The organism is Stenotrophomonas sp. CCNWLW57, assembly GCF_037203925.1.
GTDB classification, from domain to species: Bacteria; Pseudomonadota; Gammaproteobacteria; order Xanthomonadales; family Xanthomonadaceae; genus Stenotrophomonas; species Stenotrophomonas rhizophila_A.
Window position 1 is genome coordinate 1 of sequence record NZ_JBBCBJ010000001.1, and the last position, 459893, is coordinate 459893.

393 protein-coding genes, 2 tRNA genes, 1 other RNA gene, 2 pseudogenes and 1 riboswitch (1 of these 399 running past the window's edge) are annotated in these 459893 nt (G+C 66.8%); of the genes and pseudogenes, 150 read left to right on the top strand and 248 right to left on the bottom strand.

The genetic code is table 11. The features are described from left to right. Positions 1 to 214: 214 nt before the first annotated feature. Both V9K91_RS00005 and V9K91_RS00010 read right to left on the bottom strand, forming a co-directional pair. Entirely contained in the window at positions 215 to 571 is a 357-nt protein-coding gene (locus V9K91_RS00005) for a DUF1304 domain-containing protein (protein ID WP_095364333.1), read from the bottom strand. 29 nt (positions 572 to 600) lie between these two features. Continuing rightward, entirely contained in the window at positions 601 to 1938 is a 1338-nt protein-coding gene (locus V9K91_RS00010) for an MFS transporter (RefSeq protein WP_068854741.1), read from the bottom strand. Positions 1939 to 2082: 144 nt separating this feature from the next. Between V9K91_RS00010 and V9K91_RS00015 the strand changes: the two genes are divergently transcribed. Together V9K91_RS00015 and V9K91_RS00020 are read left to right on the top strand one after the other, a co-directional pair. Continuing rightward, positions 2083 to 3675 carry a choline dehydrogenase gene (locus tag V9K91_RS00015; RefSeq protein WP_336442485.1) on the top strand — a complete coding sequence of 531 codons (1593 nt, stop codon included), beginning with the start codon at positions 2083 to 2085 and terminating at the stop codon, positions 3673 to 3675. A 142-nt stretch (positions 3676 to 3817) separates the two neighbouring features. Continuing rightward, the gene (locus V9K91_RS00020; RefSeq protein WP_095364335.1) at positions 3818 to 5209 is read left to right on the top strand and encodes a serine hydrolase domain-containing protein; all 1392 of its coding nucleotides are present in this window, start codon (positions 3818 to 3820) and stop codon (positions 5207 to 5209) included. 235 nt (positions 5210 to 5444) lie between these two features. Here the strand turns inward: V9K91_RS00020 and V9K91_RS00025 are convergent, their stop codons facing one another. From V9K91_RS00025 to nudE, 7 genes are all read right to left on the bottom strand, one after another. Further along, the gene (locus V9K91_RS00025) at positions 5445 to 5984 is read right to left on the bottom strand and encodes a histone (RefSeq protein ID WP_068853707.1); all 540 of its coding nucleotides are present in this window, start codon (positions 5982 to 5984) and stop codon (positions 5445 to 5447) included. 839 nt (positions 5985 to 6823) lie between these two features. Further along, on the bottom strand, positions 6824 to 7219 hold the full coding sequence (gene gcvH / locus V9K91_RS00030; protein WP_068853708.1) for a glycine cleavage system protein GcvH: 396 nt from the start codon (positions 7217 to 7219) through the stop codon (positions 6824 to 6826). A 61-nt stretch (positions 7220 to 7280) separates the two neighbouring features. Further along, on the bottom strand, positions 7281 to 8393 hold the full coding sequence (gene gcvT, locus V9K91_RS00035; protein WP_068853709.1) for a glycine cleavage system aminomethyltransferase GcvT: 1113 nt from the start codon (positions 8391 to 8393) through the stop codon (positions 7281 to 7283). Between the two features lie 90 nt (positions 8394 to 8483). Beyond that, positions 8484 to 8807, bottom strand: a complete 324-nt coding sequence (locus tag V9K91_RS00040) for a YnfA family protein (RefSeq protein ID WP_068853710.1) — start codon at positions 8805 to 8807, stop codon at positions 8484 to 8486. Beyond that, positions 8804 to 9616: a nucleoside triphosphate pyrophosphohydrolase gene (mazG, locus tag V9K91_RS00045; RefSeq protein ID WP_336442486.1), complete on the bottom strand. Its 813-nt coding sequence runs from the start codon at positions 9614 to 9616 to the stop codon at positions 8804 to 8806. Before mazG ends, V9K91_RS00040 begins: the two co-directional genes overlap by 4 nt. An 11-nt stretch (positions 9617 to 9627) precedes the next feature. Beyond that, entirely contained in the window at positions 9628 to 10431 is an 804-nt protein-coding gene (gene cysQ, locus V9K91_RS00050) for a 3'(2'),5'-bisphosphate nucleotidase CysQ (protein WP_184126776.1), read from the bottom strand. Beyond that, entirely contained in the window at positions 10428 to 10976 is a 549-nt protein-coding gene (gene nudE, locus V9K91_RS00055) for an ADP compounds hydrolase NudE (protein ID WP_068853712.1), read from the bottom strand. The genes cysQ and nudE overlap by 4 nt, the downstream gene beginning before the upstream one ends. Positions 10977 to 11038: 62 nt before the next feature. Here nudE and bioA point away from each other — a divergent pair, with 62 nt between their 5' ends. Continuing rightward, entirely contained in the window at positions 11039 to 12430 is a 1392-nt protein-coding gene (gene bioA, locus V9K91_RS00060) for an adenosylmethionine--8-amino-7-oxononanoate transaminase (protein ID WP_336442487.1), read from the top strand. Then, positions 12421 to 13155, top strand: coding sequence for a 16S rRNA (uracil(1498)-N(3))-methyltransferase (locus V9K91_RS00065; RefSeq protein WP_336442488.1), 735 nt, complete (start codon positions 12421 to 12423; stop codon positions 13153 to 13155). Before bioA ends, V9K91_RS00065 begins: the two co-directional genes overlap by 10 nt. A 58-nt stretch (positions 13156 to 13213) precedes the next feature. Here V9K91_RS00065 and V9K91_RS00070 read toward each other — a convergent pair whose 3' ends face one another. The 7 genes from V9K91_RS00070 to pilG form a co-directional block, all read right to left on the bottom strand. Beyond that, positions 13214 to 13684, bottom strand: coding sequence for a chemotaxis protein CheW (locus V9K91_RS00070; protein ID WP_068853715.1), 471 nt, complete (start codon positions 13682 to 13684; stop codon positions 13214 to 13216). A gap of 34 nt (positions 13685 to 13718) precedes the next feature. Beyond that, entirely contained in the window at positions 13719 to 15062 is a 1344-nt protein-coding gene (locus tag V9K91_RS00075; RefSeq protein WP_095364340.1) for a chemotaxis protein CheB, read from the bottom strand. Beyond that, complete coding sequence (locus V9K91_RS00080; protein ID WP_336442489.1) at positions 15028 to 21525, bottom strand: Hpt domain-containing protein; 6498 nt, start codon at positions 21523 to 21525, stop codon at positions 15028 to 15030. Before V9K91_RS00080 ends, V9K91_RS00075 begins: the two co-directional genes overlap by 35 nt. A gap of 94 nt (positions 21526 to 21619) precedes the next feature. After that, a complete protein-coding gene (locus V9K91_RS00085; RefSeq protein WP_068853718.1) occupies positions 21620 to 23656 on the bottom strand; it encodes a methyl-accepting chemotaxis protein in 2037 nt (678 codons plus the stop codon). Positions 23657 to 23699: 43 nt separating this feature from the next. Continuing rightward, on the bottom strand, positions 23700 to 24230 hold the full coding sequence (locus V9K91_RS00090) for a chemotaxis protein CheW (RefSeq protein WP_068853719.1): 531 nt from the start codon (positions 24228 to 24230) through the stop codon (positions 23700 to 23702). Further along, entirely contained in the window at positions 24230 to 24595 is a 366-nt protein-coding gene (locus tag V9K91_RS00095) for a response regulator (RefSeq protein WP_068853720.1), read from the bottom strand. Before V9K91_RS00095 ends, V9K91_RS00090 begins: the two co-directional genes overlap by 1 nt. A gap of 18 nt (positions 24596 to 24613) precedes the next feature. After that, a complete protein-coding gene (gene pilG / locus V9K91_RS00100) occupies positions 24614 to 25015 on the bottom strand; it encodes a twitching motility response regulator PilG (RefSeq protein WP_068853721.1) in 402 nt (133 codons plus the stop codon). 248 nt (positions 25016 to 25263) lie between these two features. Between pilG and gshB the strand changes: the two genes are divergently transcribed. After that, entirely contained in the window at positions 25264 to 26214 is a 951-nt protein-coding gene (gshB, locus tag V9K91_RS00105; protein WP_068853722.1) for a glutathione synthase, read from the top strand. Next, complete coding sequence (locus tag V9K91_RS00110; RefSeq protein WP_095364343.1) at positions 26211 to 27098, top strand: energy transducer TonB; 888 nt, start codon at positions 26211 to 26213, stop codon at positions 27096 to 27098. Before gshB ends, V9K91_RS00110 begins: the two co-directional genes overlap by 4 nt. A 25-nt stretch (positions 27099 to 27123) precedes the next feature. Here the strand turns inward: V9K91_RS00110 and tsaB are convergent, their stop codons facing one another. From tsaB to V9K91_RS00150, 8 genes are all read right to left on the bottom strand, one after another. After that, entirely contained in the window at positions 27124 to 27828 is a 705-nt protein-coding gene (gene tsaB, locus V9K91_RS00115; RefSeq protein ID WP_210130877.1) for a tRNA (adenosine(37)-N6)-threonylcarbamoyltransferase complex dimerization subunit type 1 TsaB, read from the bottom strand. Positions 27829 to 27833: 5 nt separating this feature from the next. Beyond that, positions 27834 to 29870 (bottom strand): ATP-dependent DNA helicase, encoded by a 2037-nt coding sequence (locus tag V9K91_RS00120; RefSeq protein ID WP_336442490.1) that lies wholly within the window; start codon positions 29868 to 29870, stop codon positions 27834 to 27836. A gap of 37 nt (positions 29871 to 29907) precedes the next feature. Beyond that, positions 29908 to 30438 carry a hypothetical protein gene (locus V9K91_RS00125; protein ID WP_184126766.1) on the bottom strand — a complete coding sequence of 177 codons (531 nt, stop codon included), beginning with the start codon at positions 30436 to 30438 and terminating at the stop codon, positions 29908 to 29910. Between the two features lie 23 nt (positions 30439 to 30461). Further along, entirely contained in the window at positions 30462 to 32900 is a 2439-nt protein-coding gene (mrcB, locus tag V9K91_RS00130) for a penicillin-binding protein 1B (RefSeq protein WP_068853727.1), read from the bottom strand. Positions 32901 to 32989: 89 nt separating this feature from the next. Further along, positions 32990 to 34024, bottom strand: coding sequence for a glycosyltransferase family 2 protein (locus V9K91_RS00135; protein ID WP_336442491.1), 1035 nt, complete (start codon positions 34022 to 34024; stop codon positions 32990 to 32992). Then, on the bottom strand, positions 34024 to 34908 hold the full coding sequence (locus V9K91_RS00140; protein ID WP_306987687.1) for an NAD-dependent epimerase/dehydratase family protein: 885 nt from the start codon (positions 34906 to 34908) through the stop codon (positions 34024 to 34026). Before V9K91_RS00140 ends, V9K91_RS00135 begins: the two co-directional genes overlap by 1 nt. A gap of 52 nt (positions 34909 to 34960) precedes the next feature. After that, positions 34961 to 36523, bottom strand: a complete 1563-nt coding sequence (locus tag V9K91_RS00145) for a hypothetical protein (protein ID WP_336442492.1) — start codon at positions 36521 to 36523, stop codon at positions 34961 to 34963. A 29-nt stretch (positions 36524 to 36552) separates the two neighbouring features. Further along, positions 36553 to 38706, bottom strand: a complete 2154-nt coding sequence (locus V9K91_RS00150; protein WP_068853730.1) for a bifunctional (p)ppGpp synthetase/guanosine-3',5'-bis(diphosphate) 3'-pyrophosphohydrolase — start codon at positions 38704 to 38706, stop codon at positions 36553 to 36555. Between the two features lie 96 nt (positions 38707 to 38802). On the opposite strand from V9K91_RS00150, the gene V9K91_RS00155 reads away from it, so the two are divergent. After that, on the top strand, positions 38803 to 39339 hold the full coding sequence (locus V9K91_RS00155; RefSeq protein WP_068853731.1) for a hypothetical protein: 537 nt from the start codon (positions 38803 to 38805) through the stop codon (positions 39337 to 39339). Between the two features lie 40 nt (positions 39340 to 39379). On the opposite strand, the gene hrpA is transcribed toward V9K91_RS00155, so the two are convergent. Continuing rightward, positions 39380 to 43480, bottom strand: a complete 4101-nt coding sequence (gene hrpA / locus V9K91_RS00160; protein ID WP_336442493.1) for an ATP-dependent RNA helicase HrpA — start codon at positions 43478 to 43480, stop codon at positions 39380 to 39382. 89 nt (positions 43481 to 43569) lie between these two features. On the opposite strand from hrpA, the gene V9K91_RS00165 reads away from it, so the two are divergent. The 6 genes from V9K91_RS00165 (at position 43570) to V9K91_RS00190 (ending at position 50002) form a co-directional block, all read left to right on the top strand. After that, positions 43570 to 44133: a Dps family protein gene (locus V9K91_RS00165; protein WP_068853733.1), complete on the top strand. Its 564-nt coding sequence runs from the start codon at positions 43570 to 43572 to the stop codon at positions 44131 to 44133. A 208-nt stretch (positions 44134 to 44341) separates the two neighbouring features. Continuing rightward, a complete protein-coding gene (recQ, locus tag V9K91_RS00170) occupies positions 44342 to 46144 on the top strand; it encodes a DNA helicase RecQ (RefSeq protein WP_217538404.1) in 1803 nt (600 codons plus the stop codon). 92 nt (positions 46145 to 46236) lie between these two features. Beyond that, the gene (locus V9K91_RS00175) at positions 46237 to 46620 is read left to right on the top strand and encodes a CopL family metal-binding regulatory protein (RefSeq protein WP_336442494.1); all 384 of its coding nucleotides are present in this window, start codon (positions 46237 to 46239) and stop codon (positions 46618 to 46620) included. 102 nt (positions 46621 to 46722) lie between these two features. After that, positions 46723 to 48510 carry a copper resistance system multicopper oxidase gene (locus V9K91_RS00180; protein ID WP_336442495.1) on the top strand — a complete coding sequence of 596 codons (1788 nt, stop codon included), beginning with the start codon at positions 46723 to 46725 and terminating at the stop codon, positions 48508 to 48510. After that, positions 48507 to 49490 carry a copper resistance protein B gene (locus V9K91_RS00185; RefSeq protein ID WP_336442496.1) on the top strand — a complete coding sequence of 328 codons (984 nt, stop codon included), beginning with the start codon at positions 48507 to 48509 and terminating at the stop codon, positions 49488 to 49490. Before V9K91_RS00180 ends, V9K91_RS00185 begins: the two co-directional genes overlap by 4 nt. Next, positions 49490 to 50002 (top strand): GNAT family N-acetyltransferase, encoded by a 513-nt coding sequence (locus V9K91_RS00190; RefSeq protein WP_336442497.1) that lies wholly within the window; start codon positions 49490 to 49492, stop codon positions 50000 to 50002. Before V9K91_RS00185 ends, V9K91_RS00190 begins: the two co-directional genes overlap by 1 nt. Before the next feature lie 30 nt (positions 50003 to 50032). Here V9K91_RS00190 and V9K91_RS00195 read toward each other — a convergent pair whose 3' ends face one another. Continuing rightward, the gene (locus V9K91_RS00195; RefSeq protein WP_336442498.1) at positions 50033 to 50344 is read right to left on the bottom strand and encodes a zf-TFIIB domain-containing protein; all 312 of its coding nucleotides are present in this window, start codon (positions 50342 to 50344) and stop codon (positions 50033 to 50035) included. 162 nt (positions 50345 to 50506) lie between these two features. Here V9K91_RS00195 and V9K91_RS00200 point away from each other — a divergent pair, with 162 nt between their 5' ends. Together V9K91_RS00200 and V9K91_RS00205 are read left to right on the top strand one after the other, a co-directional pair. Further along, the gene (locus V9K91_RS00200) at positions 50507 to 50908 is read left to right on the top strand and encodes a response regulator (protein ID WP_068853740.1); all 402 of its coding nucleotides are present in this window, start codon (positions 50507 to 50509) and stop codon (positions 50906 to 50908) included. A 106-nt stretch (positions 50909 to 51014) separates the two neighbouring features. Next, complete coding sequence (locus tag V9K91_RS00205) at positions 51015 to 51677, top strand: DUF3011 domain-containing protein (protein ID WP_249832965.1); 663 nt, start codon at positions 51015 to 51017, stop codon at positions 51675 to 51677. A 41-nt stretch (positions 51678 to 51718) separates the two neighbouring features. Here V9K91_RS00205 and V9K91_RS00210 read toward each other — a convergent pair whose 3' ends face one another. Together V9K91_RS00210 and V9K91_RS00215 are read right to left on the bottom strand one after the other, a co-directional pair. Beyond that, a complete protein-coding gene (locus tag V9K91_RS00210) occupies positions 51719 to 52399 on the bottom strand; it encodes an MliC family protein (protein ID WP_249832966.1) in 681 nt (226 codons plus the stop codon). Between the two features lie 73 nt (positions 52400 to 52472). After that, positions 52473 to 53363 carry an NAD(P)-dependent oxidoreductase gene (locus tag V9K91_RS00215; protein WP_249832967.1) on the bottom strand — a complete coding sequence of 297 codons (891 nt, stop codon included), beginning with the start codon at positions 53361 to 53363 and terminating at the stop codon, positions 52473 to 52475. A gap of 512 nt (positions 53364 to 53875) precedes the next feature. Between V9K91_RS00215 and V9K91_RS00220 the strand changes: the two genes are divergently transcribed. Both V9K91_RS00220 and V9K91_RS00225 read left to right on the top strand, forming a co-directional pair. Beyond that, positions 53876 to 54967, top strand: a complete 1092-nt coding sequence (locus tag V9K91_RS00220; RefSeq protein ID WP_176472694.1) for an acyltransferase — start codon at positions 53876 to 53878, stop codon at positions 54965 to 54967. A 260-nt stretch (positions 54968 to 55227) separates the two neighbouring features. Continuing rightward, positions 55228 to 55800, top strand: coding sequence for a hypothetical protein (locus V9K91_RS00225; RefSeq protein ID WP_141236287.1), 573 nt, complete (start codon positions 55228 to 55230; stop codon positions 55798 to 55800). Between the two features lie 550 nt (positions 55801 to 56350). Here the strand turns inward: V9K91_RS00225 and V9K91_RS00230 are convergent. The 3 genes from V9K91_RS00230 to V9K91_RS00240 form a co-directional block, all read right to left on the bottom strand. Beyond that, positions 56351 to 57283: a hypothetical protein gene (locus V9K91_RS00230; RefSeq protein ID WP_336442499.1), complete on the bottom strand. Its 933-nt coding sequence runs from the start codon at positions 57281 to 57283 to the stop codon at positions 56351 to 56353. Between the two features lie 390 nt (positions 57284 to 57673). After that, complete coding sequence (locus V9K91_RS00235; RefSeq protein WP_336442500.1) at positions 57674 to 58573, bottom strand: hypothetical protein; 900 nt, start codon at positions 58571 to 58573, stop codon at positions 57674 to 57676. Between the two features lie 333 nt (positions 58574 to 58906). After that, positions 58907 to 59872, bottom strand: coding sequence for an LPO_1073/Vpar_1526 family protein (locus V9K91_RS00240; RefSeq protein WP_336442788.1), 966 nt, complete (start codon positions 59870 to 59872; stop codon positions 58907 to 58909). A gap of 188 nt (positions 59873 to 60060) precedes the next feature. Between V9K91_RS00240 and V9K91_RS00245 the strand changes: the two genes are divergently transcribed. Both V9K91_RS00245 and V9K91_RS00250 read left to right on the top strand, forming a co-directional pair. Continuing rightward, positions 60061 to 60513 carry a hypothetical protein gene (locus V9K91_RS00245; RefSeq protein ID WP_336442501.1) on the top strand — a complete coding sequence of 151 codons (453 nt, stop codon included), beginning with the start codon at positions 60061 to 60063 and terminating at the stop codon, positions 60511 to 60513. 453 nt (positions 60514 to 60966) lie between these two features. Beyond that, positions 60967 to 62103 (top strand): integrase, encoded by a 1137-nt coding sequence (locus V9K91_RS00250; RefSeq protein ID WP_336442502.1) that lies wholly within the window; start codon positions 60967 to 60969, stop codon positions 62101 to 62103. A 231-nt stretch (positions 62104 to 62334) separates the two neighbouring features. Here the strand turns inward: V9K91_RS00250 and V9K91_RS00255 are convergent, their stop codons facing one another. The 20 genes from V9K91_RS00255 to aspS form a co-directional block, all read right to left on the bottom strand. Continuing rightward, on the bottom strand, positions 62335 to 63285 hold the full coding sequence (locus tag V9K91_RS00255) for a DUF2806 domain-containing protein (protein WP_336442503.1): 951 nt from the start codon (positions 63283 to 63285) through the stop codon (positions 62335 to 62337). Positions 63286 to 63926: 641 nt separating this feature from the next. Continuing rightward, positions 63927 to 64002: transfer RNA gene (locus tag V9K91_RS00260), tRNA-Lys, on the bottom strand. 71 nt (positions 64003 to 64073) lie between these two features. Further along, positions 64074 to 64739 carry a 7-cyano-7-deazaguanine synthase QueC gene (gene queC, locus V9K91_RS00265; RefSeq protein ID WP_336442504.1) on the bottom strand — a complete coding sequence of 222 codons (666 nt, stop codon included), beginning with the start codon at positions 64737 to 64739 and terminating at the stop codon, positions 64074 to 64076. A 75-nt stretch (positions 64740 to 64814) separates the two neighbouring features. Continuing rightward, positions 64815 to 65513 carry a 7-carboxy-7-deazaguanine synthase QueE gene (gene queE / locus V9K91_RS00270; RefSeq protein WP_095364361.1) on the bottom strand — a complete coding sequence of 233 codons (699 nt, stop codon included), beginning with the start codon at positions 65511 to 65513 and terminating at the stop codon, positions 64815 to 64817. A gap of 116 nt (positions 65514 to 65629) precedes the next feature. Continuing rightward, positions 65630 to 66448, bottom strand: coding sequence for a tol-pal system protein YbgF (gene ybgF / locus V9K91_RS00275; RefSeq protein ID WP_336442506.1), 819 nt, complete (start codon positions 66446 to 66448; stop codon positions 65630 to 65632). A 3-nt stretch (positions 66449 to 66451) separates the two neighbouring features. Next, a complete protein-coding gene (pal, locus tag V9K91_RS00280; protein ID WP_093533752.1) occupies positions 66452 to 66967 on the bottom strand; it encodes a peptidoglycan-associated lipoprotein Pal in 516 nt (171 codons plus the stop codon). A gap of 65 nt (positions 66968 to 67032) precedes the next feature. After that, entirely contained in the window at positions 67033 to 68355 is a 1323-nt protein-coding gene (tolB, locus tag V9K91_RS00285; RefSeq protein WP_068853750.1) for a Tol-Pal system beta propeller repeat protein TolB, read from the bottom strand. A gap of 154 nt (positions 68356 to 68509) precedes the next feature. After that, positions 68510 to 69571 carry a cell envelope integrity protein TolA gene (gene tolA / locus V9K91_RS00290; protein WP_336442507.1) on the bottom strand — a complete coding sequence of 354 codons (1062 nt, stop codon included), beginning with the start codon at positions 69569 to 69571 and terminating at the stop codon, positions 68510 to 68512. Continuing rightward, positions 69561 to 69989, bottom strand: a complete 429-nt coding sequence (gene tolR / locus V9K91_RS00295; RefSeq protein WP_068853752.1) for a protein TolR — start codon at positions 69987 to 69989, stop codon at positions 69561 to 69563. The genes tolA and tolR overlap by 11 nt, the downstream gene beginning before the upstream one ends. Positions 69990 to 70012: 23 nt before the next feature. Next, positions 70013 to 70792: a protein TolQ gene (gene tolQ, locus V9K91_RS00300; protein ID WP_068853753.1), complete on the bottom strand. Its 780-nt coding sequence runs from the start codon at positions 70790 to 70792 to the stop codon at positions 70013 to 70015. A 10-nt stretch (positions 70793 to 70802) separates the two neighbouring features. Beyond that, positions 70803 to 71234 (bottom strand): tol-pal system-associated acyl-CoA thioesterase, encoded by a 432-nt coding sequence (gene ybgC / locus V9K91_RS00305; protein WP_068853754.1) that lies wholly within the window; start codon positions 71232 to 71234, stop codon positions 70803 to 70805. After that, positions 71224 to 72264 carry a Holliday junction branch migration DNA helicase RuvB gene (ruvB, locus tag V9K91_RS00310; RefSeq protein WP_068853755.1) on the bottom strand — a complete coding sequence of 347 codons (1041 nt, stop codon included), beginning with the start codon at positions 72262 to 72264 and terminating at the stop codon, positions 71224 to 71226. Before ruvB ends, ybgC begins: the two co-directional genes overlap by 11 nt. 45 nt (positions 72265 to 72309) lie before the next feature. After that, complete coding sequence (locus V9K91_RS00315; protein WP_068853756.1) at positions 72310 to 74229, bottom strand: potassium transporter Kup; 1920 nt, start codon at positions 74227 to 74229, stop codon at positions 72310 to 72312. Between the two features lie 46 nt (positions 74230 to 74275). Continuing rightward, complete coding sequence (gene ruvA / locus V9K91_RS00320; RefSeq protein WP_068853757.1) at positions 74276 to 74866, bottom strand: Holliday junction branch migration protein RuvA; 591 nt, start codon at positions 74864 to 74866, stop codon at positions 74276 to 74278. A gap of 10 nt (positions 74867 to 74876) precedes the next feature. Next, the gene (gene ruvC, locus V9K91_RS00325; protein ID WP_068853758.1) at positions 74877 to 75398 is read right to left on the bottom strand and encodes a crossover junction endodeoxyribonuclease RuvC; all 522 of its coding nucleotides are present in this window, start codon (positions 75396 to 75398) and stop codon (positions 74877 to 74879) included. Positions 75399 to 75475: 77 nt separating this feature from the next. After that, complete coding sequence (locus tag V9K91_RS00330) at positions 75476 to 76207, bottom strand: YebC/PmpR family DNA-binding transcriptional regulator (protein WP_068853759.1); 732 nt, start codon at positions 76205 to 76207, stop codon at positions 75476 to 75478. A gap of 76 nt (positions 76208 to 76283) precedes the next feature. Next, positions 76284 to 76916 (bottom strand): alpha/beta fold hydrolase, encoded by a 633-nt coding sequence (locus tag V9K91_RS00335; RefSeq protein WP_068853760.1) that lies wholly within the window; start codon positions 76914 to 76916, stop codon positions 76284 to 76286. 92 nt (positions 76917 to 77008) lie between these two features. Then, entirely contained in the window at positions 77009 to 77530 is a 522-nt protein-coding gene (locus tag V9K91_RS00340; RefSeq protein ID WP_336442508.1) for a GNAT family N-acetyltransferase, read from the bottom strand. 20 nt (positions 77531 to 77550) lie between these two features. Continuing rightward, positions 77551 to 77889 carry a DNA primase gene (locus tag V9K91_RS00345; protein WP_143584429.1) on the bottom strand — a complete coding sequence of 113 codons (339 nt, stop codon included), beginning with the start codon at positions 77887 to 77889 and terminating at the stop codon, positions 77551 to 77553. Positions 77890 to 77976: 87 nt separating this feature from the next. Beyond that, entirely contained in the window at positions 77977 to 79728 is a 1752-nt protein-coding gene (gene aspS / locus V9K91_RS00350) for an aspartate--tRNA ligase (protein ID WP_093533745.1), read from the bottom strand. 158 nt (positions 79729 to 79886) lie between these two features. Between aspS and V9K91_RS00355 the strand changes: the two genes are divergently transcribed. Further along, on the top strand, positions 79887 to 80816 hold the full coding sequence (locus V9K91_RS00355; protein WP_093533744.1) for a DUF3011 domain-containing protein: 930 nt from the start codon (positions 79887 to 79889) through the stop codon (positions 80814 to 80816). Positions 80817 to 80858: 42 nt separating this feature from the next. Here the strand turns inward: V9K91_RS00355 and V9K91_RS00360 are convergent, their stop codons facing one another. After that, positions 80859 to 81500 (bottom strand): hypothetical protein, encoded by a 642-nt coding sequence (locus tag V9K91_RS00360; protein ID WP_336442509.1) that lies wholly within the window; start codon positions 81498 to 81500, stop codon positions 80859 to 80861. A gap of 123 nt (positions 81501 to 81623) precedes the next feature. Between V9K91_RS00360 and V9K91_RS00365 the strand changes: the two genes are divergently transcribed. Continuing rightward, complete coding sequence (locus tag V9K91_RS00365; RefSeq protein WP_336442510.1) at positions 81624 to 82895, top strand: MFS transporter; 1272 nt, start codon at positions 81624 to 81626, stop codon at positions 82893 to 82895. Between the two features lie 62 nt (positions 82896 to 82957). Beyond that, entirely contained in the window at positions 82958 to 85201 is a 2244-nt protein-coding gene (ggpS, locus tag V9K91_RS00370) for a glucosylglycerol-phosphate synthase (RefSeq protein ID WP_336442789.1), read from the top strand. Positions 85202 to 85212: 11 nt separating this feature from the next. Here ggpS and blaL2 read toward each other — a convergent pair whose 3' ends face one another. Then, the gene (gene blaL2 / locus V9K91_RS00375) at positions 85213 to 86121 is read right to left on the bottom strand and encodes a L2 family extended-spectrum class A beta-lactamase (RefSeq protein WP_095364371.1); all 909 of its coding nucleotides are present in this window, start codon (positions 86119 to 86121) and stop codon (positions 85213 to 85215) included. Positions 86122 to 86419: 298 nt separating this feature from the next. Here blaL2 and V9K91_RS00380 point away from each other — a divergent pair, with 298 nt between their 5' ends. Then, positions 86420 to 87283, top strand: a complete 864-nt coding sequence (locus V9K91_RS00380) for a LysR family transcriptional regulator (protein ID WP_095364372.1) — start codon at positions 86420 to 86422, stop codon at positions 87281 to 87283. Between the two features lie 103 nt (positions 87284 to 87386). Here V9K91_RS00380 and V9K91_RS00385 read toward each other — a convergent pair whose 3' ends face one another. Next, entirely contained in the window at positions 87387 to 89240 is a 1854-nt protein-coding gene (locus V9K91_RS00385; protein WP_336442511.1) for an ABC-F family ATP-binding cassette domain-containing protein, read from the bottom strand. 333 nt (positions 89241 to 89573) lie between these two features. Between V9K91_RS00385 and V9K91_RS00390 the strand changes: the two genes are divergently transcribed. Next, positions 89574 to 91967 carry a TonB-dependent receptor gene (locus tag V9K91_RS00390; RefSeq protein WP_068853770.1) on the top strand — a complete coding sequence of 798 codons (2394 nt, stop codon included), beginning with the start codon at positions 89574 to 89576 and terminating at the stop codon, positions 91965 to 91967. Positions 91968 to 92063: 96 nt separating this feature from the next. After that, on the top strand, positions 92064 to 93764 hold the full coding sequence (gene ybaL / locus V9K91_RS00395; RefSeq protein ID WP_068853771.1) for a YbaL family putative K(+) efflux transporter: 1701 nt from the start codon (positions 92064 to 92066) through the stop codon (positions 93762 to 93764). On the opposite strand, the gene V9K91_RS00400 is transcribed toward ybaL, so the two are convergent. After that, entirely contained in the window at positions 93761 to 94645 is an 885-nt protein-coding gene (locus V9K91_RS00400) for a GyrI-like domain-containing protein (protein WP_095363658.1), read from the bottom strand. The genes ybaL and V9K91_RS00400 overlap by 4 nt on opposite strands. 279 nt (positions 94646 to 94924) lie before the next feature. Here V9K91_RS00400 and V9K91_RS00405 point away from each other — a divergent pair, with 279 nt between their 5' ends. Beyond that, positions 94925 to 96811 (top strand): M28 family peptidase, encoded by a 1887-nt coding sequence (locus tag V9K91_RS00405; protein ID WP_336442512.1) that lies wholly within the window; start codon positions 94925 to 94927, stop codon positions 96809 to 96811. 46 nt (positions 96812 to 96857) lie between these two features. On the opposite strand, the gene V9K91_RS00410 is transcribed toward V9K91_RS00405, so the two are convergent. Continuing rightward, positions 96858 to 98159 (bottom strand): aminotransferase class I/II-fold pyridoxal phosphate-dependent enzyme, encoded by a 1302-nt coding sequence (locus tag V9K91_RS00410; RefSeq protein ID WP_249832979.1) that lies wholly within the window; start codon positions 98157 to 98159, stop codon positions 96858 to 96860. Between the two features lie 211 nt (positions 98160 to 98370). On the opposite strand from V9K91_RS00410, the gene V9K91_RS00415 reads away from it, so the two are divergent. Then, complete coding sequence (locus tag V9K91_RS00415) at positions 98371 to 100857, top strand: M13 family metallopeptidase (RefSeq protein ID WP_336442513.1); 2487 nt, start codon at positions 98371 to 98373, stop codon at positions 100855 to 100857. Between the two features lie 136 nt (positions 100858 to 100993). After that, a complete protein-coding gene (locus V9K91_RS00420; protein WP_095363654.1) occupies positions 100994 to 101608 on the top strand; it encodes a hypothetical protein in 615 nt (204 codons plus the stop codon). A 57-nt stretch (positions 101609 to 101665) separates the two neighbouring features. Here V9K91_RS00420 and clpB read toward each other — a convergent pair whose 3' ends face one another. Then, positions 101666 to 104251 carry an ATP-dependent chaperone ClpB gene (gene clpB, locus V9K91_RS00425; protein WP_210130911.1) on the bottom strand — a complete coding sequence of 862 codons (2586 nt, stop codon included), beginning with the start codon at positions 104249 to 104251 and terminating at the stop codon, positions 101666 to 101668. Between the two features lie 185 nt (positions 104252 to 104436). Between clpB and V9K91_RS00430 the strand changes: the two genes are divergently transcribed. After that, the gene (locus V9K91_RS00430; protein WP_249832981.1) at positions 104437 to 105147 is read left to right on the top strand and encodes a glutathione S-transferase; all 711 of its coding nucleotides are present in this window, start codon (positions 104437 to 104439) and stop codon (positions 105145 to 105147) included. Between the two features lie 93 nt (positions 105148 to 105240). Here the strand turns inward: V9K91_RS00430 and V9K91_RS00435 are convergent, their stop codons facing one another. The 4 genes from V9K91_RS00435 to V9K91_RS00450 all read right to left on the bottom strand — a co-directional run bounded on the left by V9K91_RS00435 (position 105241) and on the right by V9K91_RS00450 (position 109801). Continuing rightward, positions 105241 to 106845 carry a hypothetical protein gene (locus V9K91_RS00435; protein WP_249832982.1) on the bottom strand — a complete coding sequence of 535 codons (1605 nt, stop codon included), beginning with the start codon at positions 106843 to 106845 and terminating at the stop codon, positions 105241 to 105243. A gap of 149 nt (positions 106846 to 106994) precedes the next feature. Continuing rightward, a complete protein-coding gene (locus V9K91_RS00440; protein WP_210130913.1) occupies positions 106995 to 108716 on the bottom strand; it encodes a thiamine pyrophosphate-dependent enzyme in 1722 nt (573 codons plus the stop codon). Between the two features lie 94 nt (positions 108717 to 108810). Next, positions 108811 to 109266, bottom strand: coding sequence for a hypothetical protein (locus V9K91_RS00445; protein ID WP_141236240.1), 456 nt, complete (start codon positions 109264 to 109266; stop codon positions 108811 to 108813). A 55-nt stretch (positions 109267 to 109321) separates the two neighbouring features. Then, complete coding sequence (locus V9K91_RS00450; protein ID WP_095363651.1) at positions 109322 to 109801, bottom strand: DUF3574 domain-containing protein; 480 nt, start codon at positions 109799 to 109801, stop codon at positions 109322 to 109324. 264 nt (positions 109802 to 110065) lie between these two features. On the opposite strand from V9K91_RS00450, the gene V9K91_RS00455 reads away from it, so the two are divergent. From V9K91_RS00455 to V9K91_RS00475, 5 genes are all read left to right on the top strand, one after another. Then, complete coding sequence (locus tag V9K91_RS00455) at positions 110066 to 112513, top strand: TonB-dependent receptor (protein ID WP_095363650.1); 2448 nt, start codon at positions 110066 to 110068, stop codon at positions 112511 to 112513. Between the two features lie 100 nt (positions 112514 to 112613). After that, entirely contained in the window at positions 112614 to 113390 is a 777-nt protein-coding gene (gene otsB, locus V9K91_RS00460) for a trehalose-phosphatase (RefSeq protein ID WP_095363649.1), read from the top strand. A 22-nt stretch (positions 113391 to 113412) separates the two neighbouring features. Beyond that, positions 113413 to 115194, top strand: a complete 1782-nt coding sequence (locus tag V9K91_RS00465) for a glycoside hydrolase family 15 protein (RefSeq protein ID WP_095363648.1) — start codon at positions 113413 to 113415, stop codon at positions 115192 to 115194. Continuing rightward, the gene (gene otsA / locus V9K91_RS00470; RefSeq protein ID WP_095363647.1) at positions 115191 to 116558 is read left to right on the top strand and encodes an alpha,alpha-trehalose-phosphate synthase (UDP-forming); all 1368 of its coding nucleotides are present in this window, start codon (positions 115191 to 115193) and stop codon (positions 116556 to 116558) included. The genes V9K91_RS00465 and otsA overlap by 4 nt, the downstream gene beginning before the upstream one ends. 297 nt (positions 116559 to 116855) lie before the next feature. Further along, complete coding sequence (locus V9K91_RS00475) at positions 116856 to 118124, top strand: OmpA family protein (protein ID WP_306987651.1); 1269 nt, start codon at positions 116856 to 116858, stop codon at positions 118122 to 118124. Positions 118125 to 118143: 19 nt separating this feature from the next. Here V9K91_RS00475 and V9K91_RS00480 read toward each other — a convergent pair whose 3' ends face one another. The 3 genes from V9K91_RS00480 to rluD are packed head-to-tail and all read right to left on the bottom strand — an operon-like array spanning position 118144 to position 120352. Continuing rightward, a complete protein-coding gene (locus V9K91_RS00480) occupies positions 118144 to 118551 on the bottom strand; it encodes a thiol-disulfide oxidoreductase DCC family protein (protein ID WP_336442515.1) in 408 nt (135 codons plus the stop codon). Then, positions 118548 to 119357 carry a peptidoglycan editing factor PgeF gene (gene pgeF, locus V9K91_RS00485; protein ID WP_336442516.1) on the bottom strand — a complete coding sequence of 270 codons (810 nt, stop codon included), beginning with the start codon at positions 119355 to 119357 and terminating at the stop codon, positions 118548 to 118550. The genes V9K91_RS00480 and pgeF overlap by 4 nt, the downstream gene beginning before the upstream one ends. Further along, the gene (gene rluD, locus V9K91_RS00490) at positions 119357 to 120352 is read right to left on the bottom strand and encodes a 23S rRNA pseudouridine(1911/1915/1917) synthase RluD (RefSeq protein ID WP_068853790.1); all 996 of its coding nucleotides are present in this window, start codon (positions 120350 to 120352) and stop codon (positions 119357 to 119359) included. Before rluD ends, pgeF begins: the two co-directional genes overlap by 1 nt. A 116-nt stretch (positions 120353 to 120468) precedes the next feature. On the opposite strand from rluD, the gene V9K91_RS00495 reads away from it, so the two are divergent. Further along, positions 120469 to 121353, top strand: a complete 885-nt coding sequence (locus V9K91_RS00495; protein ID WP_336442517.1) for an outer membrane protein assembly factor BamD — start codon at positions 120469 to 120471, stop codon at positions 121351 to 121353. A gap of 69 nt (positions 121354 to 121422) precedes the next feature. Here the strand turns inward: V9K91_RS00495 and V9K91_RS00500 are convergent, their stop codons facing one another. The 4 genes from V9K91_RS00500 to sucC form a co-directional block, all read right to left on the bottom strand. Continuing rightward, on the bottom strand, positions 121423 to 121869 hold the full coding sequence (locus V9K91_RS00500; protein ID WP_306987649.1) for a hypothetical protein: 447 nt from the start codon (positions 121867 to 121869) through the stop codon (positions 121423 to 121425). 65 nt (positions 121870 to 121934) lie between these two features. Beyond that, positions 121935 to 123569 (bottom strand): NAD+ synthase, encoded by a 1635-nt coding sequence (locus V9K91_RS00505; protein WP_336442518.1) that lies wholly within the window; start codon positions 123567 to 123569, stop codon positions 121935 to 121937. A gap of 137 nt (positions 123570 to 123706) precedes the next feature. Then, positions 123707 to 124582 (bottom strand): succinate--CoA ligase subunit alpha, encoded by an 876-nt coding sequence (gene sucD / locus V9K91_RS00510; protein ID WP_093533719.1) that lies wholly within the window; start codon positions 124580 to 124582, stop codon positions 123707 to 123709. Between the two features lie 21 nt (positions 124583 to 124603). Beyond that, on the bottom strand, positions 124604 to 125773 hold the full coding sequence (gene sucC, locus V9K91_RS00515) for an ADP-forming succinate--CoA ligase subunit beta (RefSeq protein ID WP_068853794.1): 1170 nt from the start codon (positions 125771 to 125773) through the stop codon (positions 124604 to 124606). Positions 125774 to 126016: 243 nt separating this feature from the next. On the opposite strand from sucC, the gene V9K91_RS00520 reads away from it, so the two are divergent. From V9K91_RS00520 to V9K91_RS00530, 3 genes are all read left to right on the top strand, one after another. Next, a complete protein-coding gene (locus tag V9K91_RS00520; RefSeq protein ID WP_336442519.1) occupies positions 126017 to 127630 on the top strand; it encodes a HAMP domain-containing sensor histidine kinase in 1614 nt (537 codons plus the stop codon). A 64-nt stretch (positions 127631 to 127694) separates the two neighbouring features. Then, positions 127695 to 129080, top strand: coding sequence for a sigma-54 dependent transcriptional regulator (locus tag V9K91_RS00525; RefSeq protein ID WP_336442520.1), 1386 nt, complete (start codon positions 127695 to 127697; stop codon positions 129078 to 129080). A gap of 592 nt (positions 129081 to 129672) precedes the next feature. Further along, entirely contained in the window at positions 129673 to 130221 is a 549-nt protein-coding gene (locus tag V9K91_RS00530; protein WP_336442521.1) for a SymE family type I addiction module toxin, read from the top strand. Positions 130222 to 130413: 192 nt separating this feature from the next. Here the strand turns inward: V9K91_RS00530 and V9K91_RS00535 are convergent, their stop codons facing one another. The 25 genes from V9K91_RS00535 to V9K91_RS00655 form a co-directional block, all read right to left on the bottom strand. Next, positions 130414 to 131115, bottom strand: coding sequence for a hypothetical protein (locus V9K91_RS00535; RefSeq protein ID WP_337308170.1), 702 nt, complete (start codon positions 131113 to 131115; stop codon positions 130414 to 130416). A 524-nt stretch (positions 131116 to 131639) separates the two neighbouring features. Then, positions 131640 to 131867 (bottom strand): hypothetical protein, encoded by a 228-nt coding sequence (locus V9K91_RS00540; RefSeq protein ID WP_217538595.1) that lies wholly within the window; start codon positions 131865 to 131867, stop codon positions 131640 to 131642. Between the two features lie 226 nt (positions 131868 to 132093). Next, positions 132094 to 132423: a hypothetical protein gene (locus V9K91_RS00545; RefSeq protein WP_336442523.1), complete on the bottom strand. Its 330-nt coding sequence runs from the start codon at positions 132421 to 132423 to the stop codon at positions 132094 to 132096. Then, on the bottom strand, positions 132416 to 132823 hold the full coding sequence (locus V9K91_RS00550; RefSeq protein ID WP_217538598.1) for a hypothetical protein: 408 nt from the start codon (positions 132821 to 132823) through the stop codon (positions 132416 to 132418). The genes V9K91_RS00545 and V9K91_RS00550 overlap by 8 nt, the downstream gene beginning before the upstream one ends. A 196-nt stretch (positions 132824 to 133019) precedes the next feature. Further along, entirely contained in the window at positions 133020 to 133496 is a 477-nt protein-coding gene (locus V9K91_RS00555; protein ID WP_336442524.1) for a hypothetical protein, read from the bottom strand. A 386-nt stretch (positions 133497 to 133882) separates the two neighbouring features. Beyond that, entirely contained in the window at positions 133883 to 134365 is a 483-nt protein-coding gene (locus V9K91_RS00560; RefSeq protein WP_217538600.1) for a hypothetical protein, read from the bottom strand. Positions 134366 to 134575: 210 nt separating this feature from the next. Then, positions 134576 to 134938 (bottom strand): hypothetical protein, encoded by a 363-nt coding sequence (locus V9K91_RS00565; RefSeq protein WP_217538601.1) that lies wholly within the window; start codon positions 134936 to 134938, stop codon positions 134576 to 134578. 645 nt (positions 134939 to 135583) lie between these two features. Beyond that, complete coding sequence (locus tag V9K91_RS00570; RefSeq protein WP_157771757.1) at positions 135584 to 135856, bottom strand: hypothetical protein; 273 nt, start codon at positions 135854 to 135856, stop codon at positions 135584 to 135586. A gap of 967 nt (positions 135857 to 136823) precedes the next feature. Beyond that, positions 136824 to 137120, bottom strand: a complete 297-nt coding sequence (locus V9K91_RS00575) for a hypothetical protein (RefSeq protein WP_249832997.1) — start codon at positions 137118 to 137120, stop codon at positions 136824 to 136826. Continuing rightward, positions 137120 to 137338 carry a hypothetical protein gene (locus tag V9K91_RS00580; RefSeq protein ID WP_157771759.1) on the bottom strand — a complete coding sequence of 73 codons (219 nt, stop codon included), beginning with the start codon at positions 137336 to 137338 and terminating at the stop codon, positions 137120 to 137122. The genes V9K91_RS00575 and V9K91_RS00580 overlap by 1 nt, the downstream gene beginning before the upstream one ends. A 378-nt stretch (positions 137339 to 137716) precedes the next feature. Beyond that, entirely contained in the window at positions 137717 to 138073 is a 357-nt protein-coding gene (locus V9K91_RS00585) for a hypothetical protein (RefSeq protein WP_336442526.1), read from the bottom strand. A 111-nt stretch (positions 138074 to 138184) separates the two neighbouring features. Next, positions 138185 to 138334 carry a hypothetical protein gene (locus tag V9K91_RS00590; protein WP_217538604.1) on the bottom strand — a complete coding sequence of 50 codons (150 nt, stop codon included), beginning with the start codon at positions 138332 to 138334 and terminating at the stop codon, positions 138185 to 138187. Continuing rightward, positions 138327 to 138809, bottom strand: a complete 483-nt coding sequence (locus tag V9K91_RS00595) for a hypothetical protein (RefSeq protein ID WP_249832999.1) — start codon at positions 138807 to 138809, stop codon at positions 138327 to 138329. Before V9K91_RS00595 ends, V9K91_RS00590 begins: the two co-directional genes overlap by 8 nt. Positions 138810 to 138841: 32 nt before the next feature. Then, positions 138842 to 138991 (bottom strand): hypothetical protein, encoded by a 150-nt coding sequence (locus V9K91_RS00600; protein ID WP_210130934.1) that lies wholly within the window; start codon positions 138989 to 138991, stop codon positions 138842 to 138844. Positions 138992 to 139377: 386 nt separating this feature from the next. Then, positions 139378 to 139752 carry a DUF6869 domain-containing protein gene (locus V9K91_RS00605; RefSeq protein ID WP_210130935.1) on the bottom strand — a complete coding sequence of 125 codons (375 nt, stop codon included), beginning with the start codon at positions 139750 to 139752 and terminating at the stop codon, positions 139378 to 139380. Positions 139753 to 139868: 116 nt separating this feature from the next. Next, on the bottom strand, positions 139869 to 140078 hold the full coding sequence (locus V9K91_RS00610) for a hypothetical protein (protein WP_210130936.1): 210 nt from the start codon (positions 140076 to 140078) through the stop codon (positions 139869 to 139871). 135 nt (positions 140079 to 140213) lie between these two features. After that, entirely contained in the window at positions 140214 to 140915 is a 702-nt protein-coding gene (locus V9K91_RS00615) for a hypothetical protein (protein WP_210130937.1), read from the bottom strand. Positions 140916 to 141008: 93 nt separating this feature from the next. Next, a complete protein-coding gene (locus V9K91_RS00620) occupies positions 141009 to 141671 on the bottom strand; it encodes a hypothetical protein (RefSeq protein WP_336442527.1) in 663 nt (220 codons plus the stop codon). Positions 141672 to 141808: 137 nt separating this feature from the next. Further along, the gene (locus V9K91_RS00625) at positions 141809 to 142189 is read right to left on the bottom strand and encodes a hypothetical protein (RefSeq protein ID WP_336442528.1); all 381 of its coding nucleotides are present in this window, start codon (positions 142187 to 142189) and stop codon (positions 141809 to 141811) included. A gap of 329 nt (positions 142190 to 142518) precedes the next feature. Next, complete coding sequence (locus tag V9K91_RS00630; protein ID WP_336442529.1) at positions 142519 to 143049, bottom strand: hypothetical protein; 531 nt, start codon at positions 143047 to 143049, stop codon at positions 142519 to 142521. A 598-nt stretch (positions 143050 to 143647) separates the two neighbouring features. Then, positions 143648 to 143812, bottom strand: a complete 165-nt coding sequence (locus tag V9K91_RS00635; protein WP_210130939.1) for a hypothetical protein — start codon at positions 143810 to 143812, stop codon at positions 143648 to 143650. Between the two features lie 562 nt (positions 143813 to 144374). Further along, on the bottom strand, positions 144375 to 147416 hold the full coding sequence (locus V9K91_RS00640) for a spermine synthase (protein ID WP_336442530.1): 3042 nt from the start codon (positions 147414 to 147416) through the stop codon (positions 144375 to 144377). A 206-nt stretch (positions 147417 to 147622) separates the two neighbouring features. Further along, a complete protein-coding gene (gene pilB, locus V9K91_RS00645; RefSeq protein WP_210130941.1) occupies positions 147623 to 149350 on the bottom strand; it encodes a type IV-A pilus assembly ATPase PilB in 1728 nt (575 codons plus the stop codon). 53 nt (positions 149351 to 149403) lie between these two features. Then, the gene (locus tag V9K91_RS00650; RefSeq protein ID WP_336442531.1) at positions 149404 to 149811 is read right to left on the bottom strand and encodes a pilin; all 408 of its coding nucleotides are present in this window, start codon (positions 149809 to 149811) and stop codon (positions 149404 to 149406) included. Between the two features lie 104 nt (positions 149812 to 149915). Further along, entirely contained in the window at positions 149916 to 150314 is a 399-nt protein-coding gene (locus V9K91_RS00655) for a pilin (RefSeq protein WP_210130943.1), read from the bottom strand. Positions 150315 to 150670: 356 nt separating this feature from the next. Here V9K91_RS00655 and V9K91_RS00660 point away from each other — a divergent pair, with 356 nt between their 5' ends. From V9K91_RS00660 to coaE, 3 genes are read left to right on the top strand one after another with little or no spacing between them, the layout of a single operon-like run. Continuing rightward, on the top strand, positions 150671 to 151930 hold the full coding sequence (locus V9K91_RS00660; protein ID WP_210130944.1) for a type II secretion system F family protein: 1260 nt from the start codon (positions 150671 to 150673) through the stop codon (positions 151928 to 151930). 7 nt (positions 151931 to 151937) lie between these two features. Further along, entirely contained in the window at positions 151938 to 152801 is an 864-nt protein-coding gene (locus V9K91_RS00665; RefSeq protein ID WP_068853817.1) for an A24 family peptidase, read from the top strand. Between the two features lie 7 nt (positions 152802 to 152808). Further along, positions 152809 to 153417: a dephospho-CoA kinase gene (gene coaE / locus V9K91_RS00670; RefSeq protein ID WP_306987638.1), complete on the top strand. Its 609-nt coding sequence runs from the start codon at positions 152809 to 152811 to the stop codon at positions 153415 to 153417. Positions 153418 to 153436: 19 nt separating this feature from the next. On the opposite strand, the gene V9K91_RS00675 is transcribed toward coaE, so the two are convergent. From V9K91_RS00675 to rimK, 4 genes are all read right to left on the bottom strand, one after another. Beyond that, positions 153437 to 154801, bottom strand: a complete 1365-nt coding sequence (locus V9K91_RS00675) for a HAMP domain-containing sensor histidine kinase (protein WP_093533703.1) — start codon at positions 154799 to 154801, stop codon at positions 153437 to 153439. Further along, positions 154764 to 155441: a response regulator transcription factor gene (locus tag V9K91_RS00680; RefSeq protein ID WP_017356179.1), complete on the bottom strand. Its 678-nt coding sequence runs from the start codon at positions 155439 to 155441 to the stop codon at positions 154764 to 154766. Before V9K91_RS00680 ends, V9K91_RS00675 begins: the two co-directional genes overlap by 38 nt. Positions 155442 to 155448: 7 nt before the next feature. Next, on the bottom strand, positions 155449 to 155919 hold the full coding sequence (locus tag V9K91_RS00685; protein ID WP_336442532.1) for a hypothetical protein: 471 nt from the start codon (positions 155917 to 155919) through the stop codon (positions 155449 to 155451). Positions 155920 to 156151: 232 nt separating this feature from the next. After that, positions 156152 to 157057, bottom strand: a complete 906-nt coding sequence (gene rimK, locus V9K91_RS00690; protein ID WP_095363629.1) for a 30S ribosomal protein S6--L-glutamate ligase — start codon at positions 157055 to 157057, stop codon at positions 156152 to 156154. A gap of 218 nt (positions 157058 to 157275) precedes the next feature. Here rimK and V9K91_RS00695 point away from each other — a divergent pair, with 218 nt between their 5' ends. Together V9K91_RS00695 and V9K91_RS00700 are read left to right on the top strand one after the other, a co-directional pair. After that, complete coding sequence (locus tag V9K91_RS00695) at positions 157276 to 158055, top strand: histidine phosphatase family protein (RefSeq protein ID WP_095363628.1); 780 nt, start codon at positions 157276 to 157278, stop codon at positions 158053 to 158055. Position 158056: 1 nt separating this feature from the next. After that, positions 158057 to 158929: an NAD(P)H-hydrate dehydratase gene (locus V9K91_RS00700; protein WP_336442533.1), complete on the top strand. Its 873-nt coding sequence runs from the start codon at positions 158057 to 158059 to the stop codon at positions 158927 to 158929. A 2-nt stretch (positions 158930 to 158931) separates the two neighbouring features. Here the strand turns inward: V9K91_RS00700 and V9K91_RS00705 are convergent, their stop codons facing one another. The 3 genes from V9K91_RS00705 to V9K91_RS00715 form a co-directional block, all read right to left on the bottom strand. Next, positions 158932 to 159291 carry a nuclear transport factor 2 family protein gene (locus tag V9K91_RS00705; protein WP_184126692.1) on the bottom strand — a complete coding sequence of 120 codons (360 nt, stop codon included), beginning with the start codon at positions 159289 to 159291 and terminating at the stop codon, positions 158932 to 158934. Positions 159292 to 159481: 190 nt separating this feature from the next. Then, positions 159482 to 159555, bottom strand: a tRNA-Gly gene (locus V9K91_RS00710). A 143-nt stretch (positions 159556 to 159698) separates the two neighbouring features. Then, complete coding sequence (locus V9K91_RS00715) at positions 159699 to 161528, bottom strand: autotransporter domain-containing protein (protein ID WP_184126691.1); 1830 nt, start codon at positions 161526 to 161528, stop codon at positions 159699 to 159701. 203 nt (positions 161529 to 161731) lie between these two features. Here V9K91_RS00715 and thiS point away from each other — a divergent pair, with 203 nt between their 5' ends. From thiS to V9K91_RS00735, 4 genes are all read left to right on the top strand, one after another. Beyond that, the gene (gene thiS, locus V9K91_RS00720) at positions 161732 to 161941 is read left to right on the top strand and encodes a sulfur carrier protein ThiS (protein WP_249833013.1); all 210 of its coding nucleotides are present in this window, start codon (positions 161732 to 161734) and stop codon (positions 161939 to 161941) included. A gap of 79 nt (positions 161942 to 162020) precedes the next feature. Then, positions 162021 to 162815: a thiazole synthase gene (locus tag V9K91_RS00725; RefSeq protein ID WP_068853829.1), complete on the top strand. Its 795-nt coding sequence runs from the start codon at positions 162021 to 162023 to the stop codon at positions 162813 to 162815. Further along, positions 162815 to 163549, top strand: a complete 735-nt coding sequence (trmB, locus tag V9K91_RS00730) for a tRNA (guanosine(46)-N7)-methyltransferase TrmB (RefSeq protein WP_336442534.1) — start codon at positions 162815 to 162817, stop codon at positions 163547 to 163549. The genes V9K91_RS00725 and trmB overlap by 1 nt, the downstream gene beginning before the upstream one ends. 27 nt (positions 163550 to 163576) lie before the next feature. Beyond that, on the top strand, positions 163577 to 165424 hold the full coding sequence (locus V9K91_RS00735; protein ID WP_184126688.1) for an SLC13 family permease: 1848 nt from the start codon (positions 163577 to 163579) through the stop codon (positions 165422 to 165424). Here the strand turns inward: V9K91_RS00735 and V9K91_RS00740 are convergent. Then, positions 165408 to 165764, bottom strand: a complete 357-nt coding sequence (locus tag V9K91_RS00740; protein ID WP_249833014.1) for a Rieske 2Fe-2S domain-containing protein — start codon at positions 165762 to 165764, stop codon at positions 165408 to 165410. The two genes, V9K91_RS00735 and V9K91_RS00740, sit on opposite strands and share 17 nt — an antisense overlap. A 177-nt stretch (positions 165765 to 165941) precedes the next feature. On the opposite strand from V9K91_RS00740, the gene V9K91_RS00745 reads away from it, so the two are divergent. The 4 genes from V9K91_RS00745 (at position 165942) to V9K91_RS00760 (ending at position 169083) form a co-directional block, all read left to right on the top strand. Further along, positions 165942 to 166217 carry a hypothetical protein gene (locus V9K91_RS00745; protein ID WP_068853833.1) on the top strand — a complete coding sequence of 92 codons (276 nt, stop codon included), beginning with the start codon at positions 165942 to 165944 and terminating at the stop codon, positions 166215 to 166217. A gap of 87 nt (positions 166218 to 166304) precedes the next feature. Beyond that, positions 166305 to 167012: a fumarylacetoacetate hydrolase family protein gene (locus V9K91_RS00750; RefSeq protein WP_336442535.1), complete on the top strand. Its 708-nt coding sequence runs from the start codon at positions 166305 to 166307 to the stop codon at positions 167010 to 167012. Positions 167013 to 167070: 58 nt separating this feature from the next. Then, entirely contained in the window at positions 167071 to 167475 is a 405-nt protein-coding gene (mscL, locus tag V9K91_RS00755; RefSeq protein ID WP_336442536.1) for a large-conductance mechanosensitive channel protein MscL, read from the top strand. Positions 167476 to 167661: 186 nt separating this feature from the next. Next, the gene (locus V9K91_RS00760) at positions 167662 to 169083 is read left to right on the top strand and encodes a M28 family peptidase (RefSeq protein WP_068853836.1); all 1422 of its coding nucleotides are present in this window, start codon (positions 167662 to 167664) and stop codon (positions 169081 to 169083) included. Between the two features lie 48 nt (positions 169084 to 169131). Here the strand turns inward: V9K91_RS00760 and V9K91_RS00765 are convergent, their stop codons facing one another. The 10 genes from V9K91_RS00765 to V9K91_RS00810 form a co-directional block, all read right to left on the bottom strand. Then, positions 169132 to 170571 carry an alanine/glycine:cation symporter family protein gene (locus V9K91_RS00765; RefSeq protein ID WP_249833017.1) on the bottom strand — a complete coding sequence of 480 codons (1440 nt, stop codon included), beginning with the start codon at positions 170569 to 170571 and terminating at the stop codon, positions 169132 to 169134. Next, positions 170571 to 171563 carry a hypothetical protein gene (locus tag V9K91_RS00770; protein ID WP_249833018.1) on the bottom strand — a complete coding sequence of 331 codons (993 nt, stop codon included), beginning with the start codon at positions 171561 to 171563 and terminating at the stop codon, positions 170571 to 170573. The genes V9K91_RS00765 and V9K91_RS00770 overlap by 1 nt, the downstream gene beginning before the upstream one ends. Before the next feature lie 556 nt (positions 171564 to 172119). Beyond that, positions 172120 to 172953, bottom strand: coding sequence for a TrmH family RNA methyltransferase (locus V9K91_RS00775; protein ID WP_307107932.1), 834 nt, complete (start codon positions 172951 to 172953; stop codon positions 172120 to 172122). Beyond that, complete coding sequence (locus V9K91_RS00780) at positions 172946 to 174463, bottom strand: alanine/glycine:cation symporter family protein (RefSeq protein ID WP_068853840.1); 1518 nt, start codon at positions 174461 to 174463, stop codon at positions 172946 to 172948. Before V9K91_RS00780 ends, V9K91_RS00775 begins: the two co-directional genes overlap by 8 nt. A 96-nt stretch (positions 174464 to 174559) precedes the next feature. Next, positions 174560 to 175093, bottom strand: a complete 534-nt coding sequence (locus tag V9K91_RS00785) for a GNAT family protein (RefSeq protein WP_210130953.1) — start codon at positions 175091 to 175093, stop codon at positions 174560 to 174562. Further along, a complete protein-coding gene (locus V9K91_RS00790; RefSeq protein ID WP_249833019.1) occupies positions 175086 to 178211 on the bottom strand; it encodes an efflux RND transporter permease subunit in 3126 nt (1041 codons plus the stop codon). Before V9K91_RS00790 ends, V9K91_RS00785 begins: the two co-directional genes overlap by 8 nt. Further along, positions 178208 to 179386 carry an efflux RND transporter periplasmic adaptor subunit gene (locus tag V9K91_RS00795; RefSeq protein WP_336442537.1) on the bottom strand — a complete coding sequence of 393 codons (1179 nt, stop codon included), beginning with the start codon at positions 179384 to 179386 and terminating at the stop codon, positions 178208 to 178210. The genes V9K91_RS00790 and V9K91_RS00795 overlap by 4 nt, the downstream gene beginning before the upstream one ends. A gap of 411 nt (positions 179387 to 179797) precedes the next feature. Further along, positions 179798 to 181858, bottom strand: a complete 2061-nt coding sequence (locus tag V9K91_RS00800; RefSeq protein WP_210130955.1) for a TonB-dependent copper receptor — start codon at positions 181856 to 181858, stop codon at positions 179798 to 179800. 74 nt (positions 181859 to 181932) lie between these two features. Beyond that, positions 181933 to 182337 (bottom strand): DUF2946 domain-containing protein, encoded by a 405-nt coding sequence (locus V9K91_RS00805; protein WP_095363668.1) that lies wholly within the window; start codon positions 182335 to 182337, stop codon positions 181933 to 181935. A gap of 324 nt (positions 182338 to 182661) precedes the next feature. Beyond that, positions 182662 to 183645: a LysR family transcriptional regulator gene (locus V9K91_RS00810; RefSeq protein WP_068853844.1), complete on the bottom strand. Its 984-nt coding sequence runs from the start codon at positions 183643 to 183645 to the stop codon at positions 182662 to 182664. 170 nt (positions 183646 to 183815) lie between these two features. Between V9K91_RS00810 and cysK the strand changes: the two genes are divergently transcribed. Both cysK and V9K91_RS00820 read left to right on the top strand, forming a co-directional pair. Further along, on the top strand, positions 183816 to 184775 hold the full coding sequence (gene cysK / locus V9K91_RS00815) for a cysteine synthase A (RefSeq protein WP_095363615.1): 960 nt from the start codon (positions 183816 to 183818) through the stop codon (positions 184773 to 184775). 230 nt (positions 184776 to 185005) lie between these two features. Beyond that, on the top strand, positions 185006 to 185602 hold the full coding sequence (locus V9K91_RS00820) for an O-acetyl-ADP-ribose deacetylase (RefSeq protein WP_336442538.1): 597 nt from the start codon (positions 185006 to 185008) through the stop codon (positions 185600 to 185602). On the opposite strand, the gene V9K91_RS00825 is transcribed toward V9K91_RS00820, so the two are convergent. The 8 genes from V9K91_RS00825 to gap form a co-directional block, all read right to left on the bottom strand. Then, on the bottom strand, positions 185496 to 186911 hold the full coding sequence (locus V9K91_RS00825) for a M1 family metallopeptidase (protein WP_336442539.1): 1416 nt from the start codon (positions 186909 to 186911) through the stop codon (positions 185496 to 185498). The genes V9K91_RS00820 and V9K91_RS00825 overlap by 107 nt on opposite strands. 78 nt (positions 186912 to 186989) lie before the next feature. Beyond that, a complete protein-coding gene (locus tag V9K91_RS00830; protein ID WP_093533681.1) occupies positions 186990 to 187994 on the bottom strand; it encodes a class I fructose-bisphosphate aldolase in 1005 nt (334 codons plus the stop codon). A gap of 140 nt (positions 187995 to 188134) precedes the next feature. After that, positions 188135 to 189601 carry a pyruvate kinase gene (gene pyk / locus V9K91_RS00835; RefSeq protein ID WP_068853848.1) on the bottom strand — a complete coding sequence of 489 codons (1467 nt, stop codon included), beginning with the start codon at positions 189599 to 189601 and terminating at the stop codon, positions 188135 to 188137. Positions 189602 to 189781: 180 nt separating this feature from the next. After that, positions 189782 to 190420: an HAD hydrolase-like protein gene (locus V9K91_RS00840; protein WP_336442541.1), complete on the bottom strand. Its 639-nt coding sequence runs from the start codon at positions 190418 to 190420 to the stop codon at positions 189782 to 189784. After that, positions 190417 to 191592: a phosphoglycerate kinase gene (locus V9K91_RS00845; RefSeq protein ID WP_336442542.1), complete on the bottom strand. Its 1176-nt coding sequence runs from the start codon at positions 191590 to 191592 to the stop codon at positions 190417 to 190419. Before V9K91_RS00845 ends, V9K91_RS00840 begins: the two co-directional genes overlap by 4 nt. A gap of 92 nt (positions 191593 to 191684) precedes the next feature. Continuing rightward, the gene (locus V9K91_RS00850; RefSeq protein WP_336442543.1) at positions 191685 to 193046 is read right to left on the bottom strand and encodes a DUF3999 domain-containing protein; all 1362 of its coding nucleotides are present in this window, start codon (positions 193044 to 193046) and stop codon (positions 191685 to 191687) included. Then, positions 193043 to 195688 carry a DUF2339 domain-containing protein gene (locus V9K91_RS00855; protein WP_336442544.1) on the bottom strand — a complete coding sequence of 882 codons (2646 nt, stop codon included), beginning with the start codon at positions 195686 to 195688 and terminating at the stop codon, positions 193043 to 193045. Before V9K91_RS00855 ends, V9K91_RS00850 begins: the two co-directional genes overlap by 4 nt. A 393-nt stretch (positions 195689 to 196081) precedes the next feature. Then, positions 196082 to 197086: a type I glyceraldehyde-3-phosphate dehydrogenase gene (gene gap, locus V9K91_RS00860; protein ID WP_068854751.1), complete on the bottom strand. Its 1005-nt coding sequence runs from the start codon at positions 197084 to 197086 to the stop codon at positions 196082 to 196084. A gap of 200 nt (positions 197087 to 197286) precedes the next feature. Between gap and V9K91_RS00865 the strand changes: the two genes are divergently transcribed. The 4 genes from V9K91_RS00865 (at position 197287) to V9K91_RS00880 (ending at position 201855) form a co-directional block, all read left to right on the top strand. Further along, positions 197287 to 197913: an OmpW family outer membrane protein gene (locus V9K91_RS00865; RefSeq protein WP_068853853.1), complete on the top strand. Its 627-nt coding sequence runs from the start codon at positions 197287 to 197289 to the stop codon at positions 197911 to 197913. 335 nt (positions 197914 to 198248) lie between these two features. Beyond that, complete coding sequence (locus V9K91_RS00870) at positions 198249 to 200111, top strand: ankyrin repeat domain-containing protein (protein ID WP_336442545.1); 1863 nt, start codon at positions 198249 to 198251, stop codon at positions 200109 to 200111. 118 nt (positions 200112 to 200229) lie between these two features. Then, positions 200230 to 201045 (top strand): S1/P1 nuclease, encoded by an 816-nt coding sequence (locus V9K91_RS00875; RefSeq protein WP_336442546.1) that lies wholly within the window; start codon positions 200230 to 200232, stop codon positions 201043 to 201045. Between the two features lie 9 nt (positions 201046 to 201054). Next, the gene (locus tag V9K91_RS00880) at positions 201055 to 201855 is read left to right on the top strand and encodes an MBL fold metallo-hydrolase (protein WP_336442547.1); all 801 of its coding nucleotides are present in this window, start codon (positions 201055 to 201057) and stop codon (positions 201853 to 201855) included. Positions 201856 to 201875: 20 nt separating this feature from the next. Here V9K91_RS00880 and V9K91_RS00885 read toward each other — a convergent pair whose 3' ends face one another. From V9K91_RS00885 to V9K91_RS00895, 3 genes are read right to left on the bottom strand one after another with little or no spacing between them, the layout of a single operon-like run. Next, entirely contained in the window at positions 201876 to 202427 is a 552-nt protein-coding gene (locus tag V9K91_RS00885) for a hypothetical protein (protein WP_336442790.1), read from the bottom strand. 8 nt (positions 202428 to 202435) lie between these two features. Continuing rightward, positions 202436 to 203674, bottom strand: a complete 1239-nt coding sequence (locus tag V9K91_RS00890; RefSeq protein ID WP_336442548.1) for a TonB family protein — start codon at positions 203672 to 203674, stop codon at positions 202436 to 202438. Continuing rightward, positions 203667 to 204032, bottom strand: a complete 366-nt coding sequence (locus tag V9K91_RS00895) for a BlaI/MecI/CopY family transcriptional regulator (protein ID WP_095363665.1) — start codon at positions 204030 to 204032, stop codon at positions 203667 to 203669. The genes V9K91_RS00890 and V9K91_RS00895 overlap by 8 nt, the downstream gene beginning before the upstream one ends. A gap of 124 nt (positions 204033 to 204156) precedes the next feature. Between V9K91_RS00895 and V9K91_RS00900 the strand changes: the two genes are divergently transcribed. Continuing rightward, positions 204157 to 206106, top strand: coding sequence for an acetyl-CoA hydrolase/transferase C-terminal domain-containing protein (locus tag V9K91_RS00900; RefSeq protein ID WP_336442549.1), 1950 nt, complete (start codon positions 204157 to 204159; stop codon positions 206104 to 206106). A gap of 72 nt (positions 206107 to 206178) precedes the next feature. Here V9K91_RS00900 and tkt read toward each other — a convergent pair whose 3' ends face one another. The 15 genes from tkt to V9K91_RS00975 all read right to left on the bottom strand — a co-directional run bounded on the left by tkt (position 206179) and on the right by V9K91_RS00975 (position 222665). Next, complete coding sequence (tkt, locus tag V9K91_RS00905; RefSeq protein WP_336442550.1) at positions 206179 to 208188, bottom strand: transketolase; 2010 nt, start codon at positions 208186 to 208188, stop codon at positions 206179 to 206181. Between the two features lie 156 nt (positions 208189 to 208344). Continuing rightward, positions 208345 to 208764: a hypothetical protein gene (locus V9K91_RS00910; RefSeq protein WP_254622131.1), complete on the bottom strand. Its 420-nt coding sequence runs from the start codon at positions 208762 to 208764 to the stop codon at positions 208345 to 208347. Between the two features lie 83 nt (positions 208765 to 208847). After that, the gene (locus V9K91_RS00915; RefSeq protein ID WP_095363603.1) at positions 208848 to 210173 is read right to left on the bottom strand and encodes a dicarboxylate/amino acid:cation symporter; all 1326 of its coding nucleotides are present in this window, start codon (positions 210171 to 210173) and stop codon (positions 208848 to 208850) included. A gap of 67 nt (positions 210174 to 210240) precedes the next feature. After that, positions 210241 to 211932 carry a BatD family protein gene (locus V9K91_RS00920; protein WP_336442551.1) on the bottom strand — a complete coding sequence of 564 codons (1692 nt, stop codon included), beginning with the start codon at positions 211930 to 211932 and terminating at the stop codon, positions 210241 to 210243. Further along, a complete protein-coding gene (locus V9K91_RS00925) occupies positions 211929 to 213650 on the bottom strand; it encodes a tetratricopeptide repeat protein (RefSeq protein ID WP_095363601.1) in 1722 nt (573 codons plus the stop codon). Before V9K91_RS00925 ends, V9K91_RS00920 begins: the two co-directional genes overlap by 4 nt. Then, complete coding sequence (locus V9K91_RS00930; RefSeq protein WP_336442552.1) at positions 213647 to 214651, bottom strand: VWA domain-containing protein; 1005 nt, start codon at positions 214649 to 214651, stop codon at positions 213647 to 213649. The genes V9K91_RS00925 and V9K91_RS00930 overlap by 4 nt, the downstream gene beginning before the upstream one ends. Next, positions 214648 to 215109: a DUF4381 domain-containing protein gene (locus V9K91_RS00935; protein WP_095363599.1), complete on the bottom strand. Its 462-nt coding sequence runs from the start codon at positions 215107 to 215109 to the stop codon at positions 214648 to 214650. The genes V9K91_RS00930 and V9K91_RS00935 overlap by 4 nt, the downstream gene beginning before the upstream one ends. Further along, a complete protein-coding gene (locus V9K91_RS00940) occupies positions 215106 to 216032 on the bottom strand; it encodes a DUF58 domain-containing protein (RefSeq protein ID WP_336442553.1) in 927 nt (308 codons plus the stop codon). The genes V9K91_RS00935 and V9K91_RS00940 overlap by 4 nt, the downstream gene beginning before the upstream one ends. Positions 216033 to 216039: 7 nt before the next feature. Further along, a complete protein-coding gene (locus V9K91_RS00945; protein WP_210131425.1) occupies positions 216040 to 217053 on the bottom strand; it encodes a MoxR family ATPase in 1014 nt (337 codons plus the stop codon). Between the two features lie 110 nt (positions 217054 to 217163). After that, entirely contained in the window at positions 217164 to 217433 is a 270-nt protein-coding gene (locus V9K91_RS00950) for a YkgJ family cysteine cluster protein (protein WP_068853868.1), read from the bottom strand. Between the two features lie 127 nt (positions 217434 to 217560). Further along, on the bottom strand, positions 217561 to 219543 hold the full coding sequence (locus V9K91_RS00955; RefSeq protein WP_068853869.1) for a type IV pilus secretin PilQ family protein: 1983 nt from the start codon (positions 219541 to 219543) through the stop codon (positions 217561 to 217563). Positions 219544 to 219563: 20 nt separating this feature from the next. After that, entirely contained in the window at positions 219564 to 220061 is a 498-nt protein-coding gene (locus tag V9K91_RS00960; protein WP_237334367.1) for a pilus assembly protein PilP, read from the bottom strand. Positions 220062 to 220096: 35 nt separating this feature from the next. Beyond that, complete coding sequence (locus V9K91_RS00965; RefSeq protein WP_068853871.1) at positions 220097 to 220771, bottom strand: type 4a pilus biogenesis protein PilO; 675 nt, start codon at positions 220769 to 220771, stop codon at positions 220097 to 220099. Continuing rightward, a complete protein-coding gene (locus tag V9K91_RS00970) occupies positions 220768 to 221607 on the bottom strand; it encodes a PilN domain-containing protein (RefSeq protein WP_068853872.1) in 840 nt (279 codons plus the stop codon). Before V9K91_RS00970 ends, V9K91_RS00965 begins: the two co-directional genes overlap by 4 nt. Beyond that, the gene (locus V9K91_RS00975; protein WP_038686523.1) at positions 221607 to 222665 is read right to left on the bottom strand and encodes a pilus assembly protein PilM; all 1059 of its coding nucleotides are present in this window, start codon (positions 222663 to 222665) and stop codon (positions 221607 to 221609) included. Before V9K91_RS00975 ends, V9K91_RS00970 begins: the two co-directional genes overlap by 1 nt. A gap of 224 nt (positions 222666 to 222889) precedes the next feature. On the opposite strand from V9K91_RS00975, the gene V9K91_RS00980 reads away from it, so the two are divergent. After that, positions 222890 to 225310, top strand: coding sequence for a penicillin-binding protein 1A (locus tag V9K91_RS00980; RefSeq protein WP_095363596.1), 2421 nt, complete (start codon positions 222890 to 222892; stop codon positions 225308 to 225310). 92 nt (positions 225311 to 225402) lie between these two features. Further along, the gene (locus V9K91_RS00985) at positions 225403 to 226050 is read left to right on the top strand and encodes a hypothetical protein (RefSeq protein WP_068853874.1); all 648 of its coding nucleotides are present in this window, start codon (positions 225403 to 225405) and stop codon (positions 226048 to 226050) included. An 18-nt stretch (positions 226051 to 226068) separates the two neighbouring features. Here the strand turns inward: V9K91_RS00985 and V9K91_RS00990 are convergent, their stop codons facing one another. The 15 genes and pseudogenes from V9K91_RS00990 to V9K91_RS01060 form a co-directional block, all read right to left on the bottom strand. Then, positions 226069 to 227724, bottom strand: coding sequence for a YadA-like family protein (locus V9K91_RS00990; RefSeq protein WP_336442554.1), 1656 nt, complete (start codon positions 227722 to 227724; stop codon positions 226069 to 226071). 11 nt (positions 227725 to 227735) lie between these two features. Next, the gene (locus V9K91_RS00995; protein WP_306987608.1) at positions 227736 to 228434 is read right to left on the bottom strand and encodes a pilus assembly protein; all 699 of its coding nucleotides are present in this window, start codon (positions 228432 to 228434) and stop codon (positions 227736 to 227738) included. A gap of 17 nt (positions 228435 to 228451) precedes the next feature. Next, entirely contained in the window at positions 228452 to 229570 is a 1119-nt protein-coding gene (locus V9K91_RS01000) for a CfaE/CblD family pilus tip adhesin (RefSeq protein WP_336442555.1), read from the bottom strand. Next, positions 229570 to 231012 carry a CS1-pili formation C-terminal domain-containing protein gene (locus V9K91_RS01005; RefSeq protein ID WP_336442556.1) on the bottom strand — a complete coding sequence of 481 codons (1443 nt, stop codon included), beginning with the start codon at positions 231010 to 231012 and terminating at the stop codon, positions 229570 to 229572. The genes V9K91_RS01000 and V9K91_RS01005 overlap by 1 nt, the downstream gene beginning before the upstream one ends. Positions 231013 to 231187: 175 nt before the next feature. Beyond that, positions 231188 to 232168, bottom strand: a pseudogene (locus V9K91_RS01010) (TcfC E-set like domain-containing protein); the annotation flags it as partial. 51 nt (positions 232169 to 232219) lie between these two features. Further along, entirely contained in the window at positions 232220 to 232732 is a 513-nt protein-coding gene (locus tag V9K91_RS01015) for a CS1 type fimbrial major subunit (RefSeq protein ID WP_068853877.1), read from the bottom strand. A 607-nt stretch (positions 232733 to 233339) separates the two neighbouring features. Beyond that, the gene (locus V9K91_RS01020; protein ID WP_068853878.1) at positions 233340 to 234617 is read right to left on the bottom strand and encodes a citrate synthase; all 1278 of its coding nucleotides are present in this window, start codon (positions 234615 to 234617) and stop codon (positions 233340 to 233342) included. A 324-nt stretch (positions 234618 to 234941) separates the two neighbouring features. Then, entirely contained in the window at positions 234942 to 235208 is a 267-nt protein-coding gene (locus tag V9K91_RS01025; RefSeq protein WP_093533653.1) for a type B 50S ribosomal protein L31, read from the bottom strand. 113 nt (positions 235209 to 235321) lie between these two features. Next, on the bottom strand, positions 235322 to 236260 hold the full coding sequence (locus V9K91_RS01030; protein WP_184127165.1) for a nucleoside hydrolase: 939 nt from the start codon (positions 236258 to 236260) through the stop codon (positions 235322 to 235324). A 193-nt stretch (positions 236261 to 236453) separates the two neighbouring features. Next, a complete protein-coding gene (gene recG, locus V9K91_RS01035) occupies positions 236454 to 238565 on the bottom strand; it encodes an ATP-dependent DNA helicase RecG (protein WP_249833040.1) in 2112 nt (703 codons plus the stop codon). Positions 238566 to 238572: 7 nt separating this feature from the next. After that, positions 238573 to 238959 (bottom strand): RidA family protein, encoded by a 387-nt coding sequence (locus tag V9K91_RS01040; protein WP_068853882.1) that lies wholly within the window; start codon positions 238957 to 238959, stop codon positions 238573 to 238575. 56 nt (positions 238960 to 239015) lie between these two features. Then, on the bottom strand, positions 239016 to 241175 hold the full coding sequence (locus V9K91_RS01045) for a bifunctional (p)ppGpp synthetase/guanosine-3',5'-bis(diphosphate) 3'-pyrophosphohydrolase (protein ID WP_068853883.1): 2160 nt from the start codon (positions 241173 to 241175) through the stop codon (positions 239016 to 239018). A gap of 154 nt (positions 241176 to 241329) precedes the next feature. Continuing rightward, on the bottom strand, positions 241330 to 241629 hold the full coding sequence (rpoZ, locus tag V9K91_RS01050; RefSeq protein WP_068853884.1) for a DNA-directed RNA polymerase subunit omega: 300 nt from the start codon (positions 241627 to 241629) through the stop codon (positions 241330 to 241332). A 111-nt stretch (positions 241630 to 241740) separates the two neighbouring features. Beyond that, positions 241741 to 242406: a guanylate kinase gene (gene gmk, locus V9K91_RS01055; protein WP_093533650.1), complete on the bottom strand. Its 666-nt coding sequence runs from the start codon at positions 242404 to 242406 to the stop codon at positions 241741 to 241743. After that, positions 242403 to 243263 (bottom strand): YicC/YloC family endoribonuclease, encoded by an 861-nt coding sequence (locus V9K91_RS01060; protein ID WP_249833042.1) that lies wholly within the window; start codon positions 243261 to 243263, stop codon positions 242403 to 242405. The genes gmk and V9K91_RS01060 overlap by 4 nt, the downstream gene beginning before the upstream one ends. Positions 243264 to 243383: 120 nt before the next feature. On the opposite strand from V9K91_RS01060, the gene rph reads away from it, so the two are divergent. The 7 genes from rph (at position 243384) to pepQ (ending at position 250649) form a co-directional block, all read left to right on the top strand. Continuing rightward, entirely contained in the window at positions 243384 to 244112 is a 729-nt protein-coding gene (rph, locus tag V9K91_RS01065) for a ribonuclease PH (RefSeq protein WP_336442557.1), read from the top strand. Next, the gene (locus V9K91_RS01070; RefSeq protein ID WP_068853888.1) at positions 244109 to 244498 is read left to right on the top strand and encodes a VOC family protein; all 390 of its coding nucleotides are present in this window, start codon (positions 244109 to 244111) and stop codon (positions 244496 to 244498) included. Before rph ends, V9K91_RS01070 begins: the two co-directional genes overlap by 4 nt. After that, positions 244495 to 245088 carry an RdgB/HAM1 family non-canonical purine NTP pyrophosphatase gene (gene rdgB / locus V9K91_RS01075; RefSeq protein ID WP_249833043.1) on the top strand — a complete coding sequence of 198 codons (594 nt, stop codon included), beginning with the start codon at positions 244495 to 244497 and terminating at the stop codon, positions 245086 to 245088. The genes V9K91_RS01070 and rdgB overlap by 4 nt, the downstream gene beginning before the upstream one ends. Before the next feature lie 58 nt (positions 245089 to 245146). Next, positions 245147 to 246358 (top strand): radical SAM family heme chaperone HemW, encoded by a 1212-nt coding sequence (gene hemW, locus V9K91_RS01080; RefSeq protein WP_249834384.1) that lies wholly within the window; start codon positions 245147 to 245149, stop codon positions 246356 to 246358. Between the two features lie 82 nt (positions 246359 to 246440). Further along, entirely contained in the window at positions 246441 to 248897 is a 2457-nt protein-coding gene (locus V9K91_RS01085; RefSeq protein WP_336442558.1) for a DUF1631 domain-containing protein, read from the top strand. After that, positions 248894 to 249241 (top strand): PilZ domain-containing protein, encoded by a 348-nt coding sequence (locus V9K91_RS01090; protein ID WP_249833044.1) that lies wholly within the window; start codon positions 248894 to 248896, stop codon positions 249239 to 249241. The genes V9K91_RS01085 and V9K91_RS01090 overlap by 4 nt, the downstream gene beginning before the upstream one ends. A gap of 82 nt (positions 249242 to 249323) precedes the next feature. Continuing rightward, positions 249324 to 250649, top strand: coding sequence for a Xaa-Pro dipeptidase (gene pepQ / locus V9K91_RS01095; RefSeq protein ID WP_249833045.1), 1326 nt, complete (start codon positions 249324 to 249326; stop codon positions 250647 to 250649). A 661-nt stretch (positions 250650 to 251310) separates the two neighbouring features. On the opposite strand, the gene V9K91_RS01100 is transcribed toward pepQ, so the two are convergent. Both V9K91_RS01100 and V9K91_RS01105 read right to left on the bottom strand, forming a co-directional pair. Further along, positions 251311 to 252639, bottom strand: a complete 1329-nt coding sequence (locus tag V9K91_RS01100) for an aminopeptidase P N-terminal domain-containing protein (RefSeq protein WP_249834385.1) — start codon at positions 252637 to 252639, stop codon at positions 251311 to 251313. A 7-nt stretch (positions 252640 to 252646) separates the two neighbouring features. After that, positions 252647 to 253195 (bottom strand): UPF0149 family protein, encoded by a 549-nt coding sequence (locus V9K91_RS01105; RefSeq protein ID WP_068853893.1) that lies wholly within the window; start codon positions 253193 to 253195, stop codon positions 252647 to 252649. A gap of 129 nt (positions 253196 to 253324) precedes the next feature. Here V9K91_RS01105 and V9K91_RS01110 point away from each other — a divergent pair, with 129 nt between their 5' ends. The 8 genes from V9K91_RS01110 (at position 253325) to V9K91_RS01145 (ending at position 257355) form a co-directional block, all read left to right on the top strand. After that, entirely contained in the window at positions 253325 to 253546 is a 222-nt protein-coding gene (locus V9K91_RS01110; RefSeq protein ID WP_068853894.1) for a TIGR02449 family protein, read from the top strand. Further along, positions 253543 to 253839 carry a cell division protein ZapA gene (locus V9K91_RS01115; RefSeq protein ID WP_068853895.1) on the top strand — a complete coding sequence of 99 codons (297 nt, stop codon included), beginning with the start codon at positions 253543 to 253545 and terminating at the stop codon, positions 253837 to 253839. The genes V9K91_RS01110 and V9K91_RS01115 overlap by 4 nt, the downstream gene beginning before the upstream one ends. Before the next feature lie 91 nt (positions 253840 to 253930). After that, a non-coding RNA gene (ssrS, locus tag V9K91_RS01120) (6S RNA) lies at positions 253931 to 254115 on the top strand. 70 nt (positions 254116 to 254185) lie between these two features. Next, positions 254186 to 254761 (top strand): 5-formyltetrahydrofolate cyclo-ligase, encoded by a 576-nt coding sequence (locus tag V9K91_RS01125; RefSeq protein ID WP_336442559.1) that lies wholly within the window; start codon positions 254186 to 254188, stop codon positions 254759 to 254761. Between the two features lie 8 nt (positions 254762 to 254769). Continuing rightward, positions 254770 to 255246, top strand: a complete 477-nt coding sequence (locus V9K91_RS01130) for an EVE domain-containing protein (protein WP_068853897.1) — start codon at positions 254770 to 254772, stop codon at positions 255244 to 255246. A gap of 25 nt (positions 255247 to 255271) precedes the next feature. Next, positions 255272 to 255919, top strand: coding sequence for a ribose-5-phosphate isomerase RpiA (gene rpiA, locus V9K91_RS01135; protein ID WP_336442560.1), 648 nt, complete (start codon positions 255272 to 255274; stop codon positions 255917 to 255919). Positions 255920 to 255966: 47 nt separating this feature from the next. Continuing rightward, positions 255967 to 256422, top strand: coding sequence for a DUF192 domain-containing protein (locus tag V9K91_RS01140; RefSeq protein WP_068853899.1), 456 nt, complete (start codon positions 255967 to 255969; stop codon positions 256420 to 256422). Between the two features lie 87 nt (positions 256423 to 256509). Continuing rightward, positions 256510 to 257355, top strand: coding sequence for a SirB1 family protein (locus V9K91_RS01145; protein ID WP_249833048.1), 846 nt, complete (start codon positions 256510 to 256512; stop codon positions 257353 to 257355). A gap of 137 nt (positions 257356 to 257492) precedes the next feature. Here the strand turns inward: V9K91_RS01145 and V9K91_RS01150 are convergent, their stop codons facing one another. After that, positions 257493 to 257684: a rubredoxin gene (locus V9K91_RS01150; protein ID WP_068853901.1), complete on the bottom strand. Its 192-nt coding sequence runs from the start codon at positions 257682 to 257684 to the stop codon at positions 257493 to 257495. A gap of 72 nt (positions 257685 to 257756) precedes the next feature. Between V9K91_RS01150 and thiE the strand changes: the two genes are divergently transcribed. Together thiE and hemL are read left to right on the top strand one after the other, a co-directional pair. Further along, complete coding sequence (thiE, locus tag V9K91_RS01155; protein WP_336442561.1) at positions 257757 to 258404, top strand: thiamine phosphate synthase; 648 nt, start codon at positions 257757 to 257759, stop codon at positions 258402 to 258404. Next, positions 258401 to 259690: a glutamate-1-semialdehyde 2,1-aminomutase gene (gene hemL / locus V9K91_RS01160; protein ID WP_336442562.1), complete on the top strand. Its 1290-nt coding sequence runs from the start codon at positions 258401 to 258403 to the stop codon at positions 259688 to 259690. Before thiE ends, hemL begins: the two co-directional genes overlap by 4 nt. Positions 259691 to 259715: 25 nt before the next feature. On the opposite strand, the gene azu is transcribed toward hemL, so the two are convergent. Beyond that, a complete protein-coding gene (azu, locus tag V9K91_RS01165; protein ID WP_336442791.1) occupies positions 259716 to 260144 on the bottom strand; it encodes an azurin in 429 nt (142 codons plus the stop codon). 143 nt (positions 260145 to 260287) lie between these two features. On the opposite strand from azu, the gene V9K91_RS01170 reads away from it, so the two are divergent. Next, entirely contained in the window at positions 260288 to 260902 is a 615-nt protein-coding gene (locus V9K91_RS01170) for an HAD-IA family hydrolase (RefSeq protein WP_336442563.1), read from the top strand. Between the two features lie 141 nt (positions 260903 to 261043). Here V9K91_RS01170 and V9K91_RS01175 read toward each other — a convergent pair whose 3' ends face one another. Then, complete coding sequence (locus V9K91_RS01175) at positions 261044 to 262273, bottom strand: acetylornithine transaminase (protein WP_249833050.1); 1230 nt, start codon at positions 262271 to 262273, stop codon at positions 261044 to 261046. A gap of 74 nt (positions 262274 to 262347) precedes the next feature. Between V9K91_RS01175 and V9K91_RS01180 the strand changes: the two genes are divergently transcribed. Beyond that, the gene (locus V9K91_RS01180) at positions 262348 to 263220 is read left to right on the top strand and encodes an ion transporter (RefSeq protein WP_068853907.1); all 873 of its coding nucleotides are present in this window, start codon (positions 262348 to 262350) and stop codon (positions 263218 to 263220) included. 328 nt (positions 263221 to 263548) lie between these two features. After that, positions 263549 to 263833, top strand: coding sequence for a hypothetical protein (locus tag V9K91_RS01185; protein WP_336442564.1), 285 nt, complete (start codon positions 263549 to 263551; stop codon positions 263831 to 263833). A 247-nt stretch (positions 263834 to 264080) separates the two neighbouring features. Here V9K91_RS01185 and V9K91_RS01190 read toward each other — a convergent pair whose 3' ends face one another. Then, positions 264081 to 264923, bottom strand: a complete 843-nt coding sequence (locus tag V9K91_RS01190) for an NAD(P)-dependent oxidoreductase (RefSeq protein WP_095363577.1) — start codon at positions 264921 to 264923, stop codon at positions 264081 to 264083. 86 nt (positions 264924 to 265009) lie between these two features. Here V9K91_RS01190 and V9K91_RS01195 point away from each other — a divergent pair, with 86 nt between their 5' ends. Continuing rightward, a complete protein-coding gene (locus V9K91_RS01195; protein WP_307106274.1) occupies positions 265010 to 265702 on the top strand; it encodes a hypothetical protein in 693 nt (230 codons plus the stop codon). 13 nt (positions 265703 to 265715) lie between these two features. Here V9K91_RS01195 and V9K91_RS01200 read toward each other — a convergent pair whose 3' ends face one another. Beyond that, a complete protein-coding gene (locus tag V9K91_RS01200) occupies positions 265716 to 265931 on the bottom strand; it encodes a hypothetical protein (RefSeq protein WP_336442565.1) in 216 nt (71 codons plus the stop codon). Between the two features lie 61 nt (positions 265932 to 265992). Continuing rightward, entirely contained in the window at positions 265993 to 266655 is a 663-nt protein-coding gene (locus V9K91_RS01205; RefSeq protein WP_336442566.1) for a serine/threonine-protein kinase, read from the bottom strand. Positions 266656 to 266711: 56 nt separating this feature from the next. Between V9K91_RS01205 and V9K91_RS01210 the strand changes: the two genes are divergently transcribed. Beyond that, complete coding sequence (locus V9K91_RS01210; RefSeq protein ID WP_336442567.1) at positions 266712 to 268700, top strand: bifunctional DedA family/phosphatase PAP2 family protein; 1989 nt, start codon at positions 266712 to 266714, stop codon at positions 268698 to 268700. Positions 268701 to 268753: 53 nt separating this feature from the next. On the opposite strand, the gene V9K91_RS01215 is transcribed toward V9K91_RS01210, so the two are convergent. From V9K91_RS01215 to V9K91_RS01225, 3 genes are all read right to left on the bottom strand, one after another. Further along, entirely contained in the window at positions 268754 to 269365 is a 612-nt protein-coding gene (locus V9K91_RS01215; protein WP_336442568.1) for an LON peptidase substrate-binding domain-containing protein, read from the bottom strand. Between the two features lie 10 nt (positions 269366 to 269375). Next, on the bottom strand, positions 269376 to 270740 hold the full coding sequence (gene mpl, locus V9K91_RS01220; protein WP_093533630.1) for a UDP-N-acetylmuramate:L-alanyl-gamma-D-glutamyl-meso-diaminopimelate ligase: 1365 nt from the start codon (positions 270738 to 270740) through the stop codon (positions 269376 to 269378). Positions 270741 to 271109: 369 nt separating this feature from the next. Next, on the bottom strand, positions 271110 to 271673 hold the full coding sequence (locus tag V9K91_RS01225) for an adenylate kinase (RefSeq protein WP_068853913.1): 564 nt from the start codon (positions 271671 to 271673) through the stop codon (positions 271110 to 271112). 139 nt (positions 271674 to 271812) lie between these two features. Between V9K91_RS01225 and V9K91_RS01230 the strand changes: the two genes are divergently transcribed. Then, positions 271813 to 273069, top strand: coding sequence for a 6-phosphofructokinase (locus tag V9K91_RS01230; RefSeq protein WP_249833055.1), 1257 nt, complete (start codon positions 271813 to 271815; stop codon positions 273067 to 273069). Between the two features lie 62 nt (positions 273070 to 273131). Here the strand turns inward: V9K91_RS01230 and V9K91_RS01235 are convergent, their stop codons facing one another. Continuing rightward, a complete protein-coding gene (locus V9K91_RS01235) occupies positions 273132 to 273635 on the bottom strand; it encodes a hypothetical protein (protein WP_095363572.1) in 504 nt (167 codons plus the stop codon). Between the two features lie 351 nt (positions 273636 to 273986). Here V9K91_RS01235 and V9K91_RS01240 point away from each other — a divergent pair, with 351 nt between their 5' ends. Then, positions 273987 to 276014, top strand: a complete 2028-nt coding sequence (locus V9K91_RS01240; RefSeq protein WP_068853916.1) for a sodium-translocating pyrophosphatase — start codon at positions 273987 to 273989, stop codon at positions 276012 to 276014. A gap of 164 nt (positions 276015 to 276178) precedes the next feature. Here the strand turns inward: V9K91_RS01240 and V9K91_RS01245 are convergent, their stop codons facing one another. Further along, positions 276179 to 276541 (bottom strand): YbaN family protein, encoded by a 363-nt coding sequence (locus V9K91_RS01245; RefSeq protein WP_068853917.1) that lies wholly within the window; start codon positions 276539 to 276541, stop codon positions 276179 to 276181. Between the two features lie 28 nt (positions 276542 to 276569). Next, entirely contained in the window at positions 276570 to 277157 is a 588-nt protein-coding gene (locus tag V9K91_RS01250; protein WP_336442569.1) for a biliverdin-producing heme oxygenase, read from the bottom strand. Positions 277158 to 277339: 182 nt separating this feature from the next. Between V9K91_RS01250 and V9K91_RS01255 the strand changes: the two genes are divergently transcribed. Continuing rightward, a complete protein-coding gene (locus tag V9K91_RS01255) occupies positions 277340 to 277585 on the top strand; it encodes a DUF2789 domain-containing protein (protein ID WP_068854771.1) in 246 nt (81 codons plus the stop codon). Positions 277586 to 277625: 40 nt separating this feature from the next. Here V9K91_RS01255 and V9K91_RS01260 read toward each other — a convergent pair whose 3' ends face one another. The 6 genes from V9K91_RS01260 to V9K91_RS01285 form a co-directional block, all read right to left on the bottom strand. Further along, entirely contained in the window at positions 277626 to 280550 is a 2925-nt protein-coding gene (locus V9K91_RS01260; RefSeq protein ID WP_095363570.1) for a TonB-dependent receptor, read from the bottom strand. 134 nt (positions 280551 to 280684) lie between these two features. After that, entirely contained in the window at positions 280685 to 281647 is a 963-nt protein-coding gene (locus tag V9K91_RS01265) for a FecR domain-containing protein (RefSeq protein ID WP_095363569.1), read from the bottom strand. A 76-nt stretch (positions 281648 to 281723) separates the two neighbouring features. Next, on the bottom strand, positions 281724 to 282224 hold the full coding sequence (locus V9K91_RS01270; protein WP_095363568.1) for an RNA polymerase sigma factor: 501 nt from the start codon (positions 282222 to 282224) through the stop codon (positions 281724 to 281726). 54 nt (positions 282225 to 282278) lie between these two features. Further along, a complete protein-coding gene (locus V9K91_RS01275) occupies positions 282279 to 282947 on the bottom strand; it encodes a glutamine cyclotransferase (protein WP_336442570.1) in 669 nt (222 codons plus the stop codon). Positions 282948 to 282991: 44 nt separating this feature from the next. Further along, positions 282992 to 284215, bottom strand: a complete 1224-nt coding sequence (locus V9K91_RS01280) for a helix-turn-helix domain-containing protein (RefSeq protein WP_336442571.1) — start codon at positions 284213 to 284215, stop codon at positions 282992 to 282994. Positions 284216 to 284224: 9 nt separating this feature from the next. Next, positions 284225 to 284740, bottom strand: coding sequence for a hypothetical protein (locus tag V9K91_RS01285; protein WP_336442572.1), 516 nt, complete (start codon positions 284738 to 284740; stop codon positions 284225 to 284227). A 185-nt stretch (positions 284741 to 284925) separates the two neighbouring features. Between V9K91_RS01285 and ppa the strand changes: the two genes are divergently transcribed. After that, entirely contained in the window at positions 284926 to 285462 is a 537-nt protein-coding gene (gene ppa / locus V9K91_RS01290; protein WP_068853925.1) for an inorganic diphosphatase, read from the top strand. Positions 285463 to 285614: 152 nt separating this feature from the next. After that, positions 285615 to 286736 carry an HDOD domain-containing protein gene (locus V9K91_RS01295; protein WP_095363564.1) on the top strand — a complete coding sequence of 374 codons (1122 nt, stop codon included), beginning with the start codon at positions 285615 to 285617 and terminating at the stop codon, positions 286734 to 286736. Positions 286737 to 286885: 149 nt separating this feature from the next. Here V9K91_RS01295 and V9K91_RS01300 read toward each other — a convergent pair whose 3' ends face one another. The 5 genes from V9K91_RS01300 to thiC all read right to left on the bottom strand — a co-directional run bounded on the left by V9K91_RS01300 (position 286886) and on the right by thiC (position 295927). Then, complete coding sequence (locus V9K91_RS01300; protein WP_068853927.1) at positions 286886 to 289747, bottom strand: TonB-dependent receptor; 2862 nt, start codon at positions 289745 to 289747, stop codon at positions 286886 to 286888. Positions 289748 to 289815: 68 nt separating this feature from the next. Further along, positions 289816 to 290697, bottom strand: coding sequence for a helix-turn-helix transcriptional regulator (locus tag V9K91_RS01305; protein WP_068853928.1), 882 nt, complete (start codon positions 290695 to 290697; stop codon positions 289816 to 289818). A gap of 123 nt (positions 290698 to 290820) precedes the next feature. Then, positions 290821 to 293127: a winged helix-turn-helix domain-containing protein gene (locus V9K91_RS01310; protein WP_336442573.1), complete on the bottom strand. Its 2307-nt coding sequence runs from the start codon at positions 293125 to 293127 to the stop codon at positions 290821 to 290823. A 293-nt stretch (positions 293128 to 293420) separates the two neighbouring features. Further along, complete coding sequence (locus tag V9K91_RS01315; RefSeq protein ID WP_068853930.1) at positions 293421 to 294098, bottom strand: ion channel; 678 nt, start codon at positions 294096 to 294098, stop codon at positions 293421 to 293423. A gap of 35 nt (positions 294099 to 294133) precedes the next feature. Further along, positions 294134 to 295927: a phosphomethylpyrimidine synthase ThiC gene (gene thiC, locus V9K91_RS01320; RefSeq protein ID WP_336442574.1), complete on the bottom strand. Its 1794-nt coding sequence runs from the start codon at positions 295925 to 295927 to the stop codon at positions 294134 to 294136. Positions 295928 to 296040: 113 nt separating this feature from the next. Beyond that, a riboswitch (TPP riboswitch) is annotated at positions 296041 to 296142 on the bottom strand. A 68-nt stretch (positions 296143 to 296210) separates the two neighbouring features. Here thiC and V9K91_RS01325 point away from each other — a divergent pair. Next, the gene (locus tag V9K91_RS01325) at positions 296211 to 297782 is read left to right on the top strand and encodes a BCCT family transporter (protein ID WP_336442575.1); all 1572 of its coding nucleotides are present in this window, start codon (positions 296211 to 296213) and stop codon (positions 297780 to 297782) included. 507 nt (positions 297783 to 298289) lie between these two features. Here V9K91_RS01325 and ggt read toward each other — a convergent pair. Continuing rightward, positions 298290 to 300008 (bottom strand): gamma-glutamyltransferase, encoded by a 1719-nt coding sequence (gene ggt, locus V9K91_RS01330; RefSeq protein ID WP_336442576.1) that lies wholly within the window; start codon positions 300006 to 300008, stop codon positions 298290 to 298292. 494 nt (positions 300009 to 300502) lie between these two features. Here ggt and ilvC point away from each other — a divergent pair, with 494 nt between their 5' ends. The 9 genes from ilvC to leuB all read left to right on the top strand — a co-directional run bounded on the left by ilvC (position 300503) and on the right by leuB (position 310142). Further along, complete coding sequence (ilvC, locus tag V9K91_RS01335; RefSeq protein WP_210131007.1) at positions 300503 to 301477, top strand: ketol-acid reductoisomerase; 975 nt, start codon at positions 300503 to 300505, stop codon at positions 301475 to 301477. Positions 301478 to 301515: 38 nt separating this feature from the next. Then, entirely contained in the window at positions 301516 to 303252 is a 1737-nt protein-coding gene (ilvG, locus tag V9K91_RS01340; RefSeq protein WP_068853935.1) for an acetolactate synthase 2 catalytic subunit, read from the top strand. Beyond that, entirely contained in the window at positions 303236 to 303496 is a 261-nt protein-coding gene (locus tag V9K91_RS01345; RefSeq protein ID WP_068853936.1) for an ACT domain-containing protein, read from the top strand. The genes ilvG and V9K91_RS01345 overlap by 17 nt, the downstream gene beginning before the upstream one ends. Positions 303497 to 303601: 105 nt before the next feature. Next, positions 303602 to 304699, top strand: coding sequence for a threonine dehydratase (locus V9K91_RS01350; RefSeq protein WP_307107933.1), 1098 nt, complete (start codon positions 303602 to 303604; stop codon positions 304697 to 304699). Next, on the top strand, positions 304696 to 306249 hold the full coding sequence (locus V9K91_RS01355; RefSeq protein ID WP_184125508.1) for a 2-isopropylmalate synthase: 1554 nt from the start codon (positions 304696 to 304698) through the stop codon (positions 306247 to 306249). Before V9K91_RS01350 ends, V9K91_RS01355 begins: the two co-directional genes overlap by 4 nt. Positions 306250 to 306260: 11 nt before the next feature. Further along, positions 306261 to 307043, top strand: coding sequence for a methyltransferase domain-containing protein (locus V9K91_RS01360; RefSeq protein WP_320458022.1), 783 nt, complete (start codon positions 306261 to 306263; stop codon positions 307041 to 307043). A gap of 48 nt (positions 307044 to 307091) precedes the next feature. Beyond that, positions 307092 to 308513: a 3-isopropylmalate dehydratase large subunit gene (gene leuC / locus V9K91_RS01365; protein ID WP_184125512.1), complete on the top strand. Its 1422-nt coding sequence runs from the start codon at positions 307092 to 307094 to the stop codon at positions 308511 to 308513. Beyond that, entirely contained in the window at positions 308513 to 309091 is a 579-nt protein-coding gene (gene leuD / locus V9K91_RS01370; RefSeq protein WP_068853941.1) for a 3-isopropylmalate dehydratase small subunit, read from the top strand. The genes leuC and leuD overlap by 1 nt, the downstream gene beginning before the upstream one ends. Beyond that, positions 309081 to 310142: a 3-isopropylmalate dehydrogenase gene (gene leuB, locus V9K91_RS01375; RefSeq protein WP_095362893.1), complete on the top strand. Its 1062-nt coding sequence runs from the start codon at positions 309081 to 309083 to the stop codon at positions 310140 to 310142. The genes leuD and leuB overlap by 11 nt, the downstream gene beginning before the upstream one ends. A 152-nt stretch (positions 310143 to 310294) precedes the next feature. Here the strand turns inward: leuB and V9K91_RS01380 are convergent, their stop codons facing one another. Both V9K91_RS01380 and V9K91_RS01385 read right to left on the bottom strand, forming a co-directional pair. Further along, positions 310295 to 313453, bottom strand: a complete 3159-nt coding sequence (locus V9K91_RS01380) for an efflux RND transporter permease subunit (RefSeq protein WP_336442577.1) — start codon at positions 313451 to 313453, stop codon at positions 310295 to 310297. 4 nt (positions 313454 to 313457) lie between these two features. Continuing rightward, a complete protein-coding gene (locus tag V9K91_RS01385) occupies positions 313458 to 314588 on the bottom strand; it encodes an efflux RND transporter periplasmic adaptor subunit (RefSeq protein ID WP_095362895.1) in 1131 nt (376 codons plus the stop codon). A 123-nt stretch (positions 314589 to 314711) separates the two neighbouring features. Between V9K91_RS01385 and V9K91_RS01390 the strand changes: the two genes are divergently transcribed. From V9K91_RS01390 to V9K91_RS01400, 3 genes are all read left to right on the top strand, one after another. Further along, the gene (locus V9K91_RS01390; RefSeq protein ID WP_068853945.1) at positions 314712 to 315383 is read left to right on the top strand and encodes a TetR/AcrR family transcriptional regulator; all 672 of its coding nucleotides are present in this window, start codon (positions 314712 to 314714) and stop codon (positions 315381 to 315383) included. Between the two features lie 137 nt (positions 315384 to 315520). After that, positions 315521 to 316171: a protein-L-isoaspartate O-methyltransferase gene (locus tag V9K91_RS01395; RefSeq protein ID WP_093533828.1), complete on the top strand. Its 651-nt coding sequence runs from the start codon at positions 315521 to 315523 to the stop codon at positions 316169 to 316171. 16 nt (positions 316172 to 316187) lie between these two features. Beyond that, positions 316188 to 317555, top strand: coding sequence for a TolC family outer membrane protein (locus tag V9K91_RS01400; RefSeq protein WP_068853947.1), 1368 nt, complete (start codon positions 316188 to 316190; stop codon positions 317553 to 317555). 49 nt (positions 317556 to 317604) lie between these two features. Here the strand turns inward: V9K91_RS01400 and waaA are convergent, their stop codons facing one another. After that, positions 317605 to 318906 (bottom strand): lipid IV(A) 3-deoxy-D-manno-octulosonic acid transferase, encoded by a 1302-nt coding sequence (gene waaA, locus V9K91_RS01405; protein WP_210131014.1) that lies wholly within the window; start codon positions 318904 to 318906, stop codon positions 317605 to 317607. Positions 318907 to 319003: 97 nt separating this feature from the next. Between waaA and V9K91_RS01410 the strand changes: the two genes are divergently transcribed. After that, a complete protein-coding gene (locus V9K91_RS01410) occupies positions 319004 to 319924 on the top strand; it encodes an LpxL/LpxP family Kdo(2)-lipid IV(A) lauroyl/palmitoleoyl acyltransferase (RefSeq protein WP_306987580.1) in 921 nt (306 codons plus the stop codon). Between the two features lie 10 nt (positions 319925 to 319934). Here V9K91_RS01410 and V9K91_RS01415 read toward each other — a convergent pair whose 3' ends face one another. From V9K91_RS01415 to V9K91_RS01425, 3 genes are read right to left on the bottom strand one after another with little or no spacing between them, the layout of a single operon-like run. Next, positions 319935 to 321245, bottom strand: a complete 1311-nt coding sequence (locus tag V9K91_RS01415) for an O-antigen ligase family protein (RefSeq protein WP_095363095.1) — start codon at positions 321243 to 321245, stop codon at positions 319935 to 319937. Next, positions 321238 to 322350, bottom strand: coding sequence for a glycosyltransferase (locus V9K91_RS01420; protein ID WP_095362897.1), 1113 nt, complete (start codon positions 322348 to 322350; stop codon positions 321238 to 321240). The genes V9K91_RS01415 and V9K91_RS01420 overlap by 8 nt, the downstream gene beginning before the upstream one ends. A gap of 16 nt (positions 322351 to 322366) precedes the next feature. Further along, the gene (locus V9K91_RS01425) at positions 322367 to 322564 is read right to left on the bottom strand and encodes a zinc-finger domain-containing protein (protein ID WP_068853951.1); all 198 of its coding nucleotides are present in this window, start codon (positions 322562 to 322564) and stop codon (positions 322367 to 322369) included. Positions 322565 to 322889: 325 nt separating this feature from the next. On the opposite strand from V9K91_RS01425, the gene V9K91_RS01430 reads away from it, so the two are divergent. Continuing rightward, positions 322890 to 326240, top strand: coding sequence for a GH92 family glycosyl hydrolase (locus tag V9K91_RS01430; protein ID WP_336442578.1), 3351 nt, complete (start codon positions 322890 to 322892; stop codon positions 326238 to 326240). Positions 326241 to 326644: 404 nt separating this feature from the next. Here V9K91_RS01430 and V9K91_RS01435 read toward each other — a convergent pair whose 3' ends face one another. Together V9K91_RS01435 and V9K91_RS01440 are read right to left on the bottom strand one after the other, a co-directional pair. Further along, positions 326645 to 328933, bottom strand: a complete 2289-nt coding sequence (locus V9K91_RS01435) for an NADP-dependent malic enzyme (RefSeq protein WP_336442579.1) — start codon at positions 328931 to 328933, stop codon at positions 326645 to 326647. 253 nt (positions 328934 to 329186) lie between these two features. Continuing rightward, positions 329187 to 330536 carry a dicarboxylate/amino acid:cation symporter gene (locus V9K91_RS01440; RefSeq protein ID WP_095363097.1) on the bottom strand — a complete coding sequence of 450 codons (1350 nt, stop codon included), beginning with the start codon at positions 330534 to 330536 and terminating at the stop codon, positions 329187 to 329189. Positions 330537 to 330796: 260 nt separating this feature from the next. Between V9K91_RS01440 and V9K91_RS01445 the strand changes: the two genes are divergently transcribed. Beyond that, positions 330797 to 331963, top strand: a complete 1167-nt coding sequence (locus V9K91_RS01445) for a porin (RefSeq protein ID WP_068853954.1) — start codon at positions 330797 to 330799, stop codon at positions 331961 to 331963. 56 nt (positions 331964 to 332019) lie between these two features. Then, on the top strand, positions 332020 to 334668 hold the full coding sequence (locus tag V9K91_RS01450; RefSeq protein WP_336442580.1) for a PAS-domain containing protein: 2649 nt from the start codon (positions 332020 to 332022) through the stop codon (positions 334666 to 334668). Between the two features lie 301 nt (positions 334669 to 334969). On the opposite strand, the gene V9K91_RS01455 is transcribed toward V9K91_RS01450, so the two are convergent. The 6 genes from V9K91_RS01455 to V9K91_RS01480 form a co-directional block, all read right to left on the bottom strand. Next, positions 334970 to 335305, bottom strand: coding sequence for a type I toxin-antitoxin system SymE family toxin (locus V9K91_RS01455; RefSeq protein ID WP_141236193.1), 336 nt, complete (start codon positions 335303 to 335305; stop codon positions 334970 to 334972). 436 nt (positions 335306 to 335741) lie between these two features. After that, positions 335742 to 336539, bottom strand: a complete 798-nt coding sequence (locus tag V9K91_RS01460) for a hypothetical protein (protein WP_141236194.1) — start codon at positions 336537 to 336539, stop codon at positions 335742 to 335744. A 741-nt stretch (positions 336540 to 337280) separates the two neighbouring features. Next, complete coding sequence (locus tag V9K91_RS01465) at positions 337281 to 337934, bottom strand: response regulator transcription factor (protein WP_093533592.1); 654 nt, start codon at positions 337932 to 337934, stop codon at positions 337281 to 337283. Positions 337935 to 338070: 136 nt separating this feature from the next. Next, positions 338071 to 339111, bottom strand: a complete 1041-nt coding sequence (locus tag V9K91_RS01470) for an ABC transporter substrate-binding protein (protein WP_336442581.1) — start codon at positions 339109 to 339111, stop codon at positions 338071 to 338073. Continuing rightward, a complete protein-coding gene (locus tag V9K91_RS01475; RefSeq protein WP_210131023.1) occupies positions 339108 to 340493 on the bottom strand; it encodes a sensor histidine kinase in 1386 nt (461 codons plus the stop codon). The genes V9K91_RS01470 and V9K91_RS01475 overlap by 4 nt, the downstream gene beginning before the upstream one ends. Beyond that, on the bottom strand, positions 340480 to 341169 hold the full coding sequence (locus V9K91_RS01480; RefSeq protein WP_068853962.1) for a response regulator transcription factor: 690 nt from the start codon (positions 341167 to 341169) through the stop codon (positions 340480 to 340482). The genes V9K91_RS01475 and V9K91_RS01480 overlap by 14 nt, the downstream gene beginning before the upstream one ends. 215 nt (positions 341170 to 341384) lie before the next feature. Here V9K91_RS01480 and V9K91_RS01485 point away from each other — a divergent pair, with 215 nt between their 5' ends. From V9K91_RS01485 to phbB, 3 genes are read left to right on the top strand one after another with little or no spacing between them, the layout of a single operon-like run. Further along, the gene (locus tag V9K91_RS01485) at positions 341385 to 342566 is read left to right on the top strand and encodes a porin (RefSeq protein ID WP_336442582.1); all 1182 of its coding nucleotides are present in this window, start codon (positions 341385 to 341387) and stop codon (positions 342564 to 342566) included. A gap of 26 nt (positions 342567 to 342592) precedes the next feature. Continuing rightward, entirely contained in the window at positions 342593 to 343918 is a 1326-nt protein-coding gene (locus V9K91_RS01490) for a CitMHS family transporter (RefSeq protein WP_068854779.1), read from the top strand. A 16-nt stretch (positions 343919 to 343934) separates the two neighbouring features. Beyond that, the gene (gene phbB / locus V9K91_RS01495; RefSeq protein ID WP_068853963.1) at positions 343935 to 344675 is read left to right on the top strand and encodes an acetoacetyl-CoA reductase; all 741 of its coding nucleotides are present in this window, start codon (positions 343935 to 343937) and stop codon (positions 344673 to 344675) included. Positions 344676 to 344791: 116 nt separating this feature from the next. Here the strand turns inward: phbB and V9K91_RS01500 are convergent, their stop codons facing one another. After that, positions 344792 to 347086 (bottom strand): TonB-dependent receptor, encoded by a 2295-nt coding sequence (locus V9K91_RS01500; protein WP_336442583.1) that lies wholly within the window; start codon positions 347084 to 347086, stop codon positions 344792 to 344794. Positions 347087 to 347267: 181 nt separating this feature from the next. Further along, the gene (locus V9K91_RS01505; RefSeq protein ID WP_068853965.1) at positions 347268 to 348509 is read right to left on the bottom strand and encodes a flavohemoglobin expression-modulating QEGLA motif protein; all 1242 of its coding nucleotides are present in this window, start codon (positions 348507 to 348509) and stop codon (positions 347268 to 347270) included. 235 nt (positions 348510 to 348744) lie between these two features. Here V9K91_RS01505 and V9K91_RS01510 point away from each other — a divergent pair, with 235 nt between their 5' ends. Together V9K91_RS01510 and V9K91_RS01515 are read left to right on the top strand one after the other, a co-directional pair. Continuing rightward, on the top strand, positions 348745 to 349209 hold the full coding sequence (locus tag V9K91_RS01510; RefSeq protein ID WP_176472588.1) for an antitoxin Xre/MbcA/ParS toxin-binding domain-containing protein: 465 nt from the start codon (positions 348745 to 348747) through the stop codon (positions 349207 to 349209). Continuing rightward, positions 349206 to 349688 (top strand): RES domain-containing protein, encoded by a 483-nt coding sequence (locus V9K91_RS01515; RefSeq protein ID WP_336442584.1) that lies wholly within the window; start codon positions 349206 to 349208, stop codon positions 349686 to 349688. Before V9K91_RS01510 ends, V9K91_RS01515 begins: the two co-directional genes overlap by 4 nt. 20 nt (positions 349689 to 349708) lie before the next feature. Here the strand turns inward: V9K91_RS01515 and rsgA are convergent, their stop codons facing one another. Further along, the gene (gene rsgA, locus V9K91_RS01520) at positions 349709 to 350800 is read right to left on the bottom strand and encodes a ribosome small subunit-dependent GTPase A (RefSeq protein WP_336442585.1); all 1092 of its coding nucleotides are present in this window, start codon (positions 350798 to 350800) and stop codon (positions 349709 to 349711) included. A 125-nt stretch (positions 350801 to 350925) separates the two neighbouring features. Here rsgA and V9K91_RS01525 point away from each other — a divergent pair, with 125 nt between their 5' ends. Genes V9K91_RS01525 through V9K91_RS01540 form a run of 4 tightly spaced genes read left to right on the top strand, consistent with a single transcriptional unit; the run spans position 350926 to position 353879 of the window. Beyond that, positions 350926 to 352200: a pyridoxal phosphate-dependent aminotransferase gene (locus tag V9K91_RS01525; protein WP_068853968.1), complete on the top strand. Its 1275-nt coding sequence runs from the start codon at positions 350926 to 350928 to the stop codon at positions 352198 to 352200. Position 352201: 1 nt separating this feature from the next. Beyond that, positions 352202 to 352825, top strand: a complete 624-nt coding sequence (locus V9K91_RS01530; RefSeq protein ID WP_336442586.1) for an SGNH/GDSL hydrolase family protein — start codon at positions 352202 to 352204, stop codon at positions 352823 to 352825. A 56-nt stretch (positions 352826 to 352881) separates the two neighbouring features. Beyond that, entirely contained in the window at positions 352882 to 353523 is a 642-nt protein-coding gene (locus V9K91_RS01535) for a methyltransferase domain-containing protein (RefSeq protein WP_336442587.1), read from the top strand. Then, positions 353520 to 353879, top strand: coding sequence for a hypothetical protein (locus V9K91_RS01540; RefSeq protein ID WP_068853971.1), 360 nt, complete (start codon positions 353520 to 353522; stop codon positions 353877 to 353879). The genes V9K91_RS01535 and V9K91_RS01540 overlap by 4 nt, the downstream gene beginning before the upstream one ends. Here V9K91_RS01540 and V9K91_RS01545 read toward each other — a convergent pair. After that, the gene (locus V9K91_RS01545) at positions 353782 to 354633 is read right to left on the bottom strand and encodes a polysaccharide deacetylase family protein (protein ID WP_336442588.1); all 852 of its coding nucleotides are present in this window, start codon (positions 354631 to 354633) and stop codon (positions 353782 to 353784) included. The two genes, V9K91_RS01540 and V9K91_RS01545, sit on opposite strands and share 98 nt — an antisense overlap. Before the next feature lie 57 nt (positions 354634 to 354690). Between V9K91_RS01545 and grxD the strand changes: the two genes are divergently transcribed. Continuing rightward, on the top strand, positions 354691 to 355617 hold the full coding sequence (gene grxD, locus V9K91_RS01550) for a Grx4 family monothiol glutaredoxin (protein WP_336442589.1): 927 nt from the start codon (positions 354691 to 354693) through the stop codon (positions 355615 to 355617). Positions 355618 to 355672: 55 nt separating this feature from the next. Here the strand turns inward: grxD and V9K91_RS01555 are convergent, their stop codons facing one another. Next, a complete protein-coding gene (locus V9K91_RS01555) occupies positions 355673 to 356212 on the bottom strand; it encodes a DUF924 family protein (RefSeq protein ID WP_093533578.1) in 540 nt (179 codons plus the stop codon). 53 nt (positions 356213 to 356265) lie between these two features. Beyond that, a pseudogene (locus V9K91_RS01560) lies at positions 356266 to 356352 on the bottom strand (AMP nucleosidase); the annotation flags it as partial. A 102-nt stretch (positions 356353 to 356454) separates the two neighbouring features. Between V9K91_RS01560 and V9K91_RS01565 the strand changes: the two are divergent. From V9K91_RS01565 to V9K91_RS01600, 8 genes are all read left to right on the top strand, one after another. Next, positions 356455 to 357864, top strand: coding sequence for an amidohydrolase (locus V9K91_RS01565; protein ID WP_336442590.1), 1410 nt, complete (start codon positions 356455 to 356457; stop codon positions 357862 to 357864). Further along, positions 357861 to 359132 (top strand): amidohydrolase family protein, encoded by a 1272-nt coding sequence (locus tag V9K91_RS01570; protein WP_306987561.1) that lies wholly within the window; start codon positions 357861 to 357863, stop codon positions 359130 to 359132. Before V9K91_RS01565 ends, V9K91_RS01570 begins: the two co-directional genes overlap by 4 nt. 58 nt (positions 359133 to 359190) lie before the next feature. Further along, complete coding sequence (locus V9K91_RS01575; protein ID WP_306987559.1) at positions 359191 to 359826, top strand: DsbA family protein; 636 nt, start codon at positions 359191 to 359193, stop codon at positions 359824 to 359826. An 83-nt stretch (positions 359827 to 359909) separates the two neighbouring features. Beyond that, positions 359910 to 360854, top strand: coding sequence for a DegV family protein (locus V9K91_RS01580; RefSeq protein WP_068853977.1), 945 nt, complete (start codon positions 359910 to 359912; stop codon positions 360852 to 360854). An 80-nt stretch (positions 360855 to 360934) separates the two neighbouring features. Next, on the top strand, positions 360935 to 361270 hold the full coding sequence (locus V9K91_RS01585) for a hypothetical protein (protein WP_093533574.1): 336 nt from the start codon (positions 360935 to 360937) through the stop codon (positions 361268 to 361270). 121 nt (positions 361271 to 361391) lie between these two features. Next, positions 361392 to 362357 carry a L,D-transpeptidase family protein gene (locus tag V9K91_RS01590; RefSeq protein ID WP_336442591.1) on the top strand — a complete coding sequence of 322 codons (966 nt, stop codon included), beginning with the start codon at positions 361392 to 361394 and terminating at the stop codon, positions 362355 to 362357. 6 nt (positions 362358 to 362363) lie between these two features. Continuing rightward, positions 362364 to 363044 (top strand): M23 family metallopeptidase, encoded by a 681-nt coding sequence (locus V9K91_RS01595; protein ID WP_336442592.1) that lies wholly within the window; start codon positions 362364 to 362366, stop codon positions 363042 to 363044. Between the two features lie 129 nt (positions 363045 to 363173). Further along, positions 363174 to 364034 (top strand): PA4780 family RIO1-like protein kinase, encoded by an 861-nt coding sequence (locus V9K91_RS01600; RefSeq protein WP_068853981.1) that lies wholly within the window; start codon positions 363174 to 363176, stop codon positions 364032 to 364034. Between the two features lie 3 nt (positions 364035 to 364037). On the opposite strand, the gene fghA is transcribed toward V9K91_RS01600, so the two are convergent. From fghA to frmR, 3 genes are read right to left on the bottom strand one after another with little or no spacing between them, the layout of a single operon-like run. After that, positions 364038 to 364868: an S-formylglutathione hydrolase gene (fghA, locus tag V9K91_RS01605; protein ID WP_306987553.1), complete on the bottom strand. Its 831-nt coding sequence runs from the start codon at positions 364866 to 364868 to the stop codon at positions 364038 to 364040. A gap of 17 nt (positions 364869 to 364885) precedes the next feature. After that, positions 364886 to 365995 carry an S-(hydroxymethyl)glutathione dehydrogenase/class III alcohol dehydrogenase gene (locus tag V9K91_RS01610; RefSeq protein WP_093533569.1) on the bottom strand — a complete coding sequence of 370 codons (1110 nt, stop codon included), beginning with the start codon at positions 365993 to 365995 and terminating at the stop codon, positions 364886 to 364888. A gap of 55 nt (positions 365996 to 366050) precedes the next feature. Further along, entirely contained in the window at positions 366051 to 366326 is a 276-nt protein-coding gene (gene frmR / locus V9K91_RS01615; RefSeq protein WP_068853984.1) for a formaldehyde-responsive transcriptional repressor FrmR, read from the bottom strand. 122 nt (positions 366327 to 366448) lie between these two features. Here frmR and V9K91_RS01620 point away from each other — a divergent pair, with 122 nt between their 5' ends. From V9K91_RS01620 to V9K91_RS01630, 3 genes are all read left to right on the top strand, one after another. Beyond that, entirely contained in the window at positions 366449 to 366739 is a 291-nt protein-coding gene (locus tag V9K91_RS01620) for a hypothetical protein (RefSeq protein WP_217538555.1), read from the top strand. 28 nt (positions 366740 to 366767) lie between these two features. Further along, a complete protein-coding gene (locus tag V9K91_RS01625) occupies positions 366768 to 367718 on the top strand; it encodes a cation diffusion facilitator family transporter (protein ID WP_249833086.1) in 951 nt (316 codons plus the stop codon). A gap of 107 nt (positions 367719 to 367825) precedes the next feature. Continuing rightward, a complete protein-coding gene (locus tag V9K91_RS01630; RefSeq protein WP_249833087.1) occupies positions 367826 to 370621 on the top strand; it encodes a PAS domain-containing protein in 2796 nt (931 codons plus the stop codon). Between the two features lie 16 nt (positions 370622 to 370637). Here the strand turns inward: V9K91_RS01630 and V9K91_RS01635 are convergent, their stop codons facing one another. The 5 genes from V9K91_RS01635 to V9K91_RS01655 form a co-directional block, all read right to left on the bottom strand. Beyond that, positions 370638 to 371618 (bottom strand): AraC family transcriptional regulator, encoded by a 981-nt coding sequence (locus V9K91_RS01635; RefSeq protein WP_306987550.1) that lies wholly within the window; start codon positions 371616 to 371618, stop codon positions 370638 to 370640. A 348-nt stretch (positions 371619 to 371966) separates the two neighbouring features. After that, a complete protein-coding gene (locus V9K91_RS01640) occupies positions 371967 to 372218 on the bottom strand; it encodes a DUF2845 domain-containing protein (RefSeq protein ID WP_141236195.1) in 252 nt (83 codons plus the stop codon). A gap of 80 nt (positions 372219 to 372298) precedes the next feature. After that, positions 372299 to 373282 (bottom strand): glycoside hydrolase family 43 protein, encoded by a 984-nt coding sequence (locus V9K91_RS01645; RefSeq protein ID WP_249833089.1) that lies wholly within the window; start codon positions 373280 to 373282, stop codon positions 372299 to 372301. 37 nt (positions 373283 to 373319) lie between these two features. Next, positions 373320 to 374684 carry a HAMP domain-containing sensor histidine kinase gene (locus tag V9K91_RS01650; protein WP_306987549.1) on the bottom strand — a complete coding sequence of 455 codons (1365 nt, stop codon included), beginning with the start codon at positions 374682 to 374684 and terminating at the stop codon, positions 373320 to 373322. Further along, positions 374681 to 375424, bottom strand: coding sequence for a response regulator (locus V9K91_RS01655; protein WP_095362925.1), 744 nt, complete (start codon positions 375422 to 375424; stop codon positions 374681 to 374683). Before V9K91_RS01655 ends, V9K91_RS01650 begins: the two co-directional genes overlap by 4 nt. 244 nt (positions 375425 to 375668) lie before the next feature. Here V9K91_RS01655 and V9K91_RS01660 point away from each other — a divergent pair, with 244 nt between their 5' ends. Genes V9K91_RS01660 through V9K91_RS01670 form a run of 3 tightly spaced genes read left to right on the top strand, consistent with a single transcriptional unit; the run spans position 375669 to position 378050 of the window. Then, a complete protein-coding gene (locus V9K91_RS01660) occupies positions 375669 to 376409 on the top strand; it encodes an SDR family oxidoreductase (protein WP_307107934.1) in 741 nt (246 codons plus the stop codon). Between the two features lie 18 nt (positions 376410 to 376427). Further along, the gene (locus V9K91_RS01665; protein WP_306987546.1) at positions 376428 to 377483 is read left to right on the top strand and encodes an alpha/beta hydrolase; all 1056 of its coding nucleotides are present in this window, start codon (positions 376428 to 376430) and stop codon (positions 377481 to 377483) included. A gap of 24 nt (positions 377484 to 377507) precedes the next feature. Continuing rightward, a complete protein-coding gene (locus V9K91_RS01670) occupies positions 377508 to 378050 on the top strand; it encodes a thioredoxin family protein (protein WP_336442593.1) in 543 nt (180 codons plus the stop codon). Between the two features lie 100 nt (positions 378051 to 378150). On the opposite strand, the gene V9K91_RS01675 is transcribed toward V9K91_RS01670, so the two are convergent. After that, positions 378151 to 378561, bottom strand: coding sequence for a hypothetical protein (locus V9K91_RS01675; protein ID WP_210131047.1), 411 nt, complete (start codon positions 378559 to 378561; stop codon positions 378151 to 378153). A 56-nt stretch (positions 378562 to 378617) separates the two neighbouring features. Next, entirely contained in the window at positions 378618 to 379508 is an 891-nt protein-coding gene (locus tag V9K91_RS01680) for a LysR family transcriptional regulator (protein ID WP_336442594.1), read from the bottom strand. A 104-nt stretch (positions 379509 to 379612) separates the two neighbouring features. Between V9K91_RS01680 and V9K91_RS01685 the strand changes: the two genes are divergently transcribed. Next, positions 379613 to 380665, top strand: a complete 1053-nt coding sequence (locus V9K91_RS01685) for an NAD(P)-dependent alcohol dehydrogenase (RefSeq protein ID WP_093533557.1) — start codon at positions 379613 to 379615, stop codon at positions 380663 to 380665. A 45-nt stretch (positions 380666 to 380710) separates the two neighbouring features. Here the strand turns inward: V9K91_RS01685 and V9K91_RS01690 are convergent, their stop codons facing one another. Further along, positions 380711 to 382075 (bottom strand): glutamate--cysteine ligase, encoded by a 1365-nt coding sequence (locus tag V9K91_RS01690; RefSeq protein WP_068853996.1) that lies wholly within the window; start codon positions 382073 to 382075, stop codon positions 380711 to 380713. A gap of 230 nt (positions 382076 to 382305) precedes the next feature. Between V9K91_RS01690 and V9K91_RS01695 the strand changes: the two genes are divergently transcribed. Beyond that, positions 382306 to 383136: a helix-turn-helix transcriptional regulator gene (locus V9K91_RS01695; protein WP_210131049.1), complete on the top strand. Its 831-nt coding sequence runs from the start codon at positions 382306 to 382308 to the stop codon at positions 383134 to 383136. A gap of 101 nt (positions 383137 to 383237) precedes the next feature. Next, on the top strand, positions 383238 to 384215 hold the full coding sequence (locus tag V9K91_RS01700) for an MBL fold metallo-hydrolase (protein WP_306987542.1): 978 nt from the start codon (positions 383238 to 383240) through the stop codon (positions 384213 to 384215). Positions 384216 to 384279: 64 nt separating this feature from the next. Here the strand turns inward: V9K91_RS01700 and yihA are convergent, their stop codons facing one another. Beyond that, on the bottom strand, positions 384280 to 384903 hold the full coding sequence (gene yihA / locus V9K91_RS01705) for a ribosome biogenesis GTP-binding protein YihA/YsxC (RefSeq protein ID WP_068853999.1): 624 nt from the start codon (positions 384901 to 384903) through the stop codon (positions 384280 to 384282). A 155-nt stretch (positions 384904 to 385058) separates the two neighbouring features. On the opposite strand from yihA, the gene V9K91_RS01710 reads away from it, so the two are divergent. The 7 genes from V9K91_RS01710 (at position 385059) to betA (ending at position 393615) form a co-directional block, all read left to right on the top strand. Next, the gene (locus tag V9K91_RS01710) at positions 385059 to 385859 is read left to right on the top strand and encodes a c-type cytochrome (RefSeq protein ID WP_217535852.1); all 801 of its coding nucleotides are present in this window, start codon (positions 385059 to 385061) and stop codon (positions 385857 to 385859) included. A gap of 108 nt (positions 385860 to 385967) precedes the next feature. Continuing rightward, positions 385968 to 386621, top strand: coding sequence for a thiol:disulfide interchange protein DsbA/DsbL (locus tag V9K91_RS01715; protein WP_306987540.1), 654 nt, complete (start codon positions 385968 to 385970; stop codon positions 386619 to 386621). A gap of 106 nt (positions 386622 to 386727) precedes the next feature. Beyond that, positions 386728 to 387558: a thiol:disulfide interchange protein DsbA/DsbL gene (locus V9K91_RS01720; RefSeq protein ID WP_093533552.1), complete on the top strand. Its 831-nt coding sequence runs from the start codon at positions 386728 to 386730 to the stop codon at positions 387556 to 387558. A gap of 53 nt (positions 387559 to 387611) precedes the next feature. After that, positions 387612 to 388349, top strand: coding sequence for an endonuclease/exonuclease/phosphatase family protein (locus tag V9K91_RS01725; protein ID WP_176472599.1), 738 nt, complete (start codon positions 387612 to 387614; stop codon positions 388347 to 388349). An 80-nt stretch (positions 388350 to 388429) separates the two neighbouring features. After that, positions 388430 to 390409, top strand: a complete 1980-nt coding sequence (betT, locus tag V9K91_RS01730; RefSeq protein WP_336442595.1) for a choline BCCT transporter BetT — start codon at positions 388430 to 388432, stop codon at positions 390407 to 390409. 37 nt (positions 390410 to 390446) lie between these two features. After that, entirely contained in the window at positions 390447 to 391919 is a 1473-nt protein-coding gene (gene betB / locus V9K91_RS01735) for a betaine-aldehyde dehydrogenase (RefSeq protein ID WP_307107935.1), read from the top strand. A 25-nt stretch (positions 391920 to 391944) separates the two neighbouring features. Next, positions 391945 to 393615 (top strand): choline dehydrogenase, encoded by a 1671-nt coding sequence (gene betA / locus V9K91_RS01740; RefSeq protein WP_068854006.1) that lies wholly within the window; start codon positions 391945 to 391947, stop codon positions 393613 to 393615. A 37-nt stretch (positions 393616 to 393652) separates the two neighbouring features. On the opposite strand, the gene V9K91_RS01745 is transcribed toward betA, so the two are convergent. Both V9K91_RS01745 and V9K91_RS01750 read right to left on the bottom strand, forming a co-directional pair. Continuing rightward, positions 393653 to 394531: an EamA family transporter gene (locus V9K91_RS01745; RefSeq protein ID WP_093533549.1), complete on the bottom strand. Its 879-nt coding sequence runs from the start codon at positions 394529 to 394531 to the stop codon at positions 393653 to 393655. A gap of 48 nt (positions 394532 to 394579) precedes the next feature. Continuing rightward, positions 394580 to 395059, bottom strand: coding sequence for a VOC family protein (locus V9K91_RS01750; RefSeq protein WP_068854008.1), 480 nt, complete (start codon positions 395057 to 395059; stop codon positions 394580 to 394582). A gap of 311 nt (positions 395060 to 395370) precedes the next feature. Here V9K91_RS01750 and fhuE point away from each other — a divergent pair, with 311 nt between their 5' ends. After that, positions 395371 to 397533 (top strand): ferric-rhodotorulic acid/ferric-coprogen receptor FhuE, encoded by a 2163-nt coding sequence (gene fhuE / locus V9K91_RS01755; protein WP_336442596.1) that lies wholly within the window; start codon positions 395371 to 395373, stop codon positions 397531 to 397533. An 88-nt stretch (positions 397534 to 397621) separates the two neighbouring features. Here fhuE and V9K91_RS01760 read toward each other — a convergent pair whose 3' ends face one another. From V9K91_RS01760 to V9K91_RS01780, 5 genes are all read right to left on the bottom strand, one after another. Beyond that, positions 397622 to 400492, bottom strand: a complete 2871-nt coding sequence (locus V9K91_RS01760) for a TonB-dependent receptor (RefSeq protein ID WP_336442597.1) — start codon at positions 400490 to 400492, stop codon at positions 397622 to 397624. A gap of 203 nt (positions 400493 to 400695) precedes the next feature. Beyond that, on the bottom strand, positions 400696 to 401301 hold the full coding sequence (locus tag V9K91_RS01765; RefSeq protein WP_306987535.1) for a hypothetical protein: 606 nt from the start codon (positions 401299 to 401301) through the stop codon (positions 400696 to 400698). A gap of 763 nt (positions 401302 to 402064) precedes the next feature. Then, on the bottom strand, positions 402065 to 402436 hold the full coding sequence (locus V9K91_RS01770; protein ID WP_306987533.1) for a hypothetical protein: 372 nt from the start codon (positions 402434 to 402436) through the stop codon (positions 402065 to 402067). Between the two features lie 877 nt (positions 402437 to 403313). Continuing rightward, the gene (locus V9K91_RS01775; RefSeq protein ID WP_306987532.1) at positions 403314 to 403634 is read right to left on the bottom strand and encodes a hypothetical protein; all 321 of its coding nucleotides are present in this window, start codon (positions 403632 to 403634) and stop codon (positions 403314 to 403316) included. Between the two features lie 509 nt (positions 403635 to 404143). Further along, positions 404144 to 404551 (bottom strand): biopolymer transporter ExbD, encoded by a 408-nt coding sequence (locus V9K91_RS01780; RefSeq protein ID WP_068854013.1) that lies wholly within the window; start codon positions 404549 to 404551, stop codon positions 404144 to 404146. A gap of 204 nt (positions 404552 to 404755) precedes the next feature. Between V9K91_RS01780 and V9K91_RS01785 the strand changes: the two genes are divergently transcribed. Next, positions 404756 to 406735, top strand: a complete 1980-nt coding sequence (locus V9K91_RS01785) for a transglycosylase SLT domain-containing protein (protein WP_336442598.1) — start codon at positions 404756 to 404758, stop codon at positions 406733 to 406735. A 45-nt stretch (positions 406736 to 406780) separates the two neighbouring features. Then, entirely contained in the window at positions 406781 to 408004 is a 1224-nt protein-coding gene (locus tag V9K91_RS01790; protein WP_307106129.1) for a multifunctional CCA addition/repair protein, read from the top strand. Positions 408005 to 408006: 2 nt separating this feature from the next. Here the strand turns inward: V9K91_RS01790 and V9K91_RS01795 are convergent, their stop codons facing one another. From V9K91_RS01795 to V9K91_RS01810, 4 genes are read right to left on the bottom strand one after another with little or no spacing between them, the layout of a single operon-like run. Further along, on the bottom strand, positions 408007 to 409455 hold the full coding sequence (locus V9K91_RS01795; RefSeq protein WP_095362947.1) for a 2-dehydro-3-deoxy-6-phosphogalactonate aldolase: 1449 nt from the start codon (positions 409453 to 409455) through the stop codon (positions 408007 to 408009). After that, positions 409452 to 410372 carry a 2-dehydro-3-deoxygalactonokinase gene (locus V9K91_RS01800; RefSeq protein WP_095362948.1) on the bottom strand — a complete coding sequence of 307 codons (921 nt, stop codon included), beginning with the start codon at positions 410370 to 410372 and terminating at the stop codon, positions 409452 to 409454. Before V9K91_RS01800 ends, V9K91_RS01795 begins: the two co-directional genes overlap by 4 nt. Beyond that, the gene (locus V9K91_RS01805; RefSeq protein WP_210131063.1) at positions 410369 to 411106 is read right to left on the bottom strand and encodes an SDR family NAD(P)-dependent oxidoreductase; all 738 of its coding nucleotides are present in this window, start codon (positions 411104 to 411106) and stop codon (positions 410369 to 410371) included. Before V9K91_RS01805 ends, V9K91_RS01800 begins: the two co-directional genes overlap by 4 nt. A gap of 31 nt (positions 411107 to 411137) precedes the next feature. Further along, a complete protein-coding gene (locus tag V9K91_RS01810; protein WP_336442599.1) occupies positions 411138 to 413810 on the bottom strand; it encodes a TonB-dependent receptor in 2673 nt (890 codons plus the stop codon). A gap of 245 nt (positions 413811 to 414055) precedes the next feature. Here V9K91_RS01810 and V9K91_RS01815 point away from each other — a divergent pair, with 245 nt between their 5' ends. Continuing rightward, positions 414056 to 414988, top strand: a complete 933-nt coding sequence (locus tag V9K91_RS01815) for a dihydrodipicolinate synthase family protein (protein ID WP_068854018.1) — start codon at positions 414056 to 414058, stop codon at positions 414986 to 414988. Next, positions 414985 to 416154, top strand: a complete 1170-nt coding sequence (locus V9K91_RS01820; protein WP_210131066.1) for a mandelate racemase/muconate lactonizing enzyme family protein — start codon at positions 414985 to 414987, stop codon at positions 416152 to 416154. The genes V9K91_RS01815 and V9K91_RS01820 overlap by 4 nt, the downstream gene beginning before the upstream one ends. A gap of 166 nt (positions 416155 to 416320) precedes the next feature. Here V9K91_RS01820 and V9K91_RS01825 read toward each other — a convergent pair whose 3' ends face one another. The 8 genes from V9K91_RS01825 to V9K91_RS01860 form a co-directional block, all read right to left on the bottom strand. Continuing rightward, a complete protein-coding gene (locus tag V9K91_RS01825; protein WP_210131067.1) occupies positions 416321 to 417643 on the bottom strand; it encodes an MFS transporter in 1323 nt (440 codons plus the stop codon). Positions 417644 to 417740: 97 nt separating this feature from the next. After that, entirely contained in the window at positions 417741 to 418460 is a 720-nt protein-coding gene (locus V9K91_RS01830; RefSeq protein ID WP_095362954.1) for a helix-turn-helix domain-containing protein, read from the bottom strand. Positions 418461 to 418529: 69 nt separating this feature from the next. Further along, positions 418530 to 421511: an autotransporter domain-containing protein gene (locus V9K91_RS01835; protein ID WP_336442600.1), complete on the bottom strand. Its 2982-nt coding sequence runs from the start codon at positions 421509 to 421511 to the stop codon at positions 418530 to 418532. A 152-nt stretch (positions 421512 to 421663) separates the two neighbouring features. Continuing rightward, positions 421664 to 422731, bottom strand: coding sequence for a heparan-alpha-glucosaminide N-acetyltransferase domain-containing protein (locus V9K91_RS01840; protein ID WP_210131068.1), 1068 nt, complete (start codon positions 422729 to 422731; stop codon positions 421664 to 421666). Continuing rightward, complete coding sequence (nagA, locus tag V9K91_RS01845; protein WP_093533536.1) at positions 422728 to 423876, bottom strand: N-acetylglucosamine-6-phosphate deacetylase; 1149 nt, start codon at positions 423874 to 423876, stop codon at positions 422728 to 422730. Before nagA ends, V9K91_RS01840 begins: the two co-directional genes overlap by 4 nt. After that, positions 423876 to 424904, bottom strand: coding sequence for an SIS domain-containing protein (locus V9K91_RS01850; RefSeq protein WP_068854024.1), 1029 nt, complete (start codon positions 424902 to 424904; stop codon positions 423876 to 423878). Before V9K91_RS01850 ends, nagA begins: the two co-directional genes overlap by 1 nt. Before the next feature lie 7 nt (positions 424905 to 424911). Beyond that, positions 424912 to 425979 carry a LacI family DNA-binding transcriptional regulator gene (locus V9K91_RS01855; RefSeq protein WP_068854805.1) on the bottom strand — a complete coding sequence of 356 codons (1068 nt, stop codon included), beginning with the start codon at positions 425977 to 425979 and terminating at the stop codon, positions 424912 to 424914. 42 nt (positions 425980 to 426021) lie between these two features. Further along, positions 426022 to 427314, bottom strand: coding sequence for a sugar MFS transporter (locus tag V9K91_RS01860; RefSeq protein WP_068854025.1), 1293 nt, complete (start codon positions 427312 to 427314; stop codon positions 426022 to 426024). A 414-nt stretch (positions 427315 to 427728) separates the two neighbouring features. Between V9K91_RS01860 and V9K91_RS01865 the strand changes: the two genes are divergently transcribed. From V9K91_RS01865 to V9K91_RS01875, 3 genes are all read left to right on the top strand, one after another. Next, positions 427729 to 428700, top strand: coding sequence for a glucokinase family protein (locus V9K91_RS01865; protein ID WP_068854807.1), 972 nt, complete (start codon positions 427729 to 427731; stop codon positions 428698 to 428700). A 62-nt stretch (positions 428701 to 428762) separates the two neighbouring features. Continuing rightward, positions 428763 to 431426, top strand: a complete 2664-nt coding sequence (locus tag V9K91_RS01870; protein ID WP_068854026.1) for a TonB-dependent receptor — start codon at positions 428763 to 428765, stop codon at positions 431424 to 431426. Between the two features lie 116 nt (positions 431427 to 431542). After that, entirely contained in the window at positions 431543 to 433879 is a 2337-nt protein-coding gene (locus V9K91_RS01875; RefSeq protein WP_307106106.1) for a family 20 glycosylhydrolase, read from the top strand. 198 nt (positions 433880 to 434077) lie between these two features. Here V9K91_RS01875 and V9K91_RS01880 read toward each other — a convergent pair whose 3' ends face one another. Both V9K91_RS01880 and V9K91_RS01885 read right to left on the bottom strand, forming a co-directional pair. Next, on the bottom strand, positions 434078 to 434467 hold the full coding sequence (locus V9K91_RS01880) for a VanZ family protein (RefSeq protein WP_306987523.1): 390 nt from the start codon (positions 434465 to 434467) through the stop codon (positions 434078 to 434080). Position 434468: 1 nt separating this feature from the next. Next, positions 434469 to 435653, bottom strand: a complete 1185-nt coding sequence (locus V9K91_RS01885; RefSeq protein ID WP_336442601.1) for an SAM-dependent methyltransferase — start codon at positions 435651 to 435653, stop codon at positions 434469 to 434471. 55 nt (positions 435654 to 435708) lie between these two features. On the opposite strand from V9K91_RS01885, the gene V9K91_RS01890 reads away from it, so the two are divergent. Next, positions 435709 to 436446 carry a pteridine reductase gene (locus V9K91_RS01890; protein WP_306987522.1) on the top strand — a complete coding sequence of 246 codons (738 nt, stop codon included), beginning with the start codon at positions 435709 to 435711 and terminating at the stop codon, positions 436444 to 436446. Between the two features lie 189 nt (positions 436447 to 436635). Here V9K91_RS01890 and folK read toward each other — a convergent pair whose 3' ends face one another. Continuing rightward, positions 436636 to 437121, bottom strand: coding sequence for a 2-amino-4-hydroxy-6-hydroxymethyldihydropteridine diphosphokinase (gene folK, locus V9K91_RS01895; protein WP_336442602.1), 486 nt, complete (start codon positions 437119 to 437121; stop codon positions 436636 to 436638). 84 nt (positions 437122 to 437205) lie between these two features. Between folK and V9K91_RS01900 the strand changes: the two genes are divergently transcribed. Next, complete coding sequence (locus V9K91_RS01900) at positions 437206 to 437943, top strand: 20S proteasome subunit A/B (RefSeq protein WP_095362962.1); 738 nt, start codon at positions 437206 to 437208, stop codon at positions 437941 to 437943. Between the two features lie 50 nt (positions 437944 to 437993). Here the strand turns inward: V9K91_RS01900 and V9K91_RS01905 are convergent, their stop codons facing one another. The 4 genes from V9K91_RS01905 to V9K91_RS01920 all read right to left on the bottom strand — a co-directional run bounded on the left by V9K91_RS01905 (position 437994) and on the right by V9K91_RS01920 (position 442340). Then, positions 437994 to 439514 (bottom strand): ATP-binding protein, encoded by a 1521-nt coding sequence (locus V9K91_RS01905; protein WP_249833125.1) that lies wholly within the window; start codon positions 439512 to 439514, stop codon positions 437994 to 437996. A gap of 3 nt (positions 439515 to 439517) precedes the next feature. After that, positions 439518 to 439958, bottom strand: coding sequence for a response regulator (locus tag V9K91_RS01910; protein WP_068854033.1), 441 nt, complete (start codon positions 439956 to 439958; stop codon positions 439518 to 439520). Continuing rightward, on the bottom strand, positions 439955 to 441775 hold the full coding sequence (locus V9K91_RS01915; protein ID WP_336442603.1) for an ATP-binding protein: 1821 nt from the start codon (positions 441773 to 441775) through the stop codon (positions 439955 to 439957). Before V9K91_RS01915 ends, V9K91_RS01910 begins: the two co-directional genes overlap by 4 nt. Positions 441776 to 441962: 187 nt before the next feature. Beyond that, on the bottom strand, positions 441963 to 442340 hold the full coding sequence (locus V9K91_RS01920) for a BON domain-containing protein (RefSeq protein ID WP_068854035.1): 378 nt from the start codon (positions 442338 to 442340) through the stop codon (positions 441963 to 441965). Positions 442341 to 442511: 171 nt separating this feature from the next. Here V9K91_RS01920 and V9K91_RS01925 point away from each other — a divergent pair, with 171 nt between their 5' ends. Next, positions 442512 to 443555 (top strand): oxidoreductase, encoded by a 1044-nt coding sequence (locus V9K91_RS01925; RefSeq protein ID WP_336442604.1) that lies wholly within the window; start codon positions 442512 to 442514, stop codon positions 443553 to 443555. A gap of 2 nt (positions 443556 to 443557) precedes the next feature. Here V9K91_RS01925 and gnd read toward each other — a convergent pair whose 3' ends face one another. The 7 genes from gnd to V9K91_RS01960 all read right to left on the bottom strand — a co-directional run bounded on the left by gnd (position 443558) and on the right by V9K91_RS01960 (position 451351). Beyond that, complete coding sequence (gene gnd, locus V9K91_RS01930; protein ID WP_336442605.1) at positions 443558 to 444463, bottom strand: phosphogluconate dehydrogenase (NAD(+)-dependent, decarboxylating); 906 nt, start codon at positions 444461 to 444463, stop codon at positions 443558 to 443560. Positions 444464 to 444466: 3 nt separating this feature from the next. After that, positions 444467 to 445690, bottom strand: a complete 1224-nt coding sequence (locus V9K91_RS01935) for a hypothetical protein (protein ID WP_336442792.1) — start codon at positions 445688 to 445690, stop codon at positions 444467 to 444469. Between the two features lie 46 nt (positions 445691 to 445736). Beyond that, complete coding sequence (locus tag V9K91_RS01940) at positions 445737 to 446447, bottom strand: DUF2242 domain-containing protein (protein WP_093533523.1); 711 nt, start codon at positions 446445 to 446447, stop codon at positions 445737 to 445739. A gap of 116 nt (positions 446448 to 446563) precedes the next feature. Continuing rightward, positions 446564 to 448741 carry a carboxy terminal-processing peptidase gene (locus V9K91_RS01945; RefSeq protein WP_184125654.1) on the bottom strand — a complete coding sequence of 726 codons (2178 nt, stop codon included), beginning with the start codon at positions 448739 to 448741 and terminating at the stop codon, positions 446564 to 446566. 607 nt (positions 448742 to 449348) lie between these two features. Further along, positions 449349 to 450359 carry a lipoyl synthase gene (gene lipA, locus V9K91_RS01950; protein ID WP_068854039.1) on the bottom strand — a complete coding sequence of 337 codons (1011 nt, stop codon included), beginning with the start codon at positions 450357 to 450359 and terminating at the stop codon, positions 449349 to 449351. Between the two features lie 18 nt (positions 450360 to 450377). After that, complete coding sequence (lipB, locus tag V9K91_RS01955) at positions 450378 to 451085, bottom strand: lipoyl(octanoyl) transferase LipB (RefSeq protein ID WP_210131080.1); 708 nt, start codon at positions 451083 to 451085, stop codon at positions 450378 to 450380. Beyond that, on the bottom strand, positions 451073 to 451351 hold the full coding sequence (locus V9K91_RS01960; RefSeq protein WP_068854041.1) for a DUF493 family protein: 279 nt from the start codon (positions 451349 to 451351) through the stop codon (positions 451073 to 451075). Before V9K91_RS01960 ends, lipB begins: the two co-directional genes overlap by 13 nt. A 192-nt stretch (positions 451352 to 451543) precedes the next feature. On the opposite strand from V9K91_RS01960, the gene V9K91_RS01965 reads away from it, so the two are divergent. Then, on the top strand, positions 451544 to 452605 hold the full coding sequence (locus tag V9K91_RS01965) for a lipid A deacylase LpxR family protein (protein WP_068854042.1): 1062 nt from the start codon (positions 451544 to 451546) through the stop codon (positions 452603 to 452605). A 372-nt stretch (positions 452606 to 452977) separates the two neighbouring features. Here V9K91_RS01965 and V9K91_RS01970 read toward each other — a convergent pair whose 3' ends face one another. The 5 genes from V9K91_RS01970 to mrdA form a co-directional block, all read right to left on the bottom strand. Beyond that, entirely contained in the window at positions 452978 to 454195 is a 1218-nt protein-coding gene (locus V9K91_RS01970; protein WP_095362969.1) for a D-alanyl-D-alanine carboxypeptidase family protein, read from the bottom strand. 60 nt (positions 454196 to 454255) lie between these two features. Next, positions 454256 to 455503, bottom strand: coding sequence for a septal ring lytic transglycosylase RlpA family protein (locus tag V9K91_RS01975; protein ID WP_336442606.1), 1248 nt, complete (start codon positions 455501 to 455503; stop codon positions 454256 to 454258). After that, a complete protein-coding gene (mltB, locus tag V9K91_RS01980) occupies positions 455500 to 456642 on the bottom strand; it encodes a lytic murein transglycosylase B (RefSeq protein ID WP_336442607.1) in 1143 nt (380 codons plus the stop codon). The genes V9K91_RS01975 and mltB overlap by 4 nt, the downstream gene beginning before the upstream one ends. Before the next feature lie 527 nt (positions 456643 to 457169). Next, positions 457170 to 458282, bottom strand: a complete 1113-nt coding sequence (rodA, locus tag V9K91_RS01985; RefSeq protein WP_068854046.1) for a rod shape-determining protein RodA — start codon at positions 458280 to 458282, stop codon at positions 457170 to 457172. Next, positions 458279 to 459893 carry the 3' portion of a penicillin-binding protein 2 gene (gene mrdA / locus V9K91_RS01990; protein ID WP_093533961.1) on the bottom strand. Its footprint extends 449 nt past the window's final position, so the window shows 1615 of its 2064 coding nt (coding positions 450-2064); the start codon falls outside the window, past its right edge; the stop codon is at positions 458279 to 458281. The genes rodA and mrdA overlap by 4 nt, the downstream gene beginning before the upstream one ends.

A 459893-nucleotide genomic window follows, 5' to 3' on the forward strand; every position in this document is an offset into this window, starting at 1 on the left:
CTGCCGGCCAGCGGCCGGCACCACCATGCCCGTCTGCCGGAGGGGCCGCCGGCCCCTTCAGCAACACAGTTGCTACATGGACGTATTCACGGCGTGTCCCGCAAACCCACACCCGCCGGCCCAGCTCAGGGCATGCATCAGACAGGGGCTGTTCGCCGAAATGCGTGAAGCAGCCGGGCAGAGCCCGGCTCTACGAGATTGCGTGCGACGGCGGTTATGCCGGCACGAACTGCCAGGCGATGACCGCGAGGATGGCCGGGAGGGCCTGGACGAAGAAGATCCGCTTGTTGACGCTGTAAGCGCCATAGCACCCGGCAACAATCACGCAGCCCAGCATGAAGTTCACCAGCATCGGCAGGTGGTCGAACAGGCCCCAGAACAGGCCTGCGGCCAGGAAGCCGTTGTAGAGGCCCTGGTTGGCCGCCAAGACGCGGGTGAGCTCCGCCTTCTCCGGCGTGTTGCGGAACGTCTTCAGGCCCAGCGGGCGCGTCCACAGGAACATTTCCAGGACCAGGAAGTACACGTGCAACAGCGCGACCACCAGGGTCAGGATCAGTGCGGTCCAGTACATGCGCAAACCTCGAACGAATTGGAAACAGCTTACTCCGGCCGCTCGACCGGCAGCTTCTTTTCTTCGCGCAGCAGCCCGAACGCCGCCGCCGTCATGATGCCCGCCACCACCAGCCCGCCGGCGAACACCGCATGCGAGCCGAACAGCGACAGCCCCTTGTGCACCCATGCGAAGGTCAGGTCGCCACCGCGGTACACCACCGTGTCGATGGCCGCGCCCGCCTTGTAGCGCCACTGCCGGTCCACCCGGGTGAAGATCGTCTCGCGGGCCGGCTTGGCCAGCGAAAACTCGCTGGCCCGCGTCATCACCTGCACCACCGCCACCAGCATCGGCAGCGGCGAGGCAGCCAGCACCGAGAAGCCGATGATGATCGCAAACCCCGGAATCAGCAGCGCCGGCGCGATGCCGAAGCGCGACAGCAGCCAGCGCGTCAGCCCCAGCTGCAGGATCAGCGTCAGCGCGTTGATCGCCAGGTCCACCCGCGAATAGAACGCCGTGCTCGCCGCCGGGTCCGTGTACAGCCGCCGCACGATCGACGCCTGCTCGTTGTACAGCAGCGTGCCGATGCCCACCCCGAACACCACCATCACTGCCAGCCAGCGCAGGAGCGGCTCGCGCGCGATCAGCTTCAGGCCGTCCAGCACCCCGCCGCCCATCGGCGCCTCGCCCGAGGCCAGCTGCAGCTCCTGCTCGCGGGCCACCGCCCACAAGCGCAGCCGCCAGATGCAGAACAGGCACACGCTGAGGAAGCCCGCCGACACCAGCATCAGGTTTGCGATGCCCACCCGCTGCACCAGCGTCGAGGTCAGCGTCGGGCCCAGGAACGCGCCGATCGTGCCGGCCGCCCCGATGTAGCCGTAGAACGCCCGCGCCTGCACGTTCGAGAACACATCGGCCATGAAGCTCCAGAACACCGCCACCGCGAACAGGTTGAACACCGTGGTCCAGAAGAAGAACAGCATCCCCCGCCCCGGCACCCCGCTGTCGAACAGCAGATAGAAGCCCAGCAGCGTCACGATGAAGAAGCCGTACACCGCCGGCAGGAACACCCGGCGCGGGTAGCGGCTCACCAGCGCCCCGTACAGCGGCTGCAGCACCACCATGATCACGAACACGCAGGTGAACAGTACCTGCAGCACGAAGTCCTGCAGCGCGATGCCATGGCCATCGAACCACGCGATCAGCGCCGGCGGGAACACCGTCTGCAGGTCGGCCGATGCCGCCATCGCCTCGCGCACCGGGCGCAGCACGTAATACCCGCTGAGCAGGCAGAAGAAATACACGCAGGCCCAGAACAGCGGGGGCGACTGGCGCAGCGCTGCGCGCAGGCCGGGCTGCGCGGGCGCGCTCGGGTCCGGGGCATTCATGGCGCGCAGGTCCCGCACAGGCGGCGTGGCAGCGGCAGCATCGTGGCGATTCCGGGCAGCAAAGCGCGCACGGTAAACGATGCACCGCAACATCGCTAGGGGGCGACTGGCTTATGCTCGTGCCATCACCGTTGGGGAACGGACATGTACGACTACATCATCGTCGGCGCCGGCTCGGCCGGCTGCGTGCTGGCCAACCGGCTCAGCGCCGACCCGCACTGCCGCGTGCTGCTGCTTGAAGCCGGCCCGCGCGACCGCAACCCGTTCATCCACATGCCGGCCGGATTGGCGCGGCTGGTCAACAATCGCCGCATCAACTGGAACCTCTACACCGAACCGGAGCCGGCACTCGATGGCCGGCGGCTGTGGTGGCCGCGCGGCAAGGTGCTGGGTGGCTCCAGCGCCATCAACGCCATGTGCTACGTGCGTGGCGTGGCGGCCGACTACGACGGCTGGGCCGCCGCCGGCGCCACCGGCTGGGACTGGTCGCACGTGCTGCCCTGGTTCCTGCACGGCGAGGCCAACAGCCGCGGCACGGGTCCCTGGCATGGCGATGCCGGGCTGCTGTCGGTGTCCGACCCGCGCCACCACAACCCGCTCTCCGATGCCTTCCTGGACGCCGCCGTGCAGGCCGGGCACGCGCGCAACGACGACTTCAACGGCGCGCACCAGCTCGGCGTGGGCCTGTACCAGGTTACCCAGCGCGACGGCGTGCGCTGCTCCAGCGCCACCGCCTACCTGCGCCCCGCGCGTGGCCGGCGCAACCTCACCGTGCTCACCGGTGCCCGTGCCCGCGCCCTGAGCTTCCAGGGCGACACCGCCAACGGCGTGTACTTCCGCCACCAGGGTGCGCACCGTCATGCGCATGCGGCCGCCGAGGTGATCCTCAGCGCCGGCGCGATCCACTCCCCGCACCTGCTGATGCTCTCCGGCATCGGCCCGCACCGGCAGCTGCGCGCGCACGGCATCAGTACCCGGGTCGACCTGCCCGGGGTGGGCGGCAACCTGCAGGACCACCTGGATATCTGCACGCTGGTGCACACCCAGCCAGGCGTCAGCTACGACCGCAGCAACCAGGCGCGCATCGCCTTCGACTACTTCCTGCGCGGACGTCGTGGCGCCGGCACCAGCAACATAGCCGAGGCCGGCGGCTTCGCCCGCTCGCCGCTGGCGCAGGGCGACGGTGCAGACGTGCAGTTCCACTTCGTGCCGGCCATGCTGGACGACCATGGGCGCCACCGCCTGCCCGGCGACGGTTACACCCTGCATGCCTGCGCGCTGCACCCGCGCAGCCGGGGCCGGATCCTGCTGCGCGATGCCGACCCCGCCTCCGCGCCGCGGATCGAGGCCAACTACCTGGGTGATCCGGAGGGGCACGACCTGGCCATGATGAAGGCCTGCGTGCGCATGTCGCAGCAGATCCTGGCCCAGCCGGCGTTTGACCGCTGGCGCGGTGCGCCGATCTTCCCGACCCGCGACGACCTGGACGATGCTGCCCTGGAAGCCTTCATCCGCGCCAAGGCCGAGACCATCTACCACCCGGTGGGTACCTGCGCGATAGGCCAGCATGCCGACGCCGTGGTCGACCCGCAGCTGCGCGTGCGAGGCGTGCAGGGCCTGCGCGTGGTGGACGCGTCGGTCATGCCCAGCCTGGTCAGCGGCAACACCAACGCGCCCACGATGATGATCGCCGAACGCGCCGCGCGCTGGCTGGGGGCCCAGGTCCCCGCCACCTGAACAGGGGGTCGACGACGACCCTCCCATTCGATGCAAAAACCGCGCCTTTTCAATGCGATACGCATTCATCTTCGCTTCGTTTGTGCAATCACGAAAAGCAGCGCTAGAATCGGTGCCAGCAGTTGCGCACGGGCCCCAAACGATGAAAGAGAACAGCAGGCGCCGACCGATCCGTTCGGCGGCAACCGGGTTGCTGGGCATGCTCATGCCCATCGCCATGTCGTCCACCGCACAGACACCCAGTGCGACACCGGCCGCGTTCCCCGTCAACATCGAGAACAGCGCCGCCTCCGCCATTCCGCACACCCAGCCTGCGGCGTACCGGGCCACCACGACCAATCCGAAGGTGCTGCCGCCGGCCGCCGGGTTCAACGTGGCCAACATTGAGTCGATGGCCCAGCAGCTCACCTATGGCGAGCGCGTACCGGGCATGGCCGTGGCCATCGTGCAGGGCGGCCGCGTGCTCAGCGCGCGCGGCTATGGCGTCACCGACGTCAACAACCCGCAGATGGTCGATGCGCACACCGTGTTCCGGCTTGCATCGCTGTCCAAGGCGTTCGCCGGCACCATGGCCGGCCTGCTGGTCAACGACGGCACGCTGCGCTGGGACAGCAAGGTCACCGACTACGTGCCCGGCTTCCAGCTCAGCACCCCCGAGGCGACCGAGCGCCTCACCGTGGCCGATCTGCTCAGCCACCGTGTCGGCCTGCCGTACAACGCCTACGACCGCGACGTGGAAGCCAACGCCGAGTACTACACGCTCACCCACAAGCTGGCCTCGACCTCGCTCAAGTGCCAGCCGGGCGACTGCTATGCGTACCAGAACGTGGCCTTCAGCCTGATCGGCGATGTGGTGTACGCCGCCTCGGGCAGCTTCTACGAGCAATCGGTGGAACGCCGCCTGTTCAAGCCGCTGGGCATGGACGATGCCAGCCTGGGCCTGGCGGGCATCCAGGCCAGCTCGCGCTGGGCGCGCCCGCACGTGCGCAGCCGCAACGGCTGGGTGTCGCTGAGCCCGAAGCCGACCTACTACCGCCTCGCTCCCGCTGCAGGCGTCAACGCCAGTGCCAGCGACATGGCGCAGTGGCTGCTGGCCCATACCGGGCACCGCCCCGACGTGCTGCCCGCGCCTCTGCTGGCCACGCTGCACTCGACCCTGATCAACACCCCGGGCGAGATGCGCTCGGGCTGGCGTCGCGAGCGCCTGCACTCGGCCGGCTACGCGTTGGGCTGGCGCAACTTCGATTACGCCGGGCATGAAGTGATCTTCCATGCCGGTGCCGTGCAGGGGTATCGCGGCCTGGTGGCGCTGGTGCCCGAACGCGACCTGGGCATCGCCATCATGTGGAACGGCGAAAGCAGCCTGCCCAGCGGCCTGCTGCCGACCGTGCTCGACGCGGCCATGGGGCTTCCTGCGCAGCGCTGGCTGGACGTGGACACCGACTTCGGCAGCGACAACCTGATGACCGAAGACAGCACGCCGGCCAAGCGCAAGGGCGTGTCGTCGGACCGGGCGGTGGCGTCGCCGCGGTAAGCGTCAGCGAGGTGTATCGCATCCGGTACAGGGCGGCCTACGGGTCGCCCTTTTTTTTGTAGTGCCGGCCGCTGGCCGGCTTCCGATACCGCCTGGGCCGACTGACAGTCGGCGCTACCGTCGGGATCAACGTTCGTTGATCCCTCGCGGGAGGGGGATTTTTTTTGCGCAGCAAAAAAAAACCCCTCCCGCTGGGCGCCGGGAAGGGGTTTCAGGTACGGCTATCGGGAATGGATCAGATCAGCGGTGCCGGGGTTGCCGGCAGGGCGACCGGTGCAGCCTTCTTCTTGCGGACCGCCGGCTTGCGCTTGGCGACCTTCTTCACTGCCTTCTTGGCCGACGCCTTCTTGGCGGCCGGCTTGCGCGCGGTGGCCTTCTTGGCGGTGGCTTTCTTGGCGACCTTGCGGACGGCCTTCTTGGCAGTCTTCTTGGCAGCCGCCTTCTTGGCTACCTTGCGGACGGCCTTCTTGGCGGTCTTCTTGGCAGCCGCTTTCTTGGCTACCTTGCGGACGGCCTTCTTGGCGGTCTTCTTCACTGCCTTCTTTGCGGTCTTCTTGGCGGCGGCCTTCTTGGCGACCTTGCGGACCGCCTTCTTTGCCGTCTTCTTCACTGCCTTGCGGGCAGTCGCCTTCTTGGCTGCCTTCTTTACCGTCTTCTTGGCAGCCGCCTTCTTGGCTACCTTCTTCACGGCCTTCTTGGCAGCCGCCTTCTTGGCGACCTTCTTCACGGCCTTCTTGGCGGCCGGCTTTTTCTTCGCAGCTTTCTTGGTTGCCATGGGATTGGCTCCTCGTCAGTGATCTATGGAGTTGAAACGCCCAGGTAAAGCAAACCCGCCGTTACTGCCGTGCGGGGACCGCCGTCGCGTCGAGCGCGTCGTGACGGATACGGAGATACCTGCCACAGGATGCCAGGCAGGTATCGAATGCGGGGTGCCCTTGCATTTCACCGGAGGTAGCGAAGCCGACTCCACCGTCTTGGGACGCGCGGCGGATGTTCTGGTTGTGCTTCGCGACTGGATGTCGATTCGGCTCACTCGTTTGGCAGGCAAGGTCTGCTGGGCGAAACCTAATCACGCTTTTTTTCACTGTCAACAACCCCCGCGAAAAAATTTCACATGGATGCCCTCCGGCGCACCTCGCCTGGACCCTCCGCAAGCGCTCGGCGACACCCCTTCGACGGTCGTTGTTTGCGTGCACGCATCCATCCGAGCGGCGATGCGTAGAAAGAAAAACACTTAAAAGAAGCACTTTCGCAAACTGCACTGCAGATGCACCCGCGCTGCAGCCCGCAACCGGCGATTGCGCTGACGGCATCGCAACGGCTTCCCGCACGGGAACAAAACAGGGGCAAAAACTTTTCACATCCGCGAACGCTTTTTGCGTCCGGATTTGCAGAACTGCGCAAACTTTTAGGCGGTGGTGGACGTCAGGTTCGTGCCGGTTGCGCGCATCCATGACCCGCGCGATGGGGGTCGATGCACGTCGATGCGACCATCGACGGCGTCGCCATCCGTCACGCACGGATAACGCAATGGACGTCGGCAACCGGACGATGGCGCGCGCAGGCAAAAAAAAACGGCCGCACAGGGCGGCCGTCTTTCCAGGCAGGCGAGGATCAGTTGTCCTCTTCCTCGAGCAGTTCGGCGTAGTCGTCCGGGTCCAGCAGGTCGTTGACCTCCTCCTTGTTGGACAGCTCGATCACGCAGAGCCAGCCGTCGCCGTAGGCGTCTTCGTTGATGGTTTCCGGCTTGTCGGCCAGCGCCGAATTGACCTCGACCACCGTGCCGGAGACCGGGCTGTACACGTCGGAAGCCGCCTTGACCGACTCGACCACCGCGATCGCCTCGCCCGATTTTGCTTCGGCGCCAACTTCGGGCAGCTCGACGTAGACCAGGTCGCCAAGCAGGCCTTGGGCGTGGTCGGAAATGCCGATGGTGACGCGGCCGTTGCCTTCAACGCGCGCCCATTCGTGGGACTTGAGGAATTTGAGGTCGCCGGGGATCTCGCTCATGGGACTGCTCCGAAGAATTTCAGGGGGTCAAAAAACGGGGGTAGTGTAAAACAACCGGTGCTCAGCTTTCGCCCAGCACGCCGGGCTGTGCCTGGCCTTCGCGCACGAACGGGAACTTCACCACGCGCACCGGCACCTGCCGGCCGCGGATGTCCACGTGCACCTGGCCGAGCTCGCCACCCGGCACGCGGGCGAAGGCGATGCCCTTGCCCAGCGTCGGCGAGAACGTACCCGACAGGATCTCGCCGGTGCCGCCGGCGGTGGTCACCGCCTGGCCATGGCGCAGCACGCCCTTCTCGTCCATCACCAGGCCGATCATCTGGCGCGCGTCGCCGGCGGCCTTCTGCGCCTCCAGCACGTCGCGGCCGATGAAGTCGCGGCCTTCGTCCAGCGCCACCGTCCAGGCCAGTGCCGCTTCCAGCGGGCTGATCGCTTCGTCCATGTCCTGGCCATACAGGTTCATGCCCGCTTCCAGGCGCAGCGTGTCACGCGCGCCGAGGCCGGCCGGGCGCACGCCGGCGGCCGCCAGTGCATTCCAGAAGGCGATGACCTGGTCCTGGGCCACCAGGATTTCGAAGCCATCCTCACCGGTGTAACCGGTGCGGGCAACGAACAACGGTGCGCCGCTGGCAGCGGTGACGTCCACGGCGGCGAAGCGGCCCAGCTTCTGCAGCGCGGCGCGGTCGGCCTCGGCCACCAGGCCGGTGACGCGCTCGCGTGCGGTCGGCCCCTGCACGGCGATGATCGCCAGGTCTTCGCGCTCGGTCACCTGCACATCGAAGGCGGCGGCCTGCTCGCGGATCCAGGCCAGGTCCTTCTCACGGGTGGAGGCGTTGACCACCATGCGGAAGAAGTCGTCGGCCAGGTAATAGACGATCAGGTCGTCGATCACCCCGCCCTGCGCATTGAGCATGCACGAGTACAGTGCCTTGCCCGGTACCTTCAGTTTGTCCACCGAGTTGGCCAGCAGGCGGCGCAGGAACGGGCGCACCTGCGCGCCGCGCAGGTCGACCACGGTCATGTGGCTCACATCGAACATGCCCGCATCGGCGCGGACCAGGTGGTGCTCGTCCAGCTGCGAACCATAGTGGATGGGCATGTCCCAACCGCCGAAATCGACCATCTTGGCGCCGAGCGCGCGGTGGGTATCGTTGAGTAGCGTCTTCTGGGTCATGACCACAATCCGGGGGATGAAAATGCAGGTCGTCATTATCCCAGAACCGCTCCGTCAACGCCTGCGGCGGTGCGCCACGGTCAGCCCCGCCTAGCCCGCGCGCGGTGCGAACATGATCACCGCCATGCCGGCCAGGCACAGCGCCACGCCCAGCAGGTCCCAGCGGCCGGGGCGGATGCCATCCACCACCCACAGCCACGCCAGCGCGGTGCCGATGTATACCCCGCCGTACGCAGCGTAGACACGCCCGCTGGCAGCCGGGTGCAGGGTCAGCAGCCAGGCGAACAGGGCCAGGCTGGCGGCGGCCGGTAACAGCAGCCAGGCGCTGCCATCGCGGCGCAGCCACAACCACGGCAGGTAGCAGCCGACAATCTCGGCCACGGCGGTCAGCACGAACAGCAGCAAGGTTTTCACGGCTTGGCTTCGGCGGCCTTGGCCTGTTCCCACAGGCGCTCCTGCGCCTCCAGGTCCAACCCGGCCATCGATGCGCCCGCGGCCGCCGCCTGCGCTTCCATGGCGCGGAAGCGCCGTTCGAACTTGTGGTTGGCGTGGCGCAGCGCGGCACCGACGTCGACCTTGGCGTGCCGCGCCAGGTTGGCACATACGAACAGCAGGTCGCCCAGTTCCTCCTCCAGCCGCGCCTGGTTGTCCTGTACCGGACCGCGCGCGAATTCCGCCGCTACCTCGTCCAGTTCCTCACGCACTTTGTCCAGCACCGGTGCCGGGCCCGGCCAGTCGAAGCCCACCCGCGCCGCACGCGCCTGCAGCTTCACCGCCCGCTGCCACTCGGGCAGCCCGCGCGAGATGCCGACCAGCGCGGACGTGTCGGCGTCGCCCTTGGCGGCGCGCTCGGCGCGCTTGATCGCTTCCCAGTTGCTGTTGACGTCTTCAGCCCCATCGACCTGCACCTGCGCGAACACGTGCGGGTGGCGGCGCTGCATCTTGTCGCTGATCGCGCGGGCGACATCGGCAAAGCCGAACGCGCCCTGCTCGCTGGCCATCTGCGCATGGAACACCACCTGCAGCAGCAGGTCGCCCAGTTCGTCGCAGAGGTCGTCCAGGTCGCCACGGTCGATCGCGTCGGCGACCTCGTAGGCTTCTTCGATGGTGTACGGGGCAATGCTGGCGAAATCCTGCTGCAGGTCCCACGGGCAACCCCGCAGCGGATCGCGCAGGCGCGCCATGATGCCCAGCAGGCGGTCCAGTTCGGCGGGTGCGGACATCGGTGCTCCGGTCAGGCGGGAATCCAGGTACGCCACGGCAGGCGGGTGTCGCCCAGCGCGATGAAATCGCCGTTCAACAGCGTTTCGCGGCGGTTGTAGCGGAATGGTTTGCCGGTGGCGGCCGACAGCACCGCGCCGCCTGCGGCATGCAGCACGCACTGGCCGGCGGCGGTATCCCATTCGGCGGTTGGCCCCAGCCGCGGGTATACGTCCAGTGTGCCTTCCGCCAGCCGGCAGAATTTGAGCGACGAGCCCTGCGCGACGACCTCGATCTCGCCCATGCGGTCCAGCAGTGCCTGGGTTTCCGGGCTGCGGTGCGAGCGGCTGGCGGCCACCTGCAGCGGCGGCAGCGCCGGGGTGCGGGTGCGCAGCACCGAGTCATGCATGCCGTCACGGCGATAGGCCAGCTCGCCGCGCATGGCGTGCCAGGCCACCCCGCTGACCGGCGCCAGCACCACGCCGAACGCCGGCGCGCCCTGGTAGATCAAGGCGATGTTGACGCTGAATTCGTCGTTGCGCTTGACGAACTCACGGGTGCCATCGAGCGGGTCCACCAGCCAGTAGGCGCCCCAATGCCGGCGCACCTCCCACGGCACCTGCGCCGATTCCTCGGACAGGATCGGCAGGTCCGGGGTCAGCTGGCCCAGCCCGCGCAGGATCACCTGGTTGGCAGCCAGGTCGGCGGCGGTGACCGGGCTGCGGTCGGACTTGATCTCCACGTCGAACGGCGTGGCATACACCGCCATGATGGCGGCGGCGGCGTCCTGGGCAATGGCAATCACCGTTTCGCGCAGATCGGTGGTGAGTTTGATCATTCCCCGCGTTCCAGCCACTGGCGGGCAATGAACAACGCCGCCAGCGAACGCCCTTCGGAAAAGTCCTCGCGCAGCATCAGCCGGTCGAGCTCGGCGATTTTCCACGGCACCACTTCCAGCTCTTCGGGCTCATCGCCAACCAAGCGCTCGGGGTAGAGGTCGCGGGCCACCACCAGGTGCGACAGGTGGCTCATGTAGGTCGGGGCCAGGGTCATGGCGCGCAGCACGTCCAGGCGGCGCGCGCCATAACCGGCTTCCTCCTTCAGCTCGCGGTCGGCGGCCTGTTCGGGGGTTTCGCCGGCATCGATGCGGCCTTTCACCAGCCCCAGTTCGTAGCGGTGCACGCCGGCCGCGTATTCACGCACCAGCAGCACGGTCTGGTCATCCAGCATCGGCACCACCACCACCGCACCGTGGCCACGGCTGACCAGGCGCTCGAAGCGGCGGCGTTCGCCGTTGGAAAACTCCAGGTCCAGGTGCTGCCGCTGGAACGGGCCGCTTTCCTCGTCCGTGATCTGGTGGATGGTGGGCAGCGGACGGGTCATGCGAACTGGCTCTTTGAGATCGATAGAATGCAGGCAGGTGAAAACGTGGCCATGAGCTCGAAATGCTAGCAGACCCAGCCCCCCTTACGTTGGCCGACCGGTGGCGGCAACGCGACCTGGCCGTGCTGTGGCACCCGTGCACGCAGATGCGTGAGCACCCGGACACCTTGCCGCTGGTGCCGATTGCGCGCGGTGAAGGCCCGTGGCTGGTCGATCACGACGGCCACCGCTACCTGGATGCGGTGAGCAGCTGGTGGACCAACCTGTTCGGCCATGCCGAGCCGCGCATCGGCGCGGCCATCGCCCGCCAGGCCACCCAGCTGGAGCAGGTGATGCTGGCCGGCTTCAGCCACGAACCGGCGGTGGAACTGGCCGAACGGTTGCTGGCGATCGCACCGCGCCAGGCCGGGCGCGCGCCGTTGTCCAAGGTGTTCTACGCCGACAACGGCTCGGCCGGGGTCGAGGTCGCATTGAAGATGGCGTTCCATTACTTCCGCAACCGCGGCGAGGAGCACCGCACCCGCTTCGTGGCGCTGGAGAACGGCTACCACGGTGAAACCCTGGGCGCGCTGTCGGTCGGGGATATTCCGCTGTACCGCCGCGTGTACGCGCCACTGCTGACCGAGGCACTGTTCGCGCCCTCGCCGGACGCCTACCTGGCCGAACCGGGGCAGAGCGCCGCTGAGCGCGCCCATGAGGCGGCAGATCGCCTCGCCGACCTGTTCGACCAGCACCCGGGCGAGATCTGCGCGGTGATCCTGGAGCCGCGCCTGCAGTGTGCTGGCGGCATGCGCATGCACGACCCGGTCTATCTGAAGCGGGCGCGCGAACTGTGCGATGCCAATGGCGCGTTCCTGATCGCCGATGAGATCGCCACCGGCTTTGGCCGCACCGGTACCCTGTTCGCCTGCGAACAGGCCGGGGTGATGCCCGACCTGCTGTGCCTGTCCAAGGGCCTGACCGGCGGCTTCCTGCCGCTGGCGGCGGTGCTGGCAACGCAGGCACTGTACGACGCGTTCCTGGACGACAGCCGCGAGCGTGCCTTCCTGCATTCGCACAGCTACACGGGCAACCCGCTGGCCTGCGCGGCCGCGCTGGCCACGCTGGACATCTTCGCCAGCGAGGATGTGATCGCGCGCAACCGCAGCACCGCCGAGGTCATGCGCACCCTGGCCGCGCCCTTCACCGACCACGCCCATGTGGCCGATGTGCGCCAGGCCGGCATGGTGGTCGCGTTCGAGCTGACCCGCAACGGCGACAAGCGCACGCCCTTCCCTGCCGGGGCGCGGGTGGGGCTGCAGGCGTACAACGCCGCGTTGCGGCGCGGCGTGGTGCTGCGCCCGCTGGGCAACGTGCTGTACTGGATGCCTCCCTACTGCGTGGAGGACGAACACCTGGACCTGCTGGCCCAGACCACCCTGGCCGCGATCGAGGAAGCTGTTGCATGCGCGTGACCCGTTCTTATGTGGAAGCTCCGCTGGCCGTGGGCCAGACCCTGTCGCTGCCCGAAGAGGTGGCCAATCATCTTGTCCGCGTGATGCGTCTGCGCGAGGGCGAAGGCTGCGTACTGTTCAATGGCGATGGCCACGACTACAGCGCCACGCTGGTGGAATCGGGCAAGCGCGACGCCCGCGTGCGGATCGAGGCCGCGCAGGCGCTGGACAACGAATCCACGCTGTCGATCACCCTGCTGCAGGGCATCGCGCGCGGCGAGAAGATGGACCTGATCCTGCAGAAGGCCACCGAACTGGGGGTGCAGGCGATCGTGCCGGTCAATGCCGAGCGCACCGAAGTCAAGCTGGACGCGGCGCGGGCGGAAAAGCGCCTGGCGCACTGGCGCAGCGTGGTGGTGTCGGCCTGTGGGCAGTCCGGGCGCGCCCGGGTGCCGGAGGTAGCCGCGCCGCTGGGCGTGCAGGAGGCGGCCAAGGGAATGCCTGCCGAAGCGCTCAAGCTGACGCTGGACCCGCTGGGCGAGCACCGCTTGTCCACGCTGGAGGCCGCGCCCGATGGGGTGGTGATTGCGATCGGGCCGGAGGGCGGCTGGTCGCCGCGCGATCGGCAGGCGCTGGCGGCAGCCGGGTTCCAGGGATTGCAGCTGGGGCCGCGGATCCTGCGCACCGAAACCGCCGGGTTGGCCGCGATCGCGGCCTTGCAGGCGCGGTTGGGGGATCTGGGCTGACGCGTCGTCACGACCCACGGTCGTGAGCTACCGCATTTCCGGGGTGTCGAATCCCCGGTCAATTCACCGGAAGCGCCTCATCCAGGGCCGCTTCCAGCGCGTCAAGATCGGGCAGCAACGCGCTCTGTTCGCCCAGCAGCACGCGCATGTGCACGCCTTTCGGCAGGGTTTCTTCGGAGGCGTCGGCCAGCAGGCCGTCGCGCGGCACCGCGATCAGCTGCGGGAAGGTATGGGTCAGCAGCGCAAGGTACGGGCGATTGGGGTTGCCACCCAGCGCTTTGAGCACCACTACCTTGTTGTTGCTCACCACCGCGTCCTCGCCCTGGCCGGACAGGCGCGCGAACGACATCAGCGGCACGTCCCAGCCCTGCCAGCGGATTTCGCCGATCAGCCACGCGGGCGCGTTGTCCACCGGGGTGACCGGCACCTTGGACATCATTTCGGCCACCGTCGCATTGGGCAGCAGCACGCGCTCGCTCCCGGCCTGGATCAGTACCCCACGGATTTCGTCGTTGCTGGCGTAGCTCATGCGTCTGCTTCCTGAAAGTGATACGGCGTGGCGATTACTCGCTCACGCCCCAGCGTTCGGCGATGGCGGCGGCCAGCTGCGGCGGATCACCGGCGGCCATGCCGGCGGCAACCACCGCGTTGGCGGCGATCGGGTCGTAACAGCCCTCACCGGTCTGGCCCGCGACCCAGCCGCCGGCCACGGCCAGCGACAGCACGTCGTCCAGCAGCGCCACGTCACTGCCGCTGAGCATCACCACGGCGCTGTGCGCCGGCGGCAACGCGGCCACCTGGATGCCCTTGGCATCCGCGGTGAAATGCAGGCCGCGGTTGTGCACGGCCACGCCCACGTCATCGGGCAGGATGTAGGCATTGCCGGCCAGCACCGGCTGGTCGGATTCGGCCAACACCACCGGCAACGCCGACACACGGGCCATCTGCTTGACCAGGTTGCCGTAACGGCCCCCGTCCAGGCGCATGTAGACCAGGATCGGCACCGCCAGCCCGGCCGGCAGCGCGGCCAGCAGCCGGCGCAGCGCGTCGGGGCCACCGATGCCGGCCAGCACCAGCACGGCGCCGGGTGCGGCGCTGCTGGGGTCGGCGTCAGCTTCCAGCTCGACCAGCGACAGGCGGTCGATGTCAAACGCATTGGCTTCGATTGGCGCGCTTACCGGCGCAGCCGGTGCGGCAACGGGTACCGCGCTGTCTTCATCCACCAGCGACCAGCTGCTGTGGTCGCCCAGCGGCGCGCGCGGGACAGGCGGGGCCGAGGCCGGGACCGGCGGCGGCACGCTGGCCGACGGTGCGGCGACCGGCGCCTGCATGGCGGCCAGTGCTTCCTCCAGCGAGATCGGCTCGCTGTAGCCTTCCGGCGCCTGGTACAGGCCGTCAGGCGGCACGTCGCCGGCGGCGTCGAAGGCTTCGCGCACATGGAATTCCAGCGGCGCATCGGCATGCAGTTCGGCAGGTGTCTGCGGCAGACCGGGCTCGGGCTGCAGCAGGCCTTCCTGCTCGGCGCCCGGCGGCAGCACGTCCTGATGGCCGTGCAGCTTGGCCACCAGGTGGCGCGCCCAGCGCTGGGCTTCCCAGCCTTCGCGGCGCGCAGCCAGTTCGGCTTCGTCGAAGATGACCGTCAGCGACGGCGAGGCCAGCACCGGGTCGAGGCGTTCAAGCGCATCCTCGATGGCCGGTTCCAGCGCGATCAGCACCGCGCCGGCGTCCGCGCCGCCCAGGGTTTCCAGATCCACGCTGTTGGGATCCTCTTCCAGCACCACGGTCGCACCGGCCTGGGCCAGCGCTTCGCGCAGGCGCTCACGCGCCGGGCCGACCCGTGCCAGCAGTGCCACCAACGGCAGCGGGTTCAGGTCATTCACGGGCACGGGCGATCCCCAGCAGGTCATACACGTTACGCATCAGGTCCAGCTCCTGGTACGGCTTGCCCAGGTAACGCTGGACACCGATTTCAAAGGCGCGTTGACGGTGCTTGTCGCCGCTGCGCGAGGTGATCATCACGATCGGCACGCCCTTGTAGCGTGGATCGGCGCGCATGGCGGTGGCCAGTTCATAGCCATCCATGCGCGGCATTTCAATGTCCAGCAGCATCAGGTCGGGCACCCGCTCTTCCAGGCGCTCCAGCGCTTCGATACCGTCGCGGGCGACGGCCACTTCGAAGTTGTGGCGCTCCAGGATGCGGCCGGTGACCTTGCGCATGGTCAGCGAGTCGTCGACCACCATCACCAACGGGGCCTGGCGGTCGGTTGCCTGCGCGGCCGGCGCGATCGGCTTGAGCGGGTTGGCCTGGTAACGGCGCACCAGCGGGGCGACGTCCAGGATCACCACCACGCGGCCATCGCCGGTGATGGTGGCACCGTAGATGCCCGGTACCGAGGCGATCTGCAGGCCGACCGGCTTGACCACGATTTCGCGGTTGCCCAGCACCTGGTCGATCGCCACGGCCGCACGCAGTTCACCGGCGCGCACCAGCAGCAGCGGCACCTGGTCCTGCCCTTCGGCACGGGCCTGGCCCTGGCCGACCAGCGTGCCCAGGTCGTGCAGCGCGAATTCTTCGCCGCCGTAGTGGTAACCGCCGTTGGCCGATTCGAAGCGCTCGCGCGAGATCCGGCCGATACCGCTGACCGAGGCGACCGGCACCGCGAAGGTGGTCTCGCCGATCTGCACGAACACCGCCTGGGTGACCGCCAGGGTCTGCGGCAGGCGCAGGGTGAAGGTGACGCCCTTGCCCGGCACCGAGTGGATGTCCACCGAGCCGCCCAGCTGGCGCACTTCGTTGTGCACCACGTCCATGCCCACGCCGCGGCCTGCCAGCTGGCTGACCTGGTCGGCGGTGCTGAACCCGGGCGAGAAGATCATCGCGTCCAGTTCGGCATCGCCGAGCACGGCGTCGGCCTCGACCAGGCCGCGCTGTTCGGCGCGGCGACGGATCGCCTCGCGGTTCAGCCCAGCGCCGTCATCGGCCACTTCCAGCACGATTTCCGAGCCTTCGCGGCGCAGGCGGATGGCGATCTCGCCTTCCTCCGGCTTGCCGGCGGCGCGACGCTGCTCCGGGGTCTCCAGGCCATGGGCCACGGAGTTGCGCAGCATGTGTTCCAGCGGCGCGACCATGCGGTCGAGCACGTTGCGGTCCAGTTCGCCGTGGGTACCGTCCAGGGTGACGTGGACCTGCTTGCCGGTGTCCTGGCCGGCCTGGCGGACCACGCGGCGCAGGCGCGGCACCAGGCCGTCGAACGGCACCATGCGCGCGCGCATCAGGCCATCCTGCAGTTCCGAGCTGACCCGCGACTGCTGCTGCAGCAGGACGTCGTACTGGCGCGACAGATCGTCCAGCACGCCCTGCAGGCCGCCAAGGTCGGCTGCGGATTCGTTCAGCGCACGGCTGAGCTGCTGCAGCGTGGAGAAGCGGTCCAGTTCCAGCGGGTCGAACTTGTGGTCGACCTGTTCCTGCTCGCGCTGGTAACGAGCCACGATCTGGGCTTCGGTTTCCAGGTCCAGGCGGCGCAGCTGGTCGCGCAGGCGCGCATTGGTGCGATCCAGTTCGCCCATGGCACCGCGGAAGGCACCCAGCTGCTGTTCAAGGCGCGAACGGTAGATCGCCACTTCACCGGCGTGGTTGACCAGGCGGTCCAGCAGGTCGGCGCGCACGCGCACCTGCTCCTGCTGCGGACGCGCCAGGGTGTCTTCGTCAGTGGACGCTTCCAGCGGCACCGGTGCGGACAACGGTGCCGACGCAACGGCCGTATCGACCACCGCCGGGACCTCGACCGCGGCAGCAGGCGCGGCGGGCGCGTCTTCTGCTTCGGCGCGGCCCAGCGTGCGCGCTTCGAACGCGGCGATCAGGTCGTCCGGCATGGCCACGTCGCGGTGGCGACCGGTGCGGGTCAGCATCTGGTGCAGGCGGTCGAAGCCGCGTTCCAGCAGGTGGACGTCGCTACGGTCGATATCGGTACGGTTGGCGGCGACCGCCTCCAGCAGCGATTCGATGCCGTGGCCCAGGTCGCCGATGGCGTTGATGCCGGCCATGCGTGCGCCACCCTTGAGGGTGTGCAGATCACGCTGCAGCCCGGCGATCGCTTCGCGGTCCTGGGGCGCGGCGCGCAGTTCGCTGATCAGGCCATCGCAATGGTCGAGCAGGTCCTTGCCTTCCTCGACGAAGATGTCGACCAGCTCGCGGTCCAGCACGTTGAAGTCCAGCGAACCGGCGTCGTCGAGTTCCTCTTCTTCGGCGGCCGCTTCGTCCGCCGCAACGGCGGCCGAGAACGGGGCGTCTTCCAGTTCGAACAGCGGTGCCGACGGCGACGATGCTTCGGCATCGGACAGGCCTGCTTCGGCCTCGGCGAACGCATCGCGCTCGTCCAGTGCTTCGTGGCGGGCATCCAGGCCCAGCACCGGTGCGTCTTCGACGGTCGCTTCCGCATCGGGACCGTCGACGATGGTCAGGCCATCGTCCAGCGCCTGCTGCAGTTCAACCGATTCGCCGAACGCGGGGGTCGACGGGATGACGTCTTCCAGAACCGCAGCGTCTTCGTTCTCTTCGATGGCATCCAGGCTGTACCCGGCGCTGTCATCGGCGGTGACCGGTGCGTCTGCCTCCGATTCGATCACGTCGTGCAGCGCCTCGACTTCCACGGCCTCCAGTTCGATGGCCTGGATCTCTTCGGCCACGATTTCTTCGGCCACGACCGCTTCGGCCACGATCTCTTCGGCGACGATGTCGAGCGGCTGCGACGTTTCCGCGGCAGCTGCGTCCGAAACCTCCACCGTGTCCGGCAGGGTGTGTTCGTAGAAGCGCGACAGATCGTCCGCACCCGTCAGCTCCACCGCTTCCAGGCCGTGCTCGACGATGGGGGCATCCACGGTTTCCGGCGTGGTATCGATCGGCGCGCTGGACGGCGCATCGAACGGGGTCACCAGCTCGGCGTTGAAGTAGGCCGAAAGATCGTCGCTGCCCGTCAGCTCATCGACCACCAGGGCATCGTCGGCCGTTTCGCCGGCGTCGACCAGCGACAGCGCGTCGGCCTCGACGATGGCCTGCTGCAGCCCGGTGTCGGTGCTGTCGTCGGCAACGGCGTAGCCATTGCGCTCATCGAACTGTGCGGAGAACGCGGCCAGCTCATGCGCGGTGACATCGTGCGCGGCCTGGGATGCATCGGCGACGGCATCCAGTTCGTCGGCGTCATCACCGTCCAGGTCCATGCCATCGTCGGCAACCAGTGCCGGCCAACGTGCTTCGGGAAGCGTTTCGGCCAGCGCCTGCAGGCGTTCGGCCAGCGCAGCCTGCGACGGAATGCGCGGGGCTTCGGCCTGCAGCGCGACCATCGTGGTACGGATCGCAACGGCGGCAGCGGCCAGTGCCTCGACGCCTTCGGTGCCCGGCACCGCATCGGCCGCCAGCGAGCGCTTGATGAAGCTCTCGGCGTTACCGGTGACAGCGGTGATTTCCGGCACGTCGGTCATCGCGAACGCACCATTCATGGTGTGCACCGCGCGCAACAGGGTATCGGTGACCGGTTGCGGCGCCGCCTGTGCTTCTTCCAGCCAGGCCTGCAGCGTGGCGTGGTGGGCCTCGACTTCGGCCTCCAGGATTTCGCGCAGCACCTCGTCGATGTTGGCCGGGGTTCCGCCGGTTTCCTCGACCGCCTCGACAGCCTCGATTTCGGCGGCTTCCTGCGCGACGTCGGCCACGACCACGTCGGTCGGCTCCACCGGCGCGGCGGCCGGAGTCGGCCGCTGCAGCGGCACATGGAAGGTTTCCTCGCCCGCGGCAACGCGGTCGGCGATACCCTGCATGGCCTGGAGGTCCGCGCTCACGCGGCTGCCATCGCGCAGCGCAGCGTTGAGCTGCGGCAGCACTTCATAGGCTTGGGTGACCATTGCCACCACCGCCGGCGATGCCGGGCGGCTGCCGTCCAGCACGCGGTTGAGCATGCCTTCGATCTTCCAGCTGAACTCGCCCAGGGTGCGCGCGCCAACCAGGCGGCCACTGCCCTTCAGGGTGTGGAACACGCGGCGGATCGGACGCAGGCGGTCCATGTTGTCCGGGGCCATGCGCCACACCGGCAGCAGGTTGCCCAGGTTGACCAGTTCCTCGTCGAACTCTTCGATGAAGACGTCGCGGATATCCTGGTCGATGTTCTCGCCATCGTCCTCGAAGCCGGCGTCGATGGTGCCCGGCTCGTCAGCGGCAACCGGCGCGTCGACCACGGCAGGCGCCTCGACAGCCGGCGCGGTGGAGAACTGCGCGGCGGCGGCATCCAGCTCGGCAAGGAAGCGCGCGGATTCGTCGTCCAGCTCGATCTTGCTGATCACGGCTTCCTGCACGCCAGCGACGGAGCCCACGCCCGTTGCTTCGATGGCAGCTTCGTCTTCGCGAGCCTCGTCCTGGCGGGCATCGATCAGGTCTTCGGCCGGTACAGCGACCGCTTCAACCGGTTCGTCTTCAACCGGCTCGGCCTGCTCCTGCAGGAACGCCGGCAGCGCCTGTACATCCAGCTCGCTGGAGTCGGTGGCCGGCGCATCGTCGATCTGCAGCGAGAGCACGTCGCCGGCATTGTGCAGCGGCTCGTCGAAGGTGAATTCGATCGGCTCGTCGCTCAGTTCCAGTGCATCGTGTTCGGCGGCGACCGGGTCGAACCCGGTGGCGATCGGTGCTGCGGTGTCGGACGGCGTCGCGTCCACGCCATCCAGGGCGATCGGTGCGATGTCGGTTGCCGGTGCGGCCTGCCACGACGTGCCGACGCTGGCCTCTTCCGCCAGCACCGGATCGAAGTGGGCGAAGGTGGGAGCGTCATCGGTACGCGCCGGTTCGCTGTGCAGCGTCCACTGCGGCGCGTCCGCAGCGACCGGGGCGGTCGACGCTTCGAACACCAGCGTCGGCGCCGGCTTGCTGGCCGGCGCGACGGGCGCGGCGGCAGCGACTTCAGGCAGCGGCTCGAAGGTGAAGTCCGGCAGCGGCGGCGAAGGAACGTCGCCCGGTGCCGGGGCGGCCGGCGTGACCGCCGTTTCCACCGGGGCCAGCACGGGGGCATCCCATCCGGTCAGCTCCACGTGTTCCGGGGCAACCGGCAGCGCTTCGGCGCTGGCATCGACCGGGGCGGCATTTTCGTCCGGCAGCGGCCAGTAGCGCAGCGTTTCCAGGCTGGTGCGGGTGATGTCGAGAATGTCGTCGCGACCCTGGCGGCGTTCGCGCAGGGCTTCGAGGTAATACTCCAGGCTGGCCATGGCGTCGGCCAGGGTGTCCAGCTGGCGGCCGCTGGGGACGCGCTGGCGGCCGATCAGCTCGACCGCGATGTACTGGCGCACGCCCTGCAGGTAATCGGCCGGCGTGGAAAGGTCGAGCATGCGCAGCGCGCCGGCGACCTCGCCCAGCAGGCGTGGCACTTCGTGCAGCTGCTCGTGGTTCCAGTTGGTTTCGATGAACGCGACGAAATGCTCGCGCGCGGCCGAGAAGTTGGCGATGGCCTCGTGGGCAAGCACTTCAACGGTACGCCGGCCTTCGGCCGCGCTCGGATCATCTTCACCACTGCCGCCGGCGCCGAGGTGGGCGACCTGGTCGTCCAGCGAGGCATCCACGTACAGCAGCGCACCGGCGATATCCAGCAGCAGGGTTTCATCGATCTGCTGCTGCCCGTCGACCACGCCACGCAGCGCATCGCGCTGCTGCACGACCACGCCGCGGGCCACGCCCAGGCCCATCATGCCCAGGGTGTCGGCGACCGCGCCCAGTTCGTTGACCTGGGTCTGCAGCTGGGCCGGCTCGCCGCCCGTACGCAGGTGCAGGTCCAGTGCGTCCTTGATGCGCAGCAGCTCTTCCTTGACCGCATTGCCCACGGTGTCGAGCAGCTCGCGGTTGCGGCCGCTCAGGCTGCCACGTGCGTGGTCCAGTTCGGCCTCGGTGGCGCTGGCACTGTCCGGCGCGAACGCGAACAGCACGCTTTCATTGATCACCGGCGCGGCGCGCGCCAGGCGGATGTCATTCAGCAGCGGCAGCAGCACGATCGGGATGTCGCGGTGACCGTTCTGCAGGCGCTCCAGGTAATCGGGCAGCAGCACGCTGCCGCGCATCAGGGTGGCGCAGGCTTCGTCGCGGTCGGGGACTTCCCCGGCGCCGATGGCATTGGCCAGCTGTTCCATCTCCTCGGCCACCATCGCCGGGGCATACAGCTCGACCATGCGCAGGGTGCCCTGCACCTGGTGCAGGTAGCCGGCGCAGAAACGCATGCGGCTGCCATCGGCAGGGTCTTCGGCGTAGTACTCGAGCTCGTTGCGCACCTGGCGCAGGGTCTCGTCCAGCTCCGGCTTCACCCAGCCCAGGGCGGCGTGGCTCATGGCATCGCGCAGCGTGCTCATGCCAGGTCTCCCGGCAGGTGGGCGCGCATGTCGTGCTGTGCTTTATCGCGATGCATCATCTGCTGATTCCTTCCCTCTCCGCCCTGCCCGCGGCTCACGCCGGCAGCTTGAAGTCGGCAACCGAGCGGCGCAGGTCGGCCGCCAGCTGTGCCAAATGACCGATCGACTCGGCGGTCTGTCCCGCGCCCTGCGAGGTCTGGCCGGTAATCTGACGGATCACGCCCATGGTGCGGGTGATGTCCGACGCGGCCGACGACTGCTGCTGGGCGGCGATCGAGATGTTCTTGATGAGGTTGTTGAGCGCGTTGGACACGCGTTCGATTTCGGTCAGTGCAGTACCGGCATCCTCGGCCAGGCGTGCACCGGACACCACTTCGGCGGTGGTCTGCTCCATCGAGCTGACCGCTTCGTTGGTATCGGCCTGAATGGCCTGGACCAGGTTCTCGATTCGGCGGGTCGCACCGGAGGTGCGTTCTGCCAGGCGCTGCACTTCGTCGGCCACCACGGCGAAACCACGGCCGGCTTCACCGGCCGAGGCCGCCTGCACCGCGGCGTTCAACGCCAGGATGTTGGTCTGCTCGGAAATGTCGTTGATCAGTTCCACGATCGAGCCGATTTCCTGCGAGGACTCGCCCAGGCGCTTGATGCGCTTGGAGGTTTCCTGGATCTGGTCGCGGATCTGGTCCATGCCCTGGATCGTTTCACGCACCACGCCGGCGCCTTCGGCGGCGATGACCACCGAGCGCTGTGCCACGTCGGCCGACTCGGCGGAGTTGCGCGACACCTGTTCAATACTCGACGCGATTTCGCCAATGCGGTCCGATGCCGAGGTGATCTGGTTGGCCTGGTGGCCCGCCGCTTCGGCCAGCTGCATGGCCGTGGCCTGGGTTTCCTGGGTGGACACGGCGACCTTGGCCGACGTGTCGTTGATGGTGGTCACCAGGTGGCGCAGTTCGTCCACGGCGTAGTTGATTGCGTCTGCGATGGCGCCGGTCATGTCCTCGGTCACCGAGGCCTTTACGGTCAGGTCGCCCTCACCCAGCGAGCTGATTTCGTCCAGCAGCCGCATGATGGCCTGCTGGTTGCGGCTGTTGAATTCCACCTGGGTCTGGTAACGCAGTTCCTGTTCGCGCGAACGGCTGCGCACGGTGCTGCTGACGAAGCCGATGATGGCGATCAGCGACAGTGCGCCGGAGATCACGCCCAGCCAGAAGTTCGGGAACAGGCGGGTATCACGCACCGAACCGAACGAGGAGAACGCCTCGAACAGCTTCTTGCTGTCATCGAGCATCTTGGTCGAACCGCCGGTCAGCGCCGCGGCCGAGGACTGCGCCGAGAACAGCTGGCGCGAGCTGGCCAGGATCGCGTCGGCGTCCTGCTTCATGGTGTCCCACTGCTTCTGCGACTGCTCCAGCGCGGCCAGCGCGGCGGCATTGCGGACCGGGGCGATGCCCAGTTCTTCGTTGCCGTTGCGCAGCGCGTCCAGCACCTGGGTGAACACCACCGAGTCGCGGGCCAGCGCGTCGCCCGCGGCGGCGGCGTTGCCGCCACCGGCGCGCATTTCGGTCACCCGGCGGGCCATCGAGCCCACCACCACGACCTGCTGCAGGGCGTTGTAGACCTGCGACGCCGGGGCGCCGCTGGCCGACATGGCGCGCACCACTTCGTTCAGCTGGGCCTGCAGGGCAGGCACGCCGTTGACGAAGTTGTTGGCGTTGCCGGCCAGGGCCAGCACCGCCGGTTCGCTGGCCACCAGCTGGGCGGCGCTCTTGCCGAGCGGCTCCCAGGTCTGGGTCAGCTGGTTGAGCGGACCGGACACGTTGGCTTCGCTGCCGTAGCGGCCCTGCAGGCTGCTCACGGTACTTTCGATGCGGGCCTTGGTGTCCTTGAAGGCGGTGAACGCCTGGGCGTTGCCCGAGACCGCTTCACGGCCCTGGTTGGCCAGCTGCTGGGACAGCACCTGGAGATCGGCCGCGCCGGTACTGGCACCGGCCAGGCGACTGCCCTGCCAGGTGGCCACGCCGGTGTTGACGCCGAACACGATCATCGACAGGGCCAGCAGGCCCAGCCAGAAATTGGTTCCTACCGTGCCCAGCTTGCCGGCCTTGGCGGTTTCCGAAGAAGTACTCATCGTTCAACCTCGATCTTCAATGCAGTGAGGCAGGCTGCAGCGTTCACGCCGCGGCCTGCCTGAATTCGGGGGTACGCGACAACAGCGAGAGCGAGAACACGCCCCAGTCGTGGCCGTCGCCATGGAACGCGCGGTCGATGAAATGGGCGTAACGGCCGCTGGCCAGGTCGCCGCTCTCGATGTCCTGGTCCAGCTGGAAGCTGCGCTGGCCGAACAGTTCATCGATGGTCAGGGCAACGTCGCCGCCGGCCTGCCGCATGATCAGCACCCGCTGGCCTTCCTGCTGCACGGTGCGCTCGCCTTCCATGAAGTACTTCAGGTCGACCACCGGGAACAGGTTGCCACGCAGGTTGCCCACGCCCAGCAGCCACGGCTGCGCGCCAGGCACCGGGGTGATCGGCGGCATCGGCACGATTTCGACCACCTCGCGGAAGTCCGAGACCAGGTGGCGCTTGCCGACCCGGTAGCCGACGCCGCGCCACAGGTCCTGGGCGAACTGCCGCTCGGGCAGCTGCACCGCATGGGCCAGGCTGCGCCGTTCGTAGGCTTCAAGGATGTCGAAGGGAGAACGCATCAGGACACCAGCAGTTCATTGATCTGCGCGATCAGGTCTTCTTCGCGCGGTGGCTTGACCACATAGGCAGCCGCGCCCTGGCGCAGCCCCCAGGCCTTGTCGGTTTCCATCGCCTTGGTACTCACGATGATCACCGGGATGGCCTTGGTCTTCTCATCGCGGTTCAGCGCGCGGGTCGCCTGGAAGCCGCTCATGCCCGGCAGCACCACGTCCATCAGCACGAGCTGCGGCTGGTGTTCCTGGACGAGCTTGATCCCGTCCTCGGCGTTGCCGGCCTCGAGCACTTCGTGCCCGGCCTTGGTCAACCATTGGATGAACACCGCCCGGTCGGTCGGTGAGTCCTCGATCAGAACGATTCGAGCCATTGTGCCTTTCCCCCCTGGTCAGGCGTTTACGTATGTGCGGATGGCACCCAGCAGTTCTTCACGCGTGAAAGGCTTGGTCAGGTACTGCTCCGAGCCCACGATGCGACCGCGCGCCTTGTCGAACAGGCCGTCCTTGGACGACAGCATGATCACTGGCGTGGCCTTGAACAGCTGGTTGTTCTTGATCAGCGCGCAGGTCTGATACCCGTCGAGACGGGGCATCATGATGTCCACGAAGATGATCTGCGGCTGTGTGTCGGCGATCTTCGCCAACGCCTCGAAACCATCGGTCGCGGTCACTACTTCGCAGCCTTCACGCTTGAGCAGCGTTTCGGCCGTTCTGCGGATGGTCTTCGAATCATCGATGACCATCACCCTGAGCCCTGCGAGTTCCCCACCCGCAGCCATGTTTTCAGTCATTACCTTTCCCCGAGCGCGCGACGCTTCTGCTTTGGTCCGGCGCCGCTGCGAAAGCGTATCTATATCCCACCACGCGGCCGTCATCAAGGGTGTGCTTCCCAAGCCAAGCCGGGAGCGCCCCCCGCGAACCGGCCCGGCCCGGAACTGCGCAAAGCGTGAAGACCGCCGGACGCTGCGTTCCGCCGCTCCGGGCAGGCAATACGGGCGCATTGCCGCTACCATCAGCGCCTGCCCGCCAGGTTGCGACCATGCCGTTGAACGTCATCGTGGTGATGGATGCCATCGCCCATATCAAGATCGCCAAGGACACCACCTTCGCCATGCTGCTGGAAGCCCAGCGCCGTGGCCATGCCCTGCACTACGTCAGCCCCGGCGGGCTGGCGCTGCGCGACGGGGTGGCGATGGCCCGTACCGCGCCGCTGCAGGTGCGCGACGACAAGCATGACTGGTTCACGCTGGGCGAATTCAGCCAGACCACCTTCGGCCCCGGCCAGGTGGTGCTGATGCGCAAGGATCCGCCGGTGGATGCCGAATTCATCTACGACACCCAGGTGCTGGGCGTGGCCCAGCAGGCGGGCGCGATGGTGGTGAACGACCCGCAGGGCCTGCGCGACTACAACGAGAAGCTGGCCGCCCTGCTCTTCCCGCAGTGCTGCCCACCGACCCTGGTCAGCCGCCGCCACGCCGACCTGAAGGCGTTCGTGCTGGAACATGGCCAAGCCGTGCTCAAGCCGCTGGACGGCATGGGCGGGCGCTCGATCTTCCGCAGCGGCACCGGTGATCCCAACCTCAACGTGATCCTGGAAACGCTGACCGATGGCGAGCGCAGGCTGACCCTGGCGCAGAAATTCATCCCCGACATCACCGCCGGCGACAAGCGCATCCTGCTGGTCGACGGAGAGCCGGTGGACTATTGCCTGGCGCGGATTCCGCAGGGCGACGAGTTCCGCGGCAACCTGGCCGCCGGTGGTCGCGGCGAAGGCCGCCCGCTGAGCGAGCGCGACCGCTGGATCGCCGCCCAGGTTGGGCCGGAAATGAAGCGCCGTGGCATGCGCTTCGTGGGGTTGGACGTGATCGGTGATTACCTCACCGAGGTCAACGTCACCAGCCCCACCTGTGTGCGCGAACTGGATGCGCAGTTCGGGCTGAACATCGCCGGCACCCTGTTCGACGCGATCGAGGCCAGCCTGGCGCAATGAGTACGGCGGTCGCCCCGATGGTGCCCCTGCAGGCCCGCGAATCGCAGCGCCTGGGCGCGACCCTGGCGCTGTCGGCGCTGGTGCATGCGCTGCTGATCCTGGGGGTGGGCTTCGCGGTCAGCGACAACGCCGCGCTGGTGCCGACCCTGGACGTGATCTTCAGCCAGACCCAGACCCCGCTGACCCCCAGGCAGGCCGACTTCCTGGCCCAGGCCAACCAGCAGGGCGGCGGCGACCACGACAAGGCGCAGCGCCCGCGTGACAACCAGACCGGGATCGTGCCGCAGCCGCAGGCGGGGCTGTCGCCGGTGCCGCAGCAGCGCCAGGATGCCGCGCGCCCGCCACCGCCGCAGGCGCGGGTGGTGGCCAGCCGCAACAGCCCCGACCCGATCGCCGAGGCGCAGCCACAGCCACTGCCGGAGAATCCGCAGCCGGACGCGGCGATGACCGCGCGCGAACAGCGCGATGCCGAAATGGCCCGACTGGCCGCCGAGGTGCACCTGCGTTCGGCGCAGTACGCCAAGCGCCCGAACCGCAAGTTCGTGTCGGCCAGCACCCGCGAATACGCCTACGCCAATTACCTGCGCGCGTGGGTGGACCGCGCCGAACGCGTGGGCAACCTCAACTACCCCGATGAGGCGCGCCAGCGCCGGCTGGGCGGCCAGGTGGTGATCACCGTGGGCGTGCGCCGCGATGGCAGCGTGGAAAGCAGCCGGATCCTGCGCAGCAGCGGCACGCCGCTGCTGGATGAAACCGCGCTGCGGGTAATCCGCCTGGCCCAGCCGTTCCCGCCGCTGCCCAAGACCGATGACGGCGTGGATATCCTGCAGGTCACCCGGACCTGGGTGTTCCTGCCCGGCGGCGAGCTGCGCGACGACCGGTAACGCCGGCTCCGGGCGCTCTGATTGATCAGCGCTGCTTTGCCGCCCGCGCGGCCTGCTGTTCGACCAGGGTCAGGGCGACGTTGTTGCGCAGGTAAGCCGGTTCAACCAGCTCCGGGGCCATCGCCTCGCCGCGCTCGAACATCGGTACCGCCAGCGCCAGCAGGTCGGAGGCACGCGGCAATGCCTGCGCGTCGACACCGTCCAGCTGATCGGCAAGCCGCGTGGCCAGCACGCCCTCGGCCGCGCCGAAGCCGGTGCCGACGCCGAACCAGCGGCTGCCATCGGGCAGTTCCACGGCCTCCGGCGCACACACCACTTCCTCGCCCTGCAGCTGCCACTGGCCATCCACGCACACGTGGCGCGCCGCATAGACCTCGCCCATGCGCGCATCGATGCTGCTCAGCACGTGGGTGGCTTCAGCCGGCGCGCGCAGCGCCAGCACCTGCAGGGTGGAGACCGGGATCAACGGGCGATCCAGCGCCAGCGCGATGCCTTGTGCGATGGCAATCGCCAGCCGCACGCCGGTGAACGCGCCGGGCCCCCGCCCCAGGGCAATCGCGTCCAGCTGCGAGCGCGCCAGCCCGGCCTCGGCCAGCAGTTCCTCGGCCCAGGGCAGGCTCAGTTCGGCATGGCGGCGCGGGGCGATCTCGAAGCGCTCACGCACCTGCCCATCCACGTACAGGGCAACGGAGCAGGCTTCGGTGGCGGTTTCAAAGGCGAGCAGTTTCATGGGGATCAGAACAGGGAAGTAGGAAAGGCATCGGCAACCGCGGCGGGACTGGCAGTCCCGGTGTCGGCAGCAGTGGCAGGCCATTGTGGCGCAAAGAAGGTCTGCACATCGCCCAGCGAACGGGTGCGCCGGAACGGCGGCAGCGAATCCAGGAAGGTGCGGCCGTAGCTGCGGCTGACCAGGCGCGGGTCGCACAGCACCAGCACGCCCCGGTCGGTCTCGCTGCGGATCAGCCGCCCCACGCCCTGCTTGAGCGCGATCACCGCCTGCGGCAGCTGCTCGTCGCGGAACGGATTGCCGCCATCGCGTCGGATTGCATCCAGCCGTGCCTCGAACACCGGGTCATCAGGGGCGGCGAACGGCAGCTTGTCGATCACCACCACGCTCAACGCATCGCCCACCACGTCCACGCCCTCGCGGAAGCTGGCCGAGCCCAGCAGCACGCCGTTGCCCGATTCGCGGAAGCGCTGCAGCAGCGTGGCGCGCGGCGCCTCACCCTGCACGAACAACGGCCACGGCGCGTCGCGCAGCGCTTCGGCGGCTTCGCGCAATGCGCGATGCGAGGCAAACAACAGGAATGCGCGCCCGCCCGATGCCTCCAGCACCGGGGTCAGCGCGCGGATCAGCGCGGTACCAAAGCCACGCGCGGCCGGATCCGGCAGGTCGGTCGGCAGATAGCACAGCGCCTGTTGGGCCCAGTCGAACGGACTGGGCTGCAGCAACGTGATCGGGTCGTCCAGGCCCAGCCGCTGGGCGATGTGCTCGAACCTGCCGTCCACCGTCAGCGTGGCCGAGGTGAATATCCACGCCGCCATCGAACGCTGGCGGTGCTCGCGCAGCGGTCCGGACACATCCATCGGCGTGCGCTGGCAGCGGAAGCCGCGCGGGGTGAGCTCATACCAGAGCACCTCGGCCGGTGCTGGAACCTGCTCCGGGTCGGTATCGAAGTCCAGCAGCGGCGCATCATCGCCCAACCAGCGCGACAACCGCGACACCGCCTCCATCGCCCGCGCGTGGCAGGCATCCAGGCCGGGCGACGACGCGCGCACGCCATCCAGTACGTCGCGCAGCGCCACCAGCGCACTCATCGCGGCATCGAAGCCATCGCGCACCTGCGGCACCGCCAGGGCACGCCACTGGGTACCGCGCGCGGGCAGGCCGTCCATCGCCGTGCGCAGCTCGCGCAGGGTCTGCTCCAGCGCGCCGGCATGCGCGTGCAGCGCGGCCTGCGCACCGGCCACGCTGCGGCTCTCGGCCAGGCAGTCGCGCGCCAGCTCCTGCCACGGCCGCATGCCGAATCCTTCGCCGAAGAAATTGGCGGCCAGCTCCGGCAACTGATGCGCTTCGTCGATCACGAACGCCTGCGCGCCCGGCAGGATTTCGCCGAAGCCCTCCTGTTTGAGCGCCAGGTCGGCCAACAGCAGGTGGTGGTTGACCACCACCACGTCGGCCGCCTGTGCACGCTGGCGTGCCTGCACTACGAAGCAGTCATCCCAGAACGGGCACTCGGTACCCAGGCAGTTGTCCACCGTGGAGGTGACCATCGGGTACAGCGGCGAATCGTCAGGCAGCGCTTCAAGTTCGGCCATATCACCGAATTTCGTCCGCCCCGACCAGGCCAGGATGCGCTGGAACTGCGCCACTTCCTGCGGCGAAGTGAAGCGCGGCTCGCCGCGCGCCTGCTGCAGCCGGTACCGGCACAGGTAATTGGACCGCCCTTTGAGCAGCGCGCTGCTGTGCCCCACCCCGAGCGCGGCACGCACGCGCGGCAGGTCGCGGTGGTACAGCTGATCCTGCAACGCGCGGGTACCGGTGGAAATGATGGTCTTCAGGCCCGACAGCAGCGCCGGCACCAGGTAGGCGAAGGTCTTGCCGGTGCCGGTGCCGGCTTCGGCCAGCAGCACCTCGCGCTGGTCGAAGGCTTCGGCGATGGCCGTGGTCAGGCGCAGCTGCGCCGGACGGGCGACGAAGGCATCAAGTTGGCTGGCGAGCGTGCCGCCCTCGTTGAGGGCTTCACTGCTGGCGTGGGCAAGGCGGGACATGCCGTCATTGTAGTGCCGGCCGCTGGCCGGCACCGTTTCAATAGCGCTTGATGCCCGGCACCGTGCAGCCTTCCAGCTGGGCGTGCGCCGATGCCGCGTTTTCCTTCTCGCCGCGCGCCAGGCGCGCCTGTTCGATGGTCGCCCAGTGGCGGCGGCACAACGGGCCGGTCTTTGAGCCAAGCTCCACCGCCTTGCGGGCCAGCGTTTCGGCGCGGGCCCAGTCGCCCTGCAGCAGCGCGATCTCCGCGCGTTCCTGCACGATCGACGGATCACCTTCGTTGATCAGCAGCGCCTGGTCCAGCGCTTCTGCCGCACCGGCCAGGTCGTTGGCCTGGCGCTTGGCCTTGGCCACCACGCGCAGGTCCTCGATGCCGGCATCGCGCAGCGGCTGCACATCCAGCTCCTTGTCGTCCTTGCCGGCGCTGGCATCCACGGCCGCCATGCGCTGTGCCGGCGTGGTGGTGTCGACCGGCGGCTTCACCGGCGGCGCGGTGGACACGCAGGCGGCCAACGCCAGGCCGAGCGCGAGCACGGAAGCGGTACGGATCACGGTGCGGGAAGTCGTCATGCGGAGCTGCCTTGCGTTGCGCTTCATCGAGCGGGGGGAGTGGCCGCGGGAGCGGCCTGCGCCGGCTCGGCGGCCGGTTCGGGCTTCTTGTCCAGGCCGAACCAGCTGCGCCAGCCACCGCCTTCGCCACCCTCGCCGCCTTCGCCTTCCGGCAATGCGGTGGGGGCCACGCAGGCAGTGTAGGCCGGCGCGTAGCCGACCACGAACGGGAAGCGGCGCGCGCCCGGGCAGGACTCGTCGGTGGCGGCGGTGCCGCCGGCTTCCACCGGCTGCCAGTCCAGCCCCTTGTTGCTGACCTTCAACGGCGCGCTCGGCAGGCGGCTGAAGATGCCCGACCAGACCCGCATGGCGCCGGTGGCGCCGAACAGGCCGGTCTGCTCGTTCTGGTCGTTGCCCATCCAGACCACCGCCAGGTGGTCGCCGGTGTAGCCGGCATACCAGCTGTCACGACCATCGTTGGAGGTACCGGTCTTGCCGGCCGCCTGCAGGCGCGACAGGCCATCGGCGTTGAGGCGCGCGGCGGTGCCGCTGGACACCACCTGCTGCAGGCCGATGCTGATCAGGTTGGCGGCGATGGAGTCGCCTTCCTGGGCCGGCGCCGGGGTCTTGTCATAGCGCTTGAGCAGCTTGCCCTGCGGATCGAGCACGCCGCGCACGGCGTGCAGCGGCTGGATCTCGCCACCGGACGCCAGGAACTGGTAAAGCTGCGCCATCGCATAGGGGCTCTGGTCGGTCGCGCCCAGGATCACCGACGGATTGCTCTCGGCCTTCAACCCGGCCAGCACGTGGATCAGCTGGGTGACCCGCTCCGGCCCCACCTGCATGCCCACCCGCACGGTGGCCTGGTTGTAGGAATTGGCCAGCGCGTCGACCAGGCGCACGGTACCGTGGCTGCGGTTGTCTGCATTGCCCGGGGTCCAGCGCTTGCCGCGGCTGAGCTGCACGGTCACCGGCGAATCATCGACGAAGGTGGCCAGCGAATACTTGTCCGGCTGGGCCAGCGCCAGCAGGTACACGAACGGCTTGAGCAGTGAGCCGACCTGCCGCTGCGCTTCGATGGCGCGGTTGAAGCCCGGCTCGGACACATCGCGACTGCCGACCACGGCCAGCACGTCGCCGTTGTGCACGTCGGTCAGCACCAGGCCGGCCTGCAGTTCGGGGCGGCGCTTGTTTTCCAGCGACTTCAGCGTTTTGGTCACCGCACCTTCGGCATAGGCCTGGGCCGAGGGCGCCATGCCGGTCATCACGCTCAGGCCAGCGCCCTGCAGCACGGCTTCGGGGTAGTCATGGCCCAGCTGGCGGCGCACCAGGTCGACATAGGCCGGGAACCGGTTGGCGGCGATCAGGCCGGGGTTCTTCGGCACGCCCAGCGGCGCTTTCAGCGCACGCTGCAGCTCGGTGTCGTCGATCAGGCCGTTCTCGTGCAGCTTGCCGAGCACGAAGTTGCGCCGGTCCAGCGCGCGCTCGGGGTTGCGGCGCGGGTCGTAGTAGGACGGCCCCTTGACCAGCCCGATCAGCAGCGCGATGTGTTCGGTGTTGAGCGAGGACAGGTCACGACCGAACCAGAATTCGGCGCCGGAGGACATGCCGTGGATCGCCTGGCTGCCGCGCTGGCCCAGGTACACCTGGTTGAGGTAGGCCTCCAGGATGGTGCGCTTGTCGTAGCGCGCCTCCATGATCAGCGCGTACAGCACCTCGTTGAACTTGCGGGTGACGGTCTGTTCCTTGCCGATCCCGAGCAGGCCGCTGCGGGCCAGCTGCTGGGTCAGCGTGGAAGCGCCCTGGCGGCTCTGGCCGCCGGAGCGCACGGTCACCCAGACCGCGCGCGCGATGCCGCTCAGGTCGATGCCATGGTGACGGTTGAAATCCTTGTCCTCCACCGCCTGCAGGCCGGTGACCAGCAGCTCGGGGGTGTCTTCGAGCCGGACCAGGCGGCGCTCTTCCTGCTTCTGGCCGTACAGGGTGGCGATACGCGCCGGGTCCAGCCGCGCGGCCTTGAGCGCCTTGCGGCTGTCTGCGTCGCGCAGCGAGGCGACCTGGCCACCGGACAGACTCAGCTCGATCCTACGCGGCGCGACCTTGCCGTCGACGTCGTTGTAACCGCGGCTGGACACCACGAAGCGGCCGCCGTCCTGGCTGAAGGTGGCCGGCGCCTTGCCGGTGCCGTCATCACGGTAGGCCGATGCCGCCAGCTCGGTCTTGAGCGTCTGCGCATCCATGGCCACGCCCGGCGCCAATGCCAGCGGCCGTGCGTAGACGCGGGTGGGAATCTGCCAGCGCAGTTCGCCGAAGCGCTGGGTGACCTGGGTGTTCAGGTACACCGTATAGGGAATGAGGAAACCCAGCGCCAGCGCCACGGCGGCCATGCCCCAGGTGATCAGGCGACGGCGCCACAGCGGCCAGTGGCTGTCGGTGTCGTCCTCGAACGCGTCGTTGTCGTCGGAATCGTAGCGTGGGGGCACGGGAATCGGGCAGAGTTGAATCTGCCGAGTCTAACGCAGGCACCGCAGCCGCAGCTGACCGCCGCGTCCTCGTTTCACCCCAGTTCAAATCAGGCCAGGCCGCGCAGCCGCCATCCCGCCCATGCTCCCGTGCAGGCGGCTGCTACACCCTGCCAGCCGCCGCCGGCCAGACAGACGTTTGCCAGGCGGGCCAGCAGACGGGGCGCGTCGTGACCGATCCAGGCCCAGCCGACATCCGGCCTGCGGTAAAGCTGCACGCGCGACCATGCCATACGCCAGGCGATCGCCGCCAGGCCCTGCACGCGCGGCGGCGCGATGTTCACATCGCGCTGGTCCAACACAGCCTGCAGGGCGTGCAGGCGTTCGGCCGTGCGCTGCCGTGCCACCGCATCCAGCAGATCCAGCCCGCGCAGCCGTTGCAGGAACGAACGCCGGGACGCCCCGATCTGATTGCTGCCGTGCTGGCGATAATCGATGGTCGGCCGCGGCAGCAGGTCCAGGCCACCCTGCAGTGATGCAATCACCGCCAACCACTCATCGTGGCTCCAGCGCGCGGCGATGGGCAGCCCTTGCGCCAGCAGCGAACGGCGCAGCGCACAGGTGGCACCGGTGACGAAGTTGCGCAGCAGAATCGCATCCAGAGCCTGGCCGGAGCGCTCCAGGTCGATCTCGGCCGGATGGACGCGGAGCACCTCCAGCAGGGTGCCGCCCAGCGCGTCGCCATGGCCATCCACCAGCCGGGCGTCACTGTGCAGGAGCAGCAGCGCCGGGTCTGCGTGGAACCGGCGCACCGCCGCCTCCACCCGGTCGGGGTGCCATACGTCGTCCTGGTCGCAGAGGAAGATGATGTCTGCCCGACAGCGCTGCATGGCGTCGGAAAAATTCAGCACGTAGCCGAGGTTGCGCTGATGCTGGACAACGGTGACTCCGATTCCCATGGACCGCGCGCGCGTGGCGAATGACGCCACGATGCTCAGCGTTGCATCGGAAGAGCCATCATCGCCAATCACCACTTCATCCACCGGCATGCTCTGGGCCAGCACGCTGTCCAGCTGCGCCTGCAGGTAACGCGCGCCGTTGTAGGTGCACAACGCCACACCGATGCGGGGGGGCACGATCGACATCAGCGTGCGCCACCGCCGAGCCGGGCCCGGGCCTGCTCCGGCGTCATCGGCGTCCACGTACTGGCGTCCGGCTGGAACGCCCTTGGGTGGACCCCCAGCAATGACACCAGCGCACGGTTGTCGGCGATCAGGTCCTGCTGCAGCCGGGATACCGGACCGCGCGCCCGCGGCAGCAAGGCGGCAAGCAGGCGCAACGCCGACAATGGAAGGTACAGGGGCAGCGCGCCGCCGCCCAGGCTGGCATGCACCCGGCGGAACATCTGCATGTAGTCCAGCCGCTCGCCACCGCCGATCTCCAGCACCTTGCCGTCCACCGCGTCGCTCTCCAGCGCAGCCAGCACGGCCTGGGCGATATCGTCGGCATGCACGGGTTGGCGCATGCCGTTGGCCATGGGGATCGGGAACAGGCGCAGGCGGCGCGCGCGCGCGACGATCGGCGACAGGCTGCGGTCCACTCCCGCGCCGTAGATCAAGGTCGGCCGGAACAGGGTGTACGCCATGCCCAGCCGTGCCGCCTGCCGGGCCAGTTCGTCCTCGCCGTACTGAAGTCGGGCCACCACCTGCTGTTCGTCGCTCTGCGCCGAGCCCTGCTTGGTCACCACGCTCATTGAACTGGTGGCGATGATCCGCGGTGCGGGCGCCACCGCCTGCGCTGCCAGCCAGTCCGCCCAGGCGTCCATCGGACTGAAACTGACGATGGCACGCCAGCGCTCGTTCAGGTCTGCGGCCAGCACGGTCTTCAGGTCACCGGTCCGCCATTGCACGCCCGCCTGCGGCGGTTGCGGCCGTCGGCTGATGGCCACCACCGGTACGCCGGTCAGTGCAAGGCGGGCAATCAGGAAGCGGCCGATCTGACTGGTCGCCCCGGAGACAAGGACGGTCATGCCGGCCCCAGGAATGAAGGACCAATACTATAGCCGAGCCCGTTGGCGGCTCTCAGCGCTGGGCGCCGATGTCCCGTAGCCGCGCCTGCAGTGACTGGAACTCGGCGGCGCTGGAGCCTGCGCCCCAGCGTGACGCCATCTGCAGCGCCAGCGTCGCGAATTCGACATCTCCCTGGCCCAGCCGTTCACTGCCGATCGCCAGCCAGCGCTGTGCCAGCCGCTGGCGTGCCGGGGTCAGCGCCGCATCGCCGGGCGACAGGGTCTGCCACGCTTCCAGGCAGGCGCTGGCGGCCTGTACCCGGTTGCCGCGCAGATGGTCCTCGAAACAGGCGCCCGTATCGGGGATCAGGCGTTGCGTGGCAGCGCGCACGCGCGGGTCCCGCGGTGCCATGGCCTGCGCTTCGCGCAATGCATCGTAAGCGCTTCGCCCAGGAGGCGAGAGGAAATCGCCGCGGGCCTGGGCTTCATCAAAGCGCCGCAGCAACGCAACCACCTCCCGTTTGCCTCGGGCATTCGGCGCAGGGGGCGAGGTCAGGGCGCGTTCGGCCTGGCGGGCTTGGGTGATGGCCTGGCGGGCGGTGTCCAGTTGGCGTCCATTGGCTCCCAATGCCTCTGCCGACGCCAGCGCCTGCCCCGCCAGATCAAAGCGGAAGTCCGCCGCCAAGCGGGCGGCCGAGGCCAGCAGCGCCTCGATCGCCCGCTGCTGTCCCTGCTGCGCTGCGGTATCGTCCGGCCGCGTCGCCAGCACACTCTGGAACGCCTCGCCTGCCGCCTGCCAGCGCTGCCTGCGCAGCAACCGCTGTGCTTCGTTCAAGCGGGCTTCAAGCGCAGCGTTCAGCGCCGCTTCGCTGGCCGGAAGATCGACATGACCGGGGTCGAAGCCGCGCGCTCTGCGCACCTGTTCCGCCGCTGCGGCCACATCTCCCCGCGCCGCCGCGTCGCGTGCCTGCTGCAGCAGGTCTGAAAGCGCATCCTCGCGCCCTTCCAGTGCGCGCAGGTGGTTGGGCGCGCGCGCCAGTACCATCTGGAACAGCGGCAGGGCGCTGTCATCGGTGCCATCCAGGCGTTGCGCCTGCAACGCCGCTTCTGCCCGGCCCAACAGCGCGCCGATACCGGCCCCCTCCTGCTGGTGGTCGCGCAGCCGGCGCGCCACGGCATCGGCATCGCGCTGCGGCACCTGCAGTTCGCGGGCCAGGGCCAGCGCGCGTTGCGCGGTTGCCGCATCGCCGGCATCGAGGGCGGCAGCGGCCTGCGCCAGCGCGGCCTGGCCCGTACGCGCCAGGCCGGCGCGGGCCTGCGGACGATCGCTGTCCAGCGCCAGCGCCGCCTGGTACCACTCACGCGCGCCGCTGCCATCGGCTGCGCTCAGGCGGCCCGCGGCCAGCGCACGGTCGCCCCTGTCCAGCAGCTGCTCCACCTGCGGCTCATTCCAGAACCAGTTGGCCAAGGGGCCCCCGAACGCGACCAGCAGTACGAACACCACCACCGCCACCAGCAGCGCCCAGCGCCAGATGCGCCGCGACTGCCAGGCCTGCACCCACCACCAGCGGCCTTCGCGGCGCACGCGGCGCAGGGCGGCATGCGCGGCGTCCTCATGGTCGGGATGGCGGCTCATTCCGTGAGCGTAGCGTGAGTCACGTGAGGTCAGCCCAGACGCCGCGCGTCGCTGACGCCGGGCAAGGCATCCAGCTTCCCCAACAGTGTCGAAAGCTGGCCGTAATCGCTCACTTTCAGGCGCAGGCGCAGGTGCGCACGGCCGCTGTTGCGGACGTTGTCGCTGTGGATGTCCAGCACGTACGCATCCTCCTGCGCGATCAGGTTGGTGATGTCCTTGAGCAGCCAGCGGCGATCCACCGCGTCGACCACCACGTCAACCTCGTAGCCTCCGCCTGCCTGGCCCCATTCGACCGGCAGGATGCGCTGCGGGCTGGCGGCGGACAGCCGCGCCAATGCGGCACAGTCGGTGCGGTGCACGGTGACCCCGCGGGTACGGGTCAGGTAACCGACGATGGGCTCGCCGGCCACCGGCTGGCAGCAGCGCGCCAGCTGCACCAGGAGGTTGCCCACGCCCTGTACGGTGAACTTGGACTTGCCCAGGCTGTCGCGGCGCGCGGTGGGCCGTGGCAACGCGGGCACCGCCGGCTGCGTGGCGGCACGTTCGGCTTCGAGCAGTGCCCGGCTGACCTGGTGCGGGCCGGTGTCGCCCAGCGCCACCTGGATGTACAGGTCATCGACGCTGTCGGCATGGAACTTCTTCGCCGCCACGGCCAGGTCCGCCTGCGCCAGCCCGAGCCGCTTCAGTTCGCGGTCGAGCAGGTCGCGCCCGGCCTGCACGTTGCGCGCCCGGTCCAGCTTGTGGAACCAGCCGCGCACCTTCTCGCGCGAGCGGTTGCTTGCGAGGTAACCGTTGGAGGCCAGCAGCCAGTCCCGGCGCGGGTCGGCTTCCTTGCCGGTGAGGATTTCGACCCGGTCTCCACTGCGCAGGCGGTAGGTGAGCGGCACGATGCGCCCATTGACCTTCGCACCACGGCAGCGGTGGCCGACCATGGTGTGCACGTGGTACGCGAAATCCAGCGGCGTGGCGCCCTGCGGCAGGTCCATCACCTCGTCCTTCGGACTCAGCGCATAGACCCGGTCCTCGGTCAGCTCGGCGTCCAGCGCACCCGCCAGCTCCCCGCCATGACCTTCCTGCGACTGCTCCAGCAGCTGGCGCATCCAGGTGATCTTGCGGTCGAACGCCTTTTCCGCGCCCTTGCTGCCTTCCTTGTAGCGCCAGTGTGCGGCCACGCCGAGCTCGGCCTGGGCGTGCATGTCGTGGCTGCGGATCTGTACTTCGATGGTGCGCCCTTCCGGCCCCACCACGGCGGTGTGCAGGGAGCGATAGTCATTGGCCTTGGGCCGGGCGATGTAGTCATCGAACTCGCTCGGCACCGGTGCCCACAGCGAGTGCACCACGCCCAGCGCGGCGTAGCAGGCCGCCACGTCCTTGACCATCACCCGCACCGCGCGGATGTCGTAGAGCTGCTCGTAGGCGAGCCGCTTTTTCTGCATCTTCCGCCAGATGCTGTAGATGTGCTTCGGGCGCCCGCTGACCTCGGCCTCGATGCCCTGCGCCAGCAGCTCGCGCGACAGCACCTTCTTGACCGACTCGACATAGCGTTCGCGCGCCAGCCGTGTTTCGTCCACTTCACGTGCAATGCGGCGGTAAGTCTCCGGCTCCAGGTGCCGGAACGCCAGATCTTCCAGTTCCCACTTCAGCTGCCAGATGCCGAGCCGATTGGCCAGCGGCGCATGGATATCGCGGGTCAGTTGGGCCAGCGCGCGGCGCTCTTCCTCGGGCAGGCGATCGGCCGCGCGCATCCGCGCCAGCTGCCGGGCCAGCAGGATCGGCACCACCCGCAGGTCCTGGATGATCGACAGCAGCAGGCGGCGCAGGCCTTCGCTGTTGCGCCCGGCATCGCGCCCGGCGTGCAGCGCCCAGACCTGGTCGGCCGCGTCCAGGCCCTCGAGCAGGCCGAACACGGCCGTTTTGTGGCTGCCCAGCGGAAGTGCGTCCAGCCCGGCACGCAGCCACGGCAGGTCGAACAACAGGGCCGCCAGCAGGGCGCTGTCGTCGGCCGACAGCAGGGCCAGCGCATCCAGGGTATCGGCCAGCACCGGCCAGGGGGCAGACTGGGCGTGGTCGGCATCGTTGGCCTGCCAGCGCTGCAGCAGCGCCTCGCGCACTGCGGGGGACAGCGAAGCCGCCGAGGGTCGGTTCAACAAGCCATCCAGGCCGGGGACAGAAGCGCGGTTCACAGCATCATGCAGACAAGATAGAGAGCCCTACACTAGCGCTGGTATCGTTGCCGGACAATCAGAACCGGTTCCATCGTGCATTCCTGGAGAGCTGCCATGCGTTTTTCCCGTCTTAGAGTGTTGGCCGCTGCGGCCGTCCTGCTGGCCATGGCCGGGCCCGCCCTCGCCCAGCGCGTGGTCGAAGGCGACCTGCAGCAGCAGATGTCCCCGGCCGAATTCAAGGCAGCTGGCCTGGACAAGTTGAGCCCCGCCGAACTGGCCGCCCTCAACGGCTGGCTGCAGGGCAAGGTGGCCGCGGTCAGCGCTGACGTGCGTGAGCAGGTGCGCGAACAGGTGCGCGAAGAAGCACGCGAGGAAGGCCGCCAGGAAGTGATCGTGAAGAACCGCGGCTTCTTCGACTTCGGCAGCAAGGAGCCGATCGTGAGCACGCTGCAGGGCGAGTTCCGTGGCTTCGGCAAGGGGCGCCGTTACGTGCTGGCCAACAACCAGGAATGGGAGCAGACCGACGACACCACGCTCTCGGGTGTGCGCCGCACCGATCCTGAAGTGTCGATTGCGCCGGGCGTGATGGGCGCCTGGTACCTGCAGGTCAAGGGCACCAACACCCGCGCCAAGGTCCAGCGAATCAAGTGACCCGCATGTCCCGCGCGGTTGCCGCGCGGGACATGCCCGTTCACGCCTGGCGCAGCGCCGCCACCCGCTGGGCCAGTTTCTTGGCCGAAATGCCGGTCCTGGCCCCCAGTTCCTGCGCGAACAGCGACACCCGCAATTCTTCCAGGTCCCAGCGCAGCGCCTGCCACTGCGTGCGGTCGCGCAGGCCGCGCGCCTGCGCCTCTTCCAGGGCATCCAGGAACGGCCGCAGTTCCAGCATCCGCGCCTGGTCACGCGGCGGATCGCGCTTGGCCCGTTCGCTGCGCAGGATCATCGCGCGCAGGTAGCGCGGATACTGCGCCAGTGCTTCAGCAGGCGTCTCACGCAGGAACCCGGGATGGACCAGCGCCGCCAGCTGCTGTTCCAGGTCATCCAGGTTGCCGCGCGCCCAGCCCATCAGCGGTGCTTCCAGCAGCGGCTTGAGTTCGGCCACGTGCGCCAGGATGTTTTCCGCCAGCTTCAGCCGCGCCATCGCCTCGCCGAACAGGTCGCGGCCGGCGGCATCGCGCCGCTTGGCAAAGGCCGCCGGGTCGCGGATCTCGCCCAGGCCGTCGGCCAGCACGGCATTCAGCGCCGCATCCGCCAGGTCACCGCGCAGGCGTTCCTGCGATTCGATCGAGGCATACAGCAGGCCGGTCTTGGGCGGCACCGGCAGCTGCTTGCGGGCCTGCTTGGCCTTGTCGGCCAGCGCGATATCCATCAGCCGGCGTACGCCACGCGGATGCTGCTCCAATGCTTCGTTGCGGTCGGCGAAAATGCGCAGTGAGGCGGATTCACCGGCATCCACCAGCGCCGGATACGCCGGCACGCCGGCTTCACCGGGTACCTGCAGCGGAATCGGCGCCACCGGGAAATCACGCAGTCCTTCGGCTGCCAACGCACGGCCAGCGCGTGCGGCGAATGCATCGCCGGCCTGCGCGCCGAAGCGGGCGCGCAGCGCCTCCAGGTCGCGCGAGGCGGCCAGCAACCTGCCCTGCGCATCGTGCAGGCGCAGGTTCATGCGCAGGTGCGGGTCGAGCGCGCTTTCATCGAAATCGATGGCCGCCACCTGCGCGCCTGTCGCGCGCGACAGGAACCGGGCCAGTTCGCCACGCAGGTCGTCGGCGCTCGGCGCGGGGAACGCCTCGGCGAAGGCGCGCCCGAAGTCCGGCGCCGGCACGTAGTTGCGGCGCATGGCCTTGGGCAGGCTGCGGATCAGCGCGGAGGCCTTGTCGGCCACGAATCCCGGCGCCAGCCACGACAGACGTGCCGGATCCAACGCGTTGAGCAGGTGCAACGGCACATCCAGGCTGACGCCGTCTTCGTCGCTTCCCGGTTCGAAGCGGTAGTGCAGCGCCAGCCGCGCATCGCCCAGCGGCAGGTAGGTCGGGTAGCGCTCGGCATCGCTGCCCTCGCCCGGCAGCAGGTCGGCCAGCGTCCACGCCAGCGCGCGCTTCTTCTCCGGGGCCAGCGCCTTCCACCAGGTATCCAGACCGGTGGCCGAATGGATCTCGGCCGGAATCCGGTCCAGGTACCAGCGCGCCTGCCAGCCTTCATCGGCCACGATGCCGGCGCGGCGCAGCTTGGCTTCTTCTTCGCGCGCCTGCTCCAGCACCTTGAGGTTGTCGGCGATGACACTGGCGCGGGTGTTGATCTCGCCGGTGACCAGCGCCTGGCGCACGAAGATGTCGTGCGCCTCGCCCGGGGCGATGCGGCCGTAGTGCACCGGCTTCTTCGGTGCCAGCACCAGCCCGAACAGGCTGATCTGCTCCGAGGCCAGAACTTGGCCCTGCGCACGCGACCAGTGCGGATCAAAGTGCTTGCGCAGCAGCAGGTGCGGCAGTTCGGCGATCACCCAGTCCGGTTCGATCGCCGCATTGGTCAGGCCCCATACCTTCTGCGTATCCAGCAGGGTGGCGGCCAGCAGCCATGGCGGCGGCCGCTTGGCCATCACCGAGCCGGGGAAGGGCAGGAAGCGGCGCTGGCGCGGGGCCAGAAAATCGCCCTTGTCGCTGCGATGGCCGATCTGGGTCGGCAGGCCGGCGATCAGTGCACGGTGCAGGGTCTGGTAGGCCGCGGCACGCACGCGCTCGCTGAAGGCATTGCGGGCCTCTACGGCCGCTGCGGGGGCGGCGGGCACAACCGTGGCAGCTGGCGGTTCGACCTTGCCCTCGCGGGCCAGACGGGCGGCACGATGCTGCTGGCCACGGGTGGCCTTGGCCCTCCCGGCATCATCGCGAACGGGCGCAGGGGCCGACGAACCGGCCAGCAACGGCGCCATCGCATTGTCCACCGGCTCCTCGCTCCAGCCCAGCTCTTCGCAAAGCACACGCAGCTGGCGGTGCAGCTCGCGCCATTCGCGCATGCGCAGGAAGCCGAGGAAATGGCGATCGCACCAACCGCGCAGCTTGGATTGGGTAAGATCTTCGTGGGCCTGGCGATAGCCTTCCCACAGGCGCAGCACGCCGACGAATTCAGAGCGCCCATCGGCAAACAGCGCGTGTGCGTTGTCAGCCGCGGCACGCGCTTCGGGTGGGCGTTCGCGCGGATCCTGGATGCCCAGGAACGACGCAATGACCAGCATCGGGCGCAGGCAGCCCTGCGCGTGCGCGGCGACCAGCATGCGGGCCAGCTTCACATCCACCGGCAGGCGCGCCATCTGGCGGCCGATCGGGGTGAGCCGGCGGTCGTTGTCGATCGCGCCCAACTCGCCGAGCTGCTGCCAGCCATCGGCAATGGCGCGCTCGTCGGGGGCTTCCAGGAACGGGAAATCCTCGATCCGGCCCAGCCCCAGCTGGAGCATGCGCAGGATCACTCCGGACAGGCTGGAGCGGCGGATTTCCGGATCGGTGAACTCGGCGCGCGACTGGAAATCCGCTTCGGAGTAAAGCCGGTAGCAGATGCCTGCGGAGACGCGACCGCAACGGCCTTTGCGCTGGTTGGCGCTGGCCTGCGAAACCGCCTCGATATGCAGCCGGTCCAGCTTCTGGCGCGGGCTGTAGCGCTTGACCCGGGCCAGGCCCGGATCGATCACGTAGCGGATGCGCGGCACCGTGAGCGAGGTCTCGGCCACGTTGGTGGCCAGCACGATGCGGCGCTTGCTGCCCGGATTGAACACCGCGTCCTGGTCCTTCACCGACAGCCGCGCGTACAGCGGCAGCACTTCGGTTTCGCGGTATTTACGCCGTTCCAGCGCCTGGTGCGCGTCGCGGATTTCGCGTTCACCCGGGAAGAACAGCAGGATGTCACCGCGCGGGTCGAGCCGGGTGATCTCATCCACCGCCGCCACCACCGCATCGTTGACGGTGCGTTCGCCATCGCGGCCGCCGTCCTCATCGCCACCGCCCTCGCCTTCCAGCGGGCGGTAGCGTACTTCCACCGGGAACGTGCGGCCTTCCACGCTGATCACCGGCGCATCGTCGAAGTGCTGGGCGAAGCGGGAGGTATCAATCGTCGCCGAGGTGACGATCAGCTTGAGGTCCGGGCGCTTGCGCAGCAGCTGCTTGAGGTAGCCGAGCAGGAAATCGATGTTGAGGCTGCGTTCGTGCGCCTCGTCGACGATGATCGTGTCGTACTGCGACAGCCAGCGGTCGCTGCTGATTTCGGCCAGCAGGATGCCGTCGGTCATGAACTTGATGCGGGTATCGTCGCCGACCCGGTCGGTGAAGCGCACCTGGTAGCCGACCGTAGTGCCCAGCTCGGAGTGCAGCTCCTGCGCCACGCGGGTGGCCACCGCACGTGCGGCAATCCGTCGCGGCTGGGTGCAGCCGATCATGCCGGCCACGCCGCGCCCGGCGGCCAGGCACAGCTTGGGCAGCTGGGTGGTCTTGCCCGACCCGGTTTCACCCGCGATGACCACGACCTGGTGTTCGCGGATCAGCGCCGTGATGCGCTCGGCTTCACGCGCGATCGGCAGGCTGTCGTCCAGACTGATCGACGGCTGGTTGAGCGCCCGCGCCTGGCGCCGCTGCACCGAAGCGTGCAGGGCCTGCTGGAATGCCGCCGCCACGCCGGCATCGGCCGGTTTGGCCCGCCAGCGCGAGAGCATGCCGAGCAGACGACCGCGATCACGGCTCATGGCCCCGTCAATGGCGGCCTGCTGCGAAGACAGGGACGAAGCATCGGGTTGTTTGATAGCGGTCATCAATCGGATCGTTTAGAACTTATGAGTACAACTGAAGGTTAGTCTGACTTATTGTGAAGGCCATCCCATCCAACACGAGGATTTCCCCCATGGCGAAGACCAAGACCCCGGCCAAACCCAAGGCCGCCAAGCCCCAGGGCGCCAAACTGAAGCTGGCAGCAGCGGCGCCCTCGGCCCCGAACATTGATATCGGGATCAAGGAAGCGGATCGCAAGAAGATTGCCGAGGGCCTGTCGGCCTTCCAGGCAGACGCGTTCACGCTCTACCTGAAGACCCACAACTTCCATTGGAACGTGACGGGCTCGATGTTCAACTCGCTGCACCTGATGTTCGAGACCCAGTACACCGAACAGTGGGCGGCCCTGGACGACGTGGCTGAACGCATCCGCGCCCTGGGCTTCAACGCGCCGGGCTCCTACCGCGAGTTCGCCGCCCTGACCTCGATCGCCGAGGAACCGGGCCTGACCGACAGCGCCGACTGGCGTGAAATGGTACGCCAGTTGGTCGCCGCCAACGAGGCCGTGTGCCGGACCGCCCGCAAGGTGCTGGACGTGGCCGACGACGCCGACGACGCCCCGACCGAAGACCTGATGACCCAGCGCCTGCAGACCCACGAGAAGTACGCCTGGATGCTCCGCTCGCTCCTGCAGTAATCCCTCTGGGGCTTTGCCCCTGCGGGATTTCCAAGGTTCCGCTTCGCGGAACCTTGGACCCTGCACAAGTCGCCGGCCACAGCCCCGCGCCTGTCGGCGCGCCCCCCTTGACTCAAGGGGGGCTCCTTGGCCGGATGGTCTCTCGCCTACGTTCAGATCCGGAATTGGATGACCCGCCTTGGGTCGCTCAGCCCTGTAAACTAGGGCGATGTCTTCCCGCCCCGCGCACGAACTGCTGCACCGCATCTTTGGTTACGACGATTTCCGCGGTCCGCAGCAGGCGATCGTCGAGCATGTCGCGGCCGGTAATGACGCGCTTGTGCTGATGCCCACCGGCGGCGGCAAGTCGCTGTGCTACCAGGTGCCTTCCCTGCTGCGCGAGGGCACCGGCATCGTCATCTCGCCACTGATCGCGCTGATGCAGGACCAGGTGGAAGCCCTGCGCCAGCTGGGCGTGCGCGCCGAATACCTGAATTCGACCCTGGATGGCGAAACCGCCGCCCGGGTCGAGCGCGAACTGGCCGCCGGCGAGCTGGAACTGCTGTACGTCGCGCCCGAGCGGCTGCTCACCGGCCGTTTCCTGTCCCTGCTGGCGCGCAGTCGCATTGCCCTGTTCGCCATCGACGAAGCCCATTGCGTCTCGCAGTGGGGCCACGATTTCCGGCCTGAATACCGCCAGCTGACCGTTCTGCACGAGCGCTGGCCGGACGTGCCGCGCATCGCGCTGACCGCCACCGCCGACCCGCCGACCCAGCGCGAGATCGCCGAGCGGCTGGACCTGACCAATGCCCAGCACTTCGTCAGCTCCTTCGACCGCCCCAACATCCGCTACACCGTGGTGCAGAAGGACAACGCCAGGCGCCAGCTGCTGGATTTCCTGCGCGGCCACCGCGATGAAGCGGGCATCGTCTACTGCATGTCGCGGCGCAAGGTCGAGGAAACCGCCGAGTTCCTGTGCAAGGAGGGCATGAACGCCCTGCCCTACCACGCCGGCCTGCCGGCCGAGGTGCGCGCGGCCAACCAGCGCCGCTTCCTGCGCGAAGACGGCATCGTGATGTGCGCCACCATCGCCTTCGGCATGGGCATCGACAAGCCCGACGTGCGCTTCGTGGCGCATACCGACCTGCCAAAGTCGATGGAAGGCTATTACCAGGAAACCGGCCGTGCCGGCCGCGACAGCGAACCGGCCGAAGCCTGGCTCTGCTATGGCCTGGGCGACGTGGTACTGCTCAAGCAGATGATCGAGCAGTCCGAGGCGGGCGAAGAGCGCAAGGCGCTGGAACGCTCCAAGCTCGACCACCTGCTGGGCTACTGCGAATCCATGCAGTGCCGCCGTCAGGTGCTGCTGGCCGGGTTCGGCGAAACCTATCCGCAGCCGTGCGGCAACTGCGACAACTGCCTGCAGCCACCCGATGCCTGGGATGCCAGCGTGGCCGCGCAGAAGGCGCTGAGCTGCGTGTACCGCAGTGGCCAGCGGTTCGGCGTGGGCCACCTGATCGACATCCTGCGCGGCGGCGAGAACGACAAGATCCGCCAGTTCGGCCATACCGAACTGAGCACCTACGGCATCGGCAAGGATCTTGATGCCCGCACCTGGCGGAGCGTGTTCCGCCAGCTGGTGGCCGCCGGCCTGCTGGAAGTGGACAGCGACGCCTACGGCGGCCTGCGCCTGACCGACGGCAGCCGCCAGGTGCTCAAGGGCGAGCGCAAGGTAATGATGCGCCGCGAAAGCCCCAGGACCCGCGAACGCGAGCGCGGCGGCCAGCGCACCGGCCTGTCGGTGCTGCCGCAGGACCTGGCCCTGTTCAACGCCCTGCGCGGCCTGCGTGCCGAACTGGCGCGCGAGCAGAACGTGCCGGCCTTCGTGATCTTCCACGACAGCACCCTGCGCAACATCGCCGAACAGCGCCCCACCAGCATCGACGCGCTGGGCCGCGTAGGCGGCATAGGTGGCACCAAGCTGTCCCGCTACGGCGAGCGGCTGGTGGAGATCGTCCGCGAAGAAGGCTGATGCGCGCGCGCCCAGCCAGACCCACGTCCAACGTTGAACCTGCCGTTCAGGCACGGGTGCGTGGGGGGCGCTTTGGCGTTATGGTGGCGCCCATGTCCGCCGGTGGCCTGCTCCTGCGAGTGGTATTGATGCTCAGCCTGTTGCTCAACGGGCTGAACGCGGCCATGGCCGGCCCCATGATGCTGGCGATGGCCACGCCCGCCGCTGCCGAAGACGCACCTGCGCCGCCCTGCCATGGCCAGGAGCATGTCGCCCTGCACGGTGCCCCGGCCGAACCACCGGCCCAGGCACCGGACGACAGCGAGCACTGCAGGATAAAGGACTGCCTGCGCAACTGCGCCCAGCAGCCCAGCCTGACCGTGCAGATCGCCTGGATCCCGGTGCCGCCACCGCCCTCGCCGGTGCTGCTGCGCGTTGCTCATCCGTCCCTGCCCAGCCCGCCGCTGGACCGCATCACCCGCCCTCCCATCGCCTGAGCCCGCGTTCGCCACGAACGCCTGCGTAACGCGATGCCGTGCTGACGCACGCGCGTCCTGCCGGCACCTGCGCGTGCCCCTCGGATCCGATTCGGAGTTGCAATGTCACACCCCTCTTCCCCCGGCGCGGGCGCCCCGCCCGTACCGTCGCGACGCCTGTTCGTGCAGGGCCTGGCCGCCGGCGGCGTGGTTGCCGGCCTGGCAGGCGCCATGCCCGCGCGCGCCGTGGCCAACGCCGGCCCCCGCGTGGCTACCGCCCCGCAGGTGCTCAGCGGCCAGCAGTTCCAGCTGAGCATCGGCGAATCACTGGCCAACTTCACCGGCCGCACCCGCCCGGCGATCACCGTCAACGGCAGCCTGCCCGCACCGATCCTGCGCTGGCGCGAAGGCGACACCGTCAACGTGCGCGTGGCCAACGCCCTGCAGGGCCACCCCACCTCAATCCACTGGCACGGCATCCTGCTGCCGGCCAACATGGACGGCGTGCCCGGCCTGAGCTTCAACGGCATCGCCCCGGGCGAGGCCTACCAGTACCGGTTCAATCTCAAGCAGTCCGGCACCTACTGGTACCACAGCCATTCCATGTTCCAGGAACAGGCCGGCCTGTACGGCGCGCTTATCATCGACCCGCTGCAGCCGGCCCCTTACCGGTTCGACCGCGAGCACGTGATCCTGCTGTCGGACTGGACCGACATGGACCCCGGCGCGCTGTTCCGGCGCATGAAGAAGCTCGCCGAGCACGACAACTACTACAAGCGCACGCTGCCCGATTTCCTGCGCGACGTGCGCCGCGATGGCTGGAGCGCGGCCACGGCCGACCGCGGCATGTGGGGAAGGATGCGGATGACCCCCACCGACATCTCCGACATCAATGCCCACACCTACACCTACCTGCTCAACGGCACCGCCCCGGCCGGCAACTGGACCGGGCTGTTCCGCAGCGGCGAAAAGGTGCTGCTGCGCTTCATCAACGGCGGCTCGATGACCTACTTCGACGTGCGCATTCCCGGCCTGAAGATGACCGTGGTCGCCGCCGACGGGCAGTACATCCACCCGGTGAGCATCGATGAATTCCGCATCGCACCGGCGGAAACGTTCGATGTGATCGTCGAGCCCACTGGCCAGGATGCGTTCACCATCTTCTGCCAGGACATGGGCCGCACGGGCTACGCCGCCGGCACCCTGGCCGTGCGCCACGGGCTGCAGGCGCCGATCCCCGCGCGCGACCCACGCCCGCTGCTGACCATGAGCGACATGGGGCATGACATGGGCCATGGCGCCAGCATGGCCGGCCATGACATGAAAGGCATGGAAGGCGGCTGCGGCGCCAACATGGGGCACGGCGGCCATGGCAGCGCCGGCAAGGCACCGCGCCACGCGCCGAGCGAGACCGGCAACCCGCTGGTCGACATGCAGAGCGCGGCCACCGGGCCCAAGCTCGACGACCCGGGCATCGGCCTGCGCGACAACGGCCGCCAGGTACTCACCTATGGCGCGATGCGTAGTCTGTTCGAGGATCCCGATGGGCGCGAGCCGTCGCGCGAGGTCGAACTGCACCTCACCGGCCACATGGAAAAATTCAGCTGGTCGTTCGATGGCATTCCGTTCGCCAGCGCCGAACCGCTGCGCCTGAACTACGGCGAGCGCATGCGCATCGTGCTGGTCAACGACACCATGATGCAGCACCCCATCCACCTGCACGGGGTGTGGAGCGACCTGGAAAACGCCGATGGCGAATTCCAGGTGCGCAAGCACACCATCGACATGCCGCCGGGCACGCGCCGCAGCTACCGCGTGCGCGCCGATGCGCTGGGCCGCTGGGCCTACCACTGCCACCTGCTGTACCACATGGAAGCTGGGATGATGCGCGAAGTGAGGATCGAAGAATGAAGATGCTCACCGTTGCCCTTCTAAGCGCCATCGCCGGGCCGGCGTGGGCGCAGTCGCATGCGCACGCACACACCGATGCAGCACCCGCGGCTGCACCGGCCGCGGCCGACCATTCGAAGATGGACCACTCGAAGATGGACCACTCGAATATGGATCATTCAGCGATGGACCAATCGACCATGGATCACGGCGGCGTCGACCACCCGCAGATGGATCACTCGACGATGGATCACGCCGCGATGGGCCATGGCACCGCGCCGGTTGCTCCGCGCGAACCCATTCCCGAAGTCACCGACGCCGACCGAGCGGCCGCCTTCCCACCCATCAACCATGATGCGATGGAGCACGCACCGAATGTGCACAGCCTGCTGCTGATCAATCGGCTGGAACACTGGGATGGCCAGCACGGCACCGGCCAGGCCTGGGAAGCCGGCGGCTGGGTCGGCGGCAACATCAACCGCCTATGGGTACGCAGCGAAGGCGAACGCAGCGGCGGGCGCACGGAGTCGTCCGATCTCGAAGTGCTGTACGGGCGCAGCGTGTCGGCGTGGTGGGACGTGCTGGTCGGCGTGAAGCAGGATTTCCGCCCCACGGATTCGCGCACCTGGGCCGCGTTCGGCATCCAGGGTCTGGCTCCGTACAAGTTTGAAACCTCGGCGACGGCGTATGTCGGCGAAGGCGGACAACTGGCTGCCACGGTGGAGGTCGAGTACGAGCTGCTGCTCACCAACCGCCTGATTCTGCAGCCACTGGTGGAGGCCACGCTCGCCGCCAGGGACGAGCCCGAGCACGGCATGGGTGCGGGCCTGAACAAGGTCGAGGCCGGGTTGCGCCTGCGCTACGAGTTCAGCCGCCGCTTCGCCCCGTACATCGGTGTCAGCCACGAGCGCCTGTTCGGTGACACGGCCGATTACCACCAGGCAGCGGGCGAGCACACCCGTGACACCCGCTGGGTGGCCGGCGTACGGGTCTGGTTCTGATGGCACTGCAGATCCGCCGTGCAACGACTGCCGATGCAGAGCTGCTCTCTGCATTGGCCATGGCCACCTACACAGAGACCTTCGGCGACTCGTATCCGCCGCAGGACCTGCGCGACTTCCTCGACGCGCACTACTCACCCGCACCCCAGCGTCGTGAGCTGGAAAACCCGCTCAGCGCCGCGTGGCTGCTGTTCGATGGCGAGCAGGCCATCGGCTACCTCGCGGCCGGGCCGAACAGTCTGGCCCATGCACTGGCGACGGAAGGTGATATCGAACTGAAGCGGCTGTACGTGCACGCCAGCCACCAAGGTGGCGGCCACGGCGCACGGCTGATGGAGGCCTTGCTGGACTGGCTGGACCAGCCCCGGCGCCGCACGCTGTGGGTGGGCGTGTGGTCGGAGAACTTCGGCGCGCAGCGCTTCTACGCGCGCTACGGCTGTGTGCAGGTAGGCAGCTACGAATTCCCGGTGGGCGAAAGCCGCGACCTCGAATTCATCCTGCGCCGGCCCTGAGCAGGACCGGCACACGGATCGCGTGGACGATCAGAAATCGAACAGGTCGGACAGGAAGCTTTCTTTCTTCTTCTTGCGGTAGCCCTGGCCATCCCCATAGTGCTGCTGGCCAAGGTGGCGGGTGTCGCGGTGCTGCACCTGCGGGTGGACCTGCTGCGGCGGCGGAGGCGGCGCGGCGGCACGCACCGGGGGGGGCGCGGCCGCACCGGCCGAGCGCTCGATGATCTTGTCCAGCTCACCACGGTCCAGCCACACGCCCCGGCATTGCGGGCAGTAATCGATTTCGATGCCCTGGCGCTCGGACATCACCAGCGCTTGGGTCGTACATACGGGGCATTGCATCGATTTGGCTCCATTCGGGGTCAGATCTCGACTGTACCGTGGCCTACCTGACCCGCGCACAACAGAACAACGTTCGGCTGACGGTTTTTGCACGATCCCCTCACCTTCTGCTGCCCATACTGCCGCGCCTTTCCACCCAAACCCTGCAGGGGAACCCGCGTCATGCTGTTGTCCAAGCGCCATGTTGCACCGCGCGTGCTGTTGATCGAAGACACCGAAGACACCCGTGAACTGAGCCGCATGGCGCTGGAAAGCCAGGCCTGCGACGTGGCCGCCGTCAGCTCGGCCGAAGCCGCCTTGGGCCTGCTGCAGGCCGGCGAGCGCTTCGACCTCGTATTCACCGACGTCTGCCTCGGCGGGCTGAGCGGCATTGAAGCTGCCCACCGCATCCGCCAGCACCAGCCCAGCCTGCCGGTACTGGTCACCTCCGGCCTGCAGCCGGACCGGGTCACCCCGCAACTGGCGCCGGGCATTCATTTCCTGCCCAAGCCTTATTCGATGAGCGAGCTGCTGGATGCGATCCGCGCCTGCTTCGGCGACCAGGATGTGGATCGGGCGGCCTGAGCCCGGAAGCCGACAGGGCGCGCTGGCCGCGCCCTGCTTTCATCAGGATTTCATCAAGCCCTGCGCATCGTTCGGCAAGTGAACCTCCCTTGCCGGAATCCTGATCATGCAGACCCGATTGCTGCTTGGCACGCCCCTGCTGCTGCTGGCCACGCTGACCGACGTGCGCGCGGATGACTTTGTCACCTGCGAAAGCCGCGATAACCGCTACCAGTCCTGTCCTTTGCCCTACGCCGGCTATGTCACGCTGGACCGCAAGTTGTCCGGCGCAGATTGCCGCCAGGGGCGCAGCTGGGATTATGACCGCCGCAATGTGTGGGTAGACGACGGCTGCCGCGCCTCGTTCCGGGTGCGCGGCGATGATCGCCACCATGACCGCGACGACGACAACCATGATGCGAAGGTGGCGGCCGGCGTGCTGGTCGGTGCGGCAATCCTGGGCGCGCTGGTGCACAACGCGAACAAGCAGGACGAGCGCTACAACGACGACAACTACCAGGGCGCGCGTCATACCTCGTACGTGCCGCAGTGGATGGTGGGCGAGTTCGAGGGCTACAACCCGATGTACAACACCGACATCCGCATGCGCATCGAAGCCGATGGCCGGATGTCGGCACAGGCCAGCGGACAGAACCTGTCGGGCTGGGTCAATGGCGGCCAGCTCAACGTGGGCAGCAGCGTGTTCGACATCAACCAGAGCCGCGATGGCTTCGTCACCACCGAAGTGGGCGATCGTCAGAACGAAGTGCGCTACCGCCGCGTACGCTGAGCGGTGTGTTGGTGCCGGCCTGTGCCGGCACCCACTTCACTTTACCTGCCCGCCGCCTTGCAACTCAGGCGCGTGCCGTAGAACTCCAGCGTGGCCTCGCCCTGGTGTTCCCAGAACTCCACGCCCTCGCGGGTGTAACGGCTGCCACTGGCTGACGGTGCCGCAAACGCGATGGCCTGGTCACGGCCCAACCGAATGACGGCAACCTGCGGGTCAAGCTCGTTGTAGAACACCACCGAGAGCGGCTTGCTGGCGTCATCGCATTGATACTGCGTCGCGGCCGGTCCCGGCCCAGTGGCCGCGGCCAGCCGGAGCTCGACGATGCGGGTCTGGTACGACTCAAGCAGGCAGCGGTTGGCGTCCACCGCCTGCCAGCAGGCATCGCGGCCCTTGATCCAGCCGCGCTGTTCAGCGGCCACGTCAAGCTCGCCCGGACCGGTCTGCGCCGCCTTGTACAGCCCGGCCAGCTCCCGATCCAATGCGGACAACCGTGCGTCACCGCATACGGTCTTCTCCGCATCCGAGCCGGCCTTGGCGCAATCGAACGACGGGCCCTCGGAGCCCGCCGCCGGCAGCGCGGCTGGCACTGGTGCCGGCTTCGGCGATTCGGCCGCGGCCTCGCTCGTAGCAGGCGCGGTGGGGGCAGCCGTCGTATCGGTCGGCGTGGGTTTGCAGGCCGCCAGCGCCAGTGCGCCCAGGCCGATCAGGACAAAACGGTTCATGGCACCTCCACAGCGCCTGCTGCTCAATCTACCTAGTCTGCGCCATGCCGCGCTCAGGCGGCGTGTAAGTACGCTATTCAATGGTGCAGTCATCGACGCGGGCGGTATCGGGCAGGACTTCGATACTGCCCACCGCCAACTGCTCCAGGATCGTTTCAGGCCCGCGCCAGCTGCGCCATTGCAAGCCGACACTGGCGGCGTGCGCGTCGTGGATGCGATCCACCACCGGCAGTGACCAGCCGCGACGGTCGTACTCGGCCAGCCATTGCGGGCACCGCTGGGCCAGAACGTCACGCGGGTGCGTCACCAGCGCCTCGCAATCCTCCCGCTGGAACGGCGTCCAGCCACTGACCAGGTAACGCTGGAACGCCGGGCCGTCGTTGGTCAGCGCAGCCACATGGGCGTCCGCCACGTCTCGCACATCGATGCCGCGATGCAACCGGTACAGCATCATGCGTTCCGGCGGCTCCGGGAAGCAGCGCGACATCCGGATCACGCGCACATCAAGGTCGGGGCCAGCGGCCTCTTCCAGCCACTGTTCGGCGGCCAGCTTGGAGCGGTGGTAAACGGTGCGGGGCTGGGGCGTGGTCTGCTCATCCACCCAGGTGCAACGCCCCGGCACGATGGCGTGCCCGTACAGCGCGGTGGTGCTGGTGAACACCAGCCGCCGCACGCCCGCCTCGCGCGCCAGCATCGCCAGCGTGCGGGTGCCTTCCACGTTGATGCGCTGGAATTCGCTGTCGCTGAAAAGGCCCACATGCGGCGCGTGCAACGCAGCGGCATGGATGACCGCATCCACGCCTTGCAGGGCTTTGGCCAGCATCCGGGTATCGGTGAAATCGGCCACGTGACGCGTGGTCGCAAAGGGGCTCCGGTCAATGCCCACCACCTCGTGGCGGGCGGCCAGGGCGCCAAAGATGGCGCGACCTACCCGGCCTGAACTTCCTGTCAGGAGAATCTTCACTGGAGAGCACATGTCAGCGCCCGGGAGCTACCGGGATGCAACAAGTGTAGTAGAGCCACGCCCTGCGTGGCTGGATTCATGCCGCAACCAGCCCAAGCGCCTTCGGCGGCAGACCCCATCATCACACCTGCCCCAGCGTCAGAACCGGAAGTTCACACCAGTGTAGAAAATCCGGCCGGCGTTGTCGTACTGCGCGCTGCTACTTACCCGGCCGCTCAAGCCTCGCCATTCAGGGAAGCGACATTCGAATCAAGGGCGGCATTCACGCAGCAAATAAAACTGGATAACTCCCAGATGCGTCCACTGACGTTCGATATCGTGCTCTCCGTCGCTCTTCGAGCGCGTGGCCACGTCGGAAGCGTCAGGGTCTGTTCCCAGCGTCCGAATCGACTGCGGAAAATCGCGTCCTAGCGATGTGCTGACGCGATACCAGGGAACATGCTTTTGAACTGCTTCCGGTCAGAACCGGCCCGCCCCGCCGCCTGCGTCTCATTACCGGCTCAGGCACGCACGTGAAGTCAAAGAGCCAAACTGTCACCCTTGCGGGCGAGCGCTTCGAATCGCTGCAGGCGTTGCGTGCCATCGCCGCGGTGGCAGTACTCATCTTTCATCTTCGCTTCGTGGAACTCCGCTACCTGGAAGGTCATGCGCTGCTCGACTGGCTGGGCCGAAACGCCGACGCGGGCGTCGATCTCTTCTTCGTGCTCTCCGGATTCGTGATGGCCAGCATCTCCCGGGGCAAAGGGTCCGGACCAAGCGCGGCGCGCGACTTCCTGACGCAGCGGGCGTGGCGCGTAGTCCCCCTGTACTGGATGTTCACCACACTGGTGGTGTTGCTGATGTCGGTCGCCCCCGCCATGGTGAACAGCTCCTACGCCGACCAGAGCATCGCTGCTTCGTATCTCTTGATCCCACACCAACAGCTGCCGGTGCTGGCGGTGGGGTGGACGCTTGTTCATGAAGCCTACTTCTACCTGGTCTTCTCGCTTGCGCTGGCGCTCGCCTATGGAACCCGGCAACGACTAAGCCTCTTCGCCATGGCATGGGGAAGTCTCGTCGGATTCGGCTATTGGCAGGGATTTGATGAAGGAGCGCCAACGGCATCGGTCGTCTTCAGCCCTCTGACGTTTGAGTTCCTGGCAGGTGTACTGACGGGGCTGCACTGGCGCCGCATTCCGCCTCGATTCGGATCTCTATTGTTCATTACCGGTCTCGGCGTGTTGTTGTTGGCGGCTGCGCTGTTACCCCCATCGGATTCCGAGTTCAACGCCCCATTGCGGCGCGTGATCCATCTAGGCCTGGGAAGTGCATTGCTGATCGCTGGATCGGCATTGCTCGAGACGTCTGGCCACCGCCCGAACCGACTGCTCATCGAGCTGGGAGATGCCTCCTATTCCCTGTACCTGTCCCACATCTTCGTTATATCCGCCATCGGTCGAATGTGGGGCCACTTCCTACCTTCGGCGCATTGGCTCAATCATGGTTTTTTCCTGCTCTTCACCGTCTTCGTTGCGTGCCTCTCCGGCAACCTGATCCACAAACGAATTGAGCGACCACTTCTCGATCTTCGCTATCGATGGAAGGCTGCTGGAACATTCCGCTGATGCCTGGACCGCATCGCTTCCGGAGAATGTTCGATGACCTTGCGCAAGATGTCGCGACCAGCATTATTTCGCTTCTGGTGCTTCACCCCAAACAGTGTTTAAGCTCACTTCCGCACCGTGCGCCGGCTTCCGTTTTTGTACATCGGCGACTTATTTGATGGCGTCCGAGACGAATCTGCGAACCCGGTCATTCGGAGCACGAAATCGACTACCTACGATTCTGGCGCGGGAACGGATCCCGCAAACCAACAGGATGATTCATGACAAGGTCCTTTTTGGCCCTCGCAACTCTGCTCGCCGGTGTCGGCATCACATCTACGACCGCATCGGCCAGTCAAGGAGATGATCTCCAGGCTCCCAACAACCAGGGTCTACACGTGCCCGCTGCGGGAATTATGGCAGGCACCCTTTCCCTGCCTGACGGGGCAAGCCTGAGGGAGATCACCAGGCTTTACAACGGCAGGGCGGAGCGACATGCGACGCTTCACTTTTTCCCGGACAACTGGGACCAGTTTGGCTGGCGAGCCGAAGGCTCTCTGGGTTTCATTTCAGGCGCGCCCTTCTCCAACTCAAAACCCCTCTACGCCTGCGCGCTCTGGGGGTACACCGAGGCGTACTTCACGTCACCGGATCCGAACTGCGAAGGGCAGTTCCTCACCACCTTCGGCATGATCGGGTACATCAGCGATGTCCCGCTTCCTGATACGAAGCCCATCTATCGATGCAAGTACGTATTTGACAGGAAGCTGCGCCACTTCGACACGTTCTATCCGAATTGTGAAAATGTCCCGACCGGTTCCTTGGACTTTCTCATTGGCTACGTGTTCCTGTAGAGACGGACTGGCGAAACCACAGCCGGCTGAATATCCATCTCAAGCCGGTTGATGCAGGGCGGGACTGTGTCCCATGTCCCGCCTCTAGTCCTCGCCAACCTGCACTGTCGAGAGGTGTCTGATCTGGAGTTGACCAAATGAGAACATCACGCCGCCTCCTCAGGACTACAGTCACAAAAAAGGCGCCCATCGGGCGCCTAAGTCGTTGATGCAATTGGTGGGCCGTGATGGATTCGAACCATCGACCAAAAGATTAAAAGTCTAAGCCTAAGTCCATAAGCGGCGGCCGCTTAGGTCACATCGAAGTACGGAGGCAGCATGCGAGAGGTCAAGCACCCCATAGCCGGAAGTTACGGAATTACGGAGGGTGATGCCGCGGCCTTAAGAGGGGGAAGACACGTCCATACCTAGCCGGGCTTCTTCGGCATGTATGGGCCAGACGTCTGCTGAATCACGCCTTGGTCGCGTCATCCCAAGGACGATCGGCTTACAGGAGCTCCAATCTCCACGAATTTTTCTAGGACCCCAATTACCTTCTCTCACTTCAGAGCTAGGTGCCATCCCAACCCAATTCCAGAGCATGGGCGGTACCCGCACGTGTAATCGCATAATTCAGCTCCCAACCCTCTGTAAAGTCGTCAGGATCTAAGCTCTTAATCCATCTTCCATCAAAAAGCTCACCGATTATGTGCTCTACAAAACTCTCAGCAAATCCAGTCTTCTCACCAATTTGAGCCTTGGTCAGGCCTGCAGGGTGACGCGCCAGCACAAACAGGGTATATCGGATCCCTTTCTGCGAGGAAGTCTCGAATGGCAGCGCCCCGTCAGTTGTACCGCCTGCAAGCTCCTGCACCTTCGCCTCGGCAAGGGCTAGCTTCATCCTAAGTTCTGCCAGCTCAACTGATTGTGACTGTAAAAGGTCCCCATCGAGGGCAGCGCGCACATACTGCAGCTCGCGCTCAGCAGCCTCCGATCTATCCACTGCCAGCCTGAGCTGATCACGCACAGCGTGCAGCTGCTCTCTCTCCATATGCAGCCTTCGATTAAACTCCAACTCAGACTCGTAGAACTGCTCCTTAAGTGTCTGGGCCTCTTGTCGTGTTATTAGCTTCAGATTGTCCAACTGGCGCTTCGAGTCCTCCAACATTCTGCGATGGCGTTCCACATGATTTGCCGCGAGCGCCGCTGGCGTCGAATAAATGAATACATACGCCCCGCCCAATACAATAGGCACCATTACAGCCAACACTGAAGAAAGACCACTTCCGTAGAGACTACCGATTATCGATAGTTTTATCCTGACCGGCTCAAACGAGAGAAGCACCAAGAATAATTTGTAGTTCCAAATAATTGCAAAGGTCGCGATAGCTCCTGTCAGCGGGTTGGCTGCACGCTCACGCAGGTGATCGGCAACCGAACTAGCGACTTCGACCCACAGCCTCTCTCCCGCCCCGTCATCATCACTTCTCGTACCCTGCGCCATCTCACACCTCCCTGTCAGCGAATAGCAAGACCGACGCGTCGGTCGGCCAGAAGCAGCCGAACAAGAGTGACCTCGCTTCGAGCCTTGATTTATCACAACCAAGGAACTTTGAAAATCCTTTCACGAAGCGATCAGTAGGGCACTCGTCTTCAGTCCATTGCCTATCGGCCTTTGACGCACCTGCCCCCCAGGCATCGCACTACACCCGGGTATGTTGCTGATTTGGACGGCTTTTATCCGACTCGGGCACCTACGGAACGTTACAATCCGTACCTATACCGATCAGCAAGTTATCGCTTGATAGGGTGACCCTCACGCCCTTTTTCAACCACTTCTTGCCCCCTCCCTCTGCCTCTGTATGAACCTCCCGAGAACTGCGTCGCCTCTGTATCACGACTTTTCGCGCGCCGCGTCAATGCGCTTAATACGCGGACGGGACGTTGAGCCGGTGTTCGCAACGGGCTCAAAGACAAATACTCGGCATGCGGCGAACGTCGCCAGGATTAGTGCAAACAATGCAACGATGGATAGCACCGGATGCTCAGAGAACCACCCCATCAGCTCTTTCTCGGTCAGTAGCAGGAAGCCGCCTATATAGGCAACCACACCGAATGTGGCCACGATGCTCGGACGGATGTAGCGCTGCTCGCCCAAGAGTCGGCGTATGCCAAGTCGTAAGAATGGAGGCCCGTGCGTAAAACTTTGAATTAAACTTATTGAGTAAAAGCCAAGCAAGAGAAAGCCGATTGTTCGTCTGAAGTATCGGGGCGGCTCGGCTGAGGTAGCCACATCAACAACCGAAATATCAGCGACCCCAGCAACTCGGCCAGACACGTCCAATTTCGGCAGGTGCCCGGCCGTCAACAAACCCAAACGAAAGCTATCCGAAGGATTCAAGAGAAGCGGAGCCACGTGCACCTTCCCATCTTGCACGGAGACCTGAGGATCCAAGGATGTGGGACGTGTCTTGAGTATTTGGACCGACTCGATCCTTGCTCCGACGGCGCTGAGAACAACGTCACGCTCGAAGCTGCTCGCGAGAACTGGTGTAGTGCCGGTGTTTGAAAAGTCCAACACCACATAGGAAGGGCTCTTCACCTCAGCGCCATTGATGAGGATGGACACTTTGCTTACGACACCTTCAGGCACGACCGGTGCCAGGCTCGCTTTTGAGACTACTTCCACCCGCATTTCATTTGACTGCCTGTCGACAAGCCAGAGCACCAAGGTCAATACCATCGTCGCAACGGTGAGCGCCACGCCGCCGATGCCTATCCAAGAACTCTTCATCCCTCCTCCCCCCTGTAGGTCACGCACAGCCTTGCCGATCGATGGTTTATAGCGGCCGCGAAGCAGTGAACTTTAACCCTGGGCGATTCAACTAGGTCTGATCCAAGGGTTGAGCAGAAGATTAAAAGTTCAGCGCCAGCAGCAGGCACCACAAGGGCTCGCGGTCTTATTGATTTCAGGAGTCTGCCGTGTGAAACCATTGATGGAGCTCGGCCAGGTTATAGATTTTCAGGAGTTCCGCCAGACAACTTACGTGCGCCGCCCTCGGATCGATCTCGATCAAGCCATCTTTTGATCGCGCTCCCGGCCCCGCAAAGAGTACCCCTGCTATCACTACAGAGCCTCTTTCCTAGACTCGGGAATGGCGGCGTCCTCCACAAAAAAACAGACCTTCCATAGAGCCACAGCGACCACAGCCTCAACCCTTACCGACCGACCGCTCCGCTTAGTTAATCCAGAAGCTGAGGTCAGCAAACTCTCCTGCAAGCTCTTGATGTTCGCGTGCGCGATGGCGATGCCAACGCTAGTGAGCGTAAAGCTCTTCATAGGGGAGTCGTCCCATACATCAAAAACGTGCGCCATGTAACCTAGACGACCGACACACGTCTCCCTAATTTCCTGCTCGGTCATTTTGTTCTGATCGAACATCGCCGTGATCTTAGGCTGGTCCTCCAGCGACACCCCCCACCTTACGAAGGCCGGCTCTAACCCAGCCTTACTCAGCACACCAACTTGGTACTTTTCGGGCTCATTAAGACACCTAATGATAAGCCCCTTCTCAATATAGCGCGCCAGGCCCTGCGATTCCACGTCGGAAAGATCAATCCCTTTAAGAAACAGTACTTGGTAGGACATGCCGAGAAGCTCCGCGAGCCGGCGCTGCCCCAACGCAATAGCGCCGCACCCAGTGAACTCCAAGTGCTGGCACCAAGCTTGATTCTTCTTCACAAGTGCAGCAAAGGGCTTCAAGATCCGGTCAAAGCTCTCCGCAAACGAATCAATGCAGTTAATCGATGAATTTTGCGTATACCTGAATGCAAAGACGACTGAAAGAACTGCCAACTGACCTTCCGTCAGCTTTGGCGCGGTATTTAGTGACTCATCCAGTACAATCTGCATAATGTCGCGACTTGGGTGACGCGTGCGATCCACCAACAGGTCGACGAGCAGACTTGCTAGATCATCGTCTCCAGTACGCGCGTGCTCCTTCTGAGCCGTGTAGAGCGCGTGCTGGAACCCTGGATCAACCGCTTGCGCAAAACCCTCTTGATTCTCTTTCTGGAGACGACCGAGGAACATGTCGGTCACTTCCTCTGCTCTCCGCTCGGCCGTCTCTGCCGACGATCACCTCGGGTGCCGGCGGGGCGCGTCCGGCTGGCGCCGCTCATGCATTGGGACTGTCCAGCGCGTTCATGGTCCAAGCTGCCCACGGCGAGGGCCGCCCTGGCGGTGCTCTACGCTGGGGCGCCGGGAGCAAGCCCGCCGGCATGCCTGTAGGCACCGCGACTGCAAGCAGCAACGGCGAGCACGCGGTCGCCGAGGCCGAACTGGCAGAGCTCTCGCCCGAACATCAGGAAGGCGCACTGCGGGTAGCCGCGTTCCTGGTGAAGTACTACGGCACCGGCGCAAATGATCCCAGCCTGGCCGACCCGGTTGACACCGTCACCACGAAGGACCGGCTGGCGCTGGTCACAGTGGTGATCAAGGGCACGCCGTACGTGATCGTGGACATCGGCCTGCGCATGCTCAAGCCACATGAGCTGTATCGCGCGCCGGGCTTCCCGGCCGGCTACGTCATCGACCGCACGGCCAACGGAACTCCGCTCAGCACTAGCGCAGCCGTCCGCATGGTCGGCAACAGCGTCAGCCCGCCGCCGCTGTGCGCCTTGGCCGAGGCCAACTTAGATCCCGTCAATTTGCTGGTTGAGTCAGCCGCGTGATTAGTGCGAATCGGTCACTCGCCCTCCTTGATCAGCATCCAGTGCACGTCACCGGTCGAGGTATACAGTGTCCTAATCCAATCACTCCGGCACTCGCCGCACATCAGCGGGGTCATCACCTTGCCGATGGGATTTCGGCCGACATCCCGGCCATGCATCTCCTGGTAGGGCCAGTCCCTGTCCGGACTTGCCTTAATCAACTCGCACTCCCTACAAAGCATGTTGCACCTTCCCGACGTTTTGGAATATGGGGAATGTACCAATGTCGTACTGAGGAGACGACAGCTTGATCGGCCCCGTCCTCCAGTTCGAAGACCTTCAGCAGCTCTGCAAGCCCGCACCAGTACGACGGGAAAGGTGGGATCTGGACCACCCACACCGCATTGGATGCGGCGCTCGGAGTGAGCCGCGCGGCCGCCAACTCAGACTCCCACCCTGCCGACCTCTTCTGACATGTCACCTCGTGCCCGCAAGCATCATCCGAACATTCCCGAACACATCGACCAGGCGAAGATTCCAAAAGGCGTCTACTGGGATCCGAGTGGCCGAGGAAGGTGGTTCGTCTTCGAACTGGAAGGGGGAAAGAAGAAGCGGCGGACCGTCGCCGGACCCAGCGCAAGGCTTTCGGATCTCTTTGCGATAACTGAAGGGGGCACCGAATCGGGCAGGGTCCAGTGGGTCTGCGACCAGTACCACGAAAGCCCGAAGTTCAAGAAGCTTGCCAAGGGCACCAGGGACGACTACAGCCAAGCTAGGGACGTCATGCTCAGCTTCCCCACATCGCTGGGGGTGAAATTCGGACAGCTACAGGTGGCGAAGCTGCGAAACTCCAACTTCCAGCGACTTGTAGATCGCATCGAGGCCGATGGTACTCCTACGAAGGCAAACAAGGTGCTGCGCTACTCGCGATTAGTCTTCCGTTGGGCTCTCAATAGAGGGCTGGTGCCCCACAATCCAGCACAAGGCTTTGAGGCTGCCCAAGAGCGCAAGCGGCAACGTCTGCCAACGGATGCGGCGTATGACGCGCTCCTGGCTTTCGCGCGGGAGCGAGGAATACGCGGCTCACATACGGAAGGGTCTGTCCCGCCATACCTCTGGATCGTGATGGAGATCGGCTACCTATGCAGGCTTCGTGGAGTCGAGACAATTACGTTGACAGACGCACACGCGCATGAAGAGGGTCTGCACACTAACCGTCGGAAACGAAGCCGTGACAGCCTAGTCGAATGGTCGCCTCGGCTCAGGGCGGCTTGGGACGCGGCGGTCGCGTTACGGAAATCGGTAATTGATCGCCACGGCCTGCCCGTGCAGCTTCGTGCAGAGCAGCGACACCTGATCCTCGCACAGCATGGCGAACCTATCCAAAAGTCCAGCCTTGATAGTGCATGGCAGCGATTCGTGCAAATGGCCATCCGCGAGGGTGTGATTCGCACGGATCAGCGCTTTGGCATACATGATCTGAAGCGAAAGGGCGGCACTGACACTGCCGGAAATCGCGCCGAGAGACAGGATGCGCTGGGAGTGAGCGACGCGATGATGAAGGTTTACGACAAAAGCGTTCCCAAAGTCAGCCCTGCTGGAACGGAGTGAGAGGTAGAGGAAGGCTCGGCACAGCCCATGGATGGACCAGGGAATCTATCTTCCGGACGAGCTCCGCAGCCTCACTGGCGTGACCGTCTATCCATGCCGAAGCAAGTCGGTCGAATAGGGTCTCCCGACCAAGGTTCAACTGATCCGCGAGAGCAGGCAGGATCCGCATAGCCCAGGCAATAAAAAGCCGGCCTTTCATTCTTCCATTTACGGAACGTGCAGAGCGAACAATCAATTAGGCGGCGGCACGTCCAACACGCTCGCAGGGGCTGATGGCGCCGGAACCCACTCCGGCAGCTCGACTTCCTCCGCCATGTACTTTACTTGGCCAGGAGCCAGTCGCTTTCCGATCCTGTGAACTGCCAATGTGCCCGGTCTGTTAAACAGTGAGCTCTTGATAGCGGCCAAGTACTCCAAGTCATCATCGACCGCTGCAAGGCTCGCGACCTCCATGCCCCGCGAAGTGAACTTGTAAATGTGGCCCGTAATGGGACCGTCCACAGTGAGGAGATCGACTCGCAGAACGTGCTTGTTGAGGACGTAGTCGCGGCGAAGCTTGCCGTCCGAGTTCGGCGTAAAGGTCTTCGTAATTCCAAGGGCCTCGACCCCTGAGAGTATCCCTAACTCCTGCAGCTCGAGGAGATCCCCAAAGCTGAGGCCCTTCCGCTGAAAAAAATCACCGTCATCGGCCGGTCGGTACATGAAGTCATGAACTCGATACACAGCCGCACGAGAAATGAGTTCCGCTTCGTCTTTGCTGAGATTCCGCACCAGCTCGAGCGTCCTCATAGAGAAGGAACCCGGCGCCTGAAGTTCACCCGCAAGTATCCGGCCCCAAAGCTCATGCAACTCGTCGTCCTGCACGATCTCAACGCTCTGGCGCCAACGCGCCAACCAGGTGCTTGAAGGCTCCTCCGCGGGCGGTTCAGCCCCCTGCTCGAGAATTTCTTCGGCGTATAGAGCTGCCTTCGCGACGTTCACCTCTTTCTGAATTTTCTCGGCCACAAGCGCGCTGGTGACATCCACGCCCCCTTCAACTAGCGGCTTGCGTTCGTACTGCACCTGGTGCTCGGCATATGAGCGGGAGACATCGTGAGAAATCAAACGAAATTCATTAAGCGAGAAGGATTTTTTCCCTTCGTTCATCTCTTTCACGTAGAGGTCTGCCTGGGCGAGTGCCAAGCGTTCTTCTACCTTGACCGTCGTAGCCGCTCGCCCGTCTCGTCGGATGCGAGAAGGGCCCAACAGCGTGTCGATTATGCCGCCACCAACCAGCCTCCAAAGTTTGCCCCCCCAGGCGGCCGCACCGGCAGCAGATAAAGGTTCCATATACCCCTCCAAGCTCAGTCTCGAAGGATGATTGCACTCAATCCCGGCCAAGGCCAGAGGCGAGCGTGCTGGGACGCCGCGCATACAGTTCGCCGCGAGACCCTCGGGAAGAACAGTGCCAAGTCCAGGCCGATGCCTCTTAGAGCCGAGGACAGGCTTCTGTTCCTCAACGAGTCGAGAACCGCGCTCACCAAGTCCGGTCTTGATAACGCCTAGCAGCGCCTCATGCGGGGCGCACTCGATCCGGAGACGGGCGGGATATAGAAGGAACAGTATTTCACGCTCCACGGCTCAAGCATCGGGGGAGCTCGGACACGGAGGGCAACAAGGCAACGAAGCGCGACTCTCCTGGACACCTGGACCCCCGCATGACAGACAGGTATCGACCACGAATTACACGTCGTAGAACCAGCACAAACGAGGGGTTTTTACGGAGAGATTTACGGAGACGGGGATTCCGGCGGCTCCGAACCGACCTAAGTCGTTGATGCAATTGGTGGGCCGTGATGGATTCGAACCATCGACCAAAAGATTAAAAGTCTTCTGCTCTACCGACTGAGCTAACGGCCCATTGCATGCCCCGACTTCGCGCCGGGGGTGCGCATTCTAACCCATCTTGCGGCGCAGGCGTAGCCCGGCGATCAGGCGTAGCGGGTCGGGTCGGCCACGCCGGCGTCGGCGAAGCCCTGCGCGCGCAGGCGGCAGGCGTCGCAGTGGCCGCAGGCGGCGCCGCTGTCGTCGGCGTTGTAGCAGGACACCGTAAGACCGAAATCCACGCCGAGGCGCACGCCTTCACGCACGATGTCAGCCTTGCTCAGGAACTGCAGCGGCGCGTGTACCTGGATGCCCGCCCCTTCCACACCGGCCTTGGTGGCCAGGTTGGCCAAGGTCTGGAAGGCGCTGATGAACTCGGGGCGGCAGTCCGGGTAGCCGGAGTAATCCACGGCGTTGACGCCGCAGAAGATGTCGTTGGCGCCCAGCACTTCGGCCCAGCCCAGCGCGACCGAGAGCATGATGGTGTTGCGTGCCGGCACGTAGGTGACCGGAATGCCCTCGCCGCCCGCTTCGGGCACGTCGATTTCGTCGGTCAGCGCCGAGCCGCCGATGCTGCGCAGGTCCACGTTGACGGTCTTGTGCGCGACCACCCCCAGCGCCTTGGCCACGGCCGCGGCGGCGTCCAGTTCGGAGGTGTGGCGCTGGCCGTAGCGCACGCTCAGCGCATGCACGGCAAAGCCCTGCTCGCGGGCCATGGCGACGACGGCGGCGGAATCCATGCCGCCGGACAGGAGGACAACTGCATTCTTCATGAGGGTGTTTCCGGTGGGTTGCGGGAAAGCCAGCACGCTGTCCCGCGCCGGTATATCAAGGGGCAACGAACGGGCTCAGCGGCCCGGTTCGTCGTCCCACAGAATCTTGTGCAGCTGCATCTGGAAGCGGACCGGCAGGCGATCTTCCACGATCCAGTCGGCCAGCTCGCGCGGGCTGACCTGGCCCTTGCTGGGCGAGAACAGCACCATCGAGCGCTCGTTCAAGCGGTGCTCGCGGACCATGCCCCGCGCCCAGTCGTAGTCCTCACGGCTGCACAGCACGAACTTGATCTGGTCGCGGCGGGTCAGCAGCGGCAGGTTTTCCAGGCGGTTGCGTGCCATTTCGCCCGAACCGGGGGTCTTGAGGTCGACCACGCGCGACACCCGCGGGTCCACGCCGCCCACATCCAGCGCGCCTGAGGTTTCCAGAGAGACGTCCAAGCCGGCCTCGCAGAGCTTTTCCAACAGCACCAGGCAGCGCTTCTGCGCCAGCGGCTCGCCGCCGGTCACGCACACGTGGTGGACGCCCTGGGCCAGCACTTCGCGCACGATCTCGTCGATATCCCACCAGGTGCCGCCGTGGAAGGCGTAGGCGGTGTCGCAGTAGGTGCAGCGCAGCGGGCAGCCGGTCAGGCGCACGAACACGGTCGGCCAGCCGGCGGTATCGGCTTCGCCCTGCAGGGAGGTGAAGATCTCGGTGATCTTCAGCCGTGGCAGGGGCGACTGCACGATCTCGCTGGGGAGCGCGGCGGCGGCGGACAGGGGGGTGGTCATCGTGGGCGTCTGATGTGCGGTTACGGAAACAAGAGCAGCCAGGCGGGGCCTGGCTCTACGGTGCCCGAAACAGTCGGGCCAACCTTTGATTATACCGGCCTTGGCCGGTCGGGGCCTCAGCGGATCTGCTGGCCGAGGCGGATGGCCTGCAGACGGTCCTGCGCGGTGCGCGCGGCGTCCGAGCCGGGATAGGTGTTGACGACCTGCTCCAGGGTGGCCTGGGCTTCATCGATCCTGCCTTCGCCGTACTGGGAAAGGCCGATCTTCAACAGGCCACCAGAGGCCTTGTCGTGGGTCGGGTAACGCGCGATGAGGTCGCGGAACTGCGCCTCGGCGAGCGGGAAATTGCGGGTGGCGTAGTAGCTTTCACCCAGCCAGTACAGCGCGTTGGGGGTGTAGACGCCATTGGGATAGAGCTCCAGGAAGCTCAGGAACAGCTGGGCCGAGTCGTCGTACTTGCCGGCCTTGAGCGAATCAAAGGCCACGTTGTACGCGGTGCGCTCGTCGACACTGGCGGCAAGGCTGCCCGGGTCGCCGTGCACGGAGGGCGGCCGCTCGGTGGCGGCCACTGCCGGTGCGGCGGGCTTGGGGGCAACGGCCGGCGCATTCGCGGCCGGAGCGGCCGGAAGGATCGGGGCCGAGCCACCTTCAATGCGATTCAGACGCCCGTCCAGGTCCAGGTACTGGTCCTGCGAGGTCTGCTTGAGCTGGGCGTTTTCGTTCTGGAGCTGCTCAACCGTGCTCTGCAGCTGCTGGATCTGCTGCCGAAGCTGGTTGACCTGGTTCAACAGGTCCTGGTTGGAGCTGTTGTTGTAGGCCTGCTGCTCGAGCGCGCCAACGCGGTCGGCCAGGCTCTGCCGCTGGGCCTGCGCCGGTGCGGCAGCCACGAGGGCTGCCGCAACGACCAGCATCAGGGTTTTGATGCCGATGCGCATGGATTACTGCGCGGTGTAGACGATTTCGACGCGACGGTTCTGCGACCAGCAACCTTCGTTCGACTCGGTGCAGGTCGGACGCTCTTCACCGTAGGACACGACGGTGATCTGGCTGGCCGAACCACCGTTGGCCTGCAGCGCCGAGGACACGGCGTTGGCACGACGCTCACCCAGGGCCTGGTTGTAGGCGCGCGAACCGCGCTCGTCGGTGTGACCCTGCAGGGTCATGCGGGACGACGGACGGTCACGCAGGTACTTGGCGTGGCAGGCCATCTGAGCCTGGAATTCCGGCTTGATTGCATCCTGGTCCAGGTCGAAGAACACAACGCGCTGGCGCAGGCAGGCGTCGGTGTCCAGGTCGCCCGGGCCGTACAGGCCGGAGGTCGACGGGCCGGTCGGCTGCGAGGTGCTGCCGGTGTCGACCGGAGCAGCAGGCTGTTCCTTGACCTTCTTGGAGCAACCGGCCAGAGCGGCCACGGACAGCAGGGAGACAAGCAAAACGCGGGTGGTCTTGTTCATGTAGTTACCTTTGAGGCTCCTAAAGCCGGATGTAGGGATGAATACGTGCGGATCTTAACACTCTGTTAGCGCTTTGTACGGTATGGCGACCAAGAAGGTTCGCGGACATCACCGTCGGCCAGTACCAGCCGCTGGCGCACGCGCGCATCAGCCGACACGGCATACAACACTCCACGACCACCCTCGCGGGCGGCATACAGCACCATGCTTGCGTTGGGCGCAAACGTGGGGGACTCGTCAAGCGAACCCGGCGACAGCGTGCTCCAGCGCGGCGAGCCCAGGCTGCTGTCCATCATCGCGATCTTGTAGGTATTGCCGCTGCCCTGCGCCACGACCAGCTTCTTGCCGTCGTAGGACATGCTCGGGGTCGCGTTGTAGTTGCCCTGGAAGGTCACGCGCGAGGCGCTGCCACCACTGGAGGAGACCTGGTAGATCTGCGGGCGGCCGCCACGGTCGGAGGTGAAGTAGACGCTGGAACCGTCTGCGCTCCAGGTCGGCTCGGTATCGATGGCGAAGTGGTTGGTGAGCTGGGTGAGCTGCTTGCTGCCCAGGTCCATCACGTAGATTTCCGGGTTGCCGCTGCGCGACAGCGACAGGGCCAGGCGGCGGCCGTCCGGGGAGAACGACGGGGCGCTGTTGATGCCGCGGAAACTGGTGACCAGCTCACGGGCGCCGGTGGCGATGTTCTGGATGTAGATCGCCGAATTGCCACGCTCGAAGCTGACGTAGGCCAGGCGGTTGCCGTCCGGGCTCCACGAGGGCGACAGCAGCGGCTCGGCCGAGCGCACGATGGTCTGCGGGTTGAAGCCGTCCGAATCGGCCACCATCAGCGCGTAGCGCATGGCATCGCCCTTGCCGCTGGCGGTGACATAGGCGATGCGGGTCCAGAAGGCGCCGCGCACACCGGTGATCTTTTCGTAGATGGCGTCGGCCATCTGGTGGGCGACGTCGCGCATGGCATTGCCGCGGGCGGTCATCGCCAGGCCCAGCAGGCGCTCGCCCTTGGGCACGTCATACAGCTCGTATTCGACGCGGTAGGCGCCGGCACCGGCGTCCATGACCCGGCCGACCACGATGTAGTTCTGCTTCAGCGCGCGCCAGGTGGCGAACTGGATCTCGCCGCCACGGGTGGGCTTTTCGACGATCTGCGCTTCGGGGAGGGTGCGGAACTGGCCCGAACGCTCCAGATCGGCGCGGACCACCTGCGCCACATCGGTCTGCGGGGCGGCGGCCGAGCCCTGGTAGGGCATGGGCACTACGGTGATGGGCAGCGCGGAGGCGTTGCCGCCGATGATGTCGATGTCCAGGCCCCTCTGCTGCGCAGCGGCGGCAAGTGGCAGGAACAACAAAGCCGCGAACACGGCAAACCAGCGAGGCATCTTCTTCATGGGCGCTCTATAGGGGGAAAACCAGAACGAGGGATAACAGCAGTGCGGTGAACGGTTTCGCAATCATGAACCAACCGGGTGTGAAATCCGAGTGGTCATGCCACGAAAAATCACGTGTCATTAACGAAACCGGGAACCGCCTGCCCGCCCGGGATCAGTTGTCCTGGGCGGTAAAGGTGAAGTTGAGCTGGCGCGAGAACACCTCTTCGAAGCCGCGGTACGGCAGCGGCTGGGCGTTGAGCACGGCCGCTTCGATCGAACGGCGGCCGGCCTCGTCGAACGGGCAATCCGGGCTGACCTTGGCCGAGTTCACGTTGCCGCCGGGCAGCTGCACGATCACGATCTTGCAGCGCTGGCCGAACGGCACGTTGTCCGGGCGGGTCCACGCCGCCAGCACCTTCTGCTGGATCGCTGCCGCGTACTTGGCCCGCAGGTCGTCGCTGGTACCGCCGCCGCCGGCGGCCGGCTGGGCGGCGCCGCTGGAGCCGGCGGTGGACTGGCCTGCGGCGGCACGCGCGGCAGCCAGCTGGCGCAGCTTCTGCTCGGCGAGCTTCGCTTCCTTCTCGGCGGCCTCGCGGCGGCTGCGGATCTCGGCAATCTTCTTCTGGCGCTCGGCTTCGGCCTTGACGTCGTTGGCCTTCTGCTCCTGCTCGGCAAGCTTCTTCTTCTGCGCGGCCTCTTCCTGCTGCTTGGCCAGGCGCAGTTTCTGCTCGGCCTCTTCCACGCGCTTGCGCTCGGTCAGGTCGATCTGCTCCTGGCGGCGCTTGGCTTCCTGCTCCTGCTTGGCCTTCTCGGCGGAAATCGACATCGCGTTGACCGCGGCCTGGTCGACGGTGTCGGGCTGGGCGATGCGTTCCTGCGCGTTCTGCTGCTGCGGGGTGGGCGCGTCCTGCGGGCGCGGCTCGGGCAGCGGCTGCGGCGGCGGCACGGTGTCTTCTTCCACCGGGATCGGCTCGGCCACAGGTTCGGGCAGGTCGGGCAGCTTTTCCGAGGCGCGCAGCGCCTGGCGTGCCGCGGCGGCTTCCGAGGCCGACAGCTGCAGGCTGGCTTCAATGGCCGGATCGCCGGCGGCCGCTTCGGTGCTGCGCTGGGGTGACCACAGCCAGGCGGCGATGAACACCAGCGCGAGCAGCACGTGGACCAGGATCGCCAGGGCGATCGGCAGGCCCCACTCGCCGTCCGGCTGGCGCTGCGGTGGCAGGGCTTCAGCGTGCATCGGTCGCCAGGCCCACCTTTTCCACGTTGGCGCGCTTGATCACGTCCATCGCCGCGACCACCTTTTCATAGGCCACGGCCTTGTCGGCGGCCACGATCACGCGCAGGTTCTTGTCCTGTGCGGCGAGCGCGCCGAGCTGTGCCTGCAGCTGGCCGGCGTCCATCGGCGCCGGCTCCTTGGCTTCCGGCAGCTTCAGGCTGAGCTGGCCGTCCAGGCGCACCGAGACGATCACCGGGTCCTGCTTGCTCTCCAGCGCCTTGGCCTGCGAACTGGGCAGGTCCACTTCAAAGCTCAGGGTGAGCAGCGGCGCGGTGACCATGAAGATGATCAACAGCACCAGCATGACGTCGATGTACGGCACGACGTTGATTTCGGATTTGAGCTTGCGGCGCTTGCGGCGGCCGATGGCAGCGGTCATGGCGTGATCCTTGTGCTGGGCGCTTACTCGTCGCCCGCGGACTGGCGCTGCAGGATCGAGCTGAACTCTTCGGCGAAGGTCTCGAAGCGGACCGACAGGCGCTCGACGCGGGTGGTGAAGCGGTTGTAGGCCCACACCGCCGGGATGGCCACGAACAGGCCGATGGCGGTGGCGAACAGGGCTTCGGAAATACCCGGTGCAACCGAGGCGATACCGGCCTGCTCACCGCTGTTGATCATGTCGTGCATGGTCACCATGATGCCGAACACGGTGCCGACCAGGCCCACGTAGGGGGCGGTGGAACCGATGTTGGCCAGCAGCTCCAGGCTGCGCTCCATCTGGTCCACTTCACGGGTGAAGGTGGTGCGCATGGCGCGCTGGGCGCCTTCCAGCTGGGCGCGGCCATCGAGCCGGCGCTTGTCGCGCAGGCGGGTGAATTCGCGGAAACCGGCCTCGAAGATCGCCTCCAGGCCGCCCACCTTGCGGTTGCGGTCGGTGGCAGCGCTGTAAAGCTTGCCCAGGTCGGCACCGGACCAGAAGCGGCTTTCGAACTCATCGGCTTCGCGGTTGGCGGCGTTGAACACGCGCGCCTTGCGGAAGATGATCACCCAGCTGATGAACGAGCCGGCCAGCAGCAGCAGCACGATGATCTTCACCGGCAGGCTGGCCTTGATCATCAGGTCCAGGTAATTGATGCCACCGCCGTGCGCGGCTTGGGCGACGGTCTGCGACGCGGCGCTGGTGACTTCCTGCGGCAGCGCTTCGACCACCGTGGCCTGCAGGGCCAGGAGCATTCCGATCATCCGTTGTTCCTCAATATGCGGCTATTTGAATTACGTGGGGTTTCAGCGCGGCGTGGAGAACATCGTCCATGCCGCGCGGCTTGAATGTGGCAGCGTCCAGTGCCGCGATTTTCACCTGCGCGGTCAGCAGCGTTTCATCGCCGCGACACACCGCCTGGTCGAACACCATGCTGGCGCGCTTGCACTGCACCAGCGTGGCGGTCACCGCCAGCGCGTCGTCCAGCCGCGCCGGCTTGAGGAACTCCATGGTCATCGACCGGACCGCGAACACCAGGCCATGCTCGGTGCGGGTGCGTTCCTGGCCGTAGCCCAGGGCCCGCATCCATTCGGTGCGCGCCCGCTCCATGAAGGCCACGTAGCGGGCGTGGTAGACCACCCCGCCAGCGTCGGTATCTTCCCAATATATGCGTGTCGGCCAACTGAACCGCAGGTCAACCGACATCCGGCACCTCCGCGAACAGGTCGGCCGGTGGATTCTTCGGCTTCAGGCCCAGGTGGCGGTAGGCCTTCTGGGTAGCCATGCGGCCGCGCGCGGTGCGCACCAGGAAGCCCTGCTGGATCAGGTAGGGCTCGACCACATCTTCCAGGGTGCCGCGCTCTTCGGACAGGGCCGCGGCCATTGATTCCACGCCCACCGGGCCGCCGTCGAAGTAATCGATCAGCGTGCGCAGCATGCGCCGGTCGAGGTCGTCGAAGCCTTCCGGGTCCACCTTCAGCATCTGCATGGCGGCCTGCGCCACTTCCTGGTCGATATGGCCGGCGGCCTTGACCTGGGCGTAGTCGCGCACCCGGCGCAGCAGCCGGTTGGCGATACGCGGGGTGCCGCGCGAACGCCGCGCGATTTCCGCCGCGCCATCGGCGGTGCAGTCGATGCCGAGGATGGCCGCCGAGCGCCGGACGATCCTGGTCAGCTCTTCGGGGGTGTAGAACTCCAGCCGGTGCACGATGCCGAAGCGGTCGCGCAGCGGCGCGGTCAGCAGGCCGGCCCGGGTGGTGGCGCCAATCAGGGTGAACGGCGGCAGGTCGATCTTGATGGAGCGGGCCGCAGGACCCTCGCCGATCATGATGTCGATCTGGAAATCTTCCATCGCCGGGTACAGCACTTCTTCCACCACCGGCGACAGGCGGTGGATTTCATCGATGAACAGCACGTCGTGCGGCTGCAGGTTGGTGAGCAGCGCGGCCAGGTCGCCGGCTTTTTCGATCACCGGCCCGGAGGTCACCCGCAGCGCCACGCCCAGCTCGTTGGCGATGACGTGGCTCAGGGTGGTCTTGCCCAAGCCCGGCGGCCCGAAGATCAGCACATGGTCCAGCGCATCGCCGCGGGCCTTGGCCGCTTCGATGTAGATCGACAGCTGCTCGCGCACGGGCGCCTGGCCAAGGTAATCGGCCATGCGCTTGGGGCGGATGCTGGCGTCGGTGGTGTCATCCTCGCGGGTGGCACCGGCGCCGATGATGCGGTCGTCGGTCATCCCGCGATTATGCGGCAAAACGGGTGACGACCAACGGGCGTCCCCTTAGATTTCCACCTGGGCACCGAGCTCGACCAGGCGATTACCCGGAATCCTGAAGAACCCGGTCGCCGGCGCCGCGTTCCGGTGCATCAGCGCGAACAGCTTGTCGCGCCAGATCGGCATGCCGCGGTTGGCGGTGGCCACGATGGTCTCGCGGCTGGCGAAGAAGGTGGTGTCCATCGGGTCGAAGTAGATCCCGCCGTGGTCGCATGAGCGCATCAGCGCCAGCGGCACGTCCGGGGTTTCCATGAACCCGAAGCGCACGAACACGCGGTAGAACTCATCGCCCACCGATTCGATCTTCAGGCGCTTGCCTTCCATCGCATACGGAATGGGCAGGGTTTCCACGTGCAGGAACACGTTGCGCTCGTGCAGCACCTTGTTGTGCTTGAGATTGTGCATCAGCGCGTGCGGGGCCACCGAGGGGTCGGCGGTGAGGAACACCGCCGTGCCCGGCACCCGTACCGGCGGGGCCAGCATCAGCCCGGGCAGGAAGGTATCCAGCCGGATGCCGTCCTTGCGGATCTCATCGCGCAGCAGCTCGCGGCCACGCCGCCAGGTGCGCATCATGGTGAACAGCACGATGCCCAGCACCACCGGGAACCACGCGCCCTGCAGCAGCTTGGCGCCGTTGGCGATCACAAAGCCCAGGTCGATGATGAAAAACACCACGCACAGCGGGATGATCCAGTAACGCGAGGTCGGCCACAGCGCGCGGGCCACCAGCGCCAGCAGCAGGGTATCGATGAGCATGGTCGCCGACACCGAGATGCCGTATGCCACCGCCAGGTTGGAGGAGCTGCGGAAGGCCAGCACCAGCCCGATGACCATCACCGCGATGCCCCAGTTGATGCCGGGGATGTAGATCTGGCCGATGGTGTCGTGCGAGGTATGGGTGATGCGCATGCGCGGGATGTAGCCCAGCTGCATGGCCTGGCGCGAGACCGAGAACGCGCCGGTGATGACCGACTGCGAGGCGATCACCGCGGCCATGGTGGCCAGGATGATCATCGGGTACAGCGCCCACTCCGGCACCGCCTCGAAGAACGGGTTCTTCACCGCCTCGGGGTTGTTGAGCACCAGCGCGCCCTGCCCCAGGTAGTTCAGCACCAGGCACGGCAGCACGAAGAAGTACCAGGCGTGGCGGATCGGCTTGGCCCCGAAGTGGCCCATGTCCGCATACAGCGCCTCGCCACCGGTCACCGCCAGCACCACCGCACCAAGGATGAAGATGCCGTGCCAGCCGTGCTCCATGAAGAAGCGCAGCGCCCACATCGGGTTGAAGGCCTTGAGCACTTCGGGCGAATCCACGATGTTCCAGATGCCGATCGCGGCGAGCGAAATGAACCAGATCGAGGTGATCGGCCCGAACAGCTTGCCGATCTTCTCGGTGCCGAAGCGCTGCACGGCAAACACCGCCAACAGCACCACCACGGTGATCGGTACGATGAAGGCATGCAGGCCGGGGGCGGCCACTTCCAGGCCCTCCACCGCGCCCAGCACGGAAATGGCGGGGGTGATCACCCCGTCGCCGAAGAACAGCGAGGCGCCGAAGATGCCCAGGATGCCCACCACGTAGGCCGAGCGCGACCCGTGGCGCAGGGTGCGCTGGGTCAGCGCCATCAACGCCATGATGCCGCCCTCGCCGTCGTTGTCGGCGCGCATGATGATGGTGACGTACTTCAGCGTCACCACGATGTTCAGCGCCCAGAACGCGAGCGAGAGCACGCCCAGCACGGTGTCGTGGTCGCTGTTGAGGCCGTAATGCGGCGAGAACGCTTCCTTCAGGGTATACAGCGGGCTGGTACCAATGTCGCCGAACACCACGCCGATGGCGCCGACGATCAGGGCCAGGCCGCTGGCGGCCGGCGCATGGCCGTGCCCGTGCTGGCCGCTGTCGTGCTGGGTGGAAGAGGTGGACATGGGACTCCGGGAGGGCGTCAGTCGGTAGGGAAAAAGGCCGGCGCGCTCAGCGCAGCGCGGCCTGCAGGGCCTTGCGGATCACGGTGGCGACATCATCGCCCTCGGCGTTGGCATCGCGCGCCATGCGCGCGGCCTCGGTCGGCTTGTAGCCCAGCTGCTGCAGGGCCACGGTGGCTTCGGAGACCGGGTCGGTGGCCGGCGCTGCGCCGGCAATGGGCGCGCCGCCGCCGCCAAAATTGGCCGCGCGGTCGCGCAGCTCCAGCACCATGCGCTCGGCGGTCTTCTTGCCGATGCCCGGAATGCGGGTCAGCGCGGTGATGTCACCGGCCTGCACCATCTTCGCGAACTCATCCACGCTCACCCCGGACAGCACCGCCAGCGCGATCTTGGCGCCGATGCCGCTGACCTTCTGCACGTCGCGGAACAGGCGGCGCTCGCCCTCGCGCAGGAAGCCATACAGCGACACGCTGTCTTCCTTCTGCGCGTAGTGGGTGAACAGGGTGACCTCGCGGCCCAGTTCGGGCAGGTCGTAGAAGGTGCTCATCGGCGCCTCCAGTTCGTAGCCGACGCCGTTGACGTCGATCAGCAGCCACGGCGGCGCCTTGTACGCCACGATCCCACGCAGACGACCAATCATGCAGATGTCCTCATTTCCGTCCCCAGGCCTGGCGGGTGTTGACGCCCAGGCGCTGCGCGGTTGCCCTTACGTGGGCGTGGGTGATGGCCACGGCCAACGCATCGGCGGCGTCGGCCTGCAGCCTGGTTTTCAGGTTGAGCATAAGCCCGACCATGTGTTGGACCTGTTGCTTCTCCGCCCCGCCCCGGCCCACCACCGCCAGCTTGATCTCGCTGGCCGCGTATTCGTGCACCGGCAGGTCGCGCATGACCACCGCCGAGATCGCCGCGCCGCGCGCCTGGCCCAGCTTCAGGGCCGAATCCGGGTTGCGCGCCATGAACACCTTCTCGATGGCCACTTCGTGCGGGCGGTATTCCTCCACCAGCGCGTTGAGCCCCAGCACCAGCAGCTTCATGCGGTTGGGGAAGTCGTCGGCGCCCAGCAGCACCAGCGGCAGGTGGTGCACGTGCAGCACTTTGCCGGTGGGGTCCACATCAATGATGCCCACCCCGGTGCGTTGCGAACCGGGGTCGATGCCGAGGATGCGGATCATGCGTGGAACGTCGGGAGTCATCATGGTCCGCATTGTCCGCCCCCGACGTCGCACTTGGCGAGACGGGGGCATGGACGTCAGGCGTAGGCGTCCGCGCCGAGGTCGGCGTTGGAGAACACGTCCTGCACATCGTCCAGGTCTTCCAGCATGTCCAGCAGCTTCTTGACCTGCAGGGCGGTGTCGCCCTCGACCTTGATGTCGTTGTCGGCGCGGAAGGTCAGCTCGGCGTGGTCCGGCTTCAGCCCACCGGCCTCCAGCGCATCCTTGACCGCGTGGTACATGTCCGCCGCGGTCAGCACGTCGATGGCGCCGTCTTCCGGGTACACCACGATGTCATCGGCGCCGGCCTCGATGGCCGCCTCGGTCACCGCGTCCTCGTTGGCGCCGCCGGCGAAGTGCAGCACGCCCATGCGCTTGAACATGAAGGACACCGAGCCTTCGGTGCCCATGTTGCCGCCGCACTTGCTGAACGCGTGGCGGACATCGGCCACGGTGCGCACGCGGTTATCGGTCAGGCAGTCCACGATCACGGCCACGCCACCGGGCGCATAGCCCTCGTAGCGGATCTCTTCGTATTCAACGCCTTCCAGCTCGCCGGTGGCCTTCTTGATGGCCCGTTCGATCACGTCCTTGGACATGTTCGAGGCCAGGCCCTTGTCCATGGCCACCCGCAGGCGCGGGTTGTTGTTGGGGTCGCCTCCACCGCCGCGCGCGGCTACGCCGATCTCACGGATGATCTTGGTGAAAATCTTGCCGCGCTTCGCGTCAGACGCGTTTTTGCGGTTTTCGATGGAAGGGCCTCTACCCATGGGTGTTTCCGTGCTTGCGTCAGGAACAGGGCGCGGATTCTACCTGATCGGCCGCCCTCACCGTGTTAGCCGGGGCTCAGGCGGCGTGCGCGGCCCGGTCCGGGCGGAAGCAGCCATCGCGCAGGAACGCGGCGGTCTGGCGGGCGGCGTCCGGGGAAAACACCAGCCCGCTGTGGCTGGCGGCGACCACGCAGTGGTCGGCCAGGCCAGGCAGGCGGGTCTCGTCCAGCGCCACCGTGCCGTCGGAGGCGTCGCCACAGGCACCCAGCAGGCTGCCCAGCCCATGCGGCACGGAACCGGCGATCAGCCCGACCTGCGCCCTGCCCTCCCAGGCCGGCAGACCATCGAGCAGCAGTTCGCTGCTGCGGCCCAGTGCCAGCGACCAGCCATGTTCGGCCAGCGAACGGGCAGTGCCGCTGCCGCGCAGCGGCGAACCCAGGCAGACCACCCGGGACACCGGCAGGTCCGGCTGGCGGCGCAGGGCCTCCAGCGCCACCAGTCCCCCCAGGCTGTGCCCGACCAGCGCTACCGGGCCGCTGTCCTGCAGCCGCTTCAACAGCTGCGGCACGGCCACGTCGGGGCCGCCGAACACGCTGGCGTAGCCGAAGGTATCCACGCTGAAGCCGCGCGCGCGCAGGCGCCAGGCCAACGGGCCAACCCAGGCGCGGGCATTCCAGATGCCGTGCAGCAGTAAAACGGGGGGAGTCATGTGCTCAGCGTAGCCGGTGCGAAACCGTTCCAGAGGTAGCAAACGGTGCCATTAGACAAATGGACGAAGGAACGGCGGGTGAAACCCGCCGTTCAGGCCGCCTGAGGCGGGCGGCGCAGGATGAATTCAAGGTCGCGCACCTGGCCGACCGGGAATTCGTAGGTACCCACCTTGCTGAACCCATAGCGGGCGTAGAAACGCTGGGCGCCGAAGTTTTCCGACCAGACCCCCAGCCACAGGGTGCGCGGGCCATTGCGCTCCAGCCAGGTCAGCGCGGTTTCCAGCAGGCGGCTGCCCCAACCGCAGCTCTGCTGTTCCTTGATCAGGTACAGCCGCTTGAGCTCGCCGTCGCCCGGTTGCACGTCCGGATGCGGCAGGCCACAGGGGCCGGCGGCGGCATGGCCGACCGCCACGCCATCCAGCTCGAGCAGCCACACCGCGTAATCGGGGTGGGACAGGATCACGCGCTGGCGGTCTTCGGCGTAGGCCTCGTCCAGGAAGTCCTGCAGGTCCTGGGCCGGGTACAGGTGGCCGAAGGTTTCCACGAAGGTACGGGTGGCCAGCACCGACAGGGTCGGTGCGTCATCGGGGCCGGCGCGGCGGATGGTGTACATGGACGGGTACGGGGCAGGCCTCAGGCCTGCGTCCCCTTGGCGGCGTCTTCCTCTTCGCCGTCTTCTTCGTCCTCTTCCTCGTACTCCTCCTCGTCCTCGTCTTCCTCGCCCTCTTCGTACTCTTCGTCTTCGTCCTCGCCCTCTTCCTCTTCGTCGTCCTCGTAATCCTCGACGCCGAAGTCCTCACCGTCCCAGCGGCCTTCGCCATCGGCGACGAAGGTCAGCGCCATCGCGGCCGGGTTGGTGCCCACGCGCACGAGCCAGCCGCCGAACACGCGGGCGCGTTCGGTCACCAGGTTGGCATCGGTGCCTTCATTGCCCAGCTTTTCCCATTCCAATACGAACGCGAACTCGGTCATTACCTGGATCTCCTGAGCGATGTGACGGTGAGGGGGGCCGGCCAACGGCCGGCGCTACCGGGGGGGTGCGATCGGACGATCGCGGAATCAGTTTTTCCGCGGGCGGACCTGGATGTGCACTTCGGCCAGCTGCTCGTCCGGGATCGGCGACGGGGCGCCGGTCATCAGGCACTGCGCGCCGGTGGTCTTCGGGAACGGGATCACGTCGCGGATCGATTCGGTGCCGGCCATCAGCGCCGCAATGCGGTCGATGCCGAAGGCGATGCCACCGTGCGGCGGCGCGCCGAAACGCAGCGCATCAAGCAGGAAGCCGAACTTGGCCTCGGCCTCTTCGGCGCCGATGCCCAGCAGCTCGAACACCGTGCTCTGCATGTCCGAGCGGTGGATACGGATCGAACCGCCACCGATCTCGTTGCCGTTGAGCACCATGTCGTAGCCGCGCGACACGGCCGTCTTCGCATTGGCGCGCAGGTCGGCGATGTCATCCACCGCCGGGGCGGTGAAGGGGTGATGCAGGGCGACGTAGCGCTGGGCTTCGTCGTCGTACTCGAACATCGGGAAGTCGGTGACCCACAGCGGCGCCCAGCCGTCGGCGACCAGGTTGAAGTCCTTGCCGGCCTTCAGGCGCAGCGCGCCCATGAAGTCGGACACCTTGTTGTAGCCGCCGGCGCCGAAGAAGACGATGTCGCCGTTACCGGCGCCGACGTGGGCGACCAGCGCGGCGAAGGCCTCTTCGCTGAAGAACTTGGCGATGGGCGAGCTGACTTCGCCGTTCTCGGCGATCTTGATGTAGGCCAGGCCTTTGGCGCCGTACTTCGCGGCGTGCGCGGCGTACTCATCGATCTGCTTGCGCGACAGGCTGGCACCGCCCGGGATGCGCAGCGCGGCAACGCGGCCATCGGCATCATTGGCGGCGGCGGTGAACACCGGGAATTCGCTGGCCTTGACCAGTTCGGCCACGTCCACCAGCTCCAGCGCGATGCGCAGGTCCGGCTTGTCCGAGCCATAGCGACGCATCGCCTCGGCCCAGGTCATGCGCGGGAAGCTGGCGGCCAGCTCCACGTCGACCACTTCCTTGAAGATCGCGCGGATCATGCCTTCCACGTAGTCCTGCACGTCGCGCTCGCGCACGAAGGCGAATTCCATGTCCAGCTGGGTGAATTCCAGCTGGCGGTCGGCGCGCAGCGCTTCGTCGCGGAAGCAGCGCGCAATCTGGTAGTAGCGGTCGAAGCCAGCCACCATCAGGATCTGCTTGAACAGCTGCGGCGACTGCGGCAGGGCGTAGAACTCGCCCGGGTGCATGCGCGCCGGCACCAGGAAGTCGCGTGCGCCTTCCGGGGTGGCCTTGGTCAGGATCGGGGTTTCGATGTCCTGGAAGCCGTCGCCATCGAGGTGGCGGCGCAGCGCCTGCACCAGCTTGATGCGGGTGCGCTGCATGCGCTGCATTTCCGGGCGGCGCAGGTCCAGGTAACGGTACTTCAGGCGGGTTTCTTCGCCCGGGTTCTCGTGGGCGTGGAACGGCAGCGGCTCGGCCTTGTTGAGCACGGTGATGCGGGTGGCGACGATCTCGACCTGGCCGGTACGGATCTTGTCGTTCACCGCATGGCGCCTGCGCACCACGCCTTCCACCTGCAGCACGTCCTCGTAGCCGAGGCTGGCGGCGACCTTGAACACGTCCGCGTTCTCAGGCTCCACCGTCACCTGCACGATGCCCTCATGATCGCGAAGATCGATGAAGCACACGCCGCCCAGGTTGCGGGCAACGTCGGTCCAGCCGGCGAGGGTGACAGTCTGGCCAATCAGGGTCTCGTCGACCAGGCCACAGAAGTGGGTACGCATGGGGGTAAAGCTCCGCAGGAGATTGCCGGCGCTAGGCGGCACCGGTCAGCCCGGTATTCTGCGGCCGGCGACCCGATCGGGCAAATCCGGACGGTCACACGGGCTTAATACGACCCGTACCTATAGTCCGCGCACCACCATGCGCAAGGGGATTTGCCATGAACCGCCTCGCTGTCGCTTGTTTCACCGCCCTGCTGGCCTGCGGCGCCCCGTCGCTGCCGGCCCAGGCCCAGGTCAATGCCCGGGCCTACGCCCCGGAGAACCTCCGCACCCTGTCGGTCCAGGACCAGCAGCGGGTCATTGCCCAGGAATACGCCGAACAGTCCGGGGGGCGGCGCATCCCCGACGACCAGATGCGCTTCTACCTGGACCAGGTGAACCGCTCGTCCTGGGGCTTTTCCCGCATCAAACAGGACATCGCCACCTCGCTGGGCGGCTCCGGCGGCGGCTGGAACCCCGGCGGCGGCAACAACGGGGTGATCCGCTGCGAAAGCAACGACAACCGCCAGCGGGTCTGCACCACCGGCTGGCGCAGCGCGCGCCTGTCCCGGCAGATATCCGGCACCCGCTGCGTGGAAGGCAACAACTGGGGCTCCCGCAATGGCCAGGTCTGGGTCAGCGGCGGCTGCCGGGCCGAATTCGTCGAAGGCCGTGGGGGCGGCTGGGGGCCGGGTACCGGCGGCCCCGACACCACCATCCGCTGCGAAAGCAACGACAACCGCGAGCGCAGCTGCCCAACCCCGTGGCGCAATGCCGCGCTGGTCCGGCAGATCTCCGGCTCGGCCTGCGTGCAGAACCAGACCTGGGGCATGCGCGGCAACGCCATCTGGGTCACCCGCGGCTGCCGCGGCGAATTCGCCGAGTCGCGCGGCAACTGGGGCGGCGGCGGCGGTGGCAGCAACTACAGCGTGACCTGCAGCAGCAACGGCAACCGCCAGCAGACCTGCGCGTGGGACTCGCGCCAGGGCCGACCGGTGCTGCTGGAGCAGCTCTCTGGCAGCAGCTGTGTCGAGAACCGCAGCTGGGGCTACCGGCCGAGCATGGTGTGGGTCAGCAACGGGTGCCGGGCGAGGTTCGGCGCGCGTTGACGGGAACGCGGCCCGACCAACGGTCGGGCCCTACCGGCGCGCTTATCTGTTGGTCGGTTCGGTGTCCGCGCCCCAGGGCGCGGGCGGCAACGCTACCGGGTGGGCGAGGTCGAACACCACCTGGAACCGGCGGCCACCCGGACGGGTGAGCTCGTACACGAACGTCTTGTCCGGCTCGATTTCCATCGCCCACGTATTGGTCACCGACGCCTCCATGCCGGCCTTGCGGAACATCGCCACCGAATCGGCATCCACCGGGAACGACTGGCGCTGCGCGGTGCCGGGCGGTGCACTGTCGCCACCGTACATCGTGACCGCGTCCGGACTGCCGTCTGCATGGCGGTGATCGTGCTTGAGGCGCAGGCCGGTATCGGTACGGCCCAGCACCCAGGTGCGCGAATGATCGTCACCCACATGGAAGGGAATGCGCAGCGTATGCGAGGCGTCATCGCAGCCGCGCACATGCATCACCAGGCGCTTGCCGTCGAACGGGTCAGGCCCGGTGCCCTTCGGCTCGTTGACGGCGATTTGGCCTTCAAACGCCTTGCCGCAATGCGCGGCAACAGCAGCGAGAAACGCGTCGGCCGGGGCCATCGCAACATCGTGGGCCACGCTGTCACGCTGGCCACCACACGCGGCGAGCAACGACGCAGCCGCGAGCGGCAGGAACTTGTACACAGTCATGCGGACACCGTAGCCCGCGTGGGCGTAATGCGCAAATCCGCGCCAACCGCGACAAAGGATTAATCACGTCTGTGTTAGGGTCGTTGTCGTGACCGGTTCGCCTTCCCCACGAAGGTCGCACGCGTGTTGCGGCTGACCGCCCTGCTGACGGGAGTAGCGCTGCTGTTGACCGGCAGCGGGCTTCTGGGCACCTTGCTGGCGGTAAGTGGCGGTGAAGCCGGCTTTGGTGCCGGTGCGTTGGGCCTGGTGATGTCCGGTTATTTCGCCGGCTTCTTCATGGGCACCTTCTTCGCCCCGTCGCTGATCGGCCGTATCGGGCATATCCGTGCGTTCGCCTTCTTTGCCGCCCTCGCCGCCATCGCGGTGCTGCTGCATCCGCTGTGGCTCAACGCCTGGCTGTGGGGGCTGCTGCGCATCATCACCGGCATCGCGCTGGTGGGCCTGTACACGGTGATCGAAAGCTGGCTCAACGCCGAACCCGACCCGCGCCAGCGCAGCCGTGCGTTCTCGCTATACATGGTGGTGAATCTTTCCGCGCTGGCGCTGGGCCAGATCCTGCTGATGGTCAGCAATGCGCCGGCCATGTCGATGTTCATGCTGATCGCGATGCTGGTCTGCGCCGCAGTGCTGCCGATCACCGCCACCCGGCTCACCCCACCGGAGGTGCCGTCGGTGCCGCGCCTGACGCTGTCGCGCCTGTATGCGATGGCGCCGGTGGCCACGGTCGCCGCCGGGCTGTCGGGCCTGGCGATGGGCGCGTTCTGGGGCCTGCTCCCGGTGTATGCCGGCGAGGTGGGCCTCGACAATGACGGCGTGGCCCGCTTCATGCTCACCGCCATTGCCGGCGGCGCGCTGCTGCAGTGGCCGCTGGGGCACATCAGCGACGGCCATGACCGGCGCGTCGGGCTGGTGGCGCTGTGCCTGGCCGCCGCCGGCATCGCGCTGGTGGCCGCGATGCCGATGATCCAACAGCAGACCTGGCTGTTGTTCGGGCTGTTCTTCTTCTATGGCGGCCTGGCGTTCGCGCTGTATCCCTTCGCGGTGGCGCACATGCTCGATTACCTGCCACGCCAGGACCTGCTGTCGGGCTGCTCCAGCCTGCTGCTGGTGCATGGCGTGGGCGCGGCGCTCGGCCCGGCGCTGGCCGGGGCGGCCATGCAGCAGTTCGGCCCGGCCGCCCTGCCCCTGTACTTCGCCGTGGTGCTCGGCGTGCTGGCCCTGTTCACCACCGCGCGCCTGCTCAGCTTCGACCGGCTGCGCACACACCCGGTGGTGTTCCGGCTGATGCTGCGCACCACGCCGGCGGCACTGGAATTGATGCCGGAAACGGACGTCGCTCCGCCGCCGGACACCCCTTCTCCCTCACCCAACGACACCGATAAGGAAGTGCATTGACTGTTTTGACACCCAACCCGTCCACCTCATCCCGCACGCCGGCGGCTCCCCCGGCCCAGCAACTGATTCTCGCCACCGACCTGGATGGCACCTTTCTCGCCGGCGATGCCGCCGCGCGCCACCGTCTCTACCGGCTGGTCGACCAGCACCCCGGTATCCGCCTGATCTTCATCACCGGCCGCGGCCTGGAAGCGGTGATGCCGCTGCTCTCCGATCCCGCCATTCCGCGCCCCGATTACGTTGTCTGCGATGTCGGCGCGACCGTGGTCGATGGCCACACCCTGCAGCCGCTGCAGCCCCTGCAATCGATGATCGACGCGCACTGGCCCGGCGAACAGGTAGTGGCCGCTGCGATGCGGCGGTTCACTGCACTGCAGCGCCAGGACGTGCCGCAGGAGCGGCGCTGCTCCTACTTCTGCGACCCGGCCACGCTGGCGCCGCTGCGCGCGCAGATCCAGGCGGCCGCGCAGGCGCTGGGCTGCGATGTGCTGTATTCGGCCGACCGCTACCTGGACATCCTGCCGCCGGACACCGACAAGGGCCGCACCCTGGCTGCGCTGGCGCGCCTGCTGGACCTGCCGCGTGACCGCATCCTGGTGGCCGGCGATACCCTCAACGACCTCTCGATGTACACCGCCGGCTTCCGCGGCGTATGCGTGGGCGATTCAGAACCGGCGCTCACCGCCGCCACCACCGGGCTGGCGCACACCTACCATGCGCAGGCGCCGGGCTGCGGCGGCATCCTGGAGGCGATCGAGCACTTCGCCCTGCTGCCGGCCGATGATGCGTGGCTGAAGCCGCCAGCGGCCAAGCGCGCCGAAGGCGCCGACCTGGTGATGCTTTACCACCGCATGCCCTTCGATGAAGTGATGGAAGACGGCGTGCTGGTGCAGCGCCCACCGCGCTCGCCCAACGGCATCATTCCCTCGCTGCTGAGCTTCTTCCAGGGCGGCCAGACCGGCTCGTGGGTGGCCTGGGGCATCGACGACCCCAAGCGCGGCCCGTTCCAGACCCATATGGCGGTGGACGCCGAGCGCTACCCCACGCTGACGGCCGCGCGCGTGCCACTGACCCGGCAGGAAGTGGACATCTTCTACAAGCGCTTCTCCAAGGAAGCGTTCTGGCCGATGCTGCATGTGTTCTGGGAACGCGCGCGCTTCCGCGAGGATGACTGGCAGGTGTTCCTGAAGGTCAACCGGCGCTTCGCCGAAGCCACCGCCGCCGAAGCTGCGCATGGCGCCACCGTGTGGATCCACGACTACAATCTGTGGATGGTGCCGGCCACCCTGCGCGAGCTGCGCCCTGACCTGAAGATCGCCTTCTTCCACCACACCTACTTCCCTTCGGCTGATGTGTTCAACGTGGTGCCGTGGCGCCGCGAGATCATCGGCAGCCTGCTCTGCTGCGATTACATCGGCTTCCACATTCCGCGCCAGGTGGAGAACTTCGTGGATGTGGTGCGCGGTGCGATGCCGGCGGAGCGGTTGTCCTGGGAAAGCTGCGCGCCACGCTTCCTGACCTACGGCTGCGCGGTGGGGCTGGATACCATGACCACGCGCATCCGGGTCGGAGACCGTGAGGTGGCACTGGGTGCGCACCCGGTCGGCACGGATCTGCGCCGCATCCACGATGTGCTGGCCCGGCCCAGCGTGCGCAACGACATCTTCAAGCTGCGCCGTGAGATCGGTGCGCGCAAGCTGGTGCTGTCGGTGGAGCGGCTGGATTACACCAAGGGTACGCTGGCCAAGCTGGAAGCGTTCGAGCGCTTGCTGGAGCAGCATCCGGACCGCCAGGGCAAGGTCACCCTGCTGATGGTGTGCGTGCCGGCCGCGCGCGAGATGACCGTGTACCGCACGCTGCAGAACCAGATCGAACAAGCGGTGGGCCGTATCAACGGGCGCTTCTCGCGGCTGGACTGGACCCCCGTGCGCTTCTTCGCACAGGCATTGCCGTTCGAAGAGGTGGTGGCGCATTACGCGGCTGCGCAGGTGATGTGGATCACCCCGCTGCGCGATGGCCTGAACCTGGTGGCCAAGGAGTTCGTGGCCACCCATGGCATCGAAGGCAGCAATGGCGTGCTGGTGCTGAGTGAATTCGCTGGCGCGGCGGCCGAGTTGAAGGGCGCGGTGCTGACCAACCCGCATGATCCGGCCGATCTGACCGCCGGGCTGCTGCAGGCGCTGTCGATGCCGGAAGAGGAGGCAGGCGGGCGCATGCGCCAGTTGTTCGGCAGCGTGGAGTATTACGACGTGGACCGCTGGGGGCGCGAGTTCCTTGGTGCGGTCAAGGAAACCGGCACCGCCTGACGCCGCAGTGATCAGCGCGCGTGCGCGCTGATCATTTTCTCGGCGATCACCGCAACCTGGCGCAGCGTGTCGTTGCGCCCGGCATCATCCACCGTGGCACCCTGCAGGTAGCTGGTCAGCACCCAGGGCGCCCCACCGGCCAGCGGCCACAGGATGGCGATGTCGTTGGTGGTGTCTTCGCCATTGCTGCCGGTCTTGTCGCCCACCCGCCACGCCGACGACAGCCCGGCACGCAGCCGCGTGTCACCGGTTTCGTTGTCGATCAGCCAGTCGGCCAGCTGCAGTCGCGAGGCTGGCGTGAGCACATCCCCCAGCACGAACCGCTGCAGGCTGGCGGCCATCGCAGCGGGGCTGGTGGTATCGCGCGGATCATCGGGCGCGAACCGGTTCATGTCCGGCTCCAGGCGATCGTTGCGGGTCACCGCATCGCCATTGGCGCGGAGAAACGCAGTCACCCCGGCCGGCCCGCCGACCACCCCCAACAGCAGGTTCGCCGCCGGGTTGTCGCTGGTGACCATGGTCGCGCGGCACAGGTCGCGCACGGTCAGGTCCTTGCCCACATGGCGCTTGGTCACCGGTGCGTGGGAGAGCATGTCCTGCTGGCGCACCGGCAGCCGCCGGTCCAGCGACAGCGTGCCCTGGTCGGCCAGATGCAGCACCGCCGCCGATAGCGCGAACTTGAAGGTGCTGCACATCGGGAAGCGCTCGTCCTGGCGATGGCCGATGCGGCGGCCGCTCGCCGTGTCGAGCAGGGTCACGCCCAGACGCCCGCCACTGGCTTTTTCCAGGGCGGCGAAATCGGCTGCCTGCGGCTTGTCACCCGCCAGTGCGGTCGGCGGCGTCTTGGCCAACACGGTAGCGGCCAAGGCGGAAGCGGCGGCGGCACCGGTCATCTGGAGGAACTGGCGGCGGGCGAGCATTGGGCATCTCCGGGGCTGGGAAGTGGCCATGGAAGCATTTCGGGCCACAGGCCACCAGCGAGTATTCCCAACGGGAGGCATGAGCAGGATTCATGGCATGGTGGTAACGGCAGGGTTACCTCGCATGGCGTCCACCCGTGGTAGCGCCGACCGTTGGTCGGCCCAAGGAGTGCTGCATCGACCACGGAGGGTCACAGCCCGAGATGCTTCCAGCACCGCCTGGGTCGACCAACGGTCGACGCTACCGTAGGCCCTGCCGGCGTTACCATTACCCATCAAGATTCCTCACGACTCGCCCATGCTTCGTCCCCAGCTCCCGCTCAACGCGTTGCGTGCCTTCGAGGCCGCCGCGCGCCACCAGAACTTCACTCGCGCCGCGCTGGAGCTGTGCGTCAGCCAGGCTGCCTTGAGCCATCAGATCCGGGGGTTGGAGGAGCGACTGGGCGCGGTGCTGTTCCACCGGCTGCCGCGAGGGGTGGCGCTGACCGACGAAGGAGCGCGCCTGTATCCGGTGCTGAACGAGGCCTTCGACCGCATCGCGGTGAGCCTGGACCGGTTCGTGGGCGGGCATTTCCGCGAGGTGCTCGGGGTCGGCGTAGTGGGCACGTTCGCCACCGGTTGGCTGCTGCCGCGGCTGGCCGATTTCAACGCGCGGCACCCGGATATCGAGCTGCGCCTGCAGACCCACAACAACCGCATCGACCTGGCCGGCGAAGGGCTGGACCTGGCGATCCGCTTCGGCGATGGCGACTGGCAGGGCCAGGTGTGCACCCCGGTGCTGGCGGCGCCTTTTGCACCTGTGTGCGCGCCGGCACTGGCGCGGACGCTGCGGCAACCGCGCGACCTGGCCAGCGTGGCACTGCTGCGCTCCTACCGCAGTGATGAGTGGCCGCAGTGGCTGCAGGCTGCTGGCGTGGCCGAGTTGGAAGCGCGCGGGCCGGTGTTTGATTCGTCGTTGACGCTGGCCAGCGCGGCCGCCGCCGGTGCCGGCGTGGCGTTGCTGCCGCTGCGCATGTTCGAACAGGACCTGGCGCAGGGACGGCTGGTGCAGCCGTTCGCGCAGACGCTGGAGCTGGGGAGTTATTGGCTGACGCGGTTGCGTTCGCGGGCGGAAAGCGAGGCGGGGAAGCGTTTCAGGACCTGGTTGGAAGCGCAGGCGTAGGGACACGCCATGCGTGTCCGGGTTTCGTTCGGGCATTCCGTGGACACGCATGGCGTGTCGCTACGCGGGCATGTTTGTGCCGACCAACGGTCGGCACGGGCCTTCAGGCCATCAATTCCATCCACGCGGCTTCGGCTTTTTCCAGCTGCTGCGCGGTGGTTTCGCGGTCGCGGCCGAGCACCGCCATGCGGGTGGCGTCGGCGTAGTTGACCGGGTCGGCCAGTTGGCGGTCCAGCTCGGCCAAGCGAGCTTCCATCTCGTTGACCTTGGCTTCGGCGCTGGCCAGCTTCACCGGGTTGACGGTCTTCTTCGGCGGCAGCGGCGGGGTTGGCGGCACCGGCTCCGGCGCGGCAGCGGCCATCTTCTGTTTGGTGCCCTGCGCGGCCGGGCGCGAACGCAGCCACGCTGCGTACTCGTCCAGGTCGCCGTCGAACGGCTCCACCACACCGTCAGCCACGCGCCAGAAGGTGTCGCAGACCAGGCCGATCAGGTGGCGGTCGTGCGAGACCATCACGATCGCCCCTTCGAAGGTCGCCAGCGCTTCGGCCAGTGCTTCGCGCATTTCCAGGTCAAGGTGGTTGGTCGGTTCGTCAAGCAGCAGCACGTTCGGCTGCTGCCAGGCAATCATCGCCAGCGCCAGGCGCGCGCGCTCACCACCGGAGAAACCATCCACCGGCTCGAACGCACGGTCGCCGGCGAAGTTCCACTTGCCGAGGAAATCGCGGAAGGCCTGGTTGCTGCCATCCGGGGAGATGTCCCGGAAGTGGTCCATCGGCGACTGGCCTTCATGCAGCGACTCGACCGTGTGCTGCGCGAAGTAGCCGATGCGCAGGTCCGGGTGCGCCGAGCGATCGCCGGCCACCGGGTCCAGCTCACCGACCAGGGTCCGCACCAGCGTGGTCTTGCCCGCGCCGTTGGGACCCAGCAGGCCGATGCGCTGCCCCGCCTCCAGGCCGAAGCCCACGTTGTGCAGGATCACCGCGTCCGGGCTGTAACCGGCCTCCACATCGTTGAGGCGGATCAGCGAGAACGGCAGCTTGGCCGGCGGCGCGAACTCGATGCGGAACTCGCGCTCGGCACGCACCGCTTCGGTGCCGGTCAGTTTGGCCAGGCGCTTCATGCGGCTCTGTGCCTGCGTTGCCTTGCTGGCCAGCGCCTTGAACCGGTCGATGAAGCTCTGCAGGTGGGCGCGTTCGGCCTGTTCCTTCTCGTGCGCGATCTGCTGCTGGCGCAGCTGTTCGGCGCGCTGGCGCTCGAAGTCGGTGTAGCCGCCCGGGTACAGCTTGGCGCCGCCGCCATGCAGGTGCAGGGTATGGGTGGCCACGTTGTCGAGGAACTCGCGGTCATGCGAGATCAGCAGCAGCGTGCCCGGGTACTTGAGCAGCCACTGCTCCAGCCAGAACACCGCGTCCAGGTCGAGGTGGTTGGTCGGTTCGTCGAGCAGCAGCAGGTCGCTGGGCATCATCAGCGCGCGCGCCAGGTTCAGTCGTGCGCGCCAGCCACCGGAGAACGTCGCCACCGGCCGTGAATGGGTGTCGGACGGGAAGCCCAGGCCATGCAGCAGCTTGCCCGCACGGGATTCGGCATCGTACGCACCGATCTCGGCCATCTTCTGGTGCGCATTGGCCACCGCCTCCCAGTCCTCGCGCGCGGTCGCCTCGGCTTCCTCGCGCAGCACGGCTGCCACTTCGGTGTCGCCTTCCAGCACGAACTGCAGCGCCGGGTCCTGCAGCGCCGGGGTTTCCTGGGCCACGCTGGCGATGCGGATCTTGCCGGGCAGGTCCACATCGCCCTTGTCGGCCTCCAGCTCGCCCTGCACGGCCGCGAACAGGCTGGACTTGCCGGCTCCGTTGCGGCCGACCACGCCCACGCGGTAGCCCGCATGCAGGGTCAGGTCGACATTGGACAACAGCAGCCGCTCGCCGCGGCGCAAGGCGAAGTTACGAAGGGAAATCATCTGGGGGGTCCATATAACGGAATGGAATGTGCTGGTGAGCACCTTTCCTGCGACGCAATTCTAGCGTTAACGAATACTTGACGCGCCCCGGGATGCGCGGCAGGCCTCGTCTCTCTCCCACGAACCTGCCAGCGCTTTCCCCGGGACCCTCCCCCGCCTGATTGACCGAATCTTGCTAAACCGTTGCTTTTGCAACGTTTTTTCAATTTGACAGCCAATAAAAATACCGTTAATCCGTTAATTGCGCACCGCAACACCCGCCCTCGCTGACCCGCTTTCCCGCAGTCGTGATGTCGCCCGGTGCCGCCTCGTCCCAACCGGAGCCACATCGTGATGAACCGCAAGACCCGTACGCTTGCCGCCGCTGTCGCCGTCGCCCTCGGGGCCTCCGCCTTCAGTGTCGCCGCCCAGGACGCCCCTGCCCGCGCCACCGCCAACACCCTGGACACGGTCATCGTGACCGGTACCCGCGTCGCCGACCGCACCGTGGCCGAGTCGCAGTCGCCGATCGACATCATCACCCCCGAGGCGCTGCAGTCCACCGGCACCACCGAACTGGCCACCGCGCTGGCGCGTGCCCTGCCCTCGCTGAACTTCCCGCGCCCGGCGCTGACCGATGGCACCAGTGGCATCCGCCCGGCGCAGCTGCGCGGCCTGTCCCCGGACCAGGTACTGGTGCTGGTCAACGGCAAGCGCCGCCACACCTCGGCCCAGATCAACGTCAACGGCAGCATTGGCCGCGGCTCGTCGGCGGTGGACATCAACGCCATTCCGATCGCCTCCATCGAGCGCGTCGAAGTGCTGCGCGACGGCGCCTCGGCGCAGTACGGCTCGGACGCCATCGCCGGCGTGATCAACATCGTGCTCAAGGGCTCCAGCGCGGGCGGCAGCCTGGCCCTGGATGCCGGCCAGTACTCGGCCGGCGACGGCAACAAGTACCAGCTCTCCGGCGATACCGGCATCGGCTTCGCCGACGGCCGCGGCAGCGTGCACGTGGCCGGCCAGATCACCCAGCAGGACGAAAGCAACCGCGCCGGGCCCTACCAGGGCACCACGCCGAACACCGGCAACTTCCCCAGCGTGGGCCAGACCACCTTCGTGGTCGGCGACCCGCAGGTGGATGCCACCGCCGCCTCGGCCAATGCCAGCTTCCAGTTCAGCGACCACGTCTCGGCCTACGCCACCGCACTGGCCAGCAACCGCGACATCACCTCGTTCGCGTTCTACCGCTCGCGCACCAACAGCGGCCAGGGCGCGCTGCTGGCGCAGACCTACCCCGACGGCTTCGTGCCGGAAATCAACCAGTACTCCAAGGACCGTTCGCTGGTGGCCGGCGTGAAGGGCGACACCGAAAGCGGCTGGACCTGGGACGTGAGCTACAACCACGGCACCAACAAGATCGACTTCCACACCCGCAACAGCATCAACTACGCGTTGGGCGTGGACAGCCCGCGTTCGTTCTACGCCGGCGCGCTGGAATACACCCAGGACATCGGCAACGTGGACATCACCAAGCAGCTGGACTGGGGCCTGGCCTACCCGGTCACGCTGTCCTTCGGCGGTGAGTACCGCCGTGAGAAGTGGGAACAGAGCGCGGGCGAGCCCAATTCCTACTTCGGCACCGGTGCGCAGGGCTTCGGCGGTTTCACCCCGCTCAATGCCGTCGATGCCGACCGCGACAACTACGCCGTCTACGCCGGCCTGGAAGCGGACCTGACCGACAAGTTCTCGGCCGGCGTCACCGGCCGCTATGAGGATTACTCGGACTTCGGCGACAAGTTCTCCGGCAAGCTGTCGGCCCGCTACGCCTTCACCGACAAGGTCGCGCTGCGTGCCACCGCCTCGTCCGGCTTCCGCGCGCCCTCGCTGGCCCAGCAGAGCTACCAGGCGGTAACCAGCACCATCGTCAACGGCGTGTTCGTCGAACGCGGCACCTTCCCCACCACCAGCACTGCCGCGCAGGCGCTGGGCGCCAGCCCGCTGAAGGCCGAAAGCTCCACCTCCTACAGCGTGGGCCTGGTGCTGCAGCCGATCGACCGCCTCTACCTGACCGTGGATGCGTACCAGATCGACATCGACGACCGCATCATCCTGTCCACCAACATCACCACCAACGCTGCCACCAATGCGCTGCTGGCCGACCTGGGCCTGCCGCAGGTCACCGCTTTCTCCTACTTCACCAACGGCGTGGATACCCGCACCCGCGGCGTGGACGCCGTGTCCAGCTACACCATCCCGTTCAGTGCCAGCTCGCTGGAACTGACCGCGGCCTACAGCTACAACGACACCGAGGTGAAGAAGTTCATCGCTTCCCCGGCCGTGTTCGGCTCGCTGGGCCTGACCCAGTCGCTGATCGGCCGCGATGAAGTGGGCCGCATCGAAGACAGCTACCCGCGTGACAAGACCATCCTGAGCGGCACCTGGCGTTCGGACCACTGGGACCTGAACCTGGCCGCCACCCGCTACGGCTCGTTCACCGTGCGCAATTCGGCCACCCCGACCCGCGACCAGACCTACGATGCCTCGTGGGTGCTCGATGCCTCGGTGGCCTACAAGCCCAGCGAGAACTGGACCCTGACCCTGGGTGCGGACAACCTGCTGGACGAGTACCCCGACCGCACCGTGGACCTGCAGAACTCCACCTGGGGCATGCTCCCGTACAGCAACTACTCGCCGTACGGCTTCAATGGCGCCTATGTGTACGGCCGCGTGACCTACAAGTGGTAAGCGGCGGGTGACATTGGATCCGGCAGACCGCAGCGCGGTTTGCCGGATCGGGCCGCATCGGTGAAAATCGGGGCATCCCCCAAGTTGCGAGCCCCGATGCACCATGACACCGACCTGATCAACATCGTCGCCGTTGGCCTTGGGCTCGCCTTCATTTTGGGTGCGCTGGCCAACAAGCTGCGTTTGTCTCCGCTGGTCGGTTACCTGGTTGCGGGCATCTGCGTAGGACCGTTCACTCCCGGCTTCGTCGCCGACCAGGCGCTGGCCAACCAGCTGGCCGAAATCGGCGTGATGCTGCTGATGTTCGGTGTCGGCCTGCACTTCTCATTGAAAGACCTGATGGCGGTCAAGGCGATCGCCATTCCCGGCGCGGTCGGCCAGATCCTGGTCGCCACCCTGCTGGGCTGGGGCCTTGCCTGGCTGATGGGCTGGCCGGTGATCCACGGCGTGGTGTTCGGCTTCGCGTTGGCCACCGCCAGTACCGTGGTGCTGCTGCGCGCAATGGAAGAACGCCGCCTGCTGGAAACCCAGCGCGGCAAGATCGCGGTCGGCTGGCTGATCGTCGAAGACCTGGCCTGCGTGCTGGCCCTGGTGATGATGCCGGTGCTGGCCGGCGTGTTCGGCCCGGATGCCGCCAATGAAACCCACACCGTCGGCAGCGTGCTGGCCAGCATCGGCTGGACCTTCGTGCAGCTGGGCCTGTTCGTGGCGGTGATGCTGGTGGTCGGCCGGCGGGTCATTCCGTGGATCCTGGAGCGCATCGCCGGTACCGGCTCGCGCGAACTGTTCACCCTTGCGGTGCTGGCCATCGCACTGGGCGTGGCGTTCGGCTCGGCCATGCTGTTCGGCGTGTCGTTCGCGCTGGGCGCGTTCTTCGCCGGCATGCTGCTCAACGAATCCGAGCTCAGCCACAAGGCCGCCAACGATTCACTGCCGCTGCGCGATGCCTTCGCGGTGCTGTTCTTCGTCTCGGTGGGCATGCTGTTCAACCCGGCCATCCTGGTCGAACACCCGTGGCAGGTGCTGGCCACCGCCGCCATCATCATGTTCGGCAAGTCCGCTGCCGCGTTTTTCATCGTGCGTGCGTTCGGCCACCCCAACGGCACCGCGCTGACCATTTCGGCCAGCCTGGCGCAGATCGGCGAGTTCGCCTTCATCATCGCCGGCCTGGGCGTGAGCCTGAAGATCCTGCCGCCCACCGGCCAGGCACTGGTGCTGGCCGGCGCGCTGATCTCGATCATGCTCAACCCGCTGGTGTTCGGCCTGCTCGACCGCTGGCTGGTGAAGCACCAGGAGACCCCCGCCGCCGCCGTGGAAACCGAATTGCCGCCTGGCCCCTCGCTGGACCTGCACGACCACGCCATCGTGATCGGCTACGGCCGGGTCGGCAGCGCGCTGGCGCAGGTGCTGCGTGACCGCGGCGTGCCGGTGCTGGTGATCGATGACAACAAGGAGCATGTGGCCGAAGCACACGCCGCCGGGCTGCCGGCGATCCGTGGCAGTGCCGCCTCCGACCGCGTGCTGGCCGAAGCCCACCCCGAACGCGCCAAGATCGCGGTGCTGGCCATTCCGCAGCCGCTGGAGGCGGGCGAAACCCTGGCCAAGCTGCGCGCGCTCAACCCGGGCCTGACCCTGCTGGCGCGCGCGCACAGCGACGCCGAGGTCAAGCACCTGCTCGAACACGGCGCCGACGGCACGGTGATGGCCGAACGCGAACTGGCGTACTCGCTGGCCGAAATGGTCATGGCCACCCCGCCTTACCGCAACATCGGCAAGCACACCATTCCGGTGGTTTAACGGGCCGCCAGCGGCACGCAGATATCGGCGCGCAGGATCGCCTCGGGGACGTCCTCCGGGTCGTCCAGATAGTGGTAGTACAACGGCGCGTCGCGCAGCACGCGCCCGCTGTCGGGCAGCCACTGCCTCAGCAGCGCGTCGGTGGCGGCTTCAAGACCGGCGTAGCTGCCCACGTGGCGCAGCACCGCATGGTCGCCGCCGCCCAGCCGCAGCACCCGCATCGGCGGCGGTGCCGCCACATTCGTACCGAAGCCCATCGCGCAGTCGAATTCGCAGGCCCGCGCCGGCACGTCGCGATGATCGTTGAGGGCGATTCCGATCAATTGCTGAAGCTGGTCGGCCAGCCCTGCGCCCGCTGCCCAGGCGAACACACGGCCGAATGCCTGGTCCAGATCGTCGAACGCACCGCGGGTGCGCAGCGCCACCACGTCGAACGGTTCCAGGGTGAGCACCCGTACCTGCAGGGCAGGCTCGGCCGGCGCATTGTCCGCGGCCGGCAGCACCAGGCGCTGCTGGCACTGCCCGCGCAGCTGTGGATCATCGCGCAGCGCGCTGGGCGTCGCACCCAGCATCTGCCTGCAGATGCGTGCCAGCGCCTGTGGGCTCTCGTAGCCCGACTGCAGGGCCACGTCGGTCACCCGGCTGCCAGGCTTGCCCAGCAGGTGCAGGGCCTGCGCCAAGCGCAGGCGCAGCACGGTGCGCCCAGGGGTTTCGCCGGTCAGCGCGCGGTACAGCCGATGGAAGTGATAGGGCGACTGGTGCGCTATCGCCGCCAGTCCCTCCAGTTCGGGCAGAGGATCGCCCGCGCGCAGGCAGGCCTGCAGGTGGGCGATGACGCGGTCGATACCGTGGCGTTGATGGACCTGGACGAGGCGGCTCATGGCGGGCTCCTTGCGGGACAGGACTGCAGCGTGACCCGCCGCGCGCCGCAGCGCGTGTCGGATCTTGCGCACCTGAGGGCGGATCGTAGCGGTTCGCCGCCATCCCGTGTGATGGCGATCCGGTCTGTACTGAGCACCGCGTTGCGGAAGCCGGTGCGGTTCTGACAAACGCAACTACTCCCATGGGCAAGTCCGGCGCGCGCGTGCACTGTGCATCGCACCGGCGCCCCGCCACCTGCACCGCAGCGGCCACGGCGCTCCCTCAACGAGGAGGTTGTTATGCCGCTCGATATTTCGTTGGTCCGCCGCGCCCAGGGCGAGTTCAACAACAGGATCGCGCAGCCTCGCGGCGTGCAGGCGCTGCCAGGCCGGACGGGCCCGCTGACGGTACGAAACGGCCAGCAATGGCTGGTTGCCGCACTGGCCCTATCCTCGGCGATGGCCATCGGTCGCATGCCGCCGCGCGGCGTGAGGGCGCCGGCGGGCGACCCGATGCCATTGCCGGGCGCCAGGGCGCAGGGGGGCATCGACCACCAGGCCGTGCCGATGCTCGGCGATGCACCGACGGCGCCCGTGGTCGCACTCGAACATATCGCCAATGGCGCCACCCTCGGCTGCATCGCGTCCCCCCGGCACTGTCCGCAGACGCTGGCCGCCAGCCTGCTGACCTTCGGCGCGCTGACGGCCAGCACGCTCGGAGGCGGCGCACTCGGGTACGCATTTGGGCGTTTCAGTGCGCCGGCGGCCGGCTCGGAAGCGTCGCGCGAGTCGTCCGCGTCCCTGCCGCAGTCGCTGTATGCGCTGCTGCCGGACGAGCAGCGCATGCAGCTGCTGCAGATCGTCCGCGACTGCGGCACCGATGCGGCGGCCTGCACCGCCCCGGCCATCCGGTCGCTGCTGCAGGAACTCCCTGAAGCCACCCGTCGGCAGATCATGGTGACGCTGGGCGTGGCCCGCCATGCTGAAACGCACACGCACGGCGGCTGGCCCGCCGGTGCCGACGCGGCCGCACTGGCGCCCATGCTGTCGTGGGTGGATTGGGCGGCGGACCTGCTGGGCAGCGTGGTGAGCCCGGCGCAGGCGTGCTTCCAGCTGGATCTGGAGCAGATCGCACAGGCCACACTGGATGCACAGCAGCCGGGCATGACCGGTGCACAGCGCGAGGTGGCCGCCAACATCGCGCGTTTCGACACGCTTCGTGCGCTGCTCCGGCGCGACGGACACACCCTGCACCAGCTGCCGTTCTCCGGCAGCACCCGCGACTCCTTCGGCTTCGACCAGACCTATAACGGCTGCAATCTGATGCTGGAATTTTCCGGTGCCGGCACCCCCCGACGCACGTTGATGGTGCTCGCCCATGGCGACATGACCGGCGCGCGCGAAGGCTCCAGCGGTGCCAGCGATAACGGCACCGGATTGGCCACGCTGCTGGCGCTGGCGCGGAAGCTGGGCGCGGCAACGCTGCCCGACGGCGTTCGCGTCCAGCTGCTGGTGTCGGATCTGGAAGAGCACGGCATGCTCGGCGCCAAAGCCTTCGTCGAACAATGCCTGGCGCAGGCCAGCTGCCCCGATGTGGCGCTCAACCTCGACATGACCGGGCGCGGCGACGGCATGACGTTGTCCGGCTCGGACCGCCACCACCTCTACATGGACGGCGATTCGCGTGCGCTGCAGCCACCTCCGGCTCCGGTCACCGCCGCCGAAGCGCAGCTGCGTGGGCTGCTCGAAGCCGCTGCCGGCGAGGTCGGGCTGACCGTGCATGACAGCGCGGGCTGGGTAATGCAGTCCGACCATATTCCCTTCCAGCGCGACGGCGTGCCGGCGCTGGGAATGAACCTGGCCGATGCGGCCGACATCACGCTTGAACGCGACATGCAGCAGGCGCGTACGCGGTTGTGGCTGGCCAATGCGGAGGTGGACTGGAGCCGGTTCGAGCACTACCTCAATGGCACCCTGGGACCGGATGAGACGCAGGCGATGGAAACGCGGATGGACGCCATGGAACACGCCATGCACACCTACAAGGCGTTGCCGCTGTCACGCGCGATGGCCAACATCCACAACCGCCATGACCAGCTCGACCAGGTCGACCCGCGTCGCGCCATGGCCGCGCTCGCCGTGATCGAGAACGCCCTTGACGCGTGGCTGCACGCGCCGGCGCCCTGATAAAAACCCACCCCGGCCGGCCCGCACCGGCCGGGGTGGTCCCGCCTCACGCCTTGGCCAGCGCCTGCTCCAGATCGGCCAGCAGGTCGTCCACGTGTTCGATGCCGATCGACAGCCGCACGGTGTCTTCGCTCACCCCGGCGCGTTCCAGTTCCGCCGCATCCAGCTGGCGGTGCGTGGTCGATGCCGGATGGGTAGCCAGCGACTTGGCATCGCCCAGGTTCACCAACCGGGTAAACAGCTGCAGGGCATCCAGGAAGCGCGCACCCGCCGCGCGGCCGCCCGGCAGGCCGAAGGTCAGCACGCCCGAGCCATGCCCGCGCAGGTAGCGCTGCACCAGCGCATGTTCGGGGTGGTCGGGCAGCGCTGCGTAGTTCACCCACGCCACCTTGGCGTGGTCGCGCAGGAAACCGGCAATGGCCAGCGCGTTGGCATTGATCCGGTCCAGCCGCAGCGCCAGCGTTTCGATGCCCTGCAGGATCAGGAAGGCATTGAACGGCGACAGTGCCGCGCCGGTATTGCGCAGCGGCACCACCCGGGCACGCCCGATGTAGGCCGCAGGACCCAGCGCCTCGGTATAGACCACGCCGTGGTAGCTCACGTCCGGCTCGTTGAGGCGGCGGAAGCGCTGCTTGTGTTCGGCCCACGGGAACCGGCCCGAATCCACGATAGCCCCGCCGACGCTGGTGCCGTGCCCGCCCAGGTACTTGGTCAGCGAGTGCACCACGATGTCCGCGCCGAAATCGAACGAGCGCTGCAGGTACGGGGTGGCCACCGTGTTGTCGACGATCAGCGGCACCCCGTGCGCGTGCGCGATGTCGGCCACCGCCTGGATGTCGGTGATGTTGCCGCGCGGGTTGCCGATGGATTCGACGAACACCGCCTTGGTGCGGTCATCGATGAGGCCGGCGAACCCATCCGGATCGCGGTAATCGGCGAACCGGGTCTGGATGCCGAACTGCGGCAGGGTGTGCGCGAACAGGTTGTAGGTGCCGCCATACAACGCGCTGGACGCCACGATGTTGTCCCCCGCCTCGGCGATGGTCTGGATCGCGTAGGTGATGGCCGCCTGCCCCGACGCCAGCGCCAGTGCGCCGATGCCGCCTTCCAGCGCCGCCAGGCGCTGCTCCAGCACGTCGGTGGTCGGGTTCATGATGCGCGTGTAGATGTTGCCTGGCACCTTGAGGTCGAACAGGTCCGCCGCGTGCTGGGTATCGTCGAATGCGTAGGCCACGGTCTGGTAGATCGGCACCGCCACCGCGCGCGTGGTCGGGTCCGGGCGATACCCGCCATGCACGGCGATGGTTTCCGCTTTCCACGGCGGCAGCGAGGTGTCCGGTTCCGACATCGTGAGGTCTCCGCGCACGGTGCGTGCGAAAACGCACCATAGCCGAGCCCCACCGCGCCCTGTCATGCCGGTTGCTCATGAGCACCGTCCCTGTGGTGATGTGCAGGGTGCGTTTCGTACCAATCCTATGTGCGTTCTCCGCGCCCGTGGTCATGATCGCGCTCCGCCTGCGAGGGCAGGCACCCGCACGACTGATAGTGGAGGTCACGCCATGCGTGCCGATGCCGTACAACAACACCGCCGCAGCGTGGGCGAATTCGATCGGTCGCTACGCGGCCAACAGCCCGCGCAGGATCACGCCCGGCACCAGCGGTTTGGTTCCGCCCATCCACCGCTGCTGCGCGTGGGCAACGCCGGCGTACTCACCCTCGCCGCGCTCTCCAGCCTGATCGTACCGGCGTCCGCGTCGGGTGCGGCGCGCGCGGATTCGACCCCGCCGGTACGGCCGGCGCTGCTGCCTGGTGCGGGCGCGACGCGGGGCGAGGCGTACCTGGCCGTGCCGGCGCAGGAACCATTGAACGGGATTGCTTCAGCGGCCGCTGCAGGCTGCCTGTCCCGACCCCGCCAGTGTCCGCAACTCCTCGCCGGTGCCGCCGTGACCGCGCTGGGCGGTGCGCTCGTCGGCGGGTGGTTGGGCTACCAGGCTGGCCACCGCGCAGCCCGGGACGAGTGCAATACACGCTTCGCAGGTCTCCCTGCCGCCGACTCGCAGGTTCAGACGCCGGAGACTGCCGATGGCCTGCCCGCGCCGATGCGGTTCACCCCCGCCGACCTCGATCCTGCCCACTCGCCGTGCGACTCGCTGTACGACCATGTCAATGCGCGTTGGCACGCCACCGCAACCCGGCCGGACGACCAGTCGCGCTGGGACGTACCGGCCATGTTGCAGGACCGTTCCCTGGCCCTGCAGCGGCGGTTGGCCGAGCAGGCGGCACGGCTTGAGCTGCCTACGCCTGCCGAAAGAATTGTCGCCGATCTCTGGACGACCGGCATGAACCAGCACCGGATCAATGCCGAAGGCATCTCCCCCTTGCGCGATGAACTCGCCGCGATCGACGGGCTTCAGTCACCCGCCCAGATCGAGGCCCATCTGCACGCCCTCACCGCCGCCGGAATCAACCCGGTGTTCGGCTTTGGGGTGGACCGCGACATGGACGCGCGCGATACGCAGATCGCCTACGCCTTCCAGGGCGGCCTCGGGATGCCGGACCGCAGCTACTACCTCACGGACGACCACGTCGAAGCCGCGCTGGGCTACCGCGCGCATGTTGCCCATGTGCTGCGCCTGGCCGGCGACGCACCGGCCGACGCCGAACGCCAGGCCGATGCGGTATTGGCGCTGGAACGCCGGTTCGCCAATGCGTCCACGCCATGGGAGGAGTTGAACGCCAACCTCACCCATTACTACCATCCGGTCAGCCTGGCAGAGGCCGACGCGCTGACGCCCGGGTTCCGCTGGAGCGCGCTGTTCCAGTCGCTGGGCGTGGCCCCTCCTGACCGGTTCTCGCTGCCCACGCCGGGATTCCACCAGGAGGTCGCTGCGGCCCTGACGACGGAGGATCCGGCCACCTGGCGCGCCTACCTGCGCTTCCATACGCTGGATTCGGCCAGCCCGTTCCTGGGCGATGACTTCGTGCGTGCCCACCACGCCTTCCACGCGCGCACGCTGCAGGGCCAGGATGCGATGCCACCGCGCTGGAAGCAGGTGCTGGCCGCGATCGAGCGGGTGGCGGGCGAAGCGATCAGCGAGCTGTATGTGCCGGTGGCATTTCCCGCTGAAACGCGCGAGGCCGTCAATGCGCTGGTCGAGCAGATCACCGCTGCATTGAAACGCCGCCTGCAGGTCGTGCCCTGGATGGACCCCGATACCCGCGCCACGGCCCTGCGCAAGGCGGACCGGCTTCGTACCCGCATCGGCCACCCCGAGCGCTGGCCCGACTGGTCCGGACTGCACACCGAATCCTGCGGCTACCTGCGCAACCTGCGCCGGGCAACCGCTTTCGTACAGCGCAGGGAACTGGCGCGACTGGGCGCGCCGGTGGACCCTTCAACCTGGCGGATGACCGCGCAGACCGTCGACGGTTACTACGACATGCTGGAGGAAGAACCCTACATCGCCCTCTCGGCGGCGCTGCTGCAGCCGCCCTACTTCGACATCGGCGCCGGTCCCGCGTTCAACTACGGTGCGATCGGGGTGGTGATCGGGCATGAGCTGTCGCATGCGTTCTCCGCCGAATCCAGCCAGTTCGGCATCGACGGCGGCCTGCAGGGGTGGTGGAGCGACGCCGACCACCAGCGCTACGCCGCGCTGTCAGCGCGCCTGGCGGCACAGTTCGACCAGCAGCAGGTCGACGGCGTGGCGATCAACGGACAGCTGACAGCCAGCGAGAACATGGCCGATCTGGGCGGACTGTCCATTGCCCTGGACGCGCTGCTGCATGTCACGGACAACCTGACCGATCCGGTGCCGGACAGGCTGGGCATCGTGCGGGACTTCTTCGTGGGCGGGGCCGTTACCCACCGCCGCCTGCACACCGCCCAGCGGTTGCGGCAGGACGCGGAAACCGACGTCCACGCCTTCGGCGCCCCGCGCGCCAATGTGGGCCCGGCCAATCTGCCGGCCTATGCCCAAGCCTTCAACTGCACGCCGGGAACACCGATGACCCGCACCGATGCGGAACGGGTGGTGTACCTCTGATCGTCTGAAGCGGGGACCGCAACTCACATTTCAAACCGCCAGCTGACCGTGCATACTCCGCGACGGTCGCCCGGGAAGCTTCCGGCGACGTCGCAGCAGGGGCGGGGTCCCTGCGATTGTCACCAAGGGACGGAACATGCGCTTTGCCTTACGCACACTGCTGGCGGCTGCGCTGCTGTCGGGCAGCTTCGCGTGCCTGGCCCAGTCGGCCACCGGCACGCTGGTCATGGAAGTGGACAAGCTGCAATCGGAAGTACCGCTCAGCAAGGAGCTGCAGGAACTGATCCGCACCGGCGGCGTGGACTGGGGCATCAAGGGCAACGAACTGGTGCTCACCGTCGTCGATACCCGGTACCTCGACTTCGACTACGGCTTTACCACCCGCTACGGGTACCGGCACGCGTTGCAGCTGCCGGTGGGCACCTACCGGATCACCGCCGTGAGCCGGGAACCCCGCCGCAGCTACAGCGAACAGCGGCTGCTGGACCGGGCGACCTTCGTGAACCGCAACGTGGCCTCCTTCACCGTCGAAGCCGGCAAGACCACCACCCTGCAGGTGGCACCGGTAATCATGGATGAAGATGCCCTCAACCCGGCGGTGTTCATTCCCACCCTGTTTGCCGGCGTATCCGCGCCCAGCGCTGACGCCGTCGACGGCACGATACCAAAGCGCAAAGCAGTCACCCTGCGCGACAACACCTCCACTGCCTGGCCGGACTACCGCGGCCCCGTCAAGTTCGTTCCACGCTGACGCGCAAAAAGAAGGCCCCGGCTTGACCGGGGCCTTGCTTCATCGTCGCGGGACCGCTCAGCCCTTGGCAAACGCCAGGCGGCCTTCGGCCGCATCCACCTGGATCACATCGCCGCCAACGAACTCGCCGGACAGGATCTTCTGCGCCAGCGGGTTCTCCAGCTGCGCCTGGATCGCGCGCTTGAGCGGGCGGGCACCGTAGATCGGATCGAAGCCGACGTTGCCCAGCAGCTCGAACGCCGCATCGCTGACCTCGATGCGCAGGCCACGTTCGGCCAAACGCTTCTCCAGGCCCTGCATCTGGATGCGGGCGATCTGCTTGATCTGCACCTTGTCCAGCGGGTGGAACACCACGATGTCGTCCAGACGGTTGATGAACTCCGGGCGGAAGTGCGCCTGCACCACGCCCATCACCGCCGCCTTCATCTGCGTGTAGGCCTCCGGGCTGTCATCGCTGGACATGTCCTGGATCTGGTGCGAGCCCAGGTTGGACGTCATGACGATGACGGTATTGCGGAAGTCCACGGTGCGACCCTGGCCATCGGTGAGGCGGCCATCGTCCAGCACCTGCAGCAGGATGTTGAACACATCGGTGTGCGCCTTCTCTACTTCGTCGAGCAGGATCAACGAGTACGGGCGGCGACGCACGGCCTCGGTGAGGTAACCGCCTTCTTCGTAGCCCACATAACCCGGGGGCGCACCGATCAGGCGCGCCACGCTGTGCTTTTCCATGAACTCGCTCATGTCGATGCGGATCATGGCGTCGCTGCTGTCGAACAGGAACTCGGCCAGCGACTTGCACAGCTCGGTCTTGCCCACGCCGGTCGGGCCCAGGAACAGGAACGAACCGCTCGGCCGGTTCGGGTCGGACAGGCCGGCACGCGAACGGCGCACCGCATCGGAGACGACCTTGATCGCCTCTTCCTGGCCCACTACCCGCTCATGCAGCACATCTTCCATGCGCAGCAGCTTGTCGCGCTCGCCTTCCAGCATGCGGTTGACCGGAATGCCGGTCCAGCGCGAGACCACCTCGGCGATCTCCTCGGCGGTGACCCGGTCCTGGACCAGCTTGAACTCGGTGTTTTCCGCTTCCTGCGCCGCGTGCAGCTGCTTTTCCAGCTGCGGCAGCTGGCCGTACTGCAGTTCGCTCATGCGGCCGAAGTCCTGGCGCCGCTGCGCCGCTTCCAGTTCCAGCTTGACCTGCTCGATCTGCTCCTTGATCTTCGTGGTGCCCTGCAGCGCGGCCTTCTCCGACTTCCAGATCTCGTCCAGGTCGGAGAACTCGCGCTCCAGCGCATCGATCTCGGTTTCCAGGTCGGCCAGACGCTGGCGCGAGGCGTCGTCCTTCTCCTTCTTCAGCATCTCGCGCTGGATTTTGAGCTGGATCAGGCGCCGTTCCAGGCGGTCCAGTTCTTCCGGCTTGGAGTCGATCTCCATGCGGATGCGCGAGGCCGCCTCGTCCATCAGGTCGATGGCCTTGTCCGGCAGCTGGCGGTCGGCGATGTAGCGGTGCGACAGCGTGGCCGCAGCCACGATCGCCGGGTCGGTGATCTCCACCCCGTGGTGCACCGCGTACTTTTCCTTCAGCCCGCGCAGGATCGCGATGGTGTCTTCCACGCTGGGCTCGCCCACGAACACCTTCTGGAAGCGGCGCTCCAGCGCGGCATCCTTCTCGATGTACTTGCGGTACTCATCCAGGGTGGTGGCGCCCACGCAGTGCAGCTCGCCGCGCGCCAGCGCGGGCTTGAGCATGTTGCCCGCGTCCATCGCGCCATCGGCCTTGCCCGCGCCGACCATGGTGTGCAGTTCGTCGATGAACAGGATGATCTGGCCTTCGCTCTTGGCCAGGTCGTTGAGCACCGCCTTCAGGCGCTCTTCGAATTCGCCGCGGAATTTGGCACCGGCGATCAGCGCGCCCATGTCCAGCGACAGCACGCGCTTGCCGCGCAGGCCCTCGGGCACTTCGTCGTTGATGATGCGCTGGGCCAGCCCTTCCACGATGGCGGTCTTGCCCACGCCCGGTTCGCCGATCAGCACCGGGTTGTTCTTGGTGCGGCGCTGCAGGACCTGGATGGTGCGGCGGATTTCCTCGTCGCGCCCGATCACCGGGTCCAGCTTGCCGCTCTCGGCACGCGCGGTCAGGTCGATGGTGTACTTCTCCAGCGCCTGGCGCTGTTCTTCGGCATTTTCCGACTGCACGCTTTCGCCGCCACGAATCTTGTCGATGGCCGCGTCGATCTTGTTTTTGTCGGCACCGGCAGCGCGCAGCGCCATGCCCAGCGTGCCGCCATCGTCGAGCGCGGCCAGCACGAACCACTCGCTGGCGATGAACGCATCGCCATGCTCCTGGGCCAGTTTGTCGGTCTTGTTGAGCAGCCGGTTCAGGTCATTGCCGATCGACAGGTTGCCTTCCTGCCCGGAGACCTTCGGCAGGGCGTCCAGCGCCTCGGTCAACCGCTCGCGCAGCACCGGCACGTTGACCCCGGCCTGGGCCAGCAGCGGGCGCGTGCTGCCACCCTGCTGGTCGAGCAGCGCGGTGAGCACGTGTACCGGTTCGATGATGTTGTGGTCGCGGCCCACGGCCAGCGACTGTGCGTCCGCCAGCGCCTGCTGGAAACGCGAGGTGAGCTTGTCCATCCGCATGGGGGTGTCCTCGATATGTTGCCGCTGGCCGAGCCAGCACTATCTGACAGATGCGGTTATGCAGGCGTGTTTCAAGGGGGGATGAGAACGCATTCAGGCCCCGGACGACGTGGCAGCGACATCGCCATCACGCCTGCTTGGCAGCGCAGGCGGGAGGCTGGGCGCTCCTGTCGCGGAGCTTGCGCATGCATTACGAGCTGTACTACTGGACCGGCATCCAGGGCCGGGGCGAGTTCATCCGGCTGGCGCTGGAAGATGCTGGCGCCTCCTATACGGACATGGCGCGGGTGCACGGCGACGAGGTGATGCAGCCGTTCCTGGACGGCAGCCAGGAGGGGTTGCGGCCGTTCGCGCCGCCGTTCCTTGTGACCGGGCGACAGGTGATCGCGCAGGTGGGCGCGATTCTCAGCCATCTGGGCCCAGAGCTGGGGCTGGTGCCAGACGCGGCGTCGCGGCGCGCGCAGGCGTTGCAGCTGCAGCTGACCATCGCCGACCTGGTCGCGGAGGTCCACGACACCCACCATCCCATTGCGGCCTCGAAGTACTACGAAGACCAGAAGAAGGAAGCCAAGGCGCGCGCCGCGTCGATGCGGGACGAGCGGTTGCCGAAGTTTCTGGGCTGGTTTGAAAGCGTGCTGGAGGCCAATGGCGGCCTGCACCCGCTGCGCGAGCACTCGTACGTGGACCTGTCGCTGTTCCAGCTGCTGAGCGGGCTGGACTACATGTTCCCGCGCCGCATGCAGGCACTGCGGCCGTCGCTGCCGCTGCTGCATGCACTGAAGGACCGGGTGGAACGGCGACCGAACATCGCCGCATACCTGGCCTCGGAACGCCGGTTGGCGTTCAACACCAACGGGATCTTTCGCCACTACCCCGAATTGGACGCGGACGCGTGACGCATCCCTTGGGCCGACCAACGGTCGGCGCTACCGAGCGCCTCGGACAGTGGCCTGTCCCGGTAGCGCCGACCGTTGGTCGGCCCAGGCGGTCTACGCCGCGTCCTTTTCCCGTGCGGGCACCGGAATAACCGACAACAGGGCCAACAGCACCGCCAGCGCCACATACGCGCCCGCGAACTGCCACATGATCTGCTCCGGCAAGCCTTCCAGTGTCCACGGCAGGTAGATCCCACCGCGCGGATCGACCGAGTGGATCAGCCCGAACAGGGTAAGCGCCGCAGCCACCAGCAGGATCCCGGAAGAGCGCAGCAGCCTGCCGTCGATCATCGCCACCACCGCGGCAATCCACAGCATCGAGGTGATGATGAAGCCATTGCCCAAGGTGAAGATCACCGCCAGCTCCGGCAGCCCATGCCCATCGAGCGTGGTGGTCATCGCCGCCAGCTGTTCGGGCGGGATCCAGCCCGGCGCCTTGATCGCCAGCAGGTAGGCCACCGAAGGAAGGAACCCCAGCACCATCGCACCGGCATGCTCGCGCGGCGTTGCCTGGAACGCCTGGGTGGTGATGTCGATGGCCACGTACACGATGATCGGCGCCAGCACCGCCAGCGGCAGCCACTGCACCAGCCCGGAAATCACCCCCAGCATGCCGCCGATGCCCACGAACAGCCCGGTCAGCAGCGTGTAGCCGCTGCGCGCGCCCATGTGCTTGTACGCCGGCTGGCCGATGTACGGCGTAGTCTGCGCCACGCCACCGCACAGGCCGGCCACCAGCGTGGCCACCGCCTCCACCAGCAGGATGTCGCGGGTGCGGTAGTCATCCCCGGCCGCGCGTGCGCTTTCGGAGACGTTGATGCCGCCCACCACCATCAGCAGGCCGAACGGCAGCAGCAGCGGCAGGTAGGTGATCGCCGTGGGCAGGCCATCGATGAAGCCCAGCGTCGGCCACGGCAGCACCATCTGCAGCGGGGTCCACTCGGGCACCTTGAAGCCCGGTGCACCCAGCCCGGCCAGGCCGAGCCCGTAATACAGCACCGTGCCGAACACGAACGCCACCAGCACGCCCGGCGCGCGGATCGGCAGCTTGCGCTTGGCCACCAGCACGTACAGCAGCAGGCCCAGCGTGACGAAGCCGACCACCGGCGAGCGCAGGGTTTCCAGCAGCGGCAGGAAGCCCATCAGCACGATCGCGATGCCGGCGATGGAGCCCAGCAGCGAAGCGCGTGGCAGCGCGCGGGTTACCGCCTCGCCGAAGAAGGACAGCACGGTCTTGAGCACGCCCATGATCACCAGCGAGGCCATGCCCAGCTGCCAGGTGGCAATGGCCGCATCGTGCGGAGCCAGCCCCTGCGCCTTGAAGGCCAGGAACGCCGGGCCCAGCACCAGCAGCGCCATGCCGATGCTGGTCGGCGCATCCAGGCCGAGCGGCATCGCGGTGACGTCATCGCGCCCGGTGCGCGCGGCCAGCCGCCGTGCCATCCAGGTGTAGAGCACGTTGCCGACCAGCACGCCCAAGGCGGTGCCGGGGAACATGCGCCCGAACACCACGTCGGCGGGGAACTGGAAGATGCCGACCAGCGCCATCGCGATGAAGCCCAGGATCGACAGGTTGTCGACCACCAGGCCGAAAAAGCCGTTGAGATCGCCGGCGACGAACCAGCGGGGGCGACCGGAGACAGGAGCGGATGCAGGCATGCGAGGGGGCACGGGGTGGGGGGTACCCGATGGTAGGCGTTCATTGCGCCCGGCGACAGACGCATGCGTGGAACACCGGGGCACGCCCCGTACCGACCAACGGTCGGTACCTACCGGCGCGGCAGGTCACGACCGTTGGTCGTGACGCCCTACGGCTTGTTGAGGAAATTGTTCGCCAACAGGTCCCGCACGTCCCCCACCCGCCCGTGCAGCAGCGCCTTGGCCGCATACAGGGCGGTGCCGGCCACCTGCTTGGCCTCCACCTGCGGCGGCATCACCAGCTCGGTGGGGCTGGTATGCACGTCCAGCAGCGCCGGGCCGGGGTGGGCCAGCACGTCCTGCACCGCCTGCTCCAGGTCTTCGCTGCGGGTCACGGTGCGACCGTAGAAGCCGATCACCTCGGCCAGGCGGCCGAAGTCGGGGTTTTTCAGATCGGTGTAGTTGTCCAGCAGGCCCTGCACCTTCTGCTCCAGCTCCACGAAGTTCAGCGAGCTGTTGTTGTAGACCACCACCTTGATCGGCAGGTTCTCCTGCACGGCGGTGAGCAGCTCGCCGAGAAGCATCGCGATGCCGCCATCGCCGCACATCGCGATCACCTGCCGGCCCGGGAACGCCTTCTGCAGGCCCAGCGCCTGCGGCAGGGCATTGGCCATCGTGCCGTGCAGCAGGCTGGTCAGCGTGCGGCGGCGACCATTGGTGCGGATATGGCGCAGGATCCACACCATCGGCGAACCGCAGTCGGCGGTAAACAGCGCATCGTCATCGCCATGCCGGTCGAGCAGCGCGGTGAGATGCTGCGGATGGATCAGCTCGCCCTCGCCCGGGTGCTCCTCCTTCGCGCGGGTCTCCAGCGCCTTCTCGCGGTGGCCGATGCACTCGTCCAGAAAGCTGCGGTCCTCGCGTTCCGGCAGCAGCGGCAGCAGCGCCTCCAGGGTCGGGCCGATGTCGCCCACCACGCCCAGCTGCACCGGGTGGCGCCGGCCCAGGTGGCTGCCATCGCGGTCGACCTGGATCAACGTCGCCTTGTCCGGATAGTACTGGCCCCAGGCGAAATCCGCACCGAGCAGCAGCAGCGTGTCGCACGCCATCAGCGTGTGGTAGCCCGACTCAATGCCGAAAATACCGGTCATGCCCATGTTGTACGGGTTGTCATGCTCCACGAAATCCTTGGCCCGCGAAGTGTGCGCGATCGGCGCCTTGAGGTGCGCGGCCAGCGCGACAAGTTGATCGTGCGCGTGCTCGCAGCCGGCACCGGCATAAATGCCGATGCGCTTGCCCGCGCCGATCAGCGCCGCGATGCGCTGCAGTTCGTCGTCGTTGGGGCGCAGCACTGGCTGGGTGTAGTGTACGGAAAACGGCTGATCGTCCTTGACCTCGGCTTCAGCAATGTCGGCCGGCAGGATCAGCACCGCCACGCCGCGCCGGCTGATCGCCGCCTGGCAGGCCAAGGTCGCCATCCGCCGCGCCTGCGCCGGGGTGTACACCTGCTCGCAGAACACGCTGCAGCTGGCGTACACCGCCTTGAAGTCGACTTCCTGCGGGAACTCCATGCCCAGCTCGGTGGTGACCACCTGGCTGGCGATCAGCACCAGCGGCGTGCGGTTGCGGTTGGCCTCGAAGATGCCGTTGATGAAATGCAGCCCACCGGGGCCACACGAGCCAGCGCAGGCCGCCAGGCGCCCGCTGATCAGCGAATCGGCCCCTGCCGCGAACGCCGCGGCTTCTTCATGGCGCACGTGCACCCAGTCGATGTCACTGCGATGGATCGCGTCGGTGACGTGGTTGAGGGTGTCGCCGACGATGCCGTAACAGTGCCGCACACCGGCGGCCTGCAGGGTATCGACGACGATTTCGGCAACGCGCTTGCTCATGGTGGCACTTCCACGTTCGGGGGAAATACCAGCCTAGACCTGCGAAGGTGACACCGGCGTGCGAATCAGCGCGTACCCGGGTCATACGTTGGTGTTATTCCCGTTCGGCTGCCTTTGCCTGGGCGAGCAGCCGGGGGAAGGCGTCCAACGCGTCGGAATTGCGTCGAATCTGGGCAAGCAGCATGCCTACCTGCTGAGGGGTGCCGGATTGCATGTAAACCTCCGCCTGGATCTCCCTTGGCATGTACCCCTCAGACACCATCAGTTCCATGAAAGTGCGGAAAGCCCGCGGAGAAGACCGTTCCAGTGCCACACCGACAGGGTCCTGGGGGGCAGGACACGTCGGAGCAGCGGCTGCGGCTTCCGCCGGGCGGTTGCTGATTTCAGCGACGGACAGCGTCTGCGTGCCGATCGTTGCCTGCTGCTTGTCGTTGGTCTGCGACGCGACCGCTTGCCGCGCGACCGACGCCTGCGAGGAACTGGAACCTACGGAATGCACGGCAACTCCCTGGAATCGATGGTTCCCCATTTTTCGCCATGCCCATTGCATGTGCTTCCAGAAAAACATCGCTCCAGGCGTCGCAAAACGACTTCAACTGCTGCGATCAAAACGACACTTCCACCGCCTGCTGTGACCACAGCACCGACTGGTGCTTCGTCGCCTGCTTCCATGCCAGGCGGATCGCCTCGATATCCGCGCGCCGCTGCGGGGTGTTTTCGTGCAGCACCACCAGCACCTTGGTGCGCAGGCGATTGGGCTCCTTGGCGCCGCGGAACAGCCACTGGCCGTAGGCATCGAACACGGTCAGGCCATCCGGGAAGCGCGGGGTGACCTGCTTGTCCAGGAAGTCGCGCCACTGCGCCTCGCTGATCGCATCGGTCTGCTCGCGATCAGAGGCACCGCTTTCCTCGCCCACGCCGAAGTACAGCTCGCTGCGCACCCAGTTGGTCGCCGCATCCGGACGGGCGGCATCGCCCTGGAGGGTGGCGGTGGCCGATTCGGGGGCGCGCGGGGAGGAGGTTGTGGTGGTGGCGCAGCCGCCGAGGGCGAGGAAGGCGGCCAGCAGGAGGGGGGAAAGCTTCATGGTGCAGGGGGCTCCGGGTGCTGCGGGGGTTCCGTGGACACGCATGGCGTGTCGCTACGCGGTGGACAGGGTGACGGATTCCGTGATCTGCGCAGATCACGTCCGGTTATGAGCTGATAACCGTCGGTACTGGGACTTGCATCACAGGTAGGGTTCACGCCAAGATAATATATCGCTTCATCCGGATGGAACAATAGTTTCGTCTGAGACCAGCCGGGCAGCGCCCGGCACCACCCTCCCCCTCGTTTTGCTGCTGGAGCCCGCATGTCCCGTCCGTCCGCGTCGCGCCTTGGCCTCGCCATTGCTCTGGTCCTGTCCTCTCCCCTGCTGGCCCAGGACCTCCATGCGCAGGACGCGCCCGCCTCCGCCACCACGCTGGACACGGTGATCGTCACCGGCACCCGCGCCATCGACCGCACCGTGCTCGAATCGACCTCGCCGGTGGATGTGCTCACCGCCGAGGACATCCGCCGCGCCGGCGTGGTCAATGGCGAGCTGGGCAGCGCGCTGCAGGCGCTGCTGCCTTCGTTCAACTTCCCGCGCCAGTCCAACTCCGGCGGTGCCGACCACGTGCGCGCCGCCCAGCTGCGCGGGCTGTCGCCCGACCAGGTGCTGGTGCTGGTGAACGGCAAGCGCCGCCACACCAGCGCGCTGGTGAACACCGACAGCAAGATCGGCAAGGGCACCACCCCGGTGGACTTCAACTCCATCCCGGTCAGCGCCATCAAGCGCATCGAAGTGCTGCGCGACGGCGCCGGTGCGCTCTACGGCTCGGATGCGGTGGCCGGCGTGATCAACGTGATCCTGGATGACGCCCCGGAAGGCGGCGCCATCGAAGCCAGCTTCGGTGCCAACCACACCGACCTCAAGCCGATCGACCGCACGCTCACCGATGGCCAGACCAGCTTCGCCAGTGCCAAGGTCGGCACCGCGCTGGGCGAAGACGGCGGCTTCCTGCGCGTGGGCCTGGAGCTGAAGAACCGCGAAGGCACCAACCGCGCCGGCTTCGACCAGATTCCGCCGTGGGACCAGACCGATGCGAACCTGGCCCTGCAGGGCCAGCGCAACTACGTGCTCGGCGATGGCAAGACCAAGGACCTCAACGCCTGGATCAACACCGAACTGCCATTCGGTGAAACCTCGAAGTTCTACTTCTTCAGCACCTTCAACCAGCGCGACAGCGAAGGCGCCAACTACTTCCGTTACCCCGACAGCGACGCCAACTGGACCGAGCTGTACCCCAACGGTTACCGCCCAATTTCCGAAGGCGAGAACCGCGACGTGCAGGCCGTGGCCGGAGCCAAGGGCCAGTGGGGCGAGTGGAACTACGACGCCAGCCTGGATTACGGCTTCAACGACTTCACCTACCGCCTGCGCAACTCGCTCAATGCCTCGCTGGGCCCGGGCAGCCCGACCCGGTTCAAGACTGGCGATTACCGCAATGAACTGACCGTGGGCAATTTCGACCTCGGCCGGGTGTTCACCCAGGGCGAAAACACCCACAGCCTCGGCCTGGGCCTGGAAGCGCGCCGCGACCACTTCCAGACCCGCCCCGGTGACCCCGCCAGCTACGCCGCCGGCCCCTACACCGACCGCCCGACTGGCTCGCAGGCCGGTGGTGGGCTGACCCCGCAGGACGCCACCTCGCTCCGCCGCGACGTGACCAGTGCGTATGCCAGCCTGTCCAGCCAATTCGGCGAACACTTCTCCAGCGACCTGGCCGCACGCTACGAGCACAGCGACGATTACGGCGGCGAGCTCACCGGCAAGCTGGGCCTGCGCTATGAGTTCACCCCGGCGTTCGCACTGCGTGGCGCGATCTCCAACAACTTCCGCGCGCCGTCGCTGGCGCAGATCGGCTATGAATCCACCTCCACCGGTTACAACGCCGCCGGCCAGCTCGTGCAGGGCCGCACGCTGTCGGTGAACAACCCGATCGCGCGCGGCCTGGGCGCTACCGACCTGAAGCCGGAAAAGTCGGTCAACACCAGCCTGGGCTTCACCAGCCGCATCGGCGACCACTTCGACCTGTCGCTGGACTTCTACCAGATCGATATCGATGACCGCATCGCGCTGTCGGAGAGCATCACCGGCGATGCGCTCACCGATTATGTGCAGCAGCAGTTCGGCGTGGCCGGACTGCAGAGCGCCAATTTCTTCGTCAACGCCGCTGATACCCGCACGCGCGGCGCCGAGCTGGTGACCAACTGGCGGCAAGGGCTGGGCGATGGGCAACTGGTGCTGACCGGCACCTACGCCTACAACAAGACCACGTTGAAGAACGTGCTGGCCACGCCGGCGAGCCTGTTGGCGCTGGACCCGGACTACGTGCTGTTCGGCCTGGAAGAGACCAACACCCTGACCGATGCCACGCCGCGCACGCGGGCGCAGCTGGCGGCGACCTGGGCAAATGATCGCTGGACGCTGAGCAGCCGCCTGAGTCGTTACGGCAGCGTGACCCGGGTGTTCAACTTCGGCGATGGGTATGTGCCGCGGCAGACCTATGGCGCCGAGTGGCAGCTGGATGCCGAGGTGGAGTACCGGATCACGCCGCAGTGGAGCGTGGCGCTGGGTGGGCAGAACCTGACCGACAATTATTCGGATCTGTCCAACGAGGACATCTATTACTTCGGCAACCTGCCGTATGACGTGCTGTCGCCGATTGGCAGCAATGGTGCCTATTATTACGGGCGCGTTCGTTACACGTTCTGATCATTGGTACCGCCAGGCAGGGCCTGGCGCTACCGGGCGCGTTTGAATGGAAGCGTGATCGTCTACTGGACGATCACGCTTCCGGTGGCATGTTGGCAGCATGGCCAACGACTACCCCCTCCGTCCGCCGCCACCACTGCTGGACAATGCGTGCGCGCTGTTCCTGGACGTGGATGGCACGCTCATTGAATTTGCCGACGACCCCGAGGCCGTCACCCTGCTGCCCGAGGTGCGCGAGGCCATCGGCCGCATCAGCGACCGGCTCGCCGGTGCGGTTGCCCTGATCAGCGGGCGACCGCTGGCCCAGCTGGACCGCCTGTTCGCGCCACTGCACCTGCCCGCCGCTGGCCTGCACGGCCACCAGGTGCGTGGTATGGGCGGTGACACCCACGCCGTTGACGGCCGCTCCGGCAGCGCCACTGACAGCGACACCAGCGAATGGCTGCACGCCGTGCACCAGCAGGCCATGCGGTTCGCGCATGGCCATCCCGGTGTGCTGGTCGAAGACAAGGGCCGCAGCCTGGCCCTGCATTGGCGTGGCGCGCCGCATGCCGCCAACGAGGTGCGTGCGTTCGCCGAACGCCACATTGGCGGCCACACCGGGTACCGGCTGCAGCCTGGCGACCACGTGGTGGAATTCATTCCCGAAGGCAGCGACAAGGGCCGCGCGATTCGCCAGCTCATGCAGCAACTGCCCTTCCGCGGCCGCATTCCCGTGTTCCTGGGCGACGACCTGACCGACGAATACGGCTTCGATGCCGCCAACACCCTGCATGGCTGGAGCGTGCTGGTGGGCGAACGCGAGCCCAGTGCCGCTGTCTTCGCCCTGCCGCGTGTGCGCGACGTACACGACTGGCTCCAGAAGAACGCTGACTGATGCACCCAGAGACCCCCACCCCATGAATGATTCCAACCTGGACCTTGGCGTGGTCGGCAACGGCAGCTTCGGCGCGTTGATCGACCGCCACGCCCGCGTCGTGTGGAGCTGCCTGCCCACCTTCGACGGCGACCCCACCTTCTGCGCACTGCTGCAGCCCAACCAGCAGGTCGGTGGCGATTTCGCCATCGAACTGGAAGACATGGTCAGCAGCGAACAGAGCTACCTGACCAACACCGCCATCCTGCGCACCGTACTGCACGACAAGCACGGCGGCTCGCTGGAAATCATCGACTTCGCCCCGCGCTGGCGCCAGAACGATCGTTTCTACCGGCCGGTCAGCCTGATCCGCCAGGTGCGCCCGCTGGGCGGCAACCCGCGCATCATCGTGCGCGCCCGGCCGCTGGCGGACTGGGGCGCGCGCGTGCCCGAGGCCACCTGGGGCAGCAACCACATCCGCTGGGTGCTGCCCGACCACGTGCTGCGCCTGACCACCGACGTACCGCTGCGCTTCGTGCGCGATGAGCTGCCGTTCGTGCTCAGCCACCCGGTGCACCTGGTGCTGGGCGTGGACGAATCGCTGAACCGTTCGCTCAGCGGCTATGTGCAGGAATCCTTCCAGCGCACGCGCGATTACTGGCGCGAATGGGTGCGCTACCTGTCCATTCCGCTTGAATGGCAGGACGCGGTGATCCGCAGTGCGATCACCCTCAAGCTGTGCCAGTACGAAGACAGTGGTGCCATCATCGCCGCCATGACCACCTCCATTCCCGAGGCGCCGGGCAGCATCCGCAACTGGGATTACCGCTACTGCTGGCTGCGCGATGCCGCCTTCGTGGTGCGCGCGCTCAACCGCCTCGGTGCCACCCGCACCATGGAACAGTTCCTGGGCTACATCTTCAATCTCGCCACCGGCGATGGCAGCCTGCAGCCGCTGTACGGCATCGGCTTCGAGGCCAAGCTGGAAGAAAGCGAAGTGGCCTCCCTCGATGGCTACCGTGGCATGGGCCCGGTGCGGCGCGGCAACCTGGCCTGGGTGCAGCGCCAGCACGATGTGTACGGCAGCGTGGTGCTGGCGTCCACCCAGCTGTTCTTCGACCGCCGCCTGCAGGACCCCGGCGACGCCCACACCTTCGCGCGGCTGGAACCGCTGGGCGAACAGGCCTTCGCCCTGCACGACGTGCCCGACGCCGGCCTGTGGGAATTCCGCGGCCGCACCGAAGTGCATACCTACACCAGCGCGATGTGCTGGGCCGCCTGCGACCGCCTGTGCAAGATCGCCGTGCGCCTGAAGCTGGACCACCGTGCCGAGTACTGGCGCGACCGCGCCAACACCATCCACGCGCGCATCCTGCGCGAGTCCTGGAGCGACGAGCTGGGCCACTTCACCGACACCTATGGCGGCCACCGCCTGGATGCCTCGCTGCTGCTGCTGGCCGACATCGGCTTCATCGCCGCCGATGATGCGCGTTTCGTCGCCACCGTCGAGGCCATCGGCCGTGACCTCAAGCACGGCAACGCGCTGTACCGCTACGTGGCGCCGGATGATTTCGGCGAGCCGGAAACCAGCTTCACCATCTGTACGTTCTGGTACATCGACGCATTGGCCGCCATCGGCCGCCTGGACGAAGCGCGCGAGATGTTCGAAATGCTGCTCGAGCGCCGCAACCACCTGGGCCTGCTCTCCGAAGACCTGGCCTTCGACAATGGCGAGGCCTGGGGCAACTTCCCGCAGACCTATTCGCACGTGGGTCTGGTCACCGCCGCCATGCGGCTGTCGCGCAGCTGGCAGGAGGCCTCATGAGCCGCCTTGTCGTGGTGTCCAACCGCGTGGCCGCGCCCGGCGTGGCCGCCCCGGGTGGGCTTGCGGTGGGACTGCTGGCCGCGCTGAAGGAACGCGGTGGGCTGTGGTTCGGCTGGAGCGGCAAATCCGTGCGCGATGACAGCGGGGAGCTGCACGAGCAGACCGAGGGTGACATCCGCTACGTCACCATGGACCTGAACAAGCGCGACGTCGACGGCTACTACAACGGCTTCGCCAACCGCACCCTGTGGCCGCTGCTGCACTTCCGGCTGGACCTGGTGGACTATGACCGCGCCACCCGCGAAACCTACCGCCGGGTCAACGCGCTGTTCGCCGAAAAGCTGGCGCCGCTGCTGCGCGAAGACGACATCGTGTGGATCCATGATTACCACCTGATCCCGCTGGCCTCGCTGCTGCGCGAACGCGGCATCGGCTGCCGCATCGGCTTCTTCCTGCACGTGCCGATGCCCTCGGCCGACCTGCTGCAGGCCATGCCCGACCACCTGCGGCTGTTCTCCAGCCTGTACGCGTACGACCTGGTCGGCTTCCAGACCCAGCGCGACGCCGATCGCTTCCAGTCCTACGTGCGCCTGTTCGCCGGCGGCAAGGTGCTGCCCGATGGCCTGCTGGAAGCCCCCGGCGGGCGCCGTTTCCGCGCCGCCGCGTTCCCGATCGGCATCGATACCGCGCACATCGAACGCCAGGCCAAGGCCGGTGCCAACAAGCCGGCCGTGCGCGACCTGCGCAACAGCCTGCGCGACCGCCAGCTGGCGATCGGCGTGGACCGGCTGGACTACTCCAAGGGCCTGCCCGAACGCTTCCAGGGTTTCGAGCGCTACCTGCAACGCCACCCTGACCAGCGTGGCAGCCTCACCTACCTGCAGATCGCCCCGGTGTCGCGCGGCGATGTCACCGAGTACCGGCAGCTGCGCAGCCAGCTGGAACAGATCGCCGGCCACATCAACGGCGGCTTTGCCGAACCGGACTGGACCCCGCTGCGCTACGTGAACCAGAACTTCGCGCATGCCACCCTCACCGGCTTCTACCGCGCCGCCGCCGTCGGCCTGGTCACTCCGCTGCGCGATGGCATGAACCTGGTGGCCAAGGAGTACGTGGCCTCGCAGGACCCGGAAAACCCCGGTGTGCTGGTGCTGTCGCTGCTGGCCGGCGCGGCCGACGAAATGAAGCAGGCGTTGCTGGTGAATCCGCACGACCTGGATGGCGTGGCCGATGCCATCGCCACCGCCGCCACCATGCCGCTGCGCAAACGCGTGGAGCGCTGGCAGGCGATGATGGATCACCTGCGCACCCATGACATCAACCACTGGCGCCAGAGCTATCTGGAGGCACTGGAAAACGGCTGATTACGACATGCTGTCGGGCCAGAAATCTGTCGCTTCTGGCCTGAACTCGCACCCGCCATGCGCATCATCCGCTGTGATGCGCTCGTTTTAGGAGTGTGTCGCTTTCTGCACCCCCCGCCGTGGAAATCCCGATAAGCGAAGCGTGCCATTTAGATAGGCCTCCTAAATCGTCGGAAACTACGACCGATTCGCAACCTGCGACCCGCGCAACTTTCATTTTTCGTTGACAGGCCGTTCCGACATTGACTCCCGCAACGCCCGTGCATGCCGCAGGGGCTGGAACCGGGAATCGGATTGATGTCACTGCTGGATCGCTTCATCGAAGACACCGCCCTGCACATGGGCCTTGGCCACCGCGCGCGCAATCTGGTGGACGTGCTGGTCGATTACATCCGCGGCCTGCCGGGCGGCATCCATGGCCTGCGCCGTCGTTTCGATGCCGTGGGCCTGGGCAGCCGTTTTCCCGGTGATGAACGGCCCTCGCGGTTGCTGGCCAGCCAGCTGGAATGCGTGATCGGCCGCGAAGAGCTGGCCGTGCTGGCGCGGCGGGCCGCCTTCCCCACCGGCATGTTCGCGGTGGTGGCCTCCGACCTGCTGCCGGGCCTGCTGGATGTCCTGGAGCAGGAAGCCCGCAGCGCGCAGGCGCCCCATCCCGTGAAGCAGGCGGTGCCGCGAAGCCCTACCCTGCGCCTGGTACGGGGCACCGCTGCGCGAGGGCTGCTGTGGGTGATGGTAGCCGGCGTGCTGCTGTGCCTGACCGGCTGGATCCACCAGAAGACCCGGGTAAGTACCGGTGCCGCGCCGACCTATGCCGAACAGCAGCACCCGCCCCGGCTGTCGCTGGTGAACAGCGGCGGCGTGATCGACGTACGCGGCCGCCTGCCAGGCGAGGCCGACCGCCGCCGGGTATGGAGCGCGCTGGTGGCCCAGTACGGCCAGGGCGGGGTCACCGGCGACATCCTGCGCGACCCACAGGCACAGGCCCCGCGCTGGCTGGACCGGCTGGTGACATTGGCCCCGGTGCTGCGCCATCCCGGGCTTTCGCTGTCGTTTACCGGCGATGCACTGCACGTGGACATGACCCGGCTGCCGGAAGGTGACCGGATCGCGGTGTCCAATACCCTGCGCCGCGCGTTTGGCCACCTGCAGGTGAGCGGGCTGTGGGACGCGGGCCGGATCGCGCTGGCGCAGCTGCCGGCCCAGCCCGAACCGCACGCGCTGGTGGCGGCGTTGAACCAGGGCAAGGTCGGGTTCGAGCACAAGTCGCCGGTGCTGCGGGCCGATGGGCGCGACATGCTGCGGGCCAGTGCGCAGGCGATCCTGGCCGCCGGGCCCGGTGTGCGCCTCGAAGTGGGCGGGCATACCGACAGCCTGGGGGCTGCCGAAACCAACCTGCAGCTGAGCCAGCAACGCGCGGATGTGGTGGTGGCGGAACTGCAGGCGCTGGGGGTACCGGCCAGTGTGTTGGAGCCGCGCGGGTATGGCGAAGAACATCCGGTGGCCGACAACCGGTTGGAGAGCGGGCGGGATCGCAATCGTCGGATTGAATACAGCGTTCTTCGGTGACGTGCGCGTCCGCGCGCCTTCAATCGAGAAAGCGCGCCGCCTGCGCTGGTGTGGGCAGGAAACACTGCTCATGCCGGCCGAACCACCGGTACCGGTTGCGTGCCAGCGCGCGATACGCACGATCGCGCCACCCACGCGGCACCATCCTCAGCACGTGTGCGACCTTCCACGCCCCGCCCAACCCGGCCAGCACCCGCACGATGGCATCGGTATCGCTCCATGCGCGGCCCTGTTCCACCAGCAGGAACGACAACGGGTCATCCGGATCCAGCCCGTGCTGCTGCAACAACGCGCGCCCATGCGCCCCCTGCATCGCCGCGAAACGGTAGCGCCCCCGCTGATCAAACCGCAGCAGGAACCGCACCCAGCGGCTGCAAAGCGCGCAAACGCCATCAAACACGATCACCGCCCCGGCATCGGGGCTCACGGCGCCATCCACGCCAACGTCGCCATCCGCCCGGTCCGTCGATCCCGCCGATGCGAATAGAACCGCTCCGGCTCGGCAATCGTGCTCAGCTGCCCACCACTGATCCCGCCCGGGTCCACCCCGGCCGCCACCAGCCGCCGCCGCGCCAGCGCGTACAGATCCACCTTCCAATGCCCCGGGCGGGTGGCCACGAAGGCTTCCGCCGCCCCCGCATCCAGATCCACGAACGCCGCGAACACGTCCGCACCAATCTCGTACTCGGCCGGCCCGGCGGCCGGCCCCAGCCACGCCTGCAACCCGCCCGGCGGTGTACGCATCGCCGCCACCGTGGCTTCCAGCATGCCGTCGGCCAACCCACGCCAACCGGCATGGGCGGCCCCGATCTCGCGGCCATCGCGCGCGGCCAGCACTACAGGCAGGCAGTCGGCGGTCAGGATCGCCAGCACCACCCCGGGCACCGAGGTCACCGCCGCATCGGCAGTGGGTTCGGCGTCAATGCCGCCCTCCACGGGTGGCGCATCAAACCGCAGCACCCCCGTGCCATGCACCTGGCGCAGCCAGTGGGGTGCCGAGGGCAGGCCCAGCCCGGCCTGCAGCAGCGCGCGGTTGCGCGCCACCTGGACAGGGTCGTCGCCGTCGGCGGCGGTGCGGTTGCCCATGTTGAACTGGTCGAATGGCGCCTTCGAGCCGCCTGCGCCGTGGCGCAGGGTGGTCAGCGCATGCACCCCGGGCGCGGCCGCCCAGTCGGCGGCCAGCACCGGCAGCAGCGCGGCGTGCGGCGAATCGGGGGCCAAGGGCGCAGCCATCAGCGGCGACCGCGTTCCAGCTCGGTGAAACGCTTGGTGTCTTCACGCAGCGCGTCCAGCAGCGCCACCATGTCGGCCGGCAGCGGCGCGCTGTTGCGGATCGGCTCACCGGTGATCGGGTGGGCGAACTCCAGCGTTTCAGCATGCAGCGCCTGGCGCTTGAAGCCGCGCAGCTGCGCGACCAGCTCGTCGGTGGCGCCCTTGGGCAGCTTCAGCGCGCCGCCGTACAGCGAATCGCCCACGATGGCGTGCTTGAGGTGCGCCATGTGCACGCGGATCTGGTGGGTACGCCCGGTTTCCAGGCGGCACTCCAGCGCGGTGTGGGCGCGGAAGCGCTCACGCAGGCGGTAATGGGTCACCGCGTCCTTGCCGTCCTCGCGCACCGCCATGCGGATGCGGTCGCGCGGGTGGCGGTCGATCGGCGCATCGGCGGTACCGCCGGAGACCAGCGCGCCCACCACCACCGCCAGGTACTGGCGGTGCACGTTGCGCGCGGCCAGCTGCTCCACCAGCGCGGTCTGCGCCTGGATGGTGCGGGCCACCACCATCACGCCGCTGGTGTCCTTGTCCAGGCGGTGCACGATGCCCGCGCGCGGCAGCACCGACAGGCCCGGGTCGCGGAACAGCAGCGCGTTGACCAGGGTGCCGGTGGGGTTGCCCGCACCGGGGTGGACCACCAGGCCGACCGGCTTGTTGATCACATAAACGTGTTCATCCTCGTACAGGATGTCCAGCGGGATGTCCTCGGGCTCGGCGTGGGTCTGGGTGTCGAGCACGACATGCAGGCTGGCCACCTCGCCGCCGCGGACCGGGTCGCGCCCGCGCACGGGTTCGCCGTCCAGCAGCACGTCCCCGGACTTGATCCACTCGCTCAGCTTGGAGCGGGAGAATTCGGGGAACAGGTCGGCCAGCACGGCGTCAAAGCGCCGCCCGGCGGCGGTATCGGGCACGACGGCCTGACGGGTGGATTCGGTTTCAGAAGCGTTATCGGACATGGGGAGCACACCGCAGGAAGACAAATTGGGGGTCCCGGCGACCAGTTTCAGTCGCAGGACAGGCCACTAGGCTATCATCGACCCTTCGTATTCCAGCCGCGTCCCGCCCTGACCCCATGATCCGACGCTCTTCCCTGCTGTCCGCGCCCGTCCGCACCGCGGCCCTGATGCTGGTCCTGGCCCTCGTTTCCACCGGCTGCCACCGTGGCGCCAAGGGTGACAACCCGGAAGAAGGCCAGCCTGTCGAAACGATCTACGACAAGAGCCACGGCCTGATGCAGAAGGGCAACTGGAGTGGCGCCGAAGCCACCTTCCGCCGCCTGATCGCCCAGTACCCGTACGGCCCGTACACCGAGCAGGCGATGATCGAAAACGCCTACGCCCAGTACAAGGCCGGCAAGCACGATGACGCGGTGTCGAGCATCGACCGCTTCATCCGCACCTACCCGACCCACCGCAACATCGCGTACATGTACTACCTGCGTGGCCTGGCCAACAGCAACCGCAACACGGTGTTCCTGCGCCGCGTGTGGTCGCTGGACCCGAGCCGCCGCGACCTGTCCACGCCGCGCCAGGCCTATGCCGACTTCAACATCGTGGTCGAGCGTTACCCCAACAGCCGCTACGCTGCCGATGCACGCAGCCGCATGCTGGAGCTGCGCGACGTGTTCGCCCAGCATGAGCTGGACAACGCGCTGTACTACCTGCGCCGCGAGGCCTACGTCTCCGCCGCCGGCCGCGCCAACTACCTGCTGGATACCTACCCGCAGAGCGCGTTCCAGTACGACGCCGTGGCCGCCCTGGGCGAGGCCTACACCCACCTGGGCAACAAGACCCTGGCCGACGACGCCCGCCGCGTGCTGGAGCTGAACCAGCCCGAGCACCCGTGGCTGCAGGGCAACTGGCCGAAGTATCCGTGGATGGTGCGCAAGCTGAACCCGTTCGCCGGCGAGAAGTCCGCCAGCACCGGCCAGCGCAACGCAACGATGAATCGCCGCTGATACCAGCGCGGCGCTGAAACAGAAAAAGGGTCCCTTGCGGGACCCTTTTTTGTTTTCGGGGTTGGGCGGTTAGAGCCCAGCTACGCCGCGGGTCGGCACCGGGGTTATCCGGCCATGGCAATCCTTCTCCGTGGACCAGGCACTGAGCGTCACCCGGGGTATTGACGGCGCGGAGGATGCGCCGTGGTAGTCGCGCGCAGGGAGCGAGGGCTTCAGTATCGAACGCGGGCCCGCCTGCAGCGAAGGAAGCTGCGTGGGCATCACTTGGAATCGCCCGCGCTGTTCAACGGGCAGGCTTTCCTGGCGCCGGTTGAAGAGCGAGGTGATGTGCGTAGTACCGGCCGGTGCCTGCCTGAGGCAGGCACCCATGTCGTAGTCCACGGGCCGCACGACGGCCGGTGCCTGCAGCGGCGGATGGTTACGGACCTGGCACGGCTCCGGCCGTGCGGCGAATGCCGTCGTCACCACGTTACGTGGGACATCGGCCGGACGCGTGCAGGGGGGTAAACAGATCATGGGGCAGCTCCTGGGGGAATCGCCCAGCATCACCCGCCCGCCCTGCCCGCGCTTCCGGGTTTCGCTCAGCCCTTGTAGCCGTTGCTGATCGGGTAGCGGCGCTCGCGGCCGAACGCGCGGCGCGACACCTTCGGGCCGGGGGCTGCCTGGTGGCGCTTCCACTCGCTGGTGCGCACCAGCCGCAGCACGCGGTCCACCACCTCGGCGGCATACCCTGCCCCCACGATCTCCTCGCGCGACTGCTCCTGGTCCACGTAGCGGTACAGGATGCCGTCCAGCACGTCGTAGGCCGGCAGCGAATCCTGGTCGGTCTGGTTGGCACGAAGTTCGGCCGACGGCGGCCGCGCGATCACCGCCGGCGGGATCACCGGCGCGCCGCCCACGGTGTTGCGCCACTTGGACAGGCCGAACACCTCCGTCTTGTACAGGTCCTTCAGCGGCGCGTAGCCACCGCACATGTCGCCGTAGATGGTGGCGTAGCCGACCGCGTATTCGCTTTTGTTGCCGGTGGTGAGCAGCAGGCCGCCGAACTTGTTCGACAGCGCCATCAGGATCACGCCACGCGCGCGCGACTGCAGGTTCTCCTCGGTCACATCCGCCGGCTGGCCCTCGAACATCGGGCCCAGCGCGGTCATCAGGCCTTCGAACACCGGCTCGATCGACACCGCTTCCAGCTTCACGCCCAGCGCGCGGCACTGCTCGGCGGCCAGGTCGTTGGACACGTCGGCGGTATAGCGCGAGGGCAGCCGTACCGCAGTGACGTTGTCCGCGCCGAGCGCGTCCACCGCCATCGCCAGCACCAGCGCCGAATCGATGCCGCCGGACAGCCCCAGCCACACCTTCTTGAAGCCGTTCTTGCCGCAGTAATCGCGGATACCGCGGGTCACCGCGCGCCAGGCCAGCGCATCCATGCTCTCGTCGCCGTCGTCCATCCACTCGCGCGGCAGGAAGCGGCGGCTTTCGGCGTCGTAGTCCACCACCAGCCACTGGTCGGTGAAGGCCGCTGCGGCCGGGTGCACGGTGCCATCGCCATCGGCCACGACCGAGGCGCCATCGAAGGTCAGCGCGTCCTGCCCGCCCACCATGTTGACGTACAGCAGCGCCGCCCCGGTTTCGCGGGTGCGCTCGGCCAGCAGCGCATCGCGCTGGGCGTGCTTGCCACGCTCGTACGGCGAGGCGTTGGGCACAACCACCAGCTCGGCACCGTTGCGCACGGTATCGGCCAGCGGTTCGGGGAACCACAGGTCTTCGCAGACCAGCACGCCCACGGGTACGCCCTTCAGCTCGAACACGCAGCTGCCGCCATCGGGGTCGATATCGAAGTAACGGCGTTCGTCGAACACCGCGTAGTTGGGCAGTTCGCGCTTGCGGTAGGTGTGCAGCACCTCGCCGTCGCGCAGCACGCTGGCCGCGTTGTAGACCACTGCGCCGGTGGCCTCGGGCCAGCCGACCACGGCGGTGATGCCTTGGGTGGATTCGGCGATCCGGCCCATGGCCACCTGGCAGTCGTACAGGAAGCGCGGGCGCAGCAGCAGGTCTTCGGGCGGGTAGCCACTGATGGCCAGCTCCGGGAACACCACCAGCTCGGCGCCGAACTCATCGCGCGCCTCGGCGATCATCGCGATGATGTTGTCGGTGTTCTGCGCGACCGCGCCCACCGGAAAATCGAACTGGGCCATCGCGATGCGGATCGACGTCATGGGGTGAAGCCTGTGGTTGCGATGCCCCATTGTAGCGCTGGTGGTTCGGCGGACTGCAAAAGCAGAAAAGCCGCCCCTTGGGGCGGCTTTTCGTTTGCCGACTAACAGTCGGCACTACGCAGAGTTGGCTGGCGCGCTTATTTGACCAGCTTGGCGATGGCGGCGCCCAGGTCGCCCGGCGAGCGGACGGTGACCACACCGGCAGCTTCCATGGCGGCGAACTTGCCTTCAGCGGTGCCCTTGCCGCCCGATGCGATCGCACCGGCGTGGCCCATGCGCTTGCCGGCCGGAGCCGAAGCGCCCGCGATGAAGCCGACGACCGGCTTCTTCACGTGGTTCTTGATGTACTCCGCACCGGCTTCCTCGGCGTCGCCGCCGATTTCGCCGACCATGATGATGCCTTCGGTCTGCGGGTCTTCGTTGAACAGCTTGAGGCAGTCAACGAAGTTCAGGCCGTTGATCGGATCGCCACCGATACCGATGCAGGTCGACTGGCCCAGGCCCACTTCGGTGGTCTGCTTGACCGCTTCATAGGTCAGGGTGCCCGAACGCGACACGATGCCGATCTTGCCCGGCTTGTGGATGTGGCCCGGCATGATGCCGATCTTGCACTCGCCCGGGGTGATCACGCCGGGGCAGTTCGGCCCGATCAGCACGGTGTCCGGATGCGAACGGGTCAGCACGTTCTTCACGCGCAGCATGTCCAGCACCGGAATGCCTTCGGTGATGCACACGATGACCTTGATGCCGGCAGCCGCAGCTTCCAGGATCGCGTCAGCCGCGTACGGCGGCGGCACGTAGATGACCGAAGCGTTGGCGCCAGTGGCCTGCACGGCGTCGGCAACGGTGTTGAAGACCGGCAGGTCGATGTGGGTCGTGCCGCCCTTGCCCGGGGTCACGCCGCCAACAACCTGGGTGCCGTACTCGATCATCTGAGTGGCGTGGAAGGTACCCTGCTGGCCGGTGAAGCCCTGCACGATCACCTTGGTGTTCTTATTGATCAAAACAGACATTGTTATTCCTTCGGTGTCGGATCAGGCGGCGTTCTTGACAGCTTCAACGACCTTCTTGGCACCGTCGTTGATGTTGTCGGCCGGGATGATGGCCATGCCGCTGTCGCGCAGCAGCTGCTTGCCTTCTTCCACGTTGGTGCCTTCCAGGCGCACCACGACCGGAACCTTGACGCCCACTTCCTTCACAGCGGCGATGATGCCTTCGGCAATCATGTCGCAGCGGACGATGCCGCCGAAGATGTTGACGAAGATGCCTTCGACCTTGTCCGAAGACAGGATCAGCTTGAACGCTTCAATGACGCGCTGCTTGTTCGCACCGCCGCCCACGTCCAGGAAGTTCGCCGGCTCGCCGCCGTTGAGCTTGATGACGTCCATGGTGGCCATGGCCAGGCCGGCGCCGTTGACCATGCAGCCGATGTTGCCGTCCATGGTGACGTAGTTGATGTCCAGCTCCGAAGCGGTCACTTCGGTTTCGTCTTCCTGGGTCTTGTCGCGCATGGCGACCAGGGCCTTCTGACGGAACGCGGCGTTGTCGTCGCTGTCGAACTTGCCGTCCAGCGCGTACAGGTTGCCGTCGTCCAGGATGGCCAGCGGGTTGATTTCAACCAGTGCCAGGTCCTTTTCGTTGAACAGCTTGTACAGGTTCACCATGATGCTGGCGAACTGGCCGGCCTGCTTGGCGGTCAGGCCGAGCTTGAAGCCGAAATCGCGGCCGTGGTAACCCTGCACGCCTTCAACGAAATCAACGTTGAGCGAGTGGATCAGCTCCGGGGTTTCAGCAGCCACCTGCTCGATCTCCACGCCGCCTTCCGAAGAAGCGATGTAGGTGATGGTCTTGGTGCCACGGTCAACCAGCACCGACAGGTACAGCTCCTTGACGATCTCACCGGCGGTGGTCACCAGCACCAGGTTGACCGGCAGTTCAACGCCTGCGGTCTGGTAGGTGGCCATCTTGGTGCCGAGCATCTTGGCCGCAGCGGCCTTGACGTCATCGGTGGTCTTGCAGAACTTGACGCCGCCAGCCTTGCCGCGACCGCCCGCATGGATCTGCGCCTTCACCATCCAGGGGCCCTGGCCCAGGGAGTTGGCAGCTGCGACGGCCTCATCGGGGGTTGCCGCGACCTTGCCGGCCGGGACGGGAATGCCGTACTCGGCAAGCAGCTGTTTTGACTGGTATTCGTGGAAATTCATGCGTCACCGTGGGAATAGGAACGACCGCACGCACGGACCGCGGCGGGCCCACTATTGTGGACGACCCGGCGGCGCGGCGCAAAGAAACCGGGGCCCGGGCGTGAAGAGGGGGAGATTTCCACCTTCATTCAGGCAGTTGCGCCCGGGCCGCCCCGCCGGGGGTGGGTCGGGAATGGTCAAAATGCGCGGCTCGGGGCCCAAACCTATGCCTATACTGGGCCCAGCCAGAAGGGGAGTTCCGGCGTGTCACCCAGTGCTTCATTGATCGACCGCATCGAGTCCATGCCGAAGCGGGAGCTGTACTTTTTCGCCCTCTACCGGGTCCTGATCGCAGCGGTCATCGCCGCCCTGCTGTTCAGCCCGTTGAGTGCGATGGTGGGCGAATCCACCCACCCGCGGCTGGCGGCCGTGGTCAGCGGCAGCTACCTGGCGCTGTCGCTGCTGATCTTGGTGGCCGGCCGCAACGACCGCTGGCTGCGCCCGATCGTGGTGGGCAGCGTGCTCATCGACATCGTCGCCACCGTGCTGCTGGCCCACGCCCTGCCCGGCGCCAGCGCCGGCCTGTCGATGGCCCTGCTGTTCAATATCGCCGCCGCGGCCACCCTGCTGCCGCTGTCGCTGGGCCTGAGCCTGGCCCTCACCGCCAGCGCCACCACCGCCGGCGAATACGTCTGGAACCTGCTCGAGAACGGCGAGCCCAACCGCACCCTGGCCGAGCTGGCCATGTTCATCACCAGCTTCCTGGCCCTGGCGTTCGTGAGCTACCAGGTGGGCAACCGCGCCCGCCGCAACCAGCAGCTGGCCAACCAGCGCGGCGCCGAAGTAGCCAACCTGTTCGAGATCAACGAACTGATCATCCGCCGCATGCGCACCGGCGTGCTGGTGGTCGATGGTGCCAACCGCATCACCCTGGCCAATGAGGCCGCCGCCACCCTGATCGGCGACAACGACGGCAACAGCGGCAGCGGCCTGCTGGAACTGGGCAGCGCGGCGCCCGACCTGAGCCGCCGCCTGCAGCGCTGGCGAAATGGCTGGACCAACGAAGAAACCCCACTGCAGCTCTCGCCCGACCAGCCCGAAGTGCAGCCGCGCTTTGCCCGCCTGCTGGCCGGCAGCGACCTGACCCTGGTGTTCCTGGACGATTCCACCGTGGTCTCGCGCCGCGCCGAATCTCTCACCCTCTCGGCCATGGGCCGGTTCTCTGCCAGCCTGGCCCATGAGATCCGCAACCCGCTGGCAGCCATCAACTACGCCGCCCAGCTGCTGGAAGAATCCACCGCCATCGGCGATACCGACCGCCGCCTGCTGCAGATCATCCACCAGCAGTGCCAGCGCACCAACGGCATCGTGGAAAGCGTGCTGGGCCTGGCCCGGCGCGAGCGGGCCAACCCGGAGAACCTGGACCTGGCCGCCTTCGTGCGCCGCTTCGTGCTCGAGTACAAGCAGAGCCTCACGCTGGAAACCGACAGCATCGAGCCGATCATCAGCGAGTCTTCCGTGCATGGGCTGGTGGACCCGCGCCACCTGCACCAGATCCTCACCGTGTTGGTGCACAACGCCTTGAAGTACGGCCGCACCGGCCAAGACCCGGCCCGCGTACGCCTGCGTGTGGCGCGCCAGGACCGCAATGCGGTGATCGACGTGATGGACCGGGGCCCGGGCATTCCCGAATCGGTTGCCAGCCAGCTGTTCCGCCCGTTCTACACCACCTCCGAACATGGCACCGGGCTGGGCCTGTATATCGCCCGTGAGCTGTGCAAGGGCAACCAGGCGAGCCTGGAGTACGTCTCGGTGCCCGCCGGCGGCGCCTGCTTCCGGCTGGTACTGCCCGGGCCGCACACCATGCGGCCGCAATGACGCGCTACCCTGCAGGCGTCAATAGTTTGTCGTTTTCAACCGCACTCGGCTATCTTTCCCCCATATGAACGAAAACCGCAGCGCCCTCGTCGTCGACGACGAACGCGACATCCGCGAACTGCTGGTACTGACCCTGGGCCGCATGGGCCTGCGCATCAGCACCGCGGCCAACCTCGCCGAAGCGCGCGAGCTGCTGGCCAGCAACCCCTACGACCTGTGCATCACCGACATGCGGCTGCCCGACGGCAACGGCATCGAGCTGGTCACTGAAATCGCCCAGCACTACCCGCGCACCCCGGTGGCGATGATCACCGCGTTCGGCAGCATGGACCTGGCGGTGGAAGCGTTGAAGGCCGGCGCGTTCGATTTCGTCAGCAAGCCGGTGGACATCTCGGTGCTGCGCGGGCTGGTCAAGCACGCGCTGGAACTTAACAACACCGAACGCCTTGCCCCGCCGCCGCTGACCAGCGACACGACCGCGCGGCTGCTGGGCGAATCGGCGGCGATGGATGGCCTGCGCGCCACCATCACCAAGGTCGCCCGCAGCCAGGCGCCGGTGTACATCCTGGGCGAATCGGGCGTGGGCAAGGAACTGGTGGCCCGCACCATCCACGGCCAGAGCGCACGTGCGGCCGGCCCGTTCGTGCCGGTGAACTGCGGCGCCATTCCATCGGAACTGATGGAAAGCGAATTCTTCGGGCACAAGAAGGGCAGCTTCAGTGGCGCCCATGCCGATAAGCCGGGCCTGTTCCAGGCCGCACATGGCGGCACCCTGTTCCTGGATGAAGTGGCCGAACTGCCGCTGCAGATGCAGGTGAAGCTGCTGCGTGCGATCCAGGAAAAGTCGATCCGCCCGGTGGGCGCGGCCACCGAAGTGCCGGTGGATGTGCGCATTCTTTCTGCCACCCACAAGGATCTGGGCGACCTGGTGGAAGACGGGCGGTTCCGCCACGATCTGTATTACCGCATCAACGTGATTGAACTGCGCGTGCCGCCGCTTCGCGAGCGCCGTAGTGACCTGCCGCAGCTGGCGGCTTCGATCCTGGCCCGGTTGGCCCGTACGCATGGGCGGCCCACTCCGCTGCTGGCGCCGTCGGCGCTGGAAGCGATGGGCACGTATCACTTCCCGGGCAACGTGCGCGAACTGGAGAACATCCTGGAGCGTGCATTGGCGCTGGCCGAGGGTGACACCATCGGGGCGAGTGATCTCCGGTTGCCGCAGCAGGGGGTGCCTCGGCATGGTGGAGCTCCCGTGGCGGCGCATGAAGAAGCGGTGGTGGATCTGCCGGCGGGGAGCGGCGCGCTGCCGTCTTACATCGAGCAGATGGAACGCACCGCGATCCAGAAGGCGCTGGAAGAGAACCGCTGGAACAAGACGCGGACGGCCGCGCAGTTGGGCATTACGTTCCGCGCGTTGCGGTACAAGCTGAAAAAGCTGGGAATGGACTAAACCCGGAATCGGGTTGAATCCAACGTCGCGGCAATGAAAATGAAACCGTAGAGCCACGCCCTGCGTGGCTGCAATGCAGATCGACGCCCGGCACCCCAACGATCCACGGGCAACGCGTCGCCGGACACCGCGATGGACACGCATGGCGTGTTACTACCGATTACCTCCACGCCCGCCATCTCGCTGGACACGCCCGGCATGTCGCAACAGGCACAAACCCGCGTAGCGACACGCCATGCGTGTCCCACGTAACGCTGGATCCCCTGTCGCCAACACCCCAGCAAAACCGCACCGCCGTCGCACTACCGCTCCAACCCGGGCCGCTAGCGACAACCTGTTGGCATCGCCTATCAAACCCGGCAAAACCAACAGACAGAATCGATTGGCTACCGACCCCACCACGGCGCATGGTGGCGATGGAGCTTCGAATCTCCAAGGTCGATCAAAATTATGGACGTCCCATGTCGGGAGGGTGGCTAATACAAGACCCTTTAACCGGGGAAATACGCCCGCCGTACGATCGACCACGGATTCGAACCTCCCGGCTCCCTTGCCGCAATGGCAAGGGAGATTTTCCCCTCGGAGGCTCCCCATGCGCTCGCCACGCAACACCCCCCTCTTCCCAGAACTCCTGCTACCCACGGCAGACCGCCCGCGCCACTACACCGTGCGCGCACACACCTACGCCTGGATGGACACCTTCGACGGCGGCACAGTCCCATGCCTATCGATACACGGCCGTTGGCTTGAGAGCGCAGGCTTCAAAGTCGGCGCAAGCGTGAGCATCGAAGCAACCCAGGGCAAGCTGATCGTGACCCTGATTGAGTACCCCGAAGAAGCGCGCCGAAGCACCTCCACCGCCTTCGAGAAACACATCGCCAAGCTGGGCCGCACCACCCCGGACAGCCGCATCATCGTCGAGCACCCCGGCTGGCTGGTGCGCGAACTCATCCTCGCCCCGATGGGCGCTTCCACCCTGGACTTCGCCCACGCCATCGGCGTATCGCAGGACTTCGCCGAATGCTTCCTCGCAGGCGACCAGGACGTGGACCTCGATCTGGCCCAACGCCTCGGCCCCTTCTGCCAAACCTCACAGACCTTGTGGCTTGACCTGCAGCACAGGCACCGATCAATACGCTGACCGCGTCGCAGCCGTAGAGTCACGCCCTGCGTGGCTGAAGCGATTAAAGTGACGCCGCACAGTACACGCCCATCCCTTGACGTATTGCTCCAGCAATAGGTGTTGCCCCACTACCAAGTGCGACACCCCCTTCACATGTATGCGCGCGTCCCCTGAGGCTCTCAGGATCCAGCTGCCCTGCTCCCGTGCGCCCTACCGAATCCAGTGGTCGGTTGCGCGCGCGGAAAGGAGGTCAGATCGAACCGCATCAGCATTGATCCGCATTCCAAGCATCTCTACCCCACGGCACAGCCAATCAGCGATGTTGACTCTGACCTCCTGGCTGCGAGCGGATGCGGACACCTCCGACCTTAAGCATTCCCATAGAACCGCCGAAATGAATCCCACCGCTGCGTGGTCCCCCAAGGCATCGGGCAAGTCATCGAACTTCTCCCTGAGCGATTCATCCCACTCGCTTTCGATGGCACGGCACGAATCAAGCATCGTCAGCCTCTCTACCTGCGCCACCAGCGAGGAACGTAACCCGGCATCCAAGACACCAGACGGATCCGCCTCGAACCCAGACCCGACCTGTCTCTGGATAAACGTCATCAACGCCCAACGATCGTCACTGGAAAGAGTCCCACAGCCAAGCATCTGACCAACCAGCCAGTTAAGCTTCTCAGCATCCGCGCTCCGAATTCCCGATCGGGCAAGGCCAAGAAACTGGTTAAACGTCCCTTCCCTTCTCTCCGCTGACAGGTCGAGGTAAAAATAGTTGGAGTTCGCGCCGAAGATTCGCTTCGTTGCACCTCTAGCGGCAGCCTTTATCTCTGCAAGCACAGGCCCGCTCTCATCCCAGATACCGAGGCGACCCAGCCAGCAGCAGAACCAGTCTGTGGACAGCAGAAACACCACGTAATCCAAGCTTTGTTCTCGCGCCGTCATTCAGCACCCCCGCGGCATCGAGGGCAACCCTCGATAAGCAGCTCTCATTGCCCCAAATGGAAGATAGCAGTTTTTACTGATCGCTTCAGAGATCTTGTTTCTCAATCGATTCTGCCATCCCTTGATCTGTTCACCGTGCCCGCCCCAATACCCGAGGCACCCTGGCCCTTACGCAGGATTTGGGGCGAATCTGGCGAGATTGTACATATTGCACTTTTCCACAAGCATCTCTTCGCTTCGCCGGTTCATTTCATGCATTGCCTGTCTGATTTCCGCAACGATTCGTGCACAGCGATCATCGCAGTTGCATTACTCCCCGGAGCTAAGGTCAGATTGTAGGTAGCGCTGCAGCAGCGGCCAAACAGCCATTCCAGTCACCACAGCGGCACTGTACGCGCTCCACAGGACCCCAGCACCGTACCGGACACACGCACGAACCGCTGCATCATTGCTCCCCATGAGGCCTCTTCCCGTCCAGACCGCAAGGCGCCTCAACCACGCCGAATTAGCGTGAAATCAACACTGGGAACCGGAAAATGCACCAAGCCCATCTCCGATGATTTCACCAGGGCACCTTGCACAAGGTGACCCCAATGCTCCTTTGGGTAATCAGGGGTGTATCTCCCGTTATCAAACACCGCGACAACCGATCCGGTCATCCCCCCGCCCAGATCCACCCGATCATGAAGCAGCACCTCAGTTCCGTCTTCGTACTTCACTGCTACTCCTCGGGAGCTTGATGATCACGCCCCCTCACGTTGGAAGGCAAGGTCAACGCTTCTTCCAGAGAACGGTCTCGTCGCCGAGCCCAAGGTCGGGGCTACCTGCCAGCGTTAGGATCCTGAACTTTCCCGCGCTCATAGATTGAGCACAACGCCCGCAAGAACGCGATCAATCCCTTCCATTCATTCCCCGGACTTGATTTTTCCACATCCGGATACACGATCACTGCCCCTGTCCGTGTTGCACAATCTCAATAATACCCAAGACGGCCATCATCAACAGCAGGGCAACGACTACGCCCCACAGGCACATCTGCACAAGCGCAGCGATTGTCGCCGGCCTGCGCAAGGAACCAGTCCTGATCGCCAGCACGCACCCGTAGAAGGTGTCCTGCATATCGCCGATGTCTCTGGACGCCAATAGGCGCAACTTGGCGAGAACTTCCTCGCCCGCGGTCTTATCCGCAACTCGACGCGCAAGAATCACCGCGCACGTCCGACTGATTACGGTGGCCACGCCGATGTAGAAGAGATAAAACACGAGCTTATCCATGATCATCGCCACCAACCCGACCGGCCAGGTCGCCTACGCGTACCGATTCGGAATCAACCTCGCAGCGCGTTGCAATACTAATCATTTTCAGACTAAGCGTAGCATCCGGGTCAAATTGTTCGAGGAAGGCCGCGTCCATGGGAACACTGACATCCAAACTCTCGTTGGGGAAAACGGCCAGAACGCCCCTCCACTGGTCGGTACTACCCAGCGTAATGATCGGCTCCCAACCTTCCAGAGCGGAGCGCAGCACGGAGAAGTAGAAGGCGTTCGGGTGCAGATATGGCAAGCGCGCAGTCTCTATAGGCTCAGAGAGCGCGTAGTACACCGGAACACTTCCCTGATTGGTCAACCTGAATACCCCTTCCCGCCCCTCCGCCGCGCTTTCGACCCAAAGCATTCGTAGCTGCATGGGCGGACACTCGCAACCTGGGCCTGCGTAAGCCGAATCGCTCGACACCGAGCCAGAAAGGAACGCGGCAATCCAAAGTGCGACGGACAATCTGTACATAGCCGGCTAACCCCCTAAAGCTTCCATTGGCCTGCAACCGGCAGGTCGCGTTCTCATTTCCCATCCAAGGCCGCGCTCGAACCTGTCAAGGTTGAGACCCGCCGTCCATTCCGTCCCACCAGAAATCACAGTACAAGGCCTGGATCAGCACCCGCCGCCCAGAGCCAGACTCGACTGCGCGAACAATGGCGTAATCAATATACCCGTAGTGAGTCCGATCGAAGAAGTCCACGAACTCAAGCTTGGGAATATCGACAGCTGCAACCCGCTCGTCCTCGCTCCAGTAGTTATTTCCATCTGACCCGGCACGGGCAAACTGGACAGGCACTTCCCAATGCAGGGGCTTTGGCTTCACGATAAGGCCACCAATGGCGGAGTGCCCGTATTGATCTGCAGCGGCACTCCCCTCGAGCACGATGCTGCGCAGCAGCTCTCGCTCGATCTGGAGGAAAGAATCCTCCACCGCCATGTCCAGGACACCTTCGCCAGGCATCAGGTAGGAATTCCAGATATGCCGGCTTGCTTCCTTGAATCTCTGCATCTGACCCGTTACGTCTTTCATCCCCGCATCCCTTCAGAAGCCCATCTGCCCATTTCCGCGTATCCCAGACTTCGAATTGGCACGCACGCCCGAGGGAAGCATACGACTTCCAGAGCGAGGAAGCCGATCGGGCCGCGTTCTGGGCGTGGGGCGAGTCACTGCGGGACCGAAGGCATGCCGTCCTCCTCCGCTGGACGGCCCCACGGCCTGCCGTTGGGAACGCCTCAAGTTTCGCGACGCTCCGCCTGCGCCTGGCATCGCGATGGACATACTTGGCGTGTCGCAACAGGCGAAAACCCGCGTAGCGATACGCCATGCGTGTCCACGTGACGCCAGCCCCCCGCTGTCGCCAACACCCCAACAAAACCGCACCGCCGTCGCACTGCCGCTCCCACCCGGGCCCCTATCTATAACCTGGCACTTCCGCCCTCGGCTCGAACAAACTCCTGGGCAGCCTCATTCCCAGCAGCAGCGGCAGCCTGAACCAGGCTCATCCCTTTCAAGATATCGGCGGGAACGCCGACCCCATGTACCAACGAGAGTCCGTACTCATACTGAGCGGGTGGGTAGCCTTGACGAGCTGCGGCCGCAAAATTCTCTGCAGCCGACTCCTTGTCCAATGGCGCCATGTCACCAAACAAGTGATACATGCCTTGCATGAATAGTGCAGGCGCGTATCCCGATTCCGCCGCCACTCTTACAGAATCGACATGACGTGCGTGGAACTCCTCTTCACCCTCGCCCGGCTGACTCGACATGGCCGATAGGTAAAGCGCCTCAGCAAGACCTGACTCCACAAGAGGCGCGAGCAGGACCCTCACGCCATCCCAGTCATCCGCGCTGACGAGGCGGTCGTACTCGGTCGTTACTGCAGTTGGAAGATTAGCCATGCGGGATTATCTCATCACTCCGTGGGAACCTGCAGCGACATAGGACGTGACAGGTTGAACTCGCGCCGAGCTTCTGCTTTGAGTACTCATCTACCATCCGCTTCGGCTGGATCTCCGGCTGCAGCCCCCCCTCTGCAAACACCAATAGTAGCAAGGCCATTTCGGCACTCGGGAACCCGGGCATGAGCCCCAACCATCGCAGCACCCTCTTCATCCAGCCAGCTCGATCTCTCTGGCGACGAGAAATCGGCTTGCGGCGTCCCTGACCTGCTCCCAAGACGGATGAAAGAGTTCACTTGCATCATTCCCTGCAAACGCGGCTTCCGACAGGGCCGCCGCAGCTCCCACCAGACGTGCAATTCTCTGTTTCAGCGTCTCCGACACTCCACTCCAGTGCAGCAGTGACTCTCCAACCAAAAGCTCCTGCCTGAGCTCCCATGCGGCAGCGAAATGACCGTTGGACTGCTGCAATGCTAGGTCGGGGCCAGCCGCAGCGATTCTGGCCGAGTCTGCGAAGTAGAAGAGGCAACTCTTCATTGAATCCTCAAGATCCTCCTCAGATACGCCTTCCATCGTCATTCTCCTGTTCTCACTCGGAGTGGACCGAGCAAGCATTTCCAGACCTCTCGGCTTACGCATCATCAAGGCCGAGACGGGCGTGAAGGATTCTCCAGCTTGCTTAATAAGCTCAGCTAGGAGGATGGTAATCGGGCGCTTCCACCATTGCCATCCCAAGCCAGCGTCGCACTTTCCGATAATCAATTGCTTTGACCGACATCATTGGCAAGGACTGTCAACGCTCACTACATGACCGCGCCCTACCGCTCGGCGACTACGGAGCTGCGACCTGGAAGATTCCGCTAGAGCCCTTTAATTAAACCCTCAAGCCTCCCTGATTTATCGAAACTGTAAAACCTTTCATCTCCGATGAAGTTCACGCACCGCCCATCGTGAGCAACCATCCGCCTGGCCTTGACCGTGGCGCCCGCCCTCGTCTTGTAGACGGAAAAGTCACAGCCAGAGTCGGCCTGGCTACAAAATTCCGCTGCTTCAACCTTTGCAATGCTCACAAGGTGCAATTCGGAATCGGTTGCCGCCTTTGGGTACACCCCGCCTCCACAGTCTATTTGGGGCTTTGAACAGGCAGCGCTGGCCATCGCGATACACGCGCCAAACATCAAACACCAACACTTACTCCGTTCCATAGGTTCCATCACTTCAACGCGGGTGGTGGTCAGCGTCAATGCTGGCAAGAAACACTATTTCATCATCTGGCTCGGCGTAATGGACCATACCGATCTCGGAGGCTTCGACTAGAACCCCGCTCGACAAGGATGTACCGCCGACCACTTCGACTTTGCTTAGCCAGCTTTCATAACCGCTCAAACAGTTCCAGTGGTCGAAATCGCAAACCACAACGCCTTTTACACCGCCCTCAACAAGTACGGAGTCTCCAGCCCGAATGCTCCTCGCTTCGTTGACGTACCTCATAAAGCCACTCCAAGGTCAATTAGCAACCGGCTCAATAGGCACCTACTCTGGACTAAAGCCTTCCGGCTTCGACACCCATTAATGCACCAAGCCCATCTCCGACGATTTCACCAAGGCGCCTTGTGCAAGGTGACCCCAATGCTCCTTTAGGTAATCAGGGTCTCCAGTTATCAATTACCGTGACAACCGACCCGGTCATGCCCCCCCCCCCCGCCCAGATCCACCCGATCGTGGATCAGCACCTCAGTTCAGTCTTCGTACTTCACTGCCCTGCTCCTCGGGAGCCTGATGATCACGCCCTCTCACGCTGAAGGCAAGGTCACCGCTTCTTCCAGAGAACGGCCTTGCCGCCAAGCTCAAGGTCGGCGCAAGCGTAAGCATCGAAGCAGCCCTGGGCCAACTGATCGTGACCTTGATCGATTACATCGAAGAAGCGCGGCGATGCACCTCCACGGCCTTGGAGAAGCCCGTCGCCAAGCTGGGCCGCACCACCCCCCGGCGTGTCCCAGACTTCGAATTAGCACCTACGCCCGAGGGAAGCATACGACTTCCAGAGCACGGCGGAACGGCCACACCACTACACCGCTCGCGCCCACACCTATGGGTGGACGGACACTGTCGGCGGCGGCACCGCATCCAGCTTAGCGATACACGGCCACTGGCTGGAAAGCGCAGGCTTCAGATCGGCGTAAGCGTAGGTATCGAGGCGACTGTCGGCTAACTGGTCATCACGCGGGTGGAGTTTCCCGAGGGAGCGCGGCAGCCCCACTCCACTGCCCGAATGCTTCCTGGCCGGTGACCACGATGTGGATCTGAATCTAGCCCAGCGCCCGGGCCCGTTCTGCGGTATCTCGCAGACAATGTGGCTGGAGCTGCAGCGGAGACATCAGGAAGTGAGGTAGCGACGGGCTCTTGATGCCTACATTTCCCCTTTTTAGTCGACGACCATACGTGCTTGCGCCACCCTTTAGTACACGTAGACGTGGAACCCAGTCTCCTTATCCAACCTTTCACCGAGACGCTCCGCCAGCTCTGGCCCTTCAACGACGTAATCCTCCAGCGCTATAGAACCAGAAGCCTCTTCTTCACCAGCATCCCTCACACCTTCAATGCGAAGAGACAGCGCCGAGCCGGTCTCACTACTCCCGATGAGCTGAAACATCTGTCCGACATACGGGAGCGAATCAAGCTCAACAAACCCCGTCACGTTTCCGTATGGCTCCGTCGGTGAGGAGTACAGCGACATATCGACATGGAATCTCATCAACGCCCCCAAGGATCCGGAACAATCAGACCAATCGCCATTTCTTCTTCAAGGATCATGCCGCAACCCGCCATCTCTCCAAGCACAATCATGTCAGCAATATTAGCGGGCAGCCCCTTGAGGTCGGCAGCGTGTCCCAGCCATGTGGTGATACTTCCCGTACTACCATGGTCTCCTTTGGAAAAGGCATGATCATACAAGCTGCGGTCATGCAGCATCTGACCCTGTTGTCCGCGCGTCCGCAACCTAGTAGACGTCGACAAAGAACTTGTGTACTTGTTCCAAACAGCGTGCAAGCAACTCGGCTTCGGCGAATCCGTCGGCGACATGGTCCTCCAACATCAAAGTTCTGGGCTGATCTGGATCAGCCTCCAGTACCGCGTCCACTCTCAGCGCCAATTGAACCCCATCCTCTCCCTCTCCAAACATCTGGACTAGCTCCCCCAACACGGGGGCGGAGGGCACTTCAAGATACCCCGTAACGCAGCCATACGGTTGAGTGGGAGAGTAGAACAGGGAAAAATCAAATCTGAATTTCATCATCTGCCCCAAGGATCTCATGCCCCATTACCGACCGCGCCAAAGACCGGACGCGGCTAAAAACCGTTGATGACATCGACCAGCTTCCCAACCTCATCAAAGGCATAGTATCTCTCACCGCCAATGCGGGTGATGCATCTACCTTCATAAGGGAAGCTCGGGGACGCTTGAACAGTCCAGCCAGATTTCGTCCTATAGACCGAGAAATCGCACCTCGCACCCTCCACTTGGGTGCAGACTTTTTCGGACTCAGCCCGCGCAATAGCTATAAGCTGCAGCTCGAAATCCGTTGCATTCTTCGGCTTGACAACTGTTCCGCACGCGATCTCAGGCTTCGAGCAGCCAACTACGAGCACGCCAGCTGAAATAGAAATCGCGATTAACCATGAAGTGATTCGTTGCCTGATCGACATCTGGACATCCTGGTTGGAGCCGAAGTAATCGGATACGCGATGATCTCTGGATTTCGAGATCCAACAAGCTTGTTACCACCTTCCAGCCTGTGACCTTGTCCGCGCCAGAGATCAGCTCACGCGATCGGTGTATTTCAGGACTTCACCGAATGTTTCCTCGCTGGCGACCAGAACGTAGATCTGCATCTGGATCTGGCACAGCGTCTGCGGCAGTTCTGCCGAACCTCGCAAGGCTTGTAGCTCGACCTGCAACTCAAACACGGCTAAATCCGCTGACCCCGCCCAGCCGCCCATACAAAGCCCTATCCAGCGATGCAGGATCGAAGTCATCTGCCTCCATCCTCAGGCAAAGGTCATAAGGAGAGCCCGGGCTGAAGAATGACCTTACAGATAGACTCGCCTCAATCTGCGAGGCATCAACCCAATCCCCAATGTGGGCGGCCAAACCGAGCAGGTCGCTCAAAGCACCTGCAATCCAATGATCATCGATTACGGCGGAGCTCCATGTACCAATCTCCAGGTAGTCGTACGGCCCTAGATTGCGGTGGCAGGAAACCCAGTCATTCTCTTGATGAGAGGCGTAGTCACGCAGCTCAGTCACGAGCGAGCGAAGTCCGGCTTTGGATCCAACAATGTTCCATTGCTTCGCCTCATCATCCCGCTCGTAGTGGTATCCAAGCTTCCTCCATTCCGCCTTGAACCAATCGTCTGAGAACATCTTCACTGGACCAATCACCCTCTATTCCTGAGCATGGACACGGAACGTTGTCATGAGAAGCGGGAAAGCAGATACATGTTCAGGATGGCCAGGCCGGCGGCAGACAATCCACATGCGAATTTCCTGGAGGGCGCCACCCATGCCGCTGCGCATCCGGCCGCGCCCACCGCAACCGTGAACGCGAACACCAACAGTGCCATCTCGACATCAGGAAGCCATGCCGCATACCAAGTTGGCATGCTCACTACTGGGCTGGGTAGCGATAGATCCGAGGTCCACTCCGTTCCTAAATCACCGTCCGGACAGAAGCGCAGCAAAAGCATCGCCCAACACTCTGATCGCATTCCTACTGTAGACCCAAACCCTGCGGGATTGAGACGATGAATCGTGCGCGATTCGAGGCAAATCCAGAGAGGGCAAGACTACCTCTGCAGCACCAAGCAGTTTCCACACCAACGCGATGCACCAAGCCAAACACTACACCTCCACGTTGCCCGCGGAAGCGCATTGCCGCTGAAAAGTCGCTGACCTCTGCTCAACGCATAACCTTTTCCATCGCAAGTTCAACAGAACTGAATTCGCGCGCTCACCGTCTCTTGGTTAGAGACGTCAGCCCTTGTGCGACTTCCGGCGACAGTGCATCGCGCCACACATGGGTCAAGACACCCAAAAAGGCCTTCTTCTCGGACATGTACGACTCAATAGCGTTCAATGCAAATTGGCCATGCAAGCCCAACAGCGTTTCCACGGGACCAGCCCCCAGATTTTCCAGCACCCACGGATCGGAGCTCAATTCAAATATCTCGACAACCGATCCCCATGCCTGTTCTGGATCCTCAATACACATCATATTGAGCTGAATGGCAGACCATTGGGAATCGCTTTGTAGAGCGGAGCCATCGGTGGCGCGCTGCAAGGCAACCCAAGCACTTGCCAAAGCATGGCGGTCCAAAAATTCCATCAAAAACTACCTCGGTGCACGCTGAGTCGGGAGTGGCTTCGTTGCCCACTCCCAAGCGTCGGAAGGATAACCTTTGCAGTTCATCGCGTCTGCCACCTCAAGGTACCCGCGAAGATTCACCTGCCAAGATCGGAACTGTTGCTGGTGCCCCGCCCATGACGTCTTTCCGGGATGCAGTTCGTATCCGAGGTCCACTCCGTTCCCAGATCACCGTCCGGACAGAAGCGCAGCAACAGTCCGCGCAGCGACGCCAGCAACATGAACAAAGCCACGAAACTGACAAGGGCGGCGGGTACTACTGCCATCCATCGCAACGCGTTGGTCATGGTAATTCCTTCGAGCGCGAGGAAGGGCCGTGCCACAGACGACAGGAAGCCTTTGATTCATTTAGCGACGAACAACAAACTACGACCATGGGCGTACCAAACAACAGCATCACGGCAAGACTTCCCGGGCTGTCATCACTGAACAATCGAGACGCGCGTCGCGACTACTTCAATGAAGCCATCGCTGACGTACATCCTGATCATGTTCTGCTTGCGGTGAACTATGCAGCTTCGAACATTGCCAAACCGGTGTTCGCCCGCCAGCGAGGCGACATCCAGCTTGGCCAGGCAAGACGTCACACCACTGAATGCGATCGTCACGGGCTGGGGGTCTGAGGTGATGCCTCCCTTGCGCATGAGCAGGTTCATGGAGCAAATACCGGCAGCAGGCGAGAAATGGATCGATTCCAGATATGAGAAATCGAACTCTACGTCCTCAATCTTCTTGAACCCGCCGCGGCCAGCCCGAACGCGCGACGTTTCGGCTGCATCCATTGGCCGAGGCAGTGCAGCCAACCGCACATCACGACCGGCCGCCTCTACGAGCCCTCCCGCCAGGTAGAGCCGAAGACTTCCGCGTGAGGTGTCAACGCGGCCATCCTGGATGTTCCCGGAAGAGGCGTTGTCAGCCAACTCCTCAAAACCAAATCGCCCGAAGAAGTCCTCTGTGCCCGTACAGGCGAGCAAGCACGCTGACCTCGCCCTACCCACCTTGTAGTCACCAAGGCTTAAATCGATCTCGCATGTTCGCTCAACGATTGATAGGGAGACTGAATTGATGACGCCATCATGGAACTCGACATCATTAAACATCTCCTGACCCGTCACGTCACTCACACCAGCCTCCCGCAGTAACAAACCAGAAATCCCTATATGAGCAATCCAGATACTACACGCCATATCCGAAGCCATCGACCGGAGGCGAGTGGTCTACGATTCTCCAGCCAAGCCACCAAGCTCGTCCAGATGGATGGCAAGGGAGCGCGGCTCGACATACATGCAGAGATGCTGAGCAGCACCTGCCCACCATTCAGCCAGCCGCGCCACGTCAGGCTGGCCGTAATGCAGACGACGAGTGGCAACTGCCACTTCCTGCAAGAGCACGCTGGGGGCGTAGGCAGCGCTTGCGAGGTCTTCGAGCCTTCCAGGAAGACCACCAAATTTGCTGTCGAGCTCCACGTCCCATCTGCTTTCAGGCTGGAATGGAATCTCGCCGGCACCGAGCAGTTCCAACATGTTGATCACCACGGCCACCACTCCCTCGCCCAGCGCAGCGCGGGCGTCAGCCCCGAGACCGAGGGCCATCGCACGAATCAAAGCTGCCTTGAGCGCCCATCTCTGGTCACGAGATAGCAGCGAATGACCGGTGATTGAATCCACCAGCCTACGGAGATCCCGCGATGCCTTTTCATCCAAGCACGCCTTCAGCTCCTTCATGAACTGATCAAAGGTCGCCGCCTTTCTGGTGGGCGACAGATCCACCAAGTAGTAGTCAGTGGATCCCGAAAGAATGTCCGAGGCAGCACGTCTGGCGACGTCCTTCGTCAGCGCTAATGAAGCCTGCCCGCCCCTCCATTGACCCAAGGAGAACATCCAGGTTGAGAACCAGTCGGTTGAGAGCAGGAAGATGACGTCATCTGTTTCATCAGAGATCTGGAGCAGTTTAGTATCCTCGTGACTTGCCAGGAAGCGCCCCCGTAGGTCGCCACCCTACGACCACCTCCGCCACATCAATGAATCGTAAAGGGGGCCGAGATTGAGCGGCAAGTGAAGTCCTCGTTATAGAACAGAATTGCGAACTCACCCTCCGGCAGTGAAGGTTGATCTGAAAACAACCATTTCTTCATATAGAGCGTCGTAGAGCCTGCGGGCTCAAGCTCCAGCGCACCCGCTGGCGCCCTCGAATGCCCGAGATCGGGATCATCCTCCCGCCATTCCGAGGTCGCCGAATCTCGTCGAAGCACACGTACGTAGTAATCATCAACCAAGGAGCGGCCAGGGTCTCCAAGAGGGATATCGCTGGAACGCGCACCTGAGCTACGTATCGTGAACTCTCCTCGAGCCTGCAACGAGCCCCGATCCTTGACGCCGACGAAGTCGATGTCCAGCAAAGGGCACGCTGCGTTACGACGAAGTTCAGCGGCACAACCTTGGACTAACAGCACAGCCAACAGCAGGACACTCCCGCTCAGCCTCATGGCACACCCCTCGAATGTCGACCACTGTCATCCCACCTGCGCTTAGACGCAGAAAAAGCGTCGTACGCTCCGGCTTCCACTATTGACTGAAGCCTGCCTCTATTTGCGTCTGAGCACCCCCTTTCAGTGGAGTACACCACTCCCTTCAACTCCTGCTCAAGCGCTGCCGCGCGCCCTTTGGAAGAAGCTCCCGACGTCGGACGCTTGCATGGACGGTATGTAGTCACTTCATAGACGCTGGCCTATTGACTAGGTGGAAGTAGCTTCGCGAGATCCTGCACGCTTATCGCAGTCGACCTCACCTGGCACATTGTGGCAATCGAAATCAGCTCCACCATCACCATGGCTTCCGGAATGTCATTCTCCTGAAGGACGCGCTCGATCCCAATATGCAAGTCGACGGTGGCACCTGGATTGACGACCAGAGCTCCTCCCCATGGAGGTAACGAGCCCGCTTCAAGGATAGGCACCCATCCCCGCATATTTAATTCGCGGGTGTAGTTCGAGTTGCGGGTGTAGATTTGGTACGCGCCCCAATGCAGGAGGGGCACGCAAGAGGCGGAATTCGGCTCCCATAGCGGGAAGTACACAGTCACATCGCCGAGGTTCCGAAGTGTTAAAACGCTTGTACGCAGCTCGGGCGAGCCTTCCGAATGCTTAAATTCGAGCTCCATCGGCGGGCATTGGCAAGACGGAGAAGCGCCCACCCTCCCAATCGGAATCGAGAATGCACAAACGAGGGACACACAGATCACCAGCAGGTATCGGATCATCAAAGATCTCTCCAGTTCAATCAACACCTATCCCCTCAGCCCGCGCAAAAATTGAGAAGTAAGTCACCATTCCGTCAGGTCATGCTTTCGACTTGAATCCCACCGCTTAATTGAACCCATCATCGCTGGATAAAAGCCGGTACGCACAAAAGACTCCATAGCGTCTCTATTGTTCGATTCACACTCGGCTTGGCTCCGATACGCCTGAAGACTCAAAAATCGCTCATAGGACTCTGCGTTAGCTTTCTCACCAGCACTCCAGGCGTTGATGTCACCTACATGCTCCAGCTCGTAGCCGCAGTCAACAAGACTGCCGTCTGGACAGGTCATCGAGTGGAGCCGACCCGACGGCGCCTAGGTGTAGCGCAGCATCAGCGACTGCCCTTCCACCACTTGGATGCGGCGAACCAAGTCACCGAGCGCGCTGTAGCAGTAGTTAGTACGACCAGTGGAATCAAGCATGCTGGAGATGCGGCCCCGGCTCGGCATCTTCAATTCCGACGCACCTCGCTGCCGTCGCGACCGCTTATGTCTCCAACTCCGATCAGCGCAAGTACCATCTTCACTGGCAGATCAACGGCTCTAGCAGAGCTAGGCGTTAGAGCCCCCTCACCAGTCCGACGGTGGCCATCACCACAATCATGATGCCGAAGAGCAACCATGATCCCACGTGAATAATCGCGAAGCGCGCCGGCCATCCGCCCAGCTTTGACTCCTTTAGCACTGCATAACATGCAGCCACGGCGTCCTGCACGTCGGACATCTCTCGACTTACCGGTGGTTCTGACGCCGGTCCGATTAACTTTATTCAGGCGCCAAAGCGGTCCATAGACTCCGGTACTCGCCCGCATATCGGCCTCGGCTTGGGCCAAGGAGGGATAGCATCGAGCCTCGTAGCAGAACTCCGACGGTAACGGAGATTGCTGTGCGAACGCTTGCGGGATGAAGGGCGCGGCGAAGAGCAGCGCGAAAAGAACCGAGAGCTGTGGACTCATATCAACTTCCTTGTCCTGTACCGGTACAACATCCAACGCGGACACACACGTCAACGTCGCATCTACGTTCAGCGAAGTGTTGCGGAAAAGCGATCTTCGAACCAAGGTGGCCTTCTCGATTCTGCTTGAGGACTCCCCGCAAAAAGGTCGAGAACATCAGACGGGCATCAGGCAACTGTTCCAGAGGTGAGGACTAGCCTCTCTGAACTTCTACATCTGGTCGACGTTTCTCATTCCAACTCCCTTGCAAACCGCTGCCTGGTCCATCTGAATCGCGGAGGGATAAAAGCCTCTCTGACTCGCTGTCCAGGCAGCGCGGACGCGTGAGAACTAGCGCTCTACCTTGGCCTCCGACTGCATCGCCAGCAAGGTCAGCAGTCGAAGCGACGCATCCCCCTGCGAACGGCGATTCAACCTTGTCCAGTAGTAGTGGGACAACTCCTTGGCCGCCGCCCCGTTTCCTGTCGACAACGCTGCATACTGCATGGCGCCAAATATGTATCGGCCAGACACCTGGTCGGCCAGCAGGGCCTCACCATGCTCGCCTTGGAACAGCTCGACGCCAAGCTTGAGCACCTCGTCATGGCGATCACCCGTCACAGCCGACATCAAAGCCAGTGCGCCGTTGACCGTGGGGTCGCCCGTGGTGCAGTTGATCCATTCCGGCTTACCCCACATCCGCTGCAGACGCACCGGGTCCAGATTTGCAGCCGTCTCGCCGCCGATGGCAAAGAGCATCGTGGTATCCCGCTCAGGCCGAGCGCCCAGCTTGCAGGCCGACGCCAAACCACGCAATGCGTCCACCTGCAGACCGTTGAAGACCGAAGGCGGCTCGCCCTTCTCCGGGTCTGGCTCGACCAGTGCGGCAAAGATTTCGTTTGCCTCCACGCTCTTCCTCACCGACTCAAGCGGAAGACGGGCCACATTCTTCTCAAGCAATGCCGTCCGGGGCGCGGGCCCGCCAAGATACTTCACGATCGGCCAAGGTGCATTTCCCAGATCGTTGAAATCGGTAGCCTGTGCGTTCTGGAAACGCGCCTTGGGTGCCTCCAGCTTCAGGACCGGGAACATGTCCGAGTTGACTTTGTGGGGATACAAACCGAGATAGGCCTCAAGCCCCTTCCGGTTCATCACCATTGTGTCCTGAAGATCGCGCGCGTTGTCCACGCCGATCCGGGCAAGGTCATGGGCAAGCAATGCTTGCTTGAACACACCCTCACCCAGTTCAGGCACCTTGCCATGTGGCGACGCGACAAGAATGAGGTCGGTGTCGTTGGCCAGGTAGGCTCTGGCATCGTTGAAATTGAGCAGCAAGGCCGAGAGGACCGAGTTCACCAGCTCCGGGGTGATCTCGTACAACTGCACCCATTGCACGAACAGACCATCGCGGTTGAGCTGTCGCGGAACATATTGATAGAACTCCGTGCTGAACAGCGATGCAGTACCGCCCATCCATGGATTGGAGGGTTCGGAGATGATCAGGTCGTACTTCTGCGGCACGGAGGCGAAGTACGCTTTTGCATCATCAATGACGATGTGCGAACGCGGGTCGTTGAATGCACGTTCGACACGATTACCCAGATGGCGCGCGCCTTCTACCATTGCCGGCTCGATCTCAACGGTATCTACCGACCCAATCTTCCCATGCCCCAGAAGGCCATGCGTGGTCATCCCTGATCCGAATCCGATTACCCCCACCCGATCAAAATGATCGCGCATGGACAAGGGCAATGCGGCGGCAAGCAGCATCGTCGTTTCGTCAGGATTGACCACGTCGACGTTGTTATAGCCAAGGCCCGCGTCCACCTTGCCATTCGTCGAAATCATGCGGGTTTCCCGCCCCTTTTCGCCGAACTCGAACACCGCCACGGTAGCCGTCTTTCCATCCTTGACGAAAATGGGCCTGGCCGTGTTCCCCAGCGACGCCGCACCCGTCCGGTAGACCGACGAATTCAGCACCGCAGGATCAAAGCTCACCAGCAGTACGGAAGCCACCACAGCCGCCGCGGACACCGCAGCCGCCGGCAGCAGTGCAGGAAGCTTGCGCCCGGTGACAGCGGGGGCATGGCGCGCCAACAGCGCCAGACCCAGACCCATGTCGACCACGGCCGCGATGAGCAGGGCGTACTTGAGGCCGAACATCGGCATCAACAGGTGCACCGCAGCGAGCACACCCACGATCGCACCGACCGTGTTGAAGGCGTATGCCTGCCCGATCGCCTTTTCACCGTGACCTTGGCGCAGCAAGGCCAACGTCAGCAGGGGCAAAGTCATACCGGCGAAGAACGCCGCCGGGAACATCACCAGCAATGCGATCCCAGCACTGGCAACGTTATACAGGCCGTAGCCTTCGGCGCTGCGCACGATGACCTTCATCAACCAGCCAACCCACTCGAATGCGTTTGCATAGACGAACATGGAAGCGAGTGCCGCAATTCCCATCAGCACCTGAATCCAGCCGGCGGTGGCCAACGGCGAGACCAGCCTGTCTGCGCGGTTCTTGAGCCACAGTCCACCCAGGGCAATGCCCAGAATGAACGAGGCAAGCATGAGCTCGAAGGAGTGAACGGTAGTACCCAGAGCCAGCGACAGCATCCGGATCCAGGTGATCTCATAGATGAATGACGCGGCTCCTGTCAGGCCTGCTGCCAATAGGATGAGAATGGGCGAGGACAGCGCCCTGCCCTTCGCCGCCTCAGTGGGCACCTGTACCGATACCGGCTCGACTGCGGGCACCGGAGCTTCCCGCTTGCTCAACGGGTACACCATGATGGCCACGATGATGTTGATCAGGCCGGCGGAGAACACTGTGCCGGGCATTCCGATCGCCGGCAGCATTACGTAGGTAGACGCGAGCGCACCGATTGCCGCGCCCAGGCTGTTGGAAAAGTACAAGCCGGCCAGAACCCGGCCTTCCCCGTGCTCCTGGAGGCGAATGTAGCCCGCGCTCATCAGCGGGAAGGTGGCACCCAGCAGAATACACTGCGGCAGCACCATGGCTGCAGCCAACAGCCAACGAACGCTCTGAAGCTGACTGGCGGGAAGCATCGGCAGCAACTGATCGTAGGCCCAACCGGTCAAGCCCTGGTATATGCCGTCGAAGAACAGACCGAGCAGGCCGATCAGTATCTCGATCAGCGCGTACGCCAACAGTGGGCGCTGGACCTTGCTGCTCCAACGACTCACAAGCCAGGCACCGATCGCCATTCCACCCATGAACAGGATCAGCACAAGCGACTGTGCGTATGACGAATGGCCGAGGAACAAGCCGAGGTACTGCGTCCAGATGGACTGATAGATCAGCCCAGAGAACCCGGACAGCACGAAGATCCACAACAGCAAGGTACCCGCCCTGCTCTTTACCAACGTCATGTCTATACCCCGTTGCGTAGCGCCGAGCCCACCTGCGACTCGTATTGATAACTGTAGCCAAGCGCGCCGCCGCGATGGCGGCGCCGGAATGGCAGTCGAAAATTGGGCCCAGCTCCCCGCCGGGCGATGCAGCTATCCGATGGTAGCAGGAGATCGCAACTGAATCATGGCAGCTGCCTGGATGCCGGGGATTCCCCGGCATCCCGTCAATCCTTGGTCACGCGATTGATTTCGGCCAGACTCGTCGTCCCTGCCGCAGCTTTGACCAAGGCGGATTGGCGAAGGTCGTTGATGCCCGCACGCTGCGCAGCTTCGGCAATCTGGATGGCGTTACCGCCAGCCAGCACGATCACCGAAATCTCTTCGCTCATCGGCATGACCTGGTAGATGCCGGTTCGCCCCTTGTAGCCCTCGGTGCATTCTTCGCAACCTACAGCCTCGTAAAGCGTGATGCCGGCATCCAGCTGAGCTTGGGTGAATCCCTCTGCCAGAAGCGCATTGGCAGGCAGATCCACCGGACGCTTGCAGTTGTTGCATAGCCTTCGCGCAAGACGCTGGGCAATAACCAGAGTGACCGAACTGGTGATGTTGAATGGTGCGATACCCATATTCATCAGACGCGCGATGGTCTGCGGCGCATCGTTGGTGTGCAGGGTGGACAGCACCATGTGGCCGGTCTGGGCAGCCTTGATCGCGATCTCTGCAGTCTCAAGGTCGCGGATTTCGCCGACCATGATGATGTCCGGATCCTGGCGCAGGAACGAACGCAGCGCGGCGGCAAAGGTCATTCCTCGCTTGTTGTTCTGCTGCACCTGGTTCACCCCGGGCAGACGGATTTCCACCGGATCTTCTGCCGTGGAGATGTTGCGGGTTTCATCGTTCAGTATGCCCAGCGCCGTGTACAACGAGACCGTCTTGCCCGAGCCGGTTGGGCCGGTGACGAGCACCATGCCATATGGTTTATGAATCGCCTCAAGGAAGAGCTTCTGCTGAACGTCTTCGTAGCCAAGCTTGTCGATACCCAGCTTGGCGGCGCTGCCATCCAGAATACGAAGCACGATCTTCTCGCCAAACAGCGTCGGCAGGGTACTGACGCGGAAGTCGATCTGCTTGGTCTTGGACAGGTTGAGCTTGATGCGCCCGTCCTGCGGCACGCGCTTCTCGGCGATATCCAGCTGCGACATGACCTTCAACCGCGCCGCAATGCGCTGGTTCAGCTTGACCGGGGCCTTGGCGACGTTCTTCAGCAGACCGTCGATCCGGAACCTTACCCGATAGTCGTCTTCATAGGGCTCGAAGTGGATGTCCGAGGCCCCTTTGCGAATGGCATCCACCAACACCTTGTTGACAAATTTCACCACCGGAGTGTCATCGCCCTTGGCATCGACCCCCGAGTCGCTGGCGCCGCCTTCATCATCCCCAGCAGAGACATCCAGATCACCCATGCCCTCGTCATCGCCACCGAGCCCACTGCCCAAGGTGTCGTGCTTGGATTGCCACTGCTCCAGAGTGCGGCGGATCTGGTCCTCATCGACCAGAATGGGTTCGACCACCAGATTGGTGTGGAACTTGATCTCATCCAGCGAATGGGTCGGGTCGCTGGTGCCGATGAACAGCTTGCCACCCCGCTTGAACAGAGGAAGCACGTGGTGCTTGCGCAGCAGGTCCTCACTGACCAGGCTGATCGCGCTCTGCGCAGCGTCGAAGACGCCGACATCAAGCAACGGCATGCCAAACTCGAGCGCATTGGCCGCCGCCAACTGCGCCGCGCTGACAATTTTCTTGTCGGCGAAATACTGGGGCAGCGGCTGCTTCGCCGCAGCCGCCTTGGCCATTGCGTCCCGCGCAACGGCTTCCTCAATCGCTCCATCCTGCACAAGGCGCCGAGCGATGCCGGTGATTCCGACAAGATTGGCGGTGACTACGGCGTTCATTGGCCAGACCCTTCAGTACGAACCTGCATTATGGCCAGCATCTTCGTCAAGCACTAGCACCCGGCCGGGCGGTACTTGGCATCGAACGCCGAACCGTCGCACGTCCATGCCCCCTCGGCGCTTCGATTCAGGATGAGATCCTTCCCGGCCACTTTCGGAGCCCCCGCCAGAGTGCAGCTGATGGTAGCCACGCCACTGCTCTGCGCGCTCGCGTTTACGACGCTGCAGCGCTGGGAGACTTTGATGCCAACGTAATCGGCATTGACCAGACTCGCATCCCGGCTGTCCTGGATGGTGGTCTCGATGGTGGTCTTGGCCGGACGAATCTCTGACAAAGCTGCAGCCAGCTGAGACTTGGCCACATAGTCCTGGTACATGGGCAATGCGATTGCCGCCAGGATCGCGATGATCGCGACAACGATCATCAATTCAATCAAGGTGAATCCCCGCTCCCGACGCATGATACAACTCCCCTATTTCCCCTGTAGTACACGGCTTGGAGCAAAAAGCGTGCCAAAAAAAAGGGCCCCGACATGCGGGGCCCTTTTGAAGCTTTTGCCAGCTATCAGCCGCAACCGCCCGGGATGTACTTCGGTTCGGCAACGGTGGTGCTGCAAGCCCAGGTACCAGCGTCAGCGCGGGTCAGGGTGATGGTCTTGCCGGTGATCTTCGGGCTGCCAGCCAGGGTGCAGGCGATGCTGCCGGTGGCCTTGCCGTCGACGGCAATCGCAGTGCAACGCTTGGAAACCGTCAGGCCGACGTCAGCCGCGTTGGCAATGGTGCGGCCTTCGTTGATGGCCACTTCGAACTGGGTCTTGCCCGGGGTGATTTCAGCCAGACCAGCGGTGACCTGCGACTTGGCGACATAGTCCTGGTACATCGGCAGAGCGATGGCGGCCAGGATGGCGATGATCGCGACAACGATCATCAGTTCGATGAGGGTAAAGCCCTGCTGCTTCTTCATGTGTACATCCCCTAGAGGTGGTTTGAAAAATGAACACTGGGTCGCGCCTGGCCGGTGGACCGGCTGAGCAAGGCTATCGCCCGTGCGGGTGGTTGAAAGCAGGTTGCGTGCCAACTTCTCAGCAATGCTCCCCAGCATTCCCCGGCGCAATGATGGCACCAATCTTCAGGATTGGAACCCCCCTCACGGTAATTTGAGACCTAACCGGCATTGTGACGCGTTGCGTCACCTTCTGACGGCCCCGGTCCTGGACCCCGGTCACGGATTGCCGTCAGGGAGGGATGCCATGATGGCCCGGAACCAGCTACCATTCGGCGCAGAAGCCCGCCTGGGGATGGCGCGGCTGGGGAGCCTGTATGTCTGTGAGCCGTAGTGCTGTCAAGAAAGAGCCCGTGGCGCGTAGCACCATGGAGTTGCAGCCGTTTGTCTGGGAGGGGACCGACAAGCGTGGTGTGAAGATGAAGGGCGAGCAGCCCGCCAAGAATGCGAACATGCTGCGTGCCGAGTTGCGAAGGCAGGGCATCACGCCAAACGTGGTCAAGCCCAAGCCCAAGTCGATCTTCGGCGGCACCGGTAGCGCCATCAGCCCCAAAGATATCGCCTTCTTCAGCCGCCAGATGGCAACCATGATGAAGTCGGGCGTGCCGATCGTGGCATCGCTGGACATCATCGGCAGCGGGCACAAGAACCCCCGCATGCGAAAGATGGTAGGCAGCATCCGCACGGACATCGAGGGTGGCTCGTCTCTTTACGAGGCCATCAGCAAGCACCCGGTGCAGTTCGATGAGCTGTACCGCAATCTGGTGCGGGCCGGCGAAGGCGCCGGTGTGCTGGAAACGGTACTGGACACCGTAGCCAACTATAAAGAGAACATCGAAGCCCTGAAGGGCAAGATCAAGAAGGCGCTGTTCTACCCGATCATGGTTCTGGCCGTCGCGCTACTGGTGAGCGGCATTCTGCTCGTCTGGGTGGTGCCTCAGTTCGAAGATGTGTTCAAGGGCTTTGGAGCAGACCTGCCCGCGTTCACCCAGATGATCGTGAATCTTTCGCGGTTCATGGTGTCTTGGTGGTGGTTGATTCTGATTGTCCTCATTGGCGCGGTTGTGGGCTTCATTGCTGCCTACAAACGGTCGCCGAAGATGCAGCACACCATGGATCGCCTGATTCTGAGGGTGCCGGTCATCGGCCAGTTGATGCACAACAGCGCCATCGCCCGCTTCGCCCGCACCACCGCCGTGACCTTCAAGGCCGGTGTGCCGCTGGTGGAAGCCCTTGGCATCGTGGCCGGTGCCACGGGCAACAAGGTCTACGAGGAGGCAGTCCTGCGCATGCGCGACGACGTGTCGGTCGGTTTCCCGGTCAATATGGCCATGAAGCAGACCAACCTCTTCCCGCACATGGTCATCCAGATGACCGCCATCGGCGAAGAGGCCGGCGCCCTGGATGCCATGCTGTTCAAGGTGGCCGAGTACTTCGAGCAGGAAGTGAACAACGCGGTGGACGCGCTGAGCAGCCTGCTGGAGCCGATTGTCATGGTGGTTATTGGTACTATCGTCGGCGGCATGGTGATCGGCATGTACTTGCCCATCTTCAAGCTCGCCTCCGTAGTCGGATAATCAATCAATGGCATTTCTCGACCAGCATCCCGGCCTCGGCTATCCGGCCGCGGCCGCACTGGGGTTGCTGATTGGCAGCTTCCTCAATGTGGTGATCCTGCGCCTGCCCAAGCGGCTGGAGTGGCAGTGGAAGCGCGACGCCCGCGAGGTGCTCGAGCTTCCGGACATCTACGAGCCACCCCCGCCCGGGATCGTGGTCGAGCCGTCGCACTGCCCGCACTGCAAGCACAAGCTGTCCTGGTACGAGAACATCCCGCTGTTCAGCTGGTTGGTCCTGGGCGGCAAGTGCCGCCACTGCCACGCGCCGATCTCCATCCAGTACCCGCTGGTCGAGCTGTTGACAGGCTTGCTGGTGGTAGCGAGCGTCTGGCAGTTCGGCTTTGGCTGGCAGGGCTTCGGCGCCATCGTGCTGAGCTGCTTCCTGGTGGCCTTGTCCGGCATTGACCTGCGCACCCAGTTGTTGCCGGACCAGCTCACCCTGCCGCTGATGTGGCTGGGGCTGATAGGCAGCATCGACAACCTGTACATGCCGGCCAAGCCTGCCCTGCTGGGCGCGATAGCCGGCTACCTGCTGTTGTGGTCGGTGTGGTGGCTGTTCAAGCAGATCACCGGCAAGGAAGGCATTGGTCACGGCGATTTCAAGCTGCTGGCCGCGCTGGGCGCCTGGTGTGGGTTGAAGGGCATCCTGCCGATCATCCTGCTCTCGTCGGTGCTTGGGGCGATCATCGGTTCGATCTGGCTGTACTCGCGCGGCCGCGACCGGGCCACGCCGATTCCGTTCGGGCCCTACCTGGCCCTGGCGGGCTGGATCGTGTTCATGTGGGGCGAGCCGTTGATCAACGCGTATTTGCGGGTGTCCGGCCTGCGCTGAGGCAGCGATGAGCCAGTTCGTGATTGGATTGACTGGCGGCGTGGCCGCCGGCAAGACCGAGGTAACCCGGCGCTTCGAGGCGCTGGGCATCACTATCGCAGATGCCGACGTGGCCGCCCGTGCCGTGGTGGCGGCTGGAAGCGACGGCTTGGCCCGGATCGTGGCGCACTTTGGTTCCGGAATCCTGCTGGCCGATGGCCAGCTTGACCGCGCTGCGTTGCGCGAGCGGATCTTCAGCTCCGCACAGGAGCGGCAGGCGCTGGAAGCCATTACCCACCCTGCCATTCGGGAACTGCTGCGGCAGACCTGTGAGCAGGCTGGGAGCCCCTATGCGATTGCGGCCATCCCGCTGCTGGCCGAAGCCGGCGGCCGCCAGCAGTACCCGTGGCTGGACCGGATTCTGGTGGTGGATGCGCCGGTGGCGGTACAGCATGCGCGGCTGATGCAGCGCGATGGCACCACGGCCGATCTGGCCGACCGGATGATTGCCGCGCAGGCCAGCCGGGAGGAGCGGCTGGCGCTGGCGGATGACGTGGTGGTCAATGATGGGCACCCGGACCATCTGCAGGCGGAAGTGGAGCGTTTGGACGCCGTGTACAGGCGATTTGCCGCGTAGATACACGCCATGAGTGTCGCTACGCCGGAGCGAACGTCAGCGTGGCCACCACGCCCCGGGTTTCGCCTGGCCGCACATTGACCTGCCAGCCATACAGATCGCACAGGCGGCTCACGATCGACAAGCCGATACCGCCGCCCTGCGAGTGGCCGGCGTGGGTGCCTCTATAGCCGCGCTGGAACAGCTTGGCCGCGTCTTCGGCGCTGAGGCCCGGGCCGCTGTCGATCACTTCAACCCGGTTGCCGGTGACCAGCACCCGCACCGAGCCTTCCTGCGAGTACTTCACGGCGTTGCCGATCAGGTTGCCCAGTGCCACCGACAGCGCCGATTCCGGGGCATCGATGACCAGTTCGCGGTCGCCTTCCAGCACCAGCTCCAGCGGCTTGCCGCCGAGCTGGGCGCGGTGCGAATCGAGCAGCTGTTCGGCCACCCGCGCCACGTTGCTGCTGCCCTGCCCGCGCTCGTTGCGCGATAGCAGCAGCAGCGCGCCAATCAGGTCGGTGCATTGCTGTTCGGCACGCTGGATGCGCTGCAGGCGCTGCAGCACCTTGGGGTCCAGGTCCGGCCGGGTCAGCAGCAGCTCGGTGGCACCCCGGATTACGGCCAGCGGGGTGCGCAGCTCGTGGCTGACGTCGGCGTTGAATTCGCGGTCGCGCTGCACCACTTCGGTGAGCCGGGCCGAATAGTCATCCAGTGCCTGCGCCAGCTGCCCGACTTCGTCGTCGGGGAAACGTGGCGCCAAGGGCGTGGGGTCACTGGTACCGCCCCGATAAGCGCGCAGGCGCGCGGCCAGGTCGGATACCGGCTTCATCACCTTCGAGGCCGACCACCAGCCCAACACCAGCGACAACGCACTGAACACCAGCACCGAGAAGAACAGCGCGCGGTTCAACTGCTCCGCGCCGCGCAGGCTTTCGGTCATGTCGTAGGCGAGGAAGAACCACGCATCGGGGGTCTTGCGTACCGCCAGCTTGTAGGAGAAAGGGTTGCCCCGCTCGTCCACGCCGCTCAGGCCGTGGATGCCATCGCGGAATTCGTACCAGTCCGGCTCTTCCTGGCGCAGCGCTTCGAACTTGTCCGGCCCCACGATGCGCGCGCGCATCTGCTGCACGGGAAGGTCGGGGTTGCGCGAGGGATCAGCGAAGTAGCGGCGCGCATACTCGTTGATGTTGCGGTTCATCACGTCTTCGACCAGCTGGTTCTCCACGCGCGCGCGGGCCAGGTTGGTGGCGAAGGCAAACAATGCTGTCAGGCAGAAGCCCAACAGCACGAATGAGACAATGATGCGGCTGCGCAGCCGGCGCCGGTACGGGCCCCGGCGGCGCTCCCCCCTGCCCGTCACCGGATCAGGCTTCCGGGGCGGCGATGCGGTATCCGATGCCATGGCGGGTCTGGATCAACGGCACCTCGAACGGCTTGTCCACCACGGCGCGCAGGCCGTGGATGTGCACGCGCAGCGAATCCGAATCGGGCAGCTCTTCGCCCCACACGCGGGTTTCCAGCTCCTGGCGGGTCACCACGGCCGGGGCCGCTTCCATAAGCGCCTGCAGGATTTTCAGCGCGGTGGGGTTGAGCTGCAGCAGCTTGCCCTGGCGGCGAACCTCGAGGGTATCGAGGTTGTATTCCAGGTCGCCGGTTTCCAGCACCCGGGTCTGCACGCCCTTGCCGCGGCGCGACAGGGCGTTCAGACGCACTTCCACTTCCTGCAACGCGAACGGCTTGATCAGGTAGTCGTCGGCACCGGAGTCGAACCCGGCCAGCTTGTTGTCCAGCGAATCCCGTGCGGTCAGCATGAGCACCGGGGTCTGCTTGCGCGCTTCATTGCGAAGCTTGCGGCAGACCTCGATCCCATCCATGCCCGGCAGATTGAGATCCAGCACGATCGCGTCGAACTCATGCACAACCGCCAGGTGCAGGCCGGTCACGCCGTCGGCGGCGAAGTCCACGGTGTGGCCGCGGTCTTCGAGGTAGTCGCCCAGGTTGGCGGCGATGTCGCTGTTGTCTTCAATTACAAGAATTCGCATGTGACCTCTAGAAAATGGATTGACCCGTGCGCTGTGCGTTGGTCAGGTTCTTCTGCGCGTCGTCCTTGGCGCGCTGACGCTGGGCAACCGTCATGCACTGGGTAGTGGCGCGGTGGGACCCGGTGGTCTTTTCGCGCACGCAGACCTGGCGGCTATCTTCGCGCGCCTTCGTCAAAATCGTGTTCACAATTTGTTGGTCATTGAACAGGGCGATCTTGGAGGGTTCGGGAAGGGTGGCCTGATCCGGGTACTGATCGAGCACGCCATGCATACGGCTCAAGGCTTCGCGGACACGGCTGCGGTCTTCCAGGCGCAGTTCGGAATAGGTTTTGCCATCCCCCATTTCTACTTCGATCCGCTGGATCTGCTCGGCCAGCGGCTTGTTCCGCGCAAAAACCTCTTCGTTGGGGGCTGCCTGCGCGGCACCCAGCGCCAGCAGGAGGGCCGCGGTCCCGGCGGCCAGAATCACTCGCTTCATTTCAACCAATCCTTAGTCAACTGAACGGAAAGCCGAATGTAGCCCCCTCGCCTTCACCTCAGCAAGTGAGCGATGGCAGGGGAAGAAAAAGGCCCAGACGGATCCCGCCTGGGCCTGAAGTCATTCCCGATTACCGTTATCTGCTGAGGAGGGCAGAGCTGCGGTTCGTTGAAGCCTACGCCGGGGGCGATTAAACCGGTGTTAAAACCGGCCAGGCGGCTTCAATAAAAATTCATGCCTTTGATTTTGCTGGCTTTTTCGCAGCAGCCACCTGCCCAGCTACGTGTTCGATGATGCGCCCGGCCAAGTCGTCCTGGCTGATCCCCTCGATCCCTTCCAGGCCGGGAGTGGAGTTGACCTCCAGCACCAGCGGGCCCCGGCTGGAGCGGATCAGGTCTACCCCGGCCACCCCCAGCCCCAACGCCCGGGCCGAGCGCACCGCCACCTGCTGCTCGGCCCGGGTGGCCTTGGCCACGCGGGCGCTGCCGCCGGCATGCAGGTTGGAGCGGAAGTCGCCTTCGGGAGCCTGGCGCTGCATGGCAGCGACCACGTGGTCGCCCACCACCAGGCAGCGCAGGTCGGCGCCCTGGGCCTCGCCGATGAACTCCTGCATCAGGAAATTGGCGTACAGCCCGCGCAGGGCCTCGACGATGCCGCGCGAGGCGCTGGCCTTTTCGGTCAGGATCACCCCACGGCCCTGGGTGCCTTCGTTGAGCTTCACCACGTGCGGGGGCGGGCCCAGCATGGAGAGCAGGTCCACGGTGTCGTCGGGGTTGTCGCCAAACACCGTGACCGGCATGTCGATGCCCTTGGAGGCCAAGATCTGGTGCGCGCGCAGCTTGTCACGTGCTCGCAGGATGGCATCGGACGGGTTGGGGGTGACTGCCCCCATCATCTCGAACTGGCGCAGCACGGCGGTGCCGTAGCGGGTCACCGAGGCACCGATGCGCGGAATCACCGCATCCACCCCGGTGATGGGCCGGCCCTTGTAATGCATGGTGAAGCCGTCGGCGGCAATGCGCATGTAACAGCGCAGCGGGTCGAGCACCCGCACGGTATGCCCGCGCGAACGCGCCGCGTCCACCAGCCGCCGCGTCGAGTAAAGCTTGCTGTTGCGGGAAAGGATGGCCAGTTTCATCGCGGCATGTGCAGGGTGGGGGAAAGCGCGAAGCATAGCGTGCAGCGGGCGCGTGCAGATGACGGCATCGCGACGCCGAGGCACTGCCGCAGAGGCGGCAGGTCGGAGCACGTGTCGGGCACGTGTAGCCGGTCTTCACGATGCTACGCGCATGGCTAACAAGTGGCCCTCTAGCGTGTGTTGGAACGACGCGATGCGATCGCGCAGGCAGCCGGGAGATGCAGGTGGACCAGAAAAGCGCGATGGAGGGCGTCACGGCCCGATGGCCGGACCGGATCTGGGTGGTTCGCCACGGGCAGAGTGCAGGCAACGTGGCGCGTGACCACGCCGAAGCCGAAGGCATCACGCTGATCGAACTGGAGCACCGCGATGCCGATGTGCCCCTCTCTGCGCTGGGGGAACGCCAGTCGGCCGCGCTGGCGGACTGGGTTGCGAAGATGCCCGAAGCAGATCGCCCGAACGTCGTGCTGGTGTCTCCCTATGTACGGGCACGCCAGACCGCTGAGGCCGTTGCGGCGGTGCTTGGGCATCCCAGCAGCGCCTTGATCGTGGATGAGCGCCTGCGCGAAAAAGAATTCGGGGTGCTGGACCGATACACCTCCAGCGGCATCCGCGCGACGTTCCCCGAGTTGGCCGAGCAGCGCAAGCTCGTGGGCAAGTTCTATTTCCGGCCGCCCGGTGGCGAGAGCTGGTGCGACGTCATCCTGCGCCTGCGTGGCGTGATTGCCGACCTGCAGCGCAGCCATGTGGGTGCCAACGTCATGGTCGTGGGCCATCAGGTCATCGTGAACTGCATGCGGTATCTGCTGGAGGGGCTGGATGAGCGCGCGATTCTCGATATCGATCGCGAGGGCGATGTGCCCAACTGCGGGGTGACCGAATACCGGGCATCTGATGCGGGTGATGCGCTGGAACTGGTGACCACCAACTTCGTTCCTGCCGAACTGGCGCAGCAGGGCCGCACCGGCGCGCCGGATACGCCGGCCGGAGCGCGCTGAGATGGACCGGCCTGTGGTTCGTGACCTGACGCCGGCCGCGCTGCAGGCAATGCCCCTCCCGGCGCCGGGCACCAGCAAAGAGGACCGCGGGCGGCTGTGCGTCGTGGGCGGTTCCGTGCAGGTTCCCGGCGCGGCGCTGCTGGCTGCGGAGGCGGCGCTGCGCGCCGGGGCGGGCAAGCTGCAGATCGCGACGGTGCGTTCCTGTGCCACGGCATTGGGGGTGGCCGTTCCCGAAGCGCTGGTGATCGGCCTGCCCGAGGACGCCACCGGCGAGATCGCGCCCGGGAGTCCTGCCCTACGGGCCGCCCTGGAGCAGTGCGACGCCGTCCTCGTCGGGCCGGGCATGCGAGCCACCCCGTTCCTGACCCGGTTTACGCCGCGGCTGCATCAGATGAAGGCGACTGTGGTTCTTGACGCGGGTGCGCTCAACGGCGGCGTGTGTGCCGGTGCGGGCGCGCCGTTCATCCTGACCCCTCACGCAGGCGAGATGGCGTTCATGTGTGGCGGGCGCAAAGAAGACGTGGAGCGCAGCCCGCTGGAGCATGCCATCAAGATGGCGAGTGACACCTCCAGCGTGGTGGTGCTCAAGGGACCGCGCACGTTGATCGTCGGGCCTGATGGAGAGGCGTGGATTCACGAGGGCGGTGGTCCCGGCCTCGGCACCTCCGGTTCCGGTGATGCACTCGCCGGGCTCATCACGGGCTTCGCCGCCCGTGGCGCAACGCCGATGGAGGCCGCGTTGTGGGGCGTGTGGACGCATGGCGAGGCCGGTCGCCTGCTTGCCGGGTCGGTCGGCCCATTGGGCTTCCTCGCCCGGGAGATTTCCCTGCAGGTTCCGGGAATCCTGCAACGCTTCAACTGCGCAGACAGTTAGGGCTACCGCGACTTCCCTGTTGGAACGACAAACGCGCGCAGTTCGGCCATCTTCCGGTCCCGAAAGCGCCACACGTCGCTGTAGGTGAACTCCGTTGGCTGGCCATCTTCGCCGTTGGCCATGATGGTGCCGAGCGCCACCACCGTGTCGTCCTCGGCAATGAGGCGATCAACCTTGAACTGCGGTGGAGTGGCGTAGGCGCCCTTCATCCATTGCCGAACCGCCTCTTTGCCTTCCAGCGTGCCCTCGCCCACCGTCGTCCAGCGGATGTCGTCCGTGCAATGGGAAAGGAATCCTTCATGGTCGCCCGCAACGATGGCCTCGTTGGCCTGCAGCAGGATGGACTTGTTGGTACCAGGCATGGGAAAGCTCCACCGATGGCGCAGGACGCCGACGGGTGGATGGTCACCTCAACCGGGTTAATGCAGTGCAAGAAGATTGATATCGCAGTGTCAGCGCGAAAGCAGCGGCTGCGGTAGAGGTCATGCGTTCGACAGGCGCGGGGATCCGGCGGAATGAACGCCGAGCTCCATCGGGTTGCGCAGCAACCGATGGAGCGGGTGAAGGGAATCGAACCCTCGTCAGTAGCTTGGGAAGCTACAGCTCTACCATTGAGCTACACCCGCTTGGTGCCGGGGAAGTTTAGTTGCCCGGGGGGTTAAAAGGCAACGGGCGGTTTGCGGCCGCCCGTTGCTTTCGGCACGACCAATGGTCGTGCCCTACCGGGTGGGTGCACGGCGAATTTGGCCGTGCACCGCCGGCTTCCGGCTTAGAAGCTGCCGCTCACCGTGGCGAACAGGCTGATGTCGCGTGCCCGCTTCTGTGCCGCAGTGGTGCTCATGCCGACATTGCTGTTCAGGCCGAACATGCTCATGCGCGCACCCAGCACGGCGGTGGCGTAGTTCTTGTCGAACTCCAGGCCCGGCACCTTGTACATGCCCACGTCCGGCATGGTCTGCAGCCAGGCGCTGGCCTGCTTGCCGTCTTCGAACTCGTGGTCGTAGGTGACCTGCACGTACGGCTTGACGCTGCCGCCGTCGAAGCGGGCCTGCCAGCCCACGCGGCCCACGGTGGAGTCGGTGTCCTGGTTGCCGTAGCCCAGCGCGGTGGCGCTCGGGTTGGATTCCACGTAGCCATCCAGCTTGACCTGCTGCCAGATCACCGCAGCCACCGGGCCGTGGCGGAAGCCACCTTCGGTGCCGAATTCGTAACCGGCGTTCAGCGCGGCGGTGAGGTTGCTGCCTTCCGGCGAACCGGTGTGGGTGCGCTCGGCCGGGCCCAGCTGCACGCGGCGGGTCACGTCATAGTCCAGCCAGCTGTAGCTGATCTGGCCGGTGACCCAGGTCTTCTCGCCGTACCAACCCGCGAACAGGCCCAGGGTAGTGTCGGACTGGGTGAAATCACCCTTGCTGTTGCCGAAGTCGGCATCCATGCGGCCATAGCCGGCGAAGCCGCCGACGACCATGCCGTCGTGGGCCCAGTCGATACCAAACAGACCGGCCGGGGCCAGGCCGTCGTACAGGTCAGCGTGGTCGTAGCGCTGCATGTCGCCGCGCAGGCCACCCCACCAGCTCAGGCCATCGGCCGGACGGCCGTCGAGGTGCCCGCTGACCTGGTCGGCGCGCGCACGGCCCACGGTCTGCGCCGAGTGGGTCAGGATCTGCTGGTTGCGCGGGGCTTCCAGGATCGACAGGGTGTACTCACCCAGCATCTGGTGGGTGGCGGTGGTGGGGTGCACGCCGTCGGCGAACACGTAGTTGTTGGCCGCGTTCGGGTTGGCGTAGGCGGTCGGGTTGCAGGTCAGCGACGAGGCCGTGGTGCAGGCCGGGCTGGTGACGTTGATGAAGCCGTAGGTGGCCGGGCTGGCGACGATTTCCTGCAGGATGTGGAAGGTATCCACCGGGATGACCTGCAGGCCGGCAGCCTTCAGGCCACCAAACAGCGCATCGTTGTAGGCCTTGGCCAGCGCGGTGCCCTGCGCCATGCCCACCGCGCCGCCGGCGCGTGCGGCCGGGGTCAGGCCGATGTCGGGCAGGGTCGGCACGACGATGTACTGCGCGCCGGCGCCCTTGAGGGTACCCACGATGCCGACCTGGTCGGTCACGGCCGCGCCGAGGGTGGCCTGCAGCGGTGCGCCGGCCTGGATGGCGAACAGGTCGTTGGCGCCGCCCCACACGGTGTACAGGGCGTTGGCGTCGGCCTTGCCGCCGTTCGCGGCCAGGTACTGCGCGGTCTGGGTCTTGAGCGAGTAGACCGGAATGGCCGGGGTGCCCGGGGCCAGGGTCTGGGTGGTGTCCACGCCGACGCGGGCGCCGCCGATGGCGTAGTTGTCGCCATTCTGGCCGTTGCCGTGGGCGGTCGCGTTGGTGCCGTAGTAGTCGGCCACGTACTGCGCCCACACCCAACCCGGGTTGGTGGTGAACTGGCCGGTCACCGGCTGCACGGAGGCCGGCAGCAGCGGGCGGAAGTAGCCCTGGTCGGTCAGGCTGTCGCCGATGAAGATGGTCTTCGAATAGGGCGACTGCGCCATCGCCGGCACGGCGGCCAGGGCGATGGCCACGGCCATCAGGGAACGCAGGGGACGCTTGCTGAGCAGCATGGAAAAAACTCCTTTTTGGGTTATGACGGCCGACGTACGGCGGCGCACGGTGCCATGGTTCCACTGCACCCCGGCGACATCACGCTGCGCTGCGGCATGGCCGGGGCCAGGGGCACGCAGACGTCAGACACCAAGCGCCGGGACGGGCATCGGTGGGGGCGCAAGGGTACGCAGAAGTGACGACTTTGGGGGACAATCGCGCCATGAACTTCGTCAACATCACGCTCAACGGCGAACCCCGCCAGCTTCCGCAAAGTGCCACCGTGCTGGACCTGCTTCAGGCCGAACACCTCACCGAGCGCCGGGTAGCGGTGGAGGTGAATGCCGAAATCGTTACCCGCAGCCTGCACGTGACCCACGTGCTCGAGGACGGCGACGTGGTCGAGATCGTGCACGCGTTGGGCGGCGGGTGACGATCCACGGTCCGCGTGGGCCGGCCAACGGCCGGCGCTACCGGGTCTGTGCGGCAGTGGGCTGTGTGATAATTCGCTTATGACTGCTCATTCTTCCCCCGATTCGCTGGTGATCGCCGGCAAGACCTACGCTTCCCGGCTGCTGACCGGGACCGGCAAGTTCAAGGACCTGGACGAAACCCGCATCGCCACCGAGGCGGCCGGGGCCCAGATCGTGACCGTGGCGATCCGCCGCACGAACATCGGGCAGAACCCGGGCGAACCGAACCTGCTGGACGTGCTGCCGCCGGACCGCTACACCATCCTGCCCAACACCGCCGGCTGCTACACCGCCGAAGACGCGGTGCGTACCTGCCGGCTGGCGCGCGAACTGCTCGATGGCCACAACCTGACCAAGCTGGAAGTGCTGGGCGACCAGAAGACGCTGTACCCGGACGTGGTGCAGACCCTCAAGGCCGCCGAAACGCTGGTCAAGGACGGCTTCGAGGTGATGGTCTACACCTCCGATGACCCGATCCTGGCCAAGCGGCTGGAAGAGATCGGCTGCGTGGCGGTGATGCCGCTGGCCGCACCGATCGGTTCGGGGCTGGGCATCCAGAACAGGTACAACCTGCTGGAAATCATCGAAAGCGCCAAGGTGCCGATCATCGTCGATGCCGGCGTGGGCACTGCGTCGGATGCGGCCATTGCGATGGAGCTGGGCTGCGACGGCGTGCTGATGAACACCGCCATTGCCGGCGCGCGCAACCCGGTGCTGATGGCCAGCGCGATGCGCAAGGCGGTTGAAGCCGGGCGCGAGGCGTTCCTGGCCGGGCGCATTCCGCGCAAGCGCTATGCGAGCGCGTCTTCGCCGGTGGACGGGTTGATCGGCTGATGACCAATCCCTTCGACAGCGCGGGCGCCAAGGCGCCGCCCAAACCCTTCACCGTCACCGAAGGCCGCCGCGAGGTGCGCAGCTTCGTGCTGCGCCAGGGCCGCTTCACCCCTGCCCAGCAGCGCGCGTTCGACGACCGCTGGCCGCGCTTTGGCCTGGACTTCACCGGCGAGCCGCGCGACCTGGATGCCACCTTCGGGCGCGATGCGCGCAAGGTGCTGGAAATCGGCTTCGGCAACGGCGCCGCGCTGCGCTTTGCCGCGCAGCAGGATCCCAGCCGCGACTACATCGGGCTGGAAGTGCACGCCCCCGGCGTGGGCCGCCTGCTCAATGCACTGGCCGACGACAACGCCGACCACGTGCGCCTGTACCACCACGATGCGGTGGAGGTGCTGGAAAAGGAAATCGCCGATGGCGCGCTGGATGAAGTGCGCATCTATTTCCCGGACCCGTGGCACAAGAAGCGCCACAACAAGCGCCGCCTGATCCAGCCGGGGTTTGCGGAACTGCTGGTGCGCAAGCTGCGCGTGGGTGGCCGGCTGCACTGCGCCACCGACTGGGAAGACTATGCCGAGCAGATGTGGGAGGTGCTGGACGCCACCCCGGGGCTGGTCAACCGCTCCGGTCCGCGCGGGCAGGTGGAGCGGCCGGAGTGGCGGCCGCAGACGCACTTCGAAACCCGCGGCCAGAAGCTGGGCCACGGGGTGTGGGACCTGTTGTACGACCGTACCTGATCCCTATCCAAGGAACCGCGTTACCCCATGGACACCACGCTGACGCTGACCACCGACATGAAGCTCGTCCTGGGGCTGGTCGGCTTCACGATGGCGATGTTCCTGTTCGAGCGCATCCGCGCCGACGTGGTGGCGCTGGTGGTGCTGGTGGTGCTGGGCGTGACGGGCCTGATCGCGCCGGAGGAAATCTTCGGCGGTTTCTCGGGTAACGCGGTGATGAGCATCATCGCCACCACCATCCTCGGTGCCGGCCTGGACCGCACCGGGGCGCTGAACCGGCTGGCGGCGTGGCTGCTGCGGCGCGGACATGGCGTTGAAACCCGCTTGCTGATGATGACCACGGCCATTGCCGGGTTGAATTCGTCGTTCATGCAGAACCCATCGGTGATGGCACTGTACCTGCCGGTGGCCTCGCGGCTGGTGGCGCGCACCGGGCTGACCCTGCAGCGCCTGCTGCTGCCGATTGCCGCGGCGATCGTGATGGGCGGCGCGCTGACCATGGTCGGCAATTCGCCGCTGATCCTGCTCAACGATCTGCTGGCCTCGGCCAACAACAATCTTCCTTCGGGCCTGGCCACGATCGAACCGCTGCGCATGTTCGCGCCGCTGCCGATCGGCCTGGCGCTGCTGGCCGCGTCGCTGCTGTACTTCCGCTACTTCGGCGACCGCAAGCTGGTGGAGGAAGAAACCCTGGCCAACGACGGCGTCACCCCGGCCCGCACGGAAAGCTACTTCGCCAAGACCTACGGGATCGAGGGCGATGTGTTCGAGCTGGTGGTCAGCGCCGAAAGCCCGCTGGTGGGCATGACCCTGGGCGAGGCCGAGAACCTGCACGATGCGCCGTTGATGCTGGCGCTCAAGACCGGCAACGACACCCGGCTGGCACCGCCGGCGGAAATGCGGATCTGGGTGGGCAGCGTGCTGGGCGTCATGGGCAGCCGCCAGCAGGTAGGCGATTTCGCCCAGAACCAGTTCCTGCGCATGTCCTCGAGGCTTAAGCACCTGGGCGACCTGTTCAACCCCAGCCGCGCGGGCATTTCCGAGGCGGTGATTCCGCCTACCTCCGAGGTGATCGGAAAGAGCGCCTCGGACCTGCGCCTGCGCAAGCAGCGCGGCATCAGCCTGCTGGCGATCAACCGCGACAAGCAGGTGATCCGCGAGGACGTGCGCAACGTGCCGCTGCGCGCCGGCGACATGCTGGTGTTCCACAGCATCTGGACCGACTTGGCCCAGGCCGCCAAGAGCCGCGACTTCGTGGTGGTGACCGATTACCCGAAGGGCGAACAGCGCCCGCACAAGTTCAAGATCGCCATGTCGATCTTCGCCATCACCATCCTGATCGCGCTGACGTCGAAGCTGCCGGTGGCATTGACCCTGATGACCGGCGTGGCCGGCATGCTGCTCACCGGCGTGCTGCGCATGGACGAGGCGTATGCCTCGATCAACTGGAAAACGGTGTTCATGATGGCCGGGCTGATTCCGCTCGGCTGGGCGATGGACAGCAGCGGCGCGGCGGCCTGGGTGGCCGGGCACACCATCGACCGCCTGCCTACCGGCATTCCGGTGTGGGTACTGGAGATCGCGCTGGCGCTTCTGACCACGGTGTTTTCGCTGGTGATCAGCCATGTAGGCGCGACCATCGTGATGGTGCCCATTGCAGTGAACCTGGCGCTGGCGGCCGGTGGCAGCCCGACCGCGTTCGCGCTGATCGTGGCGCTGTCGGCGTCCAACAATCTGATGACCGCTTCAAACCCGGTGATTTCGATGATCACCGGACCGGCCAACTACACCCCGCGCGAGTTGTGGCGGGTGGGCGCGCCGTTGTCGTTGATCTACACCATCGTGGTGGTGGCGATGATCAACCTGATGTTCTGAGGAACACCTGGCCGTCGCGCACGTGCAGCGGCACGGCGCGCAAGCGGTCGCCCTTGCACGGACCGGCCACGCAGTTGCCGTCCACCAGCGAGAACGATGCGCCGTGCGCGGCGCAGACCAGCTCGCCGGCCTTGCTCTTGAGGAACTGGCCCGGCGCCCAATCCAGCCGGCGCCCGGCGTGGGGGCAGATGTTGAGCCAGCCGCGCACATCGTCGCCCTCGCGGTACAGCACCAGCGACTCGTGGTCGCCGTCGATGCACCCCTCCGCCTCGGCAAATCCCCCGTCGACAATACGTTCCAGCGCGATCAGGGCAGTGGCGGAGGCATCAGGAACAGACATGGAAACAGGATCCAGGGCGCGGTACACGATTGTCGCACGCCCTCATCTGGCTGGCTCTGCGATGAACACAAGTCATTGATTTCAAATAAACGCAGGCCCGGTTTAACGAGTTTTTCACTCAATGACAAAAGACTGCCGGGATACTGACATCTCGCTGACTTCAGCCAAAGAACCGCCATGTACAACCGCTTCCAGTTCAACCAGTTCCGCTCCCTGTTTGCGCCGCGCAAGCCGCGCCATCCGTTGGTGCGCGTTGCGGTGGGCCTGTTGGGTCTGGCGATCCTGGCCGCCCTGGTGTTCGTGGGTGTGTTCGTGGGCGCGGCGATGATCATCGCCGGCGTGGCGTGGAAGCTGCTGGCTTCGCGCAGGCAGGCCGCGCGTGCGGCCGATCCGCAGGTGGTGGAAGGCGAGTACCGCGTGGTGCGCAAGCAGGCGTTGCCGCTGTCGCGTTGAGTCCGGTCTGCCGACTAACAGTCGGCACTACACGATCTGCGACGTGGCGGAATACACTCGTGCGACCCCTTCCCACAGGACGCGCGCATGTCTGATGTAATCCCGGCCCCCGAACAACCCCGCATTCCGGTCGCCGGTGGCGGTACGTTTCCGGTGCGCCGCATCTACTGTGTCGGCCGCAATTTCGCCGACCACGCCAAGGAAATGGGCGCGGCCGTGCCCGCCGCCGATGACCGCGGCCGGCCGATGTTCTTCAGCAAGCCGGCCGATGCGATCGTGGTTGGCCATGACGATGTGATCCCCTACCCGCCCTCCACCCAGGACCTGCACCACGAAGTGGAGCTGGTAGTGGCGATCGGTCGTGACGCGCCTGCCGGCGAGCTGCCGCTCGACGAGGCCGAGGCGCTGGTGTTCGGCTACGGCGTAGGCCTGGACCTGACCCGCCGCGACCTGCAGGCGGCGGCCAAGGCCAAGGGCCACCCGTGGGATTCGGCCAAGGGTTTCGATCATTCCGCGCCGGTCAGCGAACTGGTGCCGGCCGGTGAAGTGGGCGATCTTGCCGCGCTCAACCTGTCGCTGGAAATCAATGGCGAAGTGCGCCAGCAGTCACTGCTGGACCAGATGATCTGGAACGTGCCGGAGATCCTGCACGAGCTGTCCAAGCTGTGGGCACTGCGTGCGGGCGACCTGGTGTTCATGGGTACGCCGGCCGGCGTGGCCGCACTGAAGCCGGGCGATCGTTTCAGCGCGCGCCTGGAAAACGTGGCCGAACGCCACGGCGTCATCGCCGGATGACGACACGCGCCGCGTTACGCTGCGGCGACCTTTGCTATCCCCGCTACAGGAGAACCCGATGGGAATGCTGACTGAGTTCAAGGAATTTGCCATGCGTGGCAACGTCATCGACCTGGCGGTCGGTGTGGTCATCGGTGCTGCGTTCGGCAAGATCGTCACCGCGCTGGTGGACAAGATCATCATGCCGCCGCTGGGCTGGCTGATCGGCCGGGTGGATTTCTCGGAGTTGGCGTGGACCCTGGCGCCGGCACGCGTGGCCGCAGATGGCACGGAGATCCCCGCCGTGGTGATCGGCTACGGCGATTTCCTCAACACGCTGGTGCAGTTCATCATCGTGGCGTTCGCGATCTTCATGGTGATCAAGGTGATCAACCGCCTGGCGCGCAAGAAGGAAGCGGCACCGGCTGCGCCGAAAGAAGAGATCCTGCTGCTGCGGGAGATCCGGGACAACCTGAAGCGGTAAAAGGCGTACCGACCAACGGTCGGCACCTGCCGCTCCACGCGCGCTGGTAGGCGACGACCGTTGGTCGTCGCCCTGCCCCACCGGTGGAAAACAGCATCCGCCCAACCATGACCTCCCGCCCATGTGCGGCGCGGGCAGGCTGCTAAGCTCGGGGGCTTCCGCCCTGTTCCCCCCGGAGTCCGTCCCATGCGTCGCCGCGTCCTTGCCATCGCATCTTCCCTCGCCCTGCTGGCCGCCCCGGCGTTCGCGGCGACGGGCACCACCACCCTGCCGCCGAAATCGCTGGCTACCGCTGCTGAACTGCGCGAGCAGGCCCTGAAGGACGACACCGGCTGGAAGGTGGTCGAATCGCTGACGACCGAGATCGGCCCGCGCATTGCCGGCAGCGAGGCCGACGCCCGCGCGGTGGCCTGGGCCGAAGCCAAGTTCAAGGCACTGGGCTTTGACAAGGTGTGGAAAGAGCCGGTGACCTTCCCCAAGTGGGAACGCCGCAGTGAACACGCGCAGGTGGTGGGCAAGCATGCACAGCCGCTGAGCATCACCGCGCTGGGCGGCAGCCCGGGCGGTACGGTCGAGGCCGAGGTGGTGCGCTTCGCTGACCTGGCCGCGCTGCAGGCCGCGCCGGAAGGCTCGCTCAAGGGCAAGATCGCCTTCGTGGATTACCAGATGACCGCCTACCGCGATGGCCGCGACTACGGCAAGGGCGGCGCGGTGCGCAGCAAAGGCCCGTCCGAGGCGATCCGCAAGGGTGCGGTGGGCTTTGTGATGCGTTCGGCCGGTACCGATTCGCACCGCGTGCCGCATACCGGCATCACCCGCTTCGACGACGGCCTGACCCCGGTGCCGTCGGCGGCGCTGTCGGTGCCCGATGCCAACCAGCTGGCGCGGCTGGTCGCGCTGGGACCGACGAAGCTCAAGCTCAGCCTGGATTGCGGCTGGGATGGCACCGCCACCTCGTACAACGTGATCGGTGAGATCACCGGGCGCAGCCTGCCCAAGGAAGTGGTGGTCATTGGTGGCCACCTCGATTCCTGGGACCTGGGCACCGGCGCGATCGACGATGGCGCCGGCGTAGCGCTGACCATGGCCGCCGGCCACCTGATCGGCCAGCTCAAGCAGGCGCCCAAGCGCAGCATCCGCGTGGTCGCTTTCGCCAACGAGGAACAGGGTCTGTACGGCGGCAAGGCCTACGCCGAAGCGCATGCCAAAGACATCGTGCTGCACCAGCTGGCCGCCGAGAGCGACTTCGGTGCCGGCCGCATCTATGCGTTCAACACCGGTTCGCCGAACCCGGAAGGCTCGCGCGAGGCGACCGCCCAGATTGCCGACGTGCTCAAGCCGCTGGGCATCGAATACGCCCCGGACAAGGGTGGCCCGGGCCCCGATATCGGCCCGCTTGCCGCCAAGGGCGGCGCATGGGCGTGGCTGGCGCAGGACGGAACCGACTACTTCAACCTGCACCACACCGCCGACGACACGCTCGACAAGATCGAACCGGCGGCGCTGGCGCAGAACGTGGCGGCGTACACGGTGTTCGCCTACCTGGCGGCCGAAGCCGATGGCAATTTCGGCAGTGAAGCCAAGGCGACCACCCCGCCGAACGAATAAGCGATGCTGTGGAAACCGGCGGTGTCTGCCGCCGGTTTCCGTTTCGGGTTACCGCAACCACACCGTGCTGGCCGGCAGCGTGATGTTGTCGGGGCGGTACACCGGGTCCCTTCCGGCACCGCGTGAGGCTTCGTAATCGCGCAGTGCGGCCAAGGCCGGTTTCTGCAGCAGCAGCAGCGCGATGATGTTGAGCCAGGTCATCAGGCCCACGCCGATATCGCCCAGCGACCACGCGACCGTGGCGCTGTTCAACGCCGAATACAGCATGGCGCCCAGGAAGCCCAGCCGGAACAACGCCATCACCCACGGCGAGGTGCGGTTGCGCAGCAGGTACACCACGTTGGTTTCGGCCGTGTAGTACAGCGCCAGGATGGTGGTGAAGGCGAACGGCAGGATCGCCAGGGCGATGAACGAACGCCCGAAGCCCGGCAACGCCGATTCCACCGCCTGCTGCACGAACCGCGGCCCCGCTTCCAGCCCCGGTACGTTGGCCACGATCCACTGCGCCGGTGCGGCCGGGTCATGCACGTTGTAGGTGCCGGCCGACAGGATCAGGAAGGCGGTGGCGCTGCACACCACCATGGTGTCGATGTACACCGAACAGGCCTGTACCAGCCCCTGCTTCACCGGGTGCGAGACTTCCGCTGCGGCAGCGGGATGCGCACCGCTGCCCATGCCGGCTTCGTTGGACATCACGCCACGGCGCACGCCCCACTGGATGGCCGTGCCGATCATGGCGCCGAACGCGGCGTCCTGGCCGAATGCACTGCGCAGGATGATGCTGAACATCTCCGGCACCGCATCCAGGTTCAGGGCCATCACCACGGCCGCCACCACCAGATAGCCCAGCGCCATGAACGGCACGATGACCTGGGCCACCTGTGCGATGCGCCGCACGCCGCCGAAGATCACCATCGCGACCACCGTGCCGATGCCGGCCGCGGTAACCCAGCCCGGCGCGCCCCATGCCTCGTCCAGCGCGCTGACCATCGCGTTGGACTGCGTACCGGGCAGCAGCAGCCCGCAGCCGATCACCGTGCTGAGCGCGAACAGCACCGCGTACCAGCGCTTGCCCAGGCCCTTTTCGATGTAGTACGCCGGGCCACCCCGGTACATGCCGTTGCTGTCGCGCTGCTTGTAGATCTGCGCCAGGGTGGATTCGACGAAGGCGCTGGAGGCACCGAGGAAGGCGACGATCCACATCCAGAAAATCGCACCCGGCCCGCCGTAGGCAATGGCCATCGCCACGCCGGCGATGTTGCCCACGCCAACGCGGCTGGACAGCGACAGGCTCAATGCCTGGAACGAGGACACACCCGCCGCCGAACTGCGCCCCTGGAACATCAGCTTGAGCATCTCCGGCAGCCCGCGCAGCTGGATGAAGCGGGTGCGCACGCTGAAGTACAGGCCCACCAGCAGGCACAGCCCGACCAGCGCCGGACTCCAGACGATGCCCAGCAGGCGGGCGACGATCTCATCGAGGCCCATCAGAAGAACATGCCCAAGGCGACCTGCGGGTTGATGTAGCTGCCGGTATTGCGGCCCGCGACCGTGAACTCCACGCCGGCAATCAGCCCGACGCTGGGACTGAAGTGGTACTGCACTGCCGGTGCGAGGGTGACGTTGCGGCTGCCGGGGCGACGTTCATCGATGCGCAGCATGGTGCCGTCGGCAGCGGGCGCGTAGCCGCTCAGGTGACGGTCGCTCTGCCGGCTGATGGCGAATTCGAATACGCCCACCCACTTCGAGTCGAAGCTGTACTCACCGGCCGCGGAAAGGCCGATCAGCGAACCCGGCGCGATGTTGCCGCGGAAGCCATCCGGGGTGCCGTACACGCTGTGGTCGTTGATCGCCACGCGCGCCGGTGCCGGGCTGGCGCTGAGCTGGCCACGCCAGCGCAGCGGGCGACCGTTGGGCAGCCAAACCACCTGCTGCATGCCCAGCCCGAAGGTGGTGCGCTGCACGCCGTCGCCCTGGGCATTGAGCGGGTTGCCATCGATGCGGTCATAGCTGCCGGTGGCGTAGCGCTGGCTCAGCGATACCGAAATGGCCGGGCGGGTGCCGTCTTCGTTCGGCGCCTGCAGCAGGTACTGCACCATGGCGGTGGTATCGCCGGCGCGGAAGCCGCGGCTGCGCTCGCTGCCGGTCTCGGCGCGCGAGGCGCTGAGGTTGACCTGCGCGGTCACGCGCTGACCCAGGCCGTAGGCGATCGGCACCACGGTCAGCCAGGCGGCGCTGCGGCCGTCGCTGTCATGCCGGCGGCCGTCGCCATCGAAGTAGCGGTCGCTGTCGATGCGGACCAGGTACGGCTCGATGAAGAGATTGCCTTTGGGCATGCCGGCCGGATTGGGGGTGATCAGCGGCCCCATGAAATTGACGCCGTCCAGCGAGTGCTCGGCAGCCTGGGCGGCAGCGGGCAGCAGGCCGGCGATCAGGGCGAAGGAAATCGGGCGCAGGGAACGCAGCGCATCGAATGTCATGGAATGCCTCCTTGGTGACAGAGTGATGCGGCAGGCCAATCCGCCGCACCGGCAATCTGCACAGGAAGTCATCTCGGAAAAATCGGTAAATCACGCGAATCTTGCGTTCTGTGCGCGGGCGCACGCACGAAAATGCCTATCACGCCAACGGCGTTTTTCAGCGGATGCCCAGCAGGAAACGCGCTTCCGGATTTCCATCACGCGCGGCCCGAAGCGTCACTGCGCGTACACGTCGCAAGACCCCTTGCGCGGGCCCGGAATGTCGCACTCCGCCCCCGCGCACCGCGAAAACGCATAAAAAAAGCCCGGCCAAGCGGCCGGGCTACCGGGATTCGTCACACCCCACGCGGTGAGCGCCACGGAACAGACCGTGATCCGGACAACGGCGCCGCACTGGGTGGGTGTCTCTCCTCACCTACACAGTACGGCGCCGCGTTGCACTGTGACGCAGCAAGAACGCAGCGCACCATGCGAAAAATCCGAATCCACCGTAGGCACGACTCCTTTGGAGAAGTCGATCACATCACGCAGGGCAGCGCGCAAGCGTTACCCGAAGTTACCGCTGTGCATACCAGTGCGACAGCAACACGGCGGTGGCCGATGCCACGTTGAGGCTTTCCACCGCACCACTGCCGGGAATGGATACCTGCAGGTCGCAGGTCTGTGCCAACGCACGGTCCATGCCCTCGCCTTCGGCGCCCATCACATACACCAGCCGCGCCGGCAAGGTGGCCTTGAACAGGTCCGCGCCGCCTTCCACCAGCGTGGCGGCGAGGCCGAAGCCGCCGGTACGCAGTGCTTCCATTGCCTGCGGCACTGCCGGCAGGCGCACCAGCGGCACCGCTTCGGCGCCGCCTTCAGCAACACGCGCCGCCGCACCGGACAATGCCAGCGTGGAATCGGGCGGCAGCAGCAGCCCGGACACGCCGAAGTGCGCCGCCGAACGCAGGATGGCGCCGAAGTTGTGCGGGTTGCCCACGCCATCCAGCCACAGCGCCAGCGCCGGCTTGTCGGCCGGCAGGCCGGCCAGCCACTCGCCCAGTTCCAGCATCGGGGCGCGCAGCACGTCCGCCACCACGCCTTCGTGGTGGGTGGTGGCGGCGAGCTTGTTGAGGTCACCCTCTTCCACCACGCGATAGCCGACGCGGTTGGCCACGCACCACTTCAGCAGCGGCTGCAGCCGCGGGATCAGCGCCTCGGCCAGGTACAGCTTGCGCAGCGCCTGCGGGCGGCGCTCGAACAGCGCCTGCACGGCATTCCAGCCGTACAGGCGCAGCTCGTCGTTGCCGCGCCCCGGCGGTGGCGGGGTGCCGCCTTCGCGCGGCGGCAGCGGGGTGGCCCGCGGCGGTCGCGAGGACGGGCGACGGGCGTTTTTCCAGGGATCATTCACTACGGGACTGCTCCAGCTTGCGGTGACGCCAGAAATCGGCGTTCTTGATGCCCAGGGCATCGGGGTCGAAGGTCGGATCCAGGCCGAGCTTCTTCTGGCGCTCGTAATCGCGCAGGGCGATCAGGGCCGGCTTCTGCACGATCAGGATCGCGACGATGTTCAACCACGCCATCAGGCCCACGCCGATGTCGCCCAGCGCCCACGCCATCTTGGCGTTGTGGAAGGCGCCGAACACCACCATGCCGATGATGCCCAGGCGCAGCGCCAGCACGGTGAGCGGGCGCTTGCGGTTGTGGTTGAGGTAGCTGAGGTTGGTTTCGGCCATGTAGTAATAGGCCATGATGGTGGTGAAGGCGAAGAAGAAAATCGCGATGGCCACGAAGCCCGAGCCCCAGCCCGGCAGCACGGTTTCCACCGCGGCCTGTGCGTAGCCCGCGCCTTCGGCCACACCGGCCAGGCCGGCGAACACCGGCTCGGCGCCCGGCGTGGGCGAGTACACGTTGTAGGTGCCGGCCGCCAGGATCAGGAAGGCGGTGGCGGTGCACACCATCATGGTGTCGAAGTAGATGGCGAACGCCTGCACGTAGCCCTGCTTGGCCGGGTGCGAGACCTCCGAGGCCGCGGCCGCGTGCGGGCCGGTACCTTGGCCGGCTTCGTTGGCGTAGATGCCGCGCTTGACGCCCCACTCCACCGCCAGGCCCATCATCGCGCCGAACGCGGCGTGGGCGCCGAAGGCGCTGCTGAACACGGTACGGAACATGTCCGGCACGCGCTCATAGTTGAGGATCATGATGACGATGGCCATCAGGATGAAGCCGGCGGCCATGAACGGCACCACCACTTCGGCGAAGTTGGCGATGCGCTTGACGCCGCCGAAGATCACCACGCCCAGCAGCAGGGCGACCACGATGCCGATGCCGAGCTTGAACGCCTGCACCGATTCCATGCCCATGAACTGGCCATCCAGCGGTCCGCACAGGGCGCCGCCACGGCAGGAGTTGATGATGCTGTCGGCGATCGCATTGGCCTGCACGCCCGGCATCAGGAAACCGGCAGCAACGATCGTGGCCATGGCGAAGGCCATCGCGTACCACTTCAGGCCCATGGCCTTTTCGATGTAGTACGCCGGGCCACCCCGGTAGCGGCCGTCGGCATCCTTGGTCTTGTAGATCTGCGCCAGGGTGCACTCGACATACGAGGTGGACGCTCCGAGGAAGCCCATCACCCACATCCAGAAGATCGCACCGGGGCCGCCGAAGGCGATGGCGGTGGCCACGCCGGCGATGTTGCCGATGCCCATGCGGCCGGCCATGGACATGGCCAGGGCCTGGAACGAGGACACGCCGGCGTCGGACTTTTCGCCCTGCACGGTGAGCCGGCACATTTCGAAGAAGCCACGCAGCTGCATGAAGCGGGTGCGCACGCTGAAGAACAGGCCGGCCGCCAGGCACAGGAAGATCAGTGCCTTGCTCCAGATGATGCCATTGATGAATTCAACTACTGCTTCCACGCGCTCTCTCCAGTCGGCGGAAAATGAAGGACGTCCCGTCGGCTGGAAGGGACCGGTCGATTCTCCATCATCGAGCGCCAGCCCGATAGGGCCGATTTACGGGGTGCGGACCCTGGCAAACCGCCGCAGGTCGTGCAGCTGGCCGCGCTTGAACACGGCGCAGCGGGCCGTTCCTTCTTCCTGGAACCCGTTGCCGAGCAGCACGCGGGCCGATCCTTCGTTGAAATCCAGCACTTCGGCCTGCAGCCTGAACAGGCGCAGCTCGTCCATCACCCAGGGGGCGAACAGGCCCACCACGCGGGTCATCCAGCCCTGCCCCCAGTATGCGCGACCCAGCCAGTAGCCCAGCTCGGCGGTGTGCCCACGTTCGGCCACCCCCGGTTGGGCGCCGATGCTGCCGCAGGCGGCGCCGTCGATCTCGATGGCCAAGTTGAGCGTCTCCGGGGCCAGGATCCGGCCGCCGAGGAAGGCCTCGCCGTCTTCCCGGGTGTACGGGAACGGGAAGCGGTCGCGCAGCCCGCGCGAGACCGCCTCGTCGTTGGCATGCCGCAGCAGCGCCTCCAGATCGTCGCTGCGCCAGGGGCGCAGCACGAATCCGTCGCCCTCCAGCCGCAGCGGGCGGTCAGGCATGGCCACCGACCGACGGGGTGTCGGCTTCCTGCTTTTCCAGCTCGCGGGCCACGGCTTCCGGCGAGCGCGTGTACGGGGCCAGCAGCGAATAGAACGCCGGGACCACGAACAACGACAGGAAGGTAGAGACGGTGACGCCGAAGATCACGACGATGCCGATCGTTCCGCGGCTGGCCGAACCCGGGCCGCCGGCGACCACCAGCGGGATGGCACCGACCACGGTGGCGATGGAGGTCATCAGGATCGGACGCAGGCGCACCATGGCCGATTCGACGATGGCGCGGTGCACGTCACGCCCTTCGTCGCGCAGCTGGTTGGCGAATTCGACGATCAGGATGCCGTTCTTCGCGGCAAGGCCGACCAGCATCACGATGCCGATCTGGCTGAACAGGTTGATGGTGCCCCCGCTCACATACAGGCCCAGCAGCGCGCCGAGCACGCCCAGCGGCACGGTGAGCATGATCACCAGCGGGTGGATGAAGCTTTCGAACTGCGCGGCCAGCACCAGGTACACCACCAGCAGCGCCATGGCGAAGGTGAGCAGCACCGCGCTGCCAGCGTTCTGGTATTCGCGCGATTCGCCCTTCCAGTCGATCTGCGCGTGCTGCGGCAGTTCTTCGCGTGCGGTCTGCTGGGCCCAGGCGATGGCCTCGCCGAGCGGGTAGCCCGGGGCCAGGCCGGCGGTGATGGTGATCGCGCGCAGGCGGTTGAAGCGGTTGAGGTTGCCTGCTTCGGCCACTTCGCTGAGCGTGACCAGGTTGGACAGCGGCACCAGTTCGCCATTGGTGGCGCGCACGCGGATAGCGGCCAGGTCGTCGGGCGAGGCGCGGCCTTCGCGGCCGGCCTGGACCAGCACGTCGTACTCTTCACCGTTGTCGACGAAGGTGGTGACGCGGCGCGAGCCCATCATGGTTTCCAGCGCCGACCCAATGGCGGTGACCGAGACGCCCAGGTCGGCCGCGCGCTGGCGGTCGATGTTCACGCGCATCTGCGGGCGGGTTTCCTTGTAATCCGAATCCGGGCCGACCAGGCCGGGGTTGTCGGCCATGCGCTCGAGCATGCGGTCGCGCCACTGCGCGATTTCAGCGTATTCGGGGCCCCCAAGCACGATCTGGAACGGCTGGCCCTGGCTGCGGACCAGGCCGCCGCCGACCTGGGTGCGCACGCGCACGCCGCGGATGCCGTCGAGGTCCTTCTGCAGTTCGGCGGCCACGTCGGGGGTGGCGGTGGAACGTTCGCGCCACGGCTGCAGGAACACGCTGATGCGGCCGGTGTGCATTTCCTCGCTGGCCCCGAAGCCGCCGGGCACGCGCGGGTTGGCGCGCACGATCGGCTTGTCTGCGCCGACGTACCCGGCCACGACCTTCTCCACTTCCTGCACCTGGCCCACGGTGTAGTCGTAGCCGGCGCCCTCGGGGCCGTCGATCATGATCTGGAACGAACCACGGTCTTCGGCCGGGGCGAGTTCGGACGGCAGCACCTTCAACAGCAGCGCGCTGGCGGCGAGCGACAGCAGCATCACCACGCCGTAGATCCAGATCTTGCCGACGTGGGCATCCAGCACGCGCCCGTAGGATGCCGAGACGCGGTCGAGGTTGCGGTTGATGAAACCGTGCAGGCCCTTGGGCGGCTGGCCGGTGTGCGGCTTGAGCAGCTTGGAGGCCATCATCGGGGTCAGGGTCAGCGACACGAACGCCGACAGCGCCACGGCTGCGGCCAGGGCCACGGCCAGTTCGCGGAACAGGCGGCCGGTGTTGCCTTCGAGGAAACCGACCGGCAGGAACACGGCAACCAGCACGGCCGTGGTGGCGATGACCGCGAAGGCCACCTGCGCGGTACCACGCTTGGACGCCACCAGCGGCGGCTCGCCCAGGTCGATGCGGCGCTGCACGTTTTCGACCACGACGATGGCATCGTCCACCACCAGGCCGATACACAGCACCAGTGCGAGCAGGGTGAGCAGGTTGATCGAGAAGCCGAACGCATACAGGGCGATGAAGGCGGCCACCAGGCACACCGGCACGGTCACCGCAGGAATCAACGCGGCGCGGAAACTGCCGAGGAACAGCCAGATCACCGCCAGCACCAGCAGCATGGCTTCGACCAGCGTGGCGTAGACGCGGTCGACGGCGGCTTCGATGAAGGTGGTGTTGTCGAAGGCCACGAAGATGTGGGTGCCTTCCGGCAGGGTCTGGCCGACCCGCTCGGCTTCGGCGCGGGCAGTGCGGGCGACATCCAGCGAGTTGGCGGTGGAGGTCTTGACGATGCCCAGGCCGATGCCGGGCTCGCCATTGCTGCGGTAGTAGGCGCGGCGTTCGGACGAAGCCAGTTCGATCTTGGCCACGTCGCCCATGCGCACCACGTAGCCATCAGCGCCCTTGCCGAGCGGGATTGTGGCGAAGTCTTCGGGCTTTACGTAGTTGCGCTCCACGCGCAGGGTGAAGTCGCGGTCGGCCGATTCGATGCGGCCGGCGGGCAGTTCGACGTTCTCGTTGCGCAGCGCGGTTTCCACATCGCCCACGGTCAGGCCACGCGCGGCGAGCTGGTCGCGGTCGAGCCAGATGCGCATGGCATAGCGCTGGCGGCCGCCGATGCGGACCTGGGCCACGCCATCCAGGCTGGAGAAGCGGTCGACCACGTAGCGGTCGGCGTAGTCGCTCAGCTCCAGCGTGTTCATGCTGGAAGAGGTCATGTTGAACCAGATGATCGGGTCGGCGTCGCTCTCGACCTTGGCGATTTCCGGCGGGCGCGCCTCTTCGGGCATGCGGTCGGCGACGCGGCTGACGGCGTCGCGCACGTCGTTGGCGGCCGCTTCGATATCGCGGTTGGAGGTGAATTCGATGCTGACCTGGGCGCGGCCGTTGGAGCTGCGCGCGTTGATGGTGTCGATGCCTTCGATGCCGGCCAGGGCGTCTTCCAGCACCTGGGTGATGCGGCTTTCGATGACGGCCGCCGAGGCACCGGTGTAATCGACGGAGACCGAGACGATCGGCGGGTCGATCGCGGGCAGCTCGCGCAGGGTCAGGCGGGTGAACGACATGATGCCCAGCACGACCAGCAGCAGGCTCATCACCACGGCAAACACCGGCCGCTGGATGGAGATGTTGGAGAGTTTCATCCGGCGCTGCCCGCGGGCGCTGCAGCGGCGGTCGCGCCGGTCGGGGCGCGGGTGGTGCCGGCCGGGGCCGGATCGGTGGCCTTCTCTGCGGCCGGGCTGGCGGCCGGGGTGGCGGGCGCAGGGGCCGGCGCGGCGGCCGGCGCGGCGGTGTCGTTGACCTTCAGGCCGGGACGCAGCTTGCCGGTGCCGTCGACGACGATGCGGTCGCCTGCCTTAAGCCCTTCACGGATTTCAACGACGCCGGAGCGGCGCGCGCCGCTGACCACGTCGACGCGCTCGACCACGTGGTCGGGTTTGACGCGGAACACGAACGAATCGCGGCCGACCTGGACCACGGCGATTTCGGGAATGACCAACGCCTGGCGTTCGGGACGGAACATGCGCACGTCGAGCAGCATGCCCGGGCGCAGGGCGTGGTCTGCGTTGATGAAGTCGGCGCGCACGGTGACGGCGCGGGTGCCGGGATCGACGCGGGTATCGATGGTGGCGACGTCGCCTTCGAAAGTGCGGCCCGGGTAGGCCACGCTGGTGGCGCTGACTTTGTCGCCCTTGGCCAGCGAGGCCAGTTCGGCTTCGGGCACCTGGAAATCGACGTGCATGCGTTCGATGTCGTCGAGGGTGGCGATCACGGTGGTGGGGGTGACCAGCGACCCTTCGCTGACCTGGCGGATGCCGAGCACGCCGGCAAACGGGGCACGCACGCGGCGGTCGCCGATGTCGGACTGCATTTCGCGCACGCGGGCTTCGGCGGCGTCGCGGATGGCGCGCTGGGTGTCGAGGGTGGCACTGGCGACGAGCTGCTGGGCCGCCAGTTCACGCTGGCGCTTGTACAGCTGGTCGGCTTCGGCAAAGGTGGCCTGGGCCTGCAGCAGGGCGGCTTCCTGGGCCTGGCCGCGCAGGGTCACCAAGGGGGTGCCGGCGGAGACCTGCTGGCCGCTGTCGAAGTGCACGGTGTCGATGATTTCGCTGACCTTGGCGGTGATGGTCACCGATTCGCGGGCCTTGGCGGTGCCCAGTGCCTGCAGGGTGTCGCTCCAGGCGGAGGTCTGCACGACCTGGGTGGTCACCGGCACGACTTCGGCCTGCCGGCGGGCGGCTTGGTCCTTGCTGCCACACCCGGCCAGGATGGCCAGGCCGAGGCCGGCAATGATGCGTGCGGTGATGCGTCCCGACATGAAGTACAGCCCTTGATGTTCCACGACCGGCAAGTGTAGCCACCGCCCGCGTCAGGCATATGTGCCAAGCGTTTACCGGCACCTTCACATCACCCGGTGACACGCGCAACCCCTTTCGTGCTGGGGCCTGCGGGGCGTGTAACGGCGTGTGTCAGCGCATGTCGGATTGCGTCGCGCCCGGAGCTTGGTTGATCGCGAAGAGCCGGCGTTTCAATTCATCCGCGCCGAGGCGGGCGGGTACCCCCATCCGGGACACGCCGTGAACCCATCCATGGGGGCTTGGCAAAAACATCCATGTTTTTGACAGTCCCGGATGGGGGTACCCGCCCACCTCCCGACGGTTTCATGCATGCGGCCGTTGAAGTGCACACCATCGTGCGGAAGCGCCGACCAACGCGCTTGATCGTTGCCTCAGTACCGGTAGTTCACCTTCATCCAGACCGTGCGGCCGGGTTCGTTGATGCGCACCGGATCGGCGGGGAAGCCGAAATCGGCGCTGCCGGCGAGGTTGAGGTGCTCGCTGTAGGCGCGATCGAACAGGTTGTCCACGCCTGCGCTGAGCTGCAGGGCGTCGCTGATCCGGTAGCCGGCGTTGAGCGCGAGCGTGGCGAAGCCTGCGCTTGGGCCCAGGTCACGCGCGACCACGTTGCCCTGCCCCGGCGCGACGCGGTTCTGGCGGGTCACTGCGCGAGCCAGTGCACCTGCACTCCAGCGCGCGCCTTCCCAGCCTGCGCTCAGGCGTGCTTCCAGCGGCGGCATCTGCGGCAGTGCGCCGCCATCGGTGCGGTTTTCGCCCCATGCATAGGCGAGCGTGCCGCCGAGTTTCCAGCCCTGCCCGAGCGCGACCTCAGCGCCCGCTTCGGCACCGGCAATACGCGCATTGATGTTGGTGGCCTGCGTGGTGCTGCCCATCATGCCGCCGTCGCGGTAGGTGAACAGGATGTAGTCCTGGAGGCGCCCGGCATACGCCGAGACCCATGCGTTGACCCGCTCATCCCGGTACTGCAGGCCGATGTCGAGCTGGGTGGTTTTCTCCGGCTGCACCGCGCTGAAAGCGTTGATGCTGCCGGCCCGCCCCATGTCAGGCGAGAACAGCTCCCAGTAATCGGGCATGCGTTCGCTGTGGCCGATACCGGCGTAGGTGGTCAGCGCGCTGCTGATGTCCCGTTCGAAACGCAGGAAGCCGCTGCCCAGGTCTTCGCGGCGGCGCTGCCCGGCGGTCGGGTTCGGCATCGCCATCATGCCGGTGGTGGCGCGCTCGTCGGTGACTTCCGCGCGATCGATGCGCAGCCCGCTGACCCAACGTTGCGCGGTGCCTTCGCCCAGGGTGATCTCGGTGAACACGCCCTGGTTTTTCTGGCGTGCGTCGGTCGACCATGGCGTGAGCTTGTAGGTGTTGCGGCCCATGCCGTTGCGGCTGCGGTGGCGGCTGTCGAGCGCGTCCACGCCGGCGACGATGGCGATGTCCTGCCAGCGCCATTCGGAGGCGATGCGACCGCCGGTGGTTCGGCGATCGACATTCGAGGCCATGGGCATCGGCATGCTGCTGGCCGGGTTCGGCTCGCGCAGGGTGTAGTTGTCCATTACGTGGTCGGCGTCGTTGTAGTAGACGTTGGCCTGCAGTTTGTCCCACGCACCGGGCAGGTTGTCGCGCTCGAAGCGGGCGGCGTAGCTGGTGCGCTTGAACGCGGCGCCATCCATGCCACGCCCGGCATAACGCGCGATGGCATCGCCGGTGCCGGCGGAGAGCTCCAGCACCGTGTCGGCATCCGGGGTCCAGCCGACGGCGACATCGCTGTTCCACTTGCGCCACTTGGACGGCACCACTTCGCCATTGCCGTCCTTGTAGTCATCGGCTTCGGAGCGGTTGCCGTTGACGCGCACGTAGCCCTGCGAGGCACCGGCGGTGAGGTCCAGCACCTGGTCGTTGCGGTTGCGCGAGCCGACCAGCGCGCTGGCGTCCAGGTTGATGCCCGGGGCGTCGAAACGCGGGGTATCGCGTTCGAATCGCACTGTGCCCGCTGAAGCGCCGGCGCCCCAGCGCACGCTCTGCGGGCCTTTGATGATGGTCAGCCGGTCGAAGGTTTCCGGGGCGATGTAGGACAGCGGGTTGTCCATGCGCGAGGGGCAGGCACCGATCAGGTTGCCTTCGTTGCTGACGATGTTCAGGCGCGAACCGAACATGCCGCGCAGCACCGGGTCGCCATTGGTGCCGCCGTTGCGGATGGCGGCGAAGCCGGGCACGGTCTTGAGGTAATCGGCACCGTCGCTGGCCGGCACCGGCTGGCGCGGCAGTCGCGGGTCGGTGACCCAGTGCAGCGGCGACGAGGGCGCACTGGCGGTGACCACCAGGGTGTCGAGGGTGCGCGCGTCGTCGCGCTCGGCGGCCTGCAGCGGCAGCGCGGCCAGGGCAAGCGACAGGGAAACAGACAGGCGCGTCATTGCGCCCGCGCTGCGGGAGGAAAGCTTCATGCTGGAACTCCGGAAAACGCACAGGCGCGCGGCGCCATCACGGCGTCGCGCAGCAGGAAAATGAAAGGGCGGTCTCAGGCGTGAAGCGGGGGGCCACGCGCGGCGTGGGCAGGCCAGCGCAGGCTGCGCGGCGCGGCGACGGTGCGCAGCACCGGTGGCGCGATGACTGGCAGCGCCGGCAGCAGGACGATCAGCACTGCCAGCCACGGCATCAGGCGCGAGGCCATCATGCAGTATTCGCAGGCCTCGCCATGGCCGGCATGCGGGTCGATGGGGGCAGCGGGTTCAGTGTCGGCCACTGCGGCGGCATGCCCTGACATGTCGTGCATGGACATGTGGTGCATCGCCATGTCATGCGCCGGCATCGCCTGCAGGTTCATTTCATGCGGCGGCATCACGTGCGCCATGCCACCGGGCATCAGCATCACCGACGGGCCCTGCGCCTGCTGCCAGCGGCTGACCAGTGGCGCCAACGCCATCAACAGCGTCGCCAGAAAGGCGAGCTGCAACAGGGCGGCAAACGGGCGGCGACGGCGGTTCACCCTGCCATGGTAGCGCCCTCGGTCCGCGTGGGCCCCGGCCTTCCGTGCGACCAACCGTCGCAGAGGGCCGGCCAACGGCCGGCGCTACCGAGGGTTTGCGGCGCCGTTGGTTGATCGATCCCGATCCTTTTGGGCCCGTATGAATTCGTAGCCCCGGCCGTTGGCCGGACACCGCGCGCAGCGCGGCCCAAGCACCCGTAGCCGACACAACGGCGGCGGCCACCTTCCCACCGGCGTTCAACCCAACCGAAACCGAAGCCCCTAGACCGTGATGGTCTGCGTCAGCGATTCCCACGTCGGCGGCAGCGGCCAGTCTGCTTCCTGGTTGCCGTCGATGACCCGGCGCAGGTCACGGGTGTCGATCTGCGGGGCCAGCACGTGCACCAGTTCCAGCGCGTAATCGCGCAGCACGCGGTCGCGCGGCAGCACCGCCCAGGCGATGCATTCGTCGATCGGCGCCGGCGCCGGCCACGAGCGCAGGTCTTCATCGCCGGCATTGACCGCCATTTCGGCCAGCAGGCCCACGCCCAGGCCGGTGCGCACGTAGGTCTTGATCAGGTCCGCATCCAGCGCGGTCAGCGCGATGTCCGGGGTCAGCCCGGAGGCAGCGAAGGCGCGCTGCAGCGAGGAGCTGCCTCGGGTGGAGGATTCGTAGCTGATCAGCGGCTGGGTCGACAGCGCCTGCAGGTCCGGGGCGGCACCGGGGCGGTCGAGCGGATGGCCGCGCGGTACCAGCACCAGCCGGCGCCAGCGGTACAGCGGAATGGCGATGCCGGCGGTGGGTTCGGCACCGGCGGTGCTGATGATGGCGATATCCGCATCGCCCTGGCTGAGCAGGTCCAGCGCATCGCTTTCGGCGGCCTGCTGCAGGTGCACGCTCACCTGGGGGTAGGCCTGCTTGATGCGCGCCACCGCCGGCGGCAGCACGAAGCGGGCCTGGGTGTGGGTGGTGGTCAGGATCAGCTGGCCTTGGCTCTCGCGGCGCTGGTTGGCGGCGTAGGTGCGGATGTTGTTGGCTTCGGACAGCACCGCGCGGGCGCGGCCGATCACTTCCACGCCGGCGGGGGTCACCGCTTCCAGGCTGCGGCCCTTGCGCACGAACAGCAGGAAGCCCAGTTCATCTTCCAGCTGCTTGAGCTGCTTGGACAGCCCGGGCTGGGTGGCATGCACCCGGGAGGCCGCCAGCGTGATGTTGAGCTCGGCGTCGGCGATGGCGACCAGGTAACGGAGTTGGGTCAGCGTCATGGGCGTGCGCGCAGCAGGAAGGAAGGGGGTCAAGCCGACTGTAAGGCAGTTGCCGTCACCAGCTTATAACCAAATGTTGTTTATGAAGGTAATCAGGTCATTTCGCGCGCTCATATGCCGGCGCTACGGTCTGGCGGAACCCGTCATCCCTCTATCCGTGGAGCTTTCCCATGGCCCTGTACAACTCGATCCTGGACACCATCGGCAATACCCCGGTGGTGCGCCTGAACCGCATTGCCCCCGACCACGTCACCCTGTACGCGAAGGTGGAATCGTTCAATCCCGGCGGCTCGGTGAAAGACCGCCTGGCGCTTGCGATCATCCTGGACGCCGAAGCCCGCGGGGTGCTCAAGCCCGGCGACACCATCGTGGAGGCCACCTCCGGCAACACCGGCGTGGCGCTGGCCATGGTGGCCGCCGCGCGCGGCTACAAGTTCGTGGCCACGATGGTGGAGACCTTCTCGATCGAGCGCCGCAAGCTGATGCGCGCCTATGGCGCCAAGGTGATCCTGACCCCGGCCGCCGAACGCGGTTCGGGGATGGTCAAGCGCGCCCGCGAGCTGGCCGAGGAACACGGTTGGTTCCTGGCCAGCCAGTTCACCAACCCGGCCAACCCGGCCTACCACCGCAACACCACGGCGGCCGAGATCCTGCGCGATTTCGCCGGCAAGCGGCTGGACTACTTCGTGACCGGCTGGGGCACCGGCGGCACCCTGACCGGGGTGGGCGAGGTGCTCAAGGTGGCCCGCCCGGAAACGCGCATCATCGCCACCGAACCGGAAGGCGCGGCGCTGCTGGGCGGCGCGGAGTGGAAGCCGCACAAGATCCAGGGCTGGACCCCGGACTTCGTGCCGGACGTGCTCAACCGCGAGGTCTTCGATGAGCTGCTGAAGATCGACGACACCCGGGCGATCGAGACCTCGCGCCGGCTGGCCGCCGAAGAAGGCATCTTCGTCGGCATCTCGGCCGGTGCCACGGTAGCCAGCGCGCTGGATGTGGCGGCCAAGGCGGCGCCCGGCAGCGTGCTGCTGGCGATGCTGCCCGATACCGGCGAGCGGTACTTCTCCACGCCGCTGTTTGCCGACATCAACGAAGGCTCCGACGACGAGTGGCTGGCCGGCACCCCCTGAACCGACTGCCTTGGCTGAACGTGACGCCCACCGCTGCGGTGGGCGTTTTCGTTTCCAACGCGACCTTCATCTGCCGTGAAGCCAGCCCGCCGCAAGGTAGGGGTGTTGGGCGGTGCCTGCCGGGTCGCACTGCCTGAGACGACGATGACGCAGCCTAGATGCCTTGGCCGCTAGCGTGTGAGGCGGCAGTCATCCCGTTGTATGGACCCGGTATAGAAGGAGCGGCACGCATGAAGATCGAAGTGTGGCAGGGCGACATCACGACCCTGGCGGTGGATGCGATCGTCAATGCGGCCAACGAGTCCCTGCTTGGCGGGGGTGGCGTGGATGGGGCGATCCATCGCGCGGCCGGCCCGCAGCTGCTGGCCGAGTGTGCGGCGTTGCCGGATATCCGCCCGGGCATGCGCTGTCCGACCGGTGAAGTGCGCGCCACGGCCGGCTACAACCTGCCGGCGAAGCACGTGCTGCACACGGTGGGCCCGGTGTGGCAGGACGGCCTGCGCGATGAGCCGGCGCTGTTGGCCAACTGCTACTGGAAATCGCTGCAGCTGGCCGAGAAACTGGGCCTGACGTCGATCGCGTTCCCGGCGATCAGTTGCGGCGTGTTCGGCTACCCGCTGCACCAGGCCGCGCATATCGCGGCCACCGAGACATTGACGTGGCAGCGTTCGCACCGCGAACCGCAGCGAATCATCCTGGTGGCCTATAACGCCGCGACCTTCAAGGTGTACCAGCAGGCGCTGGCGGCGCTGGGGCAACCGGTGGAGGTGGCGGGGCCGCTGCCGCCGATGGCTGCTGGAATGGAGCTTCCAGCCGCAGCACCGTAGGCCGGACGGGCGTTGGCGCATACACCCATTCGTTGAAGAACGGCTGCAGCGAACGCCCCGCTGCGTGCTCCATCGCCTGCTGGAAATCCGCGGTCTCCACGCTCTTTCCATCATGTGCGCGGGTGTACTCGCGGATGCCACGCCAGAACGCTTCTTCACCCAACGCCTGGCGCAGCAGGTGCAGTACGTAAGCCCCCTTCTGGTACACCACGGCGCGGTCATCACCGGTAGGCGCCTTCCAGCTCCCATACACCAGCGCGTGGTCGGCGCCATTGGCACGCAGCGCTTCCAGCCGCGTGCGCCAGCGCTGCACCTGCGCCTGGTACGCAGCTTCGCCCTGGGCCTGCTGCAGGTAGGCGGCGGTCATGAAATTGGCGAAACCTTCGTTGAGCCAGAAGTGCTCCCAGCCGACGCACGTCACCCGGTTGCCCCACCACTGGTGGGCGGCTTCGTGCGCGATCAGGGCGACGTGGTCCGGGTCGTCCAGCACTTCCTGCCCGTACGCCTCTGACATCAGCGACAGCCCGGCCATTTCCTGGCCGATGGTCTCGGCCACCAGCGCCTGTTCGTAGTCGCCGCGATAAGGCAGGCCTGCACGCGCGGCAAAGAAATCGAGCATGTCACCGGTGCGCGCGAAGATCGCCTGCAGCTGCCCGGGCGAGCGTTCGGCGGACAGGAAGCGCAGCGCGGTGTCGCCGTGTCGTGCGCGGACCTGCTGGTAGCGGCCTGCGGCAAACCCATACACGTAGCCGGGCATCGGCGTATCCAGCCGCCAGCGGTGTTCGATGCGGCCGTCGGCGAGCGTACGTGCGGGCAGCGTGCGACCGCTGCCGGTGGCAAGCAGATCGTTGGGCAACGTCACCGACAGGGACAGCGTGGCGCGCTCATCAGGGGCATCCACCGAGGGCATCCACTGGCTGGTGGAGAAGAGGGTGTAGACCTCGCTGCGCCCCGGTGCGAATTCGAGGCCGTACGCCGGCGTGCCGCTATAGGTGATCTGCAGCACCGCCTGTTCGTCGCGTTTGAGCGGTGCGTCAAAAAAGATGGTGACGGTTGCCTGCTGCTGTTGGAAGCGCAGCGGCCGCCCGCTCATGCCGACCGAGTTGATCTTGAGCTCGCCGCTGTCGAGCTGTATCTGCGCCAGGCCAGCCGTCTCCGAGCGCAACAGCACAACCTGCCTGCCAACGACCTGGCCGGCGGCGATGTCGGGCACCAGCGCGACGTCATAGTCCAACACATCGAAACCGCGCGCGGCATGGGCCGCGTTGGACGCCGACAAAAGCAACAACAGCAGCCATCCTGCGCGCATGGTCATGGAATCCCTTGGGTAAAAAAAAACGCCGGCATGCAGCCGGCGTCTTTTTCTATCACATGCGGTTGGCGAAAATCAGCCGTTCCACTTGCCCAGTGCAGCCTGGCCGTTTTCCTTCGCGCGGTCGTACACGGTCTGCTGCGCCTTGGCGACGTTGGCCTTGGTGTCCTTGGCCCACAACTTCAGCGCGGCCTGCTGCATGGCGCGGCCGTAGGAGAAGCTCAGCGGCCACGGCAGGTTGCCCATCTGGTTCATGGCATTCAGGTGCGCGGTGGACTGCTCGTCACCCTGGCCGCCGGACAGGAACACCACGCCCGGCAGGATCGCCGGCACGGTGCTCTTGAGGCACATGACGGTCGACTCAGCCACTTCCTCGACGTCGGCCTGCTCTTCGCAGCCCTTGCCGGAGATGACCATCGAGGCCTTCAGGATGGTGCCTTCCAGCAGCACGTTCTGCTGGTACAGCGCGTCGAACAGCGAACGCAGGGTGGCTTCGGTGACTTCGTAGCAGGTTTCGATGTCGTGGTCGCCGTCCATGATCACTTCCGGCTCGACCATCGGCACCAGGCCGCATTCCTGGCACAGCGCGGCATAACGGGCCAGCGCATGGGCGTTGGACTCGATGCAGGTACCCGACGGAATGCTTTCGCCGATGTTGATCACCGCACGCCACTTGGCGAAACGCGCACCCAGCTTGTAGTACTCCTGCAGGCGCTCACGCAGGCCGTCGAGGCCTTCGGTGACCAGCTCGCCCGGGCAGCCGGCGAGCGGGTGGGCGCCCTTGTCGACCTTGATGCCCGGGATCATGCCGTTGTCGGCCATGTACTTGGCGAACGGCACGCCGTCCTTGGTGGACTGGCGGATGGTTTCGTCGTACAGGATCGCGCCGGAAATATGCTCGTTGAGCTTCGGCGTGGTCAGCAGCAGCTCGCGGTAGGCACGACGGTTCTCTTCGGTGTTCTCGATGCCCACGCTGGCGAAGCGCTTGGCGATGGTACCGGTGGATTCGTCGATGGCGATGATGCCCTTGCCCGGGGCGACCATGGCCTGGGCGGTTTCGGCCAGCTGTTCGATGCTCATGTATTTCCTGTGGCGGGTGCGGGAAAAACACGATTATAGCGGTCCCCTCCCGTGAACTGGCCGTTCATGGGGGATGGAAGCGCTTTCAATGTGAACGGGTGGACCGCTGGGTCGGCGTGCGACCCAGCGTCCGGCGTTCCTTACAGGTCGCCCAAGCCGCTGGCGCGGCCGTCTTCACCTACTTCCAGCAGACGCAGGGTGTTGGTGGCGCCATGGGTCTCCATGTGCTCGCCGCTGGTGAACACCACGCGGTCGCCGGCCTGCAGCTGGTTGGCTTCCACCAGCAGGCGGATGCTGCCGCGTGCGGCTTCGCGCGGGGTGAAGCCGCGGCTGTCGAAGTTGATCGGGAACACATCGCGCATCAGCGCCATCTGGCGGCGGGCACCGTCGTGGCGGGTCACCGCGAACACCGGGGCCGAGGCGCGGAAGCGCGACAGGTAACGAGCGGTGCCACCGGATTCGGTCATCGCCACGATCGCGCGCACGCCCACGTGCTGGGACAGGAACATGGTGGCCATGGCGATGGCCTGGTCGGCACGTTCCAGGTTGCGCGGCGAGGCGCCGAAATCGGTTTCGGTCTGGAACTGGCGTTCGGCACCCAGGCAGATGCGCGCCATCGCTTCCACGGCTTTCACCGGGTAGGCGCCGGCGGCGGTTTCGGCCGACAGCATCACCGCATCGGTACCGTCGATGACCGAGTTGGCCACGTCCAGCACTTCGGCGCGGGTCGGGATCGGGCTTTCGACCATCGACTGCAGCATCTGGGTGGCGGTGATCACCACCTTGTTCTGGGCCAGCGAGGCCTTGATGATCTTCTTCTGCAGGCCCGGCAGTTCGGCATCGCCGATTTCCACGCCCAGGTCACCGCGCGCCACCATCACCACATCGCTGGCGTCGACGATTTCTTCGAGGTTCTCGATGGCTTCGGTGCGCTCGATCTTGGAGACCAGCGCGGCGTAGCAGCCGTGCGATTCGGCGATGGCGCGGGCATCGTTCATGTCCTGCGCGTTGCGGCAGAAGGACACGGCGATGAAATCCACGCCGATCTTGGCCACGATGCCGATCAGCTCCTTGTCGCGTTCGGTCAGCGCGCCCAGCGAAAGGCCACCGCCCTGCTTGTTCAGGCCCTTGCGGTCGGACAGCACGCCATCGTTGAGCACGGTGTTGACGATGCGCTCGCCCTGCACTTCGACCACCTGCAGCTGCATCAGGCCGTCGTCGAGCAGCAGCACGTCACCGGCCACCACGTCCTGCGGCAGGCCCAGGTAGCTCACGCCCACCTGGGTGGTGTCGCCGGCCGGCGCATTGGCCGAGGCGACCAGGTCGAAGCGGTCGCCCGCCTTGAGGTGGATCTTGCCTTCGGTGAAACGCTCGATGCGGATCTTCGGGCCCGGCAGGTCGGCCAGGATGCCCACTTCCACGCCCACGCGCTGCGCGGCGGCGCGCACGTCGGCGGCGCGCTTGGCCTGGCCGGACGGGTCGCCGTGGCTGAAGTTGAGGCGGACCACGTTCACGCCGGCGCGGAACAGATCCTCCAGCACGCCCGGCGGGTCGGTTGCCGGTCCGAGGGTGGCAAGGATCTTCGTACGGCGCTGACGCTCAATCATGGTTAAAGGGCTCCCGGGAAAGGATTGAAATTAGCACACCCTTCACGTCCCATGAATACGTTTACAGCATTGTCGCGTCTGGGTTTCGCCGATGTCCTGCAGACAGTCCATCCGGACCGCTCAAGACAGGACCAGACCGGGTCACGACATGCGGCGGCGTACGGAGCGCCGCCCCGTGGCTCAATCGATCAGCGACAGCAGCGCATCCGGCGTCGCCGCCAGGTGTAGCGCGCCGGCGGCCTGCAGTTCTTCGGCACCGCCAAAGCCCCACAGCACGCCGATGTTGCGCATGCCGTGGTGGCGCGCGCCTTCGATATCCATGCGCCGGTCACCGATCATCCAGCACTGCGCAGGCGGCAGCATCAGCCGCCGCAGCGCCTCGGCCACCAGCTGCGGCTTCTCGCTGCGGCTGCCATCCGGGGTGGCGCCGATGACGTCCTCGAAGCACGCACCAAACGGCAGGTGCTCGACGATGCGCCGCGCATGCGGCTCGTTCTTGGCCGTGACGATCGCCAGCCGGTGGCCACGGTCGTGCAGCGCCTGCACGACCTGGCCGATGCGCGGGTAGACCTCGTGCTCGCGCCAGCCGACCACGTCGAAGCGTTCCCGGTAATACGTCACCGCCTGCTCCACCTGGGCCGGATCCTCGAACAGCGGCGCGAAGCTGGTGCGCAGGGACGGGCCGATCCAGCGCCGCAGCTCCTCCTGCGGCGGCACCGGGCGCCCCATTTCCGTGAGCGCATGCGCCACGCATTGGGTGATGCCCACCGCAGAGTCGATCAGGGTGCCGTCGAGGTCGAAGAACAGCGTTGAGGTCATGCCCCGCGCGCTTCGAGCGCGGCCACGGCCGGCAGGGTCTTGCCTTCGAGGAACTCGAGGAAAGCGCCACCGCCGGTGGAGATGTAGCTGACCTGGTCGGCGATGTCGTACTTGTCGACCGCGGCCAGGGTATCGCCGCCACCAGCAATGGAGAACGCCGGCGAGGTGGCGATGGCCTGGGCCAGCGCCTGGGTGCCGTGGCTGAAGGATTCGAATTCGAACACGCCGACCGGGCCGTTCCAGACCACGGTGCCGGCCTTGGCGATCAGCCCGGCGTAGTGCTGGGCGGTCTGCGGGCCAATGTCCAGGATCAGGTCGTCTTCGGCCACGTCAGCCACCGCCTTGACGGTGGCTTCGGCATCCGGGAGGAACTGCTTGGCCACCACCACGTCGGTCGGCAGCGGAATATCGGCGCCACGTGCCTTGGCATCGGCCACGATCTTCTTCGCGGTCTCCAGCAGGTCCGGCTCGTACAGCGACTTGCCCACCGGATAGCCGGCGGCGGCGATGAAGGTGTTGGCGATGCCGCCACCCACAATCAGCTGGTCGACCTTGCCGACCAGGTTGGCCAGCAGTTCCAGCTTGGTGCTGACCTTGCTGCCGGCCACGATCGCCAGCAGCGGCTGGGCCGGGGCGAGCAGTGCCTTGGCCAATGCGTCCAGCTCGGCCATCAGCAGCGGGCCACCGGCGGCGACCGGGGCGAAGCGGATTACGCCGTGGGTGGAGGCCTGGGCGCGGTGCGCGGTGCCGAAGGCATCCATCACGAACACATCGCACAGCGCGGCGTACTTGCGCGACAGGGCTTCGTCATCCTTGCCCTCGCCCACGTTCATGCGGCAGTTTTCCAGCAGCACGATCGAACCCGGGGCCACGTCCACGCCGTCGACCCAATCGCGCACCAGCGGCACGTTCACCCCCAGCAGCTGCGACAGGCGCAGCGCCACCGGGGCCAGCGACTCGGCTTCGCTCCAGACGCCTTCCTGGGGTCGGCCCAGGTGCGAGGTGACCATCACCGCCGCGCCCTTTTCCAGTGCCAGCTTCAACGTCGGCAACGATGCGGTGATGCGCTGCTCGGAGGTGATGCGGCCGTTTTCGATCGGCACGTTCAGGTCCTGGCGGATCAGCACGCGCTTGCCGGAAAGGTCGAGGTCGGTCATGCGAACGATGGACATGGGGCAGCAACTCTTTGGCGGAAAAGGAAAGGGCGCCGCGCACGGCGCAGACGCCCATTGTAACGGCCCCGGTAGGTGACGACCGTGGGTCGTCACTCCCCGGCGCGGCCAGCCTGTCGCAGCAGGCTGGCCGCGAACCCACCGACGATGAGCACGCCCAGCACCAGCAGGCCCCACAGCAGCCAGCGTTTCCAGTCGCGTACCGGCTGCACGGCGGCGTCGCCGCCCAGCGGCTGCGCGGCGCCCTGCACCGTGGCCAGCGCCGGGTGCCACTGCGCGCCCTGCTGCTCGCGCAGGCGTGCGATGACCGTGCCCACCGGGGCATCGATGCGCGCGGCGCGCACGCTGCCGGCGGCCACGCTGTAGGGCGGCTCGCCCTGGCTCAGGAACACCAGTGCCTCGGGCTGGTAGCCCAGCTTCAAGGTGGGCGCCGGCATCGCAGCCGTTCCCTGCGCGGCGGTGAGCTTCCAGAAGCGGTCCCGCGTGGGCACGGCCAGCGACTGGGTCTGCGACTGCCGGCGCGCGTCGGTGTCCTGCAGCTGGTAGGCCACCCACGGCCCTGCGCGGACCTGCCAGGGCTGGTTGGCATCGTCGCGGCTGAGCAGGGTCCACTGCACCACACTGTTGTCCGGCGTGGCGATGTCCACCTGCGCGATCGGGAAGCGGCCATCGAGGGTGTATTCGAACTCCCCCGGCTTGCCTGGTGCACCGCTCAGCGCGCGCCACTGCCACGCGATTGCCTGCGCCGTGGCCACGCGTTCGGCCTGCACCGCCGACAGCACCGGCAGCGCATCGCCGCCGGTGGGCACGATGCGGAAGTACTTCGCTTCGCGGCCGATCTCGATACGGCGCTGCTGCAGCCGGCGGCCGTCGTGCTGCAGATCCACCAGCGGCACGTCATCGGCCACGCGCTGCCAGTCGCGCAGGTCGTCGCTGGCGTCCACGCGCACGCGCACCTGCAGCGCCTGCGGCGCCTCCCAATCCAGGCGCAGGGCCTGCACGCCGGTGCGCAGCGCGCTGGCGTCGACCAGCCAGCCACCCGGCGATGCGTTGCCCACGCTGCGGCCGAGGCGGGCTTCCACGCGGCGCACGCTGCCATCGGTGTTGCGTTCGGTCAGCAGTTGCAGGTCGTCGCCGCCGCTACCGCCCTGCGCCGGCAGCGGGAACCAGGGCAGCGCCTGCCATTCGGCCGCCTGCGCCAGCGGTTGGTCGGCCGAGAACAGCGCCGACGGCAGGGCCTGGCCCTGCGCATTGAACACCTGCACATCGGCCAACTGGGGCGACACCGCGCTGCGGTACTGCGCCTCGCCCAGCATCAGCCGGTAGGCACCGGCCTGCGCGGCGGACAACTGCAGCGGCCACTGCTCGCGGAAGTCCTGGCGCGCATCGGCCGCCAGCGCGGGCGTGGCCACGGCGAGCGACACGATGGCGATTACACGATGAAGAAGGGTCACGGCTGCGGCTCCACGATGGGGTCCGGCGCGCGCGGCGGCGCCGGCGCCAGATAACCCACGACCGTGCACAGCAGGCCGTAGGCGATGAAGGAAGAAATACCAAGCAGGTTGCCCAGATGCTGCCGGTCGATCAGCACCAGCTTGGCCAGCACCACGCCCATCAGCACCGCACCCACCAGCCACAGGGCGCGCTGCCCGCGGCGCGAACCCCACACCCAGCTGATCACGCCGAGCACACTCCACACCACCGTCAAACTGGTCTGTGCCAGCGTGGACGACCACAGCCGCCCGTTCCACGACACCCCGCCCCAATGGTGCACGGCATGCAGGGTGATGCTGGTCAGCGCAACGAAGCCGGCCAGCGCCAGCAGCGGCACGCGGCGCGCCTGCAGCGCTGCGGGCGCATCGCCGCGCCAAAGCCACCGCGCCAGCAACGCCAGCACGGCCAGCTGCGCCAGCTCCAACGGGTTGAACACGGGCACCCACGGCAGCGGCCACGCCGCGCCCGGGGCAAACAGGAAGCCGATCCACGCCAGCCCCAGCACCGCAAACAGCGTGCACTGCAACGCAGGGCGCGCCACGTTGAAGCGCTCGCCCAGCGGCACCGTCAACCAGCGCCAGCGCTGCAGCGCGATGAACACCACCGCCAGCCATGGCAGCAGGGTCGCCGCCAGCGCCCAGCCCTGGGCCAGCTCGAAGCGGTCGGCCAGCCACGATGCAGCCAGCGACAGCACCGTCGGCCACAGCAGCCACCAGATGAACTGCGCCGCCACCGCCGCACGGTCCTGGCCACCGCGCAGGCACCACAGGCTGCGCACGCCAAGCACCGCGAACACCGTCCAAGCCAGCGCGCCATATCCGGCGAAGGGCTGGCGGTGGATGTCCACCTGCCACAGCGCCAGCGGGAACGCGCACAGCAGCATCGCCAGCGTGGTCAACACCAGCGCGCGCGCCGGCATGCGCCGGTGCACCTCCGCCGCGATCCATGCGGTGACGGCCACCACGACCAGCAACGCATCCGGGCGGCTGTCGAACGCAACGAACCGGGTGATCTCATGGCTGGCGCCACCCAGCCACCACAGCAGGCCCCACAGGTAGTACACGATGGCCGGCGCGTCGCGGCCGGCACGGCGATAGCTGAAGGCCGACGCAAACCCGGCCAGCGCCAGCAGCAACCCGCTCATGAAGGTCGGGTTGGCGATGGCCGTGGCGTCGTTGAACCAGTAATCGGCCCCCACCACGAAGCCGAACGCAGCACCCAGCTGCAGCAGCGCGCCGGCGATCTGCGGCAGCAGGCGCTGCTGGCGCAGGCCCAGCCAGACCAGCGCCGCGCCCTCCAGCGCAAACACACTGGCCGTGGCACGTGCCGACAACGCCAACGGCACCGCCAGCGTGGCAAAACCCACCGCCAGCACCGCATGCGACTGACCCAGCGCCGCATAACGCGGCCGCCGTATCAGCGCCCACGCCAGGCCCGCGTACAACGCCGCCACCCCCAGCGCGCACAGCGCCAGCAGCAGCCGGTCATCATGCAGCATGCCCGCCTGCAGCGAGAACGCGATCAGCGGCGTGCCAAACACCAGGCTGCCATCCACCAGATCGCGCTTCTCCGCCGGCTGGCGGCGCGCGTACAGGATGGGAATGACCAGGTAGAACGCAAAGAACAGCAGCAGGAACGGCTCGGTACTGCCGAACTTGTCCGCGTTGTACTGCAGCACCCCCCACGTGGTACCGATGCCAAACGTAAAGGCAAAACCCAGCAGGTTGAGCGCGCGCCACGGACGCCACCAGGCAATGGCGAGGATCGCCCCATTGAGCACCGCGTAATACGAGAACAGCGCCACATGGTTGCCACTGCCAGTGGACAGCCAGATGGGCGCCATGAACCCGGCCAGGATGCCCAGCACCGCCAGTGTGCGCGAGTTCTGCACCACCGCCAGCACCCCCATGCCCGCAATCAGCACGATGCTCAGCGCGAACGCGATACCCGGATCGATCAGGTCATAGCGCTTGAACGCCGCGAAGATCGTCAGCAGCAGGATGCCGATCGCCCCGCCCTGCAGGGCCAGCGCGAACATCCGCCGGCGTTCGCGCTGGATCCAGCCGAACACCAGCCCCCCCAGCGCCCCGGCCGCAATCGCCGCCAGCCGCAGCTCGATCGGCGCATTGAGCCAACCCTGGTCGCTCGCATACTTCAGCAGCGCCGCCACACCCGCCAGCAGCACCAGCATGCCGATCTTGACCGGCACGTTGCCCTCGGTGAACCAGCGCTTGATCGTCCCCACGATCCGCTCGCCCAGGTCCGGCCCACGCGGCGGCGGCGGCACGAAGGGTTCGGGTTCGGAGACAGCAGCGGAGGGCAGCGGCGGCGGCGCAACCCGCGCAGCCGCAGCAAACGGCTCGGGCACCGGCTCTGGGTCGGTCAGCGGCACCTCAGGGGCAGCCACCGGGGTCGGCGCATAAGGGCGCTCTTCCCATGCTGCACTCACCGCCGGCTGGGCCACCGGTTGGGCACTGTCGCTACGTGCCTGCTCCAAGGCAGCCACCCTGCGGCGCAGCCCGGAAATCATCACCAATGCCACGATCAGCAACACCGGCACGGCCAACAGCACCAGTACCGCCAGGACAATCAAAGCTTCCATTCCGCGTCATCCTCAAGGGAACGCCGCGGCCCATCAAGACAAGCATGGCGCCAGCGGCAGCGGGATCATGCTAACTGAATCGGGGGGAAGACCGCTCAGAGGGGTACCTACCGCTTTCCCGTGGCCACCGACCCACCGGCCAGGGGTCGCCGGGTGCGGGGGTACGGGACTGTCAAAAACATGGATGTTTTTGCCAAGCCCCCATGGATGGGTTCACGGCGTGTCCCGTACCCCCGCACCCGGCGGCCCCCTCCAAGGATCTGGCAAACGAAGGCTGTTCGCCCAGAATCATCAGCAGCCGGACGAAGGCCGGCGACACGCGCCATCAACGAGTACCGACCAAAAAAAACGGCGAACCGAAGTCCGCCGTTCTTTCAGATCCGTACGCAGCGATTACTTCGCGGCGACGACCTTGGCCATTTCCAGGCACTTGTTCGAATAGCCCCACTCGTTGTCGTACCAGGACACCAGCTTCACGAACGTGCTGTCCAGGGCGATGCCGGCGTCGGCATCGAACACCGACGTGTGGGTTTCACCGCGGAAATCGGTCGCCACGACCTTGTCTTCGGTGTAGCCCAGGATGCCCTTCAGCGCGCCTTCGCTCTGCGCCTTCACTTCCGCGCAGATCTCGGCGTACGTGGCTTCCTTCTCCAGCTCCACCGTCAGGTCGACCACCGACACGTCCGACGTCGGCACGCGGAAGCTCATGCCGGTGAGCTTCTTGTTCAGTTCCGGAATGACCACGCCCACGGCCTTGGCCGCACCCGTCGACGACGGAATGATGTTTTCCAGGATGCCGCGGCCACCACGCCAGTCCTTGTTCGACGGGCCGTCCACGGTCTTCTGGGTGGCCGTCGCCGCGTGCACCGTCGTCATCAGGCCACGCTTGATGCCCCACTTGTCGTTGATCACCTTGGCCAGCGGCGCCAGGCAGTTGGTGGTGCACGATGCGTTGGAGATGATTGCCTCGCCCGCATAGGTCTTGTCGTTCACACCGAACACGAACATCGGCGTATCGTCCTTCGACGGTGCCGACAGGATCACCTTCTTCGCGCCCGCATCGATGTGCTTCTGCGCCGTTTCCTTGGTCAGGAACAGGCCCGTGGACTCGATCACCACGTCCACGCCGACCTCATCCCACTTCAGGTTGGCCGGATCACGCTCCTGGGTCAGGCGGATCTTCTTGCCGTTGACCAGCAGGTCGCTGCCCGACACTTCCACGTCTGCCTTGAAGCGGCCATGCACCGAGTCGTACTTCAGCATGTACGCCAGGTAATCCGGCTCCAGCAGATCGTTGATGGCCACGATTTCGATGTCATTACCGAAATTCAGCACCGCCGAACGCAGCACGTTGCGCCCGATGCGACCGAAACCGTTGATGCCAACCTTGATTGCCATGTTCACAAGCTCCTGCAGCCGCGACAGAGCGGCGCCGATGGAAAGGGCCGCCATTCTATCAAAGCCCGACCCACCCCGGCCCCCGGCATCGTGATGGGAAGCGGTTACACCCGTAAAAATCGTGGATTGATCCGGATCAAGGCGCGCCAAGGCCCGGACGGGAAAACTGGCCCCATTCCACCCCGCCACGAGAACGCACCATGCGCACCCCCTCCCTCCTCCTGCCCGCCAGCCTCGCCGCCGCCCTCGCCCTGGCCGCCAGCCCCGCCATGGCCCAGTCCAAGGGCGACTGGACCCTGGCCGCCGGCGTGCACCAGGTGGCCCCCAAGTCCAACAACGGCACCCTGGCCGGCGGCCTCAAGGTCGACGTCGACAACGACATCAAGCCCACCATCACCGGCGAGTACTTCATCGCCGACAACCTGGGCATCGAGCTTCTGGCCGCCCTGCCGTTCAAGCACGACATCAACATCGACGGCCTGGGCCGCGTTGGCAGCACCAAGCACCTGCCGCCGGTGGTGTCCCTGCAGTACCACTTCAACGGCAAGGGCAAGGTGTCCCCGTTCCTCGGCGCCGGCCTGAACTACACCACCTTCTTCAGCGAAGAAACCGGCGGCGCCCTGGCCGGCAGCAGCCTCAAGCTGGAAGACTCGTGGGGCCTGGCCGCACACGCCGGCGTCGACTTCGCCATCGCCGACAAGGGCGCCCTGCGCGTCGACGTGCGCTGGATCGACATCGACAGCGACGTCAAGCTGGATGGCACCAAGCTGGGCACCGTCAAGATCGACCCGCTGGCCTACGGCGTGTCTTACGTGTTCAAGTTCTGACCCACCGGTCAGCGCCGCTCCCAACCTCGCAGCAACGCATTTCCCCGGCCTTGGCCGGGGATTTTTTTGACTTGTTGCAGCACTGTTCATCACCACCTCAATTAGAACGACCGATTCGATCAATGGACTGAATCGGGGAACGCGCTGCGGTGCGTGCAGCGACATGGATCGATTGAGCAAGACCACACACGCTGCTCGCGTCAATTGGCGTGGTCAATCGTAGTGACGTGTCCGGCAACAATTCATCGGAGAGCGGGCAGGCGCAGCCAAGCATGCATGGCCAGCCTACCGGCACCCCCATCCCGCCTCTCTCCAGCCGCTGCTGAAGGACCGACATGACCCGCATTCCCTCGCAACTTCCCGCCAATGCCGCCGCCCCGCGCCGACCGCCTCCCAGCCTGAGCGAAGGCCTCAACCTGATCGCAGGCCAGATCAACAGGACGCCGGGCATGGGCAGGCTCTGGTCCATTCTCAATGTGGCAACGCCCAGCGTGAGCACAGCCCAGACTCCGGCGCTGCCGCAGGGCAGGATCGACTTCCAGGAGGTGTCCGAATCGTCAGATGAGGACGGTCAGTTCGACTGCGGCGGCGACGACCACCTGGAACCCGGTGATCTCTCCGCGCTGGAGCTGGAAAGCACCCGCGCCGCCCTGGCGGTCCTGAAAGTCGAGCACGCCCGCCTGCCCGAGGGTGACGCGCGTTCGCACTACCAGGCGCAGATCGCCAAGCTCGAGTCGGCCCTGCACAGCCAGGGCCAGGCAACGCCGAACGCGGTCGTGGTGCTGGACGTTGCCGCTTCGACCGCCCCCCAGGCAGAGCCGGCCTGCACCTCGCCCGTGGTCGACCTGCCACCCGACCCGCCACCGGTGCGGGCCGAGCAGGCGCTGGCGATTATTCCTGCGGCGCAGCGCACCATCACCAGTGCGTTGGTTGAAATGGGCAGGGAGGCCGTCCAACGGGTCATTGCCCTGCCACCGCGCTCCCTTGCGAAGATAATGCCCAACGAAAGGACCCTGTTGCCGCGCAACGTTCCCACCTTCAAGACGTTGGGCCAAAGCACTGCCATGGAGGCGGCGGGCAACAGCCTGCTCGCCAACGTGCGCCGGTGGGGCAGCGCCCAGGTGCAATCGCTCAACGTCAAGCTGGCACACCAGATCGAACAGCAGGAGAAATCCAACCGGACGCGGCAATCGGCGCCCTTCAACGCGCTGGAGCGCGCCTGTCTCGTCGACGCCAGCACATCCGTACTGCGGCGGGTGATGAAGCCGACGAGCGACACCACCATCAAGAAACTGCTCGAGAAGTCCAACCCTGACGCCGGCAGCTATGGTGCCGCGCACTGCGCGGTGATCTCCAATCATTCAAAGCGCCTTGAAACACTGCTGCGCGCCAGTGCTGGAAAGATCGACGTCGACATGACGTCCGAAGTGCACGGAGCCACAGCGCTCGAACTCGCCGTGGAACATGGGTACTGGGACTGCACCGAGGTACTGCTGCGGGCGGGCGCCAGACCTACCCTGCGCGCGTTCGTATCGCAGGCCGAGGACGGCAACGTGGACAGGTTCCGGCAGCTGCATGCCCACTGGCAGGTGCTGGAAAGGAAGGACGCGCGCGCATGCGATGCGACGGAGCCGTTCGACTTCCGGCAGGCATTGGGGACTGCGGTCGCGTTCAACGCATTGGACATCGCGCGCTACCTGCTTGAGCAGGGTGTCCGGCCGCGCGACAAAAGCTACCTCATGCTGCAGTTTGCCGCCGAGAAGGGGCACGCCGCGATGCTGAGGCTGTTGCTGGAACATGTCCCACCCGGAATCGCCTACCCGCCCAACGACTCCAACGCAGAGCAGTCCCCGCTGGCATTTGCCATGCAGGGCGGACACGTCAAGGCGGTGGCGGTGCTGCTCGAGGAAAACGCCGACCCGCAGTTCGTGAGGGCGGTGACGGACAGCTTCGAGGCGGCGACGGCAACGCTTCCCCGCGCTGACAAAGAGCGGCTCGCACCGGTGACGACGCTGCTGCGCAGCTGGCTGCAGCAACCGCGGCAGCGCCCTGCGTCCGATACCTCGCCCGCCCCAGCGCTGATGGCACAGCATGGCGAGGCCGCCAATGAGGCGCGCACGGGTAATGCTCTACCTTCCAGGCACAGCCGGAAGGTCTTCGACCCCTCCTACGTGTTCTCGCGCCCAGTTGCGCTGTAGCGCAACGGCCCCGGCAGAATCCCGGATTCCGCCGGGGCCATCCCGCTGCGCCGTCGGCATCGCCAGTCGGCCAGATCCGGACAAGGTCAGCGCCTGGGCGGATCGTTAGAATGGGCCGATGAAAATCGCCTCCCTGTTGACGTCCGCCGCGCTTCTGACCGCACTCACCCTCGTATCCACCGATGCCCTGGCCTGGGGCGCGCAGGGCCACCGCCTGGTCGCCCGCATTGCCGAACCGCGCCTGACCCCGCAGACCCGCGCCGAAGTGGCGCGGCTGCTGGCCACCGAGCCGGGCGCCACCCTGGCCTCCATTGCGCCGTGGGCCGATGAACTGCGCGCCAAGGATCCCGGCCTTGGCAAGCGTTCGGCCGGCTGGCATTACGTCAACATCGGCGAAGATGATTGCCACTACGAGGTCGAGCGCAACTGCCGCAATGGCAACTGCGTGGTGGAAGCGTTGAAGACCCAGACCGCCATCCTCGGCGACCGCAGCCGCCCCGATGCCGAACGCGCGCAGGCACTCAAGTTCGTCGTGCATTTCGTCGGCGACATCCACCAGCCCATGCATGCCGGTTACGGCCATGACAAGGGCGGCAATGACTTCCAGGTGCAGTTCAACGGGCGCGGCACCAACCTGCATTCGCTGTGGGACAGCGGCATGCTGAACACGCTCAAGCTGGACGATGACGCCTATACCCGGCGACTGGCCGCGCTGAAGGCGCCGAAGGTGGGCAAGCGCTCGGCGATCGGCACCGATGCGGTGCAGTGGGCCGAGGCCAGCTGCCGCATCGCCATTGCACCTGGCGTTTACCCGGCCCAGCGTACGCTGGCGCCCGAGTACACCGCCACGTACCTGCCGGTCGCCGAAGCCGAACTGCGCCTGGCCGGGGAACGCCTGGCGGTGCTGCTCAACGACACGTTGGGTAAACGCTGAGGTTTCACCATGTCACCGCACGTCGCCACCTTCTTCCACCCGGACAGCAACACCTTCAGTTACGTGGTGCACGACCCGGCCACCCGGCAGGCGGCGGTGATCGACCCGGTGCTGGACTACGACCCGGACACCGACGCGGTCGGGTCCGGTGCGCTGCAGCCGCTGCTGGCGCATGTGCGCGAACACGCGCTGGAGGTGCGCTGGCTGCTGGAAACGCATGCGCATGCCGACCATGTCAGCGCTGGGCGCTGGCTGAAGCAGCAATGGCCGCAGGCGACGCTGGCGATGGGCGACGGCATTGTCGAGGTGCAACGCACCTTCGCACCGCGCTATGGGCTGGACGTGCCTACCGACGGCTCACAGTTCGACCATCTGTTCGCCGATGGCGAGCGCTTTGCCGTGGGTGGCATCGCAGCGGAGGTCATTGCCGTTCCCGGACACACCAGCGACAGCGTGGCCTACCGGATCGGTGATGCCCTGTTCACCGGCGATTCGCTGTTCATGCCCGATGGCGGGACGGCACGCTGTGATTTTCCCGGGGGCGACGCCGCCCTGCTGTACCGCTCGATCCAACGCCTGCTTGCCCTGCCCGATGCCACCCGGGTGTTCATCTGCCACGACTACGGCCCGGGCGGGCGCGAGGTCGCCAATGAAACCACCATCGGCGAGCAGCGCGCACATAACATCCACCTGCATGACGGGGTGAGCGAGGCGGCGTTCGTAGCGACCCGGCAAGCGCGCGACGCCACGCTTGCCGAGCCGAAGTTGATGCACCCGTCGGTAAAGGCGAACATCCAGGGCGGGGCGTAAAAACCGCGCAGCGCGTGGTTTTACCGCGTCTTCACCGTGTGCTGGCCGTGCACGATCTCGAACGTGAAAGCGTAGAACAGGCTCACCGCCACCGGCTCCACCCGCTCGGCATCGCGACAGTCGCTGCGGTCGGCCGGCGCGTGGCCTGCCGCGAAGTGGCAGACCGCCGCAGGCGAGTAGCGCCACATCGCGACCGCTTCCTGTGCCGCTTCCACCAGCACCCGGTTTTCGGTTGCAGCGCCGGCAATGCACTCACTGCGATCACTCACCGGCACGCTGCGTTCCACCGCGCCGTCGGCGCTCACCACCACCTGCAGGCAGACCGTGGTGGGCGGCAACTCCCGGCGTGGATCGCGCTCCCCCAGCACCGGGTCCGGCGCCGCAAACAGTTGCGGCATCCGGTAGCCCTCGCTGGGTTTGAGCGTGTAAGCCTCCACCTGCCCTGACCCTCCCGTCGCGTCAGCCCGCAGCCGCTGGTGGCCGACCGTTTCGGCCCGTGAATCCACCGTGGTGAGGCGGTCGTGGCCGGCACAGCCAGCCACCCCCACCACGAGCGCAACCGACGCAGGCAGCGGCCACCTCACTGGCCGGTCACCGTTTCAGTCATGGCGAAGTTCACTGGAATGCGGACCGCGCCCGCCACCGCTTTGCCGTCCTTCATCGCCGGACGGTACGTCCACTGCCGGGCTGCAGCGATCGACGCGGCGTCGAACACGCCCGGGTTGGTTGCACTGAGCACGCGCACATCGCTGACCCTGCCCTGCGCGTCCACCTCCACCCGCAGCACCACTTCACCGCTCTGGTTGTTCTCGAACGCGCTAGTGGGGTAGCTCGGCGGCGGCATCTTGTCGATCGTCACCGGGCGCTCCCGTCCTGCCTTGGCCGCATCTTCCTGCGCAGACTGGAACGGTTCGGCACTGATCGCCGGGCTGCCGCCGCTGCCGCCCTGGCTGGCCCAGGCGACCGCGCCCAGCCCCATGCACAGCCCCACCACCAGTACCTGGCCGGTCACCCACGGCAACGCGCTGCGCTTGTGTTCCTTCATCATGGCAATTCGCTCCTTCAACATCGGTTGGCTGCGCCAGTGGCAGGCCATGGGCGCAACCGGGTGGACCAACTGCGCCTTCAGGAGCGCGTTGGCGTAGAGCCGGCGCGAGGCCGGATGCGGGTCGACCGTGCGTGCGTCGCAGGCCAGCTCCTGGTCGCGCAGGAAGCGGCGCGAGGCCCACGGCAACAACGGATGGAACCAGAACAGGCAGCGCAGCAGCGCCAGCGAGGCATTGGCCCAGTGATCGCCATGGCGGCGGTGCTGGCATTCGTGCTGCAGGATCAGCGCGCGTTCGGCCACGCTGAAGCGCAGGTCGAAATCCGGGCCGACCACCACGCGCGGTGACCACAGGCCCACCAGGGCCGGCAGGCCGGGATCGGCGCTGGCCTGCCAGCTGCCATCGCTTCGCCGGTGCAAAGCGCCCATGCCACGTTCGAAGCGACGCTGGCCACGCCATTGCAGGGTGCCGGCAAGCAGTGCGCCGGCCGCCCACAGTGCGACCAGCAGGGTTGGCCACAGCACCGCGTCGGCCGGCAGCACCGGCGCACGCAGCGCCGCCCCCAACGCGTGCACCGGCGCGGCCTCGTCGAGCGGCACGCCGGGCAGCGGCAGCAGCGTTGCCAGCAGCACGAGCGGCAGCAGCCACCAACTGCGATACACCAGCGGTGCACCGCCCAGCCAGCGCAGCAGCGGGCGCAACGCGGCCAGCAACATCGCACCGATCGACAGCCACATGCTTGCCAACAGCATTCCCTGCAGCAGCTCAGTCATGGTCCAGCTCCTGGATCAGCTTCTTGAGTTCGGCGATGTCCTGCGCGCTCAACTCGCCGCGCTCGCTGAAATGGGCCACCAACGGCGCGACCCGGCCGGCGAACAGCTTGTCCAGCAGGCCGCTGCTCTGTTCGGCCACCCAGGCCTGGCGCAGCAGCACCGGCGAGTACAGATAGCGGCGGCCATCACGGCTGGCGCTGATCGCGCCCTTGGTAAGCAGGCGGTTGAGCAGAGTCTTGATGGTGGGCTCTGCCCAGTCGCGGTCGGCCAGCGCCGCCACCACCTCGTCGGCCCCCTGCGGGTGCCGGTTCCAGAGCACTTCCATGACAACGGCTTCGGCTTCGCTGATCTGGCTCATCATTTACATCCGTAATCGACGGATCGATTACGCGCGTAATCCTTGGCCATGTCAAGCCCCTGCGTCGCGGTCCGTTCAAGCCGGAAGTGCTGTAATGCTTTTCAAGACTTTGCAGGAACGCCGAATGACCGAGCATCTCACCGACCTGGACGCTGCCACCGATTGGCTGTTGCAGCGTGTTGACGGGCCGCTGCGCATCGGCGCACCGCTGGCACTGGGCAAGCCGCACCGGCTGCTCAACGCGCTGTACGCGCGGATCGAGAACGACCCGTCGCGCCCGCTGCAGATCTATACCGCGCTTTCGTTGAACCCGCCCAAGGCCGGCGGCGGGCTGGAGGCGCGCTTCATGGCACCGTTCGCGGCGCGCCATTTCGGCGAGGATTTCCCGCGCCTGGCCTACGCCGATGCGATGGTGCGCGACCGCCTGCCCGACCACGTGCAGGTGGAGGAGTTCTACATGCAGTCCGGCGCGCTGCTCGGCTCATCGCAGGCCCAGCGCGGCTACACCAGCCTCAACTACACCCATGCCGCCGATGCGGTGGCGCAGCGCGCGCCGCACGCGATCGTGCAGAAAGTGGCGATGCGGCCCGACGACCGGCGCCTGTCGCTGTCGTGCAACAACGACATCACCCAGGACACCATCGACGCCATGCTCGCGCGCGGCCTGCCGCGCCCGCTGCTGATTGCCGAGATCGATCCGCAGCTGCCCTACCTGGGCGGCTCGGCCACGGTGGATGTGTCCTTCTTCGACCTGGTGATCACGCCGCCGGCGCCGTATCCGGCGCTGTTCGGTCTGCCGCGCCAGCCGGTCAGCGATGCGGACTACGCCATCGGGCTGTATGCCAGCGCACTGGTCCGCGATGGTGGCACGCTGCAGATCGGCATCGGCACGCTGGCCGATGCGATCAGCCACGCGCTGGTGCTGCGCCACACCGACAACGCCCGCTACCGGCAGATCCTGCACGCGCTGGACCCGACGTTGGCCAGCCACCCGACGGTGCTCGAATGCGGCGGCCTGGAGCCGTTCGAGGTGGGTCTGTACGGCTGCAGTGAGATGCTCAACGAAGGCTTCCGCCGGCTGGTGCAGACTGGCGTGATTCGACGCAAGGTGCACGATGACCTGGCGCTGATGGAGCGGATTGAAAGCGGCAGCACGCTGACCATCGACCACGCCACGCTGGAAGCGGAAGGCGAATACCTGCATGGCGCGTTCTACCTGGGCTCGCCGGAGTTCTACCAGTGGCTGCGCGACCTGCCGGAAGCGGAATCCCGCGCGATCGGCATGCGCCGGATCAGCGAGATCAACCAGCTGTATGGCGGCAACGAAGCGCTGGAACGGCTGCAGCGCAGACATGCGCGTTTCTTCAACTCCTGCATGATGGCCACCGCGCTGGGTGCGGCGGTGTCCGATGCGCTGGAAGACGGGCGCGTGGTCTCCGGCGTGGGCGGCCAGTACAACTTCGTGGCGATGGCGCACGCGCTGCCCGAAGCACGCAGCGCCCTGATGTTCCGCGCGATCCGCGAGGACAAGGGCACGCTGCAGTCGAACGTGCGCTGGAACTACGGGCACACCACGATTCCGCGCCACCTGCGCGATATCTACATCAACGAATATGGCATCGCCGACCTGCGCAACCTCACCGACGAGGACTGTGTGACCGGCATGGCGGCGATCACCGATGCGGATTTCCAGGCCAACCTGCTGCAGACGGCGAAGGCCTCGAAGAAGCTGGCGAATGATTTTGTCGCGCCGGAGCATTGGGCACGACGCAATACGGCCGCCGCGGTGAGTGCATCGCTGGCGCCGTTCCGGCAGTCCGGCGCCCTGCCCGATTACCCGCTGGGCAGCGATTTCACCGAAGTGGAGCAGCACCTGGTGAAGGCGCTGGGCTGGCTGAAGCAGAACACGCAGACGCGGGGCACGAAGCTGCGCACGGTGCTGGCCGCGTTTACCCAGCCAGCCGGCGATGGCGACGTGGTGTACCTGCAGCGGATGGGATTGGATGCGCCGAAGACGTTCGGCGAGCAAGTTGAAGCGCGTCTGGTGCGGTTGGGCTTGGCGCGCACCGCGTAACGCAACGCGGACAAATGAAAACGGCGCTTCCGTTCCGGGAAGCGCCGTCTGGACTACGTCGGTTGCTTGCCCTTACCCGGCCAGCTGCGCCTTCGCAGCAGCCACCACCGCATCGGTGGTGATGCCGAAGTGCTTGTACAGCGCTTCAGCCGGGGCCGATGCGCCGAAGGTGTCGATACCGATCACCGCACCGTCCAGGCCCACGTACTGGCGCCAGAAACCGGTGACGCCGGCTTCGACCGCCACGCGGTTGCGCACCGCGTTGGGCAGCACCGATTCACGGTAGGCCGCATCCTGGCGCTCGAACACATCGGTGGACGGCATCGAGACCACGCGGGTCTTGATCCCGGCGGCGTCGAGCTCGGCCTTGGCGGCCACGGCCAGGCCCACTTCCGAACCGGTACCGATCAGGATCACGTCGGGTACGCCGCCTTCGGCATCGGCCAGCACGTAACCGCCCCGGGCGATCTGTGCCACCTGGTCGGTGCTGCGCGGCTGGTGCGGCAGGTTCTGGCGGCTGAACACCAGGCAGCTCGGGCCGTCCTGGCGGGTGATTGCCGCCTTCCAGCTGACCGCCGATTCGACCGCATCGCACGGGCGCCACACATCGTTGTTCGGGATGTAGCGCAGCGAGGCCAGGTGCTCCACCGGCTGGTGGGTCGGGCCGTCTTCGCCGAGACCAATCGAGTCGTGGGTGTACACGTGGATGGCATGGGCCGGGATCAGCGCGCTCATGCGCACGCCGTTGCGGGCGTAGTCGCTGAACACCAGGAAGGTGGCATCGAACGGAATGAAGCCGCCATGCAGGGCCAGGCCATTTGCAATGGCGGTCATGCCGAACTCGCGCACGCCGTAGTACACGTAGTTGGCATTTGGGTCGTCAGTGGCGACCGACTTGCTGGCCTTCCACAGGGTCAGGTTGGAGTGCGCCAGATCAGCCGAACCACCCACCAGCTCCGGCAGCAGCGGCGCGAAGGCTTCAATGGCCAGCTGCGAGGCCTTGCGCGAGGCGATGGTCTGGCCTTCGGCCTGGACCTGGGCGATGTAGGCATCGGCCTTGGCGACGAAATCGGCCGGCAGCTCGCCCTGCGAACGACGGGTCAGTTCTTCGGCTTCGGCCGGGAACTGCGCGGCGTACTTGTCGAACTGCTGGTCCCACTCGGCCTGGCGCAGGGTCCCGGTACCACCGGCACGCCAGCCGGCGTAGATCTCTTCGGGGATCTCGAACGGGCCGTAGTTCCAGCCCAGCTGCTTGCGGGTGGCTTCCAGCTCATCCTTGCCCAGCGGTGCGCCGTGGCTGGATTCCTTGCCGGCCTTGCCCGGCGAACCAAAACCAATGGTGGTGCGGCAGCAGATCAGGGTCGGCTTTTCGTCCTGCGCCAGCGCGCTGTCGATGGCGGCCTTGATGCTTTCCGGGTCGTGGCCATCGACGCCGCGCACCACGTTCCAGCCATAGGCTTCGAAACGCTCGGGGGTGTTGTCGGTGAACCAGCCGGCGGTGTTGCCGTCGATGGAGATGTGGTTGTCGTCCCAGAAGCAGACCAGCTTGCCCAGGCCCCAGGTGCCGGCCAGCGAGGCCGCTTCGTGGGAAATGCCTTCCATCAGGCAGCCGTCGCCCAGGAACACCCAGGTGCGGTGGTCGACGATCTCGTGCTCGGGGCGGTTATAGCGCTGGGCCAGCAGCTTTTCGGCCAGCGCGAAACCGACCGCGTTGGCCAGGCCCTGGCCGAGCGGACCGGTGGTGGTTTCCACCCCGGGGGTTTCATGGTGTTCGGGGTGGCCGGCGGTCTTGCTGCCGAGCTGGCGGAACTGCTTGAGCTGTTCGATCGGCAGGTCGTAGCCGCTCAGGTGCAGCAGCGCGTACTGCAGCATCGAGCCGTGGCCGTTGGAGAGCACGAAGCGGTCGCGGTTGAACCACTTCGGATTGTTCGGGTTGTGACGGAGATAGTCGTTCCAGAGGACTTCCGCGATATCTGCCATGCCCATCGGCATGCCGGGATGCCCGGACTTGGCGGTTTCGACCGCATCAGCGGCAAGGAAGCGGATGGCGTTGGCCAACTGGCGGCGGGTGGGCTGCGTCATGGTTCTGTCGGGGTCGGGAGGCTCCCGCTGGCTGCGGGCCACTCATTGTCCCACAGTCCACCGGGCGGGTCAGGCTGCCCGTGTGTGTGAAGACGGCTGCGGTACACCAACGAAAACGCCCCGCTGGGCGGGGCGTTTCAGCCTGGACGTCGTGGATCAGGCCTCGCCGGTGGCCGAATTGATCACCGCACAGGTCGATTCACGCTGGAACTTCTCACCGGTAGCGTAGCCACCCGGGGTCAGCTTGGTGACCATGACCTTGGAGGACGTCGCTCCCTGCGGGGTGATCACCACGTTCCACGGTAGGGTGACCTGGCCGTTGGAGCCGCTGGCGTTCTGCTCGAACATCAGCAGCCCTGCTTCCTTGTCTTCCGACTTCAGGGTCAAGCCCGAGCTCACGCCTTCCACCTTGATGCGCTTGTACGCCACGTCCGCAGACACCGGAACAACATCCCAGTTGGTGAACTTGCGGCCCGCGAAATAACTGCCTTCCTGCTTGTAGTTCGGGCATTCCGACTTCGCGCTGGCATCGAACGCCAGCAGGCCGAGCACGGCCACCACCAGATACTTCTTCATGAATGTGATTCTCCTTTCCCCGCACGACGCCGACCCGGCGCCTTCCATGCGCCGGGCCAGTATCCATGGCATCAACCTCGCATTCAATCGCGCGGCGCGACAGGCCCGGGAATGTGACTTTCATCACTTTCGCCCTTGGCTACCAGGGTGGTCAGGGCCAGATCGCCGGTGACGTTGAGCGCGGTGCGGCACATGTCCAGGAAGTGGTTCACGCCCAAGATCAGGCCGATGCCCATCGGGTCGACGCCGACCATGGCGCAGATCATCGCCACCACCGGCAGCGAGCCGGACGGCACGCCGGCGGTGCCGATGCCACCCAGGATGCAGACCACCATCACCATCAGCTGCTGGGTGATGCTCAGGTCCACGCCGAAGAACTGCGCCAGGAAGATCACCGTCACGCCCTCGAACAGCGCGGTGCCGTTCTGGTTGGCGGTGGCGCCCACGGTCAGCACGAAGCGCGATACCTTCTGCGGCAGCCCCATCTGGTCGGCCACGCGCAGCGCGGTCGGCAGGGTGGCATTGCTGGAGGCGGTGGAGAACGCCATCACCGTGGCCTCCTGGGTATCGCGGAAGAACGCCAGCGGCGAACGCCCCGACAGCCACACCGCCGCACCGTAGGTCACCACCATGTGCAGTGCCAGCGCCAGCACCACCACGCCCACGTAGGCGCCCAGGCGGATCAGCAGGTCGAAGCCGAAGATCGCGGCCAGGTTGAACATGAAGCAGGCCACCGCGTATGGCGCCAGGCGGATGACCAGGTTGATCAGGGTCATCGAGACTTCGAACACGCCTTCGATGACCTTGCGCAGCGGCGCGGTCTTCTCATCTGGCGACAGCACCATGCCGATGCCGAACATCAGAGCGAAGAACATCAGCGACAGGATCGCGCCGTTGCTGGAGGCGGCGGCCAGCACGTTGCTGGGCACGATCGACAGCAGCATGTCCATGCCCTTGGGCTGTTCGCCGATGTTGGCCACGATCTCGCGGCTGCGCTCGACGTTCTCGTGCAGCAGCTGCTGGGCCATGGCCGGGTCCACGCCCACGCCCGGCTTGAGCACGTTCACCAGCACCAGGCCCAGGCCAACCGCGATGCCCGACAGCAGCACGGTGTAGGCCAGGGTCTTCCAGCCGATCCGGCCGAGCGAGCGGATGTCGCCCATTTCCGACACGCCCATGACCAGCGCCGAGAAGATCAGCGGCACGATCAGCATGAAGATCAGGTTGAGGAACAGGCCCGACAGCGGCGTGGTCAGGTAGGTCATCACCGCGCGGGCGGCATCGGGCAGCCAGGGAATGCCCGGCCCGACGGCGTGCACGATCAGCCCCAGCAGCAGGCCAAGCCCGAAGCCAATGCCCATTTTCCAATGCAATGGCAGCTTCTGCCGGGTCGTTGCGGCCTCAGTCATGGAGCGGTGTTCCTTGAAAATTAGAGAAAGAGCTTAGCAAAGCCGGCCAACCCGGCCCGGGGGCCGCTCAGCGTCCCGAAGGATAGAGCGGCGCCAGCCCAGTATTTTCTGCGGCCTGCGGCGGCTGCCAGTGCGGTCCGTCATGGAAGGCGCGGCGCAGCGCCTGTCGCGCCTGGGTTGCATCGCCCCCGTCGCGGCTCCAGCGCGCGGCCTGCATGTCGCTCAGGGCCTGCCGTTGGGCCGGGTCGGCCAGCCGCGCCAGCACGGCATCCAGGCCGTGTACGCCGCCCATTCTGCCCAGCAGTGCGACGATCTCGTCCAGCCCTTCGTGGTCCAGGGCGCGGCGCAGCTCGCCGCGCGACGGGACCTGTGCGGAGGCAGCCGGCCCCACCGCCGCGTGGGATGCGCCGGGCGCTGCCACGCGCCGGCGCCGCCACGCCCACGCCCACGCCAGGGTCAGCAGCCACAGCGCCGCAAAGCCGGCCGCTGCCGCGATCCAGCCCCAGGGGCGGCTGGCCGCGGCCGCCACGGTGACGGCGTCGGACGGCGTGGCGGGGGTACCGGGCAAGGCCGAGGTGGTATCCAGCGCGGTCGGCGGCGGCGCCGTCCCCGGGGCGCCGGCGGCCACGGCCAGGCTGAGGTCGGGCAGCGTGGCGGTGCGCGCCTGGCGGCCACGCACATCCCACCAGGCCATGCGCGGGCCGGGAATCACCAGGGTGCCAGGCTGGCGTGGCACCACCGAATAACGGCGGGTCAGGGTCAGGCGCGGGGTGCTGCCGTTGAAGGTTTCGTCGTACTGCGGCGGCTCGGCGAACACCTGCGCGCCTGGGCCGGCATCCAGCGGCGGCAGCTCGGGGAACTGCGCGCGGGTGGCGCCGTCGGCCACCGCCTCCACCACCACCGTGACCGCCTCGCCGGCGCGGGCGCGGGTGGGCGCGGCGGTGTAGCGCAGGCGCAGGTCGTGCAGTGGCAACCACGGCTGCGGTGCGGCGTCGGGTTGTGCCTGCACCTGCAGGGTGCGGTCGGGCGCGTTGGCGCGCAGCCGGCCATCGCCGCCGAACAGGTCATCGAAGAAGCCGCCAGCGCTGCGGCCGTTGAAACGCGCGCCGGGCAGCACCAGCGGCCCGCTGCGCTCGGGAATGAGCAGGTAGCGGCGCTCGACCAGGTTGTAGCGCCGCCCGTTGATCTCGCGGACCAGGCTGCGATCCTCGCCGACGCGCTGCATCGAGGCGCCTTCGGGCGCATCCACGCCCAGTTCGCCCGACAGCAGTTGCGAAGCGTAGTACAGGCGCACCACCACGCCCACGCTCTGCTGCACGTAGGGGCTGGCGTCATCGACCTCCATTTCGACAAAGGCAGTGGCGTTGCCGGGCACGGCGGGCGTGGCGGCGGCACTGGCAGCCACGGTCAACTGCAATGGCGCGGTCCGCGCCGCGCCCACCTGGAGCGCGGGAATGGTCAGCACGCCACTGCGCCGGGGGCTGAGCGCTACGCCGTACAACGAGCGCGACTGCATCGCACCCTGGCTCCACTGCACCTGGCGGCTGCTGGTCTGGCCGCTGAGCTCGAAATCGGCCTGCAACGGCGCGTAATCCGGTGCGCCGGCATCGGTCTCGATATTGAGCGTGACCGTGTCGGTGTCGCTGATCGCATCGCGATCCAGCCACGCGCGGGGCTGGGCCTGGGCCAGGCTGCTCATGCCCAGCAGCAGCCAGGCGCAGGCGCGCCACCAACGTTGCGTGGGGGATGCTGCGCTCATTGTCCGTCCCGTTTCCTGCGTTCGCTTTCCAGTTGGAATTTCTGCCGCAGCAGGTTGCCCGGTTCATCGGGCACCCGCCGCATCCACGCTTCGACCGCCTGGCGCTGCTCGCGCTGCTGCGGCGTCTCGTTCGCCTCGCGGCGCTGCGCCGGGGTCTTGCCAGCGTCGGCCTGTTGCTTTTCCAACGCCTGGCGCATGCGCTCGCGCTGGGCCGCATCGGCCCGTGCCTGTTCGGCCGGATCGGGCTTGCCCGCCTGCGGGTCCTGCGGCGGCGTGCCCTGCCCCGGCTGGGGCTGGCCCTGCTCGCCTTTCGGGGCGGGGTCCTGTTTCTGTTGCTGTTGTTGCTGCTGGGACTGCTGCGACTGATTCTGCTTCTGCTGTTGCTGCTGCGGTTGCTGCCCGGCACCCGGTGGCGGCTTGCGCTTGCGGGCGGCGTCCACGGCGGCACGGTTGGCCACCGCATCGGGCATGCCCGGGCGTTGTGCCAGCGCCTGGTCGTAGGCGGCAATCGCCGCGTCGTACTGCCCCTGCCGGGCCAGCGCGTTGCCGAGGTTGTAGCGGGCCTCGGCGTCGTTCACGCCCTCGAACTGCTGCTGTGCTGCCTGGAAATCGCCGCGCCGGTAAGCGTCCACCCCCTCGGCCACGCGCTGCTGGTCGCGCTGGTCGGCGCGCTGCCACCAGTTGCGTTCGGCGGCCTGCGCGGGCGCGGGCATGGCCAGCGGCAGCATCACGCACACCAGGGCCACGGCCACCACGCCACGGCGACGGAAGGCCCACAGCGAGAGCAGCATCAGCGGAGGCAGCAGCCAGAAGCCTTCATCGCGCCAGGCCAGGCCTTCGCCTTCGCGGCGTTGCTGCTCGCCTGCGCTGGCGCGCGGGGTCAGCACGCCCAGCGCCTTCAGATCACCTTCGTCGTCAGCCACCGGCGCGTAGCGACCACCGCCGGCATCGGCCACCGCGCGCAGCGTGTCCGGCTCCAGCTGCGCGCGCGCGATCTGGCCATCGCCGCTGCGGTAGGCCGCACCGGCCGCAGTGCCGAGTCCGAGTACCGAGACGTGGATGTTCTGCGCCTTGGCGGCAGCGGCGGCAGCACGTGCGGCGTCATCGGCACGGTCGGTCAGCAGCAGGATATCGCCGCCCTTGGCGCCGGACTGCTGCAGCAACAGCACCGCCGCTTCAATCGCACGGTCGGCGCGTTGGCCGTCGCGTGGCATCACGTCCGGGGCCAGCGCATCCAGGTACAGCGCCACGTTGGCGGCGTCGCCGGTCAACGGGGCAACGGTGAAGGCATCGTCGGCGTAGGCCAGCAACGCCACTTCCCCGCCGCTGCGCTCGCGCAGCAGCGTGGCCAGCTTGGCCCGCGCCTGCAGCAGGCGCGACGGCGGCAGGTCGGTGGCGGTGGTGCGCGATGAAAGGTCCAGCGCCACCACCAGCGGCGCCGGTGCCTGCCACAGCGGCTGCGGCAGTTGTCGCCAACCCGGTCCGGCCAGGGCCACCACGGCCAGTGTCCAGCCCAGCAACAGCAGCGCCAGCCCGCTCCAGGCGCGGCGCCCGCCGGCCACCAGCAGGTGCGGCAGCAGGTGCGCATCCACGTTCTGCCGCCAGACGCTGCTGCGCCGGCGGCGCCAGGTCCAGAGCAGCGCGATCAGCGGCAGTGCGGCCAGCGCCCAGAGCAGTTCCGGGCGCGCCAGATGCACGTGGTTCAAGAGGGTATTCATGCCCAGCGCCTCGGCAGCAGCCAGCCCAGCCCACCCAGCAGCATGGCCAGCGCCAGCGGCCACGCATAACGTTCGATATAGGGACGCACCGCCGCGCCTGCGGCGGTGATCGGCTCCAGCCGGTCCAGCTCGGCATAGATGCCGGCCAGTTCGTCGGTGTTGCGCGCGCGGAACGCACGGCCGCCGGTCAGTTCGGCGATGCGGCGCAGCGTGGCCTCGTCCACCGGGTCGTCGCCGGCGGCAATCTGCACGCCGAACAGGCTCATGCCACCGTCGCCGCCGAAGGCCACCGGATACACGCGCACGCCTTCGGCCTTGGCCAGTTCGGCCGCGCGCAACGGCTGCAGCACGCCGGCGTTGCTGACGCCGTCGGTCAGCAGGATCAGCACGCGTTGGCCTTCGGGCTGTTCGCGCAGGCGCTTGACCGCCAGTGCGATGGCATCGCCGATGGCAGTGTCGCGGCCGGCCAGGCCGACTTCGCTGTCCGTGAGCTGGTTGCGCACGGTGGTGAGGTCGGCGGTGATCGGGGTCAAGGTGTAGGCACGTTCGCCGAAGATGAGCAGCCCTACCCGGTCGCCGGCACGGCGGTCGAGGAAATCGGCCAGCACTGCTTTTGCCGCAGACAATCGCTGCACGACCTGGTTGCCCAGCATCATGTCCGGTTCGCTCATGCTGCCTGACACGTCCACGGCAAGCATCATCTGCCGGCCCTGCTGCGGCGGGGTGACCGGTTCGCCGAGTTGCTGCGGCCGGGCCATGGCCACGCATAGGCAGGCCCAAGCCAGCCACAGCAGCAGCCGCCCGATCCGCCAACCGGCCGCGCCACTGGACTGGCCGAGTTCGGCCAGCGCACCGGCGGCATACGGCACGCGCAGCGCGGGAGCCGCTGCGTTGCGGCGCGGCCACCAGCGCATCAGCCACGGCAGTGGCAGTGCCAACAACGCCCACGGCCAGGCCAGCGCATCCAGCCACGGCAGCACGGAAGACAGGGCCGGGTTCATCGGCCGCGCCTGCTGATCAGTTCAAGGAAGCGTGCGCGCGCGAGATCGCGCACGCGCTGCACGTCGGCAGCGTCGAGGCTGCGACGGTAGCCCCCGTCCAGCAGCAGGCGTCCATCGCCGTCGGAGAAGGCGCGGCTGCCGGGGGCATCGAGGAATTCCAGCCAGGCCTGGCCCTGCAGCAGTTCCGCGCCCGGTTGGCGGCGGCGCGCGGCGCGGCGCAACAGTTCGGCCATCGCGGCTACCTGGGCACTGCCGTCCTGCGCCGCATTGACCGCCGTGTCGAACACCCGCAACCAGCGCCGCTGCTGGCGCCGTCGATGTGCGCGCCACGCCCAGGCCAACAGCACGACCAGCGCCAGCGCCGCCAGCACCAGCCACCAGCCCAAGGGCAGCGGCCACCAGGACGGGATGGGCGGCAGGTGCACATCGCGCAGCGGCAGCGAGGTGGCCGCGCTCATGCGACCACCGCCGACGGCTGCGGACCGAGCCAGCAATCGCTGGCATCGTCGGTACTGACCACGTGCACTTGGATGCGGCGGGCGCCGAGGCTGCGCTGCAGCGCTTCCAGCGGTTCGACGAAGCGGGCGTGCCAGTGGTCGCGCACGGCACGATCGTGCAGGTCAAGCACCACCTGCCGGCCCTGCGACAGGAACGGCAGCACGCCATCCGGCGGCGCCAGCTCCAGCGGATCGGCCAGCAGCATCAGCTGCACTTCATGGTGCATGGCCAGCGCGGTCCAGCGCGGAACGTCGATGGCCGCTGCGCGGGCCGGATCGGCCAGCACCACCACGCGCGCGCCGGGGCGCAGCACGCGCGCGGCCTGCTGCAGTGCGTGGTCGAGGCCGGCGTCGTCGGGCGGCGGCGCGGCGTACCAGCGCGTCAACGCGTCCAGCACGCGGAGCACGCCCCGCGTACCGCCGGCCGGTGGGATCGGTGCTTCGCTGCGGCTGCCGCGCAGTGCGGACAGGCGGTCGCCCTGACGTTGTGCCAGCCACGCGGCGACGGCACCGACCCGCGCGGCCTGCACCGACTTGAAGCGCACCCGGGTGCCGAAATACAGCACCGGGTCGGTGTCGGCCACCAGCAGTGTCTGGCGTTCGCGTTCGGCCTGGAACAGCTTGGTATGCGCGCGACCGGTGCGCGCGGTCACCCGCCAGTCGATGTGCCGCGCGTCATCGCCGGCGACGTACTCGCGCGACTCTGCGTACTCCATGCCACGCCCACGCATCGGCGACGGCGCTTGGCCAGCATGCGCCAGCCGCCCGCGTCGCGCCGGTGCCAGCCGGTGCGCGCTGCGACGCAATGCGACCAGTTCGGCCAGGGTCGGCTGCACGCCGTTGCCCGCCAGCGCATCGGCAGCAGTGTCATCCAGGGCGGTCATGCGAATCTCAAGGCACCGGAATGCGGGCCAGCAGCTCGGCCACCAGCCGCTCGCCATCCCAGCCTTCGGCGGTGGCTTCATAGCTGGGCAGCACGCGGTGGCGCAGCACGTCAGGAGCAACGCTGCGCACGTCCTCGGGGGTCACGAAGTCGCGGCCGGCCAGCCAGGCGCGAGCGCGCGCGCAGCGCTCCAGCGCGATCGAACCGCGCGGGCTGGCGCCCCAGGCGATGCGCTTTGCCAGTGCCGGGTCATAGCGACCCGGGTCGCGGGTGGCCAGCACCAGTTCAATCAGGTAACGCTCCAAGGCGGGTGCCATGTGCAGCGACAGCACCGCGCGACGGGCGGCGAACACGTCGTCCAGCGGCATGCGCGCCGGGGCCGCCGGCGCGGTGCCGAGCGCATCACGCGCGCGCTCACGGGCCAGGCGCAGGATCTCGGCTTCGGCGTTGGAATCGGGATAGCCGATCCGCACATGCATCAGGAACCGGTCCAGCTGGGCTTCGGGCAACGGGAAGGTGCCCTCCTGCTCGATCGGGTTCTGGGTGGCCATCACCAGGAACAACGCCGGCAGCGCATAGGTATGCCGGCCCACGGTGACCTGGCGCTCGCCCATGGCCTCCAGCAGCGCCGACTGCACCTTGGCCGGGGCCCGGTTGATCTCGTCGGCCAGCAGGATGGGGTGGAAGATCGGGCCGGGCACGAATTCGAAGCGGCCTTCCTGCGTCCGCCAGATCTCGGTGCCGGTCAGGTCGGCGGGCAGCAAGTCCGGGGTGAACTGCACCCGCGAGAAGTCGGCCTCCAGGCGCGCAGCCAGTGCGCGGATGGCGGTGGTCTTGGCCAGCCCGGGGGCGCCTTCCACCAGCAGGTGGCCATCGGCCAGCAGTGCGGTCAGCAGGCGCTCGACCAGCGCGTCCTGGCCGACGATCTCGGCCGCGAGCGAGTCGCGCAATGCACGGAAGCCGGCATGCAGGCGGTCGTGTTCGGGGGTGTCAACGAAGGGCGTGGGGTCGATTGCGGGCATGGGGGGTGGCAGGTTCATGGCGTCCATCTGACCCACGCAACAGGCGTAAGGTTCCGCGCACATGATGGCAGGGCTGGCCGCGCAGCGGGATCAAGATTGCCTGAACGCGGCTACGCCCGTCCTGCACCGTCGAAGATGGCGCTGCAATAGGGGCCGGCCATTTCAAAGCGCCTGCAGACCATGGGCCGTTCGGCATAGATGCCGCAGGACATGGATTCCCGGTCGAGCGCCACGCACCAGCCGTCCGCGCTTTTGGCCATGGCCAGCACGCCATCGGCAATCTCGGTGGTCAGGTTCGAGGGGACGCACTCCGACGGCGCCAGCACGGCAGTAAGCCGGCAGCATTGCGCGGTGCAACCGGAGCAGTGTGCCTGGGCCATGGGGCAGGATAGCGCGGCGGCCTTGCCCTGCCCTGAACCACTCCCTATGGACGAACAGCCAAAAAAAGATCCGGCGCCCTCGCGGGCACCGGATCCTTGCTTACCAACCGTGTGCTGGATCAGCGGCTCAGTTGGTCTTGGCCACGCGCAGCACCTTCGGGGTGACGAAGACCAGCAGTTCGGCCTTGTCCTTGTTACGGCTGCGCTTCTTGAACAGGTTGCCCAGGAAGGGCACGTCGCCCAGGAACGGCACCTTGTTGACGCTGTTGCGGTCGGTGAACTCGTACACGCCGCCGATCACCACGGTCTGGCCATCATCGACCAGCACGGCGGTGTTGACTTCGCGGCGGTTGATCGAGGGAACCTGGCCGTAGCCTTCCAGCACGATGTAGCTTTCGACTTCATCCTTCTTGACCGCCATGTTCAGGAACACGCGGTTGTCGTTGGTGATGGTCGGGGTGACCTTCAGTTCGAGCAGCACTTCCTTGAACTGCACGTTGGGCGTGGCCGCCTGCCCGGCAGTGCCGCCGGTGATGGTGACATAACCGATTTCCTTACCCTGCTTGATCACCGCTTCGCGCTGGTTGGTGGTGACCACGCGCGGGTTCGAGATCACTTCACCGCGCGATTCCTGCTGCATCGCCGACAGCTCCACGTCCAGCAGGTAGCCAGCGTTGAGGATCGACAGTGCCAGCGAACCCGGGTTGCTGGCCGCGGCCACCGGCAGGTTCCAGTTCAGGCCACCGGTGTTGATGGTGCGGGGCGGACGCACCGGGATCGGACCGGTACCGCCGCCGGCAGCCCACTCGTTGAGCGCTTCCTGGTACTCGGTCGCGTTCTCGCCGTCGCTGGTGACGTTTTCGTGGTTGGTGCTGGTGTTGCCACTGAAGTACACGTTGTCGCGGCTGCCGGTGATGCCGAACTTGGCACCCAGTTCACGCGCGAAGGTGTCGGTGGCGATCACGATGCGGCTCTCGATCAGCACCTGGTCGACCGGGCGGTCGATCACGTTGATCAGCTCGCGCATGCGCGCGACCTTCTTCGGGATGTCGCTGATCATCAGCGTGTTGGTGCGCTCGTCGGCCACCAGGCGGCCACGCGAGGACAGGAACCCGCTGTCTTCCTGCGAGCTGCCGCCGGAACCGCCACCGCTGCCACCACCACCACCGCTGCCGCCGATACCCTTGGCCTCGGTCAGCGCTTTGAAGATCTGCGCGGCGTTGTGGTAGTTGATCTGGACGTAATCGGTGATCAGGTCCTGGCGGTTCTCGATCGCAATGCGGGCGTCTTCCTTCTCCTGCTCGAACTTGGCCAGCTCCGGCTGCGGGGCCACCCACACCACGCCACCGTCACGACGCTTGTCCAGGCCCTTGGCCCGCAGCACGATGTCCAGTGCCTGGTCCCACGGCACGTTGACCAGGCGCAGGGTGACGTTGCCTTCGACGGTGTCGGAGGCCACGATGTTCAGGTTCGACTCCTCGGCGATCAACTGCAGCACGGTGCGCACCGGCACGTCCTGGAAGTTGAAGGTCACCGGCTTGCCGCTGTAGCCACGCTGCGCGACCGCGGTGGCCGCCTGGGTCACCGTGGTGGCGTTGATCGCACCGGTGGCCGGGGCGCTCTTGCGGGCGCTGATCTCGACCACGTACTCGTTGCCGGTCTGGTAGGCCAGCGACTCGAAGGCCGTGTTGGTGTCCAGCACCAGCTGGGTGCCACCGCCATACGGCTTGGGATCGATGCGCTGCACCGGCGTGGCGAAGTCGACCACATTGATCGACTTCTGCAGGTTCGCCGGCAGGGTCGCGTTGCCCACGTCGATCACGACGCTGTTGCCCTGGCTGCGCAGGTCCGGGTTGGCGCCCTTTCCATCGAACTGCAGGATCAGCCGGCCGCTGCCGTCTTCACCGCGCTTGAAATCGATCTTGGACACCGCCAGCGAGGCCGGTGCGGCGGCCGGCGCGGGGCCGACCCCCTGGGTCGTGGCTGCAGCGGCCGGCGTGGCCGCCATCAGGGTGCCATTGGCCACCATGAGCGCGACTCCCAGCGCGCACAGGTGGATCAGCTTCGGGCGCCGGTCGGGACGCTGCAGCATGGCGTTGGAAAAGGTCATCGTGCTATCCCCATAATCATTCATTGATCTTCAAGCGCAAGCGATGCAGGCCGTTCCAGCCAGCCGCCCGCGCCATCCGGCACCAGTTCAATCAGTTCGATCCGGTCTTCGAAGACCCCGGTCACGCGGCCGTCGCTCTGCCCCATGTAGACGGCCGGACGCACCCGATAGGTGACCTTGTCCGGCGCCATCACCAGCGCGACCAGTGCGCTGCCCTTGCCGATCGAACCGACCATGTCCAGGGAGTCCAGCGGGAAGGCTTCCAGCGGCTCCTTGCGGCGGTTCGGATCCGGGCGCAGGCCCGAGCCGCCGGCCTGGGGGTTGGCCCAGGCGTCGGTGAACGGATCACGCATCCCCTGCGCGGAGTACTCGAAGGTCTCGAACTGCTGCATGACAGGCAGCGGTTCGAGCGGCGGTGCCGGGCGGGCGCGCACGTCGGCGACCCACTTTTCCAGGTTGGGCGCGTCACCGGGCGTGCTGGAGATGCTGCGTGCGCAGCCCGCCAACAGGACCAGCATCAGCAGGCCACATACCCGTGCGGTGCTGGCCAGGTTCATGGCTTGCCTCCGTTCGGGCCTGCTGCCTGTGCGGCCGCTTTCTCCTGCGCTTCCATTTCCACGTCGTCCAGGTAACGGTAGGTCTTGACCGTGCCCGACAGTTCCAGCGCGCCGCTGCGCGCGGTGATGCCGGTCTTGGGGTCCTTGGGCTTGAGGTTGATGTCGTGCATGGTCAGGATGACCACGCGCGGCAGCGAAGCCACGCCGCTGACGAACGCACCGAACTGGTGGTAGCTGCCCACCATGCGCAGGGCGATCGGCTTTTCGGCGTAGAACTCCTTGGGCACTTCCTCACCGGGCTGGAACAGCTCGTTGACCAGGCCGCTGGACAGCGCGGTCTGCGAGATGTCGATGATCAGGTCCGGCATTTCGGTCTTGCTGGGCAGCTGGCGCAGCATCTGCTGCAGCACCTGCTCCATCTGGGCCAGCTGCTGCTTGAGCGGCTCCAGGTTGACCGCGCGGCCCTGCTCTTTCTCGAAATCGGCGCGCAGCGAGACTTCGGTCTGCTCCAGCGATGCCAGTTCGTCGCTCTTGCCACTGATCAGCAGGAACCACGAAAGCACGACGATCAGCACGGTCAACAGGGCGCAGAAGACGATCTTCGCCTGCTGCGGCCAGCTGCCGATGTTGTTGAAGTCCAGATCCTTCAGGTTGACTTTCTTCTGGCTCATGCGGCCCCCTTCTGCGGCGTGCTGGACGCCGCCGGTTGCGTTGCCGGGGCGGGAACGATACGGCTGCCCGAAGGCGCCGGCGCAGCCGGGTCAGCGGCCGGTGCCGGAGCAGTGCCCGGCGCAGGTGCCGGTGCGCCAGTTCCTGCCGGCGCCGGCGCAAGCGGGGCCACGGCGGGGGCAGCGGCGGGCGCGGCATTCGGATCGGTGCCCGGTGCCTCCACGGTGCCATCCGGCGCGATGCCGTCGACCGCTTCGCTCTGCGCGGGCAGCGTCACCTTGACCACGAACACGTACGGCAGCGCGGAAATGTCCGAGACAGGGCCGATCGGCTTGTCCTTCTCTTCTTCCGGCTTCCTGGCTTCGATCACCGACAGTTCCGGCTTGGTCATCCAGCCCGAGCTTTCCAGGTTGCGCATGTAGGCGCTGACCCGGGCGTTGGACTGGGTGCGCCCTTCCAGCGTCAGGATGTCGCCTTCCTGCTTCAGCGCGGTCAGCACCAGCCCGTCAGGGATGGTCCGGACCAGCGCGTCGAACAGGTGCACCATCTGCGAGCGCTTGGCCTGCAGCTGTTCGATCACCTTCTTGCGCGCCAGCAGGCGGTCCTTCTGGCGATCCAGGCGGTCGATTTCCTTGTTCTGCTCCTTGACCCGTGCGATCTCGGCCGTGAGGAACGCGTTGCGGTCCTCCTGGCCACTGAGCTGGCGGTCGTAGTAGAACCAGATCAGCGCCGACAGCACCACGCCTGCGATAGCCGCAAAGCCGAGCATGGTCATGAACTCGCGCTGGCGTTGCTTGCGCCGCTCGGCGCGCCAGGGCAATAGATTGATTCTTGCCATCAGTCGAAGCTCCTCAGCGCCAGACCGGTGGCAATCATCAGCGCCGGGGCGTCCTGGGCCAGGGCATGCGCCTGCACCTTCGGACCCAGCGTCATCTGCGCCAGCGGATTGGCCACCACGGTGGCCACGCCCAGCTGTTCCTCCACCATCTCCGGCAGACCGGCCAGCGCCGCGCAACCGCCGGCCAGCACGATGTGGTCGACCCGGTTGAACTCACTGCCAGCATAGAAGAACTGCAGCAGGCGGCTGATCTGCTGGACCGTGGCTTCCTTGAACGGCTCGAGCACTTCCATCTCGTAGCTTTCCGGCAACCCACCCTGGCGCTTGGCCAGGCCGGCTTCCTCGTAGGTCAGGCCATAGCGGCGCATGACCTCGTCGGTCAGCTGCTTGCCACCGAACACCTGTTCGCGGCTGTACAGGCTGCGCCCGCCACGAAGCACGTTCAGGGTGGTCATGGTGGCACCGATGTCGACCAGCGCGACCACGCCATCGCTGGCGATCGGCAGTTCACTGGCCACCAGCGCGAAGGCGTTTTCGACCGCGAAGGCCTCCACGTCCATCACCCGGGCAGTCAGGCCACCGAGCTCCAGCGCCGATTGGCGCAGCTCCACGTTCTCCGACCGCGACGCCGCCAACAGCACCTGGACCATTTCCGGGTTGTTGGGAATCGCCCCCAGCACCTCGAAATCGAGGTTCACTTCCTCGATCGGATACGGGATGTAGTTGACCGCTTCGAGCTCGACCTGGGCTTCCATGTCGTTCTCGTCCAGGTCAGCGGGCATCGGGATGAGCTTGGTGATGACCGCAGAGCCGGCCACGGCGGCGGCGGCATGCCGGGCCTTGGTGCCTGAACGGTTCACCGCGCGGCGGATGGCCTCACCCACGGCCTCCACTTCCACGATGTTCTTTTCCACCACCGCATTCGGCGGTAGTGGTTCCACAGCGTAATGTTCCACGCGGAAACGATTGCCACTGCGGGAAAGCTGCAAGAGCTTTACTGCAGTCGAGCTGATGTCGACGCCAATAAGCGGCGACTGGCTTTTTGGGATAAGCCCCACGGTTTCTCCCCTGCCGACGGGCACTTGGACGCAAAACTTGCGCCCGCGCATTAATAACGTTTTTTTTGCAATTCGCAACCATCAACGTGCAAAACGTGTACTTACGACACGTTTCGCCCGTCCCCTGACGGTGACCGAATGCTCTCCCCGGGAACAACCCCAGCCGTTCCCTTGCGTAATCTATACTCTGCGGCCACGAAATTCGCAATCGGAATCTGACACTGATGACTCGCCTTCGCCGCTGGCTGCGCTGGTTGCTGGTCGCCTTCCTGGTCCTGGCACTGATCGGCGCCGCGGTCGCCGGGGGCCTGTACTACGCCATTTCCTCCCGTCTTCCCGACGTCCAGACCCTGCGCGACATCGAGATGCAGGAGCCCATGTACGTCTATGCGGCCGACGGCAAGCTCATGGCGGTGTTCGGCGAGTCCCGGCGCACCCCGATCACCATGAAGGAGGTCCCCGAGCGCCTGAAGCAGGCCTTCCTGGCCACCGAGGACGCCCGCTTCTATGAACACGGGGGCGTGGACTACAAGGGCATCGGCCGCGCGGTCTGGCTGCTGGCCACCACCAACGACAAGCGGGTCCCGGGTGGGTCGACCATCACCCAGCAGGTGGCCCGCCAGTTCTTCCTCAGCTCCGAGTACAGCTACACCCGCAAGCTGGCCGAGATCCTGCTGGCGCGCAAGATCGAGCAGGAACTGAGCAAGGACGAGATCTTCGAGCTGTATCTCAACAAGAGCTTCTTCGGCAACCGCGCCTACGGCGTGGCCGCGGCGGCCGAGTTCTACTACGGCAAGAAGCTGGGCGAGCTGAGCCTGGACGAGATGGCCTCGCTGGCCGGCATCCCCAAGTTCCCCTCCAGCGGCAACCCGATCAGCAACCCCGAGCGCGCCCGCGAACGCCGCGACTATTACGTGCTGCAGCGCATGGCCAACCTGGGCTTCATCAGCCAGGCCGAGGCCGACGCAGCCAAGGCCGTGCCGATGCACGCCAGCGCGCATGAGCCCCCGCTGCAGGTCGAGGCCCCCTACGTGGCCGAACTGGTCCGCCAGGAGATGATCGCCCGCTTCGGCGGCGACGTGCTCAACAAGGGCTACCACGTCACCACCACCATCAATGCCGAGATGCAGACCGCCGCCAACCTGGCCGTGCGCGACGGCCTGCTGGCCTACGACCACCGCCACGGCTGGCACGGGGTGGAGCAGCAGGTGGCGCTGGGCGCGGGCGATGATGCGGCCGCACTGGCCGCGCACCTGCGCGGTATCAATGGCCAGTCCGGGCTGTTGCCGGCCATCGTGGCCGGCACCGGCGCCGATGGCAGCGCCACGGTGGTGCTGGCCAACCGCACCGAGGTGGTGCTGCCCGCCTCGGCCGCCAAGTGGACCGGCAAGAGCCCGGCCAAGCTGGTCCAGCGCGGTGACATCGTCCGCGTGCGCGCCGGCGAGAAGGAAGGCGAGTGGTTGCTGGACCAGATCCCGCGCGGCCAGTCCGCGCTGGTATCGCTGGATGCTCAAACCGGTGCGCTGAAGGCCCTGGTGGGCGGTTTCAGCTTCTCCGGCAACAAGTTCAACCGCGCCACCCAGGCGCGTCGCCAGCCGGGTTCGAGCTTCAAGCCGTTCATCTACGCCGCCGCCTTCGACAAGGGCTTCAACCCGGCCTCGATCGTGCTCGATGCGCCGGTGGTGTTCCGCGACCGCCGCGGCAAGACCTGGCAGCCGCAGAACGACGGCGGCGGCTTCCGTGGCCCGATGCGCCTGCGCGAAGCGCTGGTGCAGTCGCGCAACCTGGTGTCGGTGCGCCTGCTTGATGGCATGGGCGTGGAGTACGCGCGCAAGTACATCAGCGAATTCGGCTTTGCCGAAGCCGAGCTGCCGCCGAACCTGTCGATGTCGCTGGGTACCGCTTCGCTGACCCCGCTGTCGGTGGCGCGCGGCTATGCCGTGTTCGCCAACGGCGGCTCGCGCGTGGACACCTGGCTGATCGACCAGGTCAGCGACCGCGACGGCAACCTGGTGTTCAAGGAAAACCCGGCCCGGGCCTGCCGCGAATGCGTGGGCACCAGTGGCGGGGCGCCGGTGAGCCAGGTAGTGGACGGTTTCAACTTCGGTGCCGCTGCCGCACCTGCGCCGGCCGGCCCGGCCAAGCCGCAGCAGGCGGCGGAGCCGGCCGCGCCGGTAGACCCGAATGCGCGCACCGCGCCGCGAGCGATCGATGCGCGCACCGCCTACCAGCTGGTCTCGATGATGCGCGACGTGGTCCAGCGCGGCACCGGCACGGCCGCCAAGGTGCTCGGTCGCGAGGACGTGGGCGGCAAGACCGGCTCCACCAATGACCATCGCGATGCGTGGTTCTCCGGCTTCGGCGGCCCGTACGCCACCACCGTATGGGTGGGCCGCGACGATTTCCGTTCGCTGGGCTACCGCGAGTACGGCGGCCGCGCCGCGCTGCCGATCTGGATCGACTACATGCGGGTGGCGCTGAAGGACACGCCGATCGCGCAGAACGAGCCGCCGACCGGGATGGTCCAGGCGACGCTCAACGGCGCTACCGAGTGGGTCAAGGTCGAGGACATGGAGAAGCTGGCCGAGTACGACTTCAATACCCAGACCCCGCAGGCCGACGACGCGGCGTTCGATATTTTTTGATGGGACAAGGGTGCCGGCCGATGGCCGGCACCACATCGATGTCACATGATCGGTGTACATTCGGTGGCAGGTCGTAACAGGGGGAGCCGCTCATGCATCGGGCCCGTCAGCATGCCGAGAGCCAGACCCGCGAACGCCGCCACCGGCTTGCCCACGAGGCGGCGCGGTTGATGGCCGAAGGCGGAATCCGCGATTACCACCAGGCCAAGCTGAAAGCCGCCGGGCGGCTGGGCATCCACGATGATGCCTCGCTGCCGCGCAATACCGAGATCGAAGACGCCCTGCGCGAGTACCAGCGCCTGTTCGCCGGCCCCGGGCATGGCACGCAGCTGCGACAACGCCGCGAAGCCGGCCTGCGTGCGCTGGAATTCCTGCACGGCTTCGCACCACGCCTGTGCGGACCGGTGCTGGACGGCACCGCCGACGCCAACAGCCCAGTGCAGCTGCAGCTGCACAGCGACGACGCCGATGCCGTGCAGCGGTTCCTGGAAGAACACCGCATCCCGGCCGAGTCGCGAATGCGCCGCCTGCGCCTGGACCGCGAACGCACGATGGACGTGCCGGTGTGGGTGTTCTCCGCCGAAGGGCTGACCTTCGACGTGGCGGTGCTGCCCTACGACGCGCTGCGCCAGCCGCCGCTGTCGAGCATCGACGAGAAGCCGATGCGGCGGGCCTCGGCCGCGCAGCTGCGCAGCCTGCTGGCCGAGGACGAGATCAGGGGCTATCTGGACGGCCCCTGAGCACGCGCCGCGCAGGGTCTACCAGCCGATGCCCACGCCCATCGCCACGCTGCTTTCGCCGCCCTGGCTGAAGGCGCCACTGAGACTGACGCTGGTGGTGGCGCGACGGTCCAGTACGCGCTGGTAACCCACCGCCAGGGCCGATTCGCCGTCGGCATGGCCGACGCCCGCGCCCAGCCGGTTCCAGGTGGGCAGGCCCGCAGTGTTCATGGCCATGGCGGCCTGCGCACTGCTCATCGCCGCCATGCGGTTCATGCGCTGGTCGAGGCGGTCGAAGCGGCGGTCGATGCCGGCCAGGGCCTGGTCGGTGTACGCGTTGGCGCGCTGCACCGCGTCGTCCACGGCGCGGGTGTCGACCGGCGGCAGTGGCGCTGCCGGCGGCGGTGTCGCAGCGGCCGGCTCGACCGCACGCGCGTCGGCCGCGACGGCGGTCCCGGTGGCAGCGGCCTGCGGGCCTGCGGCGTGGGTCGTGTCCGCCGACGCCGTGATCGACTCGGCGGCGTCGGCCACGCTGGAGGGCGGACGGGCTCCGTCCTGCGCCGCGAGCGCGCCGACCTGCTCGCCCATGTCGTCCAGCGCCCGGTGTGCCGCGCTTACCGCGTAATCCAGCGCATCCAGCGCCCCGGCCACGGTGCCGTGCCACTTGCCCTGCACCGCGAAACGCATGCCGCGCACGCCGCCTTCGGCGTTGATGCTGGTGCCGAGCACGCTGGCCATGTCCGACAGCTGCCGCAGAGACACCACGTCATCGGCGGCGATGCCCGGCAGGACGTTGGTGATGCGTCGGCGCAGGCCCTGCCCGCCCACCGAGACCTCCCAGGGGCGCTGCACGATCGAGCCAAAGCCCAACGCCACGCTGTCATGGGCGTCGGCCCACACCTGGGTGGAGCCGCCGAGCGCCATGCCGTTCTCGGCCAACACGCGCGAACGCGTGCCGAGCGCGAAACCATCTGCGGCCCCTTCCAGGACGATCGCTGCACGGCCCAGCGCCACCGAGTTGTTGCCCAATGCCGTGGCGTAGCTGCCGTACGCGGTGGAGCCGCTGGCAACGGCGCGGGCATCGGCGCCCATCGCGGTGGCCAGGAACCCGGCATGCGCGGGCAGGCTCAGTTCGTCCGATCCGACCTTGAAATAGCGTTGTACATATTCCAGTGCAGCCACCCGCGCTTCGGCGGCAAACAGCTGCGCGCCGTTGACCGCGTGTGCGCTGCTGGCGCTGACCTCACCGGCGCCCAGCGCCACCAGGCGCGAGCCGCGCAGGTGCACGATGGCGTCCTTGTCGAAACGCACCACATCGCTGAGGTCGGCGCTGACGCCTTGCACGCCGTCGCGCAGCAGGTCGATGTCCAGCCGGTTGCGCGCGATCCGCTCATGGTTGTGATTGACCTGCCACAGCGCATCGGCCCACCCCGGCGGTGCGATCGGAACCTCCGCCGGCGGCACCGCGGGCGCTTCGCAGTACACCAGGCGGTCGCGGACCTGGTCGCGGCCGAACACGCCGGCCACGCCCACGCCCACGCCGACGCCGAGCCCGCTGGCGAAGGCCACGCTGTGCGTCGCCTCGGACGTGCTGTCTTCGCGAGGTGCCGGATCCGCCTCGCCCGGCGGCGGAAACGCGGTCGCAAACGCGGTGCCAGGCACCATCAACAACAAGGATCGGTAGAGAACATGCATGGTGTTTCCTCTCAAGGCAGCAGGATCTGCTGGTGTTCGCGGTAGCCGTCGCGGCTGAGCCGGTAATCCACGCGCAGCCGCGCGCCGGGCACCGGCTCGAAGGGCAACGCCAGCGTGGCGCCCGGGTAGACGCTGCGTTCGATGTCGTGGGTGATGCAGGCGGCCGCAACGCAGTGCTCGACCCGGCGGATGCCCAGCCGGAGCGTGCCGTGGTTATGCAGGCGGCCCCCGGCAACCTGCATCGCCACCCGTCCATCGGCAGGCAGGACGTTGACCAGCACGCCCCATACCAGGCTGACGCCGAGGGTGGCAGCGGGCGTCTCCAGGGCATCGGGGTGCGCCTCCGGGTCATCTCCGCGCACCCCTTCGAAGTACACCCGGAACGCGGTTTCTTCCTTGACCGGGGCCAGGGCGATCACCCGCACCAGCCGGCTGCCGCCGCCGGCGAGCGCGAACATGCCCGGCGTCACGGCGATCGCCGCGGCGTCGCCGGTCGGCTCATCCACTTCGCTTTCGTCTTCGGTGGCGGGGGCAACCACGCGCTTGACCGTGGCCCTGACGTACTGGGTGCGGGGCGACTGCGCCTGCACGCGGATGCTGGTGGTGCTGCCCGCGTCGACATGGACACGCATGGGGTGCACGTCCAGGCTGGCCGACACCGGCAGGGCGGGAAGCAGCAACAGCAGCAGGGAAAGGCGATGCAGGCGCATGGAAGTCTCGGTCGGCGTCAGGGGCGTCGGGTGGGCAGGCGCATTTCAATCGTGAGATCGCCCTGGTAGCGTCCGTCGCGCTTTTCGGCCGCTGGCACCCGGGGCGTGATGAAGCTGAGCGGGGTCGGCACGCAGTGCACCGGCTGGTCCATGCCGGGCAGCAGTACCGGCCGCAGTGGGGCGCTGTGGATGCCGGTCAGCACCGTGTGCGCCTCCCGGTGCAGGTCGATCGTGGTGCCCGCATACAGCAGTTGCAGGCGGTAATCGATGCGCTCGTGCGGCGCGCGGCCGCCCGCGTGGTGCCACACCGAAAATGCATCGCGTGGCCGCCCCGGCACGTCTGGGCCGCGATCGCGCGCCACCAGCACCAGCTGGCCGCTGTGAGAACCCAGCCCGTCGTACAGGCACATGTCCAGCACGGCCTCGCCGCCGACGCTGGCCGGCGGCGGTACGGCCCGCAACTGCAACTGCAGGTCCATCGGCGCGGCCGAGCCGCCGTGCTCGGGCAGGTGGATGGCCGCCCGCTCGGTATCGGTCACCGTGACCTCCAGCACGAATACGTGCCGGCCGAGTACCGCGCCGCCCACGCCACCGCGCACGTCCAGGTGCAGCTCGGCCCGCCAGCGCCCGGCCACCAGCGCGCCGATGTCCGTTGCCGCCACCTGCAACGTCGCGGCGGTGCCGGCCGGAGCGATGTGACACTCCCGGGTTGCCGATGTCCACAACGGGTACTCGGATTTGTCCCAGTAGTCATCACTGCAACTGCGCTCCCACTCGACCCGTTCCATCCATCCGCTGACCCCGATGTCGCGGCGCTGGCCGCTGCGCGGTTCGTGGAATTCCAGCAGGATCGACTGGCGCCCGGTCGGTCCTTCGCCGGTGTCGCTGCGCGGGCAGCGCCCGCGCGCGGGCTCATCGGTGCAGGTGACATGCAGGCGGCCATGGCCGTGCATCACCTCGTCGAACCCCAGCACGGTGCGTGGCGCCCATAACGGCAGCGGCTGCGGCGCGGCACGGTCGAAGGCGTGGCTCAGCGCGGTCACGGTGGTGCCTGCGGCCGGCGTGGTGACCGGGGGGCGCTGCGCCGCCGCGGGTTGGGCGACCCACAAGGCCGGTACGAGCATGACGACGCGCATCAGGGCCCGCTCCATTGGCCCTCCTGCGCGATCGGCGCTGCATCCTCCAGCAACAGCTGCACACGCGGCTGGAGGGCGATGCGGGCGGGCAGCGCGTCGCGCGCCAGGGGCGTGCACGCCACCTGCCCTACCAGCAGCACCACGCTGCGCTGCTCGCGCACCTGCAGCGGGCAGTGCAGCAGGCGACCTGCCTGCAACAGGTACAGGACCGCTTCGCGCTGCGGGAATTCGGCGATGAACCCGCCGTCGGCCCCGAGCCGGGGAACCGCGGCATTGAGGATGCGCGCACCGGCCAGCGCGGCACCGGCCTTGTCCACGGCGCTGCCGATATAGGTGAAGGTGGCTTCCACGCCCACCGGCAATGCGATCAGCCTGCCCGGCAACAGGAAGGGCTGCTGGGCAGGGCCGGGATGGGTCACCCGCACGCTGGCATCGTGTGCGTGCCCGTGCGCATCCTGGACCTCCACCTGATGGCGCTGATAGCCGCTCAGCGGCAGCAGGCGGCGTTGACCGGAGCGCAGCACCTGGCGGCGGCTGGCCCCGGCTTTCACCTCGGCGGCCGCGCCGTCGAACCCGCTGGCAGCGGCATCATCGACGCTGACGGCGACGCCCGCGTCGGCACCGGGCGCGCCGCCCCAGAACAGGCCGCGCGGCGACAGCGCCAGCGCCGATCCATGGCTGAGGCTGTACCCGGTCTCACTGGCATGCGCCTGCCGGTGGTGCGACAGCACGGCACTGGTCTGGCCAAGCGGCGTGGCGGTGCGCAGCGCCAGCAGCGCATCGACGTCGGCGGCGTCCTGCACGCTGACCTCGGTGGCCACCTCGCGCGCGGTCGCGTCCTGTTCGCGGCGCCAGGACTGCGCGAGCAGCAGGCGCTGACCGGCATCACCGGACTGCGTGCGCCGTGCTTCGACGCCGATGCGGCGCAGCTGGCTGGCGCCTGCGGCGTGCTGCAACCGCGAGAGCGTGACCGACAGCTGCAGGCCCTGGTCGGAGATGCTCCCGGTCTGACGCCATGCGCCCAGACGGGTGCCGATGCTGACGCTGCGCCACTGCCGGGTAAGACCGTAGGCGGCCTGCAGGCTGCGGGCGCTGCCACCGGGCCAGCCGCCGGGTACCAGCGTGCGCCTGCGGGTGTGACCCAGGTAAAGACTGCCGCCGGACAGCGGAAGAGTCAGCGATGCGCTGAGGGAATCAGCGCAGTCCACGCGACAACGGCTGCCGCGCAGGCGCTGCCGGTACAGGTTCCAGGAAACGGTGTTGCGCACACTGAGCTGTTGCTGGCTGCCACGCCTGCCGTCGCTGCCGACCAGGACGCCGACTTCGGCGTGCAGGTCGTGCCTGCCCAGGCGATGGCGGACTCCGGTACGCAGCTCGGCGTGGCTGGCCTCGGCAACGCGTGCCACGCCCAGGCTCAGGCCAAGCTGGCGGGCAAGTGGCATGCGCAAGCCGGCCTGCAGGACGCTGTTGCCGGCGTCCAAGCGGACATCGCGCGCGGCTTCGCCCGCCCTGCACGAACCATTGCACGCCCGGTTCGCCCCAGTCCTGGGTGCGGGCAAACGGCAGTGTCTCGGTCCGCAGCAGGCGCCCGTCTTCGTGGATGCGCAGGGTCACGTCATAGCTGCCCGGTGGAAACCGGCGGGTATCGAGGTCGGTGACGCCAGCGGGCAGGTAGAACGTCTGCAGCAGTCGCTCGCCGTCGTAGGCATCCACGCGCGCCTGCCGCGACAGCAGCACGGTCAGGGGCGCGGCGCCGGTATCGGCGCCGGCATCCACGTAGGCCTGGGTGGTACCGGCGCGGACGCCGTCGAAGCGGTCGAGCGGCAACATGCCGAAGCCGAACTGTCCGCCCTGGGTGCTGGCAAGGTTGCGCCGGTCCATGCGCCCGACCTGCAGGTAGTGGCGCCGGGCCAGGTCATGCCGGTAGTACAGATCGTCGAACTGGAAGTGCGTACGGGCGCGCTGGCCGGGCCAGGCGTGGCGCGCGTAGTTCCAGTTGCCGCCGACATGGCCGGCGCGCAGGACGCCCAGCGTGGCGCTGCCATGCGCGTTGAGGGCGTACTGGCTGCCACTGCCACTGAGCGCGAGCGTCTGCTGGTGCAGCAATGCATTTTCGGCGTGCTCGCTGGGCGCATGCAGCCCGGCGACACCGGGCGATGCGCGCGGCAGCCAGCGCAATGCGGGAAACAGCAGCAGCGCGCCGTTGCCTTCGTCAAAGATGGCATGCATGTGGGTCGGATCCTCGGACGGGGGGCGCCAGCCGCAGCCCGGCTGTGGCTGGCCATGGACGCAGGCCAGGTGGCTGTTGCGCGGCAGCGGCAGGGACAGCGCCGGCAGCAGTGCCTGCTGCGCGGAGGTGGTCATGCCCAGCGCGGCCAACACCTGCGCGGGCTGTTCCAGCTGGACGTGCTCCAGCGTCACCCAGGCCGGCCAGAGGCCGGCGGAACGGCCGAACGCGCGCACTTCCACGCGCTCGCGCTGGCCACTGACAAGATCTTCGAAACCGGCCGGCACCGGGCCCGCCTGGACGGCCACGCAGGCCAGCACCAGGACGAGCGCCACCGCCAGCCGGACAAGGGCGGGAGCAGGAATGCGCATGGCAGGGGCGCAGGAACGCCGACCCCGCAGGGCCGGCGTCCGCGCAATGGCTTAGAGGCTGCTGGCCTTCTGCACCAGGACCAGGCTGACCGGGCCGTCGTAGAGGCCGGCGGCGGTGATGGGACCGGGCGCGGCCTGGGCCACGGTCAGCGGCATTTCGATGGAGGCACCGGGAATCGCGCCCTGGAACAGCTGGTCGGCGGTGAACGCGATCGGGGCCAGGCCAAGCTCGCGGCCGTTGAGGGTAACCGAGAGCGGGATGTCGACTGCGCCGGCGGCGGTCACCTTGGGCATCAGCACGGCCGGTTCGGCCAGGCGCACATCGACATCCAGGCTGGTGTCGTTGGAGAACACGCGCACGCGTTCGCTCCAGCTGCTCAGTCCCTGCCCGGCGCGGTACGGCATCTCGACGTCAGCGGGAAGCGCGCTGCCATCGGCCCGGAGCAGCGACAGGGTCGGGTCGACGTTCGCCCAGACGGTGATGTGCGCTTCAACGGCGTGGGCGGACAGTGCGGCGGTAAAGATCGCCAGGCCCAACGCGGCCTGCTTCAGGGTGCGGTACATGTGGTTCTCTCCCATGATTGAAAAACGCCTCGTTCGAGGCGATCACCCCACGCTGCGCTGTGCAGTGTCGGCGACACGATCACGTTAGTTCTGTGCGCGACATCTCCCCACGCAACCATTCTTAAACCCGCCACGCACGCGCACGTTCTGCGACAGCGCGCGCGAACCGGAAGCAACGCAAGCATTCCGACCCGCGCGCGTGCGCATGTTGCGCGTTGCTGCTTTATGCTCGCCGCGGCACGGCGTGGTGTTGCCGGAAGCTGAAAGCGAAAGGCGCAAAGCTAAAGTCAGAGCTAAAGCCAAAGCCGTCGTTTGCACGATGCTGCGTGCAGGGCCGGCGACGTGATTTTTGCTTTTCCCGTGGTCACCGGCCGACTGTCAGAGGGTCGGCGGTGGTGGGGGTACGGGGGCTTTGCGAAACATGGATGTTTCGCAAGAGCCTCCAGGGATGGATTCACGGCGCCCCCCGTACCCCCACCACCGCCGGCCCTGCGCGCAGCATCCTGCACACGACGGCTGTTGCTTGAAAGCTCCTGCTTGAACGCTGTTGAACCCAAAAAAAAACGCCCCCTTGCGGAGGCGTCTTTTCACGCACTACGGGAGCTGATCAGCCCTGGTAGTCACGCACGTCGCTGCCGGTGTAGACCTGGCGCGGGCGGCCGATCTTCATTTCCGGGTCGACCTGCTGTTCGAGCCAGTGCGCGACCCAGCCGGAGGTGCGGCCCAGGGCGAACATGACGGTGAACATTTCGGTCGGGATCTGCAGCGCCTTGTAGATGATGCCGCTGTAGAAATCGACGTTCGGGTACAGCTTGCGGGCGACGAAGTAGTCGTCCTGCAGCGCCGCCTGTTCCAGCTTCACGGCAACGTCGAGCAACGGATCCTGCACGCCCAGCTGCTTGAGCACCTTGCCGGTCATCTCGCCGATGACCTTCGCGCGCGGGTCGAAGTTCTTGTACACGCGGTGGCCGAAGCCCATCAGGCGGAAGCCCGAGGTCTTGTCCTTGGCCTTGAGCACGGCCGATTCAACGTTGTCCGCCGAACCGATTTCTTCCAGCATCTTCAGCACGGCTTCGTTGGCACCGCCGTGGGCCGGACCCCACAGCGCGGTGACGCCAGCGGCGACCGACGCATACGGGTTGGCACCGGTCGAACCGACCAGGCGCACCGTCGAGGTGGAGGCGTTCTGCTCGTGGTCGGCATGCAGGATGAAGAGCAGGTCCAGCGCCTTGACCACGTCCGGGTTCAGCTCGTACTGGCCATCGGCCGACTCGAAGGTCTGCTTCAGGAAGCGGCTGACGTAATCCAGCGAGGTGTCCGGCGTGTTGGCCGGCAGGCCCTTGCCGTGGCGGTAGATCAGCGCCGACAGGGTCGGCACCTTGGCGATCAGGCGCACGGCGGACTGGCGGCGCTGCTCGGCGTCGGACAGGTCCAGCGAGGCATGGTACTTCGCCGACAGCTGCGCGATGGCAGCGGTCAGGATGGCCATCGGGTGGGCATCCTTGTCGAAGCTGGCGATCAGGGCATTGATCGAGGCATCGACGTTGGCTTCGGCAGCCAGCTCATCGGTGAAGGCCTTCAGCTGCTCGGCGCTCGGACGCTCGCCGTTGATCAGCAGGTAAGCCACTTCGACGTAGCTGGACTTTTCCGACAGCTGCTCGATGGGGTAGCCGCGATACAGCAGCACGCCCTTGTCACCGTCGATGTAGGTGATGGCGGACTTGCAGCTGGCGGTGGCGGTGAAGCCGGAGTCGTAGGTGAAGAGACCGGTTTCCTTGGTCAGCTTCGAAATATCGACGCAATCGTTGCCGAGCGTGGGTTTGATGACAGGCAGAACAACCGACTTGTCGCCGGCATTCAGCGTGACCTGATCAAGATCGGACACTGTGTGCGCTCCTCAAGGGGAAGGCGCCCACCCAAGCGCGTGGGGCAGGCACGTGAAAGTAAGTCCACAGCCTGTGCTGTGGATCACGTCATTATCGCACAGCAACATTTGCCACGCCCTAGGACGGAAGTCGTAGACGCACACCCCGCTCGCCCTTGCCGCACAAGCACCGGCAAGCGCCAGGCGGGCTGGAATGGACACTGCGTTCCGCGCGGCGGGGGAATTTATGAACCGTCGTTCATCCGCCAGCAGGCTTTCCCGCAGGCATAAAAAAACAACGGCCGCCGAGGCGACCGTTGTTTGCATGCAGCAGTTTCGAAAAGCTTATTCGGCAGCAGCAGCCGCAGCCGGCTTGCCGAAACGCTTCTGGAACTTGTCGATACGGCCGCTGGTGTCGATCACCTTGTGCTTGCCCGTGTAGAACGGGTGCGAAGCAGAGGAGATTTCGATCTTGACGAGCGGGTACTCGTTGCCGTCTTCCCACTTCACGGTTTCTTTCGTCGCCATGGTGGAACGGGTCAGGATCTTGAAATCGGAGGTAACGTCCTGAAACACGACGTCACGGTAGTTCGGATGGATATCGTCCTTCATGGGGCACACACCGTAAATAAGGTCAGGGAAACGCAAGAGCGGCATTATAGCCGGGGCCGCCCCCTAGGGCAACCCATGGCCATGTTCCGCGTGAAGATACCGCCACTGCGGCGTCAGGCGACGCCGAGCGCACTCCGGACCTGGGCTTCAAAGCGCCCCTGGTCGTAGGCCATCAACAGCTCGGTGTTGTCCGGCTGCCCCGTCTGGCGGTTCCAGTCGACAATGGTAGCACCCCGGCTGTGGGTCCCGGCCAGTTCGATGTTCAGCGGGCGCGATTCGACCCGCAGCGCGCCTTCCGGCTGCAGCGCCCAGGCCATGGCCAGGGCGTCGGCGGCGAACCAGCGCTCGCCGCGGCTGTCTTCGGACCACAGGCGGGTCTGGCGCGAAATCAGCTCGTAGAAGCGTGCCTTGTCGCTGTCGAAGGCCAGCCACTGCTCGACATCCTTGTGCAGCAGGCCGTGGGCGACGGTGGCTTCCCAGTCGGCCACTTCGATGTGCGGGAAGCCGGTGAACACCACGTGCGCCGCTTCGGGATCGAAGGCGATGTTGAACTCGGCCGCCGGCGTGATGTTGCCGTGGCAGGTGACCGCCCCGCCCATGACCAGGAAACGCTTCACGCGCTGCGGCAGGGTCGGGTCGAGCTTGAGCGCCAGGGCCAGGTTGGTCAGCGGGCCGAGGGCGACCAGGAACAGCTCGCCGGCGTACTCATGCGACAGGCGCAGGATGGCCAGCGCGGCGTGTTCGGCTTCGGCCTGGCGCTGGGCGGCCGGCAGGTTGACGTCGCCGAAGCCGTCGGCGCCATGAACGTGGGCCGCATCCACCGACGGGTGCACCAGCGGTTCGGGGGTACCGGCGAACACCGGCACGTCTTCACGCCCGGCCACTTCACACAGTTTCAGCGCATTGCGGACCGTGTGGTCCAGGCCGACATTGCCGGCGGCAATGGTGAGGCCGACCACGTCATGGCGTTCGTCGGCAAAGGCCATCAACAGGGCCAGTGCGTCATCGACACCCGGATCGGTGTCGATCAACAGCGGAATCTTCTTGGTCATGCGTGCCGTCTTGGTAAGCGGCAAGGGACTTTCGCACCCCGGGATGACAAATACAAGGCGCGGGTCGGGGCCACTTGGGCCGGCCAACGGCCGGCGCTACGAATTGTTACGGGCCCATTGGGATCTGGATCAATCGACCGTCGGGATCATTCGATCGGTAGCGCCGGCCGTTGGCCGGCCCAGACCATGCCGACTATGCCGACGCGTATCTCACCGCGTTGCCAATCCACCGCTCGACCACCCTATCGGCCACCGTCGGCGCCTCCACCATCAACCGCTCGGCCAGCGCATGCACGCCCGGCAGCAGATCCGCGTCGCGGGCCAGGTCGGCCATGCGGAAGCCGGCCAGGCCGGTCTGGCGGGTACCCAGCAGCTCACCCGGACCGCGCAGTTCCAGGTCCTTTTCGGCGATCACGAAGCCATCGTTGGTCTGCCGCATGGTTTCCAGGCGCTCGCGTGCCATCGCCGACAGCCGCGCCTGGTACAGCAGCACGCAGCGCGACACCGCCGAACCACGCCCGACCCGTCCGCGCAGCTGGTGCAGCTGGGCCAGGCCAAGGCGTTCGGCGTTCTCGATCACCATCAACGAGGCATTGGGCACGTCCACGCCGACTTCGATCACCGTGGTGGCCACCAGCAGGTCGATCTGCCCGGCCTTGAACGCGACCATGGTGGCCAGCTTCTCGCTGGCCTTCAGCCGGCCATGCACCAGCCCCACCCGCACGCCCGGCAGCAACGCCTGCAGCGATTCGAACGTGGCCTGCGCGGGGGTGGCATCCAGCTCGTCGTTTTCTTCGATCAGGGTGCACACCCAGTACACCTGGCGGCCTTCGCGGCAGGCCAGCGCGATGCGCTCGATCAGTTCGGGGCGGCGATCATTGTTCAATGCCACGGTCTGCACCGGGGTGCGCCCGGGCGGTAGTTCGTCGATCGCCGACACGTCCAGGTCGGCGTATTCGGACATTGCCAGCGTGCGCGGAATCGGCGTGGCGGTCATCACCAGCTGGTGCGGCACGCTGTGCCCGCCCGGTCCCTTGTCGCGCAGCGCAAGCCGCTGGTGCACGCCGAACCGGTGCTGCTCGTCGACGATGGCCAGCGCCAGGTCATGGAAGACCACCGATTCCTGCATCAGCGCATGGGTGCCCACCACCACCTGGGCCTGCCCGTTGGCGACCTGTTCGAGCACCTTCGCGCGCGCCTTGCCGATGACCTTGCCGGCCAGCCAGGCGACCTGCACGCCCAGCGGTTCCAGCCAGCCGCGCAGGTTGGTGAGGTGCTGTTCGGCCAGCAGTTCGGTGGGGGCAGCCAGCGCGACCTGCTTGCCCTGCTCCACCGCCAGCATCGCCGCCAGCGCGGCCACCACGGTCTTGCCCGAGCCGACATCGCCCTGCACCAGCCGCAGCATCGGGCGCGGCTGGGCCAGGTCCTCGCGGATCTGGGTGAACACGCGTTTCTGCGCGGCGGTCAGGGCAAAGGGCAGCTGCTTGAGCAGGGCCTTGGCCAGCTTTCCCGGACCGGCCAGCGGGGGCGCATGGTGCGCCTGCAGGGCAATGCGTTGGCGGCGCAGGCTCAGGTGGTGGGCCAGCAGCTCTTCCAGCGCCAGCCTGCGCTGTGCGGGATGCGTGCCCGCGGCGAGCGCGGCCAGGTTGGCGTCGGGTGGCGGGCGGTGCACGGTCAGCAAGGCACTGCGCAGCGAGGGCAGCGCCAGGCCATCGAGCCAGCCCGGCGGCAGCAGTTCCAGGCTGGATTCTTCGGGCAGGCGGTCCAGCGCCTGGCCGATCAGGCGGCGCAGCGTGGCCGGGCCGATGCCTTCCACAGTGGGATAGACCGGGTCCAGGCTGTCGCCCAGCGCCGGGTCATCGGTACGGCCGAGCACCTGGTAGCTCGGGTGGACGATTTCCAGCCCCAGCTGGCCCGGCTTGGGCGTGCCGAAGCAGCGCAGGCGGGTGCCCACCGAGAACTGGGCCACCTGCTGCTGGCGGAAGTGGAAGAAGCGCAGCACCAGGGTGCCCTGCCCTTCGTCTTCCACTGCTACTTTCAGGGTCGGGCGGAAGCGCATGCCGCGGTCCACCGCGACCACGCGGACTTCCACCTGCGCCGGCACGCCGTTGCGCAGGTCCTGGATGCGGGTCAGTGCGGTGCGGTCTTCATACCGCAGCGGCAGGTGCAGCCACAGGTCCTGCAGCGAGGCCAGGCCGCGCGCCGCCAGCTTGGCGGCCACGGCCGGACCCACGCCGGCAAGCACCGCCAGCGAAGCTTCGCCGGACGGCGCCAGCGCCGGGGTGACCGCCGGTCTGCGTGCCACGTGGCGGTCAGTCGATGACCATCACCGCATCAACCTCGAAGTTGGCGCCCTTGGGCAGGCCGGACACTTCGATGGTGGAGCGGGCCGGGAACGGCGCCTGGAAGTAGTCCTGCATGACCGCGTTGACCTTGGCGAATTCGGCCAGGTCGGTCAGGTACAGGCCCAGGCGGACCACCTTGTCCAGCGAGCCGCCAGCGGCTTCGGCCACGGCCTTGAGGTTGTCGAAGGCGCGGCGGGCCTGCGCTTCGACATCACCGGCACCGACGATGTCGCCGGTGGCCGGGTCCAGCGGAATCTGGCCGGAGAAGTACACGGTGTTGCCGGCACGCACGGCCTGCGAATACGGACCGATGGCGGCCGGTGCGTTTTCGGTGTTGATGATCTGGCGGGACATGGGGTGCCTCGTTATGTCGAACAATGGTGGTCCATTGTATCGGTTTCGATCATTGCCTATTGCCTGCGCACCGACTGGACGACCGACAAGCGCCGCAGCCGGCGCATGACTTCGGCCAGGTGGTTGCGGTCGCGGACCTGGATGTTGAAGGCCAGCACGGCGGCGTTGAAGTCGCGGTCCAGGTAGTCCACACGCTCGATGTTGGAATGGCTCTGCGCGATCGCCGCGGCCAGCTGGGCCAGCACGCCGGTGCCGTTCTCCACTTCCACCACCAGCGCAGTGTCGTAATCGCCGGAGACGGTGGTGTCCCAGCCGATCGGCACCCAGCGCTCGGGCGACTTGCGCAGCTCGGCCAGGTTCGGGCAGTCCAGGCGGTGCACCACGATGCCCTTGCCGGCGGTGTGGTAGCCCATGATCTCGTCGCCGGGAATCGGCTGGCAGCAGTTGGCGAAGCTGACCACGCCGCGTTCGCTGCCGTTGATCAGGATCTTTTCCTGCGAGTGCTTGGAATGCGCGCCGCCGCGCAGTTCGGCGTAGGCCATCAGTGCCTGCGCGGCCTGGTTGGGCATCCAGTTGCCCAGCGCCACTTCGGCCAGCAGGGCCTCCAGGCGCGGGTAGCGGTGTTCGGCAAGGAACGCATCCAGGCGCCCCTTGGGCAGCCGTTCGAGCGAGCTGTCCATCGCCTCCAGCGCGCGGTCCAGCATGCGGTGGCCCAGCTGCACGGCATCTTCGTGTTCGAGCTGCTTGAGCTGGTGGCGGATCGCGGTGCGCGCCTTGGAGCTGACCACGAATTCGAGCCACTGCGGCTTGGGCGTGGCCGAGCGCGCAGTAATGACTTCCACGGTCTGCCCACTGACCAGCTTGGTGCGCAGCGGCACCAGTTTCTTGTCCACGCGCGAGGCCACCGCCATGTTGCCCACGTCGGTGTGCACCGCATAGGCAAAGTCCAGCGCGGTGGAGTTGCGCGGCAGGGCCAGGATCTTGCCCTTGGGCGTGAACAGGTAGACCTCGTCCGGGAACAGGTCGACCTTGACGTTGTCGAGGAATTCGAGCGACGAACCGGCGGCGCGCTGCGAATCGATCAGTTCCACGATCCAGGCGTGCGCACGGCTCTGCGCGCTGTTGGGGGTGTCCCCACCGAACTTGTAGGTCCAGTGCGCGGCCACGCCGCGCTCGGCGATCAGGTCCATTTCCTCGGTGCGGATCTGCACTTCGATCGGCGAGCCGTACGGGCCGAACAGCACCGTGTGCAGCGACTGGTAGCCGTTGGCCTTGGGAATGGCGATGAAATCGCGGAAGCGCCCATCCAGCGGCTTGAAGGTGGCATGCACCGAGCCCAGCGCGTGGTAACAGTTGGGCACGCTGCGCACGACCAGGCGGAAGCCGAACACGTCCATGACCTGGTCGAAGGATTTGTTCTCGTCGCGCATCTTGTTGTAGATGCTCCACGGGGTCTTGATCCGGCTGACCAGGCGGTGTTCCAGCCCTTCCTTGGCCAGCCGCTGCGACAGCTGCACTTCCACCTGCGCCATTGCCTCGCGGCGCACCACCGGCTGGCTGCGGATGTGCTTTTCCAGGATCGCGTGGCGCCACGGGTACAGCGCCTTGAAGCCCAGGTTCTGCAGCTCGCTCTTGACCAGGCTCATGCCCAGCCGCTGCGCGATCGGGGCGTAGATCTCCAGGGTCTCGCGCGCGATGCGGCCACGCGCCTCGGTGCTCTGCGCGCCCAGCGTGCGCATGTTGTGCAGGCGGTCCGCCAGCTTGATCATGATCACGCGCAGGTCGCGCGACATCGCCAGCAGCATCTTGCGGAAGCTTTCGGCGGCCGCTTCCTGGCGGTCGCGGAACTTCAGCTTGTCCAGCTTGGTCACCCCATCGACCAGCTCGGCCACGGCTTCGCCGAATTCGGCGGCCAGTTCTTCGCGGGTCAGCGGGGTGTCTTCGATGGTGTCGTGCAGGATCGCGGCGATCAGCGCTTCCACGTCCAGGCCCAGCTCGGCCAGTACCTGCGCCACCGCCACCGGATGGGTGATGTACGGCTCGCCCGATTTGCGGGTCTGCCCGGCATGCGCGGAGGCCCCTACCTCCCAGGCGCGACGCAGCAGCGGCAACTGCTCGGGCGGCAGGTAATGGGCTGCGCGTTCAAGCTGGAGGACATAGTCGGGTACGGCCGCGCCGGGAGACGTGGCGACCTTGGCAGAGGGGCCTGGGTTCATGGCTGGAAGACTATTCCAGCGACGGGATAACGGCAAACTATTGCGTACGGGCAATCGTCAAATGCGTCACCACCAACGGGGTGACCTGCCGCTCAAAAGCAGACAGCCCGCACATGGCGGGCTGTCTGTTGCAACAACGGATGATCGGATGGGATCAGTCGTCGTTCTTGGACATGTCTTCGTCGGCGACGACTTCGGCAGCGGCCCATTCCAGTGCTTCACGCTCGGCACGCTCGCGCTCGGCCTTCTCGACTTCGTCGATCAGGGCGTTGTCGATCTTGCGGGCGGCAATTTCGCGCAGCGCCAGCACGGTCGGCTTGTCTTCGGTTTCGCTGTTGTCCAGGGTGGCCTGGACACCGTTGGCCAGCTGACGGGCGCGCTTGGACGCCATCATGACCAGCTCGAAACGGTTATCGACGACTTCCAGGCAATCTTCTACGGTGATGCGGGCCATGCGGGCTCCCGGCAGCCGGCAGGGGCTGCTCATCGAATGAGGGAAAGGGGACGGATTGTACCGGCCAGGGCTGGACAAAATCAAGCCGACCGGCTACCCGCCCCTTGTGAATCAGTCAGTTGCCGTTGCGTCCTGGGTCAGCAGGGCCTGGATCAGGCCCGCGTGGCGGACCTTCTGGGACTCCCGGCGCAGGCGGCTGGCGGTGAAGATGGCGCACAGCTCGTCCACGGCGGTCTCGAACACTTCGTTGACGATGACGTAGTCGAAGTCGTTGAAATGCAGCATTTCCTCGCGGGCGGCGGCCAGGCGCTGGGCGATCACCGCCTCGCTGTCCTGCCCACGCTTGCGCATGCGGTCCTGCAGGGCCTGCTTCGACGGCGGCAGGATGAACACCGTGACCGTGCCGGGGACCAGCTGGCGGACCTGCTGGGCGCCCTGCCAGTCGATCTCCAGCAGCACGTCCTGGCCGGCCGACAACTGCGGCTCGACCGACTGGCGGGCGGTGCCCTTCCAGTCCCCGTGCACCCAGGCGTGTTCGAAGAAGTCGCCGGCGGCGATCATCCGCTCGAACTCGGGCGCACTGACAAAGTGATAGTGCTCGCCGTTCACTTCGCCCGGGCGCATCGCACGGGAGGTGAACGAGATCGACAGGGCGATCTGCGGGTCGCGCGCCAGGGTGGCGTTGACGATGCTGCTTTTACCGGCCCCGGACGGGGCGGCCACGATGTACAGCGTGCCGCGGGCCGGTTCCGGGCTCTGAAGGGGCTGGCTGCTCATTCGATGTTCTGCACCTGTTCGCGGATCTGGTCGATCAGCACCTTCAGCTCGACGGCGGCATTGGAGGTGCGGCTGTCCACCGACTTGGAGCCCAGCGTGTTGGCTTCGCGGTTGAACTCCTGCAGCAGGAAGTCCAGGCGGCGGCCGACCGGCTCGCGCTGCTTGAGCACGCGGCGGATCTCCACGATGTGGCTGCGCAGGCGGTCCAGCTCCTCGTCCACGTCCAGCTTCTGCAGCCACAGCACCAGTTCCTGCTCGGCGCGGCCGGGATCGACCGGGTGCGGCAGGTCGGCCAGCCGGGCCGACAGCTTGGCGCGCTGGCCATCGCGGATCAGCGGAATCAGGGTGGTGACCTCGGCGGCGATGCGCTCTACGCCATCGACGCGCTCCTGGATCGCCGTGGCCAGCTTGTCGCCCTCGCGCTCACGCGCCGCGACGAAGCCGTCCAGGCTTTCTTCCAGCAGGGACAGGGCCTCGGCCTGAAGGGCGGCGGCATCAACTGCCTCGCCCTGCATCACGCCTGGCACCTGCAGCAGCTCGGTGAAGCTCACCTGCAGGCTGGGGAAGCCCGGCGCCAGCCGGCTGGCCAGCTCGCCGAGCTGGGCCAGCAGCGCATCGTTGACCACCAATGCCCCGGTGACCTCCGGCGCGCGCAGGCGCATGACCAGATCGATCTTGCCGCGGCTGCAGCGGTTGGCGACACGCTCCCGCAGTTGCGGTTCAAGCGCACGCAGCTCCTCGGGCAGGCGCACGCCCACCTCCAGGAACCGGTGGTTGACCGAGCGCAGCTCACAAGCAAGCGTGCCCCAGGGTGTGGCGCGCTCGCCGCCGGCATAGGCGGTCATGCTTCGAATCATGCGGGTTTCCGGTGCTCTCAAAGTGCAAATGGTACCCTAGCGGTTCCTTTGGAGCCTCCTCGCCTGCCGGTCCCCGGTCCGGGCGCGGTCCCGCATCCCTCGTCTTACCGGAAGCCATCCATGTCCGATCCCCGTCCCAGCGGCCGCCAGGCCGACCAGTTGCGCGAAGTGCGCATCGAACGCGCCTTCACCCGCCATGCCGAAGGCTCGGTGCTGGTCAGCTTCGGTGAAACCCGCGTGCTGTGCACCGCCAGCGTGGAAAACCGCGTGCCGGGCTTCCTGCGCGGCAAGGGCGAAGGCTGGGTCACGGCCGAATACGGCATGCTGCCGCGCTCCACCCACACCCGCAACGACCGCGAAGCGGCGCGCGGCAAGCAGGGCGGCCGCACCCTGGAAATCCAGCGTCTGATCGGCCGCACCCTGCGCGCCTGCATTGATCGGAGCGCACTGGGCGAACGCACCCTCACCCTGGACTGCGACGTGCTGCAGGCCGATGGCGGCACCCGCACCGCCGCCATCACCGGTGCCTACGTGGCGCTGGTGGATGCGGTGAACTTCCTGATCAAGCGCGGCGACATCAAGCGCAACCCGATCTTCGGCGCCGTGGCTGCGGTGTCGGTCGGCATCTACCGCGGCACCCCGGTGCTGGACCTGGACTACGCCGAAGACAGCGACTGCGACACCGACATGAACGTGGTGATGAACGACGGCGGCGGCTTCATCGAGCTGCAGGGCACCGCCGAAGGCCACGCGTTCCGCCGCGATGAGCTGGACGCGCTGCTGGCGCTGGCCGAAAAGGGCATCACCGACCTGTTCGCGGCCCAGCAGGCCGCACTGGCGCAGCCGTGAGCCGGCGCCTTGCCCTGGTCACCCTGGTGGTGGCCGATTACGACGAGGCGATCGCCTGGTACACGGGCAAGCTCGGCTTCCATCTGATCGATGACATCGACCAGGGCAGCAAGCGCTGGGTGGTGGTCGGTCCTACCGACGGCAGCGCGGCGGCGCTGCTGCTGGCCCGCGCCAGCAATGAAGAGCAGCAGAGCCGGGTCGGCAACCAGACCGGTGGTCGGGTCGGTTTCTTCCTCAACACCGACGATTTTTACCGCGACCATGCCGCGATGACCGCGCGCGGCGTGGAATTCCTCGAAGCCCCGCGCGAAGAGCCCTACGCCACGGTTGCGGTGTTCCGCGACCTGTACGGCAACACGTGGGACCTGCTGGAGCCCAAGCAATGAAACTGGTACTGGCCAGCGGCAACGCCGGCAAGCTGAAGGAACTGCAGGCGATGCTGGCCGACCTGCCACTGGAAATCGTGGCGCAGGGCGCGCTGGGCGTGAGCGATGTGCCGGAAACCGGCCTGACCTTCGTCGAGAACGCATTGATCAAGGCCCGCCATGCCTGCACCAGCACCGGCCTGCCGGCGCTGGCCGACGATTCGGGCCTGATCGTGGATGCGCTGGACGGCGCGCCCGGTCTGTACAGCGCGCGTTATGCCGGCAGCCCGACCGATGACGCGGCCAACAACGCCAAGCTGCTCGACGCCATGCGCGATGTGCCGGCCGAGCGCCGCACCGCGCGCTTCTACGCGGTGATCGTGCTGCTGCGCCACGCCAACGACCCGCAGCCGCTGATCTGCGAAGGCAGCTGGGAAGGCGAGATCCTGGACGAACTGCGCGGCAGCCACGGCTTCGGCTACAACCCGCTGTTCCTGGACACGGTGCTGGGCCAGACCGCCGCGGAAATGGCACCGGATGTAAAGAACGCGATGAGCCACCGCGGCAAGGCGCTGCAGGTGTTGAAGCAGAAGCTGTCGGCGTTGATCTGAATCGACTGTTGATGATTTCCCGAGGGCCGGCCAACGGCCGGCGCTACCGATGAGCACGATGTCCGACACCGATTGCCACCACCTTCCGGGCGAAAGCTGCGACCACGACCACGCGGTGTCGCTGGTACCGCCGCCGCTGTCGCTGTACGTGCACCTGCCGTGGTGCGTGCGCAAGTGCCCGTATTGCGATTTCAACTCGCACCAGGCCAAGGGCGAACTGCCGTTCGAGTCCTACATCGACGCGCTGATCCGCGACCTCGACCAGGACCTGCCGCTGGTCTGGGGCCGGGTGGTGAACAGCGTGTTCTTCGGCGGCGGCACACCCAGCCTGTTCCCGCCGGAGGCGATCGACCGCTTCCTGCAGGCAGCTTCGGCACGGCTGCGCTTCGCCCCGAACCTGGAGGTGACCCTGGAAACCAACCCGGGCACGGCCGAGCACGGCCGCTTCGACCGCTACCGCGCGGCCGGGGTGAACCGGATCAGCTTCGGCATCCAGACCTTCAACGATGAGGCACTGCAGCGGCTGGGCCGCATCCACGACAGCGGCGAAGCCGAGCGCGCGGTGAAGCTGGCCCAGGATGCCGGTTACGACAACTTCAACATCGACCTGATGTACGCGCTGCCGCAGCAGACCCTGGCCCAGGCCGAGCACGACCTGGAACGCGCGTTCGCGCTGCAGCCCACCCACCTGTCGCACTACCAGCTCACCCTGGAGCCGAACACGGTGTTCTTCGCGCGGCCGCCGCAGGGCATTCCCGACGATGATTCGGCCTGGGACATGCAGGAGCACTGCCAGCGCCTGCTGGCCGAGGCCGGCTATGCCCAGTACGAAGTGAGCGCGTACGCGCGCCCCGGGCGGCAGAGCCAGCACAACCTGAACTACTGGCGCTTCGGCGATTACCTGGGCATCGGTGCCGGCGCCCACGGCAAGATCAGCTCCGGCGCCGGGCAGCACGTGCTGCGTCGCTGGAAGCACAAGCACCCGCAGACGTTCATGGACACTGCCGGCACGGCCGCGTCGATCGGCGGCGACGAGGTGATCGGCGCCGACCGCCTGCCGTTCGAATACATGCTCAACCTGCTGCGGCTGCACGAGGGCTTCCGGTTCAAGGACTTCGAGTCGCGCACCGGGTTGGACCGGGCGAGCATCGCCGCGCCGCTGCAGACCGCCCTTGCCAATGGCTGGATGACGGTGCAGGGCGACCATGTGCAGCCGACCGAGCTGGGCCGGCGCTTCACCAACGACGTGGTGGAGTTGTTCCTGGGCTGAGGATGTCGGGAGATCCCTTCTGGCGGGGACCCCGGGAAAACGTTAGATTCTGTGCTCTCAGGGGAGCCGGAACCTACAACGGATGTCTGCGTCCGCACCTTCATCGTCATCCGATCCGACCCGGTTCGCCGGGGTCGATGCACCGCCGCGCGTGCGCCGCCTGCTGGCGGCGCTGCACGCGCTGGCCGTGCAGACCCTGAGCACCCCGCTCAAGCTGACCATCGTGGAGCTGGAGCGCGAGCTGTTCCGCGATGCCGAACGCGCCCGCAACAGCCAGATCCAGGCCGACATCTACGCCCAGGCCCGGCGCCTGCACGACGTCAACGCGCAGTTCGCGCCGCGCTTCCTGGACGCGCTGGCCACGGCCCTGGCCAACCTGCGCGAACCGCGGGTGCGGCACGTGCCCGCCCCGAGCGCGCCGGTGGCGGCCACCACGCTGACCCTGGTCACCGACACCGATATCGACCGCGATATCGTGCTGGCCGACATCACCCGGCGCGAGGCGCAGCGCTCGGCCAGTGCGCTGCAGCTGCTCGGGCAGCGTTTCGGCGTGCTCGCCGCCGGCCCGGCGTTCGACGCCGAGGACCTGCCGTTCGGGCCCTACGTGCTGTGCCGGATCACCCGTGAGCTGGGCGAGGAATTCGCGCTGGGCCTGGAAACCCAGCTGGCGCTGTTCCGCGTGTTCGACCGCCAGCTGCTGGAACGCCTGGGCGAGCTGCTGGAACGCGCCAACGTGCTGCTGACCCATGAGGGCGTGCTGCCAGGGCTGGTCTACACCCCGTACCTGGCGCGCTCGGCCACCACGCGGCGGATCGTCACCGGCCCCGAGCGCGGGACCGGCGCGGCGCCCCCGCGCGAACCCGGCGGGGCGGGCGGACGCCCGCTCACCGGCTGGAGCGGTTCTGCCAGCAGCGGCAGCTGGGCGGCGATGACCAGCGAGGTGATCGGCCAGATGGCGCCATCGGCGCCGGCCGCTGCCGCTGAAGCGCCAGCGGATGCCGCCCCGGTCGACATGAACGCCCCGGCGTTGTCGGCCCTGCACCACCTGCTGGACGCCGCCCGGCATACCCAGGGCCCGGCGGGTCTCGGCCACGGCACTCCAGTGACGCCGGGCCAGCCCGGTACCGCCGCCGGCCCTGACACCGGTGGCGTGGAGGGAGCACAAGCCGCGACCGGGGCGTCGCCCCATGCGGAAGTCTCGGGGGCAGGTGAGCGTCCGGAACCGGTCGCGATCTCCAGCGGCAACCTGCACGCTACATTGGCCAAGCTGCAGGCGCAGTCGGCCGGCGTGCGCCGCACCATGGCCGACCTGCACAACGCCCTGCTCGCCCAGATGCGCGCCGACCACGGCCCGCAGGCCGCGCTGACGGTCAAGGACACCGACACCTTCGACCTGCTGGACATGCTGTACGGGCAGATCCACCGCGAGGTCCGCCCCGACGCGGCCGCCGTGGACCTGCTCACCCGCCTGCAGGTACCGGTGGCGCGCGCGGCACTGTCCGACCCGGCCTTCTTCGTGCGCGACCAGCACCCGGCCCGCGAGCTGCTCAACGCGGTGGCCGAAGCCGGCGCCAACTGGCTGGGCGAGGAGGATGTCGACCCGCAGCTGGTGCAGAAGCTGGACCGCGCCGTCGACAAGGTGGTCACCGACTACGAGGGTGATGCGGCGGTCTTCGAAGCGGCCAACGACGAGATCCAGCAGCACTTCCGGGCCCTGGCGCACAAGGCCGAGCTGGCCGAGCGCCGCCACGTGGAAGCGGCGCGCGGCAAGGAACGGCTGGAATCGGCCAAGCAGCAGGCCGGCGCCAGCATCGAACAGCTGTGCGCGCAGACCGCGCCGCCGCGGTTCGTGCAATCGCTGCTGAAGCAGGCCTGGTCGGACGTGTTGACCCTGACCCTGCTGCGCAGCGGCGAAGGCTCCGAGCAATGGCAGGCGCGCGAGCAGGAAACCGCACGCATCGCCGAGGTCACCTGCCAACCACCCGGCAGCGCCGGGAGTGATACCCAGCTCGGCGAGCAGGTCGAAGCGGCACTGCTGCAGGTCGGCTATCACCAGGACGAAGCGGCGGCGATCGCGCGCCGGCTGTCCACCCCGGGCGGTGAAGACGACAGCAGCTCACGCACCGAACTGACCGCGCGCATCCGTGCGCGCACCCGGTTGGGGGAGCAGGCCGAAGGCACCGAAGCCCGGCGCGAGGCGCCGCTGGCGCGCAGCCCCGCCGAGGAAGACTGTTACCGCCAGCTGCGCACGCTGCCGTTTGGCACCTGGTTCGAATTCACCACCAACCAGCAGGGCGACATGCGCCGCCAGCGGCTGTCCTGGTACAGCCTGATCACCGACAACGCGCTGTTCGTCAATCCGCGCGGGCAGAAGGTGGCCGAGCATTCGCTGGACAGCCTGGCCCGGCTGATGGTGCACGGGCAGGCGCGCCTGGTCAGCGAGGGCAAGAGCCGCCTGATCGACCGCGCCTGGCAGGCCACGCTGCGCACCCTGCGCTCGCTGGCGGGCACCCCGGCCACTGCAGAGACTGACGAATGAACGACGACACCCGCCGCGCGCCCCGCCGACAGGTGGCCGAGCAGGTGCCGGTGACCGACACGATGGCCGAGGCGGTGATCGGCCGGCTGGGCAATGTGTCCGAAACCGGCATGCTGATGATCTGTTCGGTGCCATTGACGCCGGACGGCAACTACCAGTTCCGCTTCGCCATCCAGGGGCCGAGCGGCCAACCGGTGCAGGTGGACGTGGGGGCGCACCTGCTTTGGATCGAACAGAGCAATGCGCCGGGCCAATCCTGGGCGGGCTTCCGCTTCCTCACGCTGAGCCGCGAGCACCGCGACCAGCTGCGCGCCTGGATCGCCGAGGAATCTTCGGCGGTGTGAGTGCCGGTTCCGGCACAGCGCGCACGGGCTGATTGCGGCAGAATCAGGGGCTGCATTCCGCACTGCCCTGTGAGCTTCCGCGATGAACCAGCCCGACCTCGCCGCCCTGTATTCCCATCATGTCCGCGTGCTGTGCCAACGCGCCGACGAGGCGCTGGCGCGCGGCGGCTTCGACCACCTGGTGATTCCCAGCGGCACGCTGCACTACCAGGCCTTCGATGACCGCGATTACCCGTACGCGGTGAACCCGAACTTCAAGGCCTGGCTGCCGCTGACCAAGGTGCCCAACAGCTGGGTGGTGTACACCCCGGGCCAGCGCCCGAAGGTGATCTTCCACCAGCCGTTCGATTACTGGCACGTGGTGCCCGATGCGCCCAACGGCTGGTGGGTGGAACACTTCGACATCGAGATCATCCGCACGCCGGACGAGGCGCTGGCGCTGCTGCCACGCGATGCGGCGCGCTGCGCGATCCTGGGCGAGCCGCAGAGCGCGCTGGGCGCGTTCACCCCGAACAACCCCGAGCCGGTGCTCCACTACCTGGACTGGCACCGGGCGTACAAGACGGCGTATGAAATCGCGCTGATGCGCCAGGCCCAGCAGCTGGGCGTGCGCGGCCACCGCGCGGCCGAGGCGGCGTTCCGCGCCGGTGCCAGCGAGTTCGAGATTCACATGGCTTACTGCCGCGCGGTCGGCCAGGATGCGAACGAGCTGCCCTACGGCAACATCATCGGGCTGAACGAACACGCTGCGGTGTTGCATTACACCGACCTGGGCCGCAGCGCGCCGCAGCCGCTGCGCAGCTTCCTGATCGACGCCGGCGCCAGCGCGTACGGCTACGCCAGCGATATCACGCGCACGTATGCGGCCGCCGGCCACGACGAGTTCCAGGCGCTGATCGATGCGGTCGATGCGGCCCAGCAGAAAATGGGTGCCGGCGTGCGTGCGGGCGTGGATTACAAGCAGCTGCACATCGATGCGCATCTGTCGCTGATGGGCATCCTGAAGGACTTCGGGGTGCTGAAGGTCTCGCCGGAAGCGGCGCTGGCCACCGGCGTCAGCGCGGCCTTCTTCCCGCACGGCCTGGGCCACCTGATCGGCCTGCAGGTCCACGACGTGGCCGGCTTCGCCGCAAGCGACCGCGGCGGCCGCGTCGAGCGCCCGGAAGGGCACCCGTACCTGCGCCTGACCCGCGCATTGGAACCGGGCATGGTGGTCACCATCGAACCGGGCGTGTACTTCATCGACATGCTGCTGGACGAAGTGAAGCAGCGCGGCCAGGGCGACAGCATCGACTGGGATCGCGTGGATTTCTTCCGGCCATACGGTGGCATCCGCGTTGAAGATGAAGTGCTGTGCACCGACGGCGATGCGGACAACCTGACCCGGCCGGAGTTTGCCAAGGCGTAACGTTGATCGACGCTTGCCCATGCAGCCGGGCTGTTGCCCGGCTGCTTCATGCATTTTGGCGAACAGCCGGTGCGCATCGAGTGGCCTGAGCTGGGCCGGCGGGTGCGGGTTTGCGGGACACGCCGTGAACCCATCCATGGGGGCTTGTAGAAAACATCCATGTTTTCTACAGTCCCGCAAACCCGCCCCCGCCGACCCTCGACGGTGTGTTGGGGGGCCACGGGAAGATCAACGGCAGTGCCGATCGTTTTCATGCGTCAACGGACGAGGTGGTGTTCCGTGCCGTCGTTTGGGAACCGACGCTACCGCCCCCAGCTCCATTCGCGTACCCGCCGCATAACCGGCCTCAACCCCATTCGCGCACCCGCCGCGTAGGGGCACGCCATGCGTGCCTGCTCTTGCCATCCGCACGCTGCCATCTGTTGGGGGAGGCCGGCGGGCAGCCCCTGTAGGGACTGTCAAAAACATGGATGTTTTTGCCAAGCCCACATGGGTGAAGGCGCACTGCTTGCGAGGCACTGCCTCGCGTGCGACTGAACGCACAGCCGCTGGCGGCTGGGCCGGGGCCCGGAGGGCGGTTTACGGCGTGTCCCGTAAGGGGCTGCCCGTCGGCCTCCCCAGCACGTAGCAACCGAAACGCTGCTCTTGCCTTGGACTCGAATCAGCCAGCAGCGTTCATTTCCTGCTCGATCTCATCAGCACTTCGCGCCAGACCAGCCGTCAGCACGTGATGCCCGCTGTCGGTGATCACCACGTCATCCTCGGTACGGATGCCGATGCCGCGCCAGCGCGCTTCCACGCTGCGGTCGTCGGCGCTGATGTACAGGCCCGGCTCGATGGTGAACACCATGCCCGGCTCCAGCAGCCGCGAATCGCCGGCCAGGCGGTAGTCGCCCACGTCGTGCACGTCCAGGCCCAGCCAGTGCCCGGTCTTGTGCCGGTAGAAACGCTGGTAATGGCCGTCGGCAATGTTCTCTTCCAGCGTGCCGGTGAGCAGGCCCAGCCGCAGCAGGCCTTCGGTGAGCGTCTGTACCGTCGCCAGGTGGCCCGCCTCGTAGGGCACGCCCGGCTTGGCCTGCGCGAGTGCTGCCGCCTGCGCCGCACCGACCAGATCGTGCAGCGCGCGCTGTTCGGCCGTGAAGCGACCATTTACGGGGAACGTGCGCGTGATGTCGCTGGCGTAGCCGCGGTACTCGGCACCCGCATCGATCAGCACCAGCTCACCATCGCGGCTGCGCGCGTTGTTGGCGCGGTAATGCAGGATGCAACCGTTGGCGCCGGTACCCACGATGCTGCCGTAGGCCGACCACGCATCGTTGGCTCGGAACTCGCGCTCCAGGTCCGCCTGCAGCTCGTACTCGTGGATGCCCGGCCGCGCCGCGCGCATCGCCACCCGGTGCGCCTGCACCGTGATGTCGGCCGCGCGCTGCATCAAGGCGATCTCCGCGCTCGACTTGAACAACCGCTGCTCGTGCAGCAGGTGGCCCAGTTCCAGGAATTCATGCGGCGGCTGCGCGCCATGCCGCACCTGCGAACGCACCCGGTTGACCCAGCCGATCAGCTTCAGGTCGAACTCGGCGTCGCGCCCGAAGTGGTAATACACGCGCGAGCGCCCTTCCAGCAGGCCCGGCAGGATGTCGTCCAGATCGTCGATCGGGTACGCATCGTCCATGCCGTACTGCGCCACCGCGCCTTCCTGTCCGGCGCGTGCGCCATCCCACGCTTCGCGGTCGGCGTCGCGCTCGCGGCAGAACAGGATGACTTCGCCGTGGCGGCGGCCAGGAATCAGCACCAGCACCGCATCCGGCTCCGGGAAGCCGCTCAGGTACCAGAAGTCCGAATCCTGCCGGAACGGATAGTGCGTATCCAAGCTGCGCACCCGCTCCGACGCGGCCGGCAGCACCAGGATGGCGTCATCGCCCGCCATTTCCATCAGCGCCTGGCGGCGCCCCGCGTATTCGGCCGCGGTGATGCCGGTCAACTCGCGGATATCCATCTCAGTTCAGGCGCTGCCGGTGGCGCACGGCCATCACGCAGTCACCGTGCAGGATCAGCACCGCCACGCGGATGAACTCTTCGATTTCGGCGAGCGCGTCCTCGTCGTCATCGTTGCCGCTTTCAAAATCCTCGCTCGAGGCCTGGGCCAGCTTGGCCAGGTCGTTGAGCGCCTCTTCGCCTTCTTCGGACAGGGTGGGACGCTGCTGGCCCGCACCCAGGCCGAAGCCGCCCAGGAACGCACGCGCCCAGGTGAACAGCGCATCGGCCTGCGCGGCGGTGTCATCGCTGTCGCTGAGCAGCAGCTCGAAGGCGAAATCCCGGTCCTCCAGCTGCGCCACGCTGGCACCCAGCAGCCGGTCCAGCGCATCGCCTGCGGTCGGGGTGGGCAGGTTGTCGTCGGCCAGCACACGGGCCGGCCACTCGGGCACCGGCGCGCCGCCGGCCGCCAGCCAGCCGCACAGGCCTCCGTGGAGCTCCGCGGCAGTAGCGCCCAGGCCGGCCGCCTGGCTGGCCTGGTTTACGTCGTTGACACTCGGAAGTTCGGTCATCTTGGGGCTCGATCTGATGGGTCGGCGGCGCCGCCGGCAACCCTGGGTTGGCAGCGTCACAGTGTATCAATCCGCCCCTTGTCATTATTAGCTTGACCGGCTCCACCCCGCTTGCCTATCGTGCCGGACATGGAACCCGCCGATGCCATCGCCCAATTGCAGGCCTTTGCCGCCCGGGTGGAGGCGTTGCTGGACCGCAACCAGCGCCTGGCCGAGGAAAACCGCAGCCTGCGCCACCAGCAGGAACAGCTGGTCAACGAGCGCTCGCAGCTGCTGGCCAAGAACGAGCAGGCGCGCTCGCGGGTGGAAGCGATGATCACCCGGCTCAAAAGCCTGGAGCAGCACACATGAGCCAGACCGAACCGGTCAGTGTCCGCATCCTGGACCGCGAATACACCGTGGGCGTGGGCGCCGAAGAGCGCGAAAGCCTCACCGCCGCCGCGCGGCTGCTGGACGCCAAGATGCGCGAGATCCGCGGCAGCAACCGCATGGCCGCCGTGGACCGCGTCGCGGTGCTGGCCGCGCTGAACCTGGCGCATGAACTGCAGCAGCTGCGCGACGACCATGCGCGCCAAGGCGTGGCCCTGCAGCAGACGCTGGCGGATCTGAACAGGCGGTTGGACCGGGCCCTCGACGCGGGCTGAACTGCACGCGTTTTTCATTGTTCTGAATTGGCACGTAATTGGACCGACGAACGGGGTATCCGATCCGGTCCGGTTGGCTATAATGGCCATGCGTTCTCTGCTGTGAACGACGGCGTGTGCAAACATTCGCCTTGTCCCTTAATTACGACCACGGGTGCGCGACGTCGCCGGGAGTGCAGGTCCGCCTTGTAGCGGGAAGCCCAATGGAGGCCCAGCGTACCCACTTGAACCCCGGGTTCAAGGTCGTTTCGCACGCATCGTCACCGCGGAGAATGCAGTATTCCTGCAAGAGCGACGTTCCACTGGAACGTCGCTCTTGTTTTATCCGGCCTCAACGGACCCAGGCATGACCGACCCGCGCTCCGCACTGCGCCAGCAGCTGCGCCAACGCCGCCGAGACATTCCCGCCGCGCAGCGCCTGGCCGCCGCCGAACTGCTAGCCGATGCCCTGCTTGCATTGCCCTTCGCGCCCACCCACGGCTTCGTGGCCGGGTACTGGGCACTGGATGGCGAAATCGCGCTGCACCGCTGGCAGATGCGTCTGCCCGACACCGCCACCTACTGCCTGCCCGTGCTGGCCGGCGACACGCTGCGCTTCGCGCCGTGGCGCCCGGGCCAGCCGCTGACCAGCAACCGCTTCGGCATTCCAGAACCCGACATCGCCGCAGGCGACACCCTCGCGCCGGACCAGATGACGCTGGTGGTAGCTCCGCTGGTGGGCTTCGACGCGCAGTGCCGGCGGCTGGGCATGGGAGGCGGCTGGTATGATCGCAGCTTCGCATTCCGCAACCAGCGCCCGGCCCCGCCGTGGCTGGCCGGCGTCGGTTTTTCGGTCCAGCAGGTCGATGAGCTGCCCGTGCAGCCGTGGGACGTCGGCGTGGATGCGATCTGTACCGACACCACCACGTACCTTCCCCGATAGAACGACGCATGACCGCACGCAAGCGCTACTGGCTGATGAAGTCCGAACCGGACGCCTTTTCCATCGATGACCTCAAGCGCGTGGGCCAGGAACCCTGGAACGGCGTGCGCAACTACCAGGCGCGCAACTTCATGCGCGATGGCATGAAGGTCGGCGACGGCATCCTGTTCTACCACTCCAACACCAAGGTGCCGGGCATCGTGGGAATCGCCACGGTCGCCACCGAGGCGTATCCGGACGATACCCAGTTCGATCCGAAATCGGACTATTACGATCCCAAGGCCACCCGCGAAACGCCACGCTGGCTGCTGGTGGACGTGGCCTTCGAGCGCAAGCTGCGCGACACCATTTCGCTGGACGAAATCAAGCTGCATGCCGACGCGCTGGGCGAAGGGTTCCCCCTGATCGCGCGCGGCAACCGCCTGTCGATCCTGCCGGTGACCGCCGCGCAGTGGAAGCTGCTGCTGTCGCTCGAAAAACACTGACCTTTTCCTTCACGAGTTTCCCGCCATGTCCGAAGCCAAACGCCTCGCCGCAGAAAAAGCCCTCGAATACGTCGAAGACGGCATGATCGTCGGGGTCGGCACCGGCTCCACCGTTGCCTACTTCATCGACGGCCTGGCCCGCATCCAGCACCGCATCAAGGGCACCGTGTCCAGCTCCGAGCAGAGCACCGCGCGCCTGAAGCAGCACGGCATCGAGGTGCTGGAACTCAACCACACCGGCGGCCTGTCGCTGTACGTGGACGGCGCCGACGAGTGCGACGGCAACAAGTGCCTGATCAAGGGCGGTGGCGCCGCGCTGACCCGCGAGAAGATCATCGCCGAGGCCAGCGAGCGCTTCGTGTGCATCATCGACCCGACCAAGCAGGTGCCGGTGCTGGGCAGATTCCCGCTGCCGGTGGAAGTGATCCCGATGGCGCGCAGCCTGATTGCCCGCCGCATCATGGACATGACCGGCGGCCAGCCGGCCTGGCGCGAAGGCGTGGTGACCGACAACGGCAACCAGATCCTGGACATCCACCACCTGCAGATCACCGACCCGGTGGCGCTGGAGCGCGAGCTCAACCAGCTGCCCGGCGTGGTCGCCGTGGGCCTGTTCGCGCGCCGCCCGGCCGATGTGGTCATTGTTGGCGGTGAACCGCCGATGGTGTTCTGATATCCACCGTCGGCACGCCCGTGCCGGCTCTTCTGCGAGGATCGCCCATGCCCTTCATGCGCCTGCTGCTGCCGCTGCTGTTGCTGCTCACGTTGTCCGGCTGTGCCAGCGCCGGTGCCAGCCATTGGGTGGAACTGGGCGGGGCCCGCTACCAGGTGGAACTGGCCACCAACGATGAAAGCCGCACGCGCGGCCTGATGTTCCGCGACGAGATGCCCGCCGACCACGGCATGCTGTTCGTGCATGACCGCCAGGAGCTGCAGGCGTACTGGATGAAGAACACCAAGATCGCGCTGGACATCCTGTATTTCGATGACCAGCGCCGGCTGGTGAGCCAGCAGCGCGATGTGCCGCCGTGTTCGGCCGGCGACCGCTGCCCGCCCTACCCCAGCAGCGGCCCGGCCCGTTACGTGCTGGAACTCAACGCCGGCCAGGCCGAGAAGCTGGGCCTGCAGGATGGCGCGGTGCTGACCTTCGGCCCGGGTATCGCCGACAAGCCCTGAACCGGGCTGGCGGGCACGCCCCGCCAGTCCCGGAGTTTTCACGCGATCCCGCTTGAATCGGGCCGCGTTTGTCGCCAGTCTGTGTCCATGCAGGCGCCAATGACATTGCCGGCGTGGGACTCCCTGGCCGAACTGGACGACGAGGCGCTGCCGCTGTTGCCCACGGCGCTGCTGATCGCCCGCGACGAATACCCCGACCTGGACCCGCAGGTCTATGACGCGCTGGTGCAGAGCCACGCCGACCACCTGCGCACCGAGGTGGACACGATCGAGCATTGGCCGCTCAAGATCGCGGCGGTCAATCGCCACCTGTTCGATGAACTCGGCTATGGCGGCGACCATGGCGAGTATTACGACCCCCGTAACAGCTACCTCAACCAGGTGTTCGAACGCCGGCTGGGCAACCCGATCTCCCTGGCCATGGTGCAGATGGAAGTGGCGCGGCGGCTGGGCATTCCGCTGGACGGCGTGTCCTTCCCCGGCCATTTCCTGGTGCGGCTGCCGGTGGACGACGGGATGCTGGTCATGGACCCGTTCAACGGCGGGCGGCCGCTGGACGTGGAGGAGCTGCGCGAACGGGCGCGCTCGCACCTGGGCGGCGAAGTGCCCGATGACAGCGTGCTGGCGCAGATCCTGGATGCGGCCCCGGCGCGGGCGATCCTGATGCGGATGCTGCGCAACCTGCACGGCGTATATGTGGAGCGCAGCGAGTGGGACCGCGCCGCGCGCAGTGCCGACCGCCTGCTGAAGCTGGCCCCGGAACAGGACGATGCCCTGCGCGACCGCGGGCTGGCCTACCTGCAGCTGGACTACCAGGCCGGCGCACGCCAGGACCTGGCGCTGTACCTGCAGCGCAACGGCCAAGCCAATGATGCGCAGTGGGTACGGGAAAAGCTGGTGGAGATGGGCGGGCGTCTGCCGCGCCTGCATTGAACATGGGACGCCCGCCGCATGGGACGCCCGCCGGTAGAGCCGACTGTCAGTCGGCTGCTCTTGGCGGGGTCGCAAAACGTAGCAGCGCTGCGCGCTGCAGCCGACTGACAGTCGGCTCTACCCGCTAACGCTACCGGTCAATCGATCTCGACCATCTCGAAATCGTCCTTGGTCACGCCGCAATCGGGGCAGGTCCAGGTGTCGGGCACGTCTTCCCACGCGGTGCCCGGGGCGATGCCCTCTTCGGGCAGGCCATCGACTTCCCTGTAGATGAAGCCGCAGACAACGCACATCCAGGTGCGGAAGGTGGTGGCGGTGGCGTCGGTCATCGGATAATCAGGCGTTGGGCAGTACGGTCATAGGCCATTGTCCCACTCCCGCCGTTCTACCGGTAGCCATCGATGACGCTCCCTGCTTCCCCGGCCGCGCCCGCGCGCGGCGTGTACCTGATCACCCCCGACGACGCCGATACCGCCCGCCTGCTGGCCCGCGTGGCGCCGCTGCTGGTCGCCGGCCCAACCTGGCTGCAGTACCGCAACAAGACCGCCAGCGACGCGCTGCGCCGCGAGCAGGCACAGGCCCTGCAGGACCTGTGCACCGCGCACGGCGTGCCGCTGATCATCAACGATGACCCGGCCCTGGCCCTGGAGGTCGGCGCGGCCGGCGTGCACCTGGGCGGCACCGATGGCGACATCGGCGCCGCGCGCGCCCTGCTCGGCCCGGCCGCCATCATCGGCGCCTCCTGCTACGACCAGCTGGACAACGCCGAACGGGCGCTGGCCGCCGGGGCCAGCTACGTGGCCTTTGGCGCGTTCTTCCCGACCACCACCAAGGTCACCAGCAGCCGCGCCCACCCGGACCTGCTGCGGCAAAGCGCCGCACTCGGGGTGCCGCGGGTGGCGATCGGGGGGCTGACGCCGGACAATGTGGGCCCGATCATCGCCGCCGGCGCCGATCTGGTGGCCGTGGTCAGCAGCGTCTTCGCCGCCAACGACCCGGTGGCCACCCTGCACGCCTACCTTGCTTGTTTCCAGGACCCTTCCGCATGAAGCACGACCAGTCCCACGCCCTGTTCACCCGCGCCCAGGAACTGCTTCCGGGCGGCGTCAATTCGCCGGTGCGCGCGTTCAAGTCGGTGGGCGGCGAGCCGTTCTTCGTCGAGCGCGCCGACGGCCCCTACCTGTACGACGTCGACGGCAACCGTTACATCGACTACGTGGGTTCGTGGGGCCCGATGATCGTCGGCCACAACCACAGCGCGGTGCGCCAGGCGGTCAAGCACGCGATCAACAACGGCCTGTCGTTCGGCGCGCCGTGCGCGGCCGAAGTGACCATGGCTGAAACGCTGACCCGGCTGGTGCCGTCGTGCGAGATGGTGCGCATGGTCAATTCGGGTACCGAAGCCACCCTGTCGGCGATCCGTCTGGCGCGCGGCGCTACCGGCCGCAGCCGCATCGTGAAGTTCGAAGGCTGCTACCACGGCCACGGCGACTCGTTCCTGGTCAAGGCCGGCAGCGGCATGCTGACCCTGGGCGTGCCGACCTCGCCGGGCGTGCCGGCCGGACTGAGCGAACTCACCCTGACCCTGCCCTACAACGATTTCGAGGCGGCCACCGCGCTGTTCGCCGAGCAGGGCGCGGACATCGCCGGCCTGATCATCGAACCGGTCGTAGGCAACGCCAACTGCATTCCGCCGCGCGACGGCTACCTGCAGCACCTGCGCGCGCTGTGCACGCAGTACGGCACGGTGCTGATCTTCGATGAAGTGATGACCGGCTTCCGCGTGGCGCTGGGCGGCGCGCAGGCGCACTACGGCATCACCCCGGACCTGACCACCTTCGGCAAGATCATCGGCGGCGGCATGCCGGTGGGTGCCTACGGCGGCCGCCGCGAGCTGATGTCGCAGATCGCCCCGGCCGGCCCGATCTACCAGGCCGGCACGCTGAGCGGCAATCCGGTGGCCATGGCCGCGGGCCTGGCGATGCTGGAACTGGTGCAGGAACCGGGCTTCCACGACCGCCTGTCGGCGGCCAGCGCGCGCCTGTGCGCCGGGCTGGAAGCTGCGGCGGCCGATGCGGGTGTAGCGGTCACCACCAACCAGGTGGGCGCGATGTTCGGGCTGTTCTTCACCGACCAGAAGGTAGAAACCTACGCCCAGGCCACGGCCTGCGACACCGCCGCGTTCAACCGCTTCTTCCACGCGATGCTCGAGCGCGGAGTGTTCCTGGCCCCGTCGGCGTATGAGGCCGGCTTCCTGTCCAGCGCGCACGATGACAGCATCATCGACGCAACGATTGAAGCCGCGCGCGAGGCGTTCAAGGTCGCCAAGGGCTGAGCAGCCCGGAGGTTTGTGTTCGGCATCAGCCGAACACAAACCTGCCTTTCATCATCGCGAAGTGCCCGGGGAACGAGCAGAAGAACGTGTAGTCCCCGCCTTTGCGCAATGCCGCGGTAGGGAACGTCACGCTGGTGCTCTGCCCGCCGCCGATCACCGCCGTATGTGCCAGCACACGCGGATCCTGCTTCGGCAGGTAGCTGTCGGCCAGCGTCATCCGCATGCCCGCCAGCGCCACCGGCTGGTAGTCCGCCGCCTGGGTCAGCACCCAGTTGTGCCCCATCGCCGTGGCCGCCAGCTTGCCGGTGTGGCGCAGGGTCAGCTTCACCTGGCTGCAGTCGCCGGCCACTTTGATCTCCTTGCTGCTGAAGCTCATCTGGTCGGTGCTGTCGATGCTGACCGCACACACGCGTGCCTGTGCGACGGGCGCCAATGCCAACCCTGCCAGGATCATGGGGACAAACAGGTTCACGGCGTTCTCCATCCTTCAGTCACTGCAATTCTAGGCAGCTCCACCAAGGGCGTGGTGCGACGGGATGTCGCAGCGAACCCCGACAGTGCGGTAACGTCGGCTGTCGCTTCGCACATGAGTGGAACATGCCGGTTGCCCTGGACTGCCTGCTGCTGGATTTCGATGGCGTGCTGGTCAACTACGCGCGGCACCTGCGTGTGCGCCACCTGGCCGAGTCCTGCGGATGCACGCCCGCACAGGTGCACGCGGCACTGTTCGACAGCGGACTGGAACAGCAGTTCGATCTGGGGCTGGACAGCACGCGCTACCTGCAGCTACTAAGCGATGCACTCGGCGTGACCATCAGCCTCGCCCAATGGCAGGACGCGCGCATTGCCGCCTCACCGCCGCAGACCGGCGTGGTCGAGCGCGTGCAGCGCATCGCGCAGGCGATGCCGATCGCCATCCTCACCAACAACGGCGCACTGATGGCGCAGACCATTCCGCGCATCCTGCCTACGCTGGCGCCGATGCTGGAAGGGCGCATTCTGTGCAGTGGCGAACTGGGCGGGCGCAAGCCAGACCCGGCGGTGTTCCTGAAAGCGGTGGAACGGCTCGACGCACGTCCCACCCGCACCCTGTTCGTCGACGACCTGTTCGTCAATGTGCGCGGCGCGCGCCTGGCCGGGCTGCCAGCCGACACCGCGCGCGACAGCCGCAGTTTCGGCAAGCTCATGCACCGGTTCGGCATCAACGCCTGATGCAGGGCAGCCGACTAACAGTCGGCTCTACCCCCAACGGGACGGCAACGCCGACGTGTAGAGCCGACATGTAGAGCCGACGTGTAGAGCCGACTGTTAGTCGGCTGCTCTTACTCGGCACCGTCATTCGGCGGCCCCTCCTCAACGCGACGCGACGAACGACTGCACCGCAGCCCGCAACCGCTTCAGACCTTCGGCAATCTCTTCATCGCTGATGTTCAACGCCGGCACGAACCGCAGCACATCCGGCCCGGCCTGAAGCGTCAGCAGCCCATGATCGGCAGCATGGTCCAGGATCGCCCCGGCCTGCCCGGTGAAATCCTTGTCCAGCACCGCGCCCAGCATCAGGCCGCGGCCGCGCACCTGGCTGAACACCTTGAACTCGTCATTGATCTTCCCCAGCCCATCGCGCAGCGCCTGCGACTGGCAGCTCACGTTGCGCGCGATCTCCGCCGAGGAAAGCTTGCGCAGCGCCACGCGCGCCACCGCCGCCGCCAGCGGGTTGCCGCCGAAGGTGGTGCCGTGCGCACCGAACTGCATGGTCTCGGCCACCTTGGGGCCGGCCAGCATCGCGCCGATCGGGAAGCCGCCCCCCAGCGCCTTGGCCAGGGTCACGATGTCCGGCTTGATCTCGTCCTGCCAGTGCGCGAACAGGGTACCGGTGCGGCCCATGCCGACCTGGATCTCATCGAGCACCATCAGCGCGTTGTGCTGGTCGCACAGCTCGCGGATGCGCTTCATGAAGCCCGGCTTGGCCGGCATCACCCCGCCCTCGCCCTGGATCGGCTCCAGCATCACCGCAGCGACGTCGCCGGCGGCCATCGCCGTTTCCAGCTGCACTTCATCGTTGAAGTCCACATAGCGGAAGCCACCGGGCAGCGGCTCGTAGCCTTCCTGGTACTTCGGCTGCGCAGTTGCGGTCACCGCCGCCAGGGTGCGGCCATGGAAGCTGCCACGGAAGGTCACGATGACGCGCTGGTGGGCCGGACGGCCCTGCGAGGAGGCCCACTTGCGCACCAGTTTGATCGCCACTTCGTTGGCTTCGGCTCCGGAATTGCACAGGAACACGCGCTCGGCGAAGCGCGAGGCGGTGACCAGCTCCTCGGCCAGGCGCAGGGGCGGTTCGCTGTAGAACACGTTGCTGGTGTGCCACAGCTTGCCGGCCTGTTCGATCAGCGCGGCCTTCAGGTCCGGATCGTTGTGGCCCAGGCCGCACACGGCAATGCCGGCGGCCAGGTCGATGAACTCACGGCCCTGGTTGTCCCAGACGCGGGCGCCCTGGCCGCGTTCGAGCACCACCTGGCGCGGCTTGTACACCGGCAGGTAGTAATGCGACAGGGACAGGAGCGGATCGGGGGCAGCAGCGGTCATGGCGGTCAGGGGTCCGAGGGGTCCGGGAAGGGGGTCCATTCTCCCCCTCCACCGGCTGGGGCACAATGCGGCCCATGCACCCCCTGCGCGCCCCCCAGCTGAACCCCGCCACCGACTCCGGCTGGCGCCGGACCTGGTTCGACATCATCTACCGCCACGACACCCGGCCGTCGCGCAATTTCGACCTGCTGCTGGTCTACGCCATCATCGCCAGCGTGCTGGTGGTGATGTTCGACAGCGTGCAGCGTTTCCATATCGAACATGCCAGTTGGCTGTACGTGGTCGAGTGGGGGTTCACGATCCTGTTCACCGCCGAATACCTGCTGCGGCTGGTGGTGGTGAAGCGGCCGCTGCGGTATGCCTTCAGCATCTGGGGCATCATCGACCTGGCCTCGATCCTGCCCACCTACCTGTCGCTGTTCATTCCCGGTGCGCAGAGCTTGCTGGTGGTGCGTGCGCTGCGCATCCTGCGCGTGTTCCGCATCCTCAAGCTGACCCGCTACATTGAAGAAAGCGGCGTGCTGATGGAGTCGCTGTGGCGCAGCCGGCGCAAGATCCTGTTGTTCCTGTTCACGGTGATCACCATCACGATCATCGCCGGCACCCTGATGTACGTGATCGAAGGGCCGAACCATGGCTTCACCAGCATCCCCAGCGCGATGTACTGGGCGGTGGTGACGATGGCGACGGTGGGCTTTGGCGACATCGTGCCGCAGACGGTACTGGGCCGCTTCGTGACTTCGGTGCTGATCCTGATTGGCTACAGCATCATCGCCGTGCCTACCGGCATCTACACCGCGGAGCTGGCCAATACCATGCGCGATGCCGAACGCGCGTCCAAGCGCGATGCGCGCGGGTGCCCGGCGTGCGGACTGGAAGGGCATGAGCCGGATGCGAAGCATTGCCGCCAGTGTGGGGAGCGCCTGCCGGAGCCGATGAACACGTAGAGCCACGCCCTGCGTGGCCTTGTCGTTGCCGTACAACCTTGTCTGACGGGCGTCCTCCTCGCTGCGCGCGATCGCAGGGCAGCGACCGGCGCTACTGATGGGTACACGCGAGGAAGGATCGAGGTGACGTGCCGAGGGATGATTGAAATATGGAAGGTCTCCCTCGTACGGGTGAGGAGAATCCGGTGTCAATCCTCACGCGCGCGCCCTTATGTTCCCGACGCAGAATCCCCCTGCCCATCCAGCGTCCCGCCCACGCACCCTTGCCATACCATTGCAGGCGACGTTGGGAGACGCGCACACGCGACGGTCGAACGTTCAGATCAACTTGAAGAACGTGTCGTCCACCTTTCTCGACTACCTCTCGACACCATCAGCCAAGCCGGCATCCACCCCTCGCTCGTGGTGCGAACATTTCGTCTTCATCCAGGACGACGGCCCACGGTTCTGCGATACGCGCGCTGACAGGCGGCTGACGCGGGAGGAGGAGATTTCGGTGAAGCATTTCGGAAACTATCTGGCCCAGAAGGGCATTGCCTCCCCGGACTTCCTGAAATCGGTTGACGGCATCAGTTTTATTCATGGCATTGTCCATAGCAGAAGGCGGGACTGATACGCGATGCGATGTCGGCTGTGGCCATTTCACCAGCGCGCCTGGAGCGCGCCGCGGCGCGCGATTGTGGTGAGCGGCTGCCGGAGCCGATGCACACGTAGGGACCGTCAACGATTGCAGGATTGCCTGAAAACAATGGCAAACGTCACCAAGCTTGAAGCTAACATGTCCGCCGTTCGCGACTCCATCGCCGAGGTTATGACCAATCGCGACAAGAGTTTCACCGAAACGCCATAACCAGCGCCTCTCAGTCCAGGAACAGATCGGGCATCAGCGGGCGCGTCGGATCTACGGCATAGCCGGTCAGGTCCGTGATGCCGGCTTCGGCCAGTACCTCGTCATCCAGCAGGAACTGGCCGCTGAAACCCGCCGCCTCGCGGGTCAGGACCGCGTGCGCGGCGTCGGCCAGGATCTCCGGTGTGCGGCAGCCGCCCACGTCCACGCCGGGAATCATGTTGATTGCGTCAGTGGCGATCACCGTGCGCGGCCACAGCGCGTTGACGGCCACGCCCTGCGGCCCGAACTCTGCCGCCAGGCCCAGGGTGACGAAGCTCATGCCCATCTTGGCCAGCGTGTAACCGGTATGCGGGGCCCACCACTTTGGGTCCAGGCTCGGCGGCGGCGCCAGGGTGAGGATGTGCGGGTTGGGCGCCTGCAGCAGGTGCGGCAGGCAGGCCTGCGCGCACAGGAAACTGCCGCGCGAATTGACCTGCTGCATCAGGTCGAACCGCTTCATCGGCGTATCCAGCGTGCCGCGCAGCCAGATCGCGCTGGCGTTGTTGACCAGGATGTCGATGCCACCAAAGGTATCCACGGTGGCGGCCACCGCCGCGCGCACCTGGTCTTCTTCGCGGATGTCGCACTTCAGTGCCAGGCCCTGCCCGCCCGCAGCGGTGACCGCTTCGGCGGCGCTATGAATGGTGCCCGGGAGTTTCGGATTGGGGACCGCAGACTTGGCGGCGATCGCCACGTTGGCGCCATCGCGCGCAGCGCGCAACGCAATTGCCAGGCCGATACCGCGCGAGGCGCCGGTGATGAATAGGGTTTTCCCTTGCAGACTGGCCACGTCGATCAACTCCTGCGGTCTCATGATCGGCCAAGTATGCCGCGCCCACGCGCAATTGACCGCCCCTTGACGATAGTTATTGCCCCGGTTACTGCTGCGAGGTATTCACCATGCGCCGTTCCCGCTGTTTGTTCATTGCCCTCGGCGTGGTCCTGGTCGCCACCGCCTGCCAACGCGAGCCCGGCGCCTCCGCGCCCGATGCAGCACCTGCTGGCACCGCCAGCATCCCCACCGCCCAATCACCCGCCAACGGCACCCTGCGCTGGAGCAACGCGGTGGTCTGGAGTGGCGACCTCAATGCCTGCCGCCAAGGCGAAGCCGCGGCCACCCGCGAGTGCTTGATGAAGGCAATGCTGGCCGGTGGTGCAAGTGACGATGCCGTCACCGCCGCCGAGCAGCTGAGCAGTGCCGGCGAGCTAGCCCATGTGGTCGCCTGGCATGACCAGGATGGTGTCGGCGTGGCGACCGTCAACTACCCGTTCCGCGCCAACACCAACGAAGGCACGCGGCTGATCGATGCCAGCGGCAAGCGCATTGACGTGGACAATGTGCAGCTGGACGACACGCTGCGCGCCGACCCAGCCGTACAGGCGCTGCTGGCCACCGATCCGCAGGCGACACCGTTCGCCCCGGCGCAGGCGGCGGGCACCGCACCGCTGGACGGCGGCGGCGTTCGCCTGCTGTACCGCACGCCACTGCGCGAGTGCCATGCCTGCCCCGACCTGGGAAGCGTGCAGATGGGCTATGACTTCGACGCCAAGCGTAATTTCATCGCGCAGCAGCTGGTGCCCGTGGCACCGTAAGCATGTTGGTGCATCAGAGTCCGTAGAGGGAATCGAAAAACTCCCTCCAGAGCCGTGCAACCCGTTGTCGTGCCCCGCGACCCAGCGCGGCAGCAACGGTTGCGACCGCTGCGCATGCCAAGAGAACACCACACACCATCAGCCCCATCCAGCCGGGCATGGCGGAATACGCCCAGATGCCGAGCGCGAGCGCTGCCAGTGCGAGGGCTATGTGGACGGTCTTGTGCATGGTTAATTCCCTTATCCCAGGAAGCCTGCGCCGCTCCATGTCCGGTACCTGCCACGCCAGGTCACGGCTTCGGCCCCTGCCCCTCGTTGTCTTCCCAGTGCAGGATCTTCCGGGTCACGAACCGGTACACCGGCTTGCCGGTGCGGAACCACAGGTCGCGCACCCACGAGTGGCGCTTGAGCACGCGCTTTTCCACCGGGGTCAGTGACTCGCGGCAGTACATGCGCTTGTGCTTGAGCAGGTGGCGCAGGTCTTCGCGGGCCAGCAGGCGCATCCAGCGCGAGCGCGGGTTGCCGATCACGGCCAGCTGGAAGTCGATCAGCGCTGGGCTGCCGTCTTCGCGCACCAGCCAGTTCGCTTCCTTGGCCAGGTCGTTGTGGGCGATGCCGTGGCGGTGCACCTTCTGCAGCAACCGGCGCGCGGCGCGGAAGTAGGCTACGTCGCCACGCGGCGGGCGCTGGTACATCGCGTCACCGGCCATGAAGCTGCGGTCCAGCCAGCGGCCGTTCCAGGCCAGCAGCGCCGGGGTGTCGGGCATGCCATTCAGATGCGCCAGCGCGCGGGCTTCACGCCGGGCCAGCCACCAGGCCGGCAGCCGCAGCCACCACGGGGTGGCGCCCAGGTCGCGGCGGACGAAGCGCGTGCCGCCCTCCTCCATCAGCAGGATGCGGCCAAAACTGTCGGCCTTGAGGGCGTGTGCGGCAGGCGGGAGCGGGCGATTCATGCCGGCCATTCTAGCTGGCCGGGAGTCAGTCACTTTGGCCACTCTATAATACACCGATGGACTCGTCATGGATCGATGCCACGCTTGCGTGGATCTCAGCTCACCCCGTGCTTGCCGGTGCGGTCATCTTCCTCATCGCCTTCTGCGATGCCGTCATCGTGCTTGGCGCCATCGTGCCCGCGCTGCCGCTGCTGTTCGCGGTGGGCGTGTTCATCGGCCTGGGCCAGATCTCGGGACCGTACGCCGTAGCGTGCGCGGCGCTGGGCGCGTTCGCCGGCGATGGCATCAGCTACTGGATCGGCCGGCGCTGGGGTGACCGGCTGCGCGGCTTCTGGCCGTTCAGCCGCTACCCCCAGCTGCTCGACCGTGGCGAGACGATGTTCCGCCGCAATGCCTTCAAGAGCATCCTGGTGGCGCGCTATGTAGGCGCGATCCGTCCGTTCGTGCCCGCCATCGCCGGCATGATGAACATGCCGGCCATGCGTTATGTGCAGGCCAGCGGCATCGCCAGCCTGTCCTGGGCGGTGCTGTTCCTGGCCCCGGGCTGGGTGCTGGGCGAGGCCTACGACGCGGTGGCCGCCGTGGCCGGGCGGCTGGTGATGGTGCTGGCATTGGTTGGCGTGGTGATGGGCGTGGTCTGGGCGATCGTGCTGTACGGCTACCGCTGGTCGGCCGCGCGCATGGACAGCTGGCTGGCCGGCCTGCTGCGCTGGTCGCAGCGCCACCCCACCCTGGGTCGCTACTCGGTGTCGGTGTTCGACCCGCAGCGCCGTGAATCGGTCCCGCTGGCGATGCTGGCATTGATGCTGCTGTTGCTGGGCTGGTGCTGGTTCGCCTTGCTGATGGCGGTGGTGGCCCACGGCGAACCGCTCAGCCTGGACCTGGCCGTGCACCAGGCGATGCTGGCGCTGCGCAATCCGCTGGCTGATTACCCGATGGCGGCGCTGGCCTCGCTGGGTGCCTGGCCGGTGCTGCTTCCTGCCACGGCAGTCACGATGGGCTACCTGATCTGGCGCCGGCGCTGGATGGCGGCCGCGCACTGGCTGGCCGCACTGGCCTTCGGGCTGGCGCTGACCAAGCTGCTGGGCGCCACGGTGACCGTGGTGCGTCCGCCGGGGGCGAGCAGCGGCTTCGGCTTCCCGTCGGTGTCGGTGACCATGGCCACCATCACCTTTGGCTTCTTTGCGGTACTGATCGCGCGCGAGCTGCCCGGCCGCACCCGTGTGTGGCCGTATCTGCTGTCGGGCATCATCGTCAGCCTGATCGGCTTCTCGCGGCTGTACCTGGGCGCGCACTGGCTGAGCGACGTGGTCGGCGGGATGCTGTTCGGCATCTTCTGGCTGCTGGTGCTGGGCATCGCCTACCGCCGCCGCTTCAACCGCTCATTCTGGGTCAAGCCGGTGTCGTGGCTGTTCTACGGTACTTTCACGGTGGCCGCGCTGTGGTATGCGCCGCGCAATACCGAGGCGAAGCTGGAGCGTTTCGAGCCGGCCCAGCCGGCGCCGGCCAATGTGGACGCGCAGGACTGGTGGGGCAGCCAGTGGCGCGCCCAGCCTTCGCGCCGCAATGAATTCGATGATGACCAGCGCTGGCCGCTGGACGTGCAGGTGGCCGGGCCGCTGGCGCCGCTGCGCGAGCGCCTGGAAAGCCAGGGCTGGCGCGTGCAGCCGCAGGCCGGTTGGGAACAGGCGCTGCTGATGCTGGACAAATCGGCCACCCCGGACGAAGTGCCGGTGCTGCCGGCCACGCTGGATACGCAGGTCGAATCGCTGCTGCTGCTGCGCCCGGGCAATGCGCCCAACGAGATCTTCGCGCTGCGCCTGTGGCCGGCCGCTACCCAGCTGCAGCCGGGCGACCAGCCGCTTTGGCTGGGCAGCGCGCAGACGCTGCACTACCAGCACTTCCACCTGATCGGGATGTGGCGGCCGATGCGCGGCATCGATCCGTCGCTGAAGGCGGTGCGCGAGGCGCTGGAAGGGTTGCCGCAGGAGGTCGGAACGCATCCTGAAACCGGCATGCCGGTGTTGCGGGTGCGGACGTATTGAGGGCGATCACGACCAACGGTCGTGATCTACCGGCCGGGGTCACCCGGTTCGGGTTACCAGTTCTCGTCGATCGGCGTTGAGTTGGCCGGCATCCAGCGCAGCAGTGCGTCAAGACGCTCGTGCGGGTCGTCGTGCTGCAGCAGCTGCAAGCGCTGCGATTCCTCCAGCGGCAGCAGTTCGGCCAGCCGCCAGCCGACCCAGGCGGCCTGGTCCAGCAGCGCCGGATGCGCGGGCGCGAACGCGGTGCCGGCCTGTTCGATGATGTGGCCCAGCACGGTGGACAGCAGCGCATGTTCCGGGCGCAGTTCGTCGTCGTGGTCGGGCGTGCTCCATTCCACCTCGGCCATGATCAGGCCGTTGTCGCGCACCCGCACCTGGCGCACATGGAACCGGCGATGGCCGCGCAGGCGCAGCACCAGCACGCCGTCGTCGCCCATGTCGAAATCGTCGATGCGCGCTTCCACCCCGTGCGCGGCCGGGATGGCCGGAGCCCCGACTTCATCACCGTCCAGGATCAGGCAGACCCCGAAGTGGGTGTTGTTGCGGCTGCACTCGCGCAGCATGTCCAGGTAGCGGCGCTCGAACACGCGCAGGCCCAGCGTGGCGCCGGGCAGCAGGACCGCGTGCAGCGGGAACAGCGGCAGCGTGGCAACGGAATCGGTCATGGCCAACCGATCACCGCGCCTGCAGCTGGGCCAGGAAGCGGCGCGGCGCGCCGTCGAAGCCGCCATTGGACATGAACACCACGTGGTCGCCCGGCTGCACGGTGTCACCGAGTCGTGCCAGCAGTGCGTCGGTATCGGGCACGGCGTGCGCGTCGCCGCGCACGGCGGCGATCACGCTGGCCGCATCCCAGGCCAGTTCCGGCCGGTGCAGGAACACCACCGCGTCGGCCAGCGCCAGCGAGGGTGCCAGCGCATCGGCGTGTGCGCCCAGCCGCATCGAGTTGCTGCGCGGCTCCATTGCGACCACGATGCGGCGCTGGCCGATCTTGGCGCGCAGGCCTTCCAGCGTGGTGCGGATGGCGGTGGGATGATGGGCGAAATCGTCGTAGACCGTGATGTCGTCGGCCACGCCGATCACTTCCATGCGCCGCTTGACGCTGCGGAACTGCGCCAATGCCGGGATCACGCTGGCCGGCGCAACGCCTACCGCGTGCGCGGCCGCCAACGCGGCCAGGCCGTTGAGCACGTTGTGGCGGCCCAGCAGCGACCAGCGCACTTCGCCCAGCGCCACGCCACGGTGGTGCACGATGAAGGCGCTGCCGTCGGCATTGACCAGTTCGGCATGCCATTCCAACCCGGGATCGAAACCGAAGCGTTCCACCGGCGTCCAGCAGCCCATCGCCAGCACTTCGGCCAGGTAGGTGTCTTCGCCGTTGACGATCAGCCGTCCGCGCGCGGGCACGGTGCGCACCAGGTGGTGGAACTGGCGCTGGATCGCGGCCACGTCCGGGAAGATGTCGGCGTGGTCGTATTCGAGGTTGTTGAGGATGGCCACCAGCGGGCGGTAGTGCACGAACTTGCTGCGCTTGTCGAAGAATGCGGTGTCGTACTCATCGGCCTCCACCACAAACTCGCGGCCCTGCCCCACCCGTGCGGACACACCGAAATCCTCGGCCACGCCGCCGATCAGGAAGCCCGGCTCACGGCCGGCGGCCTGCAGCAGCCAGGTCAGGATGGTGGTGGTGGTGGTCTTGCCATGGGTACCGGCCACGGCCAGCGTGTCGCGGCCCGGCAGCACCTGTTCGGACAGCCACTGCGCGCCGGAGATGTAGCGCTGCCCGGCATCCAGCACCGCTTCCACGGCCGGGTTGCCACGCGACAACGCGTTGCCGACCACGACTTCATCGCAATCGCGGGCCACGCTGTCGGCGCGATAGCCCGGGTCCAGGGCGATGCCCAGCTGTTCCAGCTGGGTGGACATCGGCGGATAGATCGCCTGGTCGCTGCCACGGACCGTATGGCCCAGTTCCCGCGCCAGGGCGGCCACGCCGCCCATGAAGGTGCCGGCAATTCCAAGAATGTGGATCGTGCTCATCACCCGATTGTCGCCCAAAGCCCACTCTGAAGGGGAGACGCAAAGCATGTGGGGGGTAGCCCCCTGAGTCAGGGGGCGGCCGCGCAGCGGCCAGGGTATGGAAGCAGACAATGGGGCCCGCTGTTTGCAGAGCAGACTGTGGGACGACAGCGCGCGGCTTTACGCGTGCTGTCAGGGAATTCCCGATAGCGGTGTACTGTGAACACGTACACAATTCAGCGCGCCAGCCGCACTACCCCCGATGGTCCTACTCCCCAAGAGGCCGTCCCCAGGGGGGGCTCATGGTGTGGGGCCCTGAGCAGGCCCGATCGCTGGCGCTCTACACCGCACGCCCGGTTCCGATAGGACCGGGCGTGCGCGTGTAGGTTGTCAGCGCTTGAGCGCTGCCTGGATGCGCGCTTCCACGTCGGCAAGCTCGCCAACGCCATCAACGCGCGCCAGGGTGCCGCGGCCCGCATAGAAATCCACCACCGGCGCGGTCTGGTCGGTGTAGACCTGCAGGCGCTTGCGCACCGATTCGGGATTGTCATCGGCGCGGCCCTGTTCCTGGGCGCGGCCGGCAATGCGCTCGACCAGCAGTTCGCTCGGCACATCCAGCTGCACCACCGCATCCAGCGGCTGGCCGATCTTGGCCAGCACGGCGTCCAGCGCGTTGGCCTGGGCCACGTTGCGCGGGTAACCGTCCAGGATGAAGCCATTGGCCACGTCTGCCTGGCCCAGGCGCGATTCCAGCATGCCCAGCAGGATGTCATCGGACACCAGGTTGCCGGCATCCATCACGGCCTTGGCCTGCTTGCCCAGCTCGGTGCCGGCAGCCACTTCGGCGCGCAGCAGGTCACCGGTGGAAATGTGCGCAATGTTCAGGTGTTCCTTCAGGCGCGTCGCCTGCGTCCCCTTGCCCGAACCGGGCGGTCCCAACAGAACCAATCGCATCAACCTGACTCCAACTTGGTAAAAAACGGAAGGGCGCGCGCCCGGGATTGTCCACAATCACGCTGCACCGCAATACGCGCACTTTACCTCATACCGGTAATGTCCCTGCAATGTCCTTCCCCCCGACAAAGGTCCCACCATGTCCAAAGGTACCCTGCTGTACGCCCAGTCAGGCGGCGTCACCGCCGTCATCAATGCCACTGCCTCGGCGGTGATCAGCACCGCCAGGGCCAAGGGAATCAAGGTCTTGGCCGCGCGCAACGGCATCCTGGGCGCGCTGCGCGAGGAGCTGATCGACACCTCGAAGGAGTCGGCGGCGGCGATTGCGGCGCTGGCCCATACCCCCGGCGGCGCCTTCGGCTCCTGCCGCTACAAGCTCAAATCGCTGGAGGCCGACCGGGCCCGCTACGAGCGACTGCTGGCGGTGCTGCGCGCCCACGACGTGCGCTGGTTCCTCTACAACGGCGGCAACGATTCGGCCGATACCGCCTGGAAGGTCTCGCAGCTGGCCAAGGCCTTCGATTACGACCTCACCTGCATCGGCGTGCCCAAGACCATCGACAACGACCTGGCGGTGACCGACACCTGCCCGGGCTTCGGTTCGGCGGCCAAGTACACCGCCGTGTCGGTGCGCGAGGCGGCGCTGGACGTGGCGGCCATGGCCGAAACCTCCACCAAGGTGTTCGTGTACGAGGCCATGGGCCGGCATGCGGGCTGGCTGGCGGCTGCGGCCGGGCTGGCCGGAAACGGACCGGACGAAGCCCCGCACATCATTCTGCTGCCCGAGCGCGCCTATGATGAGGCCGCGTTCCTGGCCAAGGTGAAGCAGGTGGTGGAGCGCGTGGGCCACTGCGTGGTGGTGGCCTCCGAAGGCATCCAGACCGCCGATGGCCGGTTCGTGGCAGATGCCGGCGGCGGCAAGGATTCGTTCGGGCACACCCAGTTGGGCGGGGTTGCTTCGCAGTTGGCCGCGCGGGTCAAGGACACGCTGGGCTACAAGGTGCACTGGACCCTGCCCGACTACCTGCAGCGCTCGGCCCGGCACATTGCCTCGAAGACCGACTGGGAACAGGCGCAGGCGGTGGGCAAGGCGGCGGTGCAGTACGCGCTGAAGGGCCAGAACGCGGTGATGCCGGTGATCGTGCGCAGCAGCGACGCCCCGTACCGCTGGAAGATCGAGCCGGCGCCGCTGCACAAGGTGGCCAACCACGAGAAGAAGATGCCGGCCGGCTTCATCCGCCGCGATGGCTTCGGGATAACCGACAAGGCCCGCGCGTACCTGTCGCCGCTGATCAAGGGCGAGGCACCGCTACCCTACGGCACCGATGGACTGCCGAAGTACGTGACCCTCAAGAATGTGGCGGTGAAGAAGAAGCTGCCGGCATTTGAGGCGTAACGGGCCTGCGGACACTGTGGAGCCACGCAGTGCGCGGCTCTACGGGCTTTTTGTTGCGCGCATTACGGGCAGGCCTTGCCTTCCACGGTCATCTTCGCCGCGAACATCGGAATCTCCGCGATCTGGCCGGCAGCGGCCTGCTTCTTGGCGTCTTCCAGGTAGATGCGCGACTGGCCCTGGCCATCGAGCTGCAGCTTCTGTTCCATCGGCAGGCGCCAGACCCTCACTACTGCCTGCTGGGTGGGACAGGCCGCGCTGGGCACGCGGATCACGTCGTTGAGCTTCCAGCCTTTGGCTTCGCTGGGCTGCGCTTTGTCGAAGTCGACGAACTTTGCGCGTGGCTGGCACTGCTCGCTGGTGCGGGCGACCACGAACCGGTAGGGCTGCGCTGCGTCGCCGGTGAAGGTGCCTTCCAGGCGGGCACAGGCTTCGGGGATCTGGCGCAGGGTGTGGGTGACGTTCACTGCCTGTGCTGCGCCGACCGGGCGCTGGCGTTCGGGGGTTTCGGCGGCAGTAGCCGCCAGGGCAGGAAGCAGGGCCAGCAGGATGAGGTGGCGGGGGGACATGCGGGAAGCCTCCGTTGGGGTGGAGTGAGGGTGGCTTGGGAGGGATGAACGGTGTGGCAAGGGGGGCGCACGCGGGGCTGATGGGATTGCGCCAACCGCGGAGCCGACCAACGGTCGGCGCTACAGCCTCGTGCGCCTTGGATCAGGGCTTCGTTGGGCTGTTCGGCGCAATCGCTGGGCAGGGGCGATGATTTCACTGCATACTCGGGGGCACCAGGGATTGCTGAACAAAGCCACACGCTTGATGACCGGGTACGGTCTGAACGGGTTGGTCCATCGTTGCAGCCCGTTGTGCCCCGCGTGGTGAGGTTCGTCCGTCAACTGGATGCCATCCATCACCCGGGAGGGGACATGCTGGAACGTTATGGGCTTTCTCTGGCGCTGTTCTGCGCCATTCTCGCGATTCTCTACGGCATCGTGTCGGCACGCTGGATCCTCCGGCAACCGGCGGGCAATGCCCGGATGCAGGAAATCGCCGCCGCCATCCAGGAAGGCGCGCGCGCCTACCTCAACCGCCAATACCTGACCATCGGCATCGCCGGCGCGGTGCTGTTCGTGCTGGTCGGCATCTTCCTCAGCTGGTACACCGCGATCGGGTTCGCGATCGGTGCGGTGCTGTCCGGTGCGGCCGGCTACATCGGCATGAACGTGTCGGTGCGGGCCAACGTACGCACCGCCGAAGCGGCACGCAATGGCCTCAGTGCCGCCATGGACGTGGCATTCCGTGGCGGTGCGATCACCGGCATGCTGGTGGTCGGGCTGGGCCTGCTCGGCGTGGCCGGCTATTACGCGCTGCTGCTGCGGATGGGGCTGGACACTGCCGCAGCGTTGCACGCGCTGGTTGGATTGGCATTCGGCTCCTCGCTGATTTCGATCTTCGCCCGGCTGGGCGGCGGCATTTTCACCAAGGGTGCCGACGTGGGCGCGGACCTGGTCGGCAAGGTCGAAGCCGGCATTCCCGAGGATGACCCGCGCAACCCGGCGGTGATTGCCGACAACGTGGGCGACAACGTCGGCGACTGCGCCGGCATGGCTGCCGACCTGTTCGAAACCTACGCGGTGACGGTGATCGCCACCATGCTGCTGGGCAGCCTGATGATCGCCGAAGCCGGTCGCAACGCGATCCTGTATCCACTGGTACTGGGCGGGGTGTCGATCATCGCGTCGATCATCGGCGCGCTGTTCGTGAAGGTGAAGCCGGGCGGCTCGATCATGGGCGCGCTGTACAAGGGCGTGATCGTGTCGGGCGTGCTGGCCGCCATCGCCTTCTACCCGATCACCCTGCAGCTGATGCCGGACAACGCCCACGGGGCAACGAACCTGTACATCTGCGCGCTGATCGGGCTGGTGCTGACCGGGCTGATCGTGTGGATCACCGAGTACTACACCGGCACCCAGTACAAGCCGGTGCAGCATGTGGCACAGGCCTCCACCACCGGGCACGGCACCAACATCATCGCTGGCCTGGGCGTGTCGATGAAGTCCACCGCGCTGCCGGTGATCGCGGTGTGCCTGGCGATCTGGCTGGCGCACCTGCACGGCGGGTTGTACGGCATCGCCATCGCGGCCACCGCGATGCTGTCGATGGCCGGCATGATCGTGGCGCTGGATGCGTACGGGCCGATCACCGACAACGCCGGCGGCATCGCCGAAATGGCCGAGCTGCCACCGGAGATCCGCAACATCACCGATCCGCTCGATGCGGTGGGAAACACCACCAAGGCGGTGACCAAGGGCTATGCGATCGGTTCGGCGGCATTGGCCGCGCTGGTGCTGTTCGCCGATTACACCCACAACCTGCAGGCCGCGCACCCGGGTGAAGTGTTCGCCTTCGACCTGTCCGACCACACGGTGATCATCGGCCTGCTGATCGGCGGGTTGATCCCCTACCTGTTCGGCGCGATGGCGATGGAAGCAGTGGGCCGCGCCGCCGGTGCGGTGGTGGAAGAAGTGCGCCGGCAGTTCCGCGAGATTCCCGGGATCATGGAAGGCACCGGCAAGCCGCAGTACGACCGCGCAGTGGACATGCTGACCCGCTCGGCGATCCGCGAAATGATCGTGCCTTCGCTGTTGCCGGTCGCGGTGCCGGTGGTGGTGGGCCTGCTGCTGGGGCCGCGCGCACTGGGCGGCCTGTTGATCGGCACCATCGTGACCGGCCTGTTCGTGGCGATCTCGATGACCACCGGCGGCGGTGCCTGGGACAACGCCAAGAAGTACATCGAAGACGGCCACTTCGGCGGCAAGGGCAGCGAGGCGCACAAGGCGGCAGTGACCGGCGATACCGTCGGCGATCCGTACAAGGACACCGCCGGCCCGGCGATCAACCCGTTGATCAAGATCATCAACATCGTGGCGCTGCTGCTGGTGCCGTTGTTGTAACGGTCATGGTGCCGCGACACCTTACAGGGTGTCGCGGTATCGGTTTCGTTCGACGTTCCGTGCTACGCGCATGGCGGATTACGTGCACAGGATCATGGCTTTGACACGCATGGCGTGTCACTACGATCCATGGTCGCTCATGGGGTGTCGCCTGACCCGCACCATCACGGCAACGGCGTCGGCCGCGACAACACGTAGGCCGCGCTTGCGGCGAAGAACAGCCCGACGCCAAGCAGCAACGGCCACGACGGCCTCGCGCCCCAGCAGAACATCGCAAACCCGAATGCCATGCCGCCGGCGGCAAATGCCTTGCCCTTGCGACTCACCGCGCCCTGCTCGCGCCAGGCGCGCAGCGACGGGCCGTAGCGCGGATGCTCCAGCAGTTTGCGCTCGAAGCGCGGTGAGCTGCGCGCGAAGCAACCCACTGCCAGGATCAGGAAGATGGTAGTGGGCATCACCGGCAACAGCGCGCCGATCACCCCCAGCGCCACCATCACCCAGCCCAGGCAGAACCAGAGCCAGCGCATCAGCGCGACACGGCGCGCACGCCCCTGCTCATGCGAATTCCAGCTCCACGTGATCGTGCACGCTGCGGAACGCGGCATCGGCCGCATCGATCATCTGCTGCTCTTCGACTTCGGTGAGTACAACGCTGTCCAGCGCAGCGGTGAACTCGCGCCAGTGGCGTGCGGCACCATCGGGATGCGCGGCCAGGTGGCGTGCGCCGAAGTCCGCATCCAGGCCCAGCTGCGCGGCCATCTTGTACAGGATGGTGCCGCCCAGGTTGGAGCCTTCAGCCACGTACAACCAGCCCAGTGCGGCGGCCAGTGGCAGGTCCGGGTCCAGCCGCAGCGGCACCGGGGCCGGCAGGGTCTGTTCCAGATCGCGCAGGTCGCGGGTGACCTGCGGCAGCCGCCGGCGTTCGGCCAGGTCGGGCAGCAGCGCATCCAGCGCGGCGTTGGCGTACAGGCCATCGATATCGCGGTGGAAGCGGTACTGGACCCGCAGGAAGCGCGCGAACCGCCCACGGTCGGCGAAGATGTCGCCGGCCATGATGCGCTTGTCCAACGCGCCGTGGCTGTCTCGGGTGGCGGCCTTCAGGCGCTGGCTGCGGGTCGCTTCAAGGGTATCGGTGGCGTTCATGGCGTTCTGGCAGAAAGAAGGTGGCAGCGCCGGGCAAGGTCCGGCACAGGGATAAGACGCCTGTCGCGCAGACTACCCCAACCCGGATTGCCGGTGCTGCCCTCCCCCCCCATTCCGGCGATGCCATCCTCACCTTGGGGTGTTGATAATGGAGCATTCTTCCGCCCACAAGGATTGCCATGATGGACACCACCGAATCGCGCATGACCAACCTGTTCGAGCAGTTGGGGTTGGACTCCAGCCCGGAGGCCATTGCGGCGTTCATCCGGGCGCACCAGCTGCCCGGCGACGTGACCTTGGCCGAAGCCACTTACTGGAGCGATGCGCAGCGTCAGTTCCTGCGCGAAGAGCTGAAGGAAGATGCGGATTGGGCGATCGTGGTGGATGAGTTGAACGAGGCGCTGCACGCGGATGCGACCGCCCGATAGCGTACCCGCGAGCCGGGCAGAGCCCGGCTCGCGGGTTTTCTCAATACCGCCAGGTGACCGCCAGGCGCATGATCCGGCCCGGGGCCGGCATTACACCCAGCGCCAGCGGGTCGAGGTAGTAGCGGTCGGTCAGGTTGTCCACGTTGAAGTCGACCGCCAGCTGCTCGCTGGCCTGCCAGCTGGCGAACACGTCCACGATGGTCGCCGGCTGGTACAGCTGCTGGATCGCGGACAGGCCCACGTTCCATTCCTTGTCCAGTCTGCTGATTGGACCGCTGTTGTGGATCACGCGGGTACCGAAGCTCAGCCGCTGGTCCAGCAGCCGTGACCCCAGCGTCAGGTTGACCGTGTAGCGCGGCGGATTCTGGGTGTTGCTGTAGGACCCCTCGAACCCACCGTCGACGCAGTCCGGCGTGTTGGCCAGTTCTTCGTTCTTTCGCTGCACGCCGTATGCGCGGCGCTCGGCGGCGATGTCCGGGGCGCAGGTCTTGGCTTCGAAGTAGTAGTGCGCCGACAGATCGGCGAACACCTTGCCGGCGTCATAGCTGGACTGGAACTCCAGGCCGGAGACCTTGAAGCGGTCGATGTTGCGGATATAGCCGGCCGACAGCGTGCGGTAGTCGCGCGTGATCAGGTCGTCGATACGGGTGTTGAAGTAGGCCAGCTTGAACGCGGCCTGGTCGCCTTCGGCAAACAGATCATGGCGCACGGTGCTGGCGCCCACTTCCCAGGTGCCCGCGCGCTCGGGCTTGAGTTCGCCGCCCACCGGCTTGGCCGCGGTGAACAGGCCCAGGGTGCTTTCGAACAGGCTGGGCAGCTTCACGCCTTCGGCGTACTTGAGGTAGACCAGGGTGTCTTCATCGGCGTGCCAGGTGACGCTGGCGGTGGGCATGAACGCGTTGTCGGTGCGGCGGATCGGCTGCGACCAGGTCCAACTGGTGGGCACCACCAGGTCTTCGGTGGCGGTGACATCGTGGAAGTTCCAGCCGGTGATGTCGGCCACCGTTCCCTTCTTGTACGGCGAAGCCAGCAGCGAGGCCTCGGTGAACTGGCCGTTCGCATCCGGGTACCAGTTGAGCATGGCGATCCGCTGCGCGCGCCAGGCCGGCAGCGCCGGGTTGCCGTTGAGCAGCTGGGTATAGCGGTACTGGCCGATCACTTCCTCGGTTTCCGGCGTGGCCAGGCGGTTGCGGTCGTGGATGCTGACGCGGTTGAAGCGGCCACCCACCAGGATGTCCCAGCGCTCGCCCGGCTGCCATTTCATCGAGGCCACCGCGCTGTATTCCCTGCGCGTGGCATTGCGCAGGAAGCGGTTGTTGACCAGGTCGTCGTGCATGATCGGCGCGCTGTCGCCCGGGCCCACGTCTTCATCGCTGAAGGACAGCCCGTAGTCGAAGGTGAACAAGCCGGCGCTGTCGGTAGTCATCACCATGGTGTTGGACACGTCCAGGCCGAACCGCGTCTGGCTCATGTCGTTGCGGTAGGCATCCTTGTAACCGGGGTCGGTGTTGAAGGTCGGGCCGTCATACCATTCGGTGCGGCGGTCGAAGTACCACGGGGTGATGCCGGTCAGGCCGTTGTACATCAGGCTGTCGGCCTGGGTGTACCAGAGGTTGGCCTTCAGGTCGACGATGTCGTTGCCCGGGTTGAAGCGGTAGCGCAGGTTGTAGGCATCCAGGTCCACGCTGCCCGGCTCCCACTGCGGCACGCGGTCGCGGTCCACGCGGATGATCTGCGAGGCCATGATTTCACCCTGGCGGCCGCTGTAGTGGCGGTAGCCGGCCTCCAGCGTCTGCACGTCATCGATCCGCCAGGTGCCCTTGAGCAGCACCGAGTTGGACTTGGACGAGGTGTTGAACACTTCGGTGTTGGGCGGGTTCAACGGTGCCAGGGTGCGCCGGGTCTGCGGGAAATCGTCGTAGCCATGCTTGCCCGAATAGTAGTTGCCGGTATCGCGCCACGCGTAGGCCGCCACCAGGTCAAAACTTTCCCAGTGCTTGCCGCCGGCGATGTTGAAGAACTGCCCGCCGAGGCTGCTGCGGTCGGTACCGGGGGTGCCGTTGTAGGCGGGAAGGTCACGCGCGCTGCCGTTGGAGATGCCGCTGCGCACGCGCAGGCCGGCGTCCTGGCCGTCGCGCAGCACGTCGCCGATGTTCAGCGTTTCCATTTCCACCACGCCGCCGATGCCGCCCGACGCATTGGCGCCCAGGCTGGGGCCCTTGGTCACGGTGAGGCTGGAAATCAGATCCGGGTCGAGGTAGGTGCGCTGCGACTGGCCGGCATAGCCGCGGTAGGTGTCCATGGTGGACTGCCCGCCGTCGATGATCACCGGGATGCGGCTCTGGCCCTGGATGCCACGGATGTTGAGGTCCAACGCGTTGGCCGTGCGCGGATCGCCGGCGGTCACGCCGACCACGCCCCTGACGATGTCGGCGGTGGAGGTGCCACGGAAGCGCTCGAGGGTGGTCCGTGGCACGTACACACTCGACCCGCTGCTGCGGTACTGCTCGAGCGCACGCTCGGCGGTGCTTTCGGCGCTGGCCTGGTCACCGGCCACGCGCAGGGGCGCGGTGTGGATCACGCCATCCTCGCCCTGGCCGCGCGGCGCGCGCTCCAGGGTGACCGCGCCCGGCCCCAGCGCGCGTGGCGCCAGGCCGCTGCCCTGCAGCAGCTGCGCCAGTGCGGCCTGCGCATCCAGCGCACCATGCACCGCCGTGGAGCTGGCACCGTTGGCGAGTGCGGCCGGGTAGGCCACCTGCACACCGGACTGGCGCATGTAGCTGCGCAGCGCATCGGCCAGCGGTTGGGCGGGGATATCGAACGGGCGGGTGGCGGCCAGTGGGGCGGTGTCGCCGGACTGGGCCAGTGCCGGCAACGCGGTGGCCGAGGCCAGGCCGGCGGCCAACAACGCGGTGCACAGGCGGGACGGGCGCAGCATCGGCGCCGGTCGGGAAATGGGAAGCATGTTGAAACCTGTTGAGAGGCGATGCCGCGAAAGCACGGCTTCCCCGCACGGGGTGCGGGCGCTGCGACGTACGTGGCGGCGGCGGGTACGTTCGGGGGTAAGACGTGCGGGGCGATCCCTTCCCCAAGGCGCATTCAGCGCGCGGGGGTGGCGCTCACGATCGCCACGCCCATCGGCAGGCGGGTGATGCGCAGCCCGGCCGACATCGCCAGCGCATCCAGCGCCTGCTCGGGCTGGTCCACGCGCAGTGCGGCGTTGACGGCGGGCAACGACGACAGGTCGCCGCGCACGAACGTGGGGCCTTGGCGATAGCGCGCAATCTGCGCGACCGCATCGGCCACGCCGCTGGCATCGAGCAGCAGCTCGCCGTCGCGCCATGCGGCAATGCGGTCGGGGGCCAGGTCGTCATGGCGCACCACCCGGCCGCCAGGCGCAAAGCCGGCGCGCTGGCCAGCCAGCAGGTAGGTCCAGCCGCCGTTGGGCGAGGCCGCGACGCGGACCTGGCCCTGCGAGACTTCCGCTTCCACTCCCTGCGGGGTGCTGGCCACCGCGAACGCCGTGGCGATGTCCTCCACCACACCGGCCTGTGCGGTCACCTGGAACGGCTGGGCGCGCCCGGGCGCAACTTCGAACCAGGCGCGCCCGCGCAGCAGGCGGATGCTGCGGCGCTGGTCGTCATAGTCCACGGCAATCGCCGAATCGGCATCGAGCACCGCGCGGCTGCCATCGGGCAGGGCGAGCGTGACCACGTCGTGGCTGCTGCGGTAATCAGCACGCAGGCGCAACCAGGCTTCGGGTGACACCCACACCAGCGCCAGCGCGGCGGCAGCGGCCAGCACCAGGCGGGGAACGCGACGACGGCGGACATGCGGACGCTTCGCCCCCGCCGGCGGCTGCGCCACGGCCTGCCACAGCTGGCGCTCGTATTCGAACGCGCGGCGGTGCCCGGGCAGGCTGAGCCAGTGTTCGAAGGCCTGCATGCGTGGCGCGTCCACGGCGCCGGAGGCCAGCCACGTGATCCACGCCTGTGCCTGTTCGGCAAGCAGGTCGGGCGAGGTGGGCGCGGTCGGGTCGGTAGGCAGGTCGTGCGGGCTCATGGCTGGCAAGGATGCGGAGGGCAGCGCCGATACCATCAAGACGTGTGGGAACGGCACTTCCCCAAGCCCCCGCGCCTCACCGCCCGCTGCGCGCCCATGCCAGCCGCTGCAACGCAGCGCGCACATGGTTTTCCACGGTCGTGACCGACACGCCACGGCGCCGGGCAATTTCCGCCTGGGTCAGCCCCTGCAACCGGTTGAGGCGGAAGATCGTGCGGGTCGGTTCGGGAAGGTGGTCGGCGGCGGCGAGCACGCGCTGCAGCTCGTCCTGGGCCATGGCCTGTTCTTCCGTGGACAGCACTTCATCCGGCCCCCACAGGTAGTGGTCGGCCAACAGCCGCGTCTGGCGGCTGCGTTCCCGGCCCTGGTCGGTGGCCAGGTTGGTGGCCAGACGGTACAGATAGGCCCGCGGGTTGTCGATGGTCACCCCGGCATCCACCCCGCGCGCCTTGAACCAGATGGCCTGGATCACGTCTTCGGCGCTGCCGTCGCTGCCCAGTATCCGCTGCACCCGACGCAGCAGCGCCGGGCGTTCGCGGATCAACAGGTCGGTCAGGGTGGATGCGTTGGAGGACATGCAGAGGTGGCCCGGTGCGGCGGCATCTTACCCCTCAAATGAGAATGCGTCACGTTAAGCGCGCGGCCGGCGCACCGCCCGCACCTTGCCGCTGCGCCCGCCGCCGGCGTAGAACAGGCCCGCGCCATCGGCCTCCAGACCGCTGACATGCATGCCCTCGGGCATGCGCAGCTGCTCCAGCACCTGCCCGCTCTGGGCATCCACGCGTCGGATGTCGCTGCGTTCGCCGTCGTCGGTGCCATGCCAGAGCTGGCCATCGACCCAGGTCACGCCGGTGACGAAGCGGTCCGATTCAATCGTGCGCAGCACCTCGCCCGTGGCCGGATCCACCTGGTGGATGCGGCGTTCGCGGTATTGCCCCACCCACAGGCTGCCTTCGGCCCAGGCCATGCCCGAATCGGTGCCGCCGCCAGGCGCGGGAATCGAGGCCAGCACGTTGCCGGTCTGCGGGTCGATCCTGTCGATGCGCGCTTCGGCGATCTGGTAGAGGTGGGTACCGTCGAACGCGGTGCCCGCATCGCAGGGCACGGCCAGCGTGCGTACCGGGGCGCCGCTGTCCGGATCGAAGGCCAGCAGCGCCGGGCCGGTGGCGGCCCAGACATGGCGGCCATCGAAGCTGACACCGTGGATGCAGTCGGCGCCGTCAAAGGGACCATATTCGCGGGCCACCTCGGCGTCGTGCACGCGCGGGGCAGCGGCGGGGTTCAGCGTTGCAGTGTTCATTGCAGCATCTCCTGGCACATCGGAAGGGGTGCCTGGCAGCCACCCTAGTCGCCCGGCAGCGCGGCCGGGAGTAACAAGATCGTCGTGAATCCGGACAGCGGCATGGCCCACCAGCGTTGCGTGCGCCCGCGCCCGGTCGCGCGTGCCTGGCCGGTGCTTTCCAGCGCCGCCAGCGCGCGCTGCACCGTGCGCTGGCTGGCCCCCAGCGCCAAGGCCAGTGCCGAACTGGACCAGGCCGCCCCATCGGCCAGCAATGCGGCAACGGCGCCCTGCTCGCCTTCGATCGGTGGCGCCAGCACCACCACCGCGATGCCGGGCGCGGCTATCAGCCGGTAGCCGTTGGCGGTCGCTTCCACCGACAGCAGTCCCTTCACCGCAGCGCGGACGCGCCCCATTTCCACCCGGAGCCGCGCGCGGTGGCTGTCGTCGCCATTACGAGTGCGGAACACCTCGGCAATCAACACGTCGCGGTCTACATCCCCCGGCCACGCCTGGCCGACGGCACGCAGCAGCGCAAACAGCAGCGGCCGGCGCGCCAGTGACCGCCAGCGCCCTCCCAGCCACACGCCGCGCCGGCAGCCATCCACCACACAGGCCGTTGAGGCCAGCAGGTCCTGCACGGCCTGGAGATCCAGCAGGCGGTCAGCGGCCTCCCGGGCCACCCGGCGTGCCGCCGGCTGGGCCAGATGGCGGCGGGCCTGCACGACCTCTGCGTGCAGGGCGCCGATGCCCGACGCCTGCGCGGCGGCCGCAGCCGCCTCCAGCGCCGCCGTCGCCTGCGACACCCGCAACGCGCGCGCCGCCAAGGCCGCTTCGGCCAGCCCGGCCATGGCGGCCAGGGCGGGCGTCAGCGCCCTGCCCTGCACCTTCGCCAAGGCCGATTCGGCCTCCTGCCGACGCCCGAGCAACAGCCAGCGGCGGGCCAGGATCAACCAGGCCTGCAGCGCATTGTGCGGATCGCCGCGCTCCTCCAACGCATGGGCGGCGGCCAGCAGCGGCGCGGGGGTTTCGGCAAGATCCCGCAGCGCCAGCCCCACTTCCGCCTCCGCCACCACGCAGCGCGCCCGGGCCAGCACCTCATCGGCGCCAAAGCCGCGGTGGGCCAGCCGCAGCAGTTCCCGGGCCCGCTGCAGCTCGCCCAGCTGGGCCATGGCCACACCGCGCAGCGCCAGTGCCGGCGGGTCGCTGCGCAGGGCCACGTGGCCCAGTGCGGTCAGTACGTCGCCAGCGGCAAGGGCGCGCGCGGCGGCGGCGAGCAGGGAGTCCATGCGCGCAGGCTAGCGCAGGCAGTCTCCCAATGCCTCGAACACGGTTTTTCCCGTAGCGGGCAGCCGCTGGAACAACGGCTGCGGTCCGTCCAGTGCCGCCAGCAATGCCGCTACAGTGGTGCCGCCGCCGGTCGGGAAGTGGCACAGCCAGGTGGGCTGCTGCCGCTGCAGGGCGCCGGTCGCCGGGTCCACCCGCAGCTCGCTTGCAGCGAAGGCCCAGCCGCAGACATTGACCCTGCCCGTGGCCCGTTCGACCGAGCAGCGCAGTTTCAGCGGCTGGTAATCGGTGTACTCGCCTTCGCAGAAGGTATCGGGGCAGGCATCGTCGAAGCCGGCTTCAAGACGATGGCGCAGGTCGCGGAAGGCGGACCAGTTCGCCTGCGGCGTGGGGTAATCGACCAGATCGACGTGCAGGGGCGCAGCGGGCGGCGGGCTGGCGGCGGCCGGGCCGGCAACGGCCAGCGCCAGCAGGATCAACGCGGCCAAGGCGTTGGAGGGGTGGCGGGAAGGCAGTGGAAGGGTCATGGGCGTGCTCCGTGGAGGGACCTCCACCGTGCGCCTGCCCACGCCCGGGCGGGATAAGCCGGCTGCGCTGGCGGCGGTCGGCGATCGCCACTGCGGCGGGTCGGATAGTCCCCACCCTGCACGTTGGCCGGCAAAGGCATAAAATGGGAGGTCTTATCGCGCCATCCCCCCTCTCGGAGCACACCATGGGTCTGGAACTCGTCTCGCCCGGCAAGAACCCGCCGGAAGAAATCAACGTCATCATCGAGATCCCGAAGGACTCGGAGCCGGTCAAGTACGAAGTGGACAAGGAAACCGGCGCGATCTTCGTCGACCGCATCCTCTCCACCCCGATGCGCTACCCCTGCAACTACGGCTACGTGCCGAGCACCCTGTGCGGCGATGGCGATCCGGCCGACGTGCTGGTCGTGCTGCCGCTGCCGCTGGTCCCGGGTTCGGTGGTGCGCTGCCGTCCGGTGGGCGTGCTGAAGATGAGCGACGAAGCCGGCGGCGACGAAAAGATCCTGGCCGTGCCGATCTCCAAGGTGTTCAGCGGCTACGCGCACGTGGAAGACATCGAGCAGGTGTCCAAGCACTGGCTGGAGCGCATCGGCCACTTCTTCGAGCACTACAAGGACCTCGAGAAGGGCAAGTGGGTCAAGCTGGATGGCTGGGGCGGCGCCGCCGAAGCCAAGCAGATCCTGGTTGAAGCGCACCAGCGCTACCTGTCCAGCAACAGCTGAGGCTGAATGACCCTGCTCCGGCGCTGGTCGCCGGAGCGATGGGCATCACGTTTTTACAATGCGGCACATCACTGTTTGCGCCGGATTGAGTACATTGCGACTTCTACACCGTCCACGGTGGGGTTCACCGTGGTCACCCAGGGGATTGTGTCGTGCGTATTCTGCTAGTTGGGGACGAAGCCAGCCTGTCGGCTGAGCTGATGGATTTCATTGCCGATCTTGGGGAAGAGTGGCAGCCGCTGCGGGCACCCGATGGCCAGACGGCCATGAACATGGTGGCGTCCACGCCGGTGGATGCGGTGATCGCCTGCCCCTCCCTGCCCGATCTCAACGCCACCACGCTGCTGGGCCAGATCCGGACGCTGCGTCCGGAGACGATCCGCATCGCGCTGGTCGACGCGGCCCAGGGCAACCGCCCGCCGCCGGCACGCCTGATCGGCGTTGCCCACCGTTTCCTGCCGTTGCCGCTGGCACCGGAAGTGCTGCTTGAAGCGCTCACCAGCCTGGAAGAGCTGCGCGAGCTGCTCGACAGCGCGCGCCTGCGCAGCGCCATCGGCCGCATCGAGAAGCTGCCCTCGCCGCCGCACCTGTACCTGAGCCTGACCCAGGCGCTGGAGCACGACGACGACACCGACACGGCCGATGTCTCCAAGCTGGTGTCGGCCGATCCGGCGATCGCGGCCAAGGTGCTGCAGCTGTCCAACTCGGCCTTCTTCAACAGCGGCCGCACCATTTCCGACCTGCGCACCGCCGTGACCCGCCTGGGCCTGTCGACCCTGCGCGACCTGGTGCTGGCCAGCGAGGTGTTCTCGGCTTCGCCGCTGTCCAGCGGTGAACGCAACGCGCTGCAGCAGCGCGCGCTGCTCGCTTCGCGACTGGCCGCCAAGCTCCTGCCCGATTCCAGTGCCGAACTGGGCGCGACCGCCGCACTGTTGGCCGATATCGGCCTGCTGCTGCCCGGCGTGCGCAACGAGCGCAGTGAGCCGGCCGACGACGCCGACCCGCGCCCGGGCCACAGCGAAGCCGGTGCCTACCTGCTGGGGCTGTGGGGCCTGCCGATGCCGATCATCGAGGCGGTGGCCTTCCACCTGCAGCCGCAGCGTTCCAACACGCGCAGCTTCTGGGTGACCGGTGCGGTGCACGTGGCGCTGGCGCTGGTCAACGGCGACCCGGTGGACGAGGACTACCTGCAACGCGCGGGCGTGCTGGCCAAGCTGCCGCAGTGGCGGGACCATGCCAATGGGTTGATGGGGTTGGCTACGGCCGACGCTTGATGCTTCAAGCGTAGATCAACGGCCGGCCAACGGCCGGCGCTACCCAAAGCCGACCTTTGAAGGTCGGCTTTTTTCTTTGCCCTGCGGGCAAAGAAAGAGGGCGGCCCTTGCGGGCCGCCCTCCTTTTATTGCACCAGTGGTTCGATGGATCAGAACTTCTGGGTGTACTTCATGTACAGGAAGCGGCCGATATCGAAACCGCCGTAGTAGGCGAAGCTCGAGTTCGGTGCCGAGTACATCAGCGGACCCTTGTGGTCGAACACGTTGTTCGCGCCCAGGGCGATGGTGGCATCCCACGGTGCCTTCCAGCTGACCTGCAGGTCGTGGAAGGTGTTGGAACCGGTCTTGCGCAGCGGAGCCGCTTCGCCATTGGCGATGCGATCCGGGTCGGTGCAGCCGATGGCGATGCAGTCTTCGTTCATGCCCGAGTAGTAGCGAGCGGTGTAGTTCACACCGAAGTCGCCAAGCGCCCAGTTGACGGCCAGGTTCGAACGCACGCGGAACAGGGCATCCTGTGCCACGCGGCCGATCATGATGTTGTCACCCGCAGCGTTCTGTGCCGACTCGTCGTACTTGGCCAGGTAGCTGGTCTGCCAGTCGATGTTGAACTGACCAATGCCCAGTTCCGGCAGACGGTACTTGACGCCCAGGTCGTAACCTTCGGTTTCCATGGAGCCGAGGTTGGCGGTGCCGTAGGTCAGCGCGCTGATGTGGCCGTCAGCCGCACGCACGATGCCGTCGCAACGCGACGAATCGCCCAGCACGTAGCAGTCACGCAGGATGCGATCAACGCTGTCAGCGATGATCATGTCCTTGATCTCGTAACGGTACCAATCCAGCGAGACGTCCAGGCCCTGCACCCAACGCGGGCTCCAGACCAGACCGACGGTCTTGCTCTTGGAGGTTTCCGGCGACAGGTTCGGGTTGGCACCGGAGATGAACTGGTCACCGGACTGGCACGGCAGGGTGCCGCACACTTCACCGGCCTGGCCCAGCTGCACGTAGTTGGCCGGAACGCCAGCCGCCGAGCACGGGCCGTTGCCGGCAACGCTGCCCGGTGCGGTGGTGCCGCACGGATCGATGTAACGCTCGAAGCTGGAGCTCAGGCCGCCGTACAGATCGGCGATGGTCGGAGCGCGGAAGCCCTCGGCGTAGGTGCCGCGGACCAGCAGCTCGTCCATCGGACGCCAGGTCAGACCGAACTTGCTGTTGGTGGTGCCACCGAAGTTGCTGTAGTCCGAATAACGGCTGGCAACGTTCAGGGTCAGTTCCTTGGCGAACGCCATGTCGGCCAGGATCGGCACGTTCAGTTCGAGGTAGACCTCGTTCAGATCGTACTCACCCTGGGTCGGCTTCTGGCCCAGGCCGGTGGACATGCCCGACTGTGCGAAGGCGTCCGGCACGTAGCTGCCTTCTTCCTTGCGGTGCTCCACGCCCACGGCGAAGCCGAGGTCGCCGGCCGGCAGGGCCACGATGGAACCCGACAGGTTGGCGGTGAAGCTGGTGGTCTTGGTCACACCACGGGTGGTGTAGGTCGGGAACAGGAAGTCCTGCAGGTCCTGGTCAGCCAGCGAACCCTGGCCTGCAACGCCGTACGGCAGCAGCGGGTTCCACGGACGGCAGTCACCCAGCGCGATCGGGTTGGCAGCGGTACCGCACTGTGCCACGCCCTGCGCGTTGATGAAGGACGCACCCAGCGCCTGCTGGGAACCGATCAGGCTCATGTCGCCGCGCTGGGTCTTGATCGACTCATTGCGGTTCCACAGCGCGCCGACGTCCCAATCGAAGGACTTGCCGGCCAGCTCGAAGTAGCCGCTGATGGTCGGCGCGAAGCGCAGGGTCTTCAGCTGGCTGTCGGTGGTACGCGGCACTTCCCACAGGCGGCGACGGAAGTCGACGTCCTGGCCGCCGACGCCATTGACGGCGGTCGGGTTGAAGGCGCTGTCGGCCGACAGCGGGGTTTCGAACGAGGTCGACTGGTACGGGTAACCGGCGATCTGCTGGAACGTGTTGCGCTCGTTGTAGAGCACATCGGTGTTCAGGCTGATGGTGTCGGTGAAGTCGTAGGTGCCGTTGATGTACAGCGACTTGCGCTCAACGCCGGTCAGCAGGCTCATCTGCTCGTTGGAGTTGGCGTACTCGGCACCGGTGATCTGGTGGTAGTCGTTCGGGTTGTTCGGGTTGCCACCCGGGTTCAGGGTCTTCCACACCGCCGTGTCGGTATCGGTGCAGTCCACCTGCGTCGGGTTGCACCAGCTGCCATTCTGGCTGACGGCGCTCCAGTCAGCGGTGGTGGAGTTCGGGCCCTTGCCGCCATCGCGGCTGTACCAGCGGTCCTTGGCCCACACCGGATCCTGCTTGGCGTATTCGGCCGACAGGGTCAGGCTGCCACGCTCGCCGGTCGCACCGAGGGTCATCGAGTACTGCTGGTTGTCGCCGTCGCCCTTGTCGTACTGACCGAAGTAGACGTTGACTTCACCACCGTCGACGTTCTTGCGGGTGATCACGTTGACCACGCCGGCAATGGCGTCCGAACCGTAGATCGAGGAGGCGCCGTCCTTCAGGACTTCAATGCGCTCAACGGCCGACATCGGAATCTGGCTCAGGTCCTGCAGGCCCGAGGTGGTGGCGCCGAGGCGCTTGCCGTTCATCAGCACCAGGGTGCGCTGGGCGCCCAGGTTGCGGATGTCGACATAGGCACCGCCCACGTCTTCGCCCGAGGACAGCGAATCCGAACGCGAGATGGCCGGCGAACCGGCCGAGGTCAGGTTGTTCAGCACGTCGGCGACGCTCGAGAAGCCCTGCTTTTCCAGGGATTCGCGGGTCATCGTCAGGATCGGCTGCTGGGTCTCCATGTTGGCACCGCGAATACGCGAGCCGGTGACCGAGATGCGATCCAGGTCAGTGGTGCCGGAGGCTGCTTCCTGTGCCGAAGCGAAGCTCGGCACGAGCGCCAGCGCAATGCCGGCCGGCAGAAGGCCCAGCCGCACTGCGGGAGTACGAAAATTCATCAATCTCTCCAAGGTACGTTAGTAGCGTGTTAAACCGCCTCGGAAAGTTACGATTGCGTTACCGTTAATTATTTGCGCGATGCCACCGGACTCTTTGCCGACTTTGGCGAAAGCGATCCACCGGTCTGCCGGAAGCCCGATGCCGACTGGCCATAACGGGCGCGGAACGCACGCGCGAAGCTGCAGCAGTTGTCGAAGCCGCTGGCGGCGGCCACTTCGCCGATCATCATGTCGGTGTCGCGCAGCAGGTCTGCGGCGCGCTCCAGGCGCAGGCGCGCCGACAGCGACTGCGGGCTCTCTTCGTAAAGGCTCTGGAACGTCTTGGACAGGTACCAGCTGGAGAAGTTGGTCAACTCGGCCAGTTCGCCGATGCGCACCACCCGGTGGCTGTTGCCTTCCAGGTACAGGCGCGCACGCTGCATGCGGCCGAACACCTGGCGCTTGCGGATGCGCGAGCGGCCCGGGCAGCGCTGCACGCCGGTGGCCATGCCACGCTGCATCGAGGCCAGGTGCAGCAGCACCGGGCGCAGGGCCTGCGCGGGCTGGCCACTGGCCAGCGCATCGCGCCACAGGCGCAGCGCCACCCGCACTTCACTGCGGCTCATGCTGCCGCGGCCGGCGTACAAGCTGCAGTCGGCCAGCTCGCCCAGCGCGCGCAGGGCTTCCGGGGCCAGGCTCAGGCCGATGCACAGGCCATCGCGGCCGGCCTGGATCATCGGCTTGGATTCCTTCTCGAACGCAATCCACTCGCGCTGGCGCAGGCGGAAGCGGCCTTCCTTGGATTCGACCCACGCGCTGCCGCGCAGCTGCATCCACACGGTGAAGGTGGTGCCAGCCGTCTGCAGGCTGCCCAGCCGGGCCACGCCCAGGCAGGTGGGCAGCGGACCGTCGTCGACGATCTTGTCCAGGGAGAGCGATTGGCCGCGATCGGCGAGGGAAAGCTGACGCATGACGTACACCGGGGTTTGCCGTTACGGGGCAACCGTTTTGCCAAGTCAGGCGGTCTGCGTCAGGACGTTTCGACGAGATTGATCCGAATTCGCCACGACGCCCCCACGAAAGAAGTACGAAGACTACTTTCCTTTCCAGAACAACAGGTTGGGCACCGACGAGAACACGGGTCGGGGCGGCTCGGGCAGCGTCATCACCCCGATGTCGGCGCCGTCTGCGACCGCCAGGGCCAGGTACAGGGCGCTGCCATCGGGCTGCGCGCTGAAGCCGTTGCCGGCGCTGAGCCGATCGGCGTCCAGGCAGTACTCCGCCCCCTGCGACGGGCTGTTGATCCGTGCGAACACGGTGGAGCAGTCGGCCCGGCTGGACAGGTAATCCAGGCTGCCATCGCGGGCCACCGCCCAGGTGCGGTAGCGCCAACGCGAGGGCCGGTCCTCGCTGACCTGCTGGATGCTGGCCGGATCCAGGCGCAGATCGGCCGACCACAGCCCGCCGGCCGCCAACCGGGTGAACAGCACGCGCTGGTGGGCCGCATCCAGCCGCGCCTGGGACACCCCATCGACGTGGCCCAGCAGTTTCCACGGCTTGGTGCGCCGATCGAACAGCGACAGGCGCATGCGTTCGTCGTCGTCGCGCTCCACGACCAGCACGTGGTCGTTGTCGCCGGCGTACAAGGCCTGCAGGGGCTGCGCCACCGGCACCGGCAGCGCTACGATCTGCTCGTCGCGCGGTGAAACCTCGTAGATCACCGGCCGCGCCTGGGCATCACGGCCCGATACCAGCAGATGGGTGCTGTCAGGCGACCAGTCGGCGGATTGCCGGGTTTCAGGACGCAGGCCTTCCACCGGCCGCAGCGATTCGGGGCGCGACAGGTCCGCCCACCACAAGCCGTAGTTGCCGGAACGATCGGAGGTAAACACCAGCTGCCGGCCATCGGGCGCCAGCATCGGCTGGCCATCGCGACCGTTGGAAGGGAACAGGCGTTCGGGCGTGCCGGGTCGGCCGTCCTTCACCGGCACGCGGAACAGGCCGAACTGCGCCTTGCGGTGCACGAAGGCCAGCATGTTGTTGCTGCGCGACAACGCCGGCGACTGCGCGTCGTCCAGGCCCACATCGCGCAGCGTGCGCGTTTCGGTATCCAGTTCGTACAGGCGTGCTTCGCTGTCCACGCGGCGCCCGAACACGATGTGCCGGCTGTCGCCCCGCCAGGCCCAGCCACGGATTTCGGCCGAATCGTTGGTCAGCTGTTCGGGCACGCCGCCGCTGGCCGGGAGGCGCCAGAGGTCGCCGATCTGCGGGTTGCGCACGAACACGATCCAGCGGCCGTCCGGCGAGAAACGCGGGGCGTAGTCGAAGCTGTCGTCGGCAACCTGGTAGTCCACCGGGGTCCATGCACCGCTGGCGATGTCCAGCACGCGGATGCCGCGATAGGCATGGCGGCCGGACAGCGAGCCGAACACCAGGCCACGCCCGTTGGGCGTCCAGTCGAAGCTGAGCAGCTCGGTGCCGTCGCAGCGCGTGACATGGCGGATCGCACCCCCGGTCGCACTGGCGATCAGCACCTCGCAGCTGCCCTCCGGCCCGAACCGCGCAAATGCGATATCGCGGCCGTTCGGCGACCAGTTCGGGAAACGGTCGGAATGGCCCGCAGGCGTATCGGTCAGCAGCCGCGCGGGCGCGTTGCCGGAGGTCTGCACCTTGATCGCACTGCCGCCGCCAGTCGCATCGTCGGCCTCGTAAGCCACCTGCGATCCATCCGGCGATACGGTCGGGTAGGTCTCGAAGCCGGCCGTGGCGGTAATCAAACGATATGGGCGCTGCGGGCTGCCGACCACGCGGCTGCCGTCTTCCAGCACGCCACTGCCTTCAGGCCCGCGCGGCGGGCGCTGCAGCAGCAGTGCGGCCATCACCAGCAGGGCGATGAACATGCCCAGGCCGATGGCCAGGAACACATAGCGCCGGTTGCGCCGCCAGCGGCTGCGTGGGCGCGGCGCCGGGGTTGCCGCAGCAAATACGGCGGCCAGCGCATCGCGTTCGTCTTCGTTGGGCGCGGCATCGACGTCCGGGCCGGGCTCCACCAGCACCGACACCGGCTGCAGCAGCCGGTAACCGGTCTTGGCGATGGTTTCGATATAGGCGGTGCCGGCGTCGTCGTCGCGCGAGAACGCCTTGCGCAGCTGGGTGATGGCCTGGGTCAGCACATCGTTGGTGGGCAGCGTGTCCGGCCAGACCTCGGCGAACAGTTCCTCGCGGGTCACCACCGCACCGGGCACGCGCATGAGCACCTTGAGCACACCCAGCGCCTTGGGCGTGAGCCGGCGCGGGCGACGCGCGCCCTCCACCACCACCTCACGCGACGACAGCGTGATGGTGCAATCGCCGATCCTCAGGCGGTCGGCAGCGGGTGTCTCACTATCCAGGCTGATCATTCCGGCGCTACGTAATACAACTGAACAACAGGAACGCAGCATTCATCGAATCAACCACAGATCGAACGAACCGCCAGATTCCGCACACGTCATCAGTGCAAAGGGCAAAGACACTGAAGCGCGCGAATACTAGCCTATGCCGGTTAACTGCGCCTGTGCGCGCAGAGGACATCAGGCCTCTCTCGCCGACGAATCCACATAAATTGCTTCAACATTCGCGCCGCTTGGCGCGAATTTTTTATCTGCGATTCAGCAACCTTTTAACGTTGATTCAGTAATTTTTTATTGACGATTCAGTTTCGGGCATTGCGGATCATGGTCAATCCGACCAGCCGCGACACCACCAACGCTACGTACATCACGCCTGCGAACTGTTCCAGCATCACCAGTGCGCGTGCTTGTGGATGCACCGGCACCACGTCGCTCAGGCCCACCCCGGACAACAAACTGAAGCTGAGATAAAGCAGCTCCATCCAGGTGCGCAGTTCGCTCTCGCTGGTGGCCACGAAGCTGCCCGGAAACCACTGCTGGCAGACGGCGAACGCAAAGGCGAACGCCCAGGCCAGCAGCGTGAAGGTCGCGCCCGCGGCGAACAGCTCGTCGCGGGTCACCTTGTGGTCCTGCAGCATGTAGGCGATCAGGCTGCCTGCCGTATAGAAATACAGCAGGCATTCCAGCAGCTGCGCGGTGGTGACCAGCGCCGGCCGCCCCAGCAGCGCCCCGGACAGGGAGAACACCACCGAGGGAATGGCCAGCAGCAACGCCACCCACATGCCCAGCGGGCTGCGCCGCACCACCCACAACGCCAGGCCAAGCACTGCGATGCCGAACGCGCCGAACAGCGCGCGCCCGGCCCCGGACTCGTCCATGGCCGGGTACAGCAATACGCCCAGCAGCTGCACCCCCAGCAACCAGGCCGAAGGGTGCCGGCGGGCGATGGCCAGCCATCGGGTGGTGCGCGCTATGGCCATCGTGCTGTCCCTGCCCCTGTGTTGATGGCCGAAGCTTAACGGCTGTCGCGGCCAGGCGGCATGACGGCCGCCCCGGCCGCGTAGTCGCGCACGTCCTGGGTGATCTTCATCGAACAGAAATGCGGGCCGCACATCGAGCAAAAATGGGCCTCCTTGTGGGCGTCCTTGGGCAACGTTTCGTCATGGAACTCGCGCGCCTTCTCCGGATCCAGGCCCAGGTGGAACTGGTCTTCCCAGCGGAACTCGAAGCGCGCCCTGCTCAGCGCGTTGTCGCGCACCTGCGCACCTGGGTGGCCCTTGGCCAGGTCGGCGGCGTGGGCCGCGATGCGGTAAGCCATGATGCCGTCGCGCACGTCCTGGCGGTTGGGCAGGCCCAGGTGCTCCTTGGGGGTGACGTAACAGAGCATGGCGGTGCCGTACCAGCCGATCATCGCCGCGCCGATTGCGCTGGTGATGTGGTCGTAGCCGGGCGCGATGTCGGTGGTGAGCGGCCCCAGCGTGTAGAACGGCGCCTCGCCGCACTCACGCAGCTGCTTGTCCATGTTCTCCTTGATCAGCTGCATCGGCACATGGCCGGGGCCTTCGATCATGGTCTGCACATCGTGCTTCCAGGCAATCCTGCTCAGCTCGCCCAACGCTTCCAGTTCGCCGAACTGCGCGGCATCGTTGGCGTCGGCGATGCAGCCGGGGCGCAGGCCATCCCCCAGCGAGAAAGTCACGTCGTAGGCCTTCATGATCTCGCAGATGTCCTCGAAATGCGTGTACAGGAAGTTTTCGCGCTGATGGGCCAGGCACCACTTGGCCATGATCGAGCCGCCGCGCGAGACGATGCCGGTCACCCGCCGCGCGGTGAGCGGCACATGGCGCAGCAGCACGCCGGCATGGATGGTGAAATAGTCCACGCCCTGCTCGGCCTGCTCGATGAGCGTATCGCGGAAGATTTCCCAGCTCAGGTCTTCGGCACGGCCATCGACCTTTTCCAGCGCCTGGTAGATCGGCACGGTGCCGATCGCCACCGGCGAGTTGCGCAGGATCCATTCGCGGGTTTCATGGATGTGCTTGCCGGTGGACAGGTCCATCACGGTGTCACCGCCCCAGCGGATCGCCCACACCAGTTTCTCCACCTCCTCGGCGATGCCCGACGACACCGCGCTGTTACCGATGTTGGCGTTGATCTTGGTCAGGAAGTTGCGGCCGATGATCATCGGCTCGCTCTCGGGGTGGTTGATGTTGTTGGGCAGCACCGCCCGCCCGCGCGCGATTTCCTCGCGCACGAACTCCGGCGTGATAGAGGCGGGGATGGAGGCACCAAACGACTGGCCGGGGTGCTGCATCAGCAGCGCCTCGTCACGGATGGCCTCGAGGCGCTGGTTCTCGCGGATCGCCACGAACTCCATTTCCGGAGTGATGATGCCGCGACGGGCATAGTGCATCTGGGTGACGTTGGCGCCGGCCACGGCACGTCGCGGTTGCAGCCGCGACGGGAAGCGCACCGCGTCCAGCCGCGCATCGGTTTCGCGCGAACGCCCGAACGCCGAGCTGGGCCGGTCCAGCAGTTCGGTGTCGCCACGCTCGGCGACCCAGCCGGCACGCAAGGCGGGCAAGCCGGTGGACAGGTCGATGCGGGCCTCGGGGTCGGTGTACGGGCCGGAGGTGTCGTACACCGTCAGCGGGGCGTTGTCGCCACTCAGCGCAATCTCGCGCATCGGCACCTGCAGGTCGCAGCGCGAGCCGGGCACGTGGATCTTGCGTGAGCCGGGAATGGGTCGGGTGACCGACTCGGACAGCTGCTGGGCCTGTTGCTGCAGGGCGGAAGGGTGTGCGTTCATCGGGCATCGTCCTGGGTTGTCGGTGCGAGGGTTCGCACAGCGAGGGACGAAGCGGCGGCGCACGGCCGGCGCGCGTCGCGCGGATCCCAGGCGGGGGCTGGGCGGCGCGGTGCATCGGCTGTTGCGAAGCTTCCCTACGCCGGTATCAACCGGATCAGGTTCGAAGGGACTGTCTCAACCGAGGCCACATGGCCGCGGTACCCCCGCTTCGGGGCGGATTAGACCACACCTGCACCGGAAGTGTGAACAGCCATGTCATGCCGCCTTGGCTAGACTGCCGCGCATGGTATTTCGACTCTCCATCGCCCTGGTGGTACTGCTGGTGCTGGCCGCTGGGGTGGCACCCGACCCGTTCAACGAGATCGTGCGCGGCGGGCTGGTGCACATCGTCCGCAGTGCCGGCTGGCTGTACCTGCTGGTGGTGTTCATCACGCTCTCGTTCCTGCTCTATCTCGCTTTCGGGCGGCTGGGTTCGCTGCGGATCGGCGGTGAAGATGCCGAACCGGATTTCTCCAACGCCAGCTGGATGTCGATGCTGTTCGCCGCCGGCATGGGCATCGGCCTGGTGTTCTGGGGCGCGGCCGAACCGGTCTCACACTTCGTCACCCCACCCGAAGGCCTGCCCCCGCAGAGCATGGAAGCGGCACGCGCCTCGATGCGCTATGCGTTCTTCCACTGGGGCCTGCACCCGTGGGCGATCTACGCATTGATCGGGCTGGCGATGGCCTGGTTCCAGTTCAACCGCAACGGCCGTGGATTGATCAGCGACCTGCTGCAGCCGCTGATCGGCGCGCACCACCGGCGGTGGATCGGCACCGTGGTCAACGTTGCGGCGGTGGTGGCCACCGCGATCGGCGTGGCCACCACGCTGGGCTTTGGCACCATCCAGATCGCCGCCGGGCTGGAGCGCGTGTTCGGCCTGCACGCCGGCGCGCCGCTGCAGCTGACCATCATCGCCGTCGCCTTCGTGCTGTACATGGCCTCTACCGCCAGCGGCGTGCACCGTGGCATCAAGTGGCTCTCCAACTTCAACCTCGGCCTGGCCGCGTTACTGCTGGCGCTGGTCCTGGTGCTGGGCCCCACTGCCTTCATCTTCGATACCTTCACCACCACCATTGGCGCCTACCTCAACCAGCTGGTGACCATGAGCCTGCGCATGTCGCCATTCTCGGGCAGCACCTGGGTGGCCGACTGGACGATCTTCTACTGGGCGTGGTGGATTGCCTGGGCACCGTTCGTGGGCTCGTTCATCGCCCGCGTCTCGCGCGGGCGCAGCATCCGCGAATTCGTGCTCGGCGTAGTGATCGCACCCAGCGTGCTCGGCTTCCTGTGGTTCTCGGTGTTCGGCGGCACCGCGCTGTGGTCGCAGATCTTCGGCCATGTAGACCTGGTGCAGGCACTGGGCACCGGCTACGAAACCGTGCTGTTCACCATGTTCGACAGCCTGCCGCTGCCCACCGTGCTCTCGGTGATCGCACTGGTGCTGCTGATGATCTTCTTCGTCACCTCGGCAGACTCGGCGGTGCTGGTACTGGCCAGCATGTCCACCGACGAAGCCGGCGACCCGCCACTGTCGCGGAAGATCACCTGGGGCGTGGCGATTGCCCTGATCGCCGCCGTGCTGTTGCTGGCCGGCGGCCTGGACGCGCTGCAGGGCATGATCACCATCGCCGCCCTGCCCTTTGCACTGCTGATGCTGGCCGTCATGTGGTCGCTGTACCGCGTCCTCGACATGGAATACGCCCTGCAGCGCCGCCGCGCATTACGCGCGCGGCGGATGATGGATGCCTGGATCGAGCGAGAGATCGCCGCGCAGGAAGAGACGCGTGATGAGGCGTCGCGGGCGGATACTTAGCGCGTAAGAGCAGCGTTTCAGTTCTTACTGGCAGGGGGCGACCGTCGGGTAGCCACGCTCCGGGACACGCCGTAAACCCATCCATGGGGGCTTGGCAAAAACATCCATGTTTTTGACAGTCCCTCCGGTGGCTACCCGCCGGCCGCCCCCGACAGACGGTCGCCTGCGGATACGAAAATCAGACACGCATGGCGTGTCCCTACGCGGTGCGCTGGTAGGTTCGGTTCCCGAACGAACCCACGGAACACACCACCGTCCGGTAACGCATGGAAATGATCGGCACTGCCGTTGATCTTCCATGGCCACCAACACACCGTCGAGGGTCGGCGGGGGCGGGGGTACGGGGGCTTTGCGAAACATGGATGTTTCGCAAGAGCCCCCAGGGATGGGTTCACGGCGCCCCCCGTACCCCCGCACCCGCCGGCCCAGCTCAGACCAACCGATGGCCACCGGCTGTTCGCAAAGATGCATGAAGCAGCCACGCACCGCGTGGCTCCACCTGACTGCTCAGTATCCGGCTGCCTGCCCATCCTTGCGACTTTCCGAAGCACCGTAATACACCCCGGTTTCCGGGTCGCGCATGATCGCCTGGTACCCACCGTACGGACCGTCAGCGAACGTCACGCGGTGCCCCTTGCGCATCAACGCGCGCACCGTTTCATACGGATAGCCGGTTTCCAGGTTCACCTCGCCACCGTCGCTCATCGCCGTGGCCTGCCCGGTCGGTTCGGTCGAGCCTTCATGCTGGATGCGCGGCGCATCACCGGCTTCCTGCAGGTTCATGCCGAAGTCCACCAGGTTCATCACGATCTGCGCGTGCCCCTGCGGCTGCATCGCACCGCCCATCACGCCAAAACTCATCCACGGCTTGCCGTCCTTGGTCACGAAGCCCGGAATGATGGTCTGGAACGGACGCTTGCCCGGCGCATAGCCATTGGGGTGGTCCTTGCGCAGCACGAACATCTCGCCGCGATCCTGCAGGATGAAACCCAGCCCCGGCGGCGCCATGCCGCTGCCCATCCCACGGTAGTTGGACTGGATCAGCGACACCATCATCCCGTCCGCATCGGCCACCGTCATGTAGATCGTGTCGCCCTCTTCCAGCTGCTTCGGCGTGCCTGGCTGCACCTCGCGAAGCGCCTTGTCCATTGAAATCAGCTTGCGCCGCTCGGCCGCATATTCCTTCGACACCAGCTTGGCCACCGGCGCCGGCTGGAACGCCGGATCGGTGTAGAAGCGCGCACGGTCCGCGAAGGCCAGCTTTTTGGCTTCCACGAACAGGTGCACATGCTCCGGCGAGCCGAACGGAATCTTCGAGAAGTCGTACCCCTCCAGCACGTTCAGGATCTGCAGCGCCGCGATACCCTGGCTGTTCGGCGGCAGCTCCCACACGTCATACCCCCGGTAGTTGCTGCTCACCGGCTCCACCCACTCGCCGTGGTGGCTGGCCATGTCGTCGTAGCTCAGGTAACCGCCATTGGCCTTGAAGTAGGTGCCAATCGTGCGCGCGATGTCGCCCTTGTAGAACGCATCGCGGCCGCCCTGCGCGATCTGCTCCAGCGTGTTGGCCAAGTTCGGGTTCTTCCACACCTCACCCTTGCGCGGCGCGTGCCCATTGATCGTGAACTGCTCCTTGAAGCCCGGATACTGCGACAGCTTCGGCACCGACCGGTCCCAGTAGTAGGCGATCACCTCCGCCACTGGGTGGCCCTCGCGTGCGTAGCGGATCGCCGGCGCCAGGTTGTCGGCCATCGGCTTGCGGCCGAAGCGGTCATGCAGCGCGAACCAGCCATCCACCGCGCCCGGCACCGACACCGGCAGTGGGCCCGTGGCCGGGATGTCCTTCAGCCCCTGGCGCTGGAACTCGGCCAGGGTCAGCGACTTCGGCGAACGGCCCGAGCCGTTGTAGCCGTACAGCTTCTGCGTTTTCGGATCCCACACGATCGCGAACAGGTCCCCGCCCACCCCGTTTCCGGTGGGCTCCATCAGCCCCAGCGCGGCATTGGCGGCGATCGCCGCATCCACCGCCGAGCCACCGCCCTTCATCACATCCAGCGCGATCTGCGTGGCCAGCGGCTGCGAGGTGGCCGCCATCGCGTGCGGGGCGATCACTTCCGAGCGGGTGGCAAAGCCGTGCCCGGTGACCCGGTCGGCGGCAGAAGACAGCATCGGCAGGGCGCACAGCAGCGCGGCAGCCAGGGCGGCACGGACAAGGGGTCGGGTCACGGAGGAGTTTCCTGGAGGGGTGGAAAGCGTTCGATGGTGGCGGTTGAGGCGTGCTGCGCACATCCGACAATGGTCATGCACGGGGCCATCCACGACAGCCTGATCCGCGCAGAAACCGGGCTTCAAAACTTGAATTGACGTTCACCGGAACGCTTTCACGCGCAACCATCCTTATGCGGCGGGGCTTTGCGCTGGATACAGCCGAAACCGTTGGAAATTGTCCAAACACGGTTGACAGCGGCAAAACCGCTGTGGTTTTCTCGATCACATGTTGCAGCGCCACACGCCCATTCGCGAATCCATCGAGCACGCCGGTCCCGGCGCGGCCTCCATCCGTTCGCTTCTTGTCCTCGTACTTATTACCCAGCCAACAGGTGCGGGACGGACCGGCGTGTAAGTAGAACTGCCAGGTATCCATCAAAACCCGCACCCACCCTGGTGCGGGTTTTTTCGTTTCAGAACCCTCCGATTTCTTCCTCCAAAGGACCTCCCCCATGAGCACCAACGACCTGCCCCAGATCAAGATCGCTGTTGTCGGCTACGGCAGCCAGGGCCGCGCCCACGCATTGAACCTGCGTGAATCCGGTTTCGACGTGGTCATCGGCCTGCGTCCGGGCGGCCCGACCGAGGTCAAGGCACAGGCCGACGGTTTCACCGTCAAGGCACCGGCCGAGGCGGTCAAGGATGCGGACCTGGTCGCCGTGCTGACCCCGGACATGGTGCAGAAGAAACTCTACGAAGACGTGCTGGCCCCGAGCATGAAACAGGGCGCGGTGCTGCTGTTCGCCCACGGCCTGAACGTGCACTTCAACATGATCGCCCCGCGCGAAGACCTGGACGTGGTGCTGGTTGCGCCCAAGGGCCCGGGCGCGCTGGTCCGCCGCGAATACGAAATCGGCCGCGGCGTGCCGTGCATCTGGGCGGTCTACCAGGACCGCAGCGGCAAGGCCGCCGAGTACGCCCTGGCCTATGCCGCCGGCCTGGGCGGCGCACGCGCCAACCTGATCCAGACCACCTTCAAGGAAGAAACCGAAACCGACCTGTTCGGCGAACAGGCCGTGTTGTGTGGCGGCGCCTCGGCACTGGTCCAGGCCGGGTTCGAAACGCTGGTGGAAGCCGGCTACCAGCCGGAAATCGCCTATTACGAAGTGCTGCACGAACTGAAGCTGATCGTGGACCTGTTCTACGAAGGCGGCATCACCCGCATGCTGGAATTCATCTCCGAAACCGCGCAGTACGGCGATTACGTGAGCGGCCCGCGGGTGATCGACGCCGGCACCAAGGAGCGCATGAAGGCGGTGCTGGCCGACATCCAGGACGGCACCTTCACCAAGAACTGGGTGGCCGAATACGAAGCGGGCCTGCCGAACTACAACAAGTTCAAGCAGGCCGACCTGGAACACCCGATCGAGAAGGTAGGCAAGGAACTGCGCGCCAAGATGGTCTGGTTGCAAAGTCAAGCCGCGTAACCGCGCGGCTCCCCCACCGCTTTCGCAAAGGTCACCGCATGAACACCTCCGCACACAGCACCGCGCCCCGCAACGGCGCACGCTGGTTGACGCAGGCCCTGGAAGCCGAGGGCGTCGATACGCTGTTCGGCTATCCGGGCGGCACCATCATGCCCTTCTACGACGCCCTGGTGGATTCAGGGCTGAAGCACATCCTGGTGCGCCACGAACAGGGCGCGGCGCTGGCGGCAAACGGCTATGCCCGCGCCAGCGGCCGCGTTGGCGTCTGCGTGGCCACCTCCGGTCCGGGCGCTTCCAACCTGGTCACCGGCATCGCCGATGCGATGCTGGATTCGGTGCCGATGGTCTGCATCACCGGCCAGGTCGCCACCCCGCTGCTGGGTACCGACGCGTTCCAGGAACTGGACGTGTTCGGGCTGACCCTGCCGATCGTCAAACACAGCTGGCTGGTGCGTTCGGTCGACGACCTGCCGCGGATCGTCCGTGAGGCGTTCCGCATTGCGCGCGAAGGCCGCCCCGGCCCGGTGCTGATCGACCTGCCCAAGGATGTGCAGATCGCCGACGCCAGCCACCTGCCGGCGCACGTGCCGGAAACGGTCAACCCGCCGGTGGCCCCGGCCGACGCCGCGCTGGCCGATGCCATCGCCGCGATCCAGGCCGCCGAAAAGCCGGTGATCTACGCCGGCGGCGGTGTCGCGCTGGGCGATGCGGTGGAGGACTTCCGTGCCTTCGTCGATGCCACCGCCATTCCCACCGTGCTGACCCTGCGCGGTCTGGGTGGGCTGCCGGCGCAGCACCCGCATTACCTGGGCATGCTGGGCATGCACGGCACCCGCGCGGCCAACATGGCCGTGCAGGAGAGCGACCTGCTGGTGGTGGTCGGCGCCCGCTTCGACGACCGCGCGACCGGCAAGTTGAACGAGTTCGCCCCGTTCGCCCGCGTCATCCATATCGATGCCGACGCGTATGAGATTTCCAAGCTGCGTACCGCCGATGTGGCGGTGCCGGGCAACGTCGGCACCGCGCTGCGCGCACTGACTGCGGCCCTGCCGCGCGCCGCCGCATCGCAGGAGTCGTGGCGCAAGCGCTGCGCCGGGCACCGCGAGCGCTTCGCCGCACGCTACGACGCACCGGGCGCGCACATCTATGCACCGGCGCTGCTGAAGCGCCTGAGCGAAGTGGCGCCGGCCGACGCGATCATTGCCTGCGATGTCGGCCAGCACCAGATGTGGGTGGCGCAGCATTGTCGGTTCAACCACCCGCGCAACCACCTGACCAGCGGTGCGCTGGGGACCATGGGCTTCGGCCTGCCGGCGGCGATGGGCGCGCAGTTCGCCTGCCCCGACCGCACCGTGGTGCTGGTCTCCGGCGACGGCAGCTTCATGATGAACGTGCAGGAGCTGGCGACCATCGCCCGCTGCCGCCTGCCGGTGAAGATCGTGCTGCTGGACAACAGCTCGCTGGGCATGGTCCGCCAGTGGCAGGAGCTGTTCTTCGCCGAGCGCTACAGCGAGATCGACCTGTCCGACAACCCGGACTTCGCCGCGCTGGCCAAGGTGTTCGGCATTCCGGCCACCCGCATCGAGAACCGCGACGACGTCGAAGGCGGCCTGGCCGCGCTGCTGGCCGAACCCGGCCCGGCGCTGCTGCATGTGGCCATCGATGCGCGCGCCAACGTATGGCCGCTGGTGCCGCCCAACAACGCCAACAGCACGATGCTGGAAAGCAACCCCGCCCATCAGCCCCAGGAGTTCCCCCATGCAATACCGGCTTGACCTGGTGCTGGTTCCCGCCGAAGGCGCGCTGCTGCGCGTTATCGGCATGGCCGAACGCCGTGGCTTTGCGCCGCGCGCGATCGTGGGTGCGCCCAATGCGGCCGACGATGGTCGCTGGCACCTGCAGTTGGTGGTGGACAGCACCCGCCCGCCGGAGACGTTGTGCCGCCAGATCGAAAAGATCTATGACTGTGTTTCGGTGCGGATCAGCGCGCTGGAGCCGGGTACTGGGGTAACCGTATGAACGCCCGCGCCGTGGTTCCGGTGCCGGTACGGAGGGGTCTTCTTCAAGGCCCGTCGCCCACGCACGACCGCGTCCGTCATCCCGCGTGCGATCTGCGGAGCCGCCATGCCGCCTAGCCGTGCCCCGCAGGAATCGGAGGTAGGCGACGTAAGCGTCGCCGACGTGCTGGCCGCGCAGGCGCGGCTGCGCCGGTTCCTGCCGCCCACGCCGCTGCATTATGCGGAGCGGTTCGGCACCTGGCTGAAACTGGAAAACCTGCAGCGCACCGGCTCGTACAAGGTGCGCGGCGCATTGAACGCGCTGCTGGCCGGGCGCGAACGCGGTGATGACCGCCCGGTCATCTGCGCCTCGGCCGGCAACCATGCCCAGGGCGTGGCGTGGGCGGCCTACCGGCTGGATATCCCGGCCATCACGGTGATGCCGCACGGTGCCCCGGCGACCAAGATCGCCGGCGTTGCCCACTGGGGCGCCACCGTGCGCCAGCACGGCAGCAGTTACGACGAGGCGTACGCCTTCGCGCGCGCCCTGGCCGACCAGCACGGCTACCGCTTCCTGTCCGCCTTCGACGATCCGGACGTGATCGCCGGCCAGGGCACGCTGGGCATCGAACTGGCCGCGCATGCGCCGGACGTGGTGATCGTGCCGATCGGCGGTGGCGGGCTGGCCTCCGGCGTCGCGCTGGCGCTGAAATCGCAGGGCGTGCGGATCGTCGGCGCGCAGGTCGAGGGCGTGGATTCGATGGCCCGCGCAATCCGCGGCGACACGCGCGAGATCGCACCGGTAGCCACCCTGGCCGACGGCGTGAAAGTGAAGATCCCCGGCACCCTGACCCGCCGCCTGTGCAGTGCGCTGCTGGACGACGTGGTGATCGTGCGCGAAGCCGAGCTGCGCGAAACCCTGGTCCGGCTGGCGCTGGAAGAACACATCATCGCCGAAGGCGCCGGCGCGCTGGCGCTGGCCGCCGGCCGCCGCGTGGCCGGCAAGCGCAAGTGCGCGGTGGTCTCCGGCGGCAACATCGACGCCATGGTGCTGGCCCAGCTGCTGTCCGACATCCGCCCGCGCCCGCCGCGCAAACCGCGGCGCCGCGCCAGCGAGCGGACACGGCCACCGCTACCGACCGTGCTCGCGCCACCCCCGAATTCCATCGTCCTTCCTTCCCCTACCTTGCCATCCGACCTTGCCGTCGAGGAGACCTCCTGGTGAATACGCCCAACTCCCCCCGAATTCGAATTTTCGACACCACCCTGCGTGACGGCGAGCAATCGCCCGGCTGCAGCATGAGCCCGCAGCAGAAGCTGGTGATGGCACGCGCGCTCGACGAGCTGGGTGTGGACGTCATCGAAACCGGCTTCCCGGCCAGCTCGCAGTCCGACCGCGACGCGATGGCGATGATCGGCCGCGAAGTGCGCCGGCCGACCCTGGCGGTGCTGTCGCGCTGCCTGGCCGCCGACATCGAAACCTCGGCCAGGGCCCTGGACGCAGCCGCCAATGCGCGCCTGCATGTGTTCCTGTCCACCAGCCCGCTGCACCGCGAGCACAAGCTGCGCATGAGCCGCGAGCAGGTACTGGAATCGGTGCACAAGCACGTGAGCCTGGCGCGCAGCTACATCGACGATGTGGAATTCTCGGCCGAGGATGCCACCCGAACCGAAGAAGACTTCCTGATCGAAGTGGCCCGCGTGGCCGTCGCTGCCGGCGCCACCACCATCAACCTGCCCGACACCGTGGGCTTCACCACCCCGGAAGAGATCCGCGGCATGTTCCAGCGGGTCATCGCCGGGGTGCCCGACAGCGACCGCATCATCTTCAGCACGCACTGCCACAACGACCTGGGCCTGGCCGTGGCCAATTCGCTGGCGGCCATCGAAGGCGGCGCCCGCCAGGTGGAGTGCACCATCAACGGCATCGGCGAGCGCGCCGGCAACTGCTCGCTGGAAGAGCTGGCCATGGTGCTGAAGGTACGCAACGCCTTCTACGAGGAAGACACCCGCATCAACACCCCGCGCATCGTGTCCACCTCGCAGCTGCTGCAGCGCCTGGTCGGCATGCCGGTCCAGCGCAACAAGGCGATCGTGGGCGCCAATGCCTTCGCGCACGAATCGGGCATCCACCAGCACGGCATGCTGCGCCACCGCGGCACCTACGAAATCATGCGCCCGGAAGACGTGGGCTGGGAGAATTCGCAGATGGTGCTGGGCCGCCACAGTGGCCGCGCGGCGGTTGAAGCGCGCCTGCGTGCACTGGGCTTCTGGCTGGAGGAAGAAGAGCTGAAGCTGGTGTTCGAGCAGTTCAAGACCCTGTGCGAGCAGCAGCGCGTGGTCACCGACGCCGACCTGCAGGTACTCATGCAGGGCAGCTCCACCCAGAACGGCTACCGGCTGGCCTCGATGACGATCAGCGACGTGGGCAGCCGCGCCAACGCGCTGGTCGAACTGTCCGACCCGGACGGCAACCGCGTGGCCGAAACCGCGCAGGGCGATGGCCCGGTGGACGCGCTGTTCGGCGCCCTGTCGGCCGCCACCGGCGTGCAGTTGATGCTGGACAGTTACCACGTGCACAGCGTGGGCATCGGCGCCGACGCGCGCGGCGAAGCCAACCTGAGCGTGCGCCACGACGGCGTGGAGTACGAAGGCACCGGCACCAGCCGCGACATCATCGAAGCCTCGGCGCTGGCCTGGCTGGACGTGGCCAACCGCCTGCTGCGCCAGCGCCAAGCCAGCGCCGAACACCCCGCGGCCACTGCCGCCGCCTGAGGAACCCACGCATGAGTGCCTTCGACAGCCCCTACACCGCCGATGCTTCCCAGCACTGGAACGCGCACGACTACGCCATCGACGCCGGCTTCGTGCCGCTGCTCGGCGGTGCGGTGGCGCGCCTGCTCGACCCAAGGCGCGGCGAGCGGATCCTTGACCTGGGTTGCGGCGATGGCGTGCTGAGCTTCGATCTGGCACTGAGCGGCGCGCACGTGACCGGCGTGGACAGTTCGCCGGAGCTGATCGGTGGCGCGCGTGCGCGTGGGATCGATGCACGGCTGATGGACGCGCATGCGATGACCTTCGAGCGCTGCTTCGATGCGGTGTTCAGCAACGCGGCGCTGCACTGGATGCGGGAACCGGACAGGGTGATCGACGGCGTCCGCCGTGCGCTGCGCCCCGGTGGCCGCTTCGTCGCCGAGATGGGCGGCCAGGGCAACGTGGCCACCATCACCAGCGCACTGCAGGCCGCCCTGTGCAGCAACGGCCATGCGGTGCCGGCGTTCCCGTGGTACTTCCCCAGCGCGGACGCGTACGCCGACCGCCTGCGCGCGCACGGCTTCCAGGTGCGCCATATCGAATGCCTGGCACGCCCGACCGTGTTGCCCACCGGCATGCAGGGCTGGCTGCGCACCTTCGCCTCGCCCTTCCTGGTGGGGTTGGATGCCGCCCAGCGCCAGCGCGTGCTGGATGACACCGTGGCGCTGTTGGCGCCGACCCAGCGCAACGCGCACGGCCAATGGACCGCCGATTACGTGCGGCTGCGCTTCGAGGCGCGGCTGCGCACTTCCTGACCGACCCGAACCGCCCTATCGTCACATGAACCACAGCAAGGCCATTCCATGACCCCAGCTCCCCGCACCCTGTACGACAAACTGTGGGACGCCCACGTGGTCGTGCCCGAATCGGACAGCGCGCCCGCCGTGCTGTACATCGACCTGCACCTGATCCACGAAGTGACCTCGCCGCAGGCCTTCACCGAACTGCGCGAGCGCGGCCTGTCGCCGCGCCGCCCGGACCGGACCAAGGCCACCATGGATCACTCCACCCCGACCCTGCCGGCCGGTGCCGACGGCAAGCTGCCGTACGCCAGTGCCGCTTCGGAAGCCCAGGTGGCGATGCTGGCGCGCAACTGCGCCGAGCATGGCATCGAGCTGTTCGACCTGCAGTCGGCCAACCGCGGCATCGTGCACGTGATCGCACCCGAGCAGGGTTTCACCCAGCCGGGCATGACCATCGTGTGCGGTGACAGCCATACCTCCACCCACGGTGCGTTCGGTGCGCTGGCGTTCGGCATCGGCACCAGCGAAGTGGGCCACGTGCTGGCCACCCAGTGCCTGCTGCAGCGCAAGGCCAGGACCATGGCGATCACCGTTGATGGCGCACTGGCGCCGGGTGTGGGCGCCAAGGACGTGGTGCTGCACATCATTGGCGTGATCGGGGTCAACGGCGGCACCGGCCATGTGCTGGAGTTCCGGGGCAGCGCGATCACCGCGATGGACATGGAGCAGCGCATGACCCTGTGCAACATGTCCATTGAAGCCGGCGCGCGCGCCGGCATGGTCGCGCCGGACCAGGTCACCTTCGACTGGGTAGCCAATACGCCGCGCGGCCCCAAGGGCGCGGAGTTCGACATCGCCGTGGCGCAGTGGAAGCAGCTGCGCAGCGATGCCGGCGCGCGCTTCGACGTGGAAGTCCACATCGACGCGGCCGACATCCGCCCGACCCTGACCTGGGGAACGCATCCGGGCACGGCGATCGCCGTGGACGCCCCGATCCCGGCCGCCAACGACGCGGCCGACCAGAAGGGCCTGGATTACATGCACTTCCACGCCGGGCAGACCCTGGCCGGTACGCCGGTGGACGTGGTGTTCGTCGGCTCGTGCACCAACGGCCGGCTGAGCGACATGCGCGAAGTGGCGCAGGTGCTGCAGGGCCGGCGCGTTGCCAATGGCGTGCGCATGCTGGTGGTGCCGGGTTCGGAGATCGTCAAGCGCCAGGCCGAAGCCGAAGGCATCGATACCATCGTGCGCGCCGCCGGTGCCGAATGGCGCGAGCCGGGCTGTTCGATGTGTATTGCCATGAACGGCGACCTGGTCGCTCCGGGGCAGCTGGCGGTGAGCACAAGCAACCGCAACTTCGAAGGTCGCCAGGGCCCGGGCTCGCGCACGCTGCTGGCCTCGCCGATGACGGCCGCCTGGGCAGCGGTGAACGGCCACGTGGCCGACCCGCGTGAACTGTACGCCAGCCAGGAGGTGGCCTGATGAGCGGCTTCCGCACCCTGACCTCGACCAGCGTGGTGCTGCGCGAGACCAACATCGACACCGACCAGATCATTCCGGCGCGGTTCCTGTCCACCACCGAACGCGCCGGGCTGGGCAAGCACGCATTCAACGACTGGCGCTGGCAGGCCGATGGCAGCCCGAACCCGGGTTTCGCCTTCAACCAGCCGCACAACGCCGGGCGCAGCATCCTGCTGGCCGGGCGCAACTTCGGCTGTGGCTCCTCGCGCGAGCACGCGCCGTGGGCATTGGCCGACCTGGGCCTGCGCGCGATCGTCAGCAGCGAAATCGCTGATATCTTCCGCGGCAATGCGCTGAAGAACGGCCTGCTGCCGATCGTGCTCGACGAAGCCGACGTGCAGACGCTGATGCAGCGCCCGGACGACGCGTTGACCGTGGACATCGCCGCGCGCGAGCTGCGCACACCCGATGGCCGGGTGTATTCCTTCCCGCTGGACGGCTTCTCGCAGACCTGTCTGCTGGAAGGCGTGGACCAGCTGGGGTATCTGTTGGGTCGTACCCCTGACATTGAACGTTACGAGAGTGAACATGCACGCTGAGATTGTCGTATTGCCCGGTGATGGCATCGGTCCGGAAGTCGCCGCAGCCGCGGTTGCGGTGCTGGGCGCGGTGGCCGAACGCTTTGCCCACACCTTCCATTTCAGCGAACACGATATCGGCGGCATCGCCATCGACCGCCACGGCGAGCCACTGCCGGCGGCCACGCTGGAGGCCTGCCGCCAGGCCGATGCGATCCTGCTGGGCGCGGTGGGCGGCCCGAAGTGGTCCGACCCGAACGCGAAAGTGCGCCCGGAACAGGGCCTGCTGGCCATCCGCAAGGCGCTGGGGCTGTATGCCAACCTGCGCCCGGTGCGCACCCACCCGGCGGCGCTGGGCGCCTCGCCGATCAAAGCGGAGCTGCTGGAGGGCGTGGACTTCGTGGTGGTGCGCGAGCTTACCGGTGGCATCTACTTCGGTGAAAAGACGCGCACGGCCGACACCGCCAGCGACCTGTGCAGCTACAGCGTGGGCGAGATCGAGCGGGTGATGCGCAGTGCGTTCCGGTTGGCACGGCAGCGCCGTGGCAAGGTCACCTCGGTGGACAAGGCCAACGTGCTGGAAACTTCGCGCCTGTGGCGTGACGTGGCGGCGCGGATCGGCCGCGAGGAATTCCCGGAGATCGCGCTGGAGCACCAGCTGGTGGATTCGATGGCCATGCACCTGCTGGCCAAGCCGCGCGAGTACGACGTGATCGTGACCGAGAACATGTTCGGCGACATCCTCACCGATGAGGCTTCGATGCTGGCCGGTTCGCTGGGCCTGCTGCCGTCGGCGTCGCTGGGTGAGCCGGGGGCGGTGGGCATCTACGAGCCGATCCACGGGTCTGCGCCGGATATCGCTGGCAAGGGCATCGCCAACCCCTACGCCACGATCTTCAGCGCCGCGATGCTGCTGCGCCATTCGCTGGGATTGGAAGCCGAAGCAGCCGCCGTGGAAGCGGCCGTACATGCCGCGCTGGACGATGGGGTATTCACCGCCGACCTGGCCGCGAAGGGCCAGGCCGTGAGCACCACGCAGGCCACCGACGCGGTGTTGGCGCGTCTGGGATAAGCGGCGGCCCAGAGGCAGAGCGGACTGGTAGAGCGGACTGTCAGTCCGCTGCTCTTGGCGCAGACCCACACACTGCGCGAACGGCAGCGGACTGACAGTCCGCTCTACCCCCCTTGTGCATCCCGTTCGGGATACACAAGGGTGGTCGAGACCTACCGGGCCTCGTCCGGCTTCACCCGGAACCACGCCGCATACAGCGCCGGCAGGAACACCAGCGTCAGCACGGTGCCGACAATCAACCCGCCCATTATCGAGATCGCCATCGAGCCGTAGAACGCACTGCGCGACAGCGGGATCATCGCCAACACCGCGGCAAGCGCGGTCAGCACGATCGGGCGGAAGCGGCGCACGGTGGCGTCGATGATCGCATGCCAGCGGTCATGCCCGGCATCGATGTCCTGCTGGATCTGGTCGATCAGGATCACCGAGTTGCGCATGATCATGCCCGCCAGCGCAATCGTGCCCAGCAACGCCACGAAGCCGAACGGGGCGCGGAACAGCAGCAGGAACAACGTCGCCCCGATGATGCCCAGCGGTGCGGTCACCAGCACCATCGCGGCGCGCGAGAAACTGCGCAGCTGCAGCATCAGCAACGTCGCCACCACGATCAGGAACAGCGGCATGCCGGCCTTGATCGAATCCTGTCCGCGCGCCGAATCTTCCACCGTGCCGCCGGTTTCCAGCAGGTAACCGGACGGCAGCTCGGCACGGATGCCATCCAGCGTCGGCAGGATCTGCTGCACCACGTCCAGGGGCTGCGTGGCGTCGCCGACGTCGGCGCGCACGGTCACCGTCGGCAGCCGGTTGCGGTGCCAGATGATGCCGTCTTCGAACACATACTCCAGCCGCGCCACCTGCGACAGCGTCACCGAGGTGCCACTGGCGGTCGGAATCGCCAGGCTGCCCAGCATGTCCAGCCGAACCCGCTCGTTTTCCGGGCCGCGCAGCAGCATCTCGATCAGGCGGTTGCCTTCGCGGTACGTGCTCACGCTCATGCCCGACAGCGAGGTGCCCAGCAACTGGCTCACCTGCGCGCTGCTCACGCCCAGCGCGCGCGCACGATCCTGGTCGATCACCAGCCGCACCACCTTGCTCGGCTCGCTCCAGTCCAGGTTGACGTTGATCACGTGCGGGTTCTCGCGCACCTTGGCCTGCACCTGCCGCGCGATCGCCTGCACCTGGTCGATGTGCTCGCCGGAGATGCGCATCTGCACCGGGTAGCCGACCGGCGGTCCGTTCTCCAGGCGGGTCACGCGCATCTGCACGTCGGTGAACTGCGGGATGACCTCCTTGATCAGCCAGTCGCGGGTGGCCTCGCGCGCGTCGGCGTTCTCGGTCAGCACCACGAACTGCGAGAAGTTGGTGGCGGGCAACTGCTGGTCCAGCGGCAGGTAGAAACGCGGCGAACCGGTCCCCACATAGGCCACGTAGTTGCTGATGCCTTCACGGCCGTGCAGCAGCTTTTCCAGCTTTGCCGCCTGCGCCTTGGTCGCCTCCAGCGAGGCGCCTTCCGCCAGCTCGATGTCCACCATCAGTTCCGGCCGGGTCGAGTCCGGGAAGAACTGCTGCGGCACGAAGCGGAAGATCAGCAGCGAGAACACGAACAGCGCCGCAGTGGCCCCGATCACCCACCAGCGATGGCGCAGGCAGGTATCCAGGAAGCGCCGGAAGCGCGTGTAGAACGGACGCTGGTACGGGTCATGGTCGTGTGCGTGCTGCTTGGGCACGATCCAGCGTGCCAACGCGGGGTAGCGGTCGCCCCATGCCGTGCGGCGGGCCTGCCAGCGCGCGGCGACGCTGCCCGGCTTGGGCGGCTGCGGATTGAACAGGTCCGGCAGCATCTTGTCGCCCAGGTACGGAATGAACAGCACCGCCGCGATCCACGACACCACCAGTGCGATGGTCACCACCTGGAACAGCGAACGGGTGTATTCACCGGTGCTGGAGGCAGCGGTCGCAATCGGCAGGAAGCCGGCGGCGGTGATCAGCGTACCGGTCAGCATCGGGAACGCGGTGCTCTCCCACGCGAAGCTGGCCGCGCGCAGGCGGTCGTAGCCCTGCTCCATCTTGGTGGCCATCATCTCCACCGCGATGATCGCATCGTCCACCAGCAGGCCCAGCGCCAGCACCAGCGCGCCCAGCGAGATTTTGTGCAGGCCGATGTCGAAGTAGTGCATGACGAAGAACGTCATCGCCAGCACCAGCGGAATGGTCACGCCCACCACCAGGCCGGTGCGCAGGCCCAGCGAGAAGAAGCTCACCAGCAGCACGATCACCACCGCTTCAGTGAGCACCTGCACGAACTCGCCCACCGATTCTTCCACTGCATGCGGCTGGTCGGAGACCTTGCGCAGCTGCATGCCGGCGGGCAGCGTCTTCTGCAGGCGCTCGAACTCGGCATCCAGGGTGGTGCCCAGCTTGAGGATGTCGCCGCCATCCTTCATCGCCACCGCGATGCCGATGGCGTCTTCGCCCATGAAGCGCATCTTCGGCGAGGCCGGGTCGGCAAAGCCGCGCTTGACCTCGGCGATGTCGCCCAGGTGCACGGTGCGGTCGCCTGCCTGGATCGGGAAGCGGCGGATGTCGTCCACGCTCTGGAACTGCCCGGTGACGCGCAGCTGCACGCGGTCGGTAGGGGTTTCAAAGAAGCTGGTGGCGGCAATCGCATTCTGGTCGGCCAGCGCCTGCTGCACCTGCTGCAGCGACACGCCCAGCGTGGCCAGCTTGGTATTGGACAGTTCGATCCAGACCTTCTCGTCCTGCAGGCCCTCCAGCTCGATCTTGCCCACGTCCGGCACCCGCTGCAGTTCCAGCTGGATGCGGTCGGCATAGTCGCGCATCACCGCGTAGTCGAAGCCCTGCCCGGTCAGTGCGTAGATGTTGCCGAAGGTATCGCCGAACTCATCGTTGAAGAACGGGCCGACGATTTCGCGCGGCAGGGTCGGCTTGATGTCGCCCACGCGCTTGCGCACCTGGTACCACAGTTCCGGGATCGCCTTGGAACGCAGGCTGTCCTTGGCCGCGAAGATCACCTGCGATTCGCCCGGTCGCGAGTACGAGCGGATGAATTCGTACTGCCCGGTATTGAGCAGCGCCTTTTCGATCGGCTCGGTCACCTGCCGCGAGACCTGCTCGGCGGTGGCGCCCGGCCACATCGTGCGCACCACCATCACCTTGAAGGTGAACGGCGGATCCTCGGACTGGCCCAGGTGTTTGTACGACCAGGCGCCGATGATGGCGAAGGCGAGCATGGCAAACAGCACCAGCGCGCGGTTGCCCAGCGCCCATTCGGAAAGATTGAACCGGCGCACGGGCTCAGTGCCCCTTGGCCGTGGCAGCGGGCACGGCGGCCGGCTTCAGCACCGGGCGGTTCTGCCGGTCCACCGGGGTGACCGCCTGGCCTTCGCGCAGCAGGTGCCCGCCGGCGGCCACCACCCAATCCTGCGCGGCAACGCCGGACAGCACCGGCACCGCGTCGGGCCCATAGGCACCCACGGTCACCGGCGTGGCCTTGATCGCGCCATTGGACGGGTTCACCACCCACACGCTGGCCTTGCCATCGGCGCCGCGCAGCACCGCGCCCAGCGGCAGCTGCAATGTGCCGGTGCGGCCGGCGGCGGCGAACACGCGCGCGCTCTGGCCCAGTTCCACTTCTGCGGCCGCCTCCGGCGCCAGGCTGACCCGGGTGGCGTAGGTACGCGCCTGTGCATCGGCAGCCGGGGCGATCTCGCGGATCGTGCCCGGCAGCATCTGGCCCGGCTTGTTCCACAGTTCCACCTGCACGTCCTGGCCAACCTGGTAATCGCGGATGTTGCTTTCCGGCAGGGCGATCAGTACCTCGCGGCCGCCATCCGCGGCCAGGGTGAACACCGTCTGCCCGGCGCCGACCACCTGCCCGGCTTCGGCCTGGCGGCTGGCGATCACGCCATCGGCCGGCGCACGCAGCTGCGCGTAGCCGGTCTGGTTGCGTGCCACCGCCAGGTTGGCGCGGGCGGCATTGGCCTGCCCCTGCGCGGCCTTGAACGCGGCGGTCTGTGCATCCAGGGTGGACTGGCTGACCAGCTGCTGCTCGGCCAGCGTGGCGTAGCGCTTCTGGTCATCGCGGGCGCGCACCAGGTCGGCTTCGGCCGCGGCCAGCTGCGCCTGCGAGGCGCTTGCCTGCGAGGCGAAATCGGCGGCATCCAGTTCGGCCAGCAGGTCGCCCTTGCGCACGCGCTGGCCGGCATCGACGTGCCGCTTGACCAGGTTGCCCCCAACCCGGAACGACAGCGGGCTTTCCTGCAGCGCATGCACCTCGCCCGGGTAGGCCGCCACTTCCTGGCCGCTCACCGTGCCCGGCTGCACCACCAGCACCGGGATCGGTGCGGCCGGCTCGGCATCCTGTTTGCCACACGCCGCCAGCATCAACGCCAGCAGGCTACCGCCCATCCATCGCAAGTTGTTCATGAGGTCCTGGACCTTGAATTACCGGGGGAAACCGTCTGGAAGCGACACTCTATTCCATGACGGCTAATAGTGAACCAGTCGGTATAGTATAAATATCGAACCGATTGGTCTAGTATTGTTTGCATGACCGATCCGACCACTTCCGCCGTGCCGTCCAAGCCTGCCGCCAAGGCAGCCGGGCCCGGCCGCCCCAAGGATCTGGGCAAGCGCGCGGCCATCCTTGATGCGGCCAAGGCATTGTTCGTGGACCAAGGGTATGGCGGCGTCAGCATGGACAGCATCGCGGCCCAGGCCGGCGTGTCCAAGCTGACCGTTTACAGCCATTTCGGCGACAAAGAGACGCTTTTCACCGAAGCTGTGAAGTCAACCTGCGTCGAGATGCTGCCGGACGCGCTGTTCGTCACCGACGCCGATGGCGCGCTGCGCGAGCAGCTGCTGGGCATCGGCCGGGCCTTCTTCACCATGATCACCTCGCCGGCGGCCGTGGCCGTGCAGCGGGTGATGATGGCCCCCGATACCGACGACCGTATCCGCGAGATGTTCTGGGTGGCCGGCCCGCAGCGCACCAGCGATGCCCTGGCCGAATTCCTGCGGGCCCGCACCGAGCGTGGCGAACTGGAGATCACCGACTTCCAGACCGCCGCCCTGCAGTTCTTCACCCTCATCAAAGGTGAGCTGCATACGCATATGATGTGCGGGCTGCGAACGGCCCCGGCCGAGTGCGACGCCGACGCCCATGTCGAGGCCAGCGTGACCTTCTTCCTGAGGGCTTACGCCACCCGCCCCGGGCGGTGATGACAACATGAATGGACCGGAGGTCGCGGTGACTTCCGGCACTGCGACCCCGGCGCGACGGCAGCGATGCTCTCAGCGCGCCGCCGGCTCCCGGCACCGGTAAAATGGCCGGCCCACTGCGCTGGATTAAGAACCTCATGACGATCGATTACGCCCACGCCCGCGAACTGATGGTTGAACAGCAGATCCGTCCCTGGGACGTGCTGGACATCCGTGTGCTCGACGTACTGGCACGTTTGCCGCGCGAGGCGTTCGTCGCCGATGCGAACCGTACCCTCGCCTATACCGATGTCGAGCTGCCGCTTGGTAACGGCCAGAAGATGATGAAGCCGGTCATCGAAGGCCGCACCCTGCAGGCGCTGAACCTGCAGCCGGGCGACGAAGTGCTGGAAATCGGCACCGGCAGCGGCTACCTCAGCGCCTGCATGGGCGCCTTGGCGCGCGAAGTGCTGAGCCTGGAAATCGACCCGGAACTGGCCGTGGCCGCGCGTGCGCGCCTGGATGCAACCGGCCTGGGCACCAATGTCCGCATTGAAACCGCCGACGCGTTGACCTGGGATACCGAGCGCCGCTTCGATGCCATCTGCGTCACCGGCGCGGTGGAGACCATCCCCGCCCGCTTCACCCAGTGGCTGCGTACCGGTGGCCGCCTGTTCGTGATCCGTGGCCATTCGCCGGCAATGGAAGCGGTGCTGGTCAAGACCGATGGCAGCATCAGCGATTCGCTGTTTGAAACCGATATCGATTACCTGCGCGGTGCCGCGCCGGCACCCCAGTTCCACCTCTGAGTCCAAGGAAGCCGCAATGATCCGCCGATCCCTCGCTATTGCGCTGGCCGCCGCCCTGCTGCCCATGACCGCCTCTGCCGCCGACCTGCTGCAGGTCTACGAAATGGCGCGCAACGGCGATCCGCAGCTGTCTGCGGCTGAATCGACCCGTCTGTTCGACAAGGAAGGCGCCGTGCAGGCCCGTGCCGCGCTGCTGCCGCAGATCAATGGCGAAGCCTCGCTCACCCGCAACCGCACCAACCCGAACCACGATGTAAGTTCGACCTCGTACACCACCAAGAACCGCAATTACGGTATCAGTGGTTCGCAGACGCTGGTCAACTTCAGCCAGTTCGCCAACCTGCGTGCGCAGCGCGAGCTCAGCAAGGCAGCCGACTTCAACCTGGATTCGGCCAACGACGACCTGATCGTGCGCACCTCGGCGGCGTACTTCAACGTGCTGGTGGGCATTGAATCGCTGTCGGCGGCGCAGACCAACGAAGCGGCCGCCAAGAAGCAGTTCGACTTCGCCGACAAGCGGCTGGAAGTGGGCCTGGCCCCGATCACCGACGTGCATGAAGCCCGCGCCCAGTACGACCAGGCCCGTGCCAACACGATCATCGCGCAGAACACCCTGGCCGACGCCTACCAGGCGCTGACCGAACTGACCGGCCAGCCGGTTACCGACCTGCGTGCACTGCCGGCCGACTTCCGCCCGGAACTGCCGGCCAAGTACGCCACCGTTGACCAGCTGGTCAACGAGGCCGTCGCCCAGAACCCGGCGCTGAAGGCGCAGGAACTGCAGGTGAGCGCGGCGGAAGCCAGCGTGTCGGCGGCGCGTGCGGGCCACCTCCCCACCCTCTCGCTCGGCGCCAGCGTCGGTCGCCAGGCCAGCTGGGGCGACGTGGTCGGCAGCGGGTCGAACTTCAGCCCGGATGCGCGCAGCAACAGCGTCGGCCTGACCCTGAGCGTGCCGATCTTCTCCGGCGGCGCCACCCAGTCCGGCGTGCGCCAGGCGCTGGCCCAGCGTGACATTGCCCAGGATGGCTACGAGCAGCAGAAGCGCGCCCTGGACCGCAACACCCGCAACGCCTACCAGACCCTGGTGGCCGGCATCAGCGAAGTGGAAGCGCGCCGCCTGGCGGTGGTCTCGGCACAGAGCGCCTACGACGCGTCGCAGGTCGGCCTGGAAGTGGGTACCCGCACCGTGCTGGACGTGATCCAGAACCAGCGCATCCTGTTCTCGGCCCAGCTCGAGTACGCCAATGCCCGCTACACCTTCCTGCAGAACCGCCTGCAGCTGGGCCAGGCCGTCGGCACGCTGGACATCGCCGACCTGCAGGACATCAACCGTCTGCTGACCCAGCAGGCCGCGACCCCCAGCACCACGGTCAACGGCCAGTAACCCAGGCGTAACCGGAAACGAAAAAGCCACCTGCAAGGGTGGCTTTTTTTCATGGGTCCACCGGCGGCGGAAGCTGCGGAGCAATCAGCTCCACCGTGCGCTTGAGCGCCCCACGTCCGTTGCTGACCAGCGCACAGCCAGCGCTGGCCATGTCCTCGCGCGCCTCGGGATCGCGCAGCAGCGTCAGCAGTGCATCGCCCACGCCGGCCACGTCGTCGGCAATCAACACTGCGCCCGCTTCGCGCATGCGCCGGGAGATCTCGGCGAAGTTGTGCAGGTGCGGGCCGGTCACCGTGGCGGTGCCCATGGCCGCCGGCTCCAGCAGGTTGTGCCCGCCGATCGGCTGCAGGCTGCCACCGACGAACGCCACCTGCGCGCAGCCATAGAACGCCATCAGTTCGCCCAGCGTATCGATCACGAACACGTCGCTGTCGGCCTGTGGCCAGTGCTGCTGGCGGCGCGTGCTGACTTTCCAGCCCTGCTCGCGCGCCAGCGCTTCCACGCGGGGAAAACGCTCGGGATGGCGCGGTGCCCACAACAGCAGCAGGTTCGGGATTTCCCTGCGCAGGCGGCGGTGCAGGTCGATGGTGGCCTGCTCCTCGCCTTCGTGCGTGCTGGCCGCGATCCATACCGGGCGCGTGCCGGGCACGGCGGCATGGAAGTCGGCGCTGAACTCGCGCACGTTCGGCGTGGCGATGTCGAACTTCAGGTTGCCCAGCGGCTTGACCTGTTCTGGCAGCGCGCCCAGTTCGATGAAGCGCTCGGCGTCGTCGGCCGACTGCGCGGCCACGCAGGTGACAGTGCGCAGCGTGCGCCCGATCAGCGGGCGCAGCAGGCGGTAACCGCGCAGCGAGCGCGCCGACAGCCGGGCATTGAGGATGTACACCGGAATGCCCCGGTCGCGGCAGCCGAACAGCAGGTTCGGCCACAGCTCGGTTTCCAGGATCAGCGCCAGGCTGGGTTTGAAGTGGCCCAGGAAACGGCCCACGCTGCCCGGCACGTCGTAGGGCAGGTACACGTGGTCCACCGCGTCGCCCCACAGCGAGCGCACCCGTTCCGACCCGGTCGGGGTGATGGTGGTGATCACCCAGCGGATGTCCGGGCGCAGCTGGCGCAGCGCATTGACCAGCGGCGCCGCCGCGTTCACCTCGCCCACCGAGACCGCATGCAGCCAGACCCGCGGCTGCGCGGTGGAATCGGGATAGGAAGCGTAGCGCTCGTCCCAGCGCTGGAAGTACTCGCGCACCCGGAATCCGCGCCAGACCAGGTGGTACACGGTGATGGGCAGCAACAGGTACAGCACGACCGAATACAGGCCGCGCAGGATCCATTCGACGGGACTTTTACGCATGCGCAGAGGATACGGGAGCGGCACCGGGAAAAACATGCGGGAGCGGGCCGATCCCCCGCTGACGCACCTGCGGGGACGCATGACTTAGAATCGGGGCATGTCAGATAACGCTTCCACCGCTACCCGGCCGTCCCTGCGCAATCCCCGCCACTGGCCGACCTTCGCCTTCATCCTGGCTGCCTTCGTGGTCGCCCGGCTGCCTTGGGGCCTGCAGCGCGCACTCGGCCGGGGCGTGGGCACGGTGGCCTACCATGTGGCCAGCAGCCGCCGGCGCGCGGCCGAGGTGAATCTCAAGCTGTGCTTCCCCGAAAAGGACGACGCCTGGCGCCAGCGCCTGCTGCGTGACAGCTTCGACGCGTTGGGCGTGGGCATTTTCGAATTCGCCCGGGCCTGGTGGGGCAGCATCGACAGCATCCGCCCGAAGGTGCAGGTGGAAGGCCTGGAGCACCTGCACCGCATGCAGGCCGAAGGCCGTGGCGTGCTGCTGGTATCGGGCCATTTCATGACCCTGGAGATGTGCGGGCGGTTGCTGTGCGACCACGTCGACCTGTCGGGCATGTACCGTAAGCACCGCAACCCGGTGTACGAGTGGGCGGTGAAGTTCGGCCGGCTGCGCTATGCCAAGGCGATGTATGCCAACGAGGACATCCGCGCCACCGTGCGTCACCTGAAGAAGGGCGGCTTCCTCTGGTACGCGCCGGACCAGGACATGCGCGGCAAGGACACCGTGTTCGTGCCGTTCTTCGGGCACACCGCCTCGACCATCACCGCCACCCACCAGCTGGCGCGGATGACCGGTTGCGCGGTGATTCCGTACTTCCACCGCCGCGAAGGCGGGAAATACTTCCTGAAGATCGGCGCGCCGCTGGAGAACTTCCCCAGCGAAGATGTGGAAGCCGATACCGCACGGGTCAACCAGGCCATCGAAGCGATGGTGCGCGAGGCCCCTGACCAGTACCTGTGGATCCACCGCCGCTTCAAGCGCCAGCCGGGCGGCCGCAGCGATTTCTACAAATAACGCGTACGGATCACGGGTCGTCGCTGGCCAGCAGGCTGCCTGCGTAGAGGGCGGCGAGCAGTAGCGTGAGGCCGCCCCAGAAGGTGGAATAGAACGCCAGGTGGGTGTTGAACGGGAACACGGTGACGGCCAGGGCGAGCATCGCCGGGCGGGCGCGCTCGCGTGCCGGCAGCGGTGCGAAGCGCCACGCGCGCCACGCCTGCGCCGCAGCCGCCAACCACAGCAGCAACCCGAGCACTCCGGTTTCGGCCAGGATCTCCAGCAGGATCTGGTGCGCATGCAACGCCGGGCCGGCGCCCCACACTTCCTGTTCTTCAGGGCGCGGATTGCAGTCGGGGTAGGCATCGCGGAAACCCCGTGCGCCTACGCCGTTGATCGGATGCTGCTCGATCATGCAGCCCGCCGCGGCCCAGATCTGCGCGCGCCCGGACAACGCCTGGTTCACGCCATCGCTCTCGCCTTCCCACGCCATCGCGGTACGCTCCAACCGATCGCGCACCTGGTGCGAGCCGGCGGCCAGTGCCACCGCCGCCACCAGCCCCACCGCCAGGCACGCGAGCAGGCCGCGCGCGCCGAGCAGGCGCCAGCCGGAAAACACCAGCACCAGCGCATAGGTCAGCCACGCCGCGCGCGAACCGGCCAGCACCAGCACCACGCCCACGGCAGCCGCCACCAGCATCCAGCCCCAACGGCCGAAGCGCGCGGCGGCAGCAAACAGCAGGAACGGTGACAGGCTCGCCAGCACCTGGCCGAATTTGAGATTGCACGGCCCCAGCACGCCGCTCAGGCGATCGGCTGCAGCCATCTCCGCCGGTGGACACAAGCCATGCCCACTGATCGCCCACTTCAACTGGTCCATCGACCAGAACAGCGGGCTGGTCCCGAGTACGGCCTGCGCCAGTCCGTCCAGCGTCCAGACCCCGGTAATCAGCGCAATGCCTTTGAGGGTCAGTGCGCGTCGCTCCGGCGTGGCCACCGCGATCGCCACCAGCCACATGAAGGGCAGATAGCGCAGGCCGGCAGCGGTCTTGCGCCACGCCGCGCCCGGATCGATCGCATCGAAGGCGGAGAACGCCTGCGGCAGCCAGTAGCCCAGGAACAGGATGCTGGTCAGCGCCCAGGCCGGGCTGCTGAGCATGCGTTGCTTGCCCTGCAGACGCAGCTGGACCATGCGCGCGGCGGCATAGATCGCGCCGAGGCCCAGTACGGTTTCGGCAACCCCGGGCAGCGGCAGCAGTGCCACGAATGCAATGACCCACCACGGCGCCCAGCGGCCCGCGCGGAAGCCCGGCGAACCGGGCGCCTTGACCGGCTCAGCCAGCGAGGGAGGTATAGAGCTGGAGCGTGTCACGTTGCATCGCCTGCAGGGTGAACGGAATACGCGAGGGCAGCGACGGCGGCTGCGCCAGCAACTGCAGCGCGCGCGCCTGCAATGCCCCGGCGTCGCCCAAGGGTACCGCGCCGGATGGCTGCAGGTGTTGCAGCAGCTCGCCCACCCCGCCCTGGTTCCAGCCCAGTACAGGTCGGCCCACCGACAACGCTTCGGCCACGGTGCGGCCAAAGGCCTCGGGCTTGTCGGACAGCTGCAGCACCAGATCGCTGGCGGCGTAGGCCTCGGCGATGCGCGAGGTCGGCGCGGTCATCAGCACCGCATCGGCGATGCCCAGGCTGCGCGCCTGCGCCTCCAGCTCGGCCACGTAACGCTCACGCCCCGGCTCGCGGGTGCCCGGCATCCACAGCAGCGCCCGCACCCCGGCCGCATGCAGCCCGGCCAGCAGCCCCAGCGCATGGTGATGCCCCTTGAGGCGGGTGCCACGGCCCGGCAACAACAGCAGCGGCGCATCGCCAGCCAGCGTTGGATGCTGCGCGGCCACCGCCAGGCGCGGGCGCCGGTCCTGGCGGCCCACGCGCGGGAATTGCGCGGTATCCACGCCACGCGGAATCACCTGCAGCCGCTCCGGGGGTACGCTCGGGTAATGCTGGAGCACGAATTCGCGCACGCAGTTGGACACGCAGATGACCCGTTCGCCGCTGGTCATCACCGCGCTGTAGCGGCTGGGCGAATTCAAGCCATGCACGGTGGTCACCCAGTGCGGGCGGGTGGCCGCCGGCAGGTTGCGCACGGCGTAGTAGCCCAGCCAGGCCGGCAGCCGCGAGCGCGCGTGCACGATGTCCGCGCCGGTTTCGGCCAGCAGGTTGCGCAGCGTGCGCACGTGGCGCAGCGTCCACAGCGATTTGCGGCCGATATCCAGGGTGAGGTGTTCGGCGCCGCTGGCCAGCAGCGGCTCGACCAGCCGGCCACCGGCGGAGACCACGATGGCGCGGTGCCCGGCCGCGACCAGCGCGGCGGCAATTTCCAGCGTCGAGCGCTCAACCCCGCCGGAGTGCAGCGCCGGCAGCAGCTGCACCACGGTCAGTCGGCGCACGTTCGGTTCCGCCTGCTCAGTCGGCCAGCACGAAGACCGAACCGCAGTACGGGCACGCGGCTTCGCAGTTCGGCTCGTCTTCGATCGGCAGGTACACGCGCGGGTGCGAGTTCCACAGCGCCATCTCCGGCGTCGGGCAGCTCAGCGGCAGGTCGCTGCGGTGCACGGTGTAACGCTTTTCGGCATTGGCGGGCGCGGTGGCGGTATGGCTCATGGCGGGGCACGGAAAGGAATTGCGAGGGGCTCGATTCTAGCACCCGAGGCGCCGGGCGCGGCGCGGCCGGTTCCGTGCGGGACACCGCCGGCAAAACGCCGATATGCGATTTTTCCGGGTTTAGATCGAACTAATTTCACTTGCCAAGCCCGCTCCGGGTGTTGCAGGATCGGGTGCGTTCCGATCAAACACCCGATCGCATGGCCCGTCCCCCGCCGGACCTGCATCGCTTCGACTGCCTTTCCAGGCGGCCGGCGTGATGCTGTCTGCCGAGGTCGCCGATGCGGGCTCCGCCTGCCGCCTGTCCCACCCGGGAGATCCCTGCATGACCCTGCCGCACCCCCGCCCTGCCCGCCGCGCCCTGCTTCCGCTGGCCCTCGCCCTGGCCTGCGCGCCGGTTGCCCTGCCCGTCTTCGCGCAGGGCCTGCAGACCTCCTTCGAGCCCGGCGAACCTGCCCCGCAGGCAAGCAAGGGCGGCGTGCAGGTGAAAATCGGCAAGGGCCCGGAGGCGCCGTATGCGGCCAAGCCCGGGGTGGGCTACAGCGGCCTGCGTGCCCTGCACTACGCCAGTGCCGGCGGTACCGCCACCACTACGCTGTTCACCACCGATGTAACCATCGACGCCGACACCACGCTGTCCTGGCTGGTGCTGCCGGAGATCGTGGGCGAGGACACGGTGGCCTCCACCTACGTTTCGCTGGATCTGGTGCTGGACGATGGCAGCCGGGTCTCGGCCAGCGCCGCGCGCGACCTGCACGGCATTTCGCTCGGCGCCAAGGCCCAAGGGGATTCCAAGACCCTCTACCCGCAGCAGTGGGCGCACAAGTCGGTGCGCCTGGGCGATGTGGAAGCACTGCGTGGCCGTCGCGTGGTCGCCCTCGAACTGGATCTGGGCAGCGCCGCCAACGCGCCGGTGTCCGGCTGGATCGACGATGTACGCCTGGACAGCCAGCCGCGCACCGCCCCGGCCCGTCCGTCCGACTGGGTGCTCACCACCCGCGGCACCCAGGCCAACGGCACCTTCTCGCGCGGCAACAACTTCCCCGCCACGGCGGTGCCGCACGGGTTCAACTTCTGGACCCCGGTGACCGATGCCGGCGCGCTGAACTGGCTGTATCGCTGGAACGAACAGAACAACGCGGCCAACCGCCCGCAGCTGCAGGCACTGGCCCTGAGCCACCAGCCCAGCCCGTGGATGGGCGACCGCCAGACCTTCCAGGTGATGCCGTCGGCCACCCGTGGCGTGCCGGAAGCGGACCGCGCCAAGCGTGCGTTGTCGTTCTCGCGAGATAACGAAAGCGCGCGCCCGTACCGCTATGCGGTGCGCTTCGACAACGGCATTGCCGCCGCCATCGCCCCGACCGACCATGCCGCGCTGTTCCAGTTCGATTTCCCCAAGGACGGCGATGCCAACCTGCTGTTCGACAATGTCGACGCGCGTGGCGGGCTCACGTTGGATGCGGCCACGCAGACGCTGTCCGGCTACACCGATACGCGCAGCGGGCTCTCCAACGGCGCCACCCGCATGTACGTGGTGGCCAGCTTCGACCGGCCGTGGCGCAGCAGCGGCACCATCGCCAGCGGCCGGCCCACCGGGTACATCAAGTTCGACCCGGGCAGCGACCGCCGCGTGACCATGCGCATCGCCACCTCGCTGATCTCGGTCGAGCAGGCCCGCCACAACCTGGCGCTGGAACTGGCCAGTGATGACACCCTGGCCACCGTCGCCGCCCGCGCACAGGACGCCTGGGACCAGCGCCTGGCCCGCTTCGACATCGGCCAGGCCAGCGACGACCAGAAGACCACGCTGTATTCCAGCCTGTACCGCCTGTACCTGTACCCGAATTCCGGGTTTGAGAATGCCGGTACCGCTGCCGCCCCGGACTGGCGTTACGCCAGCCAGGCCAGCGCGGCCGACGACAACACCGATGGCAGCGCAGTGCGCAGCTTCGCGCCGATCCGCGATGGCAAGGTGTACGTCAACAACGGCTTCTGGGACACCTTCCGCACCACCTGGCCGGCGTATGCGCTGTTCACCCCGGACGATGCCGGGCAGCTGGTGCAGGGCTTCCTGGAGCAGTACCGCGCCGGTGGCTGGGTGGCGCGCTGGTCCTCGCCGGGCTATGCCGACCTCATGGTGGGCACCAGTTCGGACGTGGCCTTCGCCGATGCCTACCTCAAGGGCATCAAGGGCTTCGATCCGGATGAGGCCTACCAGGCCGCCTTGAAGAACGCCACCGTGGTGCCGCCGGACCGCCATGTCGGCCGCAAGGGCATGGATAAATCCACCTTCCGTGGCTACGCCAGCGCCGACGTGCACGAAGGCATGTCGTGGACGATGGAAGGCGCGCTCAACGATTTCGGCATCGCCAACATGGCCACCGCGCTGGCGAAAACCGCCGGCAGCCCGGCCGCACGCGAGCGCTACAGCACCGAAGCGGCGTATTTCCGCGCCCGCGCCGGCACCTACGCCACCGTGTTCGACCCGGCCGTCGGCTTCTTCCAGGGCCGCAAGGACGATGGCAGCTGGCGCGTGGCTGCGAAGGACTACGATGCGCGCGTGTGGGGCCACGATTACACCGAATCCAACGGCTGGACGTTCGCCTTCACCGCCGCGCACGACGGCGAAGGCCTGGCCGGCCTGTACGGTGGCCGCGAAAAGCTGGCTGAAAAACTGGATACGTTCTTCAGCACCCCGGAAACCGCCGACCCGAAATTCTCCGGTTCCTACGGCGGCACCATCCATGAAATGACCGAAGCGCGCGATGTGCGCATGGGCATGTACGCGCACAGCAACCAGCCCTCGCACCACATTCCGTGGATGTACCTGTACGCCGGGCAGCCGTGGAAGACCCAGCAGCACGTGCGCGAGATCCTGTCGCGACTGTACGTGGGCAGCGAGATCGGCCAGGGCTACCCGGGCGATGAAGACAACGGCGAAACCTCGGCGTGGTATGTGCTGGCCTCGCTGGGCTTGTACCCGCTGCGCATGGGTTCGCCGGAATATGCGATCGGCTCGCCCGCCTTCAGGCATGCCAAGGTGGAACTGCAGGGCGGCGCGGTGCTGAGCGTGAATGCCCCGGAAAACTCGGACCGCAACATCTACGTGCAGTCGCTGAAGATCAACGGCCAGCCGTGGACCAGGACCTGGGTGCCGCATGAGGTGATCGCCAAGGGCGCCACGCTGGACTTCGAGATGGGTCCGGCGCCGTCCAGGTGGGGCACCGGGCCGGACGATGCGCCGCGCTCGTTGACCGCGCGCGGTGAACGCCCGGCGATTCTGCATGACCTGCTGGGCAGCGGCGCGCGTGCGCAGCTGGACGATGGGAAGGTGCTGGCGGCGCTGACCGATGATGACGCCGGCACCGTGGTGCCGTTCGGCGGCAAGGGCAGCGTGGTGTTCACCGGGGTGTCTGACGGCACGCCGTCGATGTACACCCTGACCAGCGGCAATGCGCCGATCCGAGGTGGCAAGTGGACCCTGGAAGCGCGCACGACCGGCGGCAGCTGGGTCACGCTGGACCAGCGCAGCGGTGAAACGTTCGAGTGGCAGCAGCAGACCCGCCCGTTCCGGATCGCCAAGCCGGGCCGTTATGCCGAGTACCGGTTGCGGATTGAAGGGCCGGGGCGGATGCAGCTGGCGGAAGTGGAGCTGCTGGCGCCGGCCGCGCCGTGAAGAAAAGGGGGCGCGATGCGCCCCCTTTTCGGTTTACCTGCCGCTTACAAGACCCGCATACAACGCGAACAACTGCTTGAAGTACCGCTTTGCAGGACGAGTGCGCATGGCGACGTTCCAGAGGGGGAAGTGGTCGGGCCCAGGGTGGCGGGGTCCAGCGGACCACCGCCACGGCCGGGCCGCGTGGGGGTATTTGGCCCGTTGGAGGTTGCACGGGAGTGACCGTGGGACTGCGGGAAAGTGTCCGGTAGCGCCGGCCGTTGGCCGGCCCACGGGAACCTCAAAAGCAAAAGGGATCGGTGCGGTGCACCGATCCCTTCCTTTTGGAGCATCCGGCCAACGGCCGGGGCTACCCGTTTCGCTGCGCGAAACCAACGCACTGCGTGCGTTGGGCTGAAAAGGCCTCAGGCCTTTTCAGCCTCCAATTGCTTGCGGATCTGCGCATCCACCGCGGCAATGGCGGTCATGTTGAGCACGCGGCGCGAGGTCGCGCTGGTGGTCAGGATGTGCGCCGGCCTGGCCACGCCCATCAGGATCGGACCGATCGCCACGCCGTCGGTGAACACGCGCACCAGGTTGTAGGCGATGTTGGCCGCTTCCAGGTTCGGCAGCACGAACAGGTTGGCGCGGCCCTTCAGCGTGCTGTCGGGCAGCAGCTTCTGGCGCAGCGCTTCATCCCACGCGGTATCGCCCTGCATTTCACCGTCCACGTTCAGACGCGGGTTGCGCTTGAGCAGCAGCTCGCGAACGGTGCGCATCTTCAGCGCGTCCTTGGAATCGTGGCTGCCGAAGTTGGAGTGCGACAGCAGCGCCACCTTCGGCTCGATCCCGAACAGCTTCATGCGGTAGGCCGCCTGCAGCGTGGCTTCGCAGATCTGCTCGGCCGTGGGGTCTTCCTTCACGTGCGTGTCCACGAAGAAGAACACGCCCTGCTGGTTGATCACACCGGTCATGGCCGAGGTCGAGGTGACCTTCGATTCCAGCGGCAGGACGCTACGCACGTAGCCCAGTTTCTTGTGGAAGCGGCCCACCACGCCGGTGAGCAGCGCATCGGCTTCGCCGCGTGCCACCATCACCGCCGCGATCAAGGTCGGACGCGAGCGCATCAGGTTCTTGGCCGCCGCCACCGTCACGCCGCGACGGCCGGTGAGGTTGTGGTAGTACTGCCAGTAATCGTTGAAGCGCGGGTCGTCGTTGATGTTGGTGACGTCGAAATCAACGCCGGCCTTCATGCGCAGACCCATGCGCTCGATGCGCGATTCGATCACGTCCGGGCGGCCGATCAGGATCGGGAAGGCCAGGCCTTCATCCACCACGTTCTGCACTGCGCGCAGCACCACTTCCTCTTCGCCTTCGGCATACACCACGCGCTGTTTGTCAGCGCGCGCACGGTCGTACACCGGCTTCATCATCAGGCTGGTGCGGTAGACGAACTGGGCCAGCTTCTCGCGGTAGGCACCCATGTCGGCCACCGGGCGCGTGGCCACGCCCGAATCCATCGCGGCCTGCGCCACGGCGGCCGACAGCTCCACCAGCAGGCGGCGGTCGAACGGGCGCGGAATCAGGTAGTCGCGGCCGAAGCTCGGGGTGTCATCGCCATAGGCCGAACCCAGGTCGCTGGCTTCGCGGCGCGCCATCGCGGCGATCGCGTGCACGCAGGCGATCTTCATTTCTTCGTTGATCGCCGTGGCGCCCACGTCCAGCGCACCGCGGAACAGGTACGGGAAGCAGAGCACGTTGTTGATCTGGTTCGGGTAGTCCGAACGGCCGGTGCCGATCAGCGCATCCGGGCGCACTGCGCGCGCCACTTCCGGCATGATTTCCGGGGTGGGGTTGGCCAGCGCGAAGATCACAGGGTCCTTGGCCATGGTCTTGACCATGTCCGCGGTGAGGATGCCCGGGGCCGACAGGCCCAGGAAGATATCGGCGCCATCGACGATCTCGGCCAGCGTGCGCTTGTCCGTATCACGGGCATAGCGCTTCTTTTCCGGGTCCAGGTCGGCACGGCCGGTGTGGATCACACCTTCGCGGTCGAACGCCAGGATGTTTTCCGGCTTCAGACCCAGCGAGACCAGCATGTTCACGCACGACACACCGGCGGCGCCCATGCCGGTGGTGGCGAGCTTCACTTCCTCGATCTTCTTGCCGGTGACCACCATGGCATTGAGCACCGCCGCACCGACGATGATCGCCGTGCCGTGCTGGTCGTCATGGAACACCGGGATGTTCATCCGCTCGCGCAGCTTGCGCTCCACGATGAAGCACTCCGGCGCCTTGATGTCTTCCAGGTTGATGCCGCCGAAGGTCGGCTCCAGCGAGGCGATGATGTCGACCAGCTTGTCCGGGTCGTTTTCATTGATTTCGATGTCGAACACATCGATACCGGCAAACTTCTGGAACAGCACGCCCTTGCCTTCCATCACCGGCTTGCCGGCCAGCGGGCCGATGTTGCCCAGGCCCAGCACGGCGGTGCCGTTGGAGATCACGGCCACCAGGTTGCCACGGGCGGTGAGCTCACTGGCCTGCTGCGGATCGGCCAGGATGGCTTCGCAGGCGTGGGCCACGCCCGGCGAATAGGCCAACGACAGGTCGCGCTGGGTCAGCATCGGCTTGGTCGCCGTGACCTTGATCTTGCCCGGCGGCGACATGCGGTGATAGTCGAGGGCGGCCTGTTTGAAATCTTCGTTGGACATCGCTTTCTGCAGATGAATGGGCGAGAGGAACAGGGGATCATACCCCCGTTGGCGGTGTTGGACCTGTCGCTACGCTGTCGCGATCATGCTGCGACCGCACATCAGGCAGGCCGTGCGCCGGCGTATGCCACGCCAGCCTGACGGGCTCCGATGACAACTTACATCACCGGAAACCCCTATGAAAAAGCAGGCCGTGCCGCCCAAGGGGGGACGGCACGGACCTGCTGCACACACATCAGGGGGAGGGGCGTGTTCAGCGCGCCGGGGCGGTCAGCGGCGACGGCAGGTCGTCGGTGGCCAGCGGCGGCAGCTCGGCCTCGCGGCCATCCAGGGCCAGCGCCAGGCGGTTGCGGTCCAGCGCGCCTTCCCAGCGCGACACCACCACCGTGGCCACCGCATTGCCGATGAAGTTGGTCAGCGAGCGGCATTCGCTCATGAAGCGGTCCACGCCCAGGATCAGCGCCATGCCGGCCACCGGCACTTCCGGCACCACCGCCAGGGTGGCCGCCAAGGTGATGAAGCCCGCCCCGGTCACGCCAGCGGCGCCCTTGGAGCTGAGCATCGCCACCAGCAGCAGCGCGATCTGGTGGCCCAGGGTCAGTTCGGTGTTGGTGGCCTGGGCGATAAACAGCGCGGCCAGGGTCATGTAGATGTTGGTGCCGTCCAGGTTGAACGAGTAGCCCGTGGGGACCACCAGGCCCACCACCGACTTGCTGCAGCCGGCCTTTTCCATCTTTTCCATCAGCGACGGCAGCGCCGATTCCGAGGACGAGGTGCCCAGCACCAGCAGCAGTTCGGCCTTCAGGTAGCGGGCCAGCTTGAACACCGAGAACCCGCACAGGCGGCAGACCACGCCCAGGATGACCGCCACGAACAGGAACGCGGTGAGGTAGAACGAGCCCACCAGCCAGGCCAGGTTGATCAGCGAGCCCACCCCGTACTTGCCGATGGTGAAGGCGATGGCACCAAACGCACCGATCGGCGCGGCCTTCATCAGGATGTGGACCAGGCGGAACACCGGGGCGGTCAGCGCCTCCAGGAAGGTCAGCACCGGACGACCGCGCTCGCCCACCAGGGCCAGCGAAATGCCGAACAGCACCGCCACGAACAGCACCTGCAGGATGTTGCCATCCACGAACGCGCTCACCAGCGTGGACGGGATGATGTCCATGACGAAGCCGGTGAGGGTCAGCTCGTGGGATTTTTCCACGTAGCTGTGCACCGCCGTCTGGTCCAGATCGGCCGGGTTGATGTTCATGCCGGCGCCGGGCTGCACCACGTGCGCCACCACCATGCCCACGATCAGCGCCAGGGTGGAGAAGAACAGGAAGTAGGCCATCGACTTGGCGAAGACCCGGCCTACGGTGCGCAGGTGGGTCATGCCGGCGATGCCGGTGACGATGGTCAGGAAGATCACCGGGGCGATGATCATCTTCACCAGCTTGATGAAGCCATCACCCAGCGGCTTGAGCGATTCGGCGAACGCCGGCTCGTAATGGCCAAGGATGGCGCCCAGCACGATCGCCACCACCACCTGGAAATACAGCTGGCGGTAGAACGGCAAGGGCTTGGCTGCAAGCGGGGCAGCGGTGGGAACGTGCATGGGAAACTCCGGCAGTGTCACGGGGATGCCGGCCGCAGGCGGCGGCATCGGGCGTGGTCTTTTTACGCCCGCTGCATCGCCACGCAGATAACCTATTGGTACTAGCCCCCCTGTTCAGCCAAGCCCAGTGCCTACACTGCACGGGCACCGCGCCCCCACGGCGGCGGGTGGCCGTGTCGTTCCGGGCCTTGTGGCCCAACAGTTTTCCCGCTCGCGGCCGTTGTTGTTCTGCCCCACTTTTTAGAAGCCAGACCATATCCATGCGCCTGACCCCCCTGTTTATCGCCCTCACCGCCCTGTCCGCCCCCCTCGCCGCGTCCGCCGCGGACTGGGACAACTGGCCGACCAAGGTGTCCTTCAGCGACGGCACCGAACTGGCCGCCACTGCCAACATCGCCTACGACCTCAACGACTTCTCCGGCGCCGACGCGTTCGAAGATGACGATGCGGTACGCCGCAAGGAGTTCGGCGCGACCCTTAAGAAGAAGGGCGTGTACGACGCGATGGTGTACTACGACTTCCAGGCCGACACATGGCTGGACGTGTTCTTCCGCTTCGAGAGCAAGGCCGTGTTCGGCAAGGACATCGGCCGCTTCCGCTTCGGCTACATGAAGACCCCGGTCGGCCTGGATTCCAACACCTCCTCGCGCGCCGGCAGCTTCGTGGAAACCGCCCTGCCCGTGCAGGCCTTCTACGCCGGCCGCCGCACTGGTGCCGAGTGGGTGCTGGAGCGCCCGCAGTACCTGATGCAGGTGGGCGCTTATGGCGGCAAGGACCTGCAGGGTGACAACCCCGGCACCACCCAGGCCGTGCGCGGCGTGTGGACCCCGGTGAAGGCACCGGGCGATGTGATCCACCTGGGCCTGGCCTATTCGCAGGAAAACCCGCGCGGTTACCGCGACGGCCGCGATGTGCACTTCAATGCCAGCGCCCGCCTGCGTGCGCGCCCGGAAGCCGGCCTGACCGACATCCGCCTGGTGGATTCGGGCTCGCTGGTCACCGCCGACCAGATCCGCCGCACCGGCCTGGAGGGCATCTACATCCATGGCCCGTTCTCGGTGCAGGCCGAAGCGCTGCGCACCACCGTCACCCGGGATGGCAAGCCGGATTACACCGGTGATGGCCAGTACGTGATGGGCAGCTGGATCGTCACCGGCGAATCGCGTCCGTACAGCGCGGGCGCCGTGGCCAACGTGAAGCCGGCGCACGATTACGGCGCGGTGGAACTGCTGGCCCGTTACAGCCGCATCGATCTGGACGACGCCGACGTGTTCGGTGGCCGCCAGCACGACTGGACCGTGGGTGCGAACTGGTACCTGACCAGCCACTTCAAGTTCCAGGCGAACTACGTGTGGGCTGATGCCAGCCGCCGTGGCGTGCGGACCAAGCCGGAAATCTTCGAGCTGCGCGCGCAGGTTCACTTCTGATGTTCAACGGCGGGTGCGTGCAACGCGCACCCGCCGGCACGCCGTAAACTGACGCCATGTACCGCGTCTCCCGCTACCGCCCGTTCCTGTTGACCCTGCTGGTCATGGTGGGCGGCACGCTCCTGGCTGGCCTGGTTGCCGGCCGCTATGCCCAGCAGCGCGCCCTCGCGGCCGAAAGCACCCAGGTGCGCCGCCAGCTGGACCTGTACGCGCAGACCCTTCAGCAGCGCATCGATCGCTTCCGCACCCTGCCCCAGCTGCTGGCGCTGGACCCGGAACTGCTGCAGGCGGTGAGCGACCCGCTGGATGACGCCGAGCGTCACCGGCTCAACCTGAAGCTGCAGCAGGCCAACAACGTCACGCGCGCCTCCACCTTGACCCTGATCGACCGCCATGGCGTGGCGGTGGCCGCCAGCAACTGGGACCAGCCCACCACGAATGTGGGTGAGGACTACAGCTACCGGCCCTACTTCCAGCAGGCCATGGCCAAGGGCACCGGGCGCTTCTACGGCATCGGCATGACCACGGCGGTGCCGGGTTACTTCCTGTCGCAGGCGATCCTCGACCACGAGGGCGATGTGCTGGGCGTCATCGCCATCAAGATCGAGCTGCGGGCGCTGGAGCAGGAATGGCTGCAGAGCACCGACATCGTGATGGCCAGCGATGCGCATGACGTGGTGTTCCTGGCCAACGGCGATGCATGGCGCTACCGCCTGCTGCGCCCGCTCTCCCCGGCCGAGCGCAACGAGATGCTGGCCACGCGCCAGTACGCCGACCGTTCACTGCAACCGCTGCAGGCGCGCACGCTCGATGTGCTGGCCGATGGCGGGCGCATGGTGCGGCTGGAGCAGCCCTCGCTGCCGCGCCCGTTGCTGTGGCAGACCTACGTGCTGGATGACCCGCAGTGGAAGCTGCACCTGCTGCACGATGCCGGCGCCAGCGCCGCCGTGGGCCGCAGTACCGCGCTGGCCGCTGGCGGCATCTGGCTGGCGCTGTGCTTCCTGACCTTGTTCGTCCAGCAGCGCCGGCGGCTGGCCTCGCACCGGCAGCGCAGCCGGCTGGAACTGGAAGCGGTGCTGCAGCAGCACGCACAGGAACTGCGTACCGCGCAGGACGGTGTGCTGCAGGCCGCCCAGCAGGCTGACAGCGGGCTCAGCCGCAGCCTGGCGCACCTGCCGCAGGGCGTGGTGGTGATCGACAGCGAGCAGCGGCTGGTGGCGTGGAATGCGCGCTACCTGGAACTGTTCCGGTTCCCGCCGGACCTTATTCGGGTGGGTGTGCCCATTGCCGAGGCGTTCCGCTACAACGCCCGCCGTGGCCTGCTCGGCCCGGGACCGATTGATGAGGCCATCGAGCGCCGTCTGAACCACCTGCGCAGCGGCCGGCCGCACATGCGCGAGAGCGAGAAGGACGACGGCACGGTGCTGGAGATTCGTGGCAACCCGCTGCCCGATGGCGGCTTCGTCACCAGCTACGCCGATATCACCGCCTACAAGAACACCGCGCGTGAGCTGCGCTCGCTGGCCGATGCGCTGGAACACCGCGTGGCCGAGCGTACCCGCGACCTGGACGAAGCGCGGCGTGAGGCTGAGCGCGCCAATCGCTACAAGACCCGCTTCGTGGCCTCGGCCGTGCATGACCTGCTGCAGCCGCTCAATGCGGCGCGCATGTTCGTATCCGTGCTGCGCGGCAAGCTGAGTGGCGATGCGCGCGAGCTGAGCGAGCATGTGGATGCAGCACTGGCCGCGCAGGATTCCATCCTCAACAGCCTGCTGGATATCTCGCGACTGGAATCGGGCACGCTGCAAACCCATGTGCGTGCGTTCGCGCTGTCGCCGTTGCTGGAAACACTGGCGCGCGAGTTTGGCATTGCCGCCAAGGCGCGTGGGCTGCGGCTGGACTGGGTGGATACCCGTGCGGTGGTAGTAAGCGATGAGGCGCTGCTGCGTCGGATCCTGCAGAATTTCCTCTCCAATGCACTGCGCTATACGCCACGTGGGCGGGTGCTGATCGGGTGCCGCCGGGCGGGCGACCAGCTGCGCATTGAGGTGCATGACCAGGGCCCCGGTATTCCGGAGAGCCTGCAGGGCGAGATCTTCGAGGAATTCCGGCGGCTGGATGATGGCGTGGACCAGGAGCGCGGGGCCGGGCTGGGCTTGGCGATCGTGGAGCGCATCGGGCGGCTGCTGGGGCACCGCATCAACCTGCGCTCCACGTTGGGCAGCGGCAGCGTGTTTGCCGTGACCGTGCCGCTGGGCAGCGCCGATGCGATACCGGTTCCCGCCCCTGCCCCGGCGGTGTCGTCGGATTCGGGTGATGACAGCCCGCTGCGGCAGTGCCGGGTGTGGAGCATTGATGATGACCCGCGTGTGTGTGCGGCTACCCGCGCCCTGCTGGAACGCTGGGGCTGCCGGGTGGAGCTGGCCGATGGCCCGCATGCCGCGCTGGAGATTGCCTCTGCATTGAACGTGCCGCAGTTGGTGCTGCTGGACGTACGCATGGGCCAGTGGCATGGGCCGGACCTGTACGAGCAGCTGTGCGAGCTGTGGCGGGCACGGCCACCGGTGATTCTGGTTACTGCTGAACGCGATGATGCGTTGAAGGCGCAGGCGGCGGAGAACGGCTGGGGCTTCCTGTCCAAGCCGGTTCGCCCGCCGGCCTTGCGGGCGCTGATGACGCAGCTGCTGGTGCGACACCGGGCGTAAACCGGTGTGCAACTCAACCGGCGCGAAATGCTGCTCTTCGTTGATGGTCATGCCATTACCGAACGTTCGAACGAGGTCGGCGGTCGATCGGGATGCGACCCTACCGGAATCCGCCGGCTGCTTCGGTAGGGTCGGACCCCGGTCGACTGCACGTAACGCTGCTACGTGCGACGAACGCATGACCTCCGAACGGAATGCGCTTCTTCGCCGACGGTCATGCCGTTACCGAACGTTCGAACGGCGTCGGCGGTCGATCGGGATGCGCCCCTACCGGGCACCCCGCGATACGGGACCAATCCCGTTACTCCGACGCCTTTTCGGTTGTCGTATCGGCCACCCGTCGGCTCTTCTTCGGGGCATGGTCCAGATACCGATACGGCACCGGAATCGGCGTCTCATCCAACGTCAGCGTGATGCGCTTGTGCTCCACTTCAACCATGACGCGACTGCCTACCGGTAGCTCAAACCGCTCCATCCACATGCCGCGCAGTACCAGGCAGGGAATGCGACCACCGTCAGGGAGCGCATGACCACCAGGATGTGAGAATGACCCGACACGCAGACTCTCCGGCACATGCATGCCGATGCGGGTTTGGGGCTGTTCGTTGGAATGCAGATTCGAACTTGAACGACGCATTTGCCACCTCCAAGGAAGTCTCCCTCGCCGGAATGGCGAGGGAGTCGGGAGGTTGAAACCGCTCGAGTACACACGGCATGACGTATTCCCGCGAGGGTGTTGTATTTCGCCACCCTCCCGACATAGGACGTCCACAATCGTTGTACTCGAGGAGATTTCAAGCTCCGAGGCAACACCATGCACCATGCAGCGCGCAAAGTTAAATCGCTTGTTTTGAATGATATTTGAGTATCAATAGGCGCACACTACTACGCGTCGCAATTAGCCCCATATGCATGCAGATACGTTGCTGCTCTCGATGCCCCTTCAAGCGAACTCCCCGGTGAAAGATGCCAACCATTCCGGCAATCTACTTACGAATCAGCCGTAAGCCGATGGCGAATGATGCAGGGATGGTCGTCCGGGTCGTACCAACGGCCACCCAAGCGCATCGGAACTACCAGTCCGAGCCATCCCGTCCGGGAACTTCATCCACTTCAGAGTCCCAGTCGGATTTACCTTCGTCATCAGAGTCACACGTTCTTAGCGCGGCACCCTCAGTTGTGGCACCAGCCCTCTTCAAGTGCTCGATCACGTCTTTCATGTCGTCGATCACCCATGACTCGGCGTCCTCATCACGTTCGAGCTTAGCGAGCAGCTTTTCGGCCAATTTCAGAGGTGGAATTCGCTTATGACCACCAATTGAACTCCAGTCGTAGGTTGACATCAGATTCACATCGGCGCCTAGTTCAATCAGTTCCTTTACCCGGTCCGAGCAGAAGCCAACATCCTCCACCGTCCTCATGATTACGAGATGCAGAGGCGTAAATTCAAAGGAATTTACGCGGCGACTCACCTGGCAAACGTTGGTGCGCATGGACTCGCCCACCAATGCAAAGTCATTGACCGTTCGTCCAAGAATGATCTTCTCGTTGTCCTCAATCAGCGGTTTCATTACATCGAAGAGCGTTCGCTTTGGCTGGAAGCCCTCAGCGAGAGCTTGATCGCCTACGCCACACCCAGGCGCAGCAGAGGAGGGCAGCGAGTCGGGCAACGCTTTCGCCTGTTGCGCTGGGGCAGCAACAAGTGATGTCGCCGAATGCGGAGCATTCTCTACCGAGACTATCCTCCCTGCGACAATGCCCGCCGCAGTGTGCGAACCCGCACTGTCGGCAGCAGTTGTCGACGCTGCTGCCAAGCGCAGCGCTCCGGCAGCACTGGTGTTCGTCGACTGAGAAGGCTGAGATGGGATCATGACGTGCGCCTTAGAACGAAAGAGCCGCACGTTTTAATGAATCGAGGCGAGTACCGCCTTCAGCTTTCGATCACAATGTTGCATACAAGGGCGTGACGTGGCCAACCCCCTTTATGTAGCAGCTACCAGGCTCCGTGATTACAGGAAAGGATTCGGTCCGCATTGTTCCCGACAATATCCAGAGGATTTTCATGACGCTCGACGAGCAGATCAATCCTATGACCCGCCTGAAGTCCCAAGTTCCGCTCCATCTGGCGCCATTCGATGTTGCAGTTCACTTTTGTTCAACGGGAAGCTCTGCTAGCCTTCGCTTGCAGCCCTAGGAACACGTCCTCTCCCAGCCACCATTACTGGTGATGACACTAGGTACGTACTGGCCCCGCTCGCGGGGCCAGTCTTTTTTCAGGAACCCGCCGCTGGCGGGTTTTTTGCGTTTGAGTTGGGTGGTTTCGAGACGAGAGGCGACCGATCCGCACAGGCATTCTGCGTACAGAACTCTCTCTTCACCATCGGGCGCTCCCTACGTTGCACGTAGAACTAGCCTGACGCGTCAATCGGCTCGGCTGGAACCGGGAGCGGCGCTGGTGCCGTTGATGCGCGTTAGGCTCCCAGAGAAAGGCCGCCTTCGGTTCGGGTCATGCCGAAATCGCGCTGCCGAACAACGTCGGCGGTCGATTGGGATGCGACCCTACCGGGTGGGGGCAACGCATGGTTTGCACCGCGTTGCCACACACGCCGGGCCTAGGTGAGGTCTGCGCCTGCGTCGCCTTCTGGTTCGAGGGCCTTTACCAGTACCGCTGCCTGGGTGCGGCTGACACATTCGAGCTTTTTCAGGATGGCGGTTACGTGGACTTTTACGGTGTTCTCAGCAAGCCCCAATTCGTAGGCGATCTGCTTGTTGAGCAGGCCATCGGCGAGGCACAGGAGCACGCGGAATTGCTGGGGGGTCAGCTGGGCCAGGCGGGCTGCGAGCAATGCGTCGGATTCGCTGCGCTCTGCTGCCATCGCCGGGAACCAGAGGCCGCCGTCGAGTACTGCTGCTACGGCCTGGCCGATGGTTTCGGCCGGGGCGGATTTGGGGATGAAGCCGGCGGCGCCGAACTGCTGGGCGCGGCGGATGACACGTGGGTGGTCGTTGGAGGAGACGATGACCACCGGGATGTCCGGGTGGGAGCCGCGTACGTGCAGGAGTGAGGAGAAGCCTCTGGCGCCGGGCATCGTCAGGTCCAAGAGGACCAGTTCGATTTCCGGGTGCTGGTTGAGGGCGGCCTCAAGGGCTTGGGCGCTGGCCACCTCGATGACCTGAACGGCCGGAAGAGCCTGGCGCAGGGAGTGGACGACGGCGGCGCGGAGTAGCGGGTGGTCGTCGGCTACGAGGATGGTGGTTTCGCTCATGGGGAGATTGTAGGGGGGATCTCTGGATCCCGCGAAGAGCGGACACGCATGGGCGGGGTTGCCACCCAGCGGTAGGGGCACGCCATGCGTGTCCGCGCGGAAGGGAGCGCAACCGGTGAGCCCCACGTGGTTCCCTTCAGCGCGGCTGGGTACTGCCCTTCCAGGCGTCGAGGAACTGGCGGCGTTTCAGGGCATCCAGGTAGACCAGCAGGCCCGGGCCCAGCAGGATCGGGCGGTAGCTGCGGCCGGGGGCGCGGCCGCGCTGGGTGGGGACGATCGACATCAGGCGCGCTTCGCGGGAGAGCACCTGCTGGCCGCGGGGGGATAGCAGGTAGTCGAGGAAGCGACGGGCTTCTGCTGCGTTCTGGGCCGTGCGCGGGATGACGGCGGTGCGCAGGACGACGAGGGTGTAGTCCTCGGGCTCGACGATGCCGAGTGGAGCGCCGGCGTCGATGCGGGCCTGGGCGTAGGAGCCGAGTACGTTGTAGACCAGCGAGAGCTGGCCGCTGCTTACGCGGTCCAGCAGTACGCCGGTGCGTTCTTCGAGCTGCACCTGGTTGTCGCCCAGCGCGCCGAGCAGCGCGCCGGCCATGCTGCCGCGCTGGCCATCCTGGGTGGCGAGCAGGTAGCCGACGCTGCTGCGTTCCACGTCATAGGTGCCTACCTTGCCGGCCAACGGCGCATCCGGGGCGCGCAGCAGTTCGAGCAGCTGGCGGCGGGTTTTCGGGACGCGGGCGGCTGGCAGGGTGCGGGTGTTGTAGACCATCGCCACCGGTTCGTAGCTGATGCCGAATGCTTCATGCCGCCATTGCGCCCACGCGGGCAGTGCGTCGGTCTGCGGCGAGCGGTGTGGCAAGGCGTGGCCGTCGTTGACCAGCTTGGCCTGCAGGTCCATGCCGCTGCTGATCAGCATGTCCGGACCGGTGGGGCTGTGGCGCTGGCGCAGGTACTGGGCGTACATGTCCTGGGTGATCACGTCTTCGTAGACGATCTCGGTGCCCGGGTGCAGGCGCTGGTAATCGGTGATGACGGTGGCGAACACTTCGATGTCGGTGGAGCCGTGGATGCGCAGCTCTGCCGTGGCGGTGCCCTTGGCCGGAAAGCGCTGCACATCGCCAGGTGCGGCGAACGCCGGCCCTACCGCCAGCAGCAACAACAGGAACACGGTGCGCATCATGCGTGCAGCCTCGGCAAACGGATGGTGGCCACCAGCCCGCCGGTTGGCCGGTTGCTCAGGTCGATCTGGCCGCCGTGGCTGTCCACCACGCGCTTGACGATGGCCAGGCCCAGCCCTGCCCCGCCCGGTGCGGCATCTTCGCCACGCGCGAAGCGCTCGAACACGCGCTCGGCATCGCCCGGCGGGATGCCGGGGCCATGGTCGGCGATGGTGATCACGCTGTACTTGCCCTCTTCGGTGAGCGCGACCTGCAACGGGCCGTCGCCGCCGTATTTGATGGCGTTGTCGATGAGGTTCTTGATTGCTTCGCGCAGCAGCAGTGCGTCGCCCTGCACGCGCGAGGACGCCACGCCCACGGCCAGCTGCACGCGTGGTGCAGGCAAGGCCTGCGGCAGCGCTTCGTGCAGCGCCTGGTGCACGGTTTCCACCATGTCCACCGGGGCGAAGCGCTGCAGGTTGGACCGGTGGATCACGCTCGCATCGCTGAGCAGCTGGTTGAGCAGGCGGCTCATGTGGGTAGCGTTGCGGTCGATGGCGGCCAGGCTGCGGCGCATGTCTTCGGGGTCGTCGTCGTCCAGCGCCAGCTGTGCCTGCGCACGCAGGGCGGCCAGCGGGGTGCGCATCTGGTGGGCGGCTTCGGCCATGAAGGCGCGCAGGGTTTCATTGCTGCTGGACAGGCGCGCCATGAAGCGGTTCAAGGCCGCCACCATCTGGTCCATCTCGCGCGGCACGCGGGCATCCAGTGGGCTGAGGTCGGACGGCTCACGCCGCGACAGTTCGCGCTCCACCTTCACCAGCGGGCGGAAGGCGCGGTGCACGCCGAAGGCAACCAGCGCCAGCGAGAGCAGCGAAAGGACGCCGATGGCGAGCAACGCGCGGTTGACGATGTCCTGCGCTACCGCTTCGCGCGCGCGTCGCGTCTGGCCGACCTGTACACGCACTTCGGCCTGCGCCGACGGCGAAGAGACGCGGCGCGACACCACCACGAAGCGCACGGTTTCACCGCTGTACTGGGCATCAAACAACTGCGGTTCGTCCGAAGGCGTGCGTGGCGGCAGAGGGAGATCGGCGTAGCCGGTCACGGTGCGGTTCTGGCCGTCGAACACGCGGTAGAACACGCGGTCGTCCGGCGCCATCGACAACAGATCCAACGAGGCATACGGCAGGTCCACCTGCCACTGTGCATCCACCAGCGCCACCGAGTCGATGATGGACAGGGCTGACGACACCAGCAGGTGATCGTAGGAGCGGTTGGCGGCACGCTGGCCGTAATCGCGCGCGGCAAACAGCAACGCCACGGCGAACACCGCCAGCAGCACGCCCAGGTACAGGGTGAGCGTGCGCCGCAGCGAGCTGGGCGCGCGGGTTTCAGCCTTCGGCATCGGGCGTGCCGTCGATGGCTTCGAGCAGGTAACCACTGCCGCGCACGGTGACGATGCGCAGCGGCGCATCGGCCAGCTTCTTCCGCAGGCGGCCCACATACAGTTCGATGGCATTCGGGCCAGCTTCGTCGTCGAAGCCGAACAGCCCGTTGCCGATCTCGTCCTTGCCGACCACGTGGCCCAGCCGGCCCATCAGGATTTCCAGCAGGCGGTACTCGCGGTTGGGCAACTCAATCGGCTGGCCATCCAGGCTGACCCGGTGCGAGGCGTTGTCGAACTGGAAGCCGCCAATCTGCACCACTTCGCTGGCCTGCCCGCGCGTGCGCCGCAGCAGCACGCGGCAGCGCGCTTCGAATTCGCGGAAGTCGAACGGCTTGCCGAGGTAATCGTCCGCGCCCACGTCCAGCGCCTGCACGCGGTCTTCGATGCCATCGCGCGCGGTAAGCATCAGCACCGGGGTGGCATCGCCACGCTCGCGCATGCCCGCCAGCACGCGCAGGCCATCGAGCTTGGGCAGGCCGATATCCAGCACCACCAGGTCGAAGCTCTGGTAGCGCAGCACGCTGGCGGCGGCCAGGCCGTCGTTCTGCCAATCCACCGCGTGGCCACTGCGGCGCATGCGGCGGACGATGGCGTCGGCCAGGTCCGGGTTGTCTTCTACCAGCAGGATGCGCATCGGGCGGAAACAGGCGGGGGTGCGGGAATCCTAGCGCGAGCGGGGTGTGCCGTGGGTTGCGCTGCGCTGCAGCAGGCGCCGACAGGTGGATGACAGCTTCCCCGCACTAGGCTGCGCCATCGCCAGGCACCCCCGTGCGGACGCGTCCCGACAACCTGCGGGCTGGCATGGCCCACACGCCCTGCCCGCCCACCGCCATGTACCTGGGAGGGTTCATGCACTTCAATCTCCTGCGTTGCCGCGGGCTGGCCGCCTGCGCCCTGTTGTTGCCCATCGCCCCGCTCTGGGCCGCCGATGAGGTCGATGCGGACCGACCGGTCACCGCCACCTTCGGCGGCCGCCTGCACCTGGATTTCGCCGATTTCAACAACGATGCGCGCGGCACCCCGAACAAGGACGACACCGAGATCCGCCGTGCCTGGCTGGACATGTCCGGAAGGTTCTTCGTGGTGGACTACAAGCTGGAAGCGGACTTCTCCGGCGACCAGGTGGAAGCCAAGGATGTCTACGTCAGCCGTGATTTCAGCGGCGGCAAGCTCAGCGTGGGCCAGTTCAAGCAGTTCTTCTCACTGGATGACCGCACCGGCTCCAACTACGGCAGCTTCCTGGAGCGCGGCAACGCGGGCACCACGCTGGCGCCGCTGTACCGGCTGGGCGCGTCGTGGCAGGCCGCCAGAAACGACATGACCTGGGCGGCCAGTGCCTACAGCCTGGAGAGCATCGATGCGTGGCAGGTGAAGGGCCGTGCAGCCGGCGGCCGCGCCACCTGGGCACCGGGCGCCACTGCCGGCGACGTGCTGCACCTGGGGCTGTCGCTGGCGCATGAGCGCTACGACACCCCGGGCGCCAACGGCGTGCCGGCGCTGCGCATCCGCCCGCGCCCGGCTGGGCACCTGTCCGACAACAGCCGGCTGACCCTGATCGACTTCTCTTCCGGGCGCGATACCGACGTCAACAAGTGGTCGCTGGAATACGCACAAGTGCGCGGCCCGCTGTCGTGGCAGGGCGAGTTCAGCGGCGCCACCTTCGATGACGGCAGCCAGCGCGGCATGGTACTGGCGGGCTACGGGATGCTGAGCTGGTTCGTCACCGGCGAATCGCGCGGCTACGACCGCAGGACCGGGCGCTTCGCGCGCATCAAGGACATCCGCCACAAGGCCGGTGCGTTCGAGCTGGCGCTGCGGTACGACCAGATGCGTGGCGAGCAGCACCTCTTCGGCCAGCCGGACCTGATCGATGCGCGCACCGACGCCTGGACCCTGGGCGGCAACTGGTACCTGCGCCCGAACCTGCGCTTCATGCTGAACCTGATCGACAGCCGCAACCGCGATTACCTCGCCGCGGCCACCGTGGACCACACCCGCGCGGTCACCGGCCGCCTGCAGTTCGATTTCTAACCCCCTTGCAAGGAAACCCGCAGATGATGCTGAGCATCCTCGGTTTTGGCATGGTCATTACGTTCATGTACTTGATCATGAGCAAACGACTGTCGCCCCTGGTCGCCCTGATCACCATTCCCATCGTGTTCGCGCTGATGGGCGGCTTCGGTGCGGATATCGACCAGATGATGCTGGATGGCATCAAGAAGATCGCGCCCACCGGCGTGATGTTGATGTTCGCCATCCTGTACTTCGGGGTGATGATCGATGCCGGCCTGTTCGACCCGCTGGTGCGGATCATCCTGCGCCTGGTCAAGGGCGACCCGATGAAGATCGTGCTGGGCACGGCCGCATTGGCGATGCTGATCTCGCTGGATGGCGATGGCTCGACCACGTACATGATCACGGTGTCGGCGATGCTGCCGCTGTACCAGCGGCTGGGCATGAGCGCGTTGAACATGACCTGCGTAACCATCCTGGCGGGTGGCGTGATGAACCTCACCCCGTGGGGCGGGCCGACCGCGCGTGCAGCCACGGCGCTGCACGTGGACCCGGCCGATGTGTTCATTCCGCTGATCCCGGCGATGGTGCTGGCCTGCATCTCCGTGCTGCTGCTGGCCTGGTACCTGGGCCTGAAGGAGCGCCGCCGGTTGGGCGTGGTGACGCTGCCCAAGGGGGGCAGCTGGATGGATGCCAGCGTTTCCGATGACGGCGCGCTGCCTACCGTGGAAGATGCCGAAGACACCAAGCGGCCGAAGCTGCTGTGGGTGAACCTGGGCCTGACCCTGGCGCTGATGACGGCGCTGGTGATGGGCGTGCTGCCGATGCCGGTGCTGTTCATGGTCGGCTTTGCGATCGCGCTGGTCATCAACTACCCGAACCTGGCCGAGCAGCGCCGCCGCGTGGTGAACCATGCCGGCAACGTGCTGTCGGTGGTGTCGCTGATCTTCGCGGCGGGCATCTTCACCGGCATCCTCAACAACACCGGCATGGTGGAGGCGATGTCGCACAGCTTCCTGGCCATCATTCCCGATGCCTGGGGCCCTTACCTGGCGGTGATCACCGCGCTGGCCTCGATGCCGTTCACGTTCTTCATGTCCAACGACGCTTTCTACTTCGGCGTGCTGCCGATCCTGTCCGAGGCGGCCGGCAACTACGGCATCACCCCGGTCGAAATGGCACGCGCCTCGCTGGCCGGCCAGCCGGTGCACCTGCTCAGCCCGCTGGTGCCGTCGACCTACCTGCTGGTGGGCCTGGCCAAGGTGGAATTTGCCGACCACCAGAAGTTCACCCTGAAGTGGGCGGTGATGGTGTCGCTGGTGCTGATGGCCGGCAGCCTGCTGTTCGCGCTGTATCCCCTTGCCGCTTGACCCGGGAGATTCCGAGATGACCCTTCGTATCGCATACGTCACCAGCGGCATGGGCAGCGTGGGCACCGCCATCTGCCAGAAGCTGGCTCGCACCGGGCACACGGTGGTGGCCGGCTGTGCACCCAATTCGCCGCGCAAGGCCGGCTGGCTGCGCGAACAGCGTGAGCTTGGCTTTGATTTCATCGCCTCTGAAGGCAATGCGGCGGACTGGCAATCCACGGTGGCGGCCTTCACCAAGGTCAAGGCCGAAGTGGGCGAGATCGACGTACTGGTCAACAACGCCGGCGGCAGCCGCGATGTGCTGTTCCGGCAGATGACCCAGGACGACTGGAACGCGGTGATGGGCTCGAACCTGCATGCGCTGTTCAACATCACCAAGCAGGTGATCGACGGCATGGCCGGCCGCGGCTGGGGCCGGATCATCAACATCGGCTCGGTCAGCGCACACAAGGGCCAGATCGGCCAGGTGAACTTCGCCACCGCCAAGGCGGCGATGCACGGTTTCAGCCGGGCGCTGGCCAATGAAGTGGCCACGCGCGGGGTGACGGTCAACACCATTTCGCCGGGCTACATTGCCAGCCAGTCGATCAGCAGCTTTCCGCCGGATGTGCTGGACCGCTTGGCCGGGTCGGTGCCGATCCGCCGGCTGGGCAAGCCCGAAGAGGTGGCGAGCTTGTGTGCGTGGCTGGCGTCGGATGATGCGGCGTATGTCACCGGCGCCGATTACGCCGTGAACGGCGGGTTGCATATGTTCTGATGCAGTGCCGGGATGACGGGCAATGTGCCGACCAACGGTCGGCACCTACCCTGCATCCCGGATCGATGTCGCCCTGGACGGTAGCGCCCGACCGTTGGTCGGGCGGCGTCCCACCGTCAGAATTCCGCGCTTACGGTCATGAACAACTGCCGCGGCGCGCTCGCATGGATCGCGTAGCGCGTACCGGTCGGGTCGGTCGGGGCGAATGAGCTCAGCTGCCCGGCGTACCGCTTGTTGGTCAGGTTGGTTGCGTTGAGCGAGACCTTGACGTCGCGCAGGCCCAGGCCCGGCCCGAACGAATACCCCATGCCCGCATCGAACGTGGTCACGCCCGGCACCGACTGGTCGTTCGTGTAGGTGTAATACCGCTTGCCGGTGTACTTGGCACGCAGGCTGGCAAAGAAGCCATCCCGGTTCCAGCTGATCTCGCTGGAAGCCATCCGCTGCGGCGTATCCACGGTGATCTTGCCGGCCACCGGCACCACCGCGCCGCCCGAGGTGTAATCATCCTCGTAGGTGCTCTTGTTCCACGACACTGCGTTGTACCACTGCAGCCCATCCACCGGCTTGAGGATGAAGGTCAGCTCCGCGCCCTGGCTCTTCACCGAGCCGACGTTGATGAAACGGGTGATGCACTCCGGCCGCGTGCCCACTTCAATGCTGGTGCAGGGATTGAGCGACAGCAGGCGGTTGTCGAACATCACGTGGTAGGCCGCGATCGAGGCCTGGTACTTCTCGCCGAAGGTACGGAAGCCCGCTTCGAACGAACGCGACTTCTCCGGCTCCAGATCGTCCACGCTGGCCGCGAACGATTCCGGCGACACCTGCAGCGGGCCACCACTGCCACCGCCGACGAACGCAGCGATGTTTTCCGAGTACGAGGCAAAAACCTCGTTGCTGGGGCTGAGCTTGAAGCCGATACCGGCCTGCGGCAGCACCGATTCCTTGGCGGTCAGCGTACCGGAGGCATAGCTGGCCTCGGTACCCGGCTTGGACACGGCGGTCATGCGGGTATTGGGACTCTTGATGCCCACATCCACGGTCAGGCGATCGTCCAGGAAGCGCATGCGGTCCTGCACATAGAACTGGCGGGTGCGGATGTCATAGTCCTGGTCGAACAGGCGGCGGTTCGGGTAATTGAGGTACCCATCATCGAGGAACGGCCCGGTGATGTAGTAGAAGTTGCGCTCCACGTTGTGGTCATTGCGCTCGTACCACAGGCCGGCTTCCAGCTCGTGCAGGCCCAGTTGCCAGCTCAGCGCAGCGGTGATGCCCTGCCGATTGATGGTGTAGTTGGTGCTGCGGATGGAGATCGGCAGCGCCTGCGGCGTACCTGGATTGGACGCCTGCCCCGGTGCCCACCAGTGGCCCTGGCCGCGGTTCTCGTGGTGGTAGGCCAGCAGCTTCAGGCGTGCGCTGTCGCCCAGTGCCAGATCGGCATCCAGCGAATACAGGTTGTCATCGCGCAGCGCGCGGCTCTGGTAGTACGCGTCGTCGATGCTGTTGACACCACCGCTGAAGGCACAGCGCTGCGCGTTGTAGGTGGCCGGCGCGCAGTAGGCCGCGGCCAGGGCGCGATCCCAATCCGGGGCGTAGATGTTCCAGTCCCAGCCCAGGCCACGCTCGAGCATGCTTTTGGACAGATAGGCGTAGTTGGCCTGGCTCACGCGCGAGGTGGCGGCGAATGCGCCGAAGCGGTGGTCGCCCACGTTCCACACCGCCTTGGCGTTGAACTGCCGGGTGGTCTGGTTCTGGTTCGGTTCGGCCCACATGTCCGCGTCCTGGTGCACGCCGGAAACGTACGCCGAGAAGCCGTTGAGGTCGCCGGTGTCCACGCGCAGGAAGCCACGGCGCTGATTGTCGTCGCCGACGGTGACGCTGGCACGGCCGCCGAATTCGGTGGACGGGTCCTGCGAGAAGTACTGGATGGTGCCGCCAAGGTTGCTGGCGGAGGCCACGCCCAGCGAGCCGATGCCCTGCGACAGTTCGGCGCCGGCCAGGTTCTCGGCGATCAGTGCACGCGCAATGCTCAACCCGTTGTAGTTGCCGTAGCTGTTGTCGCCCAGCGGAATGCCATCAAGCGTATAGCCCAGGCGGCTCTTGTCGAAGCCGCGCAGGCTGATGGTCTGCGATTCCTCGTTGGCGCCGAACGCGTCGTTGGACTGTACCGACACGCCGGGCAGGCGGTCGAGGATCTTCTGCGCGCTGGTGCCGGGCGGCAGCACCTGCTTGTCCACGGCCGTAATGCGCTGCACCTGGCGGGTTTCGCCCTGGCCGATCACCGATACGGCGTCCAAGGTGCGGGCGCTGGGCGCGCCGCTGGCGTCGAGGGAGCTGTCCACGTCGGCGGCGTGCACATTGGCAGCGCACAGCGCGATCGCCACGGCGATCGTCAGGGGTCGGTTGAGCATGAGGGTCCGTTACATGATGGAGGTGCCTGCGTGGTGCAGGTGCGCGGCCATGATGGAGACGGAAGATGAAAGGATTCTTACGCTCAGGCGAGCGAGCATAGAAAGTGCGACACGGCGCATGAATTGCGTGCGGTCAACGGCGTACCCCCCAACGGTGGGTACCCGCCGGTTGCTCCAATACTTACTCGGCTGCCAATTGATCCATGCGAATGCGGTTGGCGAACAGCGAAAACGCCAGCATGCCGGCCAGCCCGTTGGCGCGGCTGACCCAATGCGGCAACCAGCGCGGTGGGCGCAGGATGCCTTCTTCAAACAGCGGCGCGAAATCCACCGCGTCGGTCAGTGACATCTTGCCGGCAAACAACCAGCGGCAGTTCTGCAGGCGGTCTTCGGCCAGCATGTGGCGGAAGAAGGTGTGCACCGACACCAGCCCACGCAGGTACACGGTGTCCTTGGTGAAGGCTGCGCCGCCGGTGGCGGGCACGCCGCGGAACACGCGCTGGGCTGAGGCGAAGCTTTCCTCGTTGTTCTGCCCGGCATCGCAGAAGTAGCGGAACACCTGGATGAAATCCGCGCCTTCGCGTGCCATCGCGATCGCTTCGGTGCGCAGGCTGATGCGCTTGAGCCGCTCGATGTCGATGCTGCCGGTGATCTGTTCGGCGAACGTGGCCAAGCCTTCCTGGGTGGCGGTCACCCGGGGCGAGGACAAGGCCAGGCTGGGCAAGTGCGGCTGTTCGCGGCCGTTGAGCGCGGTGAGCGAGTGCACCAGCGCTTCATGGTGGAACAGCTGCGCGCGGTCGTAGGCACTGAAGCGCGCACTGGTACGCAGGCGGATGCGGGTGGGGCCGGCAGCGGCCTTGGAGATCAACTCCGGGTCCAGCTGCACGCTGATGATGCGCGATTCAAAGAACGCATCCAGGTCGCTCTGCAGCTGCAGCTGCAATGCGGTGGCCGAGACCGGCACCTGCTCTTCCGGGGCAAGCAGCTCGTGGTCCAGTTCCTGCGCGATCTGGATGAAGTGGCGGGCCGCTTCGCGGGTGCTGGGGCCGTTGCCCGGCAGCGGCTGTTCGGGCGAGCCGAACAGCTCCACCGAGTAACGGTCCACGGCAGCGGTGCCAAGCGATTCGAGCAGGCCGGCGGCCAGGTCCCAGCTGTGGGCGGAGCGGCGGATGTACAGGCCGATGGGGTGGTCGACATCGCACTGGGCGCTGATCGCGGCCAGTTCGCGGCGGGTGCGGGCGAAATCGAGCTTCGGGTAGTCCAGCACCGGCAGCACCGGCTGGCCTCGCGCCACGCTGGCCAGGAACGGGGCCTGCAGGGCGGCCGGCCAGCTGGTCAGGCCCAGCAGCCGCAGGCCCCCCACGGCCTCCACCAGGCGGGCGTCCAGCTCGGTGTGGTGGGCCACGTCCCGGTCCACGGTCATCGGCGGGCGGTGAGGAGCGATGCTCATGAAGCGGACATTAGCAGGGTCAAAAGGGGGATGGGCGGCCAGGTGCGGATGGAGCACTCTTGGCCTATAGTTGGACTATTGGTAGCCAGAGGAGATGACGATGTCTGCCGCCAGCAAGCGTGCCCCCGCGTCGGCCAAGATGGAGTCGTACGCCATCGGACCCCTGAAAGAACCCCGTTCCGCGCAGGTTGTGCGCGATGCGACAACCGTGAAATTCAAACTGCCGGTGAAGCTGGATTCGTTCCGGGCCCTGCTGCGCACCGCACCACTTGCCGAGCGCGTGCAGATCGAACGCGAAGGCGTGCCCTACCAGGTGGTGAAGGGCCTGATCGATGAGATATTCGACAGCAGTACCGAATTCCAGACCTTCGTGCGCATTCCCAAAGCCACCTTTACCAAGAAGATGCGGGACAAGTCCCTGTTCGCGGGCACCACCGGGCAGTCTGTCGTGGGGTTGATGGAATTGATCAACCGCGTGGAAGACATGCTCGCGGCCGAACGCGACAACGAACAGGCGCGTGGCTTCGACGTCGAAAAATGGGTCGGCGAGTGGATCCAGCGGCCGCAACCTGCGCTGGGTGGCCTGGCGCCGGCCGACGTGATGGATACGCCCACCGGCCGTGCGTCGGTGATGCGGGTGCTGGGGGCCATCCAGAGCGGCGCCTATCAATGAAGCTGGCCCGCATTGGCTCGACAGGGCCTGCGTGGGCGCCCGACGACTTCAGCGGCACCGGCGCCGCCTTTTCGCCGGGCCGCTGGAACCGGCCTGGCGAGAAGGTGGTGTATGCGGCCCCCAGTCTCGCCATGGCGGTCCTGGAGACCGCCGCGCACATCGATGACAACGGCCTGCCGCTGAACAAGTACGTCATCGAGATCGACGTACCGGATGATGTCTGGGCGGCGCGACGTGTTACTTCCGCTGCCACGCTGCCGGCAGGTTGGGACGCCATTCCACACGGCATGATCTCGGTGAACACGGGATCTGCGTGGTACAGCGAGGGCGCTCACGCGATCATCGAACTACCGTCGGTGATCGCTCCGGAAGAGACCATTGTTCTCATCAATGCCCAGCATCCCGATGCCCAGCGCATGACCGCACGGGCCACGCGCCGACTTCAGTACAACCTGCTGTTCCGGAGCAGAGGCCGGTAATCGAGGCGCGGCGATGCGCCTCAGCGCTTTTTGCCCGGCGGGCGCCACTGCGCGCCCTTGCTCACGTGCTTGCGCTCCAGCGCCTGCTGGGCCTGGCGCACCGCCAGCTTGGCGGCCGCAGCAGCCACTTCATCCTTCAGCTTGAAGTAGTTGAGCAGCCGCTCTTCATCCAGCTCACCGGAGTCGATCGCCGCGCGCACCGCACACCCCGGCTCACGCTGGTGGGCGCAATCGCGGAAGCGGCACTGGGCGGCCAGCGCTTCCACGTCGGCGAACCCCACTTCGCCCAGCGCCTCTTCGCCGGTGGGCTTGAGCTCACGCATGCCGGGGGTGTCGATCAGGCAGGCGCCCGACGGCATCGGAATCAGCGCGCGGTGCGTGGTGGTGTGGCGCCCCTTGGAATCGTTGCCCCGCACTTCGGCGGTCTTCATCAGCTCGTAGCCGAGCAGCGTGTTGGTCAGGGTCGATTTGCCGGCACCGGAGGAACCGACCAGCACCACGGTCTGCCCGGCGCCGAGCCACGGCAGCAGTGCGCTGGCGCTGGCCGGGTCGCGGCCGTTGATGGCCAGCAGCGGGATGTCCTGCGCAGCCAGTTCTTCCAGCACGGCCAGTGCATCTTCGCTGTATTCGGTCTGGTCGGCCTTGGTCAGCACCACCACCGGCTGCGCGCCGCCACCGCCCACCAGCATCAGGTAGCGCTCGATCCGGCGCGGATTGAAGTCCGCATCCAGCCCGCAGACGATGAACACGGTATCGATGTTGGCCGCGATCACCTGCTGGTGGTAGTGCTCGCCGGCCGCGCCACGCTTGATCGCGGTGCGACGGGGCAGCAGGGCCACGATCAGGATGCCGTCCAGCAGCACCCAGTCCCCCACGGCCGCGCGTTCGTGGCTGGGGAACCGCGGGCGTTGCCATTCGGCGGGCGATTCAGTCTTGATCGCCGCGCCCGGGGCATCGGCCACCACATAGCCGGTACGGTGCTGTTCCACCACCCGGCCCGGGCGGGCCTGGGGGAACTGCTCGAACAGGGCCTGCCAGGTAGGCAGTTCGGGGGCGCCTGCCCAGGGCCAGCCCATGGTCTGCAGGGCGCGGTAGTCGATCGGTTCGCTCATGCGCCCATTCTAGAGGCATCGGCGGCAACTGCCCGCCAATACTGGGAATTTGCCCCGGAGCCCTTGCCCTGCAACGCAGCATTTCCGCTAGTATGCGATTTCCATGCCCGAACCACGGCCCAGTCATGTCCACGCCCCCGCTGAAGCCGCTTGCCACCCGCGAGCGCCTGTCCGAAGTCCGCTACGAGATCCGGGGCGAACTGGCGCGGCGAGCGCGTGAGCTGGAGGCCCAGGGCCGCAAGCTGATCAAGCTGAACATCGGTAACCCCGGCAACTTCGGGTTCCGCGCGCCGGAACACCTCCAGCGTGCCATTGCCGACGACATGGGCCGCACCGATCCGTACACCCACCAGCAGGGCCTGCCCGAAGCGCGCGAGGCGATTGCCGCCGCATACGCCCGCCGTGGCGCACCCGATGCGCACCCGGACCGGGTGTTCATCGGCAATGGGGTGAGCGAGCTGATCGACCTGTCGCTGCGCGCCCTGCTCAACCCGGGCGACGAAGTGCTGGTGCCCTCGCCCGACTACCCGCTGTGGTCGGCGGCCACCATCCTCAACGACGGCCGCCCGGTGTACTACCGCTGCGCGCCGGAGAACGGCTTCCAGCCGGACCCGGTGGAAATCGAAACGCTGGTGTCCTCGCGCACCCGCGCGATCGTGCTGATCAATCCGAACAACCCCAGCGGCGCCAGCTATTCGCGCGAGCTGCTGGAGCGCATCGTGGCCATCGCCGCGAAGCACAACCTGCTGCTGATGGTCGATGAGATCTACGACCAGATCCTGTATGACGACGCGCGGTTCCAGCCGGTGGCCCCGCTGGCCGGCGAGCACCCCTGCATCACCTTCAGCGGCCTGAGCAAGGTGCACCGCGCCTGCGGCTGGCGCGTGGGCTGGGCGATGCTGTCCGGTGCGGCCGAACGGCTGGGCGAGTTCCGCGCTGCGATGGACCTGCTCAGCGCGCTGCGCCTGTGCGCCAACGTGCCGGGCCAGTACGCCATCGATGCGGCGGTGAACGGGCCGGACACGGTGTCGGCGCTGTGCGCCCCCGGTGGCCGCCTGTATGAAACCCGCCGTGCGGTGATCGAGGCCTGCAACGCCAGCGAGCATCTGTCGCTGGTGGCCCCGGCCGGCGCGCTGTACGCGTTCCCGGCGGTGGTGGGCGCGGCCGCGCGCAGCTTCGACGACCACGATTTCGCGCTGGAACTGATGAACGAGGAAGGCGTGCTGGTGGTGCCGGGTTCGAGCTTCAACGTGCCCTACCGCCACCATTTCCGGGTGACGCTGCTGCCGGAAGCCGAGGTGATGCGCGATGTGTTCGCACGCATCGACCGGGCGCTGGCTCGCCGCGCCGAGGCCAATACCAAGGTGGTGCCACTCAAGCCGCGCAGCGCGGTGGCCTGAGGTGGCGCTGTCCTACCTGGCCCTGGGCGATTCCTACACCATCGGTGAAGGCGTGGCCCCGGCCGGACGCTGGCCGGTACAGCTGGCGACGGCCTTGCAGGAAGCCGGCCACGTGGTGGCCGAGCCGCAGATCATCGCCACCACCGGCTGGACCACCGACGAGCTGGATTCCGGCATCGATGCGGCGGCCCCGACCGGGCCATTCGGGCTGGTGAGCCTGCTGATCGGGGTCAACGACCAGTACCGCGGCCGCAGCGTGGAGGAGTACCGCCCGCGCTTCACCGCCCTGCTGCAGCGCGCGCTCGGCTTTGCCGGGCAGCAGCGCCGGCGGGTGTTCGTGCTGTCCATTCCGGACTGGGGCGTGACCCCGTATGCGCGCGACAACAACCGCGATCCGGCGCAGATCGCACGCGAGCTGGATGCCTACAATGCCGCGGCGCAGGCGATCTGTGCCGAGCACGCGGTGGCGTTCGTGGACATCACCGCGATCAGCCGCGAACGCGGTGCGCAACCTGACATGCTGGTCGACGATGGCCTGCACCCGTCGGCGGCGATGTATACCGAGTGGACGCGCCGGGCCTTCCCGGTCGTTCGCGCCCACCTGGATGATGAGGCAGCACGCTGAGCACGGACGCGTTACCACTGGCCAGGGAACAGGCCCACCGCATCGCCGATGCCTTCATGCCGGCGCGGCGCTTCGGCAACCGCCGCGATTACTACTACAGCCGGGGCAAGCTCGGCAGCGACCCGCTGTATCCGGGCGTACTCGGCGCGCTCGCGCCCTGTTCGCTGCCGCTGCTGGACATCGGCTGCGGGCTGGGCCTGCTGGCCCATGTGCTGCGACAGAACCAGCGCACGCAGCCCTACCATGGCGTGGATATCGACGCGGACAAGATTGCCCGTGCACAGCGCGCCGGCGCGCGCGCGGCCCTGCACGATGCGCGCTTCGACTGCGTGGATGCCAGCGCTTCCCTGCCCGACCACCACGGCAGCGTGGCGCTGTTGGACGTGCTGCAGTACCTGCCGGCCGACGCACAGCCGCTGCTGTTGCGTGAAGCGGCGGCACGGGTCGCCCCCGGCGGACGGCTGGTGATTCGCACCACGCTGGCCGACAACAGCGGGCGCGACCGCACGACGCGGATCACCGACATGCTGGCGCATCTGGTCGGCTGGATGGGAACGCGCCCCCGGCACTATCCCGATGCGGCCAGTGTGCGCGCACCGCTGGAGGCCGCCGGGCTGCAGTTGGAGATGACGCCGCTGTACGGCAATACGCCGTTCAACAACTGGCTGGTCACCGCCGAACGCGGACAGCCGGCATGAACACGCCGCGCCCCCGCCATTCCGCGCTGGGCATCGCCGCGCTGGTGGTGAGCCTGGTGGCGTTGGTGTTGTTCGCGGTGACCGCGCATGTGGCCCACCTGCCCCGCTATGCGGGCATGCACGAGGTGCCGGTGGCGGTGCTGGCGATGCTGTTCGTGGCGCTGGGCGTCACGGTGGTGGGCCTGCTGCTGGGCATCGGCAGCGCGCTGCAGCACCAGCGCCGCCGGGTCACCGGCGTGCTGGCGCTGGGGCTGTCGATCACCTTGTTGTGGGCGCAGGCGTCGCTGGGGAGCTGGATTCACCAGCAATGGGTGGATGCGCACCCGACAGCGGACGCAGAGGCAACGCCGCACTGAGGCCACGGGCCTGGATGGCCTGCAACACCGCTTCGATGATCGCGAGGTTATGGCCGTGGGCGGCGCCTTCGTGGAGCAGCACGATCGCGCCCGGACGCAGCTGGGCGAGGATGCGGTCGACCACGGCCTGCGGCTGGCAGTCCACGCCGTCGAAACCGCGCGCGCTCCAGCCCACCCGGGTCAGGCCCCAGCGCTTCAACGCGGGTGCCACGAACGGGTTGGTCATGCCCACCACCGAGCGGTACCAGCGCGGCGGGGTGCCGGCAATCCCGGTCAGGGTCTGCTGGCACTGCGCGATCTCGTCGGCCATGGCGGCCGGGCCGAGCCGCCAGAAGCGGGTCTGCGGATGGCGGTGGCTGTGGTTGCCCAGGTCGTGGCCCCGGGCCAGCACCTGGCGCACCCGTTCCGGCCGGGCGGCGGCGCGCTCGCCGACCATGAAGAAGGTGGCCTTGGCCTGGTAGCGGTCCAGCAGGTCCAGCACCGCCGGGGTCTCTTCCGAGGGGCCGTCGTCGATGGTCAGCCAGACGTTTCCGGCCGGGGCCGGCAGGTGGCTCAGCACCGGGGCGTAGAAGCGGCTGTTGGGCAGGAACACCGGCACCAGGAACAGGGCGTGCGAGGCCACCATCAACGGCAACCCGATGGCCCAGCCCCAGGCCCACCAAGCCAGCGCCACCGCCAGCTGGGACAGCAGCAGCCAGGGCAGCCAGCGCCACGGGCGGCGGGGAATGCGATGCAACGTTTCCGGTACGGTCATGCCCCATGATGCCATGCCGCGTAGAATGTACGGTTCGAAACTCCGGACCCGACCACCATGTCCCTTGATCCCGCCCTGCGCTCGCGCATCGAATCCATTCTTACCGCCAACCGCGTCGTGCTGTTCATGAAGGGCCAGCCGACCATGCCGCAGTGCGGGTTCTCGGCCAAGGCCGTGGGCGCGCTGCAGGACCTGGGCGTGGAGTTTGCCCACGTCAACGTGCTGGCCGACCCGGAAATCCGCGAAGGCATCAAGGCCTACGGCGACTGGCCGACCATCCCGCAGCTGTACATCGACAGCGAACTGGTGGGCGGCAGCGACATCATCCTGCAGATGGCCAGCAGCGGTGAGCTGAGCAGCGTGCTGGGCCTGGCCGCGCCGGACCGTACCCCGCCGCGCATCACCGTGACCCCGGCCGCAGTGGAAATGCTGCGCGGTGCGCTGGCTGATGCACCGGGTGCCTCGCTGCAGCTGGGCATCGATGCCAGCTTCCAGCCGAACTTCCAGCTGGCCCCGCACGACGACAACGCCATTGCCGCCGAATCCAACGGCCTGCGCGTGCAGTTCGACCTGGCCAGCGCGCGCCGCGCCGAGGGCATCACCATCGACTGGGTGGACGACATCCGTGGCAAGGGCCTGGCCATCGACAACCCGAACGCACCGAAGGCCGTGCAGGAACTGGCCGTTCGCGACGCCGACGACCAGCGCCGCGCCGGCACCCTGACCGTGGTGGATGTGCGCCCGGCCGATGAGCGTGCGATTGCGTCGATTGGCGGCGATTTCAAGACGTTCGACGGCAACAACCGTGCCGAGCTGGAGGCCCTGCCCAAGGACACCCCGCTGGCGTTCCTGTGCCACCACGGTGGCCGCAGCGCGCAGGCGGCGGAGCAGTTCCGTGCCCTGGGCTTCAGCAAGGTCTACAACATCACCGGCGGCATCGATGGCTGGTCGGATGCGGTGGACAACAGCGTGCCGAAGTACTGATCGCAGGTTCAACCGCGATGGATGAAAAAACGCCGGCATTGCCGGCGTTTTTTTGTCAGCCGGCGAACCCGCCTTCGGCGAGGTAGTCCAGTTCTTCCGGCGTTGGCATCCGCCCCAGCACCGCATTGCGGTGCGGGAAGCGCCCGAAGCGGCGGATGATGTCGCGGTGCAGTTCGGCATACTGCAGGTATTCCTTGTCGCCCAGCACGTCGAACATGGCGACCGAACGTTCCTGGTCCTGCGGGTCTTCGGAATGCTCGAACGGCAGGTAGATGAAGGCGCGCAGCTTGGGCACCAGCTGCAGGTCCAGGCCTTCTTCCACCGCGCGCATGGCGTAGTGGCGGGCCAGGCCGTCGGTGGCGTAGGAATGGGCGGTGTCGCGGAAGCAGTTGCGCGGGAACTGGTCGAGCAGGATCATCAGCGCCAGCGCGCCATCGGCCGTTTCCAGCCAATGCTCGCGCGCACGGCGAGCGGCAGCGAAGTGTTCGTCGAGGAATGCGTCGCGGAAACGCGCATCGAACGCGTCATCGCGCGCGAACCACTGCTGCGGTCCCGCGTTGCGCCAGAATTCCACTACTTGTGCCGCCACGTCCATTCACTACCCCTGCGGGCGGCGCGCCATCCCGGCGCCCACCCATGCCATTACCATCATTCGTCAACGCGCAGGTGGCGGACCGACTTGCCGTTGCGCCGTATAAGCTTAAGCGCCTCGATACCGATCTGGATATGGTTTTCTTGGCAAGAGGGCGGCGGACCGGGCATGCACTTGGCCACTTGGCAACGCGCCGGCCAGCGGCTAGCGTCGCGAGGGATCTTTCACGCCGCATCGGGGATGACATGCGTACACGATTGACCGCCGGGCTGGGCCTGGCGCTGTTCACCTTGGCTGCGCCTTCGGCGCCGGCAGCATCGCGCTTCACCCAGGACCCCTACCCCAGCACCTATGCGCCGATCGCCTCGGCGCCGGTGCTGATCCGCAACGCCACCGTGCTTACCGGCACCGGCGCGCGCCTGGAGCAGGCCGACCTGCTGCTGCGCGATGGCCGCATCGCCGCGCTGGGCAGCGCGCTGGAGGCACCGGCCAACGCGGTGCAGGTCGATGGCACCGGCAAGTGGGTCACCCCCGGCATCATCGACGTGCATTCGCACCTGGGCGTGTATCCCAGCCCCGGGGTCGGCGCGCATGCGGATGGCAATGAAATGACTGCACCGGTGACCGCCAACGTGTGGGCCGAGCATTCGGTATGGCCGCAGGACCCGGGCTTTGCCGCCGCGCTGGCCGGCGGGGTGACCTCGATGCAGGTACTGCCCGGCTCGGCCAACCTGGTCGGCGGGCGCGGGGTGACCTTGAAGAACGTTCCCGCCACCACCTACCAGGCCATGAAGTTCCCCGGTGCGCCGTGGGGCCTGAAGATGGCCTGCGGCGAAAACCCCAAGCGGGTGTATGGCGGCGGCAAAGGCGTTGCGCCGGGTACGCGCATGGGCAACGTGGCCGGCTACCGCGCCGCCTTCATCGACGCCAGCGAATACCTGGCCAAGAACGCCCCGAAGAAGGTCAAGAAGAAGCGCTGGTTCGGCGGCAGCGACAAGGGCGACAGCGCCGGCGATACCGGTGGCAAGCGCGACCTGAAGCTGGACACGCTGGCCGGCGCCATCGACGGCGACATCCGCGTGCACATCCACTGCTACCGCGCCGATGAAATGGCCACCATGCTGGACCTGTCCAAGGAGTTCGGCTTCAAGATCGCCGCGTTCCACCACGGCGTGGAGGCCTACAAGCTGGCCGACCGGCTGGCGGCCGAAGGCGTCTGCGGTGCGCTCTGGGCCGACTGGTGGGGCTTCAAGATGGAAGCCTTCGACGGCATCCAGGAAAACATCGCGCTGGTGGACCGCCCGGCCAACAGCTGCGCGATCGTGCATTCGGATTCGCCCGAAGGCATCCAGCGGCTCAACCAGGAGGCGGCCAAGGTGATCGCCAACGCGCGCCGCGCCGGCATGCAGATCGCGCCCGAGCGCGCCATCGGTTGGCTGACCTTCAACGCCGCCCGCTCGCTGGGCGTGGAGAAGCAGACCGGCAGCCTGGAGGTGGGCAAGATGGGCGATGTGGTGGTGTGGAACGGCAGCCCCTTCAGTTCCTACGCGCTGGCCGAGAAGGTCTACATCGACGGCCACCAGGTCTACGACCGCCAGGACGTGCGCCGGCAGCCACTGTCGGACTTCATGCTCGGCCAGGAGGCACGCCCATGACCGGCACCCGCGTACTGCAGCGCAGCCTGCTGGTGCTGGCATTGCTTGGCGCCGCGCCGGCGAGCTGGGCGCAGGATCTGCTGATCCGCAATGCCACCGTACACACCGCCAGCGCGCGCGGCAGCCTGGAGCACGGCGATGTGCTGGTCCAGGGCGGCGTGATCCGCGCCGTGGGCACCGGACTGGTCGCGCCGGCCGGCGCCACCGTGGTGGAGGCCAACGGTCGCCCGCTCACCCCGGCGTTGTTTGGCGGCATCACCGACATCGGCATCGACGAAGTGTCCGGTGAGTCCACCACGGTGGACAGCGGCCTCAAGCTGGAAGACCAGCCGCTGCGCCCCGAGTTCGACGTGACGCTGGCCTACAACCCGGCCTCGGTACTGATCCCGGTGGCACGGCTGGACGGCATCGGCTTCACCGCGCTGGGGGCCAACACCAGTGGCAGCTTCATCGCCGGCCAGGGCGGGGTGATGCGGCTGGACGGCAGTGCCGATCCGATCGGCCCGCGCGCGCTGTTCATCCGGCTCGGCGCGTCCGGTGCCGAACTCACCGGCAGCTCGCGGGCGGCGCAGTGGATGCTGCTGGAGCAGATGGTGAGCGAAGCGCGCAACCGGGTAGCGGTCGATTCGCCGCATGCCCTGCTCACCCCCGCCGGCCGCGCCACGCTGGCCCGCTACCTGGCCGGCCAGGGGCGGCTGGTGGTGGAGGTGGACCGCGCGGCGGACATCCGCCAGCTGCTGCGCTGGGCGGCGCGCGAGAAGGTGAGCATCGCCATTGCCGGCGGTGCCGAGGCGTGGCGGGTGGCGCCGCTGTTGGCCCAGGCGAAGGTGCCGGTGTTCGTCGATGCGCTGGGCAACCTGCCCACCAGCTTCGACCAGCTCGGTGCGACCCTGGAAAATGCCGCGCGGCTGCACGCTGCCGGGGTGCAGGTCAGCTTCGCCCAGCGCGACGATGCCTCGCACAACGCGCGCAAGATGCGGCAGCTGGCCGGTAATGCCGTGGCCAACGGCCTGCCCTGGCAGGATGGCCTGGCCGGGCTGACCCGGGTACCGGCGCAGGTGCTGGGCGTGGGTGACACGCTGGGCAGCATCGAGCCGGGCAAGCTGGCCGACCTGGTGCTGTGGGAAGGCGACCCGCTGGACGTGGGCCACTACGCCGAGCAGGTCTGGCTGGGGGGCCGTGCCATGCAGATGCGCTCGCGCCAGACCGAACTGCGCGACCGCTACGCCGCCCCGGCCACCCGCGAACCCAGGGCGTATTCGCGATAAGGTCCGCTCACCCACCCGTAGAGCCAGGCCCTGCCTGGCTGCACCGCCAAGGAACGTCATGACCCTGCGCTGGTACTTCGATTTCGTCTCACCGTTCGCCTACCTGCACTGGCAGCAGCTGAAAACGCTGCCGCAGTTCGAGCGCATCACCCCGGTGCCGATCGCGCTGGGCGCGGTGCTGCACCACCTGGGCAACCTGGGCCCGGCCGAAATCCCGGCCAAGCGGCGCTTCACCTACCGCCAGGTGCTGTGGCAGGCGCAGCAGCAGGGCGTGCCGCTGCGCTTCCCGCCCGGCCACCCGTTCAACCCGCTGGCGGCCCTGCGCCTGTGCCTGGCGGCGGACGCCACGCCGGCGTCGGTGGACATCCTGTTCAACTGGATCTGGCGCGACGGCCGCTCGGCCGATACGCCACAGGCCCTGGCCCTGCCGGCGGCAATGCTGGACGTGGGCGACGTCGTGGCCGCCGTCTCGGCGCCGTCGGTCAAGGAACAGCTGCGCCAGAACACCGAGGCGGCTATCGCGGCGGGCGTGTTCGGGGTCCCCACCCTGTCCATCGATGGCGAGCTGTTCTGGGGCAACGAAAGCCACGCGCTGATGGCGGCGGTGCTGGCCGACCCCGGTCTGCTGCAGCAGCCGGAATGGCAGCGGATCGACACGCTGCCGGTGGCGGTGGAGCGCAGCCGGCCAAGCTGACCGGCGTGGTCAGGCAGCCGGACGCGATTTGAGATAGCTTTCACACTTTCGAACGGACACCCTGCCTGGAGGGGGCAAACAGGATGCGCATCGGAATCGTGGTCGACTCTGCCTGTGATCTACCGCAGGACTTCATCCAGCAGCACAACATCGTGCTGCTGCCCATCACCGTCCGGATTGGCGAGGCCGTGCTGGCCGACCACCGCGACGAACAGGCCACCCTGAGTTTCCTGCACGCCCACGTGGCCGAGCATGGCGCCGAGGCCGAAACCATTCCCTTCAGCGTGGTGCAGATCCGTGATCTGTTCCTGGGCAAGCTGGTGATCGATTACGACCATGTGTTCTGCATGACGATCACCAAGACCCGCAGCCCGATCCACGACAACGCGATGCAGGCCAGCTTCGCCATCCTCAACGACTACAAGCCGGTGCGCCAGGCAGCGGGCCACAACTCGCCGTTCGCGCTGCGCGTGCTGGACACCCAGAACCTGTTCGCCGCGCAGGGCGTGACTGCAGTGGAAGCGGTGCGCCTGCGCGACAGCGGCGCCGGCGTGCAGCAGATCCGCGAGCGGCTGGAGCAGCTGGCCTTGAACGTGCACGGGTACATGGTCACCCGCGACCTGTATTACATGCGCGCCCGCGCCCGCCACAAGGGCGACCGCAGCGTGGGCCTGATCAGCGCGGCGCTGGGCAGCGCGCTGGACATCAAACCGGTGCTGCACGGCTACCGCGGCACCACCGGCCCGGTGGCCAAGATCAAGGGCTTCGACAACGCGGTGCAGAAGCTGTTCGACTTCGTCGGCCAGCGGGTCAAGGGCGGCCTGATGACGCCCACGGTGTGCGTGAGCTATGGCGGCGAACTGGCCGACCTGCAGGCGCTGCCGGGCTATGCCAGCCTGCGCGAGACCTGCAAGGCGCACGGGGTGGACGTGTACGAATCGGTGATGAGCCTGACCGGCATGGTCAACGTGGGCAAGGGCGCGGTCACGATTGGTTTTGCCGACGAACCGCATACCTTCAGCGCCTGAGCCAGCAGACCAGCGGCCGGTTTCTGCACACCGATTCCACCGCGCATCTGCCAGCCTTGGCGCATTCAACGGAGACCACCATGTCGCAGTATTTCATCAGCCTGCCGGACCCTTCCAAGGCACACGGCAACGACGCCGATCTTTCTTTCCGTTCGCAGAGCGCCGGCGGCTTCGCCGAGGAGCTGCAGGCCGCGCTGCGCACCACGGGCCTGTTCGACCGCTGGCGCGCCAAGCAGCCGGATCCCGATGCCGTCGAGCCGCAGTGGGGTGCAACCGACCCGAATGCGACCGTGACGGGTGAGCAGAAGGACCTGCGCATCAACCTGGTGGTCAGCACCACCATCAACAGCGATGTGCTGAAGGAGCGGCTGCGCCTGCTCGCCGGCCACCACTGGGAACTGCGCGACGTCCGGTAAAAACCGACCCGACCGGCGACGCCACCACATCGCGTTGCCGGTCAGCTGCCCGTCAGGCATTTCACAGGGCCTGTGCAGCGCGCTCCGGCATGGTGGGGTTGAACCTGCCCTGGAGTATTCGATGCCGCTGCGCCTGCCTGCTTCCGCTTCCCTGCTTGCCCTTGCCCTGGCCGCCGCAACCCCGGCACTGGCACAGACACCGGCTACCCTGCCCGCGCCCATCGCTGAAGACGGCGGCGTGGCCACCGGCCCGCGCTCGGACCTGCATGCGCAGGTGCTGCTGGACCGGGCGCACTTTTCGCCGGGACAGATCGACGGCATGGTGGGCTCCAACCAGAAGCGCGCGGTGGCCGGCTTCCAGGCCGCGCGCGGGCTGAAGGTGACCGGCGAGCTGGACGACGCCACCTGGCAGGCACTGCAGCCGGACAGCACGCCGCCCCTGGCCAGCTACACCCTCACCGCCGAAGACGTGGCGGGTCCCTTCCAGCCGATTCCGAAGCAGCCTGCCGAGCAGGCCAAGCTCAAGGCAATGGGCTTCACCTCGGTAGGCGAGGCACTCGGCGAGCGCTTCCATGCCGATCCCAAGCTGCTGCAGGCGCTCAACCCGGGCGTGGACCTGGGCAAGGCCGGCAGCACGATCCAGGTGCCGAACATCGCCCCTGCCGCGCTGCCGAAGGCGGCCAGGCTGGTCATCGACAAGTCCGATTCGACGCTGCGCCTGTATGACGCGCAGGGCAAGGTGTACGCGCAGTTCCCGGTGTCGTCGGGCAGCCAGCACGACCCGCTGCCGATCGGCGAGTGGAAGATCCTGGGCATCTCGCGCGATCCGCCGTTCCACTACAACCCGAAGCTGTTCTGGGATGCCAAGGCCGGCGACCGCAAGGCCACCCTGCCGCCCGGCCCGAACAATCCGGTGGGGCCGGTCTGGATCGATATTTCCAAACCGCATTACGGCCTGCATGGCACCCCCGAACCGGGCCACGTGGGCAAGACCGAATCGCACGGCTGCGTGCGGATGACCAACTGGGACGCGCTGCAGGTGGCCGATGCGGTGGACGCCTCGGTGCCCGTGGTGATGCAGGAGTAAACGACGATGCTGACGCGATTGCTGGCACTGGGTGTGGTGATTGGCGTGGCCGGGTGGTGGTTGCTGGCGTCCGGGAATGATGTCCCGGAGAAGGCGGCTGCGGCGCAGGTGGTGGCCGCGCCGGTGGCCGCGGCGCCCGTGGCTGAAAGCCGCCAGGCAGGGCCTGGCGCACCCGGGGCGGATCCGCTTGCACCTGCAGCACCTGCCGAAGGCAGCCAGGCAGGGCCAGGCGCTGCCGCAGCCCCGTCGGGGCTGCTGTTGCCGGTGCAGGGGATCACGGCCGCGCAGCTGCAGGACACCTTTACCGATGCGCGCAGCCAGGGCCGGGTGCACGATGCCATCGATATCCTGGCCGCCGAGGGCACGCCGGTGCTGGCGGTGGCCGATGGCACCATCGAGAAGCTGTTCGACAGCGAACGCGGCGGGCTGACCGTGTACCAGTTCGAGCCGGGCGGCACCTACTGCTACTACTACGCCCACCTGCAGCGCTACGCCGACGGGCTGGCCGAGAAGCAGGCGGTCAAGCGCGGCGACGTGATCGGCTATGTCGGGCATACCGGCAACGCCAGCCCGGACGCCCCCCACCTGCACTTCGAGATCCACCGGCTGGGCCCGGAGAAGCAGTGGTGGAAGGGCGAGTCGCTCAATCCTTACCCGGTGCTGCGCGGTGAGCAGGCCCTGCCCTGAGCCCTGCCCGGCCGGCGTGGCTGAACCGGGATGGGGTGCGCAATTGGCCCGGCCGCCGCGAAGGTGCGAGAATCGCCGGCCCTCCCTTGCCGGTTGGCGCGTTGGCGCCGCCCTCCTGACCGAGATTACGTGAAGACCCCCGAAAGCCTGCAGGCGCTGATCGAAGACGGCGTGATCGACGAAGTACTGCGCCCGCTCAAGAGCGGCAAGGAAGCGGCCGTGTACGTCGTACGCAGCGGCGACGACGTGCGCTGCGCCAAGGTATACAAGGACATGGCCCAGCGCAGCTTCCAGCAGCGCGTGCAGTACCAGGAAGGCCGCAAGGTGCGGGGCAGCCGCGAGGCGCGCGCGGTGGGCAAGGCCAGCAAGTACGGCCGCAAGCAGCAGGAAACCGCCTGGAAGAACACCGAGGTCGATGCGCTGTACCAGCTGCGCGATGCCGGCGTGCGCGTGCCCGAGCCGCATGGGTACTTCCACGGCGTGCTGGTGATGGAGCTGGTGACCGATGCCGAAGGCTTCTCCGCCGCGCGCTTGGGCGAGGTTGAACTGGAGCCGGACCAGGCCCGTGAGTTCCACCGGATCCTGGTGCGCCAGGTGGTCCTGATGCTGTGCTGCGGCCTGATCCACGGCGATCTGTCGCCGTACAACGTGCTGGTGGGCCCCGATGGCCCGGTGGTGATCGACTTCCCGCAGGTGGTGAGCGCCGGTGGCAACAACGCCGCGCGCAGCATGCTGCTGCGCGACGTCAACAACCTCACCGCCTACCTGGGGCGTTCGGCCCCGGAGCTGCTGGACACCTGGTACGGCGAAGAGATGTGGGCGTTGTTCGAGGCCGGTGACCTGCTGCCGGACAGCCCGCTGACCGGTGAATTCGTCCACGACGAATCCACCATCGACCTGGACAGCGTGCGCCACGCCATCAACGATGCGCGCGAAGAAGCGCTGATCCGCCAGCAGGGCCGCGAAGCGGCGGAAGAAGAGGACGCGTAAGCGTCAGGCGTACAACGCCTTGGCGTGATACGCGATGTGCTCGCCAATGAACGTACCGATGAAGTAGTAGCTGTGGTCATACCCCGGCTGCATCCGCAGTTGCAACGGATGCCCTGCCGCGGTGCACGCAGCCTGCAGCCACTGCGGCTGCAGCTGGCTGTCCAGGAACTCATCGCCTGCGCCCTGGTCGACCAGCAGCGGCAGCTTTTCGGTGGCCGTGGCCACCAGTTCGCTGGCATCCCACTGCGCCCAGCCGCTGCGATCCTCGCCCAGGTACGCGCCGAAGGCCTTCTGCCCCCAAGGCACCCGGGTCGGGGCCACGATCGGCGAGAACGCCGAGACGCTGCGGTAGCGCCCCGGATTGCGCAGCGCGATCACCAGCGCGCCGTGGCCGCCCATCGAATGCCCGCTGATGCTGCGCGCGCCACTGGCCGGCAGGTGCGCCTCGATCAGCGCCGGCAGCTCGTCGACGATGTAGTCGTGCATGCGGTAGTGCGCCGCCCAGGGCTGCTCGGTGGCATTGAGGTAGAACCCCGCGCCCTTGCCCAGGTCGTAGCCCTCGGCATCGGCCACATCATCGCCGCGCGGGCTGGTATCGGGAGCGACCAGGATCACGCCATGTTCCGCCGCGTACCGCTGCGCGCCGGCCTTGGTGATGAAGTTCTGCTCGGTACAGGTCAGCCCGCTCAGCCAATACAGCACCGGCAGCTTCTGCGTGGCCGCCTGCGGCGGCAGGTACACGGCCACCTTCATTTCGCAGTTGAGCACCGCCGAGCGGTGCTGGTACACGTCCTGCCAACCGCCGAAGGCGGCGCGGTGTTCGATGCGTTCCATGGGCATTCCCGCCGTGATCAGTAGTGGACGACCGAACGGATCGACTTGCCTTCATGCATCAGGTCGAAGGCTTCGTTGATCGCTTCCAGGCCCATGGTGTGGGTGACGAACGGCGCCAGTTCGATATCGCCCTTCATCGCATCTTCAACCATGCCCGGCAGCTGGCTGCGGCCCTTGACGCCACCGAAGGCAGTGCCCTTCCACGAGCGGCCGGTGACCAGCTGGAACGGGCGGGTGGAAATTTCCTGGCCCGAGCCGGCCACACCGATGATCACCGACTGGCCCCAGCCACGGTGCGCGCATTCCAGCGCCGCGCGCATCACGTTGACGTTGCCGATGCATTCGAAGGTGTGGTCCACGCCCCAGGTGGTCATTTCGACGATGACCTGCTGGATCGGCTTGTCGAAGTCCTTGGGGTTGATGCAGTCGGTGGCGCCGAACTGCTTGGCCAGCTCGAACTTGGACGGGTTGGTATCGATGGCGAAGATGCGGCCGGCCTTGGCCTGGCGTGCGCCCTGGATCACTGCCAGGCCGATGCCGCCCAGCCCGAACACGGCCACCGAATCGCCTTCCTGCACCTTGGCGGTGTTGTGCACCGCGCCGATGCCGGTGGTGACGCCACAGCCCAGCAGGCACACGTGTTCGGGGTTGGCCTCCGGATTGATCTTCGCCAGCGAGACTTCGGCCACCACGGTGTACTCGCTGAAGGTCGAGCAGCCCATGTAGTGGTAGATCGGCTGGCCGTTGTAGGAGAAGCGGGTGGTGCCATCGGGCATCACGCCCTTGCCCTGGGTGGCGCGCACGGCCACGCACAGGTTGGTCTTACCGCTCTTGCAGAACAGGCATTCGCCGCACTCTGCGGTGTACAGCGGAATGACGTGGTCGCCCGGCTTGACGCTGGTCACGCCCTCGCCCACTTCCACCACGATGCCGGCACCTTCATGGCCGAGCACGGCCGGGAACAGGCCTTCCGGATCATCGCCGGACAGGGTGAAGGCATCGGTGTGGCAGACCCCGGTGTGGGTGATGCGCACCAGCACTTCGCCCTTCTGCGGCGGGGCGACGTCGATTTCGACGATCTTGAGCGGTTCGCCAGCGGCGAAGGCAACGGCAGCACGGGATTTCATGGGGAGGGCTCCAGGACAGATGACAGGACGGGACAGCGCGCGGCAGGACGCGCGCCTACTTCAGGTAGGAACGGATCAGCGCGCTCATGTCGCGCACGCGCTCGGCACGCTGCGCATCGGACTGCGCCGGCTGGCCGAATTCTTCGCGCAGGTGGGCTTCCATCACTTCGGACATCAGCCCGTTGACGGCGCCACGGATGGCGGCGATCTGCTGGAGCACCGGCCCGCACTCGGCGCCGGCTTCCAGCGCGCGGTCCAGCGCATCGCACTGGCCGCGGATGCGCCGCACCCGGGCCAGGACCTTCTTCTTTTCTTCCGGGGAATGCGGCACGGAAACGCGACCAGAGAACTATACTGGGGGATAGTATACACAGATCGAATCCGGGTGCTGCACGAGGCCATCACGGCCGTCCATGGATGCTCGTTCCAACCCCACCCCCAGCCGGACCGACGATGCCCGACGCCCCCTCCTTCGTTGTCCGCTCCTTCGAAGCCAACTACGCCGCGTCCGGCAGTGTCGAGCGGATCCTCTCGCTGACCGTGGACTGCAATTGCGGTACGACCTCCTCATGCGGGTCCAGCCAGCTGATCCACCTGCCCGGTGGCGCGCTGTTCCGCTGCGAACAGTGCGGCTCGCACCAGGCCATCAGCCACGCACGCCTCGATGCCAGTACCGCCCCGGCACCGGTGCTGCGCGACAGCGCCACGCGCCGCAGCGCGCCGATGGTCACCATCCGCTTCTAAGCAGCGCACTGCACTCGGAAGGCACGCCATGGCCAAGCCGTCCGGCTCCCGTCTTGTTGTCTACGCCGCGCTGGTCGGCAACCTGTGCATCGCCATCGCCAAGTTCGTCGCCGCCGGGCTTTCCGGCAGTTCGGCGATGCTCAGCGAGGGCGTGCACTCGCTGGTCGACACCACCAATGAACTCCTGCTGCTGTACGGCCTGCACCGCGCCGACAAGAAGCCCGACACCGTGCACCCGTTCGGCTATGGCCGTGAGCTGTACTTCTGGAGCTTCATCGTGGCGCTGCTGGTGTTCGCCGCCGGCGCGGGCGTATCGGCGTACGAAGGGATCCAGCACATCCGCAACCCGGAACCGGCCACCAACCACACGGTGAGCTACGTGGTGCTGGGTATCTCGTTCCTGTTCGAAGGTGGCTCGTGGTGGGTGGCGCTGCGCGAATTCCGCGCCACCAAGGGCGCGATGGGCTATTTCGAAGCCTTCCGGCGCAGCAAGGATCCGTCCACGTTCACCGTGCTGCTCGAAGACAGCGCCGCCCTGCTCGGCCTTGCCTTCGCGGCGATCGGCCTGGCCGCCGCGCAGTGGCTGGACATGCCTGTCCTCGACGGCGTTGCCTCGCTGTGCATCGCCGGCGTACTGGCACTCACCGCCTTCCTGCTGGCGCGCGAGACCAAGGGCCTGCTGGTCGGTGAGCCGGCGCACCCCAGCGTGGCCCGACGGATCATGGCGGTGGCCAACACCGATGCCGACCTGCGCAAGGCCAACGGCGTGACCACCATGCAGATGGGGCCGGACCAGGTCGTGGCCATGCTGAGTGCCGAATTCGAGGACGACCGCACCACCCCGCAGATCGAAGCGTGCATCACCCGCATCGAACAGGCGGTCAAGCACGAGTACCCCGAACTGGTCGCACTGTTCGTGAAGCCGCAGACCCCGGAAGTGTTCCGTGCGCGGCGCGCGGCGCTGGGCGATCCGGAATGAAGGCTTCAGCGGGTCGCCCCTGCGGCCGTCGGCCACCTTCATGCCCTCCACACACGATCGGATAATCTACCCGGCCTGCGTCTGCATCCTTCGCCCGCGAGACTTCCTTGAACGTTACCGACCCCACAGACAAGCACAGCGGGCGCGACAGCGAGCGGGTGAAGATGGCATTGGCCGCCGGCGCCATCGTCGGCACCTGGTTCTGGGACGTCGCCCACGACCGGCTGACCGTGGACGACGCGCTGACCCACGCATTCGGGCTGGAGCCGGGCTCATCGCATCGCGAGCTGCGCCTGGAGCAGGTGCTGTCCGCGGTACACCCTGACGATCATGCGGAGCTGGCAGCGGCCATCAGCGATGCGCTCATGCGCGGCGGGCGTTATGCGCACCAGTACCGCGCGCGCAATGCCGACGGCGAGTACCGATGGATCGAGGCCATCGGCCGGGTCGACCTGGATGCGCAGGGGCGCGCCACCGGGTTCCAGGGCGTGCTGATCGATATCGACGAACGCCGCCTGATCGAGACCGAGCGCGACCAGGCGCAGACGTTGCTGCGCTCCTTCCTGGACGCGGCCCCCGGCGTGGTCTACGCCAAGGACCGCCAAGGCCGGCTGTTGATGGGCAACCACGGCACGACCGAGCTGATCGGGCTGCCGCCGGAGCAGTACGTCGGGCGCACCGATGCGGAACTGCTCAACGACCCGGTGCAGGCGGCTGCCGTGATGGCCACCGATGAACGCATCATGGCCACCGGCCAGTCCCAGCAGCTGGAGGAGGACATCAGCTTCCCCGACGGCCGTCGCGCCTACTGGCTCTCGACCAAGGCCCCACTGCGCGATGCCGACGGCAACGTGGTGGGGCTGATCGGCACCTCGCTGGACATCACCGAGCGCAAGGCCGCCGAAGCACGTCACCGGGAGATCGAAGAGCGCTACCGGTTGGCGGCACGCGCCACCAACGATGCGATCTGGGATTGGCGCATGGCCGATGGCCAGGTTGTCTGGAACGAGGCGCTGGCCGACCTGTTCGGCCACGACCGGATGGAAACCGACGCGCAGTGGTGGCTCGACCACATCCATCCCGACGACCGCCCGCGCATTGATGCCGACATTCACACCGTGATCGACGGCGGCGGCACGATCTGGTACGGCGAGTACCGCTTCCGCCGCGACGATGGCAGCTACGCGGACGTGCTGGACCGCGGCGCGGTACTGCGCGGCACGGCGGGCGAGCCGGTGCGCATGATCGGCGCGATGCTCGACCTGTCCGGGCGCAAGGCAGCCGAAGCCGCCCTGGCCGAAAGCGAGGAACGGCTGCGTTTCGCCACCGAGGCCGGTGACATGGGCTTCTGGGACGTGGACCTGGTGCACGACGTGCTGATCTGGCCGCCGCGCACCAAGGCGATGTTCGGCATCTCACCCGATGTTGCGGTGCGCCTGGACGATTTCTATAACGGCCTGCATCCGCTCGACCGCGAGGCCACCAGCGCCGCCTTCGCGGCCGCCGCCGATCCTGCGCAACGCGCGCTTTACGATGTGGAATACCGCACCATCGGCAAGGAGGACGGCGTGGTGCGCTGGGTCGCGGCGAAGGGCCGTGGCCACTTCGAGGGCGACCGCTGCGTGCGCGTGGTCGGCGTGGCGATCGAGGTCACCGCGCGCAAAGCCGCCGAGGCCCGCCTGAAGGAACTTAATGAGCACCTTGAGATCCGGGTGGCAGAGGAAGTCGCCGAGCGCACCCGGGTCGAGGATGCGCTCCGGCAGAGCCAGAAGATGGAAGCGGTAGGCCAGCTCACCGGCGGTATCGCGCACGATTTCAACAACATGCTCGCGTCCGTGATCGGACCGCTGGACCTGCTGTCGCTGCGCCTGGGCGAGAGCGACCCGCTGGTCAGCCGTTACATCGACATGGCCATCGATGGCGCCAACCGCGCCGCCCAGCTTACCCAGCGCCTGCTCGCGTTTTCCCGCCAGCAGCCGCTGCAGCCGGTGCCGGTGGATGCCAACCGGCTGGTGTCGGGCATGTCCGACCTGTTCGTGCACTCGCTCGGGGGCACGATCCGGCTGGAAACCCTGCTGGCCGCCGACCTGTGGCTGGCCTTCGCCGACGCCAATCAGCTGGAGAACGTCATCCTCAACCTGGCGGTCAACGCGCGCGACGCCATGCCCGGTGGCGGGCGGCTGGCAGTGGAGACGTCCAACTGCACGATCGACGCCGGCAACGCCGAGCAGCACCCCGGGGTGCCCCGTGGCGAGTACATCCTCATCACCGTGGCCGATAACGGCTGCGGCATGTCACCCGAGGTGGTGGCCAAGGCCTTCGATCCGTTCTTCACCACCAAGCAGGTCGGTCAGGGCACCGGGCTGGGGCTGTCGCAGGTCTATGGGTTCGTCAAACAGTCGGCCGGCCACGTGAAGCTGTGCTCGGAAATCGGCCGGGGAACCACGGTGAAACTCTACCTGCCCCGACTGGTGGCCGAGGTGGCGCCGGTGGCGCCTGCGGCACCGGCCGGGCTTCGGATGCCCGCAGGCAGCCGCGAGCTGATCCTGGTAGTGGAAGACGAGCCGACCGTGCGGCAGTTCTCGGTGGAAGCGCTCACTGCACTGGGCTATGACGTGCTGGCCGCCGATGGCGCGGCCGCGGCGCTGGTGTTGCTTGACCAGCATGCGGACATCGCGCTGCTTTTCACCGATGTGGTGATGCCGGAGGTCAACGGACGCGAGCTGGCCGACGAGGCCCTGCGTCGCCGACCGGATCTCAAGGTGCTGTTCACCACTGGCTACAGCCGCAACGCGCTGGAGCGCGATGGGGTGATCGCCCCGGGCGTACAGCTGATCGGCAAGCCGTTCAACGTGGATACCCTGGCGTCGCGCGTGCGCGCGGTACTGGCTGAGACACGCTAGGCCGCGGCGCGGCGCCTCAGCGTTTGTCCCTGGCGGTTGTATTGGCCCGCCATGACTCCAGCGCCGCCGCCAGCTCCATCGACGGATGCAGGCCGAACGTGCGGTGGTACATGCCGGCAAAGCGCCCTTGGTCCCACACCCCGTAGCGTGCGCACACCGAGGTGACGGTGTCGCCCGGGGTTGCCTCGCGCAGCGCCTTGCGGATCACGTGCAGCCGTTCCAGCATGAAGTACTGGTGCGGCCCCATGCCGAACACTTCATCGAACGCGCGGCTCAACGAACGCTGCGAGGTGCCCGCGCTCAGCACCAGGTCACCGATCACCGCTTCCCCCCGGATGCTCTTGTGGATGTGGTCCAGGCTGAGGCGGATGATCTCGTTGCGCGGCAAGGTCGGCCGACCGCGCGTGCGCCGCACGGCTTCGGGATTGGCCAGCACCATGCAGCGCAGCAGTGCGTGGATCACCTGGCCACTGAACGAGCGGCGCACACTGGGCTCATCGAACACGCTGGGGCTCTGCCGGTGGATCGCCAGTGCGCGGGTGACCAGGGTGATGATCGGTGCCATCTCGGCACGGCCGACATTCACCGCGTAGGTACGATCGATATGGTCGTCGAACAGTCCGGCCACTTCGCGCGCACGCTGCACCACCGCAGCGGCGTCCATGTCCAGCGCGAGGAACTGTGATTGCCTGCGGGTAAAGCCGTGCACCTCCACACCCGGTGCGAACCAGACGAACTGGTCATCGGCCGTCGCGCTCCCCTGCATGAACGCATCGCTGCCGGGCAGCGAGATGTGGACCACGTATCGACCGGGCTGGCTCAGCCCGTTGTACAGCGCCGGGGCGCCGTCCACGCCGAGCATCGCGGTGACGTCACCGGCGTCCAGGATGTCCAGCGTCCATGCACGGCCCACCGGTCCGGTCACGCGCATCAGGCCGTCCACGCCGGCGAGCGCGTCTGCGTAGGCCTCGAAGTCGGTGAAGCTCAGCAACGGCATCGGAGTTACCCGGTTCCGGTGGGACAGGATGCGTCGGCAACGCCGGCCGCGAAACCGAACTTGCACGGTTGCACGACCGGTATTTGTACTGCCGGGGGTAGAGCCCCTACGTTGTGAAAGCGGTGAAGCGAACGGAAGGGATCAGGTCGGTGCGAAACCGCGCGTGTTCTTCTTCTCGTTTTTTTCCGCCTTCTTTTCCTTCGCAGTCTTGGCAGGTTTCTTCTTCTGCTCTTTCTGCTTGTCCAGACCCTTGGCCATGACGGCATGCTCCCTGTTGGAAGGAGGAAGCATGGCACATCACGGGGGTGCGCAACGCATTGGCGGACAAATGGTCCGCCGCCGGCGTGGTCAGTTGAAGATTTCCCGGATGGCAGTGACCCGGCCGTCCCGGAAAACAATCTGGACGGTCTTGCGCGACTGGTAATACTCCCAGCGCTCGCCCAGGTTTCCGCCCTGGTCACTTTCTTCCTGGATGACCCGGTCCGGCTTGCCGGCCACCTGGACGACCCGGCCTGCGTTGTCGCCCGAATTCACCAGATTGTTGCCGAACCGGACACTGTCAGCCATCGCCGCGCCGGCCATCAGGCACAGCGCCAGCACCCATACGCTCCTGTTCATCATCCCTGCTCTCCTTGTAGCCATGGCGGGTAAGCCATGGCGCAACTTTGCCATAAACCGCGTCAGGGCAAAGGATGCGCCGGCACGCCTTCGTGGGTCATCTTCACGGGCAGGATATGCCCCTGCGCATCGAACTCCATGCGATCGATGGCGGTGGCCCGTTCATTGCGGCCGGTCCGGCCCAGCGGGCGGCGGTGGTAGACGATGTACCAGCTGTCATCGTCAGGCGCATGGATGAGCGAATGGTGGCCAGCGCTGGTGGCGACAGCCGGGTCCTGCTGCAGGATCCGGCCGATCCGCTTGAACGGCCCGGTGGGCGCGTCGGCAATGGCGTAGGCCACCGAATAGTCCGGCTCACCCCAGCCGCCCTCTGACCACATGTAGTAATAGCGGCCGCCGCGCTTGAACATCAGCGAGCCCTCGACATATTCCGGCGCGGGGGTGATCTCCTTGTACAGCGTGCCGTCGGACAGCGGCACGATGCCGGTGAAATCGTCCTTCAACCGCACGATGTTGGCGTGCTTCCAGCCACCGTAGAGCATGTACCAGGTGCCGTCGTCGTCCTTGAACACGAACTGGTCGATGGGCTGCGCTCCGTTGTGGAACGAACCGATCAGCGGCTTGCCCAGCAGGTCGCGGTACGGGCCCTCCGGCCGGTCGGCCACGGCCACGCCGATGCCGCCCACTTCGCTGTCGTTCTTGATGTCGTTGGCGGAGAAGAAGAAATAGTACTTTCCGTCCTTCTCCACCACCGACGGGGCCCACAGTGCTTCTTTTGCCCAGGACACCGCCTCGATCTTCAGCACACCCGGATGCCGGGTCCACTGCACCAGGTCGGGTGAGGAAAACGCGTCGAACGCGGTCTGCTCGGCATACGGTCGCGAGCTGGTCGGGAAGATCCAATAGGTCTTGCCGAACACCGCCGCCTCAGGATCGGCATACCAGCCCGGCAGGATCGGGTTGCCGGACATCGGCGCGGCCACCGCGCCAAACGAAACTGCTGCCGCCAGTGCTGCGGCCACCATCATCGTGCTGCGGAACCCCATGCCCTGCCCTCCCATGCCAGATCATCGAGGGGCCAGTTTAGATCGATTCAAGCGCCGGCTTTGTGCGCAGTGCAGCATTTTCCCGGCGCAGCTCCAAGGTTGCCCGCAGCCCGCCACCCGCCCGATTGGCCAGGATCAACCGCCCCCCCAGCGCGCGGGCCAGCTGGTCGGCGATGGCCAGGCCCAGCCCGGTGCCGCCACTGGCGCGGCCGCGCGAAGGCTCCAGCCGATGGAAGGGCTGCAGCACCGCCGCAAGCGACGCCTCGGGAATGCCCGGCCCACGGTCCATCACATCAATGCTCACCTCGCCGTGCGCGCCTACGGTCAGGCCCACGTCGGCGCTGCCGGCGTACGCCAGCGCGTTGTCGATCAGGTTCTGCACCACCCGCCGCAGGACCTGCGGATGGGTCGGCAGCGTGGCCTGCGCACCGGCCACGCGCCGCACCGGTTTGCCCACCTCCTCGTAGTCGCCCACCACGCTGTCGAGGAACGCGGGCAGGTCGAGCTGCACGGGAGTGCCCATGCTGACAGTTGCGCTGCGCGCGTAATCGATGCCCTCGCGCACCAGCTGGCTGAGCTGGGTCACGTCGCCCAGCAGGCGCTCCTGCGCAGGCGTCTCGTCCAGCGATTCGATGCGCAGGCGCAGCCGGGTGATCGGCGTCTGCAGGTCGTGCGAGATCGCCGCCAGTATCTGCATGCGTTCGCTGACGTGGGCGGCCACGCGCGATTGCAGCGCGTTCAGCGCGCGTGCCGCGGCCTCCACTTCCTGCGGTCCCTGTTCGCTGATCGCATCGCCCTGCCCGGCCACGTCCAGGCGGTCGGCGGCTTCGGCCAGCCGTACCAGCGGGCGTGTGGCCAGGCGCACCGCCAGCCACACGCAGCCCAGCAACACCAGCACCTGCGCGGCGAGCACCCACGGCAGCCAGCGCGCGATCGGCAGCAGCGACGGGGTGACTTCGATGGTCAACGGCTGGCCATCGGCCAGGGTCAGCTCCACCTCGTAGCGCTCCGGCGAGGCCGAGACCGCGCGCGGCCGCAATGCGTAGCGATGCGCCAGCGAATCATCGATCAGCCCGGCCACCTGGCGCGCGCGCTCGCTGGCCAGCGCGCTGCCCGGCTGTGCGGGGCGCAGCAGATAGCGGTAGGTGCGCCGTTCCAGCTGCGGCAGCCACGCCGTGCGTTCGGCCGGTGAAAGATGCTCGAGCAGCGCCACGCTGAGCGGCACGTCGTCTTCCATGTTGCTCAACATCATCGCGCGGGTAGCGGTGGCGCGCTCGTGGAACAGCAGCGCGAACGACAGGCCGTGCGCGAGCAGCATGCCAGCGGCCAGGATCAGCAACAGACGGGTACCCAGCGTGCGCGGCAACCAGGAGAACCTACGGCGATGCGCGGGGGCGTTCATGCGTCCTCGTCGAGCAGCACGACCGGCTGACTGAACACGTAGCCTTCGCTGCGCACGGTCTTGATGAAGGTCTGTTCGCGCGCACCATCGCCCAGGCGCTGGCGCAGGCGGCTGACCAGCAGGTCGATGGAGCGGTCGAACAGTTCGGCGTCGCGGCCCTGGGTCAGGTTGAGCAGCTGGTCGCGGCTGAGCACGCGCTGCGGATGGTCGATGAACACGCGCAGCAGGCGGAACTCGCCGCCACTGAGCGGATAGACCGTGCCGGCCTCGTCCAGCAGGTGCCGCGCACTGGTATCCAGCCTCCAGCTGCCAAAGCGGATCAACCGTGCGGCCTCGCTCACCTGCAGGTTCGGCGGCAGCATGCGCGTGCGCCGGATCACCGCATTGATGCGCGCCAGCAGTTCGCGCGAGGAGAACGGCTTGACCACGTAATCGTCGGCGCCCATTTCCAGGCCGATGATGCGGTCGGTTTCATCATCGCGCGCAGTCAGCATCACCACGGGTACGGCGCGGTGCTTGCCGGCACGCAGGTTGCGGCACAGCGACAGCCCGTCCTCGCCCGGCATCATCACGTCCAGCACGATCAGGTCCACGTCACTGGTCTCCAGCGTGGCGCGCATCTCGCGCCCGTCGGCCGCCTGGCTCACGCGCAGGCCGTTGCGGCGCAGGTAGTCGCCGACCAGCTGGCGGATATCGGCGTCGTCATCGACAACCAGGATGTGGTCGGTGTGGGTGCTCATGCCTGCTCCGCGTGATGGCCATCGGCGGCCCGCTGCGGGCCCGTGGACGCATGGTATCGCCGCCGGCGGGGTGCTGCGGGCCGGCGGGGGCATCCATTTGTATGACTGTGTATCAACCGCCGCCGTGGTGCGGAAAGGCGACAAATCTCCGGGTTCGCCGACACCTGCCGGATACGGGGCAGGCGTTGAATGGCCTCCAACGCCGGCGGCTCCTCCGCTGGCCGCCTATCCCGAGGACATCTGCATGAATGCCACCGTCTCCCCCCGTTCCAACACCGCGCTGGTCTTCGGCGGCTCCCGTGGCATTGGTGCCGCCATTGCCAGGCGGCTGGCCCGTGAGGGTCATCCCGTGGCGCTGACCTTCGTCTCCCAGCCTGAGAAAGCCGCCGCGGTGGTCGCCTCGATCCAGGCCGACGGCGGCCAGGCCATCGCCCTGCAGGCTGACAGCGCCGATGCGCAGGCCATCGCGTCAGCGGTCAAACAAGCAGTGGACACCTTTGGCCCGCTGCAGGTGGCGGTGGTCAATGCCGGCATCTACCAGGGCAGCCCGCTGGCCGACTTTCCCACAGACCTGCTGGACCGGATGCTGGCCGTGAACGTGCGTGGCGTGTTCCTCGCCGTGCAGGCCGCCGCCGCTGCCATGAACGATGGCGGGCGCCTGATCACCATCGGCAGCAACACCGCCGTGCGCAGCGGTGCGGTCGGCAGCAGCGTCTATGCGATGACCAAGTCCGCCGTGGCCACGCTGGTGCGCGAACTGGCGCTGGACCTGGCGCCGCGCCGGATCACGATCAACAACATCCAGCCCGGACCGATCGCCACCGACATCACCGCCGATTTCGTCGACCAGCTGGTGCAGCGCAACCCGCTTGGCCGGGTCGGCGAGCCCGATGAAGTCGCAGGACTCACCGCCTGGCTTGCCAGCCATGAAGCGGCCTACATGACCGGTTCCAGCCTGACCATCGATGGCGGCTGGGCCATCTGAACGTCAACGGAGAGCACCATGCACACCCCTTCTTCTTTCCCGCTGTCCCATTCGCCGCGGTCGTTCGGCGCCTCCCTGCTGGGCATGGCGATGGCCCTGGCGGCCTCTGCATCCGCCATCGCATCACCTGCCCTGCCCGTCCCTGCGCCGACGGTGGCGGTCGCACACGCGCCGCCCGCGCTGGAGGCGAACAAGCATGTCGTCGCTGGCGACCTGGACGTGGCCTACGCCGAGCTGGGCCCGGCCGACGGCGAGGTGGTCGTGCTGCTGCACGGCTGGCCCTATGACATCAATGCCTATGCCGAGGTCGCGCCGCAGCTGGCGGCCAAGGGTTACCGGGTGATCGTGCCGCACCTGCGTGGCTATGGCAGCACCCGCTTCCTGTCGGCGCAGACGCCGCGCAATGGTGAACCGGCGGCGCTTGCTTCCGATGTGCTGAACCTGCTTGATGCCCTGCACATCCCGCGCGCCAACCTGGCCGGCTTCGACTGGGGTGCACGCTCGGCCGACATCGTTGCCGCGCTGTGGCCGGAACGGGTCAAGTCGCTGGTCTCGGTCAGCGGCTATCTCATCGGCAGCCAGGAAGCCGGGAAGACGCCGTTGCCGCCGCAGGCCGAACTGCAGTGGTGGTACCAGTTCTACTTCGCCACCGATCGCGGCGAGGCCGGTTACGCACGCTACACGCACGACTTCGCCCGCCAGATCTGGCAGCTGGCCTCGCCGCAGTGGCGCTTCGACGATGCCACGTTCGCGCGCAGCGCCGCCGCGCTTGACAACCCCGACCACGTGGCCATCGTCGTGCACAACTACCGCTGGCGCCTGGGCCTGGCCGACGGCGAGCCGAAGTACGCCGCGCTGGAGCAGCGGCTGGCGCAGGCGCCGAGCATCGGCGTACCGACCATCACCCTGGAGGGCGATGCCAACGGCGCGCCGCACCCCAAGGCCGAGGCCTATGCCGCCAAGTTCACCGGGCCTTATGAGCATCGCCTGCTGCAGGGCGGCGTGGGCCACAACCCGCCGCAGGAAGCACCGCAGGCGTTCGTCCAGGCGGTAATCGACGCCGCTGCACTCTGATCCGCCCCCCCTAGGAGAAGGACCATGCCCATGCTTCGCCCGATCATCACCCTGCTGGCCGCGTGCATCTCCGCCAGCGCCTGTACGCCGGGCGCAGCGGCCGACCCGGTCCCGCCCAGCCCCAACATGTCGGCGCCGCAGGCGCCGGAGTTCACCGGCATCGAGCACTGGCTCAACGGTCCGCCGCAATCGCTGCAGCAGCTGCGCGGCAAGGTGGTGCTGGTGGAGTTCTGGACCTACTCCTGCATCAACTGCCTCAACGTGATGCCGCACGTGAAGCGGTGGCATGACACCTACGCCAGCCAGGGGTTGACCGTGATCGGCGTGCACACCCCCGAGTTCGGCTATGAAAAGCTGCCGCGCAACGTGGAGGCGGCAGCGAAGCGGCTCGGTGTCACCTGGCCGGTAGCGCAGGACAACGCCTACCAGACCTGGCGCGCGTACGGAAACCAGTACTGGCCGGCGCTGTACCTGATCGACCAGGAAGGCCGCATCGTCTACCGGCATTTCGGCGAAGGCGATTACGCGGCAACCGAGGCACAGATCCGCAAACTACTCGCCTCATAGCCTCAGAACCGGTACACGAATCCGAGCCGAAGGCCTGCGTCCTTGAAGTCGACGTCGCCGCTGAAGCTGTCCTTGTCGGCGTCTGCTTCGATGATTGCGCTCAACGCGAGCGGAACCGGTAGATCACCGATGCCGGTTCCGGCCGGGCCAACGACTGGTCGGCCACTGCCACCACCGGCAGCTCGTAACCGCCATCGCGCATGATGCCTTCATGCTTGAAACGCGAATGGAACTGCGCTTCCACGGCGGGCAGGTCGATATCGTAGTAGCGCACTGGCACGTTGGCCGCCTGCAGGTCGGCCAGCATGCGCCGGGTGTAGCCACAGCCATCGCGACCGTAGACGTCCACCGCCGGACCGCGCACGGTCTGCGCGGGCGGGACCGATACCGATACCGGCATCGCCGCCGCTTCGCGCGCCCGTTCCGCGCGCGACGGGAAGAAGGTCTTTCTGGCGTGCAGCAGGCCGCCGGCAAGGCCCAGAATGATCAAGAGTACGATCGTGCGGTTCATCGACATCCGTGTCCCCATGCAATGCCGGCGACGCTAGCACGCCCCGAGCGCATCCCTCAATCGCGCTCGCGCAGCATATCCACGAACGCCCGCAACGCCGAGGACATCTGCCGTTGGCGTGGGTAGTACAGCACCCAGCCGGCGAACGGTTCGCTCCAGTCTTCCAGCACCGCCACCAGCCGGCCATCGTCCAGGTACGGGCGCGCCGCGTCCTCCAGCACGTAGGCCAGGCCCAGGCCGTCCAGCACCGCCTGCAGCACCGTGTGCTGATCCCCGAGCGTGAGCCGGCCCGGCACATCGATGTCGAGCGTCTGTCCGTCGCGCTCGAACTGCCACTTGTACAGATGGCCGCTGGCAAAGCGGAAGCGAACGCACTCATGCTCCACGAGCTCGCGCGGGTGGTGTGGCGCCGCCCGGCCCTGCAGGTAGGCCGGCGATGCCACGATCAGCCCGCGCAGCGGCGGCCCCAGCGGCACCGCCACCATGTCTTCGGGTACGAACTCATGCAGCCGCACCCCCGCGTCGTAGCCCTCGGCCACGATATCCACCAGCCCATCGTCCTGCGCCACCTCCAGCCGTACATCGGGGTGCGCGCGCAGGTAATGCGCCAGGCGCGGGCCCAGCTCGGTATGCACCGCCGCGCGGGTGGCATTGATGCGCAGCAGGCCGGCCGGCGCCGCACGGAAGTGGTTCATCTCCTCCAGCGCGTCATGCACCTGGCCCAGCGCCGGCTGCAGGCGATGAAGCAGCCGCTGCCCGGCCTCGGTCAGCGCCACGCTGCGGGTAGTGCGGTGGAACAACCCCACCCCCAGCCGCTCTTCCAGCGCGCGGATGGCGTAGCTCACCGCCGAGGTCGACAGGGCCAGTTCCGCCCCGGCACGGCGGAAGCTGCGGTGGCGGGCTACTGCGGCGAACGCGGCCAGGTGGGTCAGGTTGTCAGTAGCCACGATTGTGCAGTCTGCCTTGATGAATCATGCCGATATACTGACTGTATACCCATGGAAAGCGGGCGTATTGTAAAGCGCCTTTCCATAAATCCCAGGATATCTCCATGTCCCTTGCCCATGGCTATGCCGTGCATGACCAGACCGCGCCGCTGGTGCCGTTCTCCTTCGAGCGCCGCCCGGTCGGTGCCGACGATGTCCGCATCCAGATCCTCTACAGCGGCATCTGCCACTCCGACCTGCACCAGGCCCGCGACGACTGGGGCGGCGCCCAGTTCCCGATGGTGCCGGGCCACGAAATCATCGGCCGGGTCACCGAAGTCGGCGCCAACGTCACCCGCTTCAAGGTCGGCGACTTCGCCGGCGTCGGCTGCATGGTCGACTCCTGCCGCCATTGCGACGCCTGCGACCACGACCTGGAGCAGTACTGCGAAAAGGGCCCGACCTACACCTACAACAGCAAGGAGCGCGGCAGCGACCAGCTCACCTTCGGCGGCTACTCCGACCACATCGTGGTTGAACAGCGCTTCGTGGTGAAGGTCGCCGACACGCTCGACCTGAAGGCGGCCGCCCCGCTGCTGTGCGCCGGCATCACCACCTACTCCCCCCTGCGCCACTGGAAGGTCGGCCCCGGCCAGAAGGTCGGCGTGATCGGCCTGGGTGGCCTCGGCCACATGGGCGTGAAGTTCGCCAAGGCGATGGGCGCCACCGTGGTGATGATCACCACTACCCCGGAAAAGGGTGCCGATGCCAAGCGCCTGGGCGCCGACGAAGTGCTGGTCTCGCGCGACCCGGCGCAGATGAAGGCCCACGCCAACAGCTTCGACTTCCTGCTCAACACCATCCCGGTCAGCCACGACACCAACCCGTACATGCAGCTGCTCAAGCGCGACGCCACCATGTGCCTGGTGGGCGTGATCACCGAGCTGGACCCGCCGCTGATGGGTTCCAGCGTGATCTTCGGCCGCAAGCACGTGACCGGCTCGGCGATCGGCGGCATGGCCGAAACCCAGGAAATGATGGATTTCTGTGCCGAACACAACATCGTCAGCGACGTGGAAGTGATCGACATCAAGACCGTCAATGAAGCCTGGGCGCGCATGGCGAAAAACGATGTGCGTTACCGGTTCGTGATCGACATGGCAACGTTGGCGGCATGATGTAGAAGAAAAAACCCCGGCCTGGCCGGGGTTTTTTTTCGGGGTTCAGTACGCGAACTGCTTGAATACCGGGTCCACGCTCTGGTTCCACTCTCCGTGGTACAGCGCCAGCTTGCGCTCGGCCGGCGTGATGCCCGACGCCACGATCTCCTGCAGCACATCCAGGAAGTGGCTTTCATCCTGCCCGTCCGCATTGCGCGCCGCGCGCCGCTTCAGGCCAGCAACAGCGATCTTCAACGCCTCGGCCGCCAGGTCGCGCACCGTGCCGCCGCGGAACGGCAGGTTCAGCGCATGCTTCGGCACCCCATCGCGCAGCGCATGGCGCTCCACCAGGCTGAAGTCACGCACCAGGTCCCACGCCGCATCCAGCGCCGCATCGTCGTACAGCAACCCTACCCAGAACGCCGGCAGCGCACACAGCCGTGCCCACGGGCCACCATCGGCTCCGCGCATTTCCAGGTACTTCTTCAAGCGCACTTCCGGGAACGCCGTGGTCATGTGGTCCGACCAGTCACGCAGCGTCGGCAGCTGGCCCGGCAGCACCGGCAGCTTGCCCACCATGAAATCGCGGAAGCTCTGCCCGCTGGCGTCGTGGTACACGCCATCGCGGTAGGAGAAATACATCGGCACATCGAGCAGGTAATCCACGTAACGCTCGTAACCGAAGCCATCCTCGAACACGAAGTCGAGCATGCCCGTACGGTCCGCGTCCGTATCCGTCCAGATGTGCGAGCGGTAGCTCAGGTAACCGTTCGGCTTGCCCTCGGTGAACGGCGAATCGGCGAACAGCGCCGTGGCGATCGGCTGCAGCGCCAGCGACACCCGGAACTTCTTCACCATGTCCGCTTCGGTGGCGTAATCCAGGTTCACCTGCACCGTGCAGGTGCGCGTCATCATGTCCAGCCCAAGCGAACCCACCTTCGGCATGTAGTCGCGCATGATGCGGTAGCGGCCCTTCGGCATCCACGGCATCTCTTCGCGCGTCCACTTCGGCTGGAAGCCCATGCCCAGGAAGCCCAGCTCCAGCTCCGCCGCCACCTGCGCCACCTCGTTGAGGTGCGTGCCGGTTTCCACACAGGTCTGGTGGATGCTTTCCAGCGCCGCGCCCGACAGTTCCAGCTGCCCGGCCGGCTCCAGCGTCACCGACGCGTTGTCACGCAGCAGCGCGATGGTGCGGCCGTTCTCCTGCACCGGCGCCCAGCCGAAGCGGGTCAGCCCGGTAAGCAGCGCTTCGATGCCGCGCTCGCCATCGAAGGTGGGCGGGCGCAGGTCATCCAGCCGGAAGCCGAACTTCTCGTGTTCGGTGCCGATGCGCCACTGCGCCTTGGGCTTTTCGCCGGAGGCCAACGTGGCGACCAGTTCATTACGGTCGGTGATCGGCGTCTCGGCGACGTGGCTGGGGCTCGACAAGGGGAGGCTCGCAGGGATTCTGGACTGGACGGGGATGTGGGGCTGATCGCCCCGCATCGCAAGGGCGCAGTATAGGGTGGCGGTTCCGGCCGTCATGCCACCGTGACGGTTTTCTGCATCCTATTGGATGGGACTTGACCGCCTGCCATGCCCGCCGCCATTGGCTTGCGTGCGTTGGCCTGGCGCGTGGCAGCAGCATGGCGCGGCCGCTTGGCCGATACTGCATCCTCATGGACATGCCCGTTACTCCCGATCCGCTGCTGGCCGAGATGGCCAGCCTTGCCGACTGCCAGCGCGCGGGCGGGTATGCCTGCATCACCGCCCGCCGTGAACACGGCGCCCAGTCGGTGGACATTCCGCAACCGCAGTTCGCCATCCTGCTGCAGGGGCGCAAGCAGGTGCGCACCGCGCACCAGACCCTGCAGCTGGTGCCCGGCGATCTGTTCCTGATCACCCGACGCTGCCGGATCGACGTGGTCAACACGCCCGATCCGCAAAGCGGGCTGTACCTCAGCGCGATCGTGCCGCTGTGCGCCGAAGCGCTGTCGGCCGCACGCGTGCTGTGGAACGAGCCGCTGCCCGAGGCCGGCGACGCACTGGCCAGACTGTCGCTGCACGACCATGCCGACACCCTGCGCCAATGGCGCCAGGCACTGGAGCACGCCCAGTACACCGAAGCCCGCCTGGCCCTGGCCTCGCTGGTGCTGGCGTTCTGCCGGCGCGGCCACGGCAGCCTGCTGGTGCCACCCGAGCCCAGCCTGGGCGAACGCATCCGCGACCTGATTGCGGCCCAGCCCGAACGCGACTGGCAATCGCGCGATTTCGAAGACCAGCTCGGTCTCAGCGGCGCCACCCTGCGGCGGCGCCTGGCCAGCGAACAGTCCAGCGTGCGCGAACTGATCGCCGATGCGCGCCTGGCCCACGCCATGAACCTGCTCTACACCACCCAACTGCCGCTCAAGACCGTGGCCGCGCGGGTCGGTTACCGCTCGCCGGGCAGTTTCAGCAAGCGCTTCGCCGCGCGCTATGGGCTGGAACCGACAGCGATCGGCAACAGCTGAGCGCACCGCGAGCGTTTCGCCGCGCATTCTGAGCGGAACGCCGCGCCCGCCCCGCGCACCATGCAGGCACCGCGGCGCTGCCGCCTTGTACGGAAACGATCATGTCCTTCCCCCGTGTGCGTGTCCTTGCCACCGCCCTGCTGCTGGCCACGGTTGCCGCACCTGCGTTCGCCACTACCACCCACCACCCGCTGGAGCAGGTGCCCGGCGTGTACCACCAGCAGGTCGGCGAGCTGGAAGTCACCGCCCTGTTCGACGGCACCGTGGCCCTGGGCCGTTCGGAACTGGTTGGCATCGCACCGGGCGCGGTCACCCGCCTGCTCAACCACCGCTACGTGCCCGAAGACGGCAAGGGCCTGCAGACCGCGGTCAACGCTTACCTGATCCAGCGCGGCAACCACCTCACCCTGGTCGACACCGGCACCGCCGGCTGCTTCGGCCCGGGGCTGGGCCAGGTGCTGGGCAACCTGCGCAAGGCCGGCTACGACCCGGCCGAGGTGGATGACGTCCTGCTCACCCATGCCCACCCCGACCACCTGTGCGGCCTGCTCGATGCGCAGGACCAGGTCGCGTATCCCAACGCCACCGTGTGGCTGTCTGAAGCCGATGCTGCCTATTGGCTGGACCCGGCCAGCGAGGCCGGCGCGCCGCAGGGCGTGCGTTTTGCCTTCGCGTTGGCCCGCGAGGCCGTGGCGCCCTACGTGGCCAGCGGCAAGCTGCACCGCTTCCGTCCCGGGCAGGCGCTGCCGAACGGCGTCACCGCGCTGGACAGCCACGGGCATACCCCGGGCCATGTGTCCTGGAAGATCGACGGCGGTGAGCGGCAGGCGGTCCTGGTCTGGGGCGACATCGTGCACTTCCACGCCGTGCAGTTCGCCCAGCCGCAGGCCGCCTACGAAGCCGACAGCGACCGCACGGCCGCCATTGCCAGCCGTCGCGCGATGATGGCGCAGGCCGCCGATGGGGGGTGGTGGGTCGCCGGTGCCCACCTGCCGTTCCCGGGCCTGGGGCATGTCCGTCGGGAAGGCGAAGCCTTCGCCTGGGTACCGGGCGAATTCGCACCCTTGCCTGCGCGCTGACGCATGCACCGAGCAACGGTCGGTACCTGCCGGTAGCACCCGACCGTTGGTCGGGTGACAGCAATCAGGGCGCGTCGGGCGCCGGTTTGTTCAGGCCCAGCCAGCCGCCGATGATCCCGCGCGCCTCGTCCACGCCCTGGCGGGCCGGGCCGGAGAAGGTCTGCACGCTGACGGTGTCGCCAAAGGCGGACTGCAGTTCCTTGCGCACCTTCTGCAGGGCAATGCCCTGCTGGCCACGGCCGAGCTTGTCGGCCTTGGTCAGCAGCGCGTGCGCCGGCAACCCGCGCCGGACCGCGTAGGCCAGCATCTGCCGGTCGTAGTCCTTCAGCGGGTGGCGGATGTCCATCACCACCACCAGCCCGCGCAGGGCCTCGCGGGTGCGGAAGTACTGGTCGATGAAGGCCTGCCAGTGCGCCTGCAGGTCCAGCGGCACCTTGGCGTAGCCGTAACCGGGCAGGTCGACCAGCTTGGCCTCGGGGGTGACTTCGAAGAACACCAGCTGCTGGGTGCGGCCGGGGGTCTTGGACACCCGGGCCAGGCTGTTCTGGCGGGTCAGGGCGTTGAGGGCACTGGATTTGCCGGCGTTGGAGCGGCCGGCAAAGGCCACTTCGGCCCCCACGTCGTCCGGCAATTGCCGGGTATTGTGGGCCGAGAGCAGGTAATGGGCGCGTTCGAGGAGCAATGACATGGGCATAGGATCGCATGTCCGGGCCCGCCGCGTGCTGCCGGTCACGGGTTTTGCCGCACTGCCGCGTTGACCCCGGCGTGAAACGGCATGGATAATCGGGCGATCCCCGCGTGTGCAGCCTGCACACGCCAGGCCGGTCCACACGGAGCTTCCGCATGCGCCATGCTCGCGTTCTTGCCGTTTCCGCTGTCGCTGTATCGTTGCTCGCCGCTGTTGCCTATGCCCAGACCGCAGTGACCCCGCTGCCGGACAACACGCCGGTGAGGACGGCGTCGCTCGAAGTCGATTTCAGCAAGACCACGTGGGGCGATGCCAAGGCGGGCCAGACCAAGGCTGCCGCCTGCGCGGCGTGCCACTCGGCCGATGGCAACTCGACGGTGGAGATGTACCCCAGCATCGCCGGCCAGAGCGAGCGCTACGCTTCCCAGCAGATGGCCCTGATCGCCAACGGCCAGCGCACGTCCGGGGCATCGGCGGCGATGGTGCCGTTCGTGCAGGACCTCAGCCCCCAGGACATGCGCGACATCGGTGCGTATTTCGCAACGCAGAAGGCCAGCGCCGGGCTTGCCGATGACAGCCTGGTGGCCGAAGGTCCGTACAAGGACAAGAAGTTCTACGAAATCGGCCAGCAGCTCTACCGCGGCGGCGATGCCCAGCGTGGCATTCCGGCGTGCATGGCCTGCCACGGCCCCACCGGGGCCGGCAACCCGGGCCCGGCCTACCCGCACGTGGGCGGCCAGCACGCCTCGTATGTGGCGCGGCGGCTGCAGGAGTACCAGGCCGGCGTGACCCAACAGACCGACAAGGCGCACTTCCAGATCATGGCCACCATCGCCAAGTCGCTGACCGAACAGGAAATCCAGGCACTGGGCAGCTACCTGCAGGGCCTGCACAACCGCGCCGATGACGTGGCCACCGCCGCGCCGCGTTCGGCCGTGGGCGGTGCACGCCAATGACGGCTGTCCGGGACCGATGACAGATGCGCCCCGCCCAGGCGGCGGGTTATGTTCACTGCCACGCCGGCACTGGGCCGGCGTTGTTTTTTCCGATGGAGATGGATGTAGATGACGTTGATGCCCCGCCTGATGCTGTTGCTGCTGGCCCTGAGCCCCCTGTCCGTACTGGCCGCGCCCGCCCCCGCCGCACTGGTGGAAGGCAAGGATTACGAAGTGATCCAGGCACCCGGCCCGCTGGCGCCGCTGGCCGGCAAGATCGAAGTAGCGGAAGTGTTCGGCTACACCTGCCCGCACTGCGCCCACTTCGAGCCGCTGCTGCAGGCCTGGCAGAAGAAGCTGCCCAAGGATGTGCGCTTCACGCCGGTGCCGGCCGTGTTCGGTGGCTACTGGGATTCCTATGCCCGCGCCTACTACGCCGCCGACCAGCTGGGCGTGGCCAAGCGCAGTCATGTGGCGATGTTCGATGCACTGCATGAAAAGGGCTCGCTGCCCCTCTCCAACGTGTCGCCCACGGAGCTGGCCGGCTTCTACAAGGACTACGGCGTGACCGAACAGCAATTCACCACCGCGCTGAAGAGCGATGAAGTGGAGGCAAAGCTGGCCGTCGCCAAATCCTTCGCGCAGCGGGTCAAGGTGCAGGGCACCCCGTCGCTGATCGTCAACGGCAAGTACCTGGTCAAGGGCACGTCCTTCGAAAGCATGCTGCGCAACGCCGATGCCCTGATCGCCCGCGAACGCGAACGCGCCGCGAAGGCTCGCTGAACCGTCACGCACCCTGCACGCGGCGCCCCGGCGGCCGCGTGTCATCATTCCCCCCTGGCCGGCGCCCGACGCGCCGGCCCCAACATGCTCTGCTGGAGACGCTTCGATGAAGACCCGTTTCGCCCTCATGCTCATGGCCCTGCTGCCGATCCTGGCCGCCTGCAAGGCGCAGGACGGCACCGCCAACACCGCCACGCCGACCGAACCGGCTGCGCCGACCAGCACCCCGGCGGCTGAAACCGCCCCGGCCCCGACCGAGGCCGCACCGGCCGCCAGCGGCGAAACCGCCGCCGCCGAGACCGCCGCTGCCGAAGCCACCACCCCGGCCCCGGCACCGGCTTCCTCGCAGCCGACCGGTCCGGCGCCCGTGGAAGGCACCGACTACGTGGTCATCGCCAACGGCAAGCCGTTCCAGCCGGCCACCGGCAAGATCGAAGTGGCCGAAGTCTTCGGCTTCGTCTGCCCGGCCTGCGCTGCGTTCCAGCCACTGATCGGGCCGTGGAAAGCCGGCCTGCCGAGCGATGTGAACTTCGTCTACGTGCCGGCCATGTTCGGCGGCACTTGGGATGACTACGCCAAGGCCTTCTACGCCGCACAGGCGCTGAACCTGGAAGACAAGACCCACGAAGCGCTGTACAAGGCCATCCACGTCGACCAGGCCCTGAAGGGCGAGCGCGGCCGTGATTCGGTGCAGGACATCGCCGCGTTCTATGCCAAGCACGGTGCCGATGCCAAGCAGTTCGAAGCCGCCATGTCGAGCTTCGCGGTGAGCGCCAAGACCAGTGCCGCCAAGCAGTTCGCCCAGCGCAGCCAGATCACCGGCACGCCGTCGGTGATCGTCAACGGCAAGTACCTGGTCAAGGGCAAGAGCTTCCCGGACATGCTGCGCATCGCCGATCACCTGATCGCCCGCGAACGCGCCGCCAAGGGCAACTGAGCATCCAAGAGCAAGCGACCGTCGTGACTTCCCCCAACACGCGGACCCTGCGCCTGCTGACGGCCAACATCCAGGCCGGCTCCAGCACCCGCCGCTACAGCGACTACGTGACCCGCAGCTGGTCGCATGCGCTGCCGGCGGGGCGCAAGCGGACCAGCCTGGACGCCATCGCCCAGCTGGCCCGCGGTCACGACATCGTCGGTTTGCAGGAGGCCGACCCCGGCAGCCTGCGCTCGGGCTTCACCAACCAGACCCACTACCTGGCCGAGCGCGCCGGCTTCAATTACTGGAGCCACCAACCCAACCGCCGCATGGGCGGGGTGGCCTCCAGTGCCAACGGCCTGCTGAGCCGGCTGGAACCAGTGGAAGTCCAGGACCATGCCCTGCCCGGCCGGATCGGCGGGCGCGGCGTGCTGCTGGCCAAGTTCGGCGATGGCAACGAGGGCCTGGCGGTCGCGGTGGCGCACCTGTCGCTGGGCACCAACTCGCGCATGTCGCAGCTGGCCTTCATCGCCGATCTGTTGTCCGAGCATTCCAACGCGGTGCTGATGGGCGACTTCAACTGCCTGGCCGAACGCCCGGAAATGCAGGTGCTGTACCAGAAGACCAACCTGCAACCGCCCGGCTGCGCGGTACCCACTTTCCCGAGCTGGCGGCCGGACCGGGCCATCGACCACATCCTGCTCAGCAGCGGCCTGCAGCAACGCAGTGCCGAAGCGGTACCGGCGGCGTTTTCCGATCACCTGGCACTGGCCATGGAGATCGACGTGCCGAGCGACGCCCTGCGCTGACCGCGTAAACGGGATGTCCACAGCGCGTATGCGCTAATGCGTGGGGTCTGCCGGCAACGGCACCGTGAGCCCCTTCATCCATGAACATCGTGGAGACGCCTCCCAGCGAGGTGCGCACGCTTCGACCCGTCTTCCTGCTTGCCGCCACGATCGTGGCGGCATTCGCCATTCTGGTCACCGCGTTTCCCATTTCGTCCGGCGTGCTGCTGCTGGAAGCGCAGACCTGGGCGTCGCGCAACGTGGGCTGGTACTACCTGCTGGCAATGACCGTGTACCTGGTCTTCGTGGTCGGGGTGGCACTGTCCGGCTACGGCCAGGTGAAACTGGGCGCGGACCATGACGAGCCGGAGTTCAGCTATCTCTCCTGGGCCGGCATGCTGTTCGCGGCCGGGATCAGCATCACGCTGTTCTTCTTCTGCGTGTCCGAACCGCTCACCCATTACCTGCAGCCGCCACAGGGTGGCGTGGGCGGTGGCGAAGCCAGCGCGCGCCAGGCCATGCAGCTGCTGTTCCTGCACTGGGGCCTGCACGGCTGGGGCGTGTTCGCGCTGGCGGCGATGGCGCTGGCCTACTTCGCGTACCGCCACAACCTGCCACTGGCGCTGCGTTCGGCGCTGTACCCGCTGATCGGCAAGCGCATCAACGGCCCGATCGGTTACACCGTGGATGCGCTGGGCATCGTGGCCACCGTGTTCGGCATCGGCGCGGACATGGGCTTTGGCGTGCTGCACCTCAATGCCGGCCTGAACGTGCTGCTGCCGATCCCGCACGCGCCGTGGGTGCAGGTGGCGCTGATCGCGCTGATGATGGGCGCGGCGATCCTCGTGGCGGTGTCCGGCGTGGAGAAGGGCGTGCGCTGGATGTCGGACATCAACATGCTGCTGGCCATCGCGCTGCTGCTGTTCATGCTGTTCGCCGGCCCCACCCAGTACCTGCTCAGCACCTTCATGCAGAACCTGGGCGATTACCTGGGCAATGTGGTGGGCAAGAGTTTCGACGTGTATGCCTACGGCGGCCGCGCCGACTGGCTGGGCAACTGGACGGTGTTCTACTGGGCCTGGTGGATCGGCTGGGCGCCGTTCGTGGGGCTGTTCATCGCCCGCATTTCGCGCGGGCGGACCATCCGTGAATTCGTGTTCGGCGTGCTGCTGATCCCGCTCGGCTTCACCCTGGCGTGGCTGTCGATCTTCGGCAACAGCGCGCTGGACCAGGTGCTGCACCACGGCCAGGAGCACTTGGCGCAGATGGCCGTGGATAACCCGCCGACCGTGCTGTACGCGCTGCTGGACAACTACCCGTGGAGCCGCGCGGTGATCACCGTGACGGTGATCGTGAGCTTCATCTTCTTCGTCACCTCGGCCGATTCGGGCACCGTGGTGCTGTCCACCCTGTCCTCGCACGGCGGCATGCCCGAGGAAGATGGCCCGCGCTGGCTGCGGGTGTTCTGGGGGGTGATGACCGCGCTGGTTACCGCCGGGCTGCTGCTGGCCGGCAGCATGGATGCGCTCAAATCGGCGGTGGTGCTCGCCTCGTTGCCGTTCTCGGTGGTGCTGCTGCTGATGCTGTGGGGACTGACCCGTGCATTGGGCGAGGAATCCCAGCGGAAGAAAGCCTCGCAATACTCGCCCATTCCCGTCGTGGGGCAATCACGGCACCAGCGTGGCTGGCGCCAGCGCATCACCCAGGCCGTGCACTTCCCGGCGCGCGACGAGGTGTACCGCTTCATGGATGAAGAAGTGCGCCCTGCACTCGAGGCCGTGGCCGCGCAGCTGCGCGACAAGGGGCTGGACGTGGAAACCCGCTTCGAGCCAGGCGACATGCAGCTCACCGTGGACCATGGCGAGCAGCAGGTGTTCACCTACCAGGTGGTGATGAAGGGCTACCTCACCCCCTCGTTCGCCGCGCAGCGCTTCCGCAACCAGCGCTACTACCGCGCCGAAGTGCACCTCTACGAAGGCGGACAGGATTACGAGCTGGTCGGCTACAGCCGCCAGCAGATCATCAACGACATCATCGACCAGTACGAGCGCCACCTGCAGTTCCTGCATCTGACCCGTTGAACCCGCTGGTCTCCCGACGCAAACAGGAGTCATCGACATGCCCACCTTCCCCGACCAGCTGCTGTACATCGGCGGCCGCCATGTGGCCTCGCAGGGCAACCGCACCTTCGAAGTGGTCAACCCGGCCAACGGCGAGGTGCTTGCCAATGTGCACAGCGCCAACAGCGACGACCTGGATGCCGCGGTGGAAAGCGCCCATGCCGGCCAGAAGGCCTGGGCCGCGCTCACCACCGTGGAGCGCTCGCGCATCCTGCTGCGCGCGGTGGCATTGCTGCGCGAACGCAACGACGACCTGGCCGAACTGGAAAGCCTCAACACCGGCAAACCGCTGAGCGAAACCCGCAGCGTGGACATCGTCACCGGCGCGGACGTGCTGGAGTACTACGCCGGGGTAATGCACGGGCTGGAAGGCAGCCAGGTGCCGTTGCGCGAAGGCAGCTTCTTCTACACACGGCAGGAACCGCTGGGCGTGGTCGGCGCGATCGGCGCCTGGAACTACCCGATCCAGATCGCGCTGTGGAAGGCGGCCCCTGCGCTCGCGGCGGGCAATGCGATGATCTTCAAGCCCAGCGAAGTGACCCCGCTGACCGCGCTGAAGCTGGCCGAAATCTTCACCGAAGCCGGCCTGCCCGATGGCGTGTTCAACGTACTGCCCGGTGATGGCGCCGGGGTCGGCACCGCACTGACCGAACACCCCGGCATCGAGAAGATCTCCTTCACCGGCGGCACCGCCACCGGGCGCAAGGTAATGGCCAGCGCATCCAGCTCCACGCTCAAGGAGGTGACCATGGAGCTGGGCGGCAAGTCGCCGCTGATCATCTGCGCCGATGCTGATATCGACCTGGCCGCCGATGTGGCGATGATGGCCAACTTCTACAGCTCCGGGCAGGTCTGCACCAACGGCACCCGCGTGTTCGTACCGCACGCGCTGCAGGCGGATATCGAGCAGGCGCTGCGCGAACGCGTGGCCCGTATCCGCATCGGCGATCCGCTGGCCGAAGACACCAACTTCGGCCCACTGGTCAGCGCCGCGCACATGCGCCGGGTGCTGGCGCACATCGAGAGCGGCAAGACAGAAGGCGCGCGCCTGGTATGCGGTGGCGAGCGCCTTACCGACGGCGCGCTGGGCAAGGGCTGCTATGTAGCCCCGACCATCTTCAGCGATTGCCGCGACGACATGGCCATCGTGCGCGAAGAGATCTTCGGGCCGGTGCTCAGCCTGTTGACCTATGAAGATGAAGACGAGGCGATCCGTCGCGCCAATGCCACCGACTACGGCCTTGCGGCCGGCGTGGTGACACCGGACCTGAGCCGCGCACACCGGTTGATCCACCGCCTGGAAGCGGGCATCTGCTGGGTCAACTGCTGGGGCGAATCGCCGGCCACGATGCCGGTGGGCGGCTACAAGCAGTCCGGCGTGGGCCGCGAGAACGGCCTGGCCACGCTGCGTGCCTACACCCGCACCAAATCCGTCCAGATCGAACTGGACCGCTACGCGTCGGTGTTCTGACCGGCCTGACCAGGAGACCCCCGCGATGAAACGCGAGTACGACTACATCATCATCGGCGCCGGTTCGGCCGGTAACACGCTGGCCGCGCGCCTCACCGAAGACGCCGGCGTGAGCGTGCTGCTGCTGGAAGCCGGCGGCCCGGACTACCGCCTGGATTTCCGCACGCAGATGCCGGCCGCGCTGGCTTACCCGCTGCAGGGCCGGCGCTACAACTGGGCCTATGAAACAGAGCCGGAACCGCACATGGACAACCGGCGCATGGAATGCGGGCGCGGCAAGGGCCTGGGCGGCTCCTCGCTGATCAACGGCATGTGCTACATCCGCGGCAACGCGCTGGATTTCGACCAGTGGGCTACCTTCGATGGCCTGGAGGACTGGAGCTACCTGGACGTGCTGCCCTACTTCCGCAAGGCCGAAACCCGGGACATCGGGCCCAACGATTACCACGGCGGCGATGGCCCGGTCAGCGTGGCCACCCCGAAGAACGATAACAACGTGCTGTTCCACGCCATGGTGGAGGCCGGCGTACAGGCCGGCTACCCGCGCACCGACGACCTCAACGGCTACCAGCAGGAAGGCTTCGGCCCGATGGACCGCACCGTGACCCCGCGCGGGCGCCGCTCCAGTACTGCGCGCGGCTACCTGGACATGGCCAAGGGCCGGCCAGGGCTGGAGATCGTCACCCACGCCACCACCGACCGCATCCTGTTCGACGGCAAGCGCGCGGTGGGCGTGCGCTACCTGGCCGGCGGCAGCGCCGAACCGATCGATGTCGAGGCCCGGCGCGAGGTGCTGCTGTGCGCCGGCGCGATCGCCTCGCCGCAGATCCTGCAGCGCTCCGGGGTCGGTGCGCCGGCACTGCTGGCCGCGCTCGGCGTGCCGCTGGTGCACGACCTGCCCGGGGTGGGGGAAAACCTGCAGGACCATCTTGAGGTGTACATGCAGTACGCCTGCACCAAGCCGGTGTCGCTGTACCCGGCGCTGCAGTGGTGGAACCAGCCGGCGATCGGCGCCGAATGGCTGTTCGCCGGCACCGGGATCGGCGCCAGCAACCAGTTCGAGGCCGGCGGCTTCATCCGCACCCGTGACGACTTCGCCTGGCCCAACATCCAGTACCACTTCCTGCCAGTGGCGATCAATTACAACGGCACCAACGCGGTGAAGGAACACGGCTTCCAGGCGCATGTCGGGTCGATGCGCACGCCCAGCCGTGGTCGCGTGCATGCGCGTTCGCTGGACCCCCACCAGCATCCGTCCATCCTGTTCAACTACCAGTCCACCGACCAGGACTGGCAGGAGTTCCGCGATGCGATCCGGATCACCCGCGAGATCATCGCCCAGCCCGCGCTGGACGAGTACCGCGGCCGCGAGATCAGCCCCAGCGCGGACTGCCGCACCGACGCCGAGCTGGATGCCTTCGTGCGTGCACGAGCCGAAACCGCCTACCACCCGTCGTGCTCATGCGCGATGGGCACCGATGCGATGAGCGTGGTGGACGGCCAGGGCCGCGTGCATGGCATGCAGGGCCTGCGCGTGGTGGACGCCTCGATCATGCCGCGCATCATCACCGGCAACCTCAATGCGACCACGATCATGATTGCCGAGAAGATCGCCGACCGCATCCGGGGCCGCGAACCGTTGCCGCGCAGCACGGCCACGTACTACGTGGCCGGCGACGCGCCGGTGCGCGGTTGATGCACAAAATGCGTGCCCGATCGGCTAACCATTGGATTCATCCCGCCGGGTCGGGCAGCGCCGGCGCCCGCCGGTTCGCCGTCAACGTGCTCCCCACCGACGCCAGCACCGTGCAGCCAATCGCCGCCCACTGCAGCGGCGTGAGGTGCTCGGCCAGCAGGCCCATCGCCAGCAGTGCAGCCACCGCCGGTTCCATGCTGATCAGGATGCCGAAGGTTTCCTTCGGCAAGCGCTTCAACGCCGCCATCTCCAATGACATCGGAATCGCGCTGGAGACCACCGCCACGCCCAGCCCGAACAGCAGGATCTTCGGGTCCAGCAGCGCCATGCCCGCATGCGCCACGCCCACCGGCACCACCACCAGCGCCGCCGCACACATGCCCAGCGAGACCGTATGCCCGGCCGGCAGGTGGCCGGCACGCTTGCCGAAGATGATGTAAAGCGCCCAGCACACCGCCGCGCCCAGCGCGTACAGCACACCGGTCAGGTCCAGCGGCTCGCCGTGGCCCAGCGGCAGCAACAGCAGCAGGCCGGCGGCCGCACACCCCACCCAGACGAAATCGATCGGGCGCCGCGAGGACCACATCGCGACCGCCAGCGGACCGCAGAATTCGATGGCCACCGCGATGCCGAACGGAATCGTGCGCAGCGCCATGTAGAACAACAGATTCATCACCCCCAGGGTGATGCCGTAGCGGAAGATCGCGCCCGCATCGGCGCGCGTGGTGGTCCAGCGCCACGGCCGGAACACCGCCAGCAGCACCAGTGCGGAGAAGCCCACGCGCAGCGCGCTGGTGCCCTGCGCACCGATCACCGGGAACAGATCCTTGGCGAACGAGGTACCCACGGCAAGCGAAGTGACCGAGCCAAGCACGGCCAGGACGGGGAACAGCGTGGAGAGGCGCGACGTAGTCATCGCGCGAGGATACGCCCGGGCACCCGTTGCGAGATACCTGCCGTGTCCTTACCCGCGCACTGCCGCCTCGATCCTGGCCACGTCGATCTTCTTCATGGTCATCATCGCCTCGAAGGCACGTTTGGCCACGGCCGGGTCGGTGCTGTTGAACGCCTCGGTCAGCACGCGCGGGGTGATCTGCCAGGAAAGCCCCCACTTGTCCTTGCACCAGCCGCAATCGCTCTCCTGGCCACCGTTGCCGACGATGGCATTCCAGAGGCGGTCGGTCTCGGCCTGGTCGTCGGTGGCGATCTGGAAAGAGAACGCCTCGCTGTGCTTGAACGCCGGCCCGCCGTTCAAGCCGATGCAGGGAATGCCGACCACGGTGAACTCCACCGTCAGCACATCGCCCTTCTTGCCGCCGGGAAAGTCGGAGGGCGCGCGGTGCACGGCCTGCACCGAACTGTCTGGGAAGGTGGCTGCGTAAAACGCCGACGCTTCTTCGGCGGTCCCGTCATACCAGAGGCACAGGGTGTTCTTGGCGATCATCACCGTTTCCTGGGATCGGGCTCCGGCCCGGGTGAGACCAACGGTAGGCCCGCCGATGTTAAGCGCTGGTAGGTCCGGACCCTTGATCGGGACCCACCCCCCACTTGCGACCGGTAGACATTGCGGATAGGACTGATTCGCATTATCATAATGAGATCCCGTTCGCGCCAGGGAGGCGCAGCGGCGATCAGTTGCCAACGCCCGTGCCTGTTTTCACGGCACCCGCCAGCCGCGTACTGCCCCCACTTTGACTGCAGCGCCCGGCATCCGAGGATGGCCGCCTGGTGCGCGCCGCCGCCCAGGAAACGCTGATGACCCGTACTTCCGCTCTGCCGTCCCGCACCTTGCCGCAAGGCCGCCTGCCGCAGGCGCTGTTGATCGCCCTGGCCACCCTGGCTGCGGCTCCCGCCTTCGCGCAGGACATCGGCGCCGACGCCACCACCCTGGACAAGATCGTAGTCAAGGGCGAGCGCGCCGAGGGCTATTCGGTCCGCAAGACCTCGGCCGCCACCCGCTTCGACCTCGCCCCGCGCGAGATCCCGCAGTCGATCAGCATCATCAGCCACCAGCGCATCGAGGACCAGAACCTCGATGACATCATCGACGTGCTGGCCAACACCACCGGCGTGAGCAGCACCCAGTCCGACACCGAGCGCACCGAGTTCTACTCGCGCGGGTTCTATATCGACAGCTACCAGTACGACAACCTGCCCACCCAGATGGTGCAGAACTGGAGCTACGGCGATTCCGGCCTGGACCTGGCCCTGTACGACCGCGTGGAAGTGGTGCGTGGCGCCACCGGCCTGCTGACCGGCGCGGGCAACCCGTCGGCCTCGGTCAACCTGATCCGCAAGCACGCCGACAGCGCCGAACTGACCGGCAGCGTGTCGGTCAACGTCGGCAGCTGGGGCCGCACCCGCAGCACCGTGGATGTGACCACCCCGCTGAATGCCAGTGGTTCGGTGCGCGCGCGCGTGATCGGCAGCTACCTCGATACCGAATCGCAGATGGACGGCTACGACCAGCACAAGACGCTGGGCTATGCGGTGATCGACGCCGACCTGACCCCAGACACCCAGCTGAGCGTGGGCTACGACTACCAGCAGAAGCGCGCCAACGGCGTGACCTGGGGCGGCTTCCCGATGTTGTTCTCCGACGGTTCGCCGACCCCGTTCGACGAATCGTTCAGCGCCAATCCGCGCTGGACCTACTGGGACACCACCAGCAAGCGCCTGTTCGCGACCCTGGAACACGGCTTCGCCAACGACTGGAAGGTTCGCGTCGGCGCCACCCATGACGAGACCAAGGCCGACGACAAGTTGTTCTACCCGGCCTACAACGACTGGACCACCGGTGCTTCGCTGCTGGACCCGGTCACCGGCGCCGGCGTCACCCCGTCGGCCGGCTTCTACAACACCGAGCGCAAGGTCGATGCGGTGGACGGCTACGTCGAAGGCCCGTTCCAGCTGTTCGGCCGCGAGCACCAGGTCATGGCCGGCCTGAGCTACAACAAGCGCCGCTACGCCAACTATGGTGATTACCAGGGGGGCTGGGCGCCGCTGGACAACTACCTGGGCGGCGTTGCCGATTTCCCGGAACCCAACTGGCTGGACACCCTGCCGCTGCAGAGCGAAGGCACCATCACCCAGAAGGCCGGCTATGCCGCCACCCGCCTGTCGCTGGCCGATCCGCTGAAGCTGATCCTCGGTGCGCGTTACACCGACTGGAAGAGCGAAGGCGAAGGCGCCGACCGCTCGCACAAGGTCACCACGCCCTATGCCGGCCTGGTCTACGACCTCAACGACACCTGGTCGACCTACGCCGCTTACACCGAAATCTTCCAGCCGCAGACGCTCAAGCAGCAGGACGGCAGCTACCTGGATCCGGTGGACGGCAAGAGCTACGAAGTGGGCGTCAAGGCCGCCTGGTTCGACAACCGCCTGAATGCCTCGCTCGCGGTGTTCCGCATCGAGCAGGACAACGTGGGCCAGGCCACCACCATTCCGGTGCAGGGCAGCCCGAACGAGTTCGCCTACATCGCCGCGCGCGGCACGGTAAGCCGTGGCTTCGAGCTGGAATTGAACGGTGAGCTGGCGGCGGGCTGGAACGCCACCTTCGGTGCCTCGCGTTACGTGGCCAAGGACATCAACGGCGCGGACATCAACACCAACCTGCCGCAGACCACCATCAAGCTGTTCACCAGCTACACCCCGCAGGCGCTGAGCGACCTGACCGTCGGTGGCGGCGTGAACTGGCAGAACGGCATCTACTACCCGGTGCCGGCCTACGGCCGCATCGAGCAGGAGAGCTACGCGCTGGTCAGTGCCTTCGTGCGCTACCGCCTGGCCCCGCAGTTCAGCGTGCAGGCCAACCTCAACAATCTGCTGGACAAGGAATACTTCTCGCAGATCAACGGCTATGGCGCCTACGGCGACGGCCGCAACGGCTCGATCACCTTCACCTGGTCGTTCTAAGGTTGCACCCGACCGTTGGTCGGGGTGGCCGGTAACAAGCAGAAAGCCGGGCCAAGCCCGGCTTTCTGCGTTTCAATCTGCGTTTCAATCAGAACCGCAGGTCCGCGCGCAGGTACCAGTAACGCCCACGCGGGATGTCGTACGTCGACGCGTCATAGCCGTTGAGCGAGCACGACAGGCAGATCGGCGGATCCTTGTCGAACGCGTTGTTCAACCCCGCGCTGAGCTGCAGGCCCTTCATCCAGTCGAATTTGTAGCCCACCTGGAAGTCGTGGTACGTGGTGGCTGCAAGTTTGTTGGTCCCGCCGGCCTGGTCACTACACACCGGGAAGCTGGACGCGTCGCCGCACTGTTCGGTCAGCTCGGAAATGTGCCGCACGGTCCACGACGCGTTCCAGTTGGCCAGGGTCCAGCCAATGGTCGCGTTGCTGGTCCATTCCGGAATGGAGCTGTTGACCACCTCCACGCCCGGTTCCTGCGGCTGGCGCTGGCCTGCCGCCCCCAGCGCCTCATAGCGGCCCACGAACGTGTTCTGCCAACCCAGCTTGAACTGGCCGATGTCGCTCTGCGGCAGCGTCCAGAACAGGTCCACGTCCCAGCCGTCGGTCTTGATCGAGCCCAGGTTGGTGAGGCGGTTGTTGAAGCCGCTGACCGCACCGGTGGACGCACGGGTGATGCCATCGCAGTACAGCGCGTCCAGCGTGTCCACGCATAGGTCAAGCTGGGTCTGCGCGTCGATGGCCTGGATCGCGCCTTCGATGTTGTGGCGGTAGAAGGTCACTTCCACGTCGAAGCGCTCGGACCACGAGGCGTTGTTGCCGAACCACGGGCTCCACACGAAGCCGGCACTGAAGCTGCGCGAGGTTTCCGGGTCCAGCTGGTCGTTGCCGCCGGTGGTGACCGAGATCTGCGAATTCGCCTGCTGGAAGCCAGTCGGCACGCCCAGCGCCGCGCAGTTGGCCGCACTGCCGCGCGGCGGCGTGCCGCCCAGGCCCACCGAGCACGGATCGAACAGCTGCAGATCCGCGCGCGCGGCTGACCCGTACAGCTCACCGATGGACGGGGCGCGGAAGCCTTCGGCATAGCTGGTGCGCAGCACGAAGTCGTCGGTCACCTGCCAACGCAGGCCGTACTTGGGCGTGAACTCGCCACCGAAGGTGGAGTAATCCGAATAGCGCCCGGCCAGGCTCAGGTCCAGCTTTTCACCCAGCGCGCTCTTGGCGAAGATCGGCACCGCCAGTTCGAGGTACACCTCGTTGACGTCGTACGAACCGGAGGTCGGCAGCGACGGCACGCCGTTGTAGTGGCCGCGCACCGTGATCGGATCGGGCTGGTATTCGCCTTCGTACTTGCGGTACTCGTACCCGGTGGCGAACGACAGCGGGCCTGCCGGCAGCGTGAACAGGTCGCTGCTCAGGTTGGCGGTGAACAGGGTGAGCTCGTTCTGGCTGCGGTCGTGCACCACCGGCTGGATCCAGTCCAGCATCGGCTGGGTAATGGTGCCTGGGCCGCCGAAGATGTTCAGCGGCACGCAGCCCGGGGTGGCCGCGCAGATGGCCGGATCACCCAACGCGATGTTGGCGTTGTAGATGTTGTAACTGCCGTAGTTGGTCTGCTCGGCCTTGTTCTTGCTGTACATGCCGTTGACGTCCCACGACCAGCTGCGATCGACGGCCTGGAACAGGCCCACCAGCCCGGTGGCGAAGTAGGTGGTGTTCACTTCCTGCTCGAAGATGCGCGGCCCGCCTTCCACCGGGCGGCGGCCGATCATGCTCAGGTTGCTGGACGAATCCAGGTCGAAGCCGAACGGGTTGTACGGGTTGAGCGCGGAAATGACGATGTTGTCGGCCAACGGGTTGCCGGTGGCGCCATCGGGGCCGAAGAACAGCGGCTCGGGACCGGCCTGGTTGGTCGATTCGCGGCGGTTGGCCAGCGCCTTGATGTACCACTGCACGTTGTCGGTGATGTCGAAGCGGAACTGGCCGAAGATGCCCTTGCGCTCGGACGGGGTCAGCAGCAGGTTGTACTCGGCGAAGTTGAAGCGGTCCGCCGTGGTGAAGCAGTGGTAATCGTCGGTGCGGTCGCAACCGCCCACGCCGTTGAAGGTGGGATCGGTGGCGCCGGTGTTGGGCGTGATGTTGTAGGCAATGCCGGTGTTCGGGTCGGTGAACATGAAGCGGCCGGTCGGGGTCGCCGAGCTGCCGAACGACAGTCCGGTGCCGGGAACCGGGTAGCGCGACTGTTCGCGGGTGTTGGCATATACCGCGTCCTGCTTGGTCCAGCTGGCGCCCAGGAACAGGCTGTAGCGGTCGCCACTGGTGCCCCAGGCCAGGTCCACGCCCTTCTGGGTGCCATCGCCCTTGCTGTACTCACCGTAGTTCACGGTGACCTGGCCGCCATCGAACTCGCGGCGGGTGATGATGTTGACCACGCCGGCAATCGCGTCCGAACCGTACAGCGACGAGGCGCCGTCTTCGAGCACTTCAATGCGCTCGACGATCGCCAGCGGAATGGTGTTGAGGTCGGTGGCCGCGCCCACGCCGGACGCGGAGGATTCGTTGACCCAACGGATGCCATCGACCAGCACCAGCACACGCTTGGCGCCCAGGTGGCGAAGGTCGACCTGGGCCGAACCGGCACCCACGCCGCTGCCGTCGGGCGGGAAACCGAAGTTGCCCGACGAGTTGAACTTGGCGTTGAGCGCCGAACCGGAACCGGTCAGCTGCTGCAGCACCTCGCCGATGGAATTCAGGCCGGTGCGTTCGATCTCGCTGCGGGTGAGGGTCTGGATCGGCACCTGGCCTTCGACCTCGGCCCGCTTGATGCGGGTACCGGTGACTTCCACCCGGTCCAGTTCGGTGGTGGTGCGGGGAGCATCCTGCGCGGTGGCAAGGGCGGGGACGGACAGCAGGCACAGCGCTACGGCAGCCGCCAAGGGGCGGTAATGCAGGTTGTTCATTCGCTCTCTCTCCAAAGGAATGGCTTGCTGGGGCCGCCTCGCCTCCCCCTTGAAGCGCGGCAGCGTCTCCTTTGTAAACAACCTGTAAAGATGAAGGCGTGATGAAAGTGTGGATTTCACGCAGACGTTACGGATGCGGCACCGAGCGGCGCATCTAAGCCGACGAGCGGCTGCGCAGCAGCCGAATTCCGGACGGAAGCGCCCTATTCCGTATGGCAGCTCAAAGCGGTGCCCGACCATCGGCACCGCAGGCGGGTGGCAGAAGGGGTGTCGACGTGCACGGGGATGCCCTGCGCCCGTGCGGCCCGCACCCACGCCTGGCGGTTGCGGACATTCTGGAACTGGTACGACCCGACCAGCGACACCGCACCGGCGCGCTGGGCAGCACTCTGGTCCGGCAGCTGATTGCCGTAGGGGTCGCGGCTTTGACCCGTGACATAGCCGGCCCGGCGGTTGCTGTTGCCGTCCATGGTGTAGACCGTCCAGGAACGGTCTGGCCAGACAAGCTCAACCCGCAACGGCCCTATGCCCAACCTGTCGTACAGCTTCAGCCGGCGCTCGTGCAGGGTCATCGACAGCTCGTCGAGCCGTTGGTAACCGGTGGTGGCCCCAGCCAGGTGGCGGGCCAGCTGCGCGCCAAGGCGGGTCTGCAGCACAGTGTCCTGCGCCACTGTCACCGCGCTGAGCTGAGGCAGGGTTCGCTCGTGGTCGGCAACGCGCCCCCCAACGGAAACCGCCGCCGGTGCGGGTGCGGGCAGAAGTAGGAACCCCAGCACAACAAGAACGAGCAAGCAGCCAAGCGACTTCATCGCAGTGCCCCCTATGCGTTGCTTCCTCAATCGTCCTTCGGATACAGCTCAACCGATCGGCCTATCCCGGCCGCAGCGATCCGACCGAGCAATGCGCTATGGAACTGAAACCCACACAATCCGCTCAAGAACGCACTTACATAGAACTCAACTTCGCCACCGCTCCCCACCAGGCTGCGTATGAAGTCGTCGTACTCGCTGATCCTCTCGAGGCACCGCCCCAACCATATGAAATATTCGGTCCGAATCTGGCTGCAGTAAGCCTGATTTCCATACAGGACATGGATCCGAAGCTATCTCCACTCACTTCGCACCGCACTTCTCTCGAACCCGACTTAGGACACGGGTGTGAGCACCACTTTTCTTCAGCTTTACTTCGAGTCCACTGCACTCAAGCCTGACGCCGTCCCCTCCGGGATATACCAGCAGCGCTCCCTTAGGATCAACACCGTCCAAGTAGAGAACTGCGCAGCCATCCCCATCGACTGCAATCCGGACCGCCCTGGATCGAAGATTGCTCAGCTCCTGACTTCCAGATTCGCACATCGCGCCATAGTACAGGCCACTCATGTCTCCATATATTTTCTTGGAATCAAGCTCCCCCCTAGTTCCATCATCGCATGCAATCAGCAGCGTAACGACCGATGCAAAAGTGATGATCGACCGAACTCTTCTACGCAAACTTCCTGCCATACGTCGTACCTATACACGAAGCGATATGTTGACAAAAACCAAGGCTAAAACCACCTGTGCGCCAACTCGACTAACAACTCAGAAACACTTCCGGCTCACCAGGAGAGATCACGTCAATCACCTCTTCACCTATCATGAGAATGTAGTGCAGCAACCCAGGGCCGGAGGCCGTACCCAGTGATTCCTCAATGTAGTAATTCATCATTGTTCCCTCATGACACCGAACCAAAGCACCACGTGCCTCTCCCATATCAGCAAAAAGCCTCAACCGAGCACCTTCATCAGAAACACAGATGAAATTCACCGAGGAAAACGCTATCTCCAAGATCACGCGATCATCGCCATCTCGCGCTTGAATCACTACACGACCATCGTCGAAGACGACATGGGAGCTGGATGGCCGTGGTAGCAAACCAAGCAGAACCTCATACTTGATTGACATAGAAAACCTTCATCCGCGCGCCTTCCCAGGACATAGACTCTATTAAAGGCACCCATTCAAGCGATTTCCACGATCTCCTCGCTGGTTGTAGGCGCAGGCCTCCAATAGCGTGTCGGCCTGTTTGACCTCGATCATGCCGCTGAAGCACCGCACATTCGGCAGGCACTACATCCCACAGCGCCCTAACTCCTCTGCGAGCTTAGTTTGGCCATACGCCATCGCCATGGAAACAGCCGTCTCGCCCCGTGGACCTGCGAGGCACGGGTCGGCCCCGTTCTTGGTCAAGAGCCTGACTGCCCTTTCATTCTTCAATTTCACTGCCCAAAAGAGAGCACTGTTGCCCCCACCGTCCATCGAGTCTACATCGGCGCCATTGCATATCAGCCATTCCGCTGACGCAATCTTCCCATTTGCCACACTGAATGGGAGTGGCGTCCAACCGTCGAGCACAGCACCGTTTACGTCTACTCCCTGCGCCAACTTCTCATCCAGCAGAGCGGTATTTTCCGTCCGAAGCGCGTCATAGATGACTTGGGCCTGCGTCGTCCGCCCACACCCGGAAAGCGTCAACAGGGTTACCAGCATGAGGTGAACCGTCCGCCTCATCGCGCCGGCTCAAACTGTAGAAGCTCACCGGGAATCACTTGCTTCCTCTAGGTATAACGTAGCGATCAGTCTCCATGTTCGACCGGCCCTTTCTGTCGCAGTTTCAATAACTGCCGTCGCAGCCAAAATCCGACCAACAGCAACGCAAGGATAACCACCACGATCATCTTTTCGACCTTCGCTTCATCAACGGCGAACTTGAAGACAACGACGTTCGAAACAAGCCCGCCGAACGACGGGCAACCAAGGCGAGAACCGCACTTTCACCTCCTCAGGGTGCATCGGCTCCGCCGAAAACCCGACTATTCCAGTATGCGTCCTTTCGACGAAACCAGCCAGAGAACTCAGGCACGTCAAACTCGCGCAACTGTCCCATTGAAATATTGTACCTGTAGAAGAATGCAATCAGATCCAAGAGTTCGCCCTGTGATATGGCCGCCCGATCTACAACAATGTAGAGCTCCGTGCCTTTTCCATAGTGATTTTTAACGCATACCATCTTCCCAAGCCAGTCAAAAAATGCATACTCATCGCGCACGGAGTAGTAAGTGACGGCATCCGCCTTCAATTCAACCAAGCCATCATTGCTCATCGCGTCCTACCTCCTGGATACACGTTTATATAGCCACCGCTTTTCTTCTGGACATCCCAATGGGGACCTCCGTGCGCTCCGCTACCCTGACGAGCACGCGTTGGCGCGTGCGGTGCGGGGTTGAGCTGGACATCCCTGCACTCCTTCCTGGAGGCAGACTGCGCGTTTGACTGGAAACATCATTCGGGCGTCACCGCGTGGACCGACTGTGCGGGCGGTGAGTGACAGGGAGGTTTATGCGCGATGGATGCGTTGTAGGCAAGGCGGGAAAGTGTGACCGCTCTCACTCAATGGTGTGACTGGCGCTTCTTTTGCCGCGATTTTCGGCTTGTCTTACAGGCTTACGCGGGGATTTCCTACAAGACGATAGGCGCAGCGACAGTGGCTGGTGATGCAGGCGGTGTTGCTTTCGGTGCAGTCAGAGAGAGTACCGACCAACGGACGGTACCTACCAGCGTAGCTGTTGGTGACGCGGAAGCGGCCCACCGTTCGGCGGGCCGCTCGTTCTGCTACGGGTTCACGAACGCGATCTTTTCCATGTGCGCGTTGTTGGCCGCAGCCAACACCTTGGCCATCACGTCGTACTCGGCGTTCGGGTCGGTGGCGATGCGCAGTTCGGGAACGTTGCCGGTGTTGGCCTGTGCGGCGTCCTGCATGCGCTGCTGCAGCGAGCTGACCGCAACCATCTGGCCGTTCCAGCTGACCTGGTTGCTGGCGTCCACCCGCAGTTCGATCGGCGGTGGCGGTGCGGTGGGCGGTACCACGGTGGTGGGTTGCGGCAGGTTGACCGGGATGGGCATGGACACCATCGGGGCGGTCACGATGAAGATGATCAACAGCACCAGCATTACATCCACCAACGGGGTGACGTTGATGTCGGCCAGTGGTCCGGAGTTGCCTGCTGCACTGAATGCCATGGTGTGAGTCCTTGTTGTTGGTTTTTCCTGCGGGCCGGCCAACGGCCGGCGCTACCATCTGGTTTGAGTCTCCTGCTGCCATCGGGCTGGTGGCTTTGACATTACGCCGGTGCGTGGCGCCTGTTCAGGGGGGCGACGGGTGCTGTTCATCATTGAGTTGGCTTGCCGTCACCGGCTTTCACCCCTGCCCGCTATCCTTTCGGCATGAACCGACTCCCCCTCCTGATCCTCAGTTCCGCCACCCTGCTCGCCTGCACGGGCGTGGGCGCCGATGCCGGTGCCCAGAGCCTGGACGCCCAGCGCGCGCAGATGAAGGCGGCCATCGAGAATGCCGAACGCGGCCAGTTCGATCCCGGCCAGGCGGCGGGGCTGGCAAAGCACCCGCTGTATGGCTGGCTGGAGTACGCCAACCTGCGCCGCAACATCGATACGGTCACCACTGCCCAGGCCCAGGACTTTCTCAAGCGCTACAACGGCCAGGCCGTGGCCAGCAGCTTCCGCAGCGTGTGGTTGCCGGCGGTAGCCCGGCGCCAGGACTGGCCCACCCTGCTGGCGAACTGGGCGCCCACCGAGAATGTCGGCCTGCGCTGCGCCCAGCTCAATGCGCGCCAAGCTACCGGCAAGGCCGATGCGCAGTGGGTCAGTGAGGCGCAGGCGATCTGGCGCAGCACCGGCAAGTCCCTGCCCGATGCCTGCGATCCCGTTTTTGCGGTGCTGGATGCCAAGGGCGGGATGAGCGCGGAGCTGCGCTGGGAGCGCATCGATGCCGCGGCCGACGCGCAGGAGCCGGCGGTGATGCGCAGTGCCGCCCGCGGGCTGCCGGCCGCCGACCTGGCGCTGGCCAACACCTATGCCGCGTTCGTGGACAAGCCCAATGCCAGTGCGCTGAACTGGCCGCGCAACGAACGCAGCCGGCGCATCGCCACCGATGGCCTGGCCAAGCTGGCCAAGGCCGACCCGGACGCGACCGAGCAGCAGCTGCCGCAGTACGCCAACGCGCTGCAGCTGAGCGCCGCCCAGCAGGCGGATGTGAAGTACCAGATCGCGCTATGGACGGTGGCGTCCTATGGGCCCGATTCCGCACGCCGGCTCAATGCCGTGCCGGATTCGGCCTATGACGAGCGCCTGCACGAGTGGCGGGCACGCGAGGCGATGTCGCGCGGCGACTGGCCGGCCACGCTGGCGGCGATCCGCAAGATGGAGCCGAAGCAGCGCAGCGACTCGCGCTGGCGCTATTTCGAGGCGCGCATGCTGGACAAGACGGGCAAGCGCAACGAGGCATTGCCGCTGTACCGCGAAGCGGCGCGCGCGGCCACCTTCCATGGTTTCCTGGCCGCCGACCAGCTGGGCCAGAGCACCTACACGCTGTGCCCGGTGGAACCCAAGGACAGTGCGCAGGCACAGGCCACGGTGGCACGCGACCCGGCGATCGTGCGCGCGATGGAACTGTTCAGGATCGAGCGTTCGGGCTGGGCGGTGGCCGAGTGGAACGATGCCCTCACCCGCTTCGACACCACGCAGCGCCGTATTGCGGTGGAAGTGGCGCGCGACAACGGCTGGTTCGACCGCGCGGTGTTCTCGCTGGGCAAGACCCCGGAAGAGCAGCGCCTGTACAGCCTGCGCTTCCCGCTGCACCACGATGATGCGATCCGCCGTGAGTCGGCGCGCAATGCGATCGACCCGGCCTGGGTGGCCGCCGAGATCCGCGCCGAGAGCATCTTCAACCCGAAGGCCCGCTCGCCGGCCAATGCGATGGGGCTGATGCAGGTGCTGCCGGCCACCGGCGCGAGCGTGGCCAAGACCATCGGCCTGACCAACTATGGCGGTGCGGCCAGCCTGTATGACGCCGACACCAACATCGCCATCGGCACTGCCTACCTGCGCCAGCTGATGAACAAGTACGAAGGCCTGCCCTATGTGACCATCGCCGCGTACAACGCCGGACCGACCCCGACCGCGCGCTGGCAGTCGCAGCGGCCGGGCTTCGATCCGGATATCTGGATCGAGACCATCAGCTACAAGGAAACCCGCGAGTACGTTGCACGCATTCTCGCGTTCAGCGTGATCTACGACTGGCGTCTCAACGGGGACGCGCTGCCGGTCACCGACCGCATGAACGGGCGGCTGCAGGCGAAGCGGAAGGCATTCACCTGCCCGACGGATGCGGAGAAGGGCGGCGACTGAGCGCCTGCCAACGGCCGGTGTTGCCGGCCGTGGCATCATGGGCCCATGAAGATCTATCTCGTTGGCGGCGCCGTGCGCGACCGCCTGCTGCAGCGTCCTGCCGGCGACCGCGACTGGGTGGTGGTCGGCGCTACCCAGCCGGAAATGGAAGCGCTGGGCTACAAGGCCGTGGGCAAGGATTTCCCGGTATTCCTGCACCCGGATACGGGCGAGGAATACGCGCTGGCGCGGACCGAGCGCAAGTCCGGGCGCGGCTACCGGGGCTTCGTCGTCGATGCCGATCCCTCGGTGACGCTGGAAGAAGACCTGCTGCGGCGGGACTTCACCATCAACGCCATTGCCTGCGATGAGGCCAGCGGCGAGCTGGTGGACCCGTACCGCGGTGTGCGCGACATTGAACAGCGCGTGCTGCGGCATGTGGGCCCCGCCTTCGTGGAAGATCCACTGCGGGTGCTGCGCGCGGCGCGTTTCATGGCGCGCTTTGCACCGCTGGGCTTTACGGTGGCGCCGGAAACGATGCAGCTGATGCGGCAGATCGCCGACAGCGGCGAGCTGGATGCGCTGGTGCCCGAACGGGTCTGGCAGGAACTGCGCCGCGTGCTCGGTTCGGCGCAACCGTCGGCCTTCCTGCGCACGCTGCACGATGCCAATGCGCTGGGGGCGGTGTTGCCCGAACTGGAAGCGCTGTACGGAGTGCCGCAGCGTGCCGAGTACCACCCGGAGGTGGATACGGGCGTGCACCAGGAAATGGTCAGCGATATCGCCGCGCAGCTGGCGCCGGGTGATGACCTGGCGGGATTCGCCGCGCTTACCCACGATCTGGGCAAGGCACTGACTCCGCAAGCGGAATGGCCGCGCCATGTGATGCATGAGCAGCGCGGGCTGGAACCGCTGCGTGCGCTGTGTGATCGCTTGAAGGTTCCGCTGGATCACCGCCAGCTGGCCGAGGCGGTGTGCCGCGACCATCTCAACGTCCACCGCATCGACGAATTGCGCGATGGCACGGTGCTTGACCTGCTGGGCCGTTGTGATGGGTTCCGGCGGCCGGAACGGATCGCCCGGATCGCGGTGTGCTGCGAGGCGGATGCGCGTGGCCGCCTCGGCTTCGAGGATCGGCCGTACCCGCAGGGTGAAACACTCAAGCGGCTGCACCAAGCGGCACTGTCAGTACAGGCCCGCGATCTGGATCTAGCGCACCTGAAAGGCCCGGCGGTAGGCGAAGCCCTGGCCCAGGCGCGCATCAAAGCAATTGCCGCAGCCCGTCGTTGATCCTACGGATGCACCACGAACAGGCCGCCTGCTCCGGGTGAGCGGGCGAGGTCTGCGTCGGACAGGCGCGCCCGCGCGGTGGTGATGAAGAGGCGTCCGTCGTCGCCGAATGCCAGGCTGCCCACGTGCGCGGCCGGTACCGGGATCGAGCGCAGGACCGCGCCGTTGGGTGCGAGTTCCACTACCGCATGCCCGCCCCACATCGCCACCCATAGATGACCATCGGGCCCCATCGTCATGCCGTCGGGTTTGCCGGGCACGCCGAGGAAGTCGGTCACCACGCGCGGTTCACCCAGGGTGCCGGCGTGGATATCGGCCGCATAGGCCAGCAGCGTGCGCGCCAGCGTATCAATCACGAACAGCGTGCTTTCGTCTGCGGAGAAGGCCATGCCGTTGGCCACGCCCAGCCCCTCCGCCACGCGATGCGCGGGCAACTCGACACTGCCTGCATGGAACAGCGCGCCCCGGCCGGACAACAGGCCGCGATGCATGGAACCGCCCCACAGCCCGCCCAGGCTGTCCACCACCATATCGTTGAGCCGGCACCCCGCACCAACATCGATCTCCGGGCCGGCGGTGATGCTTCCGTCCGCCACCAGCCGCAGGAAGTGCGTCTCTCCATTGCCGACCAGCCCGGACCCCACCTGCCCCAACGCCCATACCGGTTCGGTCAACGCCACGCGCGTGCACGCCGCTCCATCCCACCGCAGCAGGCACGGCACGGTCGGGTCGACCCAGCACAAGGTGCCGCCCGCATCGAAGAGGGGCGACTCGCCCACCATCGCCTGCGCGGCATGCACCAGCGTGGCCACCGGTGCGGCGGGCGCCTGCAAGGCCTGGATCCAAGCCGCAGCGCGCTGGCCAACGTCATCGGCGGCGCGGCCAGGACGGTACAGATCGGTGCCGACACCGAAGGCGCGAACGCCTGCTTCGCGGTATGCACCGATGTCGCCCACGCTTGCGCCACCCACGGCGATCAGGGTCACGCCGGCTGGCAACACCGCCGACAACGCCGACAACTGCGGTCGCGCGCCATGGGCCGGGAACGCCTTGAGATGGCGGGCGCCGGCGGCGATGGCGGCGAACGCTTCGGTCGCGGTGACGAACCCCGGCAAAGGGATCATGCCCTTCGCCACCGCGGCAGCGATCACCGCCGGATCGGTATTGGGCGACACGCAGAATACGCAGCCGATGGAGGCGAGCTGCTCGACGGCATCGGTGTTCACCACCGTGCCGGCACCGATCAGCATGCGCCCTTCAAAATGCGCAACCAGCGCGGCGATGGTGGTGAACGGGTCCGGCGAATTGAGCGGCACCTCCGCCAACCGCACGCCAGCGGCGTACAGCGCCTCCACCACGGCAATCGCGTCGTCGCCGCTCAGCCCGCGCAGGATCGCGATCAGGCCGGTCTCGGTCAGTGCACGGTCGAACGCTGCATCATGCGCACTCATGCCACCGCTCCCGCTGCCTGGTGCAACGCCAGGAAACCGCGCGTTGATGCCTGCTGTGAGGCAATCGCACTGCCGGAGCCCCCCAGCTCCTGCAGTGCGCGCGCATACAGCGCGCACACCGGCGCGGCGCCGATCAGCGGCACCTCGTTCAATGCGTCTGGCCAATAACGGCGGACATCGGCAAGCTCCGCGCCGATCAGCAGGCCGCGCAGGTAGGAAGCTCCCTCGCGCCGGGCGAGGTCGCTGCGGATCACCCGCGCCCGCGCGCCGAACAGCAGGGTGGCCAATCCTGCACCGCCCTGCGCGGTCCGCACGCCGTCGATGAACGCCTCGCCGTCTTCGGCCGGACCGTCAACAACCGACGCCAGCAATCCGGCTGCGGTGAGCCGGTCGAAGATCTCGCCCGACATCGCGGTCATGAACTCCACCACCACACCCTGTTCCAGCCGCACCCATTTGCTGTGGGTGCCGGGCAAGGCCACCAGTCCAGTGGCGGGAATCGTGCCGAGCGCGACCATCCCCAGCAGCTCGGTTTCCTCCCCGCGCATGATGTCCGGCGCGCCGTCGCCGCGCCGGCAGGCCAGCCCCGGAACGATGGCCACCCCATGCGTACCGATCCGCACCTCATGCAGGTGCCCGGCGATGGCGTGCGGGGATGCCGGGCATTCCACGTATCCCGCATCACTCCAGCCGATGTTCGAGCCGATCATGCCGCTGGCATAGATCCGCGAGGCATGCGGCCACGCGGTTGCCACGTCCTCCAGCAGCGCCTGCATCTGCGACCGCTCCAGCCCGGCAATGCCGCGCGGCTGTTCGATCGTCGCGCTGACCGTGCCGTCGGCTTCGATCCGGTAAGCGCGGAAGTTGGTGCTGCCCCAGTTGATGCCGATGATGTAGTTCGTGTCCTGCCCACTCATCGCCGGGTCACCCCTGCACCACCATCCAGCGCAAACACCGAACCGGTAATCCAGCCACTGCGCGGCGAGGCCAGGAACAGGGCGAGCTCGGCAGCGTCTGCAGGCGTACCCAGGCGTCCCAGCGGATGTCGTTGCTCGTTGCTGCGCCGTGCGGCGGCGGGGTCGGCTGCGCGCGCGAACGAGGCCTGCAGCATCGGCGTATCCACCGATGCCGGTGCGATGGTGTTGACCCGGATGTTGTCCGGGGCCAACTCCAGCGCGGCGGTGCGCGCCATTTCCTCCAGCGCGGCCTTGGACGCGGCATAGGCCGCCAGCCCCGGCGTGGCGAAACGCGCGTTGATCGACGACACCAGCACGATGCTGCCACCCCGCCCGCGCATGTCCGGCACCAGCTCGCGCATCACCCGCAGCGCACCGAGCACGTTGACCGAGTACACGTCCAGCCAAAGGTCGTCGGTGCTGTCGAGCGTACTGCCCGGCGGACAGATGCCGGCGCAGTGCACCAGCGCATCAAAGGGCCCTAGCGCAGCGCGCAGGTCGGCAATGGCAGCACTGACCGCGTCCGGCGAGCGCAGGTCGGCCACCGCCGTGGCATCGGCCCCGCTCGATACGCCCTGGTCCAGCGCCGCCACCCGGGCGCCATCGGCGCGCAGCCGCGTGACCACTGCCGCGCCGATCCCGCTGGCCGCACCGGTCACCAGCACCGTGCGCCCCTGCATTCCCGCCTCGCTCATGCTCTGCCCTTCCTTTCCAGAGGAACCATGCTCAGAACCGGTAGGTCAGGCTGGCCTTGTAGGACCGGCCGAACACCACGTTGGTACGCAGGCCTTCGGCATAGCCGTCGAAGGTGCGCTGTTCGCTGTCGAGCAGGTTGTTGCCTTCCAGCTTCAGCGACAGGCGCTCGCTGAAATCGTAGCTCATCGATGCCGACAGGTCCTTGTAGGTATCGTTGTAGATGCCCGTGGACGCTGCCGACAGGCCCACCAGGTATTCGTCACGCCAGTTGTAGGCCAGGCGGATGCCGAACGGGCCGTTCTCGTAGTAGCCGATCAGGTTGGCGTTGTTCTTGGACAGGCCCGGGAACGTCATGGCGTTGCCGTTGATGTCGGTGATCGGGGTTTCCGAGTCGATCCAGGTGTAGGTGGCCACCACGCCGAAGCCATCGAACATGCCGCTGAAGGGCACCTGCGCCAACAGCTCCGCGCCCTTCACCTTGGCCTTGTCGCCGTTGATCTTGCGCAGCACCAGGAAGTTGACGTTGCTGTAGGTTTCCGCGCTCTGGCGCTGCACGATGAAGGTGGACACGTCCTTGTAGAACAGGCCGGCCGAGAGCAGGCCCTGGCCGCCGTAGTACCACTCCAGCGACAGGTCGTACTGGGTGGCCTTGAACGGATCCAGGTCCGGTGCGCCGCCGCTGCCGGTGCCCGGCGAGGTCTGCACCCCGTTGGCATCGAACACGGCGTTGTTGTTGAGGGTCACGCCATTGTTGAGGTCTTCGGTATTGGGGAAGGCGACCACCTTGGCCGCACCGCCGCGCAGTACCAGGCTGTCGCTGATCTGCAGCTTGGCCACCGCCGAAGGCAGCACGTTGCGGTCGTCGCGCTCGAAGTTGGACGGGGTCAGCGCCCCGGTGCCGCTGATCAGGTTGCCGCGCGAGGTCAGGTCACGACCCACGAAGCGCAGGCCGACGTTGCCGCCCAGCGCCATGCCGCCCACCTCGGTGTCCCAGTTGAGCTTGGCGTAGGCCTCGAGGAAGTCTTCATCCACGCTGAAGGTGGCCGAATAGGCCAGCGCGGTGTTGGCTGGATCCAGGCACTGCGGGTTCTGCGAGATCTGCGGCAGCGTGGTGAAGCTGCCGCAGCCGCCGAAGGTGCCGCGGAACGCCCCCAGGTAATCGCGCGGCAGGCCGGCGAATTCGCCCGGCAGGAAGTCGCTGTTGCTGTACACGCGGATGTAGGGATCCATCTGCGTCACCGGAATGCCGCCGGCCGGGCGGATGTCGGCGCGGCGGGGGTCCTGCAGGCTTTCCAGCCGGCTGAAGCGCGCGCCAACGTCCAGCGAACGCAGCGGGCCGTTGTCGAAGGCCAGGCTCCAGTCGGTGCGCAGCGCGCGCGAGTCGGTCTGTGCGCGCCAGTCGTTGTCGAACAGGATGGTCATGCGCCACTGCGCCGGATCGACCACGTTGACGCCGCTGACGTTGAAGCTGCCGAAGCTGCCGCTGCGCAGGTCGAAGTCGGTGACCGAGGTCAGCCCGGCCATCGGCGCCAGCCGCATGTAGCGCTGGTTGTAGCTGGCGGTGGAACGGCCCCAGTCCAGTTCGGCCGAACCGGTTACGCGTTCGCCGACCTGGAAGCTGGCACGCAGCGCGCTGGACAGGGTGTCCGAATCGATGTCGGCCACTTCGGTGTTGAGCAGCACGGTGCCGGTGGATCGGCCGGCCAGCAGGATGTCGTGGTCGGAGTAGACCGCGTTGCTCAGGCCGGCGGAGGGATTGAAGGCGATCCAGTAGCGGTCGCGCTCGGCCTTCTGCCGGGAATAGAAGGTATCCCAGGACAGCTCCACGCCATCGGCCGGGCGCCACTGCAGTACCGCGCTGAGGCCCACCTTGGTGCGGTCATCGTCGATGTTCTGCGCGCGCATGTCGGTACTGCCGAAGCGCGTGCGGGTGGGATCGGTCGGGTCGTTGAAGCGGGCATACCCGGAGAAGGTGTCCAGGCCCTGCTGCACCACGTTGCGGCGGCCGTACGTGGCTGACAGCAGCGCACCGAAGGTGCGGTCCTCGTTGCGCCGCGAGATCAGCCCGAAGGCGTTGTGGCCCCAGGAATCGGCCATGTCGTCATAGGTGCCGGCCAGGCTGACCACGTTCTGGTCGCTGTCGCCCGACAGCGGCTGCCGGGTGTGGATGTCGACGATGCCGCCAAGCCCACCGGAAATCTGGTCGGCGCCGGCGAGCTTGGTCACTTCCAGCCGCGAGATCAGCTCGGAGGGCACCAGTGAGAGCAGGCCGTAGGTGGAGGTGGCCAGCTGGTCCAGGCCGTTGCCGCCGCGCCCGGTGGCATCGACGATCTGGCGGCCGTTGTACAGCAGCACGTTCTCTTTCAGGCCGCGCACCAGGATGTCGCTGCCCTCGCCCATGCCGCGCTCGAGCTGCACGCCGGCCACCCGGCCCAGCGATTCGGCGACGTTGGTGTCGGGCAGCTTGCCGATGTCATCGGCCACGATCGCATCGACGATCTGCGGCGAATCGCGTTTGAGGTCGCGCGAGGCTTCGAGGCTGCCGCGGATGCCGACGACGCTCACGGCGTCGAGTGTCTGCGCCTGCTGGTTGCCGGCGGTGGTGGTGGTGGCAGGCGGAGCATCCTGTGCGGCGGCCAGCATCGGCGCCAGCAGGCAGGTGCCCAAGGCGGTGAACAAGGTGGAACGTCGAAAACGAAGCATGTATCGGCCCTCTCCCAAGGTAGGGATCCCGCTGCAGGCCCCCGACCTGCCCAGCTGGATCCAGCGCTTTTTCGTCGTTGCTGCTGCGCTGCGACTTGGCAGCGTGTAGCTAATATAGCAATATGATTTGGCCGCGCACGCTGCAATGCAGCGAAGAATCAAGACCCGTCTGTAGCGTCTGCGGCCACTTCCCTTCCATAGTGTTGCTATCCATGGCACACGCATTTCAACAAGGACCCGGCGCAATGGCCGTTCTGCAAGGTGTCTTCCCGATCCTTCCCAGCATCTTCGACGCGCACGGCGCGCTCGATGAGGCCGGGACCGAAGCCGTGTTCGAGTACATCCTGGCCGCCGGCGCGGCCGGGGTGGTGTTTCCGGGCCTGGCCAGCGAATACGACATGCTCACGCTGGATGAGCGCCTGCACCTGACGGCCTGCATCGGCCGCTGGAACCGCGGCCGCGTGCCGTTCATCGTCGGCGCCAGCGCGCGCACGCTGGAGGACGCGGTGCGGCTGGCCCAGGCCGGCGGCCAGGCCGGGGCGAGCGCGGCGATGGTGCTGACCCCGCACGCGCTGGCCGGTGATGCCGAGGGCATGGCTGCGTTCTTCAGCCGCTTGGCCAGCGAGTCGGGCGTGGCGGTCATGCTGCAGAACGCTCCGGCGCCGATGGGCGTTGGGCTGGGCGTGGAAGAGGTCGTGGCGCTGACCGCGCGCGTCCCGGCCATTGAATATGTCAAGGAAGAAACGATGCCTTCGGGGCACCGCATCACCGCGCTGTCCGAGCGCGCCGGCAGCAGCGTGCGCGCGGTGTTCGGCGGTGCCGGCGCCCGCTACGTGCTGGACGAACTCACGCGCGGGGCGGTCGGCACGATGCCGGCCTGCGAAATCACCGAGGTGCATGTGGCGATGCTGGCAGCCTGGGCGACGGGCGACCAGGAGCGTGCACGCACACTGTTCGAGCGCACCCTGCCGCTGCTGAGCATGCAGGCGGTGTTCCGCTGGCGGCTCACCAAGGCCATCCTGCTGCGCCGCGGCCTGATCGGCAGCGACCATGTGCGCGCGCCCGGTCCGGCGCTGGACCGGTTCGATGCGCGCGAACTGGATATCCTGCTGGATCGCATCAGCGACCTGCTGCCGTTGGATACCGTCCCCGGGCAGGCACGGAGAAGCCACGCGTGAGCCAGGTCACACAGGTTGAAACGTTCATCCTCACCGTTCCGCGCACCACGCCCTACCTGGGGCCGCTGGGGCCGGGCGAACGGGTCAACGCGCGCGGCTACCTGGTGCGCAAAGGCAACGGCACGCTCTACCCCACCGTGGACCGCTCGGTGCTGGTGCGCGTCACCACCGCCGATGGTGCGGTGGGCTGGGGCGAAACCTATGGCATCTGCGCACCGCGCGCGACCTGCGAGATCATCAACGACCTGCTTGCGCCGGAACTGATCGGGCGCGAGCCGGAAGACGTGGAGCAGATCTGGGACGACCTGTACGGCCTGATGCGCGTGCGTGGCTGCGGCAGCGGGTTCCACACCGATGCACTGGCGGCGCTGGACATCGCCCTGTGGGACCTGCGCGCGCGTGCGGCCGGACAGCCGCTGTGGGCGCTGCTGGGTGAGCGGCGGCGCGACACCATTGCAGGCTATGTATCGGGATTGCCGGCGGCAACCGTCGCGGAGAAGGTGGCGATGGCGCGCGCGTTTGCGGCGCAGGGCCACGATGCCTTCAAGGTGCATGCCGTGGTCAGCCATGACGGCATCGTCGAAGAAATGCAGGCGCTGCGCAGCGAGCTGGGCGATGCGGTGCACCTGATGGTGGACCTGCACTGGAAGTTCGATCACGCGCAGGCATTAGCGCTGGCAGAGCAACTGCTGCCGGCGCAGCTGACCTTCATCGAAGCACCGCTCAAGCCCGAGGATGTTGCGGGGCTGATCGCGCTGGGTGGCGACAGCCCCATTCCCGTGGCGGCCGGCGAAGAGTGGCCCACCGACCATGTCGCACGGTTGCGATTGGCCGGTGGAACGCTCGCCTATGTGCAGCCAGAGATGGGCCACACCGGGATCACCCAGTTCCTGCGCATCGCACGCCTGGCGGCAGCGCACGGGGTGCAGGTCGCGCCGCACGCCACCATTGGCGGCGGCATCTTCATGGCCGCCAGCCTGCATGCATCAGCGGTCATCGAGGGTCTTTGGCGCCACGAGTGGCAGCACTCGATCTTCTCGCGGTCGGTGGAGATGCTCGACACCGACATGGCGTACCAGCGCGAGGGTTACACGCTGCCCTCTGGTCACGGCCTGGGTGCACAGCCCAATGCGCGTTTCTGGGAACACGCAGAATTCGTGCCCTGAGCGCGGGGCTGGATAATCTCCGGCCCCACGCGGTCGCATCCCAATCGACCGCCGATGGATTATGCAACGTCCGATGATGGCATGACCTCCGTCGAAGCCGGCTTCGGCCGAGGTCATGCGTTCGTCGTGCCGATGACCAGTGTCGGCAGTCGTTCGGGAACCGACCCTACCCTCGGGCCGCCGCCACCGCCTCGGCGTCCGGGCCAACCAGCGTCATTCGCGAACGCTTGGCTTTTCTCAACGCGGTCCAGGCCAGTAGTACCGCGATCGGATGCAGGAACGCCATCAGCACGAATGCGCGGTCGAAGTTGCCGTCGGCGACCAGGTGGCCCACCACCTGCGCCGAGACCATGCCGCCGAGTGCACTGCCGCAGCCCACCAGCCCCGCCACCGAGGCGATGTAGCGCGACGGGAACAGGTCCACCGTCATCGCGGTGAGGTTGATCTGGTAGGTCAGGTGCGCGAACGTCACCACGCACGCCAGCGCGAGCAGCAGCGGAATCGGCGGATGCAGCGCCACCAGCATGCCAACCGGCGCCAGGCACGCTGCACCGATCATGGTGGCCAGGCGGGCCCGCACCGGGCTCATGCCGCGCTTGACCAGCCGCCCTGAAATCAGGCCACCGCCCACGCTGCCGATATCCGCAGCAACGTAGACGATCCACGCCAGCGAGGCGATCGCGGCCAGGCTCATGCCGCGCGCATCGCCCAGGTATTTGGGGAACCAGAACAGGTAGAAGTACCAGACCGGATCGGCCACCGCGCGCGAGGCGACCAGCGCCCACACCGTGCGGTCGCGCGCCAGCCGGCCCCAGACCCCTTTCATCGACACCGCCGGTGCGGGTGCCGCGGGCGTGTCCAGCGCCGGCGTGGCGACCGCCTCGGCCGTTGCGGCCGCAGTCACCGCCGTGGCTGTCTGACGCGCCGGACGGGGGTAGACCAGGTACCACGCAATCATCCACAGCAGCCCGGCCACGCCGGTGATCCAGAACGCGCTGCGCCAGCCGTAGGTCAATGCAATGCCACCGATCAACGGCGGCGCCAGCGTCGCGCCGATCATCGCGCCGGCGGTGTACAGGCCGAGCGCCAGGCCACGCTGCGGCGCCGGAAACTGCTCGGACACCACCTTGGTGCCCACGGTGTAGTTGCCCGGCTCACCCAGCCCCAGCGCGAAACGCGCCGCGCCCAGCTCGAACGCGCTGCGCACGAAGCCGGTGGCGATGTTGGCCAACGACCACCAGCCCACGAACAGCAGCAGCGCCACGCGCGCACCCAGCCAGTCGGTAACCCGCCCGGCCATCACGTAGGCCGCTGCGTAGGCGAACAGGAACACCTGCACCACACGGGCATATTCCAGGTCGCTCATGCCCAGGTCGGCCTGGATGGTGGTCGCCAGGATCGACAGCGCCTGCCGGTCCAGGTAATTGATCACCGTGGAAAAGAACAGCAGGGCCAGCAGCACCCACTTGGTGTTCCTGCCGCCGGTCACGCGCCCGCACGCTTGGACATCGCCGATGCCTCCCCTTCGGAAGGCTGCAACGTATTGCTATTGTAGCAACATGTCAAACCGCACTGCGGCAAAGCCCTCAGCCGATCTCGGCGGCCGCCGCGCGCAGTGCCGCCACCAGTTCTTCGGTGGCCGATTCAGGGATCCAGCCGGACATCGCGATGCCGGCATGCACCGGATCGCCCATCGCGATGGCTACGATGTGGTGGTCGCGTTCGTCGGCCACGTGCACGCGTGCATGCCCCTGCAGCCTTGTCCGTTCCAGCGTGGCCAGCAGCTGATCGATGCCCTCCGGGAACATCGGGATGGGGCGGTCGGCGTACAGCTCGCGCACCTCGTCGTCCGACAGCTGGGCCAGCAGCGCGATGCCGATGCCGCTGGTGGTCGCGGGCAGCAGACCGATGCGGCCCAGGCCCCGCGCAGCCTCGATTCCCGGCGGCGCATGGAACAGGTAGCTGACGCTGTCGTTCCACAGCACGCCCAGCGCCACGGTATGACCAAAACGGCGCAGGTGCTCGAGCACGGGCAGCGCGCGGCGGATCAACCCGGAGGCGAACAGGCTCTGCGCGGCCAGCACGTGCATGCCCGGGCCGGCGGTGTATTTGCGGTCGGCGGTCTGCCGCGCAATGCCCAGGTAGGCCAGCGTCTTGAGCAGGCGGTTGACCCGGGTCGGGTTGGCATCCAGCTGCCGGGCCAGTTCGCGGCAGCCCACCGGCTCGGGCGAGGACGCCAGCGCCTGAAGGGTCGCAATCCCGTCGATCAGGCTCTGGTTGGGCTGGGCATTGGGCTTGGTTCGCATCGGCAAAGCGTACTTTGCCGCTACCGGTAATGCCACCAATAGCAACACCGGCAGCGGGCCTGCCTTCCGCTAGAAGTCGAAACGCAGCCCGATGTTGCCCTCGATCACCTTGCGCTCCTTCTGCCGGCTGCTTTCCAGGTCGCGGGTGTAGTCGGCGACCGCGAACGCGCTGACGTTGGCGTTGAAGCGCGCCACCACGCCGAAGCCGACCTCCAGCGCACGTGAATCCTGCTGGTTGATGATGCGGTTGGTATCGAAGTCGATGCGGTCTTCCCCATCGAGCGTCTGCCAGTAGTTGAGCTTGAAGTACGGTTGCCAGCCGTTGCCGGCGATCTCGTAGTCCGCGGCCAGACGTACGCCGGCGCGCCCGGTCCAGGCGTTGTCGGCGTTGAAGCGAAGCTGCGCGATGCGGTCGGCGGCATCGTCCACCGAGGTGCGCTGCCAGATCACCTGCAGTTGCGGCTCCAGCCACCAGGCCGACTGGCCGAAGCGCAGCAGCGGCTTGCCCACTTCCACCGATGCGGTGGTGCCATCGCCGTCCACGTCGATGCCGATGCCGCGTGCGGAGGTCGCCTCGCCGTCGTAGCGGCTCTGCATCACCACCACGTCGAGGTAGCCGCCGGCGCTGCCGGCGCGTGTCCAGTACAGGCCCACGTGCTTGTCGTCCAGGCGGGTGCGGCCTACCGCGACATTTTCCCAGCCGATTGCAAAGCCGTTGACGTTGCCCTGCGCGCGGGTACGGCCGACGAACACACCGAACTGGTCGCGGTGCGCATCGCCTGCGTTCGCATACAGATCCAGACCCGCCTGCACCCCCTGCATGTCGCCATCGAATCCGGGCTGGGCATTGCCCTCCCAGTACTGCTCGTGGCTCTGCCCGACCAGGCGCGCCCACGCGGCCCGCACGCCGCCCTGGCCGGCGAGGATGCGCTGCTCACCCTGGCGCTCGTGGAAGGTACCCAGGCTGGCCAGGCTGGTTTCGCGCAGCAGTGGCGGCACCACCGAGTAGAGGCCGGTTTCCAGCCGGTACAACGGCACGATGGCCTCTTCCGACGGGCGTGCGTCAGGCGTGGGCGGCGCTGCCAATGGCCCGGGAACGGCGGCCACTTCGGTCGGCACCGGCGGCGGCACGTCGTCCTGCGGCGGCGCGGCCGGCGGTGGCGGGGCCGGCTCCGGCGGCGGCGCGGGCTCGGCGGCCACCGGGTCCGGGTTTTCGGGGACGTCCGGTGAGGGGGGCGGCGGCAGCGCAGGCGGCGGCGTCCCCAACGCCTCCGGCGGCGGTGGCTCAGGTGTCACCGAGCCCAGACCGATGGGCGGTGGGGCCGGCGCGGCGACCACACCGTTGACTACGGTCGAACGCAGATACCAGTTCTCGCTGCTCCCTGCGCTGACGCCACCCTTGAACAGGAAATACTCGTACGCACCGGCGGCAACCGGTGCATACAGCGCGAACGCGCCCGGGCTGGTGCTGGCACCGTTGATCGCCTGCACCACAAGGATGCCGTCGGCTACGGTTTCGGCACCGGCACCGCCCGCGTTGAGGATGCCCACCCCCGTGGTCCCGCTGGCCACGCCATTGGAGATCACCAGCCGGTCCGATGCGGCATCGTCGGCACCCAGCACGGTGTCCAGGTACAGCGCACCGCCATTGCCGGTGTAATTACCGGCGATGGTGAACGCATCGCCGGCGCCGCCACCGCCGTTGGTCAGGTCGATGCGGCCGGCATTGGTGACGTTGACCGGCTGTGCTGCGTTGAAGGCGACAATGCTGGCGTTGACGCCCCCGCCGAACAGCGTACTGGTCGCGTCCACGTCGAGCGCGCCGGTACCGCTTCCGGTATCGCCCAGGCGCAGGTCGCCGTCGAAGGTCAGCTGGCTGTCATTGGCCAGCGCCATCGATTCCCAGCCGGTGAAGCGGGCCACGCCATCGGTCTTGACGTTGTCCATGTTGAGCGTGTCAGTGCCCAGGCCGCCGTCGAAGCCCGGCAGCGCGCCAAGGTAGGAGACGTTGAGGTCGGCCAGCGTGGCGGTGTCGTTGCCTTCCCCGAAATCGACCAGGCCGTGCACCACCCCGCCACCACGCCAGTCGAAGCGGTCGTCGCCGAAGCTGAGGCGGATCTCGCCGCGCACGGTGCCGCCGGTGATGGTGACCGAATCGTTGCCGCCGCTGACGCTGATGTTGCCGCCGATGTATCCATCGGAGAGCACGATCGTGTCGTTGCCGAAGCCGGTAACCAGGTTGCCGTCTATGGTGCCACCGGACATCAGGAAGGTGTTGTCTTCCAGCTTCATGTTGACCCGGCCGATGCGGCCGCCGGTCATTTCGCCGTAATCGCCATCATCGAACGCGCCGACGATGCGCCCGTCGGTCATGCGGAAACGGTCCAGTCCATCGCCCTGCAGCAGCGCGCCGATGCTGCCGCCGGTCATCAGGAAGGTATCGATGCCCGAGCCCTGCTGCACGGTGCCGGACACGGTGCCGCCCGAGACCTCCAGGCTGTCCGCGTCGGCGCCTTGGTCGATGCTGCCGACGGTGCCGCCACTGAGGGTTATGGCATCGTTGCCGGCGCCCTGCAGGACGCTGCTGCTGATGCTGCCGCCCAGCATGTCCAGGCGGTCGGCGCCGGCGCCGAAGATGATGCCGGCGGTGCTGCCGCTGATGACGCCGCGGTTCACCACCGTGGTCGCCGCGTTGGTGAGGATGCCCACGCCACTGGCGCTGGTGATGCTGCCACTGTTGTCGATGCGGTGTCCGCTGCCGCCGTTCAACGCGATCGCGGCACCACTGGCGATGCCGAGCTGGGCGCCGGCCTGCACGTTGACGGTGACATTGCTCGAGCCCGGCACGCTGGCGATGGGCGTGGTCTGCGGACTCGGTGCCGCTGCCGTGCAGGTAACGGTCTGTCCGGTCGTGGGTGAGGTGCTGTCGCACCCGGCCCAGGCCGGCGCGGTGGTGGTGGCGAGGAGGAGGCCGCCGCAGGCCACGCGCAGGCTGCGCGCGATGCCTGCCGCCAGACGGGAACGTGGCGGAGTCGCATTCATGGGACGCATTGACCGTTCCTTTTCCAAAGAAGGGAATTACGGTTTGCCGATGCGTCCCCCGTAACCTTACGCAGGCCGGCGAAGGTACTTTTACCGTCCGGATGTGAGGCGGAGGTAAAATTTGGGCGGTTTCTGGATATTCACCGAAACGGCCCGCGCATTCATATTTTCAGGTACACCCTGCGGCGGTCCAGAACCCACGCGACGACCCACCAGAACAGCACGAACCCCACGGCGCACAGCAGCGACGCCAATGCGGGCATGCCCGGCAGCGCGCGGGCCAGCGCCGTGTAATACGCGGCCCATGCGCCGCTGGCGATCAGCACCAGCGCCATCACCGACGAACCCAGGTAGGCCGCAATCGCGTTGACCCCGAAACGGCGGCCCAGTGCCGGCCAGTGCCAGCGGTCGACCAGCAGGTGCGCCAGCAGCAGCGCGACGATCGACAGGCCGCCGGTCCACAGCACGTAGCTGGGCGTCCAGAGGTTCTTGTTGAAGGGCAGCACCGGCGCCAGCAGCAGGCCGCCGCCGAGCAGCACCAGCCCCAGGCCGGCCAGCGCCCCCACGTTGCCCGCTCGCAGCCAGCGGCCGGCGATCAGGCCCAGCAGCGTGGTGGCGAGAGCGCCGGCCGTGCTGAGCAGGCCTTCCGGGTCGTGGCCCAGCCGGGTCACGGCGTCGTATTTGTAGAGGAACGGGGCAAACAGGGCGGTGTCCACCCGGCTGACCGGGTTCAGCCACGGCGCCAGCGTATCGGCGCCCAGCAGCAACGCCGCGTAGCCCAGCAGCAGGCCGGCCAGCACGGCCCACTGCGTGCGCGCGCGGGTGTGGACCGCCAGCAGGCCGACCACCGCCACGCACACGGCAATGCGCTGCAGCACGCCCCACAGCCGGTACGCCGGCAGCTCGAACAGCCACCATGCCAGCACGTGCAGCAGCGCACCGGCAAGCAGGATGCGCAGCGCACGCTGCAGCAGCGTGCGGGCCAGCGCCGGCCGCAACGTGGGATCAGCCGCGCGCGGTGCGAGGCTGTAGGCCAGCGACACCCCGGCAATGAACAGGAACAGCGGGAAAATCAGGTCCGTGGGGGTAAAGCCGTGCCAGTCCGCATGCAGCAGCGGTGCGTACACATGGCTCCAGTCGCCGGGGTTGTTGACCAGCAGCATCGCAGCCACGGTCAGCCCGCGCAGGGCATCGATCGAGCCCATGCGCGAAGAGGAAGGCGTGCTCATGCGTCCTCGCGCTCGCCGGCGATCCAGGTCGCACGCACCTGCAGCGCGTCGTCGAGCAGCACCAGGTCGGCCTGGTAGCCCTCGGCGATCTCGCCGAGGCGATCATCCACGTTGAGGAACTGCGCCGGGTAGCGCGATGCCATCCGCGCGGCCTCCTCCAGCGACAGGCCCAGCAGGTTCACTGCATTGCGCACGGCGGTGGCCATGTCCAGCGCCGAACCAGCCAGCGAACCGGCGGCATTGCGCACCACGCCATCCACGGCGGTGATCACTTCGCCATAGAGTTCGTAGCTGGGGCTGTCGGCACCCACCGGCGGCATCGCATCGGTGACCAGCATGACCTTGCCCTGTGGCTTGGTTGCCAGCGCCACGCGCAGGCTGGCCGGGTGTACGTGCACGCCGTCGGCGATGATGCCCACCCAGCTGCCGCGATCTTCCAGCGCCGCGCCTACCGCGCCGGGCTCGCGCCCGGTCAGTGGCGACATCGCGTTGTACAGGTGGGTGAAGCCGCGGATGCCCGCCTCCAGCCCGGCCCGTGCTTCCTCATACGTAGCAGCGGTGTGCCCGGCGGCGACGATCACCCCGCGTTCGACCAGCGCGCGGATGCTGTCCAGCGGCACCCGTTCCGGGGCCAGGGTCAGCAGGGTCACGCCGTTGTCGAGCGAGGCTGCCATCGCGATCTCATCGGCATCGGGCACGCGGAACTTGTTCGCATCATGGGTGCCCTTGCGGGCCGGCGCGATGTACGGGCCTTCCAGGTGGATGCCGATCACCCCGGGCACGCCATCGGCAATCGCCTGGCGGGTCGCGTCGATCGCCGTGCGCATCACCTGCACGTCGTCACTGATCAGCGTCGGCAGCAGCGCAGTGGTGCCGAAACGACGATGTGCGGCGGCCAGCGTGCGCAGGCTCTCCACGTCGGGCGTGTTGTTGAACAGCACGCCACCGCCACCGTTGACCTGCGCATCAATGAACCCGGGCAGCAGCCAACCACCGCCCAGATCCACCTGTTCGGCCGCACTGCCCAGCTGCGGGGCGGCGTCGGACACCAGCGCGGTGATGCGCCCGGCTTCGATCACCAGCGCGAGATCATCCCGGAAGCCATCAGCGGTAAGAATGCGGGCATTGCGCAGGACGGTCTTCATCAGACGGTCTCCGTGACCTTGTTCAGGTGCGGCGGCAGGTCCGGGTTGTGCCCGCGGCGCAGCGCCAGTGCGTTGATGGCCTTGTAGAACGCCTGCACGGTGAGCAGCGGCGCGCAGGCCGGGTGCGGTGCCTGCGGCAGCGGCAGGTCGCCGTCCGGGGCGGCCAGCCACACCTGCGCATCGCGCGCGGCGAACTCGGCGGCGACCGCGCGGGTGCCTGCGCCGGTTTCATCGGGCTGGGCGAAGGCCAGCACCGGGAAGCCCGGGCCCACCAGCGCCATCGGCCCGTGCTTGACCTCGGCCGAGCTGTACGCTTCGGCGTGCAGGCCGCAGGTTTCCTTGAATTTCAGCGCCGCCTCCTGCGCCGCGCCCAAGCCCAGGCCGCGGCCGACCACGAACAGGTTGTGCGCCGGCACCAGGCCGTCGGTCAGGGCGGACCAGTCGCTGTTCCAGGCCTGGCGCAGTGCGTCGGGCAACGTGCGCAGCGAGGCGATCAGCCCGGCATCCTGGCTCCAGTACGCCACCAGCTGCAGGATCGCCGACAGCGAGGCGAGGTAGCTCTTGGTGGCTGCCACGCTGCGTTCGGCGCCCGCGCCCAGTGGAATCACGGTTTCGGCCAGCTGCGCCAGCGGCGAATCTTCCACATTGACCAGTGCCACCACGCGCGCACCGGCCGCGCGCGCGGCCTCGGCGTTGCGCAGCAGGTCCGGGCTCTTGCCCGACTGCGAAATGACGATGTACAGCGCGCCGCGCAGCTGCAGCGGGGATTCGTACACCGAGCCCACCGACGGCGAGGCCGAGGCCGTCACCAGGCCCAGCTTGGTTTCCAGCAGGTACTTGGCGTACGTGGCGGCGTGGTCGGAACTGCCGCGCGCGCAGGTCACCACGAACGGCGGCGGCGCCGCGCGCAGGGTCGCGGCCAGCGTCTGCACCGTCGCTTCGTTGCGCGCGAACTGCGCGGCGATCACGTCGGCCGCTTCGGCGGCTTCGCGGAACATCAGGGTGTCGTGCGGGGCTGGCAGGGACATGCGGGACTCAGGTGGTTTCAGGGGTGGGGGGCCGCGTGCCGACCGGCCGCATCGGCGCGGTCGAACCGCGCACGACCAGCTGCGGTACGAAGCCCTGGTTCTGCAGCTGCAGCGGCGCATCGTCATACGCATCGCTGCGCAGCTGCGCGATCAGCAGGCGCGCGGCATGCCGCGCGATGTCTTCGGTGGCCTGCTTGGCGGTGGTCAGCGGCGGCCACGACTGGCGGGAGAACGGGCTGTCCTCGAAGCCGGCGATGGACAGGTCGTAGGGCACGTTCATGCCGGCCGACTTGGCTGCGGCGAGCACGCCGGCGGCGATTTCATCGTTGGAACCGAAGATCGCGGTGGGCGGCTCGCGCAGCGCCAGCAGGCGGCGCGCGCCACGGAAACCGTCGTCGAAGGTGTAGTCGCCCTGCACCACCAGGTGCTTGTCCACGGTCATGCCGTAGTCGCGCAGCGCGGCTTCGTAACCGGCATGGCGTTCGCCGCTGGAACGGTGCGAGGAGCCACCCCAGAGGAACCCAATGCGCTGGTGGCCGAGCTGGATGAGGTGTTCGGTGATTTCGTAGGCGGCCTCGCGGTCGTCCACGAACACGCACGCGCCATCCTGCGGATCGGCGGTGGCGGCGATGATGCGGACCAGCTTGATGCCCCGCGCGGTCAGCGCGGCGACCAGGTCGCGGCGTTCGGACATCGGCGCGGTCAGCACCAGCCCGGCCAGGCGCGAACGCTGCACCCAGTCGGCGAGCTCTTCGGCCAGCATCGGCGAACTGGAATCGCACGGGTGGATCTGCAGCCCGAAGCCGGTCTCGCGGCACGCAGCCAGCACGCCGTTCTGCACACCGATGATGTGGTACGGGTTGGGGTTGTCGTAGACCAGCCCGATCACCAGCGTGGTGCCGGTGCGCAGGTTGCGTGCGGCGGGATCGGGCTCGTAATCGAGTTCGGCGATGGCGCGCAGCACGCGCGCGCGCGTGGCCTGCATGACCGACGGTTCGTTGTTGATGACCCGCGAAACGGTCTTCAACGACACCTTGGCCCGTTCGGCGACATCCTTGATGGTCGCTCTACGCATGCTCTTTTCCTGGCTCACCGGTTGGGCGTCCATGATCGCCGATCACTGCCCGTCGCGGGGCAGCCCGACCCGGTGGCCGCGCAGGGAGTAGAACAGGATGTACAGGTAGCACGGCACCATCAGGCCCGCGAACACCCACTGGAAGTCGAAATGCTGCTTCAGCACGGCGAACGCCTGCGGGATGATCGCGCCACCGGCGATGGCCATCACCAGCAGCGCCGAGCCGGTTTCGGTGAAGCGGCCCAGGCCCCGGATCGCCAGCGGGAAGATCGCCGGCCACATCATGGCGTTGGCAAAGCCCAGCGCGGCCACGAAGCCGACCGACACATAGCCATGGGTGAACAGCGCACCGATGCAGAACAGCACGCCCAGGCTGGCCGAGATGCTCAGGTAACGCTGCTGCGAGACCAGGTGCGGAATCAGCGCCAGGCCGGCCAGGTAGCCCACCAGCATGGCGAACAGGGTGATGGAGGTGAACAGCTTGGTCTGGTCCAGCGGCAGGCCGAACCCGTGCCCGTAGGTGCCGATGGCATCACCGGCCATCACTTCCACGCCCACGTACACGAACAGGCACAGCACGCCCAGCCACAGGTGCGGGAACTGGAAGATGCTGCTGCGTTCGGCCAGGCCGGGCGCGCGCGCCGGGGTGGCGTTGGCTTCGGCGGTCTTGATTTCCGGCAGCGGCGAGAACAGCACGCCCACCGCGAGCACCACCAGCAGGCCGGCCATGGCCATGTACGGCATCTGGATCTTGGCCGCGAAGGTATCCAGCAGCGCGTTGCGGGTCACCGGGTCGGCGCTGGCCACCTGCTCGGAGAGGTCGCCGATGCCGTGCAGCACCAGGGTGCCGATCAGGAACGGGGCGATCATGCCGGCGATCTTGTTGCAGATGCCCATCAGCGCGATGCGGCGCGCGGCGGTTTCGATCGGGCCCAGGATGCTGATGTACGGGTTCACCGCCGTCTGCAGCAGGGCCAGGCCGCTGCCGATGATGAACAGGCCGCTGAGCGCACCGGGATACCAGCGCTGCTGCGCGAAGTGCGCGAACACCACCGCACCGGCGGCCATCACCAGCAGGCTCAGGCTCAGGCCCTTCTTCATGCCGGTGCGCTTGAGGATCCACGAGGCCGGCAGCGCCAGGAAGAAGTAGGACAGGTAGAACACCATCAGCACCAGGAAGGCGCCGACCTCGTCCAGTTCAAAGGCCAGTTTGACGAAGGTGATCAGCGGGCCATTGAGCCAGGTGAAGAAGCCGATCAGGAAGAACAGCACCCCGATGATGAGGATCGAAGTGGCCACGCTCGAACGCGCGGTAGCAGCAGGCACGGCAGACATCTGGAGGGCTCCTGCATCGACGGCACGCGGGCGGCGTCGGAAGAGTGGCTGGGAACAACGTTGTCACATTTATTCGATGGGCCACCCGGCTTTGTCAACAATTGGTTTCCGCGCAGATCGGGGAAAACCACATGCTGCAGCTGCACAGAAACCCCGCAACGCCCCGCTGCGCCTTCACACAGCCCCTGATTGCAACGGCTTTACGAAATCTTGACGGGAGTGGACTGAAAACGTTTTCTTGTGACGCAGGTCGCTGCGCCGCAGCATCGAAAGTGTGAGGTTGTCGTTGACATCGTTGTCAGAACGATTACAGACTCCGCTCAATCGCCGGGGTCCAGACCTGGCCGTACGTATCCCAAGGGAGCCCGTGTGACCGCAGCCGCCCACGCCGTATCGGCCAACGCCCCCCTCTCGATGCCGCCGTTCCTGGCGGCCGACGTGGGCGGCACGCATGTCCGCGTGGCCCGTGTACAGGCCAGCCCGGACCCGGCCCATCCGGTCCAGCTGCTTGAGTACCGCAAGTTCCGCAACGCCGACTACGCCGGCCTGAGCGCGATCCTGCAGGCCTTCATCGCCGACGGCGAGCGCCCCGCGCACTGCGTGGTGGCCACCGCCGGGTATGCCCGCGAAGACGGCACGGTGATCACCGCCAACGTGCCGTGGCCGCTGTCGGCGCGCCAGATCGAGGCCGACCTCGGCCTGGAAACGGTGTACATCGTCAATGACTTCGAAGCCGTGGCCTACGCCGCCGCGCAGGTCGATGCCAGCGGCGTGCTGCAGCTGACCGGCCCGGCCACCGCCCCGCGCGGCCCGACCCTGGTGGTTGGCCCGGGCACCGGGCTGGGTGCGGCGCTGTGGATCCCGACCGCGCATGGCGCGGTGGTGCTGGCCACCGAAGCCGGCCAGCCGACGCTGGCGGTGAGCACCGAGCTGGAAATGGCGATCGTGCGGCAGATGCAGCGCGACCTCGCCCACGTTTCGGTCGAACATGCGCTGTCCGGCCCGGGCCTGATGAACCTCTACCGCGCCCTGTGCGCGATCGAAGGCCAGCCGGCCGTGCTGGCCACGCCCGATGCGATCACCGCCGCGGCCGTGGGCAACCAGGACGCACTGGCCCGCCAGAGCCTGGACGTGTTCTGCGGCCTGCTCGGCAGCACCATCGGTGACATGGCGCTGCAGTACGGCGCCCACGGTGGCGTGTACCTGGCTGGCGGCATCCTGCCGCAGATCCGCGAATACCTGTTGAACAGCACCTTCGTGTCCCGGTACCTCAACAAGGGTCCGATGCGCGAGGCGCTGGAACGCATACCCGTGAAGGTGGTCGAGCACGGGCAGCTGGGCGTCATCGGCGCCGCCAGCTGGTACCTCGGCCGCACGGACGCTTGATCGCACGCATCGCAAACCGCACGCCGTCGCTGGCGCACCAACGATTGATGAGGAGAGACATCATGAACCACCGCAAGAGCCTGCTTTCGGCAGCCATTTTCAGCTGTATCGCCTTCGGCGCCCATGCGCAGGAAGCACAGCCCACCGCCACCGACCTGGACACCGTGGTCGTCACCGGTATTCGCGGTTCGATGGAGAAATCCCTCGACACCAAGCGTGATGCCAATGCGCGCCTGGAAGTGGTCACCGCCGAAGACGTCGGCAAGCTGCCGGCGCACAACGTGGCCGACACCCTGCAGCGCCTGCCCGGCGTGAACATCAGCTCGGCCAGCGCCGACGAAGGCGGCTTCGACGAAGCCGACCGCGTCAGCCTGCGCGGCACCAGCCCCAGCCTCACCCAGACCCTGATCGACGGCCACAGCGTCGGCTCGGCCGACTGGTTCGTGCTCAGCCAGGGCAACAACGTCGGCCGCAGCGTGAGCTACTCGCTGCTGCCGTCGGAACTGGTCAGCTCGGTGGAAGTGAACAAGTCCTCGCAGGCCAAGCTGCAGGACGGCGGCACCACCGGTACCGTCAACATCATCACCCGCAAGCCGCTGCAGTTCTCCAAGCAGCTCAGTGCCGAAGCCTCGCTGGGCGTGGTGCGTTCGGACCAGGCCGATTCCAACGACCCGCAGTTCTCGGGACTGTTCAACTACAAGAACGCCGACAGCACCTTCGGCGTGATGGTGCAGGGCTTCTACCAGAAGCGCGAGCTGCGCCGCGAAGCGCAGGAAATCCCGGGCGGCTTCTTCAAGATCAAGGCCACCGACCCGGTGGCGGCGACCAACCCGGACCTGGTCGGCGTGAACGTGCCCGGCCTGCTGGGTTCCACCCTGTTCGAGCAGACCCGTGAGCGCAAGGGCGGCCTGGTCACCCTGCAGTGGAAGCCGATCGACGACCTGACCCTCGGCCTGAGCGGCTTCACCTCCGAACTTGAAGCGAACAACTACAACCGCAACTACATGATGTGGGGCGGCAACTTCGCCGCGTCGCAGGCGCCGAACCCGGGCTACACCATCAAGGACGGCGTACTCACCAATGCCACCTACGCGGGCGTGCCGGGCACCAACTACGCCGTGTACGACATGATCTACCGTGAGGCGACGGCCAAGACCAGCTACGTCACCTTCGATGCCGACTGGCAGATCAACGACAACCTGGGCGCCAAGTTCCAGGCCGGTACCACCAAGGGCACCGGCGAGACGCCGCGCCAGTTCATTGCCGAAGTGACCCTGGGCCAGGGCGGCGGCGCCAGCTGGGCCACCCATGGCGCAGGTTCGCCGGTGGATTGGAACGTGGGCGGCGATACCAGCCCGGGCGGCGTCAGCAGCTTCGGCACCTGGGGCAACCAGCAGGTCAAGGCGGAAGACAAGGAAGACTGGGCGTCGCTGGACTTCAACCAGTACTTCGGCGATGGCGGTGCACTGAGCTCGATCGACTTCGGCCTGCGCTTCGCCGACCACGAGCGTGAAGCGCTGTCGCCGGAAGGCGCCAGCCCGGGCGACATCTGGTCGGCCCTGCAGGGCAGCGCCACCGGCCAGTACCCGAGCAACTTCGCCAGCGGCATCGGCGGCACCTTCCCGCGCGACATCTGGTACTACACCCCGGACGCGCTGAAGACCGCCATCCTCAACAACTCCACCTGGCTGTCCAACAACGATGGCCCGACCGGCCGCCACAACTACGGCGCCGAGTGGAAGGTGAAGGAAAAGAACTTCGCCGGCTACGTGCAGGCCAACTTCACCGGTGACTGGTGGAGCGGCAACGTCGGCCTGCGTTACGTGGACATCAAGCAGGACATCGACACCTACCTGGCGGTCAGCGATGCCGCCCGTGCCGACGTGAGCAGCCTGTTCGGCATGTGGCAGCGCCAGGCGTTCCAGAACAAGCACAGCCGCGTGCTGCCGAGCGCCAACATCAAGTTCGACCTGGACGACAACCTGGTGCTGCGCGTAGCCGCGTCGCAGACCCAGACCCTGCCGGACTACTCCGCGCTGGGTGCCTCTGCATGGGGTTCGGACCTGAACAAGACCGGCGGTGGCGGCAACCCGGAACTGAAGCCGACCATCGGCAGCAACCTGGACGCCAACCTGGAGTGGTACTTCATGCCGCGCGGCCTGCTGTCGGTTGGTGCGTACCACATCGACCTGAAGGACTACGTCGCCTTCGACGTCGTCAACCGCCAGCTCTTCAGCGAACTGACCAACCAGCTTGAAACCTACGCGGTTTCCACCCCGATCAATGCCGACGGCAAGGTCACCGGCGTGGAAGTGGCCTACGAACAGCCGATCGGCGAGAACTTCGGCATCAACGCCAACTACACCTACGCCAACGGCAGCTCGGCGCACACCTGGGCCGACGGCAGCCACAACCTGCTGGGCACCTCGAAGAACACCTACAACGTGGGCGCCTTCTTCGAGAATGAAACCTTCGGTGCACGCGTCAGCTACACCCGCCGTTCCTCGTTCCTGATCAGCCTGTCCGGTGCCAACCCGTACTACCAGGATGATTTCGGCACGCTGTCGGCCTCGCTGAGCTACGCACCCACCAAGTGGATGAGCATCACCCTGGATGGCCTGAACCTCAACAACCCGACCTACAAGTACTACCAGAGCGCGTCCATTCCGACCTCGTTCTACTCCAACGGTCGCCAGTACTACCTGAACTTCCGCTTCAAGTACTAATGTGGCATTGGTGTGCCGGCCAACGGCCGGCGCTACCCGGTGGGCCGTTACGGCCCACTGAAAACGGGTCCGGAACCGGGCCCGTTTTTTTTAACCCGCACCAAAGGAATGACCCGATGCACACCCGCACCCGTCGTACCTCGCTGTCGCTGCTGCCGCTGGCCCTGGCGCTCTCGCTGGCCCCGCTGGCACATGCCACCGATGCCCAGGCCCCCGATGGCCCGCGCGCCCTGCCCGGCTCGTTGCCACTGATTCCCGCCCCCGCCCAGCTGCAACGCCTCGAAGGCGCGGGCTACACCGTCACCTCCACGACCGCGCTGCGCGCGCAGGGCGCGGCCGCCCAGCGCGTGGCCAGCCTGTTCGCGACCCAGCTGCAGCACAGCGGTGGTCCGGCACTGGTCGTGGCCACCGCACGCGGCAATGACGGTATCCGCTTCGTGCTCGACGCCACCCTGAAGACCGGTGCGGAGGGTTACCAGCTGCGCAGCGATGCGCGCGGCGTGACCGTGCAGGCCGCCACCGAAGCGGGCCTGTTCTATGGCGCGGCCACCCTGTCGCAGCTGCTCACGGGCGGCAGCGACGGTGTCGTGCCGGCACTGAAGATCGACGATGCGCCGCGTTTCAGCTGGCGCGGGCTGATGCTCGATTCGGCGCGCCACTTCCAGAGCCTGGACGAGATCAAGCGCGTGCTCGACGCGATGGCCGAACAGAAGCTCAACACTTTCCATTGGCATCTCACCGATGACCAGGGCTGGCGCATGGAAATCAAGCGCTACCCGAAGCTCACCGGCGTGGGCAGCTGCCGTATTCCGGCCGGCGATGGCGGGCGCGACCCGGCCACCGGTGCGCCGCGCCCGTATTGCGGCTTCTATACCCAGGACCAGATCCGTGAAGTGATCGCCTACGCCGCCGCGCGGCATATCCAGGTGATCCCGGAGATCGACGTGCCCGGCCACGCCACCGCCGCCATCGCTGCGTACCCCGAGCTGGGCACGATCGATACGCCGTTGCAGCCACTCAGCGAATGGGGCGTGTTCCCGAACCTGTTCAACACCGAAGAAAGCACCTTCGAGTTCCTGGAGAACGTGCTGGAGGAAGTCATCCAGCTGTTCCCCGCCAAGTACGTCCATGTCGGCGGCGACGAGGCGGTCAAGGACCAGTGGGAAGCCTCCGCGCGCGTGCAGGAACGCATGCGCGAAGTGGGCGCCGGCACCGAAAACGAGATGCAGGCGCACCTGATCAAGCGGCTGGAGAAGTTCCTCGAACAGCACGATCGCCGCCTGATCGGCTGGGACGAGATCCTCGAAGGCGGGCTGCCGCCGGAAGCCACGGTGATGTCCTGGCGCGGTACCGAAGGTGGCCTCAAGGCCGCCAGCGAAGGCCACGACGTGGTGATGTCGCCGGTAACCGACATGTACATGGATTACCTGCAGACCAACTCGGAAAACGAGCCGCCGGGCCGCCCGCTGACCACCCCGCTGGGCCGCGTGTACGGGTTCGAGCCGGTGCCCGACAGCCTGGCCCGCGACAAGCAACAGCACATCCTGGGCCTGCAGGCCAACATGTTCACCGAGCACACCCGCAGTGTCGCGCGCCTGCACCACAACGTGTTCCCGCGCCTGGCCGCAGTCGCCGAAACCGGCTGGTCGCCGCGTGAGCGCCGCGACTTCGCCGACTTCCTGGCGCGCCTGCCGTCGCAGCTGCAGCGCTGGCAGGCGATGGGCATCGCGTATGCACAGACCCCGTTCGAAGTGGAAGCGGATGTGAGCGACGACCGCAAGGCGGGCACCGCGACGTTGGCACTGCGCAACCCGCTCAACTACGAGATCCGCTACAGCGTGGACGGTAGCCCGGTCACCGCGGCGTCGCCGCGCTACACCGCGCCGCTGACCCAGCCGCTGCCGGTGGGGGTCCAGGCCGCCACGTTCTTCAACGGCCAGGCGCTGGCCAAGGCGGCCAGCCGCTTCGACGTCACCGCGCAGTCGCTGCTGAGCCGCACCGACGAACACCTGGCAATGTGCCCGGGCGAAGGCAAGCTGCTGCTGCGGCTGGAAGACGACGGCCCGGCCGACGGCGAACGCGCGATCTTCAACGTGAACATCTTCAACCCGTGCTGGCTGTGGGAAGGCGCGGACATGGACGGCATCGCCAAGCTGCGGGTGCGTGCCGGACAGATTCCGTACTACTTCCAGCTGGCCCACGACGAACCGCAGCGCCGCTTCGTGAAGGCACGCAGCGCACACGGCGAGATGGACGTCCTCAATGCGCAGTGCGATGGCAAGCCGCTGGCCAGCGTGCCGCTGCCGGCCACCCCGGGCGCGGATGGATTCATCACACTGGAAGCGGCGCTGCCGCGTTCACTGAAGGGCCGCCAGGACCTGTGCGTGCGCTTCACCGGCGACACCCGCCCCACGATGTGGGTGCTCGACACGCTGGAGCTGGTGCCGCGTTGATGAAGTAGCGGTGCCGGCCCATGGCCGGACCCGTGCTGCCTGAATGAGGTAGGGTCGGTTCCCAAACGACCGCCGATAACGTTTCCGAAACCGGTAACGCATTGCAATCAACGGCAACGGTTTCTGCTTCGTTGCAGGTCATGCGTTACCGGGCGTTGATACGTTCACTGCGGTCGTTCGGGAACCGACCCTACCCGGCTAGCCCTTCATGCGCAAAAGCAGATCGCGCAGCGGCGTGAATACCGTTGCCATGCCGACCACCACGCCGACGATGTTGGCCAGCGCATCCATCGGGTCGGCCATGCGGTCGGTGGTCAGCGCGCCCTGCAGGAATTCAATGCCCACGCCCAGCAGCACCAGCCCGGCGCCGGCCCACAGCAGTGCCGCGCGCGTGCGGTAGATCTGCACCGCCGCCGAGGCCAGCAGGAAGTACGCAAGGAAGTGCTCGATCTTGTCGCTGTTCTGCGGCAATGCCAGCGGCGGTGGCGGGATCAGGCAGACCACGATCGTGACCGCGATCGCCAGCCACCACAGCCCCAGCCACACGCGCGGGAAGCGCAGCGGCTTCAACATCCCGGTCGCGGTCATTTCAGAGCCGCCAGGTCAGGTCGCCAAGCAGGAATGCCGGATCGAAGTCCACGTCGCGCTGGAAGCCCATCACCTGGAAGCGCTCGCCCATCTCGCTGGGCAGGGTGAGTTTCTTGACCTGGTCACGCAGGCGCAGCTTGCCGATCTCGTCGGCACGTTCCTCGGCCAATGCCAGCAACCCATCCAGGCCGTTGCCGAGCAGGAAACTGGACTGGGTGCAGTAGCCGGCCAGCTCGAAGCCGGCATGGGTGCCGGCTTCGGCCAGCGCGGTGAAATCCACCGACGCGGTCAGGTCCTGCAGGCCCGGCCAGAGAAACACGTCGTTGTGCACATGGTGACGGTAGAAGGCGCGCACGGTGCCGTCATCGCGATCGTCGCGGTAGTACTCGTTGCGCGGATAGCCGTAATCCACGAACAGCATCGCGCCGCGCTTCAGCCCGCCAGCGACCGCCTGGATCCAGTACGGCAGGTGCGGCAGCAGCTCGGAACGGTAGCCATCGGCGAAGGGCTTCTCACGGTAGCGTTCCAGATGGCGCACGGCCGAGGTGAGCATGGCATCAGCCGGATGCGCGCCGCGCATGAAGCGCCCGTCGGCATCCAGTTCCACGGTTTCTTCGTAGACCATGCCGTCGCGCGCCAGGAAGCGCGGGGTCGGCAGCGCATCGATGACTTCGTTGGCGAACACCATGCCGTCCCAGTCGTCGTCGAACGGGCCGTCCAGCCATTCCACCAGGGCGAACAGCGGCGGCACCAGCGCCTTCTCCAGGCGCTCGCGCTGGCGCTCGCGCAGGTCCGCGCTGGGTTCCAGGATCGCATAGCGCTCCGGCAGCGCATCCAGTTCCAGCATGCGCTTGAGCAGGATCTCCGCGAACGCACCGCTGCCGCCGCCCAGTTCCAGGAAGCGCGCCTGCGGCCCCAGCTGCTGCATGACCGGGGCCACTGCGTTGGCCACGGTGGCGGTGAACAGCGGGCCCAGTTCCGGAGAAGTGGTGAAGTCCCCCCCCGCACCGAACTTGCTGGCACCGGCGCTGTAATAGCCCCAGCCCGGCGCATACAGGCTCAGTTCCATGAACCGGGCAAATGGCATGGCACCGCCATTGGCGAGGATTTCCGCGCGCAGGGCAGCGGCCAGTTCGTCGCTGTGGGCCAGGGCGTCGGCGTCGGGCGTGGGCAGGGAGGTATGCATGGTGCAGGCGATTGCGGTGACAATGCACAGCATAGCCGAGCAGGAAGGAGCCCCGATGACCGCCACCACACCCGTCGTGCTGATCACCGGCAGCGCGCGCCGGATCGGCGCCGCCATCGCCCGCCAGTTCCATTCCTGTGGCTGGTCGGTGGTGCTGCACGCACACACCTCCACCGCCGAGCTGCAGCAGATGGCCTTCGACCTGGACATGCTGCGCCCGGGCAGTGTGCTGGCCCTGCAGGCCGACCTGCGCGACGCCGATGCCCTGCCCGACCTGATCGAACAGACCGTGGCCCAGTTCGGGCGGCTGGATGCGCTGGTCAACAACGCTTCCAATTTCTACCCCACCCTGCTCGGCCAGATCACCGCCGACCAGTGGGACGACCTGTTCGCGGTGAACGCCCGCGCGCCGCTGCTGCTGGCCCAGGCCGCCGCGCCGCAGCTGCGCCGCCACCAGGGCTGCATCGTCAACCTCACCGACCTGCACGGCACCCAGCCGATGCGTGACCACCCGGTCTACGCCGCCGCCAAGGCCGCGCTGGAAATGATCACCCGTTCGCTGGCGCTGGAACTGGCGCCGAAAGTCCGGGTCAACGCCGTGGCGCCGGGCGCGATCCTGTGGCCCGAACAGGGCAAGGACGATTTCGCCCAGCAGGCGCTGCTGGCACGCACCCCGCTGGGCCGCACCGGCACGGTGGAGGAGATCGCCGAGGCCGTCTACTGGCTGGTCAACGACGCCCCGTTCGTGACCGGGCACACGTTGCGGGTGGACGGCGGGCGGATGTTGACGTAATGCGCGCCGTTGGTCGATTGATCCCGATCCCAATGGGCCCCTAACGGTTCGTAGCCCCGGCCGTTGGCCGGAAACCGCGCGCAGCGCGGCCCAAGCGCCCGGAGCCGGTCACCCGATGGTTATGGCAAACACCCCGGCGTGTACACGTTCCGAAGCCCCGCTTTTGGCGACACCCGCCATTTGACGCTGTCACCCCAGTTCAACGACCTCGAACGCGTCGTCATGTTGCCGATGCGCCCGCCACAACGTGGCCAGGTCCAGGCCGCTGACCGGGTCGATGAAGTCCGGCGCGATATCGGCCAGCGGCTTGAGCACGAACGCGTGCTTCAGCTCCGGCCGCGGAATCCGGAGGTGCCCCGGGCCTTCCACGATCAGGTCCCCGTAGAACACCACGTCGATGTCCAGCGTACGGTCGCTGAAACGCGGCCCGCTGCGGTCACGCCCATGGGCGTCTTCCACGGCATGCAGCCACCGGTCGAGGTCCTCCAGTGGCTCCTCGGTCTCGATCGCCACCGCGTTGTTGAGGAAGGCCGGGCCATCGAAGCCCACGGCGGCGGTGCGGTAGGCCGGGGACACCCGGATATCGCCGAAACGCCCGCGCAGCGCCGCCACCGCAGCGTGAAGATGCTGCTGCGGTTGCAGGTTGCTGCCCAGGCTCAGGAGCACAGTGGTCATGGTATTCAGCGTACGTGGGGCGAATCCACACGGGGCCAACAGGGGCTCCGCATAGAATCGGGGTGCACATCATAGGACACCGACATGACCTATTGCGTCGGCATCGAGGTGGACGAGGGCCTTGTCTTCGCCGCCGATACCCGTACCAACGCGTCGCTGGACGACGTACGCGTGCACCGCAAGCTGCACGAATTCGAGTTTCCGGGCGAAGCCGCCTTCGTGATCATGGCCGCCGGCAACCTGGCCACGACCCAGCTGCTGATCTCGCGGCTGCACCGCGACGTGGAGGAACAGCGGCCGGAGAACCTGCGTGCCTACCGCCATCTGTTCGAGGTGGCCGAGTACGTTGGCCGCGTGCTGGTGGACAGCCAGGTGAAGTGTGGCAGCACCGACCCCGGCCATGACGGCATCAATACCCAGGCGACCCTGATCCTGGGTGGCCAAGTGGGCGGCGAGCGCCCGGGCATGTACATGATCTACCCGCTTGGCAATGCCATCGCCGCCTCGCCGGAAACGCCCTTCCTGCAGATCGGCGAATCCAAGTACGGCAAGCCGATCCTGGATCGGATCATCCGCCCGCAGACCGGCCTGGATGACGCCGCGCGCACGGCGATCGTCTCGCTCGATTCCACCATCCGTTCCAACCTGTCCGTCGGCCTGCCGGTGGACCTGGTGCTGCTGCGTGCGGGCGACCTGCGCATCAGCCACCGCATGCGCCTGGCCGCCGACAGCCCGCTCTATGCCGAGATCCACGCGAACTGGTCGCGGCGCCTGGAGCATGCCGTGGCCAGCCTGCCCAGTTTCCCGTGGGAAGATGCGTAGATACCGACCGTTGGTCGGTATTCCCCAGCGTCACGACCAACGGTCGTGACCTACCGCGTGAACGCCAGCGCCTCGGCGACCGAGCGGAACACCTGCTGCATTTCCAGGGGCTTGCGCAGCACGTGGACCTCGACGCCCTTGGGGAACCGCTCCAGCGGCACCGGCACGCCATCCTCTTCCAGCACCAGCGCCGGGCCGCGGTAGCCCAGCGCGACCATCTCCCCCAGCAGGTGCCGGGCCGACAGCAGCTTGGCTCCCGCATCGGCGATCACCAGCGCCGGCATGGCTTCCTGCTGCATCCAGCGCAGCGCCGCGCCGCCATCGGAGGCCAGCTGCAGGTGGTAGCCCTGGCTGGACAACGCATTGCCCAGCAGCGACAAGCGGGTGGCTTCGCCATCCACCACCAGAATCGACTGTCCGCTGCCGGCCGCCACCGGTTGCTGCAGCGGCGCGTCCTCGGCCGGCTCCTCGCGCATCGGCAGCAGCAGGTCGAAGCGGCTGCCCACGCCCGGGGTGCTGTCCACCCGGATGCTGCCGTGCGCGCCTTCGATGATGCGCTTGCATGAGATCAGGCCCAGCCCGGTGCCATTGGCCTTGGTGGTGAAGAACGGGTTGAACAGATGCGACAGCACCTCCGCACTCATGCCCACGCCCTCGTCGGTCACCGAGATGCGCAGCCAGTCCTGGCCATGCGCATCGGGATCGGCCATTGCGCGCAGGGTCAGCCGCCCCCCGTTGGGCATGGCCTGGATCGCGTTGAGCGCCAGGTTCAACAGCACCTGCTGCAGCTCGGTGTAGTTGGCATCCACCGCCAGGGCCGGGTCGTCCACGTCCAGATGCAGGCTCACCCGCGCCGGCAAGGTACTGCGCAGCAGCAGTTCCATCGCCTCGAACAGGTGGGCGATCTGGATCCGTTCGCTCGGGGTGCGCGAGCCGCGCACGAAGGACAACATCGACTCGGCCATCTCGTGCCCGCGCCGGCCGCATTCGGCGATCACATCGGCCAGGTGGTGCAGCTGCGGGTCATCGGTACGCGCCTTGAGCAGCTCCGGCATGATCAGCAGCGGCTGCAGGATGTTGCGCAGGTCGTGGCTGAGTCCGGCGGCCAGCAGCGACAGGCTTTCCAGTCGCTGCGCGCGCATCAGCTCGGCTTCCACCCGCTGGCGGTCGATGGTGCCGCGCGCCTCGCGCACGGCACGCGCCACCGCCGACGGCAGCCGCGCCGGCTGGTGCTTGATGATGTAGTCATTGGCGCCCTGGTGCAGGGCGGCCACGGCGTTTTCTTCGCCGATCGTGCCCGACACGAAGATGAAGGGCACGTCCGGGTGCCAGCCGCGCACGATTTCCAGCGCCTGGTTGCCCGAAAAACCGGGCATGGCCAGGTCGGACAGCACGATGTCCGGCGCGAACCGCAGCAACGCATCGCGCAGTTCGGCAGCGGTCTCGACCCGTTCGAAGCTGGCCTCCAGCCCGGCGTCGAGCATCTGCCCGCACATCAGCTCGGCATCTTCGGGCGAATCCTCCACCAGCAGGATGCGCAGGTGTCCCAGCGAGGGGCCGGTGAGCGGCATGGGTTATTCGACCTCCGGGGCCTGGTTGATGAGCGCCCAGAACTTGCCGAGCGTCTGCACCGCACCGAAAAACTGGTCTACGTCCACCGGCTTGACCACGTAGGCATTGACGCCCAGGTCCCAGCTGCGGGCCAGGTCGCTCTCTTCGCGCGAGGACGACAGGATCACCACCGGCAGGCGCTTGAGCTCCTCCGCATTGCGGATCTGGCGCAACACTTCCAGCCCGTCCATGCGCGGCATCTTGATATCCAGCAGCAGCACCGCCGGCAGCCCTTCCTCGCGGTGTGCGAAGGCGCCGCGGCGCAGCAGGTAGTCCATCGCTTCCACGCCGTCTTCGACGTGCACGATGGGGTTGGCCAGGCGCGCTTCCTTCAGCGCATCGATGGCCATTTCGGCGTCGGCGGGGCTGTCCTCGGCAAGCAGGATGGTACGGAGAACGGTCATGCGGCAGGGCCCTTGTTGAGTGCGTCGAGAGAGGGAGGCAGCAGGAAATGGAAGGTGGCGCCCTGGTCCAGCGCCGCTTCGGCCCAGATCCGGCCACCATGGCGGGTGAGTACGCGGCGCACGCTGGCCAGTCCGATGCCGGTGCCGGGGTAGTCGCTGGCCTTGTGCAGGCGCTGGAATACGCCGAACAGCTTGCTGGCATAGGCCATATCGAAGCCGGCACCGTTGTCGCGCACGCTGAACAGATGGCTGCCGTCGGGCTGCCGCGCGTAATCCACCTCGATCCGCGCCGGGTGCGCGTTGGCCGAATACTTCACCGCGTTGCCCAGCAGGTTCAACCAGAGCTGCCGCATCATGTTGTCGTCGGACACGAGGATCGGCAGCGGGGCGATCTTCCATTCGATGCGCCGCGCCACGCCGGTGGCTTCGCTATCGCTCAGCACATTGGCATCGAGTAGTGCGCGGGTATCGGCCACCAGCGACTGCATGTCCACCGCCTGCAGGCGCATCGCCGCCCGGCCGAGCCGCGAATACACTAGAAGGTCGTCGATCAGTGTCGCCATCCGCCGCGCCGAGCCGGCGATGACGTCAAGGTAATGCCGCGATCTCTCGTCTACGCTTTCGCCCAGGTGGCGCGCCAGCTTGTCCGAGAAGCCGGCCACGTGACGCAGCGGCGCGCGCAGGTCGTGCGACACCGAGTAGCTGAAGGCCTCCAGTTCGCGGTTGACCTCCGACACCTGCTCCACCTTGCCTTCCAACTGGCGGTTCAGTTCTTCCACGCGCTGCTGCACTGCGCGCTGCACGGTGACATCGGTGATCGTCATCAGCACCACTTCGTCGTCGCGGTCCGGCAACGGCATGCGGCGGGCGTTGATCAGCATGGTGCGCACCTGGTCGTCGTCGGTGCGCTGTTCGTGCTCGAAATCCCACAGTTCGCGGCCGCGCAGCAGCACGTCCATCAACCGCTGGCGCACGGCCGGGTCGCTCCAGGCGCCCCCGCCGACGCTGTCGAGCGCACGGCCGTCGGTGGTCCCGTCGTCGTCCAGGCCATACAACTCGGCGAACGCCGGGTTGTGCAGCTGGACCCTGAGTTCGCGGTCAAGCAGCACGATCGGCTCGCGCACGGTATGCAGCACGGAGGCGGCGCGCGCCGAAGCGCGCCGGCTGGCACGCTCTGCATGGGCGCGGTGCAGCATCTGCCGGTGCAGCAGCCACAGCACCAGCCCGAGCAGCAGCAGCTGCACCACCAGTGCGGTCCATGACACCAGTTCGCCCTGCCGCTGCTGCTGGGCGAACTGGGCCGAGCGTTCGCGCAGCAGCGCCTCCTCGCGGTTCTGCAGTTCCTCGATGAGGCCGCGGATCGGGTAGCGCGTGGTGAGATCCTGGACCAGCCGTCGCTGGTCGTCTTCCGGCCCCGCGCTGGCCAGGTCGCGGGCCACTTCCATGCGCCGCTCCAGCAACGACTGGATGCGGCCGATGCGCACCAGCTGCTCGGGGTTGTCGCGGGTCAGTTCGGTCAGTCGCGCCAGCCGCTGCGGGATGAAGCGCGCCTGGCCCAGCCGCTCGCGCAGGCCGGGGGCATCGATGCCCCGCGACATGGTCAATGCAGCGGACTCCACGTCGCGCACATCGGCCTGCAACTGGTACACCGCCACGCCGACGTCCTGGGTGTGGGCCACCCAGCGCATCGCGTCGAGGTTCTCCCCGGAAAGTTTGCGCAGCGTCAGCCATGGCACCACGATGATGGCGACAGCCGCCAGCCCGAGGGCCGGCAACCGCCAGCGATCCCAGAGTTCATCACTGAAAACCAGTGCCATAGCCCCTCGTCAGCCTGCATGTTCCCCTTTCCCCGCACGGTGCGCCCCCGTCCAGGAGGTGCGCCGAGAGGGGCGACGTCCTGAATATACTCCACACCAACGTGAATACGCGGGAGGACCGGACAGGCGATCCGCGCAAAAAAAAGGCGCGCCCGAAGGCGCGCCCCATGTTCATGACAGCAGCGGATCAGCGCTTGGCAGCGGCCGATGCAACCGTCAGCGCGCTGGCATCCACCTTGGTGACGCCCTTGACGGCCTTGGCCTTGGCAATGGCTTTGTCGTGCTCGGCCTTGGAGTCCACGGTACCCGACAGCGAAACCACGCCGTTGACCGTCTCGACCTTTACTTCGGTGCCGGACACATTCTTGGTGGTGAGCAGCTCGCTCTTCACCTTGGTGGTGATCCAGGTATCGGAGGCCGGCTCGGACGACTCATGCGTATCGGCGTGGGTCATGGCAGTCTTGTCGGTGGTCTTCGGCGGATCCTTGGCCATTGCCGCCGAGGTGCCCAGCAGCATGCCGAAAGCGAGCGAAGCAGCAAGCAGATTACGGGTAGTGTTGGTCATGTGCGGTGTCTCCCTGGTTAGTGGGCCCAGTGTCGGCTGCGATGCGTGGACAGCACGTCGCTGCAAGATCACGTTGCCGTGAACCGGTCAGGTTCAATCCCAACAGTTCAGGTTTCCCGCACTGCATCATTTGCAATTATTCTTATCCAAGGCAACACGGCAGGTACGCACATGGCGACGATCGCACAAGTGGGATTGATCGGATACGGGCTGGCTGGAAGCGTTTTCCATGCGCCGCTGATCCAGCACACGCCGGGCCTGGCGCTGCACAGCATCGTCAGTTCGCAGCGCGAGCGGCTGCTGCGCAGCTTCACCGATGTGCACATCCACGCGGATGTGGCGCCTCTTCTGGCCGACCCGGCGGTGGACGCGGTGGTGATCGCGACGCCCAATGAACAGCACGCCCCCCTCGCGCTGGCGGCATTGCGTGCAGGCAAGCACGTGCTGGTCGACAAACCGTTTGCGTTGAGCGCGGCCGAAGCGGTGGCGGTGGTGGATGCCGCGCGCGACGCGGAGCGCGTGGTGTGCGTGTTCCAGAACCGCCGCTGCGATGCCGACTTCCTCAGCCTGCGCAGTGTGCTGGCGTCCGGTACGCTGGGCCGCGTTGCCGAATGCCATTCGCACTTTGACCGCTTCCGCCCGCAGGTGCGCGATCGCTGGCGCGAGAGCGATGCACCCGGCAGCGGATTGTGGATGGATTTGGGCCCGCACCTGCTGGACCAGATGCTGCAGCTGTTCGGCTGGCCCGAAGCGATCAGTGCCGACATCACCGCGCAGCGCGACGGCGCGCGCAGTGATGATTATTTCCATGCGGTGCTGCATTACCCCGAGATGCGCGCGATCGTGCACGCCGGTTCACTGGTGGCCGCGTCGGCGCCACGGTTTGCCGTGCACGGCAGCACCGGCAGCTACCTCAAGGAAGGCCTGGATGTGCAGGAAGACCAGCTGCGCCAGGGCATCGCCCCCGGCGCGCCGGGCTGGGGCCTGGATCCGCAGCATGGGCTGCTGGTGCAGGTGGATGCCGAAGGAAAGGTACATCGGCAGACCGTGGACAATGCCGTCGGCGACTATCGCCGGTTCTACGCCGCGTTCCGCGATGCGATGCTCGGCGAGGGCGAAGCGCCAGTCAGTACTGAAGAAGCATTGCAACTGATGCGGCTGCTGGAAGCAGGCCGCGAAAGCGCCGGCAGCGGCCGGCGCGTGGATCTTCGGTAAGGTTATTCCTTGACCATCGCGTGGCCGCCGAACTGGTTGCGCAGTGCGGAGAGCATGCGGTCGCTGAAGGAATTCTTTTCGCGTGAGCGCAGCCGCTCCAGCAGCGACAGGGTGATCACCGGGGCGGAGACGTCCAGGTCGATCGCTTCAGCCACCGTCCAGCGGCCTTCGCCGGAATCGGGCACGAACGGCGCGATACCGTCCAGCTGCGGGTTGCGGGACAAGGCGTCGGCACTCAGGTCCAGCAGCCAGGACCGCACCACGCTGCCGTGCTGCCAGGCCGCCGCGACCTGGCCCAGGTCAAGGTTGAATTCGGTCTTGCGCTGCATCAGCGCGAAGCCTTCGGCATAGGCCTGCATCATTCCGTACTCGATGCCGTTGTGGACCATCTTGCAGAAGTGCCCGGCTCCGCTCGGCCCCGCGTGGACCCAGCCGCGATCCTCGGCCGGGGCCAGGGTGCGGAAGATCGCACCGACGCGCTCGACGGCCGCCGCATCGCCACCGATCATCAGGCTGTAGCCTTCCTGCAGGCCCCACACCCCGCCGCTGGTGCCGCAGTCGAGGTAGGTCACGTCTTCTTCCAGCAGCTGCGTGGCGCGGCGCATCGAATCCTTGTAATACGAGTTGCCGCCGTCGATCACCACGTCACCTTCGGACAGGTGCGGCGACAGCGACGCCAGGGTCTGGTCGACCACCTCACCGGCGGGCACCATCAGCCAGACCACGCGCGGCACCGACAGCTTCGCCAGCGCTTCGGCCGCCGTTGCACTCACGTCGAAGCCGCGCGCGGCGGCACTGGTCCGGGCCGCTTCACCGGGGTCCACGCCGATCACGCGGTGACCGCCGCGGTGCAGCCGCTCGGCCATGTTGGCGCCCATGCGCCCCAGTCCAATCATTGCAATTTCCATGACTCACCTTTGCTCGGGTTGCGAATGTGTCGACGCTGCCGCGCACTGCTGGAGCCGTGACTGGATCCAGCGGTGGTACAGCGTGGTATGCAGGTTGTGCAGGCCCAGCTCGAACGCGAACGGCGTGCGCGGATTGCGGTCGAGCAGGCGTGCGATGTGATAGCCCACGGGACGTATACCGCGTGGGTGCACATAAATCACGAACTCCCGGTAGAACGGATCGTCCAGCAGCGCGTCCAGTTCAGCCAGCAGCGGCTGCTGGCTGGCCGGCAGCGCCGCACGCAGGGCCGGGTCGCGCTCGAACAGCAGGCGCTCGAAGCGTCGCAGCCCGGGCCCGGGCATGCGGCTGGCCAGCTCCCAGATGCGGCGGTTGGTGCGGTCGTAATGGGCGAAGCCGCCGTGCTCGCGCAACGCCTCGGCCGCACCCGGGCCGACGTCGACGATCACGAAGTTCTCGGCCTGGTTGTTGATGTCGTCCAGGTACACTGGATCGAACACATGTTCGATGAAGCCGGGGGCGCCCACGAACGCCTGGCGGCCGCGCTGCGAGGTGCGCACGGCCTTGCCATCGGCGAAGAAGTCGCCGGCGTGATGCCCCAGCAGGATGCTGTCGGTGTCGTGCAGGGTCAGGAAGGTGCCGATCGACAGTTCGCCCGGGGTGAACGCCGCATCGAACGCGGCATCGCCATACAGCTCGCGCTGGGTGGCCAGCTGCGCCACCTGCCGGCCCACCTCGCATTCACTGCGCACCCGGCCGTCGTAGAAGGTCTGCAGGGCCGCGCTGTTGGACCCATGCGGCTGGTAGCCGCGACCGAAACTGCGGAAGCCTTCCCAGCCCTGCGCCCGCGCGCCCGCTGCACCGAACCCGATCCAGCCCAGCTGCAGCGCCGAGAACCGGTAACCGGGGTTGTTCTGCAGGCTCGTGGAGGCCCGGCGGGTGGCCTTGCCCAGTTCGAAGGCATAGGCGCAGACCGTGGCCGGTTCCTCAAGCAGGGTGCGCAGGAAATCCTCGCGTTGCCCGGTGGTCCAGCCGCGCGGCAGCTGCACGCGCAGATCGCCTTCCGCCTGGGCGTGGCGAAGGTCGGCGCGTTCGCAGACCGGGCCGCCGTGCACGCGCGGCGTGGCGATGTCAGCGTCCTTCAGCTGCCATCCCAGGCGTTCCAACAGTACCTGCACACAGCTGTGCGGGTTGGCCCGGCCTTCGGCGGTCGGCAGCAGGCCCAACATCACCGCCAACAGGACGCCTGCAGCGCGCGGCATGCTCCGCGCCCTGTCAGGGAGTCGGGGTCGGAATCGGCGTATCGGCGACCGGGGTATCAGCGACCGGGGCCGGCTCTGGCGTCGGGGGCGGAGGCGGCGCCATCGCCGCCGGCGCATCCGCCGGCGCACGCGCAGGCTCGGGAACCGGCGTTACCGGCGGCGCCGGGGCCGGCGGAACCGGCGCGGCTGCCGGCTCCGGGGTGCTGGCCTTGGCCGCCGGCAGGTACTGCTGCAGGCGGGTGAAGAAGCGGCGGTAGAAGTCGCCGTCCTGCACGGTGCTGCTGGCCACCTTCACCAGCGAGTCGTCGTTGCTGCCGAACGGCAGCGACACCGAGCCCAGCGCGCCCACGCCCACACTGGCCGAGGTGGGGCTCTTCTTCAGCGCATAGCGGTCCTGCACGGCACTGACGAACACCAGTGCTTCGTCGCCCCGCGCGGCGCAGGAAATGCGCAGCACCAGCTGCTCGTGCGAGTCCTCGGTCGGCTGGAAGTTCTTGTTCGCTTCCACCGCGTCGGCGTCGGCACGGGCGATCGCATAGCCTTGGCTGAGCAGGGTACGTCGCGCGGCTTCGCAGGCCTGCGCCGGCGTGCCGGGAACGGTACGCGAGTAGGTGTCGCCCGAATCGAAGGATTCGCGCAGCAGCGTGCTGTCGGCGGCCTTGCCGCCGCAGGCGGACAGGCCAAGGGCCAGCAGGCCGGCCGGGAGTGCATGGGACAGCCGCATGGGCGCTCCTGCAGGAGGATGATTGCGCAAGCATAGGCCCGGCGGCGTATGCGTGGGGTCTAAAAGCAAAGGGCCGGCGTTTCCGCCGGCCCCTCGTTTTCACTTGATTCACCCGATCAATCGGCCCAGCGGCCTGCGGCGGTCGACTGCGGCAGCACCTGCGCCGACAACGGGCGGTCTTCGGCCAGCAGGTTCACCGCGTCGGCCAGGATAGCGGCGGACTCGCGCAGCAGCGGGTCCGGGCGCTTCTCGGCGGCCTTCTCGCGGGCAGCATCCTTGACGATGTCGCGCTCGTTGCCGGTCAGGCCATCATCGTTGCTGTCATCGGCCAGCGGGTCCAGGTCCAGGCCCAGTTCCTTGCGGGTGGCCTGGCGCTGCTTGCGCTGGGTTTCCTGGCGCTCACGCTCGGTGCGGCGCTCGGCCTCGTTGAGCGAGATGTACTTTTTGGCCGCTTCGGTGCGGAACTGCTCCACGTCCTCGTTCCACCACTGGAACTCCTTGTCGGAGGCAATGCGCGAGGCATGCAGGGTTTCCAACTTGGGCAGCAGCGGGCCGAAGTTGCCGTACTGGGTGTGCGGCACGGCGGCGATGCGGGTCCAAGGCAGCGCGTTGTCGTAAGTGCTTTCGCCGTACTCGCTGGCATCCACGCTGGCCGGGAAGGCCAGGTCCGGCACCACGCCCTTGTGCTGGGTGCTGCTGCCGCTGACGCGGAAGAACTGCGCGATGGTCAGCTTCACCTGGCCGAAGCGCTGGGCTTCGCCACTGGGCCAGCGGTCCAGGTCCACGATGTTCTGCACGGTGCCCTTGCCGAAGGTGGTTTCACCAATGACCAGCCCACGGCCGTAATCCTGGATGGCACCGGCGAAGATTTCCGATGCCGAGGCCGAACCGCGGTTGATCAGCACGGCCAGCGGGCCGTCCCATGCCACCGCTTCGCTGCGGTCGTTGTTGACCGTGACGCGGCCACCGGATTCGCGCACCTGCACCACCGGGCCCTGTTCGATGAACAGGCCGGTCAGCTCGATGGCTTCATCCAGCGAACCGCCACCATTGTTGCGCAGGTCCAGCACCACGCCATCGAGCTTGTCGTTCTTGAAGCCGGCCAGCAGCTTGGCCACATCGCGCGTGGCCGAGGCGTAATCGGTCGCGTTGCGGCGGCGGCCTTCGAAGTCCTGATAGAAGGTCGGCAGCTTGATCACGCCCACCTTGCGCGCCGGCGCCCCATCCTTGGCCGGGATGGTCAGCGTTTCACCCTTGGCGGCCTGTTCGGCCAGGCGCACCTTCTGCCGGGTCAGCACCAGCATGTGCGGCTTGCCGTCCACGCCCTCTTCAGCCGGAATGAATTCCAGCCGCACCTGGGTGTCCTTCTTGCCGCGGATCTTGGCCACCACGTCGTCAATGCGCCAGCCGATCACATCCTCGACCGGACCGGACTTGCCCTGGCCCACGCCCACGATGCGGTCACCGGGCTTGAGCGTGCCGTTCACCGAGGCCGGCCCACCGGCGATGATCTCGCGGATCACCACCATGTCGTCCTGGCGCTGCAGCTGCGCGCCGATGCCTTCCAGCGAGAGCGACATGGCCTGGTTGAAGTTCTCGGCCGTGCGCGGGGTGAAGTAATCGGTGTGCGGATCAACGGCGCTGGTATAGGAGTTGAGGAAGAACTGGAACACGTCCTCGCCCTTCAGCTCATTGACCGACTTCTCCAGCTGCGCATAGCGCTTGTCCAGCGTCTTGCGGATGTCGGCCGGCTGCTTGCCGGCCAGCTTCAGGCGCAGCCAGTCATTCTTCACCGACTTGCGCCACAGGTCATCGAGTTCGGCGCTGCTGGCGGCCCACGGCACGTCCTTGCGGTCGTACTCGAAGCGCTCATCGCTGCTGAAATCGAAATCCTGCTTGAGCAGCTTGCGCGCGTAACCCACGCGCTCGCCCACCCGCTGTTTGTAGACCGCAAACACCTGGAACGCCGGCTCCAGCTCGCCGCCGCGGATGGCCGACGAAATATTCGATTCGAACGGGGCGAACCTGGTGATGTCCGCCTGGGTGAAGAACTGCTTGCTGCCGTCGAGCGATTCCAGGTAACGCTTGAACACGTCCTTGGAGGTCGCCGCATCCAGCGCGCGCGGCCGGTACGCATAGCGGCTGTCCGACAGCAGCCCGTACACCAGCTTGGAGGTCGTCACCTGGTCGGCCGTGGCCGCCGACGGCAGGGCCGGCGAATCGGCATAGGCAGCCAGCGCCAGCGGCGCGGTCAGCGCCAGGGCCATCAGGAATGCGGGGGCTTTGAATTTCATCGACTTGCTCATGGCACCTTGCCAACGGGGAGACTGCGTGCGGATCAGACCACACGACAGTGCCGAAAGTTGCGGGGTTTGTCATCCACCGCGTCAGAACGCGGATTTCCAGCCTAAACGCGGGGCTGTATCAAATTGTGAATGACGCGGAATTGCTGCTGGGAACGGGGTTTACGCGCGAAACCGAGCGGCGGCCTGGCCCTTTCGGCGGTCGGCAGGCATTCAGGCCGGAGCAGCTTCACGGTCTTCGATCAGGTCCATCGCGAGCGTTGAGGGCCCCGCCGCGGCCGGCAGGCCCCTGTGCAAATGTCCCCCGGCGGTCGCCCTGCGGCGACGGCCTCCTCCTTTACTTTGCCAGGAGCCTGCCGGCCGCGACGGGGCTCGGCTTGCGGTTCGCACTGGAGAAGCAGGAGCCAGGGGGCCAACGCCGGTGGGTCGAGTGCCGGGTCGCCATGCCCTTGGAGGCGAATTAAAGGAGGAGGTGTCGGCCACAGGCCGACGCCGGGGGACATTCGCCGGAAAGGGCATGGCGGCCCGGCGCTCGATTCACCGGCAGCCGCGTCTGATCGGAGCGCGCGCTCCAATCAGACGGGAGAAGAACCAGGGCTCAGGCGACGCCAGCGCCCTTTGCCTGCACATCGGCGTGGTACGAAGACCGCACCATCGGGCCGGAGGCCACGTGGCTGAAGCCCAGCTCGTAGCCGTAGACTTCCAGTTCCTTGTATTCCTCGGGCGTCCAGTAACGCAGCACCGGGTGGTGGTGTGCGGTCGGCTGCAGGTACTGGCCGATGGTGATCATGTCCACGTCGTGCGCGCGCAGGTCGCGCATGGTTGCCCGCACCTGGTCCATGTCCTCGCCCAGGCCCAGCATGATGCCGGACTTGGTCGCGATCGACGGGTGCTGAGCCTTGAAGTTCTTGAGAAGCGTCAGCGACCACTGGTAATCCGCACCCGGGCGTACGTTGCGGTACAGGTCCGGCACGGTTTCGATGTTGTGGTTGAACACATCCGGCGGGTTGGTCGCCAGGATGTCCAGCGCCCGCTCCATGCGGCCCTTGCCGCGGAAGTCCGGCGTGAGCACTTCGATGCGGGTGTTCGGCGACTTGGCGCGGATCGCCCCGATGCAGTCGGCGAAGTGCTGGGCACCGCCGTCGCGCAGGTCATCGCGGTCCACGCTGGTCACCACCACGTACTTCAGGCCCATGTCCGCCACGGTCTGGGCCAGGCTGGCCGGTTCACCCGCGTCCGGCGGCTTCGGTCGGCCGTGGGCCACGTCGCAGAACGAGCAGCGCCGCGTGCAGACCTCGCCCAGGATCATGAACGTTGCCGTGCCGTGGCTGAAGCACTCGTGGATGTTCGGGCAGCTGGCTTCCTCGCAGACCGTCACCAGGCGGTTCTCGCGCAGCTTGGCCTTCAGCGTCTGCACCGCGTTGCCCGACGGAATCCGGACCCGGATCCACGACGGCTTGCGCAGCACCGGTGCGTCGGCGAACTGCACCGGCGAGCGGCCGATCTTGTCACCGCCCAGCTGTTTGACCCCGGCCTGCAACGGCGCGGCGGACGGCGTGTCGCCCTGCACGACCTGCAGGGGAATGATGCGAGCGGTGGTTTCAGTCATGGCCTTGGTCGGCGGCGCTCAGGCCGCGTCAGTCAGATCGGGCAGGTCCGTGGCAGGCTGGAGGTCCAACCCGAACTGGCGGGCCAGATGGCCCAGCAGTACCGGCTTGACGGCCGCCATGCCGGACGGTCCCCCCAAGTCTACCATCGAGGTGACCTGCAGCCCTTGGTAGCCGCAGGGATTGATGCGGTGGAACGGCTCCAGGTCCATCGCCACGTTGAAGGCCAGCCCGTGGAAGGTGCAGCCACGGCGGACCCGGATGCCCAGCGCGGCCACCTTGGCCCCGCCCACGTAGACCCCCGGCGCGCCGTCCAGCCGTTCAGCCCCGATATTCCATTCGTCCAGCGTGTCGATGATCGCCTGCTCGATCCGGCACACGTAATCGCGCACCCCGATCCCCAGCCGGCGCAGCTGCAGCAGCGGGTAGACCACGATCTGGCCCGGCCCGTGGTAAGTCACCTGGCCGCCGCGGTCCACGTGCAGCACCGGGATATCGCCGGCGGCCAGCACGTGTTCGTCCTTGCCGGCCTGGCCCAGGGTGAACACCGGATCGTGCTCGACCACCCACAGCTCGTCCGGGGTGTCGTCGGTACGTGCATCAGTGAAACGCTGCATTGCATGCCAGACCGGCGCATAGGGCTGGCGGCCCAGGTCGCGCACGATCGCCGGCTGCGCCGGGCGCTGGCCCGGTGCAGCGGTGGTTTCGCAGCTGGTTACAGCGTCCACTTCACTTCCGGGTGGTCGCGCAGCGCGGTGTGGGCAAGGTCCAGCTGCTCGCGGCTTTCGGCCATGAAGACCAGCTTCACGGACACGTATTTGCCGTTGGACGAGGTCTTCCAGGTGATGCGCTCTTTGAGCACCTGGATGCCGGCCAGATGCAGCAGCTGCGGAAGTTCGTGCTCCAGACCGATGTTCGCGGCGCCCATGGCGCTGAGCTCGAATTGACCGGGGAACTGGAAGCCGTGTTCGGGATTGTCAGACTTGATTTCCATGACCGCGATTATGGGGACGGAAGCGTCTGAACCCAAGACCTGCATGATCGTGCGCACAGCTGCGCCGAACGTTGCGTGAAGATCGGCCTTCACGAACAAGACGCACCAGTGCGTGCGCGGTGCTGGTCACGGCATCACGCCGTGAATACCCTGCTCCCGCTTAAAAATGAATAAACCATCCGCGGGAATCTTATGCTTCTGAAGCGATTCGCGTTACCGGCCGCACTTGCCGGTGTTCTTGCAGCAGCCGCGCCTGCGGTACAGGCAGCCGAACAATGCGGGCCCGACGCCATGCGCGAGCACCCGCCGCAGGTCAACTTCCGCGTCGACAACGATCTCTTTGGCGGCGCCGACCAGGACCAGGGCTACACCAACGGGGCGCAGATCACCTTCGTCTCGCCCAACCTGGTCGATTACACCGACGATCCGTGCCTGCCGAAGCTTGCCCGCTGGGTCAACCGCCACCTCGAACGCCTGGCCCCCGGCGAGTTCGAGCAGCAGAACATGATCTTCAGCTTCGCCCAGCAGATCTACACCCCCAAGGACTTCACCCGCCGCGATGTGATCGAGGACGATCGGCCGTATGCCGGCGTGCTGATCGGCAGCTTCGGCTACAACGCACGGCGCGGCGACCGCCTGCAGACCACCCAGCTCGCGCTCGGCGTGGTCGGGCCGTGGGCGCTGGGCAAGGAAGTGCAGGACGCCGTGCATGACGCGCTGGGCGATGAGAAATTCCAGGGCTGGGACAACCAGCTGCACAACGAACCGGTGTTCATGCTCACCCACGAGCGCATGCACCGCTGGGGCGATGCCGAGGACAACCTGGCCGGCTGGGGCTGGGATGCGATCAGCCACTACGGCGGTGCGGTCGGCAACCTCGCCACCCACCTCAATGCCGGCGGCGAAGTCCGCTTCGGCTGGAAGCTGCCGGACGATTTCGGCAGCACCCCGCTGCGCCCGGCCGGCGAAAACACCGCGCCGACCCGCGGCGGTAAGCCCACCGGGTGGTCGTTCCATCTGTTCGCCACCAGCGATGCGGCCTGGGTGATCCGGGACATCACCCTGGACGGCAACACCTTCCGCAACAGCCACAGCGTGGACAAGCGCAACTGGGTGGCCCAGGGCGGCTACGGCCTGGCGGTGATGTACAACCGCTGGAAGTTCGCCCTCGCCCGCTACCACAGCACCCGCGAGTTCGACCTGCAGGACCAGTCGCCGATCTACGGCAGCTTTACGATCAGCCGGTCGCTCTGAGCGACCGGAATCCCCACGGGCCCGTGACGATGACGGGCTCGTGGTTGATTGATCCGGATCCCGATGGGCACGTATGAATTCGTAGCCCCGGCCGTTGGCCGGCTGCTCTTCGTTCCGGGGCCATGACCGCCCGATGCGCGGCTTCGGAACGTGTAAACGCCGGGACGTTGACCGCGATCGTTGCGCAACCGCCTCCGGATACCTGGGCCGCGCTGCGCGGGGTTTCCGGCCAACGGCCGGGGCTACGAATTGTTACGTAACGTCCCCGGATCGGGATCAATCAACCAAGAGCAAGGAACCGTTACGGACCCATTGCGCAAAAAAAAGACCGGCGCGAGCCGGTCTTTTTTTCATTGAATACGGGCGGAACCGTTATTCCGATTCCCACCACATCCAGAAGCTGTCCCACAGGCGCTTGAAGAAGCCGGCTTCTTCCACCGCAGCCACCGCCACCAGCGGAGCCTGCGCCACCACCTTGCCGTCCAGGGTCACCTTCAGCGTACCCACTGCCTGGCCCGCGGTGAACGGGGCTTCCAGGGTCTTGGGCACGTCGATGCTCGGCTTGAGGTCGTTGTAGCGGCCGCGCGGCACGCTCACCAGCAGCGGCTGGGCCACGCCCAGCTGCAGCGTATCGGCCTTGCCCTTCCACACCTTGTGTTCGGCCACGGCCTTGCCCGGCTCGTACATGCGGTGCGTTTCGAAGAAGCGGAAGCCCCAGTTGAGCAGCGCCAGGCTGTCATCGGCGCGCTGCTTCTCCGAAGCACCGCCCAGCACCACCGCGATCAGGCGCTGGTCGCCACGCTGGGCCGAGCTCATCAGGCAGTAGCCCGCTTCGGAGGTGTGGCCGGTCTTGATGCCGTCCACGCTCTGGTCGCGCCACAGCAGCAGGTTGCGGTTGGGCTGGGTGATGTTGCCCACGGTGAATTCCTTCACCTTGTTGTAGGCGTAGGTTTCCGGGTAGTCGCGCACGAACGCACGGCCCAGCAGCGCCAGGTCGTAGGCGGTGGTGCGATGGCCTTCGGCGCTCAGGCCGTGGGCGTTGACGAAGTGCGAGTCCTTCATGCCGATCTTGGCAGCGTAGCTGTTCATCAGCGAGGCGAAGGCTTCTTCGCTGCCGGCCACATGTTCGGCCAGCGCGATGGCGGCGTCATTGCCCGACTGGATCGCCATGCCCTTTTCCATGTCTTCCAGGCGCGCGGTCTGGTTGACCGGGAAGCCGCTGTAGCTGCCGTCGGTGCCGGCGCCACCTTCGCGCCAGGCGCGCTCGCTCATCATCACCTGGTCGTCGGTACGGACCTTGCCGTTCTTCACTTCGGCGGCAACCACGTACGAGGTCATCACCTTGGTGATGCTGGCCGGCGCCAGCTGTTCATGGATGTTCTCGCCGGCCAGCACCTGGCCGGTGGCGTAATCCATCAGCACCCAGGCCTTGGCCACGCTGGGCTTGGGCGCCGGCGGGGTGGCCACGGTAACGGGGGCGGCGGCGGCAGGAGCGGGTGCCGGGGCCGGGGTCGGCAAGGGGGTCTGGGCGGAGACCATGCCCACGAACAGGGTCGTGGCCATGGCAGCAGCGGCAAAGCGGAATTTCATCGGACAGCAAGCTCCAGGAGGGCGCCAAGGGAATTACAGGGGACGGTCATTGTAGGTCGTTTACTCTTTCACGATCTGCGGCGACCCGAATCCCAGACCGACAATGCGGCCGGCAAGTTCCGAGGCGCTGGCATGGTCGGCCGCCGGCACCCGCAGGCGCCACAGGGTGCGGCCGCCGCTGACGATATCGCTGATGCTGGCGCCGACGATGCCGGCCGAAGACAGCTGACCCAAGGCCTTGGTGGCGTTCTCGCGGCTCGCGAAGCTGGCTACCTGCAGCAGCACGTTGCCGACCTGCTGCTGCAACGAGGGGCTGGGTGTGGCGGCCGCGACGGGCGCAGGCAGGGGGCGGGCGGCGGCGGCCACCGGCGCAGCCGCCGGCAGCGCGCTCACCGTGACCGGGCCCGTCTCCAGCGTTGCCGCCTGGGTCGCGGCCGGCTGGGCCGGGCCGGCCGGACGCGCGGCAGGCGCCGGCAATGCGCCGACCAGCTTGTCCATGTCGCTGGCGCGGCGCGCCGTGGCCGGCGGCGTTGCAGCCGCCACGGTCGCGGCCGCTTCCGCGGCACGGCGCTCACGGCGCGAGGGCTTGTCGGCCAGCAGGTTGTCTTCGCCCGGGGTCAGCGCGCGCACTTCCACGTTGCCGGTGCCGCGCTGGGTGATGCCCAGGCGCACGGCGGCGGCGTAGCTGAGATCGATCACCCGGCCGTCGTGGAACGGGCCGCGGTCATTGACCCGCACTATGACCGATTCGCCGTTGTCCAGGTTGGTGACCCGCGCAAAGCTCGGCAGAGGCAGGGTCTTGTGCGCGGCGGTGAAGGCGTACATGTCATACACCTCGCGGTTGGAGGTAAGCCGACCATGGAACTTGGCACCGTAGTAAGACGCCGTGCCCTTCTCGGCATAGCCCTTGGGCCGGTCCAGTACCTGGTAACTCTTGCCCAGTACCACGTATGGCGATTTGTTGCCGATCGCCGAGCGTGGCAGGTCCACCACGTCCGGTTCGGGAATGCAGGCCACGGCGGGAATGTAGGTCGGGGTGCTGTCGTTGACGCCCGGCTTGTACAGCCCGCCCGCGCGGTAATCGCCGCGCGTGCTGGGATCCTCCGACGCGGCCTTGTACGGCGAGCCTTCAGGGCAATGCGCAGGGCGGCTGCCCTTGCCCTTGCCCTGCCCCTGCACCAGCGCGCCCGACGGTTTGCCGGTAGTGCCGCTCGCGCTGGGCGGCTTTTTTGGCGCACTGCTGCAGGCGGCCAGCGCCAGGATCAGCAGGCCGGGAACCGCCCATCTGCAGCGCGCGCGTGCGTTCATGCCGGCGGCAGCTCCTGGCCGGCGATGGCCTGCGACAACTGGTACACGGCCATCGCGTACATCTTGGACAGGTTGTAACGGGTGATGGCGTAGTAGTTCTGGAAGCCCAGCCAGTACTGCTTGCCGGTGCTGCCCTCCAGCGTGATCGGGGTGGCCGTCAGCCCGGACGGGACGGGTGCCGCGGGCTGGTAGCCGCGCTGGGCCAGGTCGGACAGCGTCCAGGTCGGGGTCCAGTCGGTGGGATCGAAGGGCGCGCGGCCGGGCGCCAGCGTGGCCGGCACCGCAACCGGGCCGCCGCGCACCCACCCGCCCTTCTTGACGAAGTAATTGGCGATGGAAGAGAACACGTCGTCGTAGCTGGTGAACAGATCGCGGCGACCATCACCGTTGCCGTCCACGGCGAAGTCGAGGTAGCTGGACGGCATGAACTGGCCCATGCCCATCGCGCCGGCATAGCTGCCCTTGATGGACAGGATGTCCAGCTTCTCGTCGCGGCTCAGCGCGAACAGGCGCGCCAGCTCATCGCGGAAGAACAGTTCGCGCCGCACTTCGCGTTCGAGCTTGGCCGGGTCGCCGCTGCGCGGGTAATTGAAGGCCAGCGTGTACAGCGCATCGAGCACGCGGTAGCTGCCGGTGTTGGCGCCGTAACTGGTTTCCACGCCGATGATCGCCACGATCACTTCAGCCGGCACCCCGGTACGTTCCTGCACGCGCATCAACTCATCGCGGTGCTGGGCCAGGAACTTCCTGCCGCCGTCGATCCGCGCCTGGCTGATGAACATCGGCCGGTATTCGTTCCACGGCTTGACCCGCTCGGCCGGGCGCGACATGGCGGCAATGATCGGAGCGCGCACCTGCGCCTGGGCGAGCGTGGCCTCGATCTGCGCAGCCGGGATGCCGTAGCGGGCGGCGGTATCACGCACGAAGTTGGCGCGTGCCACCTCGAACGGCACTGGGGTCAGGTCAACCGGCGGCGCGGTGGCGGCCCCTTCCGGCGCGGCTTCGGCAGGCCCCTTGTGGGCAACTCCCGGCTTGTTGGGCGCACCTGACGCCTGCGGCGGCGGTGACGGGGAGTGCGGCTGGGTCGCGCAGGCAACCAAACCGAGCGTAAGCATGCAAGCCAAAGTGCGTCGAATCATCGCCGCAGGTTAGCAGGTCAAAGATGAAATAAAACCCCTAACACCATGAATCCCAACGATTTGCCCGAAGTTTCGGGGGTTCGTTAAGAGCGTGTGTAAAGGTACTCCGGCTGCGCCCCCATCCCCATGGGCGCAACCGGGCTACCGACCCGGTCGATACTGGTGCGACGCGCTACTCCCCAGCGCAACGCCGCACCCCCTGTACCCGTTGGGTCAACTACGTCCCGCAGCGCCTTGCGCGTCGCTTGGCTCGATGCGCAGCTGCTTGCGGGCCGCCATTGTGCAGGCCGTTTACGACAAGTCCATTGATCCTGATCAAGCGCATTCATATTTGTGCGCTACATCTCACTTTCCTGTCAGCGCGTTGACGCCTTCTACACCGGCAATGCCGGATTCGGCACATTCGCTACGATCCAAACCCGAATCTGCGCAAAACCGGCCGAATTCCCGCCGATCTTTTGACTAGACATAAGCTGCGAGCATGGGTGCGGCGACATGCCGTCGCCGCCGGACAGGACGTGCGACGGTCAGCTGTAGCCGCCGTGCACCGGGTTGTGGCTGCGTGCGGCCATGACCAGCCCGAACCCGGCCAGCAGCGATACCGCCGAGGTGCCGCCATAGCTGATCAGCGGCATCGGCACGCCCACCACCGGCAGCAGGCCGGAGATCATGCCGCCGTTGACCAGCACGTAGACGAAGAACGCCAGGCCGGTGGCGCCGGCCAGCAGGCGGGAATAGGAATCGCGCGACTGCGAGGCGATCCACAGGCAGCGCCCGATCACCACCAGGTACAGGAACAGCACCAGCGCGACGCCGATCCAGCCGAACTCCTCGCTGAGCACGGAGAAGGCGAAGTCGGTGGTCTGCTCGGGAATGAAGTTCAGGTGCGACTGCGAGCCCTGGCCCCAGCCCTTGCCATCGAAACCGCCTGAACCAATGGCGATCTTGGACTGGATGATGTTCCACCCGGCGCCCAGCGCATCCATCTCCGGGTCCAGGAACATCATGATGCGGTCTTTCTGGTAGGGCCGCAGCAGCCAGATCCAGGCGACGGGTGCGGCGGCGGCGACGCCACCCACGGCCACGCCCACCCACCACCACGGCAGGCCGGCCAGCAGCAGCACGAACGCACCGCTGGCGGCGATCAGCACGCCGGTACCGAAGTCCGGCTGCAGCATCACCAGCCCGGTCGGCACCCCGATGATCACCGCGCTGACCATCACCGTGGAAAAGCGCGGCGGCAGCGGCATGCGGTGCAGGTACCAGGCCACCATCATCGGCAGGCTGACCTTGAGCAGCTCGGCCGGCTGCAGGTAGAACAGCTTCAGGTCCAGCCACTGGCGGCCGTACTTGCCGGTGCCGAGCACGAACACGGCCAGCAGCGGGATCATCGACACCGCGTAGATCAGCGGGGTGGCCGAGCGGATGCGCAGGATCGGCATGCGCGAAATCGCCCACATCGCGCCCAGCCCGACCACGAAGCGCGCGCCCTGGGCGAACACCAGCGAATCGCCGCCGGCGCTCTTGAGCACGGCAAGGCCGATCAGCATCAACGCGCCCAGCGCCAGGCACAGCACCCAGTCCAGGGTGCTGCTGAAGCGCACGACCATGTCGCTGGCCCAGCGCAGGAAATCCTTCATCGGCTGCGCTCCGGCGGGGCGGGGGGTTGGGCCGCCGGCGCCAGTGGCGCGCCAGGTACGGGGGCAGGCGCGGGAACCGGTTCCGGCAGGCCGACCAGCACCGGCAGCGATTCCAGCACGGCGGCGGCGGCATCGCCGGCTTCGCGCGCGGCGCTGTCGCCCTCGAATGCGGTGATGCCGATCGCGGTGGTGCCGCGCAGGCTGTCCAGCGGCTCCATGCCCTCGGGCATCTTGCCCAGCAACCAGGCATCGAACAGCTTGCGCGCGATCGGCGCCGCCGCCGAGCCGCCGTAGCCGCCGCCTTCGACCGCAATGGCCAGCACGATCACCGGGTTTTCGGCCGGCGCAAAGCCCACGAACAGCGACCGGTGGCGCAGGTGCATCGGCAGGCTCTTGGGGTTCACCGCCGCGGTGCCGCGGCGGCTGATCACCTGCGCGGTGCCGGTCTTGCCGGCGATGGTGTACGGCGCGCCGGCCGCCGCGCGCGCGCCGCTGCCGCCCGGGCGCATGGTGCCCATCATGCCTTCGCGCACGGCCTGCAGGTTCCCCGGGCTCGGGCTGACCGGCTTGCTCGTGCCGGCCGGCGTGGGCACCCAGTCCGAATCGAAGCTTTCGCGCTGCTGCATCACCAGGTGCGGGGTGCGCAGCTGGCCGTCGGCAATGCCGCCCACGCCGTGCACCAGCTGCAGCGGGGTGACCTTCCAATCGCCCTGGCCGATGCTGACGTTGACCGTATCGCCGGGATACCAGCGTTCCTTGCGGGATTTGTACTTGTTCTGCGGCGAAGGCAGGATGCCGCCGATCTCGCCGGTGAGGTCGATACCGGTAGGCTCGCCGAAGCCGTAATAGCCCATGTAGTGGTCGAACCGCTCGATGCCCAGGTCCAGCGCCAGCTTGTAGTAATAGGTGTTGACCGACTGGGTGATCGACTTGCGCAGGTCGGTCCAGCCGTGGCCGCCACGGTTGGCATCGCCCCAGCCACGCGAGGTGCCCGGAAGGTAGAACATGCCGGTGGAGAGGATCTTGTCTTCGGGCTTGCGCACCCCGCTGTCCAACCCGGCCAGGCCGATCAGCGGCTTGATGGTCGAACCCGGTGCCACGCCACCAAGCACCAGGCGGTTGAACTGCGGGCGCGAGGGGTTGTCGTTGAGGGCCTTGAAATCGGCGTGCGAGATGCCGTTGACGAACAGGTTGGGGTCGTACGACGGCAGGCTCACCATGGCCAGGATTTCGCCGGTGCGCGGATCCATCGCCACGCCGGCGCCGTCGAAATCGCCGAAGGCCGCCACCATGGCGCGCTGCAGGTCGGCATCGATGGACAGGCGCAGGTCGTTGCCCGACTGTGCCGCGACCCGGCCGATGGTGCGGATGGCGCGGCCCTGCACGTTGGTTTCAACCTGCTCGTAGCCGACCTTGCCGCGCAGCTGCTGCTCGTAATAGCGCTCCAGGCCGGACTTGCCGATATGGGTCAGCGCGGCATTACCTTCGCCCAGCGTTTCCAGGTCCTTGTCATCGACCCGGCCGACGTAACCGATGATGTGTGCGAACAGATCGCCGTAGGGATAGCGGCGGGTCAGGTAGGGTTCCAGCTCCACGCCGGGATAGCGCCAG

Excerpts from the sequence above, each read along its gene's own strand:
- V9K91_RS00005 (WP_095364333.1), bottom strand. The coding sequence starts at position 571 with ATGTACTGGACCGCACTGATCCTGACCCTGGTGGTCGCGCTGTTGCAC.
- V9K91_RS00010 (WP_068854741.1), bottom strand. The coding sequence starts at position 1,938 with ATGAATGCCCCGGACCCGAGCGCGCCCGCGCAGCCCGGCCTGCGCGCA.
- V9K91_RS00015 (WP_336442485.1), top strand. The coding sequence starts at position 2,083 with ATGTACGACTACATCATCGTCGGCGCCGGCTCGGCCGGCTGCGTGCTG.
- V9K91_RS00020 (WP_095364335.1), top strand. The coding sequence starts at position 3,818 with ATGAAAGAGAACAGCAGGCGCCGACCGATCCGTTCGGCGGCAACCGGG.
- V9K91_RS00025 (WP_068853707.1), bottom strand. The coding sequence starts at position 5,984 with ATGGCAACCAAGAAAGCTGCGAAGAAAAAGCCGGCCGCCAAGAAGGCC.
- gcvH (WP_068853708.1), bottom strand. The coding sequence starts at position 7,219 with ATGAGCGAGATCCCCGGCGACCTCAAATTCCTCAAGTCCCACGAATGG.
- gcvT (WP_068853709.1), bottom strand. The coding sequence starts at position 8,393 with ATGACCCAGAAGACGCTACTCAACGATACCCACCGCGCGCTCGGCGCC.
- mazG (WP_336442486.1), bottom strand. The coding sequence starts at position 9,616 with ATGTCCGCACCCGCCGAACTGGACCGCCTGCTGGGCATCATGGCGCGC.
- cysQ (WP_184126776.1), bottom strand. The coding sequence starts at position 10,431 with ATGATCAAACTCACCACCGATCTGCGCGAAACGGTGATTGCCATTGCC.
- nudE (WP_068853712.1), bottom strand. The coding sequence starts at position 10,976 with ATGACCCGTCCGCTGCCCACCATCCACCAGATCACGGACGAGGAAAGC.
- bioA (WP_336442487.1), top strand. The coding sequence starts at position 11,039 with ATGCTAGCAGACCCAGCCCCCCTTACGTTGGCCGACCGGTGGCGGCAA.
- V9K91_RS00065 (WP_336442488.1), top strand. The coding sequence starts at position 12,421 with ATGCGCGTGACCCGTTCTTATGTGGAAGCTCCGCTGGCCGTGGGCCAG.
- V9K91_RS00070 (WP_068853715.1), bottom strand. The coding sequence starts at position 13,684 with ATGAGCTACGCCAGCAACGACGAAATCCGTGGGGTACTGATCCAGGCC.
- V9K91_RS00075 (WP_095364340.1), bottom strand. The coding sequence starts at position 15,062 with ATGACCTGCTGGGGATCGCCCGTGCCCGTGAATGACCTGAACCCGCTG.
- V9K91_RS00080 (WP_336442489.1), bottom strand. The coding sequence starts at position 21,525 with ATGAGCACGCTGCGCGATGCCATGAGCCACGCCGCCCTGGGCTGGGTG.
- V9K91_RS00085 (WP_068853718.1), bottom strand. The coding sequence starts at position 23,656 with ATGAGTACTTCTTCGGAAACCGCCAAGGCCGGCAAGCTGGGCACGGTA.
- V9K91_RS00090 (WP_068853719.1), bottom strand. The coding sequence starts at position 24,230 with ATGCGTTCTCCCTTCGACATCCTTGAAGCCTACGAACGGCGCAGCCTG.
- V9K91_RS00095 (WP_068853720.1), bottom strand. The coding sequence starts at position 24,595 with ATGGCTCGAATCGTTCTGATCGAGGACTCACCGACCGACCGGGCGGTG.
- pilG (WP_068853721.1), bottom strand. The coding sequence starts at position 25,015 with ATGACTGAAAACATGGCTGCGGGTGGGGAACTCGCAGGGCTCAGGGTG.
- gshB (WP_068853722.1), top strand. The coding sequence starts at position 25,264 with ATGCCGTTGAACGTCATCGTGGTGATGGATGCCATCGCCCATATCAAG.
- V9K91_RS00110 (WP_095364343.1), top strand. The coding sequence starts at position 26,211 with ATGAGTACGGCGGTCGCCCCGATGGTGCCCCTGCAGGCCCGCGAATCG.
- tsaB (WP_210130877.1), bottom strand. The coding sequence starts at position 27,828 with ATGAAACTGCTCGCCTTTGAAACCGCCACCGAAGCCTGCTCCGTTGCC.
- V9K91_RS00120 (WP_336442490.1), bottom strand. The coding sequence starts at position 29,870 with ATGTCCCGCCTTGCCCACGCCAGCAGTGAAGCCCTCAACGAGGGCGGC.
- V9K91_RS00125 (WP_184126766.1), bottom strand. The coding sequence starts at position 30,438 with ATGACGACTTCCCGCACCGTGATCCGTACCGCTTCCGTGCTCGCGCTC.
- V9K91_RS00135 (WP_336442491.1), bottom strand. The coding sequence starts at position 34,024 with ATGTCGATCGTGCCCCCCCGCATCGGTGTGGCGTTGTGCACCTACAAC.
- V9K91_RS00140 (WP_306987687.1), bottom strand. The coding sequence starts at position 34,908 with ATGACCGTCCTTGTCTCCGGGGCGACCAGTCAGATCGGCCGCTTCCTG.
- V9K91_RS00145 (WP_336442492.1), bottom strand. The coding sequence starts at position 36,523 with ATGAGCCGCCATCCCGACCATGAGGACGCCGCGCATGCCGCCCTGCGC.
- V9K91_RS00155 (WP_068853731.1), top strand. The coding sequence starts at position 38,803 with ATGCGTTTTTCCCGTCTTAGAGTGTTGGCCGCTGCGGCCGTCCTGCTG.
- hrpA (WP_336442493.1), bottom strand. The coding sequence starts at position 43,480 with ATGACCGCTATCAAACAACCCGATGCTTCGTCCCTGTCTTCGCAGCAG.
- V9K91_RS00165 (WP_068853733.1), top strand. The coding sequence starts at position 43,570 with ATGGCGAAGACCAAGACCCCGGCCAAACCCAAGGCCGCCAAGCCCCAG.
- recQ (WP_217538404.1), top strand. The coding sequence starts at position 44,342 with ATGTCTTCCCGCCCCGCGCACGAACTGCTGCACCGCATCTTTGGTTAC.
- V9K91_RS00175 (WP_336442494.1), top strand. The coding sequence starts at position 46,237 with ATGTCCGCCGGTGGCCTGCTCCTGCGAGTGGTATTGATGCTCAGCCTG.
- V9K91_RS00180 (WP_336442495.1), top strand. The coding sequence starts at position 46,723 with ATGTCACACCCCTCTTCCCCCGGCGCGGGCGCCCCGCCCGTACCGTCG.
- V9K91_RS00185 (WP_336442496.1), top strand. The coding sequence starts at position 48,507 with ATGAAGATGCTCACCGTTGCCCTTCTAAGCGCCATCGCCGGGCCGGCG.
- V9K91_RS00190 (WP_336442497.1), top strand. The coding sequence starts at position 49,490 with ATGGCACTGCAGATCCGCCGTGCAACGACTGCCGATGCAGAGCTGCTC.
- V9K91_RS00195 (WP_336442498.1), bottom strand. The coding sequence starts at position 50,344 with ATGCAATGCCCCGTATGTACGACCCAAGCGCTGGTGATGTCCGAGCGC.
- V9K91_RS00200 (WP_068853740.1), top strand. The coding sequence starts at position 50,507 with ATGCTGTTGTCCAAGCGCCATGTTGCACCGCGCGTGCTGTTGATCGAA.
- V9K91_RS00205 (WP_249832965.1), top strand. The coding sequence starts at position 51,015 with ATGCAGACCCGATTGCTGCTTGGCACGCCCCTGCTGCTGCTGGCCACG.
- V9K91_RS00210 (WP_249832966.1), bottom strand. The coding sequence starts at position 52,399 with ATGAACCGTTTTGTCCTGATCGGCCTGGGCGCACTGGCGCTGGCGGCC.
- V9K91_RS00225 (WP_141236287.1), top strand. The coding sequence starts at position 55,228 with ATGACAAGGTCCTTTTTGGCCCTCGCAACTCTGCTCGCCGGTGTCGGC.
- V9K91_RS00230 (WP_336442499.1), bottom strand. The coding sequence starts at position 57,283 with ATGGCGCAGGGTACGAGAAGTGATGATGACGGGGCGGGAGAGAGGCTG.
- V9K91_RS00235 (WP_336442500.1), bottom strand. The coding sequence starts at position 58,573 with ATGAAGAGTTCTTGGATAGGCATCGGCGGCGTGGCGCTCACCGTTGCG.
- V9K91_RS00240 (WP_336442788.1), bottom strand. The coding sequence starts at position 59,872 with ATGTTCCTCGGTCGTCTCCAGAAAGAGAATCAAGAGGGTTTTGCGCAA.
- V9K91_RS00245 (WP_336442501.1), top strand. The coding sequence starts at position 60,061 with ATGCCTGTAGGCACCGCGACTGCAAGCAGCAACGGCGAGCACGCGGTC.
- V9K91_RS00250 (WP_336442502.1), top strand. The coding sequence starts at position 60,967 with ATGTCACCTCGTGCCCGCAAGCATCATCCGAACATTCCCGAACACATC.
- queC (WP_336442504.1), bottom strand. The coding sequence starts at position 64,739 with ATGAAGAATGCAGTTGTCCTCCTGTCCGGCGGCATGGATTCCGCCGCC.
- queE (WP_095364361.1), bottom strand. The coding sequence starts at position 65,513 with ATGACCACCCCCCTGTCCGCCGCCGCCGCGCTCCCCAGCGAGATCGTG.
- ybgF (WP_336442506.1), bottom strand. The coding sequence starts at position 66,448 with ATGCGCATCGGCATCAAAACCCTGATGCTGGTCGTTGCGGCAGCCCTC.
- pal (WP_093533752.1), bottom strand. The coding sequence starts at position 66,967 with ATGAACAAGACCACCCGCGTTTTGCTTGTCTCCCTGCTGTCCGTGGCC.
- tolB (WP_068853750.1), bottom strand. The coding sequence starts at position 68,355 with ATGAAGAAGATGCCTCGCTGGTTTGCCGTGTTCGCGGCTTTGTTGTTC.
- tolA (WP_336442507.1), bottom strand. The coding sequence starts at position 69,571 with ATGCACGCTGAAGCCCTGCCACCGCAGCGCCAGCCGGACGGCGAGTGG.
- tolR (WP_068853752.1), bottom strand. The coding sequence starts at position 69,989 with ATGACCGCTGCCATCGGCCGCCGCAAGCGCCGCAAGCTCAAATCCGAA.
- tolQ (WP_068853753.1), bottom strand. The coding sequence starts at position 70,792 with ATGATCGGAATGCTCCTGGCCCTGCAGGCCACGGTGGTCGAAGCGCTG.
- ybgC (WP_068853754.1), bottom strand. The coding sequence starts at position 71,234 with ATGTCGGTTGACCTGCGGTTCAGTTGGCCGACACGCATATATTGGGAA.
- ruvB (WP_068853755.1), bottom strand. The coding sequence starts at position 72,264 with ATGACCGACGACCGCATCATCGGCGCCGGTGCCACCCGCGAGGATGAC.
- V9K91_RS00315 (WP_068853756.1), bottom strand. The coding sequence starts at position 74,229 with ATGTCCACCTCTTCCACCCAGCACGACAGCGGCCAGCACGGGCACGGC.
- ruvA (WP_068853757.1), bottom strand. The coding sequence starts at position 74,866 with ATGATTGGTCGTCTGCGTGGGATCGTGGCGTACAAGGCGCCGCCGTGG.
- ruvC (WP_068853758.1), bottom strand. The coding sequence starts at position 75,398 with ATGATCCGCATCCTCGGCATCGACCCCGGTTCGCAACGCACCGGGGTG.
- V9K91_RS00330 (WP_068853759.1), bottom strand. The coding sequence starts at position 76,207 with ATGGGTAGAGGCCCTTCCATCGAAAACCGCAAAAACGCGTCTGACGCG.
- V9K91_RS00335 (WP_068853760.1), bottom strand. The coding sequence starts at position 76,916 with ATGACTCCCCCCGTTTTACTGCTGCACGGCATCTGGAATGCCCGCGCC.
- V9K91_RS00340 (WP_336442508.1), bottom strand. The coding sequence starts at position 77,530 with ATGTACACCATCCGCCGCGCCGGCCCCGATGACGCACCGACCCTGTCG.
- V9K91_RS00345 (WP_143584429.1), bottom strand. The coding sequence starts at position 77,889 with ATGACCGAGTTCGCGTTCGTATTGGAATGGGAAAAGCTGGGCAATGAA.
- aspS (WP_093533745.1), bottom strand. The coding sequence starts at position 79,728 with ATGCGTACCCACTTCTGTGGCCTGGTCGACGAGACCCTGATTGGCCAG.
- V9K91_RS00355 (WP_093533744.1), top strand. The coding sequence starts at position 79,887 with ATGAACCGCCTCGCTGTCGCTTGTTTCACCGCCCTGCTGGCCTGCGGC.
- V9K91_RS00360 (WP_336442509.1), bottom strand. The coding sequence starts at position 81,500 with ATGACTGTGTACAAGTTCCTGCCGCTCGCGGCTGCGTCGTTGCTCGCC.
- blaL2 (WP_095364371.1), bottom strand. The coding sequence starts at position 86,121 with ATGCTCGCCCGCCGCCAGTTCCTCCAGATGACCGGTGCCGCCGCCGCT.
- V9K91_RS00380 (WP_095364372.1), top strand. The coding sequence starts at position 86,420 with ATGCTTCGTCCCCAGCTCCCGCTCAACGCGTTGCGTGCCTTCGAGGCC.
- V9K91_RS00385 (WP_336442511.1), bottom strand. The coding sequence starts at position 89,240 with ATGATTTCCCTTCGTAACTTCGCCTTGCGCCGCGGCGAGCGGCTGCTG.
- V9K91_RS00390 (WP_068853770.1), top strand. The coding sequence starts at position 89,574 with ATGAACCGCAAGACCCGTACGCTTGCCGCCGCTGTCGCCGTCGCCCTC.
- ybaL (WP_068853771.1), top strand. The coding sequence starts at position 92,064 with ATGCACCATGACACCGACCTGATCAACATCGTCGCCGTTGGCCTTGGG.
- V9K91_RS00400 (WP_095363658.1), bottom strand. The coding sequence starts at position 94,645 with ATGAGCCGCCTCGTCCAGGTCCATCAACGCCACGGTATCGACCGCGTC.
- V9K91_RS00405 (WP_336442512.1), top strand. The coding sequence starts at position 94,925 with ATGCCGCTCGATATTTCGTTGGTCCGCCGCGCCCAGGGCGAGTTCAAC.
- V9K91_RS00410 (WP_249832979.1), bottom strand. The coding sequence starts at position 98,159 with ATGTCGGAACCGGACACCTCGCTGCCGCCGTGGAAAGCGGAAACCATC.
- V9K91_RS00415 (WP_336442513.1), top strand. The coding sequence starts at position 98,371 with ATGCGTGCCGATGCCGTACAACAACACCGCCGCAGCGTGGGCGAATTC.
- V9K91_RS00420 (WP_095363654.1), top strand. The coding sequence starts at position 100,994 with ATGCGCTTTGCCTTACGCACACTGCTGGCGGCTGCGCTGCTGTCGGGC.
- clpB (WP_210130911.1), bottom strand. The coding sequence starts at position 104,251 with ATGCGGATGGACAAGCTCACCTCGCGTTTCCAGCAGGCGCTGGCGGAC.
- V9K91_RS00430 (WP_249832981.1), top strand. The coding sequence starts at position 104,437 with ATGCATTACGAGCTGTACTACTGGACCGGCATCCAGGGCCGGGGCGAG.
- V9K91_RS00435 (WP_249832982.1), bottom strand. The coding sequence starts at position 106,845 with ATGCCTGCATCCGCTCCTGTCTCCGGTCGCCCCCGCTGGTTCGTCGCC.
- V9K91_RS00440 (WP_210130913.1), bottom strand. The coding sequence starts at position 108,716 with ATGAGCAAGCGCGTTGCCGAAATCGTCGTCGATACCCTGCAGGCCGCC.
- V9K91_RS00445 (WP_141236240.1), bottom strand. The coding sequence starts at position 109,266 with ATGCAATGGGCATGGCGAAAAATGGGGAACCATCGATTCCAGGGAGTT.
- V9K91_RS00450 (WP_095363651.1), bottom strand. The coding sequence starts at position 109,801 with ATGAAGCTTTCCCCCCTCCTGCTGGCCGCCTTCCTCGCCCTCGGCGGC.
- V9K91_RS00455 (WP_095363650.1), top strand. The coding sequence starts at position 110,066 with ATGTCCCGTCCGTCCGCGTCGCGCCTTGGCCTCGCCATTGCTCTGGTC.
- otsB (WP_095363649.1), top strand. The coding sequence starts at position 112,614 with ATGGCCAACGACTACCCCCTCCGTCCGCCGCCACCACTGCTGGACAAT.
- V9K91_RS00465 (WP_095363648.1), top strand. The coding sequence starts at position 113,413 with ATGAATGATTCCAACCTGGACCTTGGCGTGGTCGGCAACGGCAGCTTC.
- otsA (WP_095363647.1), top strand. The coding sequence starts at position 115,191 with ATGAGCCGCCTTGTCGTGGTGTCCAACCGCGTGGCCGCGCCCGGCGTG.
- V9K91_RS00475 (WP_306987651.1), top strand. The coding sequence starts at position 116,856 with ATGTCACTGCTGGATCGCTTCATCGAAGACACCGCCCTGCACATGGGC.
- pgeF (WP_336442516.1), bottom strand. The coding sequence starts at position 119,357 with ATGGCTGCGCCCTTGGCCCCCGATTCGCCGCACGCCGCGCTGCTGCCG.
- rluD (WP_068853790.1), bottom strand. The coding sequence starts at position 120,352 with ATGTCCGATAACGCTTCTGAAACCGAATCCACCCGTCAGGCCGTCGTG.
- V9K91_RS00495 (WP_336442517.1), top strand. The coding sequence starts at position 120,469 with ATGATCCGACGCTCTTCCCTGCTGTCCGCGCCCGTCCGCACCGCGGCC.
- V9K91_RS00500 (WP_306987649.1), bottom strand. The coding sequence starts at position 121,869 with ATGATCTGTTTACCCCCCTGCACGCGTCCGGCCGATGTCCCACGTAAC.
- V9K91_RS00505 (WP_336442518.1), bottom strand. The coding sequence starts at position 123,569 with ATGACGTCGATCCGCATCGCGATGGCCCAGTTCGATTTTCCGGTGGGC.
- sucD (WP_093533719.1), bottom strand. The coding sequence starts at position 124,582 with ATGTCTGTTTTGATCAATAAGAACACCAAGGTGATCGTGCAGGGCTTC.
- sucC (WP_068853794.1), bottom strand. The coding sequence starts at position 125,773 with ATGAATTTCCACGAATACCAGTCAAAACAGCTGCTTGCCGAGTACGGC.
- V9K91_RS00525 (WP_336442520.1), top strand. The coding sequence starts at position 127,695 with ATGAACGAAAACCGCAGCGCCCTCGTCGTCGACGACGAACGCGACATC.
- V9K91_RS00530 (WP_336442521.1), top strand. The coding sequence starts at position 129,673 with ATGCGCTCGCCACGCAACACCCCCCTCTTCCCAGAACTCCTGCTACCC.
- V9K91_RS00545 (WP_336442523.1), bottom strand. The coding sequence starts at position 132,423 with ATGGATAAGCTCGTGTTTTATCTCTTCTACATCGGCGTGGCCACCGTA.
- V9K91_RS00550 (WP_217538598.1), bottom strand. The coding sequence starts at position 132,823 with ATGCTTTGGGTCGAAAGCGCGGCGGAGGGGCGGGAAGGGGTATTCAGG.
- V9K91_RS00555 (WP_336442524.1), bottom strand. The coding sequence starts at position 133,496 with ATGAAAGACGTAACGGGTCAGATGCAGAGATTCAAGGAAGCAAGCCGG.
- V9K91_RS00560 (WP_217538600.1), bottom strand. The coding sequence starts at position 134,365 with ATGGCTAATCTTCCAACTGCAGTAACGACCGAGTACGACCGCCTCGTC.
- V9K91_RS00565 (WP_217538601.1), bottom strand. The coding sequence starts at position 134,938 with ATGGAAGGCGTATCTGAGGAGGATCTTGAGGATTCAATGAAGAGTTGC.
- V9K91_RS00570 (WP_157771757.1), bottom strand. The coding sequence starts at position 135,856 with ATGAGGTACGTCAACGAAGCGAGGAGCATTCGGGCTGGAGACTCCGTA.
- V9K91_RS00575 (WP_249832997.1), bottom strand. The coding sequence starts at position 137,120 with ATGAGATTCCATGTCGATATGTCGCTGTACTCCTCACCGACGGAGCCA.
- V9K91_RS00580 (WP_157771759.1), bottom strand. The coding sequence starts at position 137,338 with ATGCTGCATGACCGCAGCTTGTATGATCATGCCTTTTCCAAAGGAGAC.
- V9K91_RS00585 (WP_336442526.1), bottom strand. The coding sequence starts at position 138,073 with ATGTCGATCAGGCAACGAATCACTTCATGGTTAATCGCGATTTCTATT.
- V9K91_RS00600 (WP_210130934.1), bottom strand. The coding sequence starts at position 138,991 with ATGGCACTGTTGGTGTTCGCGTTCACGGTTGCGGTGGGCGCGGCCGGA.
- V9K91_RS00605 (WP_210130935.1), bottom strand. The coding sequence starts at position 139,752 with ATGGAATTTTTGGACCGCCATGCTTTGGCAAGTGCTTGGGTTGCCTTG.
- V9K91_RS00610 (WP_210130936.1), bottom strand. The coding sequence starts at position 140,078 with ATGACCAACGCGTTGCGATGGATGGCAGTAGTACCCGCCGCCCTTGTC.
- V9K91_RS00620 (WP_336442527.1), bottom strand. The coding sequence starts at position 141,671 with ATGTTCTCCTTGGGTCAATGGAGGGGCGGGCAGGCTTCATTAGCGCTG.
- V9K91_RS00630 (WP_336442529.1), bottom strand. The coding sequence starts at position 143,049 with ATGATCCGATACCTGCTGGTGATCTGTGTGTCCCTCGTTTGTGCATTC.
- V9K91_RS00635 (WP_210130939.1), bottom strand. The coding sequence starts at position 143,812 with ATGTCCGACGTGCAGGACGCCGTGGCTGCATGTTATGCAGTGCTAAAG.
- V9K91_RS00640 (WP_336442530.1), bottom strand. The coding sequence starts at position 147,416 with ATGACGTTGGTAAAGAGCAGGGCGGGTACCTTGCTGTTGTGGATCTTC.
- pilB (WP_210130941.1), bottom strand. The coding sequence starts at position 149,350 with ATGAACGCCGTAGTCACCGCCAATCTTGTCGGAATCACCGGCATCGCT.
- V9K91_RS00650 (WP_336442531.1), bottom strand. The coding sequence starts at position 149,811 with ATGCGTCGGGAGCGGGGATTCACCTTGATTGAATTGATGATCGTTGTC.
- V9K91_RS00655 (WP_210130943.1), bottom strand. The coding sequence starts at position 150,314 with ATGAAGAAGCAGCAGGGCTTTACCCTCATCGAACTGATGATCGTTGTC.
- V9K91_RS00660 (WP_210130944.1), top strand. The coding sequence starts at position 150,671 with ATGTCTGTGAGCCGTAGTGCTGTCAAGAAAGAGCCCGTGGCGCGTAGC.
- V9K91_RS00665 (WP_068853817.1), top strand. The coding sequence starts at position 151,938 with ATGGCATTTCTCGACCAGCATCCCGGCCTCGGCTATCCGGCCGCGGCC.
- coaE (WP_306987638.1), top strand. The coding sequence starts at position 152,809 with ATGAGCCAGTTCGTGATTGGATTGACTGGCGGCGTGGCCGCCGGCAAG.
- V9K91_RS00675 (WP_093533703.1), bottom strand. The coding sequence starts at position 154,801 with ATGGCATCGGATACCGCATCGCCGCCCCGGAAGCCTGATCCGGTGACG.
- V9K91_RS00680 (WP_017356179.1), bottom strand. The coding sequence starts at position 155,441 with ATGCGAATTCTTGTAATTGAAGACAACAGCGACATCGCCGCCAACCTG.
- V9K91_RS00685 (WP_336442532.1), bottom strand. The coding sequence starts at position 155,919 with ATGAAGCGAGTGATTCTGGCCGCCGGGACCGCGGCCCTCCTGCTGGCG.
- rimK (WP_095363629.1), bottom strand. The coding sequence starts at position 157,057 with ATGAAACTGGCCATCCTTTCCCGCAACAGCAAGCTTTACTCGACGCGG.
- V9K91_RS00695 (WP_095363628.1), top strand. The coding sequence starts at position 157,276 with ATGCAGGTGGACCAGAAAAGCGCGATGGAGGGCGTCACGGCCCGATGG.
- V9K91_RS00700 (WP_336442533.1), top strand. The coding sequence starts at position 158,057 with ATGGACCGGCCTGTGGTTCGTGACCTGACGCCGGCCGCGCTGCAGGCA.
- V9K91_RS00705 (WP_184126692.1), bottom strand. The coding sequence starts at position 159,291 with ATGCCTGGTACCAACAAGTCCATCCTGCTGCAGGCCAACGAGGCCATC.
- V9K91_RS00715 (WP_184126691.1), bottom strand. The coding sequence starts at position 161,528 with ATGCTGCTCAGCAAGCGTCCCCTGCGTTCCCTGATGGCCGTGGCCATC.
- thiS (WP_249833013.1), top strand. The coding sequence starts at position 161,732 with ATGAACTTCGTCAACATCACGCTCAACGGCGAACCCCGCCAGCTTCCG.
- V9K91_RS00725 (WP_068853829.1), top strand. The coding sequence starts at position 162,021 with ATGACTGCTCATTCTTCCCCCGATTCGCTGGTGATCGCCGGCAAGACC.
- trmB (WP_336442534.1), top strand. The coding sequence starts at position 162,815 with ATGACCAATCCCTTCGACAGCGCGGGCGCCAAGGCGCCGCCCAAACCC.
- V9K91_RS00735 (WP_184126688.1), top strand. The coding sequence starts at position 163,577 with ATGGACACCACGCTGACGCTGACCACCGACATGAAGCTCGTCCTGGGG.
- V9K91_RS00740 (WP_249833014.1), bottom strand. The coding sequence starts at position 165,764 with ATGTCTGTTCCTGATGCCTCCGCCACTGCCCTGATCGCGCTGGAACGT.
- V9K91_RS00745 (WP_068853833.1), top strand. The coding sequence starts at position 165,942 with ATGTACAACCGCTTCCAGTTCAACCAGTTCCGCTCCCTGTTTGCGCCG.
- V9K91_RS00750 (WP_336442535.1), top strand. The coding sequence starts at position 166,305 with ATGTCTGATGTAATCCCGGCCCCCGAACAACCCCGCATTCCGGTCGCC.
- mscL (WP_336442536.1), top strand. The coding sequence starts at position 167,071 with ATGGGAATGCTGACTGAGTTCAAGGAATTTGCCATGCGTGGCAACGTC.
- V9K91_RS00760 (WP_068853836.1), top strand. The coding sequence starts at position 167,662 with ATGCGTCGCCGCGTCCTTGCCATCGCATCTTCCCTCGCCCTGCTGGCC.
- V9K91_RS00765 (WP_249833017.1), bottom strand. The coding sequence starts at position 170,571 with ATGGGCCTCGATGAGATCGTCGCCCGCCTGCTGGGCATCGTCTGGAGT.
- V9K91_RS00770 (WP_249833018.1), bottom strand. The coding sequence starts at position 171,563 with ATGACATTCGATGCGCTGCGTTCCCTGCGCCCGATTTCCTTCGCCCTG.
- V9K91_RS00785 (WP_210130953.1), bottom strand. The coding sequence starts at position 175,093 with ATGCCTGACCGCCCGCTGCGGCTGGAGGGCGACGGATTCGTGCTGCGC.
- V9K91_RS00790 (WP_249833019.1), bottom strand. The coding sequence starts at position 178,211 with ATGAAACTCTCCAACATCTCCATCCAGCGGCCGGTGTTTGCCGTGGTG.
- V9K91_RS00795 (WP_336442537.1), bottom strand. The coding sequence starts at position 179,386 with ATGTCGGGACGCATCACCGCACGCATCATTGCCGGCCTCGGCCTGGCC.
- V9K91_RS00800 (WP_210130955.1), bottom strand. The coding sequence starts at position 181,858 with ATGAAGCTTTCCTCCCGCAGCGCGGGCGCAATGACGCGCCTGTCTGTT.
- V9K91_RS00805 (WP_095363668.1), bottom strand. The coding sequence starts at position 182,337 with ATGGCGTTGGCGCCACTGGTCAGCCGCTGGCAGCAGGCGCAGGGCCCG.
- V9K91_RS00810 (WP_068853844.1), bottom strand. The coding sequence starts at position 183,645 with ATGACGCTGACCCAACTCCGTTACCTGGTCGCCATCGCCGACGCCGAG.
- cysK (WP_095363615.1), top strand. The coding sequence starts at position 183,816 with ATGGCCCTGTACAACTCGATCCTGGACACCATCGGCAATACCCCGGTG.
- V9K91_RS00820 (WP_336442538.1), top strand. The coding sequence starts at position 185,006 with ATGAAGATCGAAGTGTGGCAGGGCGACATCACGACCCTGGCGGTGGAT.
- V9K91_RS00825 (WP_336442539.1), bottom strand. The coding sequence starts at position 186,911 with ATGCGCGCAGGATGGCTGCTGTTGTTGCTTTTGTCGGCGTCCAACGCG.
- V9K91_RS00830 (WP_093533681.1), bottom strand. The coding sequence starts at position 187,994 with ATGAGCATCGAACAGCTGGCCGAAACCGCCCAGGCCATGGTCGCCCCG.
- pyk (WP_068853848.1), bottom strand. The coding sequence starts at position 189,601 with ATGATTGAGCGTCAGCGCCGTACGAAGATCCTTGCCACCCTCGGACCG.
- V9K91_RS00840 (WP_336442541.1), bottom strand. The coding sequence starts at position 190,420 with ATGACCTCAACGCTGTTCTTCGACCTCGACGGCACCCTGATCGACTCT.
- V9K91_RS00845 (WP_336442542.1), bottom strand. The coding sequence starts at position 191,592 with ATGTCCATCGTTCGCATGACCGACCTCGACCTTTCCGGCAAGCGCGTG.
- V9K91_RS00855 (WP_336442544.1), bottom strand. The coding sequence starts at position 195,688 with ATGGAAGCTTTGATTGTCCTGGCGGTACTGGTGCTGTTGGCCGTGCCG.
- gap (WP_068854751.1), bottom strand. The coding sequence starts at position 197,086 with ATGGCAATCAAGGTTGGCATCAACGGTTTCGGTCGCATCGGGCGCAAC.
- V9K91_RS00865 (WP_068853853.1), top strand. The coding sequence starts at position 197,287 with ATGCGCACCCCCTCCCTCCTCCTGCCCGCCAGCCTCGCCGCCGCCCTC.
- V9K91_RS00870 (WP_336442545.1), top strand. The coding sequence starts at position 198,249 with ATGACCCGCATTCCCTCGCAACTTCCCGCCAATGCCGCCGCCCCGCGC.
- V9K91_RS00875 (WP_336442546.1), top strand. The coding sequence starts at position 200,230 with ATGAAAATCGCCTCCCTGTTGACGTCCGCCGCGCTTCTGACCGCACTC.
- V9K91_RS00880 (WP_336442547.1), top strand. The coding sequence starts at position 201,055 with ATGTCACCGCACGTCGCCACCTTCTTCCACCCGGACAGCAACACCTTC.
- V9K91_RS00890 (WP_336442548.1), bottom strand. The coding sequence starts at position 203,674 with ATGACTGAGCTGCTGCAGGGAATGCTGTTGGCAAGCATGTGGCTGTCG.
- V9K91_RS00895 (WP_095363665.1), bottom strand. The coding sequence starts at position 204,032 with ATGAGCCAGATCAGCGAAGCCGAAGCCGTTGTCATGGAAGTGCTCTGG.
- V9K91_RS00900 (WP_336442549.1), top strand. The coding sequence starts at position 204,157 with ATGACCGAGCATCTCACCGACCTGGACGCTGCCACCGATTGGCTGTTG.
- tkt (WP_336442550.1), bottom strand. The coding sequence starts at position 208,188 with ATGACGCAGCCCACCCGCCGCCAGTTGGCCAACGCCATCCGCTTCCTT.
- V9K91_RS00910 (WP_254622131.1), bottom strand. The coding sequence starts at position 208,764 with ATGAAGAAGTATCTGGTGGTGGCCGTGCTCGGCCTGCTGGCGTTCGAT.
- V9K91_RS00915 (WP_095363603.1), bottom strand. The coding sequence starts at position 210,173 with ATGACTGAGGCCGCAACGACCCGGCAGAAGCTGCCATTGCATTGGAAA.
- V9K91_RS00920 (WP_336442551.1), bottom strand. The coding sequence starts at position 211,932 with ATGAGCGCAGCATCCCCCACGCAACGTTGGTGGCGCGCCTGCGCCTGG.
- V9K91_RS00925 (WP_095363601.1), bottom strand. The coding sequence starts at position 213,650 with ATGAATACCCTCTTGAACCACGTGCATCTGGCGCGCCCGGAACTGCTC.
- V9K91_RS00930 (WP_336442552.1), bottom strand. The coding sequence starts at position 214,651 with ATGAACCCGGCCCTGTCTTCCGTGCTGCCGTGGCTGGATGCGCTGGCC.
- V9K91_RS00935 (WP_095363599.1), bottom strand. The coding sequence starts at position 215,109 with ATGAGCGCGGCCACCTCGCTGCCGCTGCGCGATGTGCACCTGCCGCCC.
- V9K91_RS00940 (WP_336442553.1), bottom strand. The coding sequence starts at position 216,032 with ATGACCGCCCTGGATGACACTGCTGCCGATGCGCTGGCGGGCAACGGC.
- V9K91_RS00945 (WP_210131425.1), bottom strand. The coding sequence starts at position 217,053 with ATGCCCGCAATCGACCCCACGCCCTTCGTTGACACCCCCGAACACGAC.
- V9K91_RS00950 (WP_068853868.1), bottom strand. The coding sequence starts at position 217,433 with ATGGCCCAGGCACACTGCTCCGGTTGCACCGCGCAATGCTGCCGGCTT.
- V9K91_RS00955 (WP_068853869.1), bottom strand. The coding sequence starts at position 219,543 with ATGACCTTTTCCAACGCCATGCTGCAGCGTCCCGACCGGCGCCCGAAG.
- V9K91_RS00960 (WP_237334367.1), bottom strand. The coding sequence starts at position 220,061 with ATGCTGGTCCTGTTGGCGGGCTGCGCACGCAGCATCTCCAGCACGCCC.
- V9K91_RS00965 (WP_068853871.1), bottom strand. The coding sequence starts at position 220,771 with ATGAGCCAGAAGAAAGTCAACCTGAAGGATCTGGACTTCAACAACATC.
- V9K91_RS00970 (WP_068853872.1), bottom strand. The coding sequence starts at position 221,607 with ATGGCAAGAATCAATCTATTGCCCTGGCGCGCCGAGCGGCGCAAGCAA.
- V9K91_RS00980 (WP_095363596.1), top strand. The coding sequence starts at position 222,890 with ATGACTCGCCTTCGCCGCTGGCTGCGCTGGTTGCTGGTCGCCTTCCTG.
- V9K91_RS00985 (WP_068853874.1), top strand. The coding sequence starts at position 225,403 with ATGCATCGGGCCCGTCAGCATGCCGAGAGCCAGACCCGCGAACGCCGC.
- V9K91_RS00990 (WP_336442554.1), bottom strand. The coding sequence starts at position 227,724 with ATGCATGTTCTCTACCGATCCTTGTTGTTGATGGTGCCTGGCACCGCG.
- V9K91_RS00995 (WP_306987608.1), bottom strand. The coding sequence starts at position 228,434 with ATGCGCCTGCATCGCCTTTCCCTGCTGCTGTTGCTGCTTCCCGCCCTG.
- V9K91_RS01000 (WP_336442555.1), bottom strand. The coding sequence starts at position 229,570 with ATGCGCGTCGTCATGCTCGTACCGGCCTTGTGGGTCGCCCAACCCGCG.
- V9K91_RS01005 (WP_336442556.1), bottom strand. The coding sequence starts at position 231,012 with ATGCCACTTGCCCGCCAGCTTGGCCTGAGCCTGGGCGTGGCACGCGTT.
- V9K91_RS01015 (WP_068853877.1), bottom strand. The coding sequence starts at position 232,732 with ATGTACCGCACCCTGAAGCAGGCCGCGTTGGGCCTGGCGATCTTTACC.
- V9K91_RS01025 (WP_093533653.1), bottom strand. The coding sequence starts at position 235,208 with ATGAAGGACGATATCCATCCGAACTACCGTGACGTCGTGTTTCAGGAC.
- V9K91_RS01030 (WP_184127165.1), bottom strand. The coding sequence starts at position 236,260 with ATGACCAAGAAGATTCCGCTGTTGATCGACACCGATCCGGGTGTCGAT.
- V9K91_RS01040 (WP_068853882.1), bottom strand. The coding sequence starts at position 238,959 with ATGTCCCGCCAGATCATCAACACCGAAAACGCACCGGCCGCCATCGGT.
- V9K91_RS01045 (WP_068853883.1), bottom strand. The coding sequence starts at position 241,175 with ATGAACCCAGGCCCCTCTGCCAAGGTCGCCACGTCTCCCGGCGCGGCC.
- rpoZ (WP_068853884.1), bottom strand. The coding sequence starts at position 241,629 with ATGGCCCGCATCACCGTAGAAGATTGCCTGGAAGTCGTCGATAACCGT.
- gmk (WP_093533650.1), bottom strand. The coding sequence starts at position 242,406 with ATGAGCAGCCAGCCCCTTCAGAGCCCGGAACCGGCCCGCGGCACGCTG.
- V9K91_RS01060 (WP_249833042.1), bottom strand. The coding sequence starts at position 243,263 with ATGATTCGAAGCATGACCGCCTATGCCGGCGGCGAGCGCGCCACACCC.
- rph (WP_336442557.1), top strand. The coding sequence starts at position 243,384 with ATGTCCGATCCCCGTCCCAGCGGCCGCCAGGCCGACCAGTTGCGCGAA.
- rdgB (WP_249833043.1), top strand. The coding sequence starts at position 244,495 with ATGAAACTGGTACTGGCCAGCGGCAACGCCGGCAAGCTGAAGGAACTG.
- hemW (WP_249834384.1), top strand. The coding sequence starts at position 245,147 with ATGTCCGACACCGATTGCCACCACCTTCCGGGCGAAAGCTGCGACCAC.
- V9K91_RS01085 (WP_336442558.1), top strand. The coding sequence starts at position 246,441 with ATGTCTGCGTCCGCACCTTCATCGTCATCCGATCCGACCCGGTTCGCC.
- V9K91_RS01090 (WP_249833044.1), top strand. The coding sequence starts at position 248,894 with ATGAACGACGACACCCGCCGCGCGCCCCGCCGACAGGTGGCCGAGCAG.
- pepQ (WP_249833045.1), top strand. The coding sequence starts at position 249,324 with ATGAACCAGCCCGACCTCGCCGCCCTGTATTCCCATCATGTCCGCGTG.
- V9K91_RS01105 (WP_068853893.1), bottom strand. The coding sequence starts at position 253,195 with ATGACCGAACTTCCGAGTGTCAACGACGTAAACCAGGCCAGCCAGGCG.
- V9K91_RS01110 (WP_068853894.1), top strand. The coding sequence starts at position 253,325 with ATGGAACCCGCCGATGCCATCGCCCAATTGCAGGCCTTTGCCGCCCGG.
- V9K91_RS01115 (WP_068853895.1), top strand. The coding sequence starts at position 253,543 with ATGAGCCAGACCGAACCGGTCAGTGTCCGCATCCTGGACCGCGAATAC.
- V9K91_RS01125 (WP_336442559.1), top strand. The coding sequence starts at position 254,186 with ATGACCGACCCGCGCTCCGCACTGCGCCAGCAGCTGCGCCAACGCCGC.
- V9K91_RS01130 (WP_068853897.1), top strand. The coding sequence starts at position 254,770 with ATGACCGCACGCAAGCGCTACTGGCTGATGAAGTCCGAACCGGACGCC.
- rpiA (WP_336442560.1), top strand. The coding sequence starts at position 255,272 with ATGTCCGAAGCCAAACGCCTCGCCGCAGAAAAAGCCCTCGAATACGTC.
- V9K91_RS01140 (WP_068853899.1), top strand. The coding sequence starts at position 255,967 with ATGCCCTTCATGCGCCTGCTGCTGCCGCTGCTGTTGCTGCTCACGTTG.
- V9K91_RS01145 (WP_249833048.1), top strand. The coding sequence starts at position 256,510 with ATGCAGGCGCCAATGACATTGCCGGCGTGGGACTCCCTGGCCGAACTG.
- V9K91_RS01150 (WP_068853901.1), bottom strand. The coding sequence starts at position 257,684 with ATGACCGACGCCACCGCCACCACCTTCCGCACCTGGATGTGCGTTGTC.
- thiE (WP_336442561.1), top strand. The coding sequence starts at position 257,757 with ATGACGCTCCCTGCTTCCCCGGCCGCGCCCGCGCGCGGCGTGTACCTG.
- hemL (WP_336442562.1), top strand. The coding sequence starts at position 258,401 with ATGAAGCACGACCAGTCCCACGCCCTGTTCACCCGCGCCCAGGAACTG.
- azu (WP_336442791.1), bottom strand. The coding sequence starts at position 260,144 with ATGATCCTGGCAGGGTTGGCATTGGCGCCCGTCGCACAGGCACGCGTG.
- V9K91_RS01170 (WP_336442563.1), top strand. The coding sequence starts at position 260,288 with ATGCCGGTTGCCCTGGACTGCCTGCTGCTGGATTTCGATGGCGTGCTG.
- V9K91_RS01175 (WP_249833050.1), bottom strand. The coding sequence starts at position 262,273 with ATGACCGCTGCTGCCCCCGATCCGCTCCTGTCCCTGTCGCATTACTAC.
- V9K91_RS01180 (WP_068853907.1), top strand. The coding sequence starts at position 262,348 with ATGCACCCCCTGCGCGCCCCCCAGCTGAACCCCGCCACCGACTCCGGC.
- V9K91_RS01190 (WP_095363577.1), bottom strand. The coding sequence starts at position 264,923 with ATGAGACCGCAGGAGTTGATCGACGTGGCCAGTCTGCAAGGGAAAACC.
- V9K91_RS01195 (WP_307106274.1), top strand. The coding sequence starts at position 265,010 with ATGCGCCGTTCCCGCTGTTTGTTCATTGCCCTCGGCGTGGTCCTGGTC.
- V9K91_RS01200 (WP_336442565.1), bottom strand. The coding sequence starts at position 265,931 with ATGCACAAGACCGTCCACATAGCCCTCGCACTGGCAGCGCTCGCGCTC.
- V9K91_RS01205 (WP_336442566.1), bottom strand. The coding sequence starts at position 266,655 with ATGAATCGCCCGCTCCCGCCTGCCGCACACGCCCTCAAGGCCGACAGT.
- V9K91_RS01210 (WP_336442567.1), top strand. The coding sequence starts at position 266,712 with ATGGACTCGTCATGGATCGATGCCACGCTTGCGTGGATCTCAGCTCAC.
- V9K91_RS01215 (WP_336442568.1), bottom strand. The coding sequence starts at position 269,365 with ATGACCGATTCCGTTGCCACGCTGCCGCTGTTCCCGCTGCACGCGGTC.
- mpl (WP_093533630.1), bottom strand. The coding sequence starts at position 270,740 with ATGAGCACGATCCACATTCTTGGAATTGCCGGCACCTTCATGGGCGGC.
- V9K91_RS01225 (WP_068853913.1), bottom strand. The coding sequence starts at position 271,673 with ATGCGATTGGTTCTGTTGGGACCGCCCGGTTCGGGCAAGGGGACGCAG.
- V9K91_RS01230 (WP_249833055.1), top strand. The coding sequence starts at position 271,813 with ATGTCCAAAGGTACCCTGCTGTACGCCCAGTCAGGCGGCGTCACCGCC.
- V9K91_RS01235 (WP_095363572.1), bottom strand. The coding sequence starts at position 273,635 with ATGTCCCCCCGCCACCTCATCCTGCTGGCCCTGCTTCCTGCCCTGGCG.
- V9K91_RS01240 (WP_068853916.1), top strand. The coding sequence starts at position 273,987 with ATGCTGGAACGTTATGGGCTTTCTCTGGCGCTGTTCTGCGCCATTCTC.
- V9K91_RS01245 (WP_068853917.1), bottom strand. The coding sequence starts at position 276,541 with ATGCGCTGGCTCTGGTTCTGCCTGGGCTGGGTGATGGTGGCGCTGGGG.
- V9K91_RS01250 (WP_336442569.1), bottom strand. The coding sequence starts at position 277,157 with ATGAACGCCACCGATACCCTTGAAGCGACCCGCAGCCAGCGCCTGAAG.
- V9K91_RS01255 (WP_068854771.1), top strand. The coding sequence starts at position 277,340 with ATGGACACCACCGAATCGCGCATGACCAACCTGTTCGAGCAGTTGGGG.
- V9K91_RS01260 (WP_095363570.1), bottom strand. The coding sequence starts at position 280,550 with ATGCTTCCCATTTCCCGACCGGCGCCGATGCTGCGCCCGTCCCGCCTG.
- V9K91_RS01265 (WP_095363569.1), bottom strand. The coding sequence starts at position 281,647 with ATGAGCCCGCACGACCTGCCTACCGACCCGACCGCGCCCACCTCGCCC.
- V9K91_RS01270 (WP_095363568.1), bottom strand. The coding sequence starts at position 282,224 with ATGTCCTCCAACGCATCCACCCTGACCGACCTGTTGATCCGCGAACGC.
- V9K91_RS01275 (WP_336442570.1), bottom strand. The coding sequence starts at position 282,947 with ATGAACACTGCAACGCTGAACCCCGCCGCTGCCCCGCGCGTGCACGAC.
- V9K91_RS01280 (WP_336442571.1), bottom strand. The coding sequence starts at position 284,215 with ATGGACTCCCTGCTCGCCGCCGCCGCGCGCGCCCTTGCCGCTGGCGAC.
- V9K91_RS01285 (WP_336442572.1), bottom strand. The coding sequence starts at position 284,740 with ATGACCCTTCCACTGCCTTCCCGCCACCCCTCCAACGCCTTGGCCGCG.
- ppa (WP_068853925.1), top strand. The coding sequence starts at position 284,926 with ATGGGTCTGGAACTCGTCTCGCCCGGCAAGAACCCGCCGGAAGAAATC.
- V9K91_RS01300 (WP_068853927.1), bottom strand. The coding sequence starts at position 289,747 with ATGAATTTTCGTACTCCCGCAGTGCGGCTGGGCCTTCTGCCGGCCGGC.
- V9K91_RS01305 (WP_068853928.1), bottom strand. The coding sequence starts at position 290,697 with ATGCGTCAGCTTTCCCTCGCCGATCGCGGCCAATCGCTCTCCCTGGAC.
- V9K91_RS01310 (WP_336442573.1), bottom strand. The coding sequence starts at position 293,127 with ATGATCAGCCTGGATAGTGAGACACCCGCTGCCGACCGCCTGAGGATC.
- V9K91_RS01315 (WP_068853930.1), bottom strand. The coding sequence starts at position 294,098 with ATGGCCATAGCGCGCACCACCCGATGGCTGGCCATCGCCCGCCGGCAC.
- thiC (WP_336442574.1), bottom strand. The coding sequence starts at position 295,927 with ATGAACGCACACCCTTCCGCCCTGCAGCAACAGGCCCAGCAGCTGTCC.
- V9K91_RS01325 (WP_336442575.1), top strand. The coding sequence starts at position 296,211 with ATGGTATTTCGACTCTCCATCGCCCTGGTGGTACTGCTGGTGCTGGCC.
- ilvC (WP_210131007.1), top strand. The coding sequence starts at position 300,503 with ATGAGCACCAACGACCTGCCCCAGATCAAGATCGCTGTTGTCGGCTAC.
- ilvG (WP_068853935.1), top strand. The coding sequence starts at position 301,516 with ATGAACACCTCCGCACACAGCACCGCGCCCCGCAACGGCGCACGCTGG.
- V9K91_RS01345 (WP_068853936.1), top strand. The coding sequence starts at position 303,236 with ATGCAATACCGGCTTGACCTGGTGCTGGTTCCCGCCGAAGGCGCGCTG.
- V9K91_RS01350 (WP_307107933.1), top strand. The coding sequence starts at position 303,602 with ATGCCGCCTAGCCGTGCCCCGCAGGAATCGGAGGTAGGCGACGTAAGC.
- V9K91_RS01360 (WP_320458022.1), top strand. The coding sequence starts at position 306,261 with ATGAGTGCCTTCGACAGCCCCTACACCGCCGATGCTTCCCAGCACTGG.
- leuC (WP_184125512.1), top strand. The coding sequence starts at position 307,092 with ATGACCCCAGCTCCCCGCACCCTGTACGACAAACTGTGGGACGCCCAC.
- leuD (WP_068853941.1), top strand. The coding sequence starts at position 308,513 with ATGAGCGGCTTCCGCACCCTGACCTCGACCAGCGTGGTGCTGCGCGAG.
- leuB (WP_095362893.1), top strand. The coding sequence starts at position 309,081 with ATGCACGCTGAGATTGTCGTATTGCCCGGTGATGGCATCGGTCCGGAA.
- V9K91_RS01385 (WP_095362895.1), bottom strand. The coding sequence starts at position 314,588 with ATGAACAACTTGCGATGGATGGGCGGTAGCCTGCTGGCGTTGATGCTG.
- V9K91_RS01390 (WP_068853945.1), top strand. The coding sequence starts at position 314,712 with ATGACCGATCCGACCACTTCCGCCGTGCCGTCCAAGCCTGCCGCCAAG.
- V9K91_RS01395 (WP_093533828.1), top strand. The coding sequence starts at position 315,521 with ATGACGATCGATTACGCCCACGCCCGCGAACTGATGGTTGAACAGCAG.
- V9K91_RS01400 (WP_068853947.1), top strand. The coding sequence starts at position 316,188 with ATGATCCGCCGATCCCTCGCTATTGCGCTGGCCGCCGCCCTGCTGCCC.
- waaA (WP_210131014.1), bottom strand. The coding sequence starts at position 318,906 with ATGCGTAAAAGTCCCGTCGAATGGATCCTGCGCGGCCTGTATTCGGTC.
- V9K91_RS01410 (WP_306987580.1), top strand. The coding sequence starts at position 319,004 with ATGTCAGATAACGCTTCCACCGCTACCCGGCCGTCCCTGCGCAATCCC.
- V9K91_RS01425 (WP_068853951.1), bottom strand. The coding sequence starts at position 322,564 with ATGAGCCATACCGCCACCGCGCCCGCCAATGCCGAAAAGCGTTACACC.
- V9K91_RS01430 (WP_336442578.1), top strand. The coding sequence starts at position 322,890 with ATGACCCTGCCGCACCCCCGCCCTGCCCGCCGCGCCCTGCTTCCGCTG.
- V9K91_RS01435 (WP_336442579.1), bottom strand. The coding sequence starts at position 328,933 with ATGTCCAACGAAGATTTCAAACAGGCCGCCCTCGACTATCACCGCATG.
- V9K91_RS01440 (WP_095363097.1), bottom strand. The coding sequence starts at position 330,536 with ATGCACGTTCCCACCGCTGCCCCGCTTGCAGCCAAGCCCTTGCCGTTC.
- V9K91_RS01445 (WP_068853954.1), top strand. The coding sequence starts at position 330,797 with ATGCGCCTGACCCCCCTGTTTATCGCCCTCACCGCCCTGTCCGCCCCC.
- V9K91_RS01450 (WP_336442580.1), top strand. The coding sequence starts at position 332,020 with ATGTACCGCGTCTCCCGCTACCGCCCGTTCCTGTTGACCCTGCTGGTC.
- V9K91_RS01455 (WP_141236193.1), bottom strand. The coding sequence starts at position 335,305 with ATGCGTCGTTCAAGTTCGAATCTGCATTCCAACGAACAGCCCCAAACC.
- V9K91_RS01460 (WP_141236194.1), bottom strand. The coding sequence starts at position 336,539 with ATGATCCCATCTCAGCCTTCTCAGTCGACGAACACCAGTGCTGCCGGA.
- V9K91_RS01465 (WP_093533592.1), bottom strand. The coding sequence starts at position 337,934 with ATGAGCGAAACCACCATCCTCGTAGCCGACGACCACCCGCTACTCCGC.
- V9K91_RS01470 (WP_336442581.1), bottom strand. The coding sequence starts at position 339,111 with ATGATGCGCACCGTGTTCCTGTTGTTGCTGCTGGCGGTAGGGCCGGCG.
- V9K91_RS01475 (WP_210131023.1), bottom strand. The coding sequence starts at position 340,493 with ATGCCGAAGGCTGAAACCCGCGCGCCCAGCTCGCTGCGGCGCACGCTC.
- V9K91_RS01480 (WP_068853962.1), bottom strand. The coding sequence starts at position 341,169 with ATGCGCATCCTGCTGGTAGAAGACAACCCGGACCTGGCCGACGCCATC.
- V9K91_RS01485 (WP_336442582.1), top strand. The coding sequence starts at position 341,385 with ATGCACTTCAATCTCCTGCGTTGCCGCGGGCTGGCCGCCTGCGCCCTG.
- V9K91_RS01490 (WP_068854779.1), top strand. The coding sequence starts at position 342,593 with ATGCTGAGCATCCTCGGTTTTGGCATGGTCATTACGTTCATGTACTTG.
- phbB (WP_068853963.1), top strand. The coding sequence starts at position 343,935 with ATGACCCTTCGTATCGCATACGTCACCAGCGGCATGGGCAGCGTGGGC.
- V9K91_RS01500 (WP_336442583.1), bottom strand. The coding sequence starts at position 347,086 with ATGCTCAACCGACCCCTGACGATCGCCGTGGCGATCGCGCTGTGCGCT.
- V9K91_RS01505 (WP_068853965.1), bottom strand. The coding sequence starts at position 348,509 with ATGACCGTGGACCGGGACGTGGCCCACCACACCGAGCTGGACGCCCGC.
- V9K91_RS01515 (WP_336442584.1), top strand. The coding sequence starts at position 349,206 with ATGAAGCTGGCCCGCATTGGCTCGACAGGGCCTGCGTGGGCGCCCGAC.
- rsgA (WP_336442585.1), bottom strand. The coding sequence starts at position 350,800 with ATGAGCGAACCGATCGACTACCGCGCCCTGCAGACCATGGGCTGGCCC.
- V9K91_RS01525 (WP_068853968.1), top strand. The coding sequence starts at position 350,926 with ATGTCCACGCCCCCGCTGAAGCCGCTTGCCACCCGCGAGCGCCTGTCC.
- V9K91_RS01535 (WP_336442587.1), top strand. The coding sequence starts at position 352,882 with ATGCCGGCGCGGCGCTTCGGCAACCGCCGCGATTACTACTACAGCCGG.
- V9K91_RS01540 (WP_068853971.1), top strand. The coding sequence starts at position 353,520 with ATGAACACGCCGCGCCCCCGCCATTCCGCGCTGGGCATCGCCGCGCTG.
- V9K91_RS01545 (WP_336442588.1), bottom strand. The coding sequence starts at position 354,633 with ATGACCGTACCGGAAACGTTGCATCGCATTCCCCGCCGCCCGTGGCGC.
- grxD (WP_336442589.1), top strand. The coding sequence starts at position 354,691 with ATGTCCCTTGATCCCGCCCTGCGCTCGCGCATCGAATCCATTCTTACC.
- V9K91_RS01555 (WP_093533578.1), bottom strand. The coding sequence starts at position 356,212 with ATGGACGTGGCGGCACAAGTAGTGGAATTCTGGCGCAACGCGGGACCG.
- V9K91_RS01565 (WP_336442590.1), top strand. The coding sequence starts at position 356,455 with ATGCGTACACGATTGACCGCCGGGCTGGGCCTGGCGCTGTTCACCTTG.
- V9K91_RS01570 (WP_306987561.1), top strand. The coding sequence starts at position 357,861 with ATGACCGGCACCCGCGTACTGCAGCGCAGCCTGCTGGTGCTGGCATTG.
- V9K91_RS01575 (WP_306987559.1), top strand. The coding sequence starts at position 359,191 with ATGACCCTGCGCTGGTACTTCGATTTCGTCTCACCGTTCGCCTACCTG.
- V9K91_RS01580 (WP_068853977.1), top strand. The coding sequence starts at position 359,910 with ATGCGCATCGGAATCGTGGTCGACTCTGCCTGTGATCTACCGCAGGAC.
- V9K91_RS01585 (WP_093533574.1), top strand. The coding sequence starts at position 360,935 with ATGTCGCAGTATTTCATCAGCCTGCCGGACCCTTCCAAGGCACACGGC.
- V9K91_RS01590 (WP_336442591.1), top strand. The coding sequence starts at position 361,392 with ATGCCGCTGCGCCTGCCTGCTTCCGCTTCCCTGCTTGCCCTTGCCCTG.
- V9K91_RS01595 (WP_336442592.1), top strand. The coding sequence starts at position 362,364 with ATGCTGACGCGATTGCTGGCACTGGGTGTGGTGATTGGCGTGGCCGGG.
- fghA (WP_306987553.1), bottom strand. The coding sequence starts at position 364,868 with ATGGAACGCATCGAACACCGCGCCGCCTTCGGCGGTTGGCAGGACGTG.
- V9K91_RS01610 (WP_093533569.1), bottom strand. The coding sequence starts at position 365,995 with ATGAAATCCCGTGCTGCCGTTGCCTTCGCCGCTGGCGAACCGCTCAAG.
- V9K91_RS01620 (WP_217538555.1), top strand. The coding sequence starts at position 366,449 with ATGCCCGACGCCCCCTCCTTCGTTGTCCGCTCCTTCGAAGCCAACTAC.
- V9K91_RS01625 (WP_249833086.1), top strand. The coding sequence starts at position 366,768 with ATGGCCAAGCCGTCCGGCTCCCGTCTTGTTGTCTACGCCGCGCTGGTC.
- V9K91_RS01635 (WP_306987550.1), bottom strand. The coding sequence starts at position 371,618 with ATGCCGTTGCTGAGCTTCACCGACTTCGAGGCCTACGCAGACGCGCTC.
- V9K91_RS01645 (WP_249833089.1), bottom strand. The coding sequence starts at position 373,282 with ATGGGGTTCCGCAGCACGATGATGGTGGCCGCAGCACTGGCGGCAGCA.
- V9K91_RS01650 (WP_306987549.1), bottom strand. The coding sequence starts at position 374,684 with ATGAACGCCCCCGCGCATCGCCGTAGGTTCTCCTGGTTGCCGCGCACG.
- V9K91_RS01655 (WP_095362925.1), bottom strand. The coding sequence starts at position 375,424 with ATGAGCACCCACACCGACCACATCCTGGTTGTCGATGACGACGCCGAT.
- V9K91_RS01660 (WP_307107934.1), top strand. The coding sequence starts at position 375,669 with ATGAATGCCACCGTCTCCCCCCGTTCCAACACCGCGCTGGTCTTCGGC.
- V9K91_RS01665 (WP_306987546.1), top strand. The coding sequence starts at position 376,428 with ATGCACACCCCTTCTTCTTTCCCGCTGTCCCATTCGCCGCGGTCGTTC.
- V9K91_RS01670 (WP_336442593.1), top strand. The coding sequence starts at position 377,508 with ATGCCCATGCTTCGCCCGATCATCACCCTGCTGGCCGCGTGCATCTCC.
- V9K91_RS01675 (WP_210131047.1), bottom strand. The coding sequence starts at position 378,561 with ATGAACCGCACGATCGTACTCTTGATCATTCTGGGCCTTGCCGGCGGC.
- V9K91_RS01685 (WP_093533557.1), top strand. The coding sequence starts at position 379,613 with ATGTCCCTTGCCCATGGCTATGCCGTGCATGACCAGACCGCGCCGCTG.
- V9K91_RS01695 (WP_210131049.1), top strand. The coding sequence starts at position 382,306 with ATGGACATGCCCGTTACTCCCGATCCGCTGCTGGCCGAGATGGCCAGC.
- V9K91_RS01700 (WP_306987542.1), top strand. The coding sequence starts at position 383,238 with ATGTCCTTCCCCCGTGTGCGTGTCCTTGCCACCGCCCTGCTGCTGGCC.
- yihA (WP_068853999.1), bottom strand. The coding sequence starts at position 384,903 with ATGTCATTGCTCCTCGAACGCGCCCATTACCTGCTCTCGGCCCACAAT.
- V9K91_RS01710 (WP_217535852.1), top strand. The coding sequence starts at position 385,059 with ATGCGCCATGCTCGCGTTCTTGCCGTTTCCGCTGTCGCTGTATCGTTG.
- V9K91_RS01715 (WP_306987540.1), top strand. The coding sequence starts at position 385,968 with ATGACGTTGATGCCCCGCCTGATGCTGTTGCTGCTGGCCCTGAGCCCC.
- V9K91_RS01720 (WP_093533552.1), top strand. The coding sequence starts at position 386,728 with ATGAAGACCCGTTTCGCCCTCATGCTCATGGCCCTGCTGCCGATCCTG.
- betT (WP_336442595.1), top strand. The coding sequence starts at position 388,430 with ATGAACATCGTGGAGACGCCTCCCAGCGAGGTGCGCACGCTTCGACCC.
- betB (WP_307107935.1), top strand. The coding sequence starts at position 390,447 with ATGCCCACCTTCCCCGACCAGCTGCTGTACATCGGCGGCCGCCATGTG.
- betA (WP_068854006.1), top strand. The coding sequence starts at position 391,945 with ATGAAACGCGAGTACGACTACATCATCATCGGCGCCGGTTCGGCCGGT.
- V9K91_RS01745 (WP_093533549.1), bottom strand. The coding sequence starts at position 394,531 with ATGACTACGTCGCGCCTCTCCACGCTGTTCCCCGTCCTGGCCGTGCTT.
- V9K91_RS01750 (WP_068854008.1), bottom strand. The coding sequence starts at position 395,059 with ATGATCGCCAAGAACACCCTGTGCCTCTGGTATGACGGGACCGCCGAA.
- fhuE (WP_336442596.1), top strand. The coding sequence starts at position 395,371 with ATGACCCGTACTTCCGCTCTGCCGTCCCGCACCTTGCCGCAAGGCCGC.
- V9K91_RS01760 (WP_336442597.1), bottom strand. The coding sequence starts at position 400,492 with ATGAACAACCTGCATTACCGCCCCTTGGCGGCTGCCGTAGCGCTGTGC.
- V9K91_RS01765 (WP_306987535.1), bottom strand. The coding sequence starts at position 401,301 with ATGAAGTCGCTTGGCTGCTTGCTCGTTCTTGTTGTGCTGGGGTTCCTA.
- V9K91_RS01770 (WP_306987533.1), bottom strand. The coding sequence starts at position 402,436 with ATGTCAATCAAGTATGAGGTTCTGCTTGGTTTGCTACCACGGCCATCC.
- V9K91_RS01775 (WP_306987532.1), bottom strand. The coding sequence starts at position 403,634 with ATGAGCAATGATGGCTTGGTTGAATTGAAGGCGGATGCCGTCACTTAC.
- V9K91_RS01780 (WP_068854013.1), bottom strand. The coding sequence starts at position 404,551 with ATGGCATTCAGTGCAGCAGGCAACTCCGGACCACTGGCCGACATCAAC.
- V9K91_RS01785 (WP_336442598.1), top strand. The coding sequence starts at position 404,756 with ATGAACCGACTCCCCCTCCTGATCCTCAGTTCCGCCACCCTGCTCGCC.
- V9K91_RS01790 (WP_307106129.1), top strand. The coding sequence starts at position 406,781 with ATGAAGATCTATCTCGTTGGCGGCGCCGTGCGCGACCGCCTGCTGCAG.
- V9K91_RS01795 (WP_095362947.1), bottom strand. The coding sequence starts at position 409,455 with ATGAGTGCGCATGATGCAGCGTTCGACCGTGCACTGACCGAGACCGGC.
- V9K91_RS01800 (WP_095362948.1), bottom strand. The coding sequence starts at position 410,372 with ATGAGTGGGCAGGACACGAACTACATCATCGGCATCAACTGGGGCAGC.
- V9K91_RS01805 (WP_210131063.1), bottom strand. The coding sequence starts at position 411,106 with ATGAGCGAGGCGGGAATGCAGGGGCGCACGGTGCTGGTGACCGGTGCG.
- V9K91_RS01810 (WP_336442599.1), bottom strand. The coding sequence starts at position 413,810 with ATGCTTCGTTTTCGACGTTCCACCTTGTTCACCGCCTTGGGCACCTGC.
- V9K91_RS01815 (WP_068854018.1), top strand. The coding sequence starts at position 414,056 with ATGGCCGTTCTGCAAGGTGTCTTCCCGATCCTTCCCAGCATCTTCGAC.
- V9K91_RS01830 (WP_095362954.1), bottom strand. The coding sequence starts at position 418,460 with ATGCGAACCAAGCCCAATGCCCAGCCCAACCAGAGCCTGATCGACGGG.
- V9K91_RS01835 (WP_336442600.1), bottom strand. The coding sequence starts at position 421,511 with ATGCGTCCCATGAATGCGACTCCGCCACGTTCCCGTCTGGCGGCAGGC.
- V9K91_RS01840 (WP_210131068.1), bottom strand. The coding sequence starts at position 422,731 with ATGAGCACGCCTTCCTCTTCGCGCATGGGCTCGATCGATGCCCTGCGC.
- nagA (WP_093533536.1), bottom strand. The coding sequence starts at position 423,876 with ATGAAGACCGTCCTGCGCAATGCCCGCATTCTTACCGCTGATGGCTTC.
- V9K91_RS01850 (WP_068854024.1), bottom strand. The coding sequence starts at position 424,904 with ATGTCCCTGCCAGCCCCGCACGACACCCTGATGTTCCGCGAAGCCGCC.
- V9K91_RS01855 (WP_068854805.1), bottom strand. The coding sequence starts at position 425,979 with ATGCGTAGAGCGACCATCAAGGATGTCGCCGAACGGGCCAAGGTGTCG.
- V9K91_RS01860 (WP_068854025.1), bottom strand. The coding sequence starts at position 427,314 with ATGTCTGCCGTGCCTGCTGCTACCGCGCGTTCGAGCGTGGCCACTTCG.
- V9K91_RS01865 (WP_068854807.1), top strand. The coding sequence starts at position 427,729 with ATGCCGCCGTTCCTGGCGGCCGACGTGGGCGGCACGCATGTCCGCGTG.
- V9K91_RS01870 (WP_068854026.1), top strand. The coding sequence starts at position 428,763 with ATGAACCACCGCAAGAGCCTGCTTTCGGCAGCCATTTTCAGCTGTATC.
- V9K91_RS01875 (WP_307106106.1), top strand. The coding sequence starts at position 431,543 with ATGCACACCCGCACCCGTCGTACCTCGCTGTCGCTGCTGCCGCTGGCC.
- V9K91_RS01880 (WP_306987523.1), bottom strand. The coding sequence starts at position 434,467 with ATGACCGCGACCGGGATGTTGAAGCCGCTGCGCTTCCCGCGCGTGTGG.
- V9K91_RS01885 (WP_336442601.1), bottom strand. The coding sequence starts at position 435,653 with ATGCATACCTCCCTGCCCACGCCCGACGCCGACGCCCTGGCCCACAGC.
- V9K91_RS01890 (WP_306987522.1), top strand. The coding sequence starts at position 435,709 with ATGACCGCCACCACACCCGTCGTGCTGATCACCGGCAGCGCGCGCCGG.
- folK (WP_336442602.1), bottom strand. The coding sequence starts at position 437,121 with ATGACCACTGTGCTCCTGAGCCTGGGCAGCAACCTGCAACCGCAGCAG.
- V9K91_RS01900 (WP_095362962.1), top strand. The coding sequence starts at position 437,206 with ATGACCTATTGCGTCGGCATCGAGGTGGACGAGGGCCTTGTCTTCGCC.
- V9K91_RS01905 (WP_249833125.1), bottom strand. The coding sequence starts at position 439,514 with ATGCCGCTCACCGGCCCCTCGCTGGGACACCTGCGCATCCTGCTGGTG.
- V9K91_RS01910 (WP_068854033.1), bottom strand. The coding sequence starts at position 439,958 with ATGACCGTTCTCCGTACCATCCTGCTTGCCGAGGACAGCCCCGCCGAC.
- V9K91_RS01915 (WP_336442603.1), bottom strand. The coding sequence starts at position 441,775 with ATGGCACTGGTTTTCAGTGATGAACTCTGGGATCGCTGGCGGTTGCCG.
- V9K91_RS01920 (WP_068854035.1), bottom strand. The coding sequence starts at position 442,340 with ATGACCAACACTACCCGTAATCTGCTTGCTGCTTCGCTCGCTTTCGGC.
- V9K91_RS01925 (WP_336442604.1), top strand. The coding sequence starts at position 442,512 with ATGGCGACGATCGCACAAGTGGGATTGATCGGATACGGGCTGGCTGGA.
- gnd (WP_336442605.1), bottom strand. The coding sequence starts at position 444,463 with ATGGAAATTGCAATGATTGGACTGGGGCGCATGGGCGCCAACATGGCC.
- V9K91_RS01935 (WP_336442792.1), bottom strand. The coding sequence starts at position 445,690 with ATGTTGGGCCTGCTGCCGACCGCCGAAGGCCGGGCCAACCCGCACAGC.
- V9K91_RS01940 (WP_093533523.1), bottom strand. The coding sequence starts at position 446,447 with ATGCGGCTGTCCCATGCACTCCCGGCCGGCCTGCTGGCCCTTGGCCTG.
- V9K91_RS01945 (WP_184125654.1), bottom strand. The coding sequence starts at position 448,741 with ATGAAATTCAAAGCCCCCGCATTCCTGATGGCCCTGGCGCTGACCGCG.
- lipA (WP_068854039.1), bottom strand. The coding sequence starts at position 450,359 with ATGACTGAAACCACCGCTCGCATCATTCCCCTGCAGGTCGTGCAGGGC.
- V9K91_RS01960 (WP_068854041.1), bottom strand. The coding sequence starts at position 451,351 with ATGGAAATCAAGTCTGACAATCCCGAACACGGCTTCCAGTTCCCCGGT.
- V9K91_RS01965 (WP_068854042.1), top strand. The coding sequence starts at position 451,544 with ATGCTTCTGAAGCGATTCGCGTTACCGGCCGCACTTGCCGGTGTTCTT.
- V9K91_RS01970 (WP_095362969.1), bottom strand. The coding sequence starts at position 454,195 with ATGAAATTCCGCTTTGCCGCTGCTGCCATGGCCACGACCCTGTTCGTG.
- V9K91_RS01975 (WP_336442606.1), bottom strand. The coding sequence starts at position 455,503 with ATGAACGCACGCGCGCGCTGCAGATGGGCGGTTCCCGGCCTGCTGATC.
- mltB (WP_336442607.1), bottom strand. The coding sequence starts at position 456,642 with ATGATTCGACGCACTTTGGCTTGCATGCTTACGCTCGGTTTGGTTGCC.
- rodA (WP_068854046.1), bottom strand. The coding sequence starts at position 458,282 with ATGAAGGATTTCCTGCGCTGGGCCAGCGACATGGTCGTGCGCTTCAGC.